The sequence below is a fragment of the Streptomyces sp. NPDC101181 genome (genome assembly GCF_044767975.1).
Classification (GTDB): Bacteria; Actinomycetota; Actinomycetes; order Streptomycetales; family Streptomycetaceae; genus Streptomyces.
The window spans coordinates 288,034-749,406 of sequence record NZ_JBIWOX010000001.1; the positions used below are offsets into that span (position 1 = coordinate 288,034).

386 protein-coding genes, 5 tRNA genes, 1 pseudogene and 1 riboswitch (1 of these 393 only partly in view) are annotated in these 461,373 nt (G+C 72.1%); of the genes and pseudogenes, 168 read left to right on the forward strand and 224 right to left on the reverse strand.

The genetic code is table 11. The annotated features are described in order from the left end of the window. The first annotated feature begins 43 nt into the window (after positions 1-43). From ACIRRU_RS01245 to ACIRRU_RS01260, 4 genes are all read left to right on the forward strand, one after another. Positions 44-1,591 (forward strand): phage tail sheath family protein, encoded by a 1,548-nt coding sequence (locus tag ACIRRU_RS01245; RefSeq protein ID WP_403674638.1) that lies wholly within the window; start codon positions 44-46, stop codon positions 1,589-1,591. Between the two features lie 65 nt (positions 1,592-1,656). Beyond that, positions 1,657-2,097 (forward strand): phage tail protein, encoded by a 441-nt coding sequence (locus ACIRRU_RS01250; RefSeq protein WP_109916960.1) that lies wholly within the window; start codon positions 1,657-1,659, stop codon positions 2,095-2,097. Next, entirely contained in the window at positions 2,094-2,603 is a 510-nt protein-coding gene (locus ACIRRU_RS01255) for a hypothetical protein (protein WP_363200752.1), read from the forward strand. Before ACIRRU_RS01250 ends, ACIRRU_RS01255 begins: the two co-directional genes overlap by 4 nt. Then, the gene (locus ACIRRU_RS01260) at positions 2,600-2,758 is read left to right on the forward strand and encodes a DUF6760 family protein (RefSeq protein WP_018492281.1); all 159 of its coding nucleotides are present in this window, start codon (positions 2,600-2,602) and stop codon (positions 2,756-2,758) included. Before ACIRRU_RS01255 ends, ACIRRU_RS01260 begins: the two co-directional genes overlap by 4 nt. Before the next feature lie 675 nt (positions 2,759-3,433). On the opposite strand, the gene ACIRRU_RS01265 is transcribed toward ACIRRU_RS01260, so the two are convergent. Beyond that, entirely contained in the window at positions 3,434-3,925 is a 492-nt protein-coding gene (locus tag ACIRRU_RS01265; RefSeq protein WP_403674643.1) for a hypothetical protein, read from the reverse strand. A gap of 163 nt (positions 3,926-4,088) precedes the next feature. Between ACIRRU_RS01265 and ACIRRU_RS01270 the strand changes: the two genes are divergently transcribed. From ACIRRU_RS01270 to ACIRRU_RS01320, 11 genes are all read left to right on the forward strand, one after another. Next, positions 4,089-6,005, forward strand: a complete 1,917-nt coding sequence (locus ACIRRU_RS01270) for a hypothetical protein (protein ID WP_403674646.1) — start codon at positions 4,089-4,091, stop codon at positions 6,003-6,005. Between the two features lie 58 nt (positions 6,006-6,063). Continuing rightward, the gene (locus tag ACIRRU_RS01275) at positions 6,064-6,489 is read left to right on the forward strand and encodes a phage tail protein (protein WP_403674648.1); all 426 of its coding nucleotides are present in this window, start codon (positions 6,064-6,066) and stop codon (positions 6,487-6,489) included. A gap of 97 nt (positions 6,490-6,586) precedes the next feature. Then, entirely contained in the window at positions 6,587-7,309 is a 723-nt protein-coding gene (locus ACIRRU_RS01280; RefSeq protein ID WP_403674651.1) for a LysM peptidoglycan-binding domain-containing protein, read from the forward strand. Continuing rightward, a complete protein-coding gene (locus ACIRRU_RS01285) occupies positions 7,306-9,093 on the forward strand; it encodes a VgrG-related protein (protein WP_403674654.1) in 1,788 nt (595 codons plus the stop codon). The genes ACIRRU_RS01280 and ACIRRU_RS01285 overlap by 4 nt, the downstream gene beginning before the upstream one ends. A 74-nt stretch (positions 9,094-9,167) precedes the next feature. Beyond that, on the forward strand, positions 9,168-9,485 hold the full coding sequence (locus ACIRRU_RS01290) for a PAAR domain-containing protein (RefSeq protein WP_403674657.1): 318 nt from the start codon (positions 9,168-9,170) through the stop codon (positions 9,483-9,485). Next, positions 9,482-9,931 (forward strand): GPW/gp25 family protein, encoded by a 450-nt coding sequence (locus tag ACIRRU_RS01295; RefSeq protein WP_363200759.1) that lies wholly within the window; start codon positions 9,482-9,484, stop codon positions 9,929-9,931. The genes ACIRRU_RS01290 and ACIRRU_RS01295 overlap by 4 nt, the downstream gene beginning before the upstream one ends. Beyond that, positions 9,931-11,892, forward strand: coding sequence for a putative baseplate assembly protein (locus ACIRRU_RS01300; RefSeq protein ID WP_403674661.1), 1,962 nt, complete (start codon positions 9,931-9,933; stop codon positions 11,890-11,892). The genes ACIRRU_RS01295 and ACIRRU_RS01300 overlap by 1 nt, the downstream gene beginning before the upstream one ends. Continuing rightward, positions 11,889-12,500 (forward strand): phage tail protein I, encoded by a 612-nt coding sequence (locus ACIRRU_RS01305; protein WP_403674664.1) that lies wholly within the window; start codon positions 11,889-11,891, stop codon positions 12,498-12,500. The genes ACIRRU_RS01300 and ACIRRU_RS01305 overlap by 4 nt, the downstream gene beginning before the upstream one ends. Before the next feature lie 466 nt (positions 12,501-12,966). Beyond that, entirely contained in the window at positions 12,967-13,755 is a 789-nt protein-coding gene (locus tag ACIRRU_RS01310; protein WP_403674667.1) for an NADase-type glycan-binding domain-containing protein, read from the forward strand. Positions 13,756-14,049: 294 nt separating this feature from the next. After that, entirely contained in the window at positions 14,050-15,057 is a 1,008-nt protein-coding gene (locus ACIRRU_RS01315; protein ID WP_403674670.1) for a terpene synthase family protein, read from the forward strand. Between the two features lie 165 nt (positions 15,058-15,222). Further along, complete coding sequence (locus ACIRRU_RS01320) at positions 15,223-16,719, forward strand: carboxylesterase/lipase family protein (RefSeq protein ID WP_403674672.1); 1,497 nt, start codon at positions 15,223-15,225, stop codon at positions 16,717-16,719. Positions 16,720-16,868: 149 nt separating this feature from the next. Here ACIRRU_RS01320 and ACIRRU_RS01325 read toward each other — a convergent pair whose 3' ends face one another. The 6 genes from ACIRRU_RS01325 to ACIRRU_RS01350 form a co-directional block, all read right to left on the reverse strand. Beyond that, positions 16,869-17,084 (reverse strand): EF-hand domain-containing protein, encoded by a 216-nt coding sequence (locus ACIRRU_RS01325; RefSeq protein ID WP_403674674.1) that lies wholly within the window; start codon positions 17,082-17,084, stop codon positions 16,869-16,871. Between the two features lie 93 nt (positions 17,085-17,177). Continuing rightward, on the reverse strand, positions 17,178-18,020 hold the full coding sequence (locus ACIRRU_RS01330) for a polysaccharide deacetylase family protein (RefSeq protein ID WP_403674677.1): 843 nt from the start codon (positions 18,018-18,020) through the stop codon (positions 17,178-17,180). 391 nt (positions 18,021-18,411) lie between these two features. Next, positions 18,412-18,927 carry an ATP-binding protein gene (locus ACIRRU_RS01335; RefSeq protein WP_403674680.1) on the reverse strand — a complete coding sequence of 172 codons (516 nt, stop codon included), beginning with the start codon at positions 18,925-18,927 and terminating at the stop codon, positions 18,412-18,414. A 362-nt stretch (positions 18,928-19,289) separates the two neighbouring features. Then, complete coding sequence (locus ACIRRU_RS01340; RefSeq protein ID WP_363200768.1) at positions 19,290-20,057, reverse strand: enoyl-CoA hydratase-related protein; 768 nt, start codon at positions 20,055-20,057, stop codon at positions 19,290-19,292. Between the two features lie 90 nt (positions 20,058-20,147). Next, positions 20,148-21,395 carry an Ig-like domain-containing protein gene (locus ACIRRU_RS01345; RefSeq protein ID WP_403674683.1) on the reverse strand — a complete coding sequence of 416 codons (1,248 nt, stop codon included), beginning with the start codon at positions 21,393-21,395 and terminating at the stop codon, positions 20,148-20,150. A gap of 197 nt (positions 21,396-21,592) precedes the next feature. Next, positions 21,593-22,834, reverse strand: a complete 1,242-nt coding sequence (locus ACIRRU_RS01350) for an Ig-like domain-containing protein (protein ID WP_403674686.1) — start codon at positions 22,832-22,834, stop codon at positions 21,593-21,595. Between the two features lie 154 nt (positions 22,835-22,988). On the opposite strand from ACIRRU_RS01350, the gene glgX reads away from it, so the two are divergent. The 3 genes from glgX to ACIRRU_RS01365 all read left to right on the forward strand — a co-directional run bounded on the left by glgX (position 22,989) and on the right by ACIRRU_RS01365 (position 29,206). Next, positions 22,989-25,280: a glycogen debranching protein GlgX gene (gene glgX, locus ACIRRU_RS01355; protein WP_403674688.1), complete on the forward strand. Its 2,292-nt coding sequence runs from the start codon at positions 22,989-22,991 to the stop codon at positions 25,278-25,280. A gap of 129 nt (positions 25,281-25,409) precedes the next feature. Continuing rightward, on the forward strand, positions 25,410-27,329 hold the full coding sequence (locus ACIRRU_RS01360) for an ABC transporter ATP-binding protein (RefSeq protein WP_403674690.1): 1,920 nt from the start codon (positions 25,410-25,412) through the stop codon (positions 27,327-27,329). Continuing rightward, entirely contained in the window at positions 27,326-29,206 is a 1,881-nt protein-coding gene (locus ACIRRU_RS01365) for an ABC transporter ATP-binding protein (protein ID WP_403674693.1), read from the forward strand. The genes ACIRRU_RS01360 and ACIRRU_RS01365 overlap by 4 nt, the downstream gene beginning before the upstream one ends. A gap of 68 nt (positions 29,207-29,274) precedes the next feature. Here ACIRRU_RS01365 and ACIRRU_RS01370 read toward each other — a convergent pair whose 3' ends face one another. Further along, entirely contained in the window at positions 29,275-30,300 is a 1,026-nt protein-coding gene (locus ACIRRU_RS01370) for an LPXTG cell wall anchor domain-containing protein (protein ID WP_403674695.1), read from the reverse strand. Between the two features lie 665 nt (positions 30,301-30,965). On the opposite strand from ACIRRU_RS01370, the gene ACIRRU_RS01375 reads away from it, so the two are divergent. Continuing rightward, on the forward strand, positions 30,966-32,996 hold the full coding sequence (locus ACIRRU_RS01375) for a M4 family metallopeptidase (protein ID WP_403674697.1): 2,031 nt from the start codon (positions 30,966-30,968) through the stop codon (positions 32,994-32,996). 112 nt (positions 32,997-33,108) lie between these two features. Here ACIRRU_RS01375 and glgP read toward each other — a convergent pair whose 3' ends face one another. Continuing rightward, a complete protein-coding gene (gene glgP, locus ACIRRU_RS01380) occupies positions 33,109-35,778 on the reverse strand; it encodes an alpha-glucan family phosphorylase (protein WP_403674700.1) in 2,670 nt (889 codons plus the stop codon). A 679-nt stretch (positions 35,779-36,457) separates the two neighbouring features. On the opposite strand from glgP, the gene ACIRRU_RS01385 reads away from it, so the two are divergent. From ACIRRU_RS01385 to glgB, 4 genes are all read left to right on the forward strand, one after another. Next, positions 36,458-38,476, forward strand: a complete 2,019-nt coding sequence (locus ACIRRU_RS01385; protein WP_403674703.1) for a maltotransferase domain-containing protein — start codon at positions 36,458-36,460, stop codon at positions 38,474-38,476. After that, positions 38,473-40,179, forward strand: a complete 1,707-nt coding sequence (gene treS, locus ACIRRU_RS01390) for a maltose alpha-D-glucosyltransferase (protein ID WP_363200778.1) — start codon at positions 38,473-38,475, stop codon at positions 40,177-40,179. The genes ACIRRU_RS01385 and treS overlap by 4 nt, the downstream gene beginning before the upstream one ends. 207 nt (positions 40,180-40,386) lie before the next feature. Further along, on the forward strand, positions 40,387-41,808 hold the full coding sequence (locus ACIRRU_RS01395; RefSeq protein ID WP_403674706.1) for a maltokinase: 1,422 nt from the start codon (positions 40,387-40,389) through the stop codon (positions 41,806-41,808). 82 nt (positions 41,809-41,890) lie between these two features. After that, positions 41,891-44,347 carry a 1,4-alpha-glucan branching enzyme gene (glgB, locus tag ACIRRU_RS01400; protein ID WP_403674709.1) on the forward strand — a complete coding sequence of 819 codons (2,457 nt, stop codon included), beginning with the start codon at positions 41,891-41,893 and terminating at the stop codon, positions 44,345-44,347. An 80-nt stretch (positions 44,348-44,427) separates the two neighbouring features. On the opposite strand, the gene ACIRRU_RS01405 is transcribed toward glgB, so the two are convergent. Then, entirely contained in the window at positions 44,428-45,723 is a 1,296-nt protein-coding gene (locus ACIRRU_RS01405; protein WP_403674711.1) for a peptidase, read from the reverse strand. Positions 45,724-45,912: 189 nt separating this feature from the next. After that, a complete protein-coding gene (locus ACIRRU_RS01410; RefSeq protein WP_403674714.1) occupies positions 45,913-47,283 on the reverse strand; it encodes a cation:dicarboxylate symporter family transporter in 1,371 nt (456 codons plus the stop codon). Between the two features lie 160 nt (positions 47,284-47,443). Between ACIRRU_RS01410 and ACIRRU_RS01415 the strand changes: the two genes are divergently transcribed. The 3 genes from ACIRRU_RS01415 to ACIRRU_RS01425 all read left to right on the forward strand — a co-directional run bounded on the left by ACIRRU_RS01415 (position 47,444) and on the right by ACIRRU_RS01425 (position 50,690). After that, positions 47,444-49,105 carry an ATP-binding protein gene (locus tag ACIRRU_RS01415; RefSeq protein ID WP_403674716.1) on the forward strand — a complete coding sequence of 554 codons (1,662 nt, stop codon included), beginning with the start codon at positions 47,444-47,446 and terminating at the stop codon, positions 49,103-49,105. Next, positions 49,102-49,776: a response regulator gene (locus tag ACIRRU_RS01420; RefSeq protein ID WP_403674718.1), complete on the forward strand. Its 675-nt coding sequence runs from the start codon at positions 49,102-49,104 to the stop codon at positions 49,774-49,776. Before ACIRRU_RS01415 ends, ACIRRU_RS01420 begins: the two co-directional genes overlap by 4 nt. Positions 49,777-50,066: 290 nt before the next feature. Beyond that, positions 50,067-50,690 (forward strand): helix-turn-helix domain-containing protein, encoded by a 624-nt coding sequence (locus ACIRRU_RS01425; RefSeq protein WP_403675595.1) that lies wholly within the window; start codon positions 50,067-50,069, stop codon positions 50,688-50,690. Between the two features lie 138 nt (positions 50,691-50,828). Here ACIRRU_RS01425 and ACIRRU_RS01430 read toward each other — a convergent pair whose 3' ends face one another. Then, on the reverse strand, positions 50,829-51,854 hold the full coding sequence (locus ACIRRU_RS01430) for an ATP-dependent 6-phosphofructokinase (RefSeq protein ID WP_403674721.1): 1,026 nt from the start codon (positions 51,852-51,854) through the stop codon (positions 50,829-50,831). A 405-nt stretch (positions 51,855-52,259) separates the two neighbouring features. Between ACIRRU_RS01430 and pta the strand changes: the two genes are divergently transcribed. The 3 genes from pta (at position 52,260) to pyk (ending at position 57,120) form a co-directional block, all read left to right on the forward strand. Then, a complete protein-coding gene (gene pta / locus ACIRRU_RS01435) occupies positions 52,260-54,341 on the forward strand; it encodes a phosphate acetyltransferase (RefSeq protein ID WP_403674724.1) in 2,082 nt (693 codons plus the stop codon). Next, complete coding sequence (locus ACIRRU_RS01440; protein ID WP_403674727.1) at positions 54,338-55,618, forward strand: acetate kinase; 1,281 nt, start codon at positions 54,338-54,340, stop codon at positions 55,616-55,618. The genes pta and ACIRRU_RS01440 overlap by 4 nt, the downstream gene beginning before the upstream one ends. A 74-nt stretch (positions 55,619-55,692) precedes the next feature. Beyond that, complete coding sequence (gene pyk / locus ACIRRU_RS01445) at positions 55,693-57,120, forward strand: pyruvate kinase (RefSeq protein ID WP_403674730.1); 1,428 nt, start codon at positions 55,693-55,695, stop codon at positions 57,118-57,120. Between the two features lie 103 nt (positions 57,121-57,223). Here the strand turns inward: pyk and ACIRRU_RS01450 are convergent, their stop codons facing one another. From ACIRRU_RS01450 to ACIRRU_RS01465, 4 genes are all read right to left on the reverse strand, one after another. Then, positions 57,224-58,636 (reverse strand): hypothetical protein, encoded by a 1,413-nt coding sequence (locus ACIRRU_RS01450; RefSeq protein WP_403674733.1) that lies wholly within the window; start codon positions 58,634-58,636, stop codon positions 57,224-57,226. Further along, positions 58,626-59,174 (reverse strand): DUF6114 domain-containing protein, encoded by a 549-nt coding sequence (locus tag ACIRRU_RS01455; protein ID WP_403674736.1) that lies wholly within the window; start codon positions 59,172-59,174, stop codon positions 58,626-58,628. The genes ACIRRU_RS01450 and ACIRRU_RS01455 overlap by 11 nt, the downstream gene beginning before the upstream one ends. 156 nt (positions 59,175-59,330) lie before the next feature. After that, positions 59,331-59,984 (reverse strand): DUF6230 family protein, encoded by a 654-nt coding sequence (locus ACIRRU_RS01460; RefSeq protein ID WP_403674738.1) that lies wholly within the window; start codon positions 59,982-59,984, stop codon positions 59,331-59,333. A gap of 652 nt (positions 59,985-60,636) precedes the next feature. Continuing rightward, a complete protein-coding gene (locus tag ACIRRU_RS01465; RefSeq protein ID WP_403674740.1) occupies positions 60,637-61,605 on the reverse strand; it encodes a tetratricopeptide repeat protein in 969 nt (322 codons plus the stop codon). Positions 61,606-62,040: 435 nt separating this feature from the next. On the opposite strand from ACIRRU_RS01465, the gene ACIRRU_RS01470 reads away from it, so the two are divergent. After that, positions 62,041-62,667, forward strand: a complete 627-nt coding sequence (locus ACIRRU_RS01470) for a TetR/AcrR family transcriptional regulator (protein ID WP_363200793.1) — start codon at positions 62,041-62,043, stop codon at positions 62,665-62,667. A gap of 66 nt (positions 62,668-62,733) precedes the next feature. Continuing rightward, positions 62,734-64,635, forward strand: a complete 1,902-nt coding sequence (locus ACIRRU_RS01475; RefSeq protein ID WP_403674743.1) for a glycoside hydrolase family 5 protein — start codon at positions 62,734-62,736, stop codon at positions 64,633-64,635. Between the two features lie 55 nt (positions 64,636-64,690). Here the strand turns inward: ACIRRU_RS01475 and ACIRRU_RS01480 are convergent, their stop codons facing one another. From ACIRRU_RS01480 to ACIRRU_RS01495, 4 genes are all read right to left on the reverse strand, one after another. Then, positions 64,691-66,391 (reverse strand): methylmalonyl-CoA mutase family protein, encoded by a 1,701-nt coding sequence (locus tag ACIRRU_RS01480; protein ID WP_363200795.1) that lies wholly within the window; start codon positions 66,389-66,391, stop codon positions 64,691-64,693. A gap of 86 nt (positions 66,392-66,477) precedes the next feature. Further along, on the reverse strand, positions 66,478-66,804 hold the full coding sequence (locus ACIRRU_RS01485) for a DUF3817 domain-containing protein (protein WP_363200796.1): 327 nt from the start codon (positions 66,802-66,804) through the stop codon (positions 66,478-66,480). 64 nt (positions 66,805-66,868) lie between these two features. Next, positions 66,869-67,378: a MarR family winged helix-turn-helix transcriptional regulator gene (locus tag ACIRRU_RS01490; RefSeq protein WP_403674746.1), complete on the reverse strand. Its 510-nt coding sequence runs from the start codon at positions 67,376-67,378 to the stop codon at positions 66,869-66,871. Positions 67,379-67,388: 10 nt separating this feature from the next. After that, positions 67,389-68,783, reverse strand: coding sequence for an MFS transporter (locus tag ACIRRU_RS01495; protein WP_403674749.1), 1,395 nt, complete (start codon positions 68,781-68,783; stop codon positions 67,389-67,391). Between the two features lie 87 nt (positions 68,784-68,870). On the opposite strand from ACIRRU_RS01495, the gene ACIRRU_RS01500 reads away from it, so the two are divergent. The 3 genes from ACIRRU_RS01500 (at position 68,871) to ACIRRU_RS01510 (ending at position 71,469) form a co-directional block, all read left to right on the forward strand. After that, entirely contained in the window at positions 68,871-69,854 is a 984-nt protein-coding gene (locus ACIRRU_RS01500; RefSeq protein WP_403674752.1) for a DUF5937 family protein, read from the forward strand. A gap of 210 nt (positions 69,855-70,064) precedes the next feature. After that, positions 70,065-71,114, forward strand: a complete 1,050-nt coding sequence (locus ACIRRU_RS01505; RefSeq protein WP_403674753.1) for a glycoside hydrolase family 6 protein — start codon at positions 70,065-70,067, stop codon at positions 71,112-71,114. Positions 71,115-71,181: 67 nt separating this feature from the next. Then, positions 71,182-71,469, forward strand: coding sequence for a hypothetical protein (locus ACIRRU_RS01510; protein WP_403674756.1), 288 nt, complete (start codon positions 71,182-71,184; stop codon positions 71,467-71,469). Between the two features lie 12 nt (positions 71,470-71,481). On the opposite strand, the gene ACIRRU_RS01515 is transcribed toward ACIRRU_RS01510, so the two are convergent. The 4 genes from ACIRRU_RS01515 to ACIRRU_RS01530 form a co-directional block, all read right to left on the reverse strand. Continuing rightward, complete coding sequence (locus ACIRRU_RS01515; RefSeq protein ID WP_403674758.1) at positions 71,482-73,437, reverse strand: galactose oxidase-like domain-containing protein; 1,956 nt, start codon at positions 73,435-73,437, stop codon at positions 71,482-71,484. Between the two features lie 3 nt (positions 73,438-73,440). Further along, positions 73,441-75,255, reverse strand: a complete 1,815-nt coding sequence (locus ACIRRU_RS01520; RefSeq protein ID WP_403674761.1) for a glycosyltransferase family 2 protein — start codon at positions 75,253-75,255, stop codon at positions 73,441-73,443. Between the two features lie 173 nt (positions 75,256-75,428). After that, positions 75,429-75,722, reverse strand: coding sequence for an MTH1187 family thiamine-binding protein (locus ACIRRU_RS01525; RefSeq protein WP_363200805.1), 294 nt, complete (start codon positions 75,720-75,722; stop codon positions 75,429-75,431). Further along, on the reverse strand, positions 75,719-76,069 hold the full coding sequence (locus tag ACIRRU_RS01530) for a DUF3817 domain-containing protein (protein WP_363200806.1): 351 nt from the start codon (positions 76,067-76,069) through the stop codon (positions 75,719-75,721). The genes ACIRRU_RS01525 and ACIRRU_RS01530 overlap by 4 nt, the downstream gene beginning before the upstream one ends. A 415-nt stretch (positions 76,070-76,484) precedes the next feature. Between ACIRRU_RS01530 and ACIRRU_RS01535 the strand changes: the two genes are divergently transcribed. From ACIRRU_RS01535 to ACIRRU_RS01550, 4 genes are all read left to right on the forward strand, one after another. Continuing rightward, on the forward strand, positions 76,485-77,117 hold the full coding sequence (locus tag ACIRRU_RS01535; protein ID WP_363201037.1) for an AIM24 family protein: 633 nt from the start codon (positions 76,485-76,487) through the stop codon (positions 77,115-77,117). After that, the gene (locus ACIRRU_RS01540) at positions 77,117-77,767 is read left to right on the forward strand and encodes an AIM24 family protein (protein ID WP_403674763.1); all 651 of its coding nucleotides are present in this window, start codon (positions 77,117-77,119) and stop codon (positions 77,765-77,767) included. Before ACIRRU_RS01535 ends, ACIRRU_RS01540 begins: the two co-directional genes overlap by 1 nt. Continuing rightward, positions 77,764-78,528: an AIM24 family protein gene (locus tag ACIRRU_RS01545; RefSeq protein ID WP_403674765.1), complete on the forward strand. Its 765-nt coding sequence runs from the start codon at positions 77,764-77,766 to the stop codon at positions 78,526-78,528. Before ACIRRU_RS01540 ends, ACIRRU_RS01545 begins: the two co-directional genes overlap by 4 nt. 148 nt (positions 78,529-78,676) lie before the next feature. Further along, the gene (locus ACIRRU_RS01550; RefSeq protein WP_403674767.1) at positions 78,677-79,153 is read left to right on the forward strand and encodes a MarR family winged helix-turn-helix transcriptional regulator; all 477 of its coding nucleotides are present in this window, start codon (positions 78,677-78,679) and stop codon (positions 79,151-79,153) included. An 18-nt stretch (positions 79,154-79,171) separates the two neighbouring features. Here the strand turns inward: ACIRRU_RS01550 and ACIRRU_RS01555 are convergent, their stop codons facing one another. Then, positions 79,172-80,617, reverse strand: coding sequence for an ATP-binding protein (locus ACIRRU_RS01555; protein WP_403674769.1), 1,446 nt, complete (start codon positions 80,615-80,617; stop codon positions 79,172-79,174). After that, a complete protein-coding gene (locus ACIRRU_RS01560) occupies positions 80,614-81,276 on the reverse strand; it encodes a response regulator transcription factor (RefSeq protein WP_403674771.1) in 663 nt (220 codons plus the stop codon). Before ACIRRU_RS01560 ends, ACIRRU_RS01555 begins: the two co-directional genes overlap by 4 nt. Positions 81,277-81,395: 119 nt before the next feature. Between ACIRRU_RS01560 and ACIRRU_RS01565 the strand changes: the two genes are divergently transcribed. Next, a complete protein-coding gene (locus tag ACIRRU_RS01565) occupies positions 81,396-82,139 on the forward strand; it encodes a PepSY domain-containing protein (RefSeq protein WP_403674774.1) in 744 nt (247 codons plus the stop codon). A gap of 331 nt (positions 82,140-82,470) precedes the next feature. On the opposite strand, the gene meaB is transcribed toward ACIRRU_RS01565, so the two are convergent. Together meaB and ACIRRU_RS01575 are read right to left on the reverse strand one after the other, a co-directional pair. Further along, positions 82,471-83,439: a methylmalonyl Co-A mutase-associated GTPase MeaB gene (gene meaB, locus ACIRRU_RS01570; protein WP_403674776.1), complete on the reverse strand. Its 969-nt coding sequence runs from the start codon at positions 83,437-83,439 to the stop codon at positions 82,471-82,473. Between the two features lie 33 nt (positions 83,440-83,472). After that, the gene (locus tag ACIRRU_RS01575) at positions 83,473-84,678 is read right to left on the reverse strand and encodes an acetyl-CoA C-acetyltransferase (RefSeq protein ID WP_403674779.1); all 1,206 of its coding nucleotides are present in this window, start codon (positions 84,676-84,678) and stop codon (positions 83,473-83,475) included. 145 nt (positions 84,679-84,823) lie between these two features. Between ACIRRU_RS01575 and mce the strand changes: the two genes are divergently transcribed. The 7 genes from mce to ACIRRU_RS01610 all read left to right on the forward strand — a co-directional run bounded on the left by mce (position 84,824) and on the right by ACIRRU_RS01610 (position 94,578). Continuing rightward, entirely contained in the window at positions 84,824-85,252 is a 429-nt protein-coding gene (gene mce, locus ACIRRU_RS01580; RefSeq protein WP_403674781.1) for a methylmalonyl-CoA epimerase, read from the forward strand. 272 nt (positions 85,253-85,524) lie between these two features. Beyond that, the gene (gene scy, locus ACIRRU_RS01585; RefSeq protein WP_403674784.1) at positions 85,525-89,418 is read left to right on the forward strand and encodes a polarized growth protein Scy; all 3,894 of its coding nucleotides are present in this window, start codon (positions 85,525-85,527) and stop codon (positions 89,416-89,418) included. 195 nt (positions 89,419-89,613) lie between these two features. Then, positions 89,614-90,552, forward strand: coding sequence for a cellulose-binding protein (locus tag ACIRRU_RS01590; RefSeq protein ID WP_363200817.1), 939 nt, complete (start codon positions 89,614-89,616; stop codon positions 90,550-90,552). An 89-nt stretch (positions 90,553-90,641) separates the two neighbouring features. Continuing rightward, positions 90,642-91,643, forward strand: coding sequence for an ABC transporter ATP-binding protein (locus ACIRRU_RS01595; RefSeq protein ID WP_403674787.1), 1,002 nt, complete (start codon positions 90,642-90,644; stop codon positions 91,641-91,643). 5 nt (positions 91,644-91,648) lie between these two features. Continuing rightward, the gene (locus ACIRRU_RS01600) at positions 91,649-92,428 is read left to right on the forward strand and encodes an ABC transporter permease subunit (protein ID WP_363200819.1); all 780 of its coding nucleotides are present in this window, start codon (positions 91,649-91,651) and stop codon (positions 92,426-92,428) included. Positions 92,429-92,557: 129 nt separating this feature from the next. Continuing rightward, a complete protein-coding gene (locus ACIRRU_RS01605; RefSeq protein ID WP_403674790.1) occupies positions 92,558-93,742 on the forward strand; it encodes an ABC transporter ATP-binding protein in 1,185 nt (394 codons plus the stop codon). Then, on the forward strand, positions 93,739-94,578 hold the full coding sequence (locus tag ACIRRU_RS01610; protein WP_403674792.1) for an ABC transporter permease: 840 nt from the start codon (positions 93,739-93,741) through the stop codon (positions 94,576-94,578). Before ACIRRU_RS01605 ends, ACIRRU_RS01610 begins: the two co-directional genes overlap by 4 nt. 19 nt (positions 94,579-94,597) lie before the next feature. Here the strand turns inward: ACIRRU_RS01610 and ACIRRU_RS01615 are convergent, their stop codons facing one another. Continuing rightward, positions 94,598-94,927: an ATP/GTP-binding protein gene (locus ACIRRU_RS01615; RefSeq protein WP_363200822.1), complete on the reverse strand. Its 330-nt coding sequence runs from the start codon at positions 94,925-94,927 to the stop codon at positions 94,598-94,600. Between the two features lie 213 nt (positions 94,928-95,140). Here ACIRRU_RS01615 and ACIRRU_RS01620 point away from each other — a divergent pair, with 213 nt between their 5' ends. After that, complete coding sequence (locus ACIRRU_RS01620) at positions 95,141-96,187, forward strand: LLM class flavin-dependent oxidoreductase (RefSeq protein ID WP_363200823.1); 1,047 nt, start codon at positions 95,141-95,143, stop codon at positions 96,185-96,187. Positions 96,188-96,297: 110 nt separating this feature from the next. Here the strand turns inward: ACIRRU_RS01620 and ACIRRU_RS01625 are convergent, their stop codons facing one another. Beyond that, positions 96,298-96,690 carry an SCO5389 family protein gene (locus ACIRRU_RS01625; RefSeq protein ID WP_111338219.1) on the reverse strand — a complete coding sequence of 131 codons (393 nt, stop codon included), beginning with the start codon at positions 96,688-96,690 and terminating at the stop codon, positions 96,298-96,300. 273 nt (positions 96,691-96,963) lie between these two features. Here ACIRRU_RS01625 and nucS point away from each other — a divergent pair, with 273 nt between their 5' ends. Further along, positions 96,964-97,635, forward strand: coding sequence for an endonuclease NucS (nucS, locus tag ACIRRU_RS01630; protein WP_363200824.1), 672 nt, complete (start codon positions 96,964-96,966; stop codon positions 97,633-97,635). A 75-nt stretch (positions 97,636-97,710) separates the two neighbouring features. On the opposite strand, the gene ACIRRU_RS01635 is transcribed toward nucS, so the two are convergent. The 3 genes from ACIRRU_RS01635 to ACIRRU_RS01645 form a co-directional block, all read right to left on the reverse strand. Next, entirely contained in the window at positions 97,711-100,236 is a 2,526-nt protein-coding gene (locus tag ACIRRU_RS01635) for an ATP-binding protein (protein ID WP_403674796.1), read from the reverse strand. Between the two features lie 228 nt (positions 100,237-100,464). Beyond that, positions 100,465-100,788 carry an STAS domain-containing protein gene (locus ACIRRU_RS01640; RefSeq protein WP_363200826.1) on the reverse strand — a complete coding sequence of 108 codons (324 nt, stop codon included), beginning with the start codon at positions 100,786-100,788 and terminating at the stop codon, positions 100,465-100,467. Positions 100,789-101,031: 243 nt separating this feature from the next. After that, complete coding sequence (locus ACIRRU_RS01645; RefSeq protein WP_363200827.1) at positions 101,032-101,880, reverse strand: 3-hydroxyacyl-CoA dehydrogenase family protein; 849 nt, start codon at positions 101,878-101,880, stop codon at positions 101,032-101,034. 205 nt (positions 101,881-102,085) lie between these two features. On the opposite strand from ACIRRU_RS01645, the gene ACIRRU_RS01650 reads away from it, so the two are divergent. Continuing rightward, on the forward strand, positions 102,086-102,658 hold the full coding sequence (locus ACIRRU_RS01650; RefSeq protein ID WP_363200828.1) for a cob(I)yrinic acid a,c-diamide adenosyltransferase: 573 nt from the start codon (positions 102,086-102,088) through the stop codon (positions 102,656-102,658). Here ACIRRU_RS01650 and ACIRRU_RS01655 read toward each other — a convergent pair. After that, positions 102,655-103,227, reverse strand: a complete 573-nt coding sequence (locus ACIRRU_RS01655; protein ID WP_403675597.1) for a hypothetical protein — start codon at positions 103,225-103,227, stop codon at positions 102,655-102,657. The two genes, ACIRRU_RS01650 and ACIRRU_RS01655, sit on opposite strands and share 4 nt — an antisense overlap. 150 nt (positions 103,228-103,377) lie before the next feature. On the opposite strand from ACIRRU_RS01655, the gene ACIRRU_RS01660 reads away from it, so the two are divergent. From ACIRRU_RS01660 to ACIRRU_RS01670, 3 genes are all read left to right on the forward strand, one after another. Next, complete coding sequence (locus ACIRRU_RS01660; RefSeq protein WP_403674800.1) at positions 103,378-104,577, forward strand: sensor histidine kinase; 1,200 nt, start codon at positions 103,378-103,380, stop codon at positions 104,575-104,577. Further along, positions 104,574-105,221: a response regulator gene (locus ACIRRU_RS01665; protein ID WP_403674803.1), complete on the forward strand. Its 648-nt coding sequence runs from the start codon at positions 104,574-104,576 to the stop codon at positions 105,219-105,221. Before ACIRRU_RS01660 ends, ACIRRU_RS01665 begins: the two co-directional genes overlap by 4 nt. A gap of 166 nt (positions 105,222-105,387) precedes the next feature. Next, positions 105,388-107,262, forward strand: coding sequence for a glycosyl hydrolase family 18 protein (locus ACIRRU_RS01670; protein WP_403674805.1), 1,875 nt, complete (start codon positions 105,388-105,390; stop codon positions 107,260-107,262). 119 nt (positions 107,263-107,381) lie between these two features. Here ACIRRU_RS01670 and ACIRRU_RS01675 read toward each other — a convergent pair whose 3' ends face one another. The 25 genes from ACIRRU_RS01675 to ACIRRU_RS01795 all read right to left on the reverse strand — a co-directional run bounded on the left by ACIRRU_RS01675 (position 107,382) and on the right by ACIRRU_RS01795 (position 132,309). Continuing rightward, positions 107,382-107,828 (reverse strand): DUF2550 domain-containing protein, encoded by a 447-nt coding sequence (locus tag ACIRRU_RS01675; protein WP_363201039.1) that lies wholly within the window; start codon positions 107,826-107,828, stop codon positions 107,382-107,384. Between the two features lie 127 nt (positions 107,829-107,955). Then, positions 107,956-108,330: a F0F1 ATP synthase subunit epsilon gene (locus tag ACIRRU_RS01680; protein ID WP_363200832.1), complete on the reverse strand. Its 375-nt coding sequence runs from the start codon at positions 108,328-108,330 to the stop codon at positions 107,956-107,958. Positions 108,331-108,439: 109 nt separating this feature from the next. Then, a complete protein-coding gene (gene atpD / locus ACIRRU_RS01685) occupies positions 108,440-109,882 on the reverse strand; it encodes a F0F1 ATP synthase subunit beta (protein ID WP_363200833.1) in 1,443 nt (480 codons plus the stop codon). Next, positions 109,882-110,799, reverse strand: coding sequence for a F0F1 ATP synthase subunit gamma (locus ACIRRU_RS01690; protein WP_363200834.1), 918 nt, complete (start codon positions 110,797-110,799; stop codon positions 109,882-109,884). Before ACIRRU_RS01690 ends, atpD begins: the two co-directional genes overlap by 1 nt. A gap of 3 nt (positions 110,800-110,802) precedes the next feature. Next, positions 110,803-112,374, reverse strand: a complete 1,572-nt coding sequence (gene atpA / locus ACIRRU_RS01695) for a F0F1 ATP synthase subunit alpha (RefSeq protein ID WP_363200835.1) — start codon at positions 112,372-112,374, stop codon at positions 110,803-110,805. Positions 112,375-112,509: 135 nt separating this feature from the next. After that, the gene (locus ACIRRU_RS01700) at positions 112,510-113,325 is read right to left on the reverse strand and encodes a F0F1 ATP synthase subunit delta (protein WP_363200837.1); all 816 of its coding nucleotides are present in this window, start codon (positions 113,323-113,325) and stop codon (positions 112,510-112,512) included. Continuing rightward, a complete protein-coding gene (locus tag ACIRRU_RS01705) occupies positions 113,322-113,858 on the reverse strand; it encodes a F0F1 ATP synthase subunit B (protein ID WP_363200838.1) in 537 nt (178 codons plus the stop codon). Before ACIRRU_RS01705 ends, ACIRRU_RS01700 begins: the two co-directional genes overlap by 4 nt. 37 nt (positions 113,859-113,895) lie before the next feature. After that, on the reverse strand, positions 113,896-114,132 hold the full coding sequence (atpE, locus tag ACIRRU_RS01710) for an ATP synthase F0 subunit C (RefSeq protein ID WP_003966254.1): 237 nt from the start codon (positions 114,130-114,132) through the stop codon (positions 113,896-113,898). Between the two features lie 97 nt (positions 114,133-114,229). Continuing rightward, positions 114,230-115,057 carry a F0F1 ATP synthase subunit A gene (atpB, locus tag ACIRRU_RS01715; protein ID WP_363200839.1) on the reverse strand — a complete coding sequence of 276 codons (828 nt, stop codon included), beginning with the start codon at positions 115,055-115,057 and terminating at the stop codon, positions 114,230-114,232. A 200-nt stretch (positions 115,058-115,257) separates the two neighbouring features. After that, on the reverse strand, positions 115,258-115,698 hold the full coding sequence (locus tag ACIRRU_RS01720; protein WP_403674812.1) for a hypothetical protein: 441 nt from the start codon (positions 115,696-115,698) through the stop codon (positions 115,258-115,260). Between the two features lie 266 nt (positions 115,699-115,964). Continuing rightward, the gene (locus tag ACIRRU_RS01725; protein WP_403674814.1) at positions 115,965-117,356 is read right to left on the reverse strand and encodes an MraY family glycosyltransferase; all 1,392 of its coding nucleotides are present in this window, start codon (positions 117,354-117,356) and stop codon (positions 115,965-115,967) included. Between the two features lie 264 nt (positions 117,357-117,620). Beyond that, positions 117,621-118,262 carry a protein-tyrosine-phosphatase gene (locus tag ACIRRU_RS01730; protein ID WP_403674817.1) on the reverse strand — a complete coding sequence of 214 codons (642 nt, stop codon included), beginning with the start codon at positions 118,260-118,262 and terminating at the stop codon, positions 117,621-117,623. Continuing rightward, positions 118,259-118,906: an L-threonylcarbamoyladenylate synthase gene (locus ACIRRU_RS01735; RefSeq protein ID WP_363200843.1), complete on the reverse strand. Its 648-nt coding sequence runs from the start codon at positions 118,904-118,906 to the stop codon at positions 118,259-118,261. Before ACIRRU_RS01735 ends, ACIRRU_RS01730 begins: the two co-directional genes overlap by 4 nt. A gap of 52 nt (positions 118,907-118,958) precedes the next feature. After that, on the reverse strand, positions 118,959-119,804 hold the full coding sequence (gene prmC / locus ACIRRU_RS01740) for a peptide chain release factor N(5)-glutamine methyltransferase (RefSeq protein WP_363200844.1): 846 nt from the start codon (positions 119,802-119,804) through the stop codon (positions 118,959-118,961). A gap of 42 nt (positions 119,805-119,846) precedes the next feature. Beyond that, complete coding sequence (prfA, locus tag ACIRRU_RS01745; RefSeq protein ID WP_403674821.1) at positions 119,847-120,923, reverse strand: peptide chain release factor 1; 1,077 nt, start codon at positions 120,921-120,923, stop codon at positions 119,847-119,849. 152 nt (positions 120,924-121,075) lie between these two features. Continuing rightward, a complete protein-coding gene (gene rpmE / locus ACIRRU_RS01750; protein ID WP_363200846.1) occupies positions 121,076-121,300 on the reverse strand; it encodes a 50S ribosomal protein L31 in 225 nt (74 codons plus the stop codon). A gap of 176 nt (positions 121,301-121,476) precedes the next feature. Continuing rightward, positions 121,477-122,580, reverse strand: coding sequence for an LCP family protein (locus ACIRRU_RS01755; protein WP_403674824.1), 1,104 nt, complete (start codon positions 122,578-122,580; stop codon positions 121,477-121,479). Positions 122,581-122,763: 183 nt separating this feature from the next. Next, positions 122,764-122,949, reverse strand: coding sequence for a hypothetical protein (locus ACIRRU_RS01760; protein WP_403674827.1), 186 nt, complete (start codon positions 122,947-122,949; stop codon positions 122,764-122,766). Positions 122,950-122,981: 32 nt separating this feature from the next. Further along, on the reverse strand, positions 122,982-125,000 hold the full coding sequence (gene rho / locus ACIRRU_RS01765; RefSeq protein WP_403674830.1) for a transcription termination factor Rho: 2,019 nt from the start codon (positions 124,998-125,000) through the stop codon (positions 122,982-122,984). Between the two features lie 390 nt (positions 125,001-125,390). After that, complete coding sequence (gene thrB / locus ACIRRU_RS01770; RefSeq protein WP_403674833.1) at positions 125,391-126,308, reverse strand: homoserine kinase; 918 nt, start codon at positions 126,306-126,308, stop codon at positions 125,391-125,393. Between the two features lie 321 nt (positions 126,309-126,629). After that, positions 126,630-127,700: a threonine synthase gene (thrC, locus tag ACIRRU_RS01775; RefSeq protein WP_403674836.1), complete on the reverse strand. Its 1,071-nt coding sequence runs from the start codon at positions 127,698-127,700 to the stop codon at positions 126,630-126,632. A gap of 6 nt (positions 127,701-127,706) precedes the next feature. Continuing rightward, entirely contained in the window at positions 127,707-129,062 is a 1,356-nt protein-coding gene (locus tag ACIRRU_RS01780; RefSeq protein WP_363200853.1) for a homoserine dehydrogenase, read from the reverse strand. Between the two features lie 95 nt (positions 129,063-129,157). Beyond that, positions 129,158-130,549, reverse strand: a complete 1,392-nt coding sequence (lysA, locus tag ACIRRU_RS01785; RefSeq protein ID WP_403674839.1) for a diaminopimelate decarboxylase — start codon at positions 130,547-130,549, stop codon at positions 129,158-129,160. Between the two features lie 33 nt (positions 130,550-130,582). Further along, the gene (gene nrtL / locus ACIRRU_RS01790) at positions 130,583-131,653 is read right to left on the reverse strand and encodes an ArgS-related anticodon-binding protein NrtL (protein WP_403674841.1); all 1,071 of its coding nucleotides are present in this window, start codon (positions 131,651-131,653) and stop codon (positions 130,583-130,585) included. 242 nt (positions 131,654-131,895) lie between these two features. Then, positions 131,896-132,309 carry a response regulator gene (locus ACIRRU_RS01795; protein WP_403674844.1) on the reverse strand — a complete coding sequence of 138 codons (414 nt, stop codon included), beginning with the start codon at positions 132,307-132,309 and terminating at the stop codon, positions 131,896-131,898. Between the two features lie 184 nt (positions 132,310-132,493). On the opposite strand from ACIRRU_RS01795, the gene ACIRRU_RS01800 reads away from it, so the two are divergent. Next, positions 132,494-132,565 (forward strand) — tRNA-Arg (locus ACIRRU_RS01800). 149 nt (positions 132,566-132,714) lie between these two features. Here the strand turns inward: ACIRRU_RS01800 and ACIRRU_RS01805 are convergent. The 4 genes from ACIRRU_RS01805 to ACIRRU_RS01820 form a co-directional block, all read right to left on the reverse strand. Further along, positions 132,715-133,944: an HNH endonuclease gene (locus ACIRRU_RS01805; protein WP_403674847.1), complete on the reverse strand. Its 1,230-nt coding sequence runs from the start codon at positions 133,942-133,944 to the stop codon at positions 132,715-132,717. 518 nt (positions 133,945-134,462) lie between these two features. Continuing rightward, positions 134,463-135,668, reverse strand: coding sequence for a hypothetical protein (locus ACIRRU_RS01810; protein WP_403674849.1), 1,206 nt, complete (start codon positions 135,666-135,668; stop codon positions 134,463-134,465). Further along, positions 135,662-137,077, reverse strand: a complete 1,416-nt coding sequence (locus ACIRRU_RS01815) for an N-6 DNA methylase (RefSeq protein ID WP_403674852.1) — start codon at positions 137,075-137,077, stop codon at positions 135,662-135,664. The genes ACIRRU_RS01810 and ACIRRU_RS01815 overlap by 7 nt, the downstream gene beginning before the upstream one ends. Positions 137,078-137,147: 70 nt before the next feature. Then, positions 137,148-137,333, reverse strand: coding sequence for a hypothetical protein (locus ACIRRU_RS01820; RefSeq protein WP_403674855.1), 186 nt, complete (start codon positions 137,331-137,333; stop codon positions 137,148-137,150). A gap of 369 nt (positions 137,334-137,702) precedes the next feature. Here ACIRRU_RS01820 and pglW point away from each other — a divergent pair, with 369 nt between their 5' ends. The 7 genes from pglW to pglZ all read left to right on the forward strand — a co-directional run bounded on the left by pglW (position 137,703) and on the right by pglZ (position 156,303). Next, a complete protein-coding gene (pglW, locus tag ACIRRU_RS01825; RefSeq protein WP_403674858.1) occupies positions 137,703-142,412 on the forward strand; it encodes a BREX system serine/threonine kinase PglW in 4,710 nt (1,569 codons plus the stop codon). Continuing rightward, positions 142,409-146,236, forward strand: a complete 3,828-nt coding sequence (pglX, locus tag ACIRRU_RS01830; RefSeq protein ID WP_403674861.1) for a BREX-2 system adenine-specific DNA-methyltransferase PglX — start codon at positions 142,409-142,411, stop codon at positions 146,234-146,236. The genes pglW and pglX overlap by 4 nt, the downstream gene beginning before the upstream one ends. Before the next feature lie 361 nt (positions 146,237-146,597). Beyond that, entirely contained in the window at positions 146,598-147,083 is a 486-nt protein-coding gene (locus ACIRRU_RS01835; RefSeq protein WP_403674864.1) for a hypothetical protein, read from the forward strand. 45 nt (positions 147,084-147,128) lie between these two features. Then, positions 147,129-148,601 carry a hypothetical protein gene (locus ACIRRU_RS01840; RefSeq protein ID WP_403674867.1) on the forward strand — a complete coding sequence of 491 codons (1,473 nt, stop codon included), beginning with the start codon at positions 147,129-147,131 and terminating at the stop codon, positions 148,599-148,601. 7 nt (positions 148,602-148,608) lie between these two features. Next, positions 148,609-149,238 (forward strand): hypothetical protein, encoded by a 630-nt coding sequence (locus ACIRRU_RS01845; RefSeq protein WP_403674870.1) that lies wholly within the window; start codon positions 148,609-148,611, stop codon positions 149,236-149,238. A 196-nt stretch (positions 149,239-149,434) separates the two neighbouring features. Continuing rightward, positions 149,435-153,355 carry a phage resistance protein gene (locus ACIRRU_RS01850; RefSeq protein ID WP_403674873.1) on the forward strand — a complete coding sequence of 1,307 codons (3,921 nt, stop codon included), beginning with the start codon at positions 149,435-149,437 and terminating at the stop codon, positions 153,353-153,355. Continuing rightward, positions 153,352-156,303, forward strand: a complete 2,952-nt coding sequence (gene pglZ, locus ACIRRU_RS01855) for a BREX-2 system phosphatase PglZ (RefSeq protein ID WP_403674876.1) — start codon at positions 153,352-153,354, stop codon at positions 156,301-156,303. Before ACIRRU_RS01850 ends, pglZ begins: the two co-directional genes overlap by 4 nt. Positions 156,304-156,346: 43 nt before the next feature. Here pglZ and ACIRRU_RS01860 read toward each other — a convergent pair whose 3' ends face one another. Continuing rightward, entirely contained in the window at positions 156,347-157,372 is a 1,026-nt protein-coding gene (locus ACIRRU_RS01860) for a CBS domain-containing protein (protein ID WP_403674878.1), read from the reverse strand. An 8-nt stretch (positions 157,373-157,380) separates the two neighbouring features. Beyond that, on the reverse strand, positions 157,381-159,189 hold the full coding sequence (locus tag ACIRRU_RS01865; protein ID WP_403674880.1) for a DUF262 domain-containing protein: 1,809 nt from the start codon (positions 159,187-159,189) through the stop codon (positions 157,381-157,383). A 150-nt stretch (positions 159,190-159,339) separates the two neighbouring features. On the opposite strand from ACIRRU_RS01865, the gene brxD reads away from it, so the two are divergent. Both brxD and ACIRRU_RS01875 read left to right on the forward strand, forming a co-directional pair. After that, a complete protein-coding gene (gene brxD / locus ACIRRU_RS01870) occupies positions 159,340-160,674 on the forward strand; it encodes a BREX system ATP-binding protein BrxD (RefSeq protein ID WP_403674884.1) in 1,335 nt (444 codons plus the stop codon). Beyond that, positions 160,671-162,839, forward strand: coding sequence for a DEAD/DEAH box helicase (locus ACIRRU_RS01875; RefSeq protein ID WP_403674887.1), 2,169 nt, complete (start codon positions 160,671-160,673; stop codon positions 162,837-162,839). Before brxD ends, ACIRRU_RS01875 begins: the two co-directional genes overlap by 4 nt. A 472-nt stretch (positions 162,840-163,311) precedes the next feature. Here ACIRRU_RS01875 and ACIRRU_RS01880 read toward each other — a convergent pair whose 3' ends face one another. Next, a complete protein-coding gene (locus ACIRRU_RS01880) occupies positions 163,312-165,342 on the reverse strand; it encodes a protein kinase (RefSeq protein WP_403674890.1) in 2,031 nt (676 codons plus the stop codon). 163 nt (positions 165,343-165,505) lie between these two features. After that, positions 165,506-166,699, reverse strand: coding sequence for a Ku protein (locus tag ACIRRU_RS01885; RefSeq protein WP_403674893.1), 1,194 nt, complete (start codon positions 166,697-166,699; stop codon positions 165,506-165,508). Positions 166,700-166,758: 59 nt separating this feature from the next. Between ACIRRU_RS01885 and ligD the strand changes: the two genes are divergently transcribed. From ligD to ACIRRU_RS01930, 9 genes are all read left to right on the forward strand, one after another. Next, a complete protein-coding gene (gene ligD, locus ACIRRU_RS01890) occupies positions 166,759-167,646 on the forward strand; it encodes a non-homologous end-joining DNA ligase (protein ID WP_403674896.1) in 888 nt (295 codons plus the stop codon). A gap of 242 nt (positions 167,647-167,888) precedes the next feature. Then, positions 167,889-170,111 carry a HEAT repeat domain-containing protein gene (locus ACIRRU_RS01895; RefSeq protein ID WP_403674899.1) on the forward strand — a complete coding sequence of 741 codons (2,223 nt, stop codon included), beginning with the start codon at positions 167,889-167,891 and terminating at the stop codon, positions 170,109-170,111. Further along, positions 170,108-170,431 carry a zinc-ribbon domain-containing protein gene (locus tag ACIRRU_RS01900; RefSeq protein ID WP_403674901.1) on the forward strand — a complete coding sequence of 108 codons (324 nt, stop codon included), beginning with the start codon at positions 170,108-170,110 and terminating at the stop codon, positions 170,429-170,431. The genes ACIRRU_RS01895 and ACIRRU_RS01900 overlap by 4 nt, the downstream gene beginning before the upstream one ends. A 249-nt stretch (positions 170,432-170,680) precedes the next feature. Continuing rightward, positions 170,681-171,544, forward strand: a complete 864-nt coding sequence (locus tag ACIRRU_RS01905) for a hypothetical protein (RefSeq protein WP_403674904.1) — start codon at positions 170,681-170,683, stop codon at positions 171,542-171,544. Further along, the gene (locus tag ACIRRU_RS01910; RefSeq protein ID WP_403674907.1) at positions 171,541-172,944 is read left to right on the forward strand and encodes an ATP-binding protein; all 1,404 of its coding nucleotides are present in this window, start codon (positions 171,541-171,543) and stop codon (positions 172,942-172,944) included. The genes ACIRRU_RS01905 and ACIRRU_RS01910 overlap by 4 nt, the downstream gene beginning before the upstream one ends. A gap of 93 nt (positions 172,945-173,037) precedes the next feature. Next, complete coding sequence (locus ACIRRU_RS01915) at positions 173,038-173,523, forward strand: SH3 domain-containing protein (protein WP_403674909.1); 486 nt, start codon at positions 173,038-173,040, stop codon at positions 173,521-173,523. A 176-nt stretch (positions 173,524-173,699) separates the two neighbouring features. After that, positions 173,700-175,082 carry an FtsW/RodA/SpoVE family cell cycle protein gene (locus tag ACIRRU_RS01920; protein WP_403674911.1) on the forward strand — a complete coding sequence of 461 codons (1,383 nt, stop codon included), beginning with the start codon at positions 173,700-173,702 and terminating at the stop codon, positions 175,080-175,082. Further along, positions 175,079-176,536, forward strand: coding sequence for a peptidoglycan D,D-transpeptidase FtsI family protein (locus ACIRRU_RS01925; RefSeq protein WP_403674914.1), 1,458 nt, complete (start codon positions 175,079-175,081; stop codon positions 176,534-176,536). Before ACIRRU_RS01920 ends, ACIRRU_RS01925 begins: the two co-directional genes overlap by 4 nt. A 69-nt stretch (positions 176,537-176,605) precedes the next feature. Beyond that, positions 176,606-177,964: an amidase family protein gene (locus ACIRRU_RS01930; protein ID WP_403674916.1), complete on the forward strand. Its 1,359-nt coding sequence runs from the start codon at positions 176,606-176,608 to the stop codon at positions 177,962-177,964. A 116-nt stretch (positions 177,965-178,080) separates the two neighbouring features. On the opposite strand, the gene ACIRRU_RS01935 is transcribed toward ACIRRU_RS01930, so the two are convergent. Next, positions 178,081-178,941 carry a hypothetical protein gene (locus ACIRRU_RS01935; RefSeq protein ID WP_403674919.1) on the reverse strand — a complete coding sequence of 287 codons (861 nt, stop codon included), beginning with the start codon at positions 178,939-178,941 and terminating at the stop codon, positions 178,081-178,083. A gap of 332 nt (positions 178,942-179,273) precedes the next feature. Then, positions 179,274-180,389 (reverse strand): ferritin-like domain-containing protein, encoded by a 1,116-nt coding sequence (locus ACIRRU_RS01940; protein WP_403674922.1) that lies wholly within the window; start codon positions 180,387-180,389, stop codon positions 179,274-179,276. A 289-nt stretch (positions 180,390-180,678) separates the two neighbouring features. Between ACIRRU_RS01940 and ACIRRU_RS01945 the strand changes: the two genes are divergently transcribed. The 5 genes from ACIRRU_RS01945 (at position 180,679) to ACIRRU_RS01965 (ending at position 187,008) form a co-directional block, all read left to right on the forward strand. After that, positions 180,679-181,614 carry a diiron oxygenase gene (locus tag ACIRRU_RS01945; RefSeq protein WP_403674925.1) on the forward strand — a complete coding sequence of 312 codons (936 nt, stop codon included), beginning with the start codon at positions 180,679-180,681 and terminating at the stop codon, positions 181,612-181,614. 82 nt (positions 181,615-181,696) lie between these two features. Then, on the forward strand, positions 181,697-182,482 hold the full coding sequence (locus ACIRRU_RS01950) for a TetR/AcrR family transcriptional regulator (protein ID WP_403674928.1): 786 nt from the start codon (positions 181,697-181,699) through the stop codon (positions 182,480-182,482). 4 nt (positions 182,483-182,486) lie between these two features. Next, complete coding sequence (locus ACIRRU_RS01955) at positions 182,487-182,771, forward strand: hypothetical protein (RefSeq protein WP_403674931.1); 285 nt, start codon at positions 182,487-182,489, stop codon at positions 182,769-182,771. A gap of 170 nt (positions 182,772-182,941) precedes the next feature. Then, positions 182,942-185,437 carry a PQQ-binding-like beta-propeller repeat protein gene (locus ACIRRU_RS01960; RefSeq protein ID WP_403674934.1) on the forward strand — a complete coding sequence of 832 codons (2,496 nt, stop codon included), beginning with the start codon at positions 182,942-182,944 and terminating at the stop codon, positions 185,435-185,437. Positions 185,438-185,631: 194 nt separating this feature from the next. Next, positions 185,632-187,008, forward strand: coding sequence for an NlpC/P60 family protein (locus ACIRRU_RS01965; protein WP_403674936.1), 1,377 nt, complete (start codon positions 185,632-185,634; stop codon positions 187,006-187,008). Between the two features lie 262 nt (positions 187,009-187,270). Here the strand turns inward: ACIRRU_RS01965 and ACIRRU_RS01970 are convergent, their stop codons facing one another. From ACIRRU_RS01970 to ACIRRU_RS02045, 16 genes are all read right to left on the reverse strand, one after another. Then, a complete protein-coding gene (locus tag ACIRRU_RS01970; protein WP_403674938.1) occupies positions 187,271-188,512 on the reverse strand; it encodes a tyrosine-type recombinase/integrase in 1,242 nt (413 codons plus the stop codon). Positions 188,513-188,587: 75 nt separating this feature from the next. Continuing rightward, a complete protein-coding gene (locus tag ACIRRU_RS01975) occupies positions 188,588-188,815 on the reverse strand; it encodes a helix-turn-helix transcriptional regulator (RefSeq protein ID WP_403674941.1) in 228 nt (75 codons plus the stop codon). A gap of 184 nt (positions 188,816-188,999) precedes the next feature. Continuing rightward, on the reverse strand, positions 189,000-190,211 hold the full coding sequence (locus tag ACIRRU_RS01980) for a DUF3631 domain-containing protein (RefSeq protein ID WP_403674944.1): 1,212 nt from the start codon (positions 190,209-190,211) through the stop codon (positions 189,000-189,002). Continuing rightward, complete coding sequence (locus ACIRRU_RS01985) at positions 190,208-190,555, reverse strand: hypothetical protein (RefSeq protein WP_403674947.1); 348 nt, start codon at positions 190,553-190,555, stop codon at positions 190,208-190,210. Before ACIRRU_RS01985 ends, ACIRRU_RS01980 begins: the two co-directional genes overlap by 4 nt. Beyond that, positions 190,552-191,463, reverse strand: a complete 912-nt coding sequence (locus ACIRRU_RS01990) for a bifunctional DNA primase/polymerase (RefSeq protein WP_403674950.1) — start codon at positions 191,461-191,463, stop codon at positions 190,552-190,554. The genes ACIRRU_RS01985 and ACIRRU_RS01990 overlap by 4 nt, the downstream gene beginning before the upstream one ends. Positions 191,464-191,871: 408 nt before the next feature. Beyond that, complete coding sequence (locus tag ACIRRU_RS01995) at positions 191,872-194,106, reverse strand: FtsK/SpoIIIE domain-containing protein (RefSeq protein WP_403674952.1); 2,235 nt, start codon at positions 194,104-194,106, stop codon at positions 191,872-191,874. Positions 194,107-194,121: 15 nt separating this feature from the next. After that, positions 194,122-194,385 (reverse strand): hypothetical protein, encoded by a 264-nt coding sequence (locus tag ACIRRU_RS02000; RefSeq protein ID WP_403674955.1) that lies wholly within the window; start codon positions 194,383-194,385, stop codon positions 194,122-194,124. Positions 194,386-194,464: 79 nt separating this feature from the next. Next, on the reverse strand, positions 194,465-194,788 hold the full coding sequence (locus tag ACIRRU_RS02005) for a hypothetical protein (protein WP_403674958.1): 324 nt from the start codon (positions 194,786-194,788) through the stop codon (positions 194,465-194,467). Between the two features lie 87 nt (positions 194,789-194,875). Then, positions 194,876-195,064, reverse strand: a complete 189-nt coding sequence (locus tag ACIRRU_RS02010; RefSeq protein ID WP_403674960.1) for a hypothetical protein — start codon at positions 195,062-195,064, stop codon at positions 194,876-194,878. Between the two features lie 18 nt (positions 195,065-195,082). Continuing rightward, the gene (locus ACIRRU_RS02015; RefSeq protein WP_403674963.1) at positions 195,083-195,436 is read right to left on the reverse strand and encodes a DUF6251 family protein; all 354 of its coding nucleotides are present in this window, start codon (positions 195,434-195,436) and stop codon (positions 195,083-195,085) included. Beyond that, positions 195,433-195,690 carry a hypothetical protein gene (locus tag ACIRRU_RS02020; RefSeq protein WP_403674965.1) on the reverse strand — a complete coding sequence of 86 codons (258 nt, stop codon included), beginning with the start codon at positions 195,688-195,690 and terminating at the stop codon, positions 195,433-195,435. Before ACIRRU_RS02020 ends, ACIRRU_RS02015 begins: the two co-directional genes overlap by 4 nt. Positions 195,691-195,707: 17 nt before the next feature. Beyond that, positions 195,708-196,103 carry a DUF3307 domain-containing protein gene (locus ACIRRU_RS02025; protein WP_403674968.1) on the reverse strand — a complete coding sequence of 132 codons (396 nt, stop codon included), beginning with the start codon at positions 196,101-196,103 and terminating at the stop codon, positions 195,708-195,710. Positions 196,104-196,117: 14 nt separating this feature from the next. Beyond that, a complete protein-coding gene (locus ACIRRU_RS02030; protein WP_403674971.1) occupies positions 196,118-196,450 on the reverse strand; it encodes an RRQRL motif-containing zinc-binding protein in 333 nt (110 codons plus the stop codon). Then, the gene (locus ACIRRU_RS02035) at positions 196,450-197,784 is read right to left on the reverse strand and encodes a hypothetical protein (RefSeq protein WP_403674973.1); all 1,335 of its coding nucleotides are present in this window, start codon (positions 197,782-197,784) and stop codon (positions 196,450-196,452) included. Before ACIRRU_RS02035 ends, ACIRRU_RS02030 begins: the two co-directional genes overlap by 1 nt. Then, a complete protein-coding gene (locus ACIRRU_RS02040; RefSeq protein ID WP_403674975.1) occupies positions 197,781-197,978 on the reverse strand; it encodes a hypothetical protein in 198 nt (65 codons plus the stop codon). The genes ACIRRU_RS02035 and ACIRRU_RS02040 overlap by 4 nt, the downstream gene beginning before the upstream one ends. Further along, the gene (locus tag ACIRRU_RS02045; protein WP_403674978.1) at positions 197,975-198,250 is read right to left on the reverse strand and encodes a DUF6284 family protein; all 276 of its coding nucleotides are present in this window, start codon (positions 198,248-198,250) and stop codon (positions 197,975-197,977) included. The genes ACIRRU_RS02040 and ACIRRU_RS02045 overlap by 4 nt, the downstream gene beginning before the upstream one ends. Before the next feature lie 773 nt (positions 198,251-199,023). On the opposite strand from ACIRRU_RS02045, the gene ACIRRU_RS02050 reads away from it, so the two are divergent. Then, positions 199,024-199,875: a GntR family transcriptional regulator gene (locus ACIRRU_RS02050; RefSeq protein ID WP_403674981.1), complete on the forward strand. Its 852-nt coding sequence runs from the start codon at positions 199,024-199,026 to the stop codon at positions 199,873-199,875. A gap of 4 nt (positions 199,876-199,879) precedes the next feature. Then, positions 199,880-200,386 (forward strand): nucleoside deaminase, encoded by a 507-nt coding sequence (locus ACIRRU_RS02055; protein ID WP_403674984.1) that lies wholly within the window; start codon positions 199,880-199,882, stop codon positions 200,384-200,386. A gap of 198 nt (positions 200,387-200,584) precedes the next feature. On the opposite strand, the gene ACIRRU_RS02060 is transcribed toward ACIRRU_RS02055, so the two are convergent. The 5 genes from ACIRRU_RS02060 to ACIRRU_RS02080 all read right to left on the reverse strand — a co-directional run bounded on the left by ACIRRU_RS02060 (position 200,585) and on the right by ACIRRU_RS02080 (position 206,796). Next, on the reverse strand, positions 200,585-201,823 hold the full coding sequence (locus ACIRRU_RS02060; protein WP_403674987.1) for a styrene monooxygenase/indole monooxygenase family protein: 1,239 nt from the start codon (positions 201,821-201,823) through the stop codon (positions 200,585-200,587). A 78-nt stretch (positions 201,824-201,901) separates the two neighbouring features. Continuing rightward, positions 201,902-202,573, reverse strand: a complete 672-nt coding sequence (locus ACIRRU_RS02065) for a GTP-binding protein (RefSeq protein ID WP_403674989.1) — start codon at positions 202,571-202,573, stop codon at positions 201,902-201,904. Further along, positions 202,554-202,973, reverse strand: coding sequence for a DUF742 domain-containing protein (locus ACIRRU_RS02070; protein WP_403674991.1), 420 nt, complete (start codon positions 202,971-202,973; stop codon positions 202,554-202,556). Before ACIRRU_RS02070 ends, ACIRRU_RS02065 begins: the two co-directional genes overlap by 20 nt. After that, on the reverse strand, positions 202,970-203,449 hold the full coding sequence (locus ACIRRU_RS02075; RefSeq protein ID WP_403674994.1) for a roadblock/LC7 domain-containing protein: 480 nt from the start codon (positions 203,447-203,449) through the stop codon (positions 202,970-202,972). Before ACIRRU_RS02075 ends, ACIRRU_RS02070 begins: the two co-directional genes overlap by 4 nt. Next, complete coding sequence (locus ACIRRU_RS02080; protein WP_403675599.1) at positions 203,446-206,796, reverse strand: nitrate- and nitrite sensing domain-containing protein; 3,351 nt, start codon at positions 206,794-206,796, stop codon at positions 203,446-203,448. The genes ACIRRU_RS02075 and ACIRRU_RS02080 overlap by 4 nt, the downstream gene beginning before the upstream one ends. A gap of 363 nt (positions 206,797-207,159) precedes the next feature. Here ACIRRU_RS02080 and ACIRRU_RS02085 point away from each other — a divergent pair, with 363 nt between their 5' ends. Further along, the gene (locus ACIRRU_RS02085; protein ID WP_403674996.1) at positions 207,160-207,951 is read left to right on the forward strand and encodes a hypothetical protein; all 792 of its coding nucleotides are present in this window, start codon (positions 207,160-207,162) and stop codon (positions 207,949-207,951) included. A 197-nt stretch (positions 207,952-208,148) separates the two neighbouring features. On the opposite strand, the gene ACIRRU_RS02090 is transcribed toward ACIRRU_RS02085, so the two are convergent. Both ACIRRU_RS02090 and lon read right to left on the reverse strand, forming a co-directional pair. After that, entirely contained in the window at positions 208,149-208,634 is a 486-nt protein-coding gene (locus ACIRRU_RS02090) for a MarR family winged helix-turn-helix transcriptional regulator (RefSeq protein WP_403674999.1), read from the reverse strand. A 275-nt stretch (positions 208,635-208,909) separates the two neighbouring features. After that, complete coding sequence (gene lon / locus ACIRRU_RS02095) at positions 208,910-211,330, reverse strand: endopeptidase La (protein ID WP_403675003.1); 2,421 nt, start codon at positions 211,328-211,330, stop codon at positions 208,910-208,912. 371 nt (positions 211,331-211,701) lie between these two features. Here lon and ACIRRU_RS02100 point away from each other — a divergent pair, with 371 nt between their 5' ends. The 5 genes from ACIRRU_RS02100 to ACIRRU_RS02120 all read left to right on the forward strand — a co-directional run bounded on the left by ACIRRU_RS02100 (position 211,702) and on the right by ACIRRU_RS02120 (position 218,908). Further along, positions 211,702-212,424 carry a spermidine synthase gene (locus ACIRRU_RS02100; RefSeq protein ID WP_403675006.1) on the forward strand — a complete coding sequence of 241 codons (723 nt, stop codon included), beginning with the start codon at positions 211,702-211,704 and terminating at the stop codon, positions 212,422-212,424. 230 nt (positions 212,425-212,654) lie between these two features. Beyond that, on the forward strand, positions 212,655-213,392 hold the full coding sequence (locus ACIRRU_RS02105) for a response regulator transcription factor (RefSeq protein WP_363200890.1): 738 nt from the start codon (positions 212,655-212,657) through the stop codon (positions 213,390-213,392). Continuing rightward, positions 213,389-214,465 carry an ATP-binding protein gene (locus ACIRRU_RS02110; protein ID WP_403675009.1) on the forward strand — a complete coding sequence of 359 codons (1,077 nt, stop codon included), beginning with the start codon at positions 213,389-213,391 and terminating at the stop codon, positions 214,463-214,465. The genes ACIRRU_RS02105 and ACIRRU_RS02110 overlap by 4 nt, the downstream gene beginning before the upstream one ends. A 300-nt stretch (positions 214,466-214,765) precedes the next feature. Beyond that, complete coding sequence (locus ACIRRU_RS02115; RefSeq protein WP_403675012.1) at positions 214,766-218,617, forward strand: multifunctional oxoglutarate decarboxylase/oxoglutarate dehydrogenase thiamine pyrophosphate-binding subunit/dihydrolipoyllysine-residue succinyltransferase subunit; 3,852 nt, start codon at positions 214,766-214,768, stop codon at positions 218,615-218,617. A 105-nt stretch (positions 218,618-218,722) separates the two neighbouring features. Further along, the gene (locus tag ACIRRU_RS02120; protein WP_363200893.1) at positions 218,723-218,908 is read left to right on the forward strand and encodes a DUF6104 family protein; all 186 of its coding nucleotides are present in this window, start codon (positions 218,723-218,725) and stop codon (positions 218,906-218,908) included. Positions 218,909-218,923: 15 nt separating this feature from the next. Here ACIRRU_RS02120 and ACIRRU_RS02125 read toward each other — a convergent pair whose 3' ends face one another. After that, complete coding sequence (locus ACIRRU_RS02125; protein ID WP_403675015.1) at positions 218,924-219,763, reverse strand: hypothetical protein; 840 nt, start codon at positions 219,761-219,763, stop codon at positions 218,924-218,926. A 154-nt stretch (positions 219,764-219,917) separates the two neighbouring features. Here ACIRRU_RS02125 and ACIRRU_RS02130 point away from each other — a divergent pair, with 154 nt between their 5' ends. Continuing rightward, positions 219,918-220,775, forward strand: a complete 858-nt coding sequence (locus tag ACIRRU_RS02130; protein WP_403675019.1) for a DUF4097 family beta strand repeat-containing protein — start codon at positions 219,918-219,920, stop codon at positions 220,773-220,775. Position 220,776: 1 nt separating this feature from the next. Then, a complete protein-coding gene (locus ACIRRU_RS02135; RefSeq protein WP_403675022.1) occupies positions 220,777-221,910 on the forward strand; it encodes a helix-turn-helix transcriptional regulator in 1,134 nt (377 codons plus the stop codon). Positions 221,911-222,238: 328 nt separating this feature from the next. Here the strand turns inward: ACIRRU_RS02135 and ACIRRU_RS02140 are convergent, their stop codons facing one another. Together ACIRRU_RS02140 and ACIRRU_RS02145 are read right to left on the reverse strand one after the other, a co-directional pair. Further along, positions 222,239-223,207 carry a zinc-binding dehydrogenase gene (locus tag ACIRRU_RS02140; protein WP_403675025.1) on the reverse strand — a complete coding sequence of 323 codons (969 nt, stop codon included), beginning with the start codon at positions 223,205-223,207 and terminating at the stop codon, positions 222,239-222,241. Positions 223,208-223,455: 248 nt separating this feature from the next. Further along, on the reverse strand, positions 223,456-224,721 hold the full coding sequence (locus ACIRRU_RS02145; protein WP_403675029.1) for an NADP-dependent malic enzyme: 1,266 nt from the start codon (positions 224,719-224,721) through the stop codon (positions 223,456-223,458). A 524-nt stretch (positions 224,722-225,245) separates the two neighbouring features. On the opposite strand from ACIRRU_RS02145, the gene ACIRRU_RS02150 reads away from it, so the two are divergent. Genes ACIRRU_RS02150 through ACIRRU_RS02160 form a run of 3 tightly spaced genes read left to right on the forward strand, consistent with a single transcriptional unit; the run spans position 225,246 to position 227,966 of the window. Continuing rightward, complete coding sequence (locus tag ACIRRU_RS02150) at positions 225,246-226,208, forward strand: ABC transporter substrate-binding protein (RefSeq protein WP_403675032.1); 963 nt, start codon at positions 225,246-225,248, stop codon at positions 226,206-226,208. 28 nt (positions 226,209-226,236) lie between these two features. Beyond that, positions 226,237-227,205: an amino acid ABC transporter permease gene (locus ACIRRU_RS02155; protein WP_403675035.1), complete on the forward strand. Its 969-nt coding sequence runs from the start codon at positions 226,237-226,239 to the stop codon at positions 227,203-227,205. Next, positions 227,202-227,966, forward strand: a complete 765-nt coding sequence (locus ACIRRU_RS02160) for an amino acid ABC transporter ATP-binding protein (protein WP_403675037.1) — start codon at positions 227,202-227,204, stop codon at positions 227,964-227,966. Before ACIRRU_RS02155 ends, ACIRRU_RS02160 begins: the two co-directional genes overlap by 4 nt. A gap of 159 nt (positions 227,967-228,125) precedes the next feature. On the opposite strand, the gene ACIRRU_RS02165 is transcribed toward ACIRRU_RS02160, so the two are convergent. After that, entirely contained in the window at positions 228,126-228,887 is a 762-nt protein-coding gene (locus tag ACIRRU_RS02165) for a class I SAM-dependent methyltransferase (protein ID WP_363200904.1), read from the reverse strand. Between the two features lie 88 nt (positions 228,888-228,975). Here ACIRRU_RS02165 and ACIRRU_RS02170 point away from each other — a divergent pair, with 88 nt between their 5' ends. Beyond that, positions 228,976-229,596, forward strand: coding sequence for a CGNR zinc finger domain-containing protein (locus tag ACIRRU_RS02170; RefSeq protein ID WP_403675041.1), 621 nt, complete (start codon positions 228,976-228,978; stop codon positions 229,594-229,596). Here ACIRRU_RS02170 and sodX read toward each other — a convergent pair. Next, the gene (gene sodX / locus ACIRRU_RS02175; RefSeq protein ID WP_403675602.1) at positions 229,509-229,937 is read right to left on the reverse strand and encodes a nickel-type superoxide dismutase maturation protease; all 429 of its coding nucleotides are present in this window, start codon (positions 229,935-229,937) and stop codon (positions 229,509-229,511) included. The two genes, ACIRRU_RS02170 and sodX, sit on opposite strands and share 88 nt — an antisense overlap. 195 nt (positions 229,938-230,132) lie before the next feature. Here sodX and sodN point away from each other — a divergent pair, with 195 nt between their 5' ends. Beyond that, on the forward strand, positions 230,133-230,528 hold the full coding sequence (gene sodN, locus ACIRRU_RS02180; RefSeq protein WP_363200906.1) for a superoxide dismutase, Ni: 396 nt from the start codon (positions 230,133-230,135) through the stop codon (positions 230,526-230,528). Between the two features lie 176 nt (positions 230,529-230,704). On the opposite strand, the gene ACIRRU_RS02185 is transcribed toward sodN, so the two are convergent. From ACIRRU_RS02185 to ACIRRU_RS02200, 4 genes are all read right to left on the reverse strand, one after another. Further along, positions 230,705-231,586, reverse strand: coding sequence for an SDR family oxidoreductase (locus ACIRRU_RS02185; protein ID WP_403675044.1), 882 nt, complete (start codon positions 231,584-231,586; stop codon positions 230,705-230,707). Positions 231,587-231,719: 133 nt separating this feature from the next. After that, positions 231,720-233,201, reverse strand: a complete 1,482-nt coding sequence (locus tag ACIRRU_RS02190) for a choice-of-anchor A family protein (RefSeq protein WP_403675046.1) — start codon at positions 233,199-233,201, stop codon at positions 231,720-231,722. A gap of 69 nt (positions 233,202-233,270) precedes the next feature. After that, on the reverse strand, positions 233,271-234,269 hold the full coding sequence (locus ACIRRU_RS02195) for an NAD-dependent epimerase/dehydratase family protein (RefSeq protein WP_403675048.1): 999 nt from the start codon (positions 234,267-234,269) through the stop codon (positions 233,271-233,273). A 151-nt stretch (positions 234,270-234,420) separates the two neighbouring features. After that, positions 234,421-235,374: a LysR substrate-binding domain-containing protein gene (locus ACIRRU_RS02200; protein ID WP_403675051.1), complete on the reverse strand. Its 954-nt coding sequence runs from the start codon at positions 235,372-235,374 to the stop codon at positions 234,421-234,423. Positions 235,375-235,691: 317 nt separating this feature from the next. Here ACIRRU_RS02200 and snpA point away from each other — a divergent pair, with 317 nt between their 5' ends. After that, positions 235,692-236,348 (forward strand): snapalysin, encoded by a 657-nt coding sequence (gene snpA / locus ACIRRU_RS02205; RefSeq protein WP_363200911.1) that lies wholly within the window; start codon positions 235,692-235,694, stop codon positions 236,346-236,348. Between the two features lie 291 nt (positions 236,349-236,639). On the opposite strand, the gene ACIRRU_RS02210 is transcribed toward snpA, so the two are convergent. The 4 genes from ACIRRU_RS02210 to ACIRRU_RS02225 form a co-directional block, all read right to left on the reverse strand. Next, entirely contained in the window at positions 236,640-237,308 is a 669-nt protein-coding gene (locus tag ACIRRU_RS02210) for a DUF6304 family protein (RefSeq protein ID WP_403675055.1), read from the reverse strand. A 54-nt stretch (positions 237,309-237,362) separates the two neighbouring features. Further along, complete coding sequence (locus ACIRRU_RS02215; protein ID WP_403675058.1) at positions 237,363-237,959, reverse strand: GNAT family N-acetyltransferase; 597 nt, start codon at positions 237,957-237,959, stop codon at positions 237,363-237,365. A gap of 130 nt (positions 237,960-238,089) precedes the next feature. After that, on the reverse strand, positions 238,090-239,133 hold the full coding sequence (locus ACIRRU_RS02220) for a family 2 encapsulin nanocompartment cargo protein polyprenyl transferase (RefSeq protein WP_403675061.1): 1,044 nt from the start codon (positions 239,131-239,133) through the stop codon (positions 238,090-238,092). Positions 239,134-239,225: 92 nt separating this feature from the next. Next, positions 239,226-240,632, reverse strand: coding sequence for a family 2B encapsulin nanocompartment shell protein (locus ACIRRU_RS02225; RefSeq protein ID WP_403675064.1), 1,407 nt, complete (start codon positions 240,630-240,632; stop codon positions 239,226-239,228). 206 nt (positions 240,633-240,838) lie between these two features. Between ACIRRU_RS02225 and ACIRRU_RS02230 the strand changes: the two genes are divergently transcribed. Then, positions 240,839-241,741: a 1-aminocyclopropane-1-carboxylate deaminase/D-cysteine desulfhydrase gene (locus tag ACIRRU_RS02230; protein WP_403675066.1), complete on the forward strand. Its 903-nt coding sequence runs from the start codon at positions 240,839-240,841 to the stop codon at positions 241,739-241,741. A 36-nt stretch (positions 241,742-241,777) separates the two neighbouring features. Here the strand turns inward: ACIRRU_RS02230 and ACIRRU_RS02235 are convergent, their stop codons facing one another. Then, the gene (locus ACIRRU_RS02235; RefSeq protein ID WP_403675068.1) at positions 241,778-243,379 is read right to left on the reverse strand and encodes a Na+/H+ antiporter; all 1,602 of its coding nucleotides are present in this window, start codon (positions 243,377-243,379) and stop codon (positions 241,778-241,780) included. A gap of 46 nt (positions 243,380-243,425) precedes the next feature. Here ACIRRU_RS02235 and ACIRRU_RS02240 point away from each other — a divergent pair, with 46 nt between their 5' ends. The 3 genes from ACIRRU_RS02240 to ACIRRU_RS02250 all read left to right on the forward strand — a co-directional run bounded on the left by ACIRRU_RS02240 (position 243,426) and on the right by ACIRRU_RS02250 (position 245,284). Next, on the forward strand, positions 243,426-243,686 hold the full coding sequence (locus ACIRRU_RS02240; RefSeq protein ID WP_363200919.1) for a UBP-type zinc finger domain-containing protein: 261 nt from the start codon (positions 243,426-243,428) through the stop codon (positions 243,684-243,686). A 231-nt stretch (positions 243,687-243,917) separates the two neighbouring features. Next, complete coding sequence (locus tag ACIRRU_RS02245; RefSeq protein ID WP_003966375.1) at positions 243,918-244,331, forward strand: anti-sigma regulatory factor; 414 nt, start codon at positions 243,918-243,920, stop codon at positions 244,329-244,331. A gap of 23 nt (positions 244,332-244,354) precedes the next feature. Continuing rightward, a complete protein-coding gene (locus tag ACIRRU_RS02250; protein WP_363200921.1) occupies positions 244,355-245,284 on the forward strand; it encodes an RNA polymerase sigma factor SigF in 930 nt (309 codons plus the stop codon). Positions 245,285-245,308: 24 nt separating this feature from the next. Here ACIRRU_RS02250 and ACIRRU_RS02255 read toward each other — a convergent pair whose 3' ends face one another. After that, positions 245,309-245,758, reverse strand: a complete 450-nt coding sequence (locus ACIRRU_RS02255) for a hypothetical protein (RefSeq protein ID WP_403675072.1) — start codon at positions 245,756-245,758, stop codon at positions 245,309-245,311. Between the two features lie 151 nt (positions 245,759-245,909). Between ACIRRU_RS02255 and ACIRRU_RS02260 the strand changes: the two genes are divergently transcribed. Then, entirely contained in the window at positions 245,910-246,878 is a 969-nt protein-coding gene (locus ACIRRU_RS02260; RefSeq protein WP_403675075.1) for a diacylglycerol/lipid kinase family protein, read from the forward strand. A gap of 319 nt (positions 246,879-247,197) precedes the next feature. Beyond that, complete coding sequence (locus tag ACIRRU_RS02265; RefSeq protein WP_003953983.1) at positions 247,198-247,455, forward strand: WhiB family transcriptional regulator; 258 nt, start codon at positions 247,198-247,200, stop codon at positions 247,453-247,455. Positions 247,456-247,635: 180 nt separating this feature from the next. Here ACIRRU_RS02265 and ACIRRU_RS02270 read toward each other — a convergent pair whose 3' ends face one another. Together ACIRRU_RS02270 and ACIRRU_RS02275 are read right to left on the reverse strand one after the other, a co-directional pair. Beyond that, a complete protein-coding gene (locus ACIRRU_RS02270; RefSeq protein WP_403675605.1) occupies positions 247,636-249,102 on the reverse strand; it encodes a sensor histidine kinase in 1,467 nt (488 codons plus the stop codon). A 595-nt stretch (positions 249,103-249,697) separates the two neighbouring features. Then, entirely contained in the window at positions 249,698-250,780 is a 1,083-nt protein-coding gene (locus tag ACIRRU_RS02275) for an SIS domain-containing protein (protein WP_403675078.1), read from the reverse strand. A gap of 207 nt (positions 250,781-250,987) precedes the next feature. On the opposite strand from ACIRRU_RS02275, the gene nagB reads away from it, so the two are divergent. Then, positions 250,988-251,773, forward strand: a complete 786-nt coding sequence (nagB, locus tag ACIRRU_RS02280; protein WP_403675080.1) for a glucosamine-6-phosphate deaminase — start codon at positions 250,988-250,990, stop codon at positions 251,771-251,773. A gap of 88 nt (positions 251,774-251,861) precedes the next feature. On the opposite strand, the gene ACIRRU_RS02285 is transcribed toward nagB, so the two are convergent. The 4 genes from ACIRRU_RS02285 to ACIRRU_RS02300 form a co-directional block, all read right to left on the reverse strand. After that, positions 251,862-253,391 (reverse strand): glycoside hydrolase family 3 protein, encoded by a 1,530-nt coding sequence (locus tag ACIRRU_RS02285; RefSeq protein WP_403675083.1) that lies wholly within the window; start codon positions 253,389-253,391, stop codon positions 251,862-251,864. 6 nt (positions 253,392-253,397) lie between these two features. Beyond that, positions 253,398-254,258 carry a carbohydrate ABC transporter permease gene (locus ACIRRU_RS02290; RefSeq protein ID WP_363200928.1) on the reverse strand — a complete coding sequence of 287 codons (861 nt, stop codon included), beginning with the start codon at positions 254,256-254,258 and terminating at the stop codon, positions 253,398-253,400. Continuing rightward, positions 254,255-255,265, reverse strand: coding sequence for a sugar ABC transporter permease (locus tag ACIRRU_RS02295; protein ID WP_363200929.1), 1,011 nt, complete (start codon positions 255,263-255,265; stop codon positions 254,255-254,257). Before ACIRRU_RS02295 ends, ACIRRU_RS02290 begins: the two co-directional genes overlap by 4 nt. Positions 255,266-255,382: 117 nt before the next feature. After that, positions 255,383-256,681 carry a sugar ABC transporter substrate-binding protein gene (locus ACIRRU_RS02300; RefSeq protein WP_363200930.1) on the reverse strand — a complete coding sequence of 433 codons (1,299 nt, stop codon included), beginning with the start codon at positions 256,679-256,681 and terminating at the stop codon, positions 255,383-255,385. A 280-nt stretch (positions 256,682-256,961) separates the two neighbouring features. Here ACIRRU_RS02300 and ACIRRU_RS02305 point away from each other — a divergent pair, with 280 nt between their 5' ends. The 8 genes from ACIRRU_RS02305 (at position 256,962) to ACIRRU_RS02340 (ending at position 267,112) form a co-directional block, all read left to right on the forward strand. Next, on the forward strand, positions 256,962-257,726 hold the full coding sequence (locus ACIRRU_RS02305) for a GntR family transcriptional regulator (protein WP_363200931.1): 765 nt from the start codon (positions 256,962-256,964) through the stop codon (positions 257,724-257,726). Positions 257,727-257,931: 205 nt separating this feature from the next. Beyond that, on the forward strand, positions 257,932-260,175 hold the full coding sequence (locus ACIRRU_RS02310; RefSeq protein WP_403675087.1) for a carbon starvation CstA family protein: 2,244 nt from the start codon (positions 257,932-257,934) through the stop codon (positions 260,173-260,175). Between the two features lie 16 nt (positions 260,176-260,191). Further along, complete coding sequence (locus tag ACIRRU_RS02315) at positions 260,192-260,395, forward strand: YbdD/YjiX family protein (protein WP_363200933.1); 204 nt, start codon at positions 260,192-260,194, stop codon at positions 260,393-260,395. Positions 260,396-260,569: 174 nt separating this feature from the next. Continuing rightward, a riboswitch (cobalamin riboswitch) is annotated at positions 260,570-260,711 on the forward strand. A 134-nt stretch (positions 260,712-260,845) separates the two neighbouring features. Further along, positions 260,846-263,269 carry a ribonucleoside-diphosphate reductase subunit alpha gene (locus ACIRRU_RS02320; protein WP_403675090.1) on the forward strand — a complete coding sequence of 808 codons (2,424 nt, stop codon included), beginning with the start codon at positions 260,846-260,848 and terminating at the stop codon, positions 263,267-263,269. Continuing rightward, on the forward strand, positions 263,269-264,285 hold the full coding sequence (locus ACIRRU_RS02325) for a ribonucleotide-diphosphate reductase subunit beta (protein WP_403675093.1): 1,017 nt from the start codon (positions 263,269-263,271) through the stop codon (positions 264,283-264,285). Before ACIRRU_RS02320 ends, ACIRRU_RS02325 begins: the two co-directional genes overlap by 1 nt. 188 nt (positions 264,286-264,473) lie before the next feature. Then, a complete protein-coding gene (locus ACIRRU_RS02330) occupies positions 264,474-265,445 on the forward strand; it encodes an ATP-binding cassette domain-containing protein (RefSeq protein WP_403675095.1) in 972 nt (323 codons plus the stop codon). Continuing rightward, positions 265,442-266,305, forward strand: coding sequence for an ABC transporter permease (locus ACIRRU_RS02335; RefSeq protein WP_403675098.1), 864 nt, complete (start codon positions 265,442-265,444; stop codon positions 266,303-266,305). Before ACIRRU_RS02330 ends, ACIRRU_RS02335 begins: the two co-directional genes overlap by 4 nt. A 6-nt stretch (positions 266,306-266,311) precedes the next feature. Beyond that, positions 266,312-267,112 carry an ABC transporter permease gene (locus ACIRRU_RS02340; protein WP_403675100.1) on the forward strand — a complete coding sequence of 267 codons (801 nt, stop codon included), beginning with the start codon at positions 266,312-266,314 and terminating at the stop codon, positions 267,110-267,112. Between the two features lie 232 nt (positions 267,113-267,344). Here ACIRRU_RS02340 and def read toward each other — a convergent pair whose 3' ends face one another. The 8 genes from def to ACIRRU_RS02380 form a co-directional block, all read right to left on the reverse strand. Further along, positions 267,345-267,983, reverse strand: coding sequence for a peptide deformylase (gene def / locus ACIRRU_RS02345; RefSeq protein WP_403675103.1), 639 nt, complete (start codon positions 267,981-267,983; stop codon positions 267,345-267,347). A 75-nt stretch (positions 267,984-268,058) separates the two neighbouring features. After that, positions 268,059-269,054: a hypothetical protein gene (locus tag ACIRRU_RS02350; RefSeq protein ID WP_363200939.1), complete on the reverse strand. Its 996-nt coding sequence runs from the start codon at positions 269,052-269,054 to the stop codon at positions 268,059-268,061. Between the two features lie 92 nt (positions 269,055-269,146). Further along, entirely contained in the window at positions 269,147-270,430 is a 1,284-nt protein-coding gene (locus ACIRRU_RS02355; protein WP_403675106.1) for a metal-dependent phosphohydrolase, read from the reverse strand. Next, positions 270,427-271,836 (reverse strand): HD-GYP domain-containing protein, encoded by a 1,410-nt coding sequence (locus tag ACIRRU_RS02360; protein WP_403675109.1) that lies wholly within the window; start codon positions 271,834-271,836, stop codon positions 270,427-270,429. Before ACIRRU_RS02360 ends, ACIRRU_RS02355 begins: the two co-directional genes overlap by 4 nt. Positions 271,837-271,938: 102 nt before the next feature. Beyond that, a complete protein-coding gene (gene rsrA, locus ACIRRU_RS02365) occupies positions 271,939-272,259 on the reverse strand; it encodes a mycothiol system anti-sigma-R factor (RefSeq protein ID WP_403675111.1) in 321 nt (106 codons plus the stop codon). Beyond that, entirely contained in the window at positions 272,256-272,912 is a 657-nt protein-coding gene (locus ACIRRU_RS02370; RefSeq protein ID WP_363201043.1) for a sigma-70 family RNA polymerase sigma factor, read from the reverse strand. The genes rsrA and ACIRRU_RS02370 overlap by 4 nt, the downstream gene beginning before the upstream one ends. Before the next feature lie 311 nt (positions 272,913-273,223). Then, positions 273,224-273,871 carry an alpha/beta family hydrolase gene (locus ACIRRU_RS02375; RefSeq protein WP_403675114.1) on the reverse strand — a complete coding sequence of 216 codons (648 nt, stop codon included), beginning with the start codon at positions 273,869-273,871 and terminating at the stop codon, positions 273,224-273,226. A gap of 231 nt (positions 273,872-274,102) precedes the next feature. Continuing rightward, complete coding sequence (locus ACIRRU_RS02380) at positions 274,103-274,918, reverse strand: SOS response-associated peptidase (RefSeq protein WP_403675117.1); 816 nt, start codon at positions 274,916-274,918, stop codon at positions 274,103-274,105. Between the two features lie 53 nt (positions 274,919-274,971). On the opposite strand from ACIRRU_RS02380, the gene ACIRRU_RS02385 reads away from it, so the two are divergent. From ACIRRU_RS02385 to ACIRRU_RS02400, 4 genes are all read left to right on the forward strand, one after another. Continuing rightward, on the forward strand, positions 274,972-275,685 hold the full coding sequence (locus ACIRRU_RS02385) for a M50 family metallopeptidase (RefSeq protein WP_403675120.1): 714 nt from the start codon (positions 274,972-274,974) through the stop codon (positions 275,683-275,685). A gap of 63 nt (positions 275,686-275,748) precedes the next feature. Then, entirely contained in the window at positions 275,749-277,101 is a 1,353-nt protein-coding gene (gene aroA, locus ACIRRU_RS02390; RefSeq protein ID WP_403675122.1) for a 3-phosphoshikimate 1-carboxyvinyltransferase, read from the forward strand. Between the two features lie 3 nt (positions 277,102-277,104). Then, on the forward strand, positions 277,105-278,121 hold the full coding sequence (gene rsgA, locus ACIRRU_RS02395) for a ribosome small subunit-dependent GTPase A (RefSeq protein ID WP_403675125.1): 1,017 nt from the start codon (positions 277,105-277,107) through the stop codon (positions 278,119-278,121). Between the two features lie 139 nt (positions 278,122-278,260). After that, a complete protein-coding gene (locus ACIRRU_RS02400) occupies positions 278,261-278,584 on the forward strand; it encodes a multidrug efflux SMR transporter (protein WP_363200949.1) in 324 nt (107 codons plus the stop codon). On the opposite strand, the gene ACIRRU_RS02405 is transcribed toward ACIRRU_RS02400, so the two are convergent. Beyond that, entirely contained in the window at positions 278,550-279,155 is a 606-nt protein-coding gene (locus tag ACIRRU_RS02405; RefSeq protein WP_403675128.1) for a TetR/AcrR family transcriptional regulator, read from the reverse strand. The two genes, ACIRRU_RS02400 and ACIRRU_RS02405, sit on opposite strands and share 35 nt — an antisense overlap. 137 nt (positions 279,156-279,292) lie before the next feature. On the opposite strand from ACIRRU_RS02405, the gene hisN reads away from it, so the two are divergent. The 3 genes from hisN (at position 279,293) to ACIRRU_RS02420 (ending at position 281,348) form a co-directional block, all read left to right on the forward strand. Then, positions 279,293-280,093, forward strand: coding sequence for a histidinol-phosphatase (gene hisN, locus ACIRRU_RS02410; RefSeq protein ID WP_363200951.1), 801 nt, complete (start codon positions 279,293-279,295; stop codon positions 280,091-280,093). 256 nt (positions 280,094-280,349) lie between these two features. Beyond that, positions 280,350-280,751 (forward strand): cyclic nucleotide-binding/CBS domain-containing protein, encoded by a 402-nt coding sequence (locus ACIRRU_RS02415; RefSeq protein WP_403675131.1) that lies wholly within the window; start codon positions 280,350-280,352, stop codon positions 280,749-280,751. A gap of 177 nt (positions 280,752-280,928) precedes the next feature. Then, complete coding sequence (locus ACIRRU_RS02420) at positions 280,929-281,348, forward strand: Fur family transcriptional regulator (RefSeq protein ID WP_363200953.1); 420 nt, start codon at positions 280,929-280,931, stop codon at positions 281,346-281,348. A 114-nt stretch (positions 281,349-281,462) separates the two neighbouring features. Here ACIRRU_RS02420 and ACIRRU_RS02425 read toward each other — a convergent pair. The 4 genes from ACIRRU_RS02425 to ACIRRU_RS02440 all read right to left on the reverse strand — a co-directional run bounded on the left by ACIRRU_RS02425 (position 281,463) and on the right by ACIRRU_RS02440 (position 287,155). After that, positions 281,463-281,536 (reverse strand) — tRNA-Met (locus ACIRRU_RS02425). A 128-nt stretch (positions 281,537-281,664) separates the two neighbouring features. Further along, the gene (locus tag ACIRRU_RS02430; protein ID WP_403675134.1) at positions 281,665-283,788 is read right to left on the reverse strand and encodes a tetratricopeptide repeat protein; all 2,124 of its coding nucleotides are present in this window, start codon (positions 283,786-283,788) and stop codon (positions 281,665-281,667) included. 224 nt (positions 283,789-284,012) lie between these two features. Continuing rightward, positions 284,013-284,086 (reverse strand) — tRNA-Met (locus tag ACIRRU_RS02435). A gap of 42 nt (positions 284,087-284,128) precedes the next feature. Beyond that, positions 284,129-287,155, reverse strand: coding sequence for a UPF0182 family protein (locus ACIRRU_RS02440; RefSeq protein ID WP_403675608.1), 3,027 nt, complete (start codon positions 287,153-287,155; stop codon positions 284,129-284,131). 127 nt (positions 287,156-287,282) lie between these two features. Between ACIRRU_RS02440 and ACIRRU_RS02445 the strand changes: the two genes are divergently transcribed. Continuing rightward, a complete protein-coding gene (locus ACIRRU_RS02445) occupies positions 287,283-287,852 on the forward strand; it encodes a PPA1309 family protein (RefSeq protein WP_403675137.1) in 570 nt (189 codons plus the stop codon). Positions 287,853-287,901: 49 nt separating this feature from the next. Here the strand turns inward: ACIRRU_RS02445 and ACIRRU_RS02450 are convergent, their stop codons facing one another. The 4 genes from ACIRRU_RS02450 to ACIRRU_RS02465 all read right to left on the reverse strand — a co-directional run bounded on the left by ACIRRU_RS02450 (position 287,902) and on the right by ACIRRU_RS02465 (position 291,127). Beyond that, on the reverse strand, positions 287,902-289,017 hold the full coding sequence (locus ACIRRU_RS02450) for a PDZ domain-containing protein (protein ID WP_403675139.1): 1,116 nt from the start codon (positions 289,015-289,017) through the stop codon (positions 287,902-287,904). Between the two features lie 81 nt (positions 289,018-289,098). Next, positions 289,099-289,290, reverse strand: coding sequence for a hypothetical protein (locus ACIRRU_RS02455; RefSeq protein ID WP_363200958.1), 192 nt, complete (start codon positions 289,288-289,290; stop codon positions 289,099-289,101). A gap of 126 nt (positions 289,291-289,416) precedes the next feature. Next, complete coding sequence (locus ACIRRU_RS02460) at positions 289,417-289,878, reverse strand: molybdenum cofactor biosynthesis protein MoaE (protein ID WP_363200959.1); 462 nt, start codon at positions 289,876-289,878, stop codon at positions 289,417-289,419. Positions 289,879-289,984: 106 nt separating this feature from the next. Beyond that, positions 289,985-291,127, reverse strand: coding sequence for an SDR family oxidoreductase (locus tag ACIRRU_RS02465; protein WP_403675143.1), 1,143 nt, complete (start codon positions 291,125-291,127; stop codon positions 289,985-289,987). 190 nt (positions 291,128-291,317) lie between these two features. Between ACIRRU_RS02465 and ACIRRU_RS02470 the strand changes: the two genes are divergently transcribed. Both ACIRRU_RS02470 and ACIRRU_RS02475 read left to right on the forward strand, forming a co-directional pair. After that, complete coding sequence (locus tag ACIRRU_RS02470) at positions 291,318-292,793, forward strand: zinc-dependent metalloprotease (protein WP_403675146.1); 1,476 nt, start codon at positions 291,318-291,320, stop codon at positions 292,791-292,793. Further along, positions 292,790-293,368 (forward strand): NUDIX hydrolase, encoded by a 579-nt coding sequence (locus tag ACIRRU_RS02475; RefSeq protein WP_403675148.1) that lies wholly within the window; start codon positions 292,790-292,792, stop codon positions 293,366-293,368. Before ACIRRU_RS02470 ends, ACIRRU_RS02475 begins: the two co-directional genes overlap by 4 nt. Positions 293,369-293,445: 77 nt before the next feature. On the opposite strand, the gene ACIRRU_RS02480 is transcribed toward ACIRRU_RS02475, so the two are convergent. From ACIRRU_RS02480 to ACIRRU_RS02495, 4 genes are all read right to left on the reverse strand, one after another. After that, on the reverse strand, positions 293,446-294,201 hold the full coding sequence (locus tag ACIRRU_RS02480) for an AIM24 family protein (RefSeq protein ID WP_403675151.1): 756 nt from the start codon (positions 294,199-294,201) through the stop codon (positions 293,446-293,448). Between the two features lie 19 nt (positions 294,202-294,220). After that, complete coding sequence (locus ACIRRU_RS02485) at positions 294,221-294,901, reverse strand: AIM24 family protein (protein WP_363200965.1); 681 nt, start codon at positions 294,899-294,901, stop codon at positions 294,221-294,223. 11 nt (positions 294,902-294,912) lie between these two features. Further along, positions 294,913-296,520 carry a TerD family protein gene (locus ACIRRU_RS02490; RefSeq protein ID WP_403675154.1) on the reverse strand — a complete coding sequence of 536 codons (1,608 nt, stop codon included), beginning with the start codon at positions 296,518-296,520 and terminating at the stop codon, positions 294,913-294,915. A 315-nt stretch (positions 296,521-296,835) separates the two neighbouring features. Beyond that, complete coding sequence (locus ACIRRU_RS02495) at positions 296,836-297,456, reverse strand: M48 family metallopeptidase (protein WP_403675156.1); 621 nt, start codon at positions 297,454-297,456, stop codon at positions 296,836-296,838. 276 nt (positions 297,457-297,732) lie between these two features. Between ACIRRU_RS02495 and ACIRRU_RS02500 the strand changes: the two genes are divergently transcribed. Next, positions 297,733-298,890, forward strand: coding sequence for a ThiF family adenylyltransferase (locus tag ACIRRU_RS02500; RefSeq protein WP_403675159.1), 1,158 nt, complete (start codon positions 297,733-297,735; stop codon positions 298,888-298,890). A 64-nt stretch (positions 298,891-298,954) separates the two neighbouring features. Then, positions 298,955-300,625 carry an ABC1 kinase family protein gene (locus tag ACIRRU_RS02505; protein ID WP_403675161.1) on the forward strand — a complete coding sequence of 557 codons (1,671 nt, stop codon included), beginning with the start codon at positions 298,955-298,957 and terminating at the stop codon, positions 300,623-300,625. Between the two features lie 40 nt (positions 300,626-300,665). Here ACIRRU_RS02505 and ACIRRU_RS02510 read toward each other — a convergent pair whose 3' ends face one another. The 5 genes from ACIRRU_RS02510 to ACIRRU_RS02530 form a co-directional block, all read right to left on the reverse strand. After that, positions 300,666-300,866, reverse strand: a complete 201-nt coding sequence (locus tag ACIRRU_RS02510) for a hypothetical protein (protein ID WP_403675611.1) — start codon at positions 300,864-300,866, stop codon at positions 300,666-300,668. A gap of 376 nt (positions 300,867-301,242) precedes the next feature. After that, the gene (locus ACIRRU_RS02515; RefSeq protein WP_403675164.1) at positions 301,243-301,506 is read right to left on the reverse strand and encodes a hypothetical protein; all 264 of its coding nucleotides are present in this window, start codon (positions 301,504-301,506) and stop codon (positions 301,243-301,245) included. Between the two features lie 92 nt (positions 301,507-301,598). Next, on the reverse strand, positions 301,599-301,967 hold the full coding sequence (locus ACIRRU_RS02520) for a WhiB family transcriptional regulator (protein WP_363200971.1): 369 nt from the start codon (positions 301,965-301,967) through the stop codon (positions 301,599-301,601). Positions 301,968-302,142: 175 nt separating this feature from the next. Next, positions 302,143-302,472, reverse strand: coding sequence for a hypothetical protein (locus ACIRRU_RS02525; protein WP_403675167.1), 330 nt, complete (start codon positions 302,470-302,472; stop codon positions 302,143-302,145). Positions 302,473-302,639: 167 nt separating this feature from the next. Continuing rightward, positions 302,640-304,859, reverse strand: a complete 2,220-nt coding sequence (locus tag ACIRRU_RS02530; RefSeq protein ID WP_403675169.1) for an ATP-dependent DNA helicase UvrD2 — start codon at positions 304,857-304,859, stop codon at positions 302,640-302,642. 236 nt (positions 304,860-305,095) lie between these two features. Here ACIRRU_RS02530 and ACIRRU_RS02535 point away from each other — a divergent pair, with 236 nt between their 5' ends. Further along, complete coding sequence (locus ACIRRU_RS02535) at positions 305,096-305,350, forward strand: mycoredoxin (RefSeq protein ID WP_363200974.1); 255 nt, start codon at positions 305,096-305,098, stop codon at positions 305,348-305,350. A gap of 115 nt (positions 305,351-305,465) precedes the next feature. On the opposite strand, the gene nudC is transcribed toward ACIRRU_RS02535, so the two are convergent. The 5 genes from nudC to ACIRRU_RS02560 form a co-directional block, all read right to left on the reverse strand. Then, complete coding sequence (gene nudC, locus ACIRRU_RS02540) at positions 305,466-306,422, reverse strand: NAD(+) diphosphatase (RefSeq protein ID WP_403675172.1); 957 nt, start codon at positions 306,420-306,422, stop codon at positions 305,466-305,468. 176 nt (positions 306,423-306,598) lie between these two features. Then, the gene (locus ACIRRU_RS02545) at positions 306,599-307,996 is read right to left on the reverse strand and encodes a dipeptidase (protein WP_403675174.1); all 1,398 of its coding nucleotides are present in this window, start codon (positions 307,994-307,996) and stop codon (positions 306,599-306,601) included. 10 nt (positions 307,997-308,006) lie between these two features. Then, complete coding sequence (locus ACIRRU_RS02550) at positions 308,007-311,606, reverse strand: UvrD-helicase domain-containing protein (RefSeq protein WP_403675176.1); 3,600 nt, start codon at positions 311,604-311,606, stop codon at positions 308,007-308,009. Positions 311,607-311,671: 65 nt separating this feature from the next. Further along, positions 311,672-315,310, reverse strand: a complete 3,639-nt coding sequence (locus ACIRRU_RS02555) for a UvrD-helicase domain-containing protein (protein WP_403675178.1) — start codon at positions 315,308-315,310, stop codon at positions 311,672-311,674. Between the two features lie 369 nt (positions 315,311-315,679). Further along, on the reverse strand, positions 315,680-316,123 hold the full coding sequence (locus ACIRRU_RS02560; RefSeq protein ID WP_403675181.1) for an MGMT family protein: 444 nt from the start codon (positions 316,121-316,123) through the stop codon (positions 315,680-315,682). A gap of 173 nt (positions 316,124-316,296) precedes the next feature. Between ACIRRU_RS02560 and ACIRRU_RS02565 the strand changes: the two genes are divergently transcribed. Together ACIRRU_RS02565 and ACIRRU_RS02570 are read left to right on the forward strand one after the other, a co-directional pair. Next, a complete protein-coding gene (locus ACIRRU_RS02565) occupies positions 316,297-319,368 on the forward strand; it encodes a lysylphosphatidylglycerol synthase domain-containing protein (protein ID WP_403675184.1) in 3,072 nt (1,023 codons plus the stop codon). Between the two features lie 190 nt (positions 319,369-319,558). Then, positions 319,559-321,151 (forward strand): alpha/beta hydrolase, encoded by a 1,593-nt coding sequence (locus tag ACIRRU_RS02570; protein WP_403675187.1) that lies wholly within the window; start codon positions 319,559-319,561, stop codon positions 321,149-321,151. A 100-nt stretch (positions 321,152-321,251) separates the two neighbouring features. Here the strand turns inward: ACIRRU_RS02570 and ACIRRU_RS02575 are convergent, their stop codons facing one another. Further along, positions 321,252-322,259: an NmrA/HSCARG family protein gene (locus tag ACIRRU_RS02575; RefSeq protein WP_403675190.1), complete on the reverse strand. Its 1,008-nt coding sequence runs from the start codon at positions 322,257-322,259 to the stop codon at positions 321,252-321,254. Positions 322,260-322,418: 159 nt separating this feature from the next. Here ACIRRU_RS02575 and ACIRRU_RS02580 point away from each other — a divergent pair, with 159 nt between their 5' ends. Further along, complete coding sequence (locus ACIRRU_RS02580; protein WP_403675193.1) at positions 322,419-322,787, forward strand: MerR family transcriptional regulator; 369 nt, start codon at positions 322,419-322,421, stop codon at positions 322,785-322,787. A 133-nt stretch (positions 322,788-322,920) separates the two neighbouring features. On the opposite strand, the gene moeZ is transcribed toward ACIRRU_RS02580, so the two are convergent. The 7 genes from moeZ to ACIRRU_RS02615 all read right to left on the reverse strand — a co-directional run bounded on the left by moeZ (position 322,921) and on the right by ACIRRU_RS02615 (position 332,103). Further along, a complete protein-coding gene (gene moeZ, locus ACIRRU_RS02585) occupies positions 322,921-324,099 on the reverse strand; it encodes an adenylyltransferase/sulfurtransferase MoeZ (RefSeq protein WP_363200984.1) in 1,179 nt (392 codons plus the stop codon). A gap of 99 nt (positions 324,100-324,198) precedes the next feature. Further along, positions 324,199-325,023, reverse strand: coding sequence for a spherulation-specific family 4 protein (locus ACIRRU_RS02590; RefSeq protein WP_403675196.1), 825 nt, complete (start codon positions 325,021-325,023; stop codon positions 324,199-324,201). Continuing rightward, a complete protein-coding gene (locus ACIRRU_RS02595; RefSeq protein WP_403675199.1) occupies positions 325,011-325,976 on the reverse strand; it encodes an NAD-dependent epimerase/dehydratase family protein in 966 nt (321 codons plus the stop codon). Before ACIRRU_RS02595 ends, ACIRRU_RS02590 begins: the two co-directional genes overlap by 13 nt. A 271-nt stretch (positions 325,977-326,247) precedes the next feature. Further along, the gene (locus tag ACIRRU_RS02600; protein WP_403675202.1) at positions 326,248-327,426 is read right to left on the reverse strand and encodes a hypothetical protein; all 1,179 of its coding nucleotides are present in this window, start codon (positions 327,424-327,426) and stop codon (positions 326,248-326,250) included. Between the two features lie 34 nt (positions 327,427-327,460). After that, positions 327,461-329,287: a DUF3492 domain-containing protein gene (locus tag ACIRRU_RS02605; protein WP_403675205.1), complete on the reverse strand. Its 1,827-nt coding sequence runs from the start codon at positions 329,285-329,287 to the stop codon at positions 327,461-327,463. A 342-nt stretch (positions 329,288-329,629) separates the two neighbouring features. Further along, on the reverse strand, positions 329,630-331,129 hold the full coding sequence (locus ACIRRU_RS02610) for a DUF3152 domain-containing protein (RefSeq protein WP_403675208.1): 1,500 nt from the start codon (positions 331,127-331,129) through the stop codon (positions 329,630-329,632). An 8-nt stretch (positions 331,130-331,137) separates the two neighbouring features. Next, entirely contained in the window at positions 331,138-332,103 is a 966-nt protein-coding gene (locus ACIRRU_RS02615) for an alpha/beta hydrolase (RefSeq protein WP_363200989.1), read from the reverse strand. A gap of 112 nt (positions 332,104-332,215) precedes the next feature. Here ACIRRU_RS02615 and ACIRRU_RS02620 point away from each other — a divergent pair, with 112 nt between their 5' ends. From ACIRRU_RS02620 to ACIRRU_RS02630, 3 genes are all read left to right on the forward strand, one after another. Further along, a complete protein-coding gene (locus ACIRRU_RS02620; RefSeq protein WP_363200990.1) occupies positions 332,216-332,431 on the forward strand; it encodes a hypothetical protein in 216 nt (71 codons plus the stop codon). A gap of 167 nt (positions 332,432-332,598) precedes the next feature. Further along, complete coding sequence (locus ACIRRU_RS02625; RefSeq protein WP_363200991.1) at positions 332,599-333,240, forward strand: TetR/AcrR family transcriptional regulator; 642 nt, start codon at positions 332,599-332,601, stop codon at positions 333,238-333,240. Between the two features lie 139 nt (positions 333,241-333,379). After that, positions 333,380-333,607, forward strand: coding sequence for a DUF3107 domain-containing protein (locus tag ACIRRU_RS02630; RefSeq protein WP_363200992.1), 228 nt, complete (start codon positions 333,380-333,382; stop codon positions 333,605-333,607). A gap of 277 nt (positions 333,608-333,884) precedes the next feature. On the opposite strand, the gene ACIRRU_RS02635 is transcribed toward ACIRRU_RS02630, so the two are convergent. Then, positions 333,885-334,040: a hypothetical protein gene (locus tag ACIRRU_RS02635; protein WP_363201199.1), complete on the reverse strand. Its 156-nt coding sequence runs from the start codon at positions 334,038-334,040 to the stop codon at positions 333,885-333,887. Between the two features lie 164 nt (positions 334,041-334,204). Further along, positions 334,205-334,606: a hypothetical protein gene (locus ACIRRU_RS02640; protein WP_403675213.1), complete on the reverse strand. Its 402-nt coding sequence runs from the start codon at positions 334,604-334,606 to the stop codon at positions 334,205-334,207. Between the two features lie 397 nt (positions 334,607-335,003). Between ACIRRU_RS02640 and ACIRRU_RS02645 the strand changes: the two genes are divergently transcribed. After that, on the forward strand, positions 335,004-336,638 hold the full coding sequence (locus ACIRRU_RS02645) for a penicillin-binding transpeptidase domain-containing protein (protein ID WP_403675215.1): 1,635 nt from the start codon (positions 335,004-335,006) through the stop codon (positions 336,636-336,638). A gap of 31 nt (positions 336,639-336,669) precedes the next feature. Here the strand turns inward: ACIRRU_RS02645 and ACIRRU_RS02650 are convergent, their stop codons facing one another. Both ACIRRU_RS02650 and ACIRRU_RS02655 read right to left on the reverse strand, forming a co-directional pair. Then, on the reverse strand, positions 336,670-337,455 hold the full coding sequence (locus tag ACIRRU_RS02650) for an SDR family NAD(P)-dependent oxidoreductase (RefSeq protein WP_403675218.1): 786 nt from the start codon (positions 337,453-337,455) through the stop codon (positions 336,670-336,672). Beyond that, the gene (locus ACIRRU_RS02655) at positions 337,452-338,732 is read right to left on the reverse strand and encodes a serine hydrolase domain-containing protein (protein WP_403675222.1); all 1,281 of its coding nucleotides are present in this window, start codon (positions 338,730-338,732) and stop codon (positions 337,452-337,454) included. The genes ACIRRU_RS02650 and ACIRRU_RS02655 overlap by 4 nt, the downstream gene beginning before the upstream one ends. A 316-nt stretch (positions 338,733-339,048) precedes the next feature. Between ACIRRU_RS02655 and ACIRRU_RS02660 the strand changes: the two genes are divergently transcribed. Next, positions 339,049-339,468, forward strand: a complete 420-nt coding sequence (locus ACIRRU_RS02660) for an SsgA family sporulation/cell division regulator (protein WP_403675225.1) — start codon at positions 339,049-339,051, stop codon at positions 339,466-339,468. 190 nt (positions 339,469-339,658) lie between these two features. On the opposite strand, the gene ACIRRU_RS02665 is transcribed toward ACIRRU_RS02660, so the two are convergent. After that, positions 339,659-341,908 (reverse strand): MMPL family transporter, encoded by a 2,250-nt coding sequence (locus ACIRRU_RS02665; RefSeq protein ID WP_403675228.1) that lies wholly within the window; start codon positions 341,906-341,908, stop codon positions 339,659-339,661. Positions 341,909-342,056: 148 nt separating this feature from the next. After that, positions 342,057-342,629, reverse strand: a complete 573-nt coding sequence (locus ACIRRU_RS02670; protein WP_403675231.1) for a TetR/AcrR family transcriptional regulator — start codon at positions 342,627-342,629, stop codon at positions 342,057-342,059. 172 nt (positions 342,630-342,801) lie between these two features. Between ACIRRU_RS02670 and ACIRRU_RS02675 the strand changes: the two genes are divergently transcribed. After that, positions 342,802-346,245: a S41 family peptidase gene (locus tag ACIRRU_RS02675; protein ID WP_403675234.1), complete on the forward strand. Its 3,444-nt coding sequence runs from the start codon at positions 342,802-342,804 to the stop codon at positions 346,243-346,245. Positions 346,246-346,436: 191 nt separating this feature from the next. Here ACIRRU_RS02675 and ACIRRU_RS02680 read toward each other — a convergent pair whose 3' ends face one another. The 4 genes from ACIRRU_RS02680 to ACIRRU_RS02695 all read right to left on the reverse strand — a co-directional run bounded on the left by ACIRRU_RS02680 (position 346,437) and on the right by ACIRRU_RS02695 (position 350,146). Then, positions 346,437-346,610 (reverse strand): hypothetical protein, encoded by a 174-nt coding sequence (locus ACIRRU_RS02680; protein ID WP_363201190.1) that lies wholly within the window; start codon positions 346,608-346,610, stop codon positions 346,437-346,439. A gap of 109 nt (positions 346,611-346,719) precedes the next feature. Further along, positions 346,720-347,604: an SDR family oxidoreductase gene (locus tag ACIRRU_RS02685; protein WP_403675237.1), complete on the reverse strand. Its 885-nt coding sequence runs from the start codon at positions 347,602-347,604 to the stop codon at positions 346,720-346,722. Then, positions 347,601-348,539, reverse strand: coding sequence for an alpha/beta fold hydrolase (locus ACIRRU_RS02690; protein ID WP_363201188.1), 939 nt, complete (start codon positions 348,537-348,539; stop codon positions 347,601-347,603). The genes ACIRRU_RS02685 and ACIRRU_RS02690 overlap by 4 nt, the downstream gene beginning before the upstream one ends. Continuing rightward, positions 348,536-350,146 (reverse strand): flavin-containing monooxygenase, encoded by a 1,611-nt coding sequence (locus tag ACIRRU_RS02695; protein ID WP_403675240.1) that lies wholly within the window; start codon positions 350,144-350,146, stop codon positions 348,536-348,538. Before ACIRRU_RS02695 ends, ACIRRU_RS02690 begins: the two co-directional genes overlap by 4 nt. 168 nt (positions 350,147-350,314) lie before the next feature. Here ACIRRU_RS02695 and ACIRRU_RS02700 point away from each other — a divergent pair, with 168 nt between their 5' ends. After that, positions 350,315-350,956, forward strand: a complete 642-nt coding sequence (locus ACIRRU_RS02700) for a MerR family transcriptional regulator (RefSeq protein WP_403675613.1) — start codon at positions 350,315-350,317, stop codon at positions 350,954-350,956. Positions 350,957-351,112: 156 nt separating this feature from the next. Here the strand turns inward: ACIRRU_RS02700 and ACIRRU_RS02705 are convergent, their stop codons facing one another. After that, the gene (locus ACIRRU_RS02705; RefSeq protein WP_403675243.1) at positions 351,113-351,928 is read right to left on the reverse strand and encodes an exodeoxyribonuclease III; all 816 of its coding nucleotides are present in this window, start codon (positions 351,926-351,928) and stop codon (positions 351,113-351,115) included. A 50-nt stretch (positions 351,929-351,978) separates the two neighbouring features. On the opposite strand from ACIRRU_RS02705, the gene ACIRRU_RS02710 reads away from it, so the two are divergent. Next, positions 351,979-352,467, forward strand: coding sequence for a GNAT family N-acetyltransferase (locus tag ACIRRU_RS02710; RefSeq protein WP_403675246.1), 489 nt, complete (start codon positions 351,979-351,981; stop codon positions 352,465-352,467). Positions 352,468-352,554: 87 nt separating this feature from the next. Here ACIRRU_RS02710 and ACIRRU_RS02715 read toward each other — a convergent pair whose 3' ends face one another. Both ACIRRU_RS02715 and ACIRRU_RS02720 read right to left on the reverse strand, forming a co-directional pair. Continuing rightward, positions 352,555-353,016: a GNAT family N-acetyltransferase gene (locus tag ACIRRU_RS02715; RefSeq protein ID WP_403675248.1), complete on the reverse strand. Its 462-nt coding sequence runs from the start codon at positions 353,014-353,016 to the stop codon at positions 352,555-352,557. A 44-nt stretch (positions 353,017-353,060) separates the two neighbouring features. Beyond that, positions 353,061-354,665, reverse strand: coding sequence for a sigma-70 family RNA polymerase sigma factor (locus ACIRRU_RS02720; protein WP_403675616.1), 1,605 nt, complete (start codon positions 354,663-354,665; stop codon positions 353,061-353,063). 142 nt (positions 354,666-354,807) lie between these two features. Here ACIRRU_RS02720 and ACIRRU_RS02725 point away from each other — a divergent pair, with 142 nt between their 5' ends. After that, positions 354,808-355,914, forward strand: a complete 1,107-nt coding sequence (locus tag ACIRRU_RS02725; protein ID WP_403675251.1) for a multiprotein-bridging factor 1 family protein — start codon at positions 354,808-354,810, stop codon at positions 355,912-355,914. A gap of 65 nt (positions 355,915-355,979) precedes the next feature. Here the strand turns inward: ACIRRU_RS02725 and ACIRRU_RS02730 are convergent, their stop codons facing one another. Then, positions 355,980-357,206 (reverse strand): S1 family peptidase, encoded by a 1,227-nt coding sequence (locus ACIRRU_RS02730; protein WP_403675254.1) that lies wholly within the window; start codon positions 357,204-357,206, stop codon positions 355,980-355,982. A gap of 393 nt (positions 357,207-357,599) precedes the next feature. Between ACIRRU_RS02730 and ACIRRU_RS02735 the strand changes: the two genes are divergently transcribed. Further along, positions 357,600-357,932, forward strand: a complete 333-nt coding sequence (locus ACIRRU_RS02735; RefSeq protein ID WP_403675256.1) for a hypothetical protein — start codon at positions 357,600-357,602, stop codon at positions 357,930-357,932. Between the two features lie 120 nt (positions 357,933-358,052). On the opposite strand, the gene ACIRRU_RS02740 is transcribed toward ACIRRU_RS02735, so the two are convergent. From ACIRRU_RS02740 to ACIRRU_RS02790, 11 genes are all read right to left on the reverse strand, one after another. Then, a complete protein-coding gene (locus tag ACIRRU_RS02740; protein WP_363201181.1) occupies positions 358,053-358,271 on the reverse strand; it encodes a hypothetical protein in 219 nt (72 codons plus the stop codon). Positions 358,272-358,484: 213 nt separating this feature from the next. Beyond that, entirely contained in the window at positions 358,485-359,771 is a 1,287-nt protein-coding gene (locus ACIRRU_RS02745) for an LCP family protein (RefSeq protein ID WP_403675619.1), read from the reverse strand. 322 nt (positions 359,772-360,093) lie between these two features. Beyond that, the gene (locus ACIRRU_RS02750; protein ID WP_403675259.1) at positions 360,094-362,688 is read right to left on the reverse strand and encodes a DUF4118 domain-containing protein; all 2,595 of its coding nucleotides are present in this window, start codon (positions 362,686-362,688) and stop codon (positions 360,094-360,096) included. Positions 362,689-362,721: 33 nt separating this feature from the next. Then, positions 362,722-363,405, reverse strand: coding sequence for a response regulator (locus ACIRRU_RS02755; protein ID WP_403675262.1), 684 nt, complete (start codon positions 363,403-363,405; stop codon positions 362,722-362,724). A gap of 107 nt (positions 363,406-363,512) precedes the next feature. Continuing rightward, positions 363,513-364,187, reverse strand: a complete 675-nt coding sequence (locus ACIRRU_RS02760; RefSeq protein ID WP_403675265.1) for a potassium-transporting ATPase subunit C — start codon at positions 364,185-364,187, stop codon at positions 363,513-363,515. Between the two features lie 5 nt (positions 364,188-364,192). Beyond that, positions 364,193-366,301, reverse strand: a complete 2,109-nt coding sequence (gene kdpB / locus ACIRRU_RS02765) for a potassium-transporting ATPase subunit KdpB (protein ID WP_403675267.1) — start codon at positions 366,299-366,301, stop codon at positions 364,193-364,195. Beyond that, positions 366,298-367,962: a potassium-transporting ATPase subunit KdpA gene (kdpA, locus tag ACIRRU_RS02770; RefSeq protein ID WP_403675270.1), complete on the reverse strand. Its 1,665-nt coding sequence runs from the start codon at positions 367,960-367,962 to the stop codon at positions 366,298-366,300. The genes kdpB and kdpA overlap by 4 nt, the downstream gene beginning before the upstream one ends. An 8-nt stretch (positions 367,963-367,970) precedes the next feature. Next, on the reverse strand, positions 367,971-368,060 hold the full coding sequence (kdpF, locus tag ACIRRU_RS02775; RefSeq protein WP_363201174.1) for a K(+)-transporting ATPase subunit F: 90 nt from the start codon (positions 368,058-368,060) through the stop codon (positions 367,971-367,973). Further along, positions 368,057-368,212 (reverse strand): hypothetical protein, encoded by a 156-nt coding sequence (locus ACIRRU_RS02780; RefSeq protein WP_363201173.1) that lies wholly within the window; start codon positions 368,210-368,212, stop codon positions 368,057-368,059. Before ACIRRU_RS02780 ends, kdpF begins: the two co-directional genes overlap by 4 nt. 140 nt (positions 368,213-368,352) lie before the next feature. After that, positions 368,353-369,687, reverse strand: a complete 1,335-nt coding sequence (lysA, locus tag ACIRRU_RS02785) for a diaminopimelate decarboxylase (RefSeq protein WP_403675275.1) — start codon at positions 369,685-369,687, stop codon at positions 368,353-368,355. Positions 369,688-369,725: 38 nt separating this feature from the next. Continuing rightward, positions 369,726-370,061, reverse strand: coding sequence for an SAV_915 family protein (locus ACIRRU_RS02790; protein WP_363201171.1), 336 nt, complete (start codon positions 370,059-370,061; stop codon positions 369,726-369,728). A gap of 201 nt (positions 370,062-370,262) precedes the next feature. Here ACIRRU_RS02790 and ACIRRU_RS02795 point away from each other — a divergent pair, with 201 nt between their 5' ends. Next, positions 370,263-370,739, forward strand: coding sequence for a universal stress protein (locus ACIRRU_RS02795; RefSeq protein WP_403675278.1), 477 nt, complete (start codon positions 370,263-370,265; stop codon positions 370,737-370,739). Positions 370,740-370,878: 139 nt separating this feature from the next. Here ACIRRU_RS02795 and ACIRRU_RS02800 read toward each other — a convergent pair. The 7 genes from ACIRRU_RS02800 to galU form a co-directional block, all read right to left on the reverse strand. Then, a tRNA-Ala gene (locus ACIRRU_RS02800) sits at positions 370,879-370,952 on the reverse strand. A 93-nt stretch (positions 370,953-371,045) separates the two neighbouring features. Next, positions 371,046-372,254, reverse strand: coding sequence for a gephyrin-like molybdotransferase receptor GlpR (glpR, locus tag ACIRRU_RS02805; RefSeq protein ID WP_403675281.1), 1,209 nt, complete (start codon positions 372,252-372,254; stop codon positions 371,046-371,048). 157 nt (positions 372,255-372,411) lie between these two features. Continuing rightward, positions 372,412-373,041, reverse strand: coding sequence for a GNAT family protein (locus ACIRRU_RS02810; protein WP_363201168.1), 630 nt, complete (start codon positions 373,039-373,041; stop codon positions 372,412-372,414). Between the two features lie 17 nt (positions 373,042-373,058). Then, on the reverse strand, positions 373,059-373,622 hold the full coding sequence (locus tag ACIRRU_RS02815) for a molybdenum cofactor biosynthesis protein B (protein ID WP_403675284.1): 564 nt from the start codon (positions 373,620-373,622) through the stop codon (positions 373,059-373,061). Further along, a complete protein-coding gene (gene moaC, locus ACIRRU_RS02820; RefSeq protein ID WP_403675286.1) occupies positions 373,619-374,128 on the reverse strand; it encodes a cyclic pyranopterin monophosphate synthase MoaC in 510 nt (169 codons plus the stop codon). The genes ACIRRU_RS02815 and moaC overlap by 4 nt, the downstream gene beginning before the upstream one ends. Before the next feature lie 102 nt (positions 374,129-374,230). After that, positions 374,231-375,541, reverse strand: a complete 1,311-nt coding sequence (gene glp, locus ACIRRU_RS02825) for a gephyrin-like molybdotransferase Glp (protein ID WP_403675288.1) — start codon at positions 375,539-375,541, stop codon at positions 374,231-374,233. A 4-nt stretch (positions 375,542-375,545) separates the two neighbouring features. After that, positions 375,546-376,448 (reverse strand): UTP--glucose-1-phosphate uridylyltransferase GalU, encoded by a 903-nt coding sequence (gene galU / locus ACIRRU_RS02830; protein ID WP_403675290.1) that lies wholly within the window; start codon positions 376,446-376,448, stop codon positions 375,546-375,548. Between the two features lie 93 nt (positions 376,449-376,541). Here galU and ACIRRU_RS02835 point away from each other — a divergent pair, with 93 nt between their 5' ends. Further along, entirely contained in the window at positions 376,542-377,150 is a 609-nt protein-coding gene (locus ACIRRU_RS02835) for a 5-formyltetrahydrofolate cyclo-ligase (protein WP_403675292.1), read from the forward strand. Between the two features lie 137 nt (positions 377,151-377,287). Here ACIRRU_RS02835 and ACIRRU_RS02840 read toward each other — a convergent pair whose 3' ends face one another. Then, positions 377,288-380,035 carry a penicillin acylase family protein gene (locus tag ACIRRU_RS02840; protein ID WP_403675295.1) on the reverse strand — a complete coding sequence of 916 codons (2,748 nt, stop codon included), beginning with the start codon at positions 380,033-380,035 and terminating at the stop codon, positions 377,288-377,290. 278 nt (positions 380,036-380,313) lie between these two features. On the opposite strand from ACIRRU_RS02840, the gene ACIRRU_RS02845 reads away from it, so the two are divergent. From ACIRRU_RS02845 to ACIRRU_RS02870, 6 genes are all read left to right on the forward strand, one after another. Further along, positions 380,314-381,882, forward strand: coding sequence for a potassium/proton antiporter (locus tag ACIRRU_RS02845; RefSeq protein ID WP_403675296.1), 1,569 nt, complete (start codon positions 380,314-380,316; stop codon positions 381,880-381,882). 503 nt (positions 381,883-382,385) lie between these two features. Then, positions 382,386-383,666 carry an MFS transporter gene (locus ACIRRU_RS02850; RefSeq protein WP_403675298.1) on the forward strand — a complete coding sequence of 427 codons (1,281 nt, stop codon included), beginning with the start codon at positions 382,386-382,388 and terminating at the stop codon, positions 383,664-383,666. A gap of 66 nt (positions 383,667-383,732) precedes the next feature. Beyond that, positions 383,733-384,068: an FmdB family zinc ribbon protein gene (locus ACIRRU_RS02855; protein WP_403675301.1), complete on the forward strand. Its 336-nt coding sequence runs from the start codon at positions 383,733-383,735 to the stop codon at positions 384,066-384,068. Between the two features lie 134 nt (positions 384,069-384,202). After that, positions 384,203-385,159 (forward strand): S-methyl-5'-thioadenosine phosphorylase, encoded by a 957-nt coding sequence (locus ACIRRU_RS02860; protein ID WP_403675303.1) that lies wholly within the window; start codon positions 384,203-384,205, stop codon positions 385,157-385,159. A gap of 450 nt (positions 385,160-385,609) precedes the next feature. Next, on the forward strand, positions 385,610-386,098 hold the full coding sequence (locus tag ACIRRU_RS02865; protein WP_403675622.1) for an RcpC/CpaB family pilus assembly protein: 489 nt from the start codon (positions 385,610-385,612) through the stop codon (positions 386,096-386,098). A 113-nt stretch (positions 386,099-386,211) separates the two neighbouring features. Further along, positions 386,212-386,757, forward strand: coding sequence for an MscL family protein (locus ACIRRU_RS02870; RefSeq protein WP_403675306.1), 546 nt, complete (start codon positions 386,212-386,214; stop codon positions 386,755-386,757). Positions 386,758-386,938: 181 nt separating this feature from the next. Here the strand turns inward: ACIRRU_RS02870 and ACIRRU_RS02875 are convergent, their stop codons facing one another. From ACIRRU_RS02875 to ACIRRU_RS02900, 6 genes are all read right to left on the reverse strand, one after another. Further along, positions 386,939-387,163 (reverse strand): hypothetical protein, encoded by a 225-nt coding sequence (locus ACIRRU_RS02875; RefSeq protein WP_403675309.1) that lies wholly within the window; start codon positions 387,161-387,163, stop codon positions 386,939-386,941. A gap of 91 nt (positions 387,164-387,254) precedes the next feature. Then, a complete protein-coding gene (locus tag ACIRRU_RS02880; RefSeq protein WP_363201154.1) occupies positions 387,255-387,650 on the reverse strand; it encodes a hypothetical protein in 396 nt (131 codons plus the stop codon). Next, a complete protein-coding gene (locus ACIRRU_RS02885) occupies positions 387,647-388,456 on the reverse strand; it encodes a ubiquinol-cytochrome c reductase iron-sulfur subunit (protein ID WP_403675311.1) in 810 nt (269 codons plus the stop codon). The genes ACIRRU_RS02880 and ACIRRU_RS02885 overlap by 4 nt, the downstream gene beginning before the upstream one ends. Continuing rightward, positions 388,453-389,055: a 4Fe-4S dicluster domain-containing protein gene (locus ACIRRU_RS02890; protein WP_363201152.1), complete on the reverse strand. Its 603-nt coding sequence runs from the start codon at positions 389,053-389,055 to the stop codon at positions 388,453-388,455. The genes ACIRRU_RS02885 and ACIRRU_RS02890 overlap by 4 nt, the downstream gene beginning before the upstream one ends. Before the next feature lie 6 nt (positions 389,056-389,061). Then, positions 389,062-391,389 carry a molybdopterin oxidoreductase family protein gene (locus ACIRRU_RS02895; RefSeq protein WP_403675314.1) on the reverse strand — a complete coding sequence of 776 codons (2,328 nt, stop codon included), beginning with the start codon at positions 391,387-391,389 and terminating at the stop codon, positions 389,062-389,064. Further along, positions 391,386-392,543 (reverse strand): MFS transporter, encoded by a 1,158-nt coding sequence (locus tag ACIRRU_RS02900; RefSeq protein ID WP_403675317.1) that lies wholly within the window; start codon positions 392,541-392,543, stop codon positions 391,386-391,388. The genes ACIRRU_RS02895 and ACIRRU_RS02900 overlap by 4 nt, the downstream gene beginning before the upstream one ends. A gap of 472 nt (positions 392,544-393,015) precedes the next feature. On the opposite strand from ACIRRU_RS02900, the gene ACIRRU_RS02905 reads away from it, so the two are divergent. Together ACIRRU_RS02905 and ACIRRU_RS02910 are read left to right on the forward strand one after the other, a co-directional pair. Then, positions 393,016-394,140 carry a P1 family peptidase gene (locus ACIRRU_RS02905; RefSeq protein WP_403675320.1) on the forward strand — a complete coding sequence of 375 codons (1,125 nt, stop codon included), beginning with the start codon at positions 393,016-393,018 and terminating at the stop codon, positions 394,138-394,140. A gap of 318 nt (positions 394,141-394,458) precedes the next feature. Beyond that, complete coding sequence (locus ACIRRU_RS02910; RefSeq protein WP_403675321.1) at positions 394,459-395,205, forward strand: DUF6227 family protein; 747 nt, start codon at positions 394,459-394,461, stop codon at positions 395,203-395,205. A gap of 248 nt (positions 395,206-395,453) precedes the next feature. Here the strand turns inward: ACIRRU_RS02910 and ACIRRU_RS02915 are convergent, their stop codons facing one another. Further along, positions 395,454-396,455 (reverse strand): sigma-70 family RNA polymerase sigma factor, encoded by a 1,002-nt coding sequence (locus tag ACIRRU_RS02915; protein ID WP_363201147.1) that lies wholly within the window; start codon positions 396,453-396,455, stop codon positions 395,454-395,456. 433 nt (positions 396,456-396,888) lie between these two features. Between ACIRRU_RS02915 and ACIRRU_RS02920 the strand changes: the two genes are divergently transcribed. After that, a complete protein-coding gene (locus ACIRRU_RS02920) occupies positions 396,889-398,166 on the forward strand; it encodes a questin oxidase family protein (protein ID WP_403675324.1) in 1,278 nt (425 codons plus the stop codon). A 99-nt stretch (positions 398,167-398,265) separates the two neighbouring features. Here ACIRRU_RS02920 and ACIRRU_RS02925 read toward each other — a convergent pair whose 3' ends face one another. Then, positions 398,266-399,048, reverse strand: coding sequence for a class III extradiol ring-cleavage dioxygenase (locus ACIRRU_RS02925; RefSeq protein ID WP_363201145.1), 783 nt, complete (start codon positions 399,046-399,048; stop codon positions 398,266-398,268). 233 nt (positions 399,049-399,281) lie between these two features. Here ACIRRU_RS02925 and ACIRRU_RS02930 point away from each other — a divergent pair, with 233 nt between their 5' ends. Continuing rightward, positions 399,282-399,794, forward strand: a complete 513-nt coding sequence (locus ACIRRU_RS02930) for a MarR family transcriptional regulator (protein WP_363201144.1) — start codon at positions 399,282-399,284, stop codon at positions 399,792-399,794. Between the two features lie 183 nt (positions 399,795-399,977). Here the strand turns inward: ACIRRU_RS02930 and ACIRRU_RS02935 are convergent, their stop codons facing one another. Then, positions 399,978-401,636 (reverse strand): MFS transporter, encoded by a 1,659-nt coding sequence (locus ACIRRU_RS02935; RefSeq protein WP_403675328.1) that lies wholly within the window; start codon positions 401,634-401,636, stop codon positions 399,978-399,980. 233 nt (positions 401,637-401,869) lie between these two features. Beyond that, positions 401,870-402,532, reverse strand: coding sequence for a TetR/AcrR family transcriptional regulator (locus ACIRRU_RS02940; protein ID WP_403675329.1), 663 nt, complete (start codon positions 402,530-402,532; stop codon positions 401,870-401,872). 390 nt (positions 402,533-402,922) lie between these two features. On the opposite strand from ACIRRU_RS02940, the gene ACIRRU_RS02945 reads away from it, so the two are divergent. Then, a complete protein-coding gene (locus ACIRRU_RS02945; protein ID WP_403675332.1) occupies positions 402,923-404,200 on the forward strand; it encodes a M6 family metalloprotease domain-containing protein in 1,278 nt (425 codons plus the stop codon). Positions 404,201-404,297: 97 nt separating this feature from the next. On the opposite strand, the gene ACIRRU_RS02950 is transcribed toward ACIRRU_RS02945, so the two are convergent. Beyond that, positions 404,298-406,223: a class I adenylate-forming enzyme family protein gene (locus tag ACIRRU_RS02950; RefSeq protein WP_403675333.1), complete on the reverse strand. Its 1,926-nt coding sequence runs from the start codon at positions 406,221-406,223 to the stop codon at positions 404,298-404,300. Positions 406,224-406,519: 296 nt separating this feature from the next. Here ACIRRU_RS02950 and ACIRRU_RS02955 point away from each other — a divergent pair. Further along, positions 406,520-406,592, forward strand: a tRNA-Arg gene (locus ACIRRU_RS02955). Between the two features lie 107 nt (positions 406,593-406,699). Here the strand turns inward: ACIRRU_RS02955 and ACIRRU_RS02960 are convergent. From ACIRRU_RS02960 to ACIRRU_RS02970, 3 genes are all read right to left on the reverse strand, one after another. Next, positions 406,700-407,587, reverse strand: a complete 888-nt coding sequence (locus ACIRRU_RS02960) for an aminoglycoside phosphotransferase family protein (RefSeq protein WP_403675335.1) — start codon at positions 407,585-407,587, stop codon at positions 406,700-406,702. 93 nt (positions 407,588-407,680) lie between these two features. After that, the gene (locus tag ACIRRU_RS02965) at positions 407,681-409,681 is read right to left on the reverse strand and encodes an MFS transporter (RefSeq protein ID WP_403675625.1); all 2,001 of its coding nucleotides are present in this window, start codon (positions 409,679-409,681) and stop codon (positions 407,681-407,683) included. Positions 409,682-409,992: 311 nt separating this feature from the next. After that, positions 409,993-412,704, reverse strand: coding sequence for a serine hydrolase (locus tag ACIRRU_RS02970; RefSeq protein ID WP_403675337.1), 2,712 nt, complete (start codon positions 412,702-412,704; stop codon positions 409,993-409,995). A 192-nt stretch (positions 412,705-412,896) separates the two neighbouring features. On the opposite strand from ACIRRU_RS02970, the gene ACIRRU_RS02975 reads away from it, so the two are divergent. From ACIRRU_RS02975 to ACIRRU_RS02985, 3 genes are all read left to right on the forward strand, one after another. Continuing rightward, positions 412,897-413,616: a GPP34 family phosphoprotein gene (locus tag ACIRRU_RS02975; protein ID WP_403675339.1), complete on the forward strand. Its 720-nt coding sequence runs from the start codon at positions 412,897-412,899 to the stop codon at positions 413,614-413,616. Between the two features lie 309 nt (positions 413,617-413,925). Next, positions 413,926-414,783: a helix-turn-helix transcriptional regulator gene (locus ACIRRU_RS02980; protein WP_363201136.1), complete on the forward strand. Its 858-nt coding sequence runs from the start codon at positions 413,926-413,928 to the stop codon at positions 414,781-414,783. A 401-nt stretch (positions 414,784-415,184) separates the two neighbouring features. Then, positions 415,185-415,391 carry a DUF397 domain-containing protein gene (locus tag ACIRRU_RS02985; RefSeq protein ID WP_363201135.1) on the forward strand — a complete coding sequence of 69 codons (207 nt, stop codon included), beginning with the start codon at positions 415,185-415,187 and terminating at the stop codon, positions 415,389-415,391. A 234-nt stretch (positions 415,392-415,625) separates the two neighbouring features. Here ACIRRU_RS02985 and ACIRRU_RS02990 read toward each other — a convergent pair whose 3' ends face one another. Further along, positions 415,626-416,507 (reverse strand): hypothetical protein, encoded by an 882-nt coding sequence (locus ACIRRU_RS02990; RefSeq protein ID WP_403675627.1) that lies wholly within the window; start codon positions 416,505-416,507, stop codon positions 415,626-415,628. A gap of 137 nt (positions 416,508-416,644) precedes the next feature. On the opposite strand from ACIRRU_RS02990, the gene ACIRRU_RS02995 reads away from it, so the two are divergent. Further along, positions 416,645-417,427, forward strand: coding sequence for an SDR family oxidoreductase (locus ACIRRU_RS02995; RefSeq protein WP_403675342.1), 783 nt, complete (start codon positions 416,645-416,647; stop codon positions 417,425-417,427). Here the strand turns inward: ACIRRU_RS02995 and ACIRRU_RS03000 are convergent. Both ACIRRU_RS03000 and ACIRRU_RS03005 read right to left on the reverse strand, forming a co-directional pair. Further along, positions 417,402-418,565: an ADP-ribosylglycohydrolase family protein gene (locus tag ACIRRU_RS03000; protein WP_403675344.1), complete on the reverse strand. Its 1,164-nt coding sequence runs from the start codon at positions 418,563-418,565 to the stop codon at positions 417,402-417,404. The genes ACIRRU_RS02995 and ACIRRU_RS03000 overlap by 26 nt on opposite strands. A 167-nt stretch (positions 418,566-418,732) precedes the next feature. Continuing rightward, positions 418,733-419,491 (reverse strand): SDR family NAD(P)-dependent oxidoreductase, encoded by a 759-nt coding sequence (locus tag ACIRRU_RS03005; protein WP_403675347.1) that lies wholly within the window; start codon positions 419,489-419,491, stop codon positions 418,733-418,735. 146 nt (positions 419,492-419,637) lie between these two features. On the opposite strand from ACIRRU_RS03005, the gene ACIRRU_RS03010 reads away from it, so the two are divergent. Beyond that, on the forward strand, positions 419,638-420,273 hold the full coding sequence (locus ACIRRU_RS03010) for a TetR/AcrR family transcriptional regulator (RefSeq protein WP_403675350.1): 636 nt from the start codon (positions 419,638-419,640) through the stop codon (positions 420,271-420,273). Between the two features lie 201 nt (positions 420,274-420,474). Here ACIRRU_RS03010 and ACIRRU_RS03015 read toward each other — a convergent pair whose 3' ends face one another. The 4 genes from ACIRRU_RS03015 to ACIRRU_RS03030 all read right to left on the reverse strand — a co-directional run bounded on the left by ACIRRU_RS03015 (position 420,475) and on the right by ACIRRU_RS03030 (position 424,622). Beyond that, positions 420,475-422,871: a tetratricopeptide repeat protein gene (locus ACIRRU_RS03015; RefSeq protein ID WP_403675353.1), complete on the reverse strand. Its 2,397-nt coding sequence runs from the start codon at positions 422,869-422,871 to the stop codon at positions 420,475-420,477. Positions 422,872-422,924: 53 nt separating this feature from the next. Next, positions 422,925-423,173: a helix-turn-helix domain-containing protein gene (locus ACIRRU_RS03020; protein ID WP_403675356.1), complete on the reverse strand. Its 249-nt coding sequence runs from the start codon at positions 423,171-423,173 to the stop codon at positions 422,925-422,927. After that, complete coding sequence (locus tag ACIRRU_RS03025) at positions 423,173-423,670, reverse strand: DUF2975 domain-containing protein (protein WP_403675359.1); 498 nt, start codon at positions 423,668-423,670, stop codon at positions 423,173-423,175. The genes ACIRRU_RS03020 and ACIRRU_RS03025 overlap by 1 nt, the downstream gene beginning before the upstream one ends. A gap of 70 nt (positions 423,671-423,740) precedes the next feature. Next, positions 423,741-424,622, reverse strand: coding sequence for an NPP1 family protein (locus ACIRRU_RS03030; RefSeq protein ID WP_403675361.1), 882 nt, complete (start codon positions 424,620-424,622; stop codon positions 423,741-423,743). Between the two features lie 164 nt (positions 424,623-424,786). On the opposite strand from ACIRRU_RS03030, the gene ACIRRU_RS03035 reads away from it, so the two are divergent. Next, complete coding sequence (locus tag ACIRRU_RS03035) at positions 424,787-424,951, forward strand: hypothetical protein (RefSeq protein ID WP_403675363.1); 165 nt, start codon at positions 424,787-424,789, stop codon at positions 424,949-424,951. A 58-nt stretch (positions 424,952-425,009) separates the two neighbouring features. On the opposite strand, the gene ACIRRU_RS03040 is transcribed toward ACIRRU_RS03035, so the two are convergent. Beyond that, a complete protein-coding gene (locus tag ACIRRU_RS03040) occupies positions 425,010-427,610 on the reverse strand; it encodes a bifunctional FO biosynthesis protein CofGH (RefSeq protein ID WP_403675366.1) in 2,601 nt (866 codons plus the stop codon). A 128-nt stretch (positions 427,611-427,738) separates the two neighbouring features. Between ACIRRU_RS03040 and ACIRRU_RS03045 the strand changes: the two genes are divergently transcribed. Continuing rightward, positions 427,739-428,521, forward strand: coding sequence for an HAD family hydrolase (locus ACIRRU_RS03045; protein ID WP_403675629.1), 783 nt, complete (start codon positions 427,739-427,741; stop codon positions 428,519-428,521). A 6-nt stretch (positions 428,522-428,527) separates the two neighbouring features. Here ACIRRU_RS03045 and ACIRRU_RS03050 read toward each other — a convergent pair whose 3' ends face one another. Both ACIRRU_RS03050 and ACIRRU_RS03055 read right to left on the reverse strand, forming a co-directional pair. After that, entirely contained in the window at positions 428,528-430,012 is a 1,485-nt protein-coding gene (locus ACIRRU_RS03050; protein ID WP_403675368.1) for a peptidoglycan D,D-transpeptidase FtsI family protein, read from the reverse strand. Between the two features lie 206 nt (positions 430,013-430,218). After that, entirely contained in the window at positions 430,219-431,064 is an 846-nt protein-coding gene (locus tag ACIRRU_RS03055; protein WP_403675370.1) for an LLM class F420-dependent oxidoreductase, read from the reverse strand. A gap of 153 nt (positions 431,065-431,217) precedes the next feature. Between ACIRRU_RS03055 and ACIRRU_RS03060 the strand changes: the two genes are divergently transcribed. After that, positions 431,218-431,673 (forward strand): sel1 repeat family protein, encoded by a 456-nt coding sequence (locus ACIRRU_RS03060; RefSeq protein ID WP_403675373.1) that lies wholly within the window; start codon positions 431,218-431,220, stop codon positions 431,671-431,673. 162 nt (positions 431,674-431,835) lie between these two features. Here ACIRRU_RS03060 and ACIRRU_RS03065 read toward each other — a convergent pair whose 3' ends face one another. Next, positions 431,836-434,784 carry a GNAT family N-acetyltransferase gene (locus tag ACIRRU_RS03065; protein WP_403675376.1) on the reverse strand — a complete coding sequence of 983 codons (2,949 nt, stop codon included), beginning with the start codon at positions 434,782-434,784 and terminating at the stop codon, positions 431,836-431,838. 127 nt (positions 434,785-434,911) lie between these two features. Between ACIRRU_RS03065 and ACIRRU_RS03070 the strand changes: the two genes are divergently transcribed. Further along, positions 434,912-435,640 (forward strand): siderophore-interacting protein, encoded by a 729-nt coding sequence (locus ACIRRU_RS03070; protein WP_403675632.1) that lies wholly within the window; start codon positions 434,912-434,914, stop codon positions 435,638-435,640. Between the two features lie 187 nt (positions 435,641-435,827). On the opposite strand, the gene ACIRRU_RS03075 is transcribed toward ACIRRU_RS03070, so the two are convergent. The 6 genes from ACIRRU_RS03075 to ACIRRU_RS03100 all read right to left on the reverse strand — a co-directional run bounded on the left by ACIRRU_RS03075 (position 435,828) and on the right by ACIRRU_RS03100 (position 444,247). Next, entirely contained in the window at positions 435,828-437,423 is a 1,596-nt protein-coding gene (locus tag ACIRRU_RS03075) for an APC family permease (protein ID WP_403675379.1), read from the reverse strand. A gap of 292 nt (positions 437,424-437,715) precedes the next feature. Next, positions 437,716-439,179 (reverse strand): aldehyde dehydrogenase family protein, encoded by a 1,464-nt coding sequence (locus ACIRRU_RS03080; protein ID WP_403675381.1) that lies wholly within the window; start codon positions 439,177-439,179, stop codon positions 437,716-437,718. Continuing rightward, entirely contained in the window at positions 439,176-440,915 is a 1,740-nt protein-coding gene (locus ACIRRU_RS03085) for an amidohydrolase family protein (protein ID WP_403675384.1), read from the reverse strand. The genes ACIRRU_RS03080 and ACIRRU_RS03085 overlap by 4 nt, the downstream gene beginning before the upstream one ends. 363 nt (positions 440,916-441,278) lie before the next feature. Continuing rightward, on the reverse strand, positions 441,279-442,403 hold the full coding sequence (locus tag ACIRRU_RS03090) for an LLM class flavin-dependent oxidoreductase (RefSeq protein WP_403675386.1): 1,125 nt from the start codon (positions 442,401-442,403) through the stop codon (positions 441,279-441,281). A 137-nt stretch (positions 442,404-442,540) separates the two neighbouring features. Next, positions 442,541-443,326 carry an SDR family NAD(P)-dependent oxidoreductase gene (locus tag ACIRRU_RS03095; protein ID WP_403675389.1) on the reverse strand — a complete coding sequence of 262 codons (786 nt, stop codon included), beginning with the start codon at positions 443,324-443,326 and terminating at the stop codon, positions 442,541-442,543. A 12-nt stretch (positions 443,327-443,338) separates the two neighbouring features. Beyond that, positions 443,339-444,247, reverse strand: a complete 909-nt coding sequence (locus ACIRRU_RS03100; RefSeq protein WP_403675634.1) for a TIGR03619 family F420-dependent LLM class oxidoreductase — start codon at positions 444,245-444,247, stop codon at positions 443,339-443,341. Between the two features lie 316 nt (positions 444,248-444,563). Between ACIRRU_RS03100 and ACIRRU_RS03105 the strand changes: the two genes are divergently transcribed. Then, positions 444,564-444,968 (forward strand): VOC family protein, encoded by a 405-nt coding sequence (locus ACIRRU_RS03105; RefSeq protein ID WP_403675390.1) that lies wholly within the window; start codon positions 444,564-444,566, stop codon positions 444,966-444,968. 88 nt (positions 444,969-445,056) lie between these two features. On the opposite strand, the gene ACIRRU_RS03110 is transcribed toward ACIRRU_RS03105, so the two are convergent. Further along, positions 445,057-445,449, reverse strand: a complete 393-nt coding sequence (locus ACIRRU_RS03110; RefSeq protein WP_403675393.1) for an ester cyclase — start codon at positions 445,447-445,449, stop codon at positions 445,057-445,059. 629 nt (positions 445,450-446,078) lie between these two features. Next, entirely contained in the window at positions 446,079-446,336 is a 258-nt protein-coding gene (locus ACIRRU_RS03115; protein ID WP_403675395.1) for a hypothetical protein, read from the reverse strand. A 318-nt stretch (positions 446,337-446,654) separates the two neighbouring features. On the opposite strand from ACIRRU_RS03115, the gene ACIRRU_RS03120 reads away from it, so the two are divergent. Together ACIRRU_RS03120 and ACIRRU_RS03125 are read left to right on the forward strand one after the other, a co-directional pair. Next, positions 446,655-446,957 (forward strand): DUF6087 family protein, encoded by a 303-nt coding sequence (locus ACIRRU_RS03120; RefSeq protein WP_403675398.1) that lies wholly within the window; start codon positions 446,655-446,657, stop codon positions 446,955-446,957. 139 nt (positions 446,958-447,096) lie between these two features. Then, positions 447,097-447,912: pseudogene (locus tag ACIRRU_RS03125) on the forward strand (APH(3'') family aminoglycoside O-phosphotransferase); the annotation flags it as partial. A gap of 99 nt (positions 447,913-448,011) precedes the next feature. Here the strand turns inward: ACIRRU_RS03125 and ACIRRU_RS03130 are convergent. Both ACIRRU_RS03130 and ACIRRU_RS03135 read right to left on the reverse strand, forming a co-directional pair. Then, positions 448,012-448,215: a DUF397 domain-containing protein gene (locus ACIRRU_RS03130; protein ID WP_403675399.1), complete on the reverse strand. Its 204-nt coding sequence runs from the start codon at positions 448,213-448,215 to the stop codon at positions 448,012-448,014. A gap of 14 nt (positions 448,216-448,229) precedes the next feature. Next, positions 448,230-449,099: a helix-turn-helix domain-containing protein gene (locus tag ACIRRU_RS03135; RefSeq protein ID WP_403675402.1), complete on the reverse strand. Its 870-nt coding sequence runs from the start codon at positions 449,097-449,099 to the stop codon at positions 448,230-448,232. A gap of 234 nt (positions 449,100-449,333) precedes the next feature. On the opposite strand from ACIRRU_RS03135, the gene ACIRRU_RS03140 reads away from it, so the two are divergent. The 3 genes from ACIRRU_RS03140 to ACIRRU_RS03150 are packed head-to-tail and all read left to right on the forward strand — an operon-like array spanning position 449,334 to position 450,714. Continuing rightward, complete coding sequence (locus ACIRRU_RS03140; protein WP_403675404.1) at positions 449,334-449,762, forward strand: ATP-binding protein; 429 nt, start codon at positions 449,334-449,336, stop codon at positions 449,760-449,762. Further along, positions 449,759-450,106: a hypothetical protein gene (locus ACIRRU_RS03145; protein WP_403675407.1), complete on the forward strand. Its 348-nt coding sequence runs from the start codon at positions 449,759-449,761 to the stop codon at positions 450,104-450,106. Before ACIRRU_RS03140 ends, ACIRRU_RS03145 begins: the two co-directional genes overlap by 4 nt. Beyond that, positions 450,103-450,714: a hypothetical protein gene (locus ACIRRU_RS03150; RefSeq protein ID WP_403675409.1), complete on the forward strand. Its 612-nt coding sequence runs from the start codon at positions 450,103-450,105 to the stop codon at positions 450,712-450,714. Before ACIRRU_RS03145 ends, ACIRRU_RS03150 begins: the two co-directional genes overlap by 4 nt. A 164-nt stretch (positions 450,715-450,878) precedes the next feature. Here ACIRRU_RS03150 and ACIRRU_RS03155 read toward each other — a convergent pair whose 3' ends face one another. Further along, complete coding sequence (locus ACIRRU_RS03155; RefSeq protein WP_403675412.1) at positions 450,879-451,187, reverse strand: ArsR/SmtB family transcription factor; 309 nt, start codon at positions 451,185-451,187, stop codon at positions 450,879-450,881. A gap of 62 nt (positions 451,188-451,249) precedes the next feature. On the opposite strand from ACIRRU_RS03155, the gene ACIRRU_RS03160 reads away from it, so the two are divergent. Beyond that, positions 451,250-452,242 (forward strand): zinc-binding dehydrogenase, encoded by a 993-nt coding sequence (locus ACIRRU_RS03160; RefSeq protein WP_403675414.1) that lies wholly within the window; start codon positions 451,250-451,252, stop codon positions 452,240-452,242. A 292-nt stretch (positions 452,243-452,534) separates the two neighbouring features. Next, positions 452,535-453,659: a glycoside hydrolase family 43 protein gene (locus ACIRRU_RS03165; RefSeq protein WP_403675418.1), complete on the forward strand. Its 1,125-nt coding sequence runs from the start codon at positions 452,535-452,537 to the stop codon at positions 453,657-453,659. A 168-nt stretch (positions 453,660-453,827) separates the two neighbouring features. Here ACIRRU_RS03165 and ACIRRU_RS03170 read toward each other — a convergent pair whose 3' ends face one another. After that, positions 453,828-454,724, reverse strand: a complete 897-nt coding sequence (locus ACIRRU_RS03170; protein WP_403675421.1) for an MOSC domain-containing protein — start codon at positions 454,722-454,724, stop codon at positions 453,828-453,830. Positions 454,725-454,959: 235 nt separating this feature from the next. Here ACIRRU_RS03170 and ACIRRU_RS03175 point away from each other — a divergent pair, with 235 nt between their 5' ends. Then, positions 454,960-455,556: a TetR/AcrR family transcriptional regulator gene (locus tag ACIRRU_RS03175; protein ID WP_403675424.1), complete on the forward strand. Its 597-nt coding sequence runs from the start codon at positions 454,960-454,962 to the stop codon at positions 455,554-455,556. 248 nt (positions 455,557-455,804) lie between these two features. Beyond that, positions 455,805-456,539, forward strand: coding sequence for an SDR family NAD(P)-dependent oxidoreductase (locus tag ACIRRU_RS03180; protein WP_403675426.1), 735 nt, complete (start codon positions 455,805-455,807; stop codon positions 456,537-456,539). Positions 456,540-456,676: 137 nt separating this feature from the next. On the opposite strand, the gene ACIRRU_RS03185 is transcribed toward ACIRRU_RS03180, so the two are convergent. Then, a complete protein-coding gene (locus ACIRRU_RS03185; protein WP_403675427.1) occupies positions 456,677-458,689 on the reverse strand; it encodes a heavy metal translocating P-type ATPase in 2,013 nt (670 codons plus the stop codon). A 95-nt stretch (positions 458,690-458,784) separates the two neighbouring features. On the opposite strand from ACIRRU_RS03185, the gene ACIRRU_RS03190 reads away from it, so the two are divergent. Together ACIRRU_RS03190 and ACIRRU_RS03195 are read left to right on the forward strand one after the other, a co-directional pair. Then, positions 458,785-459,180 (forward strand): ArsR/SmtB family transcription factor, encoded by a 396-nt coding sequence (locus ACIRRU_RS03190; RefSeq protein ID WP_403675430.1) that lies wholly within the window; start codon positions 458,785-458,787, stop codon positions 459,178-459,180. 259 nt (positions 459,181-459,439) lie between these two features. Continuing rightward, complete coding sequence (locus ACIRRU_RS03195; RefSeq protein ID WP_403675433.1) at positions 459,440-459,682, forward strand: hypothetical protein; 243 nt, start codon at positions 459,440-459,442, stop codon at positions 459,680-459,682. A 153-nt stretch (positions 459,683-459,835) separates the two neighbouring features. Here the strand turns inward: ACIRRU_RS03195 and ACIRRU_RS03200 are convergent, their stop codons facing one another. After that, a protein-coding gene (locus tag ACIRRU_RS03200) for an AMP-dependent synthetase/ligase (protein WP_403675436.1) crosses the window boundary here: on the reverse strand, positions 459,836-461,373 show its 3' portion. The gene runs 394 nt beyond the window's last position; 1,538 of the gene's 1,932 nt are visible here — the last part of the coding sequence; its start codon lies beyond the right edge, outside the window — the gene reads right to left on this strand; it ends in the stop codon at positions 459,836-459,838.

A 461,373-nucleotide genomic window follows, 5' to 3' on the forward strand; every position in this document is an offset into this window, starting at 1 on the left:
CACTGGGCGACGGAGACCGAGTGACCGTCGAGAAGGAGCGAGCATGCCGTCGTACCTCACCCCCGGTGTTTACGTGGAGGAGGTGCAGTCCGGAGCACGTCCCATCGAGGGAGTCGGCACCGCGGTCGCAGCCTTCGTCGGCTTCGCCGGGACGGGCCCCTTCCACCAGCCGACGCTGGTGACCAACTGGGACCAGTACGTCCAGACCTTCGGCACCTTCACCGCCGAGACCTATCTCACGCACGCCGTCTACGGCTTCTTCGCCAACGGCGGCGGCGCGGCCTACATCGTGCGCATCGGCGGACCCGCCCAGGGCGCGCCGGAGGAGAGCGCGGGCCGGGACGCCGTCGCGCAGGCCCCCGCGCCACTCGCGCTCGGCGGGTTCCTGGTCTCCGCCAAGCCCGGTGCGGGCGCCGACCTCTCCGTCGAGATCGCCGACGCCGAGGGCGAGAACCCACCGGAGGACCGCTTCCGGCTTCTGGTGCGCCAGGGCGGCAAGGTCGCCGAGACCTACGACGTCTCCACCCGCAAGAACGTCAAGGGCTATCTGGTCACCCAGGCCCGTGACTCCAAGCTCGTCCAGGTCACCGAGCAGCCCGGCACGGCGCAGAGCCGCCCCGAGAAGCAGACCGTCGCCCTCGCCCCGGCCGCGTCCCCCGCGCCCGGCTCCGGCGTGGCGCGGCTGGACCCCTCGGAGTACGTGGGCGACGCCGCCGCCCGGACCGGGTTCGCGGGACTGGAGGCGATCGACGAGATCACCATGGTCGCCGTCCCGGACCTGATGAGCGCCTACCAGCGCGGGGACATCGACGCGGAGGGCGTCAAGACCGTGCAGTTGGCGGTCATCTCGCACTGTGAGCAGATGGGCGACCGGGTCGCGGTCCTCGACACCCCGCCCGGGATGAACGCCCAGCGGGTCCGCACATGGCGCAACGACGACGCCGGTTACGACTCGCGGTACGCCACCCTGTACTACCCCTGGGTCAAGGTCTTCGACCCGGCGAGCGGCCGCAACTCCCTGGTCCCGCCGAGCGGTCACGTGGCCGGTGTCTGGGCGCGCAGCGACGGTGAGCGGGGCGTGCACAAGGCCCCCGCCAACGAGGTCATCCGCGGTGCGGTGGACCTGGAGATCCGGCTCAGCAAGGGCGAGCAGGACCTGCTGAACCCGATCGGGGTGAACTGCGTACGGGCCTTCCCCGGCCGCGGCATCCGGATCTGGGGCGCGCGCACGCTCTCCTCCGACCCGGCGTGGCGCTACCTCAACGTCCGACGCCTCTTCAACTACCTGGAGGAGTCGATCCTCATCGGCACCCAGTGGGTGGTGTTCGAGCCGAACGACGACCGCCTCTGGTCGAGCATCCGCCGCAACGTCACCGCGTTCCTCACCGAGGAGTGGCGGCGCGGGGCGCTGTTCGGCCGGACCGCCGACGAGGCGTTCTACGTGCGGTGCGACCGGAGCAACAACCCGCAGGAGTCGATCGACCGGGGTCAGGTCGTCTGCGAGATCGGCGTCGCCCCGGTGAAGCCCGCGGAGTTCGTGGTCTTCCGGCTCTCGCAGTTCTCCGACAGCACCAGCCTCGTCGACGAGTGACCGTCCCGGTCCCCGCCCACCCCGTACCCCTTTCCTTCCTCGATCAGAACAGGTGACACAGAGCCATGGCAGAGGGCGACGCTCTTTCCACCCACGTCTTCGGCGTCCAGCTCGGCGGCTATCTCGTGGAGTCCATCCAGGAGATCAGCGGGCTGACCGTCGAGGAGGAGGTCGTCGAGGTCCGTCAGGTGACCTCCGACGGCAAGCAGATCATCCGCAAGCAGCCGGGCGCGCGCCAGGCGGGCGAGGTGACGATCACCCGCGGGCTCGACCAGAGCAGCGAGTTCACCACCTGGATCAAGGAGACCCTGAACAACGGGGCCGTCGACACCGCGCGCCAGAACCTCACGATCGAGATCAAGGACTCGACCGGTGAGACCGTGCGCCGCATCCAGCTGATGCAGGGCTGGGCCTCCAAGTGGGAGGGCCCCTCCCTCAAGGCCGGGGAGTCCAGCGCCGCGACCGAGACGGTGACCATCACCTTCGAGGAGATCGTGGTCGAATGAGGCGCCGGACCGTTTCGCCGGGCAACGGCCTCGAAGAGGTCCTCGACAACCTCGCCGCCACGTCGACCGGACGGGAGGAGGCCGCCGCACCCGCGGCCGCGCCTTCGCCCCGCCCCCGGGGCCGGGAACGGGAGTCGCTCCAGACGGAGTTCCCCTTCGAGCTGCCGCGCGGGTACGTCGACGACGAGGGGCAGCTGCACCGCAGCGGCACCATGCGGCTGGCGACGGCCCGGGACGAGCTGCGCCCGCAGATCGACCTGCGGGTCAAGGAGAACCCGGCGTATCTGTCCGTGGTGCTGCTGAGCCAGGTGATCACCCGGCTCGGCACCGTCACCGATGTGCACGTCGGGGTCGTCGAGCGGATGTACGCCACCGACGTGGCGTTCCTCCAGGACTTCTACCGGCGGATCAACAGCGAGGGCCACACGCACGCGGCGGTGACCTGCCCGCTGTGCCACGGCTCGTTCGAGGTGGACCTCTCGGGTGGGCGCCTGGGGGAATCGTGACGTACGCGCTTCCCCGGCTGCGGGAGGAGATCGCGTACGTCGCCTACCACTTCCATTGGCAGCGTGAGGACATTCTCGACCTCACCCACGCGGAGCGTCAGCAGTGGGTGCGGGAGATAGCGCGGATCAACACCCGCGTCAACGAAGGCGGGTGATCACGTGGGGTTCGGCGACTGGTTCCGCCGGGCGGACCGGCAGCGGCCCGGCGCGGTGACACGGGCCGGTGCGGACGGCGGTCCGGCGGCCGGTGCGGGAACGGGAACGGACGGCGGTGCGGGAGCGGACGCCGGTGCCGTAGGCGGTCCGTCCGCCGCCGCGGCCGTACCCGTCCCGCCCTCGGCGCCCTCGCCTTCCCCGGCGTCCGGCGCGGGCGACTGGGACGGTGGCTGGCGCCGGGTGGCCCCGCCGCCGACGACGGTCGCCCGGTCCTCGATCGGCGTGAGCGACGGGCTGCGGTTCCGCTCGCAGCTCGCCTCCTGGCAGAACCCCAGCCTCGGCGGTGAACTCGGCCACGCCGTCCTGCCCTCGGCCCCGGTGGGCCTCATCCACGGAGTCGCCCGGCCGGGCGGCGCGCGGACGGCCTCCTCCGGGGGGCCGCTGCTGCTGCGCGCCGTACGCCCCGTGGACGCGGACCCCGCGGGGGCGGGTGCGGCGGACCTGCCGACCGCGACCCCGCCGACGGGGCGCGCAGCCTCCGGGACGGCCGGGGCCGGAGCGCACCGGACCGGGAAGGGCGGGAAGAGCTCGACCGGAGCCGGGCGGAGGACGGGACGGGGGCAGGGGCCGGGACCGACCACGCCGTCGGCATCCGGCTCGACCGCTGGACCGGTTCAGCGGTCGAGTTCGCCACCGGTCCAGCGGTCCGGCCGGACGACGGACCGGTCGACGGGCGGCGGAGCGGGCTCCACCGGAACCTCGGGCTCCGCCGGTACGCCGTCGTCCTCGGCCGCCCCCACCACCCCGGGCGCACGCGGGCCGTCGGCCACGTCGGCCGACCGCCCCGGACCGCCCACGCGGGCTACGGCTCCAGGGGCACGCGCGGCTTCCGGACGGTCGCCGGGTACGTCGGCGTCCTCGGGCCCCTCGGCAGGTCCGGGCACCGCCGGGCGATCGGGCTCATCGGGCACACCGGGTTCGCCCGGGTCCCCCGCCTCCTCCGGGTCGCCCGCCTCTCCCGGCCGGACGGGCTCACCGGGTACGTCACCGGCGGGCGGTCCCACTGTCTCGCGCACGCCCGCGACTTCCGGGCCCTCCGCCGCCCCGGCCTCCTCCGGCGGCGCGGGATCACCGCGTACGGCGGCGCCCTCGGGCGCACCGGGCACCTCGGGGCCGTCAGGCGCTTCCGGTGCGCCGGGGGCCGCCGGGCCGTCCGTGACGTCGGGGTCCCTCGCAGCCTGGGGACCGTCGCGGCGCTCCGACGGGGGCCAAGGCCGCCCGCCCTCCACCTCCGTTCAGCCAGAAGGCGCTTCCGGGTCCGGTGCGGCTGTGCAGCGGTCCCTGCTCGGTGCGCCGGTCAGCGCCGCCCAGGACTCCGGCGCGCCCGGCGACCAGGGGGCGGTGCGCCCCGCCCCCGTGCGCCCCCGGCGGACCGCCCCACCGCTGATCGTCGCCCGGCGTCCGGCCATGCCCCTGCGGGAGATCGCCGGGCTGGCCCCCGCCGCGCCCGCGCCGCCCGTCGGGACCACCGCCCCGGCCGGGCCCACCGCCGCACCGGCCGCACCGGCACCCGCTCCCGCGCCTGTGGTGCAGCGGGCGGCGGCCGAGCCGACGAAGAGCGGTCCGGCGACGACGGACCCGGCCGGGGCGGACGACAGCGCCCCGGCGTCCGACGGTCGGCCGTCCGCCGAGGCGTCCCGCCCCACCCTGGGCAGGCCGCTGCGCGAACTGCCCGCCGGGGCCGTGCCGTTCCCGGCCGGCGGGCCCGCCCCCGCCGTACCGTCCGGGCCGGCAGCGGAACCGGCCTCGCCCGCACCGGGGTTGCCGGTGCTCCAACGCCGGTCCACCGACCCGGCACCACCGGAGGCACGCTCCCTGGACGCGCGCCCCGCGTCGCCCGCCCAGCGGACCGCGCCCCCCGAGCACCCCGGCTCCCCCGCGCCCGCCCCCGCCACGCCTGTCGGCCCTGCCAACGCCTCCGGCCCCTCCCACGCCTCCGGCTCTTCCGCCCCCTCCACGCCCTCCGCCGCGCGCGGGCGGTCGCGGGGCGGAATCGGTGCGCCGCTCCCCGGCCTGCCGCCGACCGCCCGGGTGGGCAGCGGCGCCCCGCTCCTGGGCGACCGCCCGTCACCCGGCGTCCCGCCGGGGGCGACGGGCCCCGGGTCCCGCCCCTCGGCGGCTCCGGCAGCCCCGGGAGCGGACGCCCCGCTGCCCGTGCGCTCGGCGGCCGCCACCACGTCAGCGGCCGGGGCCGGGGGCGCGTCCGCCCCGGTGAAGCGTGCGGTGGACGGTGACCGGCCCGCGGCCCGTACCGACGGTGCGGCCAGGACCGGCACCGGTGTCGCCTCCCCTACCCCCGCGCGCACGGCATCCGCGTCGGCACCCGGCGCTCCCCCGCCGCCGGTGCGGGTGCGGCCGGTCGGCCAGGGGCACCGGGCGGGGCGGCCCTCCGCCGCGCCGCCCCTCGTCCAGCGGACCCGGACCCTGCTCTCCGGGCGGGCACTCACCGTGAACACCGGTTCCGCCGAAGGCTTTTCGGCGCCCCGCGCGACGACGGGCACCGCCCTCCCGGCCCGGCCGGTGGTGGCGGCCACCTGGCGACGCGACGCAACAGCGGCGTCCTCGGCGGAGCCGGGTGCGGTGGCGGGCCAGTCGTCACCGGGTCCACCGGCTCCGCGGACTCCGGCCGCCGCCCGGTCCTCGCGGGCCGTTCCCGTCGTCCGTCCGGAGCGACCCCGGCCGGCCGCGCCGGGGATCGCCGCCGCGCCCGTCCAGCGGTCTGCGCTGCCGGTGGTGCCCGAGAGCGCCGGGCTCCAGGCCACCGGTCCCCGGCCGCCCGGCGCCGCGACGCACCCGGGCCCGCCGGGCCTCTCCGTACGGGTTCCGCCCCGGGCCCCCGCGACGCGCGAGGACGCCGCCGCGACGGCGCTGGCCGTGCAGCGGGCGGCCGCCGCCGGGGTCACCGGAGTTCCGGTCCGGGCGGTCCAGAAGAAGGCCACACCCTCGGGCGGGGCCGCGGAGCGGTCCGCCGCACGGGGCGCGGGCACGGCGCACGGCCCGGCGGCCGACGTCGCGCAGGGCGGCGCCATCGGACCCGGGGCGGCGCCGCCCGCCGCGAACCGGCTCGGCGGAGCGGACATGGAGGAGCTGGCCCGGCGGCTCATCGACCCGGTGTCCCGGCTGATCCGGGCCGACCTGCGCCGGGGCCGGGAGCGGGCCGGGCGACCGCACGACGGACGCCGCTGATGCGGCAGCGGCCACCCCACCCCCGTACGAGAACGAGCAGAGACAGAGAAGCAGGGCCATGAGCGACAACATCTTCGCGACGAGCGTGTTCTTCCAGCTCGCGATCGGCGGCAGCGACCTGGGCGCGTTCCACACCTGCTCGGGGCTGGGAGCCGAGGTGGAGATGGAGACGTACGCCGAGGGCGGCAACAACGGGTTCACCTGGCATCTGCCGGGGCGGATCACCTGGACCAACATCACGCTGACCCGCCCGGTCACCGCCGACACCCTCAAGATCGCGCGCTGGCTGAACGAGACGGTCCAGCGGGTCGAGCCCAAGGACGGGGAGATCGTGGCGCTGCGCCCCGATCTCAGCCGGATCATCAGCTGGCAGGTGCACGGGATCGTGCCGGTGCGCTGGCAGGGGCCGTCCTTCGACCCGGCCAGTTCGCAGGCGGCCATCGAGACGCTGGAGATCGCGCACGAGGGGCTGGAGCCCTCCTGACGGCCGCGGCGCCCCGGCGGCCACCCGGACCCCACCGGCCCCGCCCCCGACCCCACTGTCCCGCTCGACCGTCCCGACCAGGGAAAGGAGGAACGCGATGTCACCCGTAGCCCGTGCGAGCCGTGCTCGCGCCCAGCTGACCATCATGGAGCCGCCGTCGTCCGTCGGCGGCAAGCCCGGCGGCACCCTCGCCCGGCTCACGTTGCAGTTCAACCCCGCGCAGCTGTCGCTGAGCAAGAGCACCGAGTGGCGGCGCACCCCGTCCCGGACGGCCGGGCAGTCCGCGCTGCCCGAGTTCGTCGGCAGCGGGCCGCGGTCGCTGTCGCTGGAGGTGTTCCTCGACGCCACGGCCACCCACGACAACTCGGTGGAGAAGGCGGTCGAGCAGCTGATGACGGCCTGCGTGCCCACGCCGAAGAGCCTGGCCCGCAAGACGCCCGCGAGCCCGTGGGTGCGGTTCGACTGGGGGACGGCGAAGACGACCTCGTTCGACGGGGTGCTCTCCAACCTCTCCGTGTCGTACACGCTGTTCGACGTCGACGGGAAGCCGCTGCGCGCGACCTGCTCCCTGTCGATCGAGGAGGCGAGCGTCGACCCGGCGGGCCAGAACCCGACCTCGGGGTCGAAGGACGCCCGGCGTACGCACCGGGTCGTCGCCGGGGACAGCCTGCCGCTGCTCGCCTGGCGGGAGTACGGCGACGCGACCGCCTGGCGCACCATCGCGGAGGCCAACGACATCGACGACCCGATGCGGCTGCTCCCGGGCCAGGAGCTGATCGTGCCGGGCGTGGAGGACCAGCGGGCGGAGGCCGTGCGATGAGCGGGACCGGGAAGGACGCGCCGGGCCGTTCGTTCGCCGCCGACCCGATCGTGGAGGCGCCCGTCGAGCTGCCGCCCGCCTGGGTCTCCCAGCTGGTGAGCTGCGTCGTCGACGAGAACGTGGGGCTGCCGGACGCCGCCGTGCTGATGTACCGGGACCCGGACCACACGTTCCTCTCGGCGACCGGCATCACCCTCGGCACCCCGCTGAAGATCTCCGTGGTCACCGTGAAGGAGCGGTCCCGCGAGCGGCTGTTCACCGGGGAGGTCACCGCGGTCGAGCTGGACAGCGACACCACCGGTTCGTTCACGGTGGTGCGGGCGTTCTCCAAGGCGCACCGGCTCCAGCGCGGCCGCAAGGTGGAGGCGTTCCGGAACATGAAGGCGGCCGACATCGTCCGCAAGGTCGCCGCCGGCGCCGGGCTGGCCTGCGGGAAGGTGGAGGCCGCGCCGATCACCTACCAGCAGCTGACCCAGCCGAACGTGTCGGACTGGGAGTTCCTCCAGCACCTCGCGGCCGAGAGCGGCGCGGTGGTGCGGGTGGACGACAAGGGGCTGCTCCAGTTCACGCGGCCGCGGCCCGCCTCCTCGGCGCCCGCTCCGACGACGTCCGCGACGCGCGACCCGATGGTGCTGGAGTACGGCAACAACCTGGTGGCGCTGCGGGCGGTGCTGACCGGTGCGGACGGCGCGGACAGCGTCGAGGTGCGCGGCTGGAACGTGAACACCAAGACCCGTCTGGTGGCCCGGGAGCAGGCGATCCGCAGTAGGACGGTCACCCCGGGCATGAGCCCGTCGCTGGCGGCGGGGGCGTTCGGGTCCAACGCGCGCACGACGGTCACGGACACCCCCTACCGCACCCAGGCGGAGACGACCGCGGTGGCCGGGGCGCTGGCGGCGTCGGTCAGTTCCGGGTTCGGGGAGATCGAGGCGGTCGCCTACGGGAACCCGCAGCTGCGGGCGGGGCAGCCGGTGGCGCTCGGCAACGTGGGGGCCGCGTTCTCCGGCCGCTACACGGCGACCGCCGCGCACCACGTCCTGGACCCGGACACCGGCTACCGCACGACGGTGATCGTCAGCGCGTCCCCGGACCGTTCGCTGGCGGGGCTGGCCATGGGCGGCAGCGCCCCCTCGCGCGGGCCGCGGATGCCGGGTCTGGCGATCGGTGTGGTCACCGACATCCGCGAGGAGGGCCGGGGTCAGCGCGGCTGGGTGCGGCTGAAGTTCCCCTGGCTGGACGACACCTACGTCACCGACTGGGTCCGCACCGTCCAGTGGGGCGGCCAGGGCGGCGGCGGGGTGTTCAGCCCGGAGGTCAACGACGAGGTGCTCGTCGGCTTCGAGCAGGGGCTGCTGGACAGCCCGTACGTCATCGGGGGGCTCTACAACGGGGTGGACCTGCCCTCCCCGCACGAGGGCCCGTTGGTGGACCGGACCAGTGGGAAGGTCAACCGCCGCTCCCTGGTGTCCCGTTCGGGCAACCGGCTGGAGCTGCTGGACGCCCCGCGCGGGCCCGCGGGGGTGCGGCTGGCCACCGGCGACAAGCGGCTGGACGTGGTGCTGGACGAGAAGAAGGGCGAGATCAGGCTGACGGTGAAGGCCCGGGGCGGCGTCCGGGAGCTGAGTTCGGTGACGCTCTCCGCGTCCGGGATCACGCTCGACGCGGGCGCCACGGGGGACGTGAACATCACGGGCCGCTCGGTGAACGTCAACGGCACGACGGGTGTCACCGTCGACGGCGGGCTGCTCGCGGTGTTGAAGGCCAGGCTCATCAAGATCAACTGAACCGGCGCGCCACGTGCCGCGCGCCGCCCGCCCGTATCCCCGAAGTCCCTTTCACAGCGAGGAGAACCCCGGCCATGCCCCCCGCAGCCCGAACCGGCGACAGCACCGCTCACGGCGGCCTCATCGGCACCCCGCCCCCGGGTGCGGTGGCCGTGGCCACCGTGCTCATCGGCGGCCGTCCGGCGGCCGTCACCGGGAGCCTGCACGCGTGCGTCGTCCCGCCGCACGCGGCGCTCGGCCCCGGCAACGTGATCATGCCCAACCCGGCCGCGGCGATCGGCGGCGCCGTGCTGATCGGCGGACTGCCCGCGGCCCGGATGGGCGACAGGACCACGTGCGGGGCGCCCGTCGTCAGTGGCGCGGTCACCGTCCTGATCGGGGGCCCGATGTGAGCGGCGGCGGATTCGTCGGACGCGGCTGGGGCTTCCCGCTGCGGACCGGGCCGACCGGCGGGATCGCCCTGGTCGAGCGGGACAAGGAGATCGAGGAGGCCATCGGGCTGATCCTCGGGACCGCGCCGGGCGAGCGGCCGATGCGGCCGGAGTTCGGCTGCGGCATCCACGAGTACGTCTTCGCGCCGGGCGACGGGGCGACGGCCGGGCGGATCGCGCAGGAGGTGCGCGCCTCGCTGGAGCGGTGGGAGCCGCGCATCGAGGTGACGGACGTGGTGATCGCGTTCGACGCGGTGGAGGAGGGCACGCTCTACATCGACGTGCGCTACACCGTGCGGGCCACCAACGACCTGCGGAACCTGGTCTTCCCCTTCTACACGATCCCGTCCGAGGCGGGTGCGGCGCAGCCGTCCGCCGAGGGCTTCGCGGAAGCGAGGACGCGCTGATGGCCCTGCCCTCCCCCAACCTGGACGACCGCCGCTTCCAGCAGCTCGTCGACGAGGCCAAGCGGTATGTCCAGCAGCGCTCCCCGGAGTGGACCGACCACAACGTCTCCGACCCCGGGGTCACGCTGATCGAGACGTTCGCGTACATGGTCGACCAGCTGCTGTACCGGCTGAACCGGGTGCCCGACAAGAACTACGCGGCCTTCCTGGACCTGCTGGGGGTGACGCTCTTCCCGCCGACGGTGGCCCGCGCCGAGGTGGACTTCTGGCTGTCCGCGCCGCAGCCGGAGACGGTGCGGCTGCCCGCCGGCACGGAGGTGGCGACCGCGCGCGGCGAGTCCGAGGAGCCGGTGGTGTTCTCCACCGCCGACGAGCTGCCGATCGTGCCGAGTTCGCTGGTCCGGCTGGTCACCGCCCCGGCGTCCGGGGAGCAGACGGACCGGACCGCGCCGCTCGGCGCGGGCAAGGACATCCCGTGCTTCCAGGCCCGCCCCGAGCCCGGGGACGCGCTGCTGTTCGGGCTGCCGGCCGCCGTACCGCGCTGCGTCGTCGCCGTCCGCCTGGACAGCCGGGTGGAGGGCGTGGGCGTGGACCCCCGGCAGCCGCCGCTGGTGTGGGAGGCGTGGGACGGGGCGCGCTGGGTGACCTGTGTGACCGGCACCGACTCCACCGGCGGGCTCAACCGGCCCGGTGAGGTCGTGGTGTTCGTCCCGGCCGGGCACACCGCGTCCGTGGTCGCGGGGACCCGGGCGGGCTGGCTGCGCTGCCGGGTCACCGCTCCGGAGCCGGGCCAGCCGTTCTACTCCGAGTCGCCGACGATCCGGGAGGCCGAGGTGTTCACCGTCGGCGGCACGGCGGCCGTGGAACACGCGGAGACCGTCGTGGACGTGCCCCTGGGGGTGTCGGAGGGGGTGGCCGGGCAGCGGTTCTCGGTGAGCCGGGTCCCGCTGCTGCTGGACGGGGATCCGCCCGTCGTCCAGGTGGCGACCGACGACGGCTGGCAGGTGTGGACGCCGGTCGAGCACTTCGGGGCGTCCGGGCCCGGTGACCGGCACGTCCGGATCGACGCCGTGGCGGGCGAGTTCGCCTTCCCGCCCGAGGTGCGCGAGGAGGACGGCACGATGCGCGCGTACGGCGCGGTCCCCGAGAAGGGCGCCCAGCTGCGCGTCCCCCGCTACCGCACCGGCGGCGGCGCGGCCGGGAACGTGGCCCGGGGTGCGATCTCCGTGCTGCGCAGCTCGGTGCCGTACGTCGCGGGGGTGAACAACCGGGAGGCGGCGACCGGGGGCGTCGACGGGGAGAGCGTGGAGAACGCGAAGGTGCGCGCCCCGAACATCCTGCGGGTGCAGGAGCGGGCGGTCACCGCCGAGGACTACGAGCTGATCGCCCGGGAGGCCGCGCCGTCGCTGCGCCGGGTGCGGTGTCTGCCCGCCGTCGCGGGCGAGGCCGGTGCGGTGCGGGTGCTGGTGGTGCCGGACGCGCTGCCCGAGGAGGACGGGCGGCTCCGCTTCGAGCAGCTGATCCCCGGCGACCCGGTGCTGGAGGCGGTCACGGCCCGGCTGGACGAACGCCGCCTGGTCGGGACCCGGCTGGTGGTGGAGCCGCCCGCCTACCAGGGCGTCACGGTGGTGGCGCGGCTGGTGGTGGCCCCCGGTGACGAGGACCGGGTGCGGGCGGCGGCGCTGGAGGCGCTGTTCCGCCACATCGATCCGTTGCGGGGCGGGGCGGACGGCCAGGGGTGGCCGTTCGGCAGGCCGGTGCAGTACGGGGAGGTGTTCGCCGTGCTCCAGAACGTTCCGGGGGCCGGTCTGGTGGAGGACGTCCGGCTGTTCCCGGCGGACCCGGTCACCGGACGGCGCGGTGCGGCGGCCGACCGGATCGACGTGGACCCGGGGGCCCTGGTCTTCTCCCACCAGCACCAGGTGGTCGTCGCCGCGCGGGAGACCGGTGAGGGCACGTGAGCCGGGCCTCGGTCCCCGGGCTCCCCAGCCGCTACCCGATCGGTGAACTGCTGCCCGCCCTGTACGCGGACGACGACCTGGCCCAGCGGTTCACGGCGGGCCTGGACACCGTGCTGGCCCCGGTCCTGTCCACCCTGGACAACCTGCCCGCCTACGTGGACCCGGCGCTGGCCCCGGCCGACTTCCTGCCGTGGCTGGCGTCCTGGGTCGGCATGGACCTCGACCCGGCGTGGCCGGTGGAGCTGCGCCGTGCGGTGGTCGCCCGCGCCGTCGAACTGCACCGGCGGCGCGGCACCCGGCGCGGTCTGGTGGAGCGGCTGCGGCTGTGCTGCGGGGTGGGCGCGGAGGTCCGGGACGGGGGCGGCGCGACCTGGTCGGCCACCCCGGGGGCGGCCCTCCCGCCGCCCCCGTCCGGCGAGCTGCTGGTGCGGGTCTGGCCGGTGCGCGCCGGGGACGCGGTGGACGAACGGCGGGTGCGGGACGTGGTCGCGGCGTCGTGCCCCGTCCACCTCGGCCACCGGGTGGAGGTCCTGACGGGCCCGCCCGGGGACTTCGATGACCCCGGAGCGGCCGGAGCGGCCGACGGGTCCGGACAGAGTGGAGGCTGACGCGATGCGTGCATGCCCGGCATGCGGTACGGCCAACGGCGAGGACGACGACTTCTGCGGCAACTGCGGTGCCTACCTGGGGTGGTCGTCGGCCCCGGTGCGCCGGGCGTCACGCCCGGCCCCGGACCCGGAGCCCGAGCCCGTCGCACCGCCCGAGCCTGCCGCGCGCCCCGGACCGGTCGTGGCCCCGGAGCAGGCCGGTGCACCGGAACCGGCCGCTCCGCCGCGACCGGTCACTCCGCCGAGGCCGAGCGGGCCCCCGGGGCCGGTCAGGTCCCCGGAGCGCGAGGCGTCCCCGGAGCCGGGACCGGTCGCGTCCCCCGAGCGCGAGGCGTCCCCGGAGCCGGTCGCCCCCTCGGCCCCGGCCCCGGCCCCGGCCCCGAACCTAGCCCCGGCCCCGGCCCCGGCCCCGGCGTACGGTCCGCCCGCGCCGCGCGGCGCGGCCGACCGGACAGCCCCCGGTGACGTGGACGAGCCCGTGGGGGCGGTGCGGCCCGCGAAGCCGGTGGCCCGGCGGCCCGTCGTGCGGCCGGTGGCGGCGGACGAGGCCACCGACGGGCCGCCGTGCCCGGTCTGCGGCACCCCCAACCTGCCGGAGCGGCGGTTCTGCCGACGGTGCGCCGCCCCGCTGCGGGCGCGTGAGGGGTCCGCGGAGCTGCCGTGGTGGCGCACGGTGTGGCCGTTCCGCCGCCGGGTGCGGGGCGGGTCCGGCGGCCGGGTGCTGCGGCGGTTCCTACTGGTGGCCGCGGTGGTCGGGCTGCTGTTCGCGGGCTTCACGCTGCTGCCGTTCGGGCGCTACGTCTTCGAGGACGTACGGGACAAGCTCGGCGGCACGGCGGAGATCAGCCCCTCGGGGGCGAGCGCGAGCGCTGCGGCGCCCGGTCATCCGGCGGCCGCGGCCATCGACGGGCTCACCAACAAGTACTGGGGCGCGCCCGCGCTCGGTGACACGCTCACCTGCACCTTCGCCAAACCGTTCCGGCTGGTCGGCGTCGTCGTGCACAGCGGGGTCTCGAAGGAGCCCCAGGAGTTCCGGCGGGGGGCGCGGCCCACCCGGGCGGAACTGCTGATCGAGACGGCGGACGGCACGGTCCACGAGAAGACGATGACGCTGAACGACAAGCCGGGGCCGCAGACGCTGCGCACGGGCGTCAGCGATGTCGTCTCCGTCCGGCTGGTGGTGCGGGAGGCGACCGGCCGGAGCGGGGAGGCGCCCATCGCGGTGGGTGAGGTCGAGTTCTTCCGGCGCTCCTGACGCCCTTTCGCCCCGGGGAGACCGGATCGGCCCCGGGGCGGCCAAGGCGAGAACCCAGGCATCACAGGAACTGCGTTCAGTCTCAGAAGCTCATCAATTGCCCAGTAACGCGCAGGTAATTCACCTCGATCACGCAAATTCGGTCACGAACGGCCTTCCCCCGGCGCCTCGACACGGGGTTGACTAGGGATCACACAAGGTGACGCGACCGCCTCCCACCGGCCGCTTCCCGCATGGACCCGTGGAATATGCCGTTCGCATCGTCCGTCTCCCGCTCTTGACGAGGGGCAGCAAATGAGCCAGATAACCTTACCCGCGTTCCACATGCCGTTCGAGAGCGCCGGATGCCATCCGGGCCTGGCGAAAACCCGGGAAGCCGCCTGGGAATGGGCCGGGACACAAGAGCTGAATCTCTCCGTTCCGGCGCGGAAGAAGATGATCCGGACCCGCCCCGAACTGTGGATATCCCTCATCTTCCCGAACGCCTCCCAGCAGGATCTCGACCTCTTCTGCCAGTGGCTGTTCTGGGCCTTCCTGGTGGACGACGAGTTCGACGACGGACCGGCCGGACGCGATCCGCGGATGTGCGGGACGGCGATCGCCCGCCTGGTCGACGTCTTCGACGGGGCCGAGCCGGACGTCCCGATGGAGCGGGCCCTCGCCGGGCTCCGGGACCGCACCTGCCGGGGCCGGTCGCCGCAGTGGAACCGGCAGTTCCGCCGGGACACCGCCGCCTGGCTGTGGACGTACTACGCCGAAGCCGTCGAGCGGGCGGCCGGGCAGGTGCCGAGCCGGGCCGAGTTCGCCAAGCACCGGCGGGACTCGGTGGCCATGCAGCCGTTCCTGGACCTGCACGAGATCACCGCCGGGATCGACCTCCCCGACTCCGCCCGCAGCCTCCCCGCGTACATCGCCCTGCGGAACGCGGTGACCGATCACTCCGGCCTCTGCAACGACATCTGCTCGTTCGAGAAGGAGGCGGCCCTGGGCTACGAGCACAACGCCGTGCGGCTCATCCAGCGCGACCGGGGCTGCACGCTCCAGGAGGCCGTCGACGAGGCCGGAATCCAACTGGCCCGGATAGCCGAGCGGGTACGCCGGGCCGAGACGGAACTGATCGAGGAGATGGACGCGGCGGACATCACCGGCGCCACCCGGACGGCCCTGGAGCGCTGCGTACGGGACTACCGGGGGCTCGTGCGGGGTGACTTCGACTACCACGCGCGCGCCGAGCGCTACACCCGCCCGGACCTGGCGGAACGGGACGAGCGGGAATCCCTGTCCCAGTTCTTCGCCGCCTAACACCACTGACGGCACTGACGGCACTGACGGCACTGACCGCACCGACGGGCTCTCGGGGGACATGGGGGACCTGGGGGTGTCGCGGGCGGCCGCTTCGGGGCAGGCATACGTCTGTGCCGGCGGCGAGAGGGCGGTGACGGTGGACCTGACGGGAGGGTGCGGCGCGTGACGGACGGACGGGTGACAGCGGCGCGGGTGAAGCACGTGCGGGTGCCGACGGCGTACGGGGTCGTGCGCGGTGCGGTGGAGCGGGGGGTCGCGGTCTTCCGGGGCATCCCGTACGCGGCTCCGCCGGTCGGCGCCCGCAGGTTCCGCGCGCCGGGGCCGCCGGAGCCGTGGACGGGGGTGCGCGACGCGCTCGCGTACGGGCCGACGGCGCCCAAACGGCCCTACGCCCCGCCGCTGGACCGGCTGCTGCCGGACCCGGCGGTCCCGGGCGAGGGGTGCCTGAACCTGAATGTGTGGACGCCCTCGCCGAAGCCGGATCCGGCCGGGCTCCCGGTCCTGGTGTGGATCCACGGGGGTTCGCTGCTGCACGGCTCATCGGCGGTGCCGGTGTACGACGGGACGGCGTTCGCCCGGGACGGGGTGGTGCTGGTCTCGGTCAACTACCGCCTGGGCGTGGAGGGCTTCGGGGTGTTCCCGGACGCGCCCGCCAACCGGGGGCTGCTGGACCAGCTGGCCGCTCTCGCCTGGGTGCGCGACAACATCGCGGCGTTCGGCGGCGACCCGGACCGGGTGACGGTGGCCGGGGAGTCGGCGGGGGCGGTGAGCGTCGCCGCCCTGCTGGCCGCGCCCCGGGCGGCGGGGCTGTTCCGGCGGGCGGTCCTCCAGAGCGGGGTGCCCGCCGCGGTGGCTCCGGAGGCGGCGCGGGGGACGACCGGGCTGATCGCGAAGCGGCTCGGCGTGCCCGCCACGGCCGCCGCGTTCGCCGCCGTGGACCCGGAGGCGCTGCTGACCGCGCAGACCGAGGTGACCGGCGGCGGGGACCCGCTGACCGGCCGCACCTCCTTCCAACTCGTGGTGGACGGCGAGCTGCTGCCCCGGGACCCGGCCGAGGCGCTGCGTTCGGGGGCGGCCGCGGAGGTGGACCTGCTGGTGGGGGCCACCACCGAGGAGTACCGGCTCTGGTTCGTCCCCGGCGGTCTGACGGAGCGCGTCGGCCGCCTGAAACTCCGCCTGGCCCTGCTGAAGTTCAGGATCCCGAACGCCACCGCCCGCACCTACCGGGCCAACCGGCCGGACGCCACCCCGGGCGAGATCCTGGGCGCTCTCGCGACGGACCTGCTGCTGCGGGTGCCGCTGAACCGGCTGGCCGACGCGCGGGCCGGGGCGCCGGGGGCCAGTTACGTCTACGAGTTCGGCTGGCCCTCCCCCGTACAACGGCTGGGGGCCTGTCACGCGCTGGAGCTGGGTTTCGTCTTCGACACGCTCGCCCACCCCGACACGGTCGCCCTGACCGGCCCGGACGCCCCGCAGGAACTGGCGGACGCGATGCACCGGGCGTGGGTGGAGTTCGCGGCGACGGGCGACCCGGGCTGGCCCTCGTGGGACACATCACGGCCGGTGCGGCTCTTCGGCCCGGCGGGACCGGCCCTCGTCCTGGCCCCGCGCGACGACGAACTGCGGGGCTGGGAGCCGTACCGGTCGGCGCGGACCTGAGGCCCGCGCGGCCCGCTCCTCGCCGGATGGCGGAAAGCCGGTCGGCCGCGCGCGGTGCGCGGGCCGCCCGCGAGCCGCCGGAGGCGGACCCCCGGACGTACCGGCGGCGCCCGAGGCCCGCGGGCCGGTTCCGGGGCGCCGCCCGGGACTCACGCCTTGTTCTGCGCGGCCCAGAACTCGTCGAAGGTGAGCAGACCGTCGCCGTTGCCGTCGTGGGCGTTGATGACCGCCTGCGCCACCGTCTCGGTGACGAACGGGTCGCCCAGCTGGGCCATCGCGCTCTTGTACTCGGCCGCCGTGATGAGGCCGTCGCCGTTCGCGTCGAACCTCTCGAATACCGTGCGCGCCGACTCGATGTCCGCCACTGTTTCCGCCCCTTCGTGATACCGGATGTCGGGGTCAGATTATCGGGCCGCCCGGGTGCCCTCGGCGGCGGCCGGGCGACGGGTGCGGAGCGGCTACGGGTGCGGCCGGGAAGCGGGTCGGCTGAGCAGTTCGGTGGCCGTCACCGCGTGCAGTCCCCGGCGGCCGATCTCGGCGAGGAGCAGCGGCAGCGCGGCGGCGGTGACCGGGCGGCCGAGGCTCATCCCGACCACCGAGCCGTTGCGCAGCTCGCCCGCGACCTTGCGGGTGACGGCCGCGACGCGGGTGGCCTCGTGGTCGAGCGACTCCACGTCGCAGGCGAGGACATGGGGGTAGCCCGCCCGCCGGGCGAGGCGCTGCACGCGCGCGGAGGCGTAGGGGGTGGGCGAGGGGCGGAACCAGGTGCCGATGGAGCCGGTGAGGCGGCGCAGCCGCCGGGCGCACGCGGCGATCTCCTCGTACGCCGCGTCCTCGTCCAGCGCCGCGAGGTCCAGGTGGTGCTCGGTGTGGTTGCCGAGTTCGTGGCCGCCGTCGAGGACGCGGCGGGCCATGCCGGGATACCGGGCGAGCCAGCTGCCGACGGCGAGGACCGTGACGCGGGCCCCGGCCTGTTCGATCCGGTCGAGCGCGGCGCGGGCGACGTCCGGGTCGCCGTGCCCGTCGAAGGTGAGGGCGATCCGGGGCCGGTCGCGGGGGCCGTGGACGATCTGCGCGGGCTGCCCGGGGAAGCGGCGCGGGGCGGCGGGGCCGGCCGGGGGCCGGTGACCGGGCGAGGAGAGGGCCCCGGAGGGCGCCCCGGTCGCGCCGGGCACGCCGTCGGGCCCGGCCCGGCCGCCGCTCGCCCGGCCGCACCCTGCGGTGAGGGCGGTGGCCGCGAGCAGCCCGGCCCCGGCGCCCAGCGCCTCGCGACGGCGCACCGACGCCCTGTGTCCGTCCATGCCCGACCACCTCGCGTTCCACGGATCCCCCGGGACACAGTAGGAGCGAGAAGGGCGGAATACGGCGATTGATCGATTGTCTGAATGGTCTATGAATCATTCACGCGCACCCATAGCGATGCGCGGAAAGCCAGGCGAGTGACCGAGCACACCTGCGATTCACCTACGATATGCCCGATTGATAGGCAAATTTAGCGGAATGACGCTTTGGCACCGAGGTCCCCCGTCTGCCATAGTCGGAGCCACGACCTCCTCCGACCCGGCTCAGGTCGTCCCGTACGGCCGCGCGACCACCCCCTCGGCGCGGCCCCCGCAGAAGCCCCCGCAGCGCCGCACCCCGGCCGACCGGGGGCTTCTGCGTGTGCCCGCGCCCCCGCCCGGGACGGGAGCGTCAGCGGTCGGAGATCCGCATCTCGAACCAGGTGGTCTTGCCGCGCGGCAGCAGGTCCACGCCCCACCGGTCGGAGAGTTTGTCGACGAGGAAGAGGCCCCGGCCGCTGACGTCCATGTCGCGCACCGGCATCAGACACGGCAGCCCGCGCGAGGGGTCACGCACCTCCGCCCGGATCCAGCCGCGCCGACGTACCATGCGTAAGCCGAAGACGCGGGCTCCGGTGTGCCGGACAGCGTTGCCGACGAGTTCGGATACGAGGAGCACCGCGTACTCGGCGGTCTGCGGCGAGAGCGCCCACTGGCGGAGCACCACGCAGGAGGTGAGCCGCCGGGCCGTCGCCGCCGACTCCGGGCGCGACGGCAGCCGGACTTCCCCCTCGGTCGGATTGCCGAACAACTCCAGCGCCTTGAACGCCTGTTCGTCATCGATGGTCGACGTCCAGCGTGCCGCCGTCGCGCTGCTGCGCGGTCGCGGCTGATCCACACCCTCCAGGCCCGCCATGTCCACCATCATGGCCGCACACAACGGCGTCCGGGGCGGTTCCCGAGGAATCCACCACCCGGAACGGCTCATTCCGAACCAGGCGTCCGGCATATACCACAGGCATGAGAGCTCCCCGGACAGCCTCGCTGAGCTGCGAGGACCCCTCACCCGCCGGAGACCGTCGCGCCGGACGGGGTGCCGGGCCTTAAGGCTGCCTTAAGGCCCGGATAATCCGCTCGCACGGATGAACCTCCCGCGCGAGGCCCACCCGACCCGACTACCGGCCGCCCGATCTGACTACACGTCACCCCGTGCCTGACTACGGATCACCCCATGCCCGACTACAGGTCACGGACTGTCCGGCCACGGGCCACCGGTCGCCTGACGGTGCATCAGCGAAACGTGGCCTTGCCCGGACCCTCCTCGACGAAGCTGCGCATACCCCGCTCGCGGTCCTCGGTGGCGAAGAGTCCGGAGAACCAGTTCCGCTCGATGGTGAGGCCGGTGTCGAGGTCCGTCTCCAGTCCGGCGTCCACCGACTCCTTGGCCGCCCGCAGCGCCAGCGCGGGGCCCTTGGCCAGCTTCGCGGCCCAGGCGTGCGCCTGGTCGTAGACCTCCGCCGCCGGGACCACCCGGTCCACCAGACCGAGCGTCAGCGCCTCCTCCGCCTTGACCATCCGGCCGGTGAAGATCAGGTCCTTGGCGCGGGACGGGCCGATCAGCCGGGCCAGGCGCTGGGTACCGCCCGCCCCGGGGATCAGCCCGAGCAGGATCTCCGGCTGGCCCAGCCTGGCGTTGTCCGCCGCGATCCGGAAGTCGGCGCAGAGTGCCAGCTCGCAGCCGCCGCCGAGGGCGTAGCCGGTGACGGCGGCGACGACGGGCTTGGGGATGCGGGCGACGGCGGTGAACGCGTCCTGGAGGCCCTTGGAGCGCAGGACCATCGCCGCGTGGTCCATCGCCCGCATCTCCTTGATGTCCGCGCCCGCCGCGAACACCTTCTCGCCGCCGTAGAGGATCACCGTGCGGACGTCCTCGCGCCGGGCCGCCTCCTCGGCCAGTTCCCGCAGCCGGTCCTGGATCGCGACGTCCAGCGCGTTCATGGGCGGCCGGTCGAGCTGGATGGTGCCGACACCGTCGCGTACTTCGAGAGTCACAGTCATGGCTAGAGGTTAACCACCGCTAACGACGGCGGGCCCGGTGCCGTCGGTCACAGCACCGGGCCCGCCCGGGTCGTCGGAGGCGGAGCAGGGCTACTTCCTCCACTCCTCCCAGTCCATGTTCCAGCCGTTGAGACCGTTGTCCGGGGCGATCTGCTTGTCCTTGGAGTTCTTCACGACGACCACGTCGCCGATGAGCGAGTTGTCGTAGAACCAGGCCGCGGGGGTCCCGTCGTCATGACCGCCGCGCACATCGCGCAGACCGACACAGCCGTGGCTGGTGTTGGTCCTGCCGAAGATGGACGACGCGCCCCAGTAGTTGCCGTGCAGGAAGGTGCCCGAGGTGGACAGCCGCAGGGCGTGCGGGACGTCCTTGATGTCGTACTCACCGCCGAAGCCGACGGTGTCGCCGTTCATCCGGGTCACCTGGTGCTTCTCGCTGATGACCATCTGACCGTTGTACGTGGTCGTCGCCGGGGCGCCCGCGGAGACCGGGATGTCCTTGATCTGCTCGCCGTCCCGGACGACCTTCATCCGCTTGCTGCTGGCGTCGACGGTGGACACCTGGCTGCGGCCGATGGTGAACGACACCGTCCTGACCTGCTTGCCGTAGACGCCCGGCCGCCCCTCGACGCCGTCCAGGTTGAGTTCGACGGTCACCTTGGTGCCCGGTTTCCAGTACGTCTCCGGGCGGAAGTCGAGGCGGTCGTTGCCGAACCAGTGGCCCTCGATCTCGACGGCCGGGTCGGCCGTGACCGTGATGCCCTTCTCCACGGCGTCCGGGTCGGTGATGCCCCGGGTGAAGTTGACGGAGACCGGCATCCCGACCCCGACGGTGGAGCCGTCCTCCGGTGTGTAGTGCCCGATGAAGGTGTTCGCGGGCACCAGCGTGGTGAAGGCGGTGTCCTTGGCCGACGCGCGGCCCTTCGCGTCCTTCGCGACCGCGTGCACCGTGTACCTGGTGGCGGCGGCGAGATGCCGCTCGGGCGTCCAGCTCGCGCCGTCGGCGGCGATCTCGCCCTCGACCGCGTTGCCCTTGGGGTCGGCGACCTTCACCGCGGTCAGCTTCCCCTGCGCGGCGCCGACCTTCAGCACGCCGCTGGTCGCCACCGACGTGGCGCCGTCCTCCGGCGCGATGGTCACCACCGCCTGCGAGGCGCTGGTGTCCTCGGCCCTCGTCCCCCCGCCCGGTCCCTTGCCGCTGTCCGTGTCGCCGCCCCCGCCGCCGCACGCCGTCAGCAGCACCAGCAGCGCCCCCAGGGCGCTGGCCCGAAGGCCCGCCCCGTGGTGCCGCTTCCCGCTCGCCCCGGCCGACGCCCCCGATATCGGCTGCCCGTTCACTGTGCTCGTCTCCCCTCGCCGGGCCCGGCTCCCGCCGCGGCCCGCTCCCCCGCGCGCTACACCTGCGCACCCGTCGCCAGACAATCACACCGCGGGCGGGGCGGACTCCCCCGGGAATGTCACCGTTCGGTCCCAAGTGGCCCGGGGAGCAGTGCAGGTGGCGCGGGGTGCCGGGGCGGGCCGGGGGCCGCGGGCGTTCAGCGCAGCGCGGAGGTGGCCTTCCACTTCTTCCAGCTCAGGTTCCAGCCGCTGAGCCCGTTGTCCGGAGCCACCTTCTCGTCCTTGGAGTTGACCACCTCGACGACGTCACCGATGAGGGTCCGGTCGAAGAACCAGCCGCCCGGGGTGGCGCCGCTGCCGCCCTTCGCGTCGCGCAGCCCGATGCAGCCGTGGCTGACGTTCTCCTCGCCGAAGACGGACTCGTCCGCCCAGTAGTTGCCGTGCAGGAAGGTGCCCGAGGTGGTGAGCCGGATGGCGTGGGGGACGTCCTTGATGTCGTACTCCCCCTTGCCGTCCTTGTCCGTGAAGCCGACGGTCGCGCCGTCCATCCGGGTCACCTCGTGCATCTCGGTGACCACCATCTTCCCGTTGTACGTGGTCGTCTTCGGGGCGCCCGCGGTGATCGGGACCGTGCTGACCAGCTCCCCGTCCCGGCGTACCTCCATGGTCTTGGCCTCCGCGTCGACCCGGGAGACCTGGGAGCGGCCGACGGTGAAGGCCACGGTCCTGTCCTGGCTGCCGTAGACCCCGGGCGCCCCCTCGACGTCCCGCAGTCCGATGTCGACGGTGACCTCCGTGCCGGGTTTCCAGTACGCCTTCGGGCGGAAGTCCAGGCGGTCCTTGCCGAACCAGTGGCCGACGACCTCCACCGCCGGGTCCGACGTCACCCGGATGGCCCTCTCCACCGCCGCCCGGTCCGCGATCGCGCGGCTGAAGGCGAAGGAGACGATCATGCCGGTGCCCACGGTGGACCGGTTCTCCGGTTTGAAGTAGCCGATGAAGCGGTGCTCGGGCACCAGCGTGGTGAACGTGGCGTGCCGGGCCGAGCGGCGGCCCTGCCCGTCGACGGCGACCGCGTCGACGCTGTACTTCGCGGCCAGGGCGAGCCGGGCCGCGCCGGAGTCGGGGGACCAGGAGCGCCCGTCCTCGGCGATGCGCCCGGCCACGGTCTGCTGCTGGGCGTCCTCGATCCGCGTCACCTTGACGCTCTCCAGCCGCCCGTCGGGGACCTTCACCGCGATACGGGTCTCCTCGTCGACCTCCTTCGCGCCGTCCTCGGGGAAGATGCCGATCACGTCGCCCGGGGAGCGCGCCTTGCCGTTGAGCAGGCCCTCCGGGGTGTCGGTGCAGCCGGTCAGGAGGGCCGGCACGGCCAGCAGTGCCGCCCAGGCCGGCACGGCGGCCCTGCGGGTCCGTGCGCTGTTCGCTGTCTGGTTCACGCTCCCCCAACGACCAGGGCCGGTCGGGGGAAACGTGAGTGCGGGCCCGCTGATGGGCAGAACAGAGGGGAGGACTACCCGTGGGGGGCCGCGGCCGGGACGCCGCGCGCTCCGTCGCAGGTGCCCGTCCCCACGAGCCGCGGGAGGCTACACGGTGTCGAGCGCAGCCGAGCAGGAGGCAGTACAGGACCCCGGGCGCGAGGCGGTGCCGCATCCGGACGCGGTGGCCGCCGTCCGGGCGGAGATCGCCGAGGCACAGCGCACCGAGCACGCCGAGGCGGTACGGGCCGCGACCCCGGCCCCCGCGGTCTGGCCCGGGGCGCCGATGCCCTTGGGGGCCCGCTTCCGGGTCGGCCCGGACGGGGTGGCGGGGACCAACTTCGCGCTGTGGGCGGGCGGGGCCGAGGCGGTGGAGCTGTGCCTGTTCGACGAGCGGGGCGTCGAGACGCGCTGCCCGCTGACCGAGCTGACGCACGAGATCTGGCACGGCTTCGTCCCCGGGGTGCGGCCGGGCCGGCGCTACGGCTACCGGGTGCACGGCCGCTGGGACCCGTGGACCGGGGCCCGCTGGAACGCGGCCAAGCTGCTGCTGGACCCGTACGCCCGCGCGGTCGACGGCACCTTCGGTCTGCCGCCGGAGGTCTACGGGCATGTGCGGGACTGGCCCGACCAGCATGTCGCCGACACCGTGCGCGACGACCGGGACTCGGCTCCGTACGTCCCCAAGGGCGTCGTCGTCCACGATGACGACGACTGGGTGGAGGACCGCCGCCCGAAGACCCCGTGGGCCGACACGGTCATCTACGAGCTGCACGTACGCGGCTTCACCAAGCTCCACCCGGACATCCCGCCCGCGCTGCGCGGCACCTACGCCGGGCTCGCGCACCCGGCCGCGATCGAGCACCTGACCCGGCTCGGGGTGACCGCGGTGGAGCTGCTGCCGGTGCACCAGTTCGCCCACGAGGACCATCTGCTGCGGCGCGGACTGCACAACTACTGGGGCTACAACTCCATCGGCTACTTCGCCCCGCACGCCGACTACTCCGCCTCCGGCACCGCCGGGCAGCAGGTCGGGGAGTTCAAGCGGATGGTGCGGGCGCTGCACGGCGCCGGGATCGAGGTCATCCTCGACGTGGTGTACAACCACACGGCGGAGGCGGGCGAGCTGGGCCCGACGCTCTCGTTGCGCGGCATCGACAACCGGGGCTACTACCGGCTCCAGCACGACCCGCGCCGCTACGCCGACTACACCGGCTGCGGCAACACCCTGCACGTCGTGCAGCCCCAGGTGCTGCGGCTGATCACCGACTCGCTGCGCTACTGGGTCACCGAGATGGGCGTGGACGGCTTCCGCTTCGACCTGGCGGCGGCGCTGGCCCGCTCGATGCACGACGTCGACATGCTCTCCCCGTTCCTCGCGGTCATCGCGCAGGACCCGGTGCTGCGCCGGGTCAAGCTGATCGCCGAGCCGTGGGACGTCGGTAGCGGCGGCTACCAGGTGGGCGCGTTCCCGCCGCTGTGGACCGAGTGGAACGACCGCTACCGCGACGCCGTACGGGACTTCTGGCGCGGCGCGCTCCCCGACGTACGGGACCTCGGCTACCGGCTGACCGGCTCCAGCGACCTGTACGCCTGGGGTGGGCGGCGCCCGTACGCCTCGGTCAACTTCGTCACCGCGCACGACGGGTTCACCCTGCGCGACCTGGTCTCCTACGAGCACAAGCACAACGAGGCGAACGGCGAGGGCAACCGGGACGGGACGGGCGACAACCGGGCGTGGAACTGCGGGGCGGAGGGCGAGAGCGACGACGCGGAGATCAACGCCCTGCGCCGCCGCCAGCTGCGCAACCTGCTGACCACGCTGCTGCTGTCCACCGGGGTGCCGATGCTGACCGCGGGCGACGAGATGGGCCGCACGCAGGGCGGCAACAACAACGCCTACTGCCAGGACAACGAGACCGGCTGGGTGGACTGGTCGCTGCTGGAGCAGCCCCGGTGGCGGGAGCTGACCGCGCTGACCGCCCGGGTGCTGAGGCTGCGTCAGTCGCATCCGGTGCTGCGGCGGCGGGCGTTCTTCGCCGGGCGGGCGCAGGCCCCGGACGGACTGCGCGACCTGGCCTGGTTCACCCGGGACGGGCGGGAGATGACGGAGGGCGACTGGTACGCCCCCGCCGCCACACTCGGGCTCTACCTCTCGGGCCGGGACATCCCCGGGCGGGACGCGCGCGGGGAGCCGGTCACCGACGACAGCTTCCTGGCGGTGCTGCACGCGGGTGCGGAGCCGACGCCCTTCGCGCTGCCGGGGGCCCCGTGGGCGGTCCGGTACGAACTGGTCCTGGACACCTCGCGGGAGGAGCAGGCGGAGGCCCCGGGCACCGTGGTCGAGGGCGGTACGGAGGTGACGGTGCCCGCCCGTTCGGTGCTGCTGCTGCGGGTGGTGGAGTAGCGGCCCCCCGGCGTCGGGCGGCGGGCAACAGCCGACGGGCATCGGGCAACAGCCGACGGGCATCGGGCATCGGGTGAGGCTGGAAAACCACAGGACCGATGTCAGTGGTGAAACGTAGGGTCGATCCTGATGCCCGAAAAGCCCGCTGAGCACACGGACCGGTCCGCCGTGCGCTCCCTCCTGCGCCTGTGGCCCTATGTCCGACCCGTGCGGGTGCGTCTGTTCACCGCCGCCTGCGTGGCGGTTCTGGCCTCCAGCCTGAGCCTGGTGATCCCGCTGGTGCTGAAGTGGATGGTGGACGGCCCGGTGGCCGACCGCGATCCGGGCGGGGTGTGGCTGGGGGCGCTGTATCTGCTGCTGCTCGGCATCGCCGAGGCGGTGCTGTTCGGCTTCCGGCGGTGGCTGGTGGCGCGCCCGCTGGCCGGGGTCGAGGCGGCCATGCGGTTCGACCTCTTCCGCCATCTGCAACGGCTGCCGGTCGCCTTCCACGACCGCTGGGCCTCGGGTCAGCTGCTGTCGCGCGGCACGACGGACCTGAGCCTGCTGCGGATGTTCCTGGCCTTCCCGCTGACCTTCCTGTTCGTCAACGGGGCGACGATCCTGATCGGCTTCGTCCTGTTGTTCGCCCAGGACTGGACGCTGGGGCTGGTGCTGCTGGCCCCGGCCGTCCCGCTGATCATCCTGTGCTCGCTGTTCGAGACGAAGTACTCGGTGGTCGCGCGCCGGGCCCAGGACCAGGTCGGCGACCTGACCACGGTCGTCGAGGAGAGCGTCCTCGGCATCCGCATCGTCAAGGGCTTCGGCCGCCACCGCAGCCAGGCCCGCGCGTTCCGGGCGCTGTCGCAGCGGGTGCGCACCACCGAGCTGGGCAAGGCGCGGCTGCTCGCCGGGATCTGGGCGCTGATCACCACCATCCCGGAGCTGGCGATCGGGGCAGCCCTGGTGCTCGGGACGGTCCAGGTCGCGGACGGGTCGCTGTCGGCGGGCACGCTGGTGGCGTTCCTGTCGACGGCGCTCGCGCTGCGCTGGCCGGTGGAGTCGATCGGCTTCCTGCTGGCGATGAGCCAGGAGGCGGCGACGGCCACGGACCGCTACTTCGAGGTGATGGACGTGGCGGAGGAGCCCGGGGCCGCCGCCGCCCGGGACGACGCGCGGGCCGCCGCCCCCGGACTGGTCTTCGAGGGCGTCGAGTTCCGCTATCCGGACGCGGATCCCGGCTCCCCGCCCACGCTCGCCCGGATCGATCTGCGGGTGCGCCCCGGCGAGACCCTGGCGCTGGTCGGCGGTACGGGCTCCGGCAAGACGACACTCACCGCGCTGGTGCCCCGGCTGCACGAGGTGACCGGGGGGCGGATCACGCTGGACGGCGAGGACATCGCCACGATGGAGCGCTCGCGGCTGCGGGAGCTGGTGGCGGTGGCGTTCGAGGAGCCGACGCTGTTCTCCGCGACCGTCGGCGCGAACGTCCGGATGGGCGCGGCCGACGCGGACGAGGCCCAGGTGCGCCGGGCGCTGTCGGTGGCGCAGGCGGACTTCGTGCACGACCTGCCGCTGGGCCTGGACACCGAGGTCGGCGAGCAGGGCCTGAGCCTCTCCGGCGGCCAGCGCCAGCGTCTCGCGCTGGCCCGCGCGGTGGTCGGCGAGCCGCGCTTCCTGATCCTGGACGACCCGCTCTCCGCGCTGGACGTGCACACGGAGACGCTGGTGGAGGCGGCGCTGCGGCGGGTCCTGGAGCACACCACCGCGGTGGTCGTGGCGCACCGCCCGTCCACGGTGATGCTGGCGGACCGGGTGGCGCTGCTGTCCGGGGGCCGGATCACCGCGGTGGGCACCCATCAGGAGCTGCTGCGCGGCAACGCGGAGTACGCCTGGCTGATGTCGGGCGCGGCGGCGGACGACGCGGACGGCCCGTCTCGGCACGACGACGCGGACGGCCCGCCACCGGGCGACGGCGGGCCGCCCGCTCCCGTACGCGACCGGCGGCCGCCCGCCGGACCGGGGCGCGTCCCCGCCGAGCAGATCCCCGCCGAGGAGGGCAGTGCCCGATGACCACGACCACCGACGACGCCTCGCTCCCCGCGGCCGAGGACGACGGCCCGGCGAAGGCCCCGGCCGAAGCCGTGCGCCGGCGCGCCGACGACCCGTTCGACCAGGACGACCTGCCCGCCGCGCCCGGGGCGACCAGGGCGCTGCTGTTCTCGCTGCTGGCGCCGATGCGCGGCCGGGTCGCGGTGGCGGCGCTGCTGCTGGTCGGCCAGCAGGCGGCGGTGCAGGCGGGCCCGCTGCTGGTGGCGTACGCGATCGACCGCGGGGTCCCGGCGTTCCGGGACCACGACTACGGGCCGCTGATCGCGGTCGCGGTGGGCTTCGCGCTCTGCGCGGCCGCCGCGGGCGTCCTCCAGTACGGCTTCATCCGGGCGGCCGCCCGGATCAACCAGAACGTGCTGCTGGATCTGCGCGGCCGGATCTTCCGGCACGCCCAGGCGCTGAGCGTCGACTTCCACGAGCGCTACACCTCGGGGCGGCTGATCTCGCGCTCCACGACGGACGTGGAGTCGCTGCGGGAGCTGCTGAGCGAGGGGCTCCAGGAGCTGATCGGCGTGGTCCTCTCGTTCGTGTCGATCGCGCTGGTGCTGCTCTGGCTGGACCTGGGGATCGGGGCGATCGCGACGCTCTCCTTCGTACCGCTGTATCTGATGGTCCGGATGTACCGGCGGCGGGCGTCCGTCGCGTTCGCGGCCCGGTCGACGGCGATCGCGGCGGTGATCGTGAAGTTCGCGGAGACGATGAACGGCATCCGCCCGGTCCAGGCGTTCCGCCGGGAGCGGAGCAACGACGCCGGGTTCACCGGGCTGAACACCCGGCACGAGCGGGCCAACGGCGACGCGATCCTGGAGATGGCCCGCTATGTCGTCGGCTCCCGGCTGATCGCGAACACGGCGGTGGCGAGCATGGTGCTGTGGGGCGCCTACCGGGTGGCCGAGGGGACGCTGGCGCTGGGGGTGCTGGCGGCGGCGGTGCTGTATCTGCGGCGGCTGTACGACCCGATCGACCGGCTGGGGATGTTCCTCAACTACTACGAGTCGGCGGCGGCCTCGCTGACGAAGATCGCCGGGCTGCTGGCCCAGACGCCGACGGTGCCGGAGGCCGTGGACCCGAAGGAGCTGCCGCCCCGCTCCGGCGAACACCCGGGCCGGGACGTCACGTTCGACGGGGTGCGGTTCGCCTACCGTACGGGCGGCGAGGTGCTGCCGACGTTCGACCTGCGGATCGCGGCGGGCCGCACGGTGGCGGTGGTCGGCTCCACGGGCGCGGGCAAGTCGACGCTGGCCAAGCTGCTGGCCCGGTTCTACGACCCGACCGAGGGCCGGGTCCTGCTGGACGGGGTGGACCTGCGCGACCTGGACACGCCGGAGCTGCGGCGGGGTGTGGTGATGGTGACGCAGGAGGCGTTCCTGTTCTCCGGGACGGTCGCGGAGAACATCGCGATCGGCCGCCCGGACGCCACCCGCGAGGAGATCGAGCACGCCGCGAAGGCGATCGGGGCGCACGACTTCATCGCCGCCCTGCCCGACGGGTACGACACCGACGTACGCAAGCGGGGCGGCCGGATCTCGGCGGGCCAGCGGCAGTTGGTGGCCTTCGCCCGCGCCCTGCTGGCGAACCCGTCGGTGCTGATCCTGGACGAAGCGACCAGCTCCCTGGACATCCCCGGTGAGCGGGCGGTGCAGCGGGCCATGGACACGGTGCTGCACGGCCGCACGGCGGTGGTGATCGCCCACCGGCTCTCCACGGTGGAGATCGCGGACCGGGTGCTGGTGATGGAGTACGGCCGGATCGTGGAGGACGGCTCCCCCGCCGAACTGATCGGCGGCACGGGCCGGTTCGCGGGGCTGCACCGGACGTGGCGGGACAGCCTGGTCTGACGTCTGCTGTCGGACCGTGGAGAAGGGGTGCCGCCCTGCGGGCGGCACCACTTCGCGGTCACCGCGCGTCAGGCGGTCGCGTCGCCCTTGCGGCGGCGGCCGAGGGTGAAGACGACGCCGGCGCCGGCGAGGACGGCCACCCCGCCGATGGTCGCGATGAGCGGCAGGCGGGAGTCCGAGCCGGTCTGGGCGAGGGTGCCCTCGGGCTTGATCGGGGTGTCGCCCTCGGGCTTGACCGGCAGCGGCTTCCTGCCGTCCTCCTGGGGCTCGGCCTCGTTCGGGCCGTCCGCCTCGGCGCCCGCGGCGAGGACGGCGAACTCGTAGAATCCCGCGCTGTCGGCGAGGGTGCAGCCGCCGTCGGCGTCGGCGTAGACGGCGGCGGTGAGGACGAAGGCGGAGCCCGCGGGGGACTTCTTGTCGACGCTGACCCGCAGGTCGACGGAGAAGGACTCCTTGGCCCGGACCGCGGTGTAGCCGAGGTAGCCGGAGGCCTCGTTCTCCTCGTCGAGGACGATGTCCGTCCAGGCGCCCGTCTCCGGGTCCTTGAACTGGAGCGTGAGCTGGCCGCTGGAGTCGTTCCAGGTCTTGTCGTCGATCTTGGCGGCGAAGACGCCGACGTCGACGCGGTCGTAGGCCTGGTCGCCCTTGTTGGTGACGTTCAGCTTGAACGCGTGGAATCCGCTGCCCGCGACGACCTTGGCGGGCAGCCCGGAGAGCGAGGTCCGCAGGTTCTCGTCGACGTCGGGGGCCTCGTCGCCGTCGCAGATGTCCTCGGGCGAGGTGCTGGAGGGCGAGGGGGCCGGTGAGGTCGCGGACGTGGTGGCCGAGGGGGACGGGGCGGTCTCCGGCTCGTCGGGCGCCGGGGAGGTCGAGCCCTGCTCGGGCGCCGGGGAGGTCGCGGTGGCCTCGGGCGCGGGAGACGTCTCGGTGCCCTCGGGGGCGGGAGGGGTCGCGGACCCCTCCGGCGCGGGGGAGCTCTCGGTGGTCTCGGGCGTCGGCCCGGGGGTCGCAAGGGCGACGGGGGCGGACAGGAGCGTGACCGGGGCGAGCACGGCGGTCGCGGCGGCGACGGCCAGGGCGCGGCGGATCTTCATGGCGTGAGGTCCTCGGTGACGTCTGGGTGCCGCCGGGGCGGCACGAAGGCTGGGAGGGCCGTCCGGGTTCGGAGGTGGAGGGAGACACGGGTGAGGCCAATGTGTTCGACCGGTGAAGATCGTGCGGGGTTGCCCCCGATCACCGCCGCACGGTGTGACGTGCGGCACAGCGCGAGCGGGAGGCGGGCCCGCCCGCCTCCCGCGGACCCGCCGACCGCGAGGGCACCAGCGGTCCGGACTGCGGCGGGCAGCCGCACGCGTACCGGAGCAGAGGGCCGGAGGGGCGGGGCGGAGAGGCGGGGCGGGGCGGGGCGGGGGGGCGGATTCCGTGCGCGGATCTGGCCAGAACCCGACACCGCCCCGACCGTCGGCCATCACCCGCCTCCCGCGTGGTGACCCTGACGTGACCGCGGCGCGGGAAACCTGTGACCACCCTGTGAACACAGGCGTTCCCGGCGCCAGGAAACATCCCGGCAATGATCGGCGAAACGTCCGCTTAACGAACATGACCTTCTGAGCAACGAACGAGAATCGGCCAAGTTATTGACGCGCTCCTGACAGGTGCGGGCATCTGCTGACACTCTTCACCCCGTTCCGCGCACCGCCTGCACCGTCCGGACGGCTCATCCAGCGCCGCCGGTACCCCCCTCGCAGAAGGAGTCCGCGTGAGATCCACGCCCAGCCGTCGCACCACCGCGACCGGCGCTCTGATAGCCGCGGCGGCCCTGCTCGCCGTCACCGTCCCGTCCGGGACCGCCGCCGGGTCCGCCCCCGCCTCCGCCGGCGGGATCACCGTCGGCACGAAGGCCGACCCGGGCGCCCTGCCCGCCAAGCTCTCCCCCGCCCAGCGCGCCGGACTCCTCAGTGAGGCCAACGCCACCAAGGCGGCCACCGCCAAGGAACTCGGCCTCGGGTCCACCGAGAAGCTCGTGGTCCGTGACGTGGTCCAGGACCGGGACGGCACCACGCACACCCGCTACGAGCGCACCCTCGACGGGCTGCCCGTCCTCGGCGGCGACCTCGTGGTCAAGGAGTCCGCCGCCGGGCGGACCGAGGGCGTCAGCAAGGCGTCGAAGGCGACCAGCGCGCAGCTGAAGGCCGTCGGCCTCACCGCCGACGTGGCCCCGGCCGCCGCCGAGAAGCAGGCGCTCGGCGCGGCCAGGGCCGAGGGGTCGAAGGCCGGGAAGGCGGAGAACGCCCCGCGCAAGGTGGTCTGGCTGGGCGGCGGCTCCCCGCGGCTCGCGTACGAGACCGTGGTCGGCGGACTCCAGCACGACGGCACCCCGAACGAGCTGCACGTGCTCACCGACGCCACCTCGGGCGAGAAGCTGTACGAGTGGCAGGCCGTCCACAACGGCACGGGCAACACGCAGTACAACGGCCAGGTCACCCTGGGCACCGCGCCCTCGTACACCCTGACCGACACCACGCGCGGCAACCACAAGACGTACAACCTGAACCGGGGCACCTCCGGCACCGGCACGCTGTTCTCCGGACCGGACGACATCTGGGGCGACGGCACTCCGCAGAACGCCGAGACGGCCGGCGCGGACGCCCACTACGGCGCGGCCGAGACGTGGGACTACTACAAGAACGTGCACGGCCGCTCCGGCATCCGCGGTGACGGCGTCGGCGCGTACTCCCGCGTCCACTACGGCAACAACTACGTCAACGCGTTCTGGCAGGACAGCTGCTTCTGCATGACGTACGGCGACGGCAGCGGCAACGTCAAGCCGCTGACCTCGCTCGACGTGGCCGCCCACGAGATGACGCACGGCCTGACCTCGGTCACGGCCAAGCTCGTCTACAGCGGCGAGTCCGGCGGACTCAACGAGGCCACCTCCGACATCTTCGCCGCGGGCGTGGAGTTCTACTCCAACACCACCCAGGACCCGGGCGACTACCTGGTCGGCGAGAAGATCGACATCAACGGCGACGGCACGCCGCTGCGCTACATGGACAAGCCCTCGAAGGACGGCTCGTCCAAGGACTACTGGTACTCGGGCATCGGCAACGTCGACGTCCACTACTCCTCGGGCCCGGCGAACCACTGGTTCTACCTGCTCTCCGAGGGCAGCGGCGCCAAGACCGTCAACGGCGTCAACTACGACTCGCCGACCTCCGACGGGCTCCCGGTGACCGGCATCGGCCGGGACAAGGCGCTGCAGATCTGGTTCAAGGCGCTCACCACCAAGTTCACCTCGACGACCAACTACGCCGCCGCCCGCACCGGCACGCTCGCGGTCGCCGGTGAGCTGTACGGTGCCACCAGCCCCGAGTACGCGGCCGTGGCGAACGCCTGGGCGGGCATCAACGTCGGCACCCGCCCCGGCGGCGGCGACCCCGGCGGCAAGGTCTTCGAGAACAGGACCGCGGTGACGATCCCGGACGCGGGCGCGGCGGTCACCAGCTCGGTCACCGTCTCCGGCGTGGCGGGCAACGCCCCGAGCACGCTCAAGGCGGACGTGGACATCACCCACACCTACCGCGGTGACCTGGTCATCGACCTGGTGGCCCCGGACGGCGGCACCTTCCGGCTGAAGAACTCCTCCTCAGGCGACTCCGCGGACAACGTGGTGACGACCTACACGGTCAACGCCTCGTCCAAGGTGGCCAACGGAGTCTGGAAGCTGCGGGTCCAGGACGTGGCACGCCAGGACACCGGCCGGATCAACGCCTTCAAGCTCACCTTCTGACCGTACCGGCCCGCCCGGCACCGGGCGGGGCGGACCCGCACCACGGACGACCGAACGGCCCGGAGGGATTCGCCCCCTCCGGGCCGTTCGCCGTGCCGCGTACGGGGCGCGCTCAGCGCATCAGCACGCCCGCGCCCTCCCCCGTCGCCTCGGTCGGCAGCGCGACCAGGCCCAGTTCGGCGGCGGACGCGAGGCGTTCGTGGGCGGGCAGGACCCGCACGGTGTAGCCGTAGGGCCCGGTACGGTCCAGGGTCAGCGGGCCCTCGTACAGCCAGCGGCCCTCCAGGTCGTGGCCGCCCGCCGGCTTCAGCGGGAAGGTCTGGGCCTCCGCGATGGCGTCGCCGGAGTCGACCCGGCCCGCGACCACCTGCACCTCCACGTCGTCCGGGTCGAGCCCGCCGAGCGCGACGCGCACCCGCAGCGCCAGGGTCGCCCCCAGCTCCGCCGACCCGCCCTCCGCGTCCCCGGTGACCGTCTCCACATGGTCCACCGAGACCCCCGGCCAGGCGGCCCTCACCCGGGCCTTCCAGTCAGCGAGGTCCCGGGCCGCCCCGGGCGCCAGGGCCCGGCGGGACCGGGCGGCCGGGGTGTAGAGGCGCTCCACGTACTCCCGCACCATCCGGCCCGCGAGCACCTTCGGTCCCAGGTTGACCAGGGTCGAGCGGACCATCTCGATCCACCGGTCCGGCAGCCCCTCGGCGCCCCGGTCGTAGAAGCGCGGGGCGACCCGGTCCTCGATCAGGGCGTACAGCGCGTTCGACTCCAGCTCGTCGCGGCGGTCCTCGTCGACCGCGGAACCGTCGGCGGTGGGGATCTCCCAGCCGAAGTCCGCGTCGAACCACTCGTCCCACCAGCCGTCGCGCACCGACAGGTTGAGGCAGCCGTTCAGCGCCGCCTTCATCCCGCTGGTGCCGCACGCCTCCAGCGGGCGCAGCGGGTTGTTGAGCCAGACGTCGCAGCCCGGGTAGAGCTTCTGGGCCATGCCCATGCCGTAGTCGGGCAGGAAGACGATGCGGTGGCGCACCCGCGGGTCGTCGGCGAAGCGCACCAGCTCCTGCACCAGCCGCTTGCCGCCGTCGTCGGCCGGGTGCGCCTTGCCCGCGACGACGATCTGGATCGGGTGCGTGGGGTGCAGCAGCAGCCCGCGCAGCCGGTCGCGGTCGCGGAGCATCAGCGTGAGCCGCTTGTAGGAGGGGACGCGGCGGGCGAAGCCGATGGTGAGGACGTCCGGGTCGAGGACGCCGTCGATCCAGCCCAGTTCGGCGGTGCCCGCACCGCGCCTGCGCCAGGAGGCGTAGAGGCGGCGGCGGACCTCGGTGACGAGCTGGCCGCGCAGGTCCCGGCGCAGGTCCCAGATCTCCTGGTCCCCGATGCCGGACACCGCGTCCCAGCGGCGGGGCGTGCCGCTCGCCTCGGCGGTCCGTCCGGCCACCGGGCCGCCCGCCAGCACCTGGTGGGCGCGGCCCTCGCCGACCTGGCCCGCGCCGAGCCGGAAGACCTCGGGGGCGACCCAGGTCGGGGCGTGGACGCCGTTGGTGACGGAGGTGATGGGCACCTCGGCGGGGTCGAAGCCCGGCCAGAGCCCGGAGAACATCTCCCGGCTGACCGCCCCGTGCAGGGTGGAGACACCGTTGGCGCGCTGGGCGAGCCGCAGGCCCATCACGGCCATGTTGAACAGCTCGGGCTCGCCGCCGGGGTAGGTCTCCGTGCCGAGCCGCAGGACCTTGTCCACGGGGACGCCGGGCAGTTCGCCGTCGTCGCCGAAGTGGCGGGCGACCAGGCCCCGGTCGAAGCGGTCTATGCCGGCGGGTACCGGGGTGTGGGTGGTGAACACGGTCCCGGCCCGGACCACCTCCAGGGCGGCCTCGAAGTCGAGCCCGTCGGCGGCCAGTTCGCGGATGCGTTCCAGGCCGAGGAAACCGGCGTGGCCCTCGTTGGTGTGGAAGACCTCGGGCTCCGGGGTGCCGGTGAGGCGGCACCAGGTGCGGACGGCCCGCACCCCGCCGATGCCGAGCAGCATCTCCTGGAGCAGCCGGTGGTCGCTGCCGCCGCCGTAGAGCCGGTCGGTGACGTCGCGTTCGCCGGGGGCGTTCTCCTCGACGTCGGAGTCGAGCAGGAGGAGCGGGACGCGGCCGACCCGGGCCAGCCAGACGCAGGCGTGCAGCGAGCGCCCGCCGGGCAGGGCGAGCACCACCCGGGCGGGGGTGCCGTCGGCCTCGCGCAGCAGGTCGAGGGGGAGTTCGTTGGGGTCGAGGACGGGATAGTGCTCCTGCTGCCAGCCCTCGCGCGAGAGGGTCTGGCGGAAGTAGCCGTGCCGGTAGAGCAGCCCGACGCCGATGAGCGGGACGCCGAGGTCGCTGGCGGCCTTGAGATGGTCGCCGGCCAGGATGCCGAGACCCCCGCTGTACTGCGGGAGCGCGGCGGTGACGCCGAATTCTGGCGAGAAGTAGGCGATGGCGGAGGGGAGTTCGGCTCCGGCCGCCCGCTGTTCCTGGTACCAGCGGGGGCCGTCGAGGTACTCCGCCAGCTCGGCGGAGGCCGCGGCGAGCCGGGCGAGGTAGTCCTCGTCGCGGGCCAGTTCGGTGAGCCGCCCGGCGGACAGCGAGCCGAGCAGGCGTACGGGGTCGGCGTCCGCGGTCCGCCAGCCCTCGGGGTCGGCGGACCGGAAGAGTTCAAGGGTTTCGGTATGCCAGGACCAGCGCAGATTGCGCGCGAGGTCGTGGAGGGGTCGCAGGGGTCCGGGGAGGACAGGGCGCACGGTGAACCGACGAATGGCCTTCACGTACTCCACCTTTACAGGGGACTTGCGCATCCGGGCGGACGCACCACGGTGTGCGCCCCTTCGATCACCCCCGACGGTAGCGGCCGTCCACGGCGGTATGCCACGGCGCGCGGACGGCGCGCGGGGTCCGGGAGGGCCGGTCGTACGCCTCCCCCAGCCGCCCCAGCGGGCTCAGGGATCTCCCGCGTCACCGGGCTCAGCAGGCGGTTTGGCCGATTCACCCCCGCTCGCGGACTTGTGGATCTCCGCACCACAGGGAAAGCTGCCGTGTGGCGCCGCAGAGCGGGTATCCGCACCCTGTGGGGGCGCCTGGAACTTCGTACGCCGCCGGGGCGCGCGCCGGGCGTGGGAGTCCCCGGCCGACCGGCTACGCCCGAGTAGTTAACACAATCGCGGGATTCCCCACCCGCGGACGCGGGGAAGGCTTCTCCGGTACACCGCACGATCCGCCCCGCACACGTTCTCCGTGTGTCCGAAACATGCGCGAAACCCCCGCGACCCATCCATTCGAGTGCCATTCGAGTGAACGCGCACAGGAGCGGCCATGCCCACAGCCCGTCAGCAGCCAGCTGAGCAGCTACAAAGGACAGATCCCCGTCAACGCGGCACACGCGGTCGGTCACCCGCGCCCCGGCCGTCCTCCGTGCACGCCGAGCCCCTCCAGCCCTCAGGTGATTCCATGATCGGTCGTATTCCCGTCCTCGACGTCCGTCCCCTCGTCGACTGCGGCAGACGGGCGGCGAAGGCCGTCGCCGGTGAGACGTTCCAGGTCACCGCCACGGTCTTCCGTGAAGGCCATGACGCGGTGGCCGCCAATGTCGTGCTCCGCGATCCGAGCGGACGGGTGGGCCCGTGGACCCCGATGAGGGAGCTGGCCCCGGGGACGGACCGGTGGGGCGCGGAGATCACCCCGACCTCGGAGGGCCGCTGGACCTACACGGTGGAGGCCTGGAGCGATCCGCTCTCCACCTGGCGGCACCACGCCGCGATCAAGATCCCGGCGGGCATCGACACGGACCTGGTGCTGGCCGAGGGGGCCGCGCTGCTGGAGCGGGCCGCCGCGGGCGTGCCGAAGAAGCACGGCCGCGAGGCGGTGCTCGCGGCGCTGGACGCGCTGCGCGACACCGCGCACCCGCCGGCCGCCCGGCTGGCCGCCGCCCGGACCCCGGCGGCCGACGCGGTGCTGGCCCGCTACCCGCTGCGTGAGCTGGTCACCCGCTCCAAGCCGCTGGCGGTGCGGGTGGAGCGCGAGCGGGCGCTGTACGGGTCGTGGTACGAGCTGTTCCCGCGCTCGGAGGGTGCGAAGCGGGTCCCGGTGGACCCCTCCGACAGCGCGCCGGACGCGCCGACCCGCCTGGTGAGCGGCACCTTCCGGACGGCGGCGGAGCGGCTGCCCGCCGTCGCCGCCATGGGGTTCGACGTGGTGTATCTGCCGCCCGTCCACCCGATCGGAACGACCCACCGCAAGGGCCCCAACAACACGCTGACCCCCGGGGAGCACGACCCGGGGGTGCCGTGGGCGATCGGGTCGGCCGACGGCGGACACGACACCGTCCACCCGGAGCTGGGCACGCTGGAGGACTTCGACCACTTCGTGTCGGTGGCCCGCAATCTGCGGATGGAGATCGCGCTGGACTTCGCGCTCCAGTGCTCGCCGGACCACCCGTGGGTCAAGGAGCACCCGGACTGGTTCCACCACCGCCCCGACGGTTCGATCGCGTACGCCGAGAACCCGCCGAAGAAGTACCAGGACATCTATCCGATCGCCTTCGACAAGGACATGCGCGGTCTGGTGGCGGAGACGGTGCGCGTCCTGCGGTTCTGGATGGACCACGGGGTGCGGATCTTCCGGGTGGACAACCCGCACACCAAGCCGGTGGTGTTCTGGGAGAAGGTGATCGCCGAGATCAACGGCACCGATCCCGACGTGATCTTCCTGGCGGAGGCGTTCACCCGCCCGGCGATGATGCACACCCTGGGCGCGGTCGGCTTCCAGCAGTCGTACACCTACTTCACCTGGCGCAACACCAAGCGGGAACTGACCGAGTACGTCACGGAGCTGTCCGGGGAGGCCGCCTCGTACATGCGGCCCAACTTCTTCGTGAACACCCCCGACATCCTGCCCGGCTATCTCCAGGAGGGCGGCCGCCCGGCCTTCGAGACCCGGGCGGTGCTGGCCGCGACACTGGCGCCCTCCTGGGGGGTGTACGCGGGGTTCGAGCTGTGCGAGAACACCCCGGCCAAGCCGGGGAGCGAGGAGTACCTGCACTCGGAGAAGTACGAACTGCGCCCGCGGGACTGGGAGTCGGCGGAGCGCGAGGGCCGCACCCTGACGCCCCTGATCACCTCGCTGAACCGCATCCGCCGGCGTAACCCCGCGCTCCAGCGGCTGCGCGGGGTGCACTTCCACCACGCCGACAACGAGTCGCTGATCGTCTACAGCAAGCGCTCCGGTTCGAACACCGTTGTGGTGGTCGTGAACCTCGACCCGCACCACACCCAGGAGGCCACGGTCTCGTTGGACATGGAGCGGCTCGGCCTCGAAGGGCACGAGCGCGTACCGGTGCGCGACGAGCTCACCGGCGACACCTATCACTGGGGCAGGAACTTCTACGTGCGCCTGGAGCCGGGCATCACGCCCGCGCACATCGCGGTCCTGCGACCGTCCCCGCCGACCGGAGGGTCACCCACACCATGATCGTCAACGAGCCTGTCCACGACACCTTCGAGGACACTCCCGCCAAGGACCGCGATCCCGACTGGTTCAAGCGCGCCGTCTTCTACGAGGTCCTCGTACGGTCCTTCCAGGACTCCAACGGGGACGGAATCGGCGACCTCAAGGGCATCACCGCCAAGCTGGACTACCTCCAGTGGCTCGGCGTCGACTGCCTCTGGCTGCCGCCGTTCTTCAAGTCCCCGCTGCGCGACGGCGGTTACGACGTCTCCGACTACACCGCCGTGCTGCCCGAGTTCGGCGACCTCGCCGACTTCGTGGAGTTCGTCGACGCCTCGCACCAGCGGGGCATGCGCGTCATCATCGACTTCGTCATGAACCACACGAGCGACCAGCACGAGTGGTTCCAGCAGTCCCGCTCCGACCCCGACGGGCCGTACGGCGACTACTACGTCTGGGCCGACGACGACAAGCAGTTCCAGGACGCCCGGATCATCTTCGTCGACACCGAGACGTCCAACTGGACCTTCGACCCGGTGCGCAAGCAGTACTACTGGCATCGTTTCTTCTCCCACCAGCCGGACCTCAACTACGAGAACCCGGCCGTCCAGGAGGAGATCCTGGCCGCCCTGCGCTTCTGGCTGGACCTGGGCATCGACGGCTTCCGGGTCGACGCGGTGCCCTACCTCTACCAGCGCGAGGGCACCAACTGCGAGAACCTCCCCGAGACCCACAACTTCCTCAAGCGGGTCCGCAAGGAGATCGACGCCAACTACCCGGACACCGTGCTCCTCGCCGAGGCCAACCAGTGGCCGGAGGACGTCGTCGACTACTTCGGCGACTACGAGACCGGCGGCGACGAGTGCCACATGGCGTTCCACTTCCCCGTGATGCCGCGCATCTTCATGGCGGTGCGCCGGGAGAGCCGCTACCCGGTCTCCGAGATCCTGGCGAAGACGCCGGAGATCCCGAAGAACTGCCAGTGGGGCATCTTCCTGCGCAACCACGACGAGCTGACGCTCGAGATGGTCACGGACGAAGAGCGCGACTACATGTACGCGGAGTACGCCAAGGACCCGCGGATGCGTGCCAACATCGGCATCCGCCGCCGGCTCGCCCCGCTGCTGGACAACGACCGCAACCAGATCGAGCTGTTCACCGCGCTGCTGCTGTCGCTGCCGGGCTCCCCGATCCTCTACTACGGGGACGAGATCGGGATGGGCGACAACATCTGGCTCGGCGACCGGGACGCGGTGCGCACCCCGATGCAGTGGACCCCGGACCGCAACGCCGGGTTCTCCTCCAGCGACCCGGGGCGGCTCTACCTCCCCACGATCATGGACCCGGTCTACGGCTACCAGGTCACCAACGTGGAAGCGTCGATGGCCTCGCCGTCCTCGCTGCTGCACTGGACCCGCCGGATGATCGAGATCCGCAAGCAGAATCCCGCCTTCGGCCTCGGCGAGTACACCGAACTGCCCTCCTCCAACCCGGCGGTGCTGGCGTTCACCCGTGAGTACAAGGACGACTTGGTCCTGTGCGTGCACAACTTCTCCCGGTTCGCCCAGCCCACCGAGCTGGACCTGCGGGCGTTCGCCGGACGCCATCCGGTGGAGCTGATCGGCGGGGTGCGCTTCCCCGCCATCGGGCAGCTGCCGTACCTGCTGACCCTGGCCGGACACGGCTTCTACTGGTTCCGGCTGCGCAAGGACGCGCCGCCGGCCTGATGTGGTGTCAGTCCGTGCGGGGCGGTTTCCACCGCCCCGCACGGGGCACTCTGAGCGAAGCGAAGGCCCCGCCACGGCCTTCGCAGCTCCGCCGTTCGAGTCCGTAAGGACCATCCTCACCCGACACGTCCCGCACAGCCGGACAGCCATTGCCGCAATCCGGGACACTCTTCGCATCCTGTGTGCCCGGGGAAAGGACGCGATGCCATGTCGGAGGCTGCATCCAGTCACGTCGCCCTGGCGAAGAGCACAAGGAACAGCGCGACCCCGAACAGCGCGAAGGACGATGCCCTGCTGGCGTCCCTGACCCCGCTGCTCCACGAGTGGCTGCCCCGGCAGCGGTGGTTCGCGGGCAAGGACCACCCGGTCACCGGTTTCTCACTGGTCTCGGCCACCGAGATGCTGCCACTGGACGCCGCGGACGATCCGGGACTGCTGCATCTGCTGCTGCGGGTCGAGCAGCCCGAACGGACCGCGGTCCCGGACGACGACTGCTACCAACTCCTGCTCGGTGTACGGCCATCACTGCCGGACAGCCTCGCCGGAGCGCTGGTCGGCCGGGTCGAGGGGGGTCCGCTGGCCGGGCGGACCGTCTACGACGCACCGCACGATCCACGGCTGGCCGGTCTTCTGCTGGAACGGTTCCGCCGGCCCGGCACCCTCGGCACCCTCCGCTTCGAGCGGACCGCCGAGATCCCGTCGGGGCTGGCCCCCCGGGTCCTGGACGCCGAGCAGTCCAACTCCTCGCTCGTCTACGGCGACGCGTACATCCTCAAGATCTTCCGACGGGTCTTCCCGGGCACCAACCCGGATCTCGAACTGCCCCTCGCGCTCAGCCGCGAAGGGTGCGAGCGGGTCCCCGCCCCCATCGCCTGGTTCGAGGCGCCCGGAGCCGAACCGCTCACCCTCGGCATCCTCCAGCCCTTCCTGCACGGCGCCCGCGACGGCTGGCAGCTCGCGCTCGCCGCACTGGCCGCGGGCCGGGACTTCCTCCCCGAGGCGCGGGCACTGGGCCGGGCCACCGCCGAGGTGCACACCGCGCTCGCCGCCGCCCTGCCCACCCCGGCGCTGCGCGGCACCCAGACCCGGCAGCTGGTGGCCGGGATGGTCGAGCGGCTGGAGGCAGCCGCCAAGGCGGTCCCCGCGCTGCTGCCGCACGCCCCCGGGCTGCGCGCCGCGTTCGAGGCGGTGAACGACCTCGGTCTGCGGGGCAGCGGCTGGGCCCAGCAGCGCGTGCACGGCGACCTCCATCTCGGCCAGACGCTGCGCTCCCCCGACGGCCTCTGGTCGTTGATCGACTTCGAGGGCGAACCGGCCCGGCCGCTTCCCGAGCGCCGCCGTCCGGCACCCCCGGCGCGCGACGTGGCGGGGATGCTGCGATCCTTCGACTACGCAGCCCGCTCGCACCAACCCTGGCACCCGGAGTGGGCGGCCCGCTGCCGCGCCGCCTACTGCGAGGGCTACGCGCAGGCCGGGGGGACCGACCCGCGCGGGGAACCCGAGCTGCTGCGCGCCCACGAGACCGACAAGGCGGTGTACGAGGTGCTGTACGAGGCCCGCCACCGTCCCGACTGGCTGCCGGTGCCGATGGCCGCCATCGAACGGCTGGCCCGGTCGGCCGCCGCCTGAGCCACCGCTCCCCCGCCCGCCGGCCCCTCTCCCCTTCATCTTCATCCCGTGTCCATCCCGTGATCCCGAGGAGGCAGTCCCCGTGACCGCCCGCAAGCCCTCCCGCAAGGCATCCGCAGACCGGAAGCCCTCCGACGCCCCCGCGGCGGCCCCCGCCGAGGCCCCGGTCGACGCGGCCGCCGAGACCGCCACCGCCGACGCACCGGCCACGCCCAGGAAGGCCGCCGCCAAGAAGGCCACGCCCGCGAAGGCCACGCCCAAGAAGGCCGTGGCCAAGAAGGCCGCGCCCGCCAAGCGCCCCCGGGCCAAGCGGGCGGACGCGGCCCCGCCCCGTCCGCGCACGGGCGAGACGACCGCCGCCGCCCGTCCGGCGCCCGCGCTGGACATCGCGGACCGGGGCAGGCTGCTGGCGGGCGACCACCACGCTCCGCACGCGGTGCTCGGCGCGCACCCGATCCCGGGCGGGACGCTGGTCCGGGCGCTGCGGCCGTTCGCGCGCTCCGTCACGGTGCTGAGCACCGGTGGGCGGGCCGAACTGCACGACGACGGCGACGGGTTCTTCTCCGGGGTGCTGCCGGTGCCGGAGGTGCCGGACTACCGGCTCCAGGTGGTGTACGACGACAACACCGTCGAGATCGACGACCCCTACCGCTTCTGGCCCGCGATCGGCGAGCTGGATCTGCACCTGATCGGCGAGGGCCGCCACGAGGAGCTGTGGCAGGCGCTGGGCGCACGGCCGATGGAGCACCAGGGGGTGCGGGGAACCCGGTTCACCGTGTGGGCTCCGAACGCGCGCGGGGTGCGGGTGACCGGTGATTTCAGCTACTGGGACGGCACCGCCACGCCGATGCGCTCGCTCGGCTCGTCCGGGGTGTGGGAGCTGTTCCTGCCGGGTGTCGGCGAGGGCGCGCTGTACAAGTTCGACATCTGCCGCCCGGACGGTACGCACACGGTGCGGGCCGACCCGATGGCCCGGCGCACGGAGGTCCCGCCCGCGACCGCCTCCATCGTCACCGCCGCGCACCACGAGTGGCAGGACGCGGACTGGATGGCGCACCGGGGCGACCGTCCGGTCCACGAGGCCCCGTTCTCGGTGTACGAGCTGCATCTCGCCTCCTGGCGGCCGGGTCTGACGTATCGTCAGCTCGCCGAGCAGCTGCCCGCGTACATCAAGGAGCTGGGCTTCACGCATGTGGAGCTGATGCCGGTCGCCGAGCATCCCTTCGGCGGGTCCTGGGGCTACCAGGTCACCGGCTTCTACGCGCCGACCTCGCGCATGGGCACCCCGGACGACTTCCGGTTCCTGGTGGACGCGCTGCACCGGGCGGGCATCGGCGTGATCATGGACTGGGTCCCGGCCCACTTCCCGCGCGACGCGTGGGCGCTGGCGGAGTTCGACGGGCGGCCGCTGTACGAGCCGGCCGACCCGCTGCGGGCCGCCCACCCGGACTGGGGGACGCTGGAGTTCGACTACGGCCGCGCCGAGGTCCGCAACTTCCTGGTCGCCAACGCGACGTACTGGTGCGAGGAGTTCCACATCGACGGGCTGCGGGTCGACGCCGTCGCCTCGATGCTCTACCTCGACTACTCCCGCGAGGACGGCCAGTGGTCGCCCAACGAGTTCGGCGGGCGGGAGAACCTGGACGCGGTCGCCTTCCTCCAGGAGATGAACGCGACGGTCTACCGCCGCAACCCCGGCGTGGTGACCATCGCCGAGGAGTCCACGGCCTGGGACGGCGTCACCCGCCCCACCGACGGCGGGGGCCTGGGCTTCGGGCTGAAGTGGAACATGGGCTGGATGCACGACTCGCTGCTGTACGTGGCGAAGGAGCCGGTGCACCGCAAGTACCACCACAACGAGATGACGTTCTCGATGGTGTACGCCTACAGCGAGAACTACGTCCTGCCCATCTCCCACGACGAGGTGGTGCACGGCAAGGGCGCGCTGGTGGCGAAGATGCCCGGCGACTGGTGGCAGCAGCGCGCCACCCACCGCGCCTACCTGGGCTTCATGTGGGCCCACCCCGGTAAGCAACTCCTCTTCATGGGGCAGGAGTTCGCCCAGGGTACGGAGTGGTCCGAGGGGCACGGCCCGGACTGGTGGCTGCTGGACCCGGCCTACGACGCCTCCGGCGACCACCTCGGGGTCCGGTCCCTGGTCGGGGACCTCAACGCGGTGTACGGGGCGGTGCCCGCGCTGTGGCAGCGCGACACGGTGCCGGAGGGGTTCGGCTGGGTGGACGGCGGGGCGGCCGAGGACAACGTCTTCGCGTTCCTGCGCTACGACGCGGACGGCTCCCCGCTGCTCGCCGTCTCGCACTTCTCCCCGGTGGTGCGGCACGACTACCGCGTCGGGGTCCCGGAGACCGGGACGGAGGGCTGGGTGGAGGTGCTGAACACGGACGCGGCCCGCTACGGGGGCAGCGACGTGCGCAACGAGGAGCCGCTGAAGGCGGAGGCGGTGCCCGCGCACGGCAGGCCGTCCAGCATCGCGCTGACGCTGCCGCCGCTGGCGACGCTGTGGTTCCGCCCGGCGTAGCTCCCGCGGATCCGGTGTGAAGACGGCCGGGGGCCGGGGGCGCGTCCGAAGTGACGCGCCCCCGGCCCCCGGCCGTTTCGTCAGTGCGCTCGGGTCGCCGACCGCCTGCGGACGGCCCAGACGATGCCGCCGCCCGCTGCCACGGCCGCCGCCGCCATGCCCACGGCCGGCCCGGCGTACTCCGTGCCGGTCGCCGCGAGGCTGCCGCCGCTCTGCGGCCGCGGGTCGCTGCCGCCGGTCGCGGCCGAGCCGCCCGTGGCCGCGGAGCCGCCGGAGGTGTCCGTACCTCCGGTGGAGCCCGTCGAGCCGGTGGAGCCGGAGCCCTCGGTGGTCGCGCCGTCCGAGGAGCCGTCCGGTGAGCCGTCCGAGGAGCCGGAGGTGCCCGTCTCCGTCTTCTCGCCGGTGTCGATCACGATCCGCGCGGTGTCGTTGGCGGCGTTCCGGTCGAAGGGACGCTCGGGTCCGGTGAAGGAGACCTCACCGGTGGTGGCGCCGACCGCCTCGTCCACGCGCAGGACGAAGGGGTACTCCTCGCCGCCGTCCGCGTCCACCCAGGACTGCGAAGTGCCGCAGCGGTAGTGGGTCTTGGTGACCTCGTCGCAGTAGCCGTCCGCCTTCACCACCGAGGTGCCCTTCGGGATCCGGACGTCGACGGTGGTGACGCTCTGGTCCAGGGGACCCCGCACCCAGGCCGGGCCCCGGTTGGCGAAGACCACCTTGGCGGTGACCTTGTCGCCCACCTCGCCCTTGAGCTCGGCGCCGGTCAGCGCGAAGTCGGCCGTGTTGGCGGCGGTCACCTCGGCGGTCGCGCCCGACTCCGGGTGGTTCTCCCGGTCGGCGGGCGAGGCCGGGCCCTGCTCCTCAAGGGTGAGCGGGTCGCCGGTGCCGGGGACCGGGTCCCTGGGTTCGTCGTCCCCGGACAGGTCCTGGGTGCTGATCGCCACCCGCAGGTCGTCGTGGAGCGCGGTGGGCCGCGCCTGCAGCGCGAGGGGCTTCGCCGTGCGGTAGACGACGTCGGGCTTCAGCGGCTGGTCGATCTTGCAGGAGGCCACCTGCGCCTCCGGCATCTCGTCGTGCGAGGGCACGGTGTAGTACGTGCAGTTCTTGTACGTCTCGTCCGCCTTCAGGCCCGGCGACACCGCGTACCGCACGTAGGTGGTGGTCACCGGGGCCGTCCCCTTGTTGAGGAAGGTCAGCGGCGTGGAGAAGGAACTTCCCGGCTGGACTCCCTTGACGGAAGCGATCGTTCCGACGCCGAGATCCGGCTCCGGTCCGGCGGCGAACGCCGGTGCGGCACCCAGCGCCACCAGGGCGGCGGCGGTGACGGCGGCCGCGGACCCGGTGGAGGTCCGGCGGGAGGGCGGTGCGATGCGCATGAAGTTCCTTCGGTCGTGGGGCGCGTGCGACGGACTGCGGTCCTTCGCCGGTAGAGACCGCTTACTGCGGCGAAGGGTTGCACGCGCTCCCGCGCTCCGGCGCGGGGCGCGAACGCAAGGACACCCGTACCGGGGGATACGGGTGTCCTTGGGTGGGGGGTGCGGCAGTGGTCGGGGAAGGGGCGCGGGTCAGACCTTGGCGGGCTGCTCGGCGGCGGTCTCGCGCTGGTCGGGGACGTCGCCGGAGTCGGCCGGGTCGCCGTGCCCGTCGTCCACCAGGGTCCGCTCGTCGAACGGGATCTGCCCGGCGAGGACCTGGCCGACGCGCTCCTTGTCGATCTCCTTGGTCCAGTGGCCGACCAGGACCGTGGCGACCGCGTTGCCCGCGAAGTTGGTCAGGGCGCGGGCCTCGCTCATGAAGCGGTCGATGCCGACGATCAGGCCGACGCCGTCGACCAGTTCGGGGCGGTGCGACTGGAGTCCGCCGGCGAGGGTGGCCAGGCCGGCGCCGGTGACGCCCGCCGCGCCCTTCGAGGCGATGATCATGAAGACGAGGAGCGAGATCTGCTCGCCCGCGCTCAGCGGGTCGCCCATCGCGTTGGCGATGAACAGCGAGGACATCGTGAGGTAGATCGCGGTGCCGTCGAGGTTGAAGGAGTAGCCGGTCGGGACGGTGATGCCGACGACGGGCTTGCTGACGCCCATGTGCTCCATCTTCGCGATGAGCCGGGGCAGGGCCGACTCGGAGGAGGAGGTGGACAGGATCAGCAGGAACTCGCGGCCCAGGTACTTCAGCAGAGCGAACAGGTTCACCCCGGCGACCAGGCGCAGGATCGCGCCGAGCACCACGAAGACGAAGAGCGCACAGGTGACGTAGAAGCCGATCATGATGATCGCGAGGGACTTCAGGGCGTCGAGCCCGGTCTCGCCGACCACCGCGGCGATCGCGCCGAACGCGCCGACCGGGGCCGCCCACATGATCATCGCGAGGATGCGGAAGACGAGGCGCTGGATGTGGGTGATGCCGCGGATGATCGGCTCACCGGTCTTGCCCATCGCCTGGAGCGCGAAGCCCGCGAGGAGGGCGACGAGGAGGGTCTGGAGGACCTCGCCCTCGGTGAAGGCGGAGACGATCGTGGTCGGGATGATGCCGAGCAGGAAGTCCGCGGTGGACTCCCCGGTTCCTCCGGCCTGCTCCGCGCCCGCCTCCCGGGCGGCCTCGGTGATGTGGAGGGTGGAGCCGGGCTCCAGGAAGTTGCCGACGAGCAGACCGATGGCGAGGGCCACGGTCGACATGGCGAGGAAGTAGCCGAGCGCCAGACCGCCCACGGCGCCGACCTTGGCCGCCTTGCGGACCGAGCCGACGCCCAGCACGATCGTGCAGAAGATGATCGGCGAGATCATCATCTTGATCAGGTTCACGAAACCGGCGCCGATGGGCTTCAGCTCGACGGCCACCCCGGGGGCCGCGAAGCCCACCAGGATGCCGAGCGCCACGGCGGCGATCACGGCGATGTACAGGTAGTGGGTGCGGTCCCGTTGTTTGGCTGCCACAGCCATGGTGGGGCTCCTCGGCTCGGTCACGGCTAGCGCCCCCGTCCCTGGGGGCTTCGGTGACTATCCACCGGCCTGTGACCCCGGTCACCCTTGCGTTCATATCGTTCACGGTCGCTTTCCGGCCACCGGGTGACACCCCGTCCCGGCGAGGCAGACTGTGAGGATGCGCCTCCCCCGTACCCGCCCTCGCAGCCTGGCCGGGCAGCTCTTCGCCATGCAGGTCGTGCTGATCGCCGCCGTGGTGGCCGGGTGCGCCGTCTTCGCGTACGTCTCCGGCAGCGCGCAGGCCGAGGAGACGGCCACCCGGCAGGTGCGGGCGGCGGCCGTCGCGGTGGCCGATTCCCCCTCCGTACGGGAGGCGATCCGCACCCCGGACCCGTCCGCCGCGCTCCAGCCGTACGCGGAGCAGGTCCGCGAGGACACCGGCATCGCGTTCGTCACGATCATGGACACCGAGCGGAAGCGCTGGACGCACCCGGACGCCTCGCTGATCGGCGAGTCCTTCCTCGGCCACACCGAGGAGGCGCTGCGCGGGGAGACCTTCACCGAGACCTACACCGGCACCCTGGGCCCCTCGATCCGGGTGGTGACCCCGATCCGCGACGGCGGCCGGATCGTGGGGCTGGTCAGCGCGGGCATCACCGTGGACAGGGTCTCCTCGCAGGTACGCGAGCAGCTCGGCGCCCTCGCGCTGGCGGCGGGCGGAGCGCTGGCGGCGGGCGGGATCGGCACGTACGTGATCAACGCCCGGCTGCGGCGGCACACCCACGGGATGAACGCCGCCGAGCTCAGCCGGCTGCACGACTACCACCAGGCCACGCTGCACGCGGTGCGCGAGGGGCTGCTGATGCTGGACGGGCGGCGCCGGATCGCGCTGATCAACGACGCGGGCCGGGAGCTGCTGGGCCTCGGCCCGCAGGCGCAGGCGGTGGGGCGGACGGTGGACGAGCTGCGGCTGCCCGCGCCGCTCACGGGTGCGCTGCTGGCGTCCGAAGCGCGGGTGGACGAGCTGCACCTGACGGCGGACCGGGTGCTCGTGGTCAACACCCGTCCGGTGGTGGGCGGGGAGCGGCGCGGCACGGTGGTGACCCTGCGGGACCACACCGAGCTCCAGGCGCTGGCGGGCGAGCTGGACTCGGAGCGCGGTTTCACGCAGGCGCTGCGCTCGCAGGCGCACGAGGCGGCGAACCGGCTGCACACCGTGGTGTCGCTGATCGAGCTGGGCCGGGTGGCCGAGGCGGTGGACTTCGCGACGGCGGAGCTGGAGCTGGCGCAGGTGCTGACCGACCGGGTGGTGGGGGCGGTGGAGGAGCCGGTGCTGGCCGCGCTGCTGCTGGGCAAGGCGGCCCAGGCCAACGAGCGGGGCGTGGAGCTGGAGCTGGCGCAGGACAGCCTGATCGACGACGGGGCGCTGCCGGACGCGCCGGGCCGACGGGACCTGGTGACGATCCTCGGCAATCTGATCGACAACGCGGTGGAGGCAGCCTCCGAGGGCGCGGAGGACGCGGACGGCAAGATGCCCGCGCAGCGCGGCGGGGCCCCGGGCCGGGCCAGGGTCACGGTGACGGCACGGGTGGACGGGCGGGAGCTGCTGCTGCGGGTCGCGGACACCGGCGCGGGCATCGACCCCGGGGCGGCGGACGAGGTGTTCCGGCGCGGCTGGTCGACGCACGGGGCGGGGCGCGGTCTCGGTCTCGCCCTGGTGCGGCAGGCGGCGCACCGCAACGGGGGCACGGTGGAGCTGGACACCGGTCCGGACGGGGGCGCCCGGTTCACCGTACGGCTGCCGCTCGGGGACCGTACGGCGAAGGAGGTCACGGCATGATCCGGGTGCTGGTGGTGGAGGACGATCCGGTGGCGGCCGACGCGCACCAGATGTACGTGGAGCGGGTGGAGGGCTTCACGGTGACGGCGGTGGCGCACACCCGGGCGGCGGCGGTGCGGGCGCTGGAGCGCACCCCGGTGGACCTGCTGCTGCTCGACCTCTACCTCCCGGACGGGCACGGGCTCGGGCTGCTGCGCTCGCTGCGGGCGGCCGGGCACGGGGCGGACGTGATCGCCGTGACCTCGGCACGGGACCTCGCGGTGGTCCGGGAGGGGGTGTCGCTCGGCGTGGTGCAGTACGTGCTGAAGCCGTTCACCTACCCCACGCTGCGGGACCGGCTGACGCGGTACGCGGAGTTCCGGGGCGCCGCCGGGGAGGCCAGCGGCCAGGAGGAGGTGGACCGGGCGCTGGGCGTGCTGCGGGTCGCCGACCCGGCCGCCCTGCCCAAGGGGCTCAGCGGCCCGACGCTGGAGGCGGTGACCCGGGTGCTCAAGGCGTCCCCGGACGGGGTGACGGCGGCGGCCGCCGGGGAGGAGCTGGGGATCTCGCGGATCACCGCCCGGCGCTATCTGGAGCATCTGGTGACGGTGGGCAGCGCCGCGAGACGTCCGCACTACGGACAGGTCGGCCGGCCCGAACTGCACTATCGCTGGCTGGCCGCGAGCCGCTGACCCGGGGCGCGTAAGGCACGTGGGGCGGGGCACGTGGGGCGGGACCGGGCAAGCGCTTTCCGGTCGGTTTCCGCCCCGCGGCGACCGGGTGGCGGGGGCGACCGGGAAAGGGCTGGTGGGGCGGGGTTTTGCGTACCGCCCGTGCGGTTCGCCCTCGGAGCTTCCTCCGAAGCCTGTTCTGAGCAGAACGTACCGTAGCCAGGGGGGTTCCGGACTCCTACGGTGGGCCCGTGCACCCCACCCCGCCGTTCAACGCCCCCGCCGCGCGCCGTCTCCGCGAGGCTCTGGGGATGGCTCCGGGCCATGTCGCCTACGGGCTCGCCGCCCAGTACGGACTCCGGATCAGCCCCGAGACGGTCATCGCCTGGGAGCGCGGCGCCGCCGCCCCCGGGGAACGGGAGCTGACCGCTCTCGCGGGCGTCCTGTGGTGCGCCCCCGGCGAGCTGCTCGCCGCCGCCACCACCCTGCGCGAGCACCGGATGACCCGGGAGCTGACCGTGGACGACCTGGCCCGGCACCTGGGGATGACCGGTGCCTCGTATCTGCGGATGGAGGAGTCGGGGCGCTGGCGGGGCAACGAGAAGCAGTCCCAGGCCCTGTGCCGGGCGCTGGGTCTGTCGGCGGCGCAGTTCCTGACGGCGACGGGCCGGGACACGGAACTGGCGGAGCTGCTGAGCAGCGCGGTCACCACGCGCTGGCAGGCGTACGTCCGGCCGGTGTCCAGGATGGTCCCGCTGGAGAGGGCGCTGGTCCAGGACGTGCTGGAGCAGCTGCACTCGGACTACCAGGCGCTGATGGTGTCCACGTTGAGCTGGAGCAGCACCGGCCGGGAGCGCTCCGGCTCGACGGGCGACGCGGGGCGGGCGTTCCTTACCCGCGTGGTGGAACAGTTCTGGCGGACCGCCGGGGTGTGAACCCGGCACGGCTCCGGAACCCCGCACGCCCCGGAAAACCCGCACAGGTCCGGAAACCCCGCACGGCCCGGAAAACCCGCAGGGCTCCGGAACCCCGCACGCCTCCGGCACCCGTGCGGGGTGGGAGCCCGTACGGGTCTAGAAGACCGACTCCGCCTCGTACATCCGGTCCGCCGGGACCGTCTTGAGCCGGGCGACCGCGTCCGCGAGCGGCACCATGGCGATCTCGGTGCCGCGCAGCGCGGTCATCCGGCCGAAGTCGCCGCGGTGCACGGCCTCCACGGCGTGCCAGCCGAAGCGGGTGGCGAGCACCCGGTCGTAGGCGGTGGGCGTGCCGCCGCGCTGGACGTGGCCGAGGATGACCGGCCGGGCCTCCTTGCCGAGCCGGGTCTCCAGCTCCATGGCCAGGCGGTTGCCGATGCCCTGGAAGCGCTCGTGGCCGTACTGGTCGATGGCACCCTTGGCGTAGGGCATGGAGCCCTCGGCCGGGTGCGCGCCCTCGGCGACGCAGACCACGGCGAACTTCTTCCCGCGGGCGAAGCGTTCCTCGACCATCTTGACCAGGTCGTCGACCTGGAAGGGCCGCTCGGGCAGGCAGATGCCGTGGGCGCCGCCCGCCATCCCGGACTCCAGCGCGATCCAGCCCGCGTGGCGGCCCATCACCTCGACGACCATCACCCGCTGGTGGGACTCGGCGGTGGTCTTCAGACGGTCTATGGCCTCGGTCGCGACGCCCACCGCCGTGTCGAAGCCGAAGGTGCGGTCGGTGGCGGAGATGTCGTTGTCGATGGTCTTCGGGACGCCGACGACCGGCATGCCCGCGTCGGCGAGCATCCGGGCCGCGGTGAGCGTGCCCTCGCCGCCGATCGGGATGAGCGCGTCGATGCCGTAGCGGCGGGAGAGCTCCGCGCAGTTCTCGGCGGCCTCGCGCAGCCGGTCGCGCTCCAGCCGGGCCGAGCCGAGGATGGTGCCGCCGCGGGCCAGGATGCCGCTGACCGCGTTGAGGTCGAGGGGGCGGAAGTACCCGTCGAGGAGTCCCTTGAAGCCGTCCTCGAAGCCGATGACCTCGTCGCCGTGGCCCACGACGGCCCGGTGCACGACCGACCGGATCACTGCGTTCAGGCCGGGGCAGTCGCCGCCCGCGGTCAGAATTCCGATGCGCATCGAGAAAAGTCTCCTGCTCGTGAGTGCCGCGCTGTCCGGGGGACCGACCGAGGTGGTCCCCGTGCCCTGAACCGTGACGATTGTCCCACGCCCGGCACGGGCCCCGCGCTTTCGGCCAGGCCGGGCGGGCGGGCGGACAGGGGTGCCCGGCGGGACCGGCGACGGCCGGAAGCCCGGGACGCCCCGGGCCGAGGCCGGGGGCTTCCGGGGCCCGGACCGGGGACTTCCGCCCGCGAGGGCCGGGACCTCCGGCGGGCGGCATAAGGGCTGTCCCGAGTATCGTCAAGAGGCGATACAGGCCAATGCCGCACCCGGCGGACCGCCGGGACCCAGCACGGGGACGGCCCGGAACACCACCGCTCGTCCGGACGCCCCGCGGCACCGAACAACGACGGGAGAGCTCGCGTGGCGCGCAGCGTGTACGTGACCGGGATCGAACGGGGGGACGGCCGTCAGGTCGTCGAGCTGGGTGTCATGGAACTCCTGACGCGCCAGGTCGACCGGGTCGGGGTCTTCCGTCCGCTGGTCCACGACGGGCCCGACCGGCTCTACGAGCTGCTGCGGGCCCGCTACCGGCTCTCCCAGAGCCCGGCGTCCGTCCACGGGCTGGACTATCACGAGGCGTCCGCGGTGCAGGCGGAGAAGGGCACCGACGAGCTGGTCTCCCTGCTCGTCGACCGCTTCCACCAGGTGGCCCGGGACTACGAGGCAGTGCTCGTCCTCGGCACCGACTTCGCCGCCACCCAGCTGCCCGACGAGCTGGCGCTGAACGCCCGGCTGGCCAACGAGTTCGGCGCGTCCGTGATCGCGGTGGTCGGCGGCAAGGGCCAGGCGGCGGAGTCCGTCCGCGCCGAGACGCGTAACGCCTACCGCGCCTACGCGGGGCTCGGCTGCGACGTGCTGGCCATGGTGGTGAACCGGGTGGCCGCCGACGACCGCGCGGCCATCGCGGAGCGGCTGGGGTCCCAGCTGCCCGTGCCGGTCTCGGTGCTGCCCGACGACCCGGCGCTCTCGGCGCCCACGGTCGCCCAGATCACCGCCGCGCTGAACGGCACCGTGCTGCTCGGCGACGACTCGGGGCTGGCGCGGGACGCGCTGGACTTCGTGTTCGGCGGGGCGATGCTGCCGAACCTGCTGAACGCGCTGACCCCCGGCTGCATGGTCGTCACCCCCGGGGACCGGGCCGACCTGGTGGTGGGCTCGCTCGCCGCGCACAGCGCGGGCACCCCGCCCATCGCGGGCGTGCTGCTGACCCTGGACGAGCGGCCGGGCGAGGAGATACTCACGCTGGCCGCGCGGCTCGCGCCGGGCACCCCGGTGGTGTCGGTGGCCGGCGGCTCCTTCCCGACCGCGACGGAACTGCTGTCCCTCGAAGGCAAGTTGAACGCCGCCACCCCCCGTAAGGCGGAGACCGCGCTCGGCCTGTTCGAGCGCCACGTGGACACCGCCGCCCTCCTCGAACGGATCTCGGTGGCCCGCAGCGGGCGGGTCACGCCGATGATGTTCGAGCACGAGCTGCTGGAGCAGGCCCGCGCCGACCGCCGCCGGGTGGTGCTGCCCGAGGGCGGCGAGGAGCGGGTGCTGCGCGCCGCCGACGTGCTGCTGCGCCGCTCCGTGTGCGACCTCACCCTGCTCGGCGACGTGGACCTGATCCGCAGGAAGGCCGCCGACCTGGGCATCGACCTCGCGGACACCCAGCTGATCGACCCGCACACCTCCGAGCTGCGACAGACCTTCGCCGAGCGGTACGCGCAGCTGCGCGCGCACCGCGGAGTGACGGTGGAGCTGGCGTACGACGTGGTCGCGGACGTCAACTACTTCGGCACGCTGATGGTGGAGGAGGGGCTGGCCGACGGCATGGTGTCGGGCTCGGTCCACTCCACCGCCGCGACCATCCGCCCGGCCTTCGAGATCATCAAGACGAAGGGGGACGCCTCGATCGTCTCCTCGGTCTTCTTCATGTGCCTGGCCGACAAGGTGCTCGTCTACGGCGACTGCGCGGTCAACCCGGACCCGAACGCCGAGCAGCTCGCGGACATCGCCGTCCAGTCGGCGGTCACCGCGGCCCGCTTCGGCGTGGAGCCCCGGATCGCGATGCTGTCCTACTCCACCGGGACCTCCGGCTCCGGCGCGGACGTCGACAAGGTGCGCGAGGCCACCGAGCGGGTCCGGGCGGCGCGGCCCGAACTGCGGGTGGAAGGGCCGATCCAGTACGACGCGGCGGTCGAGCCGTCCGTCGCGGCGACGAAGCTGCCGGACTCGGAGGTCGCGGGCCAGGCCACGGTACTGATCTTCCCGGACCTGAACACCGGCAACAACACCTACAAGGCCGTGCAGCGTTCGGCGGGCGCGGTGGCGGTGGGCCCGGTGCTCCAGGGTCTGCGCAAGCCCGTCAACGACCTCTCGCGCGGCGCGCTCGTCCAGGACATCGTCAACACGGTGGCGATCACGGCGATCCAGGCGCAGAGCGAGGAGCGCCCCGCATGACGACGACCCCCCCTGATCACGAAAGCACGGCAGCCCCTGTGGAACCGCATCGCGTCCTCGTCCTCAACTCCGGCTCCTCGTCGGTGAAGTACCAGCTCCTCGACATGCGTGACCGCTCCCGGCTCGCCTCGGGTCTGGTCGAGCGGATCGGCGAGGAGACCTCGCGGCTCGCGCACACCCCGTCGGCCGGCGGCGCGGAACCCCGCGAGCGTACGGGCCGGATCGCGGACCACGCGGCGGCGCTCGCGGCGGCGGCCGAGGAGCTGGCGGCGGACGGCCTCGGCCTCGACTCCCCCGAACTCGCCGCGATCGGGCACCGGGTGGTGCACGGCGGGCTGCGGTTCAGCGAGCCGACGGAGATCACCGACGAGGTGCTGGCGGAGATCGAGCGCCTGGTCCCGGTGGCCCCGCTGCACAACCCCGCGAACATCACGGGCATCGTCACCGCGCGGGCGCTGCGCCCGGACCTGCCGCAGGTGGCGGTCTTCGACACGGCGTTCCACACGACGATGCCGGAGGCGGCCGCGCGGTACGCGATCGACGTGGAGACCGCCGACGCGCACCGCATCCGCCGCTACGGCTTCCACGGCACCTCGCACGCGTACGTCTCGCGGAGGACGGCCGCGCTGCTGGGCAGGGCTCCCGAGGACGTCAACGTGATCGTCCTGCACCTGGGGAACGGGGCGTCGGCCTCCGCGGTCGCGGGCGGGCGGTGCGTGGAGACCTCCATGGGACTGACCCCGCTGGAAGGGCTCGTGATGGGTACCCGGTCCGGGGACATCGACCCGGCGGTCACCTTCCATCTGAAGCGGGTGGCGGGGATGTCGGCCGACGAGATCGACGTCCTGCTGAACAAGCGGAGCGGGCTGGTCGGGCTCTGCGGCGACAACGACATGCGGGAGATCCGCCGCCGGATCGACGAGGGCGACGAGCGGGCGGCGCTCGCGTTCGACATCTACATCCACCGGCTGAAGAAGTACATCGGCGCCTACACGGCGGTGCTCGGCCGGGTGGACGCGGTGGCCTTCACGGCGGGGGTCGGTGAGAACGCGGCACCGGTACGGGAAGCTGCCATCGCGGGCCTGGCGGAGCTGGGCATGGCGGTGGACGCCTCGCTCAACGCCGTACGGTCGCCCGAGCCGCGGCTGATCTCGCCGGAGTACGCCCGGGTGGCGGTCGCCGTGGTGCCGACGGACGAGGAGCTGGAGATCGCCGAGCAGACGTTCGCGCTGGTCAGCCGGGGCGAAGCGGCCAGTCCGGCGCCCGGTAACAACTGAGCACCCCCGCGCCCCTTTGTATCTTCCACCAGACGGAATATTCCGCAGTGAAACAAACCGATAGGATCCGCCTCATGCGCCGTTCCAAAATCGTCTGTACCCTCGGTCCCGCCGTCGACTCCCACGAGCAGCTCGTCGCTCTGATCGAGGCCGGCATGAGCGTGGCCCGTTTCAACTTCAGCCACGGCACCCACGAGGAACACCAGGGCCGTTACGACCGTGTCCGCAGGGCGGCCGCCGAGACCGGCCGCGCGGTGGGCGTGCTCGCCGACCTCCAGGGTCCGAAGATCCGGCTGGCGAAGTTCGCCGAGGGCCCGGTCGAGCTGGTCCGCGGGGACGAGTTCACCATCACCTCCGAGGACGTGCCGGGCGACAAGTCGATCTGCGGCACGACCTACAAGGGTCTGCCCGGCGACGTCGTCAAGGGCGACCCGATCCTGATCAACGACGGCAACGTCGAGCTGAAGGTCGTCGCGGTCGAGGGGCCCCGGGTGCGGACCATCGTCATCGAGGGCGGTGTCATCTCCGACCACAAGGGCATCAACCTCCCCGGTGCGGCCGTGAACGTCCCGGCCCTGTCCGGGAAGGACGTCGAGGACCTGCGCTTCGCGCTGCGGATGGGCTGCGACCTGGTCGCGCTCTCCTTCGTCCGGGACGCGAACGACGTCAAGGACGTCCACAAGGTGATGGACGAGGAGGGCCGCCGGGTCCCCGTCATCGCCAAGGTGGAGAAGCCGCAGGCGGTCGAGCACATGGAGGGCGTCGTCGCCGCGTTCGACGGGGTGATGGTGGCCCGTGGCGACCTGGCCGTCGAATACCCGCTGGAAAAGGTCCCCATGGTGCAGAAGCGCCTGGTGGAGCTGTGCCGGCGCAACGCCAAGCCGGTGATCGTGGCGACCCAGATGATGGAGTCGATGATCACCAACTCCCGCCCGACCCGCGCCGAGGCGTCCGACGTCGCCAACGCGATCCTGGACGGGGCGGACGCGGTCATGCTGTCGGCCGAGTCCTCGGTGGGCGCGTATCCGATCGAGACGGTCAAGACGATGTCGAAGATCGTCTGCGCCGCCGAGGAGGAGCTGCTCTCCAAGGGCCTCCAGCCGCTGGTCCAGGGCAAGAAGCCCCGTACCCAGGGCGGTTCGGTGGCCCGTGCGGCCTGTGAGATCGCGGACTTCCTGGACGGCAAGGCGCTGGTCGCCTTCACCCAGTCCGGCGACACCGCCCGCCGCCTCTCCCGCTATCGCACGGCCCAGCCGATCCTGGCCTTCACCACCGACGAGGCCACCCGCAACCAGCTCGCGCTGAGCTGGGGCGTCGAGTCGCACGTCGTCCCGCACGCGGACAACACCGACGCCATGGTCGACCTGGTCGACGCGGAGCTGCTGAAGCTCAACCGCTACACCACCGGCGACACGATGGTCATCACCGCCGGTTCGCCCCCCGGCGTCCCCGGCACCACCAACATGGTGCGGGTGCACCACCTGGGCGGCGAGGGGAACTGACGCGGCGGCACGCCCGCCCGGACGACGGTGGCCCGCACCCCCTCCCGACAGGGGGTGCGGGCCACCGCCGCGTGCGGCTCCCGGACCGGGTCGCGGGGGGCGGCTAGCCGTTGCCGCCTTCGAGGTAGTTCTTCAGTCCGGGCACGGTGAGCGTGCCGCCGAACTGGCCTGCCTGGACCACCTTCACCTTGGTGAAGAAGGCGAAGGGGACGTTCAGCGGCGGCGGGGTGCTGGGGCTGAAGGTGATCGGGATGAGGCCGAAGAGGTTGCCCTTCAGCTCCTCCGTGTACATCGTCACCTCGCCGTTCCGGATCGTCGAGGTGGAGCCGGGACGCGACGTCACGTGACCCGTGGTGCCCGCCGGGCCGACCGTCAGCTGGTGCAGGTCCTTGATGTCGATGGAGCTCGCGGTGAACTTCAGCACCTTCTTGACGCTGCCGTCCGCCTTCCTCACCTCGACGATGCCCTGGTAGTCCAGGCCGCTCAGCGTGAGCAGCGTCGACTCCAGGGTCCACGGCTCGCTCGGGAGCAGCGGGATGCCGGGCTCCAGCTCGGCGGCGGCGAGCGCCTGGGGGTCGGCCTCCGGACAGGGGAAGCGCGGCTTGGCGCCGTCCGGGATGTCCTCGTCCTCCTTGGGGTCGAGTCCCCTGGCGTCCTCGTCGAGCTCCTCGACGTCCTCGCCCGCCTTCTTCGCCGCCTCGCGGATGGCGTCGGCCCTCGGGTCGGCCTCGTCCTTGGCCGGGTCCTCGCTCGTGTCCTTCGCCGGGTCTTTGGCCGTGTCCTTCGCCGGGTCTCCCGCCGTGTCCTTCTCCGGGGGCTTGGGCTTGCCGGCCGTGGGGCTCGGGGAGGGGCTGGCGGACGCCTCCGGCTTCTCCCCGGCCCCGGTCCCGGCCTCGTCCTTCTCGCCGGTCCCGTCCTTGTTCTTGCTCTTGTCCGGGCCGTCGAAGAGGTCCTTGAGGGCGTCGCCGAGGCCGAGCGGGTCGAGCGGGTTCTTCGACGGGGTGGGCGTCGGCGAGGCGGTGGGCTTCCCGGCGGGCCGGGCCGTCCCGTCCGCCCCCGCGCCGGGCCGCGCGTCGCCCGTCCCGGCCCCGGCGGGGGCGGGCGTCCCGGCCGACCCGCTCGCCGAGGGCTTCGGGGTGGCCGCCTCGTCCGTGGACGGCGTGCCTTCCGGGTCCGGCTTCCCGCCCTGGTCCTTGCCGTCGTCCTGTGCCGTGGCGGACGGCGACGGGGTGGCCCCGGGCGACGCGGACGCGCTCGGCTCGTCGGACCGGGTCACGCAGGGGCCCGGGGCGAAGGGGATGTCGGCGCGGCCGTCGGCCAGGGCGAGCTTGGGCGTCAGCCCCATGCCGACGAAGACGGCGGTGGGCATCGCGGCGAGGGCCAGCGCCTTCTTGCCGCCGGGCAGGTTGAGCTTGGTGAGCAGCGACTTGCGGGGGGCCGCGTGGCGGGGGCCCCTGCGCTCGCGGAGACCGTCGCCGGGGTACGCGTTCGTCTGCTGTCCCTCGTCACCCCGCACGATGGCTCCCCCCGTCCGCGTCGGCCGCCGTGCCGAAGGCGGCGCCCTGCTGCTGGGGGACGGTCACCGGGCCGTGGAGCGCGTCCGCGGAGTGCTCCTCGTGCGTCCGCTCGGCGGGCGGGGTGCCGTCGGCGTCCTCCGGCTCGCCCGGGGCCCAGGAGATGGACAGGGCTCCGCCGACGAGGGAGAAGAGGAAGCCGATGACGAAGCCGCCGATGTTGGCGACGGGTATGGACACCAGCGCGAGCAGGATGGCCGCGACGCCCGCGAACACCCGGACGATGTGGTGGAACCACATGGTCAGGCCCAGGGTGACCAGCAGGACGCCGATGATCAGGGATCCGGCGCCGGCCGTGGTGGACATGGCCAGGGTCATATTGCCGAGCTTGAGGCTGGCGTAGGGGAAGTAGGCGATGGGAAGACCGCCCAGGATGGTGAACAGGCCCGCCCAGAAAGGCCGGTTTCCCCGCCAGGCGCGGAAGCGTCGCCGAAGGACGCCGATGTGGTGCTCGTTCTGCCCTGTGGACTCGGGGCTCATGGAAAACAGCTCCCTGGAACCGGTACTGCCGTGAGAAGAGAAAGGGTGGGTGACCGGAGAGCCCGGCGAGGCCGTTCCGGTCACCCGGGCGAGAGCCTGAGGCCTCCCGCCCGGATCAGGCCGCGGATCGATCGGGCCCGCTCCGGGCGAAGGGCCCTAGAAGCACTCCTTGACGCCCTTGTGCAGCTTCAGGCTCAGGTTGCTGAGCTTGAAGGTGCCGGCGGTGGTCGCCCACGCCGTCTGCTCCACGTCGGTGAGCACGGCCTTGTCGGCGCGCTGCGCGAAGCCCTCCTCCTTGGCCTGGGTACCAGGCTGGATGCCTATGCTCCCGGGCTTGCCCGGCTTCTTGAGGGAGCCCGCCGCGACACCGATGTCGATGTTGTCGAACTGGGCGTCCGCGTCGAGCTGGGCGACATCCAGGTACAGGTTGGTCGCCTCGACCGGCCTGTCCGGGTCCGTACCGGCGCTCAGGTTCAGGCTGACGCTGCCGAGGCCGAACGGCAGGTTCGGCGTCACCACCGACTGGCACATGTTGGTGATGGTGGCCTTGCTGAAGCCCGACACCGCCACCGGGTGCGCGGCGTCCTTGCCGTTGAGGTCCTTGCCGACCGCGACGCTGCCGTACTGGACGAAGTCCTCACCGACGAGCCGGTCGGTGCGGACCTTGAAGCTCTGACCGGACACGCTGAAGGACGCGGCGAGCGCGCCCTGCGCGAGACCGACGCCCACCGCCGCCGTGGCGACGACGCTCGGCACCATGACCAGAGCGAATCGCTTCCATCTCGTCCCACCGCGAACCTGGGAACTCATACTTGCTCCTTCTTCTCGGACGTACATCTCCGGCCGGGCGTCGTGCCCGTCCTGGGATGGGAGAAGTGCTACGTCCTCGGGAAGAAGAGCGCCCGCGTACGGAGACGTGTCCCGTATCCGTTCCACCGGCGTTCACCCCCGAGCGACTGACCACTGGCCGCGCGTTCCGCACGGCCGGCCGGACAGGCCCCGCCGGTCGGCGGGAACCCCCCTGTCCGCGGTCGGCGCCACTGCCGCCGACCCACTCGGCGGGGACCCAACAGGCCCTCGGGCTCCGGCTGGAGGCCGGGCGGAAGGTATTGGACCGAGCGTGGCCGATCGTGGTGCATTCACGGCGCTGACACAAGGGGGGTCGTTACCGGCTAGTAACGGGCCGATAACCGAGGCGCGACAAAGCGGCGTCGCACGGCGACGCAGGGTGGAACGAAAGGGACATCCAAAAGGCGGGAAAATCCCGGAAAGCGGACAGAACAACCAACCCGCCTTACTGCGAGTAACAGTTCGTCCTTTTATCAATTTTTGGTAAAGCGAAGGCTTTCCGTGAGGGATATCGGAGCTGGTACGCCAAGACGGCCGCACCGTCCGTGACAGGGTGCGGCCGTCATGGCGCGTCGGGGCGATAGCCGGAGAAACGCCGGGGGAAGTCCGTGCGTCAGAACAGGACGCGGGCGAGGGAGGTGCGCGCCGCGGTGACCCGCGGGTCCTCCGGACCGATCACCTCGAAGAGCTCCAGCAGCCGGAGCCGGGCGGCGTTCCGGTCGTCGCCCGCGGTGCGGCGGACCGCCTCGACGAGCCGGCCGAAGGCGTCCTCGACATGACCGCCGACCAGGTCCAGATCGGCGGCGGCGATCTGGGCGTTCACATCGTCCGGCCGCTCCGCGGCGTCCTTGCGGACCGCCTGCGGGTCCATGCTCTGCACCCGGCCCAGCAGTTCGGCCTGGGCCAGGCCCAGCTTGGCCTCCGGGTTGCCCGGGTCGTCGGCGAGGACGTTCTTGTACGCCTGGACCGCGCCGCCGAAGTCGTTGGCGTCGAGCGCCGAGGCGGCGGCCTCCAGCAGGTGGTCGTAGGGCCCGGCAGGGACCTGCGCCGGGGCGGCCTCGGCGGAGGCGTCGGGGTCGACGGTGATCCCGGTGAGGCCGAACCGCTCCTCGCCGACCTGGATCAGCTGGTCCAGCGTCTCGCGGATCTGGGCCTCGGGGGCGGCGCCCTGGAAGAGCGGGAGGGCCTGCCCGGCGACGACGGCGAAGACCGCCGGGATGCCCTGGATGCCGAACTGCTGCATCAGCATCTGGTTGGCGTCGACGTCGACCTTGGCCAGCAGGAAGCGGCCGTTGTACTCGACGGCCAGGCGCTCCAGCAGGGGGCCCAGCTGCTTGCACGGCTCGCACCACTCGGCCCAGAAGTCGATGACGACGGGGACCTCGGCGGAGCGCTGGAGGACATCGCGCTCGAAGCCTGCTTCGTCGACGTCGATCACCAGGGCGGCGGGCGTGACGGCGCCGGTGCCTCCGGTACGGGCGGCCTCCGCGCGGGCCTGCTCCGCCTTGGCCTTGGCCTCGCCGGCCGCCTTGACAGCGGCGAGGTCGACGACGCCGCTCATGGACATGTTCCTAGGCTGCATACGTACATCCTCCCCCCTGAGCACGCCGTTGCGGAAAAGCGAGTGCGGGAACCGGCCGTTCCGCGGCCCCGGCCGGTTGACGGGGCTGCGGAACGGAACGGTCCCAGGGCCCCTGAAAGACCCGGTGGAACGACCGGGTCCGCGAAAGACCCGGTGGGAGCGCCCGGTCCTCCCAGAGGTCCGGGGTGGACCCGCCGGATCCCCATCCGGCCGGTCCGTGCGGCACCGGGTCCCCACCCGGCGCCAGGACCCTCGCCGAGGGTCCTGGTGGCTGTCGCTCGTCGTGACGTCCGGCGGCGGATCGCTCCGCCTCCTTCCGCTACGGGTCGTAGCGTAACTGCCGACCGGGCCGTCGGCACAGGTGATCCCGGTGATCTGTCTCACGGATGCCGGGGCGGAACGGTTCTCCCTACCGGCCGGTATGGTCACCGCATCATGAGCGACAGCGACACCGGAGCGGCCCGGACCGGCCGCCCGCGGAGCCCCGCGGCCGATGCGGCGATCCTGGAGGCGACCCGGGCGTCCCTGGTCGATCTCGGCTGGTCGAAGCTGACCATGGGCGATGTGGCGAGCCGGGCCGGGGTCGCCAAGACGACCCTCTACCGGCGCTGGGCGGGCAAGAACGAGCTGGTCGTGGACGCGGTGGCGGTGCTCTTCGACGAGCTGGAGCTGCCCGACCGGGGCAGCCTGGCGGCCGATGTGCAGGGGGTGGTGCTCCAGTTCGCCGCGCTGCTGAACCGGCCGGAGACCCGGACCGCGCTGATGGCGGTGGTCGCCGAGTCCACCCGCGACGACTCGCTGCGCCACCGGATCCGCTCGGCGATCGTGGACCGGCAGAAGCGGCTGGTGCTGCTCGGCCGGGAACGCGCCCAGGCCCGCGGCGAACTGCGCTACGAGGACGACGACTCGACGGCGACCCGCAACGCGGACCTGATCTTCGACGTGATCGCCGGTGCGGTGGTGCACCGCACGCTGGTGAGCGCGGAGCCGGTGGACAGCGAGTGGGCGAGCGGCTTCACCTCACTGCTGCTGCTGGGTCTGTCGGGCGCGCAGACTGCGTGACAGGGACACCTCAGGTGTGGCATGAAGGGCCTGAGGGCCCATCCTTCCGACCAGAGGAGTCGCCTCGTGCGTACGCGCTTACTGGCCCCGCTCGTCCTGCTGCTGACCGGAGCGCTGCTCTCCCCCACCCCGGCCGCCGCGCTCCCCGGGCGCCCCGGCCACCCCGGGCCCGCCGCCGCGGCGGGGCCGGACGCGGCGCCCGGCTGGACTCCGCCCCTGAGCACCCGGGGCCGGTACGTCGTGGACGCGGACGGCCGCCGCTTCAAGCTCAGGTCCGGCAACTGGCACGGCTCCAGCGGCACCTGGAACGGCTCGGGCGCGGAGGACGACCCGGCGGCCAACCACGCGGGCGAGGTGGGGCACCGCGCGCCGCTCGGGCTCGACCGGGTGCCGATGGATCAGATCATCGCCGATTTCCAAGAGTTGGGGCTCAACAGCGTTCGGCTGCCCTTCTCCAACCAGATGGTCGACGACACCCGCCCGGTCTCCGGGCTGACCGCCAATCCGGGACTGAACGGCCTGCGTCCGCTGGAGGTCTTCGACCGGGCGGTCGAGGCGCTGACGGACGCCGGACTCGCGGTCATCCTCAACAACCACAGCACCGCGACCCGTTGGTGCTGCGGGGTGGACGGCAGCGAGCGCTGGAACAGCGGCCAGAGCACCGAGGAGTGGATCGAGGACTGGGTGCTGCTGGCCGGGCGCTACCGCTCCAACCCCCGCGTGGTGGGGGCGGATCTGCGCAACGAGGTCCGCCGTGACGTGTGGGACGACCCCAACTGGGGGCGCGGGGACGCGCACGACTGGGCCGCCGCCGCACAGCGCGCGGGCGACCGCATCCTCAACGACGCCAACCCCGATCTGCTCATCATGATCGAGGGCATCAACTGGGCCGGGATCCCGGTGGACGGCTTCTGGCGCGACCGCCCCCACCTCAAGCCGGTGGCGGAGCTGTCGCACACGCTGGTCCGCTCGCACAAGCTCGTCTACGCCGCCCACTACTACGGGTACACCGGCCCCCGGCACAGCGGCGCGACCGGGATCGGCGAGACCAGCGACCCGCGCTACCGCGACCTGAGCCGGACGGAGCTGTTCGCCGAGATGCACCGCAGCTCCGCCTATGTGGCCGACACCCCGGACCGGCACTTCACCGCGCCCGTCTGGATCAGCGAGTTCGGGGTGGCGAAGGACGCCGACGCCAAGGACCGCGCGTGGTTCACCACCACCGCGGACTTCCTGGTCGAGCACGATCTCGACTTCGCCTACTGGCCCGTCGTCGGCTTCCACGAGAACGACCGGGGCAACCAGTGGGGCCTGGTCCGCTACGACGGCAACGGCGAGCGGCGCAGCGTCCTGGAGCCCGACGACTGGCGCTCCACCGCCTGGCGGGCGCTGACCACCGCGCCGGGGCGGCAGGGGGTGGTGGAGCCGGTGCGGACCTGGTCGATGCTGAAGGGCACCCACGCCGACGCCAACCGCTCCCTGCGGGCGGCGGCGGACTGGGACCCCGGGGCGCGGAAGCTGACCTGCCCGGACGACCAGCGCCTCATCGGCATCAGCCGGCGCGGGCAGGGCGGACTGTGCACCGACGCCGGGGTCGTCGGACTCGGGGCCCCCGGGGCGCTCGCCAAGGTCGCCTCGGAGGCGGGCGTCACCACGGACTGGGCCCGGGGGTTCACCAAGTACCAGTGCGCGCAGGGGCAGTTCATGACCGGCTACAGCGTGCGCGGCGACCGGGTGTCGGCGGTGCTGTGCTCCCCCGCCCGGGTCGCGCTCGCCGGGGAGGGCCGCACCCTGTGGGACGACCGGGGAGACAGCCGCCCGGCCTCCGGGGAGGGCGGGGACTACGCCACGGGCCAGCACAAGGCGCAGTGCCGGGCCGACGAGTACGCGGCGGGGATCGCCTTCTCCACGGCGCTCGGCCGCGGCGGCACCCCGGACGCGCTGTACTGCCGTCGGCTGCCCGGCTGAGGAGGCCGGGTCGGGCCGGGTGGCCGGGGCGTTTCCACGTCCCGGCCGCACGTCCTCAGAAGCCCGGCGGCTCGGTGTAGACGCCCCATTCGTCGCGCAGGACGCCGCAGATCTCGCCGAGCGTGGCCTCGGCCCGTACCGCCTCCAGCATCGGCGCGATCATGTTGGAACCGTCGCGGGCGGCCGCCAGCATCGCGTCCAGGGCGGTGGTGACCCTGGCGTCGTCGCGGGCGGCCCTGCGGTCGGCGAGGCGGCCGACCTGGTCGCGCTCGACCTCGTGGCTGACCCGGAGGATCTCCAGGTCGCCGGTGACCGAACCGTGGTGGACGTTGACGCCGACGACCCGCTTGTCGCCCTTCTCCAGGGCCCGCTGGTACTGGAAGGCGGACTCGGCGATCTCGCCGGTGAACCAGCCGTCCTCGATGCCGCGCAGGATGCCGGAGGTGATGGGCCCGACGGGGTGCTGCCCGTCGGGGTGGGCGCGGGTGCCACGCTCCTTGATCTGCTCGAAGATCTTCTCGGCCTCGGCCTCGATGCGGTCGGTGAGCTGCTCCACGTACCAGGAGCCGCCCAGCGGGTCCGCGACGTTGGCGACGCCGGTCTCCTCCATCAGCACCTGCTGGGTGCGCAGGGCGATCTCGGCGGCCTGCTCGGAGGGGAGCGCGAGGGTCTCGTCCAGGGCGTTGGTGTGGAGCGAGTTGGTGCCGCCGAGGACTGCGGAGAGCGCTTCGACCGCCGTGCGGACGACGTTGTTGTACGGCTGCTGCGCGGTGAGGGAGACCCCGGCGGTCTGGGTGTGGAAGCGCAGCCACTGGGCCTTGTCGGTCCGCGCGCCGTACGTCTCCTTCATCCAGCGGGCCCAGATGCGGCGGGCGGCGCGGAACTTGGCGATCTCCTCGAAGAAGTCGAGGTGCGCGTCGAAGAAGAAGGAGAGCCCGGGGGCGAAGGTGTCGACGTCCAGCCCGCGCGACAGGCCCAGCTCCACGTAGCCGAAGCCGTCGGCGAGGGTGTACGCCAGCTCCTGGGCGGCCGTCGCCCCGGCCTCGCGGATGTGGTAGCCGGAGACGGAGAGCGGCTTGTAGGCGGGGATGGCGGCGGCGCAGTGCTCCATCAGGTCGCCGATGAGGCGCAGGTGGGGCTCGGGCTGGAAGAGCCACTCCTTCTGCGCGATGTACTCCTTGAAGATGTCCGTCTGGAGCGTGCCGTTGAGGACGCCGGGGTCGACGCCCTGCCGCTCGGCGGCGACCAGGTACATGCAGAAGACCGGAACGGCGGGGCCGCTGATGGTCATGGACGTCGTGACGTCACCGAGCGGGATGTCCCCGAAGAGGATCTCCATGTCGGCGGCGGAGTCGATGGCGACCCCGCAGTGCCCGACCTCGCCGAGCGAGCGGGGGTCGTCGGAGTCGCGGCCCATGAGGGTGGGCATGTCGAAGGCGACGCTGAGCCCGCCGCCGCCCGCGGCGAGGATCATCTTGTAGCGCTCGTTGGTCTGCTCGGCGTTGCCGAACCCGGCGAACTGGCGGATGGTCCAGGTCCGGCCCCGGTAGCCGGTGGCGTGCAGTCCGCGGGTGAAGGGGTACTCCCCCGGCCAGCCGATCCGCTCGAACCCGTCGTACGCGTCGCCGGGGCGGGGCCCGTAGACCGGCTCGACCGGGTCCCCGGAGAGCGTGGTGAAGTCGGCGTCGCGCTTGCGGGCCTTGTCGTAGCGGGCCTGCCAGCGGAGGCGGCCCTCCTCGATCGCGTCAGCGTCCATACCGTCGAATTTACTAGGACGTCCTAGTACCTGTCGATGGCAAACCGCCCGGCGCTTCGCGCGGGGCGGTGGGAGTGCCGTGCCGATCAGGCTTTCGCGGGCGCCGGAGCGGTCGCGTCGATCAGTTCCCTGGCCTCGCGGCTCACCTTCGGTTCGACGAAGAACGAGGCGAAGGGGATGCAGCCCGCGGCCAGCACCCACAGCAGCTTGCCGAACGGCCACTTCGCCTTGGAGCCGAGGTCGAAGGCGAAGACGACGTAGACGATGAACAGCACGCCGTGGATCTGGGAGATCAGCATGGTGTCGCCGGTCTCGAAGCCGTACTTCGCGATGATCGCCACGGTGAAGACGAGCAGCCAGACGGCGGTGACGTAAGCCATCACCCGGTAGCGGGTGAGCACGTTCTGTTTCATGGCATCGAGCGTAGCCGGGCGCCCGGGGCGATCTTCGGGCGGGCCCCTCACGGGAGACGCGCGCTCACTTCTCCTCGAAGTCCTGGGCGGCCACCCGCAGCGGCCGCAGCAGGGCGAAGATCTCGGCGCACTCCTCGGCGTCGTAGACCCCGAGCCCGAAGTCGACCGCGACCAGGTCCCGGGTGGCGGCCTCCACGACCTCGCGCCCCTTGCCGGTGATGGAGGCGAGCGTGCCGCGGCCGTCGTTGGGGTTGGGGCGCTTGGCGACCAGCCCGGACCTCACCAGCCGGTCCACGGTGTTGGTGACCGACGTGGGGTGCACCATCAGCCGCTCGCCGATCTTGGACATCGGCAGCTCGCCCGCCTTGGAGAAGGTGAGCAGCACCAGCGCCTCGTACCGCGCGAAGGTCAGCCCGTACGGCTTGACGACGGCGTCGACCTCGGCGAGCAGGATCTGCTGGGCCCGCATGATCGAGGTGATCGCCCCCATCGAGGGCACCGGACCCCAGCGCTGCCGCCAGAGTTCATCGGCGCGGGCGATGGGGTCGAAGGGAAGGCTGAGCGGCTTGGACACGGCCACGACCTTACCGACTGGTCACATGCCGGTCAGCCCCGTCTCGCCCATCGGTACCGGACGCCCGTGCGGGGTCCGTCCCGCGGACCTCGGCGACGAGAAGCAGCGTGCAGACGGTACCGATGATTCCGGATCCGGCGACCACCTGGTGCACCGGGAAGAACTCCGCCGCGAGCCCCGCCAGCGCCATGCCGAGGCCCTGGACGGTCATCAGCCCGGCGGTGAGCAGCGTCATCGCCCGGCCGCGCAGCTCCTGGGGCACGGCGGCGACGAACCACTGGTCGAGCCCGATGACGTACGCCGCGCCCGCCCCCGCCAGCGCGAGGAGGACCAGGGCCAGCGGCAGCCCGGGGAGGACCGCGTACCCGACGAGCGGCAGCAGCCCGAGGGCGGCGACCGGGAGGACGATCCGGGAGCGGTTACGGGAGCTGAGCGCGGACCCGACGTACAGCTCGGCCCCGATGTGCCCGACGGCCATCGCGCAGAGCAGCAGCCCCAGAGCGGCGGGCGAGGCCCCGATCGCGTCGGCGTACGGGGCGGCCAGCGCCTCCGGGGCCACCACGAACATCGGGGGCAGCCAGAACAGCAGCAGCAGGGCACGGATGCGGCGGTCGCCCAGCACCAGGCGGGCCCCGGACAACGACTCCCGGAGCAGCGTGGAGCCACCGCCACCGCCACCGCCCCGGGCCGGGCGGTCACGGGTGCCGAAGCGGAGCAGGGCGGCCGAGCAGAGGAAGGTCACCACGGTGACGGCGATCGCCCCGCGCGGGGAGACCACGGTCAGCAGCACCCCGCCGGCGCCGAAGCCGATGAGCATGGCGCTCTGCGAGACGATCCGCAGCAGGGAGCGGCCGAGGACGTAGAGGTCGCCCTCGCCCAGGATGTCGGTGAGGGCGGCCATCCGGGTCCCGGTGAAGACGGGGGCGATCGCCGCGACCAGACAGCGCAGGGCGAGGAGCCCGGCGACCGGGGTGGCGGGCACCAGCATCACGGCGACGCAGGCGGCGCAGAGCAGGTCGCAGACGACCAGGACCCGGCGGGCCGGGTAGCGGTCGGCGACCCCGGCGAACAGGGTGCCGCCGATCAGGTACGGGAGCAGCCCCAGCGCGAACGTCAGCGCGCTGAGCAGCGGGGAGCCGGTGAGGTCGTAGACGAGCACGGTGAGCGCCAGTTCGCTGACGACGACGCCGAGCAGCGAGAGCAGGTGCGCGGCGAAGACGGCCCGGAACTCCCTGACGGCGAACACGGCGCGGTAGCCGCGCGGGGCGGCGCCCGCCAGGGCCCCGGGAGCGGGGGCGGGCAGGACGCCGGGGACGGCCGGACCGGCCGGGGCGGGGGCGTCGTGCGGCGTGGGGCTGTCGTTCGGGGCGGGGGCGTCGTGCGGCGCGGGGCTGTCGTTCGGCATGGGACGAGCGTGGGCCCGGGACGCACCGCACCCGTAGACTTTCGGCTGGGGCCGAATCTCCGCGGCCGGTCACGGGAGGGCGACGGCGTGCCGTTCCAGTTCCACTTCGACGAGAGCGACCTGCTGCGCTGCCGGTTCGCGCTCTCGCCGCTGTTCGAGACCCAGGAGGCCGTCCGCACCCTGGCCCGCCGCCACCGGCACGGCTACCACCTGCCCTGGCTGCGGCACATCCGGGAGGGGGCCGCGGCGCTCGACCTCGAACCGCTGTGGCTGCTGATGCCGGACGGCGGCCACAACCCGGACTTCATCTGCCCGCCGCCGACCGGCCCGTTCGCCTCCTTCGAGGAGGAGATCGCGGGGGTCCGGGCGGTCGACCCGGAGGTGGCGCGCGCCGACATGGAGCTGGCCCTGTCGGAACGGCCCGGCGCCCGGGAGTCGGTGACGGGCCGACGCCTGCTGGCCGATCCGGCGCGGGCCGTCCACGAGCTGGCCGGTCTGCTGGAGCGGGCCTGGCAGGTGCTGATCGAGCCGTACTGGCCCCGGCTACGGGCCCTGCTGGAGGCGGACATCGCCTACCACTCGCGGCGGCTCGCGGACAGCGGGCTGGAGCGGCTGCTGGGCGAGGTGAGCGCCCAGTTGAGCTGGAACGGCTCGACGCTCACCGTGAAGGGGACGCGCGGCGACCACGAACAGGTCCTGGGCGGGCAGGGCCTGGTGCTGATGCCGAGCGTCTTCGTCTGGCCCGAGGTGGTGGGCGGCCACCTGGAGCCGTGGCAGCCCGGACTGATCTATCCGGCGCGCGGGATCGGCGGACTGTGGAGCGAGGCCGGTGAGCGGACGCCGGAGACCCTCGCCCGGCTGCTGGGCCGGGTCCGCGCCGACGTGCTGTGCGCGCTGGACGAACCGGCGGGCACGAGCACCCTGGCCCGGTTGCTGGACCTGGCCCCCTCGTCCGTCTCGGCGCATCTGTCCGTGCTGCGCGGGGCGGGACTGCTGACCTCGCGGCGGTACGGGCACCAGGTGCTCTACGAGCGCACCCCGCTGGGAATCGCCCTGGCCGCCGCCGACTGAGCCGCGCGCGAGGCGGCCGTACGGATCAGGGGCGGTGTCGCACCGCGACGGGCGGTGAGCGTCATGTCACGATTGACCGCGTTTCGCCCTTCTCGCACGCGCGTTCCGCACCCGCGCTTCGCCGTGTTCCGTCACCGTGTCCAGCGGCGATCCGCACCCGTGCTTCGCCGTGTTCCGAATCCGTGAGTCACCGCCGTCCGAGGGGTCTGGATGTCCGGCCGCAGAATCGTCCCCCGCGCTCTCCCCCGTACCGCTCCCGCCCTGTCCGCCATCGCCGTGGCGGCCGCGCTCACCGCGGGCTGCTCGACGCCGGAGCCGCGTGTCACCCGGACCGCCGAGGAGACCCACGGGTCCGTCCGCGGCGAACCCGCTCCGGGCGCCGCGTCCCCGTACTGGGTCGACCCGGACAGCGACGCGGCCCGCCAGGTGCGGGCCTGGGAGCGGGAGGGCCGGGAGGCCGACGCGAAGATGCTGCGCCGGATCGCCGACCGCCCGGTGGCCGCCTGGCCCGCGTGGGACGACCCGGCCCCGCAGATCCGGGCCGCCGCCAGGTCCGCGGCGCGCACCGGGAAGACGGTCCTGCTCGTCGCGTACAACATCCCGCACCGTGACTGCGGGCTCTACTCCGCCGGCGGCGCCAAGGACGCGGACGCCTACCGGTCCTGGATCGGGGAGTTCGCCGACGCCGTCGGGGACGCCCCGGCGACCGTGGTGCTGGAGCCCGACGCGCTCCCCCACATCGCGGACGGCTGCACCCCGCCCGAGCACCACGCCGAGCGCTACCAGTTGCTCTCCGAGGCGGTGAAGGCGCTGAAGGCGCGGCCGAACACCAAGGTCTACCTCGACGCGGGCAACCCGGACTGGATCAAGGAGCCCGCCAAGATCGGCGAGCCGCTGAAGCGGGCGGGCATCGACGGAGCCGACGGCTTCTCGCTGAACGTCTCCAACTTCCAGTCGAACGAGAGCGTCAAGGAGTACGCGGCGCTGCTCTCCGGCACCGTGGGCGACGCGCACTACGTGATCGACACCAGCCGCAACGGCAACGGGCCGCTCTCCGGGGGCCGCGACGAGGCATGGTGCAACCCGCCGGGCCGGGGGCTCGGCACCCCGCCGACCACGGACACCGGGGACGACCGGCTGGACGCCTACCTGTGGATCAAGCGGCCGGGCGAGTCCGACGGCACCTGCCGGGGCGGCCCGCGGGCGGGCGCGTGGTGGCCGGAGTACGCGCTCGGCCTGGCGAAGCGCGCGAAGACCTGATCCGTCCCGCGCCCGGCGGCCCGTACCGCATCCAGTTCAAAGATTGCGCAACCTTTAAAGTGTTGCCATGGGATACGAAGCCAGGGCGGACACCGCCGAGCGAGGACCGCGGCACATACCAGGATCACCCATGACACCGGAGACGGCGGCGGAGAGCGCCCTGCTCGTCGGCGGCCCCGCGGACGGGACCCGGCTGCGGGTCGTCGGCCGCCCGGCCGTCGTCCAGGTCACCTACCCCTGCGAGCCGGAGGGGCCGACGGGCGGCGCGCGGGTCGACGCGCTCTTCGTCTACCGGCGCGACCCGCACGTGGAGAGCGAGCCCCTGCGCTACGGGGTCGATCCGGCCAGCCCCTGAACACCGGCCCGTTCAGCCGACCTTGACCCACTTCGCCTCGGAGGGGACACCGTCGGCGTCGGTGACGAAGAGCATGTACCAGCCGGGCGGCACCAGCGTGGGGTCGTCCGGCACCGTCACGCTCAGCCGCCCCTTGCCCTTCTTCAGGCCCAGTTCGATGGAGCGCTGCTCCACGTCGGTGCTGTGGGTGACGGCGCTCGGCCGCATCAGCCGGGCGGTGGCGACCCGGTCGGCGTCGGCGCTCGCGAAGGTGACCGTCGCGCCGCGCTCGGCGTCCTTCGGGCCGTCCCCGATCACCGGGCGCTTGCCCTTGCCCCGGTGCAGGGCGGGCGGGGTGTAGACCTCCATGCGCTGCTCGAACTTGCCGAGCTTGGTGTTGTCCTTGTCCCCGTAGAGCGAGTCGGAGCCGAAGGTGGCGACCCGCCCGTCGGGCAGCAGGAGCGCCTCGGAGTGGTAGTTGCGGCCCACAGTGGGCTCGGCCGCCTCCGTGAAGGAGTTGCTCCTCGGGTCGTAGGACTGCGCCTTGAGGATGTTGCTGGCCCCGCGGCCCCGGTAGTCCTGCGAACCGCCGCTGGTGAAGACGGTGTCGTCCGGCATGATCACGCTGTTCAGATAGCGCGTGCCCTGCGGCAGGTCGGGACCGGGCCGGAAGGCCGGGCTGTCCTGCTTGAGGTCGATGACGGCCGTGCGGGCGGTGGACTGCCTGGACTCGCCGACCCCGCCGCCGCCGAGGACCATCACCTTCTGGTCCTGCACGGGCGGCAGCATCAGCGAGGCCGCCGTCTCCAGCTGGTCGGTGTCGGTCAGTCCGGGCACCTTGGTGAAGGTGTTCTTTTTGATGTCCCAGATTCCGGGCTCGCGGCCCTTGTCGGCCGGGCCGTAACCGGCGTTGGCCCCCGGGTAGAAGAGCTTGCCGCCCTTGGTGAGGAAGAGTGCCGGGTAGGTCGGGAAATAGTGGAACGGGCCCTTGCCCCACTTCTTGGTCTTCGGGTCGTAGATCTCGTTGTCGCCCGGCAGGATCGCGCCGACGTCGTCGAGACCCGAGACGGAGAGCACCCTGCCGTCCGCCAGGCCGACCAGCGTGGGATACCAGCGGGCCTCCTTCATCGGGTCGACCCGGATGTACTTCTCGGCCGTCGGGTCGAACTCGTAGGCGGCCCGGATCCCCTGGAAGTCCTGCTTGTCCATGGTGAGCTTCTCGGCGAGGCCGTAGGAGTTGTCCGCCTCCTTGCCCTTGAGGCCGACGATCTCGTACTGGGCGGCGTCGGTCGCCACCGCGTCGGGGCCGTCGTCCACCGCCTCCACGAAGACCCGCTGCTCCGCCGCGGTCACCTTCGTCTTCCACGGCTTCATCCGGCCGCTCTCGGAGTACGTGACATCGAACTCGCGCTTCGCCCTGGGCACGGTGACGTCGAACTTGGCGGCGTACTCGACCCCGGAGGGCGAGCGGAAGACCGTGCCCTTCTTCAGCTTCAGCGGCTTGTCCGGGTTCTCGTTCTTGACCCGCATCCCGCCGCCGGCCCGCTGCACCTTGTCGTCCAGCACCTCGTAGCGTGCGGTGCCGCCCGCGATGAGGAGGCGGCCGTCGGGGAGCTGGGCGTGGCCGCCGCAGAAGAAGTCCTCCGGGGTGGGGATCTTCTGGAAGGTGTTCTCGGCCGGGTCCCACAGCACCGTGTCGAAGGTGCCCTCGTCGAAGTGCTTCTCGTCGTTCCCGGAGCCCGCGACGATCAGCACCTTCCCGGTGTGCAGCAGCGCCGCGTGGATGGCGTTGGTGCGGTAGTCCTCCGGGATGTCCACCCGCTCCCAGGAGCCGTACTCCGCCTTGTAGCCGGGCTGGTCGATCTTGTACGCGTGGTACCTGTCCTCGGCGAAGGAGAGTGCGGCGGGGGCGTTGAGCCCGGCGAGCAGCACCACCGCGCCGCCGCCCAGGACTGTCTTCTTCATCTTCTTCGAGGGCCGGTAGGCCATGGCTCAGTTCCCTCCTGCGGTCGTGGTGGCGGTGGTGCCCGCCGTCGCGGTGGTGGCGGGCACCGACGGGGCCGGGGCGGTGGTGGCGAACGCCGGTTCGGGCAGCGGGGGCGCCGGGGCGAGGATCCCGCCGGGGGCGGCGGCGCGCCGCTCCCGCCGGCCGGTCCAGGCCCAGACGGCGACCGGGGCCAGCGATATCGCCAGGCCCAGGACGGCCCAGGTCCGCATCGCCGCGTGGGTGTGGTCGAGGTAGAGGGACGCGGCGAGCGAGGACAGCAGGACCGCCGCCCAGAAGAGGTGGATACGGAAGGTGAACAGCCGGTCCGGGGAGGTCCGGCCGCCCTTGGGGGTGACGACGAACCGGCCGTCGGTGCGCAGCACGGCGGAGCCCAGCGACTTGAGGTAGACCGGCGCGGAGAGCGCGGACATGGCCATGCCGGCGAGCCCGCCGGAGCCCTCGGGTTCGTGCGGGGAGACGTTGTGCCGGCGGTTCCAGAGGTAGAGGCCGATCTGGAGGGCGGCGGCGTCGCTGTAGAGCATCAGCCAGACGGAGGCGGCGACCTGGGTGCCGGACGCCCCGAACCAGAGGAACAGCACACAGCTGAGGATGCCGAGCAGCCAGTTCACCGCGGCCATCGGGTAGTAGACGAGCATCAGCGAGTAGCTGAGCATCCGGCCGGGCGGCACCCGGAACGGCATCCGGAAGTACTGCGTGAACAGCGTCTCGTAGGTCCCCCGCGACCAGCGCAGCTGCTGGGTGAAGAAGTCCGTCCAGGAGGAGGGGCCCTCGCCGACAGCCAGCACGTCGGGGGTGTAGACCGAGCGCCAGAACCGCCCGGTGCGCGGGTTGCGGCGGCGGTGGATCTCGAAGCCGGTGGCCATGTCCTCGGTGATCGAGTCGTACAGCCCGCCGACCTGGCGCAGCGCGGCGATGCGGAGGACGTTGTTGGTGCCGACGAACATGGGGGCGCCGTAGCGGTTGCCCGCGCGCTGGATCAGCGCGTGGAAGAGGAACTGCTGCGATTCGGCGGCCTTGGTGACGGCCGTGTCGTAGTTCCCGTAGACCTGCGGCCCGACGACGAAGGCGATGTCCGGGTCGCGGAAGTAGCCCATCATCCGTTCCAGGAAGTTGGGCGTGGGCACGTGGTCGGTGTCGACGGAGGCGAGGAAGTCGTAGTCGCCGCCGTGCAGGGCGATCCAAGCGTTGTAGTTGCCGTGCTTCGTCCTCGCCTTGTGGACGCCCTTGTCGCGGTTCCACTCGGGGACCCCGCGCCGGGTGAAGTGGCGCACCCCGAGTTCGGCGCAGAGCGTCCGGGCCCCGGGGTCGTCGCCCTCGTCGAGCAGCCAGACGTCCAGCGGACCGGAGTGGGTCATCTCCACGGCGCCCCGGAGGGTGGCGCGGACCATGGCGAGCGGTTCCTTGCCGGGGACGTACGTGGTGAGGAAGGCGACCCGGGTGCCGGGCTCGGGCGTCACCGGGACCGGGTCGCGCGCCACCAGTGTGGCGTGGGCGATGGAGACGACGTTGACCAGCATGAACAGCTCGATCAGGCCGATGGACACCAGCATCACCGTGTCGGCGGCGACGAGCCAGCTCTCGCCGTTCTCCCGCTCGGTCCAGTGGGTGGGCCAGACCAGGTAGAGCAGCAGGACCCCGGTGAGCACCGGGGCGAGGGTCATCAGCAGGACGGCCCTTATTCGGTGCTTCTCCGTCGAGAGCAGGCTCTTGTACCGCACGCGGTAGCCCGTCGGGTCCGGCTCGGTGAGCGGACCCGCGAGCCGGCTGTAGGTGTCGTAGTCGTAGCCCTCCGACCGCACCGTACCTCCCACTGTCGAACGGGTTGATATCCCCACAGAAGGGGACGGTCAGCGGCGTGTCGACTTGGCAGGTCCGAGTGAGGGGTTTTTCGTCCGGCGCCGGAAAAGCCCCCGGCCGTGTGGCGCCGAGGGCTCATCGGGTGAACGCGGGACGGGCCCGCGCGGACGGGTCGTCAGGAGGCGAGGTGACGCTCCACGGTCTCGACCTTGGAGGTGAGGCCGTCGGTGACGCCGGGCCGGATGTCGGCCTTCAGTACCAGGGAGACACGGCCGGCGCGGGCCTCGACGGCGGCGACGGCGCGCTTGACGACGTCCATGACCTCGTCCCACTCTCCCTCGACGGAGGTGAACATGGCATCGGTGCGGTTGGGCAGGCCGGACTCGCGGACCACGCGCACCGCGTCGGCGACGTACTCCCCGACATCCTCACCGACGCCGACCGGGGAGACCGAGAACGCGACGATCATGCGCTGACCGTGCCTTCGCGGCGGGCGCGGGCGGCGATGACACCGTCGGCCTCGTACTTCTTGAGGAGCTTGTCGCCGTACAGCCCGCCGAAGGGGATCAGGGACAGGACGAAGAAGAGGGCGACGCGTCCCAGCGGCCACTTCGCCTTCATCCAGACGTCCAGCAGGAAGACGGCGTAGAGCACGAAGAGGATGCCGTGGATCATGCCGAGCGGCATCATCAGGAAGTCGATGTCCGAGACCCGGCTGAGGACCGAGCCGAAGAGGATCAGGGCCGGGAAGGAGAGCGCCTCGGGAATCGAGATGAGGCGCAGCCGGTGCAGGGCGGAGGCGGTCTTGATGTCCACGGGGGCACCTTCGTGGGAGGGGTCGTGTGGGCGGGAAGGTCCGTACGGGCTTGTGAACGCGAGCACAAGCCGCCCCCATTGTGGCATCGCGCCCGGCCGCCCCGGCCGCCGGGGGCCTCCCCTCGGCCGGGCGCGCGTATCGCCGCATATCAGGGCCGGTCCGGGGGTGCATCAGGGGAGCATCAAAGGGCTGTCCCGTAGTCCCTGGTGGATCAGCGTGCGGCGTCAGATGCGGTGCATCGCAAGGCGGAGGGACGTCCGAATACTGGATGTATTCGGGCGTTCCGACAACGCGGCGAGGTGCCGTAGCTGTCGTCGTGCGCCCACCAGGGATTACGGGACAGCCCTAAGGGCGTAACGGTTCTGTAGGAGCTGGTCCGGGCGACGGGCGGGCGGCTACCGTCGTCCCGTGGCGATGTTCCGACTCCAAGGCAGCAAGACGCTCGCCGTCGATCTGACGGGCGATGCCGTCAAGGCGAAGAACGGTTCGATGGTCGCGTACGACGGCCGGATGACCTTCAAGAAGATGAGCGGCGGCGGCGAGGGACTGCGGGGCATGGTGACCCGCCGTCTCACCGGCGAGCAGATGACCGTGATGGAGGTCTCCGGGCAGGGCACCTGCTACTTCGCGGACCGGGCTAGCGAGATCAACCTGGTCTCCCTGCACGGCGACAAGCTCTACGTGGAGGCGAGCAACCTGCTGGCCACCGACGCCGGGCTGCGCACGGGCACGACGTTCACCGGGCTGCGCGGCGGGGCCGGCGGCAACGGGCTCTTCACCACCACGGTGGAGGGCACCGGGCAGGCGGCGATCATGTCGGACGGAGCGGCGGTACTGCTGCGGGTGTCCCGGCAGTATCCGCTGACGGTCGACCCCGGGGCCTACATCGCCCACCAGGGCGACCTGCGCCAGCAGCTCCAGAGCGGGGTGAACTTCCGGACGCTGATGGGCGAGGGCTCGGGCGAGGCGTTCCAGATGCGCTTCGAGGGCGAGGGGCTGGTCTACGTCCAGCCGAGCGAGCGCAACACGGTCGGGGGCGATGTCTGATGCCGTTCCGGGAGATCAACTCCAAGATGGTCGAGGCCACGGTGGCCCCGGGCCAGAAGCTGTTCAGCCAGCGCGGCGCGATGCTCGCCTACCGGGGCGAGGTGTCCTTCACCCCGAACATCCAGGGCGGTCAGGGCGGCCTCGCCTCGATGATCGGCCGGCGGGTGGCGGGCGAGGCGACACCGCTGATGACGGTGGAGGGCTCGGGCACGGTGATGTTCGGCCACGGCGGCCACCACATCCAGGTGATCAACCTGTCCGGCGACACCCTGTACGTGGAGGCCGACCGCCTTCTCGCGTTCGACGGGACCCTCCAGCAGGGCACCATGTTCATGGGCTCGCAGGGCGGGGTGATGGGCATGGTGCGCGGCCAGGTCACCGGCCAGGGCCTGTTCACCACCACGCTCCAGGGGCACGGCGCGGTCGCGGTGATGGCGCACGGCGGGGTGATCGAGCTGCCGATCGGCCCCGGCCGGGAGATCCGGGTGGACCCGCAGGCCTACGTCGCCCACCACGGCAACGTGACGAACAAGCTCTCCACCGCGCTGGGCTGGCGGGACATGGTGGGGCGCGGTTCCGGCGAGGCGTTCCAGCTGGAGCTGAGCGGGAGCGGCGCGGTGTACGTCCAGGCATCGGAGGAGAAGCTGTGAGCACGCCCGTGGTCTTCGATCCGATGACGCTGCCGTCCGACGACAACGTCAACTCCTACACCTTCTGCGTGGAGCTCACGGGAAGCCGCTGGTTCCTCCAGAAGGGGAAGATGATCGCCTACTACGGGCAGATCAGCTTCGACGGCATCGGGCACGGCCGGTTCGACCGGCTGGTGCGCTCCAGCTTCCACTCGCCGCTGCACGCGAGCGACTGGGTGGTGGCCGAGGGCAGCGGGAAGATGCTGCTGGCGGACCGGGCCTTCGACGTGAACTCCTTCGACCTGGACGAGGGGAACCTGACGATCCGCTCGGGGAACCTGCTGGCGTTCGATCCGTCGCTCGCGCTCAAGCAGTCGATCGTGCCCGGGTTCGTGACGCTGATCGGCACGGGGAAGTTCGTGGCCGCGTCGAACGGTCCGGTGGTGTTCATGGAGCCGCCGCTGCGGGTCGATCCGCAGGCGCTGGTGGGGTGGGCCGACTGCCCCTCGCCCTGCCACCACTACGACCACGGGTACATGACGGGTGTGATGGGCGGGATCCGGTCGCTGACGGGGATCGGCGGGACGTCGGGCGAGGAGCACCAGTTCGAGTTCGTCGGGGCGGGCACCGTGCTGTTGCAGTCCAGCGAGGCGCTGATGGCGGAGCAGGCGACCGGGGTGGTGCCGGACGCCCAGGGGGTTCCGGGCGGCGGGGGTCAACCCGGTGCCGGACCCAGGATGCCCGGCCAGCTGGGGGACCTCCAGCGTCGCTTCGGTTTGTGAGCGGTAGGCTGCGGAGTGTGACGTCGAACGTCTGCGCGCAGCTGTCGGTGCTTGCGGGCGGGCCCGTCGCCGCGTAAGCGGGTCCGCGTGCCCGTCGTCACACCCATCCATTTCGTTCGGCTTTCAACTTCTTAGGTAGAATGCATATATGGAGACCGAGACGGACACCCGCTGGCTGAGCGACGCGGAGCAGTGCGCCTGGCGCACCCACCTGGACGTCAGCAGGCTGCTGACCCACCAGCTGGAGAAGGACCTCCAGCCGTTCGGCCTGACCATGAACGACTACGAGATCCTGGTCAACCTCTCCGAGTCGGACGACCAGCGGATGCGGATGAGCGACCTCGCCGCCGCCACGCTCCAGTCCAAGAGCCGGCTCTCGCACCAGATCACCCGGATGGAGACCGCCGGCCTGGTGCGCCGTACGCACTGCGAGTCGGACCGCCGCGGCCTGTTCGCCGTCCTCACCGACCACGGCGCGCAGACCATGCGCGAGGTCGCCCCGCACCACGTCGCCTCGGTGCGGCAGCACTTCATCGACCTGCTGTCCCCCGAAGCCCTCGCCGAGCTGCACGCCGCCCTCACCCCGATCGCGGAGCATCTGCGGGGCAAGCGCGCCAAGGCGTAGCCGGACGGGGAGCCCCCCTCAGGACGGGCGGGGCAGCCGGAGCCGGAAGGCCGCGCCGCCCTCCGGGGCCCGGTGCACACCGAGCGTCCCGCCGTGGCGCGCGGCGACGTCCCGGGCGATGGCGAGGCCCAGGCCCGCGCCGCCGTCGTCGCGGCTGCGGGCGTCGTCCAGCCGGACGAACCGTTCGAAGATCCGCTCCCGCTCGTCCTCCGGGACGCCCGCCCCGTCGTCCCGGACCTCCACCCGCACCCCGCGCCCGTCGGCCGCCACCGACACGGCGACGGCCGTGTCGGCGTGCCGCTGCGCGTTGTCCAGCAGGTTGCCGATCACCCGGGCCAGCTGCCCGCGCGACCCGTTCACCTCGAACGCGCCGCCCTCCGGCACCTCCACCGCCACCGCGATCCGGTCCCCGGTGCGCTGCGACACCTCCTCGCGCACCAGCGCGCCCAGCTCCACCGTCCCGCCCCCGGGCTTCTCCCCCGCGTCCAGCCGGGCCAGCAGCAGCAGGTCCGCCGCCAGCGCCTGGAGCCGTACGGTGTCGGCCACCGCCCCCGGCAGGTCCAGCAGGTCCGGGTGGGCCTCGGCCACCTCCAGCTGGGTGCGCAGCGAGGCGATCGGGGAGCGCAGTTCGTGCGAGGCGTCCGCGACGAACCTGCGCTGCCGCTCCACGGACGCCTCCAGAACGGTGAGCGTCTCGTTGGTGGTCCGGGCCAGGGCGGCGATCTCGTCGCGCGAGCCGGGCTCCGGCACCCGCCGGGCGAGATCCTCCGACGCGGTGATCGCGGCCAGCTCGCGGCGGATGCCCTCGACCGGCCGCAGCGCCCTGCGGGTCACCAGCCAGGTCACCCCGGCGACGACCACCAGCAGCACCGGCAGCCCGGTCAGCATGGCCCCGCGGACGGTCTTCACCGCCTCCTGCTCGGCGGCGAGCGGGGCGCCCGCGTACACGGTGAGGGTGACCCCGTCGGGGGTGGTCGCCTCGACGGCGGCGAACCGGTAGTCGGCGGTGGCGCGGTCCACGGTGGCGGTGCCGTCGGAGAAGGCCGGAGAGTCGGAGGAGACCTCACCCCGGCCGGGCCCGCCTCCGTCGTCGGCGGCATCGTCGTCGTCGGCGGCGGAATCGTCGTCCTCGCCCGGCACCGGGGAGGCCGGGGGCTCCGGGGCGACGCGCCGGGACTCCGTGCCGGAGATCGCCCGCAGCCCCTCCGACGCCAGCACGACCCGGCCGTCCTCGTCGACGGCCTGGACCGGGTGGTCCTCCGCGTCGTCCAGTTCGACGTCCTCGTACGGGGTGCCCGTGGCGAGCTGTCCGGCCGCCTCGCGCGCGGCCACCTCGGCCTGGAGGTCCGTCTGGTCGATCAGGTTGCCCCGCAGGACGAGGAGGACGGCGAGCCCGGCCCCGACCAGGGCGACGGCGACGACCAGGGTGGCGCCGATCGCGGCCCTGGCCCGTACCGACCTCATCCCGCCTCCAGCCGGTAGCCCGCGCCGCGCACCGTACGGATGACGGCCGCGCCCAACTTGCGGCGCAGGGTGGAGATGTAGACCTCCACGATGTTCGGGTCGCCGTCGTAGGCGAAGTCCCAGACGTGCTCCAGGATCTCGGCCTTGCTGACCACCTGCCCGGCGCGCAGGGCCAGTTGCTCCAGCACCGCGAACTCCTTGGCGGTGAGGGTGATCTCGTCCTCGTCGCGGACCACCCGGCGGGCGGCGGTGTCGATGCGCAGGGCTCCGACGGTCAGGACGGGCGCGGCGCTTCCGGCGCCCCGGCGGCGCAGCAGGGCGCGGACCCGGGCGACGAGGACGACGTAGCTGAAGGGCTTGGTCAGGTAGTCGTCGGCCCCGGTGTCCAGCCCCTCGGCCTCGTCGTACTCGCCGTCCTTGGCGGTCAGCATGAGGATCGGCACCTCGTGTCCGGCGGCGCGCAGGGCGGCGCAGACCCGGTAGCCGTTCATGCCGGGCAGCATGATGTCCAGGATCACCAGGTCGTAGCCGCCCTCGCCCGCCCGGTGCAGCCCCTCCAGGCCGTCGTGCACGACGTCCACGGCGAAGCCCTCGGCGGTGAGCCCCCGGGCCAGGGACACCGCGAGCCGCTTCTCGTCCTCCACGATCAACAGGCGCATGCGCACAGCCTCGCAAACTCCACCTGAAGACGCCTTCAGGTGGCTTCAGGCTGCGTTCAGCATCGGGTCGGCAGTGTGGAGCCCGTCAACCAGCACAGCAGCCCTCGGGGAGGAACCTCATGAAGCGCAACGTCACCATCGCAGCGATCACCGCGGCCGTCCTGGTCGGCGGCACCACCGCCGCCACCGTCGCCTTCGCGGACAGCGACGGCGACCGCGACCGCACGCCGGCCAGGAGCGCGGGCACCGTGAACCTCGCCGACGCCTCCGCCTCCGCCTCCGCCTCCGACGACCGTAGGGACGACGCGTCCGACGACCGCACGGACGCCCCGGCCGCCGCCAAGGACACCCGGATCACCCTGGACCAGGCCGTCGCCGCCGCCCTGAGGAGCACCCCCGGCACGGTCACCGAGGCCGGGCTGGACCGGGACGACGACGACCACGGCGGCCGGACCGTCTGGGAGCTGGACGTCCGCGGCTCCGACAAGAAGTGGTACGACGTGACCGTGGACGCCGCCTCCGGCAAGGTCCTCACGGCACACGAGGACAGGAACGACGACCGCCGCGATTCCGGCTCCTTCGCCGTCTCGCTGAAGCAGGCGGCCGAGGCGGCCCTGAAGACCGCGCCGGGCAGCGTCACCGCCATCGACCTGGACACCCGGGGCGATGACGACGACAGCCGCCGGGGCGCCCCGCACTGGGACGTCGACATCGCGGGCAAGGACGGCAAGCAGCACGAACTGCACGTGGACGCCAAGACCGGCAAGGTCACGGCGGACCGCGACGACGACGCCGACGACCGGGACGACCGCGCGGAGGACCGCGACGACCGGGACGACGACCGCGACGGCGACGACGACTGACGGGAGCACCGCTCCTCCGGTACGGAACGGGCCGGGCCCGCATCGCTCAGGCGACGCGAGCCCGGCCCCCGTCGTTCACCGGGGCATCGCGGACTGCTGGCCGCCGGTCCCGCGCCGACGGAAGCGCGTTCCGGCCGACCTCCGGCGGGTGGGGAACGCCCTGGTCACCACCCGGGAGATTCTGCCGCACGGTGGTCGAGGCGGCGGGCGTCGACGTTCCCGGGCCGCCGGCCCTGGCCGACTGACGATCTCCGGCGGCGCCCGGTCGTCCCAGGACGGCCGGGCGCCTCGGGGCCGCACTCGCCGCTCCGGGGAGCCTCCTCGCGTACGGTCAGCCGCTCCCCGTCACCCCCGCCACCAGCTCGTCCGCCGCCGCGTACGGGTCCAGGTCCCCGGCCACGATGCGTTCGGCCAGGGCGTGGAGGCGGCGGTCGCCGCGGAGGTCGGCGATCCGCTCGCGGAGAGCCGTGACCGCGATCGTCTCGACCTCGTGGGCGGCGCGGGCGGTGCGGCGCTCGGTCAGGGCGCCGTGCTCCTCCATCCAGGCGCGGTGCTTCTCCAGCGCCTCCACCAGCTCGTCGGTGCCCTGGCCCCGGGCCGCGACCGTCCTGACGATCGGGGGGCGCCAGTCGCCGGGGGCGCGGGACTCCCCGAGGCCCAGCATGTGGTTCAGCTCGCGGGCGGTGGCGTCGGCGCCGTCGCGGTCGGCCTTGTTGACCACGTAGACGTCGCCGATCTCCAGGATTCCGGCCTTCGCCGCCTGGATGCCGTCGCCCATGCCGGGGGCGAGCAGCACCACGGAGGTGTCGGCCTGGGAGGCGATCTCCACCTCGGACTGGCCGACGCCCACCGTCTCGACCAGGACCACGTCGCAGCCCGCCGCGTCCAGCACCCGGATCGCCTGCGGGGCCGCCCAGGCGAGGCCGCCGAGGTGGCCCCGGGTGGCCATGGAGCGGATGTAGACGCCCGGGTCGGAGGCGTGGTCCGACATCCGCACCCGGTCGCCGAGCAGCGCCCCGCCGGAGAACGGCGAGGACGGGTCGACGGCGAGCACGCCGACCCGCTTGCCCGCCCGGCGGTAGGCGGAGACCAGGGCCGAGGTGGAGGTGGACTTGCCCACGCCCGGCGAGCCCGTCAGGCCGACGACGTACGCGTGCCCCGCCAGCGGGGCCAGCGCGGCCATCACCTCGCGCAGCTGCGGGGACGCCCCCTCCACCAGCGAGATCAGCCGGGCCACCGCACGCGGCCTGCCTGCTCGCGCCTGCTCGACCAGCGTGGGGACGTCCACGTCCACGTTCACCGCTCCGTATCTCGTGCCGGGTACCGTCGGGGGTTACTTGCCCGGGACGCGGATGATCAACGCGTCGCCCTGGCCGCCGCCGCCGCACAGCGCGGCCGCGCCCGTACCGCCGCCGCGGCGCTTGAGCTCCAGCGCCAGGTGCAGGACGAGGCGGGCGCCGGACATCCCGATGGGGTGACCGAGCGCGATGGCGCCGCCGTTGACGTTGACCTTGTCCGAGGTGACGCCGAGGTCCTTCATGGACTGGACGGCGACCGCCGCGAACGCCTCGTTGATCTCGATCAGGTCGAGGTCGTCGACGCTCAGGCCGTCCTTCTTCAGAGCGTGCCGGATGGCGTTGGAGGGCTGTGACTGGAGGGAGTTGTCGGGGCCCGCGACGTTGCCGTGGGCCCCGATCTCGGCGATCCACTCCAGGCCCAGCTCCTCGGCCCTGGCCCTGCTCATGACGACGAGTGCAGCGGCCCCGTCGGAGATCTGCGAGGCGGTGCCCGCGGTGATCGTGCCGTCCTCGGCGAAGGCCGGGCGCAGCTTGCCGAGGGACTCGGCGGTGGTCTCGGGGCGGATGCCCTCGTCCTGGGCGAAGAGGACCGGCTCGCCCTTGCGCTGCGGGATCTCGACCGGGGTGATCTCGGCGTCGAAGAGACCGCTCTCGCGGGCGGCGGCGGCCCGCTGGTGGGACAGCGCGCCGATCTCGTCCTGGACGGCGCGGTCGATCCCGAGGCGGCCGTTGTGCTTCTCGGTGGACTCGCCCATGGGGATGTTCTCGTAGGCGTCGGTGAGACCGTCGTACGCCATCGAGTCCAGCATCTCGATCGCGCCGTACTTGTGGCCCGCGCGGGATCCCGGGAGCAGGTGCGGGGCGTTGGTCATGGACTCCTGGCCGCCCGCGACGATCACGTCGAACTCTCCGGCGCGGATGAGCTGGTCGGCCAGGGCGACGGCGTCCAGCCCGGACAGGCACACCTTGTTGACCGTGAGCGCGGGCACGTCCATGGGGATGCCGGCCTTGACGGCGGCCTGCCGGGCGGGGATCTGGCCGGCGCCCGCCTGGAGCACCTGGCCCATGATCACGTACTGGACCTGGTCGCCGCCGATGCCCGCCCGGTCCAGGGCGGCCCGGATCGCCACCGCGCCGAGGTCGGCGGCGGAGAAGCCCTTGAGGGAGCCCAGGAGGCGGCCCATGGGCGTCCGGGCGCCCGCGACGATCACTGAGGTGGTGGTACCGGTCGTTGCTGGCATGGGCGGCGCCCCTTGGGGTCGGATGTGAACGAGGGTTTACCTGAATGTACTGAGCGGTACGGCGCCCGTCATCCGGCTGCCGGTGTGATCGCGCGCACGTCGCGTAACCGTGGCGGGACACAGGGCGCGCAGCCATGCTGGCTCCATGCTGACGCGCATCGACCACATCGGGATCGCCTGCTTCGACCTGGACACGACGGTGGAGTTCTACCGTGCCACGTACGGATTCGAGGTGTTCCACAGCGAGATCAACGAGGAGCAGGGCGTCCGGGAGGCCATGCTGCGGATCAACGGGACCTCGGACGGCGGGGCCTCCTACCTCCAGCTGCTGGAGCCGACCCGGGAAGACTCCGCCGTGGGCAAGTGGCTGGCGAAGAACGGCGAGGGTGTCCACCACATCGCCTTCGGTACCGCGGACGTCGACGGGGACGCCGCGGACATCCGGGAGAAGGGGGTCCGGGTGCTGTACGACGAGCCCAGGACGGGTTCGATGGGTTCCCGGATCACGTTCCTGCACCCCAAGGACTGCCACGGCGTCCTCACCGAACTGGTCACGAGCCGGGCGGAGCACTGACCTCCGGATACCTGGCCCGGTAGAGTGGGCGGCTCCGGGCCGGGGCAGGGCCGGGGCCGTACCGCGTCCTCGTCGTTTGTCTGTCACCATTCCCCGGGGACCGCTCGCGCGCGAGCGGTGCTCGTTGCGACCAGGGTTGGGGTCTTCCCTGCTCAAGGGGGGTGTCCCCCGCTCCATGGGGCCTCCCCTGCTCGAACGACGTTGAGAGCTTGGGGAAGAAGTTGAGACCCCGGGGAAGAAGTTGAGAGCTCGGGGAAGGATGGGACCGCGCAGTGCGGGGCTACGAACGCCAGGAGAGCCACCGAGCTGAAGACGACCATCTCTCGCGGTTCGAAGCCGAGATGGACCGGCTGAAGACCGACCGGGAGAAGGCCGTCCAGCACGCCGAGGACCTCGGTTACCAGGTCGAGGTCTTGCGCGCCAAGCTGCACGAGGCCCGGCGCAATCTCGCCTCCCGTCCCGCCTACGACAGCGCGGACATCGGCTACCAGGCCGAGCAGATGCTGCGGAACGCGCAGGTCCAGGCCGAGCAGATGCGCAGCGACGCCGAGCGCGAGCTGCGCGAGGCGCGGGCCCAGACCCAGCGCATCCTCCAGGAGCACGCCGAGCACCAGGCGCGTCTCCAGGCGGAGTTGCACACCGAGGCCGTCCAGCGCAGGCAGCGGCTCGACCAGGAGCTGGCCGAGCGGCGCCAGACCGTCGAGTCGCACGTCAACGAGAACGTGGCCTGGGCCGAGCAGCTGCGGGCCCGCACCGAGGCGCAGGCCCGCCGGCTCATGGACGAGTCCCGGGCCGAGGCCGAGCAGGCGCTGACCGCCGCCCGGGGCGAGGCCGCCCGGCTGGCCGAGGAGACCCGCCAGCGGGTCGGCTCGGACACCGAGGCGGCCCGGGGCGAGGCCGAGGCGATCCTGCTGCGCGCCCGCAAGGACGCCGAGCGGCTGCTGGGGGCCGCCTCCGCGCAGGCCCAGGAGGCCACCAGCCACGCGGAGCAGCTGCGTTCCAGCACGAGCGCCGAGACCGACCAGGCCCGCCAGCGGACGGCCGAGCTGAGCCGCACCGCCGAGCAGCGCCTCGCGGAGGCCGAGACCCGGCTGCGGGAATCCCGGCTGGAGTCCGAGAAGGTCCTCGCCGAGGCGAAGGAGGCGGCCGCCAAGCAGCTGGCCGCCGCCGAGTCGCAGAACGAGCAGCGCACCCGTACGGCCAAGTCGGAGATCGCCCGGCTGGTCGGGGAGGCCACCAAGACCGCCGAGACCCTCAAGGAGGAGGCCGAGCAGGCCCTCGCGGACGCCCGTGCCGAGGCCGAACGGCTGACCGCCGAGGCGGCCGAGAAGGCCGGTACGGCGGCCGCCGAGGACGCCGCGGCCCAGCTCGCGAAGGCCGCCCGCAGCGCCGAGGAGGTGCTGACCAAGGCCTCCGAGGACGCGGAGTCGACCACGAGGGCGGCGCGCGAGGAGGCCGAGCGCATCCGCCGGGAGGCGGAGGCCGAGGCGGACCGGCTGCGCGGCGAGGCGGCCGAGCAGGCCGACGAGCTGAAGGGCGCGGCCAAGGACGACACCAAGGAGTACCGGGCCAAGACGGTCGAGCTCCAGGAGGAGGCCCGGCGGCTGCGCGGCGAGGCCGAGCAGCTGCGCTCCGAGGCGGTCGCCGAGGGCGAGCGCATCCGGGGCGAGGCCCGCCGCGAGGCGGTCCAGCAGCTGGAAGAGGGCGCCCGCACCGCCGAGGAGCTGCTGACCCAGGCCCGTTCCGACGCCGACGAGCTGCGGACCAAGGCGAACGGCGAGAGCGAACGCGTCCGCGCCGAGGCCGCCGAGCGGGGCGCGGCCCTGCGCAAGCAGGCCGAGGAGGCTCTGGAGCGCACCCGCGCCGAGGCCGACAAGCTGCGGGCCGAGGCCGAGGAGCAGGCGGCGGCGACCACGGCGGCGGCCGAGCGGGCCGCGGCCGAGCTGCGCGAGGAGACCGAGCGCGGTGTGACCGCCCGGCAGGCCGAGGCCGCCGACGAGCTGACCCGGCTGCACACCGAGGCCGAGTCCAGGCTCGCGGCCGCCGAGGAGGCGCTGGGCGAGGCGCGGACGGAGGCGGAGCGCGTCCGCCGCGAGGCGGCCGAGGAGACCGAGCGGCAGCGGACGGAGACCGCCGAGCGGGTCCGGAACCTGACCGAGCAGGCCGAGGCGGAGGCGGAGCGGCTGCGCGACGAGGCCGCCGCGGACGCCTCGCAGTCCCGTGCCGAGGGCGAGAACATCGCCGTACGGCTGCGCGGTGAGGCCGCCGCCGAGGCGGAGCGGTTGAAGACCGAGGCGCGGGAGAGCGCCGACCGGGTGCGGGCCGAGGCGGCCGCGGCCGCCGAGCGGGTCGGCGCGGAGGCCGCGGAGGCGCTGGAGGCCGCCCAGGAGGAGGCCACGCGCCGCCGCCGGGAGGCCGAGGAGATCCTGGGCGCCGCCCGTACGGAGGCGGAGCAGGAGCGCGAGCGGGCCCGCGAGCAGAGCGAGGAGCTGCTGGCCTCCGCCCGCAAGCGGGTCGAGGAGGCCCAGGCCGAGGCGCAGCGGCTGGTCGAGGAGGCGGACACCCGGGCCGGCGAGCTGGTCGCGGCGGCGGAGCAGACCGCCCAGCAGGTACGGGACTCCGTCTCCGGGCTCCAGGAGCAGGCCGAGGAGGAGATCGCCGGGCTGCGCCAGGCCGCCGAGCACGCGGCGGAGCGCACCCGCGGCGAGGCGCAGGAGGAGGCGGACCGGGTCCGCTCCGACGCGCACGCCGAGCGGGACCGCGCCTCCGAGGACGCGAGCCGCCTGCGGCAGGAGGCGAACGAGGAGGCCGCCCGGCTCCGGCAGGAGGCGCACGGGGAGGCCGAGGCGGCGAAGGCGCTGGCCGAGCGGACGTTGGGCGAGGCGATCACCGAGTCCGAGCGGCTGCGCGCGGACAGCTCCGAGTACAGCCAGCGGATGCGTACGGAGGCCTCCGACGCGCTCGCGTCGGCGGAGCAGGACGCCTCCAAGGCGAGGGCCGAGGCCCGTCAGGACGCCAACCGCATCCGTTCGGAGGCGGCCGCCCAGGCCGATCTGCTGGTCCGGGAGTCGACGGCCGAGAGCGAGCGGGTGCGGACCGAGGCGGACCGGGCGGCCGAGGCGCTCGTCGTCGAGGCCACCACGGAGGCCAACCGCCGCCGGGCGGAGTCCACCGAGCAGGCGGACCGGACGCTGACCGAGGCGAGCGCCGAGGCGGAGCGGCTGCGCACCGAGGCGGCCGAGCGGCTCGGCTCCGCGCAGGAGCACGCGGCCCGTACCCACGAGGAGTCGGCACGGCTGCGTACGGAGGCGGAGTCGGCGGCCGAGGAGCTGCGTTCGGAGGCCCGCCAGGAGGCGGACCGGGTGCTGGACGAGGCCCGCGAGGCGGCCGCCAAGCGCCGGGCGGACGCGGCCGAGCAGGCGGACCAGCTCATCAACAAGGCGCGGGAAGAGGCGCTGCGTGCGGCGACCGAGGCCGAGGCGCAGGCCGACACGATGGTCGGCGCGGCCCGCAAGGAGGCCGGGCGGATCACCTCGGAGGCGACCGTCGAGGGCAACGGCCTGGTGGAGCGCGCCCGCACCGACGCCGACGAACTGCTGGTCGGCGCCCGGCGCGACGCGACCCAGATCCGGGAGCGCGCCGAGGCGCAGCGGACCCGGCTGGAGAACGAGATCGAGGAGCTGCACGAGCGGGCCCGCCGTGAGACGTCGGAGCAGATGAAGACTGCGGGCGAGCGCGTCGACAACCTGATGAAGGTGGCGACCGAGCAGCGCGAGGAGGCCGAGACGAAGGCCAAGGCGCTGCTGTCGGAGGCCAGTTCGGAGGCGAGCAAGGTCCGGATCGCCGCGGTGAAGCGGGCCGAGGCGCTGCTGAAGGAGGCCGAGACCAAGAAGGCCGGGCTGGTCCGCGAGGCGGAGAAGCTGCGGGCCGACGCGGAGGCCGAGGCCCGGCAGACGGTCGACGAGGGCCGGCGCGAGCTGGATGTACTGGTGCGCAGACGCGAGGACATCAATGCGGAGATCTCCCGTGTCCAGGACGTGCTGGAAGCGTTGGAGTCTTTCGAGGCTCCGACCGGGGGCGGGAAACCGGCGGGCGGCTCCGCGGGAGGCGGCAAGGCTCCGGCGGCGGCGGGCAGCCGGTCGGGGGGCAAGCCGTCCGAGCGGTAGATCTGTCCGGCAGCGATCTACGGGGGCCGTAACTCGTCATGGACATTCAACCCTTCGAGTGGCAAGCACTCCGGGGGTCAGCCACTCAAAAGGGGTGTCATTCTCCAGATCAAACCGGCATCTTCACGCTGACACGCCGTTATGGCCCCTAGGATTCCCCCTATCACCTCACCGGTCTCATTCGACAGGAACCCCATGAGCGACCCCTCTTCCCCCTTCGGCTTCGAGCTCGTGCGACGTGGTTACGACCGCGGTCAGGTGGACGACCGCATTACCAAGCTCGTCGCCGACCGTGACAGTGCTCTGGCCCGCATCACCTCTCTGGAAAAGCGCATCGAGGAACTGCACCTCGAAACGCAGAACGCCCAGGCCCAGGTCAACGACGCGGAGCCGTCGTACGCCGGCCTCGGCGCACGCGTCGAGAAGATCCTCCGCCTCGCCGAGGAGGAGGCGAAGGACCTGCGCGAGGAGGCCCGCCGCGCGGCCGAGCAGCACCGCGAGCTCGCCGAGTCGGCCGCCCAGCAGGTGCGCAACGACGCCGAGTCGTTCGCCGCCGAGCGCAAGGCGAAGGCCGAGGACGAGGGCGTCCGGATCGTCGAGAAGGCGCAGGGCGAGGCCAACACCCTGCGCTCGGACGCCCAGAAGGACGCCCAGCAGAAGCGCGAGGAGGCCGACGCCCTCTTCGAGGAGACCCGCGCCAAGGCCGCCCAGGCCGCGGCCGACTTCGAGACGAACCTCGCCAAGCGCCGCGAGCAGTCGGAGCGCGACCTGGCGTCCCGTCAGGCCAAGGCCGAGAAGCGCCTCGCCGAGATCGAGCACCGCGCCGAGCAGCTCCGCCTGGAGGCCGAGAAGCTCCGTACCGACGCCGAGCGCCGGGCCCGTCAGACGGTGGAGACCGCGCAGCGCCAGGCCGAGGACATCGTCGCCGACGCCAACGCCAAGGCGGACCGGATCCGCAGCGAATCGGAGCGCGAGCTGGCGGCGCTCACCAACCGCCGCGACTCCATCAACGCGCAGCTGACCAACGTCCGCGAGATGCTGGCGACGCTGACCGGTGCCGCGGTGGCCGCCGCCGGCACCCCGGCCGAGGACGAGCCCGCTCCCCGCGGCGTCCCGGCCCAGCAGACCCGCTGACGTCTGTCGCACGACCCGTCAGTGCCCCGTGTGCGCCCGGTTCCGCCTTTGTGGTGGCGCCGGGCGCTCAGGCGTTCTAGCGTGAGCGCATGATCGAGCTCGAGGGACTTACCAAGCGGTACGGCAGCAAGGTCGCCGTCGACCGGCTGACGTGTCAGGTCAGGCCGGGCATCGTGACCGGCTTTCTGGGCCCCAACGGGGCGGGCAAGTCCACCACGATGCGGATGATGCTCGATCTCGACAATCCCACCAGCGGCTCGGTGCGCATCGACGGCAAGCACTACCGCGAGCTCCAGGAGCCGTTGAAGTACATCGGGGCCCTGCTCGACGCGAAGGCGATGAACGGCGGCCGCAGCGCGTACAACAACCTGCTGTGCCTGGCGCAGAGCAACCGCATCCCGCGCGGCCGGGTCGACGAGGTGCTCGACATGGTCGGGCTGACCGCCGTGGCGAAGAAGAAGTCCAAGGGCTTCTCCCTCGGGATGGGTCAGCGGCTCGGGATCGCGTCGGCGCTGCTCGGCGACCCCGAGATCCTGATGTTCGACGAGCCGGTCAACGGACTGGACCCCGAGGGCATCCACTGGATCCGCAACCTGATGAAGGCGCTCGCCGCCGAGGGGCGGACGATCTTCGTCTCGTCCCACCTGATGAGCGAGATGGCCCTCACCGCCGACCATCTGATCGTGATCGGCCAGGGAAGGCTGCTCGCGGACACCTCGATGGCGGACTTCATCCAGGAGAACTCCCGCAGCTATGTCCGGCTGCGCTCGCCCCAGCAGGAGCGGCTGCGCGACGTGCTCCACCAGGGGGGCTTCACCGCGGTCGAGGCGACGGGCGGGGTGCTGGAGATCGACGGCGCGACCACCGAGGAGCTGGGCGAGCTGGCGGCCCGGCACCAGGTGGTCCTGCACGAGCTGAGCGCTCAGCGGGCCTCGCTGGAGGAGGCGTTCATGCAGATGACGGCCGGTTCCGTGGAGTACCACGCCCACTCCGAGCGGGATCCGGCCGCCGCGGCGCCGCCTCCCGCGGTGGGCGAGGGCTGGGGCGAGAACTGGAACAAGCCGGGCAGCACCGGCAACGAGGGGGCGTGACGACGATGGCATCGGTACCCGCGGTTCTCACCTCGGAGTGGACCAAGATCCGGTCGGTCTCCTCGACCACTTGGACGCTCGTCTGCGCGTTCGGCGTCACGGCCGCCATGGGGCTGGGCGTGAGCGCCCTGGTGAACTCCACCTACGACGACCTCTCCGAGGCCGACCGGCTCACCTTCGACCCGACGCTCATCAGCTTCTCCGGGACGGTCCTCGGCCAGCTCGCCATGATCGTGTTCGGGGTGCTCGTCGTCGGCACGGAGTACAGCTCCGGGATGATCCGGACCTCGCTGGCGGCCGTGCCGCAGCGCGGGACGCTCCTCTTCAGCAAGATCACCGTGGCCGGGGTCCTGGCCCTGGTGGTCGGCCTGCTCACCAGCTTCGTCTCGTTCTTCCTCGGCCAGGCCGTGCTGGGCGACCGGGGTACCGACCTCGGAGCGGAGAACGTGCTGCGCGCGGTCGTCGGCGCCGGGCTCTACATGGGGCTGATCGCGATCTTCTCCATGGGCGTCGCGGCGATGCTGCGCAGCTCGATGCTGTCGCTGGGCATCCTGATCCCGTTCTTCCTGCTGATCTCGAACATCCTGATCGCGGTGCCGTACGCCAAGGACGTCATCCGCTACTTCCCCGACCAGGCCGGATCGCGGATCATGCAGGTCGTCCCGGACGCGATGGGCAGCGACACGGCGCCCTACGGGCCGTGGGCCGGGCTCGGCATCATGGTGCTGTGGGTCCTGGCCGCGCTGCTCGGCGGCTATCTGGTCCTGAAGAACCGGGACGCGTGACGGCCCGCTCGCACGCTGTGCGGAACTTGGCCGGAACCGTCAGCGCCTGGTTATCCTCCTAACTCCTACGGGGGTGCGCGGCCGGGCGGCCCGAGCCCCGATGACCGAGTGAGTCGATGGGGCTGGAGAATGATCGAGGCAGTCGGGCTGACCAAGCGCTACGGCGCGAAGACGGCCGTGGACGACCTTTCCTTCCAGGTGCGGCCGGGCGCCGTCACCGGCTTTCTCGGTCCCAACGGGTCGGGCAAGTCGACGACCATGCGCATGGTCCTCGGTCTGGACCGCCCCACCGCCGGGCACGTCACGATCTGCGGCCACCCCTACCGCGACCTGCCGAACGCGCCGCGCCAGGTGGGCGCGCTGCTGGACGCCAAGGCCGTGCACGGGGGCCGCACCGCCCGCAACCACCTGCTGTCCCTGGCCCAGCTCGCGGGCATCCCCGCGGCCCGGGTCGACGAGGTGCTGGGCGTCGTCGGGCTGCGGGACGTCGCCAAGCGGCGCTCCAGCGGCTTCTCGCTCGGGATGGGCCAGCGGCTGGGAATCGCGGCCGCGCTGCTGGGCGATCCGCAGGTGCTGCTCTTCGACGAACCGGTCAACGGTCTCGACCCGGAGGGCATCCACTGGGTCCGCAACCTGATGAAGATGCTGGCCGCCGAGGGGCGCACGGTCTTCGTCTCGTCCCATCTGATGAGCGAGATGGCGCTCACCGCCGACCATCTGATCGTGATCGGGCGCGGCAGGCTGCTGTCCGACATGAGCGTCAAGGACTTCATCTCGGCCAACTCCGCCGACTTCGCCCGGGTGCGGGTGTCCTCGGACGCCCCTCAGGCGCGCGAGAAGCTGACGGCCTCGCTCATCGAGGCGGGCGGCCGGGTCATGTCGGAGCCGGACGGGGCGCTGCGGGTCACCGGGCTGACGCTGCCGGGGATCAGCGACGTGGCGCACGCCGGCGACGTGCGGCTGTGGGAGCTGTCCCCGCACCAGGCCTCCCTGGAGGAGGCGTACATGCGGCTGACGCAGGGCGTCGTGGACTACCGCTCCACGGACGACGCCAGGGCGGGCCTCCTCGAGCCCGAGCCGCAGCCGGACCCGTACGGGGACTTCGCGCGCGGCTACGGGGCCGCGCCCGGCCCCCCGGCCCCGCAGCCGGTGGAGGTCCCGCAGGACGGCTGGTACGCCCCGCCGCCGCCCGGCCGGAACCCGTACGCGACGCCCACCGGCCCAGGCGCGCCGGGGCCGGTGCCCCCCGCGGCGGCCGCCGAGCCCCCTCCCGCCGCCCCGGTCGTACAGCCGACCAGCGAGGACCCCCGATGACGACGTCCGCCCACCGGCAGCAGCCGCCGGGCCCCGGCCCGGTGGCGTCCTACACCTCGCCGATCCCGATCCGCCCCGCGACGTTCTCCGACGCGATCGCCTCGGAGTGGACGAAGATCCGCTCGGTGCGCTCGACGGTCTGGACGCTGGGCGTGCTGATCGTGCTGATGCTGACGATCGGGGTGGGCGCCGCCCTGCTGATGTCCTCCGCCGAGACGGAGCTGGCCGGTGAGCCGGTCCTGAGCCTCGGCTTCTTCGGGGTGCTGCTGGGCTCGATCTGCGTGATCACCCTGGGCGTGCTGACCATCGGCTCGGAGTACGGCACGGGCATGATCCGCGCGACGCTGACGGCGTGCCCGAGCCGGGGGCGGGTGCTGGCGGCGAAGTCGGCCGTCTTCTCCGCGCTGACCTTCGTGGTCACGACGGTGACCGCCGCGGTCGTCGCGTGGTTCCAGCTGCTGATCCTGGACGTGGCGATGCCCTCGGCCGACCTGTGGCTGCGCTCCACCGCCGGGGTCGGGCTGTTCATGGCGCTGCTCGGTCTGCTGTCCGTGGGCGTCGGCGCGATCGTCCGGCACACGGCGGGCTCCGTCACGATCATGATCGGCGTGGTGCTGCTGCCCCTGGTGGTGTCCCTGTTCATGTTCGCCGACAGCCTGCGGACCCTTCAGCGCTTCCTGGTCGACTACTCGGTCCCCAGCCAGCTCAGCTCCCTGTACGGCGTGACCATGACCTCGACCGGTCCGTCCGGGTGGACCCCGGTGACGCTGATGGCGGGTCTGGCCGCCGTGGCGCTGGGCGGGGCGTATCTGGCGCTCAGCCGGCGCGACGTCTGAGGCGGGCCCGGCGGTGGGCTCAGTGGCGTGGCGCGTTCCTGGACCGCTGCACCCGGGTGGTGCGGCGGTCCTTCGCGTTCCAGCACGCCTTGTGCCAGTGCCTGCGGTCGTCGATCCCGCCGAACTCGGGCCAGGCCACCAGGTGCGGGACGCCGGAGGGGATCTCCTGGTCGCAGCCGGGGCAGCGGTAGCGCTTGCCCTGGGCGCTCGCGCCGCTGACCGGGCGCACCGACCAGTCCTCCCCCTGCCAGCTCTCGGTGGCCCCTCCCCCGCCGTACCGTCCGGGCGCCGTGCCGGGCCGGTCGTCGGGACTCTCGCCGCCACGGGGGCGGTTGCGGCGCGGGGACACGGGACACCTCACGAGGGCGGGAACGGGGACGGTGGTTCCCACCCTAGGGTGTCCGGCCGATGCCCGGCGCGTCTGGCCGGACGGCCTCCGCCGCGCAGTGGGGTGAGTTAGCGGAAAATCGCAACAACTTCCCGCTGGACCGTGCCTTTGGCACGTGTCAGACGTTGTTTCCCGTGGGGGACATACGCGTCGGCCGCAAGGAGGCAACACGCGATGCGCATCGGAACGTTCGTTCTGGCAGCCCAGTTCCCGGGCCAGGGGGCGGGTGAGGCCCTGCACCGGGCCGTCCGGTCCGCCGAGGCCGCGGAGGAGTCGGGGCTCGACTCCGTCTGGCTGGCCGAGCACCACTTCGTGCCGTACGGCGCCTGCCCCTCCGCCACCACGCTGGCCGCGCTGCTGCTGGGCCGTACGCACCGGATCCGGGTCGGCACGGCGGTCAGCGTGCTGCCCAGCCACCACCCGGTCGCGCTCGGCGAGCAGGCCGCGCTGCTGCATCTGACCAGCGGCGGCCGCTTCTCCCTGGGGGTGGGCCGGGGTGGGCCGTGGGTGGACCTGGAAGTCTTCGGCGGCGGCCTGGAGGCGTACGAGAACGGCTTCCCCGAGGCGCTGGGGCTGCTGCTGGACTGGCTGCGGGAGCCGCGGGTCGCGGGGCGCGGCGAGCGGTTCGGCTTCCGCGAGGTGGCCGTGGTGCCGCGCGCGGACGAGCTGCTGACCGGGCAGGACGAGGCGGCGGGCGGCGCGGGTCCCGAGGTCGTCGTGGCGTGCACCTCGCCGTCGAGCGTGCGGCTGGCGGCGCGCCGGGCGCTCCCGATGCTGCTGGGGATGCACTGCGGGGACGAGGAGAAGGCGGAGATGGTCGCCCTGTGGCGTACGGCCGCCCGGGAGGCGGGCCATCCGCCCGAGGTGGTGGCGGGGGCCGCACATGTGTCCGCCGGGGTGGTCCAGATCGCGGACCGTGCCGGGGACGCGGTGGAGACCCTGGTGAAGACGATGCCCGGGTGGCTCCGGCAGGGGCTGGACGCCCATGTCACGGTGGACGGCAGGCGCCGCGCGATGCGCGACCCTTTGGCGTACACGGAGTTGCTGTGCGGGCTGCATCCGGTGGGTACGCCGGAGCTGGCCGCCGACCGCCTCGCGGCCACCGCCGAGCGGACCGGCATCACCCGCTTCGCGCTCCTGGTGGAGGGGTCGGGGGATCTCGCGTCGACCGAGGAGAACGTCCGGCGGCTGGGCGCCGACGTGTTGCCGCTGCTCACCTGATCCGTGTGCGCGGGGGTGAGGACCTCGCGTGGAACGTGGTGCGGTGGTACGGGAGCTGCCGCCCCGGAGCCAGTTGCACCTCCCGCGGCCCGGAACGGCAGCAGAAGCGTTCAGCAGTCCCGTAGTTCGGGCGACTGGTTGAGCAACTGGCCCCTCACCGAAGTGAACTTGGCCAGTCGGTCGTCGACCGAGGCGTCCAGCGGGAACACCGCGACGCGGTGGCAGTTCTGGAATGCGAGACGCACTCCGAAGTGCCGCTGGAGCGCGCCGCGTATCGCATCACTCGCGAGCGCGCGCAGCAGCTGACCACGTGCCTGCTCGTCCGGCGGCGGCGTCTGGTTGTCGGCGAACTGTCCGCCGTCCACCTTCAGCTGAGCCACCAGCGAGCTGATCATCTCCCATGCGTAGGGCAGGGAGGTCCGGACGCAGTCGACGAAGTCGGCTTCGTCGACCTCGCCTCGCTCGGCCTGTTCCAACAGCGCCGGTGAGACGTCGAGCGACATGGGTTCTCCTCTCGCGACCCCGGGCAGTGGCCGGGGCCTTACGGGCAGGGAAGAAGGGCGACGACGCAGCGTGCACGGGCGGCGACCTCCTGTCTTCCACGGTAAGCGCGCGGTCGGGGCCGCACCAGGAGATTGGGAACACAACCGGCCACTGTCGAAGGTGCGCAAAGAGGGGCAAGCCCGCGCCGTCGCGACGCCGCGCGCACCGAGTGACAGGAGGCTACGGATGGGGAAATCGCGTCGGGCCCCGCTTGTCGAGTAGCGTTGCCGACCATGCGTCTCGTCATCGCCCGTTGCTCCGTGGACTACGCGGGCCGGCTCACAGCCCACCTGCCCTCCGCCCCCCGTCTGATCCTGGTGAAGGCGGACGGCAGTGTCTCCATCCACGCGGACGACCGCGCGTACAAACCGCTCAACTGGATGTCCCCGCCGTGCACCCTGAAGGAGGGCGTCGACGCCGAGGCGGGCGTGTGGACCGTGGTGAACAAGGCGGGCGAAAAACTGATCATCACGATGGAGGAAATCCTTCACGACTCCTCCTACGAGCTGGGCGTCGACCCGGGGCTCATCAAGGACGGCGTGGAGGCGCATCTCCAGGAGCTGCTGGCCGACCGGATCGAGATCCTGGGCGAGGGCCACACCCTGATCCGCCGTGAGTACCCGACCGCGATCGGCCCGGTGGACATCCTGTGCCGGGACGCGGACGGGCGGACGGTGGCCGTGGAGCTGAAGCGGCGCGGGGACATCGACGGCGTGGAGCAGCTGACCCGCTATCTGGAGCTGCTGAACCGCGATCCGCATCTGGCGCCGGTGCGGGGCGTCTTCGCGGCGCAGGAGATCAAGCCGCAGGCCCGGGTGCTGGCGACGGACCGGGGCATCGCCTGCGTGGTCCTGGACTACGACGCGATGCGCGGCATCGAGGACGACAAGCTGCGGCTCTTCTAGCCGCCCGGCCTCCGTCCGTGTGTCCAGGGGTCTCCGGCGTACGGCCCGGAGCCTCCCACAACGCCCCGGGAGCGGTCAGACGGCCGTCGGGGTGGTGTCCGAGTCCGGCTCGGGGCCCGGGGCGCTCGCCGACTCCACCGGGCCGGTGGCGGAGGAGGAGTTCTCCGGCGGGGGCGGCGGCGGCTCCTCGGTGGGCGTCTCGGTGGGCGGGGTCGTCGGCGTCTCGGTCGGCGGAGTCGTCGGCGGGGAGGTGGGCGGCGTCGTCGGCGGCTTGGTGGGCCGGGTCGGCTTTCCGCTGGGTGACGGGTCGTCGGACGGGCTGCCGCTCCCGCTCTGTGTGGGCCCGCCCGTCGGGGAGGTGCCGTTGCTCGTGGAGGCGCTCGGGGACGGGGTGCCGGAGGTGCTGGGGCCGGGGGGTGCCGAGGAGCCGGGGCTCGCCGGGGCCTCGCCGCCGCTCTTCTCCCGGTCCGGCTCCGAGCCGTCCTGCGGTTCGTCGGCGGGCAGACCGTCGTCGGTGCCGTCCTCGGAGGCCGACTGCTCGGTGGTGACGTTGCGGCTGTCCGGTTCCTCGCTGCCCGAGGTGACGCCGAGGGTGACCACGGTGCCCAGCACCGCGATCAGCAGGGCGCCCGCTCCCGCGGCGGCCAGGTTGCGCCGGGCTCCGCCCACCAGTGCGCGTCCGCCGTTCCTGGACTGCGTGACGGGTCCGGGCGGCAGCGAGGAGACCAGGGTCGGGCGCGGGTCGGCGCCGTGGCCCTCCGGCCGGTCGGGCCGGGCGAACACCGCCGGGCCGGGGAAGCCGCCGGGCGGGGTCCCGGGGGTGTCCCGGCGCACGACGGGCGCCTCGTCCTCCGCGGGGGTGAGGCCGAGGGGGGCGAACTCGCCGGAGCGGTCCGCGACCAGGGCGAGCGCCCGGCGTCCGGCGACCGCCCCGGCCTTGTCGGCGAGCGCGCCGCGCATCCCGATCGAGGTCTCCAGCTCGGTCCGGGCCCGCTCCGGGTTGCCGGTGCAGAGCGCGAGGATGCCCAACTCGTGGTGGAAGTAGGCCTCCTCGGCGACCTCACCGGCGTTGCGCGCGGCCTCCTGGCCGATCCTGAGGGCCCGCTCCCAGGCGCCCCAGCCCAGGCCCGCGGCGAAGGCCGGGGCGGCGCCGCGGGCGAGCAGGACGGCAGCACTGGCCGCGCCCGCCTCGTCGCCGGGGACCAGCCGGCCCAGGGCGGCGATGATCCCGTCGGACTCGGCGACGGCCCGCTGCGGGGTGACCGAGGGGTGCGCGGTCCACCAGGCGTAGTGCTGGGCGGCGGTACGGGCGTGGGTGGCGGCCTCGTCCGCGTAGCCGCCCGCCTCCAGCTGGGCGAGGACCCCGGCGGCGAGGCGGTAGCGTGGTCCGGCCGGGGAGAGCAGCCCGCAGAGGGCGAGCTCGCCGAGCGCGGCGTCCGCGTGGGTGTCGCCCACCAGGGCCGGCAGATGCGCCTGGTGGGGCACCTCGCCGCCGAGGGCGACGGCGAAGCGCAGGGTGGCGCGGGCGGCCTCGCTGAGCCGGGAGGCCAGCAGCACGGCGGGCGCGGCGCCCTCCCCGAGGCTGGGCAGCGGCACGTCCAGGGCTTCCGCGGTGGGCGTCTCGGGGGCCGGAGGGGCGCCCTCCGCGCGTGGCTCGAAGTAGTCGTACTCGTCGAAGGCGGTGGGGTCCGCGCGCAGCCGGTCGCGCTGGCGCAGCAGCGCCCCGGCCTGGACGAAGCGGAGCGGCAGGCCCTCGGACTCGAACCAGAGGTCGCCCGCCCAGTTCCGCTCGTCCTCGGCGAGGGGGCGCTCGACGACCTGCTCCAGCAGCTCCAGCGAGGCGCCGCGGCCGAGGCCCGCGAGGAGGACCTCCTCCAGGTGGGCGTCCATGCCGGGGACAGCGCTCTCGGGGGCGGCGGCGAGCAGGAAGGCGCACTCGGGGGTGGCTTCCAGCAGTTCGTCCAGGGCGGCCCCGGCCACCTCCAGGTCGTCCACGGTGACGACCGCGCCGATGGACCGCACGAGCCGCAGCAGCTCCTCGCGGTCGGGGCGGTGCAACGGAGCACGGTAGACCGCGTCGAAGAGGGCGTGGAGCAGGTCGTTCGTGGTGCGTCCGCGGCCGTTCAGCCGGACGACGCCGTCGGGGGCGAGGTCGGCGCAGTCGGCGGCGACGGCGTCCAGCAGGGCGGTGCGGCCCGATCCGGCCTGGCCCGTCAGCCGTACGCTGCGGCCGCGCGCGAGCAGCCCGGCCAGGCGTCGGCGCTCCTCCTGACGCTCCAGCAGGGGCGGCCGCGGGGCGGGCGGGCCCGGTGGGACGGGGGGTGCGCCCGCGCGCTCGTGGTCGGCGCGCTCGGCGGGGGTGCGGCGGACGGGGGCGGCGGGCTCCGAGCCGGGCGGGCAGGCCTCGACCTCGCTGCCGTCGACGGGGTTGACCGTGACGAGCAGGTCCCCCGCGGTCAGCTGGACGACGCGCACCTGCTGCGGTGTCTGCTGGCCGAAGTCGGCGGCGGCGTCGCGTGACGGCCGCCGGTGGCCCGGGTCGCCGCCGGAGCGGTCGTGGCCCTGCCCGTGCTCATCGGGTGCCCGGTGTGTCGGGTCCATCGCTCAGTCTCCCAGACGCGTCGTGCGCGGTCGCCCCTCCGGCCTCACACGCCCCGCTGTCGCTTCCGGTCCGGTGTCCGCCATGGGTCTCGGTGTGGTTCGGCGGACGGCCGAACCTTAGACCTTGGCACAGTATCTACGAAGCGCCGGGGTGCCACGCCGTCCAGGACGTCACGTTCCGGTGAGGATTGCGTGAGTTCTGTGTCCGCTGTCCGCAACCGCCGGGTCTCAGACGCGCGGCAGCGCGTCGGCGGCGATCCCGCCCTCGATGGCGAGGATGCGGTGCAGCCGGGTGGCCACCAGGAGGCGCTGCATCTGCGGCGGCACGCCGCGCAGGACGAGGCGGCGTCCGGCCCGTCCGGCCCGGCGGTGGGCCCCCATGATGACGCCGAGTCCGGTGGCGTCCCAGGAGTCCAGCTCGGTCAGGTCCAGCACGAGGTCGCCGACGCCGTCGTCGACGGCCGAGTGCAGGACCGTACGGGCGTCCGCCGCGCTTCGGACGTCGAGGCGGCCCCCGACGACCAGCTCGGCGTGGTCGCCCCTGATATGCATATGCGCTCCCCGGGTCGTGGTCCGTCGAAGGTCGGTCTGTCTGTTCTTGTTGTCTGTCTCTTATGTCTCTGTCACAACTGACTGCCGCGGCGACAGGGAAGTTGCCGTCTGTAAGCGAACCGGTACGGAATTCACTCGGTGGAGTGATGCCGGATTTCCGGCGGAGGGTGGCCGCCGGATAAGGTCGCCGGTTTCCCCGGTCCGGACGGCGGTCGCGCGACGGGCCGGAGGTGCGGGAGAGGGTCAGTACGAGTAGAAGCCCTGCCCGCTCTTGCGCCCGATGTCACCTGCGTCGACCATCCGGCGCATCAGCTCCGGGGCGGCGAACTTCTCGTCCTGGGACTCGGTGTAGATGTTGCCCGTGGCGTGCAGCAGGATGTCGACGCCGGTGAGGTCGGCCGTGGCGAGCGGGCCCATGGCGTGGCCGAACCCGAGCTTGCAGGCGGTGTCGATGTCCTCGGCCGTCGCCACGCCCGACTCGTACAGCTTGGCGGCCTCGACGACGAGCGCCGAGATGAGCCGGGTGGTGACGAAGCCCGCCACGTCGCGGTTGACGACGATGCAGGTCTTGCCGACCGACTCGGCGAACTCCCGGGCGGTGGCCAGGGTTTCGTCGCTGGTCTTGTAGCCGCGCACCAGCTCGCAGAGCCGCATCATCGGGACCGGTGAGAAGAAGTGCACGCCGACGACGCGCTCCGGACGCTCCGTCACGGCCGCGATCTTGGTGATCGGGATGGCGGAGGTGTTGGAGGCCAGCACGGTGTTCTCGCCCACGACCTTGTCCAGGGCGCGGAAGATCTCGTGCTTGACCTCCAGCTTCTCGAAGACGGCCTCCACGACGACGTCCGCGTCCGCGACGGCGTCGAGGTCGGTGGTGGTGGTGATGCGGGCGAGCGCGGCCTCGGCGTCGGCGGCCTCCAGCTTGCCCTTGGAGACGAACTTGTCGTAGGAGGCGTTGATGCCGTCGCGGCCCCGGGTCAGCGCGGCGTCGGTGACATCCCGCAGCACGACGTCCCAGCCCGCCTGGGCGGAGACCTGCGCGATCCCGGACCCCATGAGTCCGGCCCCGATGACGGCGAGCTTCCTGGCCACGTTCGCACCCCTTGGTCTCTAGTTCGCCCGTGCGCACTTGTTCACGGCGGTTCACATGCTCTCCGGCGGAGGTTAGTACCCGTCGGGCGCGCTGGGGCGGTGAAGAGATGCGCGTCACGTCTCGAATGACGGACATCACACCGGGACGCGTCATTCGGCCGCCCGCCGCGCGCAGTTGAGGTCCGGGCGTCATTACGCTGACCCCATGGTCAATCTGACGCGCATCTACACCCGCACCGGCGACCAGGGCACGACGGCCCTCGGCGACATGAGCCGCACCGCCAAGACCGATCTGCGGATCGCGGCGTACGCGGACGCCAACGAGGCCAACGCGGCGATCGGCACGGCCATCGCATTGGGGCGGCTGCCCGAGGACATGGTGAAGGTCCTCGTACGCGTCCAGAACGACCTCTTCGACGTGGGCGCGGACCTCTCCACCCCGGTGGTCGAGGACCCGAAGTACCCGCCGCTGCGGGTCGAGCAGTCCTACGTCGACAAGCTGGAGGCGGACTGCGACCGCTTCCTGGAGGAGCTGGAGAAGCTGCGCAGCTTCATCCTTCCGGGCGGTACCCCGGGGGCGGCGCTGCTGCACCAGGCGTGCACGGTGGTCCGGCGCGCCGAGCGGTCCACCTGGGCGGCGCTGGAGGTGCACGGGGAGTCGATGAACGCCCTCGCCGCCACCTACCTCAACCGGCTCTCCGACCTCCTGTTCATCCTGGCGCGGAGCGCGAACAAGGAGGTCGGGGACGTGCTGTGGGTGCCGGGCGGCGAGCGTTAGGACCGGTCGGCCGGTTCGCGTTCCGGCACCGCGTCCTTGGGCGGCCGCTTGGGGAACAGCGTGTAGCTTCCGGCGATGATCAGGTTGATCCCGATCACGAGGCCCATCTTCTGCTGCCAGCTTCGCAGCGAGCTGATCGCCCCGTCCGGGCCGACGTACCAGATCGCCGCCTGGAGCAGCCCCAGCGCGACCACCGCGGCGAGGGTCCAGCGGGCGGCCGTGCGCCACTCGTGGATCGCGCGGGCCGTGCCGTACTTCGGCGGCTTCACCGGCGGCGGGCCCCCGAACCAGCGGTGGGCGACCCAGGCGTCGACCTTCTTGACGGTGTGGTGGCCGAGGCCCACCGTGAAGCCGATGTAGACGGCGGCCAGACCGTGCTTCCAGTCCGGCTCGGCCCCGTTCCTCAGGTCGATGGCGGTCACCACCAGCAGCACGACCTCCAGCAGCGGCTCGCACAGCAGCACGGCCGCGCCGAGCCGCGGTTTCCTCGCGACGTACCGCAGGGCCAGTCCGGCGGCCAGCAGCACCCAGAATGCGACCTCGCAGGCCACGATCAGCAGGGCGATCACGACGCTCTCCTCCCGTTCCCCTCCAGCCTCCCGGCCGCCGGGCGCGGATACGTCGTCGGCGGTGACGAAAAGCGACTGCATCCTTCGATGTACTGACGGATCGGTCCGCGAAGGGAGGTCCGGGGGCGGCGGTGCGTGTTGGATGGAGGGGTGCTCACCTCGATCCGTCCCGACCGCGACGCGGTGGCCCTCGCCGTCTCCGGCCTGCTCGGGGGGCTGCTCCTGTGGTGGCTGGGCCTCCACACCCAGGGCGGCCGCTCGCCCCTCGCGCCCTGGGTCACCCTCGTCCCGCTGACCGCCATGGCCGGGGCCGAGCTGCTGCGCCGCGCCGCCCCGCGCACGGCGCTGGCGATCGGCACGCTCGCGCTGGTGGCGGACCAGTTCACCTGGGGCAGCCTCGCCACGGTCCTGATGTTCACGGACGTCCTGTACGCGGCCGTGCTGTACGGCCCCCCGGCCGCCGCCCGCCGCCTCCCGGTGGCCACCCTCCTGATCACCGTCGCGTCGACGATCGGATTCCTGGCGTGGTTCCGCGAACCCGAGGCGCTGCTGATCGGCCTGGTCGTCGGGCTGGTCTCCTTCGTCCCGGCCCTCACCGGGGTGAGCGTCCGCAGCCACCGCGCCGCCGCCGACAGCGCCCGGCTGGCCGCCGCCCAGACCGCGCGGCTGGCCGAGATGGACCGCACGCAGGCGGTGATCGCCGAACGGGCCCGCATGGCGCGGGAGTTGCACGACATGGTCGCCAACCACCTCTCGGCCGTGGCGATCCACTCGACAGCGGCGCTGTCCATCGACGACCCGGAGACCTCGCGCAGCGCCCTGAAGGTGATCCGGGAGAACAGTGTCGAGGGGCTGGCGGAGATGCGCCGGCTGATCGGACTGCTGCGCGCGGGCGGCGAGGACGAACCCCCCGCGGCGGCCCCGACGCTCGCGGCAGTGGACACCCTGATCCGGCAGACGAACGTCAACGGGGCGTCCGCCGGGCTCGTCTGCACCCTGGAGGACGACCGGGGCCCGGAGCCGCGGGCGCTGCCGACGCCGGTGGAGCTGGCGGCCTACCGGATCGCGCAGGAGTCCCTCACCAACGCCCTCAAGCACGCGGCGCCGGGTCCGGTGGTGGTGCGTCTGGGCCGGGCCGGAGAGCTGCTGACGGTCGAGGTGACCAGTGTGTACGGGGAGCGGCCCGGACCCACGGCACCCGGTTCGGGCGCCGGGATCGTCGGGATGCGGGAGCGGGTGGCGCTGCTCGGCGGGACGTTCGAGGCACGGGCGGAACAGGGCGGCAGGGACGCGAAGGTCTGGCGGGTGCGGGCCGAACTGCCGCTGAACGAAAGGGAGATGCGGGAATGACGATCCGGGTGCTGGTCGCGGAGGACCAGTCGGCGGTGCGCGCGGGGCTGGTCCTCATCCTCTCCAGCGCGCCGGACATCGAGGTCGTCGGGGAGGCCGGGGACGGTGAGACGGCGGTCCGTCTGGCGCGTGAACTGCGGCCGGATCTCGTCCTGATGGATGTGCAGATGCCCCGGCTCGACGGAGTCTCGGCGACCCGGCAGGTGGTCGCGGAGGAGCTGGCGGACGTCCTGGTCCTGACCACGTTCGACCTCGACGAGTACGTCTTCGGGGCGCTGCGGGCCGGGGCCTCGGGCTTCCTGCTGAAGAACACCGACGCCCGCGACCTGCTGACGGCGGTGCGGACGGTGGCGCGCGGCGAAGGGCTGATCGCCCCGGCCGTGACCCGCCGGCTGATCGCGGAGTTCGCCGGGGCCGCGCCGGTACGCGACAGGGCGGCGGACCCAGCGGTCCTGGAGGCGCTCACCCGCCGGGAGCGGGAGGTGCTGGGGTGCCTGGGCGAGGGGCTGTCGAACGCGGAGATCGCGGTGCGGCTGTCGATGGCGGAGGCCACGGTGAAGACCCACGTCAGTCGGCTGCTGGGGAAGCTGGAGCTGCGCAGCCGGGTCCAGGCGGCCGTTCTGGCACAGGAGTTGGGGGTCTGAGCCGGTAACCGATCTTTGGTCCAGACCTCTTGACGGTTGGTCCAGACCTTTCTACTGTCACCGAACACACACTGCGGTGAGTACGAGAGCACCCGTACTCAGGGCGGCGCAGGGTTTGCAGTCCACGAATCATCTCCGTTTGCTGGACCTCACCCGAGGAGCTCCGTTGAGCACTGAAACTCCCCCACGCCGTGCCCGGTTCAGATGGATTCCCCTGCGCAGCGGCAGGTCCAGGGTCATCGCGGGGCTGACCGCGCTGGCCGTGCCGTTCGCCGCGATGGTGGGTCTCGCCACCCCGGCCGCGGCAGCCGCCTCGGCGACCGCCACGTACACCAAGAAGTCCGACTGGGGCAGCGGCTTCGAGGGCCAGTGGACGGTGAAGAACACCGGCACCACCGCGCTCTCCTCCTGGACCGTCGAGTGGGACTTCCCCGCGAGCACCAAGGTCACCTCCGCCTGGGACGCCACCGTCACCAGCTCAGGCAACCGCTGGACCGCCAAGAACCTCGGCTGGAACGGCTCCATAGCGCCCGGCGCCAGCGTCAGCTTCGGCTTCAACGGCTCGGGCTCCGGCTCCCCGTCGGGCTGCAAGCTGAACGGCGCAGCCTGTGACGGCTCGACCGTCCCCGGCGACAACCCGCCCTCCGCCCCCGGCAAGCCCACCGCCAGCGACATCACCAACACCTCGGTGAAGCTGAGCTGGTCCGCCGCCACCGACGACAAGGGCGTCAAGAACTACGACGTACTGCGCGGCGGTACGAAGGTCGCCACGGTCACCGGCACCACGTACACCAACACCGGCCTGACCGCGGGCACCGACTACTCCTACACCGTGGTCGCCCGGGACACCGCCGACCAGACCGGCCCGGCCTCCGCGGCGACCGCGGTGCGCACCACCGGCGGAGGCGGCGGCGAGCCGCCCGTCGGCGACAGGGTCAACCTGGGCTACTTCACCAACTGGGGCACCTACGGGCGCAACTACCACGTCAAGAACCTGGTGACGTCCGGCTCCGCGGCGAAGATCACGCACATCAACTACGCCTTCGGCAACGTGCAGAACGGCAAGTGCACCATCGGTGACTCCTACGCCGACTACGAGCGCGCCTACACCGCCGACCAGGCCGTCGACGGCAAGGCCGACACCTGGGACCAGCCGCTGCGCGGCAACTTCAACCAGTTGCGCAAGCTGAAGGCGCAGTACCCGCACATCAAGATCCTCTGGTCCTTCGGCGGCTGGACCTGGTCCGGCGGCTTCGGCCAGGCCGTCCAGAACCCCGCCGCCTTCGCCCAGTCCTGCTACGACCTGGTCGAGGACCCGCGCTGGGCCGACGTCTTCGACGGCATCGACCTGGACTGGGAGTACCCCAACGCCTGCGGTCTGACCTGCGACACCAGCGGCCCGGCCGCCATCAAGACCATGGCCGACGCCATGCGGGCCAAGTTCGGCTCCAAGAACCTGGTCACCGCCGCCATCACCGCCGACGGTTCCAGCGGCGGCAAGATCGACGCCGCCGACTACGGGGGCGCGGCCCAGTCCTTCGACTGGTACAACGTGATGACGTACGACTTCTTCGGCGCCTGGGCGGCGCAGGGTCCGACGGCCCCGCACTCCCCGCTGACCTCGTACACCGGCATCCCGCAGCAGGGCTTCACCTCCGCCGACGCCATCGCCAAGCTCAAGGCGAAGGGCGTCCCGGCCAAGAAGCTGCTCCTGGGCATCGGCTTCTACGGCCGCGGCTGGACCGGCGTCACCCAGTCCGCCCCCGGCGGCACGGCGACCGGCGCGGCCCCGGGCACTTACGAGGCGGGCATCGAGGACTACAAGGTCCTGAAGAACACCTGCCCGGCGAACGGCACCATCGCCGGCACCGCGTACGCCCACTGCGGCACCAACTGGTGGAGCTACGACACCCCGGCCACCATCGGCTCGAAGATGACCTGGGCGAAGAACCAGGGCCTGGGAGGCGCGTTCTCCTGGGAGTTCTCCGGTGACACCACCAACGGCGAACTCGTGACCGCGATCGCAAGCGGTCTCAAGTGATCCCCACACCGTAGCGCGAGGCAGCACGAGAAGCACGACCCCGGAAAAAGCGCCGGGGAGACGGGTCCGCCCCCCGTCTCCCCGGTTTTCCGCTGCGTACGGCGGTGCGTACTAGCCCACTACGCCACGTTCACCCTCTGGCCGGGCGGCGCCGCCTCCAGCCAGGCCAGGAAACCGGTCAGGGCGTCCTCGCTCATCGCCAGCTCCAGGCGCGTCCCCCGGTGGAGACAGCCGAGCACGACGGAGTCGGACAGGAGCGCCAGCTCCTCCTCCCCCTCCGGCATCCGGCGGGCGGTCACCTCGATAGCGGAACGCTCCAGGCCCCGGCGGGGGCGTGGAGCGTAGGAGAAGACCCGGAACCAGTCGACGCGGTCCCCGCTGTAGCGGGCGACCCCGTACACCCAGCCTTTGCCCAGGGAGCCGGGCTCATCGGACACGTCCCAGCGCAGACTGCAGTCGAAGGTACCGCCGGACCGCTGGATCAGCCGTCGGCGCAGACCGAAGACGAACAGTCCCACCAGGACCAGCACGATGACGGACACGCCCACCCACAACGCGAGGACCATCTCCACCGACCTCCTCGCATCGTCGAGTAACGAACACCGTCATGCACCTGCATCGCCTCAGCCGCGACACGGCTGGATCGCTCCAGCGCGGGCCGCGGCTGAGTAAAAACATCGGTCGGCGGGGGTGCTAGCGCACCGCCACCGCACGCAGCCGGATCTCGGCACGCCGCTCGGCGGCGCTGTCCGTCTCGGACTTCGCACGCTCCAGCGCACGCTCGGCGCGCTGGACATCGATCTCGTCCGCCAGCTCGACGATCTCGGCCAGCAGCGACAGCTTGTCGTCCGCGAACGAGATGAAACCACCGTGCACGGCGGCGATGACAGTGCCGCCCTCGCTCGTGCGGATCGTCACCGGGCCCGACTCCAGCACACCGAGAAGCGGCTGGTGACCGGGCATGATGCCGATGTCGCCGGACGTGGTGCGCGCCACGACCAGCGTGGCCTCGCCGGACCAGACGCTGCGGTCCGCGGCGACCAGCTCGACATGCAGCTCAGCAGCCAAGGAGACTCCTCGGGTCACCACCCGGCCGTCCGGCCGGGTGTCGGTTCAATTCTACGGGGCGTGGAGAGGGGGGCGGGACACACCCCACCCCCCTCGGTGAGCCGGAGGCTCAGGAGACGCCGAGCTCCTTGGCCTTGGCCTTGAGGTCGTCCAGGCCACCGCACATGAAGAACGCCTGCTCGGGGAAGTGGTCGTACTCCCCGTCGCAGATCGCGTTGAACGCGGCGATCGACTCGTCGAGCGGCACGTCCGAACCGTCCAGGCCGGTGAACTGCTTGGCGGCGTGGGTGTTCTGCGACAGGAAGCGCTCGACGCGACGGGCACGGTGGACGACGAGCTTGTCCTCCTCGCCCAGCTCGTCGATGCCGAGGATCGCGATGATGTCCTGGAGGTCCTTGTACTTCTGGAGGATCCCCTTGACGCGGCTGGCCGCGGCGTAGTGGTCCTGCGAGATGTAGCGCGGGTCCAGGATGCGGGACGTGGAGTCCAGCGGGTCCACGGCCGGGTAGATGCCCTTCTCCGAGATCGGACGGGAGAGCACCGTCGTCGCGTCGAGGTGGGCGAACGTGGTGGCCGGGGCCGGGTCGGTCAGGTCGTCCGCGGGGACGTAGATCGCCTGCATCGAGGTGATCGAGTGACCACGCGTCGAGGTGATGCGCTCCTGGAGCACACCCATCTCGTCGGCCAGGGTCGGCTGGTAGCCCACCGCGGACGGCATACGGCCGAGCAGCGTGGAGACCTCGGAACCGGCCTGCGTGAAGCGGAAGATGTTGTCGATGAAGAGCAGCACGTCCTGCTTCTGCACATCGCGGAAGTACTCCGCCATGGTCAGGGCGGACAGGGCCACGCGCAGACGCGTCCCCGGCGGCTCGTCCATCTGGCCGAAGACGAGCGCGGTCTTGTCCAGCACGCCCGACTCGGTCATCTCGTCGATGAGGTCGTTGCCCTCACGGGTGCGCTCACCGACACCGGCGAACACCGACACACCGTCGTGCAGCTTCGCCACACGCATGATCATTTCCTGGATGAGGACCGTCTTGCCGACGCCCGCACCACCGAACAGACCGATCTTGCCGCCCTTGACGTACGGGGTCAGCAGGTCGACGACCTTCAGGCCGGTCTCGAACATCTCGGTCTTCGACTCGAGCTGGTCGAAGGCCGGGGCCTTGCGGTGGATCGGCCAGCGCTCGGTGATCTGCGCCTCGGCCTCCGGCTCGTTCAGGATCTGACCGAGGGTGTTGAACACCTTGCCCTTGGTCACGTCGCCGACCGGGACGGTGATGCCCGTGCCCGTGTCGGTCACCGGGGCCTGACGGATCAGGCCGTCGGTGGGCTGCATCGAGATCGCGCGGACCACGCCGTCACCCAGGTGCTGGGCGACTTCGAGGGTCAGCGTCTTGCGGGCGCCGGCCTCGGCCGGGTCGGCCACCTCGACGTGAAGGGCGTTGTAGATGTCGGGCATCGCGTCGACGGGGAACTCCACGTCGACGACCGGGCCGATGACCCGGGCGACGCGGCCCGTGGCAGCGGCCGTCTCAACTGTCGTCGTCATTACTTGTCACTCCCCGCGGTCGCGTCGGCCAGGGCACTGGCACCGCCGACGATCTCGCTGATTTCCTGGGTGATTTCGGCCTGGCGGGCCGCGTTGGCAAGCCGGGAGAGGCTCTTGATGAGATCCCCGGCGTTGTCGGTCGCCGACTTCATCGCGCGGCGGCGGGCGGCGTGCTCGGAAGCGGCCGCCTGGAGCAGTGCGTTGTAGATCCGGCTCTCGACGTAGCGCGGCAGAAGGGCGTCCAGGACGTCCTCGGCCGACGGCTCGAAGTCGAACAGCGGGAGGATCTCACCCTTGCGGGTGCTCTCCTCGGCGACCTCGTCGAGCGAAAGCGGCAGCATCCGGTCGTCGATCGCGTTCTGCGTCATCATCGACACGAACTCCGTGAAGACGATGTGCAGTTCGTCGACGCCGCCCTCGGCCGTCTCCTTCTGGATGGCCTCGATCAACGGGGCGGCGACGCGCTTGGCATCGGAGTACGCCGGGTTGTCGGTGAAGCCGGTCCAGGAGTCCTCGACCTTGCGCTCGCGGAAGCCGTAGTACGCGACACCCTTGCGGCCGACGATGTACGTGTCGACCTCCTTGCCCTCGGAGGCAAGGCGCTCCCGCAGCCGCTCCGCGGCCTTGATGGCGTTGGAGGAGTAGCCCCCGGCCAGACCGCGGTCGCTCGTGACGAGCAGGACCGCGGCCCGGGTCGGGGACTCGACCTCGGTGGTGAGCGGGTGCTTGGCGTTGGAGCCGGTCGCCACCGCGGTCACCGCGCGGGTGAGCTCGGTCGCGTACGGCATCGACGCCGCCACCTTGCGCTGCGCCTTGACGATGCGCGAGGCGGCGATCATCTCCATCGCCTTGGTGATCTTCTTGGTCGCGGTGACGGCTTGGATGCGGCGCTTGTAAACGCGAAGCTGAGCGCCCATCGATCAGCCCTCGCCCAGGAGCTTGCCGTCCGAGGTCTCGAACTGCTGCTTGAAGGAGGCGATCGCGTCGGCGACCGACTGCAGCGTGTCGTCGGACATCTTGCCGCCCTCGGCGATGCTGGTCAGCAGGTCCTTGCGCTCGCGGCGCAGGAACTCCAGCAGCTCGGACTCGAAGCGGCGGATGTCCTCGACCGGGACGTCGTCCATCTTGCCCGTGGTGCCGGCCCAGACCGAGACGACCTGCTCCTCCATCGGGAACGGGGCGTACTGCGGCTGCTTCAGCAGCTCGACCATGCGCTTACCGCGCTCCAGCGAGGCCTTCGAGGCCGCGTCCAGGTCGGAACCGAAGGCGGCGAACGCCTCCAGCTCACGGAACTGGGCGAGGTCCACGCGGAGCCGGCCGGAGACCTGCTTCATGGCCTTGTGCTGGGCGGAGCCACCGACTCGGGAGACCGAGATACCGACGTTGAGCGCCGGACGCTGACCCGCGTTGAACAGGTCGGACTCCAGGAAGCACTGGCCGTCGGTGATGGAGATGACGTTGGTCGGGATGAACGCCGACACGTCGTTCGCCTTGGTCTCGACGATCGGGAGGCCCGTCATCGAACCGGCGCCCATCTCGTCGGAGAGCTTGGCGCAGCGCTCCAGCAGACGCGAGTGCAGGTAGAAGACGTCACCCGGGTAGGCCTCACGGCCCGGCGGGCGGCGCAGCAGCAGGGACACGGCGCGGTAGGCGTCGGCCTGCTTCGAGAGGTCGTCGAAGATGATCAGGACGTGCTTGCCCTGGTACATCCAGTGCTGGCCGATGGCCGAACCGGTGTACGGCGCCAGGTACTTGAAGCCGGCCGGGTCGGACGCCGGGGCGGCGACGATGGTCGTGTACTCCAGCGCACCGGCCTCTTCGAGCGCACCACGCACGGAGGCGATGGTGGAACCCTTCTGACCGATGGCGACGTAGATGCAGCGGACCTGCTTGTTCACGTCGCCCGAGCGCCAGTTGTCGCGCTGGTTGATGATCGTGTCGACGGCCAGGGCGGTCTTGCCCGTCTGACGGTCGCCGATGATCAGCTGACGCTGGCCGCGGCCGATCGGCACCATGGCGTCGACGGCCTTGTAGCCGGTCTGCATCGGCTCGTGCACCGACTTGCGGACCATGACGCCAGGGGCCTGCAGCTCGAGGGCGCGACGGCTGTCGGTCTCGATCTCGCCGAGACCGTCGATCGGGTTGCCGAGCGGGTCGACGACACGGCCGAGGTATCCCTCGCCGACGCCGACGGAGAGCACCTCACCGGTGCGCTGCACCGGCTGGCCCTCCTCGATACCGCTGAACTCGCCGAGGACGATGGCACCGATCTCGCGCTCCTCGAGGTTGAGGGCGAGACCGAGGGTTCCGTCCTCGAACTTCAGCAGCTCGTTCGCCATGGCGGAGGGCAGACCCTCCACCTTCGCGATGCCGTCGCCGGCAACGCTGACCGTACCGACCTCCTCGCGCGAGGCCGCGTCCGGCTGGTACGACTGGACAAAGTTCTCCAGTGCGTCCCGGATCTCCTCCGGCCGGATCGTGAGCTCCGCCATCTGGGTTCCCTGCTCTCCTTGTTGGGCCCGAAGTTTCTTAAGGGGGTCTGGGGGCCGACCCCCAGGAATCTTCTGCAGTTTCTGCACGGCCCAACCGGGCCGCTGGTCTTGCTTGTTCTTCCGCGCCGCGCTGTGTCAGCCGGCGATGCGACGGGTCGCCTCGTCGAGACGGTCCGCGACGGTGCCGTTGATGACCTCGTCGCCGACCCGCACCGAGACCCCGCCGAGGACCTCGGGGTCCACGTCCAGGTTCAGGTGCATCTCACGGCCGTAGAGCTTCGCCAGGGCGGCGCCGAGGCGCTGCTTCTGCCGGTCGCTGAGCGGCACCGCCGAGGTGACGACGGCGACCATGCGGTCCCGGCGCTCCGCGGCGAGCTTGGACAGCGAGTCCAGCCCTGCTTCCAGGCTACGTCCACGCGGCTGGGTGACGAGGCGCAGGACGATCCGCTCGGTGACCGGCCGCGCCCTGCCGCCGAGCAGGCCGCGCAGCAGCTCGCCCTTGGCGGACGCCGTGGCCGTACGGCTGGTGAGCGCGGACCGCAGCTCCTGGTCGGAGCCGACGATCCGGCCGAACCGGAACAGCTCGTCCTCGACGTCGTCCAGGACGCCGCCGCGCTGGGCGGCGGTGAGGTCGGCGGTGTTCGCCAGCTCCTCGACCGCGTCCACCAGGTCACGGGACTGCGACCAGCGGGACCGGACGAGACCGGAGACCAGGTCCACGGTCTCGCCGCCGACCTGCCCGCCGAGCAGGCGCGCGGCCAGCTCGGCCTTGCTCTCGCCGCTCTGGGCCGGGTCGGTGAGGACCCGGCGCAGCGATACTTCGCGGTCGAGCAGCGCGGTGACCGAAGCCAGCTCGTCGGCGAGCTTCGCCGCGTCGACCGACGTGTTGTCGGTCAGCGCGTCGAGACGCTCACGTGCGGCAGCCAGTGCCTCGCGGCTCGCGCCGTTCATCGGGCGGCCTCGGCCTTCGCCTCGAGCTCGTCGAGGAAACGGTCGACGGTGCCGCTCTGCCGGGCGTGGTCCTGGAGGGACTCGCCGACGAGCTTGCCGGCCAGGTCGGTGGCGAGCTTGCCCACGTCCTGACGCAGCGCGGAGGCCGCGGACTTGCGGTCGGCCTCGATCTGGGCGTGGCCGGCGGCGATGATCTCCTCGCGCTGCCGCTGACCTTCCGCCTTCATCTCCTGGATGATGACGGCGCCCTGCTCCTGCGCCTCCTGGCGCAGACGAGCGGCCTCGTGACGGGCCTCGGCGAGCTGAGCCTTGTACTGCTCAAGAACGCTCTGGGCCTCGGTCTGAGCCGCTTCGGCCTTCTCGATGCCACCCTCGATCGCCTCGCGGCGCTCTTCCAGGGTCTTGTTGATCACCGGAAGCAGCTTCTTCGAGAAGACGAAGAAGACGATGCCGAAGCAGATCAAGCCGATGACGATCTCGGGCCACACCGGGAGCAGAGGGCTCTGCGCTTCCTCAGCTGCCAGGTACATCATGGTGGACCTTTCGTCGAATGGAGCTACAGGCACAACGTCACTTGACGATGAACGGGACGACGAAGCCGATCAGGGCGAGGGCCTCGACGACGGCGAAGCCGAGCAGCATGTTCTGACGGATGAGGCCGGCAGCCTCGGGCTGGCGGGCGATGGCCTGCACACCGTTACCGAAGATGATGCCGATGCCGATACCGGGGCCGATCGCGGCGAGGCCGTAGCCGATGGTGCCGACGTTGCCGTTCACGGCCGCGAGGGTCTCGAAAGCAGCAGACATGTCCGTGGTTCCTTCTCTTTGTGGGACCGGTGGAAAGTGTCTTCGCACCGGGCGTCTGGGGTGGGTGAGGGCTCAAGCCGGGGGGCTTGGCTGGTCCTCAGTGGGCTTCTTCGAGCGCCTGGGAGAGGTACGTGGCGGTCAGCACGGTGAACACGTAGGCCTGGAGGGCCTGGATGAACATCTCGAACACGGTGATGACCAGCGTCATGACGAACGACGCGGAGGCGTAGACCGTGCCCAGGACGGTGCCGAGCATGTACCAGGTGGCGATCGTGAAGATCAGGATCAGGATGTGGCCCGCGAACATGTTCGCGAAGAGTCGCACCGCCAGCGTGAACGGCCGGACGAAGACGTTGGAGATGAACTCCAGCGGCGTCAGCAGTACGTAGATCGGCTTGGGCAGACCGCTCGGCACGCAGAGGTTGCGGATGCCCCCGACGAATCCGTTCGACCGGAACGTCACCGTCATGTACGTCACCCAGACCACGAGGGCCAGGCCGACCGGGTAGGCGATGACGGAGCTGACCGGGAACTGGGCGAGCGGGATGAGCGCCCAGAGGTTCAGGATCCAGACGAAGAAGAACAGGGAGACCAGCAGCGGGACGAAGGGCTCGCCCTTCTTGCCGATGACCTCCTTGGCGATGCCGCGGTGGACGAAGTCGTACAGCGCCTCGGCGACCATCTGGAGCTTGCCGGGAACGACCTTCGGCTTCGAGAAGCCCGCCCAGAAGAAGGCCAGGATCGCGAAGGTTCCGATGATCGCGAGCAGCATGGGCTTGTTGAACTCGACAGGCCCGATGGTGAAGAGCGGCTCGAAGATGAACGACCACACGCTGGGAGCCTGGAATCCGCATCCCTGGAACAAGTGGCAGTCAGTCTCGAAAGCGAGCGTCTGGGCGTCAGTCACCAAGAGCTCCTTCTGCATGGCGCATGGATGCGGCTACCTCGTTGTGTCGGAGCGGCGGGTGGCCGCAGGTCGGCACCGGACTGGTTCTTACGGTGAGGAGGCGGCGGCCGGGCCCGAAGCCTCGCGATGAATCAGACGACCGCCCTGTTGCCCGCGCTCGCACTACCGCAACCGAGACCGGACGATAGCAGCACGTCGAACACGGCTTTATCCCGGCCCTACTCGCCACGATCTCCCCCCGCTCCACCCGGCCGGTCGTGGGTGCCGGCGTCGGGATCGACGTAAGGGGTCTTGCTCCGCGCGTGCAGCACGGCCTGCGTGGTGATCCACGCGATCACGGCTGCGACCAGCGAGAGGGCGAAGACCTGGAGGTCGAAGAGGGTGGTGTTCCGGATGCTCAGGATGAAGATGAGCAGGAGCACGAGCTGGGCCGAGTAGATCATCAGCCCCATGCCCTGGAACAGGTGGGGCATGGTCTTGCCGACCCAGTTGAGCGCGAGCAGTCCGAGCGCCATGAAGACGATCACGACCACGCAGCCGACCGCGGCACCGATCGCCCCCTCGCCGCCCGCGACGAGGCCGCCGACGAGCGTGGCGACGGCTCCCACCGCGGCGGTGGGGGTGGCGATGCGCAGTACTTCGCGCATGTCGGACTGCATGGCGGCGGCTCCACAGGGCTGGGAGAGGAATGAGGCGTCGTCATGGACGAGCGTAGGCCCGGTCCGCGAGGCGGAGTTCCGGGCCGATGGACCGTCTCATCAGGGTCCTTCGGCTCCGTCACCGGGTTTCGTGAACGGTATCACAAACTATTTGATGAGGTCTTTACCTAGAAAGTGTGCCACCTGTCACACATGAGGGTTAGCTCGCGCGTGTGTGCGCGACAAGGCGGCGCGATGTCTGGTATTGCACCGCGAGTTCCGAATCGTCAGCGCCTGGAGTCGATGGACCGGCGCTCGGGAAAACGCGATCGAGCGCCGATCGCTGTCGCGCCGTTGACGCCGGACACCCCGACCGCCACCGGGGCCCGTTCGGCCTCCTCCTCGCCCATCTGAGGCTCGTCCGCGCCCTGTTGGGCCCCGGAGGGCACGAGCGGCCGCTCCTCCCCGTACGCGGGAACCGGAGGCTCCTGCTCCTCCGTGCGGCGATAGCGCGGGGGGACGAAGCGGTTGGCCCAGCGCGGGGTCCGCGGGGTGAAGCGCGGCATCAGCAGCAGGATCAGACCGATCGCGCTCGCGCCGACGATCACGAAGATGATCCACATCGAGGCCGAGTGCACCGAGTAGCCGACGGTGCCGAAGGCGATGAGCGCCGACCAGAAGTACATGATCAGCACGGCCCGGCTGTGCGAGTGGCCCACTTCCAGCAGCCGGTGGTGGAGGTGGCCCCGGTCGGCGGCGAACGGGGACTGGCCGTTCCAGGTGCGCCGGACGATGGCGAGGATCAGGTCGGCGGCCGGGATCGCGATGATCGTCAGCGGCAGCACCAGCGGGATGAAGACCGGGAACATCGCGTGGGTGGCCCCGCGTTCACTGCCCTCGAAGAAGATCTTCAGGTTGTCCGGGTCGACCTGGCCCGTGATCGAGATCGCGCCCGCGGCCAGCACCAGGCCGATCAGCATCGAGCCGGAGTCGCCCATGAAGATCCGCGCCGGGTGCATGTTGTGCGGCAGGAAGCCCAGGCACATGCCCATCAGGATCGCCGCGAAGAGCGTCGCGGGGGCCGCCGCCTCGATCCCGTACCCCATCCACAGGCGGTAGGCGTAGAGGAAGAACGCCGTCGAGGCGATGCACACCATGCCCGCGGCGAGCCCGTCGAGGCCGTCCACGAAGTTGACCGCGTTGATCGTGATCACGACCAGCGCCACGGTCAGCAGCGTGCCCTGCCACTGGGTGAGGGCCACCGTGCCCACGCCCGGGATCGGCAGCCACAGGATCGTGAGCCCCTGGATGACCATGACGGCGGCGGCGATCATCTGGCCGCCGAGCTTGATCAGCGCGTCGATCTCGAACTTGTCGTCGAGCACGCCGATCAGCCAGATCAGGGCGGCGCCGGAGAGCAGCGCCCGGGGCTCGTTGGACAGCTCGAAGACGCCGTTCAGGTTGAAGAGGTGGTCGGCGACGATCAGTCCCGCGCACAGCCCGCCGAACATCGCGATGCCGCCGAGCCGCGGGGTCGGCTCCCGGTGCACGTCGCGTGCGCGGATCGCGGGCATCGCCCCGATCGCGATGGCGAACTTACGCACCGGTCCGGTCAGCAGATAAGTCACCGCTGCCGTGACACAGAGCGTCAGCAGGTAATCACGCACAGGCTGCCCCACAGAGTTCGCCGGCCATCCAGAACCCTCACCCTAGTCTCACGAGCAAGGACTCAACGGTACGGGTGATGGTTGCACAGCCCCCGGCCGCCCCGGATACGGCGGATGCGGGCGGATGGCGCGGGGCGTTGGGAGAGGTGGCCGGCACGGCGGGCTCCGGACCCGGGGAGCGGTGGCGGCGGGAGTCGCCGGTGTCCACCCTGCGGCCCGGGACGGGGGGGCGGGCCCCTGTCGCGGGGGCCGTGCACCGGGGGGGCGCGCCGGTGCTCAGTGCGGGGCGCGGACGCCGGTGAGCGCCGTGACGACCGGGTCGAGCGCCTGGTTGATCTCGTCGCCGATGGAGCGGAAGAAGGTGATGGGGGCGCCGTAGGGGTCGTAGACCTCGTCCGCCTCGGCGGTCGGGGCCAGCAGCCAGCCGCGCAGCGCGGCGGCGGCGCGGACCAGGGCGCGGGCGCGTTCGACAACGCCCTCGTCGCGCGGGTCGGGCAGGGTGGCGGGGTCTATGGCCCGCACCAGCCGGGTGAACTCCTTGAGCGTGAAGGTCCGCAGACCCGCGGAGTGACCCATGGAGATGACCTGGGCGCGATGGTCGCGGGTGGCGGTGAGGACCAGGTCGGCGCGGATGACGTGCTCGTCCAGCAGTTCCCGGCCGACGAAGCCGCTGGCGTCCGCGCCGAAGTCGGCGAGGACCACCTCGGCGTTGGCCTCCATCGGGGCGCCCTCGTGGCCCCAGGTGCCCGCGCTCTCCACGATCAGGCCGCCGCTGAGCGGGTCACCGAGGCGGTCGGTGAGGGCATGGCGGGTCAGCCGCTCGGTGATGGGCGAGCGGCAGACGTTGCCGGTGCTGACGTGGAGAATGCGGAAGGTATCGGTTTGCCCCGCTATGCCACGCCCCTCGGGGGCGGTCAATTGGCCACCTCGAGGTCGGGGACCACCTTGCGCAGCTCCTCGGCGGAGACCGCGCCGGCCCGCAGCAGCACGGGGACGCCGCCGGTGACGTCGACGATCGAGGACGGCACGATGCCCGGCGTCGGGCCGCCGTCGAGGTAGACGGAGACGGAGTCGCCGAGCATGCCCTGGGCGGCGTCGCAGTCCTCGGGCGAGGGGTGTCCGGTGAGGTTGGCGCTGGAGACGGCCATCGGGCCGACCTCGGTCAGCAGCTCGATGGCGACGGGGTGCAGCGGCATCCGGATGGCGACGGTCCCCCGGGTGTCGCCGAGGTCCCACTGGAGGGAGGGCTGGTGCTTGGCGACCAGGGTGAGCGCGCCGGGCCAGAAGGCGTCCACGAGTTCCCAGGCCTGCTCGGAGAAGTCGGTGACCAGCCCGTGCAGCGTGTTCGGGGAGCCGATGAGCACGGGGGTGGGCATGTTGCGGCCCCGCCCCTTGGCGTCCAGCAGGTCGTTGACGGCCTCGGAGGAGAAGGCGTCGGCCCCGATCCCGTACACGGTGTCGGTGGGCAGCACGACCAGTTCACCGCGGCGGACGGCGGATGCCGCCTCGCGCAGGCCCGTGGCCCGGTCGGTGGCGTCGTTGCAGTCGTATCGCCGTGCCATCAGCCGGCCTCCTCAAGCGTGTACGGATACGGGTGGTGGCGCCGGGGGCGGGTCACGGCATGGCCTTGCGGGCGGTGGCGAACCGGGGGCGCTTGTTCAGGTCGGGGTGGTCGGCCGCGTCGGCCCAGCCCCGTTCCTCGGTGAAGATCCACGGCACCTGGCCGCCCTGGGTGTCGGCGTGCTCGATGACGACGAGGCCGCCGGGGCGGAGCAGCCGGTGGGCGGTGCGTTCGATGCCGCGGATCGTGTCGAGGCCGTCCTCGCCGGAGAACAGGGCCATCTCCGGGTCGTGGTCGCGGGCTTCGGGGGCGACGTACTCCCACTCGGTGAGCGGGATGTACGGCGGGTTGGAGATCACCAGGTCGACCTGGCCGTCGAGTTCGGGCAGCGCGCTCAGGGCGTCTCCCTTGTGGACGGTGACCCGGGATCCCTCGGCGTTCTTCCGGGTCCACCTCAGGGCGTCCTCGGACAGCTCCACGGCGTGCACCCGGGAGCGCGGGACCTCCTGGGCCATGGCCAGCGCGATGGCGCCGGAGCCGGTGCACAGGTCGACCACGACGGGCTCCACGACATCCATCGCGCGGACGGCGTCTATGGCCCAGCCGACCACGGACTCGGTCTCCGGCCGGGGCACGAAGACACCGGGGCCGACCTGGAGTTCCAGGTAGCGGAAGAAGGCGCGGCCGGTGATGTGCTGGAGGGGTTCGCGGGCCTCGCGGCGGGCGATGGTCTCCCAGTAGCGGGCGTCGAAGTCCCCGTCGGGCACCTGATGCAGCTCGCCCCGCTTCACCCCGTGGACGAAGGCCGCGAGTTCCTCGGCGTCGAATCGCGGTGAGGGGACACCGGCGTCGGCCAGCCGCTGGGTGGCCTGGGCCACCTCGGCGAGCAGCAGGTTCATCGCGGTTCTCCGTACGGGTTACGGGGTGTGCGGGCGGGGCGGTTACGCGTTGGCGAGCTTGGCGGCGGAGTCGGCGTCGACGCAGGCCTGGATCACCGCGTCCAGGTCGCCGTCGAGGACCTGGTCCAAGTTGTACGCCTTGAAGCCGACGCGGTGGTCCGAGATCCGGTTTTCCGGGAAGTTGTACGTCCGGATCTTCTCGGAGCGGTCGACCGTGCGCACCTGGCTGCGGCGCACGTCGGAGGCCTCCTGCTCGGCGGCCTCCTGGGCGGCGGCCAGCAGCCGGGAGCGCAGGATGCGCATGGCCTGCTCCTTGTTCTGGAGCTGGCTCTTCTCGTTCTGGCAGGAGGCGACGACGCCGGTCGGCAGGTGCGTGATGCGGACGGCGGAGTCGGTCGTGTTGACGGACTGGCCGCCGGGTCCGGAAGAGCGGTAGACGTCGATCCGCAGGTCGTTGGCGTGGATCTCGACGTCGACCTCCTCGGCCTCGGGGGTGACGAGCACGCCCGCGGCGGAGGTGTGGATGCGGCCCTGGGACTCGGTGGAGGGCACGCGCTGCACGCGGTGCACGCCGCCCTCGTACTTCATCCGGGCCCAGACGCCCTGGCCGGGCTCGGTGGCGCCGTTGCCGCCCTTGGTCTTGACGGCGACCTGGACGTCCTTGTAGCCGCCGAGTTCGGATTCGGTGGAGTCGATGATCTCGGTCTTCCAGCCGACGCGCTCGGCGTAGCGCAGATACATGCGCAGCAGGTCACCGGCGAACAGGGCGGACTCGTCGCCGCCCGCGCCCGCCTTGATCTCCAGGAGCACGTCCTTGTCGTCGCTGGGGTCGCGCGGGACCAGCAGGAGGCGGAGCTTCTCCGTGATCTCCTCGCGCTGCCTCTCCAGCTCCTTGACCTCGGCGGCGAAGTCGGGGTCGTCCGCGGCGAACTCGCGGGCGGTCTCGATGTCGTCGCCGGTCTGCTTCCAGCTGCGGTACGTGGCGACGATCGGGGTCAGCTCCGCGTAGCGCTTGTTCAGCTTGCGCGCGTTGGCCTGGTCGGCGTGGACCGACGGGTCGGCGAGCTTCTTCTCAAGACCGGTGTGCTCACCGATCAGTTCCTCGACCGCCTCGAACATGCGGGGGCTCCTGGTGGGTTTACGTCTACGGGCCTGCTGGACGGCGTCCGGCCGGTTCGGGGCGGCGGGGCGGGCCCTGGACGACCCGACCGGAAAAAACGCCGGTTCCGGCGCCCCGTGAGAGGGGCGCCAGGAACCGGCGCAGTGGCTCGCTACTTGCTGGCGGAGCCGGCAGCCTTGCCGAAGCGGGCCTCGAAGCGGGCCACGCGGCCGCCGGTGTCGAGGATCTTCTGCTTGCCCGTGTAGAACGGGTGGCACGCGGAGCAGACGTCGGCACGGATGGTGCCGCTGTCGATGGTGCTCCGGGTGGTGAACGAGGCACCGCAGGTGCAGCTGACCTGCGTCTCGACGTACTCGGGGTGGATGTCGCGCTTCAAGGTGTCTCCTAGTTTCGGGAGGGCTCCGGGTCGGTCTCGCGGATTGCGGGGCCGTGAACCGGGGCCGACGTACCAGTCTGCCAGGACTGTTCGTATCTCCCAAAACCGGGGGCGGGCCTCAGGTATTCCCCGCCGCTCCCCCGCGCGCCCGCGTACGCTGCGTGACCGCGCGTGCGCTACTCCACGACCTTCCCGGCGTCGCCCTTGTCCCCGGCCGACTTCGCGGTGGCGGATGCGGGGATCGGCCGGTCGTGCTGGAGCGCCGCCCAGACCTGCTTTCCGGCCTTCTCCTGCGGGAGGACCCGGTTGGGGTCGGCGGGGTCGTACTCCACCGGCAGGGTCACCATGTGCACGTTGTCGGAGCCGAGCCCCTTGAGACCGTTCGCGAACTCGCTGAGCTTCCTGACCGACCCGAGGCCGGAGTCGGTGGTGACGGCCTTGGTGGCGGCGTCGGCGAGCCCGTAGAGCTTCTGCGGGCTGGAGAACACCCCGACGCTCTTCGCCTGGGTCATCAGCGCCTTGATGAAGGCCTGCTGGAGCTGGATGCGGCCCAGGTCGCTGCCGTCGCCGACGCTCTTGCGGGTACGGACGAGGCCGAGGGACTCCTCGCCGTCGAGGGTGTGGGTGCCGGGATCGAGGTGCAGGTGGCTCTTGGAGTCGTCGATCGCGGTCCTCGTGGTGATCTCGACGCCGCCGAGTTCGTCGATGAGCTTCTTGAAGCCGGTGAAGTCAACCTCGACGTAGTGGTCCATGCGGATGCCGGACATCGACTCGACGGTCTTCACCGCGCAGGCGGGCCCGCCGACCTCGTAGGCGGTGTTGAACATGGCCCGGTGTTCGGCCGGGACCTGCTCGCCGCCGGTGTCGCTCTCGCAGACGGGCCGTTCGATCAGGGTGTCGCGCGGTATCGAGACGACGCTCGCGGACCGGTGTCCCTTGTCGACGTGCACGACCATCGCGCTGTCCGAGCGGGCCCCGCCCTCGTCGGCGCCGTACTCCCCGTTGGCACCGGAGCGCGAGTCGGAGCCCAGCACCAGGATGTCCTGGGAGCCGTCGTCCACGTTGGCGGGGCGGTCGGTGCCCAGCTTGGCGTCGATGTCGACGCTGGAGAGGTTGCCGTCGAGCTTCATGTACGCGTACCCGAGCCCGGCGCCGCCGACGACCACGATCCCCGCCACCGACCAGGCCGCGACGACCTTGGCCCGGTGCCGGCGGGAGCGCTGCTTCCGACGGCTGCCGGTGCCGCGTATGCGGCCCGTGCTCCTGCTCTGCTCGCTCACACGTCTCCCTCGTCGCTCCTGCTGCTCCGCTGCCCCCTGCCGTGGTGGTCCACGTGGCCGGCCTCATCGGTGAGGACGGCCGAAGCACCACGAAGGGTTGCACACAGGGCTGTGGCCCCCGTCGGAGGACGGGGGCCACAGCCCTGCTGGTGCCGGCGGGCGATCAGTCGCTCACCTGGGGTTTCAGCCGACGGTGTAGTAGCTGTTCCAGCCGCTGCCGAGCTTGACCTGTGTGGCGAAGATCTCCGCGTCGGCCTTGCCGGTGCCCGCACCCGGGGCGCCTAAGGGGGCACGGCGATCCGTCGGGCGGGAACCGGCCGTACGACGGAAAGGCTCCGCCCCGTCACCGGAGTAACGGGGCGGATTCACGGGGCGGTTGACGAAACCGCCGAGGGGCCGCGTCAGTCGTTGCCGTTTCCGCTGCCCGGCGTCGTCTTCTGGATCTGGAGCAGGAACTCCGCGTTGGACTGGGTCTTCTTCATCCGGTCCAGGAGGAGCTCGATGGCCTGCTGCTGGTCGAGTGCGTGCAGCACCCGGCGCAGCTTCCAGACGACCGCCAGCTCGTCGGTGCCGAGCAGGATCTCCTCCTTGCGGGTGGAGGACGCGTCGACGTCCACCGCCGGGAAGATGCGCTTGTCCGAGAGCTTCCGGTCGAGCTTGAGCTCCATGTTGCCGGTGCCCTTGAACTCCTCGAAGATCACCTCGTCCATGCGCGAGCCGGTCTCGACGAGCGCGGTGGCCAGAATGGTCAGCGAGCCGCCGTCCTCGATGTTGCGCGCGGCGCCGAAGAAGCGCTTCGGGGGGTAGAGCGCGGTCGAGTCGACACCACCGGACAGGATGCGGCCGGAGGCCGGTGCCGCGAGGTTGTACGCGCGGCCCAGGCGGGTGATCGAGTCGAGCAGGACGACCACGTCGTGGCCCAGCTCCACGAGGCGCTTGGCGCGCTCGATGGCCAGCTCGGCGACGGTGGTGTGGTCCTCGGCGGGGCGGTCGAAGGTCGAGGAGATGACCTCGCCCTTCACCGACCGCTGCATGTCGGTGACCTCCTCCGGACGCTCGTCGACCAGGACGACCATCAGGTGGCACTCGGGGCTGTTGACCGTGATCGCGTTGGCGATCGACTGGAGGATCATGGTCTTGCCGGTCTTCGGCGGGGCCACGATCAGCCCGCGCTGGCCCTTGCCGATCGGGGCGACCAGGTCGATGATCCGCGTGGTCAGGATGTTGGAGTCGGTCTCCAGACGGAGCCGGTCCTGCGGGTAGAGCGGGGTCAGCTTCTGGAACTCGGGGCGGCCGCGGCCGGACTCCGGCGCCATGCCGTTGACCGAGTCGAGACGGACCAGCGCGTTGAACTTCTCGCGCCGCTCGCCGTCCTTGGGCTGACGCACCGCGCCGGTGACGTGGTCGCCCTTGCGCAGGCCGTTCTTGCGGACCTGGGCGAGCGAGACGTACACGTCGTTCGGGCCCGGGAGGTAGCCGGAGGTCCGGATGAACGCGTAGTTGTCGAGGATGTCCAGGATGCCCGCGACGGGGATCAGGACGTCGTCGTCGGCCACCTGCACGTCCCCGGCGAAGTCGTCGCGGCCGCGGCGGCCCCGGCGGTCGCGGTAGCGGCCGCGGCGGCCGCGGCGGCCGCCCGCCTCGTCGTCGAAGTCGTCCTGCGGACCGTTGTCGCGGTTCTGCTGGCCCTGGCCCTGGCGCTGCTGGCGCTGCTGTCCGCCGCCGCCCTGCTGCTGGCCCTGGTCGTCGCCCTTGCCGCGCCGGTCGCGCTGGCGCTCGCGGCGGCCCTCGCGGTCGCCGCGGTCCCGGCCCTGGCGGTCGCCGCGGCGGCCCTCGGCGTTGTCGGCGGCGGCCTCGGCCTTGGCGTCGCCCTTGGGCTCGCCGCGGTCCTCGGTCTTCTGCTCGGCCGACGGCTCCGCCTTGGCCTTGCCCTCGGCCTTCGCCTCGGTCTTGGTGTCGGGGCTGCCCGCCTGCGCGGTGGCGCGGCGGCGACGGCGCTCGCCCGCGGGCTGGTCGTCGCTGGCCGGCTGACCGGGGATGTCGATCTGCTGCTGGGCCGAGGACTGGTCGGCGGGGGCGGCAGCGGCGCTCTCGTCCCCGGTGCGCGCCTTGGAGGTCGCGCGGCGCTTCGGCTTGCTCTCCGCCTCGGCGGGGGCCTCTGCGGCCTTGGGGGCGGCGGATCCGCCACCCGCCTGCGCCTCCTTGATGACCTCGATCAGCTGGCTCTTGCGCATCCGCGCGGTACCCCTGATGCCGAGGCCGGACGCGACCTGCTGCAGCTCGGCCAGGACCATGCCCTCAAGGCCGGTGCCGGAGCGGCGGCGCCGTGCGGTGGTGCCAGTGGCAGCACCTTCGGCGGGCGCGGCGCTGTCGACGTTCTTGTCGGCAGTGACGCCCATCAGATCGGTGGTGTCGCTCACGAAGGGTCCTTCCCTGGAGCGGACGTCGGCCTTCTGGCTCGGCGACCGGTTGTGCTGTCCGACTGCGGTCTGTTGATCTTGCTGGATCGCGGACCTTGCCGGGGCGATGGTCCGCCGGGTACGGCGGAGAGACGAAACGTGCGGGGTCCGGCGCGAGATCCCCCTGCTCGGCCCACTCCTGGACGAGCGAGGGGTGTCGTGCCGGTTCCGGAGCGTGCTCGAAACTGCTCAGGCAGGCTGCTCAGGCAGTTGGGGAGGCTCCCGGAAGAATGGTGGTCCCGGAAGGGGACACGAAGCAACGCGCCTTGAAGACGTCGGTTGCAGACTTGAGGTTAACACTACCGGCTCCAACAAACATTCCCCCTCTCGCTCACCGGTAATCACATGCGGTTATGCGGCCAGCGGCAGCACACTGGCGCCCGGCGCGTCGAGGGCCAGCCGGTTGGCCGCCCAGCCCTCCCCCGCCAGACGGGCGACCTTGTCGGCCGATCCCTCCTCCGTCAGCGCGAGGACCGTGGGTCCCGCGCCGGAGATCACCGCGGGCACTCCGTCGGCGCGCAGCCGGCCGACCAGTTCCACGCTCTCCGGCATGGCGGGGCCCCGGTACTCCTGATGGATCCGGTCCTCGGTGGCGGCGAGGAGCAGTTCCGGGCGCCGGGTCAGGGCCTCGACGAGCAGGGCCGCCCGGCCCGCGTTCAGAGCCGCGTCGACGTGCGGAACCGTGCGCGGGAGCAGGCCGCGGGCCGTCTCGGTGAGCACCGGCCGGCCGGGCACGAAAACCACCGGAACGACGGAATCGGCGGGGTCCATCCTGATCGCGCGGGCCGCTCCGCCCTCCATCCAGGCGAGGGTGAATCCGCCGAGCAGACAGGCCGCGACGTTGTCGGGGTGCCCCTCGATCTCGGTGGCCAGTTCCAGCAGGGCCGCGTCGTCGAGGCGGGCGTCGCCGCCCGTGGTCACCGCGCGGGCGGCGACGATTCCGGCGCAGATGGCGGCGGAGGAGGAGCCGAGACCGCGGCCGTGCGGAATGCGGTTGGCGCAGACGATCTCCAGGCCGCGGGGCTGCCCGCCGAGCAGGTCGAACGCGGTGCGCAGGGAGCGTACGAGCAGGTGGCTCTCGTCGCGGGGCAGCGTGTCGCCGCCCTCACCCGCGATGTCGATGTGCAGCCCGGAGTCGGCGACCCGGACGACGACGTCGTCGTACAGCCCGAGCGAGAGGCCCAGGGAGTCGAACCCCGGGCCCAGGTTGGCGCTGGTTGCGGGGACGCGCACCCTGACGGCGGCGGCTCGGAACGCGGGACCGGCCATCGGTCGGACGACTCCTTGTCAGGCGGGGAGGCGGTACGGGTGGTTCTGCGGCGGGGGTGTGCTGCGGGGATGGGTGTGCGGAGGTGCGCACCGGGCCGTACGGGGATCCGGTGGACCGACCCGTACGCGCCGTACGACGGCGGCCGCACCGCAGCGGACCGTCGGGCGGATGTCGGGCGGATGAGGACAGCTTATCGAAGGAAGGTTCTGTCGCGACATAGGGCGCACAGGAGGCGCACGATGCGTGTCGCCCGCCTCCTCTGCGCTCTCCGCCCCGGAAGGCGGGCGGTTGAGCTGGGTTGTCCCGGTCGGCCGGGACGGTCAGAGAAGTCCCAGCTTCCGCGCGGCGGTGGCCGCGTCGACCGGGACGGTGACCGGCTGCGGCGCGCCCGCGACGGCCCAGTCGGGGTCCTTGAGGCCGTTGCCGGTGACCGTACAGACGACGCGCTGGCCGGGGTCGACCTTGCCCTCGTCGGCGGCCTTGAGCAGACCGGCGACCGATGCGGCCGAGGCGGGCTCCACGAAGACGCCCTCCTGGGAGGCCAACAGGCGGTAGGCGGACAGGATCTGTCGGTCCGTCACCTCATCGATGAAGCCGCCCGACTCGTCGCGCGCGGCGAGCGCGTAGTCCCAGGAGGCCGGGTTGCCGATGCGGATCGCGGTGGCGACGGTGGAGGGGTCCTTGACGATCTCGCCGCGCACGATGGGCGCGGAGCCGGAGGCCTGGAAGCCCCACATGCGGGGGGCGTGGGTGGCGACGCCGTCGCCGGCGTACTCGGCGTACCCCTTCCAGTACGCGGTGATGTTGCCCGCGTTGCCGACCGGCAGGACGTGGATGTCGGGGGCGTCGCCGAGCGCGTCGACGATCTCGAAGGCGGCGGTCTTCTGGCCCTCGATGCGGACCGGGTTGACCGAATTGACCAGCGCCACCGGGTAGTTGTCGGAGAGCGCGCGGGCCAGGGTCAGGCAGTCGTCGAAGTTGCCGTCGACCTGGAGGATCTTCGCGCCGTGGACGAGGGCCTGCCCCATCTTGCCGAGCGCGATCTTGCCCTGCGGTACGAGGACGGCGCAGACCATTCCCGCGCGGACCGCGTACGCGGCGGCCGAGGCCGAGGTGTTGCCGGTGGAGGCGCAGATGACCGCCTGGGCGCCCTCCTCCTTGGCGCGGGTGATGGCCATGGTCATGCCGCGGTCCTTGAAGGAACCGGTGGGGTTGGCGCCCTCGACCTTGAGGTGCACCTCGCAGCCCGTGCGCTCGGAGAGGACCTGCGCCGGGACGAGCGGCGTACCACCCTCACGGAGCGTGACGACCGGCGTCGACGCCGTGACCGGGAGGCGGTCCCGGTACTCCTCGATGATGCCGCGCCACTGGTGGGTGCCCTGGGTGGTCATGGGTTCCTACTCCCCTTCAACACGCATGATGCTGGCGACACCGCGCACGGTGTCGAGCTTGCGCAGCGCTTCGACGGTCCCGGAGAGGGCGGCGTCGGGCGCGCGGTGGGTGACGACGACGAGGGAGGCCTCGCCGTCCGTGCCCGCCCGTCGCCCGCCGCCACCCTGCTCGATGGCTCCGTCGTCGCCGCTGCCTGAACCGCGTCCTTGCTGGCGGACGGTGTCGATCGATACGCCCTGCTCGGCGAAGACCGTCGCCACCTGGGCGAGCACGCCCGGTTTGTCGGCCACGTCGAGGCTGATGTGGTAGCGCGTGACGACCTCGCCCATGGGGCTGACCGGCAGGCGCGTGTAGGCGGACTCACCGGGTCCGGTGGCCCCGCCCAGGGTGTTGCGGCAGACCGCGACGAGGTCGCCGAGGACCGCGGAGGCGGTCGGGGAACCCCCGGCGCCGGGCCCGTAGAACATCAGCTGTCCGGCGGCCTCGGCCTCGACGAACACCGCGTTGTACGCCTCGCGGACGGAGGCCAGCGGGTGGCTCAGCGGGATCATCGCGGGGTGGACCCGGGCGGTGACGGAGGCGCCGTCGGCGGCGCGTTCGCAGATGGCGAGGAGCTTGACGGTGCAGCCCATCCGGCGGGCGGAGGCGATGTCGGCGGCGGTGACCTCGGTGATGCCCTCGCGGTGCACGTCGCCGATCCTCACCCGGGTGTGGAAGGCGATCCCGGCGAGGATCGCGGCCTTGGCGGCGGCATCGAAGCCCTCGACGTCGGCCGTCGGGTCGGCCTCGGCGTACCCGAGGGCGGTGGCCTCGTCGAGCGCCTCGGAGTAGCCCGCCCCGCTGGTGTCCATCTTGTCGAGGATGAAGTTGGTGGTGCCGTTGACGATGCCGAGCACCCGGTTGACCTTGTCCCCGGCGAGCGACTCGCGCAGCGGCCGCACCAGCGGGATGGCCCCGGCGACGGCGGCCTCGTAGTACAGGTCGCGGCCGTACTTCTCGGCGGCGGCGTGCAGGGCCGCGCCGTCCTCGGCGAGCAGCGCCTTGTTGGCGGAGACGACGCTCGCGCCGTTCTCGAACGCGGTGGTGATGAGCGTACGGGCGGGCTCGATGCCCCCGATGACCTCGACGACGACGTCGATGTCGCCGCGCCGCACGAGCGCCGGGGCGTCGGTGGTGATCAGTGCGGGGTCCACGCCCTCACGCACCTTCGAGGGGCGGCGGACGGCCACCCCGGCGAGCTCGACCGGCGCGCCGATGCGGGCGGCGAGGTCGTCGGCGTGCGTCGTCATGATGCGCGCCACCTCGGAGCCGACCACTCCACAGCCCAGCAGCGCCACCTTCAGCGGACGCGTACGCATCATCCGACCTCGTTTCTCATCCGTGCTCATCGGGGACCAGTCTCACTCACCGGACGGGCGATTCTGCCACCCGTCCGGATTCTGAGATGACTATTTCATCAGCCGACATCGAGACGCAGAAGATCTTCCTCCGTCTCGCGCCGGACGATGACGCGGGCCGCTCCGTCGCCCACGGCGACGACCGGGGGCCGCAGGGCGTGGTTGTAGTTGCTGGCCATGGAGCGGCAGTACGCGCCGGTGGCGGGTACGGCGATCAGGTCGCCGGGGGCCAGGTCGGCGGGGAGGAACGCGTCCTTGACCACGATGTCCCCGCTCTCGCAGTGCTTGCCGACGACCCGGACCAGCATCGGTTCGGCGTCGGAGGTGCGGGAGACGAGCGCGACGCTGTACTCGGCGTCGTACAGCGCGGTGCGGATGTTGTCCGACATGCCGCCGTCGACGCTGACGTACGTCCGCAGCCCCTCCAGGGGCTTGATGGTGCCGACCTCGTACAGCGTGAACGCGGTGGGCCCGACGATGGCGCGGCCCGGCTCGACGGAGATCCGCGGTGTGCGCAGCTTCGCGGCCTCGCACTCGCGCGTGACGATGTCGTTGAGCGCCTTGGCGATCTCGTGCGGCTCGCGGGGGTCGTCCTCGCGGGTGTACGCGATGCCGAGGCCGCCGCCGAGGTCGATCTCGGGCAGTTCGACGCCGTGTTCGTCGCGGATCTCGGCGAGCAGTCGCACCACCCGCCGGGCGGAGACCTCGAAACCGGCCATGTCGAAGATCTGCGAGCCGATGTGGGAGTGGACACCGGCGAGTTCGAGCCCGTCCAGGGCGAGGACCCGGCGTACGGCTTCGGCGGCCTGCCCGTCCGCGAGCGCGATGCCGAACTTCTGGTCCTCGTGCGCGGTGGCGATGAACTCGTGGGTGTGCGCCTCGACTCCGACGGTGACGCGGATCTGCACCCGCTGGCGGACGCCGAGTCGGCGGGCGACGTGGGCGACGCGGGCGATCTCCTGGAAGGAGTCGAGCACGATGCGCCCGACCCCGGCCCCGACGGCCCGCTCGATCTCGGCGACCGTCTTGTTGTTGCCGTGGAAGGCGATGCGCCCGGCGGGCATGCCCGCGTCGAGGGCGGTGGCCAGCTCGCCCCCGGAGCACACGTCGAGGTTGAGTCCTTCTTCGTGGAGCCAGCGGACGACCGCGCGGGAGAGGAAGGCCTTCCCCGCGTAGAAGACGTCGGCGTCCGGCCCGAAGGCGTCGGCCCAGGCCCGGCAGCGGGCGCGGAAGTCGCTCTCGTCGAGGAAGTAGGCGGGGGTCCCGAACTCCTCGGCGAGCCGGGCCACGGCGATCCCGCCGACGGTGAGGGCGCCGTCGGCGTCGCGGGTGACGGTACGGGACCAGACCTTCTCGTCCAGGACGTTGAGGTCGGCGGGGGGCGCGGAGTAGTGCCCCTCGGTCAGCACGTCGGCGTGACGGGGGCCTGCGGGGTGTGCGGAGCGGCTCATCGTGTTCGTTCTCTCGGGTCTCTTCTGATCTCGTCAGAGATGTTCGGGCGCACGGATGCCGAGCAGGGACAGGCCGCCTGCCAGCACCGTCCCGGCGGCTTCGGCGAGAGCCAGCCGGGCACGGTGGGCGGCCGAGGGTTTCTCGTCGCCGGCGGGGAGCGGCGGGCAGGTGTCGTGGAGGACGAAGAACGCGTGCGCGACGGCTTCCAGCTGCCGGGCGAGCCGGTCGGGCGCACGGTGCCGGGCCGCGGCGAGCAGCACGGCGGGGTGGTCGGCGAGGAGGTCGAGCAGAGGGCGGGCAGCGGGTTCCCCGGGGCCCGCGCCGGGTGCGGAGGCGAAGCCCAGGGCGGCGGCGCCCCGGGTGAGGGCGCGGGTCCTGGCGTGGGCGTACCGGACCCGGAAGAGCGCATTGGCCTCGCCCTGGACGAGCAGGTCGTCACCGAGCGGGGCGCGATCGTGCCCGGCGGGCCGCAGCAGCCCCCAGCGGGTCGCGTCCGCGCCCAGCCGCTCCAGCAGCTCGGCGGCGGTGGCCCCGGCGGGCACGGGGCGGACCGTGGCGGCGAGGGCGTCCGGGGTCGTCTCGCGCGCGTCCGCGGTGACGCCGAGACGGCTCCACGCCCGGTCGCCACCCCCGTCGCGGCTGATCCGGACATCCGCGCCCTGGGCCGTCAGGAGGCGTCGTACGGCATCGACGGTGACGGCCGCGCGCACCTCGGACGCGTGGTGGAGCCGGATCACCTCGCCCCGGAGCGCGTCCCCGTGCCCGTAGGCGAGACCCTGCTCCCGTACGGCGTCGAGCAGGGCGCCACGGCGGTCGGCGGGGGTGTCCAGGGTGAAGCTCAAGAACCCCGGCCCGGTGATCTCCACCCGCCCGATGCCGGGCTCGGCGGCGACGCGTTCGCGCAGGATGCGGGCGACCTCCAGCGCGGGCAGGGCGGCGGGCCCGGCCAGCTGGAGCGCGACGGCGCAGGCGTAGTCCCCGCTGCCGCCGGGCCGGGTCCTCTCCACCCGCACACGCGCGGGAACGGGCGCGCGCAACGCGTCCTCGTCGACCGCGCGGCGCACGGCGTGCAGCACGGTCCGGGAGAGGTCGGCGGGGGTCACGGGACAAGCGTAGGGGAGACCGGGGGGCACTACGCGAACCCGTTTCGCCATCCGGTCACACCTGGCTGGGACGCGCCGGGGCGTGTCGGCGGGTGCGCGTCGGCGGGGGTGGTTCCGGGGGCGGATGAGGTGGCGGCGGAGGTCGAACCCCTGGGGGCGGAGAGAGGCGGCGGAGGTCGGCCCCCGGGGTCGGACGAGGCGGCGACGGAGGGCGGCCCCCGGGCGCGGACGGGCCGCCCGCGTCAGCCCGCGGTGCTGCCCGCCCGGCCGACGCCCCGGCGCTTGTCCACCGGGGGATGGTCCTCGCCGGTCACCAGGCGGTGCATGATCCGCACCAGCTCGCTCGGCTCGAACGGCTTGGCCAGGAACGCGTCGATCCCGGCCGCCGGGCCCGCGTCGGCCTCGGACGGGGTGCAGGCGCTGATGACGGCGATGGGAAGACGGCGGGTCCGGGGGTCGGAGCGCAGGCGGGCCGCGGTCTCCAGACCGCCCAGCCGGGGCATCACGACATCGAGGGTGATGGCGTCGGGACGGATCTGGTGGACCAGCTCCAGGCATTCGACACCGTCGGCCGCGGTCACGACCTCGAAGCCCTCAAGTTCGAGATTGACCCTGATCAGCTGCCGGATGACCTTGTTGTCGTCGACAACAAGCACGCGGCCGTACGCCCCTGACACCCTTCGAGGGTAGGACGGCCGGAGCGACCGCGTCCGGCTTTCGCCCACTTCCGCCCCGGACGAGTGGCCCGCACGCGCGTCCTCGGCGCCGCAGAATACCTGTTCACGGACACCCCGCCGGAGCTGGTAGTGTTTCACCCGTCGCAGAGCAGGACAGCGACACGCCCCCGTAGCTCAGGGGATAGAGCATCGGCCTCCGGAGCCGGGTGCGCAGGTTCGAATCCTGCCGGGGGCACTTCTCAGGAAGTGCCGACAAGACCCCGCCATCAGCGTTGACGCTGACAGCGGGGTCTTCGCGTATCCAGATCCCTCTTCACCATCTTGGGCAACGTGGCAGCCCGGAGGCCAGTTCCGGACGGCTGCCGCGCCGGGCGGGCACAAGATTCACCCGCGCCCGCACAGCCCCCGGTGGTATTCGAGGTACTCCTGCTCGATGACGTGCTCGGCATGCCGCTTCAGCTCATACTCGACGTTTCCGGTCGAATTCCGCCGCACCGCCCAGTGCTCGTCGATGTAGATGGCGAGCCTGTCGAACTCGACATGGTGGTTGGGGCACAGGCACAGCAGATTGGACAGCCGGTCGGGGCCGTAATGAGGCCCGCCCAGCCCTCGGATGTGGGCCGCCTCGCTGTAGTGGCTGTGCTGCGTCTCGACGCGGGCTCCACACACCTGGCATGCGTGCCCGTACATCACCTTTATGCGCTCGACGAGTTTGGGGTCCCGGACCGGCTCCGACGAGGTGCGTGAGCGGCGGGGTGCCCTTCCCTCCTCTCCTTCTCCATCAGGGAAGTCACCGCTGGCGCTCGCGTATCCGGCGAGGCCGACCCGGCCCAGGAGCGCCTCCCGGTCCACCTCGCTGAGGTAGGTGGAGCAGATCAGGCCGATGGCCTCGGCCCGTGCCAGCGGGCGACGGAGGACGTTGGCCGCGTCCCGGCTGAAGCCGGCGCTCGCCCCCGCCTCGGCCAAGCGCGACGGAGTCGGTGTCCCCTTCGAGTCCTCGATGCCCTCGACGTCCCACAGGCCACTGCTCCGCAGGTGCCAGAACGGATATTCTGGAGTGACTCGCGAGTCCGCGAGGCCAAAGTCCCGCAGCAACGGCTCGACCTCCTCGCGGAACGTCTGCCACTCGACCATGCGCTTCTGCTCGGCGGTCAGACGCCCGATGGCCCAGAGGAGGGTGATCGGCTTGTGCCGCGAGGGGCGCTGCTCCCGGATATGGGTCTTCAGCTTCGCGAGGGCCTGCAGGAGGTCGTTCCGGCCCAGCCGGGTGCCGGGGCCGGTGGACGGCGGATTCGCCTTCGACCGCGCGGGTGCCGCCGGATCGGCCATGTCCAGAAAGCGCAGGCGCTCTTCGGCACCGACCAGAGTCAGCGACCGCAAGGGCACCGGGACTCCGAGCCCACGGAGAACAGGCTCCGCCGGGACCTCGAACTCGGCCACCTCGTCCAGGGCCATGATGTGCTGCCAGGTCTTCTGGTTCTCGTCCGTCCCCCAAACAGCTTCGGCAAGGGGGCGGTTGTCGAAGAGACCGATGATCCTGGCCCTGGCGACGAACTTCTTCCCGGCGTAGAAGAGCACTTCGTCGCCGACCTTGCGTCCGGCCAGTGCGGTCACCTTCTCGGATCTCTCCCGAACCGGAGGTGTCGATCCCCAGAAACGTGCCACGCCGTCGGGGAAGAGATTCCTGAGGGCGTTCCCGTCGGCTCCCAGGACGGATTCGTAGGCGGAGAGTCGGACTCCGTCCCGTACCGAGTGTCGAAAGTGCTGGGGCCCCCTTACTCGTGTGGTGCCACGCGGCTGAAGAACCCACTGGACCGACGGCCTCATCGCTCGGCTGGTGCTGCGCTCGCCCTGGCCGTTTCCATACCTACGCCCCTTTCGAGGAGAATCGCCAACTGCTTCTATGCTCATGATCGACAGACTAGCCAGGACACAACCATCGACACTGCTGCGAGGCAGCCGTCGTGGGAGAGGCCGGGCATCAAGCTACTCACGCTTCCTCAGTTCTTCGCATCAGCCGACCGCAGGCGGTAGCAGATCGGCCCTTCCGATGAGATCGGCGTTCGCGGCTGTGACCTGCCCGCCCTGCCCATCGCAACACCATGTGCAGTCAGTAAGTAATCGTCCTGCCGTCACTTCTCGTCACTGGAGAGATAGCTCTCCAGGAGACCGTCGGTCAGCCTGCGGAGAACCTCGTTCTCCGCGAGAGCCGCCTGCGCCCTCGCGTGGAGCACATCGGTATCCCGAGCGAACCGTTCCCGCACGGACTGCGCGGGCCAACGAAGGGCGGTGGCAGCTACCGACTTCCTGCTCAGTTCGCGCCCACCCGGCCCTTGGGCCGCAGCCGTGAGTTCCCTGCTCCGCGACCTGACTTCGTACAGCAGCCAGTACGTGTCCGCCAATGTGGCGGCCCGGATAACAAGCACACCTCGGCCGGGAACGACTGGCACAGCGTTCAATACTGCGTGCACACCGTCCTCCCTGGCGGCCAGAAGCAGGGACCTGGCCTCGCACAGCGTGTCCTCATCGGCGGTGGCCATCCAGTTGTCTGTCCGGGAAACGTATGGAAGGCCCTTGCGCAACACATCCGCAGGCGTGACGAAAGGCGCTCTGTGTTCCGGCCCGGCAGGTGTGTCCTCCTGGGGGCGCGACTGGTGCCCTACCCATAGATGGGCCACAGACCCCAGGGGTCGTTCGGGCCATGCCGGCCGGTCCCTCGTCTCGACAGCGAACAGCGCGTCGGTCAACGACATCGCGCAGTCCGCGATACGTCCGTTCACCGCAGCTTTCTCTTCGACGGCTCTCACGGTGCGGACCAGGACGGCCTTGGCCCCCGCGGTCGGCAGCAGGACGGGAAGTCCACGCAGGTCCTTCAGGTTGAGGGTGCGCTGCAGCGTCGAGCCGGTCGCACGCCTGGCACACCACTCACGTACGTACGACGAGTTGAGCCACAACCTGAGCCAGGCTGCCTCGTCCGGGCCCGTCGTCCGGATCACCGCGATTGTGCGGGCGACGTTCCAGCCGTCGTAATCCTCGGTGGCCAGAGCCGCTTCACCGACCCGCCCCACGAGAACGACAAGCACATCCCCCGTTCTCACTTCACTGCGGGCGTGCGCCTGGTGGGTGCGGAAACTGATCCTCCTCGGCCCCTCGCTGCGGAGGTGACCCTCCTGAATGTCGGAGGCTCGGACCATCCCCACGCCGCCGTCGTCGTGCGCGCCGGGCCGGGTGATGCCGTAGCGGATGTGCTGAACCCATGGCAGATGCTCCAAGGGGGCGACTTGCCAGCCCCGGGGCACTCGGCTCAGCCGTTCCTCCAGTGGGTCCTGGCTCACCATTGGTCCAGCAGATCGCGCAGTTCGTCTTCCAGCCGACGGGACGCACCGAAGAGGGCGTACAACTCGCGGGCCAACTCTCCCACCTTTTCCTTATCGTCGCCGCGCTCCGCCTGGCCTTCAGGCCCGCCGACACCTCGGGACGGCAGAACGTCGTAGTCCTGAGCGGCGATCTCCGTGACTGCCAGCGACCGGCACCATCCGGGCACGTCCTCGTAGGGCCCTTGCCCCCGCACGCCGCGCCACGCAGCGAAGGTGGCCGCGATGCGATCCCTGGAGTCCTCGGGCAGAACTCGGCGCCCACGTGCGACCTTGACCGCGGTGTCACTGGCGTCGATCAGCAGCAGGTGCCCCGACCGGTCGGTCTCCCCCCAGGACGTCCGGTCCTTTTTGCTGCTGTGAAAAAGCCACAGGGTCACCGGGTTGCGTACGTGTGGGAGCAGACCTGCGGGAAGCTCGATCACGCAGCTCAGGGCGTCGTGCTCGATCAGCCCGGCGCGGATCCGGAGTTCCGCGGGCCTCGTGGTGGAGGCGGCGGCAGTGGGCAGGAGCAACGCTGCGCGCCCGGCCTTCCCGGGTGACATCTTGCTCACCACGTGCTGCGCCCAGGCGAAGTTCGCGTTTCCCGCGGGTGGGACCCCGTAGCGCCAGGCGTGATGAAGTTCCCAGCCCTGCTGCGACCACGCGGTCTGGTTGAAGGGCGGGTTGGCCAGGACCACGTCGAAGGTCGAGTCCGGGAACCCGTCCTTGGTCAGGCTGGACGCGGGTCCGCGCAAGGAACCGGAAACGCCGTGCACGGTGAGGTTGATCGCGGCCGTCTCGACCGCGGTCCGGCTGAAGTCCTGTCCGTACAGGGCCGCGTCCCCTGGTCGTCCACCCTGCGCTCGCGCGTGCTCCACTGCCTTGAGCAGGAAGCCGCCGGAGCCGCACGCCGGGTCGTAGACACTCTCGCCCGGACATGGTTCCACCAGATCGGAAAGGAGGTCGGCGATGTACATGGGGGTGTAGTAGTCGCCCCCCTTCGCCGACCTCTGCACGCGCTCCAGGCACTCCTCGAACAGCGTCGCCGCTTCTCGAGCCTCGGACACACAGTGGACGAGTGGCTCGAGGGCGCTACCCCGAACGTCTTTGAGGACGGGCGGCAGGTCCCGCAACTCGACGTGGCCCGACTGCCACTCATCCAGGCCCAGCAGGATCTCCCGCAAGACATCGTGTCCGTCCCGCGTCCACAGGCCCCGGCCCTGAATGTCGGCCCAGGCGTGCTCTGCCCGCGATCTCCGCGCCTCGTCGTGCTGAGCCTCGTAGCGCAGGAGTACCAGCAGCATGACGAGGCGAACGGCGTCCGGTTGCGCCAGCACGCCGCGCACGGCGTCCAGCGCGTGCGACAGCGACGCTTTCGACGCCTTCTCCACCTTCGGCTCCTGTCCGTCTCGTGCCACCCGGGTACGTACGCCGGGCCCGCACCATCATGCCTGTCGGCGCTCAGCCGGATCTCACGTAGCCCAGGACGATGAACGCCAGAGTCGCCACGGCGATGAACACCACCCCTGCGGCCTTAAGCGCCTCGTCCACGCTGGCGGTGCGGGCCAGATGCCAGAACGCCACCGCCAGCGCGCAGATCACCCCGACCGCCAGGGCGAACATCGCCATGACCTTCCGCTCGTCCATCTGCCCTCCCGTTGACCCAAAAATGACGGAAAACCACAAAGCGGACGAGAACGCGCGCCTCTCGACCGGCCACTCCGTCACCATATCTCATGCAGCAGTCCGTTTGGAATTAGCAGCAGTCCGTTTGATCTTCTTACCTCTCGCGGGCGGTGGAGGATTCACGCCTTGTGATCGCCGCCTCGCATTCCGGACCGACGTGGGCACGCGGCGTCCCGCCCCTGCCGCCGGCTCCCCGCACGGTTCCGGCCCTCCCGCAGCAGGCACGGGCGATCACGTGCAGCCGATACGATCGACCGGGGGCTCTGTGCCCGAAACGGACGACGCGCCACGAGCCCTCGAAGATCACGGAAGCGAAGCGGGGACGGCACCATGCGGGAAGGTCGCTGGGAAACGGTCACGGAATCCGAGTTCCCGCACGAACGGCGAGGGCTGGAGTCCATCCGCGCCGAGCTGCCGGACAACGACCCCTGGCGGGCCTGGTCGAACTTCACCTTCACCGCCAACACCGGCCACGTCCGCGAGGTGGACCTCCTGGTCATCGCTCCTGGTGGGGTGTATCTGATCGAGCTGAAGGACTGGCACGGCTCCGTGGAGTCCCGCAACGGCTCCTGGCTGCAGACCCAGCCCGGCGGCCGGGCGGTCTCGCACGGCAACCCCCTCCACCTGACGAACAAGAAGGCCAAGGAGCTCGCGGGGCTGCTGGAGAGCCAGGGAGTAAGGGTCTGGGTCTCTGAAGCGGTGTGCTTCACCGACTCCTCCCTGAAGAACCGGCTGCCGGCCCACGACCGGCACGGCGTCCACACCGTCCCCCAGCTCATCACGGTGCTGAAGGAGCCACCGGCCTACGAGCAGCGCCGGATCGACGCGGTGCGTTCGCGTGCCGTGGCCGCGGCACTCAAGAAGGTCGGCATCGCCCCCAGCGACGCCGAGTACAAGGTCGGCCCTTACCTCCTCAACCGCAAGTCCTTCGACTCAGGCCCCACCTGGGCCGACTACCTGGCCAAGCACACCGATCTACCGGAGGCCGCGCGAGTCCGGGTCTACCTGCGCGAACGAGGGGCGGATGCCGGCCTGCGCGCCTCGGTGGAACACGCGGCACGGCGGGAGGCCGCGGTGCTCCGACGCTTCCGGCACCCGGGAGTCGTACAGCTGAAACAGTACGACCCCTCCGGGCACTCGGCGGGCCCCGCACTGATCTTCGAGTACGACCCGCGAACCCTGCGGTTGGACGAGTACCTGCTCCAGTACGGCCCCAAGCTGGACATCCTGAGCCGGATGGCGCTGGTACGCCAGCTCGCCGAGACGGTGCGATCGGCGCACAGCCGTCGCATCTACCACCGCAGTCTGGCGGCGCACGCCATCCATCTGATTCCGCGCCCTCGGGGTACGGACGGCACCGACAGCGAGGAGGGGGGCTGGCTCAGCCCGTTCCTGCAGATCTCCGACTGGCAGATCGCCGTTCAGCGCGGCTCGGAGCAGGGCGGCCCGGGCGGAGGCGACCGCCTGGCGCCCACGACGCTCTCCCGCGCGGGTGCTCACCTCGCCGAGGGCGCCGACCCCTACCTGGCCCCTGAGCTGACCGCGCTGAAGCCCGATCCTGTCGGCCTGGACGTGTACGGGCTGGGCGTACTGACCTACCTGCTGGCGACGCTCAAGGCACCGGCTGCAAGCCAGGCCGAGCTGCTGGCCCGGTTCGAGGCCGGTGAGGGGCTTCGCCCCAGTGCGGTCGTCGACGGGCTGTCGGGATACATCGACGAGCTGGTGCAGGCCGCCACCGCGTACGACGTCGACGCCCGGCTGTCGTCGGTGGACGAGTTCCTGGAGATGCTGGAGGTCGTCGAAGCAGACCTGACCGAGCCGGTGTCCGCCGATCCCGTCACCCCGGCCGCCATTCCGGCGCCCGTTCCGGAAAAGGACCCGCTGGACGCCGTGGCGGGCGACGTGCTGGCCGGGCGCTGGGAAGTCCGCCGCCGACTGGGCACGGGGTCCACGAGCCGCGCTTTCCTGGTGCGGGACCTCCGTGCCGGGCCGGAGGTGCGGTTCTCCAAAACGCTGGCGGTCCTGAAGGTGGCGCTGTCCGACAGCAGGGCCGAGGTGCTGGTGCGCGAGGCCGAGGTCATGGGGCGGCTGCGCGCCGACTCCCGGATCATCCGTCTCGTCGAGCCCGAGCCTCAGCGCATCGCCAACCGCACTGTGCTGGTCCTGGAGTACGTCGGCGACGAGCGCGCCGCCGACCCCGACTCCGCCGGCGCGTCGGGCTCAACCTGGACCAGACGCCGCGAGGAGACCGTGGCCCGTCAGCTGCGCGACTCGGGCCGTCTGTCGGTGGACCAGCTGGAGGCGTACGGCGACTATCTCTTCGGCGCGGTGGACTTCCTGGAGGGTGAGGGGGTCTGGCACCGGGACATCAAGCCGGACAACATCGCGATCCGCATCCGCCCGAACCGGACCCGTGAGCTGGTCCTGATCGACTTCTCGCTCGCCGGCTACCCGGTGCACGAGACCGGCGCGGGTACGGACGGCTATCTCGACCCGTTCATCGGTACGCTCACCGACCGCTCGGTCTACGACGCGCACGCCGAGCGGTACGCCCTGGCGGTGACGCTCCACGAGATGGCCTCGCGCGAGCTTCCGGTGTGGGGCGACGGAAAGGTGTCCGCGCGGCAAACCGACCCCGAGCAGGAGCCGTACCCGACCATCGCGGGCGATGCTTTCGACCCGGCGGTCAAGGACGGACTGGTCGCCTTCTTCCGTAAGGCGCTTCACCGCGACACCTCTCAGCGCTTCCGCGATCTCAAGCCGATGCGGGACGCCTGGAAGAAGATCTTCCTGGCCATGGACGAGGCCAAGCCCTCCACCCGCCGCTCCCGGACCGTCCCGAAGGCCGACGAGGGGGCGTCGGCCGGTCCGCGTACGCCAGAGTCGGGTATCGCGGACGCCGAGGAGGACAGTGCGGAGCGGCTGCGTGACCGACAGGCCGCGCAGGCGGACCGCACCACGGCGATCTCCGCATCGGGGCTCGGCCCGGCGGCGGTCTCCTTCGTGTACGGACTGAAGGTCGACACGGTCGGCGAGCTGCTGGACTACAGCCAGCGGCAGTTGGTAAACGCACCGGGCCTCGGCGCCAAGACCCGCCGTGAGGTGCTGGGCCGGATCAAGGAGTGGCGGCGGCGACTCGCCGAACTGCCGGCCGCCCCCCTGACCCCGCAGGGCCGCAAGGAGGCAAAGGCCGAGCTTTCGGCCGCCGAGGAGGCCGTGGCCGGCGCCATGGCCGACGCCGGGGCGACGGCTGCGGATTCGCTGCCCCAGCGCGCACTGCGCGGGGTCAGCCTGGACACCCTGGCCACCATCTTCGTACCGGAGCTCAAGAAGGACGGCTCGAACCGCAACGAGTGCGAGATGGTCCGGCTGCTGCTGCGCCTGCCGAACGAGCGCGGTGAGCTGCCGTCCGAGGTCGGTGTCTGGCCGAAGCAGAAGGACGTCGCCGAGGGTCTGGGCCTGTCCGCGGGCCGTATCCCGCAGATGCTCAAGACGCAGCGCACCCGGTGGAAGAGGCACCCCACGGTGCGGGCGCTCCGCGCGGAGGTACTGGACCTGCTGCGCACCTCGGGGCGACTGGCGTCCGCGGCGGAGGTGGCGGACGCCCTCGCCGTCCGTCGGGGCACCACGCTTCTGGAGCGCGAGCAGCGCCGCGCACTGGCCTTGGCGGCGGTACGGGCCGTGGTAGAGACCGAACAACTCCTGCCGCAGGAAAGCGAGTTCCGACACGCACCGAACCGGGACGCGGCGGACGAGGCGATGGGCGCGGGCCTGCTGGCCCTGGAGGTCGGCGAGAACGACGCGCCCCAGACTCCGTCCGCGCCCGGGCTTTTGTACTACGCGCAGCAGCTGGGGCGGGTCGCCGACCGGCTGGCGAAGCTGGACACCCTGCCGACCGCGACGACAGTCCTCACGGACCTCACGGCGGTCCCCCCTCCGAGCGCCACCGTCGAATGGGACGAGCGCAGGTTGGTCATGGTGGCCGCCGCAGCGTCCCGTAACGCGGGCGCGACGCCCCGTCTGGAAATCTACCCGCGCGACCTGCCGCTCGTCCGGGCTCTGCGGCTCACCCAGGCGGGGCTGGTCCGGTGGATTCCGGGCGTACCGGCCGCCGACCAGCCCGGCCTGCCTCCTGCCGAGGTCCACGAACGGGTCCGAGCCCGCTTTCCGGAGCTGCTCAACGGGCGGGGCGAGCGCACGCTGCCGATCGGCGGCCCGCTGACCAAAGCACTGCGCGACGCCGGATTCGACCTGGTGCTGTCCACGCGCCAGAGAACAGGCACGCTGCGCTACCTTCCCCGCAGATCTGATGCCGTCTCCAGCTTCGTCTCCTCCGACGGGCAGCGTCAGGCGACCGCCACCATCTCTGCTCGGCGCTACTCGGACGACGGGGAGATGGCAGCCGCCTGGGCCACCGAGGAGCGTCTGCTGGCTTCAGCGCGGCGGGACGGCTTCCGCGTACTGACAGTACGGACAGGCCGCATGCGGCCTGCCGTACAGGAACTGGCGAGCGAACGCTTCGGCGCCCGGCCCATATCGGTGACCGAGCTGTTCCTTGACGCCCTGCACGACCTGGTCGACGCGCGCCCCAAGCCCACCTGGGAGACGATCCTGCGCGCGGATGTGGCTCAGCCTGGCTCGAAGGGCGCGATGAAGTTCGCGGAGTACGCGCGCACCGCATGGGCGGCGGTCGAGCCATATGTGGGCGAGTTGCTGACCCCGGCGCATGCCGGCTCCCCCGTCCTCCTCGCAGATGCCGGGGTGCTCGCACGCTACGACGCGATGGGCGTGCTTGACCGGTTGGCGGAGCAAGCGCGCGGGGGCGGAGCCGGGCTGTGGCTGCTCTGCCCGCAGAGCGACCCGGCCCGACCGCCGCGGCTGGGCCGGACAGCGGTACCGCACCAGGCGGGGCTGGGCGAGTGGATCCCCCTGCCCGACGGCTGGACGCGGAACGTCCACCGCGGCAACGAACAGAAGAACGGCGTACGAAGTGCGCCAGCAGTGAACGCGAACGTGACATCGGGAGACGTGCAGAAGTGATCGACCGCGAGAGCAAGGCGCTGCTGACCGACCTGATCAAGCAGGTGAAGGCGGTCGAGGCCGATCTCGACCAGCAGGTAGCGGAGGGCGACAAAAACCTCAAGCCACTGCGCACGGAGCACGGAAAGGTGTGTGCCACCTTCGCAGTCCCCGCTCAGGCCCCTCGCTGGGCCACCTGGCTGGAGCAGCACATCGCGGAGCTGCCTGCGGAGCGAGCGCAGACCGTACGGGACGCGGAGGCGGTCGCGGGCCGCCTGCGGGCGGAGCACGAGGAGGCCCGGAAGCTGGGACGCACTGCGGCGACCTGGAACGCCTGGCTGGGCGAACGGGTCACGCAGGTGGCCGTGGCGTGGGTGCTGGGCACGGTGTTCGTCCGCTTCTGCGAGGACAACCGGCTCGTCCCGGAGCCGTACATCACGGGGCCGGGCGCCGAGCGCCGCGACTTGGCCGAGGCTCGGTTCGCCCAGTACGTCGAGGAGACCGACAACCCCACATACCGGGGATGGCTGGAGAAGGCGTTTGCGGAACTGGGCGCGGGACAGGCCGGCAAGCTCCTGTTCGACCGGGAGCGCAATCCGCTCTACCAGATCCCGATCTCGCACGACGGAGCCCGCGCGCTGGTGGAGTTCTGGCGGGAGCGCGAGGAGGGTGACGCGGGGGCGGCGAGCACAGCTGGTACCGACGCCGCCTCCGGCTCGGAAAGCAAGCTTCCGCCGCTGGTCCACAATTTCACAGACCCGCTGAACGAGGACGGTACGGAGGGGTGGGACACCCGCTTTCTGGGCGACCTGTACCAGGACCTGTCGGAGGCTGCGCGGAAGACGTACGCGCTGCTCCAGACACCGGAGTTCGTGGAGGAGTTCATCCTCGACCGGACGATGAGCCCGGTGGTGCGGGAGCTGGGCGGCCGGTTCGGCGAGCTGAAGATGATCGACCCGACGTGCGGTTCGGGGCACTTCGTGCTGGGCGCGTTCCGCCGGATGGTGAAGCTGTGGGCGGAGCGGCACCCGGGCCGTGATGTGCATGAGCGGGTGCGGGACGCACTGAACGCGGTGCACGGGGTGGACATCAACCCGTTCGCGGTGGCCATCGCCCGGTTCCGGCTGCTGCTGGCGGCTATGGCGGCGGCGAACGTGCGGACGCTGGAGGAGGCGGGGCGGTACGACTGGCCGGTGCACTTGGCGGTGGGTGACTCGTTGATCGAGGACCGGCAGCAGGAGTTGGATCTGGTCAGTGAGGACACCGGGAAGCGGTTGGTGGATTTCTCTTATGCGACAGAAGACCTGAATGATTATCCGGGGATTTTGGAGCGGGGGAGGTATGACGTGGTAGTGGGGAATCCGCCCTATATTACAGTAAAGGATAAAAATCTAAATTCAATTTACCGCAACCTCTACGCTTCTTGCGCTGGGACATACGCACTTTCCGTGCCGTTCGCCGAACGATTCTTCCAACTAGCGAAAACAGGCTACCCTGGCGAACGAATCTACGGCATGGTCGGTCAGATCACATCGAACTCGTTCACCAAGCGGGAGTTCGGAACTCGACTGATCGAGGAGTACTTCGCACACAAAGTCGAATTGACCGAGGTAATCGACACCTCAGGAGCCTATATTCCCGGCCATGGCACACCTACCGTAATCCTTGTGGGGCGCCGCCGAAGCGGAAATTCACGAAGTGAATACGTTCGCACCGTGCGGAGCGTCCAAGGTGAACCTTCCGTCCCGTCAAGCGGGAACTACGGATTCGTTTGGAGTGCAATCGTAGAGCAAATCGACAAACCGGGATCACATAGCAAATGGGTCTCAGTCGAGGACTTGGAGCGCCAGCGATTCTTCGGGAAGCGGCCATGGATTCTTGCGGATGGCGGGCTAGAGATGAACGAAACCATTCATTCATCCTCCGTGGAACAGCTGCGCAACAGATCCCATCGCGTCGGCTACTTCGGCATGACTGCTGCCGACGACGTAATGCTGCGCCCCAAACGGTCCTGGCCTATCGACATGAAAGACCTACTGACACCCATCGTGGTTGGCGAAGAGGTTCGCGACTGGATCGCCAGAAGCGATAACTGCGCCTTCTTTCCGTATTCCGATAAACATGAAATCAAGGAAGTCCCAAGTGCAATTCTGGGCAGCCGAAATCTTTGGCCATACAAAACGGACCTTGGAAGCCGTGCAACGTTCTCTGGTAAAACCTATTTTCACGCTGGCCGAAAGTGGTGGGAATGGCACCAGCTCCCCAAAGACGATGGGGCTCACGCTTGGTCCATCCCCTTCGCCTTCGTGTCAACTCATAGCCAATTCGCCCTAGATCGAGGAAAGCAATCATTCAAGCAAACTGCTCCAGTAATTAAATTGCCGCAAGGAGCAACGGAGACCGATCACCTCAGCATTCTAGGACTCTTGGGAAGCTCCACTGCCTGCTTCTGGCTAAAGCAGGTTTGCTATCCGAAGGGCGGTGACCCTGTGGGTGGATCTGGAGCGAGGGTGAGCATCCACCCCTGGTCAGACCGATATGAATTTAATAGCGGAAATGTAGAGAAAATCCCGCTGCCTTCGACTGGCCCTGCGTCACTCGCATCCTCTCTAGACACATTGGCTCACGAGTCGGCGCTTACAACAACGATGAAACAAGACAGCCATGCCGTTCCAACCAAAGAATCAATCAGCGAACAGCGGACCGCATGGCACTCAATCCGCTCTCGAATGATCTCTCTGCAAGAAGAACTCGACTGGCAGGTCTACTCCCTCTACAAGCTGCACTCCGAAGATCTCCGCGCCCCCGAATCCGAGGTCCTCGAACTCGCCCTCGGTGAGCGCGCCTTCGAGATTGTCCTCGCGCGGCGGGTCGAGAAGGGCGAGGCATCCGGCGAGTGGTTCAAGCGGCACAACTCCACCCCCATCACCGAGATGCCTGACCACTGGTCCGACGCCTACAAGGCCGTCGTCCAGAAGCGCATCGACGTCATCGAGACGTCCCGCGCCATCGGCATGATCGAGCGCCCCGAGTACAAACGGCGCTGGGCCACCGAGGGGTGGGACGTTCTCCAGGAGCGGGCCCTCAAGTCCTGGCTGCTCGACCGGATCGAGAACCGCGACTTGTGGTTCCAAGACGGCCAACCGACCATCCTCACCCGCAGCCAGCTCACCTCCGCGCTCTCCCTCGACGAGGACTTCGTGTCCGTCGCCCAGCTGTACGCCCCCCGCAAGGAGTTGGCGACCGTCGTCGCCGATCTTCTCTCCGAGGAGCACGTGCCCTTCCTCGCCGCGCTGCGCTACAAGCCCTCCGGCCTGAAGAGGCGCGCCGACTGGGAACACGTATGGGAGCTCCAACGGCTGGAGGACGCCGCCCCGGACGAGCCGGCCAAGCGGAAGATCCGGGACTCGATCCCCGTACCCCCCAAGTACACCTCGGCCGACTTCCTCAAGCCGTCCTACTGGCGGGCCCGGGGCAAGCTTGACGTCCCGAAGGAGCGGTTCATCTCGTACGCCACGGGCCCGATCTCCGACACCCCCGAACTGTTCGGCTGGATGGGCTGGGACCACCGTGAGCAGGCCCTGGCGCTGACGACGTACTTCACCAACGAACACGGTCTGTCCACCGAGGAGATGACACCCCTTCTGGCGGGCGTGCTGGAACTCCAGCCCTGGCTCGACCAGTGGCACAACGAGCTCGACCCGCTGTACGGCAGCAGTCCTGCCGCCTTCTTCGCCGGATACCGTGCCACTCAACAGGGCCAGCACGGCCTGACCGACGAAGATCTGCGCGCCTGGCGGCCAGCCCCGGCCACGCGTCGCGGGAGACGCCCGGCGGGCGGCTGACTCGTCTGATCCCGAGTACGGCGTGCAGATCAGGCCAGCACGGTTTGTACGTCGTACTGCGGGATGTAGCTGTTCCGGGTGACCACGGCCGGCCCTTCGGCCTGCGCCTGCGCGACCAGTATCCGGTTGAAGGGGTCGATGTGCAGTTCCTCATCCCCGTATGGGACGGCATGCGATCTACGCTCTACGCCATCGCCATCGCCATCGCCATCGCCATCGGCCTCGACGCTGGGCGCGCGTTTGGCAGTGAGCTGCTCCCCCGTCGAGGCGACGCGGATGACCTATGCGGTGAAACCCCGCTAGCGACCGGCAACCGCGTTGCTAGGGTGAACCGTTGGCATCCATCAAGGGCGGGGGACCCATGACGTTCGACGACGAGTGGGCCGCACTCAAAGCTGACGCGCAGAACCGGCAATCCGTGCGGATGAGCCTCAACACCGCCGGGCCCCAGCCAGGCGCGCCGGGGTCGAGAACCGATCCCGACCTCGTGGTCCATCAGGACGACCTCGGGGCGGTCGGCAGCGAGGCGTTCCGCGTCCACGGGGAACTGCGGAAGCGCGCCGACCTGGCGGGGGCTGGTGCTGACAAGGCCGGCGCGGGGACCACCGCTCGGGCGGCGGCGGAGTTGCGGGGCCGGAACTTCAGCGCGGGAAGTGAGCTGTACACCACTCTCGAAGTCTGGACCTCTCAGGTGAAGACCGTCCTGCAGATGTGTGCGCACATCTCCAACCACCTGGACTACTCGAAGAAGTCGGCCGTCAACGACGAGGTGGAAATCGCCGCCACGCTCATGGGGCGCAACGGCTCCGCCGTACCGGTATCGGAACTGCTGAAGTACGTGAAGTAATCAGGGGGAGCGGAAGACGTGGGGGCGTTCTCGTACACGGATCTCATGGAAGTCGACCTGGGGAAGTTGAATTCGGCCGCCGAAGACTGGGCCTCGACGGCGGCCGGGCTGAAGGAGCTCAGGGCCGACGTGCAAAAGGGTCTTCTCCGACTGTCCGACGGGGCCGACTGGGCAGGCTTGAACGCGACTGTCACCAGGGAGTTCATCCGCAAGACGGTCAAGGAGGTCGTGGATCTCCAGGTGGAGGCCCAGAGCATCGCGGCCGTCCTCCAGGACGCCCATGACGAACTGACCCACGTGCAGAAGCAAGCCCGGAAACTCTCGGCGGAAGCGCGCAAGGGCGATCCTGACCGGGCGGCAGGCCCTGATCCGGGGCTGGTGGTGTCGGACGGCCCCAACGGCACCGTGAAGGTGATCGAGGCTTTCTGTGGTGTGGAGGGCACGTCACAGCGGACCAAGGACCTGATGCAGTGGTACGTCGACACCCTCACGGGCCTGGTGGCGCACGCGGCGGAGATCGACGCGGCCGTGACCCGGGCCCTGAAGCGGAGCCATGGCGGCGACCCGCACAACGCGGGTCACGCGACGTACACCTCGCTCGATGAGGACCAACTGCCCCGCGCGACCAAGCTCGCCTCGCTCGGAGGCGACGCGAACACGGCACAGCGGGCCGAGCTTCAGCGTCTATGGACGTCGCTCAGCCCTCAAGCCCGCGCGGAGCTGTGGACCGGGCACAAGGACAGTCTTCTCGCGGCGGGGCTCCTCACGCCCACCGTGAAACAAGCCGCTCCCGATCGTGGCTCGGGGCCGCACGGCATCGAGAAACCAGGGGCAGAGGACCGAAGGGTCCGGGAGAAGATGAACTTGATCGCCGAGGCCGCCGACTGGAAGGGTGACAACGACGCCTCACGCCACATGGCTCACTACCTGGCGAACAGCGGGACGGGCATGGAGCTGCCGGTCGACAAGATGATGTCGGACGTAGCGGACTTCCACGCACACATCGAGGGCAGCATCACAGCGCACAAGGACACATGGCGCGAAGAGGCTCTCGCGGAATTCCGACGCAACGGGGGCCAGCCCGTCTCAATACCGGTGGAGACCAGCAACCGCGACTTCAGTTTCAACCAAGACGTCAACGAGAACTGGTTCTTCGCGGTCGGATCGACCAGGTCGAATGTGACCGGAGTGGTCACCGTGGTCCCCGATGCCCACGGCGAACCCAAGGTCGGTCTCGACTACCAGGCCAATGCATGGGACCGCTACAACTGGGACGAGAACAAGGGAGTGAACATCGGCTTTCCTTGGGGCGGCGGCATCGACATTCCGGATGGCCGGATGGCCCGTCTGCACACGACCGGAATCGCCCAGGAGTTCGACATGGCAGGCAGTAGTTCCGTCAAGCACTACGATCTGGGCGGATCGGCCCCGAACCAGAGCCCGCTGCCCGCGCCGGACGAGCCCGGGCGCGAGGGCGGTCGCACAGACCCGGGCCGCGAGCAACAGGAAGCGCGGTGAAGGACCGATGAGCAGTTCCAGCAGGAGCGCCGACGGCGAACAACCGGTGCGACGCCGTCGTACCTCGGTGGTCTCTGTCATCGCGCTGGCGCTCTTCGCCTGCGTCGCCGCCACGATCGGTGTGGTCTCCTGCGCCGCCGACGACGTGTCGTCGGACCTGGCGGAGAAGGAGATGACCTGTTGCTGGGAGGACGAGGCCACGCCCGCCTGGATGAGCGGCCAGCTCGGCATCCGGATCCCGGAGGGGGCATCGGACCGCCGGGCCGGCTACAAGGTAGGGCAGCGCTTCGACACCGGTCTGCTGTCCTTCGTCCTGCCGAGCGAGGAAGCGGAGACGTACACCGGCCGGCTCATCGAGAAGGGCACAGTGATGATCGGGAACTCCCACCCCAAGGAGAAGGGGTACCGTCCCGCGGCCGCCTTCGGTCACCTCGGACTGCCCGAACCGGAGACTTTCGTCCAGGGACTGCGCATGACCAGCCTGTGCCCGGACGACCTCACGTCGCCCGAAGGCACGTACCTCCAACGCTGCGTCGACCTCTTCGCCCACGAGTTCACGGCCGGTACGACGCGGATCTACATCCGGTCGACCATCGAACCGTCCGTGACACCCCCTCCCTCGAACGACGCATCTTGACCCTCATCCTCGACACGCATGTCCTGAACGTGGGGGAGACCTCTCCCCCACCCCCTCGTCTCTCCCGCCCACCCCCGCCGCACGGCCCTCCCAGCCGGATACGATCGAGGCCGGGCCCGCAGGCGTGCGCGCAGCCGTCCGAGCCGGAAAGCCCGATTGTCGTAGGCGCACGAGATCCAGGAGAAGCGAGACAGAGATGGCCCCGACAGCCGCCACAGCCCCCCTCCTCCGGGATGTCTTCCACATCAAGACGTCCATCTCGACCTCCGACTACGTGCTCAAGCTCGCCGAGGCGGTCACCGAGGAGGGCGCGGCGCAGGCGCTACGGGACTACGTCGTCACCGAGCGGCTGCTGGAGAACTTCGACGAGGCCCTCGGGCTGATCAAGGCAGCGCTCGACGGGCACACTTCGAAGGCCGCGTATCTTCACGGGTCGTTCGGTTCCGGTAAATCACACTTCATGGCCGTGTTGCATGCCCTCCTGCGTGGCGACGAGGCCGCCCGGGGACGGAAGGCTTTCGACCCGGTCCTGGGCAGGCATGAGTGGCTGGCAGCCGACAGGAAGAAATTCCTGTTGGTGCCCTACCACATGCTCGGGGCGAAGTCGCTGGAGCAGCGGGTACTCGGCGGGTATGTCAGTCATGTCAAGGCGCTGCATCCGCAGGTTCCGATCCCACAGGTCTACCGGACCGACTCCCTCTTCCAGGACATCCGCTCCCACCGGGAGCGGATGGGCGACGCGGCCTTTATCAAGGGGCTCGCCGGGGCGGACGAAGCCGGTTCCGAGGGTGCCGACGGGGACGGTGACGACTGGGGCGACGAGTTCGCGTGGACGTCTGAGCTGCTGTCCACCGCCCTCGCGGCCGAAGAGCTGGACGGCGGCGAGGTCTCTCTCGACCTGGTCAACCCGACCACCCCGGCCGAACTGCGGGCCAAGCTCGTGCACGACGCGTGCGCCACCTGGTTCCCCGGCTTCGCCCGGAACGCAGCCGAGGACGAGCACGGATTCATCTCACTGGACGCCGGCCTCGCGGTGATCGCCGAGCATGCCAAGTCGCTCGGCTACCACGGACTGATCCTCTTCATGGACGAGCTGATCCTCTGGCTCGCCAACCGGGTCCACGACCAGAAGTTCGTCTCCCGCGAGGCTGACAAGATCACCAACTTCGTGGAAGGCGCGGACTCCCGCCGCGCGGTCCCGATCGTGTCGTTCATCGCCCGCCAGCGTGACCTGCGGGAACTGGTCGGCGAGGAGATCTCCGGCGCCGCCGAGGCCGCGATCCAGGACAGCCTGCGGCTGGCCTCGGGGCGCTTCGACACGATCACGCTGGAGGATCGCAACCTGCCCCAGGTCGCCCATGCCCGACTGCTCCAGCCCAAGGACGAGGAGGCCGCCGCGAAGCTGGACGCGGCGTTCGCCAAGATCAAGCGGGTCGGGCCCCAGGTGTGGGACGTTCTGCTGGGCTCGGACGAGGGCACGACGGGCGCGGACGAGGAGTCGTTCCGGCTGACGTACCCCTTCGCCCCCGCGTTCATGGACACGCTGGTGCACATCTCCTCGGCGCTCCAGCGGTCCCGTACCGGTCTGAAGCTGATGGGACAGCTCCTGGCCGATCACCGCGACGACGCGACCCTGGACAGCCTGATCCCCCTCGGCGATCTGTACCCCGTGATCGCGGACGGCGGGGACAAGCCGTTCGTGGACAGTCTGAAGGTGGAGTTCCAAGCGGCGGACAAGCTGTACCGCTCCAAACTCCGCCCGCATCTGCTGGCCACGTACGAGATCACCGAGGAGGACATCGAGCGGTACCGGCACCGGCGCGACTCCGTCACCGATCCGCAGCTGGCCAACCGGTGCCGGGGCTTCATCGGCGACGACCGGCTCATGTGCACGCTGCTGCTCTCCGCGCTGGCGCCCAGTGTGCCCGCCCTGCGGGACCTGACCATCCGGCGGCTCGGGGCCCTGAACCACGGGTCGGTCCTCTCCCCCATTCCCGGTGCCGAGGTCGGGGTGATCAGGACGAAGGTCGACGAGTGGGCCTCGCGGTTCGCCGAGATCAAGGCGACGGGAACGGACGCCAACCCCGGTGTGCGGCTCGAGCTGGCCGGGGTGGACGTCGACTCCGTCATCGCTAACGCCGACGTGAACAACAGCGCGTCCAACAGGCGGGCCCTCGCCAAGCGGCTGCTCGCCGAGGAGCTGGGGCTGTCGCTCCAGGAGCGGCTGGTCGCGGACGAGCTGCAGCTCGTGTGGCGCGGCTCGCAGCGCAACGCGGAGGTTGTCTTCGGCAACATCGCGGACACCGACGACTTCCCCGACCACGAGTTCTCACCCAGCCAGGACGGGCTGTGGCGGATCGTCCTCGACCTGCCCTTCCACGAGGGTGAGTCGGGGCCCGTCGAGGACGCCAACCGGGTGGGTGCCCTACGCACGCTGCCCGGTACCCGGCCCCGTACCGTGGCCTGGATTCCGACCCATCTGTCCGCCGCCCGGTTCAAGGACTTCCAGCGGCTGGTCGTGATCGACTACGCGCTGGCGGACCAACGGCGCTTCGACACCGTGTACGCACGGCACCTCAACGCCGACAACCGAGCCCGCGCCAAGAGCCTCCTCGAGGGGCAGCGGGAGTCGCTCACCAAGACGGTGAAGGCCGCGTTCAAGCAGGCGTACGGCTGCGCGGACAAGAAGCCGAGCGATGTCGACGTGTCGTTCAACGAACACTTCGAGCCGCTGCCGGACGTCTCCGAGCTGCGGGTGTCCATCGGGATGTCGCTTCACGCAGCGATCCGCCACATCCTGGACAAGCTGCTGGCCCACCAGTTCCCCGCCCACCCCGATCTGGACCCGGAGAACACCGGCACGGCAGTACGCGCCTCCGATGTGCGCACGGTCTTCGGGCACATCCGGGCAGCGACGGAGGCCGGGGACCGGCAGGCCGAGATCCCGGCCAAGGACCGGGCCGCGATGCGGCGGATCGGTACGCCACTCGGCCTGGGGCAACAGAAGGAGGCGTACTTCAGGCTCTCCAACCGGTGGGTGGACCACTTCGGTCTCCAGGCCCGCGCCGAAGGCGGCCCGGGTGACCTGAGCGTCGTCCAGCTCACCGAGTGGATCGACCGGCCTGCGCCCATGGGTCTGGACCCGCTGCTGGCGCATCTGGTGATCGCCGCTTACGCGGAGATGGACGACCGGGTATGGGTGCAAGGCGGATCGCTGCTCGACCCGGCGCCCGAGCCGTCCGCCGTCAAGCCGGTCTACGCTCTGCGCTCCCAGCCGCTCCCGGACGAAGAGGTCTGGGAGGAGGCAGGGCAGAGGTTCTGGGAGATCTTCGGAGAGCAGCCGCCGAAGCTGCGGCGCGGCCGGATGGTCGGCCTGTTCGCGCGGCGAATCGGTCACCAGGCCAGAGCTTTCCAGCCGCATGCGGCCGACCTCGTACGCGAGCTGGAGAAGCGCTCCTCTCTGCTCGGCCTGGACGAGGCCGACGAAGGCGGTCGGCTCGCACTGGCCCGCCGCTCACGCGACCTGCTCGATAGGCTTGTGGCACTGGAGTGGGAATCGTCCGGAGGGTCGACGGGCGCCAAACAAATCATCACCGGCTTCGCCGCCTTCGACCTCGGCGAGGTACCGGCGGGACGGTACGGGGCGTCGGTCAAGCAGGCAGAGGCGGTGGCCTCGGCTCTGGCCGTGGCTGCCTGGGACATGCTCAGGCTCGCTCCGAACTACGGTGCTGCGGGTGAGGCGGTCCTGGAGTCGCTGCGGGGGGCTGCTCGCGCAGACCAGCGCACCACTGACTTGAAGGGTGCGCTCGGCGAGGCGCGGAGCGCACTCGTGACGGTGATCGACCGCAGTCAGCCGGCCGTTCCGTTGGCTTCCCCTCCGGTGGACATCGCTGTGCCCGAAAAGCCCACCGGTCCCGATGACATCGGCCTCGGCGCCGGTACGAGCAGTCCGCAAGTTCCGACGTCCCATCCGCAGTCGGGGCGTGCTCCCCGCAGGTCGGGAGGAGGGCGGACCACTGCGGCCCGCGCCATCGACGAGCTGCAGGCCGAGCTCGCCGGGCTGACTGCGGTGGAACCCGACGCGACGGTCGAGATCACGTGGCGGGTGGTGGAATGAGCCGGGCGACGAGCGGCACGGCAGGACCGACGGACACCGCGGCGAGCGCCGTACGGCTCAACACGGCGACCGTGACCCAGTACCTGGCCTCGCAGTCCGCAGGGCTCACCCCGGGGAAGCGGCGAGCGGTGCTGCTGCGGGCCGAGCCTGTATGGGACGGCCCGCCCACACTGGCGTGGGACGATCAGCGTCGGGCCGTGGTGGTAGGTGCCCCGTCGCCGCTGGCCGCGTACGAACTGGTCCTGACCCATCAGCTGCCGACGGCCACCGGACCTGACGTCATGGTCGTCCTGACCGACCAGGAGGAGGCAGAGCTCGGACCCGACCTGCTGGCAAGGGTCCACCGGCAGCGTGTGAACTCGGTCGACACCTGGGACGTCGTGCGGGAGGCGTTCGGGGCCGTGGAGAGGGACCCACGGCTCGAGCAGGACAACTGGGCAGCGGAAGCACTGCTGGACGCCACACCGCCGGGCGGGTGGCCACGGCTGGGGGGCGGCATACTGACTCGTACCACGGCCCTGACCTCGCTGGCTCTGCGGAGGCTCGGGATGGGCCGGTATGACCCCGACCGGAACCAGGGCGAATACGCCACCGTTCCGGCAGAGTCGGGGTCCGGTGGCGCCCTGGGCACCGAGCGACGGCCAGAGGCCCTCACAGGCAGTGACACCCTCGATGTGCATACCCTGCTCCGATGGTCGCTGACGCCCGGCGGGCCCGAGCGGCTGCTGGCCTTGCGCAGGCCCGAGCGGGAGGGGCTGGCGAGTTTCCTGGGCAAGGACGACAGGACCGGTCTGGCCGGACAGGCCCTGATCGCCCTGGTTGACGCCGGACACGGGCCGGACGCCGTGGCGTTCGGGCTGGCCTGCGCCGCCCTGTGGGCGAGCCCCGACGCTGAGGCAGAGGACTACCGAGCCCGCGGGCGGGCCGAACGCTGGTTCGGCGAGGAGCCGCCCGTCCGCGGAGAGGCACTGGACGCGCTCGCGTCGGCCTTCGGGCGGTGCTGTGAGGAGTTCGTCGCCGGCCTCCTGTTGACCGGGCGCACCGGTGCCCCTGACCCGGCGGCGCGGGCCCGGCGCCTGACCGCGACCACGCTCGACCGGGCCTCCTCGCTGGTCCGCCAATTCGGAGCCGAACGTGCCGCCCGTACCAGTCCCGTACTCGCGGAAGGTCTGGAGGCTCGGTTCGACGCGGCGGGCCGGGCGCTGTCCGGCGGCGACCCTAAGGTCATCAGCCGGGCTGTGTCCAACCTGGAGGCGCACCGCCAGGCGGTGGACCCGGATGCCCGGACCCGTATCCACCGTGTCGTGATGGCCCAGCGCCTGGCCCGGTGGCTGGCCACCGAGCCCGTGCCGGAAAGTCCCCACCTGGAAGCGGGGATCGCCCGGCACGTGGCGGAGACCGGCTGGGTCGACCTCGCTCTTGACCATATAGAGGCAGGCGGCGACCCCATCCCCTCCCTCGCGTCGGCCTACGACACCCTCTGTGCCTCTGTGCGTGAAAAGCGCCGCGCTATCGACCGGCACTTCGCCGGACTGCTCGCCACCTGGACGGCCAACGGCACCGGCCCAGGCTCGATGCTGACCGTGGAGACGTTCCTGCCGATCGTCGTCGCACCGGTGGTGAAGGGCGGGGAGCGTCGTGTCCTGCTGCTCGTCCTGGACGGCATGAGCGCGGCGATCGCCGCCGAAATGGCGGAAGAGCTGCGCGAGCACTGGGTTGAATACGACCCGCTCCCCAAGGCGAAGGGCTTGCCACAGCGCCGAGGCATGGCTGCGGCGCTTCCGACCGTGACGTCTGTCTCCCGTACCTCACTGTTCGCAGCACGGCTGATGTCGGGTACCCAGGCCGACGAGAAGCGGCTGTTTCCCAGCCACCGATTCTGGGGCGGCGCGGACGTCGCGGTGTTCCACAAGGAGGATCTGCGGGGCGAGAGCAGCGGAAGCGGCGTCGGGGGAGCACTGCGTGACGCCCTGGACTCGGATCACACCCATGTCGCGGTGGTGCTCAACACGATCGACGACCGGCTGGCCGGCGAACAGAAGCTGGGAGACGGAAGCTGGCGGCTCAACGACATAGGGCGGTTGCGGCAGTTGCTGCGTCGGGCCGCCGAGCAGGGCCGCGCGGTGGTCCTCACCAGTGACCACGGCCATGTGGTGGACCGGCACGGAGTGCGGACCGAGGTAGACAGCCCGCTCTCGGCCCGGCACCGGACGGCCGGGGGCCCGGTGGGGGACACGGAGATCCTGCTGGCCGGGCCGCGGGTGGTCGCACCGGAGCCGGACGGCGCGATCGTTGCGCTGTGGGATGCCGACTCCCGCTACACCGTCCGGCGGGCTGGCTATCACGGCGGCGCGTCGCCTGCCGAGGTCACCATTCCGGTGCTGGCGTTCCTGCCGTTCGGTGCTGAGCCCCCGGCGGGGTGGCGGGAGCTGGGAAGTCAGCAACCGTCATGGTGGTCGCTCGACACTCGGCGGGCCGCGAGCCCACCGGCGACCGTCATGCCTGCCCCTGAGCCCACCCAACGCCGGAAGGCCAAGCCGCAGGCCGTGAACGACACGGATGCGTTGTTCGACGTATCGCTCGCGCCGAACGTGTCCGCGGATGGAGACTCCCTGCTCTCCATGGCTCTGGTGGCTCCCCAGGACGCGCTCGTCGACGAACTCCTCGCGTCCGAACTCTTCGGCACTCAGGTGGCTGTGCTGGCCCGCAAACCCAACCTGCTCCACGTGGAGAAGGCCGTACGGGCGCTCCTGGACGCCGGTGGCACGCTGCCGGTCACAGCGCTGGCTCAACGAGCAGGTGTGCGCGCCACCGGAGCGGACGGATTCGGCGCCGTCCTTCGACAGTTGCTGAACTTCGACGGCGCGCAGGTGCTCGACGCTCTGCCCGACGGACGGACCCTACGGCTGGATGAGGCACTCCTGCGGGAGCAGTTCGAGCTGGAGTGAACTGGCCGGGTGCCGGGCCATGGCAGCGCCCGGCACCCGCCCGTCAGGTCAGTTCGCGCAGAATGCGGAGAAAGCCACGCAGTTCGTCGCTCAGCTTCGGAGTGAGGGGCTCGGCGTCGAAGTGCGCGATGCTGTTGCGAATGAGCCTTACGCGGTCGAGTTGCCGTACGAACTGAGTCCGGTCCATGCGCCAGTCGAGCGCCTTCCAGTTCTCGTCAGCTTTCACACGTAGGGCCGGATTCTGCTGCTCCCCGTTCAGCAGTTTCACGTACCCGTTGAACATCAGGTCCGTGATGAGTCCCGTCTGCATCCGTGGCTGGTTCGGCTGAACGGCTCGGATCGCGTCCGGGCCGATCTTGGCGCCGAGACACTTGCGCAACCGGAACTCGATCTCGCCGATGACGAAGAACGGCCAGGCGGTCGCACCGAACCTCTCGGTGATGTCCGCCGCGGTGACGATGCCGCAGAACGAACCATTGTTGGCCCTGACCAGCAGATATCCCTCCTCGCTGACCCGTGGTAGCAGCGAGAAGAAGTCATGATGCGACTCCACGACGGGTGGATCGACGAGTGCCTCCGTCAAGTCGGGCTGAGCGGCCCGCTCGTACGCCTTCACCACCGACCGCCAGGTGATGACACCGTGCAGAAGCACCCCGCCTTCGATGACGGGGATCTGCGAGTAGTTCATGTTGCTCATCAAGTAGGTGATCTCGGACAGTTTCTTGTCCGGAGTCACCGAGTACAGACCACTCACAGCCGATGGGATGTCACCGACTCTGATGGGGTTCTGGGGCAGTCCGCCAGTGGGCAGCTCCTCCGCGTCCTCCTGCGGTGACTCCTCGGAGTGCGGAGCTGCCTCGCGGGTGACGATCTGGACATCGGCATTGCTGTTGCACGTGGCGAAGTCCGGCAGGGTCGACAGGCCGACGTCCCTGAGGGCCTGCTCAATGAGCGGAACGGTGAGGTCGTTCCGCAGACGGGCGCCGAAGAGCGCCAAAAGCTCCAGGACGGGGATCTGCTTGCCCTTGAGAGCGAGCAGCTCGGCCTCGGTGGGGTGCCGCTGGGACATGTCTGGGCTCACCGGTCCCGTGCATCGCGGAAGACGGTCCGCTTACCCATGGCCGAGTCCACCAATTCGAGCAGTTGCTTGGCGCGGTGGGCGTAGAACGCCTCGAAGTCGTCGGTCTCGAGAGCGGCCAGATCAACGAGATGCGTAGCCATGACGTCACCGAACCACTCGGGTCGCATGCCCGACTCCAGTGTCAGTGTTTTGAGATAGGCGCGGGGAGGACCCGTCATGCTCTTGCTGGCGCGCAAGGAGAGGGGGGTCTTGTTCACCATCGAGTTGGCATGCGCGGCCCGACGGGGGTGGTTCTTCGCGACCCATTCCTTGGGAAAGATCGGTCGTACATCCACGGCCTGTTCCACCAGCCGGTCAGGGACGAGCGGACCGTCGGTGAAGTACCAGTCCACCGCTCCCTGCTTGATGAGGAGGGCGTAGATGCCCTTGTAGGCGGCGCTGTTGCGCGTGGTCAGCGTATCAAGGCGGTCGGACAGGAAAGCGGCCTCGGCAACAGTGTCGGGCACAAGGACGCTGCCGTCCCCGCGAATGCAGCTGATCAACTGTTCGACATCACGGGTGAAGCGGCTCTCGGTCGAACCGCCGTACATCTCTCCCATCACACCGCACCAGTACCACTGCGTGATCCGGTCATCCGCCCCCAGGGTGTCCGTCTCGTCCCCGATGAGGGCTCGAACGGCCGCGAGGGGCACCAGCTGCGTTCGATAGGGCAGATCCGCCGTGCGGACGATGCACTGCCGCTGCAGAAATCCCCCTACCCATGCGAATGCCTCCGCCACTCTCGGCGCGAGTCGGCGGAAGTCCTCCAACGGAAGCTCCAGCAGATCTCGACGCTTGCAGGACACCGAGATACTTCGGCCCGACCGCTTCGCCTCCCAGGTGCGGACCAGGGCAACTGCCTGGAGAAAGTCACTGCTGCTCAGGCCGTCATCCGACCCGGCGTCCGGCTTGCCGAACACCGGATAGGCGGAGGTGAGGCCCTTCTTGATGTGGTGCCACTCGTCCGGGAGGCGGTAGTAGTCGCCGAACTGCGCCGCATGGGCCTGGTTGCCGGCGTAGGTCGCGGTGAGGAGCTCGAAGACATTGAGCGGTACGCCACCGGTGTTCACTCGCTCGAAAACCGCGCACACGGCGTCCATCGTGGTCGATGCGGACAGCTTGATCATCGGCACGTCGAAGGACAGCATGTTGTTCAGGACTTGGTCCTGAAATTTCATCCAGACCGGCCAATTGGCCGGGTCACGTACGAACTCCTGTTGCCAGGCACCCACCCGCTGTGTATCGAAGACGTAGTGAAGGGGGAAGTAGCCAGCCTTGCATTCCAGCTCTCGCGTACTCAGATCGAGCACTACCTTGCGAGCGAAGTCCCGTTTCAGAATACGGTCCTCCGGGACGGAGACGATCGCCTCGTCCCGGTCTGTCGGCGCACCGACCGCTTTGGCGATGTTCACGTAGTACCAGCGCTTGAGGTTCTTCCCCCGAGCATCGACGGTTTCTACCGGTTTGTCCTGATGGAGTGCCTGGAAAAGCGAGGTGAGCCGCTGCTGCCCGTCCAACAGCAGCAGGTCCGGCACCTGAGCTTCGCCGTCCTCGGCACCTTTGAGAGCCCGGGCCTTGAACTGGGGCATACCGCCGGTGTGCAACGCCATCACCACACCGAGCGGATACTTCAGCGTGACCGTCGCGACAAGCGCTCTGATTCGCTCGTCGTCCCACTTCCACTCCCGCTGGAAGTCAGGCAGCTGAAGTGCGCCGGATGCGACGTCCTTGAGCACGTCCTTCAGGTCCGGATTGTCGAGCGCCACGCGAACTGCCCCCCATCTTTCAGTAAACTGTGCAACTGGATATTTGAGCAAGGCATGCCGTCGGTGTCAACCGATCGACGGACCCATCTCCGACTCGAGCGAAATTCGGCCGCGCATTCTTCGCCAGCGAGTGGATGCGAGACTGACTGTGTGAGTAACGAACGCCTCGAACGAAGTGGTTCAGTCAGCGCCGCCCGCCGCCGAGAGGTGATCGACGCCCTCCGCCGGGGCGCCGTCCCCGAGAGTGGACTCGATCTGCTCGCGACCGGCCTGAGCAGGTTCGAGGAGGCACTCGACGCGGAGCTGGACACGGCTGCATCAGGTGGTTCGGTGTTCAAGGCAGTGCGCGGCGAGTACGGGTCCGGTAAGACCTTCTTCACCCGGTGGCTCGGCGAGCGGGCCAAGCGTCGCAGCTTCGCCGTCGCCGAGATCCAGATCTCGGAGACCGAGACTCCCCTGCACAGACTGGAGACCGTCTACCGCCGTCTCACCGAGCGGCTGACCACCCCTGGATTCCCCCCCAGTGCGCTACGCCCAGTTGTGGACACCTGGTTCTACACTCTGGAGGAGGACGCTTTGGCTGCAGGCGTCACCGAGGAGCATCTCGCGGTCGGAGTGGAACGCCTACTGGCGGCGCGGCTCAGCAAGGTGTCGCGGCATGCCCCGTCCTTCGCCACCGCGCTGCGCGGATACCGTACGGCACTCACCTCGGGCGACGAGGGCACCGCGGCGGCCGTGATGGCTTGGCTCGGGGGCCAACCGCATGTCGCCGCCTCGGCCCGCAGAGCCGTCGGAGTCCGCGGCGACCTCGACCACTTCGGTGCCTTCGGCTTTCTCCAGGGCCTGCTCACCGTGCTGCGCGACTCCGGGCACAAGGGGCTCCTTGTCGTGCTGGACGAGGTGGAAACACTCCAGCGGATCCGTTCGGACGCACGGGACAAGGCACTCAACGCGCTGCGCCAACTCATCGACGAGGTGCACTCCGGGCGCTTCCCGGGCCTTTACCTGCTGATCACAGGTACTCCAGCGTTCTTCGAAGGCCAACAGGGCGTGCAACGACTGGCACCGCTGGCGCAGCGGCTGGCCACCGACTTCACCACCGACCCCCGCTTCGACAATCCGCGGGCCGTACAGGTGCGGCTTCCGGGCTTCACCCACGCGTCCCTCGTCGATCTCGGAATCACCATCCGCGACCTGTACGCGGACGGGGCCAACGCCCCCGAGCGGATCAGAGCCGTCGTGAACGACGCGTACGTCGCGGAGCTGGCATCAGCGGTGGGCGGGGCCCTGGGAGGCCGGGTAGGTGTCGCGCCCAGGCTGTTCCTCAAGAAGCTCGTCGGTGACGTCCTGGACAGGGTCGATCAGTTCGACGACTTCGATCCGCGTCAGCATTACGCCTTGACCATGAGCGCCGGCGAGATGAGCGACATCGAACGCAACGCGGCGGTGGACGACATCGACGAGATCGAGCTGGACCTTCCATGAGCGAGCACTCCGGACGTGACGACGCCACCGCCCCTCTCGATCTCCTGCATCCGGGCCTCGTCCATCACATCGTGAACACCCTCGGCTGGTCCGGCCTGCGGCCTCTCCAGGAGGAGGCCATCGCGCCCCTGACCGGCGGTGCCGACGCCCTCCTGCTCGCGCCCACCGCCGGAGGCAAGACCGAGGCCGCGTGCTTCCCTCTTCTCTCCCGCATGGAACGGGAGAGGTGGACCGGCACGTCCGTCCTGTACGTCTGTCCTCTCAAAGCCCTCCTGAACAACCTGTTGCCACGGCTGGAGGCATACACCTCCTGGCTGGGACGCACCGCAGCCCTCTGGCACGGAGATGTGGCCCAGAACCGTCGGAAGCGCATCCTGCGCGAACGGCCTGATGTATTGCTGACCACTCCCGAGTCGCTTGAGGCCATGCTGGTCAGCGTGAACGTGGACCATACGGCCTTCTTCTCCGGCTTGCGCGGCATCGTGGTGGACGAGGTACACGCTTTCGCCGGCGACGACAGAGGCTGGCATCTACTGGCCGTACTGGAACGGCTGGAGCGCGTGGCAGGCCGGTCTGTTCAGCGAGTAGGACTTTCGGCGACCGTGGGAAATCCTGAGCAGTTGCTGGCGTGGCTGCGGGGAGCACGCGGTGGTGAAACCAAGGGTGCTGGTAACGCGCGGGTGATCGCCCCCGGGCTGACCACTGCGGTCGTGCGGCCTACGGGCTCCACGGAGCCGGCTCCTTCCGGTGATGTCCAACTGGATTACGTGGGCTCCCTGGCCAACGCAGCCACCGTGATCGCCGCGCTCCACCGGGGCGAGAAGCGCCTGGTGTTCTGCGAGTCACGCAAGCAGGTGGAGGAGCTGGGGCAGAGCCTGCGCGCCAAGGGAGTCAACGCCTTCCTGTCGCACGCATCACTGTCCGCCGACGAGCGGAGGCGCGCAGAGGAAGCCTTCAGCTACTCCCGCGACTGCGTGATCGTCTCCACAAGCACGCTCGAGCTCGGGATCGATGTGGGAGATCTCGACCGCGTTATTCAGATCGATGCTCCAGGCACAGTAGCGTCCTTCCTGCAACGCCTCGGACGTACCGGCCGCAGACCCGGGTCTCAGCGTAACTGCCTGTTCCTGGCTCTCGACGAGGCGGCTCTGCTGTCGGCCTCCGCCCTCCTGCTGATGTGGACACGCGGCTGGGTCGAGCCTGTCGTCGCTCCGCCCGAACCCCGCCACATCGTCGCCCAGCAGATTCTTGCGCTCTGTCTTCAGGAACACCAGGTCGGTGGCCGGTTGTGGCAAGAATGGTGGGGTGGGTTGAGTCCGTTCGGTCCCGCGTCCAGACCTCTCGTACAGCACCTGGTGGAGGCCGGATTCCTGAACGACGACGCTGGTTTGATCTTCATCGGCCCTGAAGCAGAGCAACGCTTCGGATACCGACATTTCATGGATCTGACCGCCGTTTTCACCGCAGCGCCGGAGTTCACTGTTCTCAGCGGACGCACCGAGATCGGAACGACGGACCCCGCTTTGCTGACCGAACGGGTCGTGGCCCCACGTCGCCTCCTGCTCGCCGGGCGCAGTTGGCAGGTGTCCTATATCGACTGGTCGCGTCGCCGTTGCTTCGTCGAACCGGCCGCAGGTGGGGGGAAGGCACGCTGGGGCGGCGGTGGGCTCTCGCGTACGTCGTCCTACACGCTGACGCGAGCGGCACGCGAGATCATCCTCGGGGCGACACCTCGCGTGAGGTTCACCCGTCGCGCGACCAGTGCGCTTGATCAGCTCCGTACCAAAGCAAATGAGTTGGTGGACTCTACCGGCACAGTGATCCTGCGCGGCGGTCGCGGCACCATCGTGCGCTGGTGGACCTGGGCAGGTTACAAAGCCAACGCAACGCTGGCAGCGACACTGGCGTCGGTCTCCGACCCCCGCCAACAGCCGACTGACATGTATGTGCGGCTCCGTGAAAATCTCACTCTCGCGGAATGGAGTCAGGCGAAGTCCGATGCCCAGGAGCGTCTTTGTCTCCCCTCGGTGGATCCCCGCGCCCTCAGTGGGCTGAAGTTCAGCGCCGCTCTCCCTCACCGACTCGCCGAAGCCACGCTCTCAGCGCGGATGGCGGACCTTGAGGGGGCGGCGGCGGCACTCGCTGAACCAGTGCGGTTCACCTGACGGCATGCTCCTGGCAGAACGGCGATGTAGCCGGAAGCCTCGTCTACTCGCCTCCCGATGAAGCAAGAAGTACCAGAGGAGCACAGAGGCCAGAACCACCTGCAGGTGATCCGAAGAAATGGTGGCCGATGCGTGCCGCACTGTCTCTGGTGGCTCCTACCGCCCGCAGATTTGAGCAGTTCGAGACGAGGCAGGTCGGTCACGCGACGAAAACCATGGCGGATGCCGCCCGGAAGGGCCGTAGCGGCGACCGGGTCTGGCAGGCGCGGAACACCGCCGCGACAGCGGTCGGCGGGCCGGTGATTGTCGTCATCGGATCGCCTCCGCGGGGTCCTGATGGAGCTGGTGATCGCAATGGCGTGCCGACATGATGGAGGTGCTCTGCGCTGGCACGCGCACGTTGTGGAAGCCGTACAGCGTTACGTCGGTGGACTTTCCGTCGAGGTGTGTCCACGCTGCGGCCCGTGCGGGTTCAGCCCTTCGGGCGGGGGTTCTTCTCGATGACGCGGCCGTCCAGGTGCGCGGTGAGGTAGGCGCCGCCGTGCGAGTCGGAGACGTAGACGCGCAGGACCGGGCGGTCCTCGTGGAAGGGGGACGACGGGTCGACGATGACGTAACTGCTCTCCGGTTCGGGGATGTTGAGGGTCCGTTCCGCGGTGCGCAGGAGGGCGGGCAGCTGGTCCCAGTCGACGGTTCCCAGGTCGACGGTGGTGTCCCCGGACATCAGCGTGCCGCCCATCTCGTCGTTCTTCGCCTGCCCGTCGCGGTAGCTGAACCGGTCGTAGAGGCGGGCGTTGGACTTCAACGGGGCCTGGGCGGAGGCGTGTTCGCCGTAGAGGGTGAAGTCGGTGACCTTCGTGCCGCCCATCAGCGGCTTCAGCGCGGTGATCGCCGCCCGCGCTCCGTCCGGGGTGAGCAGGTTCGCGGGCGCTCCCGCCGCTCCCTCGTCCGCCCCGTCGCCCCGGTCCGCGGCCGGTTCCGGGGTGGAGCCGGACGCCGGGGGCGTGGCCTGCCCGCCGTCTGCCGGGGCGCTCGCGGAGTCGCGGGGCCGCTCGCCGCCCCCGGAGCCGGACCGCCCGAAAGGCAGGACGTCGGTCGTCCACAGGACGACGCCCGCGAGCACCAGCGCGGAGACGACGGACGAGGCGACGGTGAGCCTTCGGGTGCGGCGCGCGGTCTGCCGTCGGTGTTCGTCCTCGGTGACGGTCGGCGCGGGCGCGAGGGGTGGGGGTGGGGCGTACGGCTGCTGCTGGTACGGGTTGTAGGGGTTGTTCGGTACGGGTGCGGAGCCGCCGGGTGGGGTGGGTGCCGAGCCGGAAGCCGGTGCGGGCGGGAAGCCGTAGCCGGTCGGGGTCCGGTCGGCGGGGGCTCCGAAGCCGGTGGGCGTTTCCGCGGCGGAACGCGCGGCTCTGGGGTCCCCGGGCGCGGGGCCGGTGGGCGCGAGCCAGGGGTCTCCGGGCGCGGAGCCGGAGTGCCTGAGGCCGGAGGGCGTGGGGCCGGAGGGCGCGGGGCCGGAGGGCGCGGGGCCGGAGGGCGTGGGGCGGGTGGCCGTGGGTGTGCGGTCTGCGGGCTCGGGGGCACGGGGCGTGGGTGCGATGCCGTCCGGCGTCGGTCGCTTCCCCGTCGGTTCCGTGGGTGCGGGTGCCGGGGTGCGGGGCCCGTCGGTGCGGGCGGCCTCGGCCAGCAGGGCGTCCAGGGTGCCGGCGTCCGGGCGGGCCGGGATGTCCCGGGTCAGCAGCGCGGTCAGGACCGGGGTGAGGGCACCGGCCCGTGCCGGGGGCGGGATCTCCTCGTCGAGCACGGCGGCCAGGGTGGCCAGGGTGGTGGCCCGGCGCAGCGGGTGGCGGCCCTCGACGGCGACGTACAGCATCATGCCGAGCGACCAGAGGTCCGAGGACGGGTCGCCCTCGGTGCCCCGGATGCGCTCGGGGGCTATGTAGTCCGGCGAGCCGATGAGGGCGCCGGTGGCCGTGAGGCTGGTGGACTCCCGGATGGCGGCGATGCCGAAGTCGGTGAGGACGGGGCGGCCGTCGGTGCGCAGGAGCACGTTGGCCGGCTTCACGTCGCGGTGGTGGATGCCGGAGGCGTGGGCGGCGCGCAGGGCGGAGAGGATGCCGCGGCCCAGTCCGGCGGCCTCGGCGGGCGCCATGGGCCCGGCGGCGAGGCGGTCCTGGAGCGAGCAGCCCGCCACCAGTTCCATCACGATCCAGGGGTAGCCCTCCTCGCCCGGATCGACGATGTGGTGGACGGTGACCACGTTGGGGTGGTCCAGGCGGGCCAGGGCACGGGCCTCGCGCAGCACCCGGGCGCGCAGGTTGCGGGCGCCCTCGGGGTCGTACTCGGCGAGCGCCGGGTCCGGGGGCCGCACCTCCTTGAGCGCGACGTCCCGGTGCAGGGCCATGTCACGGGCCCGCCAGACCATCCCCATGCCGCCACTGCCGAGCCGCTCCACCAGCGTGAAGCGGCCGTCGATCACCCGTCCCGAGGGAGCCTCTGCGCTCATGCGCCGTAGCGTACGGGGAGCCGGTGACAGCGGGCCGGTGGGGCGGACGGGCGGGGAGGTTCGGCAGGCCGGACAGCGCGTCGGACCGCGCGCCCGGTCGGGCCGGAACCCGATCAGCCGCCGAGCTCGTCAGGCCGGGAGACCCGTCAATCGACGCGCCCCGTCAGGCCGAAGCGCGTCCGTGGGAGGAGGCGGAGGGCTGCTTCTTCGCTGTCGTCCTCGCGGTCGTCGTCTTCTTCGCCGCGCTCTTCTTCCCGGTGGTCTTCTTCGCCGTGGCGCTCTTCGCCGTGCTCTTCTTCGCGGACGTTCCGCTTCCGCCGCCCGCCCGGCTTTCTCCGGTCTTCTTCGCCGCCGTCTTCGACGTCGCCGTGGACTTCTTCCCGCCGGTGGACTTGGGGGCGGACTTCTTCGCCGTCGTGGAGCCGCCGGAGCCGGAGCGGGTGACCGTCTTGCCCGTGGGGGTGCGGTGCGTGGTCCTCTTCGCCGCCGTCTTCTTGATGGGGTGGACGTCGGCCATGTCGGTCCCGGCCTCCCCGTCCTCGGCCTGCCCGCCCGCACCTTCCCCGTCCTCGGCCTCGCCGCGTGATTCCTTCGCCGCGCGGACGCTGTTCTCCAGTGCCGCGATCAGGTCGATGACCTTGCCGCCGCCGGCGTCGTCGGACGCGGCCGGGCTCACCGTCCCGCCGGAGGCCTTCGCGGCGATCAGCTCCTCCACCGCCTCGCGGTAGTCGTCGTGGAGGCTGTCCATGTCGACCTCGCCGAGGGTGTCCATCAGGGCGTCGGCCAGGTCGAGTTCGGCGTCGCGGACGGTGACCTCGGTGTCCGGGGCGACGCCTTCGGGGGCCCGGATCTCGTCGGGCCAGAGCAGGCCGTGCATCGCGATCACGTCGTCGACGACCCGGAGCATGCCGAGTCGTTCGCGGCCGCGCAGCGCGTACTTGGCGACGGCGACCTTGTTGCTGCGTTTGAGGGCCTCGCGCAGCAGGGTGTACGGCTTGGCGGCGGGGACGCCGTTGGCGGAGAGGTAGTAGGCCGCGTCCATCTGGAGCGGATCGATCTGGTCGGCGGGGACGAAGGCGACGATCTCGATGGTCTTGGCGGTGGGCAGCGGAAGCTGGGCGAGGTCCTCGTCGGTGATCGGGATCATCGTGCCGTCGGCGTCCTCGTAGGCCTTGCCGATCTCGGCGCCCGTCACCTCCTCCTCGTCCAGTTCACAGACCTTGCGGTAGCGGATGCGGCCGCCGTCGGCGAGGTGGATCTGCCGGAAGTGGATCGAGTGGTTCTCGGTGGCGTTGACCAGCTTGATCGGGATGCTGACCAGCCCGAAGGAGATCGCGCCGTTCCATATGGACCTCACCGTTCACCCCTTTTGGCGGTTAAAGAAACTCAGGAGGCTTTTCGTGTGATTCTTATCGTATGACGCCGATCACCGAGGTGGCGGGGCGACGGGTCGCACTCAGCAACCTCGACAAGGTGCTGTATCCGGCCACCGGGACGACCAAAGGTGAGGTGCTGCACTACTACGCGGCCACCGTGGCGGCGGTGATCCTGCCCCAGCTGCGCGATCGCCCCGTGTCCTTCCTCCGCTACCCGGACGGCCCGGACGGGCAGCTGTTCGTCACCAAGAATCCGCCGCCCGGTACGCCCGCCTGGGTGGCCACCGCCGCAGTTCCGCACAGCGAGGATCCGGCCGCCCGGCAGGTGGTGGTGCAGGACCTGGCCTCGCTGGTGTGGGCGGCGAACCTGGTGGTGGAGTTCCACACTCCGCAGTGGCGGACGGAGGCCCCGGAGACCGCCGACCGGCTGGTGGTCGACCTGGACCCCGGCTCCCCCGCCACCGTCGTGGAGTGCTGCGCGGTGGCTCTCTGGCTGCGGGAGCGGCTCGCGGCCGATGGGCTGGTCGCGTACGGGAAGACGTCGGGCTCCAAGGGACTGCACCTGCTGGTCCCGCTCGCCCCGACCCCCTCCGACGCGGTGTCCGGGTACGCGAAACGGCTCGCCATGGAGGCGGAGGCGGCCCTTCCGGAGCTGGCCCTGCACCGGATGAAGCGCACCCTGCGGCCGGGGAAGGTCTTCCTCGACTTCAGCCAGAACTCCGCGTCGAAGACGACGGCGACCCCCTACACCCTGCGGGCCAGGGCCGAGCCCACCGTGTCCGCCCCGGTCACCTGGGACGAGATCGCCGACTGCCGCGAAGCCGGGGACCTGGTGTTCCGCGCCGGGGACATGGGCGGCCGGCTGGACCGGTACGGGGATCTGCTCGCCCCCCTGAACGATCCGGATCAGGGACGTCCGCTCCCCTGACCGGCCCGCGGCGGACGCGCCGGGCCGGTCAAGTCCGGCGCCGCACGGCCGAACCGTCTTGACCGGGTCATGACCTCGTCACGGCGCGAGGAAAGGCCACAAGTGACGGGTTGATTGTCGGACCCGTGGTGCACACTCTGCGCAGGCGCTTTCTACGGGGCGCGCCGGAGGGGTGTGACGGTCGGGGACGCCGCGAGGGCGTGCCCGTCCGGGCGCTGTCGTGGTCGTGGGGAGGGGATGGCGTGTTCTCGGGGATCGATGAGGTCGACTGGGCCTCGATGGAGCATGCCTACGGGCCTGCCGACGATGTGCCGGAGCTGCTGAGAGGGCTCGCGTCCGAGGATCCGGCGGAGCGGGAGACGGCCCTGGACGGCATGTACGGCGCGGTGCACCACCAGGGCGATGTGTACGCCTGCACGCTCGCCTGTATCCCGTTCCTCTTCGAGCTGGTCGCGGACCCGGGTGTGCAGGACCGGGGCTCCGTCGTCGAACTGCTCACCAGCATCGGCGGTTTCGACCTCGACGAGGACGACGAGGCCGAGATCGACGAGGACGAGATCGAGGGCGCGGCGAACTACGCCATGGCCGCGGCCGCGGTGACCGCGGGCGCCGGGATCTTCTTCGAGCTGATCGCCGACGAGGACCCCGGGGTGCGGCTGGCCGCCCCGCTGGCCCTCGCCACGCTGCACCGTCACCCCGTGCGGGTCCTCGCGCTGCTGCGGGAGCGGCTCTTGGTGGAGTGCGACGAGGAGGTGCGGCTGGCCCTCGTCGAGGCCGCCGGTCGGGTCGCGCTGCGCCACCGGCCGCTGGCGGGCCCAGTGGCGCAGTGGCTGAACGGGCTGGCCTCCCGCGCCCGTACGCCGGGGCTGCGGCTCGCGGCCCTGGCCCAGCTGGCGCGCTGCTCGCCCGACGGTCTGCCCGGTGATGTGGTGCCGGTGGTGTCGGGGCTGCTGCGCGAGATGCGCGCGGCACCTGCGCGGTGCCCCGCCCCGGTCCGGGACGACACGGCCGAGGGCGGCGCTGCCCCGGACCTGGACGCGGACCCGGCCCAGGCGCAGGCGCCGGAGGCGGACGCGGTCCCCGACCGGGATCCCGACGCCGAGCCGGTGGCCGCCGCGGACGGGGCCCGGGGTGAGCAGGTCGCGGCGCCGACGCTCGTCGGGCAGCTGCGGGCCCTCGCCGCCCAGGAGGACGCGGGGCACGGCGCGCCCTGGGCCGCCGACCTGCTGCGGACACTGCACGTCGGGCTCGACGACCGGGTGGGCGACCGCACCGCGCTGCTCGTCGACCAGTTGCGCAGCCCGGACCCCCGGCAGCGGCTCGACGCCGTACGGATGAGCGGCGGGCTGATACGGGCCTGGCGCGGCTCGTACGAGGAGCTGGTGGCCCTCGTGGGCGACCAGCTGGCCGACCCGGAGCCCCGGCTGGCGGAGGCGGCGTCCCATGTGCTGGAGGAGCTGTTCGGCCTCGCGGCGCCGGCCGCCGACGCGCTGGCGGCCCGGCTGGCCGCCTCCCCGGACGCTTGGGTGAGGTCCTGGGCCAGTGGCCCGCCCGGCCTCGGCTCCGCCGTGAAAGCGCTGGCCCGCCTCGGTGACCCCCGTGCGGTGCCCGCCCTCGCGGCGGCTCTGGCGCGGCCCCAGGTGGCGCACGACGTGGGGTTCGCGGTGGGCCATCTCGGGGCGGTGGCCCGGCCGCTGGCCGGACCGCTGCGGCGCAGACTCGCCGAGGTGGAGCTGGACGAGGGCGCCTACGACCGGGCGAGCCCGCTGCTGGCGGGGCTGACCGGGTTGCGCGCGGCCGAGGCGGCCCCCGAGGTGCTGCGGGTGCTGCGCGGGGCGCCGGAGTACCGGGGCGAGTGGCTGCGGACGGCGGCGCTTCGGGCGCTGGGTTCGTTCGGGCCCGCGGCCCGGGAGGCCGTCCCGGAGCTGCGGGCGCTGATCCGCCGCCCGGGGACGGCGGCGGCGACGGAGGCCGCCGAGGCGCTGTGGGCGATCTCCGGGGACGCCGAGGCGGTGCTGCCGGTGCTGATCGAGGGGCTCCAGTCGGACCAGGTGCACGACCGGCGGGCGGCGGCGGTGGCGCTGGGCGCGCTCGGGCCGCGCGCCGGGGTGGTCGCGCCCCGGCTGCGCGGGCTGCTGGACCACGAGGAGCTGTGGCTGCGGGTGGACGCGGCGATCGCGCTGTGGGAGGTGTCCGGCCGGTCGCGGGAGAGCACCGAGGTGCTGCTGGCGGCCTGGGAGCTCAACCGGCATGTGCGGGTCCGGGTGGCAGAATGCCTGACGCGGATGGGTCCGGTCCCCGAGGGGTCGGCGGCGGCGCGGGCCCTGCGCGGCGAGGTGGCCTCCGTACGCCGTCACAACGCGATGGACGGCGGGTACGGCAGCCATGACATCCACGAGGACGAGAAGCTCCTGGCGCTGTGCCGACGGGCACTGCGGGGGACGGCGAAAGGGACCACGACATGATCATTTTCGGTACCAAGGGCTACCTCCAGCAGCTGGCCGTCCTGACGATGGTGTGCGGCTGGTGCGGCAATCCGGCGGCGCACACCGTGCGCAAGCGGGTCACGAAGTTCACCCTGTTCTTCGTGCCGCTGTTCCCGTTCTCGACGAAGTTCGCCACACAGTGCACGTTCTGCGGCGGGGAGCGGCAGATACCCAAGGAGGAGGCCGACCAGTTGCTCGCGCAGCACGCGGCGGGCCAGGACGGGCAGGCGTACGGCCAGGCACCGCGTCAGCCCGGCTTCACCCCGCCCGGCCAGGGCCAGAACCCCTACCAGCGCTGAGCCCGCCCGCCCCGGCACCGACGTCGCCCGCCCCCGTTCCGGCCTCGTCCGCCCCGGCACCGGCACCGTTCGCTCCGCCCGCATCGGGCGGCGGCGGCTCGGGCCCGCACCGCCGTACCAGCACCCGATGCGTCACGTAGGGGTACGAAGTGGGCATTGCGTACGCTCCTCCGATTAGGGTGTGAGGCCCTGTCGTCCGCGCGCCTCCGGCGGACGCCCCGCCCCCGCCGTCGGAGAGGAGCCGCGTCCGTGCGCCCGCACCGTCTTCCCGGCGCTCTCCGGTCCGCCTCCGCCGCCGCGTGTGCCGTCGTCGCGCTGGCCGGGCTGTCCGGGTGCGGCGCGGCGGGTGGTCTGGAGAGCGCCGGGGACGCGCCGTCGGCCGTCGAGCCCCGGCACCTGTGGCCGGATCTGCCGCCCGCCTCGTCGGCCCCGTACGACTACGGCGAGGGCGAGACCGCCCGTATCCCCGGGATCCGGGTGCGGGACGGCGATGTGCGCAGGCTGGACCCGGTCGCCGTGGCGCAGGCCGGGCTGCGGGCGAAGACCGACCGGCACAGCGGTCTGGACGCGCTGCCGGACGAGACCGTCCGGAAGGTCCGGGCCTGCCGCACGGCGCCCGGCGGATGCCCGGTCCTCCCGCCGTACTACCGCGACCTGACCGGAGACGGCAGGGACGAACTGGTGCTCGGTCTCCGCATGCCCGACCAGCAGCTCGCCGTCCGCGTCTACATGCCGGACCGGGGCGGGCTGACCCGGATCATGTCCACCTACGACGCCGTCATCAGCGTGGAACTGGCGGGGCGGGACGTGATCATGCGGGCCCCCTCGGTGATCCCGGGGTACGAGTACCGCACCGCCTGGTCCTGGGACGAGCGGCAGCGCGCGATGCTGCCCACCCGGGACGAGATCCTGCGGACGCCCGGACACCGCAGGGCCTCCCCGTCCCCCACCCGCACGCCCTCACCGGCCCCGACCGGCACCCGGACACCGTCACCGACCTCCACCGGTGGCCCTGGAGAGAGGCCCCCTGCCCCGGGAGGGACGGCCCCAGCCCCCGGAGGGGCGGCCCCCGACGGCACGGTCCCGTCGGCCGCTCCCACGGAGACGCGATGAGGCGGCGCGGGCTCCGCTCCCCCGCCTGGACCGCGAGCCTCACCTGGAAGTCCGCGGTCTTCCTGACCGCCATGTGCTGCACCCTGGCGGCCCTCCTCGGCGTGCTGGTGCACACCGCCGTGACGCGGCAGACGGTCGGCCACGCCCGGGAGAAGGCGCTGGAGCGGCTGGAGGTGGTGACCGACGCGTACGAGGCCGGGGAGCCGCTGCCGCGGGGCTCCGGCATCGACCCGCCGGGGCTGCCCGCCTCGCTGCGCGCCCTGGCCGCGGGCGGGGAACACGGCACCGTCGTGGCGGACGGTCCGCACCGGCCGGGCGACCCGGACGGGCCCGGCGGCCCCGCCATGTGGGCGGCCGGTCCGGCGGACGGGCGGGCGCTGGCCACCTGGTCGGACTACAGCCACAGCGCCCGCACCATCGCCGGACTCGACCGGGCGATCCTCGGCTCCTCGCTGCTGGCCATCGCGGCGACGCTGCTCGTCGGGCTGTTCGCGGTGGGCCGGGTCACCCGCAGACTCCACCAGAGCGCCCGGGTGGCCCGCCGGATCAGCGCGGGCGACCTCGACGCCCGGGTGGCCGACCCGCGTACCGCCCGGCCCGTCCGGGCGCAGGACGAGGTGGCGATCGTGGCGGGCGCGCTGGACACGATGGCCTCGACGTTGCAGCGCAAGCTCCAGACCGAGCAGCGGTTCACCGCCGATGTGGCGCACGAGCTGCGCACCCCGCTCACCGGCCTCTCGGCCGCCGCCGAGCTGCTGCCGCCCGGCCGCCCGGCGGAGCTGGTCCGCGACCGGGTGCGGGCGATGCGGGCGCTGACCGAGGACCTGCTGGAGATCTCGCGCCTCGACGCCCGTACGGAGCGGGTCGACCTGGCCGTGCACGATCTCGCGCCGCTGGCGGAGCGGGCCGTGCGGGCCTCCGGCGCCGGGACCGAGGTGCGGGTCAGAGGTGCGGCCCGGGTGGAGACGGACCGGCGGCGGCTGGAGCGGGTGATCGGCAACCTGGTGGCCAACGCCCACCGGCACGGGGCCCCTCCGGTGGTGCTGGGCGTGGACGGCGCGGTGGTGACCGTACGGGATCACGGGCCCGGCTTCCCGGCGTATCTGCTGGACGGCGGCCCGCAGCGGTTCCGTACGGACGGGGCGGGCAGGGGCCACGGGCTCGGGCTGACCATCGCCCTGGGCCAGGCCCAGGTCATCGGGGCCCGGCTGGAGTTCGGCAATCCGCCGGACGGCGGCGCGCTGGCCCGGCTGACCCTGCCGGAGTACGCGGGCCTCGACGAGAACGGCGAGCGCGGCGACGGCACGCGATGGGGCGGTGATTCCCCGGGCGGCGGCGCCCAGGGTGACCCGGACGGCTCACAACCGGGCCCGCGCGAAAGCCCTTCTGACGGAGGGTGACGCGTTGCGGACCCTGGGTGGCGAATTTAGCGTGACCAGGGCGAGCTCAGCTCGCGTCCCCCATGGTCCCTTTCGCTTTCGTATGGAGGCAGCATGTCCCCCCTGTCCCGCCCCCCGCGCTTCCGTCGGCTCGGCCTGTGCGTGGCCGCCGGCACTCTCGCGGCGCTGACGGCCGGTGCCCCCGCCGCCCTGGCCGCGGACCCGCAGCCCGTCGGGCAGCACGCCGAGGCCACCGCCGTGGACCCGATGTCCGACGAGCTCTCCGCCTCGGCCATGCAGCGCGAGCACGAGGCTCGCCAGGAGGCGCAGACGCAGGGGCAGACCAAGCCCCAGGCGCCCAAGCGGACCTACAAGGGCCGGGTCGTCGCCAAGCCCCACCTGCTGCTCCGCGACAAGCCGACCCGCAGCAGCCGGGTCGTGGGCTCGGTCAAGTACGGCACGGTCGTCAACATCTTCTGCAAGACCCGGGGCGACAACGTCGACGGCAACAACCGCTGGTACCTGCTGACCGACGGCACCTGGGCCTGGGGCTCGGCCCGCTACATCGAGAACATCGGCACCGCGCCGAAGTGGTGCTGACGCACCCTCACCCGCACAGCCGTCCGCCCGTGCAGCCCGGCCCCCGGCCGAGGGTGCGCGGGCGGACGCCCGTGGTGGCGCGCGACGGTGCCGCTCCGGGTACGTCGGCTCAGCGCGTGGTGGTCAAAGGTGTGACATAAGGGAAATAAGGCGCACCTCTTGCTACGTTGCGGGGCATGACCGCAACGACGGCGGACGCTCCCCCGCCCGAGCTACGCCTGCCCAAGCGGCGCGGGGTGGAGCTCGCCCTTCTCGTCGCGGCCGTCCTCATCTCCGTCTACGGCTACGCGGCGGTGGGCCTGACCCGTAACGGCGCGGTGCCCCCCGACGTCGCCGGTTACGGCGCCGGGCTCGGGGCCCTCGCGCTGCTCGCCCATGTGGCGGTCCGCTTCCGCGCCCCGTACGCCGATCCGCTGCCGCTGCCGATCGCGGTGCTGCTGAACGGGCTGGGCCTGGTGCTGATCTACCGGCTCGACCTGGAGACCCCGAAGGACCAGGCCGCGCCCGCCCAGCTCATCTGGTCCACGCTCGGCGTCGCGCTGTTCACCGCGGTGGTGGTGCTGCTGCGCGACCACCGGGTGCTCCAGCGCTACGCGTACCTCTCGGTGGCCGCAGCGCTGGCGCTGCTGATCGTGCCGATCTTCTTCCCCGCGGTGAACGGGGCGAAGATCTGGATCCGGATCGGTGGGCTCTCCTTCCAGCCCGGCGAGTTCGCCAAGATCCTGCTGGCGGTGTTCTTCGCCGCCTATCTGGCCGCCAACCACACCGCGCTGGCCCACACCGGACGCAGGTTCTGGAAGCTGGAACTGCCCGCCGGGCGGGTGCTCGGGCCCATCGTGGCGATCTGGCTGCTCAGCGTCGGCGTCCTGGTGCTGGAGCGCGATCTCGGCACCTCGCTGCTCTTCTTCGCCCTCTTCGTGATCATGCTGTACGTGGCGACCGGCCGGACCGGCTGGATCGCGGTCGGGCTGCTGCTGGCCGCCGTCGGGGCGTTCGTCGTCGGCTCCTTCGAACCGCATGTGCACGGCCGGGTGCAGGACTGGCTGGACCCGTTCGCCTCGATCGACGCCGGGCGGGGACCCGGTCAGCTCGCCCAGTCGCTGTTCTCGTTCGCGGCGGGCGGCATGCTGGGGACCGGGCTCGGCGCGGGCCGGTCCGTCCTCATCGGTTTCGCCGCCAAGTCCGACTTCATCCTGGCGACGGCGGGCGAGGAGCTGGGGCTGAGCGGCCTGACCGCGATCTTCCTGCTGTACGCGCTGCTCGTGGCGCGCGGCTACCGGGCCGGGCTCGCGCTGCGCGACCCGTTCGGGCGGCTGCTCGCGGTCGGACTCGCCTCGATCCTGGCGCTCCAGGTGTTCGTGATCGGCGGCGGGGTGATGGGGCTGATCCCGCTGACCGGGATGGCGATGCCGTTCCTCGCCCAGGGCGGCTCCTCCGTCGTCACCAACTGGATCATCGTCGCCCTGCTGATCCGGGTCAGCGACGTCTCCCGCAGACCCCACCCGGAACAGGCGGAGACCGGGGTCGTGGCGGCGGCCGGGGCGGAGGGCGGGAGGTGATCCGCTACATCCGGCGGGCCGCCGCCTTCTGTCTGGTGCTGCTGGTGGCGCTGCTCGCCAACGCGGCCCGGGTCCAGCTCTTCGAAGCCGACGAGCTGGACGCCAACCCCGCCAACCGGCGCCTCTCCATCGCCCGTTACGAGCAGCCACGCGGCGACATCCTGGTCGACGGCCGGTCCGTGACCGGCGACCGGCGCACCGGCGAACAGCTCGACTACGAGCGCACCTACCGGCACGGCCCGCTGTACGCCCCCGTCACCGGGTACGCCTCGCAGACGTACGGCACCACGCTGCTGGAGAACGCCGAGGACTCCGTCCTGTCCGGTACGGATGCGCTGCTGGCGCCGCTGCCCCTGTGGAACGAGTTCACCCGCGGCAGACAGCCGGGCGGCGATGTGGTCACCACCGTGAAGGCCTCGATGCAGCGGGCCGCCTACGACGGGCTGCGCGGGCGGCGGGGCGCGGTGGCCGCCCTGGAACCGTCGACGGGGAAGATCCTGGCGCTGGTCTCGACCCCGTCGTACGACCCCGAACGGCTCTCCGGCACCGGCTCGGCGGTCACCGGGGCGTGGGCCCGGCTGAACGCGTCGAAGAGCCTGCCGATGCTCAACCGGGCCATCCGGCAGACCTACCCGCCGGGCTCCACCTTCAAGATCGTGACAGCGGCGGCGGCCCTGGACGCCCGGGTGGTGACCGACCCCGGCGCGGCGACGGACACCCCGTCGCCCTACGTCCTGCCGAACACCAGGACCACGCTGCCCGACGAGTCGCGCGGCTGTGAGAAGGCGTCGCTGGCCGACGCCGTCCGGGTCTCCTGCAACACGGTGATGGCGCACCTGGGGACGCGGGTCGGCCTCGACGGGATGGTGGACACGGCGCGGCGGTTCGGCTTCAACGACTCCGGGCTCCGCATCCCGTCCGGGGTGGCGCGGAGCAACTTCGACACGGACATGAGCGAGGACCAGCTGGCCCTGTCCTCGATCGGCCAGTTCAACACGACCGCCACCCCGCTCCAGATGGCGATGGTCGCCTCGGCGGTGGCCAACGGCGGCGATCTGCGCCGCCCGTATCTGGTGGACCGGGTGACCACGCACGACGGGGACACCGTCCGGCAGGGCGGCTCCGGGCCCTACGAGCGGCCGATGAACCCGGCGACGGCCGTACAGCTCCAGCAGATGATGGTCGACGTGGTGGAGAGCGGCACCGGCGGCAACGCGGCGATCGACGGGGTACGGGTCGGCGGCAAGACCGGCACCGCCCAGCACGGCGTCGACAACTCCGGTATCCCGTACGCCTGGTTCATCTCCTGGGCCGAGGACCCGGACTCCGGCCGCCCGGCCGTCGCGGTGGCCGTGGTCGTGGAGGACGCCACCGCCGAGCGGGCCGACATCAGCGGAGGCGGCAGCGCGGCCCCGATCGCACGGGCGGTGATGGAGGCGGCGCTGGTGAAGTGAGGGGCGGGGCCGGGCGGCCGTGGCGCGGAGCGCGAGCGACGGCGCGGGCGGGTCCAGGAGACTGGGGCCATGAGGCGGACGACACCCGTGGCACGGGCTCTGGAACGGATCGAGCGGCTGGACCCGGTGCTGCGCGCCTTCATCGAGGTCTGGCCCGACGAGGCCCTCGCCCGGGAGCCCGAGGCGCGCGAACTGCCGCTGCGCGGGCTGCCGTTCGCCGTGAAGGGCCCGGCCGGTATCCGCTCGTACGCGGCCCGCCGGCTGGTCGCGGCGGGCGGGGTCCCGGTCGGCGCGACCTCCGTGCCCGGCCCCGGGACGTACTGGCAGACCTGGGGGCAGGGCAGGTACGGCCGTACGGTCAACCCGTGGCGCGCGGACCGGACGCCGGGCGGTTCGTCGGCGGGGTCGGCGGTGGCGGTCGCGACGGGCATGGCCCGGTTGGCGACGGGCAGCGACGGGGCCGGGTCGGTCCGCGTCCCGGCCGCCTGGTGCGGGGTGTTCGGGCTGAAGACGACGAACGGGCTGCTGCCCTCGCCCGACCGCACGGGGCTCGCCTCGGCGGGGGTGCTGGCCCGGTCGGCGGCGGACGCGGAGGGGTATGTGCGCCATGTGCTGGGCGTCGGCGGGGGTTTGCTGGGCGCCGGGGGCTTGCTGGGTGGCGGGGGTCCGGTGGGCGGTGAGGGTCTGGTTGGTGGCGGGGGTCCGGCAGGCGGGGGTCCGGTGGGCGGTGGCCCGGTCGGTGAGGGGCTGGTTGGTGGCGGTGATCCGGTGGGTGGCCGGGGTCCGGCAGGCGGGGGTGTGGGCGGTTCCGCCGGGCCGCGTGGTGTCGATGCCGCGTCCTGCTCCCCGGCGGTGCCTCTTGCGGCGGTGCCTCCTGCCGCCGTGCCTCTTGCGGCGGTGCCTTCGGCGGCCGCGTCCGCGCCGCTCTCCGCCGTGTACAGCGACGACCTCGGCTTCGCGGAGGTGGACCCGGAGGTGGCGGCGGTCGTCCGGGCGGCGGTGGAGCGGCTCGTGGCGGCGGGGACGGTACGCCTGGCGAACGCGGACTGCTCGCTGCTCGACCCGGTACGGGCGTGGACGGCCATCAGGGGCGGGGCGCCGGACGACGCGGAGGCGGTGAGGGTCCGGCGGACGAACGACGCGCGGCTGGACGCGCTGTTCGCCGGTGCGTCCCTGTTGCTGACCCCGGCGACGCCGAACCGTCCCCACGGGCACGAGGGCCCCGGTTCCCGCTACTCCACGGCGCTCACCTGGGCGTTCAACCTCAGCGGCCACCCGGCGGCGAGCCTGCCCGCCGGGTTCACCGGGGACGGCTGCCCGGTGGGGCTCCAGTTGGTGGCGGCGCGCGGCGCGGACGCCTGGCTGCTCGCCGCCGCCCGCGCGGTGCAGGACGTACTGCCGGGGGCGGGGTGGCCCCCCGGCGTATAAGGACGGCGGTCAGGCCGATGAGGAGTGCGGTCAGGCCGACCCGCGTGCGGGACGCACCCGGCCGGACCCCGGGCCCAGCCGACCGGACTCCAGGCTCACCTGACCGGACCCCGGGCTCAGCCGATCGGCTTGCGGGCCTCCGCGCGGACCTCGGCGGTCTCCGCCGCCACCTCCGCCAGGTCGATGGATCCCGGGGACTTCAGGATGCTGTCCGGCCGGATGAGCGCGACCATCGCGGCGGTGTTGTCGTCGCCCCAGGCGCACATCGGCATGTTGGCGACGCCGCCGCCCTCCCTCGACTGGACGACCTGGCACTCGATGGTGACGTCGTGCCCGTCGGGCGTGAACTTCTTCGGCGGCACGACGAGCTTCGCGCCGTCCGCGTCCGCCGCGCCCTCCAGGATCGTGCCGCGCATGAACGCGGGGCTGGCCAGCCGCCCGTGCATCCCGGAGAGCACCAGGACCGCTCCCCCGCCCGAGCCGTACTGGGCGACGACCGCCTTGCCGTCCCGGATGCTGGGGTCGGGGGTGTCCTCGATCTCCTTGCCCTCGGTGTCCGACAGGTCCTGGGTCAGGCTGAACTCGCCGTCCAGCAGCTGCTTCTGCACCAGAAGCTCATGCTTGGCCTCCGGATAGACCAGGTCGGAGCCCTTGTCCGCGAGCTGGGTGACGCCGAAGACGATGCCGCCCGCCACCAGCAGCGCGCCGACCGCGATCCCGACGATCAGCCCGGTCCGCTTCGTGCGCGGCTGCGGCCCGGGCGGCGGCCAGCCGCCCGCGCCCGGGGCGCCGCCGCCGGGTATCCCGGGCTGCCCCCAGCCGCCCTGCTGCGGAGGGGCGGGGGGCTGCTGCGGGTAGCCGTAGGGCGACTGGTTCGGTACGGGTCCCGGCGCGGCGGGGGCGCCGTAGGGGTTCTGCGGGGGCGGGGGTCCGAAGGGGCCCTGCGGCGGGTTCTGCGGGGGCGGCGGGGTGGTCATGGGCTCACCGTACGGCAGCTTGGCGAACGGGATTTCGATACAGGCGATATCGGTATCAGACCGAGAGAACGGGACCGGCCGGGCAGCCGCGCCCGGCGTGCCCGAGCGAGCCGGAGCTGCCCGCCGACGCACCGGGAGGACCGGGGCGGATCCGCCAGGTACGCCGGGCGCGCAGCCCGGACGCGGCCCAGCCCTCAACCCGGACGCGCAGGCAGAGACGGCCCGCCCCTCAAGCCCCCGCCGAGGCGGCCCGGCTCTCAGGCCCCGGCCGAGGCGGCCCGGCTCTCAACCCGGACGCGCCGACCGGACGCCCCGCCGCGCCGACCCGGCTCTCAGGCCGCGTCGGACGGCGTCCCCTGCTCGATGGCCTCCGACACCTCCGCCACCCGGGCCCGCTCCTCCTCGGCGAAGCGCTGACGGTCCAGTTCCTCGGCTATCTCCTCGTCCTGCGACATCAGCAGATCGAGGTTGGAGTCACCGAGTTCGAGGACGCCCATGTCCACGTACGCCTTCTGGAGCCGTTCACCCCAGAGGCCGATGTCCTTGACGCACGGGACGATGCGGCTGAACAGGAGTTTGCGGAAGAGCTGGAGGAACTCGGAGTGCTCGGAGAGCTCCTTCGCCTCCTGCTTGCCGATGCCGAAGTTCTCCAGGACCTCGACGCCGCTGAGCCGGTCGCGCATCAGGTAGCAGCCCTCGATGACGAACTCCTCGCGCTCGCGCAGTTCGGCGTCGCTGAGCTGCCGGTAGTAGTCGCGCAGGGCCATCCTGCCGAAGGCGACGTGCCGGGCCTCGTCCTGCATGACGTAGGCGAGGATCTGCTTGGGCAGCGGCTTGGTGGTGGTGTCGCGGATCATCCCGAAGGCGGCCAGCGCCAGGCCCTCTATCAGCACCTGCATCCCGAGGTACGGCATGTCCCAGCGGGAGTCGCGCAGGGTGTCGCCGAGCAGCCCCTGGAGGTTGTCGTTGACCGGGTAGAGCATGCCGATCTTGTCGTGGAGGAAGCGGCCGTAGATCTCCGCGTGCCGGGCCTCGTCCATGGTCTGGGTGGCGGAGTAGAACTTGGCGTCCAGGTCGGGTACGGATTCCACGATGCGCGCCGCGCAGACCATCGCGCCCTGCTCGCCGTGGAGGAACTGGCTGAACTGCCAGGAGGTGTAGTGCTGACGCAGTTGACCCCGGTCCCGGTCGGTCATCTTCGCCCAGTGCGGGGTTCCGTACAGCGTCAGCGCCTCGTCGGGGGTGCCGAGCGGGTCGGCGGGGTCGACCTCCAGGGACCAGTCGATGCGCTTGTCGCCGTCCCACTGCTTGTCCTTACCCTTCTGGTAGAGGGCGAGGAGGCGTTCACGGCCGTCGTCGTAGTCCCAGCTGAACCGGGCGGCGCCGGTGGCGGGGACCTGCCAGATCGGTTCGGACGGCGGGGTGGTGTAGAGGTCATGAGTGGACACGGACGGCTCCTTCGCCTCGACGGACTCGGACGGTCTGGCATGTCCCGTGACACCGAAGGCAGTTGAGTGCGTGCGCCCACCGCCTCCCCCGCAGGTTCACACGTTGGTAGACAGCGGGTCAACAAGTCGCGCACAGCCGGCCCCGGTCGACGCCGACCGCGACCGACCGCGTCCGGCCGCCAGGTGGACGTCCGGCAACCGCCGATCGCGTACAGGGGATTGACGCCCTTGCTGACGGGCAGTCTCATAAGGAGTGACCGCCGGTAACCCCCAGCGTGAGGTACTCGCCATGACGACCGTGTCCGACCGCGACATGACGCTGCTCCGTGACGCCCTCGGGCCGCTCCGCGACCGGGAGCAGACCGCCGCCCGGCTGCTCGCGTCCTCGGCCAGGCATTCCTTCGACCCGGACACCGAACTCGACTGGAACGCGGCGGTCGAGGAGGGCAGGTGGTTCTGGCCGCCGGAGCTGCTCTCGCTCTACGGGACCCCGATGTGGGACCGCATGTCCGAGGAGCAGCGGCTCGACCTCTCCCGGCACGAGGGGGCGGCACTCGCCTCGCTCGGCATCTGGTTCGAGATCATCCTGATGCAGCTGCTGGTCCGGCACATCTACGACAAGCCCGTCACCAGCAACCACGTCCGCTACGCCCTCACCGAGATAGCCGACGAGTGCCGCCACTCGATGATGTTCGGCCGCATGATCGACTGGGGCGGCGCCCCGACGTACCCGGTGCCGCGCGTCTACCACAACCTGGCCCGGGTCCTGAAGTCCGTCTCGACCACGCCTGGTTCGTTCGCGGCGACCCTGCTCGGCGAGGAGATCCTCGACTGGATGCAGCGTCTGACGTTCCCGGACGACCGGGTGCAGACCCTGGTGCGCGGCGTGACCCGCATCCATGTGATCGAGGAGGCGCGGCACGTGCGGTACGCCCGTGAGGAGCTGCGCCGCCAGATGGTGACCGCCCCGCGCTGGGAACGCGAACTGACCAAGGTCAGCTGCGGCGAGGCGGCCCGCGTCTTCTCCGTCTGCTTCGTCAACCCGCAGGTCTACGAGAACGTCGGCCTGGACCGCCGGGCTGCCGTGGCCCAGGTGCGGGCGAGCGGCCACCGCGCCGAGGTCATGCGCACCGGCGCGAAGCGGCTGACCGACTTCTTCGACGACGTCGGGCTGTTGAACGGTGTCGGCCGCAGGCTGTGGCGGAGCTCCGGGCTGCTGGCCTGAGACGGTACGGGCCCGCACGTCCCGCGCCCCCCCTGGACGCGGGCCTCTCGGGCCCGGGGCCGGGGGGCTTAGGCTCGATGGCATGACGTCCACCGCCGCAGTCCCGCCGCCCCGGGCGACGTACCGCAGGCTCAGTGTCGAGGAGCGCCGCGCCCAGCTGCTGCTGGCCGCGCTCGGCCTCTTCGCGCACCGGGCCCCCGACGAGGTCTCGCTCGACGACGTCGCGGTGGCGGCCGGGGTGTCCCGGCCGCTGGTCTACCGCTACTTCCCCGGTGGGCGGCAGCAGTTGTACGAGGCCGCGCTCGGCTCGGCGGCCGACGAGCTGAAGCTGTGCTTCACCGAACCGCCCGAGGGCCCGCCCACCGAGCGGGTCGCCCGGGTCCTGGACCGCTATCTGCGCTTCGTCGACGAGCACGACACCGGTTTCAGCGCCCTGCTGCGCGGCGGCGGGGTCGTGGAGACCTCGCGGACGACGACGATCGTGGACGGGGTGCGCCGGGCGGCCGCCGACGAGATCCTGCGCCACCTCGGGCGGATCGGCGGCGACGACGGGGAAGGACAGCAGCCCCCCGGGCCGCGACTGCGGATGATGGTGCGCAGCTGGATAGCGGCCGTCGAGGCGGCCTCACTGATCTGGCTGGACGACGGGAAGCGGCCCGCCGCCGCCGAACTGCGCGGCTGGCTGGTCGACCACCTCGTCGCGCTCCTCGCGGCCACCGCCGCCACCGACCCGGAGACCGCGTCGGTGGTGAGCGACCTGCTGGCGCTGGAGACCTCGGAGGGACCGGCGGGGCGGCTCGCGGTGCGGGTGATTCCGGTGGTCGCCGAGGCGGCGCACCTGCTGCCCGCGCCTCCTGCGTCAGACTGACCCGGTGAAGAGCGAGAACACCCCCTTCCGCGGCGGGCCCCTGGACGGCCGGGTGCTGCCGGTCCTGCTGGGCCCGACGGGCCATCCGCCGAAGTGGTACGAGGTCCCGGTGCCGTCCTCCGACGGCGGCCCCGCCACCGTGTACGCCTACCAGCGCGTCCCGGCCGGCTACACCAGGCGGCTCGGCCTCCAGCGCGGCTGGGTCTACGCGTACGCGCCCGAGGGCCGCGAGCGCCGCGGGCTCAAGTGGCCCTGGTCGAAGCCGCCGAGCCGCGACGAGACCCCCTGAGAGCCGGTCCGCCCCACCCGGCAGGCCCTGGGGCCTGCCGCCGAACTGCCGCCTGCCGCCCGACGCTTGGCTCGCCTGCTCGGCCACCCTCGGTGCCACGACGGCGGTTGGGCGACAGGCCCTAGGATCGACGGTCAGGTGCCGAGGGACGGCCAGCTAGGGGGTGCGCCATGGAGGCGCTGCGTCAGGACGATCCACGCCGTTTCGGCCGCTTCACCGCGCTGGCGCGCCTCCACGAGAGCGCCAGCGCCGTACGGTACGTGGCGCGGGACACCGCGACCGGCGAGCCCGCCGTGATCACCGCCGCACGCCCCGCGCTCGCCGCCGTCCCCGCCTTCGGGCGGCGCTTCCAGGCCGAGGCGCGCACCGCCGAACGTCTCGCGGGCGGCTGGGTGACACCGCCCCTGGAGACCGGCGAGGACGGAAAAGAGGATGACACCCCCGAACTCCTCTGGACCGCCACGCGTTACGTCCCGGCGCTGCCACTGGCCGAGGCGGTCGGGATCACCGGCCCCCTGCCCGATCGGGCCCTGCGGGTCCTGGGCGCGGGCATCGCCGAGATCCTCTCCCGGGTGCACGCGGCCGGGTCGGTGCTCCAGGGCCTCGCCCCGGGCACGGTGCTGCTCGCCGAGGACGGCCCCCGCCTCACCGCGTTCGGCCCGCTCGGCGCGGCGGCCTCGGCGGAGGCCCGGCCGGGCGGCCAGCTCTCCGTCCAGCTCGGTTATCTGACGCCCGAGCAGATCGAGGGCAGGGAGGTGTCCGGCGCCTCCGACCTGTTCGTGCTGGGGCTGCTGCTGGCGTACGCGGCGACCGGGACGACGCCGTTCGCGGCGGGCCCGCCCGACGAGGCGGCACGCCGGATCGCGCAGGCCGAACCACAACTGGACGCCGTACCTGAGGGGTTGCGCGAGCTGGTCGCGGCCTGTCTGGCGAAGGACCCGGCCGACCGCCCCGCCGCCGGCACGGTGGCCGCCCAACTGGCCCTGGAGGGCGCGGCGGCCCTGGCCCGCGAGGGCTGGCTCCCCGAGCGACTGGGGGCCGCGGTCGCGGACCAGGAGGCGCGGGTGCGGGCACTCGTCGCGCCCGGCGCGAGGAGCAACGGCCACGACGGCGACAGCAGCAGCGGCACCGACGCGGGCGCGGATCTCGCCGCCGCCGGGCATCAGCAGCCCCCGCACCCCCACATCCACGCCCACACGCAGGGCAGCCCCGCACCGTACGCCCCAGCGGTGCTGCCCGCACTGTCCGCGCCGCCGACGGGCCCGGCGGGCCCCGCAGCCCCGGGCGGCTCCGGCGGGGGCCCCATGGTGTCGCTGCCCCTGCCTCCCTCACCGGCCCCCGCGCCCGACCCGGGCGCGGGCCGCCGCACCGTGCTGACCATCGCGGCCGCGGCGGTCGGCGGACTGGTCGTCGGCGGGGGTGCCGTCGCCGCGCTCGGTTCCGGGGACACGGCGGCGGCGACCGACGACAAGCCCGCGCCGAAGCCCCGCCGCACGCTCCCCGGGCAGGCCCCCGAGCCGCGCTGGGTCTACCGGCACCCGGCCTCCGAGTCCGCCCCGCTCACCACCGCGCTGTGGCGGGAGAGACTGCTCGTGGTGACCAGTGCCAGCCAGGCCAGCGCCGTCGACCTGCGGACCGGGAAGCGGCTCTGGCAGCGCGCCGACGCGGCGAAGGGACATGCCGCGGTGGCGGCGGGCGACGCGCTGTGCTTCATCGCGAGCCCGACGGAGTTCCTCTGGCTGTCGCCGGAGGACGGCACCGTCGTACACCGGCTGCGCTACGCGGACGGCTTCACCGACCTGCCCGGCCTCACCGTCGGACGCCTGGCCGGGCAGTCCGGCCCGGTGGTCTGGTTCACCGGCTCGCGCACGGTCACCGTCAAGGCCCCGAAGCCGAAGAAGGGCGAGAAGAAGGGCCAGGACAAGAACGTCGTGCGGGCGTACCTCTTCGCGTACGACATCGTGCGGCGCAGGGAGCTGTGGCGTACGTCCGTCCCCGCGGGCCGGGCGGGCGCCCCGGTCTACAAGGTGATCGGGGAGCGCTCCGCCGACGTCCTCGTACGGCAGGAGTCGGTCACGCTCACCGCCGCCGAGGTCAAGGCGGCCAAGGGGAAGGGCCTGGTCCGCTCGTTCGACCAGCGGACCGGCAAGCTGCTGTGGTCGAAGCAGTACGGCACCGCCTCGCCGATCGCGGGGATCGCGGCCGACGAGGACGGGACGCTGTTCGCGGCGGTCGGCAGCGACCTCCAGGCCTTCGAGACGGACAGCACGAAGCCGCTCTGGCGGCTCGGGGGCAGCACGGGCTCGGTCTTCGGGACCCCGCTCGTCGCCGGTCCGCTGATCCACACCACCGAACGCACCCGGCAGGTCGGGGCGGTGGAGCGGGAGACGGGCAAGCTCGTGTGGCGGCGCGCCACGGAGGTGCCGGGCATCGGCAACGCCGCGTCGATCACGTTGAGCGCCGGCGAGAAGACCCTCCTGGCCGCCGACACCATCCAGGTCACGGCGTTCTCGGCGGCCGACGGCGAGCGGCTGTGGAAGTTCCAGGACATCGGCGCGGCCGACCCCGCGGGCGGGACGGTGATCGCCCCGTACCGGATCCTCACGGTCGGCGAGACCGTCGTGGTCCAGCGCGACCGGGCCTTCTACGCGTTCCCGGTGGCCTGACGGCCGGAGTCGACCCACGGCCCGGGGCCGCGCCTGCGCAGTACGGGCGGCCACGCGCCCGCGCGGTACAGGCGGGCCCGCGCCTGCGCCGTACGGGGGACTCCTCGGGCGGCGCGCCGGGTGGTTCTTGCCTCGCCCGACCCGGAGTGAGCGGATTATCGGATTCGCTCACTTTTGGTCACGGAGGTGATGTCGTGTCAGGCAGGCTCCTGCGCGCGGTCTGTACGACCGCCCTCGCCGCGGCGCTCACGGTCTCCCCCGCCACCGCGGCACCCGCCGAGCCGGGCCCCCGACCCCCCGGGGATACCGCGCCGCCGTCCGATCCCCTCACCGACGAGTCGCTGGACGAGGAGGTCCCGGACACGGGGACGGACACAGCGGGGATGGACACAGCGGAGACGGAGGCGGGAACGGAGACGGGGGCAGGGGCGGCGGACGACACCGGGGACGGGGACACGGACGAGGGCGACGCCGCGGAGGTCGATGCCGGGACCGCCCTCGCCGCCCCCGAAGCGGGCGCACCCCAGAGTGTCGCCACCCTGCTGCGCTCGTTGCAGACCCTCTACCAGGAGGCGGAGGAGGCGAGCGAGACCTACAACGCCACCGCCGAGAAGCTGAAGCAGCAGACCGCGCAGGCGAAGAAGGTCGGCTCGGACCTGACGTCGGCGCGGGCCGCGCTGGAGGCGAGCCGGGGTGACGCCGGGCGGCTGGCCCGGGAGCAGTACCAGGGGCGCACCGAACTCTCCGCGTACCTCCGGCTCCTCCTCGCCCGTGACCCGCAGCGCGCCCTGGACCAGGCCCACGTCATCGAGCGGGTGGCGGCGGGCCGCGCGGCGGCGGTGGAGCGGCTGACCGGCTCCGCCCGGCGCGCGGACACGCTGGCAGCCGCGTCGCGCAAGGCGCTGGAGGAACAGCGGAGGCTGGCCGGGCAGCAGAAGAAGCAACGCGACGGGGTGCGCGGCAAGTTGCGGAAGGTGGAGGCCCTGCTCGCCACGCTCTCCGCCGAGCAGCTGGACCAGGTGGCGGGTCTGGAGCGGCAGGGTGTGGCGGCGGCCCAACGGGAACTGGTCGCCTCCGGGGCGCTCAGCTCCACCCGGCCACCCTCCCGGCGGGGCGGCGAGGCCGTGGCGTACGCGATCCGGCAGATCGGCAAGCCCTACGTGTGGGGGGCCGAGGGGCCCGGGTCCTTCGACTGCTCCGGGCTGACGTCCCAGGCCTGGTCGGCGGCCGGGCGGCCGGTCCCGCGCACCTCGCAGGAGCAGTGGAAGCGGCTCCCGAAGGTCCCGGTGCGCTCGCTGCGCCCCGGCGACCTGGTGATCTACTTCCCGAAGGCGACGCACGTGGCGCTGTACATCGGCAACGGCCTGGTGGTGCAGGCGCCCCGCCCCGGTACGAAGGTGAAGGTCTCCCCCATCGCGTCGAACCCGCTGCTGGGGGCCGTGCGCCCGGACCCCGGCGGCGTACCGCTGTCCACGTACACCCTCCCCGACCTTCCCGCGGGCGCCCGCGACGGCTCCGACACCGGGTACGGCAGGGACGCGGCGCCGGAAGAGCCTGCCGCGGGATCCTGAGGCGGCCCAGGGCTCGGGGGATCGGGACGGGCTCGGGAGGCCGGGCGGGAGAACTCGGTGGCCGGACCGGCGGTGCGGGTCCGGCCACCGAAGCGGGGGGTGGAGAAAGGTCTGGCCCCTACTGGCCGGCGGAGACCGAGGCCAGGTAGGCGTTGGTCTTCTCCGGCTCGGAGAAGCAGCCCACCAACGGCAAAGGGCCCCTGACCTGCCAACTCCCGGCAGATCAGGGGCCCTAGACGACGCTGGGGCCGCCTGTGGGCCGTCAGGCCCGGCGCGCGGCCCTGTCGTAGGCCACGGCAATAGCCTTGCGGGTCCGCTCCTGACTGCTCGGCATCAGGTGCGCGTACACCCTGAGCGTCATTGCGGGGTCACTGTGCCCCAGGTACTCACTGACCGCCTTGATACTCTCCCCGCCGTCCAGCAACGCCGACGCGTAGAAGTGCCTCAGCGCGTGCATTCCGTGCTCCCGCGCGGCCTCGTAGGAGTCCTCCTCGGTCTCCGGCTCCGGGATGACCCCGGCGGCCACCAGAGCGGGCTTCCAGGCCCCGTCATTCAGCGACGTGCGCCAGACGTGGCCGCCCCGAGGAGCGGTCAGGATCAGACGCTTGGTCACCTTCGGCCCGTTCGCCCGACGCCACGGCAATGTGATCTCAACCGGTGGGAAACGCTTCATATGCGCCCGCAGAGCATCGGCCACCGGGCCCGGCAACGGAACACTCCGCACCTTCCCGCCCTTGGGCAGAGCGAAGACGGGCTTGCTGCTGCTCAACTTGAGCTGCTGCACCACGTGAAGGGTGTCCGCCTCGAAGTCGATGGCATCAACCGTGATGCCCAGAATCTCGCCCTGCCGCATCCCGCAACCGGCCCCCAGGTCGACCATCGCCTGATAGCGCTCCGGCAAAGCGTCCTGCACAGCGAATACGCGGTCTGCTGACCACGGCGTCACCTTCTTGGGCTCAACCGCAGGCTGCTTGACCGACCGGACAGAGCATGGGTTGCGGCTCAGGTATCCGTCGTCCACGGCCGCGCTCAGCACGGCCCGAATGTTGGCGTAGATGGCGCGTCCGTACGATCCCGGAACACCGTTCGTCTCCATGGCCGCAACCCATTCCCGAATGTGCTCGGGCTGGAAAGAGCCGAGAGGCCTGGACCCGATGTACGGGAAGGCATGCAGGGTGAGTTGAGACCGAACAGAGTCCACAGTGCTCGGTTCGGAACCCAAGGACTTCAGCCACTTCTCGGCATACTGCCGGAACGTCAGTCGCCCGGCGCGCGGGTCTACGTACTGCCCCCGGGTCATGTCTGCCTCGATCTGGGAGAGCCAGGCTTCGGCCTTGCGCTTCTGTCCGTCGGGGAAGCTCTTGGATTTCTCCGTTCCGTCCGGCCCGACGTAGCGGGCGCGGTAGCGGAGTCCGGTTCCATAACGGCTGGTCTTGGTCCTGACGGATTTGCCGTTGGTGTCGGTTTCGGTTTTGTACCAGCGGTCTTGGATGTGGCCTGCCACGTGGTGCTCCTGTCGGGGATGCGTCAGGGGCGCGACCGGTGGTGGTCGCGCCCCTGTGGGTGGTTGTGGTGGGGGTCAGGCTGCTTGCTGTTCGGCTTGGGTGAGTGTGTTGATCCAGGTGTGGACGGCGGTGGGGTCGTAGCGGAGGTGTTTGCCGATGCGGAAGCCGGGCGGGCCGGTGCGTTTCTTGCGCCAGGCGTAGACGGTTTCGAGCGGGACGGAGAGCAGGGCGGCGAGGTCTTCGGGGGTGAGGTAGCGGTCGGGGAGGCCGCCCCGGAGGGTGGCGCGGGGGTCGGATGCCATGAGTTCTCCCGGGCGCGAGAGTGCGGGGGCGTCGCCCCCTTCCTGTGAGGTCCGCTACTTCCGCTACCTCCGCTACCGCCCTGTTCAGAGGGGGTGTGGGTGGTAGCGGATGGGGTGGGGGTAGCGGATGGTTGCCGCTACCGGCTCTGCCCTTGGTGGGGGTGGGGCCGGTAGCGGGTAGCGCTCAGGTAGCGGAGGGGAAGAGGGGTGCCGCTACCGTTTCCGGGGCGCTGACCTGCGGGGTAGCGGAGGTAGCGGAGGTAGCGGCCCCTGAGGGGGGTGGGGGGCAGTACCGCTGCCACGCGTCGTGGAGATCGAGGGCGTAGTAGCCCTTGAGGACGGTTCCGGCGGTCTTGATGTTGCGGGCCTTGACGGGGGTGTTGTCGCTGGTCATGTACTCACCCAGCATCTTGGCCAGGCCCCGGGAGTCGAGCGGGCGGCCGCTCATGTCGGCCCACGGTGCCTCGTCCAGGGCACAGAGGCGGTCCAGGATGGCGACGGTCGGCATCCGGTCGATGCCCGCCATGACGTGATCGCGGAGATCGGTGAGCAGCCGGATACCGAGACTGCCTTTGTCGTCGGCGCGGGCGGCGTTGACCAGTTCGATGCAGGCGGCGCGGGCGCGCTCCGGCCAGTCGCCCCCGGCTGCGTCTGCGACGGACAACAGGGGCTCCCACACATCCGCCGGTCGGTCCGTGACCCCTTCCGGCATCTCGGGCCATCGTCCGGCTACGTCGTCGCGGACGGTGTCGGCCCACTGGGCGAGGCGGTCTCGGAGGGCGTTGCCCTCGGCCTCGTGGAGCCGGGCCCGGAAGGGCTCGACGTGTTCGTTGCGGGCCCGTCGGCGCATGCGGATGATGACGGACCGGGTAGTGATGGTGTCGGGCAGGTAGCCGAGTCCGGCGACGGCGACGGCGGTGTAGGAGGGGAACTCGACCACGGTCTGGTTGCCGCCGTCTCCGATGCACCGGTAGGTGACTCCGGAGCGGCGGTGACCGGCGTTGAGGAAGCCGCGTAGTTCCTCGTTGTCTCCGGCCTTGGGGCCAAAGACGGTGTCGATCTCATCGAACAGGATGGTGGGCCGCCCGGCGGGGTCGGAGACGGACCGGAAGAGGGCGGCGGCCCGTGCGTTCACGGCGAGCATGGGGCGCGGGACCAGGGTCTCCACCACTTCCAGGGCCCTGGACTTCCCCGACCCCGGTTCCGGGGAGAGGAACGCCAGGCGCGGGGTGGAGTCGAAGGCGTCCAGCAAGTGCGCGTGCGCGTCCCAGAGAGCGACGGCAACGTAGGCGGCGTCCCGGGGGAAGACGTTGAACCGGCGGTGGAACTGCTCGACCTCGCTCAGCAGCGCCGCGCCGTCGATGGTGGGCCCGGCAGGCTGGTTGGGGGTGTTCATGCGGCGTTCCTCCGGTGCTGCTTGGTGTGCGGGCAGTGGTCGAGGCGGGCGCGGGTGGTCAGGTCGGTGACGGCGTCGCGGCCCCGGGCGCGTTCGTGGTGGCCGCAGGCGCAGAGCCAGTCAGCGGCGGGGATCTGTTTGCGTCCCAGCCCGCGCACCGTGAGGCCGGGGCGGATGCCGGTCACCGTGACCGTGTGCGGGTCAGGGAGAACAGCAACGCGGACGCCTTCGGCGACGACCCTTCGCGCGCCGACCGGGGGCGGCTGCGCGGCCCGGGCAGCGGCGGACGGCCGGTTCGGGGTGGCGGGCAGGCTCTTAAGGCGGGGGTTCCGGGCGGTCGTCATGCGGCCCGTCCGGGATTGTTGGCGATGGACCAGTTCAGAGCGCTGGTCACGGCGGCGCGGCACTCGTTCTCGCGCAGTCCGGCCGCCAGTCCCGCCGAATTAAGAGCCTGCTCTACCTCGTGACGGGCGAGGTCGCCGGACGGGATGAACCGCCCCAACGCCCGTGCGGCCCGAACCAGCGTCCAGTTCCGTGAACCCTCTCCAGCCCCCGCCACAGCCGCTGTTTCGGCCCTGAGAGCCGCTGAGGCGTACTGGGAGGCCCGAGCCGGGATGGGTGCAGCCATCAGACCCTTAGAAGACTGACGGGGCGTCAGGAGGGTGCACAGCCATTCCGGGAGTGGTGCGGGGTCGGTGGGGTCGGCCACCTCATACGCCCCGTTGGGGAGGGTGCTTCCGGCGGCGAGGACGTAGCCGCCGTGGGCACGGGTGTCGATGTGGGTGCCGAGCCTGCCCGCGCTGTTGCCGAGCCGGGCCCCGGTCGGGGCGGTGAAGTACAGGTGGTGTCCGCCGGACGCGGTCCGGGTCCGGTAGGTGGCGGGGACGGTCTGCCCGGCGCGCTCGCAGAGCGCTTGCAGGGAAGTGACGCCGTCAGGCGTTCCGCTCGGGTCTTTGGCCTTGAGGGTGTCCAGGTCGATGACGACCAGCCCGGAGGGGCCCGTGGCCAGACCGATGTTGAACGCTCGGGCTGACCAGGCGGCGCGGATGCGGTCAGGGTCGGTGGTGGCCCGTTGCTCCCACTTGCGGTGACCGGCCGCACAGTCCCCGGTGCGGGGACAGGCGGTCTCGCTGTGCAGGGCGGGGCGCTTGTCGCCGGGGCGGAGCGGGAAGACGTGCCAGCCGCGCTCAGCGGCGGCCAAGGCGGTGGAGAGGTGAGGGTCCTCTCGTCGGATCGGGGCAGGGTGGGTCATGCTGGGTGCCTCCAGTTCTGTGAGAAGTGCTGGCAGGTGAGAGCGGCCCCAGGTTCATTGGCGTGAGACGGGGGCCGCTCTCGGCGTGTCAGAAGGGGGGTTCGGTGGTGGTGCCGTGGCAGTAGCAGCCGGGCTCGCCGCACGGGATCGGCTCGGGCTCGGGCATGCGTGTTCTCCTCGCTTTGGTTGCTGTGCGTGAGGGGGAGGGAGGTAGGGGGATCCCTCCGGGAGGGGGCGTTCTCTGGGGTTTCCGGGGGTGTGGCGGGGTGCCTCCCCAGCCTCCCCATGCTCCCCAACTGGGGTGTTGTAGCTGATCAGTGCGGGTGGGGCGGGTTGGGGAGGGGGTTGGGGAGAACTCCCCAGGATGCGCCCGCCTCCCCAGCCCCCTCCCCGTCACCCTGCGTCGCCTTATCCGGCGTTCTCGGTCTCGTCGGCGCGGGTTTCGATGGCGGCCATGAGGCGGGCGCGGGAGATCATCTGGTTGCCGTTGTACTTGCGCGGTTCGGCACCGAACGGCTTGAGTGCCTGTACCAGGTCGGAGGCGGACCACGACTTGTAGACCTCCGGCCACCGCTGTGCCAGGTGCTGGCGGACCTCGTCGGACTTCATCCGTTCCTCGCTGCCGAGGACCGCGGACACGTCGGTCAGGTGGTCGACCTCCCGCACCGGCGCCTGCGATCCGGTAGCGGCACCCGCACCGGCGCGCAGGGCCTTGGCCCGTTCCGCGATGGCCGCCGCGTCCTCGGGACCGATGTAGTGGGTGCGGGCCGTGACGGAGGGCTGCCCGGGGGCGAGCTTGACCCCGTCCCCGGCCACCACGAGCGTTCCCTTGTCCAGGCCCTGGCGCAGCTTGTGCGGGGCCGCCCCGGCGTCGACCGCGGAGTCACCCACCGCCATACGGGCCTGGGACTCGGTGCCCAGCACGAGGGAAGCCCGGATGTGGTTACCCTCGCGGGAGCGCTTGGGCAGGTTCTCGTTGGTCGGGTCCTGGGTGCCCTCCCAGGTGGTGACGTTGACCGCGCGCCCCTGGTCATGGATCTTCTTCACGGCCTGGAAGTAGCGGCTGTCCGACCTCGATCCGCCGAACGGGGCGCCCTTGCGGACCGTGCCCTTCTCGGTGACGACCGTCTCCTGAGCACCGGAGCCGTAGGCCACCTGAGCTTCATCGACCAGGAAGACCAGGGGGTTGAACCGGCGGTCGGCCAGGATTTTGTCCTGGCTCCAGCCCTTCGCGGTCAGCTCCCGCATCAGCGCGATGCGTTCGGCCATCTCCGTGACACCGTCCTCGATCATCTCGGTTGTCTCGATGACGTGGTCGTCGGTGGGGCCCTGAATGAGGATGGTGGCGATCCCGTCGAACATCTGCCAGTCGCCCACGCCCTTGAGGTCAGCGATCCGGAATTCGACCCGGGCATCGAGGGCGAGCCACAGGGCCAGGGCCCGCAAGCTGGCGGTCTTGCCCTGGTTGGACAGGCCAGTGATGAGCATGTGCTTCTGCCACAGGGAGACCAGCACCGCGTCGCCGCGCAGGTCGACACCCCACGGGGCCCGCCCGCGGTGCATGTCGGCGGTGGCGTCCGGGTCGGTGACCAGCGGCGAGGGGCCGATGGGCTGGTCCAGGGCGCCGGAGTCCGCGATCCACATCCGCACCGTGCGCGGAGCCGGGGGGAGCGTCATGTGCAGCTCGTGTTCGTGGCGGGACAGGTTCTCGGCGACCTTGCGCCGCTTGCCCAGCACTTCTTCCGTGCTCACCCCGGACGGGAGGGTGACGTCGACCTCGACGCCGCACCCGGCCAGGGTGATGGGGCCCAGCATCCCGGCCGCACCGTCGGCCATCTCCTTGATGGCCTTGCGCAGCGAGGAAATCCCCAGGTCGGAGAGGGCTTTGACGACCGCCGAGGGGGTGACCGGGACATCGTCCATCCCGCTGGTGGCGGGGCGGGCCCAGGCAGGTGCGGTCTGCTGCTGCTGACCGGCCCGCCACAGGTGGGACAGCCCGGCCAGCAGCGCAAACGCGAGCGCGGGCCCCCAGGCGATAGACACGAACCAGCACAGGGCCCGTACCGCGTCAATGGCGGCCAGCGTCGGCGCGATCACGTCGTGCACGTTGTGGCTGCGGATGGCCATGCAGGCACCGAGCAGCAACAACGCGCCCTCCGTACCAGCGACGCCGATAGCCGCGGACCGGGCCATCTGCGGAACACCGCTGATTAGCTCCATGCGGCGGCGGTGGCGGTCGGTGCGGAAGCGGTCCGCCTTCTCCTGCCACTCCGCGGCGAGTTCCTGATTGCCCGCAGCCACCGCCGCGGCCCTCATCTGGTGGTGGACCGCCACCGTCCGGCCCTGCCACGTCCGCCGGGCAACCACCCCCGCCCCACCGGCAATGTAGAGGGAGTGCCGGACCGCGGCGCGCGCCCCGGCCCGGGTGCGGTTGTGCGTCGCGGCCGTACGCAGAGCGCGGGCCGTGCGGACCGCCCGCGAGACGCGGCGAACGGGCGGGGTGGCGGGGGTGGTCGGGTCGGTGTCCGGGTCCTTGACCAGGCTCACCACCGGCCCGGCGGCGGGCTCGGTGGGGGTGGGTCGGTGGTCGTTGAGGTGGTGCACGGTCCCCATGACGGGGCCTGTGCTGGCGGTGTCGGTCATGGTGGGCGTGCCTTTCTACGGGTGGGTGGTGTGCCGCCAGGCGTAGGGCGGGAGGGTGGCGGCGGTCTTGAAGGTGCGCAGCGCGGCCCCGTCCGGCGCGTCGGGCAGGGCGTAGACGCGGCCACGGTCGAGCGAGGCGAGGAGGCGGGCGGCGTGGTGCTCGCACCCGTCGGCTCCGGCCTGGGTGCGGTCGAGGACGGTGACCGCGACGGGCCCGGTACACAGGCTGGGGTCCTCGGGATGCGCGGCGGGGCAGCGGCCCCGGATGAGTTCGGCCATGATGAACGGGCCTCTCCTGATGTGACGGGTTGGGGTGATGGGGCGGGCGTTGTCCTTGGCCGGGTGCGCCCGCCCCCGCTCAGCTCCGCTCGGCCTTGCTGACCTCGCGCTCGGCGAGGCGTAGGCGCTGCTCGGCCTGCTTGCGGGCCTCACGCGCGGCGGGCTTGTCGGGGCGGGCTGCGGTGCGCTCGGCGGCCTTGGCGGCGGCGAGATCCTGGCGGGCACCGGCCCGCACCCGGTGCAGCGCCGCCAACTCCAGCGCGCCGCGTTCGGCGGCGGACTGGTCGATGCGCTCGATCTTCCGCTTGATGTCCGGGTCGACGCAGTCGGCGGTGGACTGGCGCAGGCCCTGGACGAACAGGCGGCGGCGCTGGCGGGACTCGGCTCGGGTGTAGCTGTACACAGTGACCTCCCGGACGGGGCGGGGCCGGACTGTCCGGCTCCCCAACCACCCCCCAACCACAGCGGGTTGGGGGGTGACGGGCAGCCGTCAGGCGGGCCGCAGTTCGTGGGTGTGGCACAGCACGGGGCCGATCAGCAGCCCGACGCGGTGCACGGTCCACCGGCCGTTCGTCAGCGGCCCCGGGGGGACCTCGTCAACGATCCGGCCGGTCCGCCCGACCGCACGCGGATCGTCCTCACACGAGACGATCCGCACTTCCTGTCCTGCCTGGAACATGCGTGTTTCCCCTTCGGGTCAGCGGCTCTTGCGGGCGGCCTTGGCCTCGCCCACGGACTTCACGACGGTCACCACACCCCAGGCGCAGGCGGCGGCGACCAGGGCAAGCAGGGCCAAGTTGGCAGCGATGGCGGTGAGGACACCGACCAGCAGCGGGCCGAAGTACACCCCGGCGGCGACCATCCCGGCGCCCATGCCGGAGCCGAGGGCGAGGCGCTGAACGGTGCGGTCGGGGGGTGCGTGGTGGACGTGGATGACCTGGGGTGCGGCCGTGGTGGGCTGGTAGGTGGCGGGGAGGTGGTCGGTGTAGGCGGGGGTGCCGTCCGGGAGGTGCACGACGGACGGGGGCCGGGGTTCGGGCAGGTTGTTCACAGTTCTTCCTCCGGGTCCGTGGCGCAGCGGGAGCAGGTCTGCTCGACCCCGGGGGCGAGGCTGAGGTAGAGGTGCTGGTCGCAGTAGTAGCCACCGCATCCGTACTCGTCGCCCCCGGGTGTCTGGCCGCAGAGGTGCGCGAGACCGCGATCGATCTCCTCGGCGCAGCCGGGTTCCTCACAGGTGGTGGGCACGGCGTATCCGGCGGTGATGGTCTGGCCGTTACGGGTGATCTCGTACTGGGCGTAGCCCATGACGTTGTCCTTCCGGTTCAGGCGGCGAGGGCGAGGGCGGCGAGTGCCAGGGCGAGGATGTGGGCGGTCTGGTCGACGTGCGCCGCGCCCCCGTGGGCGGCCCACGTGGTCTGGCCGGTGTGGGTCATCCACCAGGCGACCGGCCACCTGCGGTCAATGAACGCGTGGGTGGCACCGATCCACACCAGCGCCGCCAGGGCGACCGGCAGGGACACGGCCACGCCGTCCAGAACCAGCGCCCCCAGCGCGAGGGCGAGGCCGCAGGCGGTGACGTGAGTGGCGGCGTGGCGCAGGTTGGCCGCCCACCCGGCGGCCCCGGGGTCAGCCTTGTGGGCGGCCTGGTGGTCGGTCTGGAACGGGTAGTCCGCCAGCAGGTGACCGAGGTAGAGCAGCACGAACAGCGATGCGAACACGGCGGGTCCTCCGGTCAGCGGGTCGGGGTGGGGTTGTCGTGGCAGGTGACGCACATGCCGAGCGACCGGGGGATGCAATACCCGGCGTCGGTCCGGCAGTTGGGGCAGGTGCGGCGTGCGAGCATGGCGGCGGCGAGGGCGGCGGTACGGCCCGGGGTCATGGGCCGGACGGGGCGGGCGTGGTCGATGCGGTAGAGGTAGGCGACCAGCGGGCCCCGGCCGCGGCGCCGGGGGCGGTGTACTTCCGCTGCCACGTCCTGACCGCCCGGGCGCAGCCCCAGGGCGCGGAGCTGGCGGCGGGTGGCCAGACCCTCGGGGGCGAGGTGCCACCGGTAGACGGCGGCCATCACGCCGCCGCCTTACCGGGACCGGCCGCCGCCTGCGCACGCTCCGCACGCAGCGTGTCCCGCAGGATGCGGGCCTTGGCCGCAGAGGTGCGGACGCCCTTGCGGATGCCCTCGGCAGTCAACTCCTCATCCGACCAGTCGGCCGTCAACTTCCGCGCCTCGGAAAGGAGTTGGTCTGGGGTGCGGTTCGGTCGGGTCGACCGGGCGGCCGGGGGAATCGACCGGACGGGGCGCGGCGTCGCGGCCGGGGCGGGCTTGGTCGGCTTGACCAGGTCGACCACCGGGGCCGCCTCCAGCGCGACCGGGGCCGGTACGGCAACAACCGGCGCGGAGACCGGTTCCCCCAGGTCAGGTGTCGACCGGTTTACAGTGATCTCGGTCGCTTCATCCTGATTTGCTGTGGGGGTAGGGAGGGCGACCGGTCGGCGGCGGAACAGGTTCCCGATCCGCCAGCGACGGGACGGGGCGGGGCCGGTGAGGGTGGTCTGTGCGTGGGCGAGGGCGGCGGCCGACCGGGCGGCGCGCTGGTGGAGTCGGGGGGTCATGCCGGGGGTGCTGGTTCCGGTCTCGATCTCCCAGGCGTGCGCGAACGCGGTCTCGAAGTCGAGCCGCCCGAACGGGGCGGCCGAGACGAACCGGTCGGCCAACTGAGCTACGGTGCGGTGCTGTTGACGCCGCTTGCGGTCGTGGCGGCGGCGGGCGCGTTCCTCGGGACTGTTGGTGTCGGCGGACAGGGTGGTCACCCACTGGCGGATCTCGAACAGCACCGGCCCCAGCAGCGTCACGGCCGCGAGCCCGATACCGGCCGCCTGCCGGTCCGGGGCGGACAGGCCGGGGAGGTGGAGGCCGTAGGTGTAGTTGATCGAGGCGGCGAAACCAGCCGCGGCGAGGACGAGCAGGCGCAGGAACCAGCGCACCCACCCGGGCAGGTGCCGTTCATCCGCGTAGGCGACTCCGGCGGCCATGACCCACGCCGCGCCCTCGATCGCCAGCGGCAACGGGAGCAGCATCGGGGAGATACCGACGAAGTGCAGCACCTGAGCGGGCAGCGACCCCAGCGCGGACGCCGTCACCAGGGCAAGGGTGCCGCGCTGGTAGACGTTGCCCGGGGTCAGCGCCGCGCCCCGGGCCGCCCGCCGCTCGCTCCGTACCCTCGCCCGTTCAGTCCGGGCCCGGGTGCGGTCGGTGCGGCGCTGCTCAGCGAGCCGGACAGCCCGCTCGTCGGCGGTACGTTCCCGCTCCGCCCGGCGGGCCTCAGCGGCGGCGGCGTCGATACGCCGCTGTTCGGCATCCGCCGCACGGTCCGCGCGGCGCTCCTGGCTGTAGGTACTCATGACCCACCGCCTCGTGTGTGCCGCACGTACAGGCCCCACCCGGCGGCGTGAACGAGAGCGCCGACGGCTGCGAGGACCCGCCAGGCAGGGCGGTGGGTGTAGGTGTCCAGGGAGGTTCCGAGGACGGTCAGGGCGATACCGGCGAACACGACCAGCAGCGCCCGCCGGACAGCGGCGTGGTCGGTGCCGTTCATGCCGCACCGCCCGGCACCGTGGCGACCGTCGCGGCGGTGCGGTTGGTCAGGTCCCGGCGCGCCGCCAGCACCCGGCGGCGAGCCCGCCGAATCCGCTGGTGATCCAGCTCAGACGGCGTCCGGTCGATAGTCATGATCTGCACATCGAGGAGAGCGACTTCCGCGAGGATCAGCGGACTCTCGGCCTCGATCGCGTCCAGCTCAGCGTCCGAGGGCTCACGCTCGGACGACGCGGCCGTAACGACCGCGTGACGTGCTGCGATGGTGTTCATTGGGTCTGTTCCTCTCAGACAGGAACGGCTCACAGAGACCCCCGGAGTTGCAGCTCCGGGGGTCTCGCCGTTGAAGCCAGTCCGGCTCCCCTCAGCCCCGCCCGTACGGTCGCCGCCACGAGGGCGGGCCGGACGGGCGGAGGAGGCAACCGGCGCGGCGATCCGCCGCGATTCGGTGGAAGATGACCGGCCGCCCACAGACCCTGGAGGGCCTGAGGCGCGAGGGTGGAACGGCGCTGCCCTGCCGGTCTGTCACGGGAGCGCCCGGGTATGTAACTGCCTCACTTGATCTCTCCTTCAGTCAGGGCGGCACGCGCCGCCTGAACGTCCGCGGTGTTCACCACGGACGTTCAGGCCCAGCGCGCTTTGGCGTGCCGCCAACGACATGACCCGGTCGTCTCGGGGGCGGTCTCACTCTTGCCGCCACGTGCGTTGGGGCCCCGCTGTACCTCCCCACACCCGAACCCGGGTGGCGCCTGCCAGGCGCGTAGGGGGAGAGCCACGTCCATCACGGCGGTTTGCCCCCCGGGCTCTCGCCCTGGACACCTGCCGTGACCGCTGCTCTCGCGTCAGCCCCGCACGATCACTGTTCAGTTCTCAAGATTCACGCGGTCACTTCAGCCCTAGGAGCAGCCCAGACGGCGACAACCCCCGGACACGTCCGGCCTGTTCGAAGTTTGTGGGCAAACCCGCGAACTGATGATGACCGTAGCGGGTGCATCAGTGGCGCGCAAGGGTTTGCCCACAAACCCACAATCCGGGATGCTGGTGAGATGGAACCTCAGCCGACGGCCGTGCAAGCTCCCATCCATCTGCGGATCGCGGATGACCTGCGCATGCAGATCGAGCGGAAGGACCTCCCCCCCGGCGAACCCCTGCCGACACTGGCCGAGATCCGGGACATCTACGACTGCTCCACGAACAGCGCCCGCGCCGCCGTGGCGCTCCTGAAAGCTCAGGGGCTCATCACGTCCGGTCGCGGCAAGGCTCCGACCGTGCGCATCCCGCTGCATAAGGTCGTGCGCTCCTCAGCACGCCACCAGGCGGAGAAAGACCTCGCGCGGCGACCCGAGAAGGAGCGCGGCGCAGTAGGGGAAGCCGAAACCAACCTCAACATGTCCATCACGGATCAGGTATTCGAGTCCACATATGAGCGAATCGCCGCAGACACTAGCCTGGGCTCCGCCCTAAGAATCGAAAGTGGCTCCGAGGTGCTTAGGCGGCGTTACGTTTCGCACGACTCCCGGAGCGGGCTGCTTCTATCGTTCAGCACGTCCTACATTCCGGTTTCCCTGGTGGAATCGAACCCGGATCTACTGGACGCGTCGAAGGAGCCGTGGCCCGGCGGCACACTCCATCAGCTTTCCACCGTGGACATCGAGGTCATGACGGTGGTTGACGAGGTAACCGGCCGGATGCCGACGACAGTAGAGGCCCAACAGTGGGGCCTTCCCGAGGGGGTACCTCTGCTGCTTTGCCGCCGGATCTCTCTGGACGCCACAGACCGAATCGTGGAAATCTCCGATGCAGAGTATCCGGCAGATCGCACCGAACTTCACTTCATCACACCGCTCAAAGCATGGCGAAAGCGCCCGACGCACACGCAGGCAAAAGAAGGGAATTAGGTAGATGAAAAAAAATCTAAGCGAGACTGACACCTCCTTTCTGGCTCACGCTATCGACCTGTCACGCCACGCACTCGAAGACAAGGGGAAAACACCCTTTGGCGCAATCGTCGTCATCGAAGGGGAAATCGTGAGCGAAGGAACAAGCAGCGTTGTTGAACTTGCTGACCCCACAGCTCATGCGGAGGTGATGGCACTCCGCAACGCGGGCCGAAAGCTCGGGCGCCATCTCTTCGAGGATGGCGTCATGTACACCAGCAGCGAGCCCTGCCCCATGTGCCTGGTCGCCTGTTACTGGGCGCGACTACCTCGCGTCGTGTTCGGTGCCACAAGCCGGGAGGTCGCCTTGAACGGCTTCGAGGATCTCCAGCTGTATCGCGAGTTGACTTACCCGCAGGAGGGCCGCGCACTCCGGGAGGACGTTGCTTCGGATCCGCTCGCCGCAGAGGCTGTCAAGGTTCTGCGCGCATGGTCGGACGGCCTACCTGAGCCAGTGGTCCCGAAGCTCTAACGCGAACCCCCACGGATTGGAAGATCCGACGGCACGATGAGACGGCCCGCACGGTTCGTGCGGGCCGTCTCATCGGCTGAACGTTAAACTCCTCCCAGTGCCGCGAGTAGAACCCCCGGGCCGTCCGTGGGCCGTCAAGCGGTGACCGTTAACCACCAATGTTCACCAGCGTTGACCACTCGACAGCAGGTCAGGGACCTAAGAACCTCCGGAGACCGAGGCCAGGTAGGCGTTGGTCTTCTCCGGCTCGTAGAAGAAGTTCTCGAAGTCCGACGGGTCGTTGAACCCGTTGGCGAAGCGGTTCGCGACGGGCTGGAGCCGGCCGCCCGCGCCGAGCAGGTTCAGCACGTGCTCCGGGGGGACGCCGAGCATGGCGTTGGTCCACTTCGTGGCATGCCGCGCGGTGTCCCAGTAACGGTCGAACGCCGACTGCATCCACTCCCCGTCGAACTCCTTGTCGCCGTGCTCGACGATCGAGTCCAGGTAGGAGTTGGCGCACTTGGACGCCGAGTTGGAACCCTGGCCGGTGATCGGGTCGTTGGCGACGACGACGTCCGCGACGCCGAGGACCAGGCCACCGCCGGGGAGGCGGCCGATCGGCTTGCGGACGGTGGGGGCGTAACGGCCCGCGAGGGTGGCGTTGGCGTCGGTCAGCTCGACCTTGGTGGCCCGCGCGTACTCCCAGGGCGTGAACCGCTCCATCAGCTCCAGCGTCTTCGCGAGATGCTCGGAGGGGTCCTTGATGCCCTGGAACGCGTCGATCGGGCCGCCCGGGACGCCCTCCCAGAACAGGATGTCGGCGCGGCCGGAGGTGGTGAGGGTGGGCATCACGAACAGTTCGCCGACGCCCGGCACCAGGTTGCAGCGGACCGCGTCGAACTCCGGGTGCTCGGGGCGCGGGCCCATGCCGTGGACGTAGGCGACGGCCAGCGCGCGCTGCGGGGCGTCGAACGGTGAACGCTCCGCGTCCCGGCCGAACATGGAGACCAGCTCGCCCTTGCCCGCGGAGACCATCACCAGATCGTAGGTGCGGGAGAAGTAGTCCAGGTCGGAGACGGCCGCCCCGTGGATGACGAGCTGCCCGCCGCGCTGGGCGAAGGTCTCCATCCAGCCCGCCATCTTCACCCGCTGGTCCACGGACTGGGCGTACCCGTCGAGCCGGCCGACCCAGTCCACCGCCCGGGAGGAGTCGGGGGCGGCGACGGAGACGCCGACTCCCTCGATCCGCGGGGCCTGGGACTCCCAGAAGTTGAGCTGGTCGTCCCGCTCGTGCTGGAGCGCGGTGTGGAACATGCACTGCGTCGACATGACCCGGCCGGAGCGGATCTCGTCCGCCGTCCGGTTGGACATGAGGGTGACTTCGTAGCCTCGGGACTGGAGTCCCAGGGCCAGCTGGAGCCCGGACTGACCGGCTCCGACTATGAGTGTCTTCCGCATCGCGGCTCTCCGTTGTGTGTGGTCGAGGCGGTGTGCGCGTGCTCGGGCGGTGTGCGTGCTCAGGCGGTATGCGCGTGCTCAGGCGGGGGTGGCGTCGAGGGCGTGGCCGACCAGGGCCAGCAGCGACTCGACCACCGTGATCCGGTTGCGCGCGTCCATGATCACTATGGGCACCCGGGACGGTACGGTCAGGGCCTCCCTGACGTCCTCCGCCTCGTAACCGGGCGTCCCCTCGAAGTGGTTGACCGCCACGATGTACGGCAGCCCGCAGCTCTCGAAGTAGTCGAGCGCCGGGAAGCAGTCCTCCAGGCGCCGGGTGTCGGCGAGGACGACCGCGCCGATCGCCCCGCGTACCAGGTCGTCCCACATGAACCAGAAGCGCTGCTGGCCGGGCGTGCCGAAGACGTACAGGACGAGGTCCTCGTCGAGCGTGAGCCGTCCGAAGTCCATGGCCACCGTGGTGGTGGTCTTCTCCGGCGTGGCCGAGAGGTCGTCGGTCTCCTCGCTGGCCTGGGTCATCAGCGCTTCGGTCTGGAGCGGGGTGATCTCGGAGACGGAGCCGACGAAGGTCGTCTTGCCGACGCCGAATCCCCCCGCCACCACGATCTTGGTGGCGGTCGGCGCGCGGGTGTGGTCCAGCTGCCAGGCCTGGAGGACCTCCTCCGGCTGATCCCGGGGAGGCGTCGGCGCCGGGGCGCCCGTCCGGCGCGGGGTGGTGAAGCGCGGCGCCTCAGAGACGGCGGAGTCCATTGAGCACCCTTTCGAGCAGTGCGCGGTCGGGCTGCCCGGTGCCGTGCCCGGTCCCGTACACGCGGATCTTTCCCTGGTCGGCCAAGTCGCTGAGCAGCACCCGGACGACGCCGAGCGGCATCTTCAACAGGGCCGAGATCTCCGCGACCGTACGCATCCGGCGGCAGAGTTCGACGATGGCCTGGAGCTCCGGCATCACGCGGGTGGCGAGGTTGCCGTTGGTCAGCTCGCGCCGCTCCTCCGGTGCTTCGAGGGCCGCGACGAACGTCTCGACCAGCAGGACGTGCCCGAATCTGGTGCGGCCGCCGGTGAGGGAGTACGGGCGGACCCGGGCGGTGCGCTTGTCGGCGCCGCGGACGGGGAGGCGGGGGGCGGGTTCGGCCGCGGCGGCGGTCGTCACTGGGTGCTCTCCATCGATGTGCGCAGCTCGCTGCGGAGTTCGGGGGTGAGTACGTGTCCGGCCCGGCCCACGAAGAGGGCCATGTGGTACGCGACGACGCTCATGTCGCAGTCGGGTGCGGCGTGCACGCCGAGGAGGGAGCCGTCGCTGATCGACATGACGAAGACGCTGCCCTCGTCCATGGCGACCATGGTCTGTTTGACGCCGCCGCCGTCCATCAGTTTCGCCGCGCCGACGGTCAGCGAGCCGATGCCGGAGACGATCGTGGCCAGGTCGGCGCTGGACCCCTTGGGTCCGTCCGCACCCTCGGTCGCCTTCACGGCGTGGTGGCCGGGGTCGGAGGAGAGGAGCATCAGACCGTCGGACGAGACGACGGTGACCGAGTGGACCCCTGGCACCTCCTCCACGAGATTGCTCAGCAGCCAGTGAAGATTCCGGGCCTCGGTACTCAGCCCGAACGTGCTGGGCGCAGTCAACTGCGTGCCTCCTCGACTGTGTCCCCCGTCTCTTCGTTCCGGCCGCCCGGACGACGGCCGCCGGTCTGGTGGGTCCCTGCGGTGCCGCTGGTGGTGGTGCTGGTGCTGGTGGTGCCGACCGCTCCGGCGGCCTCGGCGATCTCCGCCTCGACGTCGCGGCGCCCCTCCTGCGCCGCCCGGTGGAAACTGCCCAGGCGGTGCCGCAGGTCCTCCCGGTCCAGGCTGCCGGTGCGCGCGGCGGCGGGCGCGCCCTCGGCCCGGACCACCTTGGGCGTGCGCTTGGGCAGCCCCTTGTCCGTGAGCCGCTCGCCCTCGGGACGACGCGGGGCGGGGACGGTGTCGGCGGCAGGGGCATCGGCGTACGGGGTGCTCGCGCCCGAGGCGTCGGCGTGCGGGTTTATCGTGCCCGGGGCGTCGATGTGCGGGGTCTCGGCGTGCGGGGCGGGGCGGAACGCGGGGTCGTCGCCGTCCGGCTCCTGGTCGCCCGGCGCACTCTCGGCGGGACGCTCGTGGCGGTCCGGGCCGATGGCGTACGGGTCGGCGGGCCGCGAGGCGGGCGCCTCAGGGACCTCGCGCGCCTCCGGGGCCTCGGGCGCCCCTGGGGCCTCGGGCGCCTCCGGGGGCTTCGGCAGGCGTACCTGCAAGGTGACTTCGGGGTCGCGGTCCGCGTCCGGCCCGGAGGGGGAGGCGGGCGCGGCCGCGGTCGACGCGGAGGCGGCGTGCTCGCTGATCGCCCGCTCGGCTGCGACGATCATGGGGTCCACGGCGGACTGCTCGGGGACGGGGCCGGGCTCGGAACCGAGTTCGGAACCGGAAAAGGATCCGGGGGCCTGCGCGTCACCGGTCTCCGCGTCACCGGTCTCCGCACCACCGGCCACCGCTTCGGCGGAAGGCGTCGAACCGGGCTGCGGCGCGGCGGCCACCGACGCGGACTCCGCCGCCGGGGACGCGGCCGAAGCCGGACCCGTGGTCGTGGCCGGGGCCGTGGGCGCATCGGCCGACTCGTCGGCGCCCGGAGCCATCCCCGGAGCCGTAGCCGTGGGCACATCGGCCGGCGCATCGACCCCCGGAGCCGTAGCCTCCGAGGCGGCCGGAGCCGTCGATGCCAGCGGCGAACGGCTGGGCAGCGCGTTGGAGTTGGCCTCGGCCACCGATCCCGGCAGGTTGAGCGTCGGCGCGTCGCCCTGCATCTGGACGGCGGGCGGCGAGGCCGCGGGCAGGGACTTCGGCAGCAGGGCCTGCGGCAGGACGACGACAGCCGTCACTCCCCTCCCCTTCTGCTCGCGCAGCTGGACCCGTACGCCGTGCCGGGCCGCCAGCAACGACGTCACCTGGAGTCCGAGTCCGGCGCCGTCGGCACTGCGCTCACCGGCCTCGAACGAGGCCGGGTCGGCCAGCCTGGCATTCAGCTCCTCCATCCGGACCGCCGACATGCCGATGCCCCCGTCGGACACCGAGAGCATCACCTCGCCGGACTCCAGGAGCCAGCCGGACAGCTCGACGTGGGAGTCCGGCGGCGAGAAGGAGGTGGCGTTCTCCAGGAGTTCGGCGAGGAGATGGCTGAGGTCGTCGGCCGCGAACCCGGCGATCTGGGCGTGCGGCGGCAGGGACTGGATGGTGACCCGCTCGTACCGTTCGATCTCGCTGACGGCGGCGCGCGCCACATCCACCAGCGGGATCGGCCCGGCGTGCCCGTGGCCGTGCTCGGCGCCCGCGAGGACGAGCAGGTTCTCGCTGTGGCGGCGCATGACCGTGGCCATGTGGTCGAGCTTGAAGAGGGTGGCGAGGCGTTCCGGGTCCTGCTCGCGCTCCTCCAGGCCCTCGATGACGCCGAGTTGCCGCTCCAGGAGGCCGAGGGTGCGCAGCGAGAGGTTGACGAAGGTGTGGTGGACGGTGTTCTGGAGCTGTTCCAGCTGGGTGGCCAGCTCGCCGGTGCGGTCCTGGAGTTCGGTCCGCTGCTGGGCCAGGGACGCGCGGCTCTTGATGAGGCCGGAGCGTTCGGCGGTGAGGCCTTCGACGCGGCCGGTGAGGTCCTGCTGCAAGGTGGTGAGCTTGCCGTGCAGGGTGTTCATCGACCGGACGACCTGGGCGAATTCGTCGTTGCGGCCGGTGTAGCGGACCGGTTCGGCGCTCTCCGGCTCCTCGGCGAGGCGCGCGGCGCCGATACGGAGGACGGCGAGCGGCTGGGTGAGGGTACGGGCGACGGCGGTGGAGACGCCGACGGCGAGCAGGAAGCAGCCGCCGAGCAGGGCGAGGGCCAGTTCCAGGGCGGTCACGTCGTCGTCGCGCAGCCCCTCCAGGTGGCGGACCTGGTCGGTGGAGAGGGCGGACTCGACGCTGCGCATGCGGTCGACGCGGGCGGAGAGCGCGGCCTCCAGCTTCGTGGGGCTGACCTCGCGCTCCGCCTCCGACAGTTCGGGGCGGTCGGTGAGGCGGGCGAGGTACTTCTCCGCGTTGTCGACCTCGGGCCCGGTGACGGTGGCGGAGAGCTTGTCGCGGGCCTCCGGGTCCGCGGCCTGGTCGAAGTCGGCGAGCGCGGCCAGTTCACGGACGCGGGCCTGCTGGGCGGCGGCGCTCAGTTCGTCGCGCTCCCGGTCGGCCCGGTCGGCGCCCTCGCTCCCGGTCTGTACGGGCAGCCCGGTGAGGGGGTCGGTCTGCGGGGCGGTGGGCTCGGGGCTGGGCACGGCGAGCGCGGCGAGGAGGAGCCCGCGGGTCGCGGAGGCCTGTTCGGCGGCGCCGCCGAGGGTGAGCGGGGCACGGGTGGCGTCGGCGGCGCGCGGCGGGGTCTTCTCGGCCAGTTCGGCGGCGATGCCGTGGAGCTTGGCGATGACGTCGGAGTACGCCTGGTGCGCCTCCAGGGCCGAGCCCTCGCCGGTCAGCGCGTCACGGCGCAGGGACGGGACCGTGGACAGGTCGCGGCGCAGGGCGGCGGAGGCCGCCTCGTGGATCTCGTCGATCTGCTGGTCGACGCGGGTGGCGCGGGCCGTGCGGTCGGCCGCGGCGTCCCGGCCGTCGGCGGCCTCGCCCCCATCCTCTGCGGCCTCGTCGCGGCCGTCGGCGATGTACGCGGTGACCGCGTCACGCTCGTCGGCGAGGGAGTGCGCGAGGGTGACGGCCTGCTGGTTCAGTCCGGCGAGGGTGACCAGCCGCTGGGACTCGTTGAGATCGGCGGAGGCGCCGAGCGCTGCGGGCGCGCCCGCAGCCAGGACGATGACGCCGACGACCGCGACTCCGGCGACCAGTCGGCTGCGCACCCGCACGGTCCGCCTCCCGGCGCCGGCCGCCGGAGGCGTCGCCCCGGAACCGTCGTGCGTCGTGTTCCTGCTCCGCGGCCGCTTCTTCTGCACCGGTGCTCGCAATCTTGACTCGTCCACCCTTGAAGCAGAGGTGACGCACGGTCACACAGAGGGGCGCCCCGCTCCTGGTACGGCTTCCGACCATTCCAGTTGCTTGTGAGAGGAGGCACGCATCAACCGCTCCGCCACTTGAATGAGTGAACAACAAGGCCGAGTTGACGAACAAGTCTCCCCCAGAGCGCCCCTGACCATGCATGAGACACCGGGTGGACCTTCCGCTCCGGCTTTGGCAGGATGCCCGCCCGCACTCCGTCCGAGGCCTCTCCCTCCACCTCCCGACACCCGTTGACCTGCTGGTACAAGCCAGTCCGTGGGGAGTGCGGGTCCCGTGAAGGCGTCGTGCAGACTGGCGTCATGCGCATCGAACTGGCCTCCGTCCCCGGCAGCCCAGGGCGCCTCAACGAGGACTGGGTATCGGCCGCTCTTCCCGCCTCCGGGCAGGGGGGCGTCCTGGTCCTGCTCGACGGGGTGACTCCGCCGCCGACGGAGCCCGGTTGCGTGCACTCCGTTCCGTGGTTCACCGCCCGCCTGGGCGGTGCGCTGGTGGAACTGTCCGGTTCCCGCCCCGGCCTCCCGCTGTCCGAGGTACTGGCCACGGCCATCTCCCGCACGGCCGACGCCCACCGGTCCACCTGTGACCTTTCTCACGTGCGTACGCCTCAGGCGACCGTGGTCCTGGCGCGTTGGGGGGAACAGACGATCGAGTACCTGGTGCTCTCCGATTCGGTGCTGCTCCTGGAGGCGCCGGACGGCACGGTCCGGGTGGTCCTGGACGACCGGCTGGACCGGCTGCCCCCGGGTTCGCTCGCCTCCCACGCGATCGTGGACTCGACCGTACGCAACAAGGCGGGCGGCTTCTTCACGGCGGCCGCCGACCCGTCGGTCGCGGCGCGCGCGGTGACCGGCAGCGCGCCGCTCTCCGAGGTCAGCGCCCTCGCCGCGCTCACGGACGGGGCGAGCCGCTGGACGGAGATGTTCGGTGAGGGCGACTGGACCGCCGCGCTGGGGCTGCTGCGGAAGGCCGGGCCCCGGGGGCTGATCGACCGGGTGCGGGAGCTGGAGAGCGCGGACGCGGAAGCGGGACGCGTACGGCTGCGGCGCGGCAAGGTCCACGACGACGCCACCGCGGCGCTGGTGGAGCTGTAGGGCGCGGGGCGCCTCGGGCCCGGGGGGAGCTCACGACCGAGGGGGACTCGGGGCCCGTACGACCGCGTGGCCGGTGTCCAGCCGGCTTCGAGCCCCGGGCGGGCTCGCGGCGGATGTCACCGCGACCCTTCAACCCCGCGCGGCCCCTCAACCCCCGGGCGACTCGCCCTCCCCTCCCCCGCGCGGGGCGCGCCCGGTCAGCTCTCGGCGCGGGTGTTCAGCTGGTGCAGCAGCCGGGCCAGCTCCGCCACTTCGGCGCGGTCCCAGCCCGTCAGCTTGCGTACGTAGCGCTCCCGGCGGGCATCCCGGACGCTGCGGAAGCGGGCCAGGCCCTCGTCGGTGAGGTGGACGAGCCAGGCACGCCCGTCGGCCGGGTCGGGCTCGCGGCCCACCAGGCCGAGGTTCTCCAGGGAGTGCAGCTGGCGGCTCATGGTGGCCTTGCCGACGCCGAAGTAGGCGGCCAGCTCGGTGGCCCGCTGCTGTCCCGCCGACTCCAGGCGGACGAGGAGACCGTAGGCGGCGGGCTCCAGGTCGGGGTGGACCTCCCGGGCCATCTCGCCGGAACTGGCCCGCGCCCGGCGCAGGAACACGGCCAGTTCCCGCTCCAGCGCGAGGAATTCCTGGTCCACGCCATCCCCACCGGCGGCCGCGTCCTGCTCCGGCTCGCTCGCACTCCCGTGCACGTCAGTACCCCATCTGCGGATGACGGCCGGTGAAACGTCCGGCCACACGCGGTCGGCGCCGCGGCCAGGTCAGTATTTCGCAGCGCGGGGACCGGTTCTCGCGGAAGGCGCCCCGGGGCCCGCGGCGGCGGGACCTTCGTACGCGCACGGCCCGCCGCTGCGGCGACCGGACCGGGTCCGTGGCGGCACGCGGAACGGCCCGCCCCCGTTGACTCGGGAGGCGGGCCGTCCGTACCGGCCACTCATCTGCTGCCACGCCCGTCACCGCGTGGCGGTCAGGCGGCGGCCGGGATCCTCTCCTGCGCCGTGGCCGACGCCGGGGCGAGGGCGATCTCCAGCACCTGGCGGACGTCGGTGACCGGGTGGACGTCCAGCTTCTCCAGGACCTCGGCCGGGACGTCGTCCAGGTCGGCCTCGTTGCGCTGCGGGATCACCACGGTGGTGATGCCCGCACGGTGCGCGGCCAGGAGCTTCTGCTTGACGCCGCCGATCGGCAGCACCCGCCCGGTCAGGGACACCTCGCCGGTCATCGCCACATCCGTACGGACGAGCCGTCCGGAGAGCAGCGAGGCCAGGGCGGTCGTCAGGGTGACGCCGGCGCTCGGGCCGTCCTTGGGGACCGCGCCCGCCGGGAAGTGGACGTGCACGCCCCGGTCCTTGAGGTCGCCGACCGGAAGCTCCAGCTCCGCCCCGTGGGAGCGCAGGAAGCTCAGCGCGATCTGCGCGGACTCCTTCATGACGTCACCGAGCTGACCGGTCAGGGTCAGTCCGGAGGCGCCGGTCTCCGGGTCGGCGAGGGACGCCTCGACGAAGAGGACGTCACCGCCCGCCCCGGTCACCGCGAGCCCGGTCGCCACACCCGGCACGGCGGTGCGCCGCTCGGCCGGGTCCTGGGCGGACTCGGGCACGTGGTGCGGGCGCCCGATGAGGCCGCGCAGGTCGGCGTCGGTCACCGCGAACGGCAGCTCGCGGTCGCCCAGTTCGTGCTGGGCCGCGACCTTGCGGAGCAGCCGGGCGACGGACCGTTCCAGGTTCCGTACGCCCGCCTCGCGGGTGTACTCCCCGGCCAGCTTGCGCAGCGCGGACTCCTCCAGGATGACCTCGTCCTTCTCCAGTCCGGCCCGCTCCAGCTGGCGCGGGAGCAGGTGGTCCCGGGCGATGACGACCTTCTCGTCCTCGGTGTAGCCGTCGAGGCGGACCAGCTCCATGCGGTCGAGCAGGGCCTCCGGGATGGCTTCGAGGACGTTGGCCGTGGCGAGGAAGACGACGTCGCTGAGGTCGAGTTCGACCTCCAGGTAGTGGTCGCGGAAGGTGTGGTTCTGCGCCGGGTCGAGGACTTCGAGGAGGGCGGCGGCCGGGTCGCCCCGGAAGTCGGAGCCGACCTTGTCGATCTCGTCGAGCAGGACGACCGGGTTCATCGAACCGGCCTCCTTCACCGCCCGCACGATCCGGCCGGGGAGCGCGCCGACGTACGTACGCCGGTGGCCGCGGATCTCCGCCTCGTCCCGGACCCCGCCGAGCGCGACGCGGACGAACTTGCGGCCCATGGCGTGCGCGACGGACTCCCCGAGCGAGGTCTTGCCTACGCCGGGCGGGCCGACGAGGGCGAGCACCGCGCCGCCGCGGCGGCCGCCGACGACTCCCAGCCCCCGGTCGGAGCGCCGCTTGCGTACCGCGAGGTACTCGGTGATGCGTTCCTTCACGTCGGCGAGACCGGCGTGCTCGGCGTCCAGGACCTCCTGGGCGCCACGGATGTCGTAGGCGTCCTCGGTGCGCTCGTTCCAGGGCAGTTCGAGGACGGTGTCCAGCCAGGTGCGGATCCAGGAGCCCTCGGGGGACTGGTCGCTGGACCGCTCCAGCTTCTCGACCTCCTTGAGCGCGGCCGTACGGACGTGCTCGGGCAGGTCGGCGGCCTCGACGCGGGACCGGTAGTCGTCGGACTCGTCCTCCGGGTCGCCGTTGAGCTCGGACAGCTCCTTGCGTACGGCGTCGAGCTGGCGGCGCAGCAGGAACTCCCGCTGCTGCTTGTCCACACCCTCCTGGACGTCCTTGGCGATGGACTCGGCGACATCCTGCTCGGCGAGGTGTTCGCCGAGCCACTGGACGGCGAGCTTCAGCCGGGCGACCGGGTCCACGGTCTCCAGGAGCTGGACCTTCTGCGCGGTGGAGAGGAACGGGGAGTATCCGGAGTTGTCGGCGAGCGCGGAGACGTCGTCGATCTGCTGCACCCGGTCCACGACCTGCCAGGCACCGCGCTTCTTCAGCCAGCTGGTGGCGAGCGCCTTGTACTCCTTGACCAGCTCGGCCACGGACCCGGGCAGGGGGTCGGGGGCGGCGCTCTCCAGCACGGTCCCCTCGACCCAGAGCGCCCGGCCGGGCCCGCTGGTCCCGGCGCCGATGCGGACCCGGTCGCGCGCCCGGATGAGCGCGCCGGGGTCGCCGTCGCTCAGGCGTCCGACCTGCTCGACGGTGCCGAGGACACCGGTCCCCGTGTACGTGCCGTCGATGCGCGGAACCAGCAGCACCTCGGGCTTGCCGCCCCCGGAACGGGCGGCGGCCTGCGCGGCCTCGACGGCGGCACGCACCTCGGCGTCGGACAGGTCCAGCGGCACCACCATGCCGGGCAGGACGACCTCGTCGTCGAGCGGCAGCACGGGCAGGTCGATCGGTGTGAACGCCTGGGACTCGTTAGTCATGATCTCCCCTTCGGCAGGCAAGTTGAGCTATGTGGACTCAATGCTCCTGAGCCGCCGAATGTTCCCCGGCCCCTGTTCGCTCTGAGCGATCACCCGTTGCCGCCCCTGCCCCGCCGCGTCCGGCACGGCGCCGACGGGTTCCCGGAGCGATCGCGGACAGGCACCCCGCACAGCGCCTGTATGCAGCGGCCGCACAGCACCTGTATGTAGGGGAGCGTTCCGGGAGGGTCGGCTGTTCCCGGCCGCTCCGATCTCCGCGCGCCCTCCCCCGGCCCTGAGCTCCGCCCCTTTTTCGGTGGCGCCGGGTGGGGGCCGGACATGAGGATGGGCGGGTGCCGACTGCCTCGGCCAGAGAACGGAGAGCCCACGCCATGTCCTCGACGCCCGCTCCCGACGACCTGGCCCCGGCGCGTTCCGGCCGGGCCGCCGAGGCTCCCGTCGTGCTGGACCGACGCGACGGTCCGTTCGGGGAGGTGGTGCTGCGGGGGCGTGGGGAGCACTTCGAGATCATCGCCAACGGCTGTTTCCTGATGGACACCTCCGACGGGCGCTCCGAGCGGCTGCTGGTCGACGCCGCGCTGGCCGCCCTGCCCGCCGGACGGAGAGGCCCCTCCGTACTGATCGGCGGGCTCGGGGTGGGGTTCTCGCTGGTGCGGGCCGCCGAGGAGGGGCGCTGGGGGCGGATCGTGGTCGTGGAGCGGGAGGAGGCGATCGTCGACTGGCACCGGGACGGGCCGCTGGGGCGGATCTCCGGGGCCGCGCTCGCCGACCCCCGGACCGCGATCCTGCGTGCGGACCTGGTGGACCACCTCCGTACCGCCACGGAGCGTTACGACGCACTGTGCCTGGACATCGACAACGGACCCGACTGGACGGTCACGGAGGGCAACACCGGCCTCTATTCGGCCACCGGCCTGGCGCACTGCCGCGACCGGCTGCACCCCGGCGGAGTGCTCGCCGTCTGGTCCGCGCAGCCGTCACCCGCTTTCGAGCAGGCGCTGCGGAATGCCGGATTCAGTGAGGTTAGGACCGAAGAGATCGCCGTTGCCCGAGGTGTGCCCGACGTGGTCCATCTCGCACTCCGGCCCGCCTGACCCCCTCCCGGGCACCCCCCGCCCGGCGCTGGCACGGGTCAACCGGCACAAGGCCGACGATCCGCCCGCCCGACCGCCGCGAGCGGGCACCTTCGGGGCAACACCCTGCGTAGCCGGGAGCCCTCCGCTGCCTTTACGCTGCTGACCGGCACACGGATCACCCACGAAATCCACGAGCGAAGACCGTGCCTCCGGGAATGGCTCCCGCGGGAACGGGCAGGGGCGGGGCGATGGAACAGACACACACCACCCATAACGGCGTCGCGGCCACTCCCGGCGCTCAGCGCCGTGTGCTGGTGGTCGAGGACGACGCGACGATCGTCGACGCCATCTCCGCCCGGCTGCGGGCGGAGGGGTTCCTCGTGCAGACCGCGCTGGACGGCCCGGCGGCCGTGGACGCGGCCGAGGCCTGGCAGCCGGACCTGATGGTGCTCGACATCATGCTTCCGGGCTTCGACGGTCTGGAGGTCTGCCGCCGGGTGCAGGCCTCGCGCCCGGTGCCGGTGCTGATGCTCACCGCGCGCGACGACGAGACGGACATGCTGGTCGGCCTCGGGGTCGGCGCCGACGACTACATGACCAAGCCGTTCTCCATGCGCGAGCTGGCCGCCCGGGTGCACGTGCTGCTGCGCCGGGTGGAGCGGGCGGCGCTGGCCGCCGTCACGCCGCGCAGCGGGATACTGCGCCTGGGCGAGCTGGAGATCGACCACGCGCAGCGCCGGGTCCGGGTGCGCGCCGATGACGTCCACCTCACGCCCACCGAGTTCGACCTGCTGGTCTGCCTCGCCAACACCCCGCGCGCCGTGCTCTCCCGGGAGCAGCTGCTGGCGGAGGTGTGGGACTGGGCGGACGCCTCCGGCACCCGCACGGTCGACAGCCACATCAAGGCGCTGCGCCGGAAGATCGGCGCGGAGCGCATCCGTACGGTGCACGGCGTGGGCTACGCCCTGGAGACTCCGGCGCCATGAGCCGGCCAGGGCCCACGATGCGGCCCTTCTCCATCAAGGCCAAGCTCGGCACGCTCGTCGTGGTGTCGGTGTTCATCACCACCGGGCTGCTGATCGTCGCCCTGCGGACGCGGACCGAGTTCCAGTTCATCACCGTGTTCTCGGTGATCGCCACGCTGCTGATCACCCAGTTCGTGGCGCACGGTCTGACCGCGCCGCTGGACGAGATGAGAGCGGTGGCCCGGTCCATCTCGCACGGCGACTACACCCGCCGGGTCAGCGGCGCCGGGCGGCGGGACGAGCTGGGCGACCTGGCGCAGACGATCAACCGCATGGCGGACGATCTGGAGGCGGAGGACCGGCACCGCAAGGAGCTCGTCGCCAACGTCAGCCACGAGCTGCGCACGCCCATCGCGGCGCTGCGGGCCGTGCTGGAGAACGTGGTGGACGGGGTGTCGGCCGCCGACCCCGAGACGATGCGCACGGCGCTGAAGCAGACGGAGCGGCTCGGCCGGCTGGTGGAGACGCTGCTGGATCTGTCCCGTCTGGACAACGGGGTGGTCGCGCTCAAGGCACGCCGTTTCGAGGTGTGGCCGTATCTTTCGGGCGTACTGAAAGAAGCCAATCTCGCCGCCTCGCAGCGACGCCTGTCGTCGGGTTCGGGCAACCACTCCCGTACGGATGTCCACCTGCATCTGGACGTGTCGCCGCCGGAGCTCACCGCGCACGCGGACGCCGAGCGCCTGCACCAGGTGGTCGCCAACCTCATCGACAACGCGGTCAAGCACAGCCCGCCGCACGGCCGGGTCACGGTGCTGGCGCGGCGCGGCGCGCACCCGGAGTCGCTGGAGCTGGAGGTCGTCGACGAGGGCCCCGGCATCCCGGAGGCGGAGCGCCACCGGGTGTTCGAGCGGTTCAACCGGGGCCAGGCGCCGTCCCCGCACGGCCCCGGCAGCGACGGCGGTACGGGGCTGGGGCTGGCGATCGCCCACTGGGCGGTGGATCTGCACGGCGGGCGGATCGGAGTGGCCGAATCCGCGCGGGGCTGCCGCATCCAGGTCACCCTTCCGGGCATTCCCGAGCAGCGCGGTTGACGACACGGTTGACGGCGGGCCCCGGAGTTCGAGGACGGGCCCTGGAGTTCGAACCGGAAGGGTGCGTTCTCCATGTCCCTGCCGGAGGAGATACGGTCGGACGACCGTATCCACGGTCCTGCGTGTTCCGGAGTGCAGTGGAACCTCGCTGGCTTCCCGCCATTTCCTGCGCCGAAACCCGCCTTCCGATGTGATGTGCACGACGAAGCACCGGCCCGGTCTGCAAGGAACGGTTTGGGGGGCGTAGCCTTGATTTCCGCTGTCCATCACCTTGTGAAGCGGAAGAGGGCGGTTGCCGCCGTGTCGTCTCAGTCCCCCAGTAACTCAAGCGTCTCGACCGACCAGACCGGTCCGGGCACCAACCCGGCCGCCGCGTTCGGCGCCAACGAATGGCTCGTCGACGAGATCTACCAGCAGTACCTCCAGGATCCCAGTTCGGTCGACCGCGCCTGGTGGGACTTCTTCGCCGACTACAAGCCGGGTTCGTCCGGCGCGGCGGACAAGCCCGCTCCCGGCGCCGGCGCCTCGGGGGCCGCGGTGAGCGAAGCCCCGGCCGCGACCGCCCCGGCGCAGGCCGCCCCCGCCAAGCCCGCGCAGGCCGCCGCCCCGGCGGCTCCGGCGAAGGCGGCTCCCGCCCAGGCCGAGCAGGCCCCGGCCAAGCAGGCTGACGGCGCCTCCGCCCCGGCCCCGGCGAAGCCCGCCGCGTCGAAGCCCGCGGCCGCGAAGCCCGCCGCCGCGCCCGCCAAGGCGAAGCCCAAGGCCGACGAGTCCACCGAGGCCCCGGCCGGTCCGGAGTACGTGACGCTGCGCGGCCCCTCGGCCGCCGTCGCGAAGAACATGAACGCCTCGCTGGAGCTGCCGACGGCCACGTCCGTCCGCGCGGTCCCGGTGAAGCTGCTCTTCGACAACCGCATCGTCATCAACAACCACCTCAAGCGCGCCCGCGGCGGGAAGATCTCCTTCACGCACCTCATCGGGTACGCGATGGTGCAGGCCCTCAAGGCCATGCCGTCGATGAACTACTCCTTCGCGGAGAAGGACGGCAAGCCGACCCTGGTCAAGCCGGAGCACATCAACCTGGGTCTCGCCATCGACCTGGTGAAGCCGAACGGCGACCGCCAGCTGGTCGTCGCGGCCATCAAGAAGGCCGAGACGCTCAACTTCTTCGAGTTCTGGCAGGCGTACGAGGACATCGTCCGGCGCGCCCGCATCGGCAAGCTCGGCATGGACGACTTCACCGGCGTCACCGCCTCGCTGACCAACCCCGGCGGCATCGGCACCGTGCACTCGGTGCCCCGCCTGATGCCCGGTCAGGGCCTCATCATGGGCGTCGGCGCGATGGACTACCCGGCGGAGTTCCAGGGCACCTCGCAGGACACCCTCAACAAGCTCGGCATCTCCAAGGTCATGACGCTCACGTCGACCTACGACCACCGGGTCATCCAGGGCGCCGCCTCCGGCGAGTTCCTGCGCGTGCTGTCCCAGCTGCTGCTGGGCGAGGACGAGTTCTACGACGAGATCTTCAAGGCGCTGCGCATCCCCTACGAGCCGGTCCGCTGGCTCAAGGACATCGACGCCTCGCACGACGACGACGTCACCAAGGCCGCTCGGGTCTTCGAGCTGATCCACTCCTACCGGGTCCGGGGCCACGTCATGGCCGACACCGACCCGCTGGAGTACCACCAGCGCAAGCACCCCGACCTGGACATCACCGAGCACGGCCTGACCCTGTGGGACCTGGAGCGGGACTTCGCGGTCGGCGGGTTCGCCGGCAAGACGATGATGAAGCTCCGCGACATCCTGGGCGTGCTGCGCGAGTCGTACTGCCGCACCACCGGCATCGAGTTCATGCACATCCAGGACCCGAAGCAGCGCAAGTGGCTCCAGGACCGGGTGGAGCGCCCGCGCCCGAAGCCCGAGCGTGAGGAGCAGCTGCGCATCCTGCGCCGGCTGAACGCCGCGGAGGCGTTCGAGACCTTCCTCCAGACGAAGTACGTCGGCCAGAAGCGGTTCTCGCTGGAGGGCGGCGAGTCCGTCATCCCGCTGCTCGACGCCGTCCTGGACTCCGCCGCCGAGGCCCGCCTCGACGAGGTCGTCATCGGCATGGCCCACCGCGGCCGCCTGAACGTGCTGGCGAACATCGTCGGCAAGTCGTACGCCCAGATCTTCCGGGAGTTCGAGGGCAACCTCGACCCGCGCTCGATGCACGGCTCCGGGGACGTCAAGTACCACCTGGGCGCCGAGGGCACCTTCACCGGTCTGGACGGCGAGCAGATCAAGGTCTCGCTGGCCGCCAACCCCTCGCACCTGGAGGCGGTCGACCCGGTCCTGGAGGGCATCGCCCGCGCCAAGCAGGACATCATCAACAAGGGCGGCACGGACTTCACGGTCCTGCCCATCGCACTCCACGGCGACGCGGCCTTCGCGGGCCAGGGCGTCGTCGCCGAGACGCTCAACATGTCGCAGCTGCGCGGCTACCGCACCGGCGGCACCGTGCACGTGGTGATCAACAACCAGGTCGGCTTCACCGCCGCCCCGGAGTCCTCGCGCTCCTCGATGTACGCCACCGACGTGGCGCGCATGATCGAGGCGCCGATCATCCACGTCAACGGCGACGACCCGGAGGCCGTGGTCCGCGTCGCGCGGCTCGCCTTCGAGTTCCGGCAGGCGTTCAACAAGGACGTCGTCATCGACCTCATCTGCTACCGCCGCCGCGGTCACAACGAGGGCGACAACCCGGAGTTCACCAACCCGCAGATGTACACCCTGATCGACAAGAAGCGCTCGGTGCGCAAGCTCTACACCGAGTCCCTCATCGGTCGCGGCGACATCACGCTGGAAGAGGCGGAGCAGGCTCTCCAGGACTTCCAGGGCCAGCTGGAGAAGGTGTTCGCGGAGGTCCGCGAGGCCACCTCGCAGCCCGCCGCCCCGCACGTCCCGGAGCCGCAGGCCGCGTTCCCGGTGGCGCTGGACACCGCGGTCTCCGCGGAGGTCGTCAAGCGGATCGCCGAGTCCCAGGTCAACATCCCCGAGTCGATCACCGTGCACTCGCGTCTGATGCCGCAGATGCAGCGCCGCGCCGCATCGGTGGAGAACGGGACCATCGACTGGGGCATGGGCGAGACACTGGCCATCGGGTCGCTGCTGATGGAGGGCACCCCGGTCCGCCTGGCCGGTCAGGACAGCCGCCGCGGCACCTTCGGCCAGCGCCACGCGGTCCTGGTCGACCAGGTCACCGGCGAGGACTACACCCCGCTGCTGTACCTGGCCGACGAGCAGGCCCGGTACAACGTCTACGACTCGCTCCTCAGCGAGTACGCGGCGATGGGCTTCGAGTACGGCTACTCACTGGCCCGCCCGGAGTCGCTGGTCATCTGGGAGGCCCAGTTCGGTGACTTCGTCAACGGCGCGCAGACCGTCGTGGACGAGTTCATCTCCTCGGCCGAGCAGAAGTGGGGCCAGACCTCCGGCGTCACGCTGCTGCTGCCGCACGGCTACGAGGGCCAGGGCCCGGACCACAGCTCCGCCCGCCCGGAGCGCTTCCTCCAGATGTGCGCGCAGGACAACATGACGGTCGCGATGCCGACCCTGCCGTCGAACTACTTCCACCTGCTGCGCTGGCAGGTGCACAACCCGCACCACAAGCCGCTGATCGTCTTCACCCCGAAGTCCATGCTGCGGCTCAAGGCCGCCGCGTCGACGATCGAGGAGTTCACCTCCGGCGGCTTCCGCCCGGTGATCGGCGACTCCACGGTCACGGCGGAGAACGTCCGCAAGGTCGTCTTCTGTGCGGGCAAGCTGTTCTACGACCTGGACGCCGAGCGGGAGAAGCGCGGCGACACGGAGACCGCGATCATCCGGCTGGAGCGGCTGTATCCGCTGCCGGGTGCGGAGATCCAGGCGGAGATCGCGAAGTACCCGAACGCCGAGAAGTACCTGTGGGCCCAGGAGGAGCCGGCGAACCAGGGTGCGTGGCCGTTCATCGCCCTCAACCTGATCGACCACCTGGACCTGGCGGTCGGTTCGGACGTGCCGCACGGCGAGCGCCTGCGCCGCATCTCGCGGCCGCGCGGCTCGTCCCCGGCGGTCGGCTCGGCCAAGCGTCACCAGGCGGAGCAGACGCAGCTGGTCGAGGAGGTCTTCGAGGCCTGAGGCCCCGGCGCGCGGACGTCCCGTACGCCACCTCGCCGGCAGAGGCCCGGCCCCACGCTCGTGGGGCCGGGCCTTCGGCGTTGTATGCCTCGATATCCTGTGCGCATGTACTTCACGGACCGTGGCATCGAGGAACTGGAGAAGCGGCGCGGCGAGGAGGAGGTCACCTTCGAGTGGCTCGCCGAGCAGCTGCGGGCCTTCGTCGATCTCAACCCCGACTTCGAGGTGCCCGTCGAGCGTCTGGCGACCTGGCTGGCCCGCCTGGACGACGAGGACGACGAGGACGCGTAGGGCCCCCGCTCCGGGTCACCGCTCCCCGGCCGCCGGACGCCGGGCCCTGGCCCGTTCGTACGCGAGTCCCAGCGCGCCCTGCGCCAGCAGCAGCGCCCCGGCCGCGGCCCAGCCCCCGCTGCGGCGGCGGGCGCCCCACAGCAGCAGCGGGACCCCGGCCGTGAGCTGGGCGGCCGCCAGGGCGCGGGCCCGGGGTCCGCGCAGCCACGGGCCCATCCGGCCGCTCTCGACCGCGTCGAGTTCGACGCGTACGGCGTCACGCCATCCGGCCCACTCGACGCGCTCCACCCCGGGCTGGACGCCCGCGACACCGCGCAGCCGGTCCGCGCTCTCGCCGGGCGTGAGGCCCGCGGGCAGGGTCACGCCCGTGGCGGTGAGGGCCGCGAGCAGGCCGCGCAGCCGGGTCTCCCCGTTCGCGTCGGGGTCGGGTCGGGTGAGCCGTTCCAGCGCCTGGACGTCCAGCACCGGGTCGAGGCCGAGCCGGGCCGCGAAGGTGCGCATGGCCTCGTCCTCGCCCGCCGGGGTGCCGTCGGCGAGCCAGACGTAGCCCACGGGGCGGCGGAATCCGGCGGCGAGGGTGTATCCGGCCCGGTCGGCGTCCCACCACAGGGCGAGCACCGGCCAGGTGGAGCCGACGGCGAGGGCGGTCGCCCAGCCGCCGAGCACCCGGTCCACCGGCTCGGCCGTCTCCCCCGCCCCGTCGGTCCGCCACGGCTTCCCCTCGGGGACGAGTACGGACCAGCCCTGGCCGGCCCGGGTGAGCAGCAGGGGCTCGCGCAGCAGGTGGGCGAGCGGCCGGACGGTCTCGGGGTCGGCCCGGCACAGCAGGAGGGCTCCGGTGGCTGTCGCGTTCATGGCTCACACGCTAGGGCAATTTGCCTGCCTTTGATGTACTTCGCCCCGGGGTAGCGACCCCCGCCCCGGCCTTGACTTCCCTCATCCGCGATATATCGTGTTCCGTACGAGACGCGATATGTTGCGTCGTCACGCTTTCCAGGAGGTCACATCCATGCCTGTGTCGACGTGGGCCGTAGCCGAGCCCCAGAGGCTGACCTTCGAGGATCCGGTGACGGCGCTCAGCGTCCGCGTCGTCGACGGCACGGTCAACGTCGTCGGGACCGATGAGCCGGGCGCCCGGCTGGAGGTCTCCGCGATCGACGGCCCGCCGCTGATCGTGACCCAGAAGGACGGCCGCCTCACCGTGGCGTACGAGGATCTGCCCTGGCAGGACCTGCTGCGCTGGTTCGACCCGAAGGGCCGCCGCCGCAGCGCGGTGGTCTCCCTGGTGGTCCCGGCCGCCGCCTCGGTGGAGGTCGGTGTGATCGGCGCCGGGGCCGTCGTCTCCGGCATCGACGGGCGTACGGAGGTCCGCGGCATCTCCGGCGACTCCACGCTGGTCGGGCTGACCGGGGCGGTGCGCGGGGAGTCCGTGTCGGGCAGCCTGGAGGCGCAGGGCGTCACGGGGGACCTGCGGTTCCACTCCGTGGCCGGGGACCTGACGGTGGTGGACGGGGCGGGGGCCTCGGTCCGGGCCGAGACGGTCAGCGGGGACATGGTGCTGGACGTCGACCCGTCGGGGAAGCCCACGGACATCCGGCTGACCACGGTCTCGGGCGAGATCGCGATCCGGCTGCCGCACCCGGCGGACGCGAAGGTCGAGGCGAACACCGCGAGCGGGGCCGTGTCCAACGCCTTCGAGGACCTGCGGGTCGGCGGACAGTGGGGGGCCAAGAAGATCACCGGCACGCTGGGCGCCGGGACGGGCAGCCTCCGGGCGACGACCGTGTCCGGTTCCATCGCCCTCCTGCGCAGGCCGCCCGCCGAGGACGACGCGTACGCCGCCGAGCCGACCGGAAAGGTTCTCTGAGATGCCCCCCGTGTTCGCCCACGGCCGCCTGCGCCTGTACCTGCTCAAGCTCCTGGACGGGGCGCCCCGCCACGGCTACGAGGTCATCCGCCTGCTGGAGGAGCGCTTCCAGGGCCTGTACGCCCCCTCCGCGGGCACGGTCTACCCGCGGCTGGCCAAGCTGGAGGCCGAGGGCCTGGTCACCCACGCGACCGAGGGCGGCCGCAAGGTCTACTCGATCACCGAGGCGGGCCGCGAGGAACTGGCGGGCCGCGGCGGCGAACTGGCCGACCTGGAGCTGGAGATCCGCGAATCGGTGGCCGGGCTGGCCGCCGAGATCCGCGACGACGTCCGCGGTGCGGCGGGCCGGCTGCGCAGCGACATGCGGGCGGCCGCCTCCGAGTCCCGGCACGGCGCGGACAACGGGGGCGCCGGGCCCCGGGACCGGCAGTCCTCCCCCTTCGGCGACTTCGGGGACTTCGGCGCCCTGGGCGATCTCGGGGACAGCGAGGCGTGGCGCTCGGCCAAGGAGGAGCTGCGCCGGGCGAAGCAGGAGTGGAAGGAGCAGGCCCGCCGGGCCAAGGACGAGTCCCGGCGGGCCCGCGAGGACGCGCAGCAGGCCCGCCGCCAGGCGAAGGAGGCCCAGGACCGGGCGCGCGAGCAGATGCAGACCGCCGCCCGCCAGGTCCAGGAGCACTTCGCGCGGGGCGACTGGCCCTCCGGCGTACGGGAGGGCCTCGCCGAGATCACCGGCCAGCTCGGCGGCTTCGCCCGGACGGGCACCTGGCCCCCGTTCGGCAAGCCGGAGCAGGGTGACCGGGGCGCGGCCCCGGCTCCGGGGCCCGACCCGTTCGCGAAGGACACCACCGCCGACGCCGGGTCCGCCGACGCCAGGTCCGCCGCCGACGGATCCGCCGCTGAGGGTGCGCGCCCGGACTGGGCCGGAGACGTCCCGGTCACGGACGACCCGGTGCGCGATCTGGACCGGCTGCTCGACCGCTTCCGCGACGGGGTCCGGGACGCGGCCCGCGACCACGGGGTGTCCGGGGCCCAGCTCGCCGAGGCCCGCCGCCACTTGGGCGCGGCGGCGGCGCGGATCGAAGCGCTGCTCACGCCGGAGACCCGGGACGGCGATGGCGACGGCGCTCAGGGGTGACCGGCTTCGCGGGGCCGGCGTGACCGGCTTCGCGGGGCCGGGGCGACGGCGCGGAGGGCCGCGGAGGCGTCGAGGGTAGCCAGGGACGCGGCAGGAACCCTTCAGGGGCGGTCAGTTGGCCCGTGCGGCCCGCTGCCCCGCGCGGTCACCTCCACCCGCGCCCCGGGCCGGGCGAGGACCAGCAGGCGGCCCCCGTGCCGGGCCTCGCCACCCAGCAGGCGGCCCGGCCCGGCGACGGAGACCCGCCAGCCGTGGGCGGACGGCGGCAGGGACAGGTGAAGCCGCGTGCCCGCAGGTCGCGGAAGTGGCGCTCGGTGCTTGACGCGGTCTACGGGGTCGGGCGAAGCACGATCTTCCCGAACAGGTCGCCGGACTCCAGCCGTTCGAACCCCTCTCGGGCCCGGTCCAGCGGCAGCACCTGGTCGATGACCGGCCGCACCCCGGTGTTCGCGCAGAAGGCGAGCAGGTCCTCCAGCTCGTCCTTGGACCCCATGGTGGAGCCCACGACCCGCAGTTCCAGGAAGAAGATCCGGGTCAGCTCGGCGTGGGCGGGGCGGTCCCCGCTGGTGGCGCCCGAGATGACCAGCGTGCCGCCGGGGCGCAGCGACTTGACGGAGTGCGACCAGGTGGCGGCCCCGACGGTCTCGATGACCGCGTCCACGCGCTGCGGGAGCCGGGCGCCGGGCTCGTACGCCTCCAGCGCGCCGAGTTCGACCGCCCGCGCCCGCTTGGCCGCGTCCCGGCTGGTGGTGAAGACCCGCAGCCCGGCGGCCTTCCCGAGCACGATCGCGGCCGTGGCGACGCCGCCGCCCGCGCCCTGCACGAGGACGGAGTCGCCGGGCCGCACCCCGGCGTTGGTGAACAGCATCCGGTAGGCGGTGAGCCAGGCGGTCGGCAGGCAGGCTGCCTCCTCGAAGGAGAGTTCCTTCGGTTTGGGCAGCACATTCCAGGTGGGCACGGTGACCTGTTCGGCGAAGGTGCCCTGGTAGCGCTCGGTCAGGATGGAGCGCGGCTCCTTCGGCCCGACGCCGTGCCCCGACTGCCCGATGACGGAGTGCAGGACGACCTCGTTGCCGTCCTGGTCGACGCCCGCGGCGTCGCAGCCCAGGATCATCGGCAGCCGGTCCGGGGAGAGTCCCACGCCCCGCAGGGACCAGAGGTCGTGGTGGTTGAGGGAGGCGGCCCGGACGGTGACGGTGGTCCACCCCGGCCGGGCCTCGGGCGCCGGGCGCTCGCCCAGCTCAAGGCCGTCGAGGGGCTGGTCGGGGTCGATGCGGGCGGCGTAGGCGGCGAACATGGCTCGACGATAGGCGGGGCGGGACGGGCGCGTAACCGCCCGCGGGTGTGACGCACGCCAAGTGAGCCGGGCCGCCCCCGCCGCAGGCGGCCCCGGCACCGGAGGATCCGGCACCGGAGGACCTGGCGCGCGAGCGGGGCCCGTACCCGAGCGCATCGGCGACGAGTTCGGCGGTGGTCGCCCGGCACGCGCGGGCGGGGCCCGTACGCGTACAGGCCCCGCCCGGTCGGTTGCCGCTCAGTGCGGTGTCAGCGTCGCGCCACGCCCTCCGCACGGGCCGCCGCGGCCACCGCCGCGGTGACCGCCGGGGCGACCCGCTCGTCGAACGGCGACGGGATGACGTAGTCGGCGGCCAGTTCGTCGCCCACCACGTCCGCGAGGGCGTTCGCCGCGGCGATCTTCATGCCCTCGGTGATCCGGGAGGCCCGGACCTGGAGGGCGCCCGCGAAGATGCCGGGGAAGGCCAGCACGTTGTTGATCTGGTTGGGGAAGTCCGAACGCCCGGTCGCCACGACGGCCGCGTACTTGTGCGCGACCTCCGGGTGGACCTCCGGGTTCGGGTTGGCCATCGCGAAGACGTACGCGCCGGGGGCCATCGAGGCCACCGCCGCCTCCGGGACCGTGCCGCCGGAGACGCCGATGAAGACGTCCGCCCCGGCGAGCGCCTTCTCCAGCGAGCCGGAGATCCCCGCCCGGTTGGTCAGCTCGGCCACTTCGCGCTTGACCTCGGTGAGGTCGTCGCGGTCCCGGCTGACGACGCCCTTGCGGTCGGCGACCGCCACATCGCCGATCCCCGCCTCCAGCAGGAACTTGGCGATGGCCACGCCCGCCGCGCCCGCGCCGGAGATGACGCCGCGCAGGTCGCCGAGCGTGCGGCCGGAGAGCCTGACGGCGTTGCGGAGGGCGGCGAGGGTGACGACGGCGGTGCCGTGCTGGTCGTCGTGGAAGACCGGGATGTCCAGCCGCTCCTGGAGCTTGCGCTCGATCTCGAAGCAGCGGGGTGCCGAGATGTCCTCCAGGTTGACCCCGCCGAAGGAGGGGGCGAGCCGGACGACGGTGTCGACGATCTCGTCGGTGTCGGTGGTCGCGAGCGCGATCGGCACCGCGTCGACGCCGCCGAACTGCTTGAAGAGGATCGCCTTGCCCTCCATCACCGGGAGGGACGCCTCGGGCCCGATGTCGCCGAGGCCGAGGACGGCGGTGCCGTCCGTCACGACGGCCACGACCTGGGACTTCCAGGTGTAGTCGTGGACCAGTTCGGGCTGCTCGGCGATGGCGCTGCACACCTTCGCCACGCCGGGCGTGTACGCCAGGGAAAGGTCGTCCTTGTCCCGGATCGGGACGGTGGCCCGCACGGCCATCTTTCCGCCCCGGTGCAGGGCGAAGGCCGGATCGAAGGGCTCGTCGGCCCCGCCCCCCGCCGCGCTCGGGCGCGGGACGCCACGGTCGGTGGCGCTGCCGGTCGTGCTGCCGGCCGTGCTGTCGCTGCGAGGATTGACGATCTCCGCTGCCATGGTGTTGACCCCTTAAGTCTTCATCGTGTGAGGGTGGCCACTCCTGGTTGAGGAGGGGTGGGCGGGCACCGCGTACGTGCCCCGCACCGGACGGTTGGCCCGTCCCGGCGGGGAGTGGTACGTACGCGCGGGCGCGCCGCACACGCGCCCTGAGCCCCGGATGAGGGGTGTAAACGTCTTTCTTACCGGACGAACGGTGTTACGGACGAGTCCATACCGATGCGGTGACGTGACTCATAGTCGAATTTCTGGACAAGTCGGCAAACCGGCATAAATGCCACTCGACACCCGTGACGTACCGAAGATTCTCCGGCGGGAGGAACGAATCACCACAGAAGGTCCGGTCATGACGTACCGGCCGTTGACGTTCGGGGGTCGCCCGTTATCCGATTTTGACATGGCGGGGACCCTGAGGTGGCCGGTCCGAATGGCAGGATGCCGTCATCACACAAGGTGGCGACACTCGAAGGTGCGTGCCAAGCCGCCCACCAGCACCTCTCCCTCATCTGCCGGAGGATCCCGACATGACCGCAAGCACCACGCGTCGTACGACCGCCAGGGCCCGGATCGCGGCGGCCGGCGCCATCGCGGTCGCCGGCGCCCTGCTGCTCACCGCCTGCGGCGACCAGACCGAGGGTGCCTCCTCCGGGAGCGGCGACGACACGGCCAGCAAGGCCGGCGCACCGCTGTTCTCCAAGCTGCCGGAGAAGTACCGCACGTCGGGTGTGATCAAGGTCGGCACGAACGCCGAGTACGCCCCGATGGAGTCCGTCGAGAACGGCCGGATCGTGGGCGTCGACCCCGACATCGCCGCGGCGCTCGGCAAGCAGCTGGGGGTGAAGTTCGAGTTCACCTCCGGCTCCTTCGACGGTCTGATCACCGCCCTGAACTCCGGCCGCCACGACATCGCCATGTCGTCCATCACGGACACCAAGCAGCGCCAGGAGGGTCTGGACGACTCCGGCAAGAAGCTGGGTCCCGGCGTCGACTTCGTCGACTACTTCCTCGCGGGCACCGCGGTCTACACCAAGAAGGGCAACCCGCAGAACATCAAGTCCATCGAGGACCTGTGCGGGAAGCCCGCGGCGGTGCAGCGCGGCACCACGTACGAAGAGGCCCTCAAGAAGCAGTCCAAGGCCTGTACGGACGGCGGCAAGCAGGCCGTCAAGATCGAGTCGTTCGAGAACGACACCGAGGCCCAGACCCGCGTCAAGTCCGGCGGCGCGGTCGCCGGGGTCAACGACTACCCGGTCGCGGTCGACCTGGCCCGCAAGGCGGACGGCGGCAAGGCGTTCGAGGTCGTGGGCGAGCAGGTCGACGCCGGTCCGTTCGGCATCGCCGTCAAGAAGGACAACGCCGGCCTGCGGGACGCCCTGAAGGAGGCCGTCGACGCGATCATCGCCGACGGTTCGTACCAGAAGGTCCTCGACAAGTGGGGCGCCGGTACGGGAGCGATCGACAAGGCCGCCGTCAACGGCGGCAAGTGACCGGACGCTCCACTGAAGGGCAGTCACCATGACTGACAAGTTCGACAAGGCACCCGCCGGCTCACCGGCCGGCCAGGTGTCCGTCTCCCCGGCCGCCACCGCGGCCCCGGAGAACATCAAGGCCATCCCCGTGCGTCACGTCGGCCGCTGGATCAGCGGCGCCGTGGTCATCGGCCTCCTCGTCGCCCTCGGTTACGCCTTCTCCCAGGGCAACATCCAGTGGCAGGCGGTGGGCGACAAGCTGTTCGACAGCAACGTCGTCGCCGGTGCGGGCCGCACGCTGCTGATCAGCGTCCTGGCCATGGTGCTGGGCGTGCTCCTCGGGGTCGTCCTGGCCGTGATGCGGCTCTCGAAGAACCCGGTCACCAGCTGGGTGGCCTGGCTGTACATCTGGTTCTTCCGGGGCACCCCGGTCTACGTACAGCTGCTGCTCTGGTTCAACCTGGCGCTGATCTTCCCGATCCTGAACATCCCGTTCATCTACAAGGACGAGATGACGGACGTCATGACGCCGTTCATGTGCGCCCTGCTGGGCCTGGCCCTGAACGAGGCCGCGTACATGGCGGAGATCTGCCGCGCGGGCATCCAGTCGGTCGACGAGGGCCAGACCGAGGCGTCGCACGCGCTCGGCATGACCCAGGCGAAGACCATGCGCCGCGTGGTCCTCCCGCAGGCGCTGCGGGTGATCATCCCGCCGACCGGCAACGAGTTCATCAACATGCTGAAGACCTCCTCGCTGGTCTACGCGGTCACCTACAACGAACTGCTCCGCTCCACCTCGCAGATCGGCTCCACGTCGTACGCGGTGATGGAGATGCTGTTCGTCGCGTCCATCTGGTACATCGTCATGACCAGCGTGTTCAGCGTCGGCCAGTACTACCTGGAGCGCCGCTTCGCCCGCGGCTCGCTGCGCTCGCTGCCGCTCACCCCGTGGCAGCGCGTCAAGGTCAACCTCGCCGCGTTCAGCAACCGGCCCTCCGGAGGTGTCTCCTCATGACCACTCCCATGGTGAAGGCCGAGGGCGTCCACAAGTCCTTCGGCGCCGCCCACATCCTCAAGGGCATCGACCTGGAGGTCGCCCCGCGTGAGGTGTTCTGCCTCATCGGCCCGTCCGGCTCCGGCAAGTCGACCTTCCTTCGGTGCATCAACCACCTGGAGAAGATCAACGCGGGCCGGCTCTCGGTCGACGGCGAGCTGGTCGGCTACCGGCAGCGGGGCGACAAGCTCTACGAGCTCAAGGACAGCGAGGTCGCGCTCCAGCGCCGGGACATCGGCATGGTCTTCCAGCGCTTCAACCTGTTCCCGCACATGACGGCGCTGGAGAACGTCATGGAGGCGCCGGTCCAGGTCAAGGGCGAGGCCAAGGCCGTGGCGCGGGCCCGCGCCGAGAAGCTGCTGGACCGGGTGGGCCTCGCCGACAAGGCGAAGAACTACCCCTCGCAGCTCTCCGGCGGCCAGCAGCAGCGCGTGGCGATCGCCCGCGCACTGGCCATGGAGCCGAAGCTGATGCTCTTCGACGAGCCGACGTCGGCGCTCGACCCGGAGCTGGTGGGCGACGTCCTGGACGTCATGCGGGGCCTCGCCGACGACGGGATGACGATGATCGTCGTCACCCACGAGATGGGCTTCGCCCGTGAGGTCGGTGACGCGCTCGTCTTCATGGACGACGGCGTGGTGGTCGAGTCGGGTCACCCGCGCGATGTGCTGACGGACCCGCAGCACGACCGGACGAAGTCGTTCCTGTCGAAGGTGCTGTAGCCGGGACCGGTACGGAGGAGGGCGGTACGGAATCCATGTCCGTACCGCCCTCTTTCCTTCGCGCGCACCTGCTGCGCCGCGCCCCCGCGTGGTCGCGGCCCGCTTCACCGGTCGCCGTTCCACCGGTCGCCGTTCCACCGGGCGCTGTTTCCGCGGGCGCTACTTCACCGCGAGGACCAGGCTGTCCGAGGGCGAGGCCCAGACCGCGCGGGCCTCACCGAAACCGGAGGCGACGAGCGTGCGGGCGTGCCAGTCGGCGGAGGGGGTGTCGCCGTCCGCGTGCTCGCCGTAGATCCGGAAGCGTTCGGCGGTGGGTCCGGCGAGCACCGGGTCCTCGGCGGCGACCGCCCACCACTCGGCCCAGTCCAGGGCGCCCGCGGCCTTGGCCCGGTCCATCGCGGCGTGGCGGTGGGCGCGCTCGGCGGCGTTGATGCGGGGGGTGGCGGGGTCGACGGTGTGGTCGGCGTTCATGAAGACCCCGCCGTCCCGGACGAGCCCGCCGAGCTGCCCGTAGAGCACGGCCAGCGGTTCGCTGTGGAGCCAGTGCAGGGCGGTGGCGGTGAGGACCGCGTCGTACGAGGTGTGGGGCAGCCGGGCGGTCCAGTCCGGGTCCTTGAGGTCGGCGGTGACGAAGGTGACCCGGTCGTCGCCCTCGAAGGTGCCGCGGGCGATGGTGAGCAGCGCGGGATCGAGATCGACACCGGTGCTCGTGGCGCCCGGGAACCGCCGGAAGAGCCGGTCCGTGATACTTCCCGTACCGCACGCGAGGTCCAGCACCCGCGGTTCCGGCCCGACGACCGCCTCGACCATGTCCAGCATCACCCGGAACCGCTCCTCGCGGTCGGGCATGTACCACTCCTGCTGCCGGTCCCAGCTCTCCTGCCAGGACCGCCAGTCGGTGCCTGAAGCCGTCTCCGTCACCCGAACCTCCTCGTAATACCCATGGATCACTCTCGACCATTACACTTGCCGATGCCCCGACTTTAGACCGACGCCGTAAGGACTACAAGTGGATCTGGCCTCTTACTCGGACTACGCCGTGCGCCTGGTCAACACCGAGGAGCCGGCCCGCAACACGGACACGCTCACCTCCGTCGAGGCGGTCCGGGAGCTGTTCGGCGGCAGCCAGCAGGCGGCCCGGCGGGCGACGGAGTCGGACGTGACCCGGTTCCGTTCCGTACGGGCCCGGCTGCGCGCGGTCTTCGAGGCGGCCGACGACGGCGAGGAGACTCTCGCGGTCGACCTGCTCAACTCGCTGCTGCTGGATTTCCCGGTGAGCCCGCAGATCTCCGGGCACGACTTCCGGGACGAGGACGGCAGGCCGGACTGGCACATGCACCTCGCCGACCACCCCTCCAACGCCACCGCCGGGTACGCGGCCATCGCGGCGATGGGCCTGGCCTTCCACCTCACCGGGCACGGGGTGGACCGGCTCGGCCTCTGCGAGGCGCTGCCCTGCCGCAACGCCTACCTGGACACCTCCACCAACCGGTCCCGGCGCTACTGCTCCGACCGCTGCGCGACCCGGGCCAACGTGGCGGCCTACCGGGCCCGCAAGCGCGAGGAGGCCGAACGCACCGGCCGCAGCGCGGAGAGCGCCCAGCCCGCCACCGCGCTCAGCGAGCGCTGACCCTTCGCCAGGGGCCGGTAGCGGGCCCGCACCCGGGCGAGGACCAGCTCGGCGGGGACGACCCCGTAGTCCGTGCTGTCCCCGCCCGCGAAGGTGTTGTCCCCCCGCACCCACCAGCCCCCCGGCCGCCGCTCGGTGGCGCGCTTGACGACCAGCAGATCCTGCTGGAAGGGGTGGAGCAGGATGACCACGTCCCCGGGGCGCACCGGCGCACCGTACTGCACCAGCAGCAGGTCCCCGTGGTAGAGCGTGGGCACCATCGAGGGTCCCGTCACCTCCACCACCCGCCACGGCCGCCGCCCGCCCCGTCCGCCTCCGGACACCCGTCCCCGCTCCGGCACCTCGGCCACCTCCCGCTCCCGCGCTGACACCCGGTCCCGGACACCGCGTCCGTCCCGCGTACCACTCCGTACATTCGGCCGACGGCCCGGTCCTCACCCCGGACTTTTGACCTAAGCCCCTGGGGCAGCCACGGAAAGCGGCGCTCCACGGAGTAATGTCCCACCTGAGAAGACGATCACGAGGAGGACAGCTCCATGCTTTCCCGCCTGTTTGCCCCCAAGGTGAAGGTCAGCGCCCACTGCGACCTGCCCTGCGGCGTGTACGACCCGGCCCAGGCCCGCATCGAGGCCGAGTCGGTCAAGGCCGTCCAGGAGAAGTACCAGGCCAACGAGGACGCCGACTTCCGCACCCGCGCCGTCCTGATCAAGGAACAGCGCGCCGAGCTCGCGAAGCACCACGTCTCGGTGCTCTGGAGCGACTACTTCAAGCCCCCGCACTTCGAGAAGTACCCGCAGCTGCACCAGCTCATCAACGACACCCTGAAGGCGCTCTCCGCGGCCAAGGGCTCGAACGACCCGAAGACGGGCGAGAAGGCTCTTGAGCTGATCGCCGAGGTCGACCGGATCTTCTGGGAGACCAAGAAGGCCTGACCACGGGCAGGACCGGCTGACCCGGCTCCCGGCCCGGTCAGCCGCCCACCCGACCGCACCCGCTCCGCCGCCCCCCCTGATTCGTCGGGGGTGGGCGGGGCGGGTGCGGTTCTTTTTGCTTGGTGCGGTGCGGGTGCGGTGCGTGTGCAGCGGTGCGTGGCGGCTCGTCGTGGCGGTCAGGTGTCGCGCAGCAGGTGGCGGTAGCTGGCCGGGGTGCGCGCGAGGAACTGCGCGAAGCTCGTCGCCGGGTGGCCGGTGAGAGTGGGTACCGCGTCGGACACGGCGGCCAGTTCGCCGTTCGCGATGGCCTCGTACGAGGTGACCCAGCCGGCCAGCTCCCAGTCCTCGGCCCCGTAGCCCGCTCGCGAGGCGTAGGCCTCCTCGCGGGTCTCGGGGACGTAGGTGACGGGGCGTCCGGTGGCCCGGCTCAGCTCCTCGGCGGCCTCGGCGAGGGTGAAGGCCTCGGGTCCGGTGAGGTCGTAGGTCCGGCCGTCGAGGCCGAAGGACCCGTCCAGCAGTACGGCCGCCGCCGCGTCCGCGATGTCCTCGTGGGCGACGGCCGCCACCCGGCCGTCGCCGCCCGGACCGCGCAGCACACCGTCCGCCCCGGTCATCGCCGGGAGTCCCGCGAGGTACCAGTTGTCCCGCAGGAAGGTGTGGCGCACCCCGGCGGTACGCAGGTGGGCCTCGGTGTGCCAGTGGTCCCGGGCGAAGGTGAACGTGGCGTCGAGCGCGGCGCCTTGGAAGGACACGTAGACGATCCGCTCCACGCCGACCGCCACGGCCGCGTCGATCGCGGTGGTGTGCTCGCGTACCCGGTCGGGACTTTCGTGCGCGGAGACCAGGAACAGCGTGTGCGCCCCGTCGAGCGCCCGGCGCATGGCCTCCCCGTCCCCGTAGGCGGCGGCCGGAGCGCGGTCCGCGCCGGGCAGGTCGGGCAGGCGGGCCGGGTCACGGCCGAGCAGGCGTACGGGTACGCCGGTCCGGGCGAGCCGCCGGGCCACCCGGCCGCCGACCGCTCCGCTCGCTCCGGTCACCGCGGTCAGGGGGCCGGTCACTGGATCGCCTTCCTCTCGTTGCCTCCCGCACCTGGGGCGGGACGGGGCCGGTGGGCGGTGGCCCAGGTCCGAGCGTCCGGTCACCGGCCCCGTTTCCGTACAGCATCCCAGCGGGCGGTGCCGCCCGGGTGCCCTAGAAGGTGCGGCGGCGCGCCCTGCGGGTGGCCACGAGGACCGTCGCCCCGGCGGCCACGAGCACGGCCGCGATGGACCCGATGATCCATTCTCCGCCCCGCGCGCCGGTGTCGGGCAGTTCGTCCGGATCGGTCGGCGAGGGGGTGGGGTGCGGCGTGTGGTCCGTGGGAGCCGGTGTGGGGTCGGTGGGGGCCGGCGTCGGGGTCGGGTCGGTCGGGGTGACCGTGGGGGTCGGCGTCGGATCCGTTGGACTCGGCGTCGGTGTGGGGTCCGTCGGGGTCGGCGTCGGTGTGGGATCCGTCGGGCTCGGCGTCGGTGTCGGGTCCGTCGGGCTCGGTGTGGGGTCCGTCGGGGTGGGCGTAGGCGTGGGATCCGTCGGGCTCGGTGTGGGGTCCGTCGGGGTCGGCGTCGGGTCCGGGGTGCAGGTCGGGAGGTCGCCGTCGAAGGGGTACGCGTGGATCTCCTGGCCGCCCGAGGTCCCCGCCGAGGTGTGGGTGAGGGAACCCGCCGTGTAGAAGCGGCCGTTGGTCCCGCTCATGTTGAGCGTCGTCGTGCTCGTGGGCCGGCCGACCAGGACGCTGCCCTGGAACTGGGCCGGGCCGGACAGCGACAGGGCGGTGGCGTCCGGGAAGTTCCACAGCAGACGTTCGCGCAGGCCCGCGTTGGGCAGCGCGCCCATGTACGTGGCGACGCGGCGGCTGTCGCCGTAGACGTTGACCAGGACGGTCGCGCCCTCCGGAATGCCGTTGAAGACGAAGCCCGTGTTACCGCCGCTCGTGGACAGCAGATCCGCGTCCACGTCGAAGATCTGGATCGCCGACGTGCCGTCGCCGGTGAACGTGGTGGTGTCGCGGACCACCCGCCAGGTGCCGGTGGCCGCGCGGCGCTCGCCGCCCTCGTACGCGTAGCAGCGGCTGGCCTCCGTGAGCTGCGGGCGCAGCGCGGTGAAGGGGGCGGCCGCGTCCGGGTCGCGGCGGGGCGCGGTCGGGGGCACCACCCTGCCGGTGAGTCCCGCGGCGTGGGCGACCCGCCCGGAGTGGCGGCCCTCCTCCGCGATGAGCCGTTCCCCGGCGGCGACGGTGACGTCGCCGCCCACCGTCAGGTAGTCGGAGCCGTCCGGTGGCGGCACCCGCGACCCCACGCCCACGACGCCGATGTTGTAGACCTGCGAGACGCGGTCCCCCTTGTCCATGTCGAACCGGCCGAGGGTGACGATCTTGCCCTCCGCCTCGGCGGCCGCCTCGCGGACCAGGAAGTCGCCGCCCACGTAGATGTTGATGTTGCTGTCGAAGTGGGTCACCGCCCCGTTGTCGGGTTCCCGCCAGTCGGGCGGGCAGGAGCTGCCCAGGCAGGGTCCCAGTCCGCCCGGGAGCGGCTCGGCAGCCGCCGCCGGGGCCAGCACGCCCACCATCGCCGCGGCCATGGCCACGGTCACCGCCGCCCGGACTGCGTTGCCGCGCGTGCGCGCCTTCTGTTCCATGCCGCGCAATATGCATCTTTGATGCTTAGTCGTTTTGTATGACACGCCGCCTTTGTTGCGTTATGCGCCTCAGCGGGCCAGCAGCTTCGCCTCCACCTGGGGGTCGAGGCCCACGGCGGGGCGGTCGGGGCGCTGCGGCGCGAGGCCGCCCCGCTCGCAGAGCCAGGCCCAGGTGTCCGCGACGGTCTCCCCGACCGGGCGGCAGCGCAGTCCGGCGGCATGCGCCTTGGTGTGGCTGCCCTGGTGCATGGTGGCGTGCAGTTCGCCCGGGGGCAGCCAGATCGGCAGGTCGCTCCAGGGCTCGACCCCGGCGGCCAGCAGCACGTCCGGGTCGGTCCAGCGCAGCTCGGCGTCGGACCCGGTGGTCGCGACGCAGGCGTCCAGCAGCTCGCCCATGGTGGCGTGGCCGGACCGGCTGACGGTGTCGTACGGGCCGTTCAGGCCCCGCCCGGCCGCGTCCAGCAGCCAGTCGGCCAGGTCGCGGGCGTCGACGTACTGCAACGCGGTGGTCCGCGGGCCGGGGGCGAGCACCGGGCCGCCGCGGGCGATCCGCGACAGCCACCAGGGCAGTCGGCCGACATTCTCCCCCGGGCCGATGATCAGTCCGGCCCGCGCCAGCAGGGCCCGGTCCCCGAAGGCGTCCAGGGCGGCCAGCTCACCGCCGCGCTTGGCCTGCCCGTAGGGCACGTCCCCGTCCTCGTCCGGTGAGACCCCGGTCACCAGCGGGCTGTCCTCGCCCTGCCCGGCGGGGGTCGGGTAGGCGTACACCGAGCGGCTGGAGACGTACGCGTAGTGCCCGGCCCGGTCGGCCAGCAGCCGGGCGGTGTCCCGTACGGCGGCGGGCGCGCCGCTCCAGGTGTCGACGACCAGGTCCCAGGTCGCGCCGCTCCCCGCGAGCGCCGCGATTCCGGCCGCCCCCGCCGTACGGTCCCCCCTCAGCGCGCTCACGCCGGGCGGGGGCGCGTGGTGGCCGCGGTGGAACACCGTGACCTGCCAGCCCCGCGTCAGCGCCGCGTCGGTGACCGCCCGGCCCACGAACTCCGTCCCGCCCAGCATCAGAAGCCTCATGGCACGAGCCTGCCCACACAGGCGGGCTCCGCCAACCCCGGCACGCTGTCAGCGCAACGGGGAACTTATCGGGGATCACCGCACGTCAGGGGACTCACGCGACGTGCACCGGGTACGCGGGACGCGCGGAGGATGAGCCCGCCCCCGTCCGTCACGGGGTGCGTGCCAGGGGGCTGCGGTGGCGCAGCAGCCACTCGTGGTAGCCGCTCGCCCGGCGCGCCGCGTCCATGTAGGCGGCCTCCAGCTCCGCGTACGCGACCGTGACGTCCGCCCCCGGCCGGGACACCAGGAGCAGCCGTACGGCGAGCGGGTCGCCCCGCAGCGGGCGGATCGCCATGTCGTCGCGTGGGCCCGACGTGGGCTGGCAGGGCGCGACGGCCTCCCCGAGGACGACGAGGGAGGCGGCCGTGAGGTAGTCGCCGTGCAGGACCGGTGGGTTCAGCCCGGCGGCCCCGAGCACCCGGCGCACCCCGTCCCACTCGCCGTCCACCGTCGGGTCGACCATCCAGGGGTCACCGGCCAGGTCCCCGAGCTCCACCACCCGGCGGCGGGCGGCGGGGTGGTCCCGGGCGAGGGAGATGAACTGCGGTTCGCGGTCCACCAGGACGCGCTGCTCCAGTCCGTCGGGAACGGCCAGCGGGCAGCCCTCCACCTCGTGCACGAAGGCGACGTCGAGGCGGCCCGCCTCGACCGAGCGCAGCAGTTCGTGGGCGGAGACCTCGACCCGCAGCGAGATGTCGGTGCCGGGCAGGGAGACCCGCAGCCTGCGCAGCCAGCCGCCGATGACCCGGCTCGCGGTGGAGCCGATGCGCAGCCGCGGCCCCGGGGGACGGTTGGCCTCGGCCTCCGCCAGCGCCTCGGCGACCAGGGCGCTCATGCCGTCGACCAGTGGGCGGGCGCGGCTCAGGACGGCCCGGCCGAGGGAGGTCGGGCGGCAGCCGGTGCGTTCGCGGCGGAACAGTTCGGCGCCCAGCGTGTTCTCGATCCGCCGCAGCTGGGTGGTCAGGGAGGGCTGGCTCACGCCGAGGTGACGGGCGGCCCGGTGCAGGCTTCCCGCGTCGGCGATGGCGCACAGCGCCCTGAGGTGCCTCACCTCAAGCTCCATGCAGCGGAGACTATGACCGCCCCTGCTCGCGCACCAGATGCCGCAACCCCCTCAAAAGATGTGATTTCGGGGGGTGTTGGGCGAGAGATGCCTGTGGGGATAGCGTGCGAGTGACGTGCACATGGAGTATGGATGAACCGTTGACCTGCGTCGCGACAGAAAACGAGGCGCTGATAGGGCGACGTTATCGCTGTTCGGCATCATCCCCGGCGACTGTGCCCCGGACCACACTCTCCCCGTACCGCCCCCGCGCTCCGTCCGTTCAGCGGACGACCCCCACAGCGCGGGTACATCGGACAGGTAGGAGAAATCCCCCCATGAGTCACCTCAGGACCGTCGTCGCCACCGCCGCCGCCGGGCTCGGCCTCGTCGCCGCGCTGGGCAGCGCACCCGTCGTCGCCGCCGCTCCGGCCCCTGCCGCCCCCACCGCCTCCACCACCATCGCCGCGTACAACGGCTCCGGCGAGAACGCGGCCGCCAACCGCGCCTTCCTCGACGCGGTCATGAAGTCCGTGGCCGAGAAGCGCGCCGCCAACCCGGGCATCAAGGCCGTCACGGTCACCTACGACGCGTCGGGTGCGCCGTCCTTCCGCAGCCAGATAGCCAGCAGCACCCAGATCTGGAACAGCGCGGTCTCCAACGTCCAGCTCCAGGAGGGCTCCGGCGCGGACTTCACCTACCGCGAGGGCAACGACCCGCGCGGCTCCTACGCCAGCACCGACGGGCACGGCCGCGGGTACATCTTCCTGGACTTCGCGCAGAACCAGCAGTACGACTCCACCCGGGTCACCACGCACGAGACCGGGCACGTGCTCGGCCTCCCGGACAACTACTCCGGTCCGTGCAGCGAGTTGATGTCCGGCGGCGGCCCCGGCCCGTCCTGCACCAACGCCCAGCCCGACGCCAACGAGCGGGCCCGGGTCAACCAGCTGTGGCAGAACGGTCTGGCGGCACTCGCCCGCTCCGCCTCCTGACCGAAATGCCCGCCCGCTCCGCCTCCTGACCCGGGAGACCCGGCAGCAGGGTGGCAGAGACCGGCCGGTCCCGTGTCCCGGGACCGGCCGGCACCCTCCCCACGCCAGAGGACCGTTCCGCTCGCGGAACGGTCCTCTGTGCTGCCCGCGCCTCCCGGCACCTCCCGCCGCCGGATGCCCGGCGGAGAGCGGGAGGGCGGCAGACACCGGGCGGCGCACGACGCGCCTCAGGCGTTCACCGGCGGGAAGGCGCCGCGCCTCGGTGTTCTCCAGCCGGAAGACGCCCGCGTCTCAGGCGTTTTCCAGCGGGAAGGCGCCGCGGTGGCCGGTGCCCGCACCGCGCGCCGGGCGGGCCTCGAACGCGCGACAGCTCCAGATCTCCTGGACGAACCCGGTCCGGCGCTCCCACAGCTCCAGGACATCGCCCTCACCCGACGCCTCCCGGTAGGCGTCCTTGACCTCGCGGAAGCAGGCGAGGGTGCCGGAGAGAGAGCGGTCGGAGGCCGGGAGGTAGTCGGAGAAGGCGCAGGCGATACAGGTCTGGAGACGCGTCCCGTCCGGAAGGGCCCGCTGGACGGAGGCCAGGGCGGCGGCGAAGTCGCTTTCGGCGCGGGCCGATTCGTAGACCGCACCGTTCAGGTGGAGCGCGAGATGGAGATTCGGCTCGGCCCGGCGCAGCGAGAGCAGGCAGCTGAGCGTGGCGTGGCGGAGCGCGCCCGCGACGAGGACGGGAAGCGGCAGGTCCCACTCCAGTACGCAGTCGGTGAGCACGCCCTCCGCGAGGGCGGCGGTGCCGTGCTCCGGCGGTGTGCCCGCGAGCGGGGCCAGGGTGGCGAAGCTCGCGCCCTCGAAGTCGACCCCTCTGATCCGGAGGCGGAGCCGCCGCCCGTCCGTGGTGAGGACGACGGCCTCGGAACCCTCGCGGTCCCGGTACCAGCCTGCCCACGACTCATCTGTCATGGGCAGGGACTGTAGCCTCCCCCCGCAGAGCCCCGGACACCCCCCTCGGGCAGTTCAACGCGCCCCGGGCTCGCGCCACATGGGCCACATCGGCGGACCGTCCGGCAGTTCGACGGTGCGGCCGGTGGGACGGAAGCCGAGCCGTTCGTACAAGGTCATGCCGCGGGCGCTGCTCGCCTCCAGATACGCGGGCAGCCCCGCCTGGTCGCAGCGGTCCAGCTCCGTCGCGATCAGCTCCTCCCCGATGCCCTTCCCCTGCCGTTCGGGCGTGACGCCGATCATCAGCAGGTAGGCGTGCGCGCGGTCGTGCGGGTGGATCGCCCCGGTGAGCCTCCCCACCAGTTCGCAGCGCTCGTTGCCGGGGTCGGCGGTCCGCCGCATCAGCGCGGGGGTCGGGTCCTCCTCCTCGGGCGCCCCGGCGGGCACCGAGAGCCACAGGGCCACCCCCGCGTCGCCCTCCGCGATGTCGATGAAGCCCTCGGCGAGGGCGACGTCCACGAAGACGCCGAGGAACTTCCCGTGCACCGCCCGCCGGTGCGGCTCGTGGGGGAAGACCCAGCTGCTGACCGGGTCGTGGTGGAAGGCCTCCTCCATGACCGAGACGACCAGCCCCCGGTCCTCCGGATGCGCCCGCTGTATCCGTATGCCCATGACCGGCTGCCCGCCCCTTCCACTGTCCATCGCAAGCTTCAATCAACCTCCGGAATACTAGAGTTGGGACATCGGCGCCGATCGCGGCGGCCGGTGACGGCCACTCTTGAAGGCCGGTCGTGACGGTCCGTCAGCTGGTGCGGCGGGTGACGAACTCGGCCAGGGCCAGCAGGTCGCCCGCGCCGCCCGGGTCGGGGACCGCCCGGGAGAGGTGGTGGAGCGCGCGGGCCATCCGGTCGGCCGCGCAGGCCTGGGCCCAGTCCCGCCCGCCGGCCCGGTCCACCGCGTCGGCCGCCCGGCTCACCTCGGCGGACGTGGTCATGGGCCCTTGGTAGAGGGCGGCCAGTTCGGTGGCGGCCGGGGTGCCCGAGGTGAGGGCGGCGACCACGGGCAGGGACTTCTTGTGCGCGGCGAGGTCGGCCCCGACGGGTTTGCCGGTGCGCTCCGGGTCGCCCCAGATGCCGATCAGGTCGTCGATGAGCTGGAAGGACAGACCTGCCTCCCGCCCGAAGCCGTCCATCGCCCGGACCGCCCGGTCCTCGGCCCCGGCGTAGAGGGCTCCGAGCGCACAGGCGCAGCCGAGCAGGGCGCCGGTCTTGGCGGCCGCCATGGTCAGGCACTCGTCGAGGGTGACCTCGTCGGGGCCGCGCTCGGCGAAGGCGCAGTCCGCCTGCTGGCCCGCGCACAGCTCGATGACGCAGGTGGACAGGCGGGCGGCGGCACGGGCGGCGGCCGGGTGGGGGTCCTCGGCGAGCAGCCGCTGGGAGAGGGCGAGCAGGGCGTCCCCGGTGATGACGGCGTCCGGGAGGCCGAAGACCGCCCAGGCGGTGGGCCGGTGCCTGCGGGTGGTGTCCTCGTCGATGACGTCGTCGTGGAGCAGGGTGAAGTTGTGGGCGAGTTCGACGGCGACGGCGGCCCGGACCGCCCGTTCGGGATCGCCGCCGAGCGCGCGGGCCGCGGCCAGCACGAGGGCCGGCCGGATGGCCTTCCCGGACTGGCCCTCGGCGGGCGTTCCGTCGGCGTTCTCCCAGCCGAAGTGGTACATCGCGATCCGGCGTATGCCGCCGGGCAGCGACTCCACGGCCGATCGAAGAGGGGGGTCGACGACGGCGCGGGTGCGCTCCAGCAGCGCCGCGGCCTCGTGCCCTTCCGTCGCTGCGTCCGTACTGGTCATGGTCACGGTCACTCCCTGGGGCGAGGCGATGGGTGCGGACCCCGGGGGTCCGGGCAGTGGTTCCCGCCCGGACCCCGGGGGATGACTCGACGTCAGCGCCAGCGGCTGACCTCGACGTTCTCCAGCACTCCGAGGGCGTCCGGTACCAGGATGGCGGCGGAGTAGTACGCCGTCACCAGGTAGGAGATGATCGCCTGTTCGTCGATGCCCATGAAGCGGACCGACAGGCTGGGCTCGATCTCGTCGGGGATGCCGGTCTGCTGGAGGCCGATGACGCCCGATTCGGCCTCGCCTGTCCTCATGCAGATGATGGAGGTGGTGCGGGCGTCGGTGACGGGGATCTTGTTGGACGGGAAGATCGGCACCCCGCGCCAGGCGGGCACGTGGTGGCCGCCGATGTCGACGCTCTCGGGGACGAGTCCGCGCCGGTTGCACTCCCGGCCGAAGGCGGCGATGGCGCGCGGGTGGGCGAGGAAGAGCTTCGATCCGCGGCGGCGTGAGAGCAGTTCGTCCAGGTCGTCGGGGCTGGGAACCCCGTCGTGCGGCTGGATCCGCTGCCCGTAGTCGCAGTTGTTGAGCAGTCCGAACTCCCGGTTGTTGATCAGCTCGTGCTCCTGGCGCTCGCGCAGCGCCTCGACCGTGAGCCGCAACTGCTGCTCGGTCTGGTTCATCGGCTGGTTGTAGAGGTCGGCGACCCTGCTGTGCACCTTCAGCACCGTCTGCGCGACGCTCAGTTCGTACTCGCGCGGGGCGGCGTCGTAGTCGACGAAGGTGTGCGGGACGACCGCCTCGCCGACATGTCCGGCGGAGAGGTCGATCTCCGCCTCGCCGTACTTGTTGGTCCGCTGATGCGGGATGGTGAGCAGACCGGCGAGATGGGCGCGGAGCGCGTCGGACCGCTCCGCCAGGTTGAACACGTCCGCGCGGCTGAGCGTCAGCAGCGTGCACGCGGTGACCGCGCGGGCGGTGTACTCCCAGGCGGCGTTGCCGTCCACCAGGCTCTGGTCCCCGAAGTACGCGCCGTCGGCGAGGACTTCCAGCTCCGTCTCGTCGCCGTAGAGACCGGTGCCGATCTTCTCGACCCTGCCGTGGGCCAGCAGGAAGACGCGGTCCGCCGCGTCTCCCGAGGCGGCGAGCACCTCCCCCGCGGGCACGTCCCGCTGTTCGCACCTGCGGGCCAGTTCGGCGAGCACCTCCTCGTCGCCGAAATTGCGCAGGGCGGGCAGCTCGCCCAGCTCGGCGGGGATCACGGTCACCCGGTCCCCGGTCTGGACGAAGGTGACCCGGCCGTCCCCGACCGAATAGCTGAGCCGACGGTTCACCCGGTACGTACCGCCCTGTACCTGCACCCACGGCAGCATCTTCAGCAGCCACCGTGAGGTGATCTCCTGCATCTGCGGCGCGGACTTGGTGGTCGTCGCGAGGTTCCTCGCAGCCGCCGTGCCCAGACTCTGCTGCGGCGGCGTCTGCGTGTCGCGAACCTCTTCACCAACGGACATCTGACGTCCTCTCGATCATGGGCTGACCTGCGATGAAGAGCCTTGCAGCAGGGCGAGTCGGCACGCCATTACACAAAAGAGTGTGACTAATCCGTCTTCGGGCGGGGCACACCGCCGCCGGACACCTCACACCGGGAACCGCGCGGTCCGCCGACCCGCCGACCGGGTGCCGTCGCGCCCCGGCACCGGGGCGCGACAATGAGCGGGTGAACGACCCGTCCCCGCTCGACGCCCGGCTGCGCCCCCGGCTGCCCTCCCCGCTGCACGAGGTCCGGGACGAGCGCTTCGCCCGCCACGGGGTGCGGCTGCTGCTCAAGCGGGACGACCTGATCCACCCGGACCTGCCGGGCAACAAATGGCGCAAGCTCGCCCCCAACCTGGCGGCCGCCGCCGGACGCCCGGTGCTGACGTTCGGCGGCGCGTACTCCAACCATCTGCGGGCCACCGCCGCGGCCGGGCGGCTGCTGGGCTTTCCCACCATCGGCGTCGTCCGGGGCGACGAACTCGCCCACCGGCCGCTGAACCCGTCGCTGGCCCGGTGCGCCGCCGACGGGATGGCGCTGCGCTTCGTGGACCGGGCGACGTACCGCGCGAAGGGCTCCCCCGAGGTCCTGGAGGGGCTGCTGAGCCGGTACGGGGACGTCGCGGTCGTCCCGGAGGGCGGCAGCAACGCACTGGCCGCACAGGGCTGTACGGCGCTGGGGCGCGAGTTGGCCGGAGAGGTGGATGTGGCGGCCGTGGCCTGCGGGACGGGCGGGACGCTCGCCGGTCTCGCCGCCGGGCTGGGTCCCGGACAGCGGGCGCTGGGCGTGCCCGTGCTGCGCGGCGGATTCCTGGCCGGGGCGGTGGAGCGGCTCCAGCGCGAGGCGTTCGGCGCTCCGGCCGGGACCTGGTCGCTGGAGGAGCGCTTCACCTTCGGCGGTTACGCCCGTACGACACCGGAACTGGAGGCGTTCGCCGTCGGCTTCGAGGACCGGCACGGGCTGCCCGTGGAGCGGGTGTACGTCGCGAAGCTGCTGTTCGCCCTGGTCGCGCTGGCCGGGGAGGGGGCGTTCGCGCAGGGCGCCCGGGTGGCCGCCGTGGTCACGGGGACCCCCGGCCCCCCGTGATCCGACAGCCCGTGATCCCACACCCCGTAGGGGGTGTCACGTCTCGTCGGTCTCCCGGTAGGCAGCCGCCTCCTCCAGGTCCAGTCGCCGCAGGAGCGTGCGCAGCATCTCGTCGTCGATCCGCCGCTGGTCGCGGAGCCGGACGAAGACCTCCCGCTCGGCCTCGATCATCGCGCGCGACAGCCGCCGGTAGGTGTCGTCCGCCGATTCCCCGGTGACCGGGTGGGCGGCCCCCAGGCGCTCCCACACGGCGTTGCGGCGGCGTTCCAGGACGGTGCGCAGCCGGTCGGCGAGCGGTGGCGGCAGGCTGTTGCGGGGGTCGGCGAGGAGTGCGTCCAGCCGGGCCTCGGCGGCCGTGGACGCCTCGCTCTGGGCCTGCGCCTCGATCAGGGTCTCCTTCTGCGGGTCGCGCCCCGGGAGCTTCAGGGCGCGGACCAGGACGGGCAGGGTGAGGCCCTGGATGACCAGGGTGGCGATGACGGTGGTGAAGGTCAGGAACAGCACGAGGTTGCGGGCCGGGAACGGTGCGCCGTCGTGCGTGACCAGGGGGATCGAGAAGGCCACGGCCAGGGAGACGACCCCGCGCATCCCGGCCCAGCCCACGATCAGCGGCGCGGTCCAGTCCGTGCCGGGCTCCCGCTCCCGCACCCGGCGGGAGAGCCACCGGGGCAGGTAGGTGGCCGGGTAGACCCAGACGAAGCGGACGGCGACGACGGCCAGGAAGACGACGACCGCGTACCCGAGCGCCTCCCCCACCCCGAACGTGTCGAGTCCCTTCAGGACGAAGGGCAGCTGGAGCCCGATGAGGGCGAACACCGCCGACTCCAGGACGAAGGCGACCATCTTCCACACGGCCGCCTCCTGGAGGCGGGTGGCGAAGTCGACCTGCCAGGAGCGGTGGCCCAGGTAGAGGGCGACGACGACCACGGCGAGGACGCCGGAGGCGTGCACCCGTTCGGCCGCCGCGTAGGCCACGAAGGGGATCAGGAGGGACAGCGTGTTCTGGAGGAGGGCCTCCTTGAGGTGGGTGCGCAGCCAGTGCAGCGGCACCATGAGCAGCAGCCCGACGGCCACCCCGCCGACCGAGGCGAGCAGGAACTCGCCGATCCCGGCGGCCCAGCTCACCCCCTCCCCCACCGCCGCGGCCAGTACCACCCGGAACGCGGTGATCGCGGTGGCGTCGTTCACCAGGGACTCGCCCTGGAGGATCGTGGTGACCCGGGCGGGCAGCCCCACCCGGCGGGCGATCGCGGCGGCGGTGACGGCGTCCGGCGGCGCGACGACGGCACCGAGGACCAGCGCCGCGGTGAGCGGGAGGTCCGGGATGATCCGGTAGGCCAGCCAGCCCACCGCGACCGTCGCGAAGAGGGTGTAGCCGACCGAGAGCAGGGCGACCGGCCGGATGTTCGCCCGCAGGTCCAGGTAGGAGCTGTCCACCGCGGCCGTGTAGAGGAGCGGCGGGAGCAGCAGCGGGAGCACGATGTGCGCGTCGAGGTGGTACGTCGGGACACCCGGCAGATAGCTGGCCGCGAGCCCCACGGCGACCAGGATCAGCGGGGCGGGTACGGGGGTGCGGCGGGCGGCTCCGGCGACGGCCGCACTGACCGCGACCAGGGCCACCAGCTCCAGCGCGTCCATGTCAGCGCCCTCTCGTCGGCCCCGGATCCGTCGTAACCTGCCCATCATGAGCGAGTGCGCGCATGTAGCGGATCTGCCACGCCCCGAACCCGTGCCGCTCGGCGAGACCTGCGCCGAGTGTCTGGCGGCGGGCACCCACCCCGTGCAGCTGCGGCTCTGTCTGACCTGCGGGCACGTCGGGTGCTGTGACTCGTCGCCGCTGCGGCACGCGAGCGGACACTACCGGGCGACCGGTCACCCCGTCATGCGGAGCTTCGAGGCGGGCGAGAGCTGGCGCTGGTGCTTCGAGGACGGTTCGATCGTCTGACGTGTGGGTACGTCAATCCGGCGCTGGTTCTTCTTAATTGGCGGCCGCAGACCCCTAGCCACTGTGCGTATATGTATGCCTACCATGAGTGACGGTCGGGGACTGGGGTCCGCGTCGCACGGCATCATGGATCCGATAGCGTCGCCAAGCCAAGAACCGTCGACGGACCGTATGGCTCCGGGCCACCCTTCCCGGAACCTCGAAAGACTTTGTGCCACCTTGGAGGTGAGGGTGTCCCAGATCGCAGGCGAGCCCGGGAATCAGGACTTCGTAGAGGTCCGGCTGCCCGCTGCGGGTGCCTACCTGTCGGTGCTGCGAACGGCCACGGCCGGTCTCGCGGCGCGCTTGGACTTCACGCTCGACGAGATCGAGGATCTTCGTATCGCGGTCGACGAGGCCTGCGCGATCCTGTTGCAGCAGGCCGTGCCGGGCTCCGTCCTCAGCTGCGTCTTCCGGCTCGTCGACGACTCCCTCGAAGTGACGGTGTCGGCCCCCACCACGGACGGCCGGGCGCCGGAGCGCGACACCTTCGCCTGGACGGTGCTCTCCGCCCTGGCGGGCAAGGTCGACTCCACGGTCGCCGACGACCGTACGGTCAGCATCAGCCTCTACAAACAGCGCGGCGCGGGCCCCGGGCCGGCGTGAGCGAGGGGAACGGGGACGGTCCTGTGCGGGACGAGACGATCCGACCCGGGGTGGTGCGCCCAGCGGGCGTCCCGGAGCAGCAGGCCCGGCCGCATCCGGAGGACGGAGCGGACGGGCCCGACAGGCTCAACGTCGCGGAGGAGCAGCAGTCGCAGGCAGATCGGGCGGGCCAGATGAGCGAGCACGGGCACCACGATCCACACGACCGCAGCGGGGCGCGGGCCCTGTTCGTCGAGTTGCGGGAGCTGCCCGACGGCTCCGCGGAGAAGGCCGAGCTGCGCAACCGGCTGGTGCGGATGCATCTGCCGCTGGTCGAGCACCTGGCGCGGCGCTTCCGCAATCGCGGTGAGCCGCTGGACGACCTGACCCAGGTGGCCACGATCGGGCTGATCAAGTCGGTGGACCGCTTCGACCCGGACCGGGGCGTGGAGTTCTCCACGTACGCGACCCCCACGGTGGTCGGGGAGATCAAGCGCCACTTCCGGGACAAGGGCTGGGCGGTGCGGGTGCCGCGCCGACTCCAGGAGCTGCGGCTGTCGCTGACCACGGCCACCGCCGAGCTGTCCCAGCAGCACGGCCGCTCGCCGACCGTCCACGAGCTGGCCGAGCGGCTCGGCATCTCCGAGGAGGAGGTGCTGGAGGGCCTGGAGTCCGCCAACGCCTACAGCACGCTGTCGCTGGACGTGCCGGACACCGACGACGAGTCCCCCGCGGTCGCCGACACCCTGGGCTCGGAGGACGAGGCGCTGGAGGGCGTGGAGTACCGGGAGTCGCTGAAGCCGCTCCTGGAGGATCTGCCTCCGCGTGAGAAGCGCATCCTGCTGCTGCGGTTCTTCGGGAACATGACCCAGTCGCAGATCGCCCAGGAGGTCGGTATCTCGCAGATGCACGTCTCCCGGCTGCTGGCCCGCACCCTGGCGCAGCTGCGCGAGCGGCTGCTCGTCGAGGAGTAGTCCCGGCGCGGGCGGGCCCGGGGGTCAGGCGTCGGGGGTCCTGGCCGGCCCGCGGCGGATGCCCAGCACCTCGGTGGTCGCCGGGTTCAGGACGAGCACCAGCCCGGTCACGGCGACCACCGCCAGGACGATCCCCGCGGGGATCAGCGCGCCCTGCGACCGCAGCAGCGTCCAGGCCACCGGCAGCGCCATGATCTGGGTGATCAGCGCGGGGCCCCGGCTCCAGCCGCGCAGCAGCATCAGCCCGCGGGCGGCGAACAGCGGGATGGCGCCCAGCGCGACCAGGGTGATCCCGGCCGTCTCCGCCTGGAGGGCGGATTCGAGGCGGCCGAGCAGCCCCATCACCAGCAGGTAGATCCCGCCGACGGCGAGTGCGGCGCCTTCGAGGGCGTTGATCCCGGCGAGAAGGGTGATCCTGCGGGGGCGCTCCGTCACGGCGGGCGAGGGGGAGGACGAGGTCGCTTCGGTGCTCACGCCTTTCAGGTTGGCATCTCCGGGGGCCCGAAGTGAAGCCGGGGTGCGCGGGTGCGGGTGGACGGGCGACGGCGGTCACAGCACGTCACCGGCCGTCGCGCGGTGAACCGTGGCTGCGATGCCGGACCCGGCGCTGGGTAGGCTGGCTGACATGCGCGCACTCCTCGTGGTCAACCCAGCTGCTACCACCACCAGTGCGCGCACCCGTGACGTACTGATCCACGCTCTGGCCAGCGAGATGAAGCTGGACGCGGTGACCACGGAGTACCGGGGCCACGCGCGGGATCTGGGGCGGCGGGCCGCGGACAGTGACGACATCGACCTGGTGGTCGCCCTCGGCGGCGACGGCACGGTCAACGAGGTCGTGAACGGGCTGCTGCACCGGGGTCCCGATCCGGAGGGACTGCCGAAACTCGCGGTGGTCCCCGGCGGTTCCACGAATGTCTTCGCCCGCGCGCTGGGGCTGCCGAACGACGCGGTGGAGGCGACCGGCGCGATTCTGGACGCCCTGGAGAAACAGACCGAACGCACGGTCGGGCTCGGACTCGCGGCCGGAACCCCGGGTACCGCGGACGAGGCAGTCCCCGAACGCTGGTTCACTTTCTGTGCCGGTCTCGGATTCGACGCGGGCGTGGTCGGCCGCGTCGAACAGAAACGCGAGGGCGGCAAACGTTCGACGCACGCTCTGTACGTACGCCAGGTGGTGCGGCAATTCCTCAACGAGGCCCACCGGCGGCAGGGGACGATCACGCTCGACGTGCCCGGCCAGGACCCGGTCACCGACCTCGCGCTCTCCATAATCTGCAACACCGCCCCCTGGACCTACCTGGGGAATCGTCCGGTGTACGCCTCCCCGAAGGCCTCCTTCGACACCGCGCTGGACATCCTGGGACTGAAGCGGCTGTCCACCCCGGCGGTGGCTCGTTACGGCACCCAGTTGCTCACGTCGAGTCCCGAGAGAGGGCCGCACGGTAAGCACGCTGTTTCACGGCATGACCTCACCGACTTCACCTTGCATTCAAAGGTTCCACTGCCCTTCCAGATGGACGGCGACCACTTGGGACTGCGTACGAGCGTGACGTTCACAGGCGTACGCCGTGCACTGCGTGTGATTGTGTGAGTGGAAGGGTCGAAAGTCCTTTAACTCGAACGTTTGGACTGGGTCCCACCCCTAAGAAGTGCGCCTGTGACCTAGTCGACACCGAGGAATCAAAAAAAACTTTCCAGAAGGGGTTGTATCCGTCGCTGAGGTTTGGGAATCTCTTCATGGCGATCGGGACGGCCCGCAACACCGGCCTCCACTGAGAGCCAGAACCCCTCCTCACTGCACAGACCACGCCCAGTTCTCCTGGGGGTCGGCCCGTCATCTGTGGGGGGATTCGTGAAAGCGTTCACATTCACAAGCAACAAGCGTGTCATACCAAGGAGAGGTAGCAGCCATGGACTGGCGTCACAACGCCGTTTGTCGTGAGGAAGACCCCGAGCTGTTCTTCCCCATCGGCAACACCGGTCCCGCGCTGCTGCAGATCGAGGAAGCCAAGGCTGTCTGCCGCCGCTGCCCCGTCATGGAGCAGTGCTTGCAGTGGGCGCTGGAGTCCGGCCAGGACTCCGGCGTCTGGGGTGGCCTCAGCGAGGACGAGCGCCGCGCGATGAAGCGCCGTGCCGCTCGCAACCGGGCGCGTAACGCCAGCGCCTGAGCGCCCCCCGCACCGAGCCCCAGCCCGGCGGCGCGTACAGAGCGTACGCACAGCCCCGCCTTCGAGTCGCAGCGCGCAGTACCCCGGAGCGCATCGCATCGTGAGCACCACGGAGCGGGCCCGGACCGTCACCACGGTCCGGGCCCGCTCCGCTGTGTGCGGCGGGTTCGCCGGCAGGCGTTACTTGGCGCCCGGGACCGGGAGGTCCAGCACCACCTGGGTGCCGCGCCCGGGGGCCGGGACCATGCCGAAGACGCCGCCCAACTCCCCCTCCACCAGGGTCCGTACGATCTGGAGGCCGAGATTTCCGGCCCGCTGCGGGTCGAACCCCGCGGGCAGCCCGCGCCCGTCGTCGGTGACGGTGATCAGCAGCCGCCCCTCGGTGGGCGATCCGCCGCGCACGGCGGAGACCTCGACCGTGCCGTGGTCGGCCAGGGCGAACGCGTGCTCCAGGGCGTTCTGGAGCACTTCGGTGAGGACCATGGACAGCGGGGTCGCGACCTCGGCGTCCAGGATGCCGAAGCGGCCGGTGCGCCGGCAGGTCACCCTGCCCGGGGAGATCTCGGAGACCATCGCAATGACCCGGTCGGCGATCTCGTCGAACTCGACGCGCTCGTCCAGGTTCTGGGAGAGCGTCTCATGGACGATGGCGATCGAACCGACCCGCCGGACCGCCTCGTTGAGCGCCTCGCGGCCCTGCTCGGAGTCCATCCGGCGGGCCTGGAGGCGCAACAGGGCGGCCACCGTCTGGAGGTTGTTCTTCACCCGGTGGTGGATCTCCCGGATGGTCGCGTCCTTGGTGATCAACTCGCGTTCGCGGCGGCGCAGTTCGGTGACGTCCCGGAGCAGGACCAGCGAGCCGATGCGCGGGCCCTTGGGCTTGAGCGGGATGGCGCGCAGCTGGATGACCCCGCCCGCGCACTCGACCTCGAACTCGCGGGGCGCGTAGCCGCTGGCGACCTTGACCAGCGCCTCGTCCACCGGCCCCCGGGAGGGCGCCAGTTCGGCGGTGACGGTGCCGAGGTGGTGGCCGACCAGGTCGGAGGCGAGGCCCAGACGGTGGTAGGCGGAGAGGCCGTTGGGGCTGGCGTACTGGACGATTCCGTCGGCGTCCAGCCGGATCAGCCCGTCGCCCACCCGCGGCGAGGCGTCCATGTCGACCTGCTGGCCGGGGAAGGGGAAGGCCCCCGCGGCGATCATCTGGGCCAGGTCGGAGGCGGACTGGAGGTAGGTGAGCTCCAGCCGGGAGGGGGTGCGCACGGTGAGCAGGTTGGTGTTGCGGGCGATGACGCCGAGCACCCGGCTCTCCCGCCGTACGGGGATGGACTCGACCCGGACGGGCACCTCCTCGCGCCACTCCGGGTCGCCCTCGCGCACGATCCGGCCCTCGTCCAGGGCCGCGTCCAGCAGGGGGCGGCGGCCGCGCGGCACCAGGTGACCGACCATGTCGTCCTGGTAGGAGGTGGGGCCGGTGTTGGGCCGCATCTGCGCGACGGAGACGTACCGCGAGCCGTCCCGGGTGGGGACCCACAGCACGAGGTCGGCGAAGGAGAGGTCGGAGAGCAGCTGCCACTCCGAGACCAGCAGATGGAGCCACTCCAGGTCGGAGTCGCTCAGAGCGGTGTGCTGGTGGACGAGGTCGTTCATGGAGGGCACGGTTGGAGCGTACCCGGGGTCACCGCGGGCGTTCGAACCGCTCGGGCCCGTCCAGCCGCGCGCGGGGGTGTGCGGTGGAGCGGGAGGGGCAGGCGTGGAGCAGGGCCGGAGAATGTCGTGCACATGGATGGACACGGGCAATTGGTCTAGTCCACAATGAGGGCAGCAGACCTCCGTTCTCCCCGCACAGGAGGACGGACCGAGGCACCCGGCGCTCTCTGCCCTGACCGCGCCGGTGCCTCTCGTGGCCGGAGGCACCGCACACCGCCGGCCAGGCGGGCCTGCCTTTTGGAACAGGCCGGATCAGTGAGCGGGGTCCGGGCCGTGCAGCCGCACGGCGGAGGAGGAAACCGACGCGAAGCGTCGGAGTCCGGCCGACGCCGCGGAGGTGCGGGCCGGGGCATGCGAGCCCGGCCTGGTCCGAAAGGCAGGCCCACAGCTCCGGGCTGCGGCGCCGGGCGGGCTGAGGGTCCCGCTCCGGCGCCGCGGCCCGCGAGTGTTTCCGGGGCCGCGCCCCCCCCTGCTGCCCGCGGTCCCCGCCGCCCGCTCCCCCGGCCGGGCCCTCCCGCATCCCGGCTCCCGTCTCTCAGCGGGTCTCGGTGACCTTGGCCAGGGCGCGGGGCGCGTCCGGGTCCTGGCCGCGGGCGATCGTCACCTCGTACGCCAGCATCTGGAGCGGCAGGATCTCCAGGATCGGCTGCACCTCCTCCGGTACCCCGGCCGTGGGCAGCGAGAAGCCCGCGGACGCCGCTTCGACCTGGGTGCGGGGCCCGACCACGAAGAGATCCGCACCGCGTCCGCGCAGCCGGTCCAGCACCGGCTGGAGGGCCTCGCCGCCCCAGCCGTCGGTGACCACGGCGATGACCGGGGAGATGTTGTCCACCATGGCCAGCGGGCCGTGCAGCAGATCCGCGCCGGAGTAGGAGAGGGCGGGGATGTAGCTGGTCTCCATCAGCTTCAGGGCCGCCTCCTTGGCCGTGGGGTAGCCGTAGCCGCGCGAGGTGATCACCATGCGTTCGGCGAAGCGGTAGCGGGCGGCCAGCGCCTTGATCTCGGCGCGGCGGCCCAGGATCGCGCCCGCGAGGTCGGGCAGGCCCGCCGCGTCCCGCGTCCCGTCCTCGCCGCCGAGGCCCCGCACGAAGAGGTAGAGGGAGAGCAGGGACGCGGTGTAGGTCTTGGTGGCGGGGAGCGCCTTCTCCGGGCCCGCCAGGATGTCGATGTGGTACTCGGAGACGGCGGCGAGCGCGGAGTCCGGGTTGTTGGTGACGGCGAGGGTGATCGCCCCCGCCTCCCGGGCGGCCCGCGTGGAGGCCACCAGGTCCGGCGAGCCTCCGGACTGGCTCACCGTGATCACCAGGACGTCCCGCAGATCGGGCGTGGCCCCGTAGGCCGTGGTGGTGGACATCGAGGCCAGTCCGCAGGGCAGCCCGAGCCGGATCTCCAGCAGGTACTTCGCGTACAGCGCCGCGTTATCGGACGTGCCCCGCGCGGTGAGCAGCACGAACCGGGGCCGCCGGGCGGCGATGTCGGCCGCGACCTCGCGGATGCGGGGCGCGCCCTGTTCGAGGATGCGGCGCAGCATGGCGGGCTGTTCGGCCATCTCGCCGGACATGATGCGGCCGGGCTCGTCGCCCTGGCCGCTCCGGCCGGCCGGAGGAGACACGGACATGTGGGGGCCTTTCTGCGGTGTCGGCTGCGGTGTCGCCGTACCGGACAAGTCGACCAGGCAATTCCGCGGGCCGCCAGCGGGCCGGGGCGGGCGGGGAAGGGGGCCGCCGATGTACGGACTGTTCACCGTACGGCTGTCCGGTTCTGCTAAGTTGGAGGCTGATTGGTCTATACCACATCCTCTCCTAGTCAGATCGGCAGGCACAGCGTGGAAGTTGTCATCGTCCCGGACGCCACGGCGGGCGGCGAACTGATCGCGGAGGCCATCGCGGCTCTGCTCGGCCGCAAGCCCGACGCCCTGCTCGGTGTCGCCACCGGCTCGACCCCGCTGCCCGTCTACCGCGCGCTGGCCGCGAAGGTCACCGCCGGAACGGTGGACGCCTCGCGCGCCCGGATCTGCCAGCTCGACGAGTACGTCGGGCTGCCCCCGGGCCACCCGGAGTCCTACCGCTCCGTGGTGCTGCGCGAGGTCGTCGAGCCGCTCGGGCTGTCCGAGGCCTCCTTCATGGGCCCCGACGGCGCGGCCGAGGACGTCCAGGCGGCCTGCGAGGCGTACGACCGGGCGCTGGCGGAGGCGGGCGGAGTCGACCTCCAGCTGCTGGGGATCGGCACCGACGGGCACATAGGCTTCAACGAGCCCTGCTCCTCGCTCGCCTCGCGCACCCGGATCAAGACGCTGACGGAGCAGACCCGGGTGGACAACGCGCGGTTCTTCGACGACGACATCGACCAGGTGCCGCACCATGTGATCACTCAGGGCATCGGGACGATCCTGGACGCCCGGCACCCGGTGCTGCTGGCCACCGGCGAGGGCAAGGCGGAGGCCGTCGCCCAGACCGTGGAGGGGCCGGTCGCCTCGATCGTGCCCGCCTCCGCGCTCCAGCTGCACCCCCACGCGACGGTGGTGGTCGACGAGGCGGCGGCGTCCAAGCTGAAGCTGGCGGACTACTTCCGCGCCACCTACGCGGCGAAGCCGGCCTGGCAGGGGCTGTAGGGCCCGCCCCGCACGGCGAGGGGCCGGGACACCCGATGGTGTCCCGGCCCCTCGCCGTCGTAACGGCCCTTCGGCGTGCTGGTGCCGGTCAGGACTTCACGTCGGTGATCGCCTCCACGGCGGCCTCCCCGCAGACGCGGGCCGCGCCGTGGGTGGCCGCGTACAGCGCACCCCTGGGCTCCGACTGCGGCAGGCCCATCTCCACGACGATCGTGTCCGGGCGCGCCACCAGAAGGGCGTCGAGCGCCTGGCGCATCCAGGCGTGCCGGTGCTCGTCGCGGACGACGGCCACGATGCGCCGCTCCCCCGCCGCCGCCAGGGCCGCGGCCGCCGCGTCGTCGCTCTCGGCGGTGAAGGTGTCCGCCTCGGTGCCGGGCAGCAGCGCCGCCAGGCCCGCCGCGATCCCCCACGGGGTCTCGCCGCCGACCGCGATGTTCGCCACCGGGTTGAACGTCGCCACGTACGCCGCCTCGGTCAGCCGGTCGCCGGAGCCGGTGACCCGGACCGCGCGGCGGGCGGCCACCAGGCCGATGTCGGAGCTGACTCCGGTGCCGGGCGCGGTCCCCTCCTGCACTTCCGCGCCCGGCTCCGGGACAACCCCCCGGGCCCTCCGCGTCCAGGACGTGAGGGCCCGTACACGGGCGGCCGCGTCCGCGAGCCGCTCCTCGGGCAGTTCCCCGCTGCGTACGGCTCCGACGAGGGCGTCGCGGAGCCGCAGCACCGGCTCCTCGTCGCACAGACCGCCGCCGACGCAGATGGCGTCGCAGCCCGCGGCGATCGCGAGGACGGTTCCCTGCTCCAGGCCGTAGGTCTTGGAGATGGCCTCCATCTCGATGCCGTCGGTGACGATCAGGCCCTCGTAGCCCATCTCCTCGCGCAGCAGACCCGTGAGGATCGTCGGGCTGACGGTGCCCGGACGGTCCGGGTCGAGTGCGGGAAGAAGAATATGCGCGCTCATCACCGATTGGGAACCCGCGGCGATGGCCGCGCGGAAGGGCACCAGTTCACGGGCGTGGAAGGTGTCCAGGTCCACGTCGATCCGGGGGATCGCGTGGTGCGAGTCGACCGCGGTGTCCCCGTGCCCGGGGAAGTGCTTGGTGCAGGCGGCGACGCCGGAGGCCTGGAGGCCCTCGACGTACGCGGCGGTGTGCCGGGCGACCAGGCGGGGGTCGGCGCCGAAGGAGCGGACGCCGATGACCGGGTTGCTCGCGTTGGCGTTGACGTCGGCGGAGGGCGCCCAGTTCAGGTCGACGCCGCACTCGGCGAGCCGGCGGCCCAGCTCCTGGGCGACGGCCCGGGTGAGGTGGACGTCGTCCACCGAGCCGAGGGCGTAGTTGCCGGGGAACGAGGAGCCGTGGACGACCTCCAGGCGGGTCACGTCCCCGCTCTCCTCGTCGATGGCGACGAGCAGGTCCTCGCGCTCGGCACGCAACTGCCGGGTGAGGGCGGTCAGCTGCTCGGGCGTGCGGACGTTGCGGCCGAAGACGCCGACCGCGCCGAGGCCCTCGCCGACGCGGCGCAGCAGCCAGTCGGGGGCGGTGGTGCCGGTGAAGCCCGGCTGGAGCACCGCGAGCGCGTCCCGCGTGAGGGTGTCGGTGCTGGATACGGAAGTGGTCATGACGCGCTATCCCTTCACTGCGCCGGAGGTGAGACCCGTGGCCATCTTCTTCTGGATGATCATGAAGAAGATGACGACGGGGATGGCGATCATCGTCGAGGCCGCCATGAGGGCGCCGTAGTCCGTGCCACGCTCGGTCGTGAACGTCATCAGCCACACGTTGAGCGTGTACTTGGAGTTGTCGTTGATCAGGATGTACGCGAAGAGGTACTCGTTCCACGCGTTGACCAGGGCGAAGATCGACGCCGCGGCCAGCCCGGGGGCGAGCAGCGGGAAGATCACCCGGCGGAAGGCGCCGAACCGGGTGCAGCCGTCGACCATCGCGGACTCCTCCAGCTCCACCGGGATGTTGACCACGAAGCCGCGGATCATGATGGTGGCGAAGGGGAGCGTGGAGACCAGGTAGACGACGATCAGGCCCCAGTACTCGTCGACCCCGCCCATCGCGTTCAGCTGGGCGTAGATGGGGATGAGCATCGCCGTCGGCGGGAGCATCTGGACCAGGATCATGGTCAGGATGAGGGCCTTGCGGCCGAAGAACCGGAACCGTCCGATCGCCAGGGCCGCCAGCGTCGCGATGATCATGCCGCCGACCACCGCGGTGACCGCGACGATCAGGCTGGACTGGATGGCGGTGGTGAAGTTCGGCTGCTCGGTGGCCCGGACGAAGTTGTCGAAGGTGATCGACGTGGGCCAGAGCGTCTGGTCGTAGCTGCGGATCTCCCGGTTGGGCCGCAGCGCGCTGATGACGAGCCAGTAGACCGGGAAGACCATGACCGCGGCGATGACCAGGCCGAGGATGTCCAGGTGGAGACGGCTCTTCTTGCGGTCGGGGCGCAGGGCGGCTGTCTGGGTCGTGCTGCTCATTCGACTTCTCCCGTCTTCATGAGCTGGCGCAGGTAGTACACGGCGACGCCGGACAGCAGCACGACCGTGATCAGGGCGATCGCGGTGCCCTGGCTGAAGGAGGTGGACTCGAACGCCTTCGAGTAGGAGTAGAGGCCGAGGGTCTCGTACTCCGGCTCGGGCTTGTTGCCGCGCAGCAGCCAGATCTGGCCGAAGACGTTGAAGTCCCAGATCACCGAGAGGGTGGCGACCATGGTGAAGACCGGCTTGATGACCGGCCAGGTGACGTACTTGTACACGCCGTAGCCGGTGGCCCCGTCCAGGGAGGCGGCCTCCTCCAGTTCCTGGGGGACCTGGGTGAGGGCGGCGTAGAGGGTGACGACCACGAACGGGATGGCGCCCCAGACGACGAGCAGGGTGATGATGCCGAAGCCCTGCACGGGGTTGAGGTACCAGTTGTGGCCGAGCCAGTCCTCGCCGACGACCTTGGCTATCAGCGTGTTGATCAGGCCGTAGTCGGAGTCGGCCATGAACCGGAAGATCGAGGCGGCGACCATCAGCGGCATCGACCAGGCGGCGATCAGCGCGACGGTCAGCACCAGCCGGACCCAGTTGGACAGGCGGCGCATCAGCAGGGCGACCAGCAGGCCGATGCCCATGGTGAGCACCACGCAGATCGCCATGAAGGCGACCGTGCGGAAGGTGACCCACCAGAACTCGGAGTCCCCGAGGATGTTGGTGAACTGTTCGAAGCCGACCCAGGGGGCGGGATCCCCGGTCCACAGCTCGCGGCGGCCCATGTCCTGGAAGGACATGACTACCGTCTTGCCGAGCGGGTAGAGGTAGACAGCGGCGATCGCGAGGATCGCCGGCAGGATCAGCAGATAGGGGAGGAGTTCGCCCTTCTTCCGCTTTCTCTTCGGTCCACGGGGTCTGCCGCCGTCGGTGGACGACGCCATCCCGTTCGGCTGCGGGTCGGGGGGCAGAGGGACCGGAGGCCCGACGGCCTTGGTATCAGCGGCAGACACGTGGCTGACCTTCCATCGCGGGTCCGGGGCGGACCCCGGAATTCACGGCGTGCACTTACGGGAACGGAGCAGGGGACCGACAGAGTTGCCGGCCCCCCGTCCTGGCGACCTAGAAGGTCAGGACTGCTTGTTGATCAGAGCGTTGATCTCGTCGTCCGCCTTCTTGGTGGCGTCGGCGACGGAGCCGCCCTTGAGGATCGCCAGGAGCATGTTCTCCAGGATCTCCTCCTTCTCGATGGAGGCCCAGCCCGGAGCGATCGGCGTGAACCAGGCGTCCGGCACGGCGTTGGCGATGGCCGCGGTCTCCGGCTTGGTCTTCAGCGGCTCCAGCTGCTTCTCGTTGTTCGGCAGGATGTTCTTCGCCGCGAGAGCTTCCATGTTCTTGGCGTTGGTGAAGATGGAGATCCAGTCCTCACCGAGGTCCTGGACCTTCGACTTGGAGATGGTCGCCAGGTCCGAGCCGCCGATGAAGGACGGGAGCGCCTTGCCGTTCGGGCCGGGCATACCGGCCGTGGCGATCTTGCCGGTCAGCTCCTTGTTGCCGTTCTGGCCCTCGGTGACGCTGCCGGCCTCCCACGCCTGGCCGTAGATGACCGCGGCCTTCTCGTTGGCCATGACGTTGGCGTGGTCCTGCTCGTCCTTCGTCTGGTCGGCCTTGTTGAACTTCTTGACCAGGTCCACGAAGTGCGTGATGCCCTGCTGCGCCTCCGGGGTGGAGAGCGCGCCCTTCCACTCCTTGGAGCCCTCGTCGTAGGTGGCTATCTCGCCGCCGAAGGCGGTGACGTAGGACATCGCCGAGTACCAGTAACGGCCCGGGTAGTAGAGGGAGGAGGTGCGCTTGTCCTTCTTGCTCTGCTCGGCGTAGACCTTGTCCATCGCCGAGAGGAACTCGTCCTCGGTCTCCGGCAGGACGTCCTTACCGGTGCCGGCCTTCAGCATGTCCTTGTTGTAGATGGCCACGCGGGCGCTGGCGTAGTAGGGGACGCAGTAGGTCTTGCCCTCGTAGGAGCAGGTGTCCTTGAGGCCCTTGATCCAGGTGTCCGAGTTCTCGTACTTCTTGGTGTCGATCTCGCCGAGCGCACCGTTGAGGATGTACTGCATGGTCTCGGTGTTGCCGAGTTCGACGACATCCGGGAACTTGTCGCCGCCGAGGGAGGTGTCCAGCTTCTTGATCTTGTCGGCCCACTGCTGGTACTGGACCTTGACCGTCACCCCGGGGTACTTCTTGTTGAACTCGGTGTTGACGCCCTTGACCAGCTCCGGCCACGTGGACTGAGCCTCGCCCATCAGCCAGACGGTCAGGGTCTCCTTGCGGTCCTTGGGGTCCTGCGACGATGCTTTGTCGTCGGAGCCACACGCCGCGACCGAAACCAACATGCCCGCGACACCGATCGCCGCGATGAGCTTGCGCTTCACGTCAAACCCTCCTCAGGGATGCTGCAACCCCACCCACCGCGAAGACATTCGACGAGTTCTGCTGGGGCTGGACCTGGTCTTTAATGGTTTAGACCAGTACCCGGGAGCTTGGCCTAGACCTTTAGGGGTGTCAAGGGTGTATAAGAAGTGCACTCGCGTCCGTTATCGGACCGACACCTGAGGGAGGGCAAGGACCCGTGACCGGACCGTGCCACCATGTGAGCCGCTACAGACGGAGGAGCCGGTGACGGCAGCAACGCAAGCGTCGGGAAGGCGGGCCATGGGCGCCGACGGGGCCAGTACGGGGACCGAGACCGGTAACGGTACGCGCATCGCGCGCGTTCCGAAGTACTACCGGCTCAAGCGGCATCTCCTCGACATGACGGACACCCTGCCGCCCGGCACCCCGGTACCGCCCGAACGCACCCTGGCCGCCGAGTTCGACACCTCGCGCACCACCGTGCGCCAGGCCCTCCAGGAACTGGTCGTCGAGGGCAGGCTGGAGCGCATCCAGGGCAAGGGCACCTTCGTCGCCAAGCCGAAGGTCTCCCAGGCCCTCCAGCTCACCTCGTACACCGAGGACATGCGCGCCCAGGGGCTGGAACCGACGTCCCAGCTGCTGGACATCGGCTATGTCACCGCGGACGACACGCTCGCCGGTCTGCTGGACATCTCGACGGGCGGCCGGGTGCTGCGCATCGAGCGGCTGCGGCTCGCCAGCGGGGAGCCGATGGCGATCGAGACCACCCACCTTTCGGCCAAACGCTTTCCGGCGCTGCGCCGTTCGCTGGTCAAGTACACCTCGCTCTACACCGCGCTCGCCGAGGTGTACGACGTCCGCCTCGCCGAGGCCGAGGAGACCATCGAGACCTCACTGGCCACCCCGCGCGAGGCAGGGCTGCTGGGCACGGACGTGGGCCTGCCGATGCTGATGCTCTCCCGCCATTCGCTCGACGGGCAGGGCGAGCCGGTCGAATGGGTGCGCTCGGTGTACCGGGGCGACCGCTACAAATTCGTGGCGCGCCTGAAGCGGCCCACGGAGTAGCCCCGTTCCGCGCCCGTGCGGCGGCGGTCCCCGAGCCGGCGGGACCGCCGCCGCACCCGTCCGCCCGGCTTCGCGTGGTACGGCTCTGACCTGCGGTGGTCGCCCCGTTGCCGTACCGATATGCGGACGGGGGGTTACGGACGGCGGTCGCAGGACCTAGATTTCGCGCACGTTACGCAGTGATCGCGCGAGGGGACGGATCGTCATGCCGGAAACGCCCACACCAGCCCCACCCGAGAAGGGGCAACGGGCAGCCCTGTCACCGAAGTCCATCGCCGTCTGGGTCGCGGTGGCCCTGACCGGCGGCATCGGATGGTCCGTCCTCGCGCTCTCGCGGGGCGAGGAGGTCTCCGCCGCCTGGATGCTGGCTGCGGCCCTGGGCTCGTACGCCATCGCCTACCGCTTCTACTCCCGGTTCATCGCGAACCGGGTGCTGCGGGCGGACAAGGACCGGGCCACCCCCGCCGAACGGCTCGACAACGGTGTCGACTTCCATCCCACCGACCGCCGGGTCCTCTTCGGCCACCACTTCGCCGCCATCGCGGGCGCCGGACCGCTGGTCGGACCGGTGCTCGCCGCGCAGATGGGCTATCTGCCCGGCACGATCTGGCTCGTCGTCGGCGTCATCTTCGCCGGCGCCGTCCAGGACATGGTGACGCTCTTCTTCTCCACCCGCCGCAACGGCCGTTCGCTCGGCCAGATGGCACGGGACGAGATCGGCCCGGTCGGCGGAATCGCCGCCCTGGTCGCGGTGTTCGTCATCATGATCATCCTGCTCGCGGTGCTCGCGCTGGTCATCGTGAACGCGCTCGCCCACTCGCCCTGGGGCGTCTTCTCCATCGGCATGACGATCCCCATCGCCCTCTTCATGGGTGTCTACCTGCGCATCCTGCGGCCCGGCAAGGTCAGCGAGGTCTCGCTCATCGGCGTCGCGCTGCTGCTGCTCGCGATCGTCGCGGGCGGCTGGGTCGCGGAGTCCTCCTGGGCGGACTTCTTCACCCTGGAGCCGGGCACGCTGGTCATCTGGATGATCGTGTACGGGTTCCTCGCCTCGGTGCTGCCGGTGTGGCTGCTGCTGGCGCCGCGCGACTACCTCTCCACCTTCATGAAGGTCGGCACGATCGCGCTGCTGGCCCTCGGCGTGGTCATCTCGCTGCCGACGCTGAAGATGCCCGCCGTCACCGACTTCGCGAGCAGCGGCTCGGGGCCCGTCTTCGCGGGCTCGATGTTCCCCTTCGTCTTCATCACCATCGCCTGCGGCGCGCTCTCCGGCTTCCACTCCCTGGTCTCCTCGGGCACCACCCCGAAGATGGTCCAGAAGGAGACCCAGATCCGGATGATCGGCTACGGGGCGATGCTGACCGAGTCGTTCGTGGCGATCATGGCGATGATCGCCGCCTGCATCATCGACCCCGGGCTGTACTTCGCCATCAACGCCCCGGCCGGGGTGATCGGCGACAGCGTCCAGAGCGCCTCCGAGGCCGTGGCCGGCTTCGGCTTCTCCATCTCCCCCGACGCGTTGGCCCAAGCGGCCAAGGACGTCGAGGAGGCGAGTCTGCTCTCCCGGACCGGCGGCGCGCCGACCTTCGCACTCGGTATGTCGGAGATCTTCTCCGCGGTGGTCGGCGGCACCGCCATGAAGGCGTTCTGGTACCACTTCGCCATCATGTTCGAGGCGCTGTTCATCCTGACCACCGTCGACGCGGGCACCCGGGTCGGGCGCTTCATGCTCCAGGACATGCTGGGCAACGTCTACAAGCCGTTCCGCGAGGTCAGCTGGAAGCCGGGCGTCTGGTTCGCCAGCGCCGTCGTCGTCGGCGGCTGGGGCTACTTCCTCTGGGTCGGCGTGCACGACCCGCTGGGCGGTATCAACCAGCTCTTCCCACTCTTCGGCATCGCCAACCAGCTGCTGGCCGCCGTCGCGCTGGCGGTCTGCACCACGCTGCTCGTCAAGTCCGGCCGCCTGAAGTGGGCCTGGGTCACCGCGGTACCGCTGGCCTGGGACGTGGCCGTCACGCTCACCGCGAGCTGGCAGAAGATCTTCTCCGACGACGTGAAGGTCGGCTTCTTCGCCCAGCGCGACAAGTACCAGGCGGGCATCGACGCGGGTGAGGTGCTGGCCCCGGCGAAGACCATGGACGAGATGCGGACCGTCGTCACCAACTCCACCGTCGACGGCGTCCTGAGCGCGCTCTTCGCGATCCTCATCGTGGTGGTCCTGGTGGACGCCGGGCGGGTCTGCTTCCGGGCCATCCGCGACCCGGAGTCCGCCAAGCTGCACGAGACGCCGTTCGTCCAGTCCCGGCTGGTCGCCCCGGCCTCGATGTTCGCGACCAAGGAGGAGAAGGCCGAACTGGTCGCGGCGGGCGTCGGCCCCGAGGGCGGCATCCGCAAGGACGAGGCGGGCGCGGGCGGCCAGAGGACCGCGGGCACCGGCGACCGGACCTGAACGGAGGAGGCGGGAGATGAGCGTGCAGGACGTCCGCCGCATCGCGGGCCGCATCCGTTGGTACGTGCGCGAGCTGACCGGCGAGTCGGCCTACGACCGCTACGTCGCCCACGCGCGGGCGCACGATCCGGACACGCCGGTCCTGACCCGCCGCGCCTTCGAGCACCGCCGCACCGACGCGCGCGAGGCGGACCCTCGCGAGGGTTTCCGCTGCTGCTGAGCACCCGCCGGTCCACCGGGGCCGCCGCACCTCTCCCAGGGGCGCGGCGGCCCCTTCTTCTGCCCTCCTGACGGTCGCCAGGCCCCGGGCCGGACGGGCGGATCCCGGGCGGGGAATCCGGAACTCCGGGGAAAACAGAAGACTCCCGACACAACATGTGGGGGCTTCTTCATCAGACGGCCCCCACATGTATGCTCGACCTCGCTGTCGCCGCAGGGGAATCCGGTGCGAATCCGGAACTGTCCCGCAACGGTGTGATCAGTGTGCTTTTGCACACCTGCAAGTCCGAAGACCTGTGGACAGTGCGTCCGGATCGACCGAACCGGATGCCAGACGTCCGGGCCTCGCGGAAGGCCGGTGGATGCCATCAGCAGTGCCGCCCTGCCCGGGTTTCGCGCTGCCCGGCCTCCCCGCCCGCCGCCGGCCCCCTGCCGAGCGAGGGAAAGCCCTGTGACCATCGCGCCCGCCGATCCGGTTTCAGCCACCGAATCCACAGTGCCTCCGGTGTCCCCGGTGTCGACCACGGCCTCGAACGACGGACCCGGGACCGCCCTGCTGCGGACCCTGACCGACCTCACCGTCGATCTGCCCGACACCGACCCCGGACGGGTCGCCGCTGCCGCGTTGCGCGGGCGCAACGCCCGCTCCGACGAGGCCGAGTTGCGTTCGCTGGCCACCGAGGCCGCCGCGGGTCTGATCTCCGAGGACCCGGCGTACTCGCGGCTCGCCGCCCGGCTGCTGACCCTCTCGATCGCCGACGAGGCCGCGAGCCAGGGCGCGACGTCCTTCTCCGCCTCGGTCGCCGTGGGCCACCGCGAGGGCCTGATCGCCGACCGCACCGCCGCCTTCGCCGAGCTGCACGCCACGGCGCTGGACGAGCTGGTCGAGCGGACCCTGGCCGAGGGCGCCGACGACCGCTTCGGCTACTTCGGTCTGCGCACGCTGCACAGCCGCTACCTGCTGCGCCACCCGATCACCCGTCAGGTCATCGAGACCCCGCAGCACTTCATGCTGCGCGTGGCCGCGGGCCTCGCCGAGGACGAGTCGGTGCGCGCGCTGGACGAGGTCACCGCGCTCTACGGGCTGATGAGCAAGCTGGACTACCTCCCCTCCTCCCCCACGCTCTTCAACTCCGGCACCCGGCACCCGCAGATGTCCTCCTGCTACCTGCTGGACTCCCCCAAGGACGAGCTGGACTCGATCTACGACCGCTACCACCAGGTGGCGCGGCTCTCGAAGCACGCGGGCGGCATCGGCCTGTCCTACTCCCGTATCCGCGCCCGGGGTTCGCTGATCCGGGGCACCAACGGGCACTCCAACGGCATCGTGCCGTTCCTGAAGACGCTGGACGCCTCGGTGGCGGCGGTGAACCAGGGCGGCCGTCGCAAGGGCGCGGCGGCGGTGTACCTGGAGACCTGGCACGCGGACATCGAGGAGTTCCTGGAGCTGCGTGACAACACCGGTGAGGACCAGCGGCGTACGCACAACCTCAACCTGGCGCACTGGATCCCGGACGAGTTCATGCGCCGCGTCGACGCGGACACCGAGTGGTCGCTGTTCTCCCCGGCGGACGTGCCCGAGCTGGTCGACCTGTGGGGCGACGCGTTCGACGCCGCCTACCGCGCGGCCGAGGCCAAGGGCCTGGCCCGCAAGACGATGCCCGCGCGCGAGCTGTACGGCCGGATGATGCGCACCCTCGCGCAGACCGGCCAGGGCTGGATGACGTTCAAGGACGCCTCCAACCGGACCGCGAACCAGACCGCCGAGCCGGGCCGGGTCGTGCACTCGTCGAACCTGTGCACGGAGATCCTGGAGGTCACCAACGACGGCGAGACGGCCGTCTGCAACCTGGGCTCGGTCAACCTGGGCGCGTTCGTCGCGAACGGCTCGATCGACTGGGACCGTCTGGACTCCACGGTCCGCACCGCGGTCACCTTCCTGGACCGGGTCGTCGACATCAACTTCTACCCGACCGAGCAGGCCGGGAACTCCAACTCCCGCTGGCGGCCGGTGGGCCTGGGCGCGATGGGCCTCCAGGACGTCTTCTTCCAGCTGCGTCTGCCCTTCGACTCCCCCGAGGCCCGCGCGCTCTCCACGAAGATCTCCGAGCGGATCATGCTCGCCGCGTACGAGGCGTCCTGCGAGCTCGCCGAGCGCTCCGGCCCGCTGCCCGCGTGGTCCGAGACGCGTGCCGCGCGCGGGGTGCTGCACCCCGACCACTACGCCACCGAGCTGAACTGGCCGGAGCGCTGGGACGCGCTGCGCGCCCGGGTCGCGAAGACCGGGATGCGCAACTCGCTGCTGCTGGCCATCGCGCCGACCGCCACGATCGCCTCGATCGCCGGGGTCTACGAGTGCATCGAGCCGCAGGTCTCCAACCTGTTCAAGCGCGAGACGCTCAGCGGCGAGTTCCTCCAGGTCAACGGCTATCTGGTGGAGGAGCTGAAGAAGCTCGGCGTGTGGGACGCCCGCACCCGCGAGGCGCTGCGCGAGGCCAGCGGTTCGGTGCAGGGCTTCGCGTGGATTCCCGAGGACGTGCGGGCGCTCTACCGCACCGCGTGGGAGATCCCGCAGCGCGGCCTGATCGACATGGCGGCGGCTCGTACGCCGTTCCTCGACCAGAGCCAGTCGCTCAACCTGTTCCTGGAGACGCCGACGATCGGCAAGCTCTCCTCGATGTACGCGTACGCCTGGAAGCAGGGGCTGAAGACGACGTACTACCTGCGTTCGCGCCCGGCGACCCGGATCGCCCGTGCCGCCTCCGGCCAGACGTCGGCCACCGCCCCCATTCCCGTACAGCAGGCGCCGGCTCCCGACGCGGACGCGATCGCCTGCTCCCTGGAAAACCCTGAGTCCTGCGAGGCCTGCCAGTAATGAGCACCACCAGCGAGAAGAATCTGCTCGACCCGGGATTCGAGCTGACCCTGCGTCCCATGCGCTACCCCGACTTCTACGAGCGCTACCGGGACGCGATCAAGAACACCTGGACCGTGGAGGAGGTCGACCTCCATTCGGACGTCGCCGACCTCGCGAAGCTGTCGCCGGGTGAGCAGCACATGATCGGCCGCCTCGTCGCCTTCTTCGCGACCGGCGACTCGATCGTCTCCAACAACCTCGTGCTGACGCTGTACAAGCACATCAACTCCCCCGAGGCGCGGCTGTACCTGTCGCGGCAGCTCTTCGAGGAGGCCGTGCACGTCCAGTTCTATCTGACCCTGCTGGACACCTATCTGCCCGACCCGGACGACCGGGCGGCGGCGTTCGACGCGGTCGAGGAGATCCCCTCGATCCGTGAGAAGGCGCAGTTCTGCTTCAAGTGGATGGACTCGGTCGAGAAGATCGAGCGGCTGGAGACGAAGGCGGACCGCCGCCGCTTCCTGCTGAACCTGATCTGCTTCGCGGCCTGCATCGAGGGGCTGTTCTTCTACGGCGCCTTCGCCTACGTCTACTGGTTCCGCTCGCGCGGTCTGCTGCACGGTCTCGCCACGGGCACCAACTGGGTGTTCCGGGACGAGACGATGCACATGAACTTCGCGTTCGAGGTCGTGGACACCGTCCGTAAGGAGGAGCCGGAGCTCTTCGACGACGAGCTCCAGCAGCAGGTCACCGACATGCTGAAGGAAGCGGTCGACGCGGAGCTCCAGTTCGGCCGCGACCTGTGCGGCGAGGGCCTGCCGGGCATGAACACCGAGTCGATGCGCGAGTACCTCCAGTGCGTCGCCGACCAGCGACTGGCCCGCCTGGGCTTCCCGACGGTGTACGGCTCGGAGAACCCGTTCTCGTTCATGGAGCTCCAGGGTGTCCAGGAGCTGACGAACTTCTTCGAGCGCCGCCCGTCCGCCTACCAGGTGGCGGTGGAGGGCTCGGTCGGGTTCGACGACGACTTCTAGGCCTCTTCCGGATTCCGTACGACAGAAGGCCCCACCGTGCCGCTGAGCACGGTGGGGCCTTCCACGTCCCCTGACGGCAGGACGAGGACCGGCCGAACGGAAAACTCTTGGACTGGACCAAGTCTTGACGTGCACACTTTCAAAGCGATCACGCCCGACCGGACCCGGCTCGCTCCAGAGAGGCGCACATGCCCGTCATAGAAGTGGCAGACCTCGTCAAGGAGTTCAGCCGACCCACACGGCAGGAGGGCCGCTTCGCGGGACTCCGTACGCTGCTGACGCGTCAGCAGACCGTCACGCGTGCCGTCGACGGCGTGAACTTCACGGTCCAGCAGGGCGAGATGGTCGGCTATCTCGGCCCCAACGGTGCTGGGAAGTCCACCACTGTCAAGATGCTCACCGGCATCCTCGTCCCCACCTCCGGCACGGTCACGGTGGCCGGTGCCACGCCCTGGCGGGACCGCTCCCGCAACGCCCGCCGGATAGGCGTGGTCTTCGGCCAGCGCAGCCAGCTCTGGTGGGACCTGCCGCTGCGTGACTCGCTCTGGCTGATCGGCCGTCTCTACGACGTGCCGGAGGCCCGGTTCCGCGAGAGGCAGCGGCAGTTCAGCGAGGTGCTCGGCCTCGGTCCGTTCCTGGACACCCCCGTCCGCCAGCTCTCCCTGGGCCAGCGGATGCGCGGCGATCTCGCCGCCGCGATGCTCTACGACCCGGACATCCTCTACCTGGACGAGCCGACCGTCGGGCTCGACGTCATCGCCAAGGAGCGGATACGCACCTTCGTCGGGGAGCTGAACCGGGAGTCGGGCACCACGGTCGTCCTCACCACCCACGACCTCGACGACGTCGAGGAGCTCTGCGACCGGATCATCCTCATCGACCACGGCAGGGTCGCCTACGACGGAGCGGTGGACGAGCTGAAGGCCCGCTACGCGCCGCACCGCGAACTCGTCGTGCAGACCGACCAGCTGGAGAGCGTCGAGGGAGCGGAGGTCGTCCGCAGGGAGGACGGCAAGGTGTGGCTGCGCTTCGACCCCGTCCGCACCCCGCCCGCGGAACTGGTGGCCGCGGTGCTGGCGCGGCACCGGGTGACCGACCTCTCGATCGTGGAACCCGAGCTGGAGAGCGTCATCCACCGGATCTACGCGGACCGCGGATGACCGCGCCGACGACGGCCGACGCCTCGGCGAAGACAGCCCCCGCCCCCACGAGGCAGCCGCTCGGGACACTGCTCCGGGCCCATCTCGCCTGCGCCCGGATGGAGTTCCGCGCCGCCCTCACCTATCGCACGGCCTACCTGTCGTCCTTCGCGATGATGCTGCTCCAGATCTGGCTGCTGACGGTGGTCTGGAAGGCCCTCTACGACGGCCGCGCGGAGGTGGACGGGCTCGGTCTCACCACCATGACGGCGTACGCGACGCTGACGACGCTCCAGTACCAGCTGGTCAGCCCGTGGCGGTCCTCCCCCATCGACCAGCGGGTACGGGAGGGCAAGGTCGCCGTGGACCTGCTGCGGCCGGTCGGCTTCCCCGGCCAGATGCTCGCCGGCCAGCTCGGGTGGGCATCGGCCGCGGTCCCGGTCCTGCTGGTGGCGCTGCCGTTCGCGCTGCTGATCGGCGCGGGCCAGGCACCCGCCTCGACGGCCGCGGCGCTCGCCTACCCCGTGGCCCTGCTCGGCGCCCTGCTCGTGAACCAGCTGCTCGGGCTGCTGCTCGGCATGGTCTCCTTCTGGACCCTGGAGGTGAGCGGCGCCCTCATGACCTACCGCTTCGTCGCCCAGTTCTTCTCCGGGGCCCTGGTCCCGCTGTGGTTCATGCCAGGACCGGTCAGGGCAGCGGCGGAGTGGCTGCCCTTCCAGGCCACCGCGTACACCCCGGCGGCCGTCTACCTGGGTCAGGTCGAGGGCCTGGGCGTCCCGGCCGCCCTCGGGGTCCAGCTCGCGTGGATCGCCGCGCTCGGCGCCCTGGCCGCGTTCGTCTGGTCGCGCGCCCGGCGCCGCGTCATGTCGCAGGGGGGATGAGGGACGATGCGAGGTCCACGGGTCTATCTGCTGCTGGCCGGTGCGGCGTTCCGGGCCGAGTTCCAGTACCGGGGGAACCTGTTCATCAACATCATCGGCGGCCTGTTCTACCAGGGCGTCGGGCTGGCCTTCATCTGGGCGGTGCTGGACCGCTTCGGGCAGATCGGCGGCTGGGGACTGGGCGAGATCGTCTTCCTCTACGGGATCAGGCTCACCGCCCACGGCCTGTGGCTGCTCCCCGGCCACCAGTTGATCCACGTCGACGAGGTCGTCATCGAGGGCGAGTACGACCGCTATCTCGTCCGCCCGGTGCCGCCGCTGGTCCAGCTCCTCACCCGCAGGGTGCGGTTGAGCTCGCTCGGCGACCTGGCGGGCGGGATGCTCCTCCTCGCCATCGCCTCGGCCTCCGCACCGGTCGACTGGTCACCGGGAGCCGTCTGCTTCCTCCTGCTCGCCGTGGTGGGCGGTGCGCTGGTGGAAGGCTCCCTGCAACTGGCCGCCTCCGCGCTGGTCTTCAGGATGAAGCGGGTCTCCCCCATCAAGTTCGCCATCGACATGATCTTCAACGACTTCGGCAACTACCCGCTGAAGATCTTCGGCCCGGTGGCCGGCTTCGGGCTGACCTTCGTTTTCCCTCTGGCCTTCGTCGCCTATCTGCCGGCGACCGTACTGATGGACCGGGAGGAGGAACTCGCCGTACCGGAATGGCTCGCTTGGGGCGCCCCGGCCGTCGGCGTCGCGCTCATGTACGCCGCGTACCGCTTCTGGGGGCGGCAGTCCCGCCACTACGAGAGCAGCGGGCACTGAGCGGGCCCGCCGGGGCCGCGGGGACCTGTCAGACGGCGTCGAACGTCCCGGCTCGTACGCCGGGCCGCTCGTGTCCTGGGAGTCGCGGTACCGCAGGCGGTCCGGCTCCTGCCCCGCCCGGCGTGCGTGCGGCGCCCACCACGCTCTCGCTCATCGCCCGAGGAAGTCGAGTGCGCGCTCATCGAGCTGCGCCGCACAACGCACACCGCGGGCGCGGAACCGCGCGAGGTCCTCAGTCGTTGGGGACGGTCTCGTAGCGCGGCGTGCCCTCTTCCATCTGGCGCAGCGCGTCCTTGCGGTCCCGCTTGGAGAGGCGGTCGATGTAGAGATAGCCGTACAGGTGGTCCGTCTCGTGCTGGAGGCAGCGCGCGAAGTAGCCGGTGCCCCGGACCCGGATCGGGTTGCCCTGGGCGTCCTGGCCACGGACCACCGCGTAGTCGGGGCGGGCCAGGGAGGCGTACGCGGTCGGGACCGAGAGGCAGCCCTCGTTGGAGTCGTCCAGCGCCCGCGCCTCGGGGGCCAGTTCCTCCAGGACCGGGTTGCAGACGACACCGGTGTGCCGCTTGCCGTCGTCGTCCGGGCAGTCGTAGACGAAGACCTTCAGGTCGACGCCGATCTGGTTGGCGGCGAGGCCGACGCCCTCGGCCGTCTTCTGGCTGGCGAACATGTCGTCGATCAGCCGCGCCAGCTCGTCGTCGAACGCGGTGACGTCCTTGCACTCCTTGTGCAGCACCGGGTTGCCCACGACCGTGATCGGACGCGACGTGCCGCGCTCCCGGTACGCCGTTTCGCGCGCCTCGCAGTCCTCGGTGTCGACGACGAACCCCTCGTCGTCCACGCCGATCCGCCCGTCCGTCTCCTGCTGCGACATGTCCGCCGTACGCCTTCCTGCAAAACCTGGGGGAACCGCACCGCGACCGGTGCCCGTACAGCCTACGGGCAGCGGTCAGCAGACTTCTTCGAGATCGCGCCACTCCCGGCTGTCCGGGCTGTCGGCGACCCAGCCGTCCAGCAGCCCGCGCACCAGCCCGGCGGGGGCCGCGAGACCGCACTCGCGCTCGGGGACCCAGAGATCCCCGGCCCCGGCGGTGCGATGGCCGAGCGGCCCCGGGTGGCCGGGCTCGCTGTGGTCGTGCGGGTCCAGGTGCTCCCCGTCGCCCTCGTCGCTCTCCATCCGGCTCTCCGAACAGGCCCGGCACAGCAGCCGCACCGAGGACGACCAGTCCTCGGCGGCGAACCCGGCGTCCGACGCCAGCTTCTCCAGGGCGTCCCGGTCCTCCTCGGTGGCCGCCTCCAGCAGCACCACCCAGGTCGGCACCGGGGACGGTGCCCACAGCTCGATCTCGTCGAACACCGGATAGGCGGGCCCGGCCGCGGTGACCCGCTCGCCGTTGGGCACCCCGTCGTGCAGCACGACCTCGCCCCAGCGCCGGCCGGACGACGGCAGCGGGATGGACAGCACCTCCATCCGGGCCGGGTCGAGCCGACGGCCCCAGACCACCTCGGCCTCGCCCTCCGGGGAGAGCCGCACCGCGGCGCTGCCCAGCTCCATGCCGGTCGGCTCGGTGGTGGCCGCGCTGTGCTGGCCGCTGCCGGGGACCCGCAGGCCGTACGCCTGCCAGGCGCGGCGCGCCAGCGGCCAGTCCTGGAGCGCGGTGGCCGCGATCCCCACGTTCCACCAGTCCGGGGCGCCGGACTCGCGGTCGAGCAGGGCGACCGCCCGCAGGCCCGCCGCGCGCGCCTGCTCCCAGTCGTGCCGGAACTTGTGCAGCAGCGCCAGATTGAACCAGGACTCCGAGAGCCAGGGCTCCAGATCCGCCGCACGCGTCAGCAGCGCCCCCGCGTCCTCGTACCGGCCGTCGCCGATCAGCGTGAACGCGCGGTCCGTGGCCTGCCGCCAAGAGGCGGAGGGCCGATGCCGTACCTTCCCGAAGATCCTCACGATTCCCGCCTGTCCCGACTGGACACCCTCGTCATCCGCTCTGCTTTCGCATCCAACCATGCCCGGCCCGACGCCCGCTCATTACCCATGGGTTACCCACTCCCGGCCGGGGTCAGACCGCCCCGCGCCAGGACACGTCCCAGCGCTTCCACCACCTGTGGCTGGTGGTCGCGCCCGGTGCCGAGTCTGAGGTGCTCCAGCGCGCCAAGCGGCCCGCTCACGCTTTCCCCGCACAGGTCCTCGTATGCGTTGACCGTCCTGACGATCCTGGCGGCGGGCAGCTGTTCCCGGTAGGGATCGGCCTGCTGCTCGACCACGGCGGCCACCTGCGGGTCCACCCCGGTGCGCCGGACGACCGCCCCGCCGAGCAGGGCGATCCGGCGCTGCTCGGCGGCGGGCAGCAGGGCGGTGGCCCCGCCCGGGACCGGGTCGAGGAGGGACAGCTGGCCGATGTCGTGCATCAGGGCCGCGTGCTCCAGGACGGTCAGCTGCGGCCCGGTCAGCCCCACCTCGCGTCCCACGGCGACGGCGAGCGCGGCGACCCGGCGGGCGTGGCCGGGCGGGGTGTGTCCGGCGATCTCGGTGGCGCGGGCCAGTGAGGCGACGGTCTGGCGGCAGGTGGTGCGCACGTCCGTGTACCGGCGGAAGGCGATTTGGGTCAGCAGCAGCGGCCCGCACAGCACGGGCAGCGCCCAGAGCCCGGCGACCGCGACACCGAGCGCCATCACGACGCCGGTCGCCCCCACGGCGGGCCCGATCCCGGCGAGCGCCCGCAGTTCGCCGCCGAGGAGCTGTCCGTACGGGGCCGGGGCCCCGGGCGCGGCCCGGCCTGCCGCGAGCGCGGCCAGCAGGGCGTCGCAGAGCGCGGTCAGCGCCAGCAGGGCGAGCAGGAACAGCGCGAAGCGCGGCCCGTCGCCGAACCAGCGGACGGCGTGCCCGGAGGCGTACAGCGGCTGGAAGCAGACGGCGGCGAACCCCGCGGTCAGCGTCCGGCGGGCGGCCCGGTCCGGGTCGAGCCGGTGACCGCGCGCCGAGCGGGGTACGGCGGCGAGCAGTTGCGCGGCGACGACGACGGCGACCACCTGGAGGGCCCCGGGACCGGTGGGCCGCCCGGCGCTGTCCCCGAGCAGGGCGTACGCGAGCGCCCCGGCGGCCCCGAGCGGCGCGGGCTCCCGCTCGCCTGGGGCGGCGCTCCGGCGGACGGTCTCCCCGAGGGCGACGAGCAGCCCGAAGGCCAGCGCGTGCCCCGGCCCCTGGAGCCCGTGGGCCAGGGTGTGGGCGAACGCGGTGAGGGCGAGCACCAGCGCGGCCCCGCACACCGCGAGGGCGGCGGGGGCGGGGAGGGCCCCCGCGTACCCGCCGTGGCCGCCGTTCACCGGTGCCAGCCGGGTGCGGGAGTTACGGCGGTCGCGGGGGCTTCGGCCGGGCGGGCGCCGGGCATCCGGGGAGCCTCGTCCCGGGTCCCGTCCACCGCGCCCGCCGGTTCGTCCGCCGTGACGGCGGTGTCGGCGGACGTCCAGCCGTGCCGGTTCACGGCCCGCACGAGCGCCCGCACCATGCGCGGGTCGAGCTGGCTGCCCGCGCACCGCCGCAGTTCGGCGAGGGCGGCGGGCACCGGCCGGGCCCGCCGGTAGGAGCGGGTCGACGTCATCGCGTCGAAGGCGTCGGCGACCGCGACGACCCGGGCGGACTCGGGGATGCGGGAACCGCTGAGACCGTAGGGGTAGCCGGTGCCGTCGAGGCGTTCGTGGTGGTGCAGGATCGCGTCGCGCGCCTCGTCCAGGAAGCCGATGCCCCGGACGATCTCGTGTCCGTACTCCGGGTGCAGCTCCACGATCCGGCGCTCGTCGGGGGTGAGCGGGCCGTCCTTGCGCAGTACCCGCGTCGGCACGCCGAGCTTGCCGACGTCGTGCAGGATCCCGGCGAAGCGCAGCGCCTCCACCCGGCCGTCGTCCATGCCGAGTTCTCGGGCGATCAGCACGGAGGCCCGGCCGACCCGCTCGCTGTGGCCCCGGGTGTAGGCGTCCTTGATGTCCACGGCGTGGACGAGCGCGCGGATGGTGGCGCGGTGGGCGGCCTGTTCCCAGTGGTAGTGGGCGAAGACCCAGCAGGAGACGTACATCGGCAGCAGCACGAGGAGCGCCGCGATGGGCCCGTACGCACTGCGCCACAGCACGGCCATCAGCAGCGCGGAGAGCAGGTGTACCAGGTGGGGTCCGAGGGTGCGCGGCAGCAGCGCGCACTGGTCGCGGAGAACGGGGCGCCGCTCCGCCGCCGCGAGGACGACTCCGTCGAGCGCGGTCAGGGCCAGGGTGAAGGTGATCGCCGCGGCCCCGGCCGGCAGCAGGGCGTACGGAAGGTCCGGAGCGCGGCCGGGACCACCCAGGGCGGCGGGGCCGCCGAGACCGGCGTGCACCCAGGAGGCGGCGGCGCAGGTGAGGGCGGGTCGGGCGGCCCGCCAGATCCGGCGGGCGCCGTACGGCGGCTGCTCGATCCGCCCGGCCAGCGCCCCCGGAACGGCTGCCAGCGCGGCGGCCGCGGGCGGCAGCAGCAGGACCCCGGCGAGGAGCAGCGGGAGCGACGATCCGGCGGCGACGGCTCGCCGGCCGCCCTCGTCGCGACGGCGGGCGGCCAGCTCGCAGCCGAGAGAGAGCGCCGCGAGCAGGGCCGTGGTCCCCCACGGGACGGAGGCGGGGGCGGTGAACGCGGGGAGCGTGCAGCCGATCGCGCCGACGACGGCGAGCAGGACGCAGACGCGCGCCGCCGCCGGTGTGCCCCTCACGCCCGCACTCGCCCCCCCAGCATGGTCGGTGGAGGCGCCACGCTAGCGAGTCGGGCGGCTCACCGAGCCGCTACGGGACCGATTAGCACATTCGGGTGACTACTACTCGGTGGGGGTCGCCGACCGGTCCGCGGCGCGTACGCTCGCGTCCTGGTCGGGTACGGACTCACCGGCCCGGATCAGCTCGATCCGGCCCATCACCTTGGAGCGCAGGTCGGTCGGGACGTCGTCCTGTCCGCAGCAGCGCTTGACCAGCTTCTTCACGGCCTGCTCCAGGCCGTACTTCTCCAGGCACGGGGAGCACTCCTCGAAGTGCGTCTCGAACTTGGTGCAGTCGCCCTCGGGCATCTCCCGGTCGAGAAACTCGTAGAGATGGTCGAGGACCTCCGAGCAGTCCGTCTCGTGCGGCTCTCCGCAGCTCATGACGCCGAGCCCTTCCGATCGTCCGAGTCACCGGCACCGGCCGCGACGAGCCCGCGCTCACGGGCGTAGTCCTCCAGCATTCCGCGCAGCTGGCGGCGGCCGCGGTGCAGCCGGGACATCACGGTGCCGATGGGTGTCCCCATGATGTCCGCGATCTCCTTGTAGGCAAAGCCCTCGACATCGGCGAGATACACGGCGATGCGGAACTCCTCCGGGATCGCCTGGAGAGCCGACTTCACGTCGGAGTCCGGGAGATGGTCGAGGGCCTGGGACTCGGCGGAGCGCAGACCGGTCGACATGTGCGACTCGGCGCGTGCCAGCTGCCAGTCCTCGATCTCCTCGGCGGCGCTGCGCTGGGGCTCACGCTGCTTCTTGCGGTAGGAGTTGATGAAGGTGTTGGTGAGGATGCGGTACATCCACGCCTTGAGGTTGGTGCCCTCGCGGAACTGATGGAAGGAGCCGTACGCCTTGGCGTAGGTCTCCTGGACCAGGTCCTCGGCATCGGCGGGGTTGCGCGTCATGCGCAGCGCGGCCGAGTACATCTGGTCGAGAAAGCCGAGGGCGTCGCGCTCGAAGCGCGCGTTGCGCTCGTCGGGCGTCTCCGGTGCGCGGCCGTCGTCGGTCCCTGTGTCGGTCCCAGTGACCGGACCCACCTCCTCCAACGATGTGGCGGAGCCGAAACCGGACCCGCTCGCATCGGAGAATAGTCGACCTTGCTTGGCGGCTGCCTGCCGACGGCCGAGGACCGGGGTCCGCTCAGGGGTGATCCTCGCCGCGGGCAGCAGGCTCCACTCCAGCTCAGCGGCGCTCGAGCGGCTCGGGCAGATGGTCGAACCCATGCGACGGACTCCCTTTCCCAGACGACGTTGTTGTCCCGACGTCCCGAACAACAGCGCCCCCTCCCGGCACATTCCCGGGGCACCGGAGGCGGCCGGGGCAGCGGCGGCGCCCGGCGGCAGGAGGGTCATCCGAGTGATGTGAGCCACACGGTGACCGCTCCGGTGAGGGTGGCCATCGTCTGTTCCTCCGTCAGCCCGGACCGCTTCGGCACCGCGAACCCGTGGTCGCCGTGGGCCACTTCGGCCAGCGTGTACGAGCCCGGCGGGAACTCGCCGGGCCTGCCGAACGGATCGTTTCCGCCCTGCACCACCAGCGTCGGCACGCCGGTGCCGAGCAGTTCTCCGGCGCGGGACTTCTCCGGCTTGCCCGGCGGGTGCAGCGGGAAGCTGAGCGCGAGGACGGCGGCCGCGCCCAGTCCGGCGGCGGTCCGGCAGGCGACCCGGGCCCCGGCGCTGCGGCCCCCGGCGACGACGGGGAGTCCGGGGGCGGCCAGGGCGGGCCACAGGCCGCGCCAGCCGGTGTCCAGGATCTTCGGGGCGGGCGCGAGCTTCTTCCCGGCCACCCGCCAGGGCTGCTCCACCAGGGCGACGGTGACTCCGTGCGCGGGCAGGGCGGCGGCCAGCGCCCGCAGATCACGAGCCTCGATGCCGCCGCCCGCCCCGTGGCTCACGGCCAGGACGAGGCGGGGTCCGGCGGTCGCGGCGGGGACCCAGGTGATCCGGGCCTCTCCGGCGTCGGTGGGGACGGTCTGCGTACGCGGTTGACGGCTCACCGCGCCATCCTCCCCCGCGCGCGAGTCCGAACGGCTTCCACGACTCGGGGCGGCTCCCGCACTGCCGTGGGGCTCGGAGCATCCCGTACGGCTCGGAGCACTCCCGTGCGGCTCGGAGCGCTCCCGTGGGGCTCGGAGCATCCCGTACGGCTCGGAGCATCCCGTACGGCTCGGAGCACTCCCGTACGGCTCGGAGGCGTCCCGTAAGACTCGCGGCAGAGGGCCCTCCCCTCAGAACAGCGTGCCCTCCTCCGGTGCGGCCAGTTCCTCCAGCAGTTCGGGTCCGTTGTTGCGGACGTTGCTGACGGCGGTGGCGACCGGGTAGGCGCGCATCAGCCCGCCGGGCGGCGGCTCCAGGAGCGCGCGCAGTTCGTCCTCGCCGGTGCGCGAGGGGTCCAGCCAGGCGTCCCAGCGGTCCGGGGTGAGCATCAGCGGCATCCGGGGGTGGATGTCGGCGAGGGCGCCGGGCCCTTCGGCGGGGGCGACGGCCAGCGGGGTGGTCTCCGCCTCGGTGGTGATGACCGAGCAGGTGACCCACCAGGCGTGTTCGTGGTCGGCGGGCAGGGTCGCGTCGCGCCAGAACTCGTAGAGCCCGGCCATCGCGAAGACGGAGCCGTCGGCGGGGGTCACGAAATACGGCTGCTTACGGGCCCGCTTCTTGCCCTTCTGCTCCTCCAGCTGCCGCTCCTGCGAGCCGGTCACCCACTCGTAGTAGCCGTCGGCGGGCAGGATGCAGCGGCGCTGGGCGAAGGCGCGGCGGAAGGAGGGTTTCTCGTGGACGGTCTCCGCGCGGGCGTTGATCATCCGGGCGGCGCCCTCGGGGGTCTTCGACCAGGACGGGACGAGTCCCCACTTCAGGACGCGCAGCTGGCGAACCGGACGCCGGTCGTCCGCGTCCTTAACAGGACGCTCCAGAACCGCGTAGACCTCTTTGGTCGGCGCCACGTTCCAGTCCGGCTCCAGGGTCTCGGTGGGTTCCCACTTCTCGACACCGAAGAGACCGGTCAGGTCCTCGGGCTTCCGACTCGCCGCATAACGTCCGCACATAAGTGCCACACTGCCACGACCGCCCGCACCGACCGCAAGGAGTCGCCCGGCCGATGAACAGCACCGAACTGGGCGATCTGTGGGATCGCGTCACCGGCACCCAGCCCGCGCCGGAGCAGTGGCTGGTGGTGGTGACGGCCACGCTCGCACTCGTCGCGGTCGTGCCGAACCCGATATGGCGGCTCGCCCGCAACACGATCACCATCGCGCACGAGGGCGGCCACGGGCTGGTGGCCCTGCTCACCGGACGGCAGCTCTCCGGCATCCGGCTGCACTCGGACACCAGCGGGCTGACCGTGAGCCGCGGCAAGCCGACCGGCATCGGCATGATCCTCACCGCGGCGGCCGGGTACACCGCCCCCTCGCTGCTGGGCCTGTGCGGCGCCTGGCTGCTCACCAACGGCCGCATCACCCTGCTGCTGTGGGTGGCGACGGCCCTGCTCGCGGTGATGCTGGTGATGATCCGCAACGTGTACGGGGCGCTCACCGTCATCCTGACCGGCACCACGTTCCTGCTGGTCTCGTGGCTCGCGGACTCCGACGTCCAGTCGGCGTTCGCGTACGTGGTGGTGTGGTTCCTGCTGCTGGGCGGGGTGCGGCCACCGTTCGAGCTCCAGTCCAAGCGGCGTTACGGCGGCGCCCCGGACTCCGACGCGGACCAGCTGGCCCGTCTGACGCACGCTCCGGCGGCGCTGTGGCTGTTCCTCTTCCACGCGGTGTCGCTCTGTTCGCTGATCGGCGGAGGCCGCTGGCTGCTGGGCTGGTGAGGCGGTCCGGGCGCGGCCGTCCGGGCACGCCCCGGGGCCCCCGGTCGGTCTAAAGTGTTGGCCATGACCGAGAGTTCCGTGCAGCCCGCCCTCTGGCCCGCCCCTCACGCGAGCGGAGCCGTCGACGCGACCGTCACCGTGCCCGGATCGAAATCGGTCACCAACCGGGCGCTCGTCCTCGCCTCGCTGGCCTCCGAGCCCGGCTGGCTGCGCCGCCCGCTGCGCTCCCGCGACACCCTGCTGATGGCCCAGGCCCTGCGCGCGATGGGGGTCGGCATCGAGGAGACGGTCTCCTCGTCCTCCGTGTCCAGCCCGTCCGCCGCGGCCGGTCCGGACGCCTCCGGCGAGGCCTGGCGGGTCATCCCGGCGGGGCTGCACGGCCCGTCCACCGTCGACGTCGGCAACGCCGGGACCGTCATGCGGTTCCTGCCGCCCGTCGCCACTCTCGCCGGCGGCCCGGTCCGCTTCGACGGCGACCCCCGCTCCTACGAGCGCCCGCTGACCGGCGTGATCGAGGGGCTGCGGGCGCTGGGCGCGCGGATCGACGACGACGGGCGCGGCGCGCTGCCGCTGACCGTGCACGGCGGCGGGGCGCTGGAGGGCGGCCCGGTCTCGATCGACGCGTCGTCGTCCTCGCAGTTCGTCTCGGCGCTGCTGCTGTCGGGGCCGCGTTTCAACCAGGGCGTGGAGGTCCGGCACACCGGTTCGGTGCTGCCCTCGATGCCGCACATCCGGATGACCGTCGACATGCTGCGGGCGGTCGGGGCGCAGGTGGACGAGCCGGAGACGGGCGGCGAGCCGGATGTGTGGCGGGTCTCCCCCTCCGCGCTGCTGGGCCGGGACCTGACGGTCGAGCCGGACCTCTCCAACGCCCAGCCGTTCCTGGCCGCCGCCCTGGTGACCGGTGGCAGGGTCACCGTCCCGGACTGGCCCGAGCGGACCACCCAGCCGGGTGACGCGCTGCGGGAGATCTTCACCGCGATGGGTGGCTCCTGCGAGCTGACCGAGCGCGGTCTGACCTTCACCGGCACCGGCCGTATCCACGGCATCGACGTGGACCTCGGCGAGGTCGGCGAGCTGACCCCGGGCATCGCGGCGGTCGCCGCGCTGGCCGACTCCCCGTCCACCCTGCGGGGCGTGGCCCATCTGCGGCTGCACGAGACGGACCGGCTGGCCGCGCTGACGAAGGAGATCAATGAGCTGGGCGGCGACGTCACGGAGACCGCCGACGGGCTGAGCATCCGCCCGCGCCCGCTGCACGGCGGCGTCTTCCACACCTACGACGACCATCGCATGGCCACCGCCGGGGCGATCATCGGCCTCGCGGTGAAGGGCGTCGAGATCGAGAACGTGGGCACGACCGCCAAGACCCTGCCGGACTTCCCGGACATGTGGACCGGGATGCTCGGGATCTAGACCATGCGCCGCTACGGGAAGAACCCCGACGAGGACGACATCCGCGTCCGCCCCAACCGCAAGGGCAACCGGCCGCGCACGCACATCCGGCCCAAGCACGAGGACGCCGAGGACGGCATGGTCCTCACCGTCGACCGGGGCCGGCTCACCTGCCTCGTCGACGGCCGGACCGTGGTGGCGATGAAGGCCCGCGAGCTGGGCCGCAAGGCCGCGGTGGTGGGCGACACCGTCTCCATCGTCGGGGACCTCTCGGGCGAGAAGGACACCCTGGCCCGGATCGTGCGGATCGGTGAGCGGCGTACGGTGCTGCGCCGCACCGCGGACGACGACGACCCCTACGAGCGGGTGGTCGTCGCCAACGCCGACCAGCTGGCCGTCGTCACCGCGCTGGCCGACCCCGAGCCGCGCCCGCGCATGATCGACCGCTGTCTGGTGGCGGCGTACGACGGGGGGCTCGCCCCGCTCCTGGTGCTGACCAAGTCCGATCTGGCCCCGCCGGACAAGCTGCTGGAGGCGTACACGCCGCTCGGCGTCCCCTACATCGTGACCAGCCGCGAGGAGCTGGAGAACGGGGACGCGGCCGACCGGGTGCGCGAGCAGCTGGAGGGCCGGGTCACCGCCTTCGTCGGGCACTCCGGGGTGGGCAAGACGACGCTGGTGAACGCCCTGGTGCCGAAGGACCGGCGCCGCACCACGGGCGACGTCAACGCGGTCACCGGCCGGGGCCGGCACACCACCACCTCGGCCCTCGCGCTGCCGCTGCCGGGCGACCGGGGCTGGGTGATCGACACCCCCGGGGTGCGCTCGTTCGGGCTGCACCACGTCGACCCGTCACGGGTGATCCACGCGTTCCCGGATCTGGAGCCTGGCACGGAGGACTGTCCGCGGGGGTGCACCCACGACGAGAACCAGCCCGAGTGCGCGCTGCCCGCCTGGGTGGCCGCGGGCCACGCCGACCCGGCCCGGCTGGACTCCCTGCACCGGCTGCTCGCGACCAGGGAGCGCCGCGAGGGCGACTGAGCGGGCCGGGGCGGTCGCGCGGTTCCGGCCGGAATCGTCCGGTGCGCCACGGCGGGACGTTTGCGTCCTTCAACGATCGGTAAAGGCATAATCGCACCGAACGGGACGAAGCCGTCACCTATCTGGAAGGGCCCTGCCGATGGCGTGGCTGCTGGTCGTGGTCGCCGGTCTGCTGGAAACCGGCTTCGCCGTGTGTCTGAAACTCTCCCACGGGTTCACCCGCCTCTGGCCGACGATCGCGTTCGCCGCGTTCGCGCTCGGCAGCTTCGGGCTGCTGACCCTGGCGCTGAAGAAGCTGGACGTGGGCCCGGCGTACGCGGTGTGGACCGGGATCGGCGCGGCCGGTACGGCGATCTACGGCATGATCTTCCTCGGCGACGTCGTCTCGACGCTGAAGCTGGTGTCGATCTCGCTGGTGATCCTCGGAGTCATCGGCCTCCAGCTGTCCGGCTCCGCCCACTGACCCTCGCCTCGTGGGCCGTCGGCCGCGTCGCCTCCCGGACCAGGCGCAGCGCCCGGCTGTCGGTGGCGTCGTCGCCCGCCACCGGGACGACCACGCAGGACAGCGCGAGCCGTAACGCGATCTCGCAGCGCCCGGCCGTGACCCCGCAGGACGCCGCCGCCATCCGGTCCCGTACCGCCGCGAGGAGTTCGCCGGGCGACGGCGGAGGTCTGCCGCCCGCCCGGGAGCCCGGCGGTCCGTCCGGACGGGGCAGCCCCTCAGCCCAGAGCCCGGTGAGCAGCGCCTTGACCAGCGCGTCCTCCCGGGCGGTCCGTACGGTCCACAGGGCGACGGCGGCCGGGCGGTCGGGGGCGGGGGCCGTCAGGGCACGGTCGATCCCGGCGAGGTAGCCGTCGGCGGCCCGCCGCAGCAGGGCCCCGGCCAGGCCGTCCTTGGTGCCGAACTCGTTGTAGAGGGTCTGCCGGGACACCCCGGCCAGGGCGGCGACGTCGACCATGCGCACCACGCGCCAGGGCCGGTCGGCGAGCGCCCGGAGGGCGGCGTCCAACAGGGCGAGCCGCGCTGTCGGCATCGTCGTCTCCCCGCCCTGGAATGTGTCGTTCAGCGTCGACGGGCTCCCGGGGACTGTCAAGGGGCCGCGTCCCGGACGGGAGGCCGGGCGGCAGGGCCTGGTAGCCCGCGCGGTGTGGCGCTGGATACTGTGACGGCATGCCCGATTACCACGATGATCTGCGTCTCGCCCATGTCCTGGCCGACGCCGCCGACGCGGTGACGATGGACCGTTTCAAGGCTCTCGACCTGAAGGTGGAGAACAAGCCGGACATGACGCCGGTGACCGAGGCCGACAAGGCCGCCGAGGAGCTGATCCGCGGCCATCTGCACCGGGCCCGCCCACGGGACGCGATCCTGGGCGAGGAGTTCGGAATCGAGGGCACCGGGCCGCGCCGCTGGGTGATCGACCCGATCGACGGCACCAAGAACTACGTACGCGGCGTGCCGGTGTGGGCGACGCTGATCTCCCTCATGGAGGCGGGCGACGAGGGTTTCCAGCCGGTGGTCGGCGTGGTCTCCGCGCCCGCGCTGAACCGGCGCTGGTGGGCGGCGAAGGGCGCGGGCGCGTTCTCCGGCCGCAGCCTCACCTCGGCCACCCGGCTCCAGGTGTCGAAGGTGGGGAGCATCGCGGACGCCTCGTTCGCGTTCTCCTCGCTGGCCGGCTGGGAGGCCCAGGGCCGCCTCGACGGACTCCTGGATCTGACCCGCGCCTGCTGGCGGACGCGGGGGTACGGGGACTTCTGGCCGTACATGATGGTCGCGGAGGGCTCCGTGGACATCTGCGCCGAGCCGGAGCTGTCGCTCTGGGACATGGCGGCGAACGCGATCATCGTCCAGGAGGCGGGCGGCCGGTTCAGCTCGCTGGACGGGACGGACGGCGTGGACGGCGGAAACGCGGCGGCCTCGAACGGCCCGCTCCACGACGAACTGCTGGGCTACCTGAACCAGCGCTACTGACCCCTCCACCAGGTCGACGGGTGTCCGCGACCGCGCGCCGGGCGGCAGGGCGGGGGCAACGTACGCCCACCCCCCGCGCGGGTGGGACCGGACCGCGCTCGCGCACTCCCCCGGCCCGCGCCCGTCCACCCATGTCGGCCCAGGCCCCGTCCACCCCTTGTCGGTCCGCGTCCGGGATGCAACTCTGAGAGTCCCCCCACTTGTGAACTTGTGAATCGACTCACAGAGTCGACTCCCCGAGGAGGTGGCTCGTCCCATGCTCGTCCGTGACGCCATGAGCACAGTGGTCCTCACCATCGGCCCCACCCACACCCTCCGCCATGCGGCCCGGCTGATGTCGGCCCGGCGCATCGGAGCAGCCGTCGTGCACGACCCGGACACCTGCGGGCTCGGGATCATCACCGAGCGCGACATCCTCAACGCGGTCGGGTCCGGCCAGGACCCCGACCGGGAGACCGCGTCCTCCCACACCACCACCGACGTGGTGTTCGCCGCCCCGGCCTGGACCCTGGAGGAGGCCGCCGAGGCCATGACCCACGGAGGATTCCGGCACCTGATCGTGCTCGACGGCGACGGACCGGTGGGGATCGTGTCGGTGCGCGACATCATCCGCTGCTGGGCCCCCACCCGTCGCCGGACGGTCGCCACCGCGGGCTGAGCCGCACACGCCCCGGCCGGACGACCGGCCCCGCCCCGCCCCAGCACCTCACCCCCGACCGAGGGGCCCGTCACCGACCGAGGGGCGCGCGTCCACCATGGACAAGATCCAAGGTGAGCAAGCATCTAAAGCCACACTCGATCGGGATTCCCGACCCCCACTGTTAGGCTGGGCTTCATGAGCGACCTGCTGGAACGACTTCGTGGACGCGGCTGGCGCATGACGGCGCAGCGGCGTGTCGTGGCCGAGGTCCTCGACGGGGACCACGTGCACCTGACGGCGGACGAGGTCCACGCGAGGGCTGTTTCCAGGCTGCCCGAGATCTCGCGCGCCACCGTCTACAACACCCTCGGCGAGATGGTGTCCCTCGGCGAGGTGCTGGAGGTCTCCACCGACCGGCGGGCCAAGCGCTACGACCCGAACGCGCACCGCCCGCACCACCACCTGGTCTGCGCGCAGTGCGGCGCGATCCGGGACGTCCACCCCGCGGGCAACCCGCTCGCGGACCTGCCGACGGACGAGCGCTACGGCTTCACGGTCTCGGGCGTCGAGGTGACGTACCGGGGCATATGCCCGAACTGCGCCGCGACGGCCTGAGCGGGCCCGTCAAAGCACTGCCGCCGGCCGGGTGGGCCGCGCTTCTCCGGCCCACCCGTGCACAAGACACAACGAAGGCCCGGATCTCGATGAGATCCGGGCCTTCGTGTTCAGTAGCGGGGACAGGATTTGAACCTGCGACCTCTGGGTTATGAGCCCAGCGAGCTACCGAGCTGCTCCACCCCGCGTCGGTGAATGCAACATTACGTCAGCAGGTCGAGAGGCGCAAATTCATTCAGCCGGGCCCCGGAGGCGAGGGCCCGCCGCCTGTCCCGCGCGCCCACTGGCGGGCGGGACAGGCAGCCCTCCCGCCCGCTTACGCGGTCAGCTCCTGGTGCAGCGCCTCGCGCAGCCGGCCCGCCCGCTCGGCCACCTCGGCCGGGCCCAGCTCCACGGCCCGTGCGCACCAGCGCTGCCCCTCGGTCAGCTCGCCCCGGCGGGCGGAGAGCAGCGCCAGCCGCAGCGCGGCCCTGCCGTGTCCGGCGTTGGCCGCGCGGGTCCACCACAGGGCGGCCTCGCGCTCGCTGCCCTCACGGGCGAGCAGCAGCCCCAGGTTGAAGGCGCCGTTACGGCTGCCCGCCTCGGCGGCCTCCCGGTACCAGTGGGCGGCGTTCTCCACGTCGCCGCGGGCGGCGGCGAGCATGCCCACCCGGACCTGGGCCCGGCGGTGCCCCTGCTGGGCGGCCCGCTCGTACCACTCCTCGCACTCGGTCTTCTCCGGCATCGGCTCACCGAGCGCGGGCGGTCCCGGCGGCGGCTGGCGCGCGTCGAGCAATCCGGCCAGCCGGAACGCCGCCTCCGCGCTGCCGCCGCCCGCGGCGCAGCGCAGATGGCGCTCGGCCTCGCGGTCCTCGCCGTCGCGCAGCAGGGCCATCGCGACCTGGAGGGCGGCGTCGGTGTGCCCGGCTGCGGCCGCCCGCTGGTACCAGCCCAGCGCCGTCCGGTCCTCGTCGCGCCCGGCGTGCAGGATGCCGAGGTTGAACGCCGCGTCCACGCTGCCCGCCTCGGCAGCCTTGGAGAACCAGGGCTCGGCCCCGGTGTGGTCCCCGGCCTGGAGAAGGAGCACCGCGAGCGCGTTGGCGGCCTCGCGGTGCCCCGCGTATGCGGCACGGCGGTACCACTGCTCGGCCTGCGGGGTGCGGTCCTGGGCGGCGCAGAGCAGGCCGAGGTTGTACGCCCCGTTGACGTCGCCCGCGTCCATGGCCGCGCGGTACCACCGCTCTGCTGTCTGCTGCTCGCCGCGCGCCGCGTGCAGGGCGCCCAGGGCGTTGGCCGCGTTGCCGTCGCCGTCCTGAGCGGCCCGCAGCCACCACACGGCCGCGCTCTCCTCGTCGCCCGCGTCGCGCAGCAGGAAGCCGAGGGCGCAGGCGGCCCGGGGCTCGCCGTCCTTGGCCGAGGTGAGGTACCAGCGGCCCGCCTCCTTCAACTCGCCGCGCTGCTCCAGGATCGCGCCGAGGTGCAGGGCTGCCCGCCGGTGACCGCGGGCGGCGGCCTGGCGGTACCACTGCTCGGCCTCGCCGACCCGGCCGACGGCGGGCCCCGCCACGGGGCTGTCCCCCTCGGCCGCGCCCTTGGCGTGCGCACCGTCCTTACCGCTCGCCGTCCCATCGGCGCCGGTGGCGTTCGCGACGTTCGCCCGCCGGACATCGGCCGACGGCACGGCCGGGCCGCCGGGGAGCCGGAGGCCCGTGCCGGTCCGCGCGGAACCGCCGCCCCGGCCCAGGCCGAAGGCCTCCTGCGGGTCCTCCACGGCGTTCCGCTCCAGGGCGCGGGCCAGTCGGTAGGCGGCCTCACGGTGTCCCTGCTCGGCGGCGGCGCGCAGCCAGCGCTCGGCGCCCACGTCGCTGCGGTGCTCCAGGAGGTCGGCCAGGGCGTAGGCGCCCAGCGCGTGGCCCTGCTCGGCGGACTGGCGGAGCCAGTACTCGGCGCCGGGCTCGTCGCCGCGCTCGCGGAAGTGCCGCCCCAGAGCGTGCGCGGCCGCCGCCGACCCGGCCACGGCGGCGACCCGCCACCAGCCCGCCGCCTCGTCCGGGTAGCCGCGCTGGTGCAGCAGGACGCCCAGGTTGTTCGCGGCGGCCCGGTCACCGTCGGCGGTGGCGGCACGCAGGTACTTCTCGGCGCCGTCCAGGTCGCCCCGTCGCAGCAGCAGCGCGCCGAGGACGCTCATGGACGCGGTGTCACCCGCCTCGGCGGCCCGCCGGTGGCGCACTTCGGTCTCGGCGCTGTCCGCCGCGTCGACCGCGTCCGTGGTGGTCTCGGCGCGGGCGCTCGCCTCCCGGGCGGCGGCTTCGCCCGCCGCCGGTGTGCTGATGACCGGCACGGCCGCACCGGCGATGGCGGCAGCGAAAGCCGCATCTGCCGTGTTTTCCGCCTCTTGGCTGCGCCGTTGCACAAACCGCCCTGTCTCCAACAGAGTTGCCCTGTCCCCCATAAATACCATCGTCGCACCACCTGTAACCCGCGTACATCTGGTATATCGCGGCCAGTGAGGTCACTTCAGCGTTTTGTCGACTTGCCCACAGAGAGACAAGTCAAACACCCTTGGATCCAACTGCTGCCCAGCGAACCGCACTTCACGCCCGTGACCCGGGAAAGACACGAGATGGTTGCGAGACGACACGACGAAGGCCCGGACCTCCATGAGATCCGGGCCTTCGTCTTGAGTAGCGGGGACAGGATTTGAACCTGCGACCTCTGGGTTATGAGCCCAGCGAGCTACCGAGCTGCTCCACCCCGCGTCGTTGTGTTCAAACCGTATCACGACGCGGGGTGGACCATTCTCAGCTGCCCTGGCCACCGTCCGGCGGCCCGTCGGGGGCCTCCTGTCTGGCAGCGCTCGCGGGCTCGGCCGAACTCTCCGGCCCGGGATCGCCGCCAGCCTTGTCGGCGTCGGCCGGCTTGTCGGCGTCCGGTTTGGCGCCGCTGTCGGCCTTGTCGCCTTCACCGCCGGCCTTGGGCTGTGCCGCCGCGGCCCGCTGAAGGGCCTCCTGGAGCGCGTCCTGGGCCTTGCCGTAGGCGGGCCAGTCCTGCTCCTTCAGCGCCGTCTCACCGTCCTCGTACGCCTTCTGGGCGTCCGCGATGGCCTTCTTGAGCGCCGCCTCACCGGTGGCCGGGGGCTCGGTGGGCTCGTCCGGCTTACTGGGGTCGGGCGGTGTCGTGTCCGATGCGCCGTCGACCCCGAAGACCGCGTTGAGCGCGTCCCCCAGGCTGTTCTCGAAGACGATCTTCGAACCGTACGAGGCGGCCACCTTGCGCAGCAGCGGGTAGTTCTGCGTGCCACCGCGCGTGTAGACGGGCTCGATGTAGAGGAAGCCGCCTTCGAGAGGCACCGTCAGCAGGTTGCCGTACTCGATGTCCGAGTCGGTGCCCTTCAGGTTTCTCACGAACTCGGCGACGTCGTCGTTGCCGTTGAGCTCACTCTGGACCTGGCCGGGCCCCTTCACCGTGGAGGTGACCCGCAGGAGTCTCATGGTGCCGTAGTCCTCGCTGGCCGCGTCCGCGTTCACCGCCATGAAGGCGCCGAGGTTCGGGCGCCCCCTCGGGGTGAACGTGGTGGTGAGGGAGAACTCCTGCGCGTTCTGACCCGGCATCTTCATGCTCAGGTAGTACGGCGGAACGGAACCCGGCTCCTTGTTGGTCGGGTCGTCCGGCACCTGCCACGCGTCGGAACCGCTGTAGAACTGCGCGGGGTCCTCGACGTGGTAGCGGGTGAGCAGCTCACGCTGGACCTTGAAGAGGTCCTGGGGATAGCGCAGGTGGTCCAGGAGGGCCCGCGGGATCTCCGAACGGGCCTCCACGGTGCCCGGGAACGCCTTGCGCCAGGTCTTGAGGACCGGGTCCTTGGTGTCCCACTCGTAGAGCTTGACCTTGCCGTCGTAGGCGTCGACGGTGGCCTTCACCGAGTTGCGGATGTAGTTGACCTGGTTCTGCTGGGCGACGACCGCGCGCTGGTTGGTGGTCAGCGAGTCGGCCGTGGTGTCGCCGAGCGTCGTCCGGGACGCGTACGGGTAGCCGTTCGTCGTGGTGTAGGCGTCGACGATCCACTGGATGCGGCCGTCGACGACCGCCGGATAGGCGTCGCCGTCGATGGTCAGCCACGGGGCGACCGCCTCGACGCGCTCCTTGGGCGTGCGGTTGTACAGGATCCGCGAGCCCTCACCGATGGCTCCCGAGTACATGATCTGCGGCTCGCTGAACGAGACGGCGTACGCGGCACGGTTGAAGGTGTTGGAGAGGCTGACCCCGCTGTCGCCCTCGTAGCTGGTGGTCTTCTCGCCGTCCTCCTCGTAGTCGAGCTCCTTCTGGGGCCCGCCGACGATGGAGTACTGCTCGGTCTTCTCGCCGTAGTAGATCCGCTGCTCGTACTTCCCGAACTCACCGGTGGACGGCAGACCCGACTCGGTGAAGTCCGGGGACCCCGTCGGGTTGGTGCCGGTGGTGGTGCCGCGGGCGGCGATGGCCCCGTAGCCGTGGGTGTACGTGAAGTGGTCGTTGATCCAGTTCCGCTTGGGCAGGCCCTGGATGTTCAGCTCACGCAGACCGATGACGGTGTCCTGCTCCTTGCCGTCCTTGTCCTTGTAGCGGTCGACGTCGAGCGTCCTGGGGAACTGGTAGTAGTTCCTCCGCTGCTGGAGCTGCTGGAAGGCGGGAGAGACCACGTTGGGGTCCATCACGCGGTAGCTGGCGGCCGCGTTGGCGGCGGTCCGGAGCTTGCCGCCGTCCTCCGTGGTGGCCTGGCCGTCGTAGTCCTCCATCTCGGCGTCGTCGATGTCATAGGCATCGCGTGTCGCGTCGATATTCTTCTGGATGAACGGCGCTTCCTTGGCCTGCTCGTTCGGCTGGACCTGGAACTTCTGCACGATCGCCGGGTAGAGCCCGCCGATGAGGATCGCCGACAGCACCATCAGACCGAAGCCGATGACCGGCAGCTGCCAGGTGCGGCGCCACAGCGTCGCGAAGAACAGCACGGCGCAGATCGCCGCGATGCAGAACAGGATGGTCTTCGCCGGGAGATAGGCGTTCGCGTCGACGTACCGCAGGCCCGTCCAGTTGTCCGCCGCCTTGAAGTCGCTGGACTTCACCGCGAGCCCGTACCGGTCGAGCCAGTACGCCACGGCCTTCAGCGAGACGAAGACGCCGAGCAGCACCGAGAGGTGTCCGGTGGCCGCCGCGGTGGCGCGGGCGCCGGGGCTGGTGACCCGCAGCCCGCCGTAGAGGTAGTGGGTGGCGGCCGCGGCGATCAGCGACAGGATGGTCGCCGCGAAGCCGAAGCCCAGCATGAAGCGGTACCACGGCAGGTCGAAGGCGTAGAAGGAGACGTCCAGCTGGAACTGGGGGTCCTTCTGGCCGAACGGCACGCCGTTGACATACATCAGCCACGTGCGCCACTGACCCGAGGCGGATGCTCCGGCGATCAGTCCGACGAGCGCGGTGACCGCGAGCAGCACCCACTTCTTGAAGGGGGCGACGCTCATGCGGTAGCGGTCCAGGCTCTGCTGCTCCAGGGACATCGCGCTCAGCGGCGGCCTGAGCCGGTGCGCGAGCCAGATGTTCACGCCGATGGCCAGCGCCATCAGCAGTCCGAAGACGAGGAAGAGCCCGATCTTGGTCCACAGAGTGGTGGTGAAGACGGATGAGTACGCGACCGACCTGTACCAGAGCCAGTCCGTCCAGAACCCCGCGAACATGACGAAGGCCATGGCGATGACCGCCAGGACACCCAGAGTCATGAGCAGGGTTCGGGCGCGCCGGGACGGGCGGCCGACTCTGATCCGTGGCCCGGTCGGGCCTCCGCCGCGGTCCGGCATCTGGAAAGCCAACGTGCGCACCTCGAAGTTCGCGGTCGTGTGGAACAGGCCCAGCGATCCTAGAGCCCACCTATGCAACTTACTGAAGCTTTACCTAGTTCCCGTCAGCGGGGTGGAACCAGGCAGGATGTTGTCCATGTCCAACGTTTCCCCCGCAGGACCCCCGATGGCCGCGAGCCCGCTCACCGTCGCCGTCCTCGAAATCGACGCCTACGCCTCCACTCTCGGCTGGGACCAGCCCGCCCGGCTGTTCGGCCTGGTCGACACCGACCGGCTGCGTTCCCAGGAGCCCGCTCTCGCCGCCCAGCTCGGCCTGGACGCCCCCGGTTCCTCCGTCGCCGCGCTCACCCCGATCGAGCAGGACGAACTGCCGCCGGGCACCCCGCTGGACGAGTTCCTCGGGACGATCGCCTGGCCCGACGCCGTGGTCGGCTGTGCCATGACGGTGGAGCGGCTGATGCTGCCGCCGTCCGCCGAGGCCTCCGTACCGGAGAAGCTCGGCGACCGGCAGCTCGCCGACTGGGTGGCCAAGCACCCCGACCGGCAGGAGGTGCGGATGACCGTGGCCGTTCTGCGGGACGGGGCGCGTGAGTCCGCCGTACGCCTGCGGGAGAAGGACTCGCCCACCGAGGTGCTGACCGGAGCGGGCCTGGTCCCCGGTCTCGCCGAGGCGCTCGCGGCCACGTTCGAGTCCTGACCGGTGCGCCGCCCGGGTCCGTCCCTACGGGGGCCGGGCGGCGCGGCCGTCAGCTCGCCGAGCAGCTCGGCAGGGCGTCGGTCTTCCCGGCGCGGATCTGCTCCAGCGACTTCGTGGCGTCCTCGATGGTCTTGACCCGGACCAGGGTGAGCCCGTCCGGGGTGTCGGCCGCCGCCGAGGCGCAGTTGTCGTCGGGGGTGAGGAAGTAGCGGGCCCCGGCACTCCGGGCGCCCACCAGCTTCATGGTGATGCCGCCGATCGGGCCGACCTTGCCCGAGTCGTCGATGGTGCCGGTGCCCGCGACGAACTTGCCGCCCGTCAGGTCGCCCGGGGTGAGCTTGTCGATGATGCCCAGGGAGAACATCAGTCCGGCGCTCGGTCCGCCGACGTCCGCCAGCTTGATGTCGATCTCGAAGGGGAAGACGTGGTCGGTTCCGGCCGCGATCCCGACGATCGCCCGCCCCTCCTGACCGCTGTCGGCGCCGTCCTTGGGAGCGGGGGCCTTCACGGTGGTGATGGTGACCTTCTCCTCGCCCTCGGGGGTCCGCCCCGCCTTCTCGGCCGCCACGGCCTCCTTGGCCGGGACGATGGTGAAGACGACGTCCTCCCCGGCCCGGTGCTCGGTCACCAGCTTCGCCACGTCACCGGGCTCCTCGACCGGCTTGCCGTCCACCGCCCTGATCACGTCGCCGGCGTGCAGCTTGTCCTGGGCGGGGCTGTCCTTGACCACCGTGGAGACCACGACCTGCGTGGTCACCGGGATCTTCAGCTCCTTCAGAGCGGCCACCTTGGCGCTCTCCTGGGACTGGCTGAACTCCTCGGCGTTCTCCTGGGTGGACTGCTCCTCGGTCTTGCCGTCCGGGTAGATCGTGTCGTGCGGCACCACCACGCTGTCGTGGGCCATCCAGCCGTAGACGGCCTCCACGAGGTTCATCCGGTACTCGGCGCCGGTGACGCGGACCGTCGTCATGTTGAGGTGCCCGGACGTCGGGTACGTCTTGCGGCCGCTGATCTGGAGGACGGGCTCGCCACGCGCTTCACCGAGGGTGTTGACCGTCGGTCCGGGAGACATCTCCGAGTACGGCACTTTGATCAGCACGCCGACACAGAGCAGCGCGATGAGGACCAGAGTGGAGGCGAGCATCGTCGCGGTGCGGCGTGGCATGGAACGACAGTACGGGAAGGGCCCCTCAGCGCACCGCCGGGGCCGGTCCGTACGGGGAGACCGGTACGCGGCGGTGGAGCCTCACGCGGCGTTCGACGGTTCCTGGAGAGCCTCGGAACCGGAGTGCGACTTCTCCATCGCGTCACGGAACCTGGCGTATCCGGCGAGTTCGGTGACGTCGCCGGTCGTGCGGTTTCGAGCGGCCCAGCTCGCCCATATCGCACCGCCGACAGCAGCGAAGAGAGGAATCAGCAGCCAAGCGAGTGCTCCCATCACGACCTCCCTACCCCATGAGCGACCGGATGACCGATCAGCAGATTAACGATCCGGAAGACCAACGCTCACGGCAGGGGTGCGGTTACGCAAATCGGGGCTGATGCACCCCGGTCCGGTTTGCGCTCAGCAGGCTCCGACCCACTCCTCCGTACCGTCGGAGAAACGCTGGTGCTTCCAGATCGGAACCTCGCGCTTGAGGTCGTCGATGAGCTTGCGGCAGGCCGCGAAGGCCTCGGCTCGGTGCGGGCAGGCGACGGCCACGACCACGGCCAGATCGCCCACCTCCAGTTCACCCACCCGGTGGACGGCCGCCAGGGCCCGGACCGGGAAGTCGGCGACGACCTTTTCGGCCACCCGGCGCAGCTCGTCCCCCGCGGAGGGATGACACGAATAGCCGAGGGCGCCGACGTCCTGTCCGGCGTCGTGGTTGCGCACCGTGCCGACGAAGAGCGCGATGCCACCGGCCGCGTCGTCCCCGACGGCGCGGAAGACCTCGTCGACGGAGAGCGGGGTCTCCCGGATCGCGAGCAGCCTGACGGGGTCGGAAGCCGCCTGCTCCCCGGGGTGGTCGTGGGTGCGTGCCATGTCTCCATCGTGCCGTACGCCACCGGCATCCCGGAATTGCGTGTTCACCCGGCGGCGGGGTTGCGGGGTTGGAGCCTCCTACAGGGGCCCGCGGCGGGGTGGCCGGTCAGATGCGGCGGCGGGCCTTGCGGGCCCGGCGGACCACCGCGGCGGCGCCGAGCAGGGCGACCGTGGCACCGGCGGCGCCGGCGGCGGTGGCGTCCTTGCGGCCGAGGCGGCGTCCGGCGAGCGTGTGATGTCCCTCGACCTCCTCGAGGAGCGCCCCGAGGACTTCCTCGTTGGTCCACTTCGGCCGCCATCCCGCGTCGTGCAGTCTGCTGACGCTGACCACCCAGGGGTGCATGGTGTACGCGAGATCACCGGCCGGAGAGGGGGTGAGACCGATGCGGTGCAGCCGGGCAGCGGCTCCGAGCGCCACGGCGGACGGCAGCTCCATCCGGCGGACACCGCTCAGTTCCTCGACCTCCTCCTGTTCCAGCCAGCCGTCGCAGCCGACCGCGAACTCGCCGTCGATCTTCTCCAGGGCCGCGTACTCCAGAGCCGTCACCAGGTCCTCGACGTGGCAGAACTGCCAGGTGGGACGCGATCCGGCGACGACCAGGAGGCGCGGGGACTCGAAGTAGCGGGTCAGGGCGGTGTCGGTGCCGCCGATCAGGACGGCGGGGCGCACCACGGTGACGTTGAGTCCGGGGTGGGCGCGGGGCGCGCGACGGCCGAGGCGTTCGATCTCCAGGAGGTCGCCGACCCCGGTGGCCTCGGCGGTGGCCCGCAGCTCGGCGTCCTCGGAGAGCGGCACGTCGTTGTCGGCGAGCGCCCCGTAGACCATCGCGGAGGTGCACAGGACGACCCGGTGGACCCCGGCGGCGGCCGCGGCGGTCAGGACGGTCTGGGTGCCGCGGACGTTGTACGCGGTGCGGGCGGCGGGGTCGGTCTCCAGGTCGAGGTCGAGCGCCAGGTGCACGACGACGTCCGCGCCGCGCAGCTTCTCGGCGATGGCCGGATCGCGGACGTCCAGGATGTGCCAGGTCGCCTCGGACACCTCGCCCCGGCGTTCGTCGATCGCGATGACCTGCCTGATCGCGTCGGACGCGGCGAGGTGGGCGGTCAGCAGCGCGCCGATGCCGGTCGCGGCGCCGGTGACCGCGACGACGGGACCCCGGCTGCGGGGCCGTTTCTTTTCGGATGTCCTTTCGGGCGAGGGGTCGGTCGGGTTTCGCGCTGCGCGAACCTGCGGATCTGGGGAACTCACCGGGCGTCTCCAGCGGTTGTCTTCAGTACGTACGCCAATGACGCGTACGTACCAGGTGGCGTCCATCCTGCCGCAGGCCGGGAGCCGGCGGAGCACTGAGGCCCGAAGCGGGCGTGGTGTCTACGCTGGATGGTGATGTCGGGCAGTCGCCGTCGGTTCGATCCGACGGCCCTACGAGCCGAGGAAACCCGTGAGTGACACCCCATTCGGATTCGGCCTTCCGCCGGAGGAGCCGGAGAACGGCGACGAGGGCAAGAAGAAGGACCCCACCGAAGGTGGGCAGAGCGCGGGCGGGACGGGAAACCCGTTCGGATTCGGGGCGGGAGCAGGGGGCGACAATCCGTTCGCCGCGATGTTCGGTGCGATGAATCCGAACGATCTCGGTGCGGCCTTCCAGCAGCTCGGCCAGATGCTGAGCTACGAGGGCGGTCCCGTGAACTGGGACATGGCCAAGCAGATCGCCCGCCAGACGGTCTCGCAGGGCACGCCGGACGGCACGAAGGACGCCAGTGTCGGCCCGTCCGAGCGGACGGCGGTCGACGAGGCGCTGCGGCTGGCGGACCTCTGGCTGGACGGTGTGACGTCGATGCCGTCCGGTTCGGTCTCCACCGTGGCGTGGAGCCGCGCGGAGTGGGTCGAGGCGACCCTGCCGGCCTGGCGGCAGCTGGTCGACCCGGTGGCCGAGCGGGTGGGCCTGGCGATGGGCGATGTGCTGCCCGAGGAGATGCAGGCCATGGCGGGCCCGCTGCTCGGCATGATGCGGTCGATGGGCGGCGCCATGTTCGGCCAGCAGATCGGGCAGGCCGTGGGCGTCCTGGCCGGGGAGGTCACGGGTTCCACGGACATCGGGCTGCCGCTGGGCCCGGCGGGCAAGGCAGCGCTGCTCCCGCTGAACGTGGAGCGGTTCGGCAAGGACCTCAGCGTCTCCCAGGACGAGGTCCGCCTGTATCTCGCCCTGCGTGAGGCCGCCCACCAGCGGCTCTTCGCGCATGTTCCGTGGCTGCGCTCGCATCTGTTCGGCGCCGTCGACGCGTACGCCCGGGGCATCAAGGTCGACACCAGCAAGCTGGAGGACGTGGTCGGTCAGTTCGACCCCTCGCAGCCGGAGCAGTTGCAGGACGCCCTTCAGCAGGGCATGTTCCAGCCGGAGGACACCCCGGAGCAGAAGGCCTCGCTGGCCCGGCTGGAGACGGCCCTGGCGCTGGTGGAGGGCTGGGTGGACGCGGTGGTCCACGAGGCCGCGAAGTCCCGGCTGACCTCGGCCGACGCGCTGCGCGAGACGATGCGCAGGCGACGGGCCTCCGGTGGTCCGGCCGAGCAGACGTTCGCCACGCTCATCGGCCTCCAGTTGCGGCCGCGGCGGCTGCGGGACGCCTCGCGGCTGTGGGCCTCGCTCACGGACGCCCGGGGCCTGGAGGGCCGGGACGCGCTGTGGGAGCACCCGGACATGCTGCCGACCGCCCACGACCTGGACGACCCGGACGGTTTCGTCCACCGCGAGCAGGCGGACTTCTCCGAGCTGGACAAGATGCTCGGCGAGGCGGCGAAGGGCTCCGGCAAGGACACCCCGAAGACCACCGACGCCGGGGCGGAGAGCGAGGACAGGGGCGACGAGGGCGAAGGCGGCGCGGAAGGCAAGGGCGGCAAGGGCGGCCCCGGCCGGTGAGCCTGCACGACGACGCCGTCCTCGTACTGAAGGGGTACGCCGCCGAAGGCCCGGGAGGACCCGGAGGCGGGGACGGCACCGGGGGCGACGGCGGTCAGGCGGAGCTGCGTCAGGCCTACCTGGACCACCTGGACCGGCACGAGAACGGCATGTGGAAGGCCTGCGCGGCCGGACACGTCACGGCCAGCGCCCTGGTCGTCGACCCCGGGCACGGCCGGGTCCTGCTCACCCTGCACCGGAAGCTGCGGATGTGGCTCCAGATGGGCGGGCACTGCGAGCCCGGGGACGCCACCCTGGAGGCGGCGGCGCTCCGTGAGGCCACGGAGGAGTCCGGCGTGGCGGCGCTCTCCCTGCTGCCGGGCGGCCCGGTCCGGCTGGACCGCCACCCCATTCCGGCCCCCTGCAACTGGCACCTGGACGTGCAGTACGCGGCGCTGGCGCCGGCCGGTGCGGCGGAGCGGATCAGCGCGGAGTCGTTGGAGCTGCGCTGGTTCGGCTACGACGAGGTGCCTGCGGTGGCCGATGCCTCCGTCGTCCGGCTGCTGGAGGCGACCCGGACCCGACTGGGCCGGTGACCGGACCGCACAGGTAAGGGGCGGCCTCCGGGAGGCCGCCCCTTACCCGTACTGGTTCATCCGGATCCGAACAACGGTCAGTTCCAGGCGTTGTTCTGGTTCTGGCCGTAGGAGCCGTGCTGTCCCACGCCGAACTGGGCGCGGGCGCCCTGGCCGAGCTGGGCGTCCTGCGGAGGCATGACCTCACTCGGCTGGACCAGGGCGAATCCCTGGCCGAGGAAGCTCAGCTCCCAGCCCTCCCCCGTGTTGCCGCGCCGCCGGAAGATCCCCGAGGAGTGCGTCTGGGCCTGCATCTGCACCCGCAGCGAACTGGACCAGGCGACGATCGCGTCGGCGTCGGCGTTGACGTACTTCTCCGGCGTGACCTGCATCATCAGGGGCTGGCCCGAGGTCATGAGAGCGACCTTGCCGCTGCCGGAGATGTTGAGCTGGTACTTGCCGCTGCCGGAGATGCCGTACTGGCTGTCCACCGCGATGACCTCGGTGTGCAGCGAGGAGTCGAGCGCGAGGACGTAGGAGCTGTCGACGGTCATCCCGTCACGGTCGACGTCCACGACGTGGATGTACTGGGCGAGGTTGGCGAGGTAGACCGTGCCCTGGCCGGACACGCGCATCAGGTCGAGACCCTCCCCGGTGTGCGCGCGGGCGCGCCGCTGCGCACCCGACTGGTACTCCCCGTCGAAGTCCATCAGGCCCTGGTAGGCGACCATCGCGCCCTTGCGGGCGAGGAGGTCGTCCCGGCCGGTCAGCGAGACCCGCAGGAGCTGCGGGTTCTGGACCGCGTACCGCTCCTGGGTCTGCTGCTCGGTGTGGTGGAAAAGCGGACTCTGCATGCTGTGTACTCCCTCCCCCTCAGTCCCGGATCCGCAGGCGGTCCGTGCTGTCCTCGCTCGGCTGGACGACGACGATCCCCTGGCCGGAGAAGGCCATCTGGTACGCCTCGCCGCTGCCGCGGCCGATCAGCGCCCCGGCCTTGAAGCTGCGCTTCCCCTTCACCTTGAGGTTCGGGGACCAGGCGACCAGGGCGTCCGGGTCGACGTACGTCTCGTCCTCGCCGCGGCCGCAGTCGACGACGATCGGAGTGCCCCGGGAGGTGATGGCGACCCAGCCGGTGCCCTGGACGACGACGTTCCACAACCCCTGTCCGGCGAACTTGGCCAGCCCCTTGACCTTCTCGACGCCCCAGGTGAGGTGGGCGTCGAAGGCGAGGAGGTTGGTGCCGTTGACGGAGATGGCGTCGTTGTCCAGGTTGATGACGACCACGTCGGCGCCGTAGTCGGCGAGGTAGAGCAGTCCGTCACCGGAGCACTTCATGACAGGGGCGCCCTCACCGGTGATCCACTGGGAGGCGATCTGCCGGACGGCGGGCGGGTTGGGCTCGTACTGGATGAACCCTTCGTACGCCACCATCGAACCGGTGCGCGCGTAGAGATCCTGCCCGGAGGCCATGGCGACCTTGAGCATGGCCTTGCCGTGGTTCTCCATACGGGCCGTGACGGGGGTCGGGGCGTAGCCCGCGAGTTGCTGGTTCATGACGGGCTCCCTCAGACCTCGTAGGGCTGGACGACGATGAAGTTGCCGGGGGCACCGCGGAACTGGAGGTTCACGGTCTCCCCGCTGTGGCCCGGGTAGGCGTTGCGGCGCAGCCGGACCTGGCTGGAAATGATCACCTGGGAGGCGGCCGACCAGGCGACGACGGCGTTGCAGTCGGCGAATGTGGTGGGGGTGACCGGCAGGACGACGGGGGTGCCGTGGGTCTTGATGATGACGGTGCCGGTGCCCTGGAACTGCAGGGTGAACAGCGCGCCGCCGGGGATGCCGTGCCCCTCGACCCTGCGGACCTCGTACTGGAGGGACTCGTCGAAGGCGAGGACGCTCTCGGCGGAGACGCAGATGGCGTCGCCCTGCAACTCGACCGGGTGCAGGTGGGAGCCCTCTTCGGCGAGGAAGACCTGGCCTCGCCCGGTGCAGCGCATCAGCTGCATCTCCTGGCCGGTGGCGTTGCCGACCGCGCGGCCGACGAACCCGGAGCTCTTGTAGCCGAAGTCGACCTTGCCCTGGTACATGACCATGCTGCCCTGACGCGCCAGCACCCCGGAGCCGCCCATGGTCAGGTCGACCCGCATGAGCTGCTGGTTCTGCGGGGTCCAGCGCTGCCCGGTGGCGGCCTCCTTGTACGGCTGGAGCGCCGCCTGAAGACCCGCGCCACCGGCGGGCACCCCCTGCGGAACGCCCTGGTGCGGAGAGCCGGGGGGCTGCTGGCCGAACGGGGCGTGGGGCTGCTGCCCGAACGGGGCGCCGGGCGGGGCTCCGTGGCCGGGGCCCTGGCCGGGTATCTGCCCGAACTGCGGCTGCTGGGGCTGCTGCGGCTGGCCGTACGAGGGCGGGGCCTGGGGCGCTCGGGGCGGCTGGGGAGCCAGGGGGGCCGCGATGGTCGGGGCCGCGTGCATCGGCTGGTGCGGTGCGGGCGGCGGGGTGGGCGCGGCCGGGGCACCGAAGGCCGGGGCGGGCTGCGGGGCCTGTGGGGCGGGGGGTGCGGGTGGGACGCCGAAGGCCGGGGGCGCGGCGGCCTGGGCCGGTGGGGCGAACCCGGGGGCGGCGGCCGGGGCGGGCGCGGGCTCCTCCTCGGCGACCTCGCCGCCGAAGTTTCTCAGCAGGGCATCGAGTCCGCCGTCGAACCCCTGGCCGACGGCGGCGAAGCGCCAGACGTCCTTCAGATAGAAGTCGCCGAGCATCACCGCTCGCTCGGTGGTGAACTCCGATCCGGTGAAGGCGTACCTGACCACTTCCTCGCCGCCCGCGACGATCCGGATGTACCCGGGCCCGACCTGTGACATCTGCCCCGGGCCGTCGATGGTCGCGGTGAAGGAGAGTTTCTGGACGGCCGCCGGAACACGGTCGAGCGTGACGCGGAAGGACTCGGTGTCGCCGGACTGCGCGCCGAGAAGCTGGATGGACTCCTCGGGCGACTTCGGCTGATTGAAGAAGATGAAGTACCGGTCGTCCGAGAGCTGTTCGTCGGCGTCGAGGCCGAAGCAGCTGATGTCGAAGCTCAGGCCGGGGGCGGCGATCTGCACGCCTACGTACAGATCTGTCCCCGCCGTGAGATCACTGACCTTGGCCTTGTGGCCGCGTTGGAATTCCCTGGCCATGCGTAACGACCGTCCCCCATCCCGAAGGTGAATACGTCGCGTCAGGCTAACCGCAAACGACGACATCCGACCAAGCCGGTACACACCCGGTACAGAATCGCCGAACAGGGCTCTTCGGGGTCACGGGCGGGGCGCGAGCCGGCGCCCGCGCCGCTCCTCGCGCGCGACGGGCATCACTCGTCACGCGCTGTCGGCTGTTACTCGTCACGCGCGCTGGCTGTTACTCGTCACGCGCGCCGACTGTCACTCCTCGCGCGCGGCGGACGTCATTCATCACGGGCGTCGGACGTCATTCATCACGCGCCGCCGATGTCATTACTCGCTCGCGGCGGGCAGGTGCGGCAGCTGGTCGGCCGCCACCACCCCTTCGAGAAAGCCGCGGGCCCGCTCGGTGCGGGGATACACCTCCAGCAGCCGCCAGAAATCCGGCCCGTGGCCGGGGACGAGAAGATGGGCCAGCTCGTGGAGGAGCACGTAGTCGACGACGTACTCCGGCATGCCCTGAAGCCGGTGCGAGAGCCTGATGCTCCCTTCGGACGGGGTGCAGGAACCCCACCGGGTGTTCTGGTTGGTCACCCAGCGCACCGAGGCGGGCCGGGCCCGGCCGCCGAAATACTGGGCCGAGAGCCGCAGGGCGCGATCCGCCAGCTCGGTGTCACCGAGAGCCCGCTTGCTCTCCCGGGCGGCGAGCTTGTCGAGCATCACGCCCACCCAGCGCCGCTCCTCCGCCGCGGACATCCGGGCGGGGATGAGCACGATGGTGCGGTCGCCGTCCCGGTACGCGGAGACCGACTTCCTGCGCCGGGTGCTCCTGCGGACCTCGACCGCGCTCGTCGCCGCGGCGCGGGCCGGGCGGGCTGCCGCGCCGCGCTGAGGATTTCCGGCACCGCGCACGGGGGAATCCCCGGCAAGGCCGGACGAGGGGTCGGCGGACACGCCACGACGTTACCCGCTGTCCGCGGGGGAAGTCCCACCCCGGGGACGGTTCGGCGACGATCCTCACCACGGCTTGCACCATTTGAACGACTAACGCCCCCTGCCTGTGGATAACTCGGCGCCCCGTTTTCCGGCGGCGCACATGCTGGCAAAGGACCTGCGGGGTACGGCTCGCGGATCACCGGTCCGCGAGGTGTCCGCGCGGACCGGGCGAAGCGGCTCGGGGCCTTCCCGCGCCCGTGACGCGCCACCACTCGGGGACTCGGGGGAGAAATCATGTATCCGATGCTGAAGCCCGCACTGCGCCGCGCCTGGCGTGGGCGGAACACCGTGCAGTTCGGCGTGACGCCCGCTCACGCCGTGAAGCTCGGTCCGGTGGACATCCCCACCGGAAGTTTCCTGGAACTGCTCGACGGCACCCGTGGCCTGCCACTCCTGTACGAGGAGGCCAGGGCACTGGACCTGTCGGAGCGTCACGTCGATCTCCTGCTCTCGCGCCTGGCGGAGGCCGGGCTCCTCGACGACCCGAGATCCGCGGGAGCAGGCGCCGAAGCGCTGCGCCGGAGGGTCGAGGTGATCGACCGTCAACGCCCGGACGAGGCCTCGCTTTCCCTCGTTCACCCCGAGCCAGGCGGTGGCGCGCGGCGGATGTCCGCCCGGCGGGCCACGCGGGTGCAGGTGCGGGGTGCGGGGCGGGTCGGTGCGTCGATCGCCTCGCTGTTGTCGGGTGCGGGGGTGGGCCTGGTGGAGGTGCTGGACGGGGGCCGCGCCGAGCCCTGGGACGTGGCGCCCGCGGGACTCGACGCGGCGGCCGTGGGGGAACGTCGCGATGTGGCCGCCCGGCGTCTCGTCCGCCGGTCCGCCCCCGGCCCGGCTCCCCGGACCGGGGGTACGGAGCCCGTGCTGTCCCTGGTCGTCGTCGCGCCCCGGGACGGCCTCGCGGTGTACGCGCCCTCGCCCGACACGGCGGCGTCGTGGATCGCGTCCGGTACTCCTCATCTCTACGCGGGAGTGATCGAGGCGACGGGAGTGGTGGGACCGCTCGTGCTGCCCGGCGGCACCGGCTGCGCGGGCTGCCTGGAGCTGCGTCGCGCGGACCGGGATCCGCAGTGGCCGCGGATGCTCGCGCAGTGGCGTTCGGGGCGGCGGGGCGCGGTGGCCGCCTGCGATCTGGGGCTGGCCACCGCGGTCGCCGGTCTCGCCGCGGCGCACGCCCTGGCTTTCCTGGACGGCGACCTCCCGGCCAGCACGGGCGCCCGCTGGGAGGCCGCCCTGCCGCTGCTGGACTGGCGATCGGAGCGGATCGGCCCGCACGCGGAGTGCTCCTGCGGTGCCGCGGCGGGGCTCCGGGCACGACCTGAGCAGGACCGGACGGCGGCTGAGGGGGATCGGGCCCCGGGCGCAGTTCCGGCGCAGGACACAATGGCCGGGTGACCGCCGTCGACGGAGTGAGTCCGGAGGCCGCGGCGGTACGGCAGTCTGGGAACTGGAGGGGCACATGTCTGATCTTCCCCGGAAGGCGGTGACGCGTACGGCCAAGCTGGCCGCGCTCCCGCTCGGCTTCGCCGGCCGTGCCACATGGGGTCTGGGCAAGCGGATCGGCGGGAAGTCCGCCGAGGTCGTCGCCCGCGAGGTCCAGCAGCGCACGGCGGACCAGCTGTTCAAGACCCTGGGTGAGCTGAAGGGCGGGGCCATGAAGCTGGGCCAGGCCCTCTCGGTCTTCGAGTCGGCGCTCCCCGAGGAGATCGCCGGTCCCTACCGGGCCGCGCTGACCAAGCTCCAGGAGGCCGCGCCACCACTGCCCGCCCGCACGGTCCACGGGGTCCTCGCGACCCGGATCGGAGAAGACTGGCGGGACTATTTCCTGGAGTTCGAGGACGCTCCGGCGGCGGCCGCCTCGATCGGGCAGGTGCACCGCGCGGTGTGGCACGACGGCCGCGAGGTCGCGGTGAAGGTGCAGTATCCCGGCGCGGGCGAGGCATTGCTCTCCGATCTCGCCCAGCTCAGCCGTTTCGCCCGGCTGCTCGGCCCGCTCGTCCCGGGGATGGACATCAAGCCGCTGATCAAGGAGCTGCGCGACCGGGTCTCGGAGGAGCTGGACTACGAGCTGGAGGCGCAGGCGCAGCGGGAACACGCGGCGGAGTTCGCGGACGATCCCGATGTGGTGATCCCGGGGGTGGTGCACCAGTCCGATCAGGTGCTGGTCACCGAGTGGATGGAGGGGATCCCGCTGTCCGAGATCATCTCGGACGGCACGGCGGAACAGCGGGACCGGGCGGGTCAGCTGCTGGCCCGCTTCCTCTTCTCCGGTCCGGCCCGCACCGGCCTGCTCCACGCCGATCCCCATCCCGGAAACTTCCGGCTGCTGCCCCCGGCCACGGAGGCGGAGGGCGCGGAGCACGAAACGAAGGGCACGGAGGGCTCAGCGGGCACAGAGGGCGCGGAAGATTCAGGGGGCTCGAAGGGCTTGGGGGACCTGGAGAGCGGGGCGGTTCAGGCAGACGCGCCAGCAGGGACCGACGACTCAGCGCGATCGTGGCGGCTGGGCGTGCTGGACTTCGGCACGGTCGACCGGCTGCCGGGCGGGCTGCCACAGACCATCGGCGACTCCCTGCGGCTGACGCTGGAGGGCGAGGCCGCCGCGGTGTACGGGCTGCTGCGGGAGGAGGGATTCGTGAAGGAGTCGATCGAGCTCGACCCGGACGCGGTCCTCGACTACCTGCTACCGATCATCGAGCCCGCGCAGGTGGAGGAGTTCAGCTTCACCCGGAGCTGGATCCGTGACCAGGCGGCTCGGATAGCCGATCCGCGCTCCCCCGCCCATCAGCTGGGCCGCCAGCTGAATCTCCCGCCGTCCTATGTGCTGATCCACCGGGTGACGCTCAGCACGATCGGGGTGCTGTGCCAGCTGGGGGCGACGGTCCGGCTGCGGGAGGAGCTGGAGACGTGGCTGCCCGGATTCGTCGCGGAGGGCGAGGCGGAGGCAGAGGCCGATGAGGACGCGGAAGCCGATGAGAGTACGGAGGCCGATGAGGCACGGGAAGCGGATGGCCCGGCGGAGGCCGACGAGGTCACAGGGCGCGGAGGGGCTGCGGCCGGGCTGACGAAGCGCCTCGACGAGGAGCGTGACGGGAACGACGAGCCGGAGGGGAAGGCCGTCCGGGCGTAGGTCACGGGGGCGGGGCCGAGTGGGGCCGGGCGGGGCGCGGTCACCACCAGAGCGAGTCGAGGCGGCTTTCGACCGCGCGGATGTGCAGGCGGGCGCAGTTGTCACAGAAGTGGAGACGGCGTCCGTCCTCCAGGGAGCAGAGCCAGGTCGGAGGGGCCGTGTCGCCATCGGCGACGGTCCCGCAGCGGGCACAGACCACGTGTCCGTCGACGGCCTGGGCCGCGTCCACGGGCCGGACCACATTGGCCGCGTCAGCCGCGCCAGCCACGTCGCCGGGCTGAATCTCGGCTGCGGGCGGGGCCGCGTCCACGCCCCGGACGGCGGCCGCGGGTTGGGGTTCAGCTGGGGGCTGGGGTGCGGCCGCAGGTTGGGGTTCAGCTGGGGCTTGGGGTGCGACCGCGGGTTGGGGCGCGTCGGTCGGCCGGACCACGTCGGCGGGCCGGACGCCCGGCGCGGGTCGGGTCACCTCGGCGGGCTGGTGCGCGTCGGCGGGCCGGGCAGGGGTTTGGGGCTCCTCGTCCACCTGGTGACGATATCCCCGCGGGCTGACGGGCGCGCGGTGGCGCGACGCGGGGCCGCCCCGGTGGGACGGCCCCGCGATGGGTGTGACTGCACGGTCAGTGCATGACCGCCATGGCCAGCGCGCGGCGGGCGCGCAGCGAGGCGCGCTCCGCCCGGCGCTGCATCCGGCGGGCGGCGAGCAGGCGGGCCGACCGGCGGTCCTCCTGGGCCTCCCGCAGGCGCTCGTGCATATGCGCACGGGCCAGGGCTTCTGGGATGAGTTGCATTTCGCGGGTCCTGTTCTGACGCGAGTCGTTCGCGCCGATGACGGTGACGTCGGGGGTGGCGGAGCCGACCGGCTCCTTCGTGGGGGTGATCATCAGTGCCTGATTCCGAGGGTCATGTGTGTGGGGGCGGTCGATCGTTCCGAGGCGCGGACCGTATGCGGGGGCGGGGACCCCACAGGCGGCGGTCACGCTGCGACCGGGTTCTTGCGCGGGCGGCCACGCGGCCGCTTGCGGGCGACGACGACACCCTGGACGAACAGCTCGCCACCCCAGACGCCCCACGGCTCGCGGCGGTCCTTGGCACCGGCGAGGCAGGCCTCGACCAGCGGGCAGGTACGGCAGAGGGACTTGGCGTACTCGACGTCGGCCGGCGACTCGGCGAAGAACACCTCGGGGTCGTAGGAGCGGCAGGGGACGGGGACGCCGAGGTTCTCGATGGCGTCGTCGAGCGCGGTGAGCGTGGTGAGCGGGGTCAAGGTGGAGTCCTCCGTGGAGCCGGGCGGTGAGACCGGGGTGGAAAGCGGTACTGACGGGGCGTGCGTTTCGATGTGCACGGTGGGTGGTGTCCTCGTCTGGGTCGTGCCGGCCTGTTGGGCCGGTTGGCTGCTGGTACCAGGTCCTGCTGGTCCCGAGGCTCCTTCGTCGCGCTCCGTCCGTTCGGACAAAACAAAAGGGCCGCGGATCCCGAGTGGGGTTCCGCGGCCCTGAAGGCGCCGGCCTGATGCTGGATCAGGCTGGATCGCTCCAGGGTTCAGGCCCACGGAAGGCCCACATCGTGTGGTGCTGCTGCGTCTGCTGATCGGCTCCGGCACCGGCCGCCGCGAAGGCATAGGCCTGGGCCTGCGCTGCCTTCACTACTGCTGCCACCGGTGCCTCGATCGGTCGCTCATTGCGCTCCCGCATCGCGGGCAGGCTCACCGGAGACAGCGGACGAACGACGGAGACGCCGGACAGACCGGTGGCACGGAGGGAGACAGCCGCAGAGCGGGTGAGGCCGAGCGAGCAGGCGGAGACGACCGAAAGACCGGTCATTTTCTGGGCTCCGATAATGCTGATCACTTCAATCGCCTCCTCTCGGCGTCTCAGGGGACCGGCCGGAACCGGTCCTGCGTATAGGGGTTAAGTACAGCACGGAATCAGGGCTTCAGAGAAGTCGCTGTTCCCGTGGTAGAGAACCTATGGTGACGACTGGGGCGGGCGCAAACCATTTTCTCGACGAGTTTTCCTCAGTCCTCGTCACTGCCCTCCGCGGGATCGTCACCAACCTCTTCACCTGCGCAGATGGCCAGAACGTCGGCGCCGAAGCGGTGCAGCTTACGGGTGCCGACGCCCGCGATGACGACCAGTTCGCCCTCCGTGGAGGGCACGGCCTCGGCGATGGCCATGAGGGTCTTCTCGGTGAACACGCAGAAGTCCGGCTGGCCCAGCAGCGACGCCTGGGCGGCACGCCAGTCGTGCAGCCGCTCGTACAGCGCCTCGTCCATGTCGGAGGGGCACTCCTCGCAGCGCATCAGCTTCATCTCGCCCGCGTCGGTGAGTGTCCGGCCGCAGACCCGGCAGCGCACCGGCTTGTGCGGCCTCCTCTCGGCCGCCGCCCTCGCCCCGACGGCCGTCGTCCGGCCGGAGCCGCGGTCGATCCCCCCGCCGCCACCGGCGGCGCCCCGGCCTCCGGCGGCGGTCGAGCCGGGGCGCAGCCCGTTCAGGAAGCGGGTGGGCCGTCGGCCCGCCCGGCCACCCGGTGACCGGGACAGCGACCAGGAGAGCGAGAGGTGGACCCGGGCGCGGGTGATGCCGACGTACAGCAGGCGGCGCTCCTCCTCGACCTGCTCGTCGGTCCTGGCGTAGGCGATCGGCATCATGCCCTCGGTCAGGCCGACCAGGAACACGGCGTCCCATTCGAGGCCCTTCGCCGCGTGCAGCGAGGCCAGGGTCACCCCCTGGACCGTCGGGGCGTGCTGGGCGGCGGCCCGCTCGTCCAGCTCTCGCACCAGGTCGGTCAGGGTCGCCCCGGGCTTGGCCCGCTCGAAGTCCTCCGCGAGGCGGACCAGGGCGGCCAGTGACTCCCAGCGGTCGCGCACGGACCCCGATCCGGCGGGCGGGCGGGTCGTCCAGCCCTTGGTGGAGAGGACCGCCCGGACCTGGGAGGCCAGGTCCTCCGCCCCGTCGAGCAGGGAGTCGTTGCGCCCCGCGCGGGCCGCGCCGCGCAGGGCGGTGCCCGCCTCCCGTACCTCCGCGCGCTCGAAGAACCGCTCGGCTCCGCGCAGCTGGTAGGGCACCCCGGCGTCCGCGAGGGCCTGTTCGTAGACCTCGGACTGGGAGTTGACCCGGTAGAGCACGGCGATCTCCCCGGCCGGGACGCCGGCCGCGATCAGCTCGCGGATGCGCCGGGCGGTGGACTCGGCCTCCTGGGGTTCGTCGGGATATTCCGCGTAGACCGGCTCGGGTCCCTTGTCGCGCTGTGAGACCAGCTCCAGCCGGTGGTCGGCCGCCTTGCCGTGGGCCTGGCTCAGCAGGCCGTTGGCGAGGTGGACGACCTGGGGGGTGGAGCGGTAGTCCCGGACCAGCTTGACGACGGTCGCCCCGGGGTGGCGGGTGCGGAAGTTCAGCAGGTGGTCGGGGGTGGCTCCGGTGAAGGAGTAGATCGTCTGGCTGGCGTCGCCGACGACGCAGAGGTTGTCCCGGTCGCCGACCCAGAGGTCGAGCAGCCGCTGCTGGAGCGGGCTCACGTCCTGGTATTCGTCGACGACGAAGTGCTGGTACTGGCCGCGCACGTGGTCGGCGATGTCGTGGCGGTCCTGGAGGATGCCGACGGTGAGCAGCAGCACGTCCTCGAAGTCGATGACCGAGCGGTCCCGCTTGAGCTGTTCGTACGTGGAGTAGACCTGGGAGAGCACCGCCGGGTCGCGCGGGGCGTCGCGCTGGGTCTTGGCGACCGCGGCCGGATAGTCGGCGGGGACGGTCTGGGTGACCTTGGCCCACTCGATCTCCCCGGTGACGTCCCGCAGCTCGTTGCGGTCGAGCCGGAGCTGGCAGCGGGCGGCCGCTTCGGAGACCAGCTGCACCTTCCGCTCCAGGAGCCGGGGCAGCTCCCCACCGACGGCTTTCGGCCAGAAGTACTGGAGCTGGCGGAGCGCCGCGGAGTGGAACGTCCGCGCCTGGACCCCGGTCGCGCCGAGCTGGCGGAGACGGCCGCGCATCTCTCCGGCGGCCCGGTTGGTGAAGGTGACGGCGAGGACCGTGGCGGGCTGGAGGATGCCCGCCCGCACCCCGTAGGCGATGCGGTGGGTGATCGCGCGGGTCTTGCCCGTCCCCGCTCCGGCCAGTACGCACACCGGTCCGTGCAGGGCGAGAGCCACCTCGCGCTGCTCGGGGTCGAGCCCGTCGAGCACGGCGTCCGGGGTCTCGGGAACCTGCGGGAAGAGAGGGGAGTGCGTTGCTGCTGTCACCCCGCCATGCTGCCAGGTCCCCTGGGGCGGGTGCGGCGGTTGTCCACAGGGGTGCGGGATTCGTCGTACCGGGAAGTCCCGCCGGAGTGGCCCGGGGCGGTCCGGGGCGGTTGGGGGAATGGCGGCCGCGTCCCGTACGTTCCCTTCCGTGCGGGGAGGCCGCGGAGAGCCGCCGCACCGCACGGGACGCTGCCGGCCGCGCAGCGGTTGGGACGAGACGAAGGAGCGCCAGCGACATGGCGGGCACTGTGACGATGTACAGCACCACCTGGTGCGGCTACTGCCGTCGGCTGAAGAGCCAGATGGACCGCGAGGGCATCGCGTACAACGAGGTCAACATCGAGCACGACCCGGAGTCGGCCGCTTTCGTCGAGAAGGCGAATGGCGGAAACCAGACGGTGCCGACGCTGCTGGTCGTCGCCGCGAGCGGGACGGAGTCCGTCATGACCAACCCCTCGCTGGCTCAGGTGAAGCAGGCGATGGCCGCCTGATCCGAGGCGCTTCGAAGATCATTCGGAGCCCCTTCGGAAAGCCTTCCGACGCGCCGCCGCCCCCCGCATCGCCGGGGGCGGCGGCGCGTCCGGCTCCCCGGCCCCAGGGCCGGTGTCAGCCGGGGCGGCGGGCGGCGCCCGGCTTCGGGAGCGGCCTGCCGTACCAGAGTTCGATCAGCCGGGCGGCGATCGAGATACCGAACGGGGGCATCACCTCGCCGGACTCGAAGGCGGCGGCGAGGTCCTCGCGGGAGAACCAGCGGGCCTCCTCGATCTCCTCGCCGTCGACGTCGATCTCCGAGGTGGTGGCGCGGGCCAGGAAGCCGAGCATCAGGCTGGAGGGGAAGGGCCACGGCTGGCTGGCGACGTACTCGACCTCGCCGATGGTGATGCCCGCCTCCTCGTACACCTCGCGGATCACGGACTGCTCGATCGATTCGCCCGGTTCGACGAACCCGGCGAGCGTGGAGAAGCGGCCCTCCGGCCAGTGCACCTGGCGGCCGAGCAGGGCCCGGTCCTGGTCGTCGGTGACCAGCATGATGACGGCCGGGTCGGTCCGCGGGTAGTGCTCGGCCCCGCAGGCCTGGCAGCGCCGGATGTGCCCGGCGGCGGCGATGACGGTGCGTTCGCCGCAGCGGGAGCAGAAGCGGTGCAGGCGCTGCCAGTTCTCCAGGGCCACCGCGTGGACCATCAGACCGGCGTCGCGGGCGCCGAGCAGCAGACCCGCCTCACGGAGTCCGGCCGGGCGGGCCGACTGGTCCATGCGGCCGGGCAGCGCGTCCTTCTGGAGCGCGAAGTAGCTGACGCCGTCCTCGTCGGTGCCGAGGAAGTAGCGGTGGGTCTCGGTGACCGGGGCCTCGAAGGCGGGGGTCATGACGATCCCGGTGCCGCCGTCGGGGGTGTCGTCGATCAGCACCTGCCCGCCGGAGACGACGAAGACGCGGGTCGTCGGGTGGCTCCACGCCGCGGCCAGCCACGCCTCGTCAAGGCGGTGGTGGGCCGCGCGGTCGATGCCGCTGGGCGCGGTGAGGCCGATCGGGCGGTCCGTGGTGGCGTTGTCGAAGGTGCTCACAGGTGCTTCCTACTCCCCCTGGACGGATCGGGTGTGCGGAGGTACGCGGAGGTGCGGAGGGCCCGGTCTGCTCCATCGGTACGGGACACGGGGTTCCGCGGGACCGGCGAGGTTCCGCACGTCCGCGGGACCGGCGAGGTTCCGCGCGTCCGTCGGCAGGAGAGCCTTCCGTGCGTTCATCGGCCGAGCGCCGTGGCCATCTCGCCCCACAGGTACGCGGTCGTCTCCACGCCCTTCAGCAGCAGGTCCAGCTCCACCTTCTCGTTGGGGGCGTGCCAGCCGTCGGAGGGTATGGATATGCCGAGAAAGAGGACGGGCGCGCCGAGCACGTCCCGGAGGTCGGCGGCGGGGCCCGAGCCTCCTTCGCGGGTGAAGAGGACCTCCGTGCCGAAGGCCCGGCCCATCGCACGGGCGACCGCCTGGAGGGCGGGGTGGTCCAGCGGGGTCAGGCAGGGGCGGGTGGCGGGCTGGAAGGCGATGGTGTGCCGGATACCGGCCGGGATACGGGACTCGGCCCAGGCGCGGACCGCCTGCTGCACGTGTGCGGGGTCCTGCCCGTCGACCAGCCGGAAGCTGATCTTCGCCAGGGCGGCGGAGGGGATGATCGTCTTGCTGCCCGCGCCCTGGTAGCCGCCGCCGATGCCGTTGACCTCGGCGGTGGGTCGGGCCCAGATCCGCTCCAGCGTGGAGTATCCGGACTCGCCGGTGACGGCCTGGGACTTCGCCGTACGCAGCCAGGTCGCCTCGTCGAAGGGGAGCCGGGCGAAGAGGTCCCGCTCGGTGTCGGTGAGGTCGGTGACCCCGTCGTAGAAGCCGGGTATCGCGACCCGGCCGTCCTCGTCGTGGAGGGCGGCGACCAGGCGGGCGATCTCGGTGGCCGGATTGGGGACGGCTCCCCCGAACGAACCGGAGTGGATGTCCTGAGCGGGGCCGTGCAGCTGGATCTCGCACTCGGTGAGGCCGCGCATGCCGGTGCAGACGGTCGGGGTGTCCGCGTCCCACATGCCGGTGTCGGAGACGATGACCGCGTCGGCGGCGAGCCGGTCGGCGTGCCGCTCGACGAGGGCCCGGAAGTTCGGGGAGCCCGACTCCTCCTCGCCCTCGATCAGGAGCTTGAGGTTCACGGCGGGGCTCGTGCGGCCGGTCGCGGCGAGGTGGGCCCGGACGCCGAGGGTGTGGAAGAACACCTGGCCCTTGTCGTCGGCCGCGCCGCGTCCGTACATCCGGCCGTCCCGGATCACCGGCTCGAACGGGTCGGTGTCCCAGCCGTCCTCGCGGGCGGCGGGCTGTACGTCGTGGTGTCCGTAGACCAGCACGGTCGGGGCGTCCGGGTCCTCGCTGGGCCACTCGGCGAAGACCGCGGGGGCGCCGGGGGTCTCCCAGATCTCGGTGGCCGGGAAGCCGGTCTCCTTGAGTTTGGCGCCCAGCCACTCGGCGCTGCGCCGTACGTCTCCGTCGTGTTCCGGCTGTGCGGACACGGACGGGATGCGCAGCCACGCGGCGAGGTCGTCGAGGAACGCCGCGCGGTGCAGTTCGGTGTACGTACGGACGGCTCTGTCCGGGGTGTCACTCATGCTCGTGAGCCTATCCGTCCCGCGGGGGCGGGTCGTCCAGCAGGATCCGCTCCAGCTCCGCCCGTCCCGGCAGTCCCCGCGGGTGGACGGTCTCGCCGGTGCGTACGTAGAGGAAGGTGGCGGTGACCGCGTCGAGCGGCAGTCCGTGCAGCTCGGCCCAGGCCAGCCGGTAGACGGCGAGCTGGAGGGGGTCGGCGGTGCGGTGGCGGGTGGTCTTCCAGTCGACGATCTCGTACGTCTCGCCGGTGCGGTAGACCGCGTCGATCCGGCCCCGGACCACCCGGCCCGCGAGCGTGATCTGGAACGGGGTCTCCACGCGGTAGGGCGTGCGCCGGGCGTACGGTGTCCGCTCGAAGGCCTCCTTCAGCTCGGCGAGATCCCGCTCGTCGGCGATCTCCGCGTCGCTCTCGTCGCCCCCGGGCAGCTCGTCGGGGCCCAGCATGGGCAGCGGCAGCTCCTCGTAGCGGGACTCCACCCAGGCGTGGAACCGGGTGCCCCGGCGGGCGGCGGGCTGTGGGGGCCGGGGCATGGGCCGGGCCAGCTCCTTGGCGAAGGCGTCCGGGTCCTCGGCCAGGCGCAGCAGCTGGGTGGCGGAGAGCGCGGCGGGGACGACGACCTCGCGCACGGTGGCGCGGGCCCGGCGCAGCTCTCCGGCCAGAGCGTCCAGGTCCCGGTCCCAGGAGGCGAGCGTGCGGGCCTCCTCGGGAGTGAGCCGGTCCGTCTGCCGCCCCTCGGCCTGCTGCTCCCCCCGGTCCTCTGTCTGCTGCTCCTGCCGATCCTCTGGCTCCTGCTCCTCCCGCTCCCGCTCGTCCGCCCCTTGCTCGTTGGCCTCGTACTCCCCCGCCTCCTGCTCCTCCTGCGGGTGGCGGGCGGCGGGGACGTGGGGGATCGCCTCACGGGGTCCCGCCTCACGGCGGGTCTCCGGGGCGGCGGGCGGCGTCGCGGGGCGCTCGGTGGGAAGCGCGTCCCAGTCCCACTCCTCGTCCGCCGGCGGGCCGCCCGCCAGTGCCTCGTCGAGCGGCGCCTCGTCCTCGTCCCCGTGGACCGGTACGTCGTCGGGGCCGGGCGCGTACGCCGACGGCTGCGCGGTCTCGGACGTGACCAGCCGTTCCAGGTGGGCCAGCACCGTGTCCCGGGCCGTGCGGCGGCGGGTGAGGGCGTCGGTGTCGAGCGGGAGCGGCCAGGCCTGGTCGGCGTCCCGCTCCGCGAGGGCGGGGTTCTCCTCGTCCTCGGCGGGCTCGTCCGCCCAGGCCTCGATCTCGCCGTGGCCCGCCGCGCAGTGCTCGTACAGCGCCTCCAGGAAGGCGGACGGGCCGCGCGGCTTCTTCTGGGACGGGCCCCACCAGTGGCCGGAGCCGAGGAGGAGGGAGCGGGGGCGGGTGAAGGTGACGTACCCCAGGCGCAGCTCCTCCGTGTGCTGGTGCTCCTTCATCTCCGCCTTGAACGCCTTCATGCTCCTGGCGTCGAACGTGTCCAGCGCCGGGAGCGTCGGGGCGTCGCCGCGCAGGGCGTGCGGGAGCACCTTGGCCTGTGCGGTCCAGGCGTCCCGGGACTGGCCGCTGGGGAACTGGCCGGTGACCAGTCCGGGCACGGCGACGACGTCCCACTCCAGGCCCTTGGACTTGTGCGCGGTGAGGACCTTGACGGTGTTCTCGCCGCCGGGCAGCGCGTTGTCGAGGCCCTTCTCGTACTGCGTGGCGGTGCGCAGGAAGCCGAGGAAGGCGAGCAGCGACGCCTCGCCGTCCAGGGAAGCGAACCGGGCCGCCGTGTCCAGGAAGTTGGCGAGGGTCTCGCGGCGGCGGGCGGCCAGCGCGCGGGGGGAGGCGGACAGCTCGACCTCCAGACCGGTGGTGGCGAGGATGCGGTGCAGGACGTCCATCAGCGGGTCCGCGAGCGATCGGCGCAGGTCGCGCAGCTCCCGGGCGAGGCGGGCGAAGCGCACCCGGGCGTCGGACGAGAACGGCAGCCCGTCGTCGGCCGCGTCCCCCGCGATGAGGAAGGTGTCCAGGGCGTCCGCGAGCGATATCACCTCGGCCGGGTCCGTGCCCTCCACTGCCTCCGTGAGCCGCCGGTCCGGGTCGGCGTCGTCCCCGTGGGCCGCCCGGTGCACGAGCAGGCGGGCGCGGCGGCCCAGGAGGGCGAGGTCGCGGGGGCCGATGCGCCAGCGCGGTCCGGTGAGGAGGCGGACCAGGGAGGCGTTGGCCCCCGGGTCCTGGAGGACCTCGCAGACGGCGACCAGGTCGGCCACCTCCGGCAGGTGCAGCAGCCCGGCCAGGCCGACCACCTCGACGGGGATGTCCCGGGCGACCAGGGCCGCCTGGATCTCCGGGAAGTCTCCGGCGGTGCGGCACAGCACGGCGATCTCCCCGGGCGGGGTGCCGGTGCGCACGAGGTGCGCGAGGGAGTCGGCGAGCCAGTCGATCTCCTCCGTGTGGGTGGCCAGCAGGGCGCAGCGGACCATGCCGTCGCGCTCCGCACCCGGGGCGGGGCGCAGGGCCTCCACACCCTCGTGCATCGCGCGCAGCGGTGCGGCGAGGCCGTTGGCGAGCTGGAGGAGGCGGCCGCCGCTGCGGCGGTTCTCGCTGAGGCTGTAGCGGGTGGCGGGGGCGCCGTCGGCGTGCGGGAAGTGCTCGGGGAAGTCGTCCAGGTTGGCCACGGACGCGCCGCGCCAGCCGTAGATCGCCTGGCAGGGGTCGCCCACGGCGGTCACCGCGTGACCGGCAGCCCCCCGCTCCGTACCCCTGCCGAACAGGGCGGACAGCAGCAGCCGCTGGGCCACCGAGGTGTCCTGGTACTCGTCGAGGAGGACGACCCGGAACTCGTCGCGCAGGATCTCCCCCACTTCGGGCCGGGTCAGGGCCAGCTCGGCGGAGAGCGCGATCTGGTCGCCGAAGTCGATGAGGTCCCGGTCGCGCTTGGCGGTGCGGTAGCGATCGGTGAGAGCGAGAAGGGAGCGGCGGGCCTCGGCGGTCTCGGGGATCCTGCGCAGCTCGGCGTTGCTGAGCTCGGCGGCGGCCAGCTCCCGCAGCAGCCCGGTGTCGTACGTCTCCAGCCGCTCCGGCCGCACGAGGTGTTCGGACAGCTCCGCGTCGAGGGCGAGGAGGTCGCTGACCAGGGTGGCGAAGGAGCGGGTGAGCGCCGGATACGGGCCGGGCGCCTCGCGGAGCACCTTGGCCGCGAGCTGGTAGCGGGTGGCGTCGGCGAGGAGGCGGGTGGCGGGCTCCAGGCCGATGCGCAGGCCGTGGTCGGTGAGGAGGCGGCCGGCGAAGGCGTGGTACGTGGAGATCGTGGGCTCGCCCGGGGGGTGGTCCGGGTCGATGACATCGGGGTCGGTGACCCCGGCGGCGACCAGCGCCCGGCGGACCCGCTCGGCCAGCTCGCCCGCCGCCTTGTTGGTGAAGGTGAGGCCGAGGACCTGCTCGGGCGCGACCTGGCCGGTGCCGACGAGCCAGACGACGCGGGCGGCCATCACCGTGGTCTTCCCCGACCCGGCTCCGGCCACGATCACCTGCGGGGCGGGCGGCGCGGTGATGCAGGCCGTCTGCTCCGGGGTGAACGGAATCCCGAGGAGCTCCTTGAGCTGCTCGGGATCGGTGATACGTGCGGACACAGGAGAAACGGTAACCGGGGCCACTGACAACCCGGTACGAACCGGGTGCGAGGGCTGTGCGGCGGCTACTCCACCACCTGCCGCCCCTCCGGCTGCGCGCTGCACGAGGCGCGGAAGGAGCAGTGCGCGCAGTGGGTGCCGGTGGTGGGCGTGAACCGTTCGTCCAGCACCTTCCCGGCGGCCGTGGCGAGCAGGTCCCCGACCCACTCCCCCACCAGCGGCTCCTGCGCCTGCACCTTGGGGAAGCTCTCGCCGCCCTCCTTCTTGGGCGCGGGCTGGCGGAGCTGCACGAGTTCGGCACCGCCCGGCTCGGGGCGCTCCCCGGCGAAGACCTCGTCGACCGCGCCCTCGCGGACGGCGAGCTGGTAGACGGCGAGCTGGGGGTGAGCGGCCACCTCGTCCCTGGTGGGCGCGGCCTTGCCGGTCTTGAAGTCGACCACGTAGGCGCGGCCCTCGGCGTCCTGTTCGACCCGGTCCATGGAGCCCCGGATCCGGACGGCGTAGTCGCCCGCCTCCAGGGTGACGTCGAAGTCGTGCTCGCTGGCGGCGGGGGCCCGGCCGCCCCGGTCCAGGACGTGCCAGTGCAGGAAGCGCTCCAGGGCCGCGCGGGCCTGGTCCTTCTCCTGTTCGGACTTCCAGGGGGCGTCGAAGGCGAGGCCGTTCCAGACGGAGTCCAGGCGCTCCATGAGGACGTCCAGGTCGGCGGGGGTCCGGCCGGAGGCGACCTCGTCGGCGAGTACGTGGACGACGTTGCCGAACCCCTGGGCGGCGGTGGCCGGCGCGTCGGCCTTCACCTCGCGGCCCAGGAACCACTGGAGGGCGCAGGTGTTGGCGAGCTGGTCCAGGGCGGAGCCGGAGAGCGCGACCGGCTGGTCCCGGTCGCGCAGCGGGACGGCGGAGCGGGTGGGCTCCTCCAGGCCCCACCAGCGGTACGGGTGGGCCGCGGGCACCAGCGGCTGCCCCTCGTCGTCGGTGAGCGCCGCGAGCCGGGCGAGGCGGTGGGCGGCGGCGTCACGCAGGGTGTCGGACGCGGCGGGGTCCACGGTGGTGGCGCGCAGCTCGGCGACGAGCGCGGCGACGGCGAGGGGGCGGCGCGGGCGGCCGGTGACCTCGCGGGGTTCGACGCCCAGCTCGGTGAGGAAGCGGGAGGGCTGGTCGCCGTCGTCGGCGGGGGCCTTCACGGCGGTGACGACGAGACGGTCACGGGCCCGGGTGGCGGCGACGTAGAAGAGCCTGCGCTCCTCGGCGAGGAGGGCGCCCGGTGTCAGCGGCTCGGCGAGCCCGTCGCGGCCGATCCGGTCCGCCTCCAGGAGCGAGCCGCGGCGGCGCAGGTCGGGCCAGAGCCCCTCCTGGACCCCGGCGACGACGACGAGCCGCCACTCCAGGCCCTTGGAGCGGTGGGCGGTCATCAGGCGTACGGCGTCGGGGCGGGCGGTCCGCCGGGTGAGGGTATCGGCGGCGATGTCCTGGGCGTCGACCTCTTCGAGGAAGTTGAGGGCCCCGCGCCCCCCGGTGCGCTCCTCGGCGCGCGCCGCCGTCTCGAACAGGGCGCACACCGCGTCGAGATCGCGGTCGGCGTTGCGCCCGCCCGCCCCGCCGCGCAGCGCGGCCCCCTCCAGTCTGCGGGGCCAGGGGGTGCCGCTCCACAGGGTCCACAGGGCCTCCTCGGCGGTGCCGCCGCCTTCGAGCAGCTCGCGGGCCTTGCGCAGGAGCGCACCGAGGCGCTGCGCTCCGTGGGCGTACGCCGGATCGTGCGTCACCAGGCGTTCCGGCTCGGCCAGGGCACGGGCCAGCAGCTCGTCGGAGGGGGCGGGGGTGCGTACTCCCGCGGCCCGCTCCTCGTCGCGCAGGGCCCGGCCGAGGCGGCGCAGGTCGGCGGCGTCCATGGAGCCGAGGGGGGAGGCGAGGAGGGTGAGGGCGGTCTCGGTACCGAGCCAGGGCCGCGGCCCGCGCCCGTCCCGCCCCGCGGCCTGTTCTTCCTGCCCGTCGCGCTCGTCGCCCGGCTGTTCCTGCACGTCCCGCTCGTCGCCCGGCTGCTCCCGGCCGTCGCGTTCGTCGCCCGGCTGCTCTTGCCCGTCGCGCTCGTCGCCAGGCTGTTCCCGGCCGTCGCGCCCGTCGCCCGGCTGCTCATGCACGTCCCGCTCGTCGCCCGGCTGCTCTTGCCCGTCGCGCTCGTCGCTCGGCTGCTCCCGGCCGTCGTCCTCTTCCTCGGCCGTCCGGTGTGTGTGCAGCGCTGCCGTGGCCACTGTCCGCAGCGCCGTCAGCAGCGGGGCCACGGCCGGTTCGTGGCGCAGCGGGAGGTCGTCGCCGTCGACCTCCAGGGGGACGCCCGCCGAGGTGAGGGCGCGGCGGACGGCGGGCAGCGAGCGGCCTCCGGCCCGGACCAGCACGGCCATCTCCCGCCACGGCACCCCGTCCTCCAGATGGGCGCGGCGCAGCAGGTCCGCGATGTTCTCCAGCTCCGTGGACGCGGTCGGGTAGGTGTACGTCTCCACGCGGCCGCCGTCCCGGACGGCGTGCGGCTCGCGGTGGGCGCGGACCGTGTCGGCGGGCAGCCGGGGCAGCGGCATCCGCCGGGTGAGCAGCCGGGTCGCGGCGAGCAGCCCGGAGCCGGACCGGCGGGAGGTGGCGAGGACGCCCACGGGTGCGGGGGCCCCGTCCGCCCGGCGGAAGGTGTCCGGGAAGTCGAGGATGCCGTTCACATCGGCGCCCCGGAACGTGTAGATGGACTGGTCGGGGTCGCCGAAGGCGATCAGCGTCCGGCCGCCGCCGAGGTCGCCGCCCCTCCCCCGCCCGTCGGCGGGCCGCCCGGCCCCCGTGCCCGCCCCGCGCCCCGGGGTCCGCCCCCGGTTCCCCGCCAGCGCGTGCAGCAGGCGCACCTGCGCCGGGTCGGTGTCCTGGTACTCGTCGACGTACACCGCGTCGTACGCCTCCGCGAGCCGCGCCGCGACCTCGGGACGCTCGGCGAGCAAGACCGCGCGGTGGACCAGTTCGGCGTAGTCCAGGACGCCCTGGGCGTCGAGGACGTCGAGGTACTCCGCGAGGAACTGGGCCGCGGCCGTCCAGTCCGGGCGGCCCGTGCGGCGGGCGAAGGCGGCCAGCGCGTCCGGGCCCAGGCCCAGCTCGCGGCTGCGGGCCAGCACGGCGCGCACCTCGTCGGCGAACCCGCGGGTGGTCAGGCAGGCCCGCAGCTCGTCGGGCCAGCGGACGTGGGCCAGGCCCTCCCGTTCGAGGTCGATCTGGCCCGCGAGCAGTTCGCGGACGGTGACGTCCTGCTCGGGGCCGGACAGCAGCCGCAGCGGATCGGCGAAGAGGTCGGCGTCCTGGTGGGCGCGGACCAGGGCGTAGGAGTACGCGTGGAAGGTCGTGGCCTGCGGGCCGCGGGCGGCGCCGAGCCGGGCGGCCAGTCGGTCGCGCAGTTCGACGGCGGCCTTGCGGCTGAAGGTGAGGACGAGGATGCGGGCGGGGTCGGTGCCCCGGTTCACCCGCGCCGCGACGGACTCGACGAGCGTGGTGGTCTTGCCGGTGCCGGGTCCGGCGAGGACCAGCAGCGGCCCGCCGGGGTGATCAACCACCGCGCGCTGGGCTGCGTCCAGCAGGGGGGGCTCCACGGAGCCCGGCGGGGTGCGCACCAGCCGGTACGCGCCCGCGGTCCGCGGCCGTGACTCACGGTGCGGACTGTGCCGGGTGGAGGAAGTGCTCACGTGGATCGCCGGTCCTGGTGGGTGTACAGGTGGTGGACAACGAGGAAGAAACAACGGGGAACGAGGTCGGACGCGGAGTCGTCGGGAGGTCGGGGCGGCCGCCGCGTCCTGGTCGCGGTCGGAGAAGTCTCGGAAGTGGGGGAAGTCTGGGAAGCCGGGGAATCCAGGTGGTCCAGGTGGTCCAGTAGTCGGGAAAGTCGAGGAAGGGGGCGGACCGTGCCGCGCGATGACGACGCTACGCCGGCGGAGGCGCGGGACGCGGCGGGCGTGCCCCGCCCCGCCCCGCGTGGCCCCGCCTCGCGTGCGGCGGGTCCGGCCCGGGTGCCGCGTCCGGCCCGGGGGCCGCACCTGTCCTCCCGGCCGCCGTCGTCAGGTGGGGGGTTCCCCGCGCCCGTGCCCGTCCGCGCCGGTGCCGTCCCAGCGGGCGTGGCGCATGTCGAGGCGTGGCACATGGCCCTCCGCCTGCCGGGACGCTCCGCGGAGCGGGGTGCCCTCGGCGTGGTAGTGCTCCAGGGCACGGAGCTCGGCGCCCGGGAGCAGCGCCCCGTCGGCCCTGACGACACGCCACCACGGCACGGCGGACCCGTACAGCGCCATGGCCCGGCCGACCTGGCGTGGCCCGCCGTCGCCCAGCCACTCCGCGACATCGCCGTACGTCATCACCCGGCCGGGCGGGATCAGGTCGGCGACATCGAGGACGCGCTCGGCGTACTCCGGCAGCGCGGGGTGGTCCGGCGGCTGGGGGTGGTCCGGCGGCTCCGGGCCGGTCGGCGCGGTGCCGGGCCCGCCTCCGCCCGTCTGGTGCTGGCTCATCCGCCCCATCCTGCCGTACGCCACCGACAGCCCGCCCGGAACGGTGTCCGTCCGTCCACACCGCATGCGCGCAGGTGCAAAGGAGCGTATGTTGCGCTTCCCGCGCCCGTGCGATGCACCCTGATGCCCCCCTCTGTCTACGGGCCGTGCCACCATCATGCGGGCGGTGACCGGTGATACGAGAACACGAAGACGAACCAGAGGCGACGAAGGAGCAGGGCGTGCAGCCACCGAAGGCGGCCGACGCCTCCGATGCCGAGGGGCGCTCGTCGAGCGCTCCGGAGCGCTCCGGCGACGACTGGGACGACCGGGGCGAGCAGGACGAGCGGGACCAGCCGGATTTCCGTAACGATCGGGACACCGCGCCTCCCGGATACGCCGCGCCTTCCGGATACGCCGCGTCTCACGGAGACACCGAGCCCCACGGAGACACCGCCCCCGCGGAGGACGCCCCTCCCTCCGCCGCGGCGGAGGGACCCGCTGACGCCGTGCCCTCCGAAGACGCCACCGCCTCCCCCGCCGACGGTACGACCGGCGCGCCCACCGCCCCCCGCGGTCGTACCGACGGCCCCACCGCCTCCGGCTCCGGCCGGCTGGCCGGTTCGACACTGGCCTCCGCCGAGGCCGCCCTGAGCGACCGGGTCTCCGGTGACGAACCGCTGCTGCCCGCCCGGGTGCACCGCCCGTCGGATCTGATGCGGCTGCTCATCGGGGTCCTCGCGATCACGGTCCTGCTCGCGATCGCGGCCTTCGCCCAGGGCACCACCACCGGGCTGGAGAACGACATCTCCAAGGGCACCGAGCAGGCGCCCGATCTGCTGATCAAGATCGCCGGTCTGGTGTCCAGCATCGCCGTGCTGCTGGTGCCGGTCGCCTTCGCCATCGAGCGCCTGATCAAACGGGACGGGCTGCGCATCGCCGACGGCGTGCTGGCCGCGGTGCTCGCCCACGGGGTCACCCTCGCCACCGACCTCTGGGTCTCGCGGAGCGCGCCCGGCACCATCCAGGACGCCCTGACGCAGCCGCAGACGGCGGGCGGACTGACCGACCCGGTGCACGGCTACCTCGCGCCGGTCATCGCGTACATGACGGCGGTCGGGATGGCGCGGCGGCCGCGCTGGCGCGTGGTGCTGTGGGTGGTGCTGCTGCTCGACGCGTTCGCGATGCTCGTCGGCGGGTACACCACCCCGTTCTCGATCGTCCTGACGGTCCTGATCGGCTGGACCGTGGCGTACGGAACGCTGTACGCGGTCGGTTCCCCGAACGTCCGCCCGACCGGGCAGCACCTGATGGCGGGGCTGCGGCACGTCGGCTTCCGCCCGGTCGCCGCGATGCGCGCGGACGACGCCGCCGACCGCGAGCGGGACGACAAGGACAGCGCCGACCAGGGCGACCGGGGGCGGCGCTATCTGGTCACGCTGGAGGACGGGCCGCCGCTGGACGTCACCGTCGTCGACCGCGAGCAGCAGGCCCAGGGCTTCTTCTACCGGGCCTGGCGGCGGCTCACCCTGCGCACGCTCACCCAGCGGCGCTCCATCCAGTCGCTGCGCCAGGCGCTGGAACAGGAGGCGCTGCTCGCGTACGCGGCGATCGCCGCCGGGGCGAACGCGCCCAAGCTGATCGCCACCTCCGAGCTGGGGCCCGACGCGGTGATGCTCGTCTACGAGCACATCGGCGGCCGGTCCCTGGACCAGATGGAGGACGAGGAGATCACCGACGATCTGGTGCGCAGCGCCTGGCGTCAGGTGAAGGCTCTCCAGTCGCGCCGGATCGCGCATCGCAGGCTGACCGGTGACGCGCTGTTGGTGGATCGTTCCGGCAGCGTGTTCGTGACGGATCTGCGCGGCGGTGAGATCGCGGCCGGTGATCTGGTCCTGCGGATGGACGTGGCCCAGCTGCTGACCACGCTGGGGCTGCGGGTGGGGGCCGAACGGTCCGTCTCCGGGGCGCTGGCCGTGCTCGGCCCGGACGCGGTGGCGGACTGTCTGCCGCTGCTCCAGCCGATCGCGCTGAGCCGCTCCACCCGGGCGACGCTGCGCCGGATCGCCCGCGAGCGTTCGCAGCGCGAGCGGGAGGCCGTGGTGGAGGCCTCCCAGGCGGCCAAGCAGGCGAAGGCCGAGGCGGCGGGCGAGGAGAGCGCCTCGGACCGCAAGGCCGACCGCAAGGTGCACCGGACGGAGAAGCAGGCCGAGAAGCGGGCCATCGACGAGGCGCTGGAGGAGGCCCGCGAGGAGGATCTGCTCGCCCAGATCCGCCGCCAGGTGCTCCTGATCCGCCCGCAGGCCCCGGTCGAACCGGTCCGGCTGGAACGCATCAAGCCGCGCACCCTGTTCAGCTTCATCGCCGGGGCCATCGCCGCGTACTTCCTCATCTCCCAGGTCACGCAGGCGGACTTCGGGGCGGTCGTGGAGCAGGCGGAGTGGGGCTGGGTGGCGGCCGCCCTCGGCTTCTCGGCGCTGAGCTACGTGGCGGCCGCGATGAGCCTGCTGGGCTTCGTACCGGAGCGGGTGCCGTTCCTGAAGACGGTGCAGGCGCAGGTGGCGGGGTCGTTCGTGAAGATCGTGGCGCCCGCCGCCGTCGGGGGCGTGGCGCTGAACACCCGGTTCCTCCAACGTGCGGGGGTGCGCCCCGGTCTGGCGGTGGCGAGCGTGGGGGCCTCGCAGCTGTTCGGGCTCGGCTGCCACATCCTGCTGCTGGCGCTGTTCGGCTACCTCACGGGTACGGAGAAGACCCCGGACTCGCTGACCCCGTCCCGGACCGTGATCGCGGGTCTGCTGACGGTCGCGGTGCTGGTGCTGGTGGTGACGGCGATCCCGTTCCTGCGGAAGTTCGTGGTGACCCGGGTGCGGTCGCTGTTCGCCGGAGTGGTGCCGCGCATGCTGGACGTGGTGCAGCGGCCGCAGAAGCTGTTCACCGGCATCGGCGGCATGGTGCTGCTGACCGGGCTGTTCGTGCTCTGCCTGGACGCCTCCATCCGGGCGTTCAGCGGCCCGGACGTCCCGCAGCTGAGCTACGCGAGCATCGCGGTGGTCTTCCTCGCCGGGAACGCGCTCGGCTCGGCGGCCCCCACCCCGGGCGGGATGGGGGCGGTCGAGGGCGCCCTGACGCTGGGCCTGATCGCGGTCGGGCTGCCGAAGGAGGTCGCGGCGCCCGCGGTGCTGCTGTACCGCGTGATGACGCTGTGGCTGCCGGTGCTGCCGGGGTGGATCGCCTTCAACCAGCTGACCCGCAAGGGCGAGCTGTAGTCCATCGACGCGCGGGCGCGCCCGCCCGGATGTGCCGGGGCGCGGTCACGTGCCGGGGCACGGACACGCGCCGGCGCACGGCCCCCGCGGTCCGGCGGTCCGATGGTCCGGTGGTCCGGCGGTCCCGCCTCGCCACCCGCATGGACCGCGTCCGGCCGCGCTCCTCGGCGGCCCGCCGCACGATGGGGGCATGAGGACCTCTCCCGCTCTGCGCGCCGCCGCCCTCGCCGCCACCGCCACCGTGATCCTGCCGCTGGCCGGCTGTTCGGACGGGGGTGGCGGGGAGGGCTCGTCGGCCCCCACCGGGGCCTCGACCGCCTCGCCGTCCACCACCGCCGGGGACCTGGCCGCGCAGAAGCTGGAGTGGTCGCCGTGTCCGGCGCCGAACACGGCCCAGGGCGGCGGCGAGTCGCCGTCCCCGCTGCCCGGCGGCGTGGTGTGGGAGTGCTCCTTCATGGACGCGCCCCTCGACTACGCGAAGCCCGACGGCCGCACCGTGGAGCTGGCGCTGGTCCGGGCGAAGGCGAAGGACCAGAAGCGGCGGATCGGCTCGCTGGTGTTCAACTTCGGCGGTCCCGGCGCCTCGGGCGTGGCGACGCTCCCCGCCTTCGGTACGGAGTACGAACGGCTCCGCACCCGCTACGACCTGGTGAGCTTCGACCCGCGCGGGGTCGGCCGCAGCGAGGGCGTCGAGTGCGCGGACGACGCCCAGCTGGACGCCTTCTACCAGGAGGACTCCACGCCGGACGACGCGGCCGAGGAGAAGAAGTTCACGCAGGGACAGAAGGACTTCATCGCGGACTGCGAGAAGAACTCCGGCCCCGAACTCCCCTTCGTGGGCACCACGAACGCCGCCCGCGACATGGACCTGATGCGGACCGTGCTGGGCGACGACCGGCTGCACTACTTCGGTATCTCCTACGGCACCGAGCTGGGCGGCGTCTACGCCCACCTCTTCCCGGACAAGGTCGGCCGGGCGGTCTTCGACGCCGTGGTCGACCCGACGAAGGACTCCGAGCAGTCCTCCCTCGGCCAGGCCGAGGGGTTCCAGCTCGCCCTGGACAACTTCACGAAGGACTGCGCCGAGCGCGACGACTGCGCGCTGCCCGGGGCCACCCCGCAGGAGGTCGAGCAGGGGATCGCCGATCTGCTGGCCGAACTGGAGCAGCAGCCCATCGACGGGCTCGGCGACCGGGCGCTGACGCAGACGCTCGCCACCACGGGCATCGCCTCCGCGCTCTACTCCAAGGAGACCTGGCCGCTGCTCGAACAGGGTCTGGACGAGGCGGGCGGCGGGAACGGCGGGCTGCTGCTCGCGCTGGCCGACTCGCTCAACGGCCGCTCGGAGGACGGGCGGTACGACAACTCCAACGCCGCCAACCTCGCGATCAACTGCGCCGACAGCAAGCAGCGGTTCACCCTGGAGCAGACCAAGGCGGCCCTGCCCGCCTTCCGCAAGGCCTCCCCGCTCTTCGGCGACTACCTGGGCTGGGGCCTGATGGGCTGCACCGGCTGGCCGGTCACGGGCGCCTGGGAGACCCCCGACGTCAGCGCCCCGGGGGCCGCCCCGATCCTGGTCATCGGCAACACGGGCGACCCGGCGACCCCGTACGAGGGTGCGAAGGCGATGGTGGGGGAGCTGGGCAAGGGCGTCGGCGTGGAGCTCACGTACAAGGGCGAGGGGCACGGCGCGTACAACAGCAAGGACGCGTGCGTGCAGCGGGCCGTCGACGGCTACCTGCTGAACGGCAAGGTCCCGAAGTCGGGCGCGGTCTGCGGCTGATCCCGCTCCGGGGCGCGGTGCGCCGACCCCGGGCGGAGGGCGCCGGTCCCGGCCCCCGAGCCCGGTGCGGCGACCGGGCGGGGCGTGCCGGTCCCGGCTCTCAGCCCGGTGCGCCGGCCGGGCGCGGGGTGCGGAGCGCCTCGGCGAGGGGCTCCGCCCCCGGGCCCGCCAGCCAGCGGTCGAAGCCCAGCAGGAAGGGGAACTCTGCGCGCAACTCGTCGAGGTCCGCGTTCCCCGCCAGCCTGCCGTCGTCGACGAGCGCCAGCAGCAGGCCGAGGACCCCGTCCGATGCCCCCGGCGTCCCCGGCAGGCGGCTGTAGCCGACCGGCCGCCCGGCGGCCCGGGTCAGATGCCCGGCCAGGGCCTCGCCGGTGAGGGCGTCACCGGCGATCTCCAGCGTGCGTCCGGCATAGCGGCCGGGTGCGGCGAAGACCGCGGCGGCGACGCGCCCGATGTCGCGTGCCGCGATGAACTGCATGGCCTGGTCGGGGCGCATCAGGAAGGACACGTGTCCCTGGCCGAGGCCCGTTTCCGGGGCCACCAGCAGCTCCATGAAGGCGGCCGGCCGGAGGATGGTGACGGCGGTGTCCAGCGTCCGGACGTGGGCCTCGACACGGTTCTTGGTGTCGAGATGGCTGACGCCCGTCGTCGCACCGGCGGTGACCGCCGAACTCTGGACGAGGTGCGCGACGCCGAGGCGCTCGGCGAGGTCCGCCACCGTCGTGGCGAAACGGACCTCGTCCTCGTCGGTCACCTCCGCACCGGCCTGCCCGGAGTTCGGCTGGACACTGAAGACGCCGTGGGCCCCCGAGAAGGCCGAGCCGAGCGACTCCGGGTCCTTGAGGTCACCGGCGACGACCTCGACGCCGGTGGCCGCGAGCGAGCGGGCGCGGGGGCCGGACGGGTCCCGCACGACCGCGCGCACCGCCCAGCCGTCGGCGCGCAGCGCCGCCGCGACCGCTCCGCCCTGCTGACCCGTGGCGCCCAGGACGACGACGGTCCGGGTGCCGTTCAGGCCGGTCGGGCCGTCCGGGCCGGTCGGGCCGTCCGGGCCGGTCATACGGTCCGCGCCGGTCAGGCCATCCGTACCGTTCATGCCGCGCTTCATGCCACGCTCCTCATGCTCCGGGCGCGGGAGGCGGTCCGAGATGTGCTGGTCACAGCTGCTCCAAGGTTCGTGGGGGCGGTTCGCACCGGTCCCCGTTACGCTAAAACCTGACGTCGACGTCAGGTGCAAGCGCGACGGGAGTCGAATCGGGAGGCCGGGATGCGGATCGGGGAGGTCGCCGCCAAGGCGGGCGTCAGCGTCAGGGCGCTGCGCTACTACGAGGAGCAGGACCTGCTGCACTCCACGCGGGACGGGGGCGGTCGGCGCCGGTACACGCCCGACGCCGTCGACCGGGTCGGGCTGATCCGGCAGCTCTACTCCGCGGGCCTGCCGAGCAGGACCGTCCGTGCGGTGCTGCCGTTCGCGGACTCCGGCGACCCCGGCCGGGGGGCGCCGGAACTGCTGGAGCTGCTCACCGCCGAACGCGACCGCCTCGACCGGGAGATGGCGGACCTGCGGGACGCACGCGACCGTCTGCACGCCTGCATCACCGAGGCACACCGCGACGACCGGGCGGAACGTTCCTGAGGCCACGGCCCCACCCGCGAGGGGAAGGGACCCGGGGAGCCGCCGCCCCACCCGACGGAGAAGGACACCCCCGGGCACGGCGAAGGGCCCGGTCCGCCGTGCGCGGACCGGGCCCCTGCGAGACGACAGGTGCTCAGTACACCGGCTTCTCGGGCTCGATCTGGTTGACCCAGCCGATCACGCCGCCGCCCACGTGCACCGCGTCCGCGAAGCCCGCCGACTTCAGGACCGCGAGGACTTCCGCACTGCGGACGCCCGTCTTGCAGTGCAGGACGATGCGGCGGTCCTGCGGGAGGTCCTGGAGGGCGGTGCCCATGAGGAACTCGTTCTTCGGGATCAGCTTGGCGCCCGGGATCGCGACGATCTCGTACTCGTTCGGCTCGCGGACGTCGATGATCTCGATCTTCTCGTCGCCGTCGATCCACTCCTTGAGCTGCCGGGGAGTGATCGTGGCTCCGGCCGCCGCCTCCTGGGCCTCCTCGGAGACGACGCCGCAGAAGGCCTCGTAGTCGATGAGCTCGGTGACGGTGGGGTTCTCGCCGCAGACCGCGCAGTCGGGGTCCTTGCGGACCTTGACCTGGCGGTACTGCATCTCCAGGGCGTCGTAGATCATCAGGCGGCCGACCAGCGGGTCGCCGATGCCCGCGAGGAGCTTGATGGCCTCGTTGACCTGGATGGAGCCGATGGACGCGCAGAGCACGCCCAGCACGCCGCCCTCGGCGCAGGAGGGGACCATGCCCGGCGGCGGGGGCTCCGGGTAGAGGCAGCGGTAGCAGGGGCCGTGCTCGGACCAGAAGACCGAGGCCTGGCCGTCGAAGCGGTAGATCGAGCCCCAGACGTACGGCTTGTTCAGCAGCACGGCGGCGTCGTTGACGAGATAGCGGGTGGCGAAGTTGTCCGTGCCGTCCACGATCAGGTCGTACTGCTCGAAGATGCCGAGCACGTTGTCGGCTTCCAGCCGCTCCTCGTGCAGGACCACGTTCACGTACGGGTTGATGCCGAGCACCGAGTCCCGGGCCGACTGCGCCTTGGACCGGCCGATGTCGGCCTGGCTGTGGATGATCTGGCGCTGCAGGTTCGACTCGTCGACCTCGTCGAACTCGATGATGCCGAGCGTCCCGACACCGGCCGCGGCCAGGTACATCAGGGCCGGGGAACCGAGGCCGCCGGCGCCCACACAGAGCACCTTGGCGTTCTTCAGGCGCTTCTGTCCGTCCATCCCGACATCCGGGATGATCAGGTGGCGGGAGTACCTGCGGACCTCGTCGACGGTGAGCTCGGCGGCCGGCTCGACCAGGGGTGGCAGCGACACAGGAACCTCAACAATGCAGGTGGTCGGATTCTACGGAGACCGGCCTCTTACGGCCGACTACGTACGGTTGTTCTCCTCGTAACACTGCCACGCCCCTCCTCATTCCGAGATACCCGGTCCGATCCGCGAGACGATTTCGTCCCAGTACCTGGGCAGCGTCGCGAACGGGTCGGTTTGTCCGCTTCGGTCGTCCCGGTCGGTGAAGAAGATCGTCCCGGCGCCCTGCCAGCGGGCGATGCGCATGGCCTCCTCCAGGTGGGTGCGCGGCACCCCGTGGACGAAGTGCGCGAACCGCTCCGGCGGATAGTCCGCCGTCCACTCGGCCACCTGCGACCAGCGGTAGTCGGTCCACGGCCCCTGGAACGTGACCAGCTGGTCGGCCGCCTCCGCGTACCCCGGATACGGCTGGGTGCCGTGGCCCAGCACCAGGCGGCCCCCGTCGTCGGCGCTGTCGCTCTCCGCGAGCAGGGCGTGCAGGGTGCCGGTGAGCCGCCGGACGGCGGGCAGTCCGGCGCGTTCTGCGGGGCACCGGGCGAGGTAGAAGCCGCTGACCCGGTACCAGTCGATGAAGGCGCGGGCGTCGGCGATGAGTTCGTCGAAGGGCCGCTCCCCGAAGGCCAGGTCGAGGTGGCCGAGGAGACGGCCGCCGGAGGCCCGGACGGTGTCGTCCGGCGTCTCGCCGTGCAGGGCGCGCTCGCGGGCGTTGCGCAGCCTGCCCGCCGCCGCCAGGCAGTGCGGGTCGGGCCGGGAGCCGGGGCCCTCCGCGATGTTGAGCACGGCCCAGTGCAACGGCGTGCCGGGGCGGACCAGCTCGGCCCACTCGGCGGGGGCGAGCAGCGGGTGGGCGTACCCCGGGACGCCGAAGCCGAGCTGTTCGCCGCCCGCGACGCGGCAGGCGGAGCCGGGAGCGGTCAGATGCGGCACGCCGCCTCCATCCAGATGTCCGCGAGGGACTCCTCCAGGTTGATCCGGGGCCGCCAGCCGAGCCGGTCCCGCGCGGTGCGGACGTCGGCCTGCTGCCAGGCGCCGCAGCCGTCCGGATAGGGGGACGGGGTGGCGGAGAGGTGTTCCATGACGGACTCGGCGGAGGTGCGCGGGGCGCCGATGGGCAGCCGCGGCGGGGGCGAGTCCAGTTCGTGCAGCGCGCCCGCGTACCCGGCGACCCTGGCCAGCACGGCGGCGGCGTCCCGGAGCCGGACGGCCCGCCCGGTGCCGATGTTGACGACGCCCTGGGCAGCGGAGAGCGAGGCGGCGTGGACGGCCCGCGCGACGTCCCGTACGTCCACGAAGTCCCGTTGCACTCCGAGGCCGCTGAGCTTCAGTTCGCCGTCGCCCGCCTGCATGGCCCGGCGCATCGCCTCGGCGAGCCGGCCGAGCGGCGAGCCCGCCGGGGTGCCGGGGCCCACGGGGGAGAAGACCCGGAGCACGACGGCGTCGAGCCCGGAGCCGAGGACCAGTTCGGTGGCGGCGAGCTTGCTGACGCCGTACGGGCCGCCGGGGCGCGGTACGGCGTCCTCGGCGGTGGAGGAACCGGGCTGCGAGGGCCCGTACTCCGAGGCGCAGCCGACCTGCACCAGCCGGGCCCCGCAGCCGCTGCGGCGCAGGGCCTCGCAGACGGTGGCGACGGCGACGGTGTTTTGCCGGGTGAGGTCGCGGGCGTTGCCGCGGGTGGCGCCCGCGCAGTTGACGACGACCCCGGGGTGGACGGCGTCCAGGAAGCGGGTGAGCGCCCCGGGGCTGCCGCCGGCGAGGTCGAACCGGACGTCGGCGTCGTCGCCCCGGCCGAGGGCCGTGAGGTGGACGGCGGGGTCGGCGAGCAGGCGGTCGGCGACGAAGCGGCCGAGGAAACCGTTGGCTCCGAGCAGCAGCACCCTCATCGCGCACCGCCTCGGTGCCGACGGCTCACTGCCGGTGCGGGGGGTCGGGGGTTCATGGCGGGTTTCTCCTAGGTCAGGTCAGGCGGTCGGTCGGTGCCGGGTGGGGAAGCCCGCGGCGTCGGCTCCGCGGGAGTGGTGCGGTCGTACGTGGGGGGACTGGCCGTTCGTGGGGGGGGGCGTGCGGTGGTACGTGTGTGTGTGGGGGCGGCGGGTCCTGCGTGGAGGGGGCGTACGCCGGTGTAGGCGGGGGCGGGTCAGGAACGGGCGCGGGTCAGGGGCGGGTGTGGGCGGAGGCCCGGGAGAGGGCGAACGAGGCGTGGACCAGCAGCCCGAGGGCGGCCGCCCCGCAGGCGAGGGCGGGCACCGCTCCCGTCCCACCCGCCGAGACGAGGGCGTTCACGGGCTGGGCGAGCGGTTCGAGTCCGGGGAGCCGGGAGGCGAGGACCAGGGCGGGGGCGGCGGCCTCGACGGCGCAGGCGGCGGCGAGCGCGACGGTGCCCGGCTCGGGCAGTCCGTGGGCGGCGAGCAGCCGGGCGACGAAGAACAGCACCCCCAGGGCGGCGGCCGCGACCGGCGTCCCGGTGCCGCCGAGGCCGAGTCCGGCCAGGTACAGCAGGGGCAGCAGCGCGACGAGGAAGAGGGCGACGGCCGCCAGCAGCAGGGGGCGCACTCCGGCGCCGAACTCCTCCAGCGCGCGGCTGCCGGACAGTTTGCGGTGGGCGTGGACGGCGAACAGGTGGGCGCACCAGGCGGCCGGGGCGACGGCGGCGGCGAGCCCGAGCAGCGGGGCGGGGGTGCCGTCCCACGGGCCGTCCGGGCCGCCGGTCATGACCTGGGCGAGCAGTTCCTCGCCGTACACCGCGTAGCTAAGCAGCCAGCAGCCGTACATCCCGGCGCGGACCGCCCCCTCGGGTGCGCGCAGCGGCCCGCGGCTCAGGCAGAGCCGGAGCGCCAGGCACGCCAGGACGGCGCCGACGACGGTGACCAGGGCCCGGGTGCCGTCGCCGAGCACGCCCTCGGTGAGCCGGAGCACCCCGGCGGTCGCCAGGCAGGCCGCACCGGGGAGCAGGGCCAGGAGCGTCCAGCCCGCCCGCGCCTCGGTGTCGGGGCCGGGGTCCGGGGGGCCGGTCACGGCGGGCTCCCGCGTACGGGGCGGTATGCGGGCGTACAACTCCTCGGCGAGCGAGAAGACGTCCCGGTGCCGGTAGCGGGCGGCGGTGCGGTCGGTGAGGCCGTGGGCTTCGAGTCCGGCGGCGATCTCCAGCGGGTCCACGGCCCGTTCGCACAGGTCGCGGTGGTCGTGCAGCAGGGACTTCACCGGGTCCGCCGGCCCGCGCCGCCCGGGGGCGGACGGGGACCTGCGCGCCGCGGACCGCTCCGGGGCGGTGACGGTGGCGGCGAGGGCGGAAGCAGGCGTCGGGGAGGTCGCCTGGTCGTGCGGACGGGGCATCGGGTCGTCTCCGTGGTCGTGAGGCGTCGAGTGGTCACGCATCGCCGTCCCCCGGTCCCACGGCGACCGCGCAGACGCCCTCGGGCTCACGCCCGGACTCGCGGACGGGCTCGCGCTCCGGGGGGTGTTGCGCGCCGGGCCGATCGCAGGGGTGTGCCGCCTGGGTCCAGGGGCCGGCGAGGCGGGCCTCGGGCGGGGTGGCGAAGAGGAGGGGGTCGCCGTGGGCGTCCACCGTGTCGGCCTCCCGGCGTACCGGGGTGCGCGACATCAGCTCCAGATAAATGCCGCGAAATGCCGCGAGGTTCTGTTCGACGGTGAAGAGTTCGAGCGCGCGGGCGCGGGCCGCCGCGCCCAGGCGCGCACGGCGCTCGGGGTCCCGCAGCAGCGCGACGCAGGCGTCGGCGAGCGCCTTGGGGTTGCGCGGGGGCACCACCAGGCCGGTGCCGCCGATGACCTCGACCACCGCGCCGACGTCGGTGGAGACGGTGGCCCGGCCGCAGAACATGGCTTCGACGAGGCTGACCGGGAAGCCCTCGACGACGCTGGAGAGCACGATCACTCCGCCCGCCGCGTAGGCGTCGGCGAGGTCGGGGACCTCGGGGCCGCCGATCTCCTCGAAGGTGACCGGGCTGACGCCCTCGGCGTGCGCGCCGGTGGCCTCGTCCGGGAAGAGCTGGGCGGCCAGGGCCCGGCAGTGGGCCAGGTAGGCGGCGCCCTCCGCGTCCGGGGCCGGGTCGCCGAAGACGCGGAGCCGGGCGCCCGGTTGGGCGCGGCGGATCTCGGCGAAGGCGTGGAGGAGGGCGATCAGGTCCTTGGCGGGTTCGATCCGGCCGACCCAGACCAGCGTGCCGGGCCCGCCGGTGGTCTCGTCCCCGCCGTCGGCGCCGAGCCGTTCGGCGCCCTCCCCGACCGGGCCGAAGCGCTCGGCGGACATGCCCGGGTAGACCGTGCGCTGCTTGGCGGGGTCGGCTCCGCAGCGCTGCTGCCAGCGGCGGACGTGGGTGTTCCCGGGGGTGAGGAGCGCGGCCTGGCGGTAGACCTCGGTGGCGAGGCGGCCGCGGAATCCGGCGAGGAGGGCGCGGACGGGGGCGCCGATCGGGGCGTCGGAGGCGGCCAGGTAGTGGGCGCGCAGCTGCACCCCGTGCTCGGTGACCAGCAGCGGGACCCCGAAGAAGCGTTTGGCCAGGAGCCCCGGGAGAGCGGCCGCGCCGCCGGAGGTGGCATGGCAGAGGTCGACGGCGCCGAGGCTCTCCTGGTCGTACCAGTCGAGCGAGAGGGGCCGCAGCGCGCGCTCCAGTTCGGCGGCGAAGACCAGCAGGTCGGGGACGGTGGCGCTCTGCACGGTCCGGGCCGCGCCCCGGGCCCGGGAGGCGGACTCCAGGATGCGCACGGTGGTCTCGGAGCGCAGGGCGAGGTGGAGCCCGCCGCGCTCGCGGGCCAGCTCGGCGAGACCGTAGAGCCCGTGGGTGAAGAGGCGCGCGCCGGGGCCGGTCCCGGGGGGCGTGCCGGGGTCGTCGGGGGTGCAGATCGCGGTGGCGAGGGCGGTCAGCCGGTCCGTGAACCGGCGGCGGTCGCGCCGCCCGTAGGACTGCTCGCCGCCGGTCACCAGGCGGGCCAGCAGGCCGCGTTCGCCGCTGCCGCGCAGGGTGCCGTCCTCCGGGGTCCACAGGGGCGCGGTGCGCACCCGGCTGACCTGGTGCGGCAGCCGGACCCAGCCCTGGTCCTCCTGGTGGGCGGAGCGGCTCAGGGCGAACAGGTCGAACTCGTGCTGCGGCAGCCCGCGCACCAGCCGGTCGCACCAGAGCCTGGACTCACCGGTCGCATACGGATAGTCACCGTCGGTGAGCAGTCCGATCCGCACGAGTACACCCCCGATCTCCCTTGTGGGTGGCCGCCGTTGATACGACGACTCACAGCGGGACGACCGTAAGCGGATACGCCGGGTGCGCGACGGACGGTTGTCCGTCGCGCCACCGAAAGGGGTGAACCGTCGTAACTTTCCCGCCTCCGTCGCGTTCCGTCGCGATAAGGCGGTCGGCTGTCACGGAGGGTCAGGTTTCGGCCAGCCCCTGGCGGGGCATGGCGGACTGGCCGCGGGACCGCGCGGCGAACGCGAAAAGGGGCGACAGAAGGGGGCGACGGGGTCCGGGGTCACCCGTCGGCGGAACCGGGCGGCCGTAGCGGCGTACGGACGCGGCGCGGCTCAACCCCCCGGGTGCACCCAGGGGTTGGGCCTGCACTTGATGCCCTCGAGCTCCAGGGTCTTGGTCTGCTGCTGCATGACCGGAGCGAGGACGCCGGGCGTGCGGCAGCTCACGTGGTTGTGCCCCAGCCGGTGGCCGACCTCGTGGTTGATGAGCATCTGACGGTACGACAGCATCTTGTCCGGGCCGAACGTGGCGGCTCCCTGCGCCCATCGATAGGCGTTGATCATGACGCGGTCGGTGGAGGCGGAGTCGCAGGAGACGTTGTCGACCGTCGTGTCCAGACCTGACTTCGCACACCACTCCCCGGTGGTCCCGGGGCTGGCGAGCGTGATGACGAAGTCGGGCCGCCCCGAGGAGATCCGCTCGAAGGTCATCGCCCCGTTGTGGGCCCAGCTCCGGTCGTCGTTCAGCGTCTTCTGGACGGCCTCGGCGAACAGGCCGGCGTCGAGGCCCAGCCCTTCCTCCACGTCGATCCGGTAGCGGTGTTTCTGCCCCTTCCCGGGAGCCTTCGCCAGACCGGGCACCGCCTCGAACACGCCGCTCGCCTTCAGGTCCGGGGCCAGCGGGAACGGCTTCGCCATCTTGTGCGCGTACGACAACGGCTTGACCTCGGGCCTGACCGGGGGCCGCCCGGGGGTCGGCCTGGCGTCGGAGCGGGAGGCCTCCTCACCGGCGCCCTGGCGCTCCACACCGGCGGCGCGGGCGGCCGCGGAGCGGACACCGGAGTCCTCGGCGACCTGTCCGGCCACCACGATCGCGAGCACGGTGGTCACCGCGGCGGCGGCGATGCCGGTGGCGGTCCGTCCCCTGCCGCCCCGGGGCGCGGAGTCCTCGTCCGGCTCCCCCGCGTCGCCGTCGCCCCCGGCGGCCGCCGACGTGGCGCCGCCGGAGTCGGGCGGCTCCTCGTCGAAGGCATCGATGAACTCGCGGCGCGGGCCCGGCACCGGAGGCCCGGCGGGCGAGGGCCGGGAGGCCCGGTCCTCCGCGGCCTGCTGGGCCGCCCGCTGCGCGGAGACCTGGCGGGCCACGGCCCGCAGCCGCGCCGCGGCGACGTCCTGGTCCAGGGGGCCGTCGGCGTCGGTGGCGTAGGGGTGTGCGGGGTGCTGGCGCGGGGCCCTTCCGTCGGCATCCGCCGGGGAGCCGTGACCGCCCCCGCCGCCGCGGCGGGACGAGGAGCTGGCGGACTCGTGGCCGTCGCCGGACCGGGACCGGGGGTCGGGGAAGCCGTCCCCGTCGTCGTCGGGGCGGGACGGGGAGCCGGTGGGCCGACTCCCCCAGCCGCCGCCCGGCTCGCGCTGCTCGGGGTGGCCGCCGCGCACCTGGGCGGCGGAGGAGAACGACGAGAAGGGGGAGCGCCCGTCACCCGCGACGGGCCCGCTCCGCCTGCGGCGGCCGCTGCCCGACGCGGTGCGGGAGGTGACGCGTTCGCCGCCCGGCGCCGCCGTCGCGGCGTCCGGGCGGATGGCCTCCGAGCCCTTTCGGCTGTGTCGTCCCACGCCCCGGATCAGCTCCCGCCGCTCTCGTCCAGCAGTTCCCGGAAGGCCTGAGCGACCGCTTCCGGGTACTCCATCATCGCCACGTGCCCCGCGTCGGGCAGGGTCAGCAGCCGTGCCCCGCCGAAGGCCGCGCACGCCCTGCGTGCCATCCGGTACGAGACGAGCTGGTCCCGTCCGCCGTACACGAGCTGGGTCGGTGCGAGCACCCGCTCGGCCTGGCGCCACAGTCCGTGCTGTCCGCCCAGGGTGTAGGCGTCGACGATGCCCCGGGCGGAGCGTGCCATGGCGTCCCAGAAGTACGGCAGTTCGAGTCGTCGCTCCATCTCGGCCACCGCGTTGCGGAAGGCCTCGTCGGAGACGCGCCCCGGATCGCCGTAACAGAGTGCCATGACTCCGCGGGTCCGCTGCTCAGCCGTCCAGCCCTTCGTGAGCCGGGCGAACAGGGAAGCGACGCCCGGCACCGCGAGCAGACCGGTCGGGACGGCGGGGCGCTGCACCCGCCACTCGGGCAGCGCGGGCGAGATCAGGGTGAGGGTGCGCACCAGGTCGGGCCGGACGGCGGCGATCCGGGTGGCGACCGCGCCGCCCAGGGAGTTGCCGAACAGGTGGACGGGCCCGCGGTCCTCCGCGTCGAGCAGGCGGATCACCGCACGCGCGTGTCCGGTGACGGAGTAGTCCCCGTCGTCCGGCGGCGGGGAGTCGCCGAAGCCGGGCAGGTCGACCGCCTCGCCGTCGACCACGTCGGACAGCAACGGCATCAGGGCCGACCAGTTCTGCGAGGAGCCGCCGAGCCCGTGCACGTAGAGCGCGGACGGCAGCCCGGTCCGGTCGGCGGGGCGGCAGCGGACGTTCAGACCCACCCCGGGCAGCGACACGGAGCGCAGCCGCTCGCCCTCGGCGATCCGGACGGCGCTGACCGTGGGGGCCAGCGCGGCGGCGGCGGCTTCGGTACCCGGCAGCTCGGTCGAAGACATGCGCCAATGTTACGAGACGATCACGCACCGATTCACGTGTTCGCCGTCACAGGGCCGCATCGCGGGGCAGGAGTCTTCCTCCTACGCTTCAGAAAAGGGAAGGGAGCCCCCCATGACCGTCGACCCCAGCGAGCCGGACACCTTCACCGGCGCAGCGGCGGACGCACCCGGCCCCGAGGCCCCGGAGGCCGACGCCGCGGAGCAGCGGACGGACGTCCGGCCCGAGGACGACGAACCGGCCGAGGGCATCGCCCCGGCCCTGGCGAACGAGGCCGATGTGGCGGATCAGCGCCGGGTGATCCCGCTGGACGAAGACGATTACCGGTAGTACGCCCCGGTTTGACGGCGGCCGGGGACACCTGTGACTTCCAACGCCGTCCGGTCCGTGAAATTCTGCGTCCGCGCCGCGCACAGCCGGGTTACCCAAAAGTACGATGGCTGTACCGCACGGCGTGTACGGATCGGCTGTGCTGGAACACACATTTGGGAGGCGGCGTGAGCGCCATCGAGCAGACAGAGGCAGCGCGACCGCGAGGCACTCGACTGCCCCGCCGCGCCCGACGCAATCAGCTGCTGGGGGCCGCGCAGGAGGTGTTCGTCGCGCAGGGCTACCACTCCGCCGCCATGGACGACATCGCCGAGCGGGCCGGGGTCAGCAAGCCGGTGCTCTACCAGCACTTCCCCGGGAAGCTGGAGCTGTATCTGGCCCTGCTGGACCAGCACTGCGAGTCGCTGCTCCAGGCCGTCCGTACGGCGCTGGCGTCCACGACGGACAACAAGCTGCGCGTCGAGGCCACCATGGACGCCTATTTCGCGTACGTGGAGGACGAGGGCGGCGCCTTCCGGCTGGTCTTCGAGTCGGACCTGACCAACGAGCCCGCCGTGCGCGAGCGGGTCGACCGGGTCTCCCTCCAGTGCGCCGAGGCGATCTCCGACGTGATCGCCGGGGACACGGGCCTGTCCAAGGACGAGTCCATGCTGCTCGCGGTGGGGCTGGGCGGCGTCTCGCAGGTGGTGGCGCGCTACTGGCTCTCCAGCCGCTCCAGCATCCCGCGCGACACGGCGGTGCAGCTGCTCACCTCGCTGGCCTGGCGCGGTATCGCGGGCTTCCCGCTGCACGGCGTCGAGCAGCACTGAGCCCGCCCGCGCCCGGCGGTTGACGCCGTGTTCGCTGCGGGCGTTGCGGTCGGGCCGTGCGCCGCGTCGCGGCCGGGCTAATGTGGCTGCGTACGGCGCGGTTCGCCGCGCAGGGACTGACCGTCGGAGGGACATAGCCGTGGAGGTCAAGATCGGGGTGCAGCACTCGCCCCGCGAGATCGTTCTGGAGAGCGGGCTTTCCGCCGAGGACGTCGAGACCGCGGTCACCGCGGCACTGGGCGGCAAGGCGGAGCTGCTCAGCCTCACGGACGACAAGGGCCGCAAGGTTCTGGTGCCGGCCGACCGGATCGCGTATGTGGAGATCGGCGAGCCCACCACCCGGCGGGTGGGGTTCGGCGCGCTGTAGTCCACGGGACGCGTTGATCAACGGATCGCGGAAGCGGGGGGGGGGGGGGGGGGGCCGGCCGGCCCGGCCGCGCGGGCGGGGGGGCGCCCCCCCCCCCCCCGCCCGGGGGCGCGGGGGGGGCGCGGGGGGGGGGGGCGCGGCCCGGGGGGGGGGGGGGGGGGGGGCGGGGGGGGGGGGGGGGGGGGGGGGGGGGGGCGGCCGCCGGGGGGGGGGCCCCGCCCGGGGGGGGGGGGCCCCCCCCGCCCGCATGTGGTCCCGTATGTGGGGCTCCGGCGGTTTAGAAGAAGTGCTTTCGTCCGCCCACGGCGCGGCCGGTGGCGCCCAGGATCCAGAGGATGGCACCGACGACGAGGAGAATCCCACCGATCGTCGTCAGCAGCGGCACGCCGACGAAGATGCCGATGAGGAGAAGAATAAGTCCGAGAATAATCACGTCAGTTACCATCCTTAATTGACGGATAAGCGCAGTCACGCCCACCGTTCGCTGCTGGAAACGCACCCCACCGACCGGTCAGCTCCGGCGCCGCTCTGGCCGCCGGAACGTCGTTGCGTCCGAGCTAGTTCCCCGCGATCCGGCACTCACACACAGATTCGAAATCAGTTTCGCCGCTGCCGTGCCAGAGAGGTCGCGAACAGCACCGACAGGGCCAGGAACACCAGGGCGACCCCGCCCGACCCCCATGCCAGGAGGGCCGCGCCACCGCCCCCGACGTCCTCCTGACGGGCGACGACCTGCGGGTCGTCCGCCCGGTACCGGACGGCCATGTCCGCCCCGACGGACTCCTTGCCTCCGCCACTGCCCACCGGGAGGTCCGCCACCACGGTCCGGCCGTCGGCCTCGAACTCCACGGAGCAGTGACCGGCCATGCAGGACCCGGCGGTGTGCAGCGTCGCCTGAGCACGTTCGCCTCCCTGGAGGGAGCGCAGGTGCTGGGCGGCCGGAAACATCACCAGGGCCGACAGGGAGCCCAGCAGCAGGGCGATGACGAGCGACGTCACCAGGGACGCGCGAAGACTCAGGGTGCCCCCGCCGCCGGACGCGCCCGCATGTGACGATGGCCGCTCTCTACGACCGTTCACGTTCTCTCCGCTGTCCACTCGTCCCGCCCTTCCTCACCGTCGGCATCAGGCCGACGCTCCATGGTCCGCTGTCCCGGTCCCGGCAGGCCAGGCGGGTCGCCGAAGTGACGTCACCAGGAGAACCAGGAGAGGGGTCACGTGGGGCGACCATCTGGTGACCTCGGCGGCCGCGCTGCTGTGGCCCGCCGTCGGGGAGTTCACCGCGCTCATTCCGGTCCGGTAACGACACCCTCACCGCCCGCCACCGCCGCCTAGGGTTCCACCCAGGTGCCCCCTGGACGTGTTCAGGGGGCTCTCTCGGGGAGGGGGCTGCGGGATGCGCAGCGGAGTGAGGGTCGCCGTCGTCGGCGGGGTGTTCGTCCTGGCGGCGGGCGGTATCGGCTACGGGGCGTACAGCATGCTCGGAGACGGGGACGGCGGGGACGACGGGAAGGCGCGGAGCGCGTCCGCGCGGGTGAGGACGGGGCCGCCGAGCGCGCAGGAGACGGCCGAGACGTCGAAGGGGTTCTTCGACGCGTGGGCCTCCGGTGACGCGGCGGCCGCCGCCCTGCTCACCGACAACGAGGCGAGCGCGGAGCCGGTGCTCGCCTCGTTCGGCGGGGCCGCCCGTATCGGCGAGGTGACGATCACCCCGGGCCCCGCGGTCGGCACGAAGGTCCCGTACACCGTCAAGGCCACCGTCTCGCACGGGGGGAAGTCGAAGCCCCTGTCGTACGCCTCGGAGCTGACGGTCGTCCGCGGCCCGAACAGCGGCAAGGCCCTGGTCGACTGGGCCCCCACCGTCGTGCACCCGCGGCTGACGGAGGGCGCGACGCTGCGGACCGGGGAGTCCGCCACCCCGGCCATCGAGGCCGTCGACCGCAACGGGACGGTGCTGACCAAGGAGAAGTACCCCTCGCTCGGACCGGTCCTGGAGACCCTGCGCCAGAAGTACGGGAAGAGCTCGGGCGGTTCGGCGGGCATCGAGACCCGCATCGAGCCCGCCGACGAGTCCCAGCCCGGCACGACCCTGCTGACGCTCTCCCCGGGCACGCCCGGCAAGGTGCAGACGACGCTGGACGCGGGCGCCCAGGCGGCGGCCGAGCGGGCGGTGAAGAAGTACGCGCAGGCCTCCGTCGTCGCGGTGAGGCCATCCACCGGGGCGATCCGCGCGGTGGCCAACAACCCGGTGACCGAGTTCAACGTGGCGTTGCAGGGCAAGCAGGCCCCCGGCTCGACGCTGAAGATCGTCACGGCGGCGCTGCTCCTGGACAAGGGGCTCGTCACCGCGAACGGGGCGGCGGAGTGCCCCAAGGACGCGATGTACCAAGGGCGTTCGTTCCACAACCTGGACAACTTCGGGCTGCCGGACGGGTCCACGTTCACGCAGAGCTTCGCCCGCTCCTGCAACACCGCCTTCATCAAGCTGATCGACGACACCAAGGACGACGCGGCGCTCGCCAAGGAGGCCCGCGACGTCTTCGGCATCGGCCTGGACTGGAAGAGCGGCGTCGTCACGACCGACGGCAGCGTCCCGGAGGAGACGGGCGGCGAGGCGGCCGCCCAGTACATCGGCCAGGGCACCGTCCAGATGAACGCGCTCAACATGGCCTCGGTCACCGCCACCGCCATCACCGGCACGTTCCGCCAGCCGGTCATCGTCCCGCAGACCCTGGACGACCGGCGGCTGGCCTCGGCCGCCCGCTCGCTGTCGCCCTCGGTCACCCAGCAGCTGAAGACGATGATGCGGGCCACCGCCGCCTGGGGCACGGGGGCGAAGGCGATGGCCCCGGTGGGCGGCGACAAGGGCGCCAAGACCGGGTCCGCCGAGGTCGACGGCCAGGAGACCTCCAACAGCTGGTTCACCGGATTCAGCGACGACCTCGCCGCGGCGGCGGTCGTCCAGACCGGCGGCCACGGCGGTGACGCGGCGGGCCCGGTGGTGGCGGAGGTGCTGAAGGCGGGCGGCTGAGCCACCGGGAACGGCGGGGGCGGCTACGGGGCTACGGCTGCTCCATCGCCCGCTGGAAGCCCGTGTTCACCGCCAGGATGCCGCCGTCCACCCGCAGCGTCGTCCCCGTGATCCACGACGCGTCGGACGAGGCGAGGAAGGCGACGGCGGAGGCGATGTCCTCCGGGGCGCCGATCCGGCCCAGCGGGTAGAGGGCCGCCGCCCGTTCCAGTTCGGCGTCCCGGCCCGACCAGGCCGCCGTGCGGATCGTGCCGGGGGCGACGAGGTTGACGCGGACGCCGCGAGGTCCCGCGTGGCCCGCGAGCGTACGGGTGAGGCTGGCCAGGCCCGCCTTGGCGGCGCTGTACGCGTGGCCGCCGAAGCTCTGCTCGCCGTTGACCGAGCCGATGGTGACGATCGCGCCCCGGCCGGAGGCGACCAGGTGCGGCAGGGCGGCGCGGGCGCAGCGGAAGGGACCGGAGAGGGTGATGTCGAGATCGCGGTCCCAGTGCTCGTCGGGTTCGTCCTCGAAGAGTTCGGCGTCGTCGCTCGCCGCGTAGGCGTTGCTGACGAGGACGTCGAGGCCGCCGAAGGTCTCGACCGCGTACGCCACGGCCGCCTCCACCGCCGTCCGGTCCGCCACGTCGCAGGGCAGGGAGTCGGCGGTGCCGCCCGCCTCGCGTATCGCCGCCGCCGTGTCGGACGCGCGCCGTGCGTCCAGGTCGGTGACGAGGACGGCGGCTCCTTCCGCCGCCAGGCGGTGGGCCGTCGCCGCGCCGATGCCCTGGCCGGCGGCGGTGATCAGAGCGGTGTGGCCGTGGAAGCGGGGTCGTGTCATAGCGCCGACCGTACTGCCCTGACCAGGGCCTGGGCGCGGGGGTCGGCGGTGACGCCCTTGCGGAGGCCGTTGGTGACGTAGCCGAGCGCGATGCCCGATTCGGGGTCGGCGAAGCCCAGCGAACCGCCGCGCCCCGGGTGGCCGAAGGAGCCGGGGCCGAGCAGCGGGGTGGCCGGGCCGTGCAGCAAGTAGCCCAGGCCGAAACGGGTGTTGACGACCAGGACCCGGTCCGGGCCCGCCGACTCCTCGGTGCGGGCCAGGGTGAGCGTGGCGGGGGCGAAGAGGCGGCGGTGCCCGTCGACCGGGCCGATCATCGCGGCGTAGCAGCGGGCCAGGCCCCGGGCGGTCGCGATGCCGCCGGACGCGGGGAGTTCCGCCGCGCGGTAGGCGGGGTCGTTCTCGTCGGGGAACGGGGCGATCGCGCCGAACGCCCTGCGGGTGAGGGAGTCCGGGTCGCTGTAGGCCTCCACCACCGAGCGCTTGGGGCGGATGCGCGGGGCGGAGGCCGCCGCGGGTGCGGCCGGGGGGTCCACCGGGCCGATGCGGCCGATGCGGTGGGCCTCGTCGGCGGGCAGCCCGAACCAGAAGTCCAGGCCGAGCGGGCGGGCGATCTCCTCGGCGATCCAGCGGCCGATGGTGCGGCCGGTGGCGCGGCGGACCAGTTCGCCGATGAGCCAGCTGTAGGTCTGGGCGTGGTAGCCGTGGTCGGTGCCCGGCTCCCACTGCGGGCGCTGCGCGGCGACGGCCGCGGGGCCCGTGACGCCGTCGACGGCCTGGGCGGGGGTGAGGGCGGTGTCCAGGGCGGGCACCCCGGCGCGGTGGGCGAGGAGGTCGCGGACCAGGACGCGTTCCTTGCCGTTCACCGCGAACTCCGGCCAGTAGGTGGAGACCGGGGCGTCCAGGTCGACCTGTCCGCGCTGGTGGAGCAGGAGGGGGACGGCGGCGGCGATGCCCTTACCCGCCGAGCGGACGACCTGGACGGTGTCGACCGCCCAGGGTTCGGCGCCGTCCACGTCTCGCGTACCGGCCCACAGGTCGACGATCTTGCGCCCGTCGCGGTAGACGGCGACGGCCGCGCCGCGCTCGCCCCGCTGCTCGAAGTTGCGGACGAACGCGTCCGCGACCGCCTCGAACCCGGGCGCCACCGTGCCCCGTACGTCGACCGGCGCGCTCGCGCCCGGAGCCGCCCCCGCTCCGGTGACCCCCGTCCCGGTGTCCGTGCCCCCCGGTGCGCCCGCTTCCGTCACCGCCGTGCCCACTCCCGCGCTCCCGCTCATCCCCCCATGGTGCACGCCCCGGCGCCCCGCCCCGGGGGCGGGGCGCCGTCGCCACCGCACTGTCACCATCTGTTTACGACGACGGAACCGCGGCAGGTGCATCGGTGCATCCAGCGGGTACACGCGGGAGAGAGGACCTGCGCCCGTACGAGAGGCGTCCGCGCGGGCGGGGTCATGAACCCATCGACAACAGTGCTCTCTTGCGGACCCGGCGCGAGAGCGGAAGCCGTCGGCAGGATGGACGACGCCACCGTGCCGCTTCCGCAAAATATGGGACATTAGAGGGCAGAGCTACATATATAGGAGGAGCCGGCCCATGTCCCCTGTGATCGAAGAACACGCACGCGCCCGGCTCATCACGGACGGCCCTCTGACCCGCCCGGTCCCGGTCGGTCTGCGCTACGACGCGGCCGACGACCCGCGCACCGTCCACATCACCCTGCCCGGCGGCACCGACTGGGCGTTCGGCCGCGACCTCCTGGAGCGCGGCCTGCGGACCCCGATCGAGCGCGGCGCCGTCCGGGTCTGGCCCTGCGGCCGTACGCAGCTGATCGTGGAGCTGCACTCGGCGGACGGCGTCGAGGTGTTCCAGTTCGAGATACGGACCCTGATCCGCTTCCTGGCCCGCATCCGCTCGCAGGCCCCGGCCGCGCCGTCGGCGGACGCCGCCCGGGAGCAGCGCCCGCCGTCCCGCACCGCCAGCCCCGACCGGGGCACCCAGCCCGCCCACGGCTGAGCGGCGAGCGCCCCCGGCCGTGCCGGGAGCCGCCCGCCGCACCGGAGAAGCCCCCGTGCTGACCGCACGGGGGCTTCTCCTTGGGTGCCCCGGTCCCCGTCCCCACAGGTGACCGGCGCTTCCGGGGCCACGCTCCGCTCAGGCGCGGCCCCGGGGCTCGTGGTCCCCCGTCCGGCGGACCGCCGGACGGTCAGACGCGGGCCAGCTCGCGGTCCCCGTCGCCGTCGCCGGGCTTCTGCGGGGAGCCGGACCCGTCGCCCAGCAGCTTCTGGAGCTTCTCGCCCTCCACGTCGACGTCGGGCAGCGCCCGGTCCAGCCAGCGCGGCAGCCACCAGGCCTTCTTGCCCAGCAGGGCCAGCACGGCGGGCACGATCGCCATCCGCACCACGAAGGCGTCGAAGAGGACCGCGACGGCCAGCGAGAAGCCGATCATCTTGACCATCTGCTCGGAGGAGCCGATGAAGCCCGAGAAGACCGCCATCATGATCACGGCCGCGGCCGTCACCACCCGGGCGCCGTGCTTGAAGCCGGTCACGATGGCCTGCCCCGGGCTCTCGCCGTGGACGTACGCCTCGCGCATCCGGGTCACCAGGAAGACCTCGTAGTCCATGGCGAGACCGAAGACCACCCCGACCATGAAGATCGGCATCATGCTCATGATCGGACCGGTCTGCTCGACCCCGAAGAGCGAGCCAAGCCAGCCCCACTGGAAGACCGCGACGACCGCGCCGAGGGCGGCGACCACCGAGAGCAGGAAGCCGAGGGCCGCCTTCAGCGGAACGAGGACCGAGCGGAAGACCAGCATCAGCAGCAGGAACGCGAGGCCGACGACGAGCGCCAGGTAGGGCACCAGCGCGTCGTTCATCTTCTGCGAGAAGTCGATGTTCATCGCGGTGGCGCCGGTGACCAGCACCTCGGCACCGCTGTCCGCCTGGACGTCCTTGCCCGCGTCCCGGATGTCGTGGACGACCTCCTCGGTGGCGTGGGAGGACGGCCGGTCCTTCGGGATGACGGTGATCGTCGCGGTGTCGCCGGCCTTGTTGAAGGCGGGCGGAACGACGGCGGCGACCCCCAGGGACTCGACCTCCTTGGAGACCCGGTCGGCCGCGGCCTTGGGGTCGGAGCTGTCCTTGCCGTCCACCACGACCAGCAGCGGGCCGTTGAACCCGGGGCCGAAGCCGTCGGAGAGCATGTCGTACGCCTGACGCTGCGTGGTCGACTTCGGCTGGGCGCCGTCGTCGGGCAGGCCCATCTCCAGCGAGGCGGCCGGTACGGCGATGACGCCGAGGCCGAGGACGCCGACGAGCATCACCCAGACCGGCTTGCGCAGCACGAACCGCGCCCAGCGGGTGCCCATGTTCGGCTTGGCCTCGGCGCCGCTGTCCGCGCCGGTGGCCCCGGACGCGTCCTGGGACGCCTTGCGCGCCTTGCGGCCCAGCACCCGCTTGCCCGCGAAGCCGAGGGCGGCCGGGACGAGGGTGAGGGCGATGAGGACGGCGATCGCCACGGTCGCCGCGGCGGCGAGGCCCATCTTGGTCAGCATCGGAATGTTGACGACGGCGAGGCCGGCCAGGGCGATGACCACGGTGAGGCCCGCGAAGACGACCGCCGATCCCGCCGTGCCGACGGCGCGTCCGGCCGCCTCCTCGCGCTCGCGGCCCTCGGCCAGCTCGGCGCGGTAGCGGGAGACGATGAACAGCGCGTAGTCGATGCCGACCGCGAGCCCGATCATCGTGGCGAGGATCCCGGTGGTGGAGCCGAGGTCGAGCACGTTGGCCAGGGCGGTGATGGACCCGACCCCGATGCCGACCCCGACCAGGGCGGTGATCAGCGGCAGCCCGGCGGCGACCAGCGAGCCGAAGGCGATCACCAGCACGACCGCCGCGATGGCGACCCCGATGACCTCGGCGGTTCCGGTGTGCGGCATGACCTGGAGGGCGTCACCGCCGATCTCCACCTTCATGCCGCTGTCGCGGGCGTCCTTGCCCGCGTCCTCCAGGGCGGTCCGGGTGTCGTCGGTCAGCTCCATGGAGTTGACCTTGTAGGTGACCGAGATGTACGCCGTCGAACCGTCCTGGCTCACGGCGTCGGTCGTGAACGGGTCGGCGGCCGCGGCCACCTGGTCGGAGCCGGTGCCCAGCTCCTTGACGATGCCGGTGATCTCGCGCTTGTTCTCCGCGTCGGTCACCTTCTCGCCCCCGGGGGCCTTGAAGACGACCCGGGCGGTGGCGCCGTCGGCGCTGCCGCCGGGGTTGCGCTGTTCCAGCAGGTCGAAGGCGCGCTGCGCCTCCGTGCCGGGGATGGAGAAGGAACTGGAGGTGGCGGTGGACGCGGTGGCCATACCGACTCCGGCGATCGCCAGCAACGCCACCCAGATCAGGGCGACGAAGCGGCGGCGGCGGAAGGTGAGCCGTCCGAGCTTGTAGAGGAAAGTGGCCACGGGGGCGTACTCCCGGTCAGGTCGTATGAGTGGAAATCGGCCGTGTGGAACCAGCCCGACGACGAGAGCGGCGTGTCAGGTGGAACGTGCGGGGAGAGGGCCGTGCGGGTGCCGGGACGCCCTGGGTGGGGGCGGCCCCGGGGGTACGTCAGACGCCGAGAGCGGGGAGGATCACGGAGTCGACGTAGTCCTTGAGGAACGCCTGGTCCATCGGGCGGTCCTCGATCAGCTGCCGGGCGGCCAGCGCGCCGACCAGCATGTGCGGGATGTATTTCAGCGCCGGGTTGTCCGGGCTCAGCTCGCCCCGGTCCATCGCCCGGCGCAGCATCTGGTCGAAGCCGTTCATCTCGGGTTCGATCAGCAGCTCGCGCAGGGCCTGGAGCAGTTCGGGGTTCTCGTGGACGGCATGGCTCAGACCCCGCATCAGCGCGGCGTCCTTCTCCATCTGGCAGTCGTCGGTCCGGCTCAGCACCGCGTGGAAGTCCCCGCGCAGCGAACCGGTGTCGATGTCCGAGAGGTCCCCCGGCTTGTTGTGCCGCAGGGCCTTCGCGACCAGTTCGGGCTTGGAGCCCCACTGGCGGTAGAGAGTGGCCTTGCTCGACCGGGTGCGGGTGGCGACGGCGTCCATGGTGAGGGACTCGTAGCCGACCTCGCGGAGCAGGTCGAGCACCGACTCGTACAGCTCGGCCTCACGCTCGGGCGTCAGCCTGGTGCGTGCCATGGGCCGACCTCCCTCGCCGTGTCGCCTCGCGTTGCCGTGATCTCGCCCAGGATCGAACGAAACCGTTTCGTACACCTGAACCGTACCCCCATCACCCAGCGAAACGAAATCGTTTCGCTTGTGGGCTGGGCCACAAGTTGCCCCGGACCCCGCACGCGGAAAGCATTGGGGGGTGAGTGATGACGGCGCGTACCTTCGGTTTCCCCATCTCCACCAGGACATGCTCTGCTTCGCGGCCGAGGACGATCTCTGGGTCGCCCCGCTCGCGGCGGCGGGGCACCGGCCCGGCCGGGCCTGGCGGGTGACCGCCGACCGGACCCGGGTCAGCCACCCGCGCTTCTCGCCCGACGGCGCCTGGCTCGCCTTCACCTCCTGGCGGACGCTGGACCCCGAGATCCACCTCGCCCCGGTCGACGGCGGCCCCGCCCGCCGGCTCACCCACTGGGGCTCGACCGACGCCCGGGTCTGCGGCTGGAGCCCCGACCCCGGCGCCGCCTCGCAGATCCTCGCCGTCTCCTCGCACCAGCAGCCGTTCTCGTACTTCTCCTGGGCCTACAGCGTGCCCACCGACGGCGGCCCCGGCGGCAGGCTCCCCTGGGGCCCGGTCTCCGACATCGCCGTCGCCGACCTCGACGGCGAGCGCCGCACCCTGCTGCTCACCGGTACGCCCCCGCACGAACCGGCCGCCTGGAAGCGCTACCGGGGCGGGGCCACCGGGCGGCTGTGGCTGCACGGCGAGCGGCTGCTGGCGGACATCGGCGGCCATCTCGCCTCGCCGATGTTCGTCGGCCGCCGCATCGCGTTCCTCTCCGACCACGAGGGCGTCGGCAATCTGTACTCCTGCCGGACGGACGGCACCGGCCTGCGCCGCCACACCGACCACGACGCCTTCTACGCCCGCAACGCCGCGAGCGACGGCCACCGGGTGGTCTACCAGTGCGCCGGGGAGCTGTGGCTGGTCGAGGACCTGGAGTCGCCGGACGCCACCCCGCGCAGACTGGAGGTGCGCCTGGGCGGACCGCGCACCGGCCGCCGCGTCCACCAGGTGTCCGCCGCCAGCAACGTGGACTCGCTCTCGGTCGACGAGACGGGCCGGGCCAGCGCCGTCACCGTACGCGGCAGCCTCTACTGGCTCACCCACCGCGACGGCCCCGCCCGCACCATCGCCGACACCCCCGGGGTCCGGGTGCGGCTGCCGGAGATGCTCGGCAGCGGGGGCCGCATCGCCTACGTCACCGACGCGGTCGGCGAGGACGCGGTGGAGATCGCCCACCTGCCGCGCGCCAGCGGCGACCGCCCCCCGCGGCTGCTGGCGGCCGGACTGCTGGGCCGGGTGCAGGAGATGGCCTCCGCCCCGGACGGCGACCGCCTGGCCATCGCCGCCAACGACGGCCGCCTGCTGCTCCTGGACACGGCGGAGCCGGAGGACTCCGAGGAAACGGAGGGAGGGGAGCAGGGCGAAAGGGGCGAAGACCCGACCGCGGCGCGGGAGGGCGCGCCGCGGGCTCCCGGCGGGTCCACGCGGGCCGACCTCTACGCGGCCACCGGCGGGGCCGTCCTGGTCAGCGCGCCGGTGGCCGCGAGCCACCCCGGGCTCACCGAGGTGATCCGCTCGGTCAACGGCCCGGTCCGCGACCTGGCGTTCTCCCCCGACGGCGCCTGGCTGACCTGGTCGCACCCGGGCGTCGGCCGGTCACTGCGGCAGATCAAGCTCGCCCGGATCTCCGGCCCCGGCGCCCCGGTGATCGTGGACGTCACGGACGGCCGCTTCGAGGACGAGAACCCGGTCTTCACCGACGACGGCCGCTATCTCGCCTTCCTCTCCTGGCGCGGCTTCGACCCGGTCTACGACGTCCACACCGGCGACCTGTCGTTCCCGCTGGGCTGCCGCCCGTATCTGGTGCCGCTCTCCTCGGCGACCCCCTCGCCCTTCGCGCTCTCCCCGGACGGACGGCCCGCGGCGGGCGGGCTGGACCCGGTGGACGTGCCGGGGGGCGGTACGGGCGAAGGGTCCCCGGTCATGGTGGAGTTCGAGGGCCTGGAGAGCCGGGTGACGCCGTTCCCGGTCTCCGCCTCCAAGTACTCGGCGCTGGCCCCGGTGAGCGGCGGGGGGCTGGTCTGGCTGCGCTGGCCGATCTCCGGGGCGCTGGGCGAGACGTTCGCCAACCCGGCCGACATGTCCGGGCGCCCCACCCTGGAGCACTTCACCATCACCAAGGCCCGCCGGACCGAACTGGTCGGCCACCTCGACTGGTTCGCGGTCAGCGGTGACGCGTCCCGGCTCGTCGTGATGGACGACGGCGAACTGCGCGCCGTCCCCGCCACCGAGCCCGGCGACGGCGACACCACGGTCTATCTCGACCTGCGCCGCATCCTGCACGAGGCCGACCCGGGGGCGGAGTGGCGGCAGGCGTACGGGGAGGCGGGCCGGATCGTCCGCTCCTTCTTCTGGGACCCGGACATGTGCGGCATCGACTGGGACGGGGTGCTGGAGCAGTACCGCCCGCTGGTGGAACGGGTCGCCTCCCCCGACGAGTTCGCGGATCTGCTGCGCGAGGTGCTGGGCGAGCTGGGCACCTCGCACGCCTACGTCTCCCCCGCCCGCCGCAACGAGGGACCGCCGCACTACCAGCGGGCGATCGGACTGCTCGGGGCCAATCTGGTCTGCCGGGACGGGGCGTGGACCATCCAGCGCATCCTGCCCGGCGACTCCTCGGACTCCAAGGCCCGCTCGCCGCTGGCCGGTACGGGGATCAGGGAGGGCGCGGTCGTGACGCACGTGGACGGCCGCCCGGTGGACCCGGTGGCCGGGCCCTACCCGCTGCTGGCGGCGGCGGGCGGTACGACGGTGGAGCTGACGTTCACGCCGGCGGGCGGCGGCCACTCCCGCCGGGTGGCGATCCTGCCGCTGGTCGACGAACGTCCGCTGCGCTACCAGGACTGGGTGGCCAAGCGCCGTGAGGTCGTCCGGGAGCTGAGCGGCGGCAAGTGCGGCTACCTGCACATCCCGGACCTGGGCGGCTCGGGCTGGGCCCAGTTCAACCGGGACCTGCGCCTGGAGGTCTCCCGGCCCGCCCTGATCGTGGACGTCCGGGGTAACGCGGGCGGCCACATCAGCGAGCTGGTGGTGGAGAAGCTGACCCGCACGATCCTCGGCTGGGACCTCACCCGCAACGCCCAGGCGGTCAGCTACGCCTCCAACGCCCCGCGCGGCCCGGTCGTCGCCCTGGCCGACGAGGCGACCTCCTCCGACGGGGACATGATCACCGCGGCGTTCCGGCTGCTGAGGCTGGGCCCGGTGGTGGGCGGCCGGACCTGGGGCGGGGTGGTCGGCATGACCGGCCATCACCGCCTCGGCGACGGCACGTCGATCACGGTCCCGATGAACGCGGCCTGGTTCGACACCTACGGCTGGTCGGTGGAGAACCACGGGGTGGAGCCGGACGTGGAGGCGCTGCGCACGCCGCTGGACTGGGCGGAGGGCCGCTACGCCGTGCTCGACGACGCGGTCCGCATCGCCCTGGACCTCCTCGCCGTCTCTCCGGCGGCGACCCCGCCCTCGTACGGGTCGGCCCCGGACCTGCGCCGGCCGCCGCTGCCGCCGCGACGCGGCTGAGGGAGGGACCGGCCGGGACGCGCGGCCCGGTCGTGCGCTCCCGCGTCGTGCGTACTACGGCACCCGATCCGGTCAACAGCGGTCGTCCAGCGCACAAGAAGGAGGCGCATCCGGTCACCCGGATGCGCCTCCTGACGTAACGCGTACCCACGCGCACGGCGCAGCGCGCACGCGTCACACCTCAGCGACCGTCAACGGTCAAAGCGCTCGCGCGCCTGGTCCTGGGCGTCCTGAGCACGGTCCTGGACGTCGTCCCGGCCCTGCCGGCCTCGCTCCTGGGCCTGGTCCTTGCCCTGACCGGCCTTCTGCTTGGCCTGCTCGGCGAGCTCCTGGGCCTTGTCCTTGAACTGGTCGGCGATACCCATGCTGTTCACTCCTGTGGGATGCGTGAGGTATGTGAGTGCGGCCCCCCGCGGGGCCTCGCTCAGCCTCGCACGACCCGACATTCCACGCATGTCGGACAGCTACTGTCCGTCACACCCGGTCGGCGCGTGCCTCCTGGTCGGCCGCTCCCCCAGCTCCGACCAGCCCCTTGGAGATGCTGTGCAGCCGCGGTTCGAAGCGCCGCATCTCGCGCGGGCCGCCCAGTGCGACGACCGCGGGCAGGTAGCCGCGCACCGACTGCGTCCCGCGCAGCCACCACTGGGCGTAGACGTGGGCGGAGCGCCGCGCGATCCCCGCCACGATCCGGTCGACGGCCGGGCCGAGCGGGTAGGTGCGGTTCATCGGCCACGGCAGCCGCCTGCGCAACTCCCGCATGACGTCGTCCTGATCGGCGCCGCGCACCATGTCGGTGTCGGTCCAGGAGAGGTAACCGACGCCCACTTTCACGCCCTTGTGGGCGACCTCGGCCCGCAGGCTGTGCGCGAAGGCCTCGACGCCGGACTTGGAGGCGCAGTAGGCGGTCATCATCGGCGCCGGGGCGATCGCGGCCAGTGACGCGATCTGGAGGAAGTAGCCGCGGCTCTCCGTCAGCACCGGCAGGAACGCCCGCCCGGTGACCGCCCCGCCGATGAGGTTCACCTCGATGACCCGCCGCCAGGCGTCCGGGTCGGAGTCGGCGAACGGGCCGCCCGCCGCGACGCCCGCGTTGGCGACGACGACGTCGACCTTGCCGAAGCGCCGCTTGACCTCCTGGGCCACCCGCGCCATCGCCTCGTGGTCGGTGACGTCGGCGAACCAGTGGTCGCTCTCACCGTGCAGCCGCTCGGAGACCTGCTTCAGCTGGTCCGGCTCCAGGCCGACCAGCGCGAGGGTCGCGCCGCGCGCGGACAGCTTGCGGGCCAGCAGTTCGCCCACGCCCCGGGCCGCGCCGGTGACGACGACGACCTGGCCCTCCAGACTCCCCCTGCTGCTCATGCGACATCCTCCTTCTCGGCCGTGGTGGCCGTCCGCTCGGTGACGTACCGGGTGACCAGCTCCCTGATTCTCGCCGTCACGGCCTCCGGAGCCTCGATCGGCGTCATGTGTCCCACACCCGTCAGCTCGGTCACCCCCAGGCCGACCGGCAGGGCGGCCGCGATCGCGCGGGCGTGGACCGGCGGGGTCAGCCGGTCGGCCGTGCCCGCGATCACCGCGGTCGGCACCCGCAGGTCGCGCACCCCCGCCGCGAGGTCCAGTTCGCCGAGGACGTGGCCCCACCCCACCCGGGCGCGACGCGGGCAGGCGTGCACGATCCGGGCGCACGCCTCGACCCGGTCCGGGGGCGAACCGGGCGCCATAGTCGCGTACTTGAGGAGCCTCCTGGAGAGCGGGGTGACCGGGCCGAGCGGCGCCCTCGCCCCCAGTACGGCGGCGGTGAGCCGGGTCCGCAGCGCCCCGGCACGGAACGGGAGGACCAGGGCCTCGGCGGTCAGCCGCGAACTGCCCGTGGAGCAGAGCAGGACGGCGGCGGCGTGCTCGCGCAGCCCGGGGCGGGCGGCCGCGGCCATCAGGGTCATCCCGCCCATGGAGTGCCCGGCCAGCACCGCCCTGCGGCCCGGCGCGAGCGTGGCGGCCAGGACCGCCTCCACGTCGTCGGCCAGCGCGTCGGTGCTGTAGCCACCGGGGCCCGGTTCGGGGGTGAGGCCGTGGCCGCGCTGGTCGTAGGCGATGACGCGGTGGTCGGCGGCCAGGTCCCGGATCTGGGCGTCCCAGAAGCGGGTGTTGCAGGTCCAGCCGTGGGCCAGGACGACGGCCGGGGCGTCCTCGGGTCCGTGCAGTTCGACGTGGATGCGCGAGCCGTCGGCGGACCGGGCGGTCAGCTCCTCGGCGGGCACGGGCGGGACGGACGCGCGGTGCAGGAGGCGGCTCACCGGGAGACCTCCTCGGCGACGGTGCCGGCGGATCCCGCGGCCGGGGGCGCGGTCCCGGCCGCGGTGACCGTCTCGCGCTCGGCACGGCCGGGCTGCTCGGGCACCCGCCCGGACCCGGCGAGCCGTTGCGCCCCGCCCGCCCGGATCACGTCGTACTCCCTGAGGTCCACCGTGCGCGTCTGGCGGCGGAACTCCCCCGTGGTGCCCGGCCAGACGGTCGTGTTGCGGCCCTCCGCGTCCAGGTACCAGCTGGTGCAGCCGCCGGTGTTCCACACGGTGCGCTTCATCCGCCGCTGGACCGTGTCGTTCCACGCGGTGACGGAGCCGGGCCGGGCGTCGAGCGCGGCCCGCCCGCCGATGACGTTCAGCTGGCGCAGGTAGTCGGCCATGTAGTTCAGCTGGGACTCGATCATCAGGATCATCGAGGAGTTCCCCAGACCGGTGTTGGGGCCGATGATCGTCATCCAGTTGGGGAACCCGGAGGCGGTCGCGCCGCGCAGCGAGTTCATCCCGTCCTTCCAGGTCTCGGCGAGGGTGACGCCCTCCGCGCCGACGACCCGCTCCGCGATCGGCATGTCGGTCACGTGGAAGCCGGTGCCGAAGATGATCGCGTCGACCTCCGCCTCGCTGCCGTCGGCGGCGACGACGGTGGAGCCGCGGACCTCGCTGAGCCCGGAGGCGACCACGTCCACATTGGGCCGGGCGAGCGCCGGGTAGTAGGTGCTGGAGAGCAGGATCCGCTTGCAGCCGATGCGGTAGTCGGGGGTCAGCTTGGCCCGCAGGGCCGGGTCCTTCACGGACCGCGCCATGTTCGACTTGGCTATCGCCTCCACCAGGCCCAGCTGGTCGGGGTGCTTGGTGAAGGCGCTGACCTGCAACTCCCTTATGCCCCACAGCAGTCCGCGCCGGGCGGTGCCGGTGGCGGGTATCGCCCGGTGCAGGGCGCGTTCGGCCTTGCTGATGGTGCGGTCCATACGCGGCATGACCCAGGGCGGGGTCCGCTGGAAGAGGGTGAGCCGGGCCGCCTTCGGCTGGATCGCCGGGACGATCTGGATGGCGGAGGCGCCGGTGCCGACCATCGCGACCCGCTTGCCGGTCAGGTCGTAGTCGTGGTCCCAGCGGGCGGAGTGGAAGACCTTGCCGGGGAACGAGCCGAGCCCGGGTATGTCGGGCGTCTTGGGGTCGGAGAGCGGCCCGGTGGCGGATATGACGACGTCCGCGCGCAGGGTCGTGCCGTTCGCCGACTCGATCACCCAGGACAGGTTCTCCCTGTCCCAGCTCATCAGCCGCACCTCGTGGTTCAGCCGGATGTGCGGGCGCAGGCCGAAGGTGTCGGCGACGCGCTCCAGGTAGGCCCGGATGTGCCGCTGGCCGGAGAAGGTGCGCGGCCAGTCGGGGTTGGGCGCGAAGGAGAAGGAGTAGAGGTGGGAGGGGACGTCGCAGGCGCAGCCGGGATAGCTGTTGTCGCGCCAGGTGCCGCCCACCGAACCGGCCCGCTCCAGGACGACGAAGTCGGTGATGCCTTCGCGGCGCAGCCGGACGGCGGCCCCCAGGCCCCCGAATCCGGTCCCGATCACCGCCACACGTACATGCTCCTGCTGGGACATGCTGCCGCCTCCCGCGGTATGTCACGCCACTCTGCCAGCAATCACTGGCATGGTTCGGAGAGTAGAGCAGCCCCGTACCGATGGGTAGGGGGCGGACGGAGGAAAGTTACCGGCGGTACAACATAGGGTGCTCCTGTGGCTGAAGGACCCGAGCACCGCGAATACCGCATGGCGGAGCTGGCCGAGAAGGCCGGGATCACCGTGCGGACCCTGCGTTTCTACCGGGAGCGCGGCCTGATCCCGCCCCCGCGCCGGGAGGGCCGGATCACCTGGTACGACGACCACCACCTGGCCCGGCTGCGGACCATCGCGGGGCTGCTGGAGCGCGGCCACACCCTCAACGGCATCGCGGACCTGGCCGCCACCTTCGAGAGCGGCCGCGATGTCGCGGAGGTGCTGGGCCTGGGCGAACCGACCGAGGAGACCCCGGTCCGCCTCACCCCCGAGCAGCTCGCCGACTACTTCGAGGGCGAGGTCACCCCGGAGAACCTGGCGGCCGCGCTGGACCTCGGCTATCTCGCCACCGACGGCGACGAGATCGTGCACATCAGCCGCCGTCTCCTGGAGGTCTCGGCGGAACTCGTACGGGAAGGGGTGCCGCTCGCCACGGTGCTCTCCTCGGGCCGCCGCGTCCGCGAACACGCGGAAGCGCTCGCCGAAATCTTCGTCCGCGTACTGCATGCCCACACCGCGGAGACCGAACCCGCCCAACTGCGTCCGCTCGCCCGCGCGGTGGTGGACGCGGAGCTGTCCATGGCCCTGGACCGGAGGCTGCGCCGCGAGGACGGTACCCGGCCGCCGAAGGCGTGACCCCGCGCACGGGCCCGGCGCGGGAGCCCGTGCGCGAAGGCCGGACGCGCGAGGCCGCGCACCGCGCCCTACGCGGGGGGCCGTCCGCGGGAGGCCGCGCACGAGGACCGGCGTACGGGGCCGCGTGCTGGTGAGCCCGCGTGCGAGGGGGCCGCTCTACCGCTCGTAGACGACCGTCACCGGCGCGTGGTCGCTCCAGCGCTCGTCGTGCGTGGCGGCCCGCTCGACCCAGGCCTTCACGGCGCGCGCGGCGAGCCCCGGGGTGGCGATCTGGTAGTCGATGCGCCAGCCGCTGTCGTTGTCGAAGGCCCGGCCCCGGTAGGACCACCAGCTGTAGGGCCCCGCGACATCCGGGTGCAGCTGCCGCACGACGTCGACGTAGGCGGCTTCCTCGAAGACGCGCGTCAGCCAGGCGCGCTCCTCGGGCAGGAAGCCGGAGCTCTTCCGGTTGGCCTTCCAGTTCTTCAGGTCGGCCTCCTGGTGGGCGATGTTCCAGTCGCCGCAGACCACGACCTCGCGGCCGTCCGCCGCCGCCCGCTCCTTCAGCCCCTGGAGGTAGGGCAGGAACGCGGCCATGAAGCGCTCCTTCTCGTCCTGCCGCTCGGTGCCGACCTCGCCGGAGGGCAGATACAGACTGGCGACGGTCACCCCGGGAAGGTCGATCTCGGCGTACCGGCCGCTCGCGTCGAACTCCTTGGCCCCCGGCGCCCCGAACCCGCCGAAGCCGATCTGGACCCGCTCCGGCGCCTGGCGGGAGTAGAGCGAGACCCCGGCACGCCCCTTGGCGGCGGCGGGGGCGTGCACGGCGTGCCAGCCCTCGGGGGCGCCCACCTCGGCGGGCAGCTGGGCGAGCTCGGCCCGCACCTCCTGGAGACACACCACATCGGCGTCGGTCCCGGCCAGCCACCCGGCGAAGCCCTTCCGGGCGGCGGCGCGGAGCCCATTAACATTCACGGTGGTAACGGTCAGCATCCCCGAACAGTACCTACTCCACCCCCACGCACAGATATACGATACTCAGCATGTTTATTCACCCTCGCCCCTTCGACCACCCCGACGCCGTCAAGCTCAACGACCAGGTCCAGCTCGAATACGCCGAGCGCTACGGCGACGAGGGCGATGTCACCCCGCTCGACCCGGCCATGTTCGTCCCGCCGCGTGGCCTGTATCTGCTGGCCTACGACGAGCTGGAGCGCCCGGTGGCGACCGGGGGCTGGCGCACCCAGGACCGCAACGACGAGGGCTACGCGGACGGCGACGCCGAGATCAAGCGGATGTTCGTGGTGCCCGAGGGGCGCGGCCGGGGGCTGGCCCGGCGGATGCTCGCCGCCCTGGAGGAGGACGCCCGCGCCGCGGGCCGGACCCGGATGGTGCTGGAGACCGGCGACCAGCAGCCGGAGGCCGTGGCGCTGTACACCTCGTGCGGCTACACCGTCTGCGACGTGAAGTTCGGCCACTACCGGACGTACGACAGCAGCATCTGCATGGCCAAGCCGCTGCGGCAGCCGTAGGGGTCCGGCCGCGCACCCCGGCAGGGCGGGCGGTCCCGCGCCCGGGGTCCGGCCGGACGGGCACGCGCCGCGGTGCGGGGCGCCCGGTCACCCGCCCCCGCCGAGCACCAGGAGCACATGCTCGTCCGCACCGTGCCGCACGGTGCCGGTCGCCGTGAACCCGCACTTCTCCAGCAGGCGTACGGAGCCGGTGTTGCCCGCGAAGGGGTCCGCGTACAGCGGGCGGGCCGTCTCCCGCTCCAGGAACGCGGTCAGCGCCTCGGTGCCGATGCCCCGGCCCCAGAACGGACGGCCGAACCAATAGCCGAGGAAGCGCCGGTCCCCCTCCCACCAGGCCGCGATGTTCCCCGCGGTCTCCCCGTCCACGACGACCGCCTGCACGAAGTTGGCGGGATCCCCCAGCACCCGCGTCCTCCAGTGCCTCATGAACGCGTCCCTCTCGCGGGGGACGAACCGCGACCGCCGCACCGCCTCCGGATCGTGCTCGTACGCGAGGAAGACCTCCAGGTCATCGGCCACGACGTCCCTGAGCCGCACACTGTTCTCCATACCGGCCGAGTGTGGCACCCGCCACTGACAGTCGGCCCGCTCGCTCACCTCGGGGTGGCCAGCACCTGCGTCCAGTACGGGCCGCGCGGGGAGTCGGCGAGACCCACCCCCACGTGGACGAAGTCGCAGTTGAAGATGTCGTTGTCGCGCCCCGGGCCGGCCCGCCACTCCTCGACGGCCGCCGCCGGATCGCTCATCCCGGTCGCGATGGTCTCGCCGACGGCCGACCAGACGTAGCCCGCGGCGCTCACCCGGTCGCCCACGCCCCGGCCCGTGGAGTCGGTGTGGCCGAAGTAGTTCCGTGCGGCCATGTCCGCCGAGTGCCGCTCGGCGATCTCGGTGAGCCGGGGGTCGGTGCGCAGGTCCGGGCAGCCGTTCTCGGCGCGCAGGGTGTTGACCTCGGTGACCACCCGGGCCTCCGGCTCGGGCGCGGCCATCAGCTCCGGGACGGCGGGCGTCGGTGCCGGGGAGGCGGCGCCGGAGCTCCGGCCCGGCGCGGGAGTGGCCGGTGCGGAGGTGGCCGGTGCCGACGGGGCCGGCGCGGAGGTGGTGGGCGTGGGAGTGGCGGGCGCGGAGGTGGCCGGCGTGGGGGTGGCCGACCCGGGCGCGGGCTCGGCGGGGGCGGCGGCCGGGGGCTGCGGGGGCGGTGCGCTGCGCGTGACGTCCCCACCCCGCGAGACGGGCGGCGCGGGCTCGGCGGGCCAGAAGTAGACGGTCAGCGAGGTCACCGCGGCCGCCGCGGCTATGAGTCCCGCCACACCCGCCGCCTTCCCGGCCGGGAAGGCACCGAAGGCCCCGGAGACACCGGAGGCGGCGGGAGCGGCGGCGGCCGCGCCGGAGGCCGAGCTCCCGGCCGAGACGGAGGCGACGGCCGCCGTCACCGCCTGCCCGGTGTCGTGAACCGGCAGCACCAGTGCGAGGCCGGAGAGCAGCCCCTCCGGCGGGACGAGCCCCGCGCTCCCGGCGGCGCAGGAGCCGCACGCCCGCACATGCCGGGCGATCCGCTTGCGCCACAGGGGCGTCGGCGTCCCGTCCCAGTCGCCCAGCAGCTCCGCCAGGTCCGGGCAGCGGGGGTCGGCCGCCAGGGCCCGTACGACCGCCCGGCCGGTGTCCAGCTGGTTCTTCACCCGCTGGACGCGCACGGCGGCGTGCTGCGGGGTGAGGCCGAGGGCGTCGGCCAGTTCGGCCCGGGTCAGCTCGCCGGTGGTCTCCAGCCACCACAGGGACAGCACGTCGCGCTCGGAGCCGTCCAGCCAGCGGGTGGCCTCGGCCGTCTCGCGCCGCTGGCCGGAGAGTTCGAGGCGCCAGATGGTCAGGTCCACGAAGTCGGCTGCCGGGTCCGCGGGGTCCTCGTCCGCCTCCAGCGAGGCGGGCCGGTGGCCGAGCCCCGACCAGCGGGTGCGGACCTGGTTCATGGCGATGGCGACGAGCCAGGAGCGGAAGCGGGCCGGGTCGCGCAGCGACGCCAGGCCGGACAGCGCCCGCAGCATGGTCTCCTGCACGACGTCGTCGACGTCCGGATGGCCGTTCAGCGCCCGCCCGACGACGTTGTAGACGAGCGGCAGGTACTGGGCGGCGAGCCGTTCCCCGGCTGCCCGGTCGCCGTTCCTCGCCGCGATGACCAGAGCGGTGCTGTCCACGCCGTTCACGTCCTTCGTTCGGTTCGCCACCGGAATGTGGGACAGGTCACCCCTGGGGGTTTTGTTATCCGCCGCCCGTCCGGTGGTCCACCAGTATGCGGGGAGGTGCGAACGGCCCCGCCGGGAGACCACCGGAACCACGGGGAGGACCATGACGAGCGGAGCGGACACCGACCGCGGGCTGCCGGACGAGCCGGCCGCCGCCGGAGCACGGCCCGGCGAGCCGCCCGCCCTTGGAGCACCGGCCGCCGGGGCGCGGGGCGTCGAGGCCCCCCACACCACCGCGGCCCGCACCGGGGAGGCCATCACCTCCTCCGCGCTGCACGCCGCGGCCACCGGCGCCGACACCTTTCCCGGAACGCTCCGGGAGGCGCTGACCCGCCGCGGGCTGTCGCTGGAGCGGGTGAGCGAACGGCTCAGGGTGCGCGGCATCACCATCAGCCAGGCCACCCTCAGCAGCTGGCAGCGCGGCCGCAGCCAGCCGGAGCGGGCCCGGTCCCTCCAGGCGGTGGACGTCCTGGAGGAGATCCTGGAGCTGCCGTCCGGCACCCTGCGCTCGCTGCTGGGCCCGCGCCGCCCGCGCGGCCGGGTTACCCCGGTCGGCAGCGAGCGGGCGGCGCTCCAGATCCTCGGGGAGGACTCGGTGGTGGAGAAGGCGCTCGGCGCGCGCTTCCGCCACTTCAACCAGGAGACGGGTTCGCTGATGGTGCACGACATCGTGCGGGTCGGCGAGAACGGCACGATGAGCGGGATCTCCACCACCAACGTCCTGCGGGCCAGCCGGGCGGGGGCCGACCGGGCGGTCTTCGTCCTCAGCTTCGACGACGAGGCGGCCGAGCCCGTCGACATCAGGGTCACCTGCGGCCGCCTGGCGGAGGCCACGTACCTGAAGGGGCTCAAGTCCCTGGTACTGGAGATCCACTTCGGCCGGGAGCTGGCCAAACTGGACACCACGGTGGTGAGTTACGCGGTCGACGTGAGCCCGTCCGAGACCCCGGCCACGCACTACGAGCGCTGGTCGCGGACGAACCTGCACGAATACCTCCAGCAGGTCTTCTTCCACCCGGGCGCGCTGCCGGTGGACTGCCACCGCTACGTCCGGGAGAAGGTCGGGGCCCCGCCCCGGGCCAAGCGGCGCATCCCGCTGAGCGACACCCATGACGTCCATGTGCTCACCTCCCGCTGCAAGCCCGGGGTCCACGGGGTGGCGTGGGACTACGGACCGGGAACGGCTGGTACGGGAGACCGCCCAGGATGAGTGGACGGTCTCCCGCGTCAGGGGGCAGGCCGTGAGCCCGGCCGATGGTGCTGACTCGGTGGTGCCTACTTGGTGTTGAGCGTCAGCCCGTAGTACGCCAGCGCGTCGTCGAGCGGCTGGAAGTAGGACGAGCCGGGCGAGTTGACCTGGCCGTTGCACCGCTGGCTGATCGGTCCGCCGGAGGTCATGCCCTGGGCCTGATCGCCGGAGACGTACGCCCCGCCGCTGTCCCCGCCCTGGGTGCAGACGCTGGAGCTGGCGAGACCGGTCACGACGGTGTCCGGACCCCCGTTCTGGTCGGTGTAGGTGACGCTGACGTTGTACGAACCGACCTTGCCGCAGGTCCACTGGGTGGTCTGGCCGGACTTGCAGAGCGCCGCGCCGGAGGGGGCCCGCTTGCTGCCCTTGACCGGGACGGTGCCCGCCTTGCCGTACGTGGTGATGTCCAGACCGATCGAGTTGCCGGAGTCGACAGCCGCGATGCCCATGTCGACGCTGCGGGTGCCCAGCGCGAAGCGGGTGTTCGTGCCCTTGGCGAACCGCTTGCCGTTGTAGGCCAGTTCGGGCAGGTCCTCGATGCAGTGCCCGGCGGTCACGAGCACCTGCTTGCCGCTGCGGTCCTTGGCGCCGTAACCGACCGAGCAGAGATAGCCGTTGAAGGTCATCCGGCTGCCCGGCGGGACGACGGCCTGGGTCTCCAGCTTCTCCTGGCCCTGGACGACCCGTACGGCGTCACCGTTGCTCTTCGCCGCCTTGAGGAAGCTGCGGGTCGCCGCGTCCGACGCCCCGTTGACCTCGACGGTGACGGTGTCCGACGCGAGGTCGACCGACCAGGCCGACACTCCGGCGGGGGCGCTCTTGAGGGCCGTGGCGTCCAGCCGCGCCTTGATCCGGTCGAGCTCGGTCTCACCGCGCTCCGGGACCCGTGCTGCGAGTCCCGCCGCCCTGACCTCCTTCGCCGCCTCGGCGTCGGCGGCGTTGACGACCAGCGACCCGTCCTTGGCGAAGAAGGCCCCGAGCGTCTCGACCCGGTCCTTCCGCAGCTCCGCGAACCGGTCCTGCTCCCGGGCCTCGCGGTCCAGCCGCTCGACGGCGGCCTTCTCGCTGACACCCAGCGTCTTCGCCAGGGCCCGCACCATCTCCGGCTGGTACGCCGGAGCCGAGGCGGCCGCCGGAGCCGAGGGCTCCCCGGCCGTACCGGCGTAGGCCCCTGTGGCGGCTCCGGCCGACAGAAGGGCGCCGATGGAGGCGGCCACGATGTATCTGCGCGCGTTCTTCTTTCCGTGCTTCACGCGATTCCTTCCGCTACGCAGGCGAGCGTCCAGACAATGGGGGGGGTGGCCACGCCGCGCTTGGGGACGCGCGACGTGTTCCGTGGACACTGCCCGGCGGCGATGACATGTTCCTGTCGCCGCGCCTCGAACTCTGGCGCAGCCGCAACTGCCGGGACAAGAAGTGACGGTGGGGGTCTTTTCTACAGAACTGGCCGAGAACTGTAGAGAGATCGCCGGTCTCCGCGAGAACGGACCGGCCGCACCGGCTCTCCGGCCCTTCGCCGGGCCCGCCTCTCCCGACCTCGTACGATGCGCGATCGCAGAGGGCGCCGGAGGGCGCCGCTGGGCTGAACACAGGGGGGGCGGAACGGGGACGACCGGGTCTTCGCCGACGTCACCTTCGTCCACCCGGTGGCGCCCGCGTTCGTCCATCCGGTGGCGCCCGCGCCGGGAGGGGGCGACGACCGGATCGTACGCACCGTCGTGCGCCGCGAGACCGTCATGAGCCGGGACGACCCCGCCGAGGTCGTCACGGAGCCGGGAACCTTCTCCGCGCGGTCGTACAAGACCGACCTGACCAAGGGCGGCCGCGAGGGCCCGACCGGCTGTCTGACGCCCCCCTTCGGGGCGGACCGCCCGGCCGGCACGACCGGTGACGCCATCGACCCGTACGACCGCGGCACCCCGATCGACCAGCGCGGCCGCGACGTTGACGACCGCTGCCGGACCGCCGCCCGGTCCTGAGCGGACGGCCGCACTCACCCATAGGGCGGGGGCCGCCGGAGCGCCCGCCGGGCGCGGGCGACGACGCGCGGTCACGGCGCCCAGGGGGTCCCCGGGGCGCCGCGCACTAACGGCGGTCGGCTACTTCGCCGCACCCAGCGCGGCGAGGGCCTGGGCCCAGCCGACGTACTTCAGGTCCGCGAGATCGGCGACCGTCCTGATGCCGAACGCCTCCTTGAGCAGGTCGCCCTGCCGGTCCGAGACACCCTTGAGCGCGGACACCGGCGCCTCCAGCACCTCCGGCAGGCTCTTGTCGGCCCACGCCTTGTCCAGCACCTTGTCCAGATCGATCGAGGCCACGCTCGTTTCCCTCCTCGTTCCGCGCTCCCGTGAGGCGCGCACATGTGCGCCGGGGCGGCCCGGGCTCGCGCCCCGCCCCGGCATCGACGACAAGCGTGTAGAGCATAGGAAGGGGATCGCCCGGCGGACGGGCGACGGCGGGAAATCGACCGGGAATGTCCGGAAGACGCCTCCCCGCCCCCACCCGCCCTTTTCGGCCAGGGGAGTTGTCCGTCAGACGGTGCCGGGGTAGTCCGCCCCGACCACCAGGGTGAGCGTCCGGCCGCCCTCGGAGGCGGCCGGTTCCGCCGCGACCCCGTCCAGGCGGGAGGTGAGAACCCGCGCGTGTTCCTCCAGCCCCGCCGGGTGCCGTACGGCCGTACGCTCCGCCGGAGCGGGCGCGTTGCCCGTGCCGGTGACCGTGTAGCCCAGCGCGCGCAGCTCCTCGGCGACCTCCGCGGCCCGCCCGGCGGTGCCGGTCCCGTTGAGCACCCGGACCGTGACCGACCGGGCGTGGACGGGGTTCGCCGAAGCGGCCGCCAGGTCCTCCTTGTCGGTCTCGCGGTCCCGGGCCAGGGCGTCGAAGAGGTCGGCGGCCTGCGGGTACTGCCAGACGACGTTGGCCCGGTCGGACGGCACGTCGGCCTCGCGCGCGTAGTTGGGCACGGTGAGGAAGGTGAGCCGGTCGGCGGGGATGCCCTTGACCTCGGCGGCGAGGGCCGCCAGGGGTTTGATTCCGGCCAGCGCCCGGTCGGTGGTGAGGGAGCTGGTGGCGGAGTCGAGGAAGCCGTAGAGGTCGGCCGGGCTGGTCAGGGTCTGCTGGGCCTTGGCCGCCAGCGCCTCCAGGAACTCCTGCTGGCGTCCGATGCGTCCGAGGTCGGAGCCGTCGCCGACGCTGTAGCGCGTACGGACGTAACCGAGGGCGTCCTCGTCCTTGACGGTCTGGCAGCCCGCTTCGAGGTCGAGGCGGGCCTTCTTGTCGCGGATGGCGGTCTCGGGGCACACCTCGATGCCGTCCAGGGCGTTCACCATCCCCTTGAAGCCCTGGAAGTCGACGGAGACGAAGTGGTCGATGCGCAGGCCGGTGTTCCGCTCGACGGTCTTGATCGTGCAGGCCGCCGCGGTCGCCACGTCACCACTGGACCCTCCGATGGCGAACGACTCGTTGATCTTGAAGCGGTGCGGCGCGGAGACGCTTCCGTCCCCGCGCTCACAGGCCGGTATGGGGACCCAGGAGTCACGCGGCAGCGAGACGACCGTGGCCCACTCCCGGTCGGCGGCCACGTGCAGGACCATCAGCGTGTCCGACTGCATGGTCTCCAGGCCCTTGCCGTAGCCCGCGTTCCCGCCGGCCCGGCTGTCCGAGCCGACCACCAGGACGTTCCTGGAGCCGGGGCTCAGGTTCGTGGGCCGGTCGCCGCCGATCCGGCCGTCGACGTCGGCGGCGTGGATGTTGCCGTTCAGCTCGCCGTAGATCCAGGCCCCCGCCCCGGCGACGCCCAGCACCAGCACGGCCAGCACTCCGGCCGACCACAGCACGATCCGGCCGCGCCGGGTCAACGGTGCCTTGCGGCCGCGCCGCTCCCCCGCGCGGCGGCCGTGGCGTTGTACGGTGCGGCCTCGCCGCCCCCGGCCTCCCGTTCCCACGCCTGCCCTCCGAACGCTCCGCCCCGCCCCGCGTGTGTGCCGCCTCCGGGGGTTACGGCCGCACCCTGCGGCCGAGCGAACTCTACAGTCATGTAGACATGCGGCTTCCGGGGCCCCCGCCGGGTCGCGCACGCCCCGGCGCCCGGGACGTGGAAGCCGCAGGGCACCGGGGCGCGGAAGCCGCAGGTCAGCGGCGTTAGGGCGCAGGCTCCGCGGCCGGGCCGGGGGGCGGCCCCGCGGCAGGGGGCGGAGGTGCGGCGGATTGCGGCGGAGCGGCGGAGTCCGGTGGTGCGGCGTCGGTACGCGGCAGGCCGAGGACCATGGTGAGGCCGCCGCCCGGGGTGTCCTCCGCGGTCAGGGTGGCGCGGATCGCCTCGGTGAAGCCGCGCGCGACGGCCAGCCCGAGCCCGACGCCCGCGCCGCGCGGCGCGTCCCCGAGCCGCTGGAACGGTTCGAAGATGTGCTCCTTCGCCGCGTCCGGCACCCCGGGACCCCGGTCGACGACGCGGAGTTCGACCCGGTCGGGCAGGCTGCCGGCGGAGACGAGGACGGGCAGGTCCTCCGGGCTGTACTTGACGGCGTTCTCCACGATGTTGGCCACGACCCGCTCCAGCAGGCCCCGGTCCACGTCGACCATGGGCAGGGTCTCCGGGATGTCCAGCTCCACCCGGCCCTCGGGAACACCGCCCAGCGCCATCGGCACGACCTCGTCCAGGTCCGTCTCCCGGATCAGCGGGACGACGGTGCCCGTGTTGAGGCGGGACATGTCCAGCAGGTTGCCGATCAGCGCGTCCAGCCGGTCCGCCCCGTCCTCGACGCCTTCGAGCAGCGCCTCCCGGTCCGCCTCCGACCAGGCCACGTCCCGGGAGCGCAACGAGGTCACCGACGCCTTGATGCCGGCCAGCGGGGTGCGCAGGTCGTGGCTGACCGCGGCGAGCAGCGCCGTACGGAAGCGGTCGCTCTCGGCCAGTTTCCGCGCCTCCTCCGCCTGGCCGACCAGGCGCTGCCGGTCCAGGGCGACCGCGGCCTGCGCGGCGAACGCGCCCAGCACCCGGCGGTCCTCGGCCGGCAGCGCCCGGCCGCTGAGGACCAGGGCCAGGTTCTCCCCCACCGGGATGTCCACGTCGGCGTCCTCGGGGCAGCCGACCGGGTCGCCTCCGGCCGTCGCCGCACGGGTCCAGGGGTCGACCTCGCTCGCCCGCTCCAGCAGCGCGACGGACTCCATCGCGAAGGTCTCCCGCAGCCGCTCCAGCAGCGCCGCGAGGGAGTTCTCGCCCCGCAGGATGCTGCCCGCGAGGAAGGAGAGGATCTCCGACTCGGCGCGCAGCCGGGCCGCCTGGTGGGTGCGGCGGGCCGCCAGGTCGACGACCGAGGCGACGGAGACGGCCACCCCGACGAAGATGACGATGGCGACGATGTTCTTCGGGTCGGCGACCGTGAACCGGTGCAGGGGTGTGGTGAAGAAGTAGTTCAGCAGCAGGGAGCCGAAGGCCGCCGAGGCGAGGGCCGGGAGCATCCCGCCGAGCAGGGCCGCCGCGACGGTGGCGGTCAGGAACAGCAGCATGTCGTTGGCGAGACCGAGGTCGGGGACCACGGTGCTGAGCAGCAGGGTGAGCAGGGCGGGCCCGGCGACCCCGACCAGCCAGCCCCCGACGATCCGCGCTCTTCCCAGCCGGGCGCCGCGCGCGATCGGCAGCCCGCGGCCCTTGGCGACGGCGTCGTGGGTGACGATGTGGACGTCGAGGTCGGGGCCGGACTCCCGGGCCACGGTGGCGCTGACGCCGGGGCCGAGGACGTACTGCCAGGTCTTGCGGCGGCTGACGCCGAGGACGATCTGGGTGGCGTTGACGCCGCGGGCGAACTCCAGGAGCGCCGAGGGCACGTCGTCGCCGATGACGTGGTGGAAGGTGCCGCCGAGGTCCTCGACCAGGGTGCGCTGGAGGGCCAGTTCCTTCGGGGAGACGGCGCGCAGCCCGTCGTTGGCCGCGATGTAGACGGCCAGTACCTCGCCCCCGGCGCCCTTCTCCGCGAGGCGGGCGGCGCGGCGGATCAGGGTGCGGCCCTCGGGCCCGCCGGTCAGTCCGACGACGATGCGCTCGCGGGCCTGCCAGGTGGTGCGGATGTCGTGCTCGCCCCGGTACTGCTGGAGGTATTCGTCGACCCGGTCCGCCGTCCACAGCAGCGCCAGCTCCCGCAGGGCCGTGAGGTTGCCGGGCCGGAAGTAGTTGGACAGCGCCGCGTCCAGCTTGTCCGGCTGGTAGATGTTGCCGTGCGCCATCCGCCGCCGCAGCGCCTGCGGCGACATGTCGACCAGCTCGATCTGGTCGGCACGGCGCACCACCTCGTCGGGCACCGTCTCCCGCTGCCGTACGCCCGTGATCGACTCCACGACGTCGCCGAGCGACTCCAAGTGCTGGATGTTGACCGTCGATATGACATCGATCCCGGCCTTCAGCAGCTCCTCGACGTCCTGCCAGCGCTTCGCGTTCCGCGACCCGGGGACGTTGGTGTGCGCCAGCTCGTCCACCAGGGCGACCGCGGGAGCCCGCTCCAGCACGGCGTCCACGTCCATCTCGGTGAACACGCCGCCCCGGTAGTCCAGTTCACGGCGGGGCACCAGCTCCAGGCCGTGCAGCATCACCTCGGTGCGGGGCCGCCTGTGGTGCTCGACGAACCCGACGACCGCGTCGGTGCCGCGCTCCACCCTGCGGTGCGCCTCGGAGAGCATCGCGTACGTCTTGCCGACGCCGGGCGCCGCTCCCAGGTAGATCCGCAGCTTTCCGCGTCCCATGATGTGCTCTCGTTCCTCGGTGGCGGGCGGGCGTCAGGGTTCGAAGCGGTAGCCCATGCCCGCCTCGGTGATCAGGTAGCGCGGGTGGGCCGGGTCGGCTTCGAGCTTGCGCCGCAGCTGGGCCATGTAGACCCGCAGGTAGTTGGTGTTCTCCTGATACGTGGGACCCCACACCTCGCGCAGCAGCGCGCGCTGCGACACCAGGCGGCCGGGGTGGGCGACCAGGATCTCCAGCAGGTGCCATTCGGTGGGGGTGAGCCGGACCGCGGCGCCGTCGCGCAGCACCTTCTTCGCGACCAGGTCGACGGTGAAGGTGTCGGTGGTGACGACGGTCGGCGTCTCGGCCTCGGCGGTCGACTGCCGCCGCCGGGTGGCCGCCCGCAGCCGGGCCAGCAGCTCGTTCATGCTGAACGGCTTGGTCACGTAGTCGTCCGCCCCTGCGTCCAGGGCGCGCACCTTGTCCTCGGACATGTGGCGGGCGGACAGCACGATGACGGGCATTCTGCCGCCCCGCCGGATCGCGGTGACCAGGTCCACGCCGTCCATGTCCGGCAGACCGAGGTCCAGCAGGACGACGTCCGGCCTGCGGTCGGCGAGGAGCCGGAGCGCCGTCTGCCCGTCGGTGGCCTCCTCGACCGTGTAGGCGCGGGCCTCAAGGTTGATCCGGAGGGCGCGGACCAGGTGCGGGTCGTCCTCCACCACCAGTACCCGGGGCATGGGCGGCGTCTCTTTCCTCGTCGGGGGGCGGAGCTCTCGGACAGGCGGGGCACCGGCGGGGCGCGCGGTGTGCGCGTCCCCCCGGTGCCCGGTGCCGTGCGTCGCTGTCATCGGTTCCCGGTCAGGTCCCGCAGCGCGGTGTTGAGCTCCAGGACGTTCACCCGGGGCTCGCCCAGGAACCCGAGGAGCCGTCCGGAGGTGTGCTCGGCGACCAGCCTGTCGACCGTCGGCACGTCGAGGCCGTTGCGCTCGGCGACCCGGTGGACCTGGAGCTCCGCGTACGCCGGTGAGATGTCCGGGTCCAGTCCGGAGCCGGAGGAGGTGACGGCGTCGGCGGGGACGTCGGCGGGCCTCACCCGGTGCGTGGCCGTGGAGTTGTCCTTGACCACGGCGGCTTTGGCGTCCTTCACCCACCGGATCAGCTCCTCGTTGTCGCCGGAGCGGTTGGTGGCTCCGGAGAGGATCAGGGAGTACTGGGTGTTGACGCTGTTGCTGCCGAGCCCGTTGGAGGGGCGCGGCTGGAACCACTTCAGGTCCGGGGCGGGCGTCTCCTGCCCGTCCTTGGCGGGGAGGTCGTAGCGCTGGCCGATGAGGGAGGAGCCGACGACCTGCCCGCCGCCGTCCCTGATCTCGGAGCCGTTGGCCTTGTCGTGGAAGAGCGCCTGGGCGACGCCGGTGACGGCGAGCGGGTAGATCACCCCGCAGACGAGGGTGAGGACGAGCAGGGCGCGCAGGCCCGCGCCCAGGACGCGTGCGGTGCCGCTGACGGAGGTGTGGGTCATGGCGATCAGCCGATTCCGGGGATGAGGGAGATGAGGAGGTCGATGAGCTTGATGCCGATGAACGGGGCGATGAGACCGCCGAGTCCGTAGCGGAGCAGGTTGCGGCGCAGCATCGTGTCGGCGCTCGCGGGCCGGTAGCGGACGCCCTTGAGGGCGAGCGGCACCAGCGCCACGATGATCAGCGCGTTGAAGATGACCGCCGACAGGATCGCGGACTCCGGCGAGGACAGGCCCATGATGTTGAGCTTGTCCAGCGACGGGTAGGCCACCGCGAACATGGCCGGGATGATCGCGAAGTACTTGGCGACGTCGTTGGCGATCGAGAACGTCGTCAACGCACCCCGGGTGATCAGGAGTTGCTTGCCGATCTCGACGATCTCGATCAGCTTGGTGGGGTTGGAGTCCAGGTCCACCATGTTCCCGGCCTCCTTGGCGGCCGAGGTCCCGGTGTTCATCGCGACGCCGACGTCCGCCTGGGCCAGGGCCGGGGCGTCGTTGGTGCCGTCGCCGGTCATCGCGACCAGCTTGCCCCCGGCCTGCTCCCGCTTGATGAGGGCCATCTTGTCCTCGGGCGTCGCCTCGGCCAGGAAGTCGTCGACCCCGGCCTCCTCGGCGATGGCCCTGGCGGTCAGCGGGTTGTCCCCGGTGATCATGACCGTACGGATGCCCATCCGGCGCAGCTCGTCGAACCGCTCCCGCATGCCCTCCTTGACCACGTCCTTCAGGTGGATCACGCCCAGGACGCGCGGGCCCCGGGTGTCCTCCACGGCCACCAGCAGCGGGGTTCCGCCGGCCTGGGAGATCCGGTCGGTGAGCGCGAGCGCGTCCTCGGACTCCTGCCCGCCGCGCTCCTTCACCCAGGCCCCCACGGCCCCGGTCGCGCCCTTGCGGACCTTGCGCCCGGCGAGGTCGACGCCGGACATCCGGGTCTGCGCGGTGAACGCGATCCACTCGGCGTCGGCCAGCTCGCCCCGGTCCCGCTCCCGCAGCCCGTACCTCTCCTTGGCCAGCACCACCACCGACCGGCCCTCGGGGGTCTCGTCGGCGAGCGAGGACAGCTGGGCGGCGTCGGCGAGATCCGTCTCGGTCACCCCTTCGACGGGGAGGAACTCGGCGGCCTGCCGGTTGCCCAGGGTGATGGTGCCGGTCTTGTCGAGCAGCAGCGTCGACACGTCGCCCGCCGCCTCCACCGCCCGCCCCGACATCGCCAGGACGTTGCGCTGGACCAGGCGGTCCATGCCCGCGATGCCGATGGCGGACAGCAGCGCGCCGATCGTGGTGGGGATCAGGCAGACCAGCAGCGCGGCCAGCACGATCATCGACGTCTGGCCGTCGGCGCCCGCGTAGATCGCGAACGGCTTCAGGGTGACCACGGCCAGCAGGAAGACGATGGTGAGGGAGGCCAGCAGGATGTTCAGGGCGACCTCGTTGGGCGTCTTCTGCCGGGCCGCGCCCTCCACCAGGCTGATCATCCGGTCGATGAAGGTCTCGCCCGGCTTGGTGCTGATCCTGATGACGACCCGGTCGGACAGCACCTTCGTACCGCCGGTGACGGCCGAACGGTCCCCGCCGGACTCGCGGATGACCGGCGCCGACTCCCCGGTGATCGCGGACTCGTCGACCGAGGCGACACCCTCCACGACGTCCCCGTCGCCGGGGATGACGTCTCCGGCCTCGCAGACCACCAGGTCACCGACGCGCAGGTCGGTGCCCGGGACCCGCTCCTCGTCCGGGCCGCTGAGCCTGCGGGCGACCGTGCCGGTCTTGGCCTTGCGCAGGGTGTCGGCCTGGGCCTTGCCGCGCCCCTCCGCCACCGCCTCCGCGAGGTTGGCGAAGAGGGTGGTCAGCCAGAGCCAGGCGGCGATCGCCCAGCCGAACCAGTCGGTGGGGTCCGCGACCGCGAGGACGGTGGTGACCACCGAGCCGACCAGGACGACGAACATCACCGGCGACTTGATCATCACGCGCGGGTCCAGCTTGCGCAGCGCGTCCGGGACGGACCTCAGCAGCTGCCGCGGGTCGAAGAGACCGCTGCCGACCCGGTCGGCAGTCCCCTGGCCGCCGGAGGGCGGCAGGTCTCCGTGGGGAGCGCGGGTGGGAGTGGCGGTGCTCATGAGGCGAGCCCTTCGGCGAGCGGCCCCAGCGCGAGGGCGGGGAAGTAGGTGAGTCCGGTGACGATGAGGAGGGTGCCGACGAGCAGCCCGGCGTAGAGCGGCTTGTCGGTCCGCAGGGTGCCGGCGGTCTCGGGTACCGGTTTCTGTTCGGCGAGCGAACCGGCCAGGGCCAGGACGAACACCATCGGCAGGAACCGGCCGAGCAGCATGGCGATGCCGATGGTGGTGTTGAACCACTGGGTGTCGGCGTTGAGCCCGGCGAACGCGGAACCGTTGTTGTTGGCGCCGGAGGTGTAGGCGTACAGGATCTCGGAGAAGCCGTGCGCCCCGGTGTTGGTCATCGAGTCGGCGGGGGTGGGCAGGGCCATGGCCACGGCGGTGAAGCCGAGGACGAGGGCCGGGGTGACCAGGATGTAGCAGGCGGCGAACTTGATCTCGCGGGTGCCGATCTTCTTCCCCAGGTACTCGGGGGTGCGGCCGACCATCAGCCCGGCGATGAACACCGCGATGATCGCCATGATCAGCATGCCGTAGAGACCGGAGCCGACACCGCCGGGGGCGATCTCGCCGAGCTGCATGCCCAGCATCGTGATGCCGCCGCCGAAGCCGGTGTACGAGGAGTGGAACGAGTTCACCGCACCGGTCGAGGTGAGCGTGGTGGCCACCGCGAAGAGGGACGACCCGGCGATGCCGAACCGGGTCTCCTTTCCTTCCATGGCCCCGCCCGCGATCTCGAACGCGGGCCCCCGGTGGGCGAATTCGGTCCACATCATCAGCGCGGTGAAACCGATCCAGATGACGGCCATCGCCCCGAGAATCGCGTATCCCTGCTTCAGCGATCCGACCATCCGCCCGAATGTCCGCGTCAGTGCGAACGGAATGAGCAGGATGAGGAAGATCTCGAACAGGTTGGACAGCGGGTTCGGATTCTCGAAGGGGTGGGCGGAGTTGGCGTTGAAATAACCGCCGCCGTTGGTGCCCAGCTCCTTGATGGCCTCCTGCGACGCCACCGCGCCGCCGTTCCATTCCTGCGTTCCGCCCAGGAACTGACCGACCCCGTGGATTCCGGAGAAGTTCTGGATCGCGCCGCAGGCGACCAGCACGACCGCGCCGATCACCGAGATCGGGAGCAGGATACGGACGGTGCCGCGCACCAGGTCGGCCCAGAAATTGCCGAGTTCACCGGTACGGGCCCGGGAGAAACCGCGCACGAGCGCCACGGCGACCGCCATGCCGACGGCCGCGGAGACGAAGTTCTGCACCGCGAGGCCGCCGGTCTGCACGACATGGCCCATGGCCTGTTCGCCGTAGTACGACTGCCAGTTGGTGTTCGCGACGAAGGACGCGGCGGTGTTGAACGCCTGGTCCGGGTCGATGGAGGAGAACCCGAGCGAACCGGGCAGCGAGCCCTGCACCCGCTGCATCAGGTACAGGAAGAGGACGCTCACCGCCGAGAAGGCGAGGACGCCGCGCAGATAGGCGGGCCAGCGCATCTCGGCGGCCGGATCGGCGCCGATGACCTTGTAGATCCACTTCTCCGGCTTGTAGTGCCTCTCGGAGGAGTAGACCCGGGCCATGTAATCGCCCAGCGGACGGTAGGCCAGGGCGAGAGCGGCTATCAGGGCGAGCAGCTGGAGCACACCAGCGATCTGGGAACTCATATCAGCACTCAGAACCTCTCCGGGTAAAGGAGAGCCAGCACGAGATAACCGACCAGGGAGACGGCCACGACGAGGCCGACGATGTTCTCGGCGGTCACAGCTTGGTCACCCCCCGGGCGATGAGAGCCACCAGTGCGAATACCGCGATCGTGGTGGCGACGAAGGCCAGATCGGCCATCGCGAGCTCCTGATTGACGTGAGGATGGGAATCGGCCGTTTGGCCGATACGAGCAAACCCCGACTTCGGCACGGCGATAAGCCACTTTGACGGGGTTCTTACGGAGAGGGGGAAACCCTTGACGCCCGTCTGACGCGGGAGGCACATGCGGTGCGACGCAGCGTCACGGCCGCCCGGCAGGGAGCGACGGCCACCGGGCGGCCCCCTCGCCGTCAGACGCCGACGTCCCGCCGCCGGAAGTCCTCCTGCGTCTCCCGCCGCACCAGCAGCCGGGCCGCGCCCCCTTGGACCGCGACGACGGGCGGCCTGCCGACGAGGTTGTACGCGGAGGCCATGGACACCTGATAGGCCCCGGCCACCGGCACGGCGATCAGGTCCCCGGGGCGTACGTCACCGGGCAGCGGGACGTCGTCGGCGAGGACGTCCCCCGCCTCGCAGTGCCGCCCCACGACGGTGGCGGTCACCGGCTCGGCACCGGTGGCCCGGCCGATCAGCCGCAGCGCGTAGCGGGCGCCGTACAGGGCGGGCCGGGGGTTGTCGCTCATGCCGCCGTCGACGGCGACGAACACCTTGCCGCCGGTGTGCTTGACGGCGAGGACCCGGTACAGCGCCACCCCCGCCGGGGCCACGATCGCCCGCCCGGGTTCGACGGCCAGCCTCGGCACCGGCAGCCCGGCGGCCGCGCAGCTGGTGGCCAGCTCCGCGTTCAGGCGGCGGGCGAGAGCGGCCACGTCGAGCGCGGGCTCGCCGGGCCGGTAGGCGACCCCGTGGCCACCGCCCAGGTCGAGTTCGGGGAACGTCACGCCGTGGCTCTCGCGGACCCGGGCCATCAGCCCGACCATGCGCCGCACCGCCACCAGATACGGCTTCACCTCGGTGATCTGTGAGCCGATGTGGCAGTGCAGACCGGTCAGTTCGAGCTGCGGCTGCCCGAGCACCCGGGCGATGGCGTGCTGCGCGGACCCGTCGGTGAGCGACAGGCCGAACTTCTGGCCGTCCGTTCCGGTACGGATCTTCTCGTGCCCCCCGGCCGCGACGCCGGGCACCACCCGCACCATGACCTTCTGGCGGCCCGGGAGCCCGGTCAGAGCAGCGATCCGGGCCACCTCCGACGGGCTGTCGACGACGATCCGCCCCACGCCGAGCCGCAGCCCCAGCTCGATGTCACGGGGTGTCTTGGCGTTGCCGTGCAGCACCACGCGCTCCGGCGGGAACCCGGCCGTGACCGCCAGCTCCAGCTCCCCGGCGGAACAGACGTCCAGCCCCAGGCCCTCCTCGTGGATCCACCGGACCATGGCCCGGGACAGGAACGCCTTGGCCGCGTACACCACGTCGGCCTGCGGGAACGCCGCCCGGTACATCCGGCAGCGGGCGCGTATCTCGTCCTCGTCCAGCACGTAGGCCGGGGTGTCGAAGCGGTCGGCCACCTCGGCGAGCGAGAACCCGCCGACGCTGAGATGCCCGTGCGGGAGCCGGGTGGTGGACCCGGGCCAGACGGACAGGCCGTCCAGACCGGCGGAGTCCTCGGTGAGCAGGGAAGCGGACATGGCGGCGGCTCCTCGAAGGGCGGGGCGTGCGGCCCGGGTCACAGGGCGCGGGCGGGTACGTCGGCCGGGCAGGCCGCCGACGCGGTGACGGCGGGGGCCGAGAGGACCGGGTCGACGACGAGCCGGCCGACGCCGAGGGGCGCGGCGAGTGCGCGCAGGGCCGGTTCGGCGAGCCTGACCGCCGGGTGCCCGGCGCCCAGCGTCGCGGCCAGCAGCTCGGGGCGGGAGAACCCGACCGCGGTGCGCTCCCCCAGCGGGGTGCGGAACAGCCGCAGCGCCGACCCCGCCTCCCGGGACCGGACCGGCACGTACAGCGGCCGGACCGGGGCCTGTTCGTCGGGGTCGGGGTCGTCGTCGTACAGGTAAAGGCACATGGCTGTCCTCCAGGGAGCCTCGCGGCCGGCTGTCGCCGGGCGCATGACGCCGAAGCTATGCCCGCCGCACCCCCCGTCACCCCGGCGCCTGACGCCACTTTGACGGCGGCCGGGCAGTTCATACGGATCACTGACGCGCACGGCCCGCCCGCGGCCCTTCAATGGGAAGCCGGAACGGATACCCGTCAGGAGGACAGTGCGGTGGGGCAGAGAATCGTGGTCGGCGTGAGCGGTTCCCCGCGGGGCCTGGCGACCCTGTACCGGGCCACCGTCGAGGCCCGGGAGCGCGGGGCCGGCCTGTGCGCCGTACTGGCCTGGCAGCTGCCCGGCGGCGGTCTCGGCGGCCGGGCGACCTACGGCACCACGGTGCTCGGCGAGTGCCGGGCGGCGGCGGTGGAGCAGCTGCGCGCGACGCTCGCCCTGGCGTTCGCCGACGCCCGTCCGGGCGTCCCGGTGTCCGGCCTCACCGTGCGCGGCGAGCCGGGCGCGGTGCTCGTGGAGGCCGCCCGCTCGGCCGACGACCTCCTGGTCGTGGGGACCGGCACCCGCCGCGGCTGGTTCCCGGGCCTCCGCCCGTCGGTGGCCCGCTACTGCCTGACCCACGCGACCTGCCCGGTCCTCGCGATCCCCCCGGACCCCCTGGACGCGGAACTCGCCGCACTCCTGGGCACGGCCTGACCGACTCCCGTACGCGGCAGGCCGATCCGACCGGGCACCGGCCCCGGACGGGCCCGACAAACGCGAAATCCCGCCCAGTTGACATAACTGGACGGGATCTCGTCACCATTCCTGAGCCAACTCAAGAACAGCTGCGCTGTGGACCTGTGGGGATTTGAACCCCAGACCCCCTCGATGCGAACGAGGTGCGCTACCAGACTGCGCCACAGGCCCTTGCGACGAGTGAAACTCTAGCACCCTCAACCGGGTGCTTGGAAATCCGTTCCTCCGCTGGTCAGCGGCGTCGGGTTTCCGGGCTCCCCCGCCTCACTCGTTGGCCGCGCGCGGCCGGTCCTCGTCGTCGTACTGGTCGAAGAGCGGGGTCCTGCCGCGGTCGCGGGAGCGGCGCGACTGGTGGGTGCGCTGGCGCGGCGCCGGGTCGACCGCGGGGGCCGCCGGGTGCGAGGTGCCGGTCCGGGTGGGCTCGGCGGTGCTGGAGCGGGCCGCGCTCCACGTCTCCGGGTCGCCGACCTCGACGCCGCCCGAGGCCCGGGGGGCGACGGGGGCGGTGACGTAGGTGGGCAGCGGGACGGGGACGGGCTCCCAGCTGTCGCCCTGGACCCGGCCGCGCTCGCGCTGCTGGTCCACCCACTCCGCGTGGTCCGTCTGCTCGACGAGGGCGCGGCGGCCCGCCTCCTGGGGGGAGACGGTGGGGGTGGGCTCCGGCTCCGCGTGGTGGGCCTCCGCGTCGTCGTCGGACTCGGCGGGAGCGGGGACGGCGGGCTGGTGCCTGCGGGGGCGGTTCTCGCGCAGCCGCTGCGCCGCGTCCTCGGCCCGGCGCCGGTCCATGGTGAAGGCGAACCGGCGTCGCTCCTGGGTCCGCAGATGCACGATGTAGGTGCTGAGCAGCACGGCGGGTACGGCGGGCGCCCACAGCAGGCCGAGCCCGCCGACCGCCGCGACGACCGCGCCGATGGTGAAGGCCAGGAAGAGGACGACCGTGGTCCGCCTGCGTCGCGCGAGGACCTGGGAGCGCTGGGCGCGCCGGGCCCGTTCGGCCTCGGCGGCGCCGGAGCGGGACCGCTGCCGGGCCCCGGGGTCTGCGGGGCGCTCGCCCGTGCGGCGCTCGTGCGCCTGCCGGTCCGGCGGCTGCTGGCCGAAGGCCCTGGGGTCGTGCGCCGGGCGGCCGGAAGCCGGGTGGCCCGGGGTGCGCTCGGGAGCGTGCGCCGGGTCGGAGGATCTGGCGTCCGGGTGCGCCGGGGGCGTGGCGAAGGCCCGGACGTCCACGGATTCCATACGGTCCGTTTCCCGGTCCGGGTCGGCGTCGGGCGCCGCCTCCTCAGCGGTGCGCTCCCGCAGCTCCTTGGCGTACCGGCGCTCCATCGCCGCACGTCCGGACAGCAGCCGGATGGCGGTGCTGAAACGTTCCGTGGGACGGGCCTCGTTCAGCTCGTCCTGCCTGCGGAGCCACATCGGCACCAAGTAGGCGGCCCAGGCCCCGACGATGACTGCGTAGATGAGGCCGCTGCTGCTCACGCTCACACCGTAGAGGGGTTTGCACGGGAGGATCCGCCAATTGACACGGTGTGTCGCACGATCCGGCTGATATCACGGACTTTTTTTGTGATTGTTCGAATCAACAGCGCCCGAAAGTGTGACTGATTGACGCCAATGAGCGATCAAATTCGAACACTTATTTTATTTCATCGGTCGGCCCATAGCTGCGCGGTACGACCGGGCGCGACCGGCGCCACCTCCGGAGCATGCCCTCGGGCACCTCCTCGGCGGTCAGGGCGAAGATCAGATGATCCCGCCAGGCCCCGTCGATGTGCAGATAGCGCGGGCGCATCCCCTCGGACCGGAATCCGAGTTTCTCCACCACCCGGCGGCTGGGGGCGTTCTCCGGCCGGATGCAGACCTCGACCCGGTGCAGGCCGACCGTGCGGAAGCAGTGGTCCACCGCGAGCGCCACTGCGGTCGGCATGACTCCGCGCCCCGCGACGCTCCGGTCGACCCAGTAGCCGATGTGGCCGGAGCACATCGATCCCCAGGTGATGCCCGCGACGGTGAGCTGACCGACCAGCCGCCCCTCGTACTCGATGGCGAACGGCAGCATCCGCCCGGCGTTCGCCTCGGCCCGCAGATGACGGACCATCTGCCGGTACGTCGGGCGCTGCGCGACCGGACCGCCGGGGGCGGGCGGGGGGACCGTGGCCTCCCAGGGGCGCAGCCAGTCGCGGTTGCGCCGGTTGACCTCGCGCCACACCCGCTGGTCACGCATCTTCATCGGGCGCAGGACGATCTCGCCGTCGGTCAGCGTCACCGGCCAGGTCGCGATGTTCAGCTCGCGCTCCCCGGCCGGGGGTGGTCGCCGCCGCGCAACTGGTCGACGGCGTGCACCAGGAGCCGGCCAAGGACCGCGAGCCCGTCCTTCACCCCGCCGGTGGACCCCGGCAGGTTGACGATCAGGGTGCGGTCCGCGACGCCCGCCAGCCCCCGGGAGAGCGCGGCGGTCGGGACCTTGGCCAGGCCCTCGGCCCGGATCGCCTCGGGGATGCCGGGGACCTCGCGGTCCAGGACGCGGCGGGTGGCCTCGGGGGTGGCGTCGGTGGGCGAGATGCCCGTACCGCCGGTGGTGACGATCACGTCGTACCCGGCGGCCACTCCGGCGCGCAGGGCCGCTTCGACCGGTTCGCCGTCGGGGACGACCTGCGGACCCTCGACCGCGAAGCCGAGGCCCGTCAGCGCCTCGGCGATCAGCGGGCCGCCCCGGTCCGCGTACACACCGGCGGAGGCCCGGTTGGAGGCGGTGACGACGAGGGCGGAGTACGGGGAGGGCGACGCGGCTCCACCGGGCTCCGGCCGCTCGTGGCCGGGGGCTCCGGCGGGCTCGGGCGGCGTCACGCGTCCGGTCCCGAGGGCTCCGTCGGCGCTGGGCGCCGGTAGTCGCCGGACTTGCCGCCCGACTTCGCCTCGACCCGTACGTCGGTGATGACCGCGCTCTTGTCGACCGCCTTGACCATGTCGACGACCGTGAGGGCCGCGACCGACACCGCCGTCAGGGCCTCCATCTCGACGCCCGTGCGGTCGGTCGTCTTCACGGTGGCGGTGATCTCCACCGCGTCGTCGGCCACGCCCAGGTCGACCTTGACGCCGGAGACGGCCAGCGGGTGGCAGAGCGGGATCAGCTCCGGGGTGCGCTTGGCGCCCATGATCCCGGCGATCCGGGCGGTGGCGAGGGCGTCGCCCTTGGGAACGCCTTCGCCGCGCAGCAGTTCGATCACGTGCGGCGAGACGAGCACCCGGCCGGACGCGCGGGCGACGCGGGTGGTGACGTCCTTCGCCGACACGTCGACCATGCGGGCCGCGCCCGCCTCGTCGATGTGCGTCAGCCTGTTCTGCGTACTCAACTCACTCCGCCTAGCGGTAGGGGCTCTCCGTCGCGGCTCGGGCCTGCCGGAGGGGTCCCCGGAAGGCGCGGCGGCAGATACCGTACCGCCACCGGGCGCAGGTCAGCGGAGCAGGATCACCTCGGTCTCCGTGCCGGGCTCCACCGAGGTGACGTCCTCGGGGACCACGATCAGCGCGTCCGCCTGGGCGAGCGCGGCGATCAGATGCGATCCGGAGCCGCCGACGGGGGTGACCGTGCCCGCCTCGGGGTCGTGGCGACCCCGCAGGAACTGCCGTCGGCCCTCCGGCGAGGTGAGCGCCTTGTCGGTGGTCAGCACCGCGCGGGCGGTGGGGCGGTGCACGTCGGGCAGCCCCATCAGGGCGCGGATGGCGGGGCGGACGAACAGCTCGAAGGAGACGTAGCTGGAGACCGGGTTGCCCGGCAGGGCCAGCAGCGGGGTGTGGTCCCGGCCGATGGAGCCGAAGCCCTGCGGCTTGCCCGGCTGCATGGCCAGCTTGCGGAACTCGATCCCGCCGCCCTCCTCGTCCTCGTCCCCGACGGAGGACAGCGCCTCCTTGACGACGTCGTACGCGCCGACGCTGACGCCTCCGGTGGTGACGACGATGTCCGCGCGGATCAGCTGGTCCTCGATGGTGGCGCGCAGCGTCTCGGCGTCGTCGGCGACCGCGCCGACCCGATAGGCGATGGCCCCGGCGTCGCGGGCGGCGGCGGTCAGCGCGAAGCTGTTGGAGTCGTAGATCCGGCCGCCCGTCAGCTCCTCGCCGGGCTGGACCAGTTCGCTGCCGGTGGAGAGCACGACCACGCGGGGCCGGGGCCGCACGAGGACGGTGGAGCAGCCGATCGCCGCGAGCAGCCCGATCTGCGGCGGGCCGATCACCGACCCGGCGCGCAGGGCCAGTTCGCCCGGCCGGACGTCGCTGCCGCGCTCGCGCACATGGGCTCCGGCCGCCGCCGGGCGGTACACGCGGACCTCACCGGTGGCGCCCTCCGGGGCGTCGGCGTGGGCGCGCATGGTGTCGGCCGGGCCCTCGCCCGTGCCGCCGTCCGTCCACTCGACCGGGACCACGGCCTGCGCCCCGGCGGGCAGCGGGGCGCCCGTCATGATGCGGGCGGCCTGTCCCGGCCCCACGGCCCGGCCCTCGGCGAGCCCGGCGCTGCCCGCGGCCACGTCACCGATGACCGTGAGCACCGCGGGGAACTCCTCCCCGGCGCCCTCGACATCGGCGACCCGGACCGCGTAGCCGTCCATGGAGCTGTTGTCGAAGGGCGGCAGCGCCACCTCCACGACGACGTCCTTCACCAGGACGCAGCCCTGGGCGTCGGGCAGCTGGAGTTCGATGGGGTCGAGCGGCCGCACCGCGGCGAGGATGTCCTCCAGGTGCTCGTCGACCGACCAGATCGTGCCGCTCACGGGGTCACATCTCCTCGGTGACGTACTTGCGCAGCCAGGACCGGAAGTCCGGCCCCAGGTCCTCACGTTCGCACGCCAGTCTGACAATGGCGCGCAGGTAGTCGCCGCGGTCACCGGTGTCGTAGCGGCGGCCCTTGAAGACGACGCCGTGCACGGGCCCGCCGATCTTCTCGTCCGCGGCCAGCAGCTGGAGCGCGTCGGTGAGCTGGATCTCGCCGCCGCGGCCCGGCTCGGTGTGCCGCAGTACGTCGAAGACGGCGGGGTCCAGGACGTACCGGCCGATGACGGCGAGGTTGCTGGGGGCGTCCGCCGGGTCCGGCTTCTCGACCAGGTCGGTGACGCGGACGACGTCGCCGTCGACGGTGGCGTCCGCGGCCGCGCAGCCGTAGAGGTGGATCTGCGCGGGGTCGACCTCCATCAGCGCGACGACGCTGCCGCCCTCGCGCTCCTGGACCTCGACCATGCGGGCCAGCAGCGCGTCGCGCGGGTCGATCAGGTCGTCGCCGAGCAGCACCGCGAACGGCTGGTCGCCGACGTGCGGGGCGGCGCACAGCACGGCGTGCCCGAGGCCGCGCGGATCGCCCTGACGCACGTAGTGCATGGTGGCCAGGTCGCTGGACTCCTGGACCTTGCCGAGGCGTTCGGCGTCTCCCTTGCGGGTGAGCGCGGACTCCAGCTCGTAGTTGCGGTCGAAGTGGTCCTCCAGGGGACGCTTGTTGCGACCGGTGATCATCAGGACGTCGGAGAGACCCGCGGCGACGGCTTCCTCGACGACATACTGGATGGCCGGCTTGTCGACGACCGGCAGCATCTCCTTGGGAGTGGCCTTCGTGGCGGGCAGGAACCGGGTGCCGAGACCTGCTGCCGGGATGACGGCCTTGCTGATCCTGGAGGGCGACTGAGTCATGTGCAGACCTTAACGGATGCACCCATCCAGAAGCTGATTTTCCGGTTAACTTTGTCCTTAAATATGCCCATAAGAGAACCGTGTGAGCCGCTTGTGAACACCGATGAGACAGGGCAACAGCCGTCCCCGAAGGCCGTCCTGCGCCGCGAACTCCTCGCCGGCCGCGCCCTCCTGACGAAGGAGAACATCGCCCGGAACGCCGCCGCTCTCGCCTCCGCCGCCCTGCGCCTGGACCGGCTGGCCGACGCCCGGACGGTCGCCGCGTATGTCTCCGTGGGGCGCGAACCGGGCACCCGCGCCCTGCTGGACGCGCTGCGCGAGCGCGGCGTACGGGTCCTGCTGCCGGTGCTCCTGGCCGACAACGACCTGGACTGGGCGCTCTACGCGGGCGCGGAGCACCTGCTGCCCGCCGGCCGGGGACTCCTGGAGCCGGACGGGCTCCGGCTGGGACCCGCCGCCGTCCTGGAGGCCGACGCGGTGCTGCTGCCCGGCCTGGCGGTGGACCGGGAGGGGATGCGGCTGGGCCGGGGCGGCGGCAGCTACGACCGGGTGCTGGCCCGGCTGACGGCGGCCGGGGCGCACCCCGCGCTGGTCGTGCTCCTGTACGACGACGAGGTGCTCGCGCACGTCCCCGCGGAAGCGCACGACCGCCCCGTGGACGCCGTCGTCACCCCGGCCGGAGTACGGCACTTCGAGCGGTGACCCGGTGGCCGCCCCCGCGTGAGCGCCGACGGCGCACCCGGGGGCGGGGGCGTTGACGGCGTACGCGGGAGCGTTGACGGCATGTGCGGGAGCGTCGCCGTCGGCGTACATGTCAACGGTCGAGGACGCCGGGGCCCCTACGGTTTCAGCGTCAGCGTGTCGACGGTGGACTCGCTCACCGCGTTCGGCGCGAAGGACCAGTCGAGCAGTTCGCCTTCGGCCCACTTGTCGGTCTGGTCGGTGTAGTGCGCGCTGAACGCGTGCCCGGAGGCACCGGTGAGGTTGATCCAGCGGGACTTGTCCCAGTCCCCCACGTTGACCACCATCCGCATCGACGGCACCCAGACGACCTCGTAGCCGCTCGCCGCGTTCCAGCCGGTGGCGTTGACCGCCGCCTCGCCGCCGCCGAGGTTCCAGGGGCCCCGGTTGAGCGCCCGCTTGAGCAGGTCGGGGCCCTCGGCGCCGAGGGTCTGGTTCGTCAGCATCAGCCGGTGCAGCCGCCCCCAGCTCCAGGTGTCGATGTTCTTGCCGAGCTTGGCGGTCAGCTCCCAGCGGGCGTCCGCCATCGCACGGGCGAAGAGGTCGTCACGGCTCTCCAGGGCGCCGTCACGGCCCCGGGCGGGCGCCTTCCACCACTCGTTGTCCTGGTCGTCCACGAGCTCGCGGACCACCTGGAACCAGCGGTCGCCGCCGTCCGGCTGCGCCGAGTCGCCGTCGCGCTGACCGCATTCGCGCACCAGCGTCCGCTGCTCGTCGAGCGGACCGCTGTTCCTGGCCGGAGGCACGTTGAGGCAGTCGCCCTCGACCCGCATCTCCTTGGGGAGCTTGTTGCCGAAGGCCAGCTTGAGGATGTTGCGCCAGACTCCGTTGAAGTACGCGGCGGCCGCCGAGTCGGGCTCCTGGGTGTAGTCCCAGCCGTCCAGCAGCTTCTGCGCCTCGCGCACGCTCGGGTCGGAGACGTTGATCTTCCGCAGTTCGGGCACCAGCAGCGCGGCGATCTCGCTGAAGTTGTCCATCTGCGTCTTCTGCATGTCGTCGGTCGAGATCTTCTCGCCGCCCTTGATCTTCTTGGCGATCAGATCGTTGATCCGCTGGCTGCGGGCCCCGTAGCCCCAGTCCTTGGTGAGCAGGTAGGGGTAGGTGCTCTCGTCGATGACGGCCTGGTTGGCGGTGACGATGTAGCCGCGCTCCGGGTTGTACTCGTAGGGCAGCTCGTCGAAGGGGACGTAGTCCGTCCACCGGTAGCGCGGGTCCCAGCCCGGTGCGGGCACCGTCCCGTCGTACCCCTTGGAGCGGACCGGGATCTTCCCCGGGGCCTGGTAGCCGATGTTGCCCTCGGTGTCGGCGTAGATGAGGTTCTGCGAGGGCACCTCGAAGAACTCGGCGGCCGCCCGGAACGTGGTGAAGTCCTTGGCCCGGTTGAGCGCGAAGACGGCGTCCATCGACCTGCCCGGCTGGAGCGCCGTCCACTTCAGCGCGACCGCGTAGCCGTCGGCGCGGTCGGGGGCCGCGTTGCTGACGGTGGCCTTCTGGCCGACCTGGTCCAGCTCCTTGCTCCGGTCGGAGACCAGGGGCCCGTTGTTGGTCTGACGGACGGTGATCTTCCGGTCCCGGCCGCCCGCGACCTTGATGGTCTCCTCGCGGACCGTGAACGGCCGCGTCCGGCCGTCGTACAGGTAGCCGTCGTCGGAGACCTTCTCCAGGAAGAGGTCGGTGACGTCGGCGCCCAGGTTGGTCAGGCCCCAGGCGATGTCCTGGTTGTGACCGATGATCACCCCGGGCATCCCGGAGAACGTGTAGCCCGCGGTGTCGTACTGGCAGCTCTCGGAGAGCTTCCGGCAGTGCAGGCCCATCTGGTACCAGAGCGAGGGCAGCATCGGCGCCAGGTGCGGGTCGTTGGCCAGCAGCGCCTTCCCGGTCGTCGTGTGCTCGCCGGAGACGACCCAGGAGTTGGACCCGATGCCGTTGCCGTTCGGGCCGAGCAGCGCCGGGATCTCGTCCAGGGTGTCGGAGAGCGCCGCGAGCTGGGTGTTCAGGCCGTCGGCCGCGCCCTGCGGGGTGGTCGATTCCGGGCCGCCCTGCGGGGTTGCCTCCGGGTCGAACTTCCCGGTGACCGGGGAGACCGCGCCCCGCTCGACGATCGGCTTGTGCTCCTCGTAGGGGTAGCCGGGGTACAGGTCCTCGATCTGGCTCTTGTCCAGACGGCTGGTCAGCAGCGAACGGTCGATCTCGTCCTGCATGTTGCCGCGCAGGTCCCAGGCCATCGCCTTGAGCCAGGCCACCGAGTCGACCGGGGTCCACTCGCCGGGCCGGTAGTCGTTGGTCAGCCCCAGCGCCGCGTACTCGACCGAGATGTCCCGGCCCTGCTTGCCCTTCAGATAAGCGTTGACGCCCGCCGCGTACGACTGGAGGTTCTTCTTGGTCTCCTCGCTGAGGACCTCGTCGTACTCCTTCTGCGCGACCTGCCGCCAGCCGAGCGTCCGCAGGAAGGCGTCGGTCTCCACCTGCCCGGAACCGAACATCTCCGAGAGCCGGCCCGACGTCATGTGCCGCCGGACGTCCATCTCCCAGAAACGGTCCTGGGCCTGCACGAAGCCCTGGGCGCGGAAGAGGTCGTCATCGGTGTCCGCGTAGATCTGCGGAATCCCGTACGCGTCCCGCTTGACCTCGACCTCGCCGCCGAGGCCGTCGAGCGTGATCGACCCGGTGGTCTGCGGATAGGAGGCGCGGACGGTGGAGACGGACCAGTAGGCCCCGTATCCGACACCCGCGACGAGCGCCAGCACCAGGACGAGCACGAGCAGGCGGGCGCGTCGCCCCTTCTTCCTCCTGCCGGGCTTCTTCGGGTCGGAAGGGCCGGAAGAGGCGGTTGTATTGGCGGGCATCGCTGTCCTTCGAGGGGCAGGGCGGTCCTGGGGGTGCAGGAGCAACCATAGGCGCAGCGGAGAAGCCACTCGGACGCGGTATACGGATGCATCCGTTTGCGTCCGGCTCGTACGAACAGTCGAAGCCGTCAAGAAATCGTTAAAGATTAGGTAAGGTAACGAAGTAACCGGCCGCCGGAGGACGATCCGGCAGGCGCACGCGGGGAAGGACCGGCACCCTGACTGTCCACGCGCTCAACGAACTCCTGCTCGTCTGCTCGCTCGTCCTGCTCGTCGCCGTGGCGGCGGTACGGATCTCCTCGCGCAGCGGACTGCCCAGCCTGCTCCTCTATCTCGGCATCGGGATCGCCCTGGGACAGGACGGCATCTTCGACGTCAAGTTCGACAACGCGGAGCTGACGCAGGTGATCGGCTACGCCGCGCTGGTCGTCATCCTGGCCGAGGGCGGACTCGGCGCGAAGTGGAAAGAGGTCAGGCCCGTCCTGCCCGCGGCCGCGGTCGTCTCGACCCTCGGCGTCGCCATCAGTGTGGGCGTCACCGCGTCCGCCGCCCACTATCTGGTGGGCCTCGACTGGCGCCAGGCCCTCATCATCGGCGCGGTCGTCTCCTCGACCGACGCGGCGGCCGTCTTCTCGGTGCTGCGCCGGGTGCCGCTGCCGCCGCGGATCACCGGTGTCCTGGAGGCCGAGTCCGGCTTCAACGACGCCCCCGTCGTCATCCTGGTCGTCGCGTTCTCCGCGGTCGGCCCGGTCGAGCACTGGTATGTCCTGGTCACCGAGATCGCCCTGGAACTGGCCATCGGCGCCGCCATCGGCATCGCGGTCGGCTGGCTGGGCTCGCTCGGCCTGCGGCACGTGGCGCTGCCCGCCTCCGGTCTCTACCCGATCGCCGTGATGGCCATCGCCGTCTCGGCGTACGCGGCGGGCGCGCTGGCCCACGGCAGCGGCTTCCTCGCCGTCTACCTGGCGGCGATGATCCTCGGCAACTCCAAGCTGCCGCACTGGCCCGCCACCCGCGGCTTCGCCGACGGGCTGGGCTGGCTGGCCCAGATCGGCATGTTCGTGCTGCTCGGCCTGCTGGTGACCCCGCACGACCTCGTCGACGACTTCTGGCCCGCCGTCGTCGTGGGCCTGGTGCTGACGATGGTGGCGCGGCCGCTGTCGGTGTTCCTGAGCTTCGCGCCGTTCCGGCTGCCCGCCCGCGAGAAGGTCCTGATGTCCTGGGCCGGGCTGCGCGGGGCGGTGCCCATCATCCTGGCGACGATCCCGATGGTGTCCGGGGTGGCGGGCAGCACCCGGATCTTCAACATCGTCTTCGTCCTGGTCATCGTCTACACCCTGATCCAGGGCCCGACGCTGCCCTGGGTCGCGAACAAGCTGAACATCGCCGACGACCCGGCCGAGACGGACGACCTGGGCGTCGAGTCCGCGCCGCTGGAGCGGCTGCGCGGCCACCTGCTGTCGGTCACCATCCCCGCGAACTCCAAGATGCACGGCGTCGAGGTCGGCGAGCTGCGGCTCCCGGCGGGGGCGGCGGTCACCCTGGTCGTACGGGACGGGAAGAGCTTCGTCCCCGCCCCGGCGACGGTCCTGCGCCGCGGGGACGAACTCCTCGTGGTCGCCACCGACCCGGTGCGGGACACGGCCGAGGCCCGGCTGCGGGCGGTCGCCGAGGGCGGCAAGCTGGCGGGCTGGCTGGGCACGGGCGGACCGAACGGCTCCGGAAGGACACCGGGCGGCGCCGGAGCACCCGCCGCCCCCGCTCCGGGGGCCGGCTCCGGCATCCCGCAGGCGATGAAGCTGGCCAAGAAGCTCGGCGGCGCCGCCGACACGACGGCCCGCCCGTGAGCCGCGGGCGGGGGGGTGCACTCTCGCACTGGGATGCGCTCTTGCACTGTCGGCGCGGTCGGCGTCATGGGCGCGGTCGTTGTTACGGGCACGGTCGGCTTTACGGGCGCGGTTGGCGTCACGGGCACGGTTGGCGTGATCCATAAGGTGACTCCGCAGGTGTAACACCGTGGACGCGTCGCAGATCACAGGCCGATCCGGATGCTCTGGGCGCATTCACAGGCGCACAGAGCCTCACACCTGTACCATGAAGGCGCATCGTGGTCGATCATTGCTGGTCGCCCACTCTGACTGAACGACCAACTCTGTCTGAAGCAGAGCTGGCGCGACCGTATGGCGGTCGTGGTGTCTCCTGGCCCGGCGCTTCTCCGCCGCTGGCAGTGGGCCGCCCGGCATCTACCGCAGTTCCGCGCGAAGAGGACAGCTCTCGGCCGCTTCCGTCCGGCCCGCCCCACCAGGGCGCCGGGAAGCAGGGGCTACCAGGCGGCAGAAAGGCAAGGACCGTGGCAGCCACGGTCTCCGACCGCCCCGGATACGGGCAACTGCTGCGCACCCCCGGTGCGTGGACCTTCCTCCTCCCGGGCTTCGCGGCACGCCAGCCCTTCGCGATGCTCACCATCAGCATCGTGCTCCTGGTTCAGCACACCACCGGCTCCTACGGCAGCGCGGGTGCCGTCGCGGCGGTCTCCGGTGTCTCCATGGCGCTCTTCGCCCCGCAGAGCGGCAAGCTCGCCGACCGTTTCGGCCAGCGCTCCGTCCTGCTGCCCGGCGTCCTCCTGCACGCCGTCTCCGTGGCAACGCTGACCGCGCTGGCACTGGCCGACGCCCCGCTGTGGGCGCTGTTCGCCGCCGCCGTACCGACCGGTGCCTCGATCCCGCAGATCGGCCCGATGGTGCGGGCCCGCTGGGCGGCGATGCTGGGCGCGACCCCCGACCGTCCCGCTTCCCCGCTGATGTCCACCGCGGCGGCCTTCGAGTCGGTCACGGACGAGTTCACGTTCGTCCTGGGCCCGGTCATCGCCACGGCCCTGTGCACCGGCATCCACCCGGCGGCGGGCCTGGTCACCGAGGCGGCCCTGACGCTGATCGGCGGCCTGTTGTTCGCCGCGCAGCGGGCCACCCAGCCCGCGGCACGCAGCGCCGCGACCGCCACCGAACCGCACGCCTCGGCGCTCTCCGTACCGGGCGTTCGGGTCCTGGCGGTCTCCTTCCTGGGCATCGGCGCGGTCTTCGGCGGGATGCAGGTCTCGCTGACCGCGTTCTCCGAGGAGATCGGCCACCCCGGGGTGAACGGACTGCTCTACGGGATCTTCGCCGCGGGCAACATGCTGGCCGGCATCGCCTGCGGCGCCATCGCCTGGAAGAGCAGCCCGCGCCGTCGGCTGATCGTCGGGTACGTGGCGCTGACGCTGACCGCGTCCGGGCTGTGGGCCGTGCACTCGGTGCCGCTGCTGGCCGGGCTCGGCCTGCTGGTGGGCCTGTGCATCGCTCCGGCGCTGATCAGCGGCTACACGCTCGTCGAGGCGCTGGTGCCCGCGAGCGCCCGCACGGAGGCCTTCACCTGGCTGACCGGCGCGGTGGCCCTCGGCCAGGCGGCGGCGGTGACCGTGGCCGGACAGCTCGCCGACGGCCACGGCGCGAGCACCGGCTTCCTGGTCCCGCTGGCCGGTACCGTACTGGCCCTGATGACGCTGCTGGCCCTGCGTTCGCGGCTGACCCCGAGGTCCCCGGGGCGCACCGTGGCACGTGGGATCGGTCACCGCGAGCCGGTCGCAGTGGACTGATCCAGCGGAATACGTCACTATGGAGCGTCGTTAGCACTCACTGAGTGAGAGTGCCAGGAGGAGCAAGTGCCGACCTATCAGTACCAGTGCACCGAGTGCGGCGAGGGCCTCGAGGCGGTGCAGAAGTTCACCGATGACGCCCTGACCGTGTGCCCGAACTGCAACGGACGCCTGAAGAAGGTGTTCTCCGCGGTCGGCATCGTCTTCAAGGGCTCCGGTTTCTACCGGAACGACAGCCGCGGCTCGTCGTCGAGCAGCGCCCCGGCGTCGTCGTCCGCGAAGTCGTCCGACTCCACGGCCTCGAAGTCCGGTTCGGACACGAAGACGAGCGCCTCGTCGTCCACCTCCTCCTCGTCGTCGGCCCCCGCGTCGGCCTCGTCGAGCGGTACGTCGGCCGCCTGAGCCCGCGTACGCCACCAACCGCTTCCACCGGACCCCGCCGATCCACTCGGCGGGGTCCGGGCGTTTCCCGGACGCCTGTCCCCCGGCCGGGCCTGCCGGGCACCCCCCGGACATCCCCTGGATACGGTGACCGCATGGTGAACACTCAGAAGGACACGCACTCCGGTACGGACATGGTCGACGCGGAGGCCGCCACGTCCGGTGCGGGCATCGTGGGACCGGACGCCGCCACGTCCGGTGCGGACGCGGGGGGATCGGAGGCGGCCGCGGAGATCGGCGTCATCGGCGGTTCGGGTTTCTACTCCTTCCTGGAGGACGTCACCGAGGTCTCGGTGGACACCCCGTACGGCAAGCCCAGCGACTCGGTCTTCCTCGGCGAGATCGGCGGCCGCCGGGTGGCGTTCCTGCCCCGCCACGGACGCGGCCACCACCTCCCGCCGCACCGCATCAACTACCGGGCCAACCTCTGGGCCCTGCGCTCCGTCGGGGTCCGCCAGGTGCTGGGGCCGTGCGCGGTCGGCGGCCTGCGGCCGGAGTTCGGACCGGGCACCCTCCTGGTCCCGGACCAGCTGGTGGACCGCACCAAGGCCCGGGTGCAGACGTACTACGACGGTGAGACCCGCGCCGACGGCGTCGCGCCGAACGTCGTCCACCTGGGCTTCGCCGACCCCTACTGCCCCGAGGGCCGCCGCGCCGCGCTCACCGCGGCCCGCGGACAGGGCTGGGAGCCGGTGGACGGCGGCACCCTGGTGGTCGTCGAGGGCCCTCGCTTCTCGACCCGCGCGGAATCGCGCTGGCACGCGGCGATGGGCTGGTCGGTCGTGGGCATGACCGGGCACCCCGAAGCGGTGCTCGCCCGGGAACTGGGCCTCTGCTACACCACGATGACCCTGGTCACCGACCTGGACGCGGGCGCCGAAGCAGGTGACGGCGTCTCCCACGAGGAGGTTCTCCGGGTGTTCGCGGCCAACGTGGACCGGCTGCGCACGGTGCTGTTCGACGCGGTGACCGGGCTGCCGAAGGCGGAGAGCCGCGTGTGCGCGTGCGCCCACGCGCTGGACGGGATCGAGACGGGGATCGCGCTTCCGTAGAGGCGCCGGTGCTCGTAAGGGCGTCGGTGCTCGTAAGGGTGTCGGTGCTCGTATGGCGTCACCGGAACGGGTGACGGAGTTTTCCCCACTGCGGGTGCAGTCCACAGGGGTCAGCGGGATCTGCGCGGACCGGGAAAAGTGAGGGGAGTTCGGCCGGGTCACCTGGTCCGGACTCCCCTTCTTCTTGCGCCCGACCTCGTCTCCTTGCGTCCGTCCTGGCACTTTGTGTCGTCCGTCATCCATCGCGTGATCCCAGGTGGTGCCATGTCCCCGTTCTCGTCCCCGTCCCGGTCCTCCGCACATCCCACCCGTTCCTCTTCTTCCTCTTCCTCTTCCTCCGCTCGTTCCGCCCACCACGCGCCCGTCCAGCCCGTCCGCTCCGGCGCTTCCGTCGCGGGCCGGGTGAAGCCGCCGCCCGGCCCTCCGGCGCCGGTCCCCGCGCCCTGCGGGGTGGGGCCGTTCGCACCACTGCGGGTGCGGGGCGGAGGCGCGGACCGGCTGCGGCGCCTGGTCCGCAGGCAGCGGCGGGCGGCGGCCGCGGGGCTCGCCCTGGCGGGCGCCGCACTGGCCACCACGGGGCTGGGCGGCGGGGCGGCCGGGCAGACCGCCGCCCCGGAGGCTCCACCGGGCTCCGACCGGCCGTCGGTGCGGCTGGTCTCCGCGCCGGTCCGGATCGCGGACGCCGCGACGGTGCGGCTGCTGCGGCCGGGAGACCGGGTCGATGTGATCGCCGTCGGTGCGGCGGCGGACGACGAGGCACGCGTCGTGGCCCGGGGTGTACGGGTGGCGGAGGTGCCGGACTCCGGCCCGGAGGGCGGCGCGGGCGGCCCGGAGCCGGGGGCTCTGGTGCTGCTCTCGGTGGAGCGGTCGACGGCCACGGCGCTGCTCGGCGCGGGTACGTCGGGGCGCTTGGCGGTGGCGGTGTCCGATGCGAACTGACACGCTCTCATGTCACTCGTGGGATGGAGCGGATTGGACAGTGCCGTCCCTTCCCGCCTTAGGTGACGGGGCAATTGGCTCCCGTCACCGCACAACCGGAGGAAGGCTCACCTGTGAGCGAGAAGAAGGTCAGTCTGCTGGAGGGCTTCAAGGCCTTCCTGACACGCGGCAATGTGATCGACCTCGCGGTGGCTGTCGTCATCGGCGCGGCGTTCACCAACATCGTGAACGCCGTGGTCAAGGGCGTCATCAATCCGCTGGTTGGCGCGTTCGGCACGCAGGACCTGGAGAGCTACAGTTCCTGCCTCCGGGGGCCCTGCACCACGGACCCGGACACCGGGGAGACGGACGGGATCGAGATCCTGTGGGGTTCGGTGCTCAGCGCCGCCCTCAGCTTCCTGATCACCGCGGCCGTCGTGTACTTCCTGATGGTGCTGCCGATGGCCAAGTACCTGGCCCGGCGGGCGGCGGCGCAGGCCGCCAAGGAGGGGGTCAAGGAGACCATCGAGGTGAGCGAACTGGAGGTGCTGAAGGAGATCCGCGACGCCCTCGTCGCGCAGCGCTCCGGAGATGTGGCCGGTCCCTCAGGTGGTCCGAGGTCGGGCGGCGCCCCGGGCGGGAGCGGTGGGGCGGCTCCGGGCCCGCACGAGGACCGGTAGCTCCCCGGCCGCCCGCTCGGCGAAGATGCGGCACCTTTCGGGCCCGGTGCGGCGGCCTTCCGAGGCGATGGGGCCTCCACCCGCAGTACGGCGGCCTTCGGAAGTGGAAGTGGCGGGGCCTTCAGGCGCGGTGCGGCGGCCTCCCGGAGCGATGGGGTCTCCGCGCGTGGTGCGGCGGTGCTCAGAGGTGGTGGGGCGGCTTCTCGTCCAGGAAACGGGCGAGGTCGGAGGCGCTGCCGCCCGCCGAGGGACGCTCACCCCACCCCTGGTCCGTATCGTCCGCGGACTGCCGGTCCAGCGGATCGTCGAAGACCAGGACCGGTTTGGGCTTCGGTCCCTCCGGCGGCCGTTGCTCTGACGGCTGCCGCTTCGCATCGCGCGGACGGGGGGCGGGGGCGGCGCTCATGCCTCCAGGGTACGGCGGCCCACCGCGAGGTGGGAGCCGCCGAGGGGTGGGGCGCCGGGGGACGGAGCGCCGGGGCGGGGGACGGTGGCCGTCAGCGGTCCTTCGGATCGAGCAGCCACAGGGCGAGCACGGCGAGGAAGGACAGGCAGAGGAATCCGGCCCCCCACCAGGCGGTCGAGGTGTTGCCCTCCATCCACTCGTCGATCAGGATCGTCAGCCCCCACAGCTGGCCGACGACGACGGACATGGCCAGGACGAGACGGGCGTTCAGCTTCGAGGAGCGCTCGGGGTCCTGGTCGGTGCCCGCCCCGGGCCCGGGGCCGGTGTGCCGGACGCGAGGGTCTCCGTAGCCGCTGGTGGGGCGGATCTGGGGGTACCGCTCGTGGACCGGCCGGTTCAGCTCGGGGTCGGCGCTGCCCGGGTGGTAGGTGGGGAAGTGGCTGCCCGGGGGCGGCAGCGGCTGTTCGGGGTGCCGGGATTCGCTCATGCCCGCCTGCCGGGGCGCTCGGCGGCGGACGCTTCGGCGGACGGCCGCGCCGGGTCGGCCGCGGGGCCGGGGGCACGGTGGGCCGGGGCCGTGGAACCGGTGGCCCGGGCGCGGGTGTCGCGGGCACGGGTGTCGCGGGCCCCTGCCGCGGCGGCCCGGGGCGGGGACTCGACGCCGCCGCCGATGTCGGGGCAGCCGATACGGGCGGCGAGGTCGGGGCGTTCACCGCCGAGCTGTCGGCACAGCCCCTCTTCGACGCTCTCGCCCGAGCGGGTCGTCCCGACGGCCCAGACGCTGCCGTCCTCCTGCTCGATGACCACGACCTTGGGCAGCCCGCGTGGTGGCGGGCCCGCGGTGACCTCGCCGGACCGGGCGTCGAAGACGCCCTCGTGGCAGGGGCAGTACAGCTCGCCCTCGGTGCCCCGGTCCTTGCGCCAGAGGACGGCGCAGGCGAGGTGGGTGCAGACGGCGGAGTAGCCGACGAGCGTCCCGTCGTCGAGGCGGATCGCGACGGCCCGGTCCTCCTCGCCGGGGTAGCGGAAGGCGATGGACTCGCCGGGCTGGAGCCCCGACGCGACGCGCTTCGCCTCGGGGGCCTTGCCCTCCTCGCCGTCGCCGTGACGGTGGAGGATGCCCGCGGCGACCCCGATGCCGCCGACGGCGAGACCGCCGGAGACGGTCGTGACGATACGGAGGTAGTCCCGCCGGGTGGTGAGGGAGTCGGCGGCGATGCGGTCCTGGAGCGCTTCGCGCGGGTCGCCGCCCGGGGTGTGCTCGCCGCCCGGCTGTTGTTCGGTGACGCTCATCGGCGGACGTCCTTCCCGTTGATCTCGACGACGGGCAAACCGCCGGGGACCGGCCACTGGACCCGTTCGGCGGGGACGACCATGGCCGCGCCGGTGCGTACCTCGGTCTCGCCGAAGACGAAGGTGTCGGCGACCTGCACGCCGGGGCGCTCGGCCTGGAGCTCCTCGATCGTGCCGTAGAAGAGCGCGCCGGTCGGGCAGACGGTCGCGCACATGGGGGCGAGGCCGTAGGCGGTGCGGTCGTAGCAGAGGTTGCACTTCATCTGCAGCTTCGCCTGGAGATCGATCTTCGGTACGCCGAAGGGGCAGGCGTTGACGCAGTTGGCACAGCCGATGCAGCGGGTGGTGTCCGCCTGCTGCACCACACCGTCGGCGGTCACGAGGATCGCGTCGGCGGGACAGACCTCGGCGCACGGGGCGACCGGGTCCTCGCAGTGCATGCAGACAGTGGGAAGGGAGGCGACGGAATGACCCTCGTCGGTGTAGTCGAGATGGATCATCGATGTGCCGCGGTGCGAGTCGCATTCGCGGCAGGCGGAGACACAGGCCTGGCAGCCGATGCAGCGCCCCGGGTCGATGAAGATCGTTCTGCCCATCATGGGGCGTCAGCTCCTCTCCGATGTCCCACGGCCCTGGGGGGACGTGGGAGGAAGGGGGTCGGTACGGGAGACCTGGGTCTCCGGGTAGGCGACGTGGCCGGGAGCGACCGGCGGGGCGGGGACCTCGTCGATCCGGTCGGCGTGCTCGATCCGGCAGGCGCACACCTTGTACTCGGGGATCTTGGAGCGGGGATCGAGGGCGTCGATGGTGAGGGCGTTCGCCGCGGTCGGGACGGGCCAGTGGTAGGGGACGAAGACGGTGTCGGGCCGGATCGCCTCGGTGACCAGGGCGGGGAAGACCTCGCTGCCGCGCCGGGTGACGACGCGTACGGGCTCCCCGTTGCGGAAGCCGTGGGAGGGGTGGACCTCCGCCCAGGGCCGCGGGGTCTGCTCGACGAGGGCGCCGAGCCTGCGGGTCTGGTTGCCGGAGAGGAAGTGGGCGACGGTGCGCCCGGTGGTGAGCGACATGGGGAACTCGTCGTCGTACGGATCCATCGGCGGATGCCACTCGACGACCTGGAGGTGGATCTTGCCGTCGGGGTGGTAGGTCTTCCCGTCCTCGAAGAGACGCGGGGTGCCAGGGTGGTCGGTGGCGGGGCAGGGCCAGGCGATGCCGCCGGTCTCCTCCAGCCGTTCGTAGGTGATGCCGTAGTAGTCGTTGACCGTTCCGGCGGAGGCGGTCCGCAGCTCGTCGAAGACCGACCGGGAGTCGGGGAAGGCGAATTTGTCACCGGCGCCGAGACGGCGGGCGAGTTCGCAGATGACCCAGGTGTCGGTCCGGACACCGGGGGGCGGGTCCTGCGCCTTGTTGTGCTTGACCACGCGGGCTTCCGCGTTGGCCATCACCCCCTCGTCCTCGGCCCAGGTGGTGACGGGGAGGACGACGTGGGCGTTGGCGGCCGTCTCGGAGAGGAAGAAGTCGAACTGCGCGTGGAACTCGGTGGTGTCGTACCCCTCCTTGACCACCCGGTAGTTGGGCAGGGAGACGAACGGGTTGTTGCAGATGCCGATCAGGCCGCGGATCTCGCGTCGCTGCATCTGCCAGACCATCTCCATCATGGAGGTTCCGGCGGGCGGGAGTTCGGACTCCTCGATGCCCCAGATCTCGCAGATCTGGCGCCGGTGCTCGGCGTTCATGATGGAGCGCCCGCCGGGGAGGAGGTCGGACTTCTGGCCGTGTTCGCGGCCGCCCTGCCCGTTGCCCTGGCCGGTGATGGTGCCGTATCCGGCGCCGGGTTTGCCGATGTGCCCGGTGGCGGCGCAGAGGTTGATCACGGACAGGCAGTTCTCGACACCTTGCGAGTGGTGCTCGATGCCCCGTGCGTGCCAGGCCATGGCCTTCGGCGCGCGGGCGAAGGCGCGGGCGACCTGGACGATCTGCTCGGCCGGGATGCCGCAGATCGCGGCGGCGCGGGAGGGCGGGTATTCGGCCGCCTTGGCCTTCAGCTCCGCCCAGCCGGTGGCGTGCTCGGCGAGGAAGTTCTCGTCGGTGAGCCCCTCCTCGATGACGACGTTGAGCACGGAGGTGAAGAAGGCGGAGTCGGTGCCGGGTTTGAGGGCGACGTGGATGTCGGCGGTCCGGGCGATGGCGGTCTCGCGCGGGTCGACGACGATGAGGGTCGCGCCGCGGTCCCGGGCTCCCCAGACGTACTGGGTCATGACGGGGAAGCACTCGCCGACGTTGGACCCGGCGATGAGGAGGCAGTTGGTGAGGAGGATGTCGGAGAAGGGATTTCCGGCCCGGTCGATGCCGAAGGCCAGCTTGTTGGCGCCCGCGGCGCTGACCATGCAGAGACGGCCGTTGTAGTCGACGTGCCGGGACTTGAGCGCGACCCGGGCGAACTTGCCCACCAGGTAGGTCTTCTCGGAGAACAGGCTGGCCCCGCCGAGGAGCCCGAAGGCGTCGTTGCCGTAGGTCTGCTGGATGCGCTTGATCTCGGAGACGGTGAAGTCGAGGGCCTCCTCCCAGGAGACCTCGCGGAACTCATCGTCCCGGGAACGGCGCATCAGCGGGGCGGTGAGCCGGTCGGGGTGGTTGACCTGCTGGTAGGCGTTGATGCCCTTGGGGCAGAGCCGCATCCGGTTGATGTCGTGGTTGCGGGGTTCGACGCCGAAGACCTTGCCGCCGTGGTCCACGCGCAGATACATCCCGCACTGGACGCCGCAGAAGCAGCAGTGGGTGGGCACGAGCGTCTCGCCGTTCTGGTCGGCGTGCCACTGGTCGGCCGGGATGCCGCCCGCGTCCCGGAAGGCGCGGGCGCCGGGCGGGGCCAGGGAGGGGTCCAGCGGGATGAACGTACGGCGGCCGGCGGCAGCTCGCGGTTCCGCGGTCACTTGAAGCCCTTCTTCACATGGGAGAGGTAGGCGTTGCCGCGCAGCACCCGCTTGCAGCGGGGGCAGTACTCGGCCCAGTCGTCGAAGCCGAGACGGAGGTCGCGCATGGTGCCGCGCAGGTTCTCGACGTAGGGCCCGGTGTCGATGGGCTCCTCGCAGCGGCGGCAGGCGAAGACCTTGTCGTCCTTGCGGCCGGTGTACTTGAACAGCTGCATACCGACCGCGGCCGGGCGCTGGACGATGTGGAAGAACTTGCCGAACGGGATGTAGATGAGGGTGAAGACCACCGACACCATGTGGAGGATCGCCAGGAACTGGTAGCCGCCGCCGTGCAGGAAGATCGAGGAGAAGGTGAGCAGCAGACCCGTCACGGAGATGACGATGAGCGCGATGAGCGGCACGAGGTCGTAGGCGAAGCGCTGACCGGTGACGGCGCCGCGGTCCTTCATCCGGCGCCAGAGGAAGTAGGAGGCGCCGGGGATGACGAGCACGGCGGCGATGTCCAGCCCGTGGAACATCAGCCAGCCGAGGATGGAGAGGGAGTCGAACCCGAGGATCTTGAAGCCCCAGATCCGCATCTCGTAGCCGGGGCCGGAGCCGCTGCCGGAGGTGAAGGTGAACCAGCCCCAGGTGAGCGGGAACGTGATCATCGCGGCGAGGATGCAGCCCCAGAAGATCAGCTGGTGAGCGGCCCAGCGGGCGTGGGACCGGGCGCCGAGGAACTTCTGGAAGCCCAGATAGGTGGCGATCATCTTCGGCAGGGCGGTGGGGGCGCTGCGGAAGTTCTTCACCGAGAAGAGACTCCGCCAGCCCTGCTTGAAGAGGCGCTGGGCACCGGGGGCGGAGATCCAGACCGTGTAGCGGTAGGCGACGCCGAAGGCGAGGAAGACCGTGGCCACCGCGTAGGGAAGGAGAGCCGAGTCGAAGTTGCGCAGCATACGGCTGCCGAACACGATCGCCAGGATCAGCAGGGCGGAGACCACCACCCCCGCGAGCGTCGCCCGGGTGGTGACGGACCGGGTGCCGGAGGGGGCGGCGGGGGCGGTGGCGGATCTGCCCGCAGGGTCGCCGGGGGCGGGAGGGTCAGCTTCGGCGGCGGCTCCGGCGGTTGCTCCGGCGGTTGCTCCGGCAGAGGCTTCTGATGGCTCGGTCACCCGGCCACCGTAGGACCATTTGGGGTGATTGAACCTGTTTTAGGTGTTACGGGGGTGAGTGCTTCGCCCGGACAGTCGCAAGGGCCCCCTTCCCCGGGCTGACCGGAGGGTGGCGCGGGGTACCTACCCCGCAGCCGGCGGTCCCGGGGACCTGCGCTCGTGAGCCGCGACGCCCCTCCGGACCTCGCCCCCGGCCACGAGTCCGTGAACTCATTCCCGGCTTCCGGAGCCCGGAGCCCGGATCCCGGCGCACGGGGCCGGAGCCTGGAGTCCGGCGCACGGGGCCGGGGCCCGGAGCCCGGAGCCCCTGAGGTCGCGCGCCTCGTGGGTCGCCCGCTGATACGACCACGCCCGGCCCGCCGGTACGGCCGTCCCTCGTCCGCCGCTACGACCGCGCCGCCCGCCGGTACGACCGAGCCTCGTCCGCCGGTACGTTCGAGGCACACCCCGCATCGACATGAGGAGCCGCCCGATGAGCCCCGAGGACACGGCACCGGAGGACAAGGCGCCGACGGACAGGACAGGCAAGGACACAGCGCACGGAAACCCGCCGCCGCTGGACGCGCTGACCGATGTGGCCGGAATCCGCGTCGGTCACGCGGAGGTCCCCGGCAAGGGCGCGCTGAGCGGGACGACCGTCGTGCTGGCACCCGAGGGCGGCGCGGTGGCCGCCGTGGACGTACGGGGCGGTGGGCCGGGGACGCGGGAGACGGACGCGCTGGACCCGCGCAATCTGGTGCAGCGGGTCGACGCGGTCGTCCTCACGGGCGGCAGTGCGTACGGGCTCGACGCCGCGTCCGGAGTGGCGGCCTGGCTGGAGGAGCAGGGCCGGGGCGTCCGGGTCGGTCCGGACCCCGCCCAGGTGGTGCCGGTCGTCCCCGCCGCCGCGCTTTTCGACCTCGGCCGGGGCGGCGACTGGCGGGCCCGGCCCGACGCGTCGACCGGCCGCGCGGCGGTGGAGGCGGCGGCCGCTTCGGGATACGGGGAGCCGGTGGCCGAGGGGGGCGTGGGCGCGGGTACGGGCGCGGTGGCCGGGCAGCTCAAGGGCGGGATCGGCACGGCGAGCGTGCGCCTGGCGTCGGGCGTGACGGTGGCCGCCCTGGTCGCGGTGAACGCGGCGGGCTCGGTGGTCGATCCCCGGACCGGGGTGCTGTTCGGGGAGTACGGGGCCGGGGAACCGCCCGCGCACCCCTCGCCCGGGGTCCACGCGGAGGCGTTGCGGCGGCTGGCTCGGGAGCGGGAGGCGGCGGAGGCGGCCGGAGGCGGGGCACCGCCGTTCAACACGACGATCGCGGTGGTCGCCACGGACGCGGAACTGGTCCGGGCCCAGGCCCAGAAGCTGGCGGGCACCGCTCACGACGGCCTGGCGCGGGCGGTGCGCCCGGTGCATCTGCTGACCGACGGGGACACGGTGTTCACGCTGGCCACAGGACGGGTGCCGGTGCCACCGCAGGACCCGGCGGCGGTGAACGAGATCCTGGCGGCGGGCGCGGACGTGCTGGCCCGCGCGATCGTGAAGGCGGTGCGCGCGGCCCGCACGGTCACGGGACCCGGCGGGACGTTCCCCTCGTACACGGACCTGTACGGCGGCTCGTAGACGAATCGCGACGGCGGCCCACAGACGGATCAATGCGGCGGTCGGCGCGCGGAGCCGCACGGCGGCCCCGCGCGCGGAGTCGCCGGCCGGGGCGGGGCTGCCACGGGGGCGTGCGGGGCGCGAGGCAGGGGCGTGCGGGCTCCCGACTGAGCTTCTGCGTAAGGGAGTTCGCCCGGAGCGCCCGAAATGCGCCGGGAACATACGAGGAACTTATCCCGCGCGCCCTACGTTTTTATAAACCCCGGTTCCGATGTCAGACCCAGGGACTACGTTGAGCTCGCAGCAAGTGACACGCGGCGACGGCCTGGAGACAGCACCTTGAGCGATCCGTACGAGACAACCGAGCACCACCTCGACCGACTCCTGCGACGCGCCCTCAACTCTTTCGACCTCCCCGACAGCACGGTCGACCGGCTCGGTTCGGCGCTGGCGCACAGCAGTTCGCTGTACTCCTCGCACCACAGCGCCGTGTTACACCGCGAGACCTACCGCCACACGTATCTCCTCGCCGACGGTTCCGCCCTGTCCCTGTGGGAGCTGGTGCACAGCGGTGGCCGGGAGGCCGGGGCACCGCGTACGCACGAGGTGTACGACGAGGAGGCCGACGCCCACATCGCCGCGTCCCGTCTCGCCGGGAGCCTGTCCGACGCCCCGGTCTTCGGCGAGGGGGCCGGGCCGGGTGATCTGGAGATGCTGACGGTCCTGATGTCCGCCCCGCCGGCGCCACTCCCCCGGTCCTACGCCCCGGACAACTCCGCGGACCACGCCCGCCGGGTGCTGCGCCGCGCGGAGAACAGGGACCGGCCGGGCGAGCGGAAGGCGTCGCTGCTGCGGGCCGCGTTCGCCCACCACATCACCCAGATCTTCGGGCGGCAGTGCCGGGTCGACGGCCAGGAAGCCGGGTTCACGCTGTACGAGCACGCGTTCCTGCTGCTGGACGGCAGCGAGACGAGCCTGTGGGAGGTCGAGCACACAGCGACGCCCGACGGCCGTCACATGTGCGAGGTGTACGAGGACGAGGACGCCGCCCGCGCGGCGATGGAGAGCCGCACGCGCATCTGCTGATCCTCTGCTTCTCTGCTGAACCTCCGCCCCTCCGCCGGTCCTCCGTCGGTCCTCGGGATCCCGCTGATCCCGGCCTCACCCGTACGCATCCCGGCGACTGCCCGGACAGGGATGAGCCCCGACGCCGGGGGGGGGTGGGCGCCGGGGCTCAGCTCGGGGGACCGGTGGGGAACCGGTCGGGTGACCGGGGCGACCCGGTCGGTCGGACGGTGCGAACCGTCCTGTTCGGGAGATTACGGGTTATCGGCTCAGGCCGCAGCGTCAAAGCCCGTGTCGTGAGCCATTCGCTTCAATTCGAGGAGTGCGTGCTTCTCGATCTGGCGAATCCGCTCCCGGGTGAGACCGTGCTGCTTGCCCACTTCGGTGAGGGTCCGCTCGCGGCCGTCCTCTATGCCGTACCTCATCTTGATGATCGAGGCCGTCCTGTTGTCGAGCTTGCCGATGAGGTCGTCCAGCTCCTCACTGCGGAGCAGGGTCATCACGGACTGCTCGGGCGAGACGGCGGAGGTGTCCTCCAGCAGGTCGCCGAACTGGGTGTCCCCGTCGTCGTCCACGGACATGTTGAGGCTGACCGGGTCGCGGGCCCAGTCCAGCACGTTGCCAACACGCTCGGCGTTGGAGTCGAGCTCGGCGGCTATCTCCGCGTGCTCCGGGTCGCGCCCGTGCTCACGGTTGAACTCGCGCTGGACCCGGCGGATCCGGCCGAGCTCCTCCACCAGGTGGACGGGGAGCCGGATCGTGCGGGACTGGTCGGCTATGGACCGGGTGATGGCCTGGCGGATCCACCAGGTGGCGTAGGTGGAGAACTTGAAGCCCTTGGCGTAGTCGAACTTCTCGACCGCGCGGACCAGCCCCGCGTTGCCCTCCTGGATCAGGTCGAGCAGAGGGAGCCCCGCGCGCGGGTAGCGGCGGGCCACGGCGACGACGAGGCGGAGGTTGGAGCGGATGAATATGTCCTTGGCGCGCTCGCCCTCGGCGACCAGCGCCTCCAACTCCTCGCGCTGCGCTCCACCGGCCTCGCTCTCCACCTCGCCGTCGAGGATCTGCTGGGCGTAGACGCCCGCCTCGATGGTCTGGGAGAGGTCGACTTCCTTGGCCGCGTCGAGCAGCGGTGTACGGGCGATCTCGTCCAGGTACATGCCGACCAGGTCGCGATCGGCGATCTCCCCGCCCACGGCGCGAACACTGCTTGCCCGGTCGGTCTCACCGGAGGCGGCGGACGTACGACGGGCGACGGCACGGGTTGCCATGCGTGCTCCCTTGCTGAGTAGGTCGCGACACCCTCTCGGGTGCCCTGCATCCGATGGAAACAACGACTGGAATCCGGACAGAATTCCCACGCGCCGCATTCAATTTCGCGATCATGCAGTACCCTGTGCGGCCCCGACCGGCGGAGGCAGGCCGGAGAGACGCGTGGACGTGCAGGTCGGAGCGGGTACCGAGGCAGATCGGGTGCCCCTGGCCTCCCCCGGCCGTCACCCCGCCCGTGAGACCGCGCTCACATCCGACGTGGTGTCCTTCACTCATTTCGCTCCAGCGACTCCGGGCGCTTCGGCCGCCGAGGTTTCCGTGGCCGTCCACCTACCCCCAAGGACGGATCGCACCGCTGCCGGGTTGCCTCGGCCCCGAGTCCTAGGGCCCCGGTCCGTTCCGTCGGGCGGCGGCCCGCCCTAGCGTGACCGCATGGCAGACACCAGGGGCACGCCCGGCAGCACCGGCACGAGTGGCACCGACGGGACCCGGCATCCCGACGACACCAGGCCTCCGCACGGCAGCGGAGTCACCGACGGCACCAGGCCCCCGCACGACACCGGGGTCTCCGACGACACCAGGCTTCCGCATCACACCGGGGCCACCGACGGCACCGGGCTCCCGCGCGACTCCTGGGTCTCCGACGACACCACCGGCATCCTCGACGAGGCCCTGGAGCGGATCCACACCTCGGGGCCGGAACGCGACGGCTGGCTGAGCAATCACGCGCCGATGGCGGTGGAGGCCCTCGTGCGGCGCGGCCGGGCGCCGGTGGTGCATCGCTGGCTGGACCGCTACGGCCCCAAGCTGGAGGAGATGCCGGCCCCGGCCGCGCCGGTGACCGCTCGGAACTGGACCGAGGCGCTGGGAGACCCCCGGCGGATCGCCGACTGGACGGGGTACTTCGAGCGGGAGACAGCCGACCGGCCCTGGCGGGACGTGCTGGCCGAGTGGTGGCCCCGGCTGCTGCCGGGCATCGCGGCGGGCGCCACACATCCGGTGATCCGGGTCGGGCACTCCGTACGGACCCTGCTGGCCGGTGCGGAGACCGCGCCGCGCGTCCGGGAGCTGGCCCACGGCCTCGGCTACTGGGCCGCACGGCACCAGCCGCTGCCCGCCCTGCAACCGCTCGGCCCGGCCCCGAGCGCCGCGGCGGCCCTGGACCGGGTGGAGCGGGTGCCCGACCAGAGCGGCGACATCCGGGACCGGTTCGCGCAGCTGACCGGGTTCCCGCGCTGGCCGGGCCGGGAGCCCGCCGGACCCGAGGCCGCCCGTACCGCGCTCCGTGAGCTGGTCCGGGCCGCCACCCACCGGTACGCCACCCACGGGCACGGTCAGCCGGTCATGCTGGTCCACGCGGCGACCGCCCCCAACGCGGTGCTCCGGACGCTGCCCGCGCTCCCCCGGGCCCTGTGGGAGCCGAGCCTGGGAGCGGCCTGGGCGGCGAGCGCGGCGGTCACCGCCGCCTACGCCCCGCCGACCGGTGTCGCGGCGGCCGTCGCCCCTCCCCCGTCCGGATGCGGAGCGGCACCCGCGGGCGAGGCGGCCCCCGGAGGTGGGGCAACGGTCGCGGAGGAGCTGTTCGGCCGGGCGGCGGCGCACGGGGACGATCACACCATCAAGTTCGTGGACACGGCGCTGGACGTCGGCGACGCGACCGCGTTCGCCGCCGCCCTGCGCTCGATCGAGCTGAACACTCCGGTCTTCTAGCTCGCCCCCCGTCCCCCTCCACCACCTCGCCCGGCTCCCCGGCGCCACGCGAGCGACCACGCCCCCTACCGGGCCCCTGGCCGGCCCCTGCCCGGCTCCTCAGCCGAACTGCACCGACCGCTTCGCCAGCCCCATCCAGAAGCCGTCGACGACGCTCCGCCCCCGGTCCAGCTCGTCCTCGGACGCGCCGAGGGTGACGAAGAGCGGGGCGAAGTGCTCGGTGCGGGGGTGGGCCAGCTTTCCGGCGGGCGAGGTGTGCTCGAAGTCGAGCAGCGCGTCGATGTCCTGGGACCGCAGCGCCCGGTCACCCCAGTCGTCGAACTCGGCGGACCAGCCGGGCACGCCGCCGCCGGTCTGCCGCAGGGCGGCCAGGTTGTGGGTGAAGAAACCGCTGCCCACGATGAGGACGCCCTCGTCGCGCAGGGGTGCGAGCTTGCGGCCGACAGCCATCAGCTTCCGCGGGTCGAGGGTCGGCAGGGAGATCTGCAGGACGGGGATGTCCGCGTCCGGGAACATCTCCACCAGCGGTACGTACGCCCCGTGGTCGAGGCCCCGGTCCGGGAAGTCCTGGACCGGCGTACCGGCACCGCGCAGCAGCTTGCGGACGCTGTCGGCGAGCTCCGGGGCGCCGGGGGCCGCGTACCGCACCTGGTAGTAGCGGTCGGGGAAGCCCCAGAAGTCGTAGACGAGCGGTGCCGTCACGGTCGCCCCGAGGGCCAGCGGCGCCTCCTCCCAGTGGGCCGAGACCATGAGGATCGCGCGGGGGCGGGGCAGTTCGGCGGACCACGCGGCGAGCTGGCGGGGCCAGAGCGGGTCGTCGGCGAGCGGCGGGGCGCCGTGCGAGAGATAGAGGGCGGGCATGCGCTCCGCGGTTGCCGTCATGGCACTCCCATCCACAGAACCCGGATGCACGGCCCTCAGGGCCACCGGACTCGGGGTGAGTCCCGCCCGAGCCTGGTTTCCCCAGACCATCCGGGGGATCGTTGTTCAGGGGCCCTGCGGAACTCGACCGGAGTTGCGCCGTTCCCCTTTCGGGGTAGGTCATTGAATCTTCAAGAACCCACCTTCGGAGACCTTAGCCCTATCTAGTTAAACTTTCAAGAAAAGGTCGTACAGTGGAGTCCATGACCACGGCATCCACCGGCGCGACGCGCTGGCTCAGCGACGAGGAGCAGCGCGTCTGGCGCGCCTATCTGCACGCCACCACGCTGCTGGAGGATCACCTCGACCGGCAGCTCCAGCGCGACGCGGGCATGCCGCACATCTACTACGGGCTCCTCGTCCAGCTCTCCCAGGCGCCCCGGCGCCAGATGCGGATGACGGAGCTCGCCAGGAACGTGAAGATCACCCGCTCCCGGCTGTCGCACGCCGTCGCCCGGCTGGAGAAGAACGGCTGGGTACGCCGCGAGGACTGCCCCTCGGACAAGCGCGGCCAGAACGCGGTGCTCACGGACGCGGGGTACGCGATGCTCAGCCGCTCGGCGCCGGGCCATGTGGACGCCGTACGGCAGGCGATGTTCGACCGGCTGAGCCCCGAGCAGGTGCGCAGCCTCGGGGAGATCATGCGGGTGCTCGCCACCGGCCTCGAACCGGAGGGCCCGGACGCGGATCTGCCCTGGCTCCGCTGAGCGCACGTGCTCGGCGGGGCCAGGGCAGATCGGTGGCGTCACGTCATCCGGTGCCGGAGCTACGGCCGCGGCCGTAGCTCCGTGAACACGGCCGTGGCCGCAGCCCTGGGCGTGTTGCCCCAGGAGACCGGACCCCGAGGGGCGCCGGACCGGCGGCGTACGGTGCGACACCGGCGTCACCGGTCAGTGGGCGATGACCGGGATGCGGAACTCGTCCTCGGCGCCGTCGGCGTTCCCCGTTCCGTCGGCGTTCGCGGCGCCCTCGGCCTTCCCGCCGGACGTACCGCCCGCGCCCGTCCCCGGGCGGCCCGTGTTGATCAGCACGGCGGCGATCGCGGAGGCGGCGACCAGGATGCCGACCGCCCACCAGATCGCGGCGGAGAAGCCGCTGACCATGGCCTGGAGCTCCAGGAGCCTCGGGTCCGTGGCACCGGCGGCGTGGTCGGCGACGTAGGCGGTGGTGGCGCTGGCGGCGATGGTGTTCAGCAGCGCGGTGCCGATGGCGCCGCCGACCTGCTGCGAGGTGTTGACCATCGCGGAGGCCACCCCCGCGTCACGCGGCTCGATGCCGTGCGTGGCCAGGGACATGGCGGGCATGAACGCCGTACCCATACCGAGGCCGAGCAGCAGCTGGCCCGGCAGGATGACCGCCGCGTAGCTGGTGTTCAGGTCCAGCTGGGTCAGCAGGAGCATGCCGACCGCGGCGAGCAGGAAGCCGGGGCCCATCAGCAGACGCGGCGGGACCCGGGTCATCAGCCGGGTGCCGATCTGGGTGGAGCCGGTGATCATGCCCGCGATCATCGGGAGGAACGCGAAGCCGGTCTTGACCGGGGAGTAGCCCTTCACGACCTGGAGGTAGTAGGTCAGGAAGAGGAACAGCCCGAACATCGCGATGATCGCGAGACCCAGCGAGAGGTAGACCCCGCCCCGGTTGCGCTCGGTGAGCACGCGCAGCGGCAGCAGCGGGGACTTCACGCGGGCCTCGGTCAGGACGAAGGCCAGCAGCAGCACCGCCGAGGCGATGAACATGCCGATGGTCAGCCCGTCCGACCAGCCGGCCGACTCGGCGCGGGTGAAGCCGTAGACGAGGGCGACCAGGCCGAGCGTGGAGAGCACGACGCCGGGGATGTCGAGCGGCGAGCGGTTGCGGGCGCCGGACGGCTCGCGGATCACGAAGTACGCGCCCGCGGCGGCGACGACGGCGAACGGGATGTTGACGAAGAAGGTCCAGCGCCAGTTCAGGTACTCGGTGAGGAAGCCGCCGAGGATCAGCCCGACCGCGCCACCGCCACCGGCGATGGCCCCGTAGATGCCGAAGGCCTTGGCGCGCTCCTTGGCGTCGGTGAACATCACGGCGAGCAGGGAGAGCGCGGCCGGGGCGAGCAGGGCGCCGAAGACACCCTGGAGGGCCCGGGAGCCGAACATCATCGCCTCGTTCTGGGCGGCCCCGCCGAGCGCGGAGGCCAGCGCGAAGCCGATCAGACCGACGACGAAGGTGCGCTTACGGCCCCAGAGGTCGGCGATCCGGCCGCCGAAGAGAAGGAGCCCGCCGAAGGCGAGGGCGTAGGCGGTGATGACCCACTGCTTGTTGCCGTCGGATATGCCCAGGTCGGTCTGGGCGGAGGGCAGCGCGATGTTCACGATGGTCGCGTCGAGGACGACCATCAGCTGGGCGAGCGCGATGAAGGCCAGGGCCTTCCAGCGGCCGGGATCGACACGGTCGGCACCGGCGGCGACGCGGCTGGAGACGGACCGGCCTGAGCCGGAGGCGGTGGGGGCGGAACGACCGGAGTCGGACCCGCCGGGATCGGGAAACGCGGTGTTGTCGACCGTTTCGGACATGGATGTAGCCACCTAAGGACGTGCGAAGGCGCCGAGGGCGTCGCGAGTTGAGGGTCGTCGGTACGGGCGGTGCCGCACGCGGGACAGTGGTGAGGGCCGGTTCCGTACGGGGCGCGCCGCGCGGGGCGTCGTGCCGGGCCGGACAGGCGGCGGTGGTTCGGGCGGGCTGTCGGGTGGAATCGGAGAAGCGGGGGCGGCGGAGCCGCGAGGTTCACATTCGGGCGGGCGTCGGGTCAGGCGTCACGCCGCAGGTCCTCCAAGGTCGCCGCCGAGCCGGGCAGTTCGGAGCGGGCCGGGGCTTCCAGTCCGTCCAGGAACAGCTGCAGATGGCGGTGGGTGAACCGGTCGATGCCCTGACAGGCGATGCCGGGAAGCGGCCGGGTGAGCTGGGAGAGGACGACGAGTACGTCACCGACGCCGATGTCGGCACGCAGTCGACCCGCGGACATGGCGCGCGTCACGAGCCCCTCGACCACCTCTTCGAGGCGTTGGCGCTCGGCGAGCAGTTCGGGGTGGTGCTTGTCGAAGACGCCGGAGAGCATCGGGCACAGGGCGCCGATCCGTTCGTCGGCGGCCGCGTGCACGAAGCGGCTGAGCGCGGCGAACGGGTCGGACTCCGCGGCGACGGCCTCTTCGGCGCGACGGGTGGTGCGGGAGGTGACCGCGAGGACGACCTCGTGGGTGAGGGCGGCCCGGTCGGGGAAGTTCCGGTAGAGGGTGGCGTTGCCGACCCCCGCCCGCCGTGCGACGTCGTCGAGCGGCACGTCGGGCCCGGACTCGACGAACAGCTCACGCGCGGCGCTCACGATCCGCTCGCGGTTGCGCAGCGCGTCGGCCCGCGGACGGGACGTGCGGCACGTTGCCGCCGCAGCGGTCTTCTCGGCGATGCTCTGCACGACGTCCCTTCCTTCTGGCCCGGTGGTTCCGGGATCTACCCGGTGGTTCCGGGATCTACCCGGTGGTTCCGGGATTCGCTCGGTGGTTCCGGGATCCACCCGGTCGTTCCCGGGATTCACCCGGGGATCCGGGGGATCTCGCCCGGTGGATCTCCGGGGAGCTCGCCCGGAGGATCCGGGGATCGATTCCCCGTTTCGCGGGGACACGTATGCAAACGGGGACGGGGTCCCCAGTTATTTCCCGCCCGCGCTGTGACCCGAGTCACATCACCTGACGGGGAAAAACCTCCGAACGGCGCACCCGACGAGCGCCCCCGGACGGCCCGGCAGAGGCTGATCGCCACAGCGCAGTCAGGGCCGGCCGACTGCCGCGGACCCGAAGGCGCCTCCATGCAGCAGCTCCGCCACCGGATACGCAGACACCACCGCCCGATCGCCCTGGCCGGGGCGACCGCCCTGGTCATAGCGGCCGTGGCATCGGCGAGCACCAGCCTCCCCGCGGGCGGCCGAGCCTCGGCCGGACCCGCCGCCACCGCCCAGGACGCGGCGCTCGCCCCCTGCCGGATCACCGCGGCGATGGGCGTGCAGATGTCGGAGGGCATGCCGACGCCGCCCGGGTACGCGCGGTCGACCGGCGAGGTGAAGGCGCTCAACCTGATGATCGACTTCCCGGACGCGGAGGCCACCGACCCGGCGATGGACCGGTACGGGGAGTTCTTCCCGCAGACCTCCGACTGGTTCACGAAGAGCTCCTACGGACGCCTCGTGTACCAGCCCGAGGCACCCGTGAAGGAGTGGCTGCGGATGCCGCTGCCGTTCACGGAGTACGGGATCGAGCGCGGTTCGCCGTTCGAGCCGGGCTACCGCCAGCTGGTGAAGGACATCGTCGCGGCCGCCGACCCGAAGGTCGACTTCTCCGTGTACGACCTGGTCAACATCCTGGTGACCCCGAACGCGGGGCCCTCCGCGCTGGACACCGTGCTCTCGGTGACCTTCTCCGGGAACGGGGAGGCCCCGTCCGCCGACGGCGTCCCGCTCTCCAACACGTCCTTCATCTACAGCCGCCAGGACGACGGATCGGGGTCGTACGCCGAAACCGGCTACCGCGTCCTGCCGCACGAGAACGGCCACGTCTTCGGGCTCCCCGACCTCTACACGATGGAGGGCGGCGGCTCCGTCGGGCACTGGGACATCATGTCCGAGGACTGGGGCGCCAACAACGACTTCCTGGCCTGGCACAAGTGGAAGCTGGGCTGGCTCGACAACGAGCAGATCAGCTGCGCCGCAGAGCCCGGCGTCAGCGAGCACCGGATCGGCCCGCTGGCCGCCGAGGGCGGCACCAAGCTCGCCTTCGTCCCGCTGAGCGCCCAGTCCGGCTACGCCGTGGAGGTCCGCACGGAGGGCGGCAACGACGACGGGGTCTGCCGCCCCGGCGTGCTGATCTACAAGGTCAGCTCCGACGTGGACACCGGCCAGGGCCCGGTCTCCGTCGCCGACGCCACCGAGGACAGCGGCGGCTGCACCCGGCTGCCCAACGTCCACGCGGAACTGTCCGACGCCACGTTCCGCCCCGGCCAGACCTTCACCGACCGGGCCAACGGCGTACGGATATCCGTGGTGGACACGGACGACGACGGCACCTACCGGGTACGGGTCACGCGCCCGTGACCGAACCGTCGCCGACACCGGCCCCCGACTCCGGCTCCGGCTGTGCCTGCGGCTCTGGCGCGGACCATTTCTCCGACTCCGGCACGGCCTCTGCCCCTCACCCGAAAGCGGAACCTCCCCCGGCCCCCTCCCCCGCTCCGGGCTCTCCCCCGACACCGCTGCTGCCCCCGCTGCCCCTTCTCCCATCGGCGTCGCTGCTGCCTCTGCCGCCTCCGCCGTCCTGCGCGAACCACTGCCGCAGCTCCTGCTTGAGCAGCTTGCCGGTGGCGTTGCGCGGGAGTGGTTCGTCGGTGAGCAGTACGTGCGCGGGGACCTTGAACCCGGCGAGCGAGCGGCCGACGTGCTCCCGCAGGGCATCGGCGGTGACCGCGGCCCCTGCGCGCATGCGGACGACGGCGGCGACCTCCTCCCCCAGCACCGGGTGGGGGACGCCGATGACGGCCGCGTCGCACACGTCGGGGTGGTCGTGCAGGACGCCCTCGACCTCGGTGCCGTGGACGTTCTCGCCGCCGCGGACCACCACGTCCTTGAGCCGGTCGACGATGCTGACCCGCCCCTCGTCCCGTACGGCGAGGTCCCCCGTACGGAACCAGCCCCCGGCGGCGAACGCCTCCTCGGTCGCCGCCGCGTCGCGCCAGTAGCCGCGGAACAACGACTGGCCGCGCAACCACAGCTCCCCCGGCTCCCCGTCGGGCAGCTCCTCGCCCTCGGCACCGGCGATCCGGATCTCGGTGACCGGGGTGGGGCGGCCCGCACCGCCGGGCTCGGCGCGGTAGTCGGCCCCGACGTGCGCGAGGACCCCGCCGCAGGTCTCGGTGAGGCCGTAGCCGGTGCGGGGCTCGACGCGCTCGCCGTACCGGTCGGTGAGCCGGGCCACCAGGGCGGGCGGGGCGGCGGCGCCCCCGGTGCCGAAGAGGCTGAGGCCCGCCAGCACGTCGCCCGTCCGCTCGGCGGCCGCCAGCAGCTGGAGCCCGGTGGTGGGGACGCCCGCGAAGTGCGTGACGCGGTGCGTATGGATCAGCCGCAGCGCCTCGTCCGGATCCCACCGGCGCATCAGGACCAGGGTGCCGCCCGCAGCCATCGCCCCGTAGAAGGCGGTGAACGCGGCGACATGGAAGAACGGGAACGTCATCAGGGTCACCGGCGCGGCCCCCAGTCCCGGCATCGCGCCCCGCGCCAGCGCGGACGCCGCCGCCTGGTAGCGCGGGTTGAGCGCGGCCCCGGCCTGGGCGAGATGGGTGGCCACGGCCCCCTTGGGGCGGCCGGTGGTGCCCGAGGTGTAGAGGATCGTGGCGTCGTCCTCGGGGCGCGGCTCCACGTCGGGCGGCGCGGCCAGCGGATCGGGCGCGGGAAAGTCCTCGTACCGCTCCAGGTGCAGCCCGGCGTCGCAGTTCACGTCCTCCCCGAACCCTCCGTCGCAGCTCTCGTTCTCCCCCGGCCCACTGGCCCAGCTTGCGTTCTCCCCCGGCCCGCCGGCGACCCTCGCGTCCTCCCTGGGCCCGTCGGCGCCGCCTCCGTCGTCTTCCCGGAAGAGGACGACGCGTGCCCCGGTCCGCCGCGCCCAGCCTGCGACGCGCCCCAGCCGCTCGCCGTCCACCAGGACCACGCCCGGCTCGCAGTCGTCGAGCGCGTGGACGAACTCGGCTTCTGTCCAGCGGGCGTTGAGTGGCACGGCGACGAGTCCGGCGAGCTGGGCGGCCCAGAAGGCGATCTGCCACTCGGGGTGGTTGCGCATCGCGACGACGGCCCGGTCGCCGGGGCGCAGCCCGTAGCGCTCGCGCAGCCGGACGGCCACCGCGGAGGCGGCGGCGAAGAACTCCCCGTAGGTGACGGTCCGTTCCCCCGCGATCAGGAACGGTGTGTCCCCGAAGGCCCAGGTGGTCTCCACGAACTCCCGCAGCGTCCGGGGCCCGTCGACGTACTCCAGCACCCCGCGCTCCCCCCGCACCACGGCGAAGGGCGCCCCCGGCGCGGTGAGCGACGCCTCGATACGCAGGCCGCTCCGCAGGCGTTCGTCGCGCACGACGGGATCCTCGGCGGCGGGGCGCGAGTACGTGCCCGGGGCGGGGTCCGGGAGTGGAGCGGGATCGGGGCCCGGAGCGGGGTCCGGGGGCGGGGAGGGAGGCGAGGACGAGCGGGGGTGCGGCACGGGCGGCCCTTCTCACGCGGCTGATACCGAGGACGCTATGCGCACGGGACCAGCGCGCCAAGGCCACCCCGGCCCCGCCCCCCACGGCACTCGGGCAGCGCCCGGCCCACCCCTCACCCGCTACACTGACGGCGGCGGTCTGCCTGCGACGGGCGGACGGCCGATCCCACGCCTTCGTAGCTCAGGGGATAGAGCACCGCTCTCCTAAAGCGGGTGTCGCAGGTTCGAATCCTGCCGGGGGCACAGCACATCAGCAGGAGCCTCCCCGGGCACGCCCGGGGAGGCTCCTGTCGTACTCGGGTCGTGCCAGATCCGGGTGGGTCCGCGAGCCGGTCATGTGCCGGGTCCGGTCACTCCCCCTCCTCCGTGAGGCGGCCGCCCGTGATCTCGCCGATCACCCGGTCCGCGATGCTCGCCATCGTCGGGTTCGCCGTGCGGTAGTGCGCGAGTTCCATGAGGGCGATGGACAGGGCCCAGCCGCGTCCCCGCGCCCAGGTCGCTTCGTCGGCCGCCAGCGCTGTGCGGAACGTCTCCCTGGCCTCCCCGGTGAGCAGGTACCAGGCCGCGATCAGGTCGACGGCCGGATCGGCCAGGCCCAGGCAGCCGAAGTCGATGACCGCGGTGAGGCGGCCGTCCTCGACCAGGACGTTGCCGGGCTGGAGGTCCCCGTGTACCCAGACGGGCCGGTCCGTGAAGGGCGGGGCGGCCAGCGCCTCCTTCCAGGACGCGGCGACGGCCCCCGCGTCCACGATCCCGTCCACCGCGTCGATGGCCTCGCGCGTCACCGTGTCACGGGAGGCCAGGGGCTCGGCGCGGTACGCGGGCGGGGCGTCGGTGGGGTCGATCCGGCGCAGGGCGCGTACGAACTCCGCCAGGTCCGCCGCGAACAGCTCCGAGTCCGAAGAGCCGTCCCCGGGGCGCGGGTTCACGCCCTCCAGCCAGCCGCACACCGACCAGGCCCGGGGGAAGCCCTCGGCCGGGGCGCCCTGGGCCAGCGGCGCCGGTACGGGGAAGGGCAGGAGCGGGGCGAGCCGGGGCAGCCAGCGGTGTTCCCTCACCACGTCGGCGGCGCCGCCCTCGGTACGGGGGAGGCGGACGGCCATGTCGGCGCCCAGGCGGTAGATCGTGTTCGCGGTCCCGCTCGCGCCGACCGCCTCCACGGGCAGGTCCGCCCAGTGCGGGAACTGGGCGGCTATCAGGCCGCGTACGAGGGAGGGGTCGGTGATCGTCTCGTGCATACCGCGATCGAACCAGTCGGCTCGGGGCGCGCACAACACGCCCTCGGAAACCGGACCGTCACGGATGAAGCCCGGGGCTCGGAAGTCCCGGGCTCAGCTGAGTTCTTCCGGGCAGGGGGTGCCGGGCTGGAGTTGGTAGGGGGCCGCCAGCCGGTACACACCCGGTCGCGGCGCGAGCAGTTCCGTCCACTCGTCGCCGTACGGGCCTTCCTCGACCTTGTTGAGGCAGCCGTTGGTGTTGACGTAGGTCTTGGGCGCGGTCTCGTCCGCCTTCGACCGTTCCTTCGACTCCTCGGTCTCCCGCGGGCGTTCCAGGCTTTTGCCGTTCTCGTCGACGAGGGCGAGCCAGCGTGTGTACGGGATCCGGATCAGCAGCCGGCCCGCGGACTTCACGGTGATCGTCAGCTCGTCCGCGCCCGCCCGCTCCACCGTCGCGGGCGGGTCGGCGAGCGGGACCGGGTCCAGGACCCGGTAGAGCTTCCAGTTGGCGTCGCCCCAGATCTGGCGCAGGTAGGGCTGCCCCTGCTCGATCAGCTCCGCTTCCTGGACCGCCCCGTTGTCCGGCCGGTCCTTGGGCAGCACCACGTAGTGCACGGCCCAGCGGTCCAGCCACTCCCGGTAGTTCACCGGGTCCAGCGTGTCGTCGTAGAAGAGCGGGTTGCGCTTCATGTCCGCCTGGCGGTTCCAGCCGCGCGCCAGGTTGACGTACGGGGCGAGGGCCGAGGACTCCCGGTGACTGCTCGCGGGCACCACCTCGACCCGGCCGCGCTCGGCCTCCACCTGCTGGAGCTGGTTGACCAAGGGGGCCAGTTCGCGGTTCCAGGAGGCGGCGGGGGCGGTGCGGACGATGTCGTCCACGCTCTTGTAGCCGATCCAGAAGTTCATCCCGGCGAACGCCAGGACCAGTGCGTACCAGCGGCGGCTGCGCGGCACCGCGTAGGGCAGGGCGGCGAGCAGCGCCACCCCGGCGAACAGCATCGCCATCCGCGTGACGTTCGACCCGATCTGGGAGTCGACCACGTACGTCAGCAGCGTGCCCAGCCCGTAGACCGCGGCGGCGGTGCGGACCGTGCTCCAGTCACGCGGTACGAGGAGGAAGACCAGCACCGCGAAGACGAACGGCAGCGAGAGCGTCCCGAACGACATCGGCTGCGTCCCGGAGAACGGGAACAGCCAGGCGGACAGGCCCACCACGGCGACCGGCGCGAGCCCGATGGCGTACGCCCCCGGGCGCCGTTTGTGCAGGAACAGCGCCGCCGCGACGACCCCGAGGAACAGTCCGGCGACCGGGCTGGAGGCGGTCGCGAGTCCCGCGAGCGGGGCGGCCACGGCGGCCTTGGCCCACCGCTTGTAACGCCAGCGGTACGGCCAGCAGAACACCGCCGCCACCGCGCCGACCGCGAACATCATGCCGAGCCCGAACGTCACCCGGCCCGACAGCGCGTTGCACAGGAAGGCGAAGACCGCGGCGAGCGAGCAGGCCAGCGGATTGCGGACGGCCGGGACCCGGACCAGGATCAGGGCGGTCAGCGCCGAGGAGACCGTCCCGACGATCATCATCGTCGTACGGACGCCGAGCACGGACATCAGGTAGGGCGAGACCACGCTGTACGAGACGGGGTGCATGCCCCCGTACCACGCCAGGTTGTACGCCGTGCCCGGGTGCCGGCCGACGAACTCGGCCCAGGCGTCCTGCGCCGCGATGTCGCCGCCGGTGTTCGCGAAGAAGAAGAACCAGAGCAGGTGGACCACGGCGGCGGCCGCCGTCGCGATGGTCACCGGGTGCCGCAGCAGCCGCCGCGCCCGGCCGGAGGTGGCCGACGCGGGTGTGGTGGGGACCGCGGGTCCGGACGGCCCCGCGGAGGCGTCGGGGAGATCAGGGAGAGGGGAGAGGCCGGAGGGCGCGAGGGAAGCGGCGGAGGGGGTCGGGGAGACGGCGAGGCCGGGGGAAGCGGAGGCTCCGGGTGCGCCGGGTTCCGGGGCGCGGGGCGACGGCACCCGGACGTGCCAGGCCTCGCCTCCGACGTCGGCAGGAGCACGGGAGGCACCGGAGGCACCGACAGGAGCACCGGAAGCATCGGGGGCACCGGTCATCTCTCCACCGGTGGCCCTGGCAGGCCCCGCGGTCCCGTCGGTCTCCGCGGCCCCGGGAGCCCCGCTGGTGTCGCTCCCCGTGGTCTCGTCCGCCTCGCGGCCGGGTCTCGGCTCCGCGGTGGTCACTACGGCTCTCCCCGTCTGCGCCGGCCCCGTACCTGTTCCTGTTGCTTCGTACCGCGTTCAAAGACGCGTCCCGGCGTCCTTGAGTTGTCCGGGGACGCTAACACGTGCCTCGGACACCTCATCCCGCCCGCCGGCGGGCGAAGGACGGCACTGTCCCGGGTGTCGTCCCCGCCCGCCGGTGTGTTTCAGCCGACCCTGGTCAGCTTGTCGCCGAAGGCCGGTTCCTTCAGGTCGCCCTGGAGCACCACCGGCGCCGTCATCTTCCCGGTGCCCGTGCCCACGGTCACCGAGCCGACCTCGCTGCCGGCCTTCGCCCCGTGGTCGATGCCCTTGCCGTTGTCGGTGACCTTCAGCTCGACCTCCAGACCGGGCCAGCCGACCGCCTTGAGGTTCTTCGTGGCGATCACCGGGGTCCGCCCGCCGTAGCCGTTGTCCACGTAGCCGACGACATCGCCCTTCTTCACCACCGTCGTGGACGTGGCGACCTCCTGCGCCTCCCTGATCAGCTTGAGGCTGTTGGTCAGGGACAGCTCCAGGCTGTCGTAGACCCGGCCCGTACCGGCCTGCTGGCTCATGACCGCGCCGTAGATCCAGAGCTTCTTGCCGTCCACCATGGTGTTCGCCGACCAGAGCAGATTGCCGCCCGCGGGGGTCGACGAACCGGTCTTGATGCCGCTCACCCCGGGCTGGAGCAGCAGATTGTTGTTGTTGTAGATCTTCCCGTCGATGCCGTCGATCTCGATCTCGGGCATGTCCACGATCTCCCGGAAGACCTCGCTGCGCATGACCGCCTCAGCCAGTTTCAGCTGGTCGGCGGCGGTGGAGACGGTGGTCTTCTCCAGACCGCTGGGGTCGGTGTACGTCGAGTTCTTCATCCCGAGGTCCTTGGCCGCGTCGTTCATCTTGTCGGCGAACGCGTCCTCGCTCCCGGCGTCCCAGCGGGCGAGCAGCCGGGCCGCGTTGTTCCCCGAGGGGATCATCAGCAGCTGGAGCATCTGCTTCTGGGTGAGCTGCTGGCCCTTGGTCAGGGGAGCCGTCGACTCGTCGGGCCGCTTGGACTCGTCCTCGGCCTTCTGGTCGACGGTGATCTTCTCGCCCTCCTCGTCGCCCTTGAGCGGGTGCCCGTCCAGGATCACGTAGGCCGTCATGACCTTGGCGACGCTGGCGATCGGCGCCGACTTCTGCGCGCCCTCGGTCCCGAGGGAGCCGACGCCCTCCACCATCACGGCCGACTGCCCCTGCCCCGGCCAGGGCAGCTTCGTCTCGCCGCCCTCGAAGGTGTACGTCGGCTCCGCCGTCAGCTCCAGTTCGGGCGCCGCCATCGGGCGCACCGCCTGCACGATCGCAAAGACGATCAGCAGGAGGAGCAGCAGCGGGGTCCAGATCTTGACCCGGCGGACCGCCGTGCGGACCGGGGTCTCCGGAGGCGGCGGGGTGTTCGTCAGCTCGGCGAGCAGATCGAGCGGCGGCTTCGGCGGCAGCGGCTGCTGCCGGGTCCGCTCGGCGACGGCCCAGGACGGCGTCGTCGTCTCCCCGGTGGTCGCCGTGCCCGCACCCGCCTCGGGGGCGCCTACGGCCTTCTTGGCCGCACCGGAGGCCCCGGCCGCACCGGAAGCTCCGGCCGTCCCGGACTCCTCCGCCCCGGGCTCTTCCGCCCCGGGCTCCGGCTTGCGGGGCGCGGGGGCGGTCCGTACGTCGTCGGAGCGCAGCGGCACGAAGGTGCTGGTGCGCTCGGCGGCACCCTCGGGCTTGCCGCTCGGGGGCGCGGCAGCCGCGGACTCCCCGGTGCTGCGGGGCGCGGCGGTCTCCGGCTCTTCGGTGCTGCGGGGCGCGGCGGTTCCGGAGGTGGTGCCTCGCGGGGGCAGCTTCAGCGCGGTCGTCGCCTGGTCGCCTCGATCGGCCGACTTGACCGACGTGAAGACCGCTGTGGGCTGATCGATTCCTCGCAGGTCGGAGCCGGTTTCGGCGTCCGCGTCGGGGGCGGGGGCGGCGTCACCGTCTGGCGCGGCGTCCGCGCCGGGCTTGGCATCGACCGCAGGCTTGGCGTCCGCGCCGGGCTTGCCCTCGCCGACGTCGCCATCGTTGGCGTCGGCGGTGGCGGACTCGTCGTCGGCGCTGGCGGTGGCGGACTCGGCGCTGACGCTGGCGGACTCGGCGCTGGCGTTCTCGCCGTCGTCCTCGGAGACGGAAGCGGCCTCGGCCTCCGCGGGCTCAGGCTCAGGCTCGTCGTCAGCCGCGGCATCCCGCGCAGGCTTGTCCTCCGCGGGCTTGCCCTCCGCAGGCTTGTCCTCCGCAGGCTCGGCCTCGGCGTCGACCCACGCGGCCACCGCGGCCCGCAGGCGGCGGTCCCCGGCTTCGCCTGCGCCTCCTGCCACGGCCCCGTCCTCGGGCTCGTCCGTGGCGGCCTCCCCGGCCGTCGGGGCCTCGGGAACCTCCGGGGTCTTCGAGGCGGCAGCTGGCCCCTCAGAGGCCCCGGCAGCCTTCTCAGGAGCCTCCTCGACGGGGTCCCCCGTCTCCTCGGGCTCCCCGGGTTCCCCCGGCTCCCCGGCCTTCCCGGACCCCTCGGACTCGGACGCCTCCGGCTTCGCGGACGCCCCAGCCTCGCTCACAGCTGCGTCCTGCGGGAGCCGGGGGCGGAAGACCGCCGTCGCCGTGTCCGAGGTCGCACCCGTGGCCGCTCCACCCGTGCCGGGGCCGTCGCCCGCCGCCGCGCCCGCCGCCGCGCCCGCTTCCGCGTCGCTGCCCGTTTCGTCGCCGGTGTCCGCTTCCGACGCGGAAGCGGGCACCGCATTCGCCTCATCCGCGTCGCGGAGCACGGCGAACCGCGGGTCGCGTTCCTCCGCAGCCGTCCCCGACGACTTCCGCTGCTCCGTTTTGTCGGGGGACTCGCCCGCCACCGATGCCTCCTCATGCGCCGCGGGGTCGCCCCGCGCTGTCCGAACCATGTACCAGTGTCCTGTGTGAACCCCTGGCCGAGCTGCTAGACGAGAACGACATACCTACTGGTTCCCGTACAAAGCGGTCAGGCGCTCTCGACAGATGAATGTGAGAGGGGTCACCCTGTCAGACATCCACGCGGGGAGGCATGGATGGGCAGGAGCCGCAGAACAATTCCGGAGGAGCTTCTGCTGCTCGCTCTGGACCCGACCACGGGTACCACAGCGCAGCCGCAGTCGCTCGACCTCGGCCTGGCCGGGGCACAGCTAGTAGAGCTGGCTCTGGCAGGACGGATAGCCCCTGACGGGGATCGTATCGCCGTGGTGATGCCACGGCCGACAGGAGATCCGACTCTGGACTCCGCACTGGAGCTGCTGCGCCGTCGTGGCAGCCCGGTCCGGGCGGTCCACTGGATCGGCGGACCCCGGCTGGGGCTGCGCCAGATCTATCTCGCGCATCTGGAGCGGTGCGGCATGGTCCATGCCGTGGCGGGTCAGATGTGCGGCGTACTGCCGACGACTCGCTACCAGGCGACGGACACGGCCATCAGCCGGGACATCAGGGCCCGGCTGGACAGCGCGATCCGCACCGGCGTACCACCGGACCCGCGGACCGCGGCGCTCGCCGCACTGGCCCACGCGGTCGGACTCGGCAAGCATCTGTACCCCGGCAACGAGGGGCGTTCATCGCGCTCCCGCCTCCGGGACCTGATCAGGCACGACCCGATGGGCGGCCTCGTGGCGCACGCCGTGATGGACGTCCAGAACGGGGTGGCCGTCCAGCCACGCCGTACGCAGCAGACAGCGGGCGTTCCGTTGCAGCCGCAAGCACAGGCTCGTCGCGGCGGCATGGCGCACACCGCCGCGAGCTGACCGCCCGGACCCCCCGGGCACTCGCACGGCGAGCACGACAGCGCACAGCAACACAGCAGCACACCGCCGTACCGACGTCGTCACAGGACCCGGTCCGGGAGCCGCACCACGCGCGGGGCAGCCGGTCGTCACCATCGCCGGCTGCCCCGCGCGCTTGCGCGCTCCCATCGACCTGTGCGCCCCCGTGCGCTCCGGTGCGCACGCCCCCCGCGGAACCCGTGTTGCCGTTTCCCAGCGCGGCCGGGGCACGGGGTGGCAATCTGCTGAGCAGTAGATACGCACAGCTACATAGCCGGAGGTGCCGTTTCCGTGCCGTCCAACGTCAATCCCACAGTCAGGCGACGCAGGTTGGGCCAGGAATTGCGCCGCCTGCGCGAACTCAAAGGCATGACGGCCGAAGAAGTGGCGGAGCGGCTGCTGGTCTCGCAGTCGAAGATCAGCCGCCTGGAGAACGGTCGCCGCTCCATCAGCCAGCGCGATGTGCGCGATCTCTGCGGGGTCTACGAGGTCGAGGACCACCGCATCGTGGAATCGCTCATGCAGATGGCCAAGGACTCGCGCCAGCAGGGCTGGTGGCACGCCTTCGGCGACATTCCGTACAGCGTCTACATCGGACTGGAGACCGACGCGGAGTCGCTGCGCGTCTACGAGCCCCAGATGGTGCCGGGCCTGCTCCAGACCCGCGCGTACGCCGAGGCCCTGATCAGCGGCGCGTTGCCCGAGGCCCCGCCGTCGGACATCGAGAAGCGGGTCAACGTGCGGTCCCGGCGCCAGGACCGGGTGAACGCGCCGGAGAACCCGCTGCGGCTGTGGGCCGTGATCGACGAGTCAGCCCTACGCCGCCGGGTCGGTGACAACCAGGTGATGATCGACCAGCTGGAATACCTCGTCGAGCAGTCGCATCTGCCCCATGTGACCGTGCAGGTGCTGCCGTTCGACATGGGAGCGCACCCGGGCATCAACGGGCAGTACGCGATCCTGGAGTTCCCGGACGCGGCGGACTCCAGCGTGGTCTACATCGAGGGCGTCACCAGCGATCTCTACCTGGAGAAGGCGCACGACGTGCAGCGCTACAGCGTGATGTACGAGCACCTGCGGGCACAGGCGCTGAACGTCGAGCAGACGCGGGAGTTCATCAGCAAGATCGCCAAGTCGTACACGAGCTGATCGCGCGATGCGGCCGGCTCGCACGGGGCGACTGTCCGCACGGACGACTTGTCCGCACGGACCGAACTGTCCGCACGGGCGACTGTCCGCACGGCCCGAACTGTCCGCACGGGCCGCTCCATTCGTGCGAGCCGTTTCGTTCGTGCGAGCCGGTCCGTTCGTGCGCGTCGGCCGACCGTGCGAGCTGACTGAATTCCGGGTTCGGCAACCGCCGATAGCCCGCCGAGTGAGCGGCGGCGGTAATATACACCGCCGCCAGCCCACTGCGGAAGCTTTATCCCCGCAAGACCATCCGGTCGAGTGAACAGCTATCTCATGGAACGGGCGTGGCGAGTAGCGTCGATCACGCCAATCGGAATCAGGTTGGTGCGACTCACCCAACTCTCTGAACCGGAGTGAACATGGCAATTCTTCAGGGTGCTACGGACACGTGGACGAAGTCGTCGTATTCCGGGGGCAACGGCGCGTGCGTCGAGGTCAAGTCCCCCATCGCCCGGTCCATCGCCGTCCGTGACTCGAAGGCCCCCGAGGGCCCCTCGCTCACCTTCGTCCCCGGTGCGTGGAACGCGTTCGTGCGCGACGTCGCGCAGGGCCGCTCCGACGCCTGAGCCCGAGAGGCCAGGCACGACCGGCTGTCCGCCGGTCACCCCCGCACCACCTGATGGAGCCCTCTCGACCGGTTCGCCGTCCTGGCCGAGGGGGCTCGGCGCTGGGCAGAGGCACTTCCCGCCCCGCCCCACAGCCGGTACGCCGCCTGCCCGCCTTACAGCAGGAACGCAGCCCGCCCCGCCCCACGGCCGCGACGCCGTCCGCCCCGCCGCGCAATCGGGACGCTGCCCGCCTCACCTCAGCCGGTCGACGTACCGGTCGGTTCCCGGCACCGTCGGGATGAAGGGTGCGACCAGTTCCACCCGCCCGAGCCCCGTCTCCGCGACCGCCGTGTCCAGGCCGGTGAAACGCTCCTCCCAGCAGTCGCGCGGGTCCTCCTGGAGGAACCACAGCAGCGTCAGCCGGGTGCCGACCCCTTCGACCTGCCTCACGTACGTCATCCGGTCCCCCGGCAGCGGGGTCGGCCGGAAGACCGTGACCATGGCCGCGGGCGACCCCCTCAGCCGGCCGGGCAGGTGACGCGCGCGCAGCCACTCCAGCAACCGCCTCCGGCGTTCGGGTCCTTCGGCGTCGACGACCTGGAGGACCAGACCGGCGTACGGGTGGTCCAGCGCGTGGAAGTCCCTCGGGCCCGCCGCGCCGTCGCGGTAGACGGTGGCTTCATGGTCCTGGAAGGCCGTGAAGACGTGGGTCCGGTCCTGGTAGACCCGGCCGTCCCGGTTGAGCCGCTTGTTGATGGCGACGGTCCACTTCATGTGCTCGTCGTAGCGCCCCTCGGTCACCCAGTACGTCGACAGGTAGCAGCCCGCGCCGACGGGCTCGGCCACCGCCGACTTCTGCGGATAGCGCAGGTCCCGGAGGTCCTTGGTGGCCACCCAGCGGCGGCCCGCGAACATCCAGGGCATCGCCGTCGCGCCCGCGTAGTAGTGGTCGTCCTCGTACCAGCGGTTGTAGGCGTACTCGTGGCCCGGGTGCGGTTCGACCAGGGTGATCAGCGCGTGCCCCGGGCGCACCCCGTACGGCCCGGTCGCGGCCAGCTCGGCGTACGTCTCGCTCCGCACCCCGCCCCCGCGCTGCGACCCGCCCTGCGTCCGCGACCCGCCCTCGCTCCGCACCCCGCCCTTTCTCCCCACCCCGTCCTCGCCTCGCGTCCCGTCCTCGCCCACCGGGCACCCCCTCCCCTTCCGTCAGGACCTGCCGCCCTCTACTCTGACGCTCCGTCAGATGAACTTCCAGGGGCCAGGAGGCACCGATGCTGCTCGCGGGGAAGACCGTCGTCGTCTCGGGTGTCGGGCCGGGGCTCGGGCACCGGGTCGCGGAGACCGTCGTGCGGGACGGCGGGCGCGCGGTGCTCGGGGCGCGTACGGAGGCGAATCTGGCCGCCTCGGCGGCGGAGATCGACCCGGCGGGCGACCGTACGGCGTTCCTGGCCACCGACATCACGGACGAGCGCCGGTGCGAGGCGTTGGCGGCGCTGGCGGTCGAGCGGTTCGGCGGGATCGACGCGGTGGTCCATGTCGCCGCCTGGGACAGCTACTTCGGCGGTCTCCAGGACGCGGACTTCGCCACCTGGCAGTCCGTCATCGACGTGAACCTGCTGGGGACTCTGCGGATGACCCGCGCCTGTCTGCCCGCCCTCAAGGAGCGGGGCGGCTCGGTGGTGGTGATCGGTACGCAGTCGGCGGTGTCCGCGCCCTCCCAGGTGCGGCAGGCGGCGTACGCGGCGTCCAAGGGGGCGCTCACCTCGGCGATGTACTCGCTGGCGCGGGAGCTGGGCCCGGACCGTATCCGGGTCAACACGGTTCTGCCGGGCTGGATGTGGGGCCCGCCCGTGCAGGCGTACGTCCGGTTCACCGCGGAGACGGAGGGCGTGCCGGAGGCGGACGTACTGGCCCGGCTCACCGAGCGGATGGCACTGCCGGAGCTGGCCACGGACGGGGACGTGGCGGAGGCCGTCGCCTTCCTGGCCTCCGACCGGGCGCGGGCGATCACGGGTCAGTCCCTGCTGGTCAACGCGGGCGAACTGATGCGGTGACGGCCGGGCCGCCGGGCGTCCCGAGGCCGCGCGGGTAGCGGGCCAGCCAGCCCGGGGCGGCGGCGGTCGGGCTGTGCAGGGCGGGGCCCTGGGTCATCTCCATCGCGAAGTCGTCGGCCAGTTCGAGGAGAGTGGCCCGCCCCTCCAGCTCCGCGAGCCAGGCGGGCGGCAGCGCGGTCTCGCCGTGCAGCGCGCCGAGCAGCGCCCCGCAGGCGGAGGCGGTGGCGCGGGAGGGCCCGCTGTGGTTGACCGCGAGCCGCAGCCCGTGCCGGAAGTCCTCGCTGACCAGGGCGGAGTACACGGCGACGGCGAGCACCTCCTCGGCGGCGTCGCTCGCGCCCAGCGACTCGATCAGCGCGGGGCCCGGGATGCCCTGCCGGACGGAGCCGAGCGCCCTCTGGAGCGCCCGGGTGACCGGTTCGTGGCCGGGGCGTCCGGCGAGCAGCGCCAGCGCGTTCTGCACCGAGCCGTCGAGGGTCTCCCCGCGGGCCAGCCCGTGCACCAGCACGGCGAAGGCCCCGGCCGCCAGTTGGGCGGCGGGGTGGCCGTGGGACTGGGCGGCGCACTCGACGGCCAGTTGGAGCACGAGCCCCGGCTCCCAGCCCACGAGCAGCCCGAAGGGCGCGGACCGGGTGAGCGCCCCCGCGTCCCGGGCGGTGGGGTTCTTGGGCCGGTCGAGGGTCCCCATGGCGGTGTCCCCGAAGCCGGTCAGGCACTCCCGGGCGGGGTCACGGCGGGCGTAGAGCCACTCCTCGGCGGCCAGCCAGCCGTTGTCCTCGCGGCGTTCGTCGGGCCCCCAGTCGTACTGGGTGGCGGCCCAGCGCAGATGGGCCCGGTGGACGTCGGTGGGCGGGTGCCAGGCGCCGGTGTCGCGGCGGACCTGGGCGCGGATCAGCCCGTCGACGGTGAACAGGGTGAGCTGGGTGAGCGCGGTGACGGCTCCGCGTCTGCCGTGCGCGACGGCGTAGTCGGTGACCCCTTCGATGCCGTGGGCCGCCCGGATCTCCTCCAGCCCGAGCCCGTCGGCCCCGGCTCCGAGCGCGTCGCCGACGGCGCCGCCGAGCAGGGCCCCGCGGACCCGGCTGCGGAAGTCCTGCTGCTCGGCCCGGCCCCAGACAGCCGTGGTCCCTGTGCTCACCCCGCGCCCTCCCGACACCGCTCGCTGGACTGGCCTGCGCGGGCCTCTGCGGGCTACCGCGCAAGCACTGTAATCGAACGGGAACGGGCGGTAGAGGGGGCGACCGGGGTACGTACGGGTATGTCGACGGACGTCCCGCAGGTCGCATTTCGACCTGCGCCGGGGCATCACAGGAAGGCGCCCCCGGAGACCTCGACGCGCTGGCCGGTGACCCAGCGCAGCCCTTCGGAGGCGAGTGTGGCGACGGCTTCGCCGATCTCCTCCGGTTCGCCGACGCGGCCGAGCGCGGTCTGTCCGGCCAGGATCTGGCGCATTCCGGCGTCGTCCCGCATCGCTCCGCCGTTGAAGTCGGTGGCGGTGGGCCCCGGGGCGACGGAGTTGACCCGGATGCCGCGCGGTCCCAGTTCCGCGGCGAGGGTGCGGCCCAGCACCTCAAGGGCGGCCTTCGAGGCGGAGTAGACCGAGGTGGCGGGGCTGGTGTGCCGGGTCAGCGACGTGGACACGTTGATGATCTGGCCGCCCTGGGCCAGGAGCGGTACGAGTGCCTGGATGAGGAAGAACGTGCCGCGGACGTTGGTGTCCATCACCAGGTCGAAGTCGTCGGCGGTGACCGTATCCAGCGGCCCGAAGACACCCACACCCGCGTTGTTGACCAGGATGTCGAGCCGCGAGGCGCCCCAGCGTTCCAGCAGGGCGCCCAGCTCGGTGGCGAAGGCCGCGAAGGAGGACACGTCACCGATGTCGAGCCGGAGCACGGTGGCGGTCCCGCCGGCGGCCCGCACCTGTTCGGCCGTCTCCTCGGCCCCGGCCGCGTCGCCGCGGTGGGTGAGGACGACCCGCACCCCGCGGGCGGCCAGGGCGAGGGCCGTGCTGCGCCCGAGGCCGCGGTTCGCACCGGTCACCAGAGCGATCTTGTCGATGGTCATGAACGTTCTCCGCCCTGCGGCGGCCGGGGCGCGCCCGGTGCCGCGGTCGAGATGCGAGTCAACCGACTCGCCTTACGGGCGCACTGTAGGCAGATCCCGAGAGGCGAGTCAAGTGACTCGCCTCGGAGCTGCGGCATACTCGCCGCATGGCAGCAGAACTCACCGCGCACCACCGCAGGCTCGCGCAGCAGAAGCGCGAGGCGATCACCTCAGCGGCCACCGACCTGTTCCTGGACCGCGGCTACGACGGCACCTCCCTCGCGCGGATCGCCGAGGCCGCCGAGGTCTCGAAGTCCACCCTGTTCAAGCAGTTCCCCACCAAGGCGGCCCTCTTCGAGGCCATCGTCACCGAGTCCTGGCAGCGCGACGCGGGAGACACCGCCGCGCGGCCACCGGCGGGAGACCTGCGCGCGGGCCTGACGGCCATCGGCCACCGTTACGCCGAGCTCATCGGCCAGCCCCGCATGGCGGGCCTGTTCCGGATCGTCATCGCCGAACTGCCGCGCTTCCCCGAGCTGGGGCGGATGCAGTTCCAGCTCGGCAAGATGCCCTACTTCGCCTCCGTGCAGCGCTACCTGGAGTCCGAGCGCGAGGCGGGCAACGCGGACGTGCCCGACGCGGAGAGCGCCGCGAACCAGTTCCTCGGCATGATCGCCAACTACGTCCTGTGGCCCCGCATGCTGCTGACCGGCTGGGACCCGGCGGCCGCCGACGTCCGCAACGCCGTCGAAGAGGCCGTCCACACGATGCTCGCCCGGCACGCCCCGCACTCGCCAGCGTGACCCGGGGTGACTTGTGGTGACCTAGGGCGACCAGGGCGTGACCCGGGGTGACCCGGGCAGGGGCCCCTGACTCGTCGGCCCGAGCGGAGGCGGGTACCAGAGCGGCACGCCGATACGCCGATCCGCCGGCACCGGCACGATTCCCGGATCAGACCCCGCCGTCACGGGTGCACGAACCGGACCGGCCACGCGGCCGCCCCGTCACACCGGCCCCAGCCGCTCCCGGTGGGCGCGGGCCCATCCGTAGGACGGGTCCAGCTCCAGCGCCCGGTCCAGGTCGGCGCGGGCCTCCGGGATGCGGCCGAGGGCCTCCAGGGCGGCGGCCCTGCTGCCGTGCGCCCAGGCGTAGCCGGGGTCCAGGGCGAGGGCCCGGTCGTAGCAGGCGACGGCCTCCTCGTACCGGCCCGTCGCCCGGTACACCTCGCCCCGCTCCCCCTCAGTCCCGGCCCGGCCGGGGTCGAGCTCCTCGGCCCGGTCCAGGTCGGCGAGGGCGCCCACCGGATCGCCCAGGACCGTGCGGACCCGGGCGCGCCGGACCAGCGCCCAGGCGTACTCCGGCCACAGGGCGATCGCCCGGTCGAAGTCGTCCAGCGCCTCCTCGTGCCGGCCCAGCACATGGCGGACCAGACCCCGGCTGCCCAGCGGCACCGCGTCGGCCGGGTCCAGGGTGTGCGCCCGGTCCAGGACGGTCAGGGCCTCCTCCAGGCGGCCCATCCGCCGGTACGTCTCGCCCCGCTCCCGCACCGCCCAGGCCCACGCGGGCGCGATCTCCTCGGCCCGGTCCAGGTCGGCGAGGGCTTCCTCGTAGCGGCCCAGCGACCGCAGGATCACCGCCCGGCCCTGGTGGGCGCGTTCGCTGCGCGGGTCCACGGCGACGGCCCGCCCGTGGTCGGAGAGCGCGGCGTCCAGCTCCCCGGCCCGGAACCGGTCCCAGGCCCGCGCCACGAGGGCGGCCGCCCGGTCGGTGTCGGTCAGCTCGGCCCGGGTCAGCAGGAGCCCGAGGGCGGCGGTGGGGCGGGGGCCGTGGTCGGTGATGGCGGCGAGCAGGTCCCGGCCCCACTCCCGCAGTACGGCGTCGTCGGCGTCCTCGCCCGCGTCCACCAGGGTCCGCGCCCAGTGCCGGGCGCGGGACGGCCGCTGGGCGCAGAGCTCGATCCCGGCGCGCAGGGCCTCGGGCAGCGCGGTGCGGGGGCGGGCGCACAACCGGTGGTAGAGCACGTCCAGGGCGGCCCGGCGCCAGGGCTGCTCGGCCCAGAGCCGCTCCGGGTCGACGCCCTCGGCCGCCGCGTCCCGGCGGGCGGCGAAGGCCTCGGCCAGCCGGTCGTGGGCCGCCTGCCACCGCCGGGGCGATCCCGTGCGCTGGAGGCGGAGCATCGGGGCCCGCACGACGGCGTGGTACCGGGAGCGCCCGCTGTACGGCTCGGCGACGAAGGGCAGTTCGTGCAGCCAGTCGTAGAGCCCGGGGACGGCGTGGGACGCGTCCGGTACGGCAGCGGCGACCAGGTCCTCGTCGAACCGGCGGGGCAGCGCGCAGGCGAGGGCCGCCGCCCGGCGGACCGGGTCGCTCTCCCCGGCCAGGAAGCGTTCGACGGCGGTGGCGTTCGCCTCCCCGGCCGCCCCGGGGTTGGCGGCGAGCGTCGACACCAGGACCGGCAGCCCGCCGGAGAGCCGCAGCACCTCCCGTACGACGGGTTCCGCCACCACCCCGCGTCCGTACAGGAGCTGGCGCGACTCCTCCTCCGTGAACGGCCCGAGCGGCACGTCGGCGACCAGGCGGCCCCGGTCGCCCCAGTGCACCGGGTCGAGGCGGCGCTGGCCGGCCAGGGTCAGGACGAGGTTGGCGGGCAGTTCGCCGTACCGCCCCGGGGTCAGCAGGTCCGCCAGCCACCGGTCCAGCTGGGGCGCGGTGCGTTCGTAGGTGTCCAGGAACAGGGCGACCCAGGGCACGGCGTCCGCGACCCGGTCGAGTTCGGCGACGAACACCGGGGTGAGGACCCCAACCGGTTCCGCCAGCAGCCGGGCCTCCTCCATCTGCCGGGCCCGCCCGCCGAACACCGCCCGCAGCCCGCCCGCGCCCCGCGCCACGACCGCGGGGTCGATGCCCCCGGCCAGTGCCCCGACGACCGGTATCGCCCCGGCCGCCATCAGTCCGGCCTGCGCGGCGGCGAGCGCCCCGGCCGAAGGCCCGGCACCCGGGCCCTCGTTGTCCGCCGCGAGCCGGCCCGCCGCCTCGTGGAGCGCGCGGCGATGGGTGGCCAGCAGCCGGTCGAGGGCCTTGAGCGGGTACCCCTGCTCGGCGAACTGCGCGGCGACGGCGGCGAGTACGTCGGGCACCGAGTCGGCGCTCTCGTCGGCCGACGCGGTCAGCGCCCCCAACTCCCCGGCCACTTGGCGCCATTCCCGTACGAGCGAGGTCTTGCCGACGCCCGCGTTGCCCCGCACGTGGAAGACGAACCGGTGCCGGGGATCTTCGGGCGGGATGCTGAAGTTGCCGCGGAACAGGTCGATTTCGGCCTCGCGTCCGACGAAGGCGGCTCGGCGTTGCCCTTCGACGATCTGCTGGAGGGAGAGGCGGCGGGGAGCGGGCGACGACGGCATGGCGCCAGTCTGTCAGCGCGAGCCCGTCAAGAGCGGCCGGACGGGTGCGGCTCTCACGCCTCGGCCCCGCCGCCCCTCCCGGCCCCGCCGTCGGGCTCGTCGGGCACGTACCGCAGGACGTCGCCCGGCTGGCACTCCAGTACGCGGCAGATCGCCTCCAGCGTCGCGAACCGCACCGCCTTCGCCCGGCCGTTCTTGAGCACGGCGATATTGGCGGGGGTGATGCCGACGGCGGCGGCGAACTCCCCCACCGAGATGTTCCGTTCGGCCAGGAGAACGTCGATCTCGACCACGATCGGCATCAGATGACCTCGGCGAGCTCTGACCGCATGTCCATCGCCTTGCCGAGCAGCGTGCGCATGATGACCATGAGCATGGAGAACGCCGCACCCACCGCCACGCACGCCAGGGCCGCGAGCAGCGCGCCCTCGGCGTTCATGCCGTCGTCCGGCGACGGGATGGTGTCGAAGGTCAGGTGGACCGAGGCGCCGAGGGCGATGCCGGTCGCGACCACGGCCGCGCCGATGACGGTGTCGACCCAGCGGAAGGCGGAACGCGTGAAGATGGCGTCCCGCTCGACCATCGCGAGCAGCGTCCAGACCGCCCCGAGGGCGACCTGCACGCAGGCGACGCCGAGGATCGACGCGACGACGTACGGCAGGGCGTAGGGCTCGTACGCAGGGAAGAGGTCCACTTCGTCGGCCGCGGTCGTCGGGATGACTACAGCTTGGGCGAAGAGGCCGAAGAGGACCGCGGCCGCGATGCCGATACGGAGGAGCGCCACCAGGAGACTGTGCATCTATCGAGTTTCGATCGATAGCTATCGAAAGTCAATAGACGCACGGTTCACTCGGCGGCGGTCCCCGGGCTCACGCCCGGGGGTCGAAGGGGATGCCCGCCGGCTTGGAGTTGGCGAGCAGGTTGCGGAACCGGTCGTCCTTGTCGGTGACCTTGATGGTCGCGGCTCCGAAGTCGGCGTTCATGAGCTTGTCGCGCAACTCCGCGCTGGGGAAGCCGTCCCAGCCCACGATCGGGGGGTAGCGCCAGGTGCCGTAGTGGTTCTCCGGCGGCTCGTCGTTGCCGTTGGCCAGGCGGAAGAAGTGCGTGCTCGGGCCGTCCTTGTGGTAGACGACCTTGGGGTGCGAGCCGTCGAACCGCACCTGTGAGCGCGGGTAGGTCTTGACGGTGCTGTGCTGGGTGGTGGAGACGTGATCCACCTGGTTCGACGCCTGGTTGACCCAGGAGATGACGTGCTCGAAGTCGTGACGGTGCCCGCCGAGCCCGCTGCCGTGGACGGCCTGGTCCTTCTCGAAGTAGCTGGCGTAGACGATGGCGCACCACCCGTTGTTGCACATGGAGCGGGCGTACGTCTGGGAGTTGTCCAGGTCCCACTGGTCCCGGCAGCTGCCGTTGATCGCACCTGTCGTCTTCAGCCCCTGCGCGAGGGTGCCGTCCGGCCCGATGGCGGGGGTGGCGTAGCAGCCGTCCCCGTCGTAGTCGAAGGCGGGCGAGAAGGACTGCTCGTAACCCCCGGCGTTCTGCGGCAGGTTCCGCGGCGGGTCCGCGTGGGCGGCGGAGGCGGTGCCGAGCACCAGGAGTGCTGCCGCGGCCAGGGCGGCGGCGGTGCGGGTGGCGTGGCGGTTGCCGCGCTTGCCGCGGTTGCGGACGGGAAGTACGGCGGCGGCCGGAGCCGTCGCGCCGCCGTCCTGGCCGCCTCCACGGATGAACCCCGACTCGGATGGCGTTCCCACGTTTTCCTCACTCCTGACTCACCGGCACGTCACGACAGGGACGACTCCCGCGAGACTTGCCCGGCTCATGACAGAAGAAAACGGCGGGGCCGCCCTCGGCCTCCTCCCGGCGCACGGTCAGCACCCGCCGGGGGGACGGCGCGACCATCGCGGACCACGGGGCGATGGCCGTCCGGGCCTGCACCTACCAGGGGCGGAAGCGGCAGTACGTCCTCGATCTCGACGGGGTCGACCGCCCCCAGAACACCGAGGAACGCCGCCGCGCCCTGGAGGAGTTCCTGCGCTCCCAGCTGCCCGTCGCCATGGCCGCCGAGGGCTGCCGCCCCTGAACCCGCACCGCGGGCGCCCGGTGAGGAGGGCGGCCCCTCCCCCACCGGGCGCCGCGTCTCAGTTCGGCAGCACCGGCAGCAGTTCCGGCAGGTGTCCGTCCGAGGCGGTGGCCGCCGTGACGCGTTCGGCCGGGACCTCGCCGTACAGGGTCGTCCGGGGGCGGGAGGGGCGGCCCGCGAGGTCGGCGATGGCCTTCAGGTCCTGGATGGAGCGGTAGGAGCCGTAACTCGACCCGGCCATCCGGGAGATGGTCTCCTCCATCAAGGTGCCGCCCAGGTCGTTGGCGCCCGAGCGGAGCATCTCCGCCGCACCCTCCGTGCCCAGCTTCACCCAGCTCGTCTGGATGTTGGTGATGTGCGGGTGCAGCAGCAGCCTGGCCATCGCCGTGACCGCCCGGTTGTCGCGGTCGGTCGGGCCGGGACGGGCGATCCCCGCCAGGTAGACCGGGGCGTTGGTGTGGATGAACGGGAGCGTGACGAACTCCGTCAAGCCGCCCGTCTCCTGCTGGAGTTGAGCCAGCGTACGGAAGTGGCCCAGCCAGTGGCGGGGCTGGTCGACGTGCCCGTACATCATCGTCGAGGAGGAGCGCAGCCCCACCTCGTGCGCGGTCCTGATCACCTCCAGCCAGGTGGCCGTGGGCAGTTTGCCCTTGGTGAGGACCCAGCGGACCTCGTCGTCCAGGATCTCCGCCGCCGTACCGGGGATCGAGTCGAGACCGGCCTCCTTGGCGGCGGTCAGCCAGTCGCGGACCGACATGCCCGTGCGGGTCGCGCCGTTGACGACCTCCATAGGGGAGAACGCGTGGACGTGCATCCCGGGCACGCGGTCCTTCACCGCCCGCGCGATGTCGAAGTACGCCGTACCGGGCAGGTCCGGGTGGATGCCGCCCTGCATGCAGACCTCGACCGCGCCCACGTCCCACGCCTGCGCCGCCCGGTCCGCGACCTGGTCCAGGGAGAGGGTGTACGCGTCGGCGTCGGTGCGGCGCTGGGCGAAGGCGCAGAAGCGGCAGCCGGTGTAGCAGACGTTGGTGAAGTTGATGTTCCGGGTCACGATGTACGTGACCTCGTCGCCGACCACGTCCCGCCGCAGCGCGTCCGCGATCCGGCACAGCTCGTCCAGCGCCGGGCCGTCCGCGTGGAGCAGGGCGAGGGCCTGGTCGTCGGTGAGCTTCGTCGGGTCGTCGGCGGCCTGGCTCAGCGCCTGGCGCACATCGGCGTCGAGACGGGACGGGACCATGCCGGGGGCCGCCGCCTCCCGCAGCGCCTCCCAGTCCCCGTACACCTCGTCGAAGTCGTCGCGGCGGTCGCCGGTGCGGCCCTCGGTGTCGATGGTGGTGTGCAGATCGGTGCGGCCGAAGGCGGTGAAGCCCTCGTCGGGCTCCTGCCAGGGCAGTCCGGCCGGGATCGCGTCCTCGCGGGCGAGGCCCGTCTCCGGGTCGGCCAGGGCGCGCACATGCGGCAGCAGGCGGGGGTCGAGCCAGGGTTCGCCGCGCTGGATGAACTCCGGGTAGATGGTCAGGCGTTCACGGAGGGCGAAGCCCGACTCCGCTGTCCGCTCGGCCAGTTCGTCGATGTGCGGCCAAGGGCGTTCGGGGTTCACGTGGTCGGGGGTGAGCGGGGACACCCCGCCCCAGTCGTCGATGCCCGCGCCGATGAGCAGCGCGTACTCGGCGTCCACCAGGTTCGGCGGGGCCTGGATGCGGGCGGACGGGCCGAGGATGTGCCGGGCGACCGCGATGGCGGCGGCCAGCTCCTCCAGCTCCGCGTCGGGCATCCCGCGCATCGCCGTGTCCGGCTTGGCGCGGAAGTTCTGCACGATGACTTCCTGGACGCCGTGGTAGGCGCGGGCCGTCTTGCGCAGCTCGAAGAGGGAGTCGGCGCGCTCCTCGTACGACTCGCCGATCCCGATCAGGATGCCGGTGGTGAACGGCACGTTGGATCGGCCCGCGTCCTCCAGCACCCGCAGCCGCACCGCCGGTTCCTTGTCCGGGGAGCCGTGGTGCGGGCCGCCCGGCTCGGACCACAGGCGGGTCGCCGTCGTCTCCAGCATCATCCCCATGGAGGGCGCGACGGGCTTGAGGCGCTGGAGGTCGGTCCAGGTCATGACGCCCGGGTTGAGGTGGGGCAGCAGGCCCGTCTCCTCCAGGACCCGGATCGCCATGGCGCGTACGTACGCGAGCGTGTCGTCGTACCCCTCCGCCTCCAGCCACTCCCGCGCCTCCGGCCAGCGGTCCTCGGGGCGGTCGCCCAGCGTGAACAGCGCTTCCTTGCAGCCCATCGCCGCACCCTCGCGGGCGATCTTCAGCACCTCGTCGGGGGACAGGAACATGCCGTGCCCGGCGCGGCGCAGCTTGCCGGGGACGGTGACGAAGGTGCAGTAGTGGCACCGGTCACGGCAGAGGCGGGTGAGCGGGATGAAGACCTTGCGCGAGTAGGTGATCACGCCCGGCCGCCCCGCCGCCTCCAGGCCGGCGTCGCGGACGCGGGCGGCGGACGCGGCCAGATCCGTCAGGTCCTCGCCGCGCGCCTGGAGCAGGACGGCGGCCTCGGTCACATCGAGGGCGACTCCGTCGCGGGCCCGTTTGAGCGCGCGCCGCATGGCGTTGGAGGTGGGGCGTCCGCTCGGGGGATCGGCTACGGGATCGGGATCGGTCATGAACCGAGCATACGAGCGAGGCGCGTACGCCGGACCAGGGCCTCAGCCCGAGGACGACAGGAAGACGGAGCGCTCAGGAGTGGCGCTGCCCCGGCCCGGGGCGACACCCGCCTAGGGTCGGGACGGTGATGGAAACGATCGTCCTCGACATCGACGAAACCCTCGTACGCGACGGCCGGCACTGGGCGTCCTGGGCCGACTGGCTCGGCGTACCGGCGCACACCCTCAGCGCCCTGGTGGGCGCGGTCGTCGCCCAGGGCCGCGACGCCACGGACGCGCTGCGCATCCTGCGGCCCGACATGGACGTCGACCAGGCCTACGCCGCCCGCGTCGCCGCCGGACGCGGCGACCACCTCGACGAGTCGGACCTCTACCAGGACGTCCGCCCCGCGCTGGGCGACCTGCGGGCCGCAGGCGTCCGCGTCGTCGTGGCGGGGAACGGCACGGCACGGACCGGGGAGCTGCTGCGGGCGCTGGACCTGCCCGCCGACCTGGTGGTCACCTCGGACGAGTGGGGTGTCCGCAAGCCGGACCCGGAGTTCTTCGCCCGGGTGGCCACGGTGGCGGGCGCGGCCCCGCAGGCGACGCTGTACGTGGGCGACCACCCGGCCGAGGACCTGTTCCCGGCCGCGGCGGCGGGCCTGCGCACGGCCCATCTGCGACGCGGCCCCTACGGGCACTGGTGGGCGGACCACCCGGACGTGGTGGAGACGGCGGACTTCCGTATCGGCGCGCTGACGGAGCTGGCTTCACTGAAGGACCCGGCCGAGGTGGCGGGGCCGGGCCCGGCGGGGGCGTCAGCTCCGGGGGCGGCGGGCCGGGAGACGGCGACGGACGCGCCGGGTCGGGACGTGTCGGCGGGCGGGGAGCCGAAGGGGGTGCGGCGCGGGGTGCTGAGATCGATCCGGTAGAGCCCCTCAGTCCCCCAGCACCGCCTGCATCACGCTCTTCGCGATCGGCGCGCCCAGGCGGCCACCGGAGATGTCGGAGCGGGAGATGTCCATGTCCGTCGGGTCGATGAAGACGGCGACCGCGACCGAGCGGCCGTCGTCCTTCTTGCCGTAGCTGACGAACCAGCCGTACGGGACCTCGTCGCGGACGTTCACGCCACGCTGGGCGGTGCCCGTCTTGCCGCCGACCGTGACCCCGTCGATGAGGGCGCGCTGGGCGCTGCCCTCCTTCGCGGTGTGCTCCATCATCTCCTGGACCTTCTTCGCCGTCTCGGCCGAGACGGCCTGGCTCATCTCCCGCGGGTCGTTCTTCTCCAGGGTGGACAGATCGGGGCCGCGCAGTTCGTCGACGAGGTAGGGCTGCATCAGCTTGCCGTCGTTGGCGAGGGCGGCGGTCACCATCGCCATCTGCATCGGGGTGCTGGTGAGGCTGCCCTGCCCCATGCCGGTGAGGGCCGTTCCCGGCTTGTCCAGCTTCTGCGGGTAGAGGCTCCTGGTGGCGAGCAGGTCGCCGAAGTCCTCGGAGTACACGTCCTCGTTGAAGCCGAACTTCTCCGCCGTCTCCCGCATCCGGTCCTCGCCCAGCTCGGCCGCCGCGTCGAGGAAGACGTTGTTGCAGGAGAACTGCATGGCGGTCTTCATCGACGCCTTGGAGCAGACCGCGTCCCCCGCCTCGCTGCCGATCCGGTTCGTGGACAGCGGCAGCGGATACGGCGACTCCGCGTCCGTACGGGCGTCCACGTCGGTCACCACACCGTGCTCCAGCGCCGCCGCGGCGGTGAGGATCTTGAAGGTGGAGCCGGGCGGGAAGGTCTCGCGCAGCGGGCGGTTGGCCAGTGGCTTGCTCTTGTCGTCGAGGAGCGACTTGAAGCGGTCGCTCTCCTTGAACGAGATCCCGGCGAAGACCCCGGGGTCGTAGGAGGGCGTGGAGACCAGGGACAGCACCTTGCCGGTGCGCGGGTCCAGGGCGACGACCGCGCCCCGGGCGCCCAGGTCCGTCAGCCCGTCGTAGGCCGCCCTCTGCGCCTTCGCGTCGATGGTCGTGATGACGTCGCCGCCCTGCCGGGGCTGCCCGGTCAGGACGTCCTTGGCGTGCCGGAAGGCGAAGCGGTCGTCCTGGCCGCTGAGGATGGAGTCGTACGTGCGCTCCAGCAGCGAGGTGCCCTGGGCCTGGGAGGCGTACCCGGTGACGGGCGCGTACATCGGCCCCTCCTTCCAGGTGCGCCGGAAGGCGTAGTCCGTGCTCCCGGTCTCCTTCGAGCCGGTGATCGCCTTGCCGCCGACGACGATGTCGCCGCGCGGGGTGGCGAAGCGTTCGAACCGGACCCGGGCGTTCTTCTCGTGCTGGGCCAGCTCCACGCGGTCCACGTGCTGGAGCCAGTTCACCCGCAGCAGCAGGGCCAGTACCAGCAGCCCGCAGAAGATGGCTATGTGCCGCAACGGCCTGTTCATGTCACTCCCCCACACGGAGCGGGCCCGCGTTCGCGGTCCCGGAGATTTTCGCGGTCGCCCGAAAGAAGAGGACGCCCTGCGGCCCTGCCCGGTTGCGCCGGCCCGGTCACCCGGACGCGGCCGCACCGGGGCCCCCGGTGGGCGCGTTGTCCAGGTGGGGGCGCGTTCTCCCGGTGGGCGGGTTCCGCAGGCGGCCGACTCGCGCGCTACAGGTACGCGGCGTAGGCGTCCAGAGCGCGCAGCACCTCCAGCTCCTTCGCCGGGGGCAGCTGGAGGACGACCTCCTCGATGCCCAGATCCGCGTAGTGGGCGAGCTTTCCCGGGCTCGGCAGCACCGCGTGCGGCACCACCTGGAGGGCCTCCGGGTCGCGCCCGGCGGCCTCCCAGACCGCCCGCAACCGGGGCAGGGACTCGGTGAGGCCCCGGCCGCCGATGGGCAGCCAGCCGTCCGCGTACTCCGCGATGTGCGCGAACAGCTTCGGGCCCGCCCCGCCGCCGATCAGGGTGCGCGGCCCGTTGACCGGTCCGCGCGGCCGCCGCACCGGCTTGGGGTGGGCCTCGCTCGCCTGTACGGAGCCGAACTCCCCCTCGTACGCCGTTGGTTCGTCCGCCCACAGGGCTCGCATCAGCGCCATCCGGTCGCGGCCCAGCTCCCGGCGCGTGGACCACTGGACCCCGTGGTCGGCGGCCTCCTCCACGTTCCAGCCGTAGCCGATGCCGAGGGTGAACCGGCCGCCGGACAGATGGTCCAGGGTGGCCACCTGCTTGGCCAGGTCGATCGGGTCGTGCTGGGCGATCAGCGTGATGCTGGTGCCGAGTGCGAGACGTTCGGTGACCGCGGCGGCCTGACCGAGGGCGACGAAGGGGTCCAGTGTGCGACCGTACTCGCGGGGCAGCTCGCCGCCCGCCGGGTACGGGGTGCGCCGGTCCACCGGGATGTGGGTGTGCTCGGGCAGATACAGCCCGGCGAACCCCCGTTGCTCCAGTTCGCGGGCGAGTCTGACCGGTGTCACCGTCTCGTCGGTGAGGAAGATCGTTGTGGAGATCCGCATCGAGAACACCTCCGTCGTCCGTCAGCGCGTCATGCGTGCCACACGTGCTGTGCGTGTCATACGTGCCGTGCGTCCCATACGTGCTGTGCGTGCCGTGCGGCCACGCCTGCGAAGGGCCAAGGTATGCCGTACGACCACGAATGAGGAGACGCGATGGGTCTGGGGTACTTCCTGCTGCCCGCGGGCGGCGCGCTGAGCCTGACCGGAGTGATCACCGGCAACGGCACACTGATCGGCCTGAGCTGGATCATGTGGGTGCTCGGAGTCCTGCTGCTCCTCCGCAACCGCTCCCGCCGCCCGGCCGACCCGCGCGAACTGGCGGCCGCGGCCGCCGCCGGGGACGCGCGGGCGGTACGCAAGCTGCGCACGCTCGCCCTGACCGCGCGGGCGCGGGGCCGCCCCGACACCGCCGAACGGCTGCTGCGGCAGGCGGCACAGGCCGGTGACGTGGAGTCGATGTGGGAGCTGGGCCGCCTGGTCGAGGCGCGGCGCGGCCGCACGGAGGCGGAACCGTGGTTCCGGATGGCCGCCGGACACGGTCACGCCGTCGCCAGGCGGCTCTTCCGGGCGGGCGGCGAACTGAACCGGGACGAGGCGGACCCCCGGTAGCGGCGCACGCCCCTCGGGCTCCCCTCAGCGCCGTCGAGGCGTTCGCCCACGGCCGGCCGAGGTGCCGCCCGGCGCTCGCGGATCCGGGCCGGGCCCGGATCAACAGGACCCGGGGCCCGTCGTCGAACCGCCATCGTCGCCCGGGGGGGCGCGGGACAGCCCTCAGACCGGTCCCAGCGCCACCTCTCGGGTGAGAAACGCCAGGCGGGCCGTCTTCTCCGGCTTGTCGATCTCCGGGCCCAGTTCGAAGCCGGCCCGGACCATCCGGGCGATCGCCCTCTCGTTGCGGGCGTCGGGCTCCACGACGACTCGCAGGCAGTCCGGATCCCTGAAGACATGGGTGAGAAGCGCCGCCATGAGCGCCGTCGTGTAGCCGTGCTCCGGCCCGTCGGCGGGGGCGATCAGCAGATGGACACCGATGTCTCCGGGCCGTACGTCGTAGCACTCTCCCACCGGGTCGGCGTCCGGCTCGTACGTCTGGAAGAGTGCTGCCGGGACACCGTCGCGCAGGGCGAGGTAGGCGTGGTGAGTGGGGAGCGAGTCGACGAATTCGTAGATCTCCCGGACCTGTTCGCGGGTGTGGTCGGCCATGCCCCAGAAGCGGGCCCGCTCCCCGGTGACCCAGCGGTGCAGCAGCCCGCTGTCGGCCGCCGGGTCGACCCGGACCAGGCGGACGGTGCCGAACCCCTCGACCTTGTGCTCGTGCACGGCCGGGCGGAGAGCGGGTACGGAGGGGGCGGGTGGGGCGGTCTCGGCGGGTCCGGTCGCGGTCACGGTCGGCTCCTTCTCGGGCTGGGGGGTGGTACGGGACGGCATGCGGTGGAGCCGGTTCCAGTCGGTGACGACCGGGGCGAGTTCTCCCCGTGCCCACAGCGCCGTCTGGTCGCGGTGATGGGCGGACCCGGGGATGCCCGACGCGCCGAACGGCACGACCCATCGGCTGTCCTCGCGGCGGGCCAGGTCCCAGACGTAGCGGGCTGCCGGGCCCCGGGCGAACAGGTCGGTGAGGCCGGGGACGCTGGAGGTGGACAGCACGCAGTCGTGGTCGCCCGCGAGTCCCGGCCAGGGCGTCGCGTTGGTGTCCGTGTCCGGGAGAGCCTGCCAGGGGGACAGCCGGTGCAGGTCGCCCCAGGCGCCGGGCGGGGTCTCCTCGGCCGCCCCGGCCACCGCGTCGGCCGAGGCTGCGACCACCGCCAGCCGGTCCTCGTAGGGCAGGAATCCCGCGCTCAGCAGGGTCTCCAGCGCGTAGCCGATGCGCGGGACGGCGGCGAGCCAGGGACGGAAGAGGGGTGGATACGCGGGCGAGCGCCACGGGTCGGCGGCCCCGGTGAGGTCCTTCAGGGCGGGATGGGCGGCCAGCCGGTGGACGACGTCGGTGCGCAGCCGCGCGTAGAGGGTCGCGTCGGTGCTGTCGGCGTCCATGTGGCGGTTCCAGCGCAGCAGCCGGTCGCGGAGGCGTGCGCCGGCGGGACCGAGACCGGGAGCGTGGGCCAGCAGGGAGAGCAACGGGCGCGAGGAGGCGAGGCGGGTGTCGGTGTGAACGGTGGCCATGTCCGCGGGCGACCGGCGCGGGACGGCGGCGAGCAGCGCGCGGATCCGGTTCGCGCGGTGCGAGGGCGCGAACTCCACGCCGAGCGGGGCGGCGAGGCCGCGCTCGTTGGCCATGACGGCGATCCCGGCAGCGCTGTCGACCGCGGTACGGGGCAGAGGCACGCTCTCCCCGTCGCGCCAGGCGTACGCGGGGTCCTCGGCCGGGACGACCCGCAGCCGGTTGACGTACGGGCGGACCGGGACGTGTCCGGCGGTCCGGTGCAGGGTCCCTCCGGCCGTGTCGGCGGCCAGGACCACGTTGACCGGTTCGGCCCAGCGGTCGAGGGCGGTGTCGAGATCGGCGACCGTCCGGGCCCGGAGCAGCGCGGGCAGCGCGTCGAACCCCAGATCACCGGTGACGCGGGGCGGACAGCGGAGGCTGATGGCGAGGGCTTCGTGCTGCCTCGCCCCTGGAGCCGGCTCCTCCGGTACGTCCTGGTCGGCACACCGGTCCCCCGTGCCTGCGACGGGACCCCCGTCCCGTGCGCCCTCGTCCTCCGCGTTTCCGATGATCACCGGGCCCCGGTCGGTCTCGATCACCTCGACGGTCTCCGGCGCGCTCCCCGCCACCTCGATGGTCTCGAGGTGGGCGTGGGCCCGGTACCAGCCGTCCGGGCCCAGCGCCTCCACCGCGCCCTCCGGGGTCCGGCGCAACTGCTCCCGGTACAGGTCCTGGTAGTCGGCCATGGCGTTGGTGATGGCCCAGGCGACGCCTCCCGTGTGGCCGAAGTGGGCGATGCCGGGGACGCCCGGGACCGCGAGGCCGACGACGTCGAACTCGGGGCAGGCGAGCCGGATCTGCTGGTAGACGCCCGGGTCCTCGATGAAGCGGTGCGGGTCGCCCGCGATGACGGCGGCGCCGGTGGTGGTGCGGGCGGCGGTGAGGAGCCAGCCGTTGCTGCCCGCGGTGCCGGGGCCGTCGGTGGCGAAGAGGGTCATCCGGTCCTCGCCGAGTCGGCGGGCGACCTCTTCGCGCCAGAGTTTGGTGGGGAACCCCGCGAACAGGATGTGGGTGGAGAGCCAGACACCGAGCGGGGTCCAGGGCTCCCAGCGGCCCGGGGTGAGCGAGGCGGTGGCGAACTCCGGTGCCAGGGACGCTCCTTCGGCGAGCCCCTCGTTTACCCCGGCCACGTACGCGTCCACCCAGGCGGCGGTCTCCGGCGCCAGCCGGGCGTAGCAGCGGCGGGCGGTGTCGGCGAGCCGGGCCCGCCGGACGAACCGGTCGTGGTCGAGGGCCGCCGCGCCGAGGTAGGAGGCGGTGGTGCCGAGCAGCCGGTGGCGCTCGGTCTCCAGCTGCCAGGCCCGGTCCAGAGCGACGGTGTGGCCCTGGGCACGGGCGAGAGCGAGGGCGTCGGGGGCACGGAGGTGGGGTATCCCCCAGTCGTCCCGGAACACCTCGAAGCGTTCGGGGCCCCCGGCATCCTCCGGTCCCGCGCCCCGTGGCCGTTTCCGGTCCCCGTCGGCACGCCCCGGCCCGTTCCGTCCCTCGCCCGGTCTGTCGCCGTCGACGTCAGCGGTCATCGTTCTGCCCATCCCCCTGCTCCGGTGGTTCTCAGCCACTCCCCCGCCAGTCAAATTTAGGTTAGCCTAACCTAAAGTGAAGCTCTGGGCAGAGGGCCGGAGCTACGGAGAGGGCGGGGAGCACACCGTGGGGCATGGCTGGGAAGGCGTCGTTCTCAAACTGTTCCGGGGACGGGACTTCACGTTCACCGTGACCGGCGCCGAGCAGGTCACCGACCGGTTCCGCCGGGTGCACGTGACCGATGGCGGACTGTTGGCGGCGACCGGCGGAGCGCACCCCACGATGTGGGTCCGGCTCTGGTTCGAGAAGGCCGGCAAGCCTCATCAGCGCGCCTACACCCTGGTCGATCCGGACCCCGCGGCGGGGACGTTCAGCCTGGAGTTCGCCCTCCACGAGGGGCCCGCCTGCGACTGGGCACGGACGGCCGAGGCCGGTGACACGATCGACGCGACCCTCCAGGGCACCGGCTTCACCCTGCCCGATCCCGCGCCACGACGGCTCTTCGTGATCGGTGACCCGGCCGCCCTCCCGGCGATCAACTCACTGCTGGACGCGGCCCCGGGGACCGCAGCGACGATCTGGTTCGAGACCTCGGACGAGGACGACCGGAAACTGCCCCTTCGCCTCGACGAGGCCCACCACACCCTGCACCACGTGGAGCGCCGCGAGGCGGGCGCGCACCTGGTCGCCGAGGTACGAGCGGCCCTCCCGGGGCTGTTGGGCGCGGACCCCTCGGACGCGTACGTCTGGGTCGCCTGCGACACCTCGACCACCCGCACCCTGTCGACGTACCTCCGCAAGGAGCTGGGCCTGCCCAAGGACCGCGTGAACGCGCTGGGTTACTGGCGGCCGTGAACCCCGGATCACGCGGAGCGCTCAGCACCTGAACCCAGACAGGCCGTGACGAGTCCCGGGAGGGCCGTGACGGCCGAATCACAGACCCCGGAAGCGCCGGAGGCGCGACGAATCCCACGTTCGATCGACTGGCCTGCGACGGTGCCCGGCCGCGGACGCCCGCCGCTCTGCCGGCCCTCCCCGCCCCTCAGTCCTGGACCACCAGCGCCGGGGTCTCCTTCGTCAGCACCTCGCCGCGGAAGAACGCCGGGCTGCGGCGCTCCATCACGGCCATCAGCACCACGCCGAGGAGCAGCAGCCCGACCCCGATGACGAAGACCGAGCCGACGCCGAGGACCGAGGAGCCGGAGCCGTACGCCGGGTCCCACATGTCGTAGAGGGTCTTGGCGAAGACGGCGGCGAGCAGGGCGCCGCCGAGGACCGGGAAGAGGCCCTTGAAGACCAGGTCCCGTGCGGAGCGGGTGAGTTCGGCGCGGAAGTACCAGGCGCAGGCGAAGGCGGTCAGCGCGTAGTAGAAGCAGATCATGAGGCCGAGCGCGTAGATGGTGTCGACCAGGACGTGCTCGCTGACCAGGGTCATCACGGTGTAGAAGACGCCGGTGCCGACCCCCGCCGTGATCGTCGCCCGGCCGGGTGTCCGGAAGCGGGGGTGGACCTTGGCGTACGAGGCGGGCATGGCCTCGTACGCGGACATCGCGAGGACCGTGCGGGCGACCGGGATGAACGTGGTCTGGAGGCTGGCGGCGGCCGAGGCGAGGACCGCGAGGAAGAGCAGGACGCCGAGGCCGGGGCCCATGACAGGTCCGGCGAGGGCGGCGAAGACGTTGTCGGAGGTGTCCGGGTTGGCGAGCCCGAGCCCGGAGGTGCCGGAGCCGACGGCCATCTGGGCGGCGACGCCGGTGGCGAGGTAGGAGCCGACCAGGACGACCATCGCGATCAGCGCGGCCCGGCCGGGGGTCTTCTCGCTGCCGGTGGTCTCCTCGTTGGCCGTCAGACAGGCGTCCCAGCCCCAGAACATGAAGATGGAGAGGGACAGGCCCGCCGTGAAGGCGGCGAAGGACTGGACGGCGAACGGGTTCAGCCAGGACCAGGAGAAGTCGAGCGAGGTGGCGAAGTCCGCGCCGCCGCCCGCCTTGTTCAGGGCCATCGTCACGAACAGCGCGAGGACGACGAGTTGGAGGCCGACCAGGGCGTACTGGATGCCCTTGGTGGCGGTCATACCCCGGTAGCTGATGGCGGTGGCGACGGCGATCAGGGCGAGGCAGGTGAGGATGTGGACGGGCTTGCTGTCGTCCAGGGCCGCCACCGAGGCGCTGCCGGTGATCTCGCCCGCCAGCAGCCAGAAGTACGAGGTCGCCACGCCCGCAAGGTTGGACAGCACGATGATCGTCGCGATGACGAGGCCCCAGCCGCACATCCACCCGACTCGCGGACCGAACGCCTTCACCGTCCAGGTGAAGGAGGTGCCGCAGTCCGGCATGACCTTGTTCAGCTCGCGGTAGGCGAAGGCGACCAGCAGCATCGGCAGGAACCCGGCCAGGAAGACGGCGGGCATCTGCACGCCGACCTCTCCGGCGGTGGAACCGAGGGTGGACGTCAGGCAGTAGACGGGGGCGACGGTGGAAACACCGATGACGGCGCTGCCCATGAGGCCGACGGAGTTCCCGCCGAGCCCCTTGCCGCGAACACCGCCGACGCCGCCGACGTCACCTTCACCGCCGTCGGCCGGGGCGCTTCCCCGTACCGTGTCTCCGGCCTGCGGCCGCGCGTCCAGCTGAGTCATGAGAGGGACGCTATGCGCTGCGATATCCACATCCGGAGGGCACGGTCGGCGCACCCCAACCTTGGATGCAGCGTGTGCCGCCAGGTTAATACTGTGCTAATTGAAGGAAGATTTCCCTCTACGCCTTGTAATGCATGCCGCTCGACCTAGCGAAGCAATGTACGGTAACCGCAGCACTGTCCGCTTTGTGGCAGTTCAAAATTTTCCCGCGCCGCCCGCCGCCCGCCGCCCACCAAGGGCCGCAAGAGCCCGAGGCCCCCAGCCCCGGCATCACCCCGCCGTCACCCCGCCGTCACCCCGGCCAGACGATCGCCTGCGTCTCGCTGTAGGCGTGCAGGGCGTACGAGCCCACGTCCCGGCCCACGCCGCTCCGCTTGAACCCGCCGAACGGGGCCTCCATGTTCCGCCCGACCGTGTTGACGCCGACCCCGCCCGCGCGCAGTTCGCGGGCCAGCCGGAAGGCGCGGGCGACATCGCCGGACCACACGTAGTCGATCAGCCCGTAGTCGCTGTCGTTGGCGAGCGCCACGCCCTCCTCGTCCTCGTCGAAGGGGACGACCACGACGACCGGGCCGAAGATCTCCTCGCGGACCACCCGCATGCCGTTGGTGCAGTCGGCCAGCAGGGTGGGGGCCACGTAGAAGCCCCGGTCCAGGTGGTCCGGGCGGGCGCCGCCCGTGACGACCCGCGCCCCCTCCTTCCGGCCCAGCTCCACATACGCCTCGACGCGGTCGCGGTGGGCGGCGGAGATGACCGGGCCGACCGCGGTGGCCCGGTCGGCGGGGTGGCCGACGGTGAGCGCGTTCGCGTACCGGGCCAGCTTCGCGATGAGCTCGTCCTGGCGGGACCGGTGGACCAGGACGCGGGTCGGAGCCGTACAGATCTGTCCGCTGTAGAAGGAGAACGTGGTCCCGATGCCCGCGACGGCCAGGTCCAGATCGGCGTCGTCGAGGACGAGCGCCGCCCCCTTGCCGCCCAGCTCCATCAACTGCCGTTTCATCCCGCGCCCGCACACCTCCGCGATGCGCTGCCCGACGGCGGTGGACCCGGTGAAGCTGACCATGTCGACGTCCGCGGAGTCCACGGCCGCCTCCCCCACCGCCGTCCCCGAGCCGGTGACGACGTTCACCACCCCCGGCGGAACGCCCGCCTCCGCGAGGGCGGCGGCCATCCGGTAGACGGAGAGCGGGTCCTGCGGGGCAGGCTTCACCACGACCGTGGAGCCCGTCGCGAGGGCCGGCGCGACCTTGCCCGCCGGGTTGGCCCAGGGGTTGTTGTACGAGGTCACGCAGGTGACCACGCCGACCGGGCGGCGGGCGGCCAGCGCCCCGAAGATCCCGGCCCGCCCCATCGGCCCGGCCTCGTTGATCTGCGGCGCGACCGCCTCCTCGACCGGCTCCAGCGCGCCGCGCGCGTACCGCCGGAAACGGGCGACGCCCACCCCGACCTGCATCCCCCGGGCGGTGGCGGCGGTGGCCCCGCTCTCCCGCCGGGCGATCTCGGCGTGGGCGGGGAGGTCCCGCCGGATGAGGTCGGCCGCCCGGTCCAGGATCGCGGCGCGCTCCTCGGGCCGGGTCCGCGACCAGGCCGGGAAGGCCGCCTTCGCCGCCGCCGCGGCCTCGTACACCTGGGCGCGGCTCGCCTCGGGGGCGAGGCCGACGACCTCCTCGGTGGCGGGGTCGATCACCTCGTAGTGCCCGTCGGCGGGCTCGGTCCACGCCCCGCCGATGAACAGCTTCCCGGCTCCGGCGCTCACGCCGTGCTCACCGTCCGGGTGTCGCGCCCCGAGCGCAGCACCGTCCCCGGGACCGCGCCCGTCACCTCGTCCTCACGCAGGGTCTCGACCCCGTTGACGCGTACGGAGACGATCCCGATGGCCTTGGAGTCCAGGCGGGGGCTGCCCCCGGGCAGGTCGTGGACGAGGGTGGCGGGCCCGGCGTCGATCCGTTCGGGGTCGAAGAGGACCAGGTCGGCGTGGAACCCCTCCTCGATCCGGCCGCGTTCGCGCAGCCCGAAGAGCCGGGCGGGGTCGTCGGTGAGCATCCGGACGGCGGTGGTGAGCGGGAGTAGCCCCCGCCCGCGCAGACAGTCGCCGAGGAAGCGGGTGGTGTACGGGGCCCCGCACATCCGGTCCAGGTGCGCGCCCGCGTCGGAGCCGCCGAGCAGGACGTCCTCGTGCTCCCAGGTGCGTTGGCGCAGCGCCCAGGAGGCGGGGTCGTTGTCGGTGGGCATCGGCCACAGGACCGTCCGCAGGTCGTCGGCGGCGCAGATCTCGACCAGGCAGTGGAAGGCGTCCTGTCCGCGCTCGGCCGCGATGTCGTCGACGACCCGTCCGCTCAGCCCCTCGTTGGCGGCGCTGTAGGTGTCCCCGATGACGTACCGGCCGAAGTTCGCGAGCCGCCGGAACACCCCGGCCTCCCTGCTGTCCGCGCGGCGCAGCATCCCGGCCCGGGTGGCGGGGTCCCGGAGCCGTTCGACGCGCTCGGCGATGGGCAGGGCGAGGATGTCGCCCCAGCCGGGGATGAGGTTGAGAGCGCAGAACGTGCCGAGCGACATGTTCATCGGGGTGAGGATCGGCATGGTGAGCGCGACGATCCGTCCGCCGGCCGCGCGGGCGCGTTCGCTGGGGATCAGCTGGCGCGGTACACGTTCGGGGATGGCGGCGTCGATGGTGAGCACGTTCCAGTTGAGCGGGCGTCCGGCGGCGGCGGTCATGTCGACCAGGAGGCCGATCTCCTCGTCGGAGAACTGGTCCAGGCATCCGGCGACGATCGCCTCCAGCTGGGTCCCCTCGTGCTCGCCGACCGCGCAGGAGAGGGCGAGCAGCTCCTCGGGGCGGGCGTGCCGGGACGCCACGGGCTCGCCGTCGCCGTCGGAGTGGGTGGCGGACCGGGTGGTGGACAGCCCCCAGGCACCGGCGTCCATCGCGTCGTGGAGGAGGGTGAGCATGGCGTCGAGCTGGGCCGGGGTGGGCTGCCCGCCGACGGCGTCCGGGCCCATGACGTGCCGCCGCAGGGCGCAGTGCCCGACCATGAAACCGGCGTTGACGGCGATCCGCCCTTCGAGGGCGTCCAGGTACTCGCGGAAGGTGGACCAGGTCCAGTCGACGCCCTCCTCCAGGGCCGCGAGCGCCATGCCCTCGACCCGCGCCATCATCCGGCGGGTGTAGTCGGCGTCCTCGGGCCGGGCGGGGTGGAGCGGGGCGAGGGTGAAGCCGCAGTTGCCGCCCGCGACGGTGGTGACGCCGTGGTTCATGGAGGGGGTGGCGTAGGGGTCCCAGAAGAGCTGGGCGTCGTAGTGGGTGTGCGGGTCGACGAACCCGGGGGCGAGGACCAGCCCGTCGGCGTCCTCGCTGGTGACGGACTCCTCGGCGAGGGTCCCCGGCCCGGCGATGACGGCGATCCGGCCGTCGCGGAGGCCCACGTCGGCGGGGTAGGCGGGGCCGCCGGTGCCGTCCACGACGGTCGCGCGGCGGATGAGGTGGTCGAGCATGACTGTTCCCTTCGTCGACCTGGCCGGTACGGCCGGGGTACGCACGCCTTCGGCCGCGGTACGTACCCCGGCCCATCGGGGCGACGGTCCGGGAGGCCGTCGCTCCGGCTCTGATGACGCCGTCCGGCTCCGGCTCCGCAGCCATCGCCCGGCTCCGCAGCCGCCACGGGCCGTGCAGCCGCCGCGCGGCCGTGAGGTGGGGGCTCCCCCGGGCAGGGGGCTCCCCCTGCCCGGGGGCTCCCCTGTCCAGGGGCGGCGCCCGGAATTGGTCCGGGGAGGCCTGCGGCGGCCCGCGGCGCCCGGACCGGCCCGCGGCGCCCGGACCGGCCCGGACCGGGAACGGCCGGGACCGGCCGCCCGGGGTCAGCCCGCGGCGGCCCGGAACCGCGAGGTGCGGTGCACCGGGTCGGTGTCGATCTTCGGGATGACGTGCTCCCCGATCAGCTTGATCGTGGTCATCGTGTCCTCGGGGCTGATCCCGATCGGCAGCCCGAAGCTGAGCTGGTCCGCGCCCGCCCGGTCCCAGCGGCGGCACTGCTCCAGCACCTCGTCGGGGTCACCGCAGATCATCAGCTCCTCGGCGATGAGGAGTTCGACGATCTCCTCGGTGTACTCCGGCAGCAGCCGCGGCCACTCCGGGATCCCCTCCGGCCGCGGGAATGTGTCGTGGTAGCGGAACAGCAGCGACTGGAGGTAGTTGAGCCCTCCGCCGACCGCGATCCGGACCGCCTCGGCGTGCGTCTCGGCGCAGATGGCCGTGGAGGTCACCATCACGTTGTCGTTGACGAACGCCCCGACCGGCTCGGCGTCCTTGACCGCGTTCTTGTAGGACTCGACCACCCACTCCATGTCCGAGACCTTCTGGACGCTGAAGCCCAGCACACCGAGCCCCTTCTTCCCCGCCATGGCGTACGAGGACGGCGAACCGGCCGCGTACCACATGGCCGGGTGGGCGGCCCCGTACGGCTTCGGCAGGATCTTGCGCGGCGGGAGCGACCAGTGCTTGCCCTGGAAGCCGGCGTACTCGTCCTGGAGCCACATCCGGGGGAACTCCGCGATGGTCTCCTCCCACAGCTCCTTGGTGTGGTTCATGTCGGTGATGCCCGGCATGAACCCGAGGATCTCGTGGCTGCCCGCGCCGCGTCCGGTGCCGAACTCGAAGCGTCCGCGGGAGAGATGGTCGAGCATCGCGACCTTCTCGGCGACCTTGACCGGGTGGTTGACGGGGGCGAGCGGGTTGAAGATGCCGGAGCCGAGGTGGATGCGTTCGGTGGCGTGCGCGAGGTAGCCGAGGTAGACGTCGTTGGCGGAGAGGTGCGAGTACTCCTCCAGGAAGTGATGCTCGGATGCCCAGGCGTACTTGAAGCCGGACCGGTCCGCCTGGATGACGTACTCGGTCTCCTCGATCAGCGCCTTGTGCTCTGCCTCGGGGTCCGCCTCGGCACGCGCCGCAGGCACGTACCCCTGAACAAAGAGCCCGAATTCCACGGAGGTTCACCGTCCTCAGGTCTGCCTGACAGCTTCCCGGCCGCTACCTGACGCACCGTCAGATAGCGATGCGACCGACTGTTCCACCGCCATCCCCAACCGTCAATAGCTGACGCCCCGTCAGCCAAGTGGAGGGGTCAGAAGGGGCTGACCCCCGCCAGCCAGCCGCCGTCCACGACGAACGGCTGCCCGGTGATGTACGAGGAGTCCTCGCAGCTCAGGAAGAGCACCAGCGCGGCGACCTCCTCGGGCCGGCCGATCCGCCCCATGGGCAGAAGCTTCCGGTAGTACGCCTCCAGAGCGGCGCTCGACGTCGTCAGGTCGGCGTCCGGATCGAGCAGGGCCGGATTGCTCATCGCGGTGTCGACGGCTCCCGGGCAGACGGCGTTGACCCGGACGCCCTTCCTCGCCAGCTCCATGGCGGCGACGCGGGTGAGGCCGAGCACCGCGTGCTTGGTCGCGGCGTAGGCCCCCACCAGCGGCATTCCGGTCAGGCCGGTGTACGAGGACGTGTTGACGATGGTCCCGCCGCCCGCGGCCTCGATCTCCGGCGCGACGGCCCGTATGCCGAGGAAGGCTCCGGTCATGTTGACCCGGACCACCTGCTCGAACTCGGCGAGCGGGGTGGCGACCAGTTCGTTGAAGCGCAGGACGCCCGCGTTGTTGACCAGCCCGTCGATCTTCCCGAAGGCGTCCTTCGTCTCGGCGACGGCGGCGGCCCACCCCTCCTCGCTGCCGACGTCCAGCCGGACGAACCGGGCCACCTCCGGACCCAGATCCCGTGCCAGCGCCTCCCCTTGCTCGACCAGCACATCGGCGACGACGACCCGCGCGCCCTCCTGGGCGAACAGCCGTGCCTCCTGCTCGCCCTGCCCGCGCGCCGCCCCGGTGACCAGGACGACCCGCCCGTCCAGCTTGCCCATGACGTGTCTCCCCTACCTGTCGAGACGCGGGGCCACGTCCGCGCCGAACGCCGCCATCTGATCGGTCAGCTCCTCCACGCTCCGGCTGCGGAAGCGCACCTGGATCTGATGCACGCCGATCTCCGCGTACTCCCTCAGCGACGCGGCCAGCTCCTCCGGCTTTCCGGTGAGCGTCCGCCGCCCCACGGGCCACCCCGGCTCACCGACGTACAGCGGTTCGGTGATCGCACCGATGACGACCGGCTCCTCGATCCCCGCCTCCGCCCGCAGCGCGTGCACCCGGGCGATCCGCTCGGGCAGCCGGTCGCGCGGGTCGCCCTGCGGGAGCCACCCGTCACCCCGCACCGCCGCCCGGCGCAGCGCGGCGGGCGACGAACCGCCCACCCAGACCGGCACCCGCTCCCGGGCCGGGCGCGGCAGCTGCCCGAGCCCGCCGAACGAGAACCGCTCCCCCGCGAACTCCGGGTACTCCTCGGGCCCGAGCGCGGCCCGCAGCGCGTCGATCGTCTCGTCGAGGACCGGGCCGCGCCCGTCGAAGTCCGCCCCGACCGCCTCGAACTCCTCGCGTACGTGCCCGGCCCCGACCCCGAGGATCAGCCGCCCGCCGCTGAGGTGGTCGAGGGTGGCGTACTGCTTGGCGGTGATCAGCGGATGCCGCAGCCCGACGACGGCGACATGGCTCAGCAGGAGCGTCCGCTCGGTGACCCCCGCGAGGAAGGACAGCGTGGCGACCGGGTCGTACCAGACGGTGCTCATGCCCCGCGCGAGCCGCCGTGGGACGGCGACGTGGTCACAGCTCGCGATGTAGCCGAATCCGGCGCGGTCGGCGGCGCGGGCGATCCGCACGAGGTCGGCGGGGGTCGCCGCTGCCTCCCAGGGTTCGGCGTACAGGGCGCTCTGCGACTGGACCGGGAGCTGCATCCCGTACGTCAGCGGCCCCTCGGGTGACGGCAGCGGCGGCGGTATCGGCACGGCGGCCTCCTTTCCCCTTAGCCCCCGGGCGCGTTTCGCCGCCCCGGGTGACGGCCGCCATCGTCATACCTGACGGACCATCAGACAAGGGGCGGGGGCGTACGGGGCTCCTGGCGGAGCACCGGCGGCGGCCACCGATGAGTTCCGCGGCCGCCACCAGTCATAAGGAGCGGGCAGGAAGGACCACCCCGGTCCACGGCACGCGGCACGCGGCACGCGGCACGCGGCACGCGGCACGCGGCACCAGCAGAGCGAGGAATCAGCCATGACAGCTTCGGCAGACGGCAACGACGGCCCCACGGCCGTCACGGGCATCACGGGCCTGGGGGTGATCCTCGGCAGCACGGACGCCGAGGCCCTGATCACCTGGTACCGCGCGGCACTGGAGCCGCTGGGCGCGCGCTGGGCGGAACACCTGCTGCTGGTCGGCCCCGGCGCGATCATCGGCTTCGACCAGCGCGACGACGTCGCGGCGAAGGCGGCCGAACCGGGCCGCCAGATGATCAACATCACCGTGCGCGACATCCGGGCGGCCGAGAATCACCTGACCGCTCTCGGGGTGACGTGGGTACGTCCGGTGGAGGAGGTCGGGGGCGGCTGGTTCTTCTCGACGATCGTGGACCCGGTGGGCAACTACCTCCAGATCCTCCAGGGGCCGGAGGCGCCCTGAGCACCGTCGGTTCCATTCGACGGGCCTCACACTCGTCAGAGCGTGAGGCCCGGGTACTTCCGCCCTCACAGGGAGGGGCCCGTCATGATCAGCCTTCGAGCTGCTTCTTCAGGGCCACGGCGTCGTGAACGTTCGACATCTGCTGGAACTTTCCGTCGCTGATCACGTAGAGGGCGAACTCGTCGATCTCGATCTTCTTGCCGTTCGGAGCGACACCGAGCCATTCCTTGACGGGCGTGCCGTGGTTGATGGAGTGGCAGGCCAGCACTCCACCGTTGATCGCCACCTCCTTGATCTCCCAGTGCATGTCGGGGACGGCTTCGGTGATGCCCTTGAGGTGGGCGATGACGGTCGCGCGGTCGGCCGTCTGTCCGTGCGAGATGATGGTGTCGCCCATGAACTCATCCATGCGGTCGAATTCATGTGCGTTGAGCATGTCGCAGTAGCGGTCGTAGAATTCGCGGATGTCGAAATCAGACATGATCAGCCTTTCATGCCCACGTACGGGCCATGGTGAGTTTTTCACTTCTCGAGAGCAACGCCGCAGCTCAAGCCGCAGTTGCTAAATGTGTGCCGTTGTCTCTTTATTACATTCTCTCGCTGTCAAGTTCACCACCGGAGGCATCGCCCGGCTCGGCGGTTGGCGCCGCACTTCTTGTGATCTTGATGTTCAGCACCCTTCGACCCTGCGGTCACCATCGAACTTACGAGAGTGAAGGCGCACGATCCATGATGCATAGTCCGCATTACTTTATTCATCGTCCAGGAGGCGGCGCCGATCCCGGGATTCCGCGACCCGGTGGCTGACGCGACCGGACTGCCCCACCCCCGTACGGCCGTCGGACCCGGCCTTGACACTCTGAAGCCCGCCTGACCTGCGCGCTCATCACTTTGATGACCGGGCTCGGCCCATCTCCCGCTACTGCCCACCTGTCGTGAAGCGCCCGATCACACCTTCGAACTGCCGCCGCAGCCGATCGGGGTTCGAGCCGTACGCGCCGATCGGAAGATACTGCTTGAGGAACTCCCATGCTTTGTAAGCCAGTTGCACCCGCGTCACGCACAACGATCTACCAGATCCCGCCACGGGGCGTGGGCGTGTCCCACAATTCACGAAGACCCCCGCAGCAGCGCCGTAAACCGCATCTCCACGTGCTCGGCCGGGCCGATCGGACGCAGGTCCGGGTCAAGGAGGACGAGGAGGTCCCGGGCTTCCGTCCAAGGGATTCCGAAAGCCCTGTCAAGGGCCAGCAGCAGACGCAACGGGGTGAGAGTGAAGCCCTCGTTGTCCCTGAGCGCCTCGATCATCGCTAGCAGACCAGCACCATCGGCCGCCAGCTTACGCATGTCTTCTGTTGCCTCGTCCACTCCTGTTCCCACCGTTCGTTCCAGAGGGCGCCCCCCTCCCGGCCATACGCGGACGATCTACCGGATCGTGCCACGAGACAGGGTGCTCCCACCGATTGATCACGACGAGATACAGGCCCTACGTGCCCCTGACGACTCCGGGTAAAGCGGCCCCGTGTGCGACGACGTTCTCCGATCTGGCGGAATGCGCCGTCCACGCCACGGCCGCGCGGGAACTGATCGTCACCGCGATGAATGCGCTCGGCTGAACGGACTTCCGCCGGGCCGCCACCGCACCACCCTGCTGGAACCACAGCCTCCGGAGCGTGAGGAAGCACGATGGACGACGAGTCGTTGGCGGACTGGGCGGAGCGCCGGAACGCGAAAGTCGGGCGGCTCCGAGCCGTACCCCTCGTGACCGGCGACGGCCCCAGGGCCTCCCACCTCAACCCGGACGCGCCCCGCGTCATTCAGCGCTGGAACGGCTACGCATGGGAGCCCCACGGCACCGCGGCCGACCTCACCGAGGCCCGCCGGATCCTGTACCCGCACACCGAGGATGCCGGCCCCGCGGGCATCCCGGCACCGCAGCCGCTGAGGGCGGGTCGGGGCAGGCACCGTAACGGCTCGGTCCGCGATTGAGGTCAAGGCCGTACGGGCCCATTTCCTGGGCACACTCGAAGGACCCGCGCGGCCCTTGCCGCGTCACGGCAGTCCAAGGCTCGCCGCGGGCAGGAACTCGGCCCCAGCGGGGAGCGCCGTGATGGATACGGTGACCGCTATGGACGATCACTCGGGCCCACAGGGCGTGTCACCGGCACTGCTCGGCATCGGCGGCGACTGGCTGCCTGTCACCACCGGCGAGTCAGGGGCCCTCGTCTTTCGCAGTGGGGACGCCCGTCGGTATGCGAAGTACGTGCCCGCTGTAGATGCGGCGAACCTGGCGGCAGAGCGCGACCGGATCGAGTGGCTGAGCGCCCAGGAAGTACCGGGCCCGGCTGCCCTCGACTGGTACGACACTGATGCAGGAGCCTGCCTGGTGACCAGCGCTGTCCCTGGCATTCCTGCTGATCAACTCTCGGCCGAGGATCTGCGGCGCTCTTGGGACCGTGTCGCGGATGCGATTCGTCGACTGCACGAGGTGCCCGTGTCACAGTGCCCGTTCTACCGGGGCCTGGACACCATGGTCACCCTGGCACGCGACGTCGTCGCACGTGACGCCGTGAACCCGCAGTTCCTCCCCATCGACCAGCAGCACACACATCCCGGCGACCTACTGGCCCGCCTGACTCAGCAGGTCCCCCGTCGACGGGACCAGGAGGCCTCCGACGCAGTCGTCTGTCACGGGGACCTGTGCCTGCCCAACATCATGCTCGATCCACAGACCCTCGACGTATCAGGCTTCATCGACCTGGGCCGCCTCGGAAAGGCCGACCGCTACGCCGACCTGGCACTGCTCCTGACCAATGCGCGAGAGACATGGACGGACGAGGAGCAGGCACACGCATCAGACGTGGCGTTCGCCAAGAGGTACGGCATCACCCTGGACCACGAACGCCTGCGCTTCTACCTCCACCTCGACCCGCTCACCTGGGGCTTACAACTCGGTCCGAAACCCACCAATCGCGGACCGGCTCGTAAGCCACGGCCGGGGGAATGATCCGGGCTCCGCGAACGGAGCCCGATCGGCAAGCCCTTAGAGGGAACCGTCCCGCACGGCGGCGACGAAGGCCTGCCACTGCGCCGGGCCGAAGGTGTGCGCGCCGAGAGTGCGGTCCTTGCTGTCGCCGACGGCGACGAGGCCGTCGGAGGTCGGCTGGGTCTCGACGCACGAACCGCCGTTGTCGCCGCTGTACGAGGACTTCACCCAGGCACCGTCGGGCAGGCCGTATCGCACCATTTGCTGTCTCCGCCTTACGCTCTCTTCGCGAAATCTCGTTGCACAGAAGAGACTAGCTCCATGGACTGCTTCGTCGTGAGTGCGGCCGTTCGCAGCTCGTCGAAGGCCAGTTGATAGCGCTCCACGGATTCATCTTCCTCCAGGTAGAGCACGCCGTCGAGATAGTCCAGGTTGACGACGTCGAGGTCCATCGGATCGGGATAGCTGAAGACGTTGAAAGCTCCGTCGGTGCCCGCGTGCCAGCCCTGACCGAACGGCACCACCTGGATGGTGAGCTTCGGCGGATTGTTGATCTCCAGGATCTTGCCGAGCTGTGCCGCCATGACGGGCGGCCCGCCAACTTCCCGATGGAGCACCGCCTCATCGAGGAGGCAGAGGAACTGCGGCGGGTTCTCCCGGGCGAAAATCTCCTGTCGGTTCCTGCGCACCGCGATATAGGACGCAATCTGCTCCTCGGTGGCACCCTTGTCCACGGAGCGGATCACCTCCGTGGCGTACTCGACGGTCTGAAGCAGTCCCGGCACCAGCATCGGCTGGAAAGCCAGAATCCGTGCCGCATCGGACTCGATCGACAGCCTCTCCTGAAAGCCGGACGACAGTATGTCGCCGTACTGCGCCCACCACCCCTTTCGCCGCCCCTCCCGGGCCAGGGTGGTCAGCGCCGTACGCAGCCGTTCGTCCGACACCCCGTACAGCTCAAGCAGCGCCTCGATCTCCAGCTTGCTGACACCCTGACGGCCGTTCTCCTGGCGGGAGATCTTGGGTTTGTCGCCGCCGATGCGGTCGGCTGCCTCCTCCATACCGACTCCGGCTTCCTCGCGGAGCCGCCTCAGCTCGGCGCCGACTCGCCGACGGCGCACCGTTGGACGCGGGTTGCTTGGCACGTGGTCCCTCCCCTGACGTGGTGGCTCAGTGTTACCCGTCGCTGACGGCTTCTAGCAACTCCCGTTATATGCACAAGCGTTCACCCGGTCAGGCGAATCTGCAATTTTGCAACTGAAGTAGTTGCGAAGTCAGCTGTCAGCAGTCCACTCTGTTGCTGACCACGCACGGCACCGTGACGGACACCCACCGTTGCCGCGCGGGCGGATTCCCCATCCCTTCGCACTGGAGGAACCATGGCCGTCACCCCCATCCCCGTCCCCGAGCCAGGCCCGCCCGACTACCGGCAGGAGCTCGTCGCCCGCCCCGAGACGCTCGCGATCATGCGGCGCATCGTCAGCGCGCACCTCGACCTCTGGGACCTGCGGGAGCTCAGCGACGCCGCCACGCTCTGCGCCCACGAACTGCTCACCAACGTCATGCGGCACACCGGGTCGCCGCACTGCACCATCACGCTCCGCCGCAAGCCCGACGGCGTACGGGTGACCGTCAGCGACTCCGACACCGAGCCGCCCGAGCGGCGCGACCCCGAGTGGGACGAGGAGGGCGGGCGCGGCATCCTCCTCATCTCCGCGCTCGCCGCCCAGTGCGGCACGGTGGTGCGGCGGGACGGCAAGGACGTGTGGGCCGACATCCTCGCCTCGACGCCCGCGCACGCCGCGTGAACAGGCCCTTGCCGCGCGCCTATTGGTGTCACGCGGACACCGACGGCGCACCGGCCGCGGCGGTCCCGGACGACCTGCTGACCACGGCGCCCGGTCAGGCCGTCGCCTGGATGCGCGCATCCGTACGAGGACTGGCCCCGGACCTCGACCGCGCCGCCCGGCACCGGGCCCGGTCCTGGCTCGGTGACCCTCGCGGTATCGAGTCCGCCGTCCGCAGCCTGCGGCGCGGCCAGGGGTACGTCTACGAGCTGCCCGCCACCGAGGGGACCTGGCGCTGGACGGCGTACCCGGTCTCCGTCCTCCCCCAGTTACCGACCGCATCACCGCTCAGGAGCCACGTATGAAGAGCCCGGAACCACGCATGACCGACCAGGAACCCCGCATGGCCGACATGGTCACGGACACCCACCTCGTCGGCACCGACACCGACACCGGCACGCGCACCACCACGCGGAGGCCGGCACCGCCCTCCCCCTCCGCGGAGTTGCGCGCCGCGCTCGGTGAGGCGGGGCTGCGGGCGCGCGTCACGGACACGGAGACGGGCAACCACGTCCGCATCACGCCCCTGGACCCGGTCGACGCACGCCAACTGGCCCGGCTGGTCCGTACCGGGACCAAGCGCGCCCTCAAGGCCGCCCGCGCTCTGCGGGAGATCTGCGAGGGGTACCGGATCGATCTTCCCGGACTCCGGGTCCGGCAGGGCCGCATCACCCTCGGACCCGTCCAGGCCGAAGACGGGGCGCGGCTGGCCCGGCTGCTGGGAGCGGTGCCGCCGAGCGCCGGACCGCTGGACGCCACCACCGTGAGCAGCATGCTCAGCCACGCCTTCGCTCAGGCCACCACTGGCGGCACCCTCTCCGTATCCGTACGGGACGACGCGCCGAGGACCCTGGAGCTGGGCTCACTCGACGCTCGCGCCGCGCGGCAACTGATCCGCGCGCTCCAGTTCTGACCACCAGCGACAGTTCCGAGCGGCCGCCATCAGCCAAGCCGCAGAAGAGGCCGGAGCGGCAGAAGCGGGGGCAGGGGCAGATGCCGGGCCCCCGGCGGGGGGGGATGGGGCGGCCGTAGTGGATCCTCGGACCCGGCCAGCAGGTTCGTCCGCGATCAGGGCACTCAGAACACGTCACGCAGCGTGTCCAGCAGACGGGCGATGTTCGCCTCGTCCCGCCGGTAGTAGGTCCACTTGCCCCGCCGGGTGGCGACCACCAGACCCGCCTGCCGCAGCATCGACAGGTACTGCGAGGTGGTCGACTGCCCCAGACCCGCCCGCCGCTGGATGTCCGACACACAGACGCCGATCTCGACGTCCGCGAGCTCCTGACCGGGGAAGCTCATGGGCTCCTTGAGCCACGCCAGCATCTGCCGACGGGCCGGATTGGACAGGGCCCGGAACACAGCCAGCAACTCCGCCTCCGAGAACACGCGGCCATCTTATACGCACAGACACATTGACGATTCGCGATATGACGATTTATTCTTGCCGCATGTCCACCTCCATGCATGCAACCCAGCTCGTCCGCTTCGGTGAGCCGGACACCGCGTTCACCACCCGCGAGCTGCCCCGTCCCACCCCCGGCCCCGGTCAGGTGCTGGTGCGTGTGCTGGCCACCTCCGTGAACCCCCTCGACCTCCAGACGCGCCGCGGCGACTACCGCGACCAGCTGCCGCTACCCGCCGTGATCGGCAACGACGTGTCCGGGACGGTCGTGGAGAACGGCCCCGGCGCGGATGAATTCCGGCCGGGCGACGAGGTCTGGTATCTCGCGCCGATCTTCGCCGGGCAGGGCACCTACGCCGAGTACCACGTGGTCGACCAGGCCCTGGTCGCCCGCAAGCCGGCCGGGCTGTCGCACGTCGAAGCCGCCGGTCTCGCCCTGGTGGGCATGACGGCGTGGCAGGCGCTGGTCGAACGCACCGGCCTGCGGCTCGGGGAGCGGGTCCTGGTGCACGGCGGAGCCGGCGGGGTCGGCTCCGCCGCCATCCAGGTCGCCGCGGCGCTGGGGGCCGAGGTGGTCACCACCGCGCGGGAGAAGGACCACGAGTTCGTCACCGCACTCGGAGCCACCACGGTGATCGACTTCTCGGCCGGTGACTACACCGAGCAGGTACGCGCGCTGGGCGGGGTGGACGTCGTCCTGGACACGGTGGGCGGGGACACACTCAGCCGCAGCGCGGAGATCCTCGCCGACCGCGGCCGCGTGGTGTCCATCGTGGACATCCCGCAGCCGCAGAACCTGCTCGCCGCGTGGGGGGTGAACGCGACCTACCACTTCCTCTTCGTCGAACCGGACCGGGCCGGACTCGAAGCGCTCGGCCGCCTGGTCGACCTGGGCAAGCTGCGCCCCGTGATCGGCGCCGTGTTCCCGCTGGCCGACATCGCCGAGGCTCACGCACTGCTGGAAGGCGGCACCACCGCCGGGGGCCGCAAACGCCCCCGCGGAAAGATCGCCATCGCCGTCGACCCGCAGGCGGGGTGACCGCGAGCGCAGACCACGGACCGGGGCTCCGGGGGCCGACCAGCGCGCGGCACGCGGCGGGACAGCGCCCGGCCTCGGCTCCGGCCCCGGCTCAGGCCCCGCCGCCCCCGGTTACGTGACGCGCGGTCCGTACTCTGCTGTTCTCCTGAACGCCCTTTGCCTGCAAGGCCGTTGACAGGTCCTGGACCCGGCGAGACGCTGCGAAAGCGCTCTCCTCCCGATGTGCGTCGTCCTCGCCGCCATCACCGTCGCCACCGCCGTCATCGAGTCCCCCGGCCCAGGAGCGAGCCCCATGAGCGACCTCATGCGCACCGCCAGCAGACGCCTCCACCGCTCGTCCGCCCTCGGCGCGCTCGCGCTGACCTCAATCCTCGCCGCGACGCTCCTCCTGTCGCCACCCGGCACCGCCCAGGGAGCGCCGCCCGTCCATGAAGCGGCTCCGCAGGGGCAGACCAGCCTGCGGGCGGCCGACCCGAGCGTGTTACGGGTGGGCAGTACGTACGTCGGCGTCCAGTCGACCGGCGGGGGCATCGCCGTACGGCAGGCGTCGTCCACGGACGGGCTGGCCACCGCTCCCGCCCGGCAGGTCTGGGCCGACAGCCGGGGGCGGGGGGAGGTCTGGGCTCCCGAGATCGTGATGGACGGCGGCCGGTACTACATCTACTTCACGGCCGGCACCGGCGCCGCGCACCGCATGTTCGTCATCAGCTCGGCCTCGCCGGACAGCGGGTACGGGGGCGAGACCCAACTCGCCCTCCCCGACGACAAATGGGCCATCGACGGCACCCTGTTCACCTTCGAGGGGCAGCGGTGGTTCGTCTGGTCCGGGTGGGCGGGTGACACCAACGTCGAGCAGAACCTCTACATCGCCCGGATGAGCAGTCCGACCCGCCCCACCGGTGCGCGGTACGTCATCTCGCAGCCGCGCGAGAGCTGGGAGCGGGTCGTCGGCAACCCGTTCATCAACGAGAGCCCCGAGGCCATCAGGGACCCGAACGGGCAACTGCACATCGCGTACTCCGCCAACGGCAGTTGGAGCGAGCAGTACTGTCTGGCGGACCTGCGGCTGCGCAAGGGCGGCGATCCCACGTACGTATGGGACTGGTACAAGTCCAACGGCTGCCTGTTCGGGTCCAACCGCGCCACGATGATGGCGGGTTGGGACCCGACGCTGTACGTGAACGGGCCCGGCCACCACACCTTCGTCCTGCTCCACGGCGACATCGCCACCAGCCCGCCCGCCGGTCCGAGGTTCCCGTCGATGTACCACGCGGTCGCGAAGGGCACCCCGTACGCCTGGGCCAACCGCCATTGGTACACGGGGACGTTCGCCTGGTGGGGCGACACCACCTACACCCGCGCCAACGTTCCCGGCCCGACGTCCGACAAGGGATGGAGCCTGAAGTTCTTCGAGTGACGCACCCATTCACGGAGAAGTGACGAGCCCGTTCTCGACGTAGCGACGCAATCGTTCTCGACGTAGCGACGCGCCCGTTCTCGAAGAGAGGCGCGGCCGTTCTGGAGGAGACGCGGTATTTCGTCGGGTGCCGGGCCGCCCCGCGCGCGAGCGGGGCGGCCCGGGACGTCACGTCTCCGCGTCGCCCCACTCCTCGACGACCACCTCGTCGCCCACCGAGAGCTTCCCCGGCCGCGTCACGGAGAACTTCGCGCCGAACACCACCCCGCCCGCCGAAAACCGCCGGTAGCCCGCGAGCGTGCGCAGCGGCTCCGGCCCGCCCCGGGCCCCGGCCTCCTGGTCGACCAGGGTGACCGCGCAGCGCACGGCGAGCTTGGTGTAGCCCAGTCCGGCCGCGCCGATGGTCATGCGGCGGATGCGGTCCTCGGCGTACGGCGCCGACGCCCAGTCCTCACCGCTTCCGCCCGTGGGACCGCTGTCGATGACGAGGTTCGGCCGGAAGCGGTCCATGGCCAGGGGCGGAGCGCCGCGCTCGGCCATCCGCGCGTCCAACTGGGCGAGGGACGCGCGGGAGAGCAGGTGCACGGCGCTGCTGTCGGCGTACCCGGAGGTGCCCGGGGTGAGGCCGTCGGTCTTCCGGTCGTGCTCCGGCGGCACCCGCACCAGACGGCTCGGGGCGCCGAGGAACTCCGTCAGCCAGCGGGCGGCGCCGTCCCCCTGGTCGATGCCCTGATACGTGACGCCGAAGAGTTCGACGTCGCGCCGGGGCGCGGAGGTGGTGACGTCGACGTGCACCGCACCCGGACCCTCGGTAGGCCCACCCAGCCCGTCCAGCGCGTCCGGCCCGACCGGTTCCAGCGTGAGCCTGCTGCCGTCGGCGCTGACGGTGGGCCGGACCAGGGCGAGGCGGGGGTCGCGGCGCTGGGTACGGAAGACCCCGTCGACGCCGACGACCATGAACGCGCGGTCGTACGCGAGCCCGGCCGGGGTGAGGAACGCGGCGTCCAGGGACGTTCCGGCACAGCCCTTGACGGGGTAGGTGATCAGATCGACGACCGTGGCCATGCGGCCTCTCCTTCGTGACGCCCCGCGCGCGGGTCCGCTGCTCTCGGGCCCGTCGGGCTCGTACGGCCAGGGTGTCAGGCGGCGCGAGCGGTGATCTACGAGATGCGCGTCACCCCGGAACAGCCCTCACCGCGCTCACCACGCGGGCCCGGGGCGATCTCGCTCCCGAGGCAGGCTCACCGCGGGAGCGGGCTCGTCGTGGACCGTACCGTCCAGAACTCCGTACGATGAGGGCATGGCCCGACCCCGCAAGTTCGACGAGGAGCGTGTGATCCACGCTGTCCGCGACGAGTTCTGGGACAAGGGGTACGCGGCGACGTCGCTGGAGGATCTGCTGCGGGTCAGCGGACTCGGCAAAGGCAGCCTGTACGGCGCGTTCGGGGACAAGCACACCCTGTTCCTGCGGGTACTGCGCGAATACGACGACGCCAACCTGCTGACGCTCCGCGCGAACCTGGAGTCCGCGGCCCGGGGGATCGACCTGGTGCGAGCCTTCGTACTCGGCCCGGTCGCCGACCCCAGCGGGGCCGCCGCGCGCCGGGGCTGCCTGCTGGCCAACAGCAACGCCGAGCTCGCCACCACCACTCCGGAGGTCGCCGCCGAGGCGCGCCGGAGCTACGACGCGATCACCGTCATCCTCACCGAGGCGCTGGAGCGCGCCCGGCACGAGGGCGACCTGGCCCCGGACGCCGATCCCGCCGACACCGCCCGCGCCGTCCTCGTCGCCCAGCTCGGCCTCACCGCCCTCGGGCGCACCGGCATGGACACCGACTCCCTCTCGGCGGCGGCCCGATCCGTTCTGGCGCGACTTCTGCCCCCTCGTACGCGATAGGGCCTGTTCCTCTTACGCGACAGGGCTTGTTCCCACGCGGCCACCGGCTCCTGAGGCTCCGGCTTCCCTCGGGTGCGGCGGACGATTCCCCTGCCCCCCTCCCCCGTCATGCGGTAGCTGACTCCTGCCCTGCTCACGCACGGCTCCGCCGGGCTGGGCCGCCGGTCCGCATCCCGCGTTCTTGACCTATCGGTCCATAACGAGAATAGTTACGGACTGAGCAGTCAATAACTATCGAGGAGGACGACATGGCCGTCTTGGCAGGCAAGGTCGCAGTGGTCACCGGAGGCGGCACCGGCATCGGGTTCGCCACGGCGCGAGCGTTTCGGGACGAGGGCGCGCAGGTGTTCATCACCGGTCGCCGCAAGGACGCGCTGGACGCCGCGGTCACCGAACTCGGAACCGGCGTGACCGGCGTCGTGTGCGACGCGTCGGTGTCCACGGAGCTGGACGCCCTCTACCGGATCGTGCGGGAACAGGCGGGCCGTATCGATGTGTTGGTCGCCAACGCCGGCATCGGCACCGTGGCTCCGCTCGGCGAGGCGACGGAGGAGATGATCGACTCCATGCTCGCCGTCAACATCAAGGGGACGGTCCTCACCTTCCAGCAGGCGCTGCCGCACCTGAACACCGGCGCCTCGGTGATCCTGACCGGCTCGACCGCGGCGACCCGGCCCGACGAGGGACTGGAGATCTACGGGGCGTCGAAGGCCGCGGTGCGCAGCCTCGCCCGCGGCTGGGCCCGCAGCTCGCGCGCACGCGGCTTTCGCGTCAACGTCGTCTCCCCCGGCGGCACCCGCACCCCGGGCCTGCTGGAACTGCTCCCGCCCGAGGCGCTCCGGCAAGCCGAGGAGGGCATCCCGCTGGGCCGCCTCGCCGAGCCGGGCGAAATCGCCGCGGTGACGACGTTCCTCGCCTCGGACGCGGCGAGCTACGTCAACGGCGCCGAGTTCTACGCCGACGGCGGCTACGCCCAGGTGTGAACGGTCCGCACGAACCCCTCGGGGAGACCGGCGGCCGCCGACAACATCGAGTAACTGGAGGGGCGGCACCGCCCCCCGGCAGACAGTGACGGTGACCTGGGGCCCCGTGGCCGACGTGGCACGGCGGTCACGCCTGCTCACGGGGCGTCCTGGGTGAGACGGGGCCAGGCGGTTTCGCGCAGCAGGCGCAGGCCATTGAGGCCGACGATGACGGTGGAGCCCTCGTGTCCGGCGACGCCGAGCGGCAGGGGGAGATCGCCGGTCAGGTCCCAGGCGACCAGGACGGTGATGAACGCTCCTGCGATGACCAGGTTCTGGACGACCAGACGGCGCGCGGTGCGCGAGAGCTGCACGACGGAGGGGATGGTGGCCAGCTCGTCCCGCACCACGACCGCGTCGGCGGTTTCCAGCGCGAGGTCGGAGCCCGCTTTGCCCATCGCGATCCCCGAGTGCGCGGCGGCCAGCGCGGGCGCGTCGTTGACGCCGTCACCGACGACCAGCACCTTGCGCCCCTGAGCTTCCCACTCCTTGACGGCGGCGGCCTTGTCCTGGGGCAGAAGCCCGGCACGGACCTCGGTGATGCCGACCTCGGCGGCCAGGCGGCGGGCGGCGCGTTCGTTGTCGCCGGTGAGCAGGACGGGGGTGCGGCCGGTCAGACGGGTGAGGGCGGCGACGGTGGCCGCCGCGTCCGGCCGCAGCCGGTCCGCGATCCCCAGCACTCCCACCGGAACGCCGTCGCGGGCGACGACGACGGCGGTGCGTCCGGCGTCCTCCAGTTCGGCCACCACCTTCTGACGCTGTTCGTGGGCCTTCCGATACTGCCCACGGACCTTCCGGTGCTGCTCGTGGGCCTCAGGTTCCAGGAAGCGGGTGGGCGCCCCGACGGTGACGGTGCGGCCGTCGACGGTGGCGGTCACGCCCTGTCCCGGGGTGGAGGTGAAATGCTCGGCACCGCCGAGGGGGAGGTTCCGCTCGCGGGCCGCGGTGACGACCGCGCGGGCGAGCGGGTGCTCGCTGGGGTGTTCGGCGGAGGCGGCCAGGGTCAGCAGGGCGGCCTCGTCCAGACCGCCGCCGGGCAGCGGGCGCAGGTCGGTGACGTGGGGGACGCCTTCGGTGAGGGTGCCGGTCTTGTCCAGGGCGACGGTGTCGATCTGGCCGAGGCGTTCCATCACGACGGCGGACTTCGCCAGCACGCCCCGGCGGCCGGCGTTGGCGATGGCGGACAGCAGCGGCGGCATCGTGGAGAGCACCACGGCGCACGGCGAGGCCACGATCATGAACGTCATCGCCCGCAGCAGGGCCGAATCGAGCGGGTCACCGAGCGCGAGCGGGACGGCGAAGACGGCGAGGGTCGCGACGACCATGCCGATCGAGTAGCGCTGCTCGATCTTCTCGATGAACAGCTGGGTGGGGGCCTTGGTCTCGGAGGCCTCCTCGACCATCTTCACGATCCGGGCGATCACCGAGTCCGCCGGGTCCCGCTCCACCCGCACGCGCAGGGCGCCGGAGCCGTTGACCGTACCGGCGAACACCTCGTCCCCCACCTGCCTGGCGACCGGCAGCGGTTCACCGGTGATGGTGGCCTGGTCGACGTCGCCGGCCCCGTCGGTCACCCGTCCGTCCGCGCCGACCCGCTCTCCGGGCCGGACCAGGATGGTGTCCCCGACCGCCAGGCGCTCCGTGTCCACCGTCTCCTCACGGCCGTCCGGAAGCAGGCGGGCCGCCGTGGTGGGGGCGAGGTCGAGCAGTCCACGTACGGAGTCGGCGGTCCGCGCGGTGGCGACCGCTTCCAGGGCTCCGGAGGTGGCGAAGATGACGATCAGCAGCGCGCCGTCGAGGATCTGCCCGATCGCGGCGGCGCCCAGCGCGGCCACGACCATCAACAGGTCCACGTCCAGCGTCCTGTCCTTCAGGGCTTTCAGCCCCGCCCAGCCCGGCTCCCATCCCCCGGTGGCGTAGGTCGCGGCGAACAGCGTTCCCGACAGCCAGCCGGGACCGCCCAGCAGATGGACGGGCAGGGCGAGCAGGAACAGCACCAGGGACGCGAGTGCCCACCGGGCCTCCGGCAGCGCGAGCAGACGGGTGCGGCGGGGCGGGGCCGGGCGGGGCCCCCCGGGAGGCGCGGACCACTGGTCCAGGACAGAAGGCATGACGAGGAGACCCTTCGCGGGCGGGACGGGGCGACAGCTCCACCGTACAGGAATATATGAACAGATATTCACATGTCTTCGCTACGATGGATCGCATGGGCCACGGACGCGACACCACCGCCAGCGCCAGCGCCAGCACCCGTGAACGTCTCGACGCGGTCGGCGCCGCGGACGTCGCCGCCACCCTTCAGGCGCTGGCCACTCCCTCCCGGCTCAACATCCTCGCCCGCCTCCAGGAGGGCCCCTGCTCGGTCGGCGACCTCGCCGAAGCGGTCGGCATGGAGAACTCGGCCTGCTCCCACCAGCTCCGCCTGCTGCGCAACCTGGGCCTGGTCACCGGCGAACGCCAGGGCCGCAGCATCGTCTACTCGCTCTACGACAACCACGTCGCCGAACTCCTCGACCAGGCCCTCTACCACGTCGAGCACTTCCGCCTCGGACTGCACGACACCCCCGCCCACGAGCCGGCCCCCGCCACGGCCGACCGCTGAGACACCCCGGCGCCGACTCCCCGGCGCGGGCGCGACGGAACCGCACGGCAGGCACCCTCACGTCCCGGCCCGCCACCGCCCCGGGGGCGGCACCGGTCCCCGCCGACCGCGCCCGCACCTGCCCAGCGCCCGGCGCTGTCGGTTCGGCAACCTCGGCGCACCCCGCCGACGCCGGACCTCGCGCCGGACACGCTCCCCCACCGCGCCCGTTCGCGATACGGACTGGCCCCGGAATTCGAACATGCGATCTAATCGAGGGATGGAGCGCTACCCCTTCCCCCCTGACCTGGTCCGAGCGCAGCAGGAGTGGTTCGACGTCTACCGCGCGCTCGCCCAGCCCCGTCCGCGCCATGCCACCGAGCTGCGCCGCCGTCTGTATCTGCTGTCCGTCCGCATCCACTGGCATCCGTTCTGGTCCACCCCGGCCGGCTGGACGCCCGCGGCCCGGGTGGAGCTGAGGCGGCTGGCGGCGGACGGGCGGGCCGGCAAGGAGGTCGCCTGACCCGGGCCCGTCCCTTCACCGGCCGCCCACCGGCCGCCCGCCTCCCGGAGCGCCGAGCGGGGCTCCGGACCGGGCCCGTCCGGTCACCGGCCGCCGCCCACCCCCCGGAGCCTCGGGCGGGCTCCCGTGCGGGGCTCCGGCGGGCGCGCCCCCTCACCGCTTCCGGTACAGCTCCTCGATCTCCCCCGCGAAGTCCCGCGCGATCGCGTCCCGCTTCAGCTTCAGCGACGGCGTCAGGTGGCCGCTCTCCTCCGTGAAGTCGACCGGCAGGACGGCGAACCTGCGGATCGACTCCGCGCGGGAGACCAGGCGGTTGGCCTCGTCCACCGCCTTCTGGAGCGAGGCGCGCAGGTCCTCGTCGTGGACCAGGTCGCGGACCGGGACATCCTGCTTCTTCGTCATCTCGCGCCAGTGGTGGAGGCCGTCCGGCTCCAGGGTGATCAGGGCGGTGATGTACGAGCGGTTGTCGCCGACCACCATGCACTGGCCGACCAGGGGGTGCGCGCGGAGCCAGTCCTCCAAGGGGGCCGGGGTGACGTTCTTGCCGCCCGAGGTGATGATGATGTCCTTCTTGCGCCCCGTGATCGTCAGATAGCCGTCCTCGTCCAGCGCGCCCAGGTCGCCCGTGGGGAACCAGGCGTCGTCCAGCAGCGCCGGGGCCGCCTCCGCCCGCTCCGCGTCCCAGTAGCCCCGGAACACCTGGCCGCCCCGCAGCAGCACCTCGCCGTCCTCCGCGATGCGCACCGACGTACCGGGCAGCGGCCAGCCGACCGTGCCCAGGCGTGGCTTGAGGGGCGGGGTCACGGTGTGCGCGGCCGTCGTCTCGGTGAGGCCGTAGCCCTCGAAGACGCCGACGCCCGCGCCCTCGTAGAACGCGGCGAGCCTCCGGCCCAGCGGGGAGCCGCCGCAGATCACGTACCGGACCTTCCCGCCGAGCGCGGCCCGGATACGGCGGTAGACCAGCGGGTCGTACAGGGCGCGCGCGGCGCGCAGGCCGAGGCCGGGGCCGGGGCCCGTGCCGTGTTCGGCGGCCTCGACCGCCTGCCCGTAGCGCCGGGCGATCTTCGCCGCGCGGTCGAAGGACGACGCCCGGCCCATCTTCTCCGCCGTCGCCCGGCCGGTGTTGTAGACCTTCTCCAGGACGTAGGGGATGGCCAGGAGGAACGTCGGGCGGAACCCCGCCAGGTCGGCGAGGAGGTCCTCGGTCCGGATGGAGGGGGCGTGGCCCAGGCGCACCCGGGCGCGCAGGCAGCCGATCGCGACCATCCGGCCGAAGACGTGCGAGAGGGGCAGGAAGAGAAGCGTGGACGCGGGGTCCTTCGAGACCGACCTGAAGACGGGATGGAGCAGTTCGATGGCGTTGTCGACCTCGGCGAAGAAGTTGCCGTGGGTCAGGACGCAGCCCTTGGGGCGGCCCGTGGTGCCGGAGGTGTAGATCAGGGTGGCGGGACTGTCCGGCTCCAGGGTGGCCCGGCGGGCGGCCACCGCCGCGTCCGGGATGTGCTTGCCGAGCGACTTGAGGTGCCCGATCGCCCCGGTGTCGAACTGCCACAGGTGCGCCAGAGTGCCGAGTTGCTTGCGTTCCTGGCTGATCAGGCGGCCCTGTTCCTTCGACTCCACCGCGCACGCCACCGCACCGGAGTCCTGGAGGATCCAGCGGGCCTGGAAGGCCGACGAGGTGGGGTAGACGG

Bases quoted from the DNA above. Each gene is read 5' to 3' on its own strand.
- pyk (WP_403674730.1), top strand. From the start codon at position 55,693: ATGCGCCGTTCCAAAATCGTCTGTACCCTCGGTCCCGCCGTCGACTCC.
- ACIRRU_RS02660 (WP_403675225.1), top strand. From the start codon at position 339,049: ATGTCCCCTGTGATCGAAGAACACGCACGCGCCCGGCTCATCACGGAC.
- ACIRRU_RS02065 (WP_403674989.1), bottom strand. From the start codon at position 202,573: ATGGACTCCGCCGTCTCTGAGGCGCCGCGCTTCACCACCCCGCGCCGG.
- galU (WP_403675290.1), bottom strand. From the start codon at position 376,448: ATGACTCAGTCGCCCTCCAGGATCAGCAAGGCCGTCATCCCGGCAGCA.
- ACIRRU_RS03185 (WP_403675427.1), bottom strand. From the start codon at position 458,689: ATGCCTTCTGTCCTGGACCAGTGGTCCGCGCCTCCCGGGGGGCCCCGC.
- ACIRRU_RS03170 (WP_403675421.1), bottom strand. From the start codon at position 454,724: ATGGCCACGGTCGTCGATCTGATCACCTACCCCGTCAAGGGCTGTGCC.
- ACIRRU_RS01505 (WP_403674753.1), top strand. From the start codon at position 70,065: ATGTCCGGCCGCAGAATCGTCCCCCGCGCTCTCCCCCGTACCGCTCCC.
- ACIRRU_RS01590 (WP_363200817.1), top strand. From the start codon at position 89,614: ATGAGCGACCCCTCTTCCCCCTTCGGCTTCGAGCTCGTGCGACGTGGT.
- ACIRRU_RS02945 (WP_403675332.1), top strand. From the start codon at position 402,923: ATGCAGCAGCTCCGCCACCGGATACGCAGACACCACCGCCCGATCGCC.
- ACIRRU_RS02600 (WP_403675202.1), bottom strand. From the start codon at position 327,426: ATGCCCCGTCCGCACGACCAGGCGACCTCCCCGACGCCTGCTTCCGCC.
- ACIRRU_RS01910 (WP_403674907.1), top strand. From the start codon at position 171,541: ATGAGGCGGCGCGGGCTCCGCTCCCCCGCCTGGACCGCGAGCCTCACC.
- ACIRRU_RS03165 (WP_403675418.1), top strand. From the start codon at position 452,535: ATGAGCGACCTCATGCGCACCGCCAGCAGACGCCTCCACCGCTCGTCC.
- ACIRRU_RS01275 (WP_403674648.1), top strand. From the start codon at position 6,064: ATGAGCGACAACATCTTCGCGACGAGCGTGTTCTTCCAGCTCGCGATC.
- ACIRRU_RS02035 (WP_403674973.1), bottom strand. From the start codon at position 197,784: ATGAGTACCTACAGCCAGGAGCGCCGCGCGGACCGTGCGGCGGATGCC.
- ACIRRU_RS02440 (WP_403675608.1), bottom strand. From the start codon at position 287,155: ATGCCGGACCGCGGCGGAGGCCCGACCGGGCCACGGATCAGAGTCGGC.
- ACIRRU_RS01600 (WP_363200819.1), top strand. From the start codon at position 91,649: ATGGCATCGGTACCCGCGGTTCTCACCTCGGAGTGGACCAAGATCCGG.
- ACIRRU_RS02135 (WP_403675022.1), top strand. From the start codon at position 220,777: ATGCCCCCCGTGTTCGCCCACGGCCGCCTGCGCCTGTACCTGCTCAAG.
- ACIRRU_RS01605 (WP_403674790.1), top strand. From the start codon at position 92,558: ATGATCGAGGCAGTCGGGCTGACCAAGCGCTACGGCGCGAAGACGGCC.
- ACIRRU_RS01820 (WP_403674855.1), bottom strand. From the start codon at position 137,333: ATGGACGAGCGGAAGGTCATGGCGATGTTCGCCCTGGCGGTCGGGGTG.
- ACIRRU_RS02450 (WP_403675139.1), bottom strand. From the start codon at position 289,017: ATGCCACGCCGCACCGCGACGATGCTCGCCTCCACTCTGGTCCTCATC.
- ACIRRU_RS01860 (WP_403674878.1), bottom strand. From the start codon at position 157,372: ATGTCCCAGCGGCACCCCACCGAGGCCGAGCTGCTCGCTCTCAAGGGC.
- ACIRRU_RS02725 (WP_403675251.1), top strand. From the start codon at position 354,808: ATGACGAGCGGAGCGGACACCGACCGCGGGCTGCCGGACGAGCCGGCC.
- ACIRRU_RS02545 (WP_403675174.1), bottom strand. From the start codon at position 307,996: ATGAGTGACACCCCGGACAGAGCCGTCCGTACGTACACCGAACTGCAC.
- ACIRRU_RS02105 (WP_363200890.1), top strand. From the start codon at position 212,655: ATGGAACAGACACACACCACCCATAACGGCGTCGCGGCCACTCCCGGC.
- ACIRRU_RS02490 (WP_403675154.1), bottom strand. From the start codon at position 296,520: ATGGCCAGGGAATTCCAACGCGGCCACAAGGCCAAGGTCAGTGATCTC.
- ACIRRU_RS03105 (WP_403675390.1), top strand. From the start codon at position 444,564: ATGACAGCTTCGGCAGACGGCAACGACGGCCCCACGGCCGTCACGGGC.
- ACIRRU_RS03190 (WP_403675430.1), top strand. From the start codon at position 458,785: ATGGGCCACGGACGCGACACCACCGCCAGCGCCAGCGCCAGCACCCGT.
- hisN (WP_363200951.1), top strand. From the start codon at position 279,293: ATGCCCGATTACCACGATGATCTGCGTCTCGCCCATGTCCTGGCCGAC.
- atpB (WP_363200839.1), bottom strand. From the start codon at position 115,057: ATGCAGAAGGAGCTCTTGGTGACTGACGCCCAGACGCTCGCTTTCGAG.
- ACIRRU_RS02760 (WP_403675265.1), bottom strand. From the start codon at position 364,187: ATGACCCACACCTCCGTCAGCGGCACCGCACGCGTCCTGGGCGCGGGC.
- ACIRRU_RS01370 (WP_403674695.1), bottom strand. From the start codon at position 30,300: ATGAAGATCCGCCGCGCCCTGGCCGTCGCCGCCGCGACCGCCGTGCTC.
- ACIRRU_RS01960 (WP_403674934.1), top strand. From the start codon at position 182,942: ATGGAGGCGCTGCGTCAGGACGATCCACGCCGTTTCGGCCGCTTCACC.
- ACIRRU_RS02920 (WP_403675324.1), top strand. From the start codon at position 396,889: ATGGCAGACACCAGGGGCACGCCCGGCAGCACCGGCACGAGTGGCACC.
- ACIRRU_RS02290 (WP_363200928.1), bottom strand. From the start codon at position 254,258: ATGAGCAGCACGACCCAGACAGCCGCCCTGCGCCCCGACCGCAAGAAG.
- ACIRRU_RS02225 (WP_403675064.1), bottom strand. From the start codon at position 240,632: ATGTCCGTTGGTGAAGAGGTTCGCGACACGCAGACGCCGCCGCAGCAG.
- ACIRRU_RS02705 (WP_403675243.1), bottom strand. From the start codon at position 351,928: ATGCTGACCGTTACCACCGTGAATGTTAATGGGCTCCGCGCCGCCGCC.
- ACIRRU_RS02680 (WP_363201190.1), bottom strand. From the start codon at position 346,610: ATGGGTATCGCCGACCAGTTCAAGGACAAGGCCCAGGAGCTCGCCGAG.
- ACIRRU_RS02000 (WP_403674955.1), bottom strand. From the start codon at position 194,385: ATGGCCGAACTCATCCGGGGCCGCTGCCCCGCCGCGCATCCCGAGGAC.
- ACIRRU_RS02960 (WP_403675335.1), bottom strand. From the start codon at position 407,587: ATGCACGAGACGATCACCGACCCCTCCCTCGTACGCGGCCTGATAGCC.
- kdpA (WP_403675270.1), bottom strand. From the start codon at position 367,962: ATGAGTTCCCAGATCGCTGGTGTGCTCCAGCTGCTCGCCCTGATAGCC.
- ACIRRU_RS02905 (WP_403675320.1), top strand. From the start codon at position 393,016: ATGAGCCCCGAGGACACGGCACCGGAGGACAAGGCGCCGACGGACAGG.
- ACIRRU_RS02655 (WP_403675222.1), bottom strand. From the start codon at position 338,732: ATGAGCGGGAGCGCGGGAGTGGGCACGGCGGTGACGGAAGCGGGCGCA.
- ACIRRU_RS01650 (WP_363200828.1), top strand. From the start codon at position 102,086: ATGGTCAATCTGACGCGCATCTACACCCGCACCGGCGACCAGGGCACG.
- lon (WP_403675003.1), bottom strand. From the start codon at position 211,330: ATGACTAACGAGTCCCAGGCGTTCACACCGATCGACCTGCCCGTGCTG.
- ACIRRU_RS01835 (WP_403674864.1), top strand. From the start codon at position 146,598: ATGACGTTCGACGACGAGTGGGCCGCACTCAAAGCTGACGCGCAGAAC.
- ACIRRU_RS02020 (WP_403674965.1), bottom strand. From the start codon at position 195,690: ATGGGCTACGCCCAGTACGAGATCACCCGTAACGGCCAGACCATCACC.
- ACIRRU_RS01410 (WP_403674714.1), bottom strand. From the start codon at position 47,283: ATGGCTGTGGCAGCCAAACAACGGGACCGCACCCACTACCTGTACATC.
- ACIRRU_RS02515 (WP_403675164.1), bottom strand. From the start codon at position 301,506: ATGATCACCCCCACGAAGGAGCCGGTCGGCTCCGCCACCCCCGACGTC.
- ACIRRU_RS01665 (WP_403674803.1), top strand. From the start codon at position 104,574: ATGACGATCCGGGTGCTGGTCGCGGAGGACCAGTCGGCGGTGCGCGCG.
- ACIRRU_RS02155 (WP_403675035.1), top strand. From the start codon at position 226,237: ATGACTGACAAGTTCGACAAGGCACCCGCCGGCTCACCGGCCGGCCAG.
- thrC (WP_403674836.1), bottom strand. From the start codon at position 127,700: ATGACCACCCAGGGCACCCACCAGTGGCGCGGCATCATCGAGGAGTAC.
- ACIRRU_RS03035 (WP_403675363.1), top strand. From the start codon at position 424,787: ATGGCCGTCCGGGCCTGCACCTACCAGGGGCGGAAGCGGCAGTACGTC.
- ACIRRU_RS02305 (WP_363200931.1), top strand. From the start codon at position 256,962: ATGGGCGCCGACGGGGCCAGTACGGGGACCGAGACCGGTAACGGTACG.
- ACIRRU_RS01950 (WP_403674928.1), top strand. From the start codon at position 181,697: ATGACGTCCACCGCCGCAGTCCCGCCGCCCCGGGCGACGTACCGCAGG.
- prfA (WP_403674821.1), bottom strand. From the start codon at position 120,923: ATGTTCGAGGCGGTCGAGGAACTGATCGGTGAGCACACCGGTCTTGAG.
- ACIRRU_RS01245 (WP_403674638.1), top strand. From the start codon at position 44: ATGCCGTCGTACCTCACCCCCGGTGTTTACGTGGAGGAGGTGCAGTCC.
- ACIRRU_RS01330 (WP_403674677.1), bottom strand. From the start codon at position 18,020: ATGGACGGACACAGGGCGTCGGTGCGCCGTCGCGAGGCGCTGGGCGCC.
- ACIRRU_RS01525 (WP_363200805.1), bottom strand. From the start codon at position 75,722: ATGATCGTCGCGTTCTCGGTCTCCCCGGTCGGCGTCGGTGAGGATGTC.
- ACIRRU_RS02885 (WP_403675311.1), bottom strand. From the start codon at position 388,456: ATGAGCGTCACCGAACAACAGCCGGGCGGCGAGCACACCCCGGGCGGC.
- ACIRRU_RS02430 (WP_403675134.1), bottom strand. From the start codon at position 283,788: ATGGTATTTATGGGGGACAGGGCAACTCTGTTGGAGACAGGGCGGTTT.
- ACIRRU_RS02615 (WP_363200989.1), bottom strand. From the start codon at position 332,103: ATGTCTTCGACCGAGCTGCCGGGTACCGAAGCCGCCGCCGCCGCGCTG.
- ACIRRU_RS02480 (WP_403675151.1), bottom strand. From the start codon at position 294,201: ATGCAGAGTCCGCTTTTCCACCACACCGAGCAGCAGACCCAGGAGCGG.
- ACIRRU_RS02325 (WP_403675093.1), top strand. From the start codon at position 263,269: ATGAGCACCACCAGCGAGAAGAATCTGCTCGACCCGGGATTCGAGCTG.
- ACIRRU_RS01365 (WP_403674693.1), top strand. From the start codon at position 27,326: ATGACCACGACCACCGACGACGCCTCGCTCCCCGCGGCCGAGGACGAC.
- sodN (WP_363200906.1), top strand. From the start codon at position 230,133: ATGCTTTCCCGCCTGTTTGCCCCCAAGGTGAAGGTCAGCGCCCACTGC.
- ACIRRU_RS01565 (WP_403674774.1), top strand. From the start codon at position 81,396: ATGAAGCGCAACGTCACCATCGCAGCGATCACCGCGGCCGTCCTGGTC.
- ACIRRU_RS03075 (WP_403675379.1), bottom strand. From the start codon at position 437,423: ATGACTCAGCTGGACGCGCGGCCGCAGGCCGGAGACACGGTACGGGGA.
- ACIRRU_RS03050 (WP_403675368.1), bottom strand. From the start codon at position 430,012: ATGAACAGGCCGTTGCGGCACATAGCCATCTTCTGCGGGCTGCTGGTA.
- atpA (WP_363200835.1), bottom strand. From the start codon at position 112,374: ATGGCGGAGCTCACGATCCGGCCGGAGGAGATCCGGGACGCACTGGAG.
- pglZ (WP_403674876.1), top strand. From the start codon at position 153,352: ATGAGCCGGGCGACGAGCGGCACGGCAGGACCGACGGACACCGCGGCG.
- ACIRRU_RS02055 (WP_403674984.1), top strand. From the start codon at position 199,880: ATGAAAAAAAATCTAAGCGAGACTGACACCTCCTTTCTGGCTCACGCT.
- ACIRRU_RS01995 (WP_403674952.1), bottom strand. From the start codon at position 194,106: ATGACCGACACCGCCAGCACAGGCCCCGTCATGGGGACCGTGCACCAC.
- ACIRRU_RS01575 (WP_403674779.1), bottom strand. From the start codon at position 84,678: ATGCCAGCAACGACCGGTACCACCACCTCAGTGATCGTCGCGGGCGCC.
- lysA (WP_403674839.1), bottom strand. From the start codon at position 130,549: ATGAGCCGCTCCGCACACCCCGCAGGCCCCCGTCACGCCGACGTGCTG.
- ACIRRU_RS01315 (WP_403674670.1), top strand. From the start codon at position 14,050: ATGAGCCAGATAACCTTACCCGCGTTCCACATGCCGTTCGAGAGCGCC.
- ACIRRU_RS02755 (WP_403675262.1), bottom strand. From the start codon at position 363,405: ATGCCCCGGGTACTGGTGGTGGAGGACGACCCGCACCTGGTCCGCGCC.
- ACIRRU_RS02045 (WP_403674978.1), bottom strand. From the start codon at position 198,250: ATGAACACCATCGCAGCACGTCACGCGGTCGTTACGGCCGCGTCGTCC.
- ACIRRU_RS01560 (WP_403674771.1), bottom strand. From the start codon at position 81,276: ATGCGCCTGTTGATCGTGGAGGACGAGAAGCGGCTCGCGGTGTCCCTG.
- ACIRRU_RS01690 (WP_363200834.1), bottom strand. From the start codon at position 110,799: ATGGGCGCTCAGCTTCGCGTTTACAAGCGCCGCATCCAAGCCGTCACC.
- atpD (WP_363200833.1), bottom strand. From the start codon at position 109,882: ATGACGACGACAGTTGAGACGGCCGCTGCCACGGGCCGCGTCGCCCGG.
- ACIRRU_RS02400 (WP_363200949.1), top strand. From the start codon at position 278,261: ATGGCGTGGCTGCTGGTCGTGGTCGCCGGTCTGCTGGAAACCGGCTTC.
- ACIRRU_RS02500 (WP_403675159.1), top strand. From the start codon at position 297,733: ATGTATCCGATGCTGAAGCCCGCACTGCGCCGCGCCTGGCGTGGGCGG.
- ACIRRU_RS01625 (WP_111338219.1), bottom strand. From the start codon at position 96,690: ATGTCGCTCGACGTCTCACCGGCGCTGTTGGAACAGGCCGAGCGAGGC.
- ACIRRU_RS01335 (WP_403674680.1), bottom strand. From the start codon at position 18,927: ATGATGGTGGACATGGCGGGCCTGGAGGGTGTGGATCAGCCGCGACCG.
- def (WP_403675103.1), bottom strand. From the start codon at position 267,983: ATGTCGCAGCAGGAGACGGACGGGCGGATCGGCGTGGACGACGAGGGG.
- ACIRRU_RS02310 (WP_403675087.1), top strand. From the start codon at position 257,932: ATGCCGGAAACGCCCACACCAGCCCCACCCGAGAAGGGGCAACGGGCA.
- ACIRRU_RS02050 (WP_403674981.1), top strand. From the start codon at position 199,024: ATGGAACCTCAGCCGACGGCCGTGCAAGCTCCCATCCATCTGCGGATC.
- ACIRRU_RS03025 (WP_403675359.1), bottom strand. From the start codon at position 423,670: ATGCACAGTCTCCTGGTGGCGCTCCTCCGTATCGGCATCGCGGCCGCG.
- ACIRRU_RS03005 (WP_403675347.1), bottom strand. From the start codon at position 419,491: ATGACCATCGACAAGATCGCTCTGGTGACCGGTGCGAACCGCGGCCTC.
- ACIRRU_RS02595 (WP_403675199.1), bottom strand. From the start codon at position 325,976: ATGAGGGTGCTGCTGCTCGGAGCCAACGGTTTCCTCGGCCGCTTCGTC.
- ACIRRU_RS01930 (WP_403674916.1), top strand. From the start codon at position 176,606: ATGAGGCGGACGACACCCGTGGCACGGGCTCTGGAACGGATCGAGCGG.
- ACIRRU_RS03010 (WP_403675350.1), top strand. From the start codon at position 419,638: ATGGCAGCAGAACTCACCGCGCACCACCGCAGGCTCGCGCAGCAGAAG.
- ACIRRU_RS03100 (WP_403675634.1), bottom strand. From the start codon at position 444,247: ATGCAGCTCCCGGTCCAGTCGCAGAGCGCCCTGTACGCCGAACCCTGG.
- ACIRRU_RS01300 (WP_403674661.1), top strand. From the start codon at position 9,931: ATGGCCCTGCCCTCCCCCAACCTGGACGACCGCCGCTTCCAGCAGCTC.
- pglW (WP_403674858.1), top strand. From the start codon at position 137,703: ATGCGGGAAGGTCGCTGGGAAACGGTCACGGAATCCGAGTTCCCGCAC.
- ACIRRU_RS01460 (WP_403674738.1), bottom strand. From the start codon at position 59,984: ATGAGTTCCCAGGTTCGCGGTGGGACGAGATGGAAGCGATTCGCTCTG.
- ACIRRU_RS02275 (WP_403675078.1), bottom strand. From the start codon at position 250,780: ATGTCCGTGTCTCCTCCGGCCGGCCGGAGCGGCCAGGGCGACGAGCCC.
- ACIRRU_RS02560 (WP_403675181.1), bottom strand. From the start codon at position 316,123: ATGAGCCAGCACCAGACGGGCGGAGGCGGGCCCGGCACCGCGCCGACC.
- ACIRRU_RS01510 (WP_403674756.1), top strand. From the start codon at position 71,182: ATGGGATACGAAGCCAGGGCGGACACCGCCGAGCGAGGACCGCGGCAC.
- ACIRRU_RS01360 (WP_403674690.1), top strand. From the start codon at position 25,410: ATGCCCGAAAAGCCCGCTGAGCACACGGACCGGTCCGCCGTGCGCTCC.
- ACIRRU_RS02875 (WP_403675309.1), bottom strand. From the start codon at position 387,163: ATGAGCGCCGCCCCCGCCCCCCGTCCGCGCGATGCGAAGCGGCAGCCG.
- ACIRRU_RS02330 (WP_403675095.1), top strand. From the start codon at position 264,474: ATGCCCGTCATAGAAGTGGCAGACCTCGTCAAGGAGTTCAGCCGACCC.
- ACIRRU_RS03055 (WP_403675370.1), bottom strand. From the start codon at position 431,064: ATGCGGATCTCCACAACGATCTTCCTCACCGACGAGACGGTGACACCG.
- aroA (WP_403675122.1), top strand. From the start codon at position 275,749: ATGACCGAGAGTTCCGTGCAGCCCGCCCTCTGGCCCGCCCCTCACGCG.
- ACIRRU_RS02340 (WP_403675100.1), top strand. From the start codon at position 266,312: ATGCGAGGTCCACGGGTCTATCTGCTGCTGGCCGGTGCGGCGTTCCGG.
- ACIRRU_RS02840 (WP_403675295.1), bottom strand. From the start codon at position 380,035: ATGCCCGCCAATACAACCGCCTCTTCCGGCCCTTCCGACCCGAAGAAG.
- ACIRRU_RS02570 (WP_403675187.1), top strand. From the start codon at position 319,559: ATGAGGACCTCTCCCGCTCTGCGCGCCGCCGCCCTCGCCGCCACCGCC.
- ACIRRU_RS02210 (WP_403675055.1), bottom strand. From the start codon at position 237,308: ATGACAGATGAGTCGTGGGCAGGCTGGTACCGGGACCGCGAGGGTTCC.
- snpA (WP_363200911.1), top strand. From the start codon at position 235,692: ATGAGTCACCTCAGGACCGTCGTCGCCACCGCCGCCGCCGGGCTCGGC.
- ACIRRU_RS01990 (WP_403674950.1), bottom strand. From the start codon at position 191,463: ATGACCCACCCTGCCCCGATCCGACGAGAGGACCCTCACCTCTCCACC.
- ACIRRU_RS01430 (WP_403674721.1), bottom strand. From the start codon at position 51,854: ATGCGCATCGGAATTCTGACCGCGGGCGGCGACTGCCCCGGCCTGAAC.
- ACIRRU_RS03195 (WP_403675433.1), top strand. From the start codon at position 459,440: ATGGAGCGCTACCCCTTCCCCCCTGACCTGGTCCGAGCGCAGCAGGAG.
- ACIRRU_RS01290 (WP_403674657.1), top strand. From the start codon at position 9,168: ATGCCCCCCGCAGCCCGAACCGGCGACAGCACCGCTCACGGCGGCCTC.
- ACIRRU_RS01935 (WP_403674919.1), bottom strand. From the start codon at position 178,941: ATGACCACCCCGCCGCCCCCGCAGAACCCGCCGCAGGGCCCCTTCGGA.
- ACIRRU_RS01920 (WP_403674911.1), top strand. From the start codon at position 173,700: ATGACCGCAACGACGGCGGACGCTCCCCCGCCCGAGCTACGCCTGCCC.
- ACIRRU_RS02215 (WP_403675058.1), bottom strand. From the start codon at position 237,959: ATGGGCATACGGATACAGCGGGCGCATCCGGAGGACCGGGGGCTGGTC.
- ACIRRU_RS02270 (WP_403675605.1), bottom strand. From the start codon at position 249,102: ATGAACGACCTCGTCCACCAGCACACCGCTCTGAGCGACTCCGACCTG.
- ACIRRU_RS01735 (WP_363200843.1), bottom strand. From the start codon at position 118,906: ATGGCACGGCGATACGACTGCAACGACGCCACCGACCGGGCCACGGGC.
- ACIRRU_RS03015 (WP_403675353.1), bottom strand. From the start codon at position 422,871: ATGCCGTCGTCGCCCGCTCCCCGCCGCCTCTCCCTCCAGCAGATCGTC.
- ACIRRU_RS02445 (WP_403675137.1), top strand. From the start codon at position 287,283: ATGTTGTCCATGTCCAACGTTTCCCCCGCAGGACCCCCGATGGCCGCG.
- rsrA (WP_403675111.1), bottom strand. From the start codon at position 272,259: ATGAGCTGCGGAGAGCCGCACGAGACGGACTGCTCGGAGGTCCTCGAC.
- prmC (WP_363200844.1), bottom strand. From the start codon at position 119,804: ATGAACCTGCTGCTCGCCGAGGTGGCCCAGGCCACCCAGCGGCTGGCC.
- ACIRRU_RS01480 (WP_363200795.1), bottom strand. From the start codon at position 66,391: ATGGACGCTGACGCGATCGAGGAGGGCCGCCTCCGCTGGCAGGCCCGC.
- ACIRRU_RS02750 (WP_403675259.1), bottom strand. From the start codon at position 362,688: ATGGGACGCGGAAAGCTGCGGATCTACCTGGGAGCGGCGCCCGGCGTC.
- ACIRRU_RS02060 (WP_403674987.1), bottom strand. From the start codon at position 201,823: ATGCGGAAGACACTCATAGTCGGAGCCGGTCAGTCCGGGCTCCAGCTG.
- ACIRRU_RS01420 (WP_403674718.1), top strand. From the start codon at position 49,102: ATGATCCGGGTGCTGGTGGTGGAGGACGATCCGGTGGCGGCCGACGCG.
- ACIRRU_RS02700 (WP_403675613.1), top strand. From the start codon at position 350,315: ATGGCGGAGCTGGCCGAGAAGGCCGGGATCACCGTGCGGACCCTGCGT.
- atpE (WP_003966254.1), bottom strand. From the start codon at position 114,132: ATGTCTGCTGCTTTCGAGACCCTCGCGGCCGTGAACGGCAACGTCGGC.
- ACIRRU_RS02935 (WP_403675328.1), bottom strand. From the start codon at position 401,636: ATGTCCGAAACGGTCGACAACACCGCGTTTCCCGATCCCGGCGGGTCC.
- ACIRRU_RS02485 (WP_363200965.1), bottom strand. From the start codon at position 294,901: ATGAACCAGCAACTCGCGGGCTACGCCCCGACCCCCGTCACGGCCCGT.
- ACIRRU_RS01280 (WP_403674651.1), top strand. From the start codon at position 6,587: ATGTCACCCGTAGCCCGTGCGAGCCGTGCTCGCGCCCAGCTGACCATC.
- ACIRRU_RS02455 (WP_363200958.1), bottom strand. From the start codon at position 289,290: ATGGGAGCACTCGCTTGGCTGCTGATTCCTCTCTTCGCTGCTGTCGGC.
- ACIRRU_RS02315 (WP_363200933.1), top strand. From the start codon at position 260,192: ATGAGCGTGCAGGACGTCCGCCGCATCGCGGGCCGCATCCGTTGGTAC.
- ACIRRU_RS02685 (WP_403675237.1), bottom strand. From the start codon at position 347,604: ATGAGCAGCAGGGGGAGTCTGGAGGGCCAGGTCGTCGTCGTCACCGGC.
- ACIRRU_RS02010 (WP_403674960.1), bottom strand. From the start codon at position 195,064: ATGTTCCAGGCAGGACAGGAAGTGCGGATCGTCTCGTGTGAGGACGAT.
- kdpB (WP_403675267.1), bottom strand. From the start codon at position 366,301: ATGAGCACCGCCACTCCCACCCGCGCTCCCCACGGAGACCTGCCGCCC.
- ACIRRU_RS01610 (WP_403674792.1), top strand. From the start codon at position 93,739: ATGACGACGTCCGCCCACCGGCAGCAGCCGCCGGGCCCCGGCCCGGTG.
- mce (WP_403674781.1), top strand. From the start codon at position 84,824: ATGCTGACGCGCATCGACCACATCGGGATCGCCTGCTTCGACCTGGAC.
- ACIRRU_RS02150 (WP_403675032.1), top strand. From the start codon at position 225,246: ATGACCGCAAGCACCACGCGTCGTACGACCGCCAGGGCCCGGATCGCG.
- ACIRRU_RS01780 (WP_363200853.1), bottom strand. From the start codon at position 129,062: ATGATGCGTACGCGTCCGCTGAAGGTGGCGCTGCTGGGCTGTGGAGTG.
- ACIRRU_RS01880 (WP_403674890.1), bottom strand. From the start codon at position 165,342: ATGAGCGCAGAGGCTCCCTCGGGACGGGTGATCGACGGCCGCTTCACG.
- ACIRRU_RS01850 (WP_403674873.1), top strand. From the start codon at position 149,435: ATGGCCCCGACAGCCGCCACAGCCCCCCTCCTCCGGGATGTCTTCCAC.
- ACIRRU_RS02890 (WP_363201152.1), bottom strand. From the start codon at position 389,055: ATGATGGGCAGAACGATCTTCATCGACCCGGGGCGCTGCATCGGCTGC.
- ACIRRU_RS01985 (WP_403674947.1), bottom strand. From the start codon at position 190,555: ATGACGACCGCCCGGAACCCCCGCCTTAAGAGCCTGCCCGCCACCCCG.
- ACIRRU_RS01385 (WP_403674703.1), top strand. From the start codon at position 36,458: ATGATCGGTCGTATTCCCGTCCTCGACGTCCGTCCCCTCGTCGACTGC.
- ACIRRU_RS02125 (WP_403675015.1), bottom strand. From the start codon at position 219,763: ATGAACGCGACAGCCACCGGAGCCCTCCTGCTGTGCCGGGCCGACCCC.
- ACIRRU_RS03060 (WP_403675373.1), top strand. From the start codon at position 431,218: ATGGGTCTGGGGTACTTCCTGCTGCCCGCGGGCGGCGCGCTGAGCCTG.
- ACIRRU_RS02790 (WP_363201171.1), bottom strand. From the start codon at position 370,061: ATGTGCCTTTACCTGTACGACGACGACCCCGACCCCGACGAACAGGCC.
- ACIRRU_RS02415 (WP_403675131.1), top strand. From the start codon at position 280,350: ATGCTCGTCCGTGACGCCATGAGCACAGTGGTCCTCACCATCGGCCCC.
- ACIRRU_RS02265 (WP_003953983.1), top strand. From the start codon at position 247,198: ATGGACTGGCGTCACAACGCCGTTTGTCGTGAGGAAGACCCCGAGCTG.
- ACIRRU_RS02195 (WP_403675048.1), bottom strand. From the start codon at position 234,269: ATGAGGCTTCTGATGCTGGGCGGGACGGAGTTCGTGGGCCGGGCGGTC.
- ACIRRU_RS01945 (WP_403674925.1), top strand. From the start codon at position 180,679: ATGACGACCGTGTCCGACCGCGACATGACGCTGCTCCGTGACGCCCTC.
- ACIRRU_RS01550 (WP_403674767.1), top strand. From the start codon at position 78,677: ATGGAGACCGAGACGGACACCCGCTGGCTGAGCGACGCGGAGCAGTGC.
- ACIRRU_RS03140 (WP_403675404.1), top strand. From the start codon at position 449,334: ATGGCCGTCACCCCCATCCCCGTCCCCGAGCCAGGCCCGCCCGACTAC.
- ACIRRU_RS02915 (WP_363201147.1), bottom strand. From the start codon at position 396,455: ATGGCAACCCGTGCCGTCGCCCGTCGTACGTCCGCCGCCTCCGGTGAG.
- ACIRRU_RS01405 (WP_403674711.1), bottom strand. From the start codon at position 45,723: ATGCGCATCGCACCGCCCTCCCGCCGGACCTCCACCGGGTCCGCGGCC.
- ACIRRU_RS01540 (WP_403674763.1), top strand. From the start codon at position 77,117: ATGCCGTTCCGGGAGATCAACTCCAAGATGGTCGAGGCCACGGTGGCC.
- ACIRRU_RS02335 (WP_403675098.1), top strand. From the start codon at position 265,442: ATGACCGCGCCGACGACGGCCGACGCCTCGGCGAAGACAGCCCCCGCC.
- ACIRRU_RS01465 (WP_403674740.1), bottom strand. From the start codon at position 61,605: ATGCAGCCTAGGAACATGTCCATGAGCGGCGTCGTCGACCTCGCCGCT.
- ACIRRU_RS02420 (WP_363200953.1), top strand. From the start codon at position 280,929: ATGAGCGACCTGCTGGAACGACTTCGTGGACGCGGCTGGCGCATGACG.
- ACIRRU_RS02985 (WP_363201135.1), top strand. From the start codon at position 415,185: ATGGCAATTCTTCAGGGTGCTACGGACACGTGGACGAAGTCGTCGTAT.
- ACIRRU_RS02670 (WP_403675231.1), bottom strand. From the start codon at position 342,629: ATGGCACGCACCAGGCTGACGCCCGAGCGTGAGGCCGAGCTGTACGAG.
- ACIRRU_RS01675 (WP_363201039.1), bottom strand. From the start codon at position 107,828: ATGGTCCTCGCGTTGTGGGTGGGCGTGTCCGTCATCGTGCTGGTCCTG.
- ACIRRU_RS03045 (WP_403675629.1), top strand. From the start codon at position 427,739: ATGGAAACGATCGTCCTCGACATCGACGAAACCCTCGTACGCGACGGC.
- ACIRRU_RS02110 (WP_403675009.1), top strand. From the start codon at position 213,389: ATGAGCCGGCCAGGGCCCACGATGCGGCCCTTCTCCATCAAGGCCAAG.
- ACIRRU_RS03150 (WP_403675409.1), top strand. From the start codon at position 450,103: ATGAAGAGCCCGGAACCACGCATGACCGACCAGGAACCCCGCATGGCC.
- ACIRRU_RS01810 (WP_403674849.1), bottom strand. From the start codon at position 135,668: ATGGTGAGCCAGGACCCACTGGAGGAACGGCTGAGCCGAGTGCCCCGG.
- ACIRRU_RS02260 (WP_403675075.1), top strand. From the start codon at position 245,910: ATGCGCGCACTCCTCGTGGTCAACCCAGCTGCTACCACCACCAGTGCG.
- ACIRRU_RS01455 (WP_403674736.1), bottom strand. From the start codon at position 59,174: ATGAGCCCCGAGTCCACAGGGCAGAACGAGCACCACATCGGCGTCCTT.
- nucS (WP_363200824.1), top strand. From the start codon at position 96,964: ATGCGTCTCGTCATCGCCCGTTGCTCCGTGGACTACGCGGGCCGGCTC.
- lysA (WP_403675275.1), bottom strand. From the start codon at position 369,687: ATGTCCGCTTCCCTGCTCACCGAGGACTCCGCCGGTCTGGACGGCCTG.
- ACIRRU_RS01720 (WP_403674812.1), bottom strand. From the start codon at position 115,698: ATGCAGTCCGACATGCGCGAAGTACTGCGCATCGCCACCCCCACCGCC.
- ACIRRU_RS02240 (WP_363200919.1), top strand. From the start codon at position 243,426: ATGAGCGAGTGCGCGCATGTAGCGGATCTGCCACGCCCCGAACCCGTG.
- ACIRRU_RS01415 (WP_403674716.1), top strand. From the start codon at position 47,444: ATGCGCCTCCCCCGTACCCGCCCTCGCAGCCTGGCCGGGCAGCTCTTC.
- ACIRRU_RS01470 (WP_363200793.1), top strand. From the start codon at position 62,041: ATGAGCGACAGCGACACCGGAGCGGCCCGGACCGGCCGCCCGCGGAGC.
- rsgA (WP_403675125.1), top strand. From the start codon at position 277,105: ATGCGCCGCTACGGGAAGAACCCCGACGAGGACGACATCCGCGTCCGC.
- ACIRRU_RS01535 (WP_363201037.1), top strand. From the start codon at position 76,485: ATGTTCCGACTCCAAGGCAGCAAGACGCTCGCCGTCGATCTGACGGGC.
- ACIRRU_RS02140 (WP_403675025.1), bottom strand. From the start codon at position 223,207: ATGTTCGCCGCCTACGCCGCCCGCATCGACCCCGACCAGCCCCTCGAC.
- ACIRRU_RS02650 (WP_403675218.1), bottom strand. From the start codon at position 337,455: ATGACACGACCCCGCTTCCACGGCCACACCGCTCTGATCACCGCCGCC.
- ACIRRU_RS02380 (WP_403675117.1), bottom strand. From the start codon at position 274,918: ATGTGCGGACGTTATGCGGCGAGTCGGAAGCCCGAGGACCTGACCGGT.
- ACIRRU_RS02965 (WP_403675625.1), bottom strand. From the start codon at position 409,681: ATGACCGGTGCCCCCGATGCTTCCGGTGCTCCTGTCGGTGCCTCCGGT.
- ligD (WP_403674896.1), top strand. From the start codon at position 166,759: ATGACGCCGATCACCGAGGTGGCGGGGCGACGGGTCGCACTCAGCAAC.
- ACIRRU_RS02505 (WP_403675161.1), top strand. From the start codon at position 298,955: ATGTCTGATCTTCCCCGGAAGGCGGTGACGCGTACGGCCAAGCTGGCC.
- ACIRRU_RS02575 (WP_403675190.1), bottom strand. From the start codon at position 322,259: ATGAAGCGCGGCATGAACGGTACGGATGGCCTGACCGGCGCGGACCGT.
- ACIRRU_RS03175 (WP_403675424.1), top strand. From the start codon at position 454,960: ATGGCCCGACCCCGCAAGTTCGACGAGGAGCGTGTGATCCACGCTGTC.
- ACIRRU_RS02130 (WP_403675019.1), top strand. From the start codon at position 219,918: ATGCCTGTGTCGACGTGGGCCGTAGCCGAGCCCCAGAGGCTGACCTTC.
- ACIRRU_RS01915 (WP_403674909.1), top strand. From the start codon at position 173,038: ATGTCCCCCCTGTCCCGCCCCCCGCGCTTCCGTCGGCTCGGCCTGTGC.
- ACIRRU_RS02145 (WP_403675029.1), bottom strand. From the start codon at position 224,721: ATGGCAGCGGAGATCGTCAATCCTCGCAGCGACAGCACGGCCGGCAGC.
- thrB (WP_403674833.1), bottom strand. From the start codon at position 126,308: ATGGCCGGTCCCGCGTTCCGAGCCGCCGCCGTCAGGGTGCGCGTCCCC.
- ACIRRU_RS02235 (WP_403675068.1), bottom strand. From the start codon at position 243,379: ATGGACGCGCTGGAGCTGGTGGCCCTGGTCGCGGTCAGTGCGGCCGTC.
- ACIRRU_RS01840 (WP_403674867.1), top strand. From the start codon at position 147,129: ATGGAAGTCGACCTGGGGAAGTTGAATTCGGCCGCCGAAGACTGGGCC.
- ACIRRU_RS03110 (WP_403675393.1), bottom strand. From the start codon at position 445,449: ATGTCTGATTTCGACATCCGCGAATTCTACGACCGCTACTGCGACATG.
- ACIRRU_RS03095 (WP_403675389.1), bottom strand. From the start codon at position 443,326: ATGGGCAAGCTGGACGGGCGGGTCGTCCTGGTCACCGGGGCGGCGCGC.
- ACIRRU_RS02695 (WP_403675240.1), bottom strand. From the start codon at position 350,146: ATGTCCCAGCAGGAGCATGTACGTGTGGCGGTGATCGGGACCGGATTC.
- ACIRRU_RS02120 (WP_363200893.1), top strand. From the start codon at position 218,723: ATGTACTTCACGGACCGTGGCATCGAGGAACTGGAGAAGCGGCGCGGC.
- ACIRRU_RS01425 (WP_403675595.1), top strand. From the start codon at position 50,067: ATGGCTCCGGGCCATGTCGCCTACGGGCTCGCCGCCCAGTACGGACTC.
- ACIRRU_RS02220 (WP_403675061.1), bottom strand. From the start codon at position 239,133: ATGACCAGTACGGACGCAGCGACGGAAGGGCACGAGGCCGCGGCGCTG.
- ACIRRU_RS01495 (WP_403674749.1), bottom strand. From the start codon at position 68,783: ATGCCGAACGACAGCCCCGCGCCGCACGACGCCCCCGCCCCGAACGAC.
- ACIRRU_RS01700 (WP_363200837.1), bottom strand. From the start codon at position 113,325: ATGAACGGCGCGAGCCGCGAGGCACTGGCTGCCGCACGTGAGCGTCTC.
- ACIRRU_RS02995 (WP_403675342.1), top strand. From the start codon at position 416,645: ATGCTGCTCGCGGGGAAGACCGTCGTCGTCTCGGGTGTCGGGCCGGGG.
- ACIRRU_RS02085 (WP_403674996.1), top strand. From the start codon at position 207,160: ATGCGCATCGAACTGGCCTCCGTCCCCGGCAGCCCAGGGCGCCTCAAC.
- ACIRRU_RS02975 (WP_403675339.1), top strand. From the start codon at position 412,897: ATGGGCAGGAGCCGCAGAACAATTCCGGAGGAGCTTCTGCTGCTCGCT.
- ACIRRU_RS02100 (WP_403675006.1), top strand. From the start codon at position 211,702: ATGTCCTCGACGCCCGCTCCCGACGACCTGGCCCCGGCGCGTTCCGGC.
- ACIRRU_RS01285 (WP_403674654.1), top strand. From the start codon at position 7,306: ATGAGCGGGACCGGGAAGGACGCGCCGGGCCGTTCGTTCGCCGCCGAC.
- ACIRRU_RS02040 (WP_403674975.1), bottom strand. From the start codon at position 197,978: ATGAACGGCACCGACCACGCCGCTGTCCGGCGGGCGCTGCTGGTCGTG.
- ACIRRU_RS01515 (WP_403674758.1), bottom strand. From the start codon at position 73,437: ATGGCCTACCGGCCCTCGAAGAAGATGAAGAAGACAGTCCTGGGCGGC.
- ACIRRU_RS02160 (WP_403675037.1), top strand. From the start codon at position 227,202: ATGACCACTCCCATGGTGAAGGCCGAGGGCGTCCACAAGTCCTTCGGC.
- ACIRRU_RS02030 (WP_403674971.1), bottom strand. From the start codon at position 196,450: ATGGCCGCCGTCTACCGGTGGCACCTCGCCCCCGAGGGTCTGGCCACC.
- ACIRRU_RS01555 (WP_403674769.1), bottom strand. From the start codon at position 80,617: ATGAGGTCGGTACGGGCCAGGGCCGCGATCGGCGCCACCCTGGTCGTC.
- ACIRRU_RS02860 (WP_403675303.1), top strand. From the start codon at position 384,203: ATGGTGAACACTCAGAAGGACACGCACTCCGGTACGGACATGGTCGAC.
- ACIRRU_RS02535 (WP_363200974.1), top strand. From the start codon at position 305,096: ATGGCGGGCACTGTGACGATGTACAGCACCACCTGGTGCGGCTACTGC.
- ACIRRU_RS02385 (WP_403675120.1), top strand. From the start codon at position 274,972: ATGAACAGCACCGAACTGGGCGATCTGTGGGATCGCGTCACCGGCACC.
- ACIRRU_RS03160 (WP_403675414.1), top strand. From the start codon at position 451,250: ATGTCCACCTCCATGCATGCAACCCAGCTCGTCCGCTTCGGTGAGCCG.
- ACIRRU_RS03065 (WP_403675376.1), bottom strand. From the start codon at position 434,784: ATGACCGCTGACGTCGACGGCGACAGACCGGGCGAGGGACGGAACGGG.
- ACIRRU_RS03130 (WP_403675399.1), bottom strand. From the start codon at position 448,215: ATGGTGCGATACGGCCTGCCCGACGGTGCCTGGGTGAAGTCCTCGTAC.
- ACIRRU_RS01875 (WP_403674887.1), top strand. From the start codon at position 160,671: ATGAGCGAGCACTCCGGACGTGACGACGCCACCGCCCCTCTCGATCTC.
- ACIRRU_RS01975 (WP_403674941.1), bottom strand. From the start codon at position 188,815: ATGGCATCCGACCCCCGCGCCACCCTCCGGGGCGGCCTCCCCGACCGC.
- ACIRRU_RS03040 (WP_403675366.1), bottom strand. From the start codon at position 427,610: ATGACCGATCCCGATCCCGTAGCCGATCCCCCGAGCGGACGCCCCACC.
- ACIRRU_RS01440 (WP_403674727.1), top strand. From the start codon at position 54,338: ATGACGACGACCCCCCCTGATCACGAAAGCACGGCAGCCCCTGTGGAA.
- ACIRRU_RS01980 (WP_403674944.1), bottom strand. From the start codon at position 190,211: ATGAACACCCCCAACCAGCCTGCCGGGCCCACCATCGACGGCGCGGCG.
- ACIRRU_RS02190 (WP_403675046.1), bottom strand. From the start codon at position 233,201: ATGGAACAGAAGGCGCGCACGCGCGGCAACGCAGTCCGGGCGGCGGTG.
- ACIRRU_RS01340 (WP_363200768.1), bottom strand. From the start codon at position 20,057: ATGACTGTGACTCTCGAAGTACGCGACGGTGTCGGCACCATCCAGCTC.
- ACIRRU_RS03120 (WP_403675398.1), top strand. From the start codon at position 446,655: ATGGACGACGAGTCGTTGGCGGACTGGGCGGAGCGCCGGAACGCGAAA.
- ACIRRU_RS02200 (WP_403675051.1), bottom strand. From the start codon at position 235,374: ATGGAGCTTGAGGTGAGGCACCTCAGGGCGCTGTGCGCCATCGCCGAC.
- ACIRRU_RS01255 (WP_363200752.1), top strand. From the start codon at position 2,094: ATGAGGCGCCGGACCGTTTCGCCGGGCAACGGCCTCGAAGAGGTCCTC.
- ACIRRU_RS01635 (WP_403674796.1), bottom strand. From the start codon at position 100,236: ATGGACCCGACACACCGGGCACCCGATGAGCACGGGCAGGGCCACGAC.
- ACIRRU_RS03180 (WP_403675426.1), top strand. From the start codon at position 455,805: ATGGCCGTCTTGGCAGGCAAGGTCGCAGTGGTCACCGGAGGCGGCACC.
- ACIRRU_RS02710 (WP_403675246.1), top strand. From the start codon at position 351,979: ATGTTTATTCACCCTCGCCCCTTCGACCACCCCGACGCCGTCAAGCTC.
- ACIRRU_RS01620 (WP_363200823.1), top strand. From the start codon at position 95,141: ATGCGCATCGGAACGTTCGTTCTGGCAGCCCAGTTCCCGGGCCAGGGG.
- ACIRRU_RS02645 (WP_403675215.1), top strand. From the start codon at position 335,004: ATGCGCAGCGGAGTGAGGGTCGCCGTCGTCGGCGGGGTGTTCGTCCTG.
- ACIRRU_RS01845 (WP_403674870.1), top strand. From the start codon at position 148,609: ATGAGCAGTTCCAGCAGGAGCGCCGACGGCGAACAACCGGTGCGACGC.
- ACIRRU_RS01705 (WP_363200838.1), bottom strand. From the start codon at position 113,858: ATGATGTACCTGGCAGCTGAGGAAGCGCAGAGCCCTCTGCTCCCGGTG.
- ACIRRU_RS02620 (WP_363200990.1), top strand. From the start codon at position 332,216: ATGACCGTCGACCCCAGCGAGCCGGACACCTTCACCGGCGCAGCGGCG.
- ACIRRU_RS03085 (WP_403675384.1), bottom strand. From the start codon at position 440,915: ATGCTCGACCACCTCATCCGCCGCGCGACCGTCGTGGACGGCACCGGC.
- ACIRRU_RS01640 (WP_363200826.1), bottom strand. From the start codon at position 100,788: ATGCATATCAGGGGCGACCACGCCGAGCTGGTCGTCGGGGGCCGCCTC.
- ACIRRU_RS01595 (WP_403674787.1), top strand. From the start codon at position 90,642: ATGATCGAGCTCGAGGGACTTACCAAGCGGTACGGCAGCAAGGTCGCC.
- treS (WP_363200778.1), top strand. From the start codon at position 38,473: ATGATCGTCAACGAGCCTGTCCACGACACCTTCGAGGACACTCCCGCC.
- ACIRRU_RS02880 (WP_363201154.1), bottom strand. From the start codon at position 387,650: ATGAGCGAATCCCGGCACCCCGAACAGCCGCTGCCGCCCCCGGGCAGC.
- ACIRRU_RS02580 (WP_403675193.1), top strand. From the start codon at position 322,419: ATGCGGATCGGGGAGGTCGCCGCCAAGGCGGGCGTCAGCGTCAGGGCG.
- ACIRRU_RS03020 (WP_403675356.1), bottom strand. From the start codon at position 423,173: ATGCCGATCGTGGTCGAGATCGACGTTCTCCTGGCCGAACGGAACATC.
- ACIRRU_RS02715 (WP_403675248.1), bottom strand. From the start codon at position 353,016: ATGGAGAACAGTGTGCGGCTCAGGGACGTCGTGGCCGATGACCTGGAG.
- ACIRRU_RS01395 (WP_403674706.1), top strand. From the start codon at position 40,387: ATGTCGGAGGCTGCATCCAGTCACGTCGCCCTGGCGAAGAGCACAAGG.
- ACIRRU_RS02925 (WP_363201145.1), bottom strand. From the start codon at position 399,048: ATGACGGCAACCGCGGAGCGCATGCCCGCCCTCTATCTCTCGCACGGC.
- ACIRRU_RS02405 (WP_403675128.1), bottom strand. From the start codon at position 279,155: ATGCCGACAGCGCGGCTCGCCCTGTTGGACGCCGCCCTCCGGGCGCTC.
- ACIRRU_RS01485 (WP_363200796.1), bottom strand. From the start codon at position 66,804: ATGAAACAGAACGTGCTCACCCGCTACCGGGTGATGGCTTACGTCACC.
- ACIRRU_RS01900 (WP_403674901.1), top strand. From the start codon at position 170,108: ATGATCATTTTCGGTACCAAGGGCTACCTCCAGCAGCTGGCCGTCCTG.
- ACIRRU_RS01250 (WP_109916960.1), top strand. From the start codon at position 1,657: ATGGCAGAGGGCGACGCTCTTTCCACCCACGTCTTCGGCGTCCAGCTC.
- ACIRRU_RS02460 (WP_363200959.1), bottom strand. From the start codon at position 289,878: ATGGCACGCACCCACGACCACCCCGGGGAGCAGGCGGCTTCCGACCCC.
- ACIRRU_RS02285 (WP_403675083.1), bottom strand. From the start codon at position 253,391: ATGACCACTTCCGTATCCAGCACCGACACCCTCACGCGGGACGCGCTC.